The sequence below is a fragment of the Duganella sp. CY15W genome, assembly GCF_009857555.1.
In the GTDB taxonomy this organism is placed as follows: domain Bacteria; phylum Pseudomonadota; class Gammaproteobacteria; order Burkholderiales; family Burkholderiaceae_D; genus Rugamonas; species Rugamonas sacchari.
Window position 1 is genome coordinate 1 of the sequence record NZ_WWCQ01000002.1, and the last position, 461,373, is coordinate 461,373.

At 61.7% G+C, this 461,373-nt stretch carries 399 protein-coding genes, 7 tRNA genes, 1 pseudogene and 2 riboswitches (1 of these 409 only partly in view); of the genes and pseudogenes, 135 read left to right on the top strand and 272 right to left on the bottom strand.

What is annotated here, in order from left to right; all coding sequences use genetic code 11:
* Window positions 1-345 precede the first annotated feature (345 nt).
* On the bottom strand, window positions 346-1,122 hold the full coding sequence (locus GTP58_RS09580) for an enoyl-CoA hydratase (protein WP_072787068.1): 777 nt from the start codon (window positions 1,120-1,122) through the stop codon (window positions 346-348).
* 129 nt (window positions 1,123-1,251) lie between these two features.
* Between GTP58_RS09580 and GTP58_RS09585 the strand changes: the two genes are divergently transcribed.
* Both GTP58_RS09585 and GTP58_RS09590 read left to right on the top strand, forming a co-directional pair.
* Entirely contained in the window at window positions 1,252-2,466 is a 1,215-nt protein-coding gene (locus GTP58_RS09585) for an MFS transporter (RefSeq protein ID WP_229215577.1), read from the top strand.
* A 44-nt stretch (window positions 2,467-2,510) separates the two neighbouring features.
* On the top strand, window positions 2,511-2,948 hold the full coding sequence (locus GTP58_RS09590) for a universal stress protein (RefSeq protein WP_161077345.1): 438 nt from the start codon (window positions 2,511-2,513) through the stop codon (window positions 2,946-2,948).
* On the opposite strand, the gene GTP58_RS09595 is transcribed toward GTP58_RS09590, so the two are convergent.
* Both GTP58_RS09595 and apaG read right to left on the bottom strand, forming a co-directional pair.
* Window positions 2,945-4,162 carry a murein transglycosylase A gene (locus GTP58_RS09595; protein ID WP_161077346.1) on the bottom strand — a complete coding sequence of 406 codons (1,218 nt, stop codon included), beginning with the start codon at window positions 4,160-4,162 and terminating at the stop codon, window positions 2,945-2,947. The two genes, GTP58_RS09590 and GTP58_RS09595, sit on opposite strands and share 4 nt — an antisense overlap.
* Before the next feature lie 96 nt (window positions 4,163-4,258).
* Window positions 4,259-4,633, bottom strand: coding sequence for a Co2+/Mg2+ efflux protein ApaG (gene apaG, locus GTP58_RS09600; protein WP_072787064.1), 375 nt, complete (start codon window positions 4,631-4,633; stop codon window positions 4,259-4,261).
* A gap of 167 nt (window positions 4,634-4,800) precedes the next feature.
* On the opposite strand from apaG, the gene rpe reads away from it, so the two are divergent.
* From rpe to trpC, 7 genes are all read left to right on the top strand, one after another.
* Window positions 4,801-5,466 carry a ribulose-phosphate 3-epimerase gene (gene rpe / locus GTP58_RS09605; RefSeq protein WP_161077347.1) on the top strand — a complete coding sequence of 222 codons (666 nt, stop codon included), beginning with the start codon at window positions 4,801-4,803 and terminating at the stop codon, window positions 5,464-5,466.
* A 4-nt stretch (window positions 5,467-5,470) separates the two neighbouring features.
* Complete coding sequence (locus GTP58_RS09610; RefSeq protein ID WP_072787062.1) at window positions 5,471-6,163, top strand: phosphoglycolate phosphatase; 693 nt, start codon at window positions 5,471-5,473, stop codon at window positions 6,161-6,163.
* 204 nt (window positions 6,164-6,367) lie between these two features.
* Complete coding sequence (gene trpE, locus GTP58_RS09615; RefSeq protein ID WP_161077348.1) at window positions 6,368-7,864, top strand: anthranilate synthase component I; 1,497 nt, start codon at window positions 6,368-6,370, stop codon at window positions 7,862-7,864.
* A 1-nt stretch (window position 7,865) separates the two neighbouring features.
* Window positions 7,866-8,429 carry an aminodeoxychorismate/anthranilate synthase component II gene (locus GTP58_RS09620; RefSeq protein WP_161077349.1) on the top strand — a complete coding sequence of 188 codons (564 nt, stop codon included), beginning with the start codon at window positions 7,866-7,868 and terminating at the stop codon, window positions 8,427-8,429.
* A 13-nt stretch (window positions 8,430-8,442) separates the two neighbouring features.
* Window positions 8,443-9,480 (top strand): anthranilate phosphoribosyltransferase, encoded by a 1,038-nt coding sequence (trpD, locus tag GTP58_RS09625; protein ID WP_161077350.1) that lies wholly within the window; start codon window positions 8,443-8,445, stop codon window positions 9,478-9,480.
* Between the two features lie 2 nt (window positions 9,481-9,482).
* Entirely contained in the window at window positions 9,483-10,139 is a 657-nt protein-coding gene (locus GTP58_RS09630; RefSeq protein WP_161077351.1) for a LysE family translocator, read from the top strand.
* Between the two features lie 2 nt (window positions 10,140-10,141).
* Window positions 10,142-10,942 (top strand): indole-3-glycerol phosphate synthase TrpC, encoded by an 801-nt coding sequence (gene trpC / locus GTP58_RS09635; RefSeq protein ID WP_161077352.1) that lies wholly within the window; start codon window positions 10,142-10,144, stop codon window positions 10,940-10,942.
* Between the two features lie 4 nt (window positions 10,943-10,946).
* Here the strand turns inward: trpC and GTP58_RS09640 are convergent, their stop codons facing one another.
* From GTP58_RS09640 to GTP58_RS09670, 7 genes are all read right to left on the bottom strand, one after another.
* A complete protein-coding gene (locus tag GTP58_RS09640; protein ID WP_161077353.1) occupies window positions 10,947-12,086 on the bottom strand; it encodes a GGDEF domain-containing protein in 1,140 nt (379 codons plus the stop codon).
* Window positions 12,087-12,292: 206 nt separating this feature from the next.
* A complete protein-coding gene (locus GTP58_RS09645) occupies window positions 12,293-14,113 on the bottom strand; it encodes a M61 family metallopeptidase (protein ID WP_161077354.1) in 1,821 nt (606 codons plus the stop codon).
* Window positions 14,114-14,125: 12 nt separating this feature from the next.
* The gene (locus tag GTP58_RS09650) at window positions 14,126-14,692 is read right to left on the bottom strand and encodes an NTP transferase domain-containing protein (protein ID WP_161077355.1); all 567 of its coding nucleotides are present in this window, start codon (window positions 14,690-14,692) and stop codon (window positions 14,126-14,128) included.
* A 5-nt stretch (window positions 14,693-14,697) separates the two neighbouring features.
* A complete protein-coding gene (locus GTP58_RS09655; protein WP_161077356.1) occupies window positions 14,698-16,914 on the bottom strand; it encodes a xanthine dehydrogenase family protein molybdopterin-binding subunit in 2,217 nt (738 codons plus the stop codon).
* A gap of 10 nt (window positions 16,915-16,924) precedes the next feature.
* Window positions 16,925-17,383 carry a (2Fe-2S)-binding protein gene (locus GTP58_RS09660; protein WP_072787052.1) on the bottom strand — a complete coding sequence of 153 codons (459 nt, stop codon included), beginning with the start codon at window positions 17,381-17,383 and terminating at the stop codon, window positions 16,925-16,927.
* A gap of 38 nt (window positions 17,384-17,421) precedes the next feature.
* The gene (locus GTP58_RS09665; RefSeq protein WP_161077357.1) at window positions 17,422-18,150 is read right to left on the bottom strand and encodes a DsbC family protein; all 729 of its coding nucleotides are present in this window, start codon (window positions 18,148-18,150) and stop codon (window positions 17,422-17,424) included.
* A gap of 29 nt (window positions 18,151-18,179) precedes the next feature.
* Complete coding sequence (locus tag GTP58_RS09670; protein WP_161077358.1) at window positions 18,180-19,400, bottom strand: FAD-dependent monooxygenase; 1,221 nt, start codon at window positions 19,398-19,400, stop codon at window positions 18,180-18,182.
* A 77-nt stretch (window positions 19,401-19,477) separates the two neighbouring features.
* On the opposite strand from GTP58_RS09670, the gene GTP58_RS09675 reads away from it, so the two are divergent.
* The 5 genes from GTP58_RS09675 to GTP58_RS09695 all read left to right on the top strand — a co-directional run bounded on the left by GTP58_RS09675 (window position 19,478) and on the right by GTP58_RS09695 (window position 22,638).
* Window positions 19,478-19,553 (top strand) — tRNA-Phe (locus GTP58_RS09675).
* Between the two features lie 221 nt (window positions 19,554-19,774).
* The gene (rnk, locus tag GTP58_RS09680; protein ID WP_161077359.1) at window positions 19,775-20,179 is read left to right on the top strand and encodes a nucleoside diphosphate kinase regulator; all 405 of its coding nucleotides are present in this window, start codon (window positions 19,775-19,777) and stop codon (window positions 20,177-20,179) included.
* A 77-nt stretch (window positions 20,180-20,256) separates the two neighbouring features.
* Window positions 20,257-21,237 carry a DUF4424 family protein gene (locus tag GTP58_RS09685; RefSeq protein ID WP_161077360.1) on the top strand — a complete coding sequence of 327 codons (981 nt, stop codon included), beginning with the start codon at window positions 20,257-20,259 and terminating at the stop codon, window positions 21,235-21,237.
* 104 nt (window positions 21,238-21,341) lie between these two features.
* Complete coding sequence (locus GTP58_RS09690) at window positions 21,342-21,698, top strand: helix-turn-helix transcriptional regulator (RefSeq protein ID WP_072787047.1); 357 nt, start codon at window positions 21,342-21,344, stop codon at window positions 21,696-21,698.
* Window positions 21,691-22,638 (top strand): SRPBCC family protein, encoded by a 948-nt coding sequence (locus GTP58_RS09695; protein WP_161077361.1) that lies wholly within the window; start codon window positions 21,691-21,693, stop codon window positions 22,636-22,638. The genes GTP58_RS09690 and GTP58_RS09695 overlap by 8 nt, the downstream gene beginning before the upstream one ends.
* Here the strand turns inward: GTP58_RS09695 and GTP58_RS09700 are convergent.
* Window positions 22,635-23,540 (bottom strand): AEC family transporter, encoded by a 906-nt coding sequence (locus tag GTP58_RS09700; protein ID WP_161077362.1) that lies wholly within the window; start codon window positions 23,538-23,540, stop codon window positions 22,635-22,637. The two genes, GTP58_RS09695 and GTP58_RS09700, sit on opposite strands and share 4 nt — an antisense overlap.
* Before the next feature lie 71 nt (window positions 23,541-23,611).
* Here GTP58_RS09700 and yegQ point away from each other — a divergent pair, with 71 nt between their 5' ends.
* The 3 genes from yegQ (at window position 23,612) to GTP58_RS09715 (ending at window position 27,918) form a co-directional block, all read left to right on the top strand.
* The gene (gene yegQ, locus GTP58_RS09705; protein WP_161077363.1) at window positions 23,612-24,964 is read left to right on the top strand and encodes a tRNA 5-hydroxyuridine modification protein YegQ; all 1,353 of its coding nucleotides are present in this window, start codon (window positions 23,612-23,614) and stop codon (window positions 24,962-24,964) included.
* A 70-nt stretch (window positions 24,965-25,034) separates the two neighbouring features.
* A complete protein-coding gene (locus GTP58_RS09710) occupies window positions 25,035-27,029 on the top strand; it encodes a DUF4910 domain-containing protein (RefSeq protein WP_161077364.1) in 1,995 nt (664 codons plus the stop codon).
* Window position 27,030: 1 nt separating this feature from the next.
* Window positions 27,031-27,918 (top strand): CAP domain-containing protein, encoded by an 888-nt coding sequence (locus tag GTP58_RS09715; RefSeq protein ID WP_161077365.1) that lies wholly within the window; start codon window positions 27,031-27,033, stop codon window positions 27,916-27,918.
* Between the two features lie 3 nt (window positions 27,919-27,921).
* Here GTP58_RS09715 and GTP58_RS09720 read toward each other — a convergent pair whose 3' ends face one another.
* The 6 genes from GTP58_RS09720 to GTP58_RS09745 are packed head-to-tail and all read right to left on the bottom strand — an operon-like array spanning window position 27,922 to window position 33,507.
* Entirely contained in the window at window positions 27,922-28,458 is a 537-nt protein-coding gene (locus GTP58_RS09720) for a DUF2058 domain-containing protein (protein WP_202413615.1), read from the bottom strand.
* A gap of 44 nt (window positions 28,459-28,502) precedes the next feature.
* Window positions 28,503-29,924 (bottom strand): efflux transporter outer membrane subunit, encoded by a 1,422-nt coding sequence (locus tag GTP58_RS09725; RefSeq protein WP_161077366.1) that lies wholly within the window; start codon window positions 29,922-29,924, stop codon window positions 28,503-28,505.
* 13 nt (window positions 29,925-29,937) lie between these two features.
* Complete coding sequence (locus tag GTP58_RS09730) at window positions 29,938-30,816, bottom strand: HlyD family secretion protein (protein ID WP_161077367.1); 879 nt, start codon at window positions 30,814-30,816, stop codon at window positions 29,938-29,940.
* A 2-nt stretch (window positions 30,817-30,818) separates the two neighbouring features.
* The gene (locus tag GTP58_RS09735; protein ID WP_072787038.1) at window positions 30,819-31,025 is read right to left on the bottom strand and encodes a DUF1656 domain-containing protein; all 207 of its coding nucleotides are present in this window, start codon (window positions 31,023-31,025) and stop codon (window positions 30,819-30,821) included.
* The gene (locus tag GTP58_RS09740; RefSeq protein WP_161077368.1) at window positions 31,022-33,061 is read right to left on the bottom strand and encodes an FUSC family protein; all 2,040 of its coding nucleotides are present in this window, start codon (window positions 33,059-33,061) and stop codon (window positions 31,022-31,024) included. Before GTP58_RS09740 ends, GTP58_RS09735 begins: the two co-directional genes overlap by 4 nt.
* Window positions 33,058-33,507 carry a MarR family winged helix-turn-helix transcriptional regulator gene (locus GTP58_RS09745; RefSeq protein WP_161077369.1) on the bottom strand — a complete coding sequence of 150 codons (450 nt, stop codon included), beginning with the start codon at window positions 33,505-33,507 and terminating at the stop codon, window positions 33,058-33,060. Before GTP58_RS09745 ends, GTP58_RS09740 begins: the two co-directional genes overlap by 4 nt.
* A gap of 149 nt (window positions 33,508-33,656) precedes the next feature.
* Between GTP58_RS09745 and GTP58_RS09750 the strand changes: the two genes are divergently transcribed.
* Complete coding sequence (locus GTP58_RS09750; protein ID WP_161077370.1) at window positions 33,657-35,483, top strand: prolyl oligopeptidase family serine peptidase; 1,827 nt, start codon at window positions 33,657-33,659, stop codon at window positions 35,481-35,483.
* An 11-nt stretch (window positions 35,484-35,494) separates the two neighbouring features.
* On the opposite strand, the gene GTP58_RS09755 is transcribed toward GTP58_RS09750, so the two are convergent.
* Together GTP58_RS09755 and GTP58_RS09760 are read right to left on the bottom strand one after the other, a co-directional pair.
* Window positions 35,495-37,132, bottom strand: a complete 1,638-nt coding sequence (locus GTP58_RS09755; RefSeq protein ID WP_373924740.1) for a M28 family metallopeptidase — start codon at window positions 37,130-37,132, stop codon at window positions 35,495-35,497.
* Window positions 37,133-37,185: 53 nt separating this feature from the next.
* Window positions 37,186-38,649, bottom strand: a complete 1,464-nt coding sequence (locus GTP58_RS09760) for an amidohydrolase family protein (protein WP_161077371.1) — start codon at window positions 38,647-38,649, stop codon at window positions 37,186-37,188.
* 121 nt (window positions 38,650-38,770) lie between these two features.
* On the opposite strand from GTP58_RS09760, the gene GTP58_RS09765 reads away from it, so the two are divergent.
* From GTP58_RS09765 to GTP58_RS09775, 3 genes are all read left to right on the top strand, one after another.
* Entirely contained in the window at window positions 38,771-39,691 is a 921-nt protein-coding gene (locus tag GTP58_RS09765; RefSeq protein WP_161077372.1) for a DUF2167 domain-containing protein, read from the top strand.
* Window positions 39,692-39,695: 4 nt separating this feature from the next.
* The gene (locus tag GTP58_RS09770) at window positions 39,696-40,409 is read left to right on the top strand and encodes a site-2 protease family protein (protein ID WP_161077373.1); all 714 of its coding nucleotides are present in this window, start codon (window positions 39,696-39,698) and stop codon (window positions 40,407-40,409) included.
* Between the two features lie 61 nt (window positions 40,410-40,470).
* The gene (locus tag GTP58_RS09775) at window positions 40,471-41,274 is read left to right on the top strand and encodes a DNA-formamidopyrimidine glycosylase family protein (protein ID WP_161077374.1); all 804 of its coding nucleotides are present in this window, start codon (window positions 40,471-40,473) and stop codon (window positions 41,272-41,274) included.
* Here GTP58_RS09775 and GTP58_RS09780 read toward each other — a convergent pair.
* The 7 genes from GTP58_RS09780 to GTP58_RS09810 all read right to left on the bottom strand — a co-directional run bounded on the left by GTP58_RS09780 (window position 41,216) and on the right by GTP58_RS09810 (window position 48,006).
* Window positions 41,216-42,658: a GntP family permease gene (locus GTP58_RS09780; protein ID WP_161077375.1), complete on the bottom strand. Its 1,443-nt coding sequence runs from the start codon at window positions 42,656-42,658 to the stop codon at window positions 41,216-41,218. The two genes, GTP58_RS09775 and GTP58_RS09780, sit on opposite strands and share 59 nt — an antisense overlap.
* An 81-nt stretch (window positions 42,659-42,739) precedes the next feature.
* Complete coding sequence (locus tag GTP58_RS09785; RefSeq protein WP_161077376.1) at window positions 42,740-44,539, bottom strand: hypothetical protein; 1,800 nt, start codon at window positions 44,537-44,539, stop codon at window positions 42,740-42,742.
* 7 nt (window positions 44,540-44,546) lie between these two features.
* Window positions 44,547-44,933 carry a GtrA family protein gene (locus GTP58_RS09790; protein ID WP_161077377.1) on the bottom strand — a complete coding sequence of 129 codons (387 nt, stop codon included), beginning with the start codon at window positions 44,931-44,933 and terminating at the stop codon, window positions 44,547-44,549.
* Window positions 44,926-45,873 (bottom strand): glycosyltransferase, encoded by a 948-nt coding sequence (locus GTP58_RS09795; RefSeq protein WP_161077378.1) that lies wholly within the window; start codon window positions 45,871-45,873, stop codon window positions 44,926-44,928. Before GTP58_RS09795 ends, GTP58_RS09790 begins: the two co-directional genes overlap by 8 nt.
* A 65-nt stretch (window positions 45,874-45,938) precedes the next feature.
* Window positions 45,939-47,231, bottom strand: a complete 1,293-nt coding sequence (locus GTP58_RS09800; RefSeq protein WP_161077379.1) for a PP2C family protein-serine/threonine phosphatase — start codon at window positions 47,229-47,231, stop codon at window positions 45,939-45,941.
* Entirely contained in the window at window positions 47,228-47,662 is a 435-nt protein-coding gene (locus GTP58_RS09805; RefSeq protein ID WP_161077380.1) for an ATP-binding protein, read from the bottom strand. Before GTP58_RS09805 ends, GTP58_RS09800 begins: the two co-directional genes overlap by 4 nt.
* Complete coding sequence (locus tag GTP58_RS09810; RefSeq protein ID WP_202413619.1) at window positions 47,659-48,006, bottom strand: STAS domain-containing protein; 348 nt, start codon at window positions 48,004-48,006, stop codon at window positions 47,659-47,661. Before GTP58_RS09810 ends, GTP58_RS09805 begins: the two co-directional genes overlap by 4 nt.
* Window positions 48,007-48,181: 175 nt before the next feature.
* Here GTP58_RS09810 and GTP58_RS09815 point away from each other — a divergent pair, with 175 nt between their 5' ends.
* The 3 genes from GTP58_RS09815 to GTP58_RS09825 all read left to right on the top strand — a co-directional run bounded on the left by GTP58_RS09815 (window position 48,182) and on the right by GTP58_RS09825 (window position 50,824).
* The gene (locus GTP58_RS09815; RefSeq protein WP_161077381.1) at window positions 48,182-49,330 is read left to right on the top strand and encodes a TIGR04552 family protein; all 1,149 of its coding nucleotides are present in this window, start codon (window positions 48,182-48,184) and stop codon (window positions 49,328-49,330) included.
* A 61-nt stretch (window positions 49,331-49,391) separates the two neighbouring features.
* Entirely contained in the window at window positions 49,392-50,378 is a 987-nt protein-coding gene (locus GTP58_RS09820) for a hypothetical protein (protein WP_229215527.1), read from the top strand.
* Between the two features lie 29 nt (window positions 50,379-50,407).
* Window positions 50,408-50,824, top strand: a complete 417-nt coding sequence (locus tag GTP58_RS09825; protein WP_161077382.1) for a hypothetical protein — start codon at window positions 50,408-50,410, stop codon at window positions 50,822-50,824.
* Window positions 50,825-50,876: 52 nt separating this feature from the next.
* Here the strand turns inward: GTP58_RS09825 and GTP58_RS09830 are convergent, their stop codons facing one another.
* From GTP58_RS09830 to GTP58_RS09850, 5 genes are all read right to left on the bottom strand, one after another.
* Window positions 50,877-54,035 carry a S8 family serine peptidase gene (locus GTP58_RS09830; RefSeq protein WP_229215528.1) on the bottom strand — a complete coding sequence of 1,053 codons (3,159 nt, stop codon included), beginning with the start codon at window positions 54,033-54,035 and terminating at the stop codon, window positions 50,877-50,879.
* Window positions 54,036-54,051: 16 nt separating this feature from the next.
* A complete protein-coding gene (locus GTP58_RS09835; RefSeq protein ID WP_229215529.1) occupies window positions 54,052-54,816 on the bottom strand; it encodes an NF038120 family PEP-CTERM protein in 765 nt (254 codons plus the stop codon).
* Between the two features lie 418 nt (window positions 54,817-55,234).
* Window positions 55,235-57,865 carry an aminopeptidase N gene (pepN, locus tag GTP58_RS09840; protein ID WP_161077383.1) on the bottom strand — a complete coding sequence of 877 codons (2,631 nt, stop codon included), beginning with the start codon at window positions 57,863-57,865 and terminating at the stop codon, window positions 55,235-55,237.
* Window positions 57,866-57,919: 54 nt separating this feature from the next.
* Complete coding sequence (locus GTP58_RS09845; protein ID WP_161077384.1) at window positions 57,920-59,977, bottom strand: S9 family peptidase; 2,058 nt, start codon at window positions 59,975-59,977, stop codon at window positions 57,920-57,922.
* Window positions 59,978-60,077: 100 nt separating this feature from the next.
* Window positions 60,078-60,809, bottom strand: coding sequence for an ABC transporter substrate-binding protein (locus GTP58_RS09850; RefSeq protein WP_161077385.1), 732 nt, complete (start codon window positions 60,807-60,809; stop codon window positions 60,078-60,080).
* A 94-nt stretch (window positions 60,810-60,903) separates the two neighbouring features.
* On the opposite strand from GTP58_RS09850, the gene GTP58_RS09855 reads away from it, so the two are divergent.
* The 3 genes from GTP58_RS09855 to GTP58_RS09865 all read left to right on the top strand — a co-directional run bounded on the left by GTP58_RS09855 (window position 60,904) and on the right by GTP58_RS09865 (window position 63,256).
* Window positions 60,904-61,482 carry a TetR/AcrR family transcriptional regulator gene (locus tag GTP58_RS09855; protein ID WP_161077386.1) on the top strand — a complete coding sequence of 193 codons (579 nt, stop codon included), beginning with the start codon at window positions 60,904-60,906 and terminating at the stop codon, window positions 61,480-61,482.
* 82 nt (window positions 61,483-61,564) lie between these two features.
* Window positions 61,565-62,275, top strand: a complete 711-nt coding sequence (locus GTP58_RS09860; RefSeq protein ID WP_161077387.1) for an SDR family oxidoreductase — start codon at window positions 61,565-61,567, stop codon at window positions 62,273-62,275.
* A 417-nt stretch (window positions 62,276-62,692) separates the two neighbouring features.
* The gene (locus tag GTP58_RS09865; RefSeq protein ID WP_072787016.1) at window positions 62,693-63,256 is read left to right on the top strand and encodes a hypothetical protein; all 564 of its coding nucleotides are present in this window, start codon (window positions 62,693-62,695) and stop codon (window positions 63,254-63,256) included.
* Here the strand turns inward: GTP58_RS09865 and GTP58_RS09870 are convergent.
* A complete protein-coding gene (locus tag GTP58_RS09870; RefSeq protein ID WP_161077388.1) occupies window positions 63,235-64,719 on the bottom strand; it encodes a M20 family peptidase in 1,485 nt (494 codons plus the stop codon). The genes GTP58_RS09865 and GTP58_RS09870 overlap by 22 nt on opposite strands.
* A gap of 197 nt (window positions 64,720-64,916) precedes the next feature.
* On the opposite strand from GTP58_RS09870, the gene GTP58_RS09875 reads away from it, so the two are divergent.
* The 3 genes from GTP58_RS09875 (at window position 64,917) to GTP58_RS09885 (ending at window position 70,051) form a co-directional block, all read left to right on the top strand.
* Complete coding sequence (locus tag GTP58_RS09875; protein WP_161077389.1) at window positions 64,917-66,317, top strand: MFS transporter; 1,401 nt, start codon at window positions 64,917-64,919, stop codon at window positions 66,315-66,317.
* A gap of 72 nt (window positions 66,318-66,389) precedes the next feature.
* A complete protein-coding gene (locus GTP58_RS09880; protein WP_161077390.1) occupies window positions 66,390-68,747 on the top strand; it encodes a S9 family peptidase in 2,358 nt (785 codons plus the stop codon).
* A gap of 11 nt (window positions 68,748-68,758) precedes the next feature.
* Complete coding sequence (locus GTP58_RS09885; protein WP_161077391.1) at window positions 68,759-70,051, top strand: alpha-amylase family glycosyl hydrolase; 1,293 nt, start codon at window positions 68,759-68,761, stop codon at window positions 70,049-70,051.
* Between the two features lie 96 nt (window positions 70,052-70,147).
* Here the strand turns inward: GTP58_RS09885 and GTP58_RS09890 are convergent, their stop codons facing one another.
* Window positions 70,148-71,551: a M20/M25/M40 family metallo-hydrolase gene (locus GTP58_RS09890; protein WP_161077392.1), complete on the bottom strand. Its 1,404-nt coding sequence runs from the start codon at window positions 71,549-71,551 to the stop codon at window positions 70,148-70,150.
* Between the two features lie 123 nt (window positions 71,552-71,674).
* Between GTP58_RS09890 and GTP58_RS09895 the strand changes: the two genes are divergently transcribed.
* The 10 genes from GTP58_RS09895 to GTP58_RS09940 all read left to right on the top strand — a co-directional run bounded on the left by GTP58_RS09895 (window position 71,675) and on the right by GTP58_RS09940 (window position 78,840).
* Window positions 71,675-71,750 (top strand) — tRNA-Phe (locus GTP58_RS09895).
* A 142-nt stretch (window positions 71,751-71,892) separates the two neighbouring features.
* Window positions 71,893-72,762, top strand: a complete 870-nt coding sequence (locus tag GTP58_RS09900; RefSeq protein WP_202413621.1) for a hypothetical protein — start codon at window positions 71,893-71,895, stop codon at window positions 72,760-72,762.
* On the top strand, window positions 72,762-73,613 hold the full coding sequence (locus tag GTP58_RS09905; RefSeq protein ID WP_161077393.1) for a hypothetical protein: 852 nt from the start codon (window positions 72,762-72,764) through the stop codon (window positions 73,611-73,613). The genes GTP58_RS09900 and GTP58_RS09905 overlap by 1 nt, the downstream gene beginning before the upstream one ends.
* Window positions 73,614-73,900: 287 nt before the next feature.
* On the top strand, window positions 73,901-74,434 hold the full coding sequence (locus tag GTP58_RS31335; RefSeq protein ID WP_229215530.1) for a PAAR domain-containing protein: 534 nt from the start codon (window positions 73,901-73,903) through the stop codon (window positions 74,432-74,434).
* 7 nt (window positions 74,435-74,441) lie between these two features.
* The gene (locus GTP58_RS09915; RefSeq protein ID WP_229215531.1) at window positions 74,442-75,044 is read left to right on the top strand and encodes a paar repeat-containing protein; all 603 of its coding nucleotides are present in this window, start codon (window positions 74,442-74,444) and stop codon (window positions 75,042-75,044) included.
* Entirely contained in the window at window positions 75,041-75,595 is a 555-nt protein-coding gene (locus GTP58_RS09920; RefSeq protein WP_161077394.1) for a hypothetical protein, read from the top strand. The genes GTP58_RS09915 and GTP58_RS09920 overlap by 4 nt, the downstream gene beginning before the upstream one ends.
* 124 nt (window positions 75,596-75,719) lie before the next feature.
* Window positions 75,720-76,172: a helix-turn-helix transcriptional regulator gene (locus GTP58_RS09925; RefSeq protein ID WP_161077395.1), complete on the top strand. Its 453-nt coding sequence runs from the start codon at window positions 75,720-75,722 to the stop codon at window positions 76,170-76,172.
* A 21-nt stretch (window positions 76,173-76,193) separates the two neighbouring features.
* Window positions 76,194-76,610 (top strand): VOC family protein, encoded by a 417-nt coding sequence (locus tag GTP58_RS09930; RefSeq protein ID WP_161077396.1) that lies wholly within the window; start codon window positions 76,194-76,196, stop codon window positions 76,608-76,610.
* Window positions 76,607-76,822, top strand: a complete 216-nt coding sequence (locus tag GTP58_RS09935; protein ID WP_161077397.1) for a hypothetical protein — start codon at window positions 76,607-76,609, stop codon at window positions 76,820-76,822. The genes GTP58_RS09930 and GTP58_RS09935 overlap by 4 nt, the downstream gene beginning before the upstream one ends.
* A complete protein-coding gene (locus GTP58_RS09940; protein WP_161077398.1) occupies window positions 76,819-78,840 on the top strand; it encodes an N-6 DNA methylase in 2,022 nt (673 codons plus the stop codon). The genes GTP58_RS09935 and GTP58_RS09940 overlap by 4 nt, the downstream gene beginning before the upstream one ends.
* A 48-nt stretch (window positions 78,841-78,888) precedes the next feature.
* Here GTP58_RS09940 and GTP58_RS09945 read toward each other — a convergent pair whose 3' ends face one another.
* The 3 genes from GTP58_RS09945 to GTP58_RS09955 all read right to left on the bottom strand — a co-directional run bounded on the left by GTP58_RS09945 (window position 78,889) and on the right by GTP58_RS09955 (window position 82,589).
* Window positions 78,889-80,685, bottom strand: a complete 1,797-nt coding sequence (locus GTP58_RS09945) for a hypothetical protein (RefSeq protein WP_161077399.1) — start codon at window positions 80,683-80,685, stop codon at window positions 78,889-78,891.
* Between the two features lie 94 nt (window positions 80,686-80,779).
* Window positions 80,780-81,799 (bottom strand): LacI family DNA-binding transcriptional regulator, encoded by a 1,020-nt coding sequence (locus tag GTP58_RS09950; protein ID WP_161077400.1) that lies wholly within the window; start codon window positions 81,797-81,799, stop codon window positions 80,780-80,782.
* The gene (locus GTP58_RS09955) at window positions 81,786-82,589 is read right to left on the bottom strand and encodes a polysaccharide deacetylase family protein (protein ID WP_161077401.1); all 804 of its coding nucleotides are present in this window, start codon (window positions 82,587-82,589) and stop codon (window positions 81,786-81,788) included. Before GTP58_RS09955 ends, GTP58_RS09950 begins: the two co-directional genes overlap by 14 nt.
* A gap of 263 nt (window positions 82,590-82,852) precedes the next feature.
* Here GTP58_RS09955 and GTP58_RS09960 point away from each other — a divergent pair, with 263 nt between their 5' ends.
* The 5 genes from GTP58_RS09960 (at window position 82,853) to GTP58_RS09980 (ending at window position 90,685) form a co-directional block, all read left to right on the top strand.
* Window positions 82,853-85,813: a TonB-dependent receptor gene (locus tag GTP58_RS09960; protein WP_161077402.1), complete on the top strand. Its 2,961-nt coding sequence runs from the start codon at window positions 82,853-82,855 to the stop codon at window positions 85,811-85,813.
* Between the two features lie 92 nt (window positions 85,814-85,905).
* A complete protein-coding gene (locus GTP58_RS09965) occupies window positions 85,906-87,444 on the top strand; it encodes a tryptophan halogenase family protein (RefSeq protein ID WP_161077403.1) in 1,539 nt (512 codons plus the stop codon).
* Window positions 87,445-87,457: 13 nt separating this feature from the next.
* On the top strand, window positions 87,458-88,162 hold the full coding sequence (locus tag GTP58_RS09970; protein ID WP_161077404.1) for a SapC family protein: 705 nt from the start codon (window positions 87,458-87,460) through the stop codon (window positions 88,160-88,162).
* Window positions 88,155-89,159, top strand: a complete 1,005-nt coding sequence (locus GTP58_RS09975) for a cupin-like domain-containing protein (RefSeq protein ID WP_161077405.1) — start codon at window positions 88,155-88,157, stop codon at window positions 89,157-89,159. Before GTP58_RS09970 ends, GTP58_RS09975 begins: the two co-directional genes overlap by 8 nt.
* A gap of 11 nt (window positions 89,160-89,170) precedes the next feature.
* Window positions 89,171-90,685: a tryptophan halogenase family protein gene (locus GTP58_RS09980; protein ID WP_161077406.1), complete on the top strand. Its 1,515-nt coding sequence runs from the start codon at window positions 89,171-89,173 to the stop codon at window positions 90,683-90,685.
* 231 nt (window positions 90,686-90,916) lie between these two features.
* Here the strand turns inward: GTP58_RS09980 and GTP58_RS09985 are convergent, their stop codons facing one another.
* Complete coding sequence (locus tag GTP58_RS09985) at window positions 90,917-91,810, bottom strand: LysR family transcriptional regulator (protein ID WP_161077407.1); 894 nt, start codon at window positions 91,808-91,810, stop codon at window positions 90,917-90,919.
* 105 nt (window positions 91,811-91,915) lie between these two features.
* Between GTP58_RS09985 and GTP58_RS09990 the strand changes: the two genes are divergently transcribed.
* Window positions 91,916-92,656: an SDR family oxidoreductase gene (locus GTP58_RS09990; protein ID WP_161077408.1), complete on the top strand. Its 741-nt coding sequence runs from the start codon at window positions 91,916-91,918 to the stop codon at window positions 92,654-92,656.
* Between the two features lie 7 nt (window positions 92,657-92,663).
* Here the strand turns inward: GTP58_RS09990 and GTP58_RS09995 are convergent, their stop codons facing one another.
* Both GTP58_RS09995 and GTP58_RS10000 read right to left on the bottom strand, forming a co-directional pair.
* The gene (locus GTP58_RS09995) at window positions 92,664-93,203 is read right to left on the bottom strand and encodes a superoxide dismutase family protein (RefSeq protein ID WP_161077409.1); all 540 of its coding nucleotides are present in this window, start codon (window positions 93,201-93,203) and stop codon (window positions 92,664-92,666) included.
* 85 nt (window positions 93,204-93,288) lie between these two features.
* Entirely contained in the window at window positions 93,289-95,097 is a 1,809-nt protein-coding gene (locus GTP58_RS10000; protein WP_161077410.1) for a hypothetical protein, read from the bottom strand.
* Window positions 95,098-95,208: 111 nt separating this feature from the next.
* On the opposite strand from GTP58_RS10000, the gene GTP58_RS10005 reads away from it, so the two are divergent.
* Window positions 95,209-95,496, top strand: coding sequence for a PsiF family protein (locus GTP58_RS10005; RefSeq protein ID WP_072786995.1), 288 nt, complete (start codon window positions 95,209-95,211; stop codon window positions 95,494-95,496).
* Window positions 95,497-95,569: 73 nt separating this feature from the next.
* On the opposite strand, the gene GTP58_RS10010 is transcribed toward GTP58_RS10005, so the two are convergent.
* Window positions 95,570-96,844 (bottom strand): MFS transporter, encoded by a 1,275-nt coding sequence (locus GTP58_RS10010; protein WP_072786994.1) that lies wholly within the window; start codon window positions 96,842-96,844, stop codon window positions 95,570-95,572.
* 169 nt (window positions 96,845-97,013) lie between these two features.
* Between GTP58_RS10010 and GTP58_RS10015 the strand changes: the two genes are divergently transcribed.
* The 3 genes from GTP58_RS10015 to GTP58_RS10025 all read left to right on the top strand — a co-directional run bounded on the left by GTP58_RS10015 (window position 97,014) and on the right by GTP58_RS10025 (window position 101,541).
* Window positions 97,014-97,646: a head GIN domain-containing protein gene (locus GTP58_RS10015; protein ID WP_161077411.1), complete on the top strand. Its 633-nt coding sequence runs from the start codon at window positions 97,014-97,016 to the stop codon at window positions 97,644-97,646.
* Window positions 97,647-97,742: 96 nt separating this feature from the next.
* Window positions 97,743-100,016: a putative bifunctional diguanylate cyclase/phosphodiesterase gene (locus GTP58_RS10020; RefSeq protein ID WP_373924732.1), complete on the top strand. Its 2,274-nt coding sequence runs from the start codon at window positions 97,743-97,745 to the stop codon at window positions 100,014-100,016.
* Window positions 100,017-100,041: 25 nt separating this feature from the next.
* Complete coding sequence (locus GTP58_RS10025) at window positions 100,042-101,541, top strand: methyl-accepting chemotaxis protein (RefSeq protein WP_161077413.1); 1,500 nt, start codon at window positions 100,042-100,044, stop codon at window positions 101,539-101,541.
* 10 nt (window positions 101,542-101,551) lie between these two features.
* Here the strand turns inward: GTP58_RS10025 and GTP58_RS10030 are convergent, their stop codons facing one another.
* Window positions 101,552-102,418: a head GIN domain-containing protein gene (locus GTP58_RS10030; RefSeq protein ID WP_161077414.1), complete on the bottom strand. Its 867-nt coding sequence runs from the start codon at window positions 102,416-102,418 to the stop codon at window positions 101,552-101,554.
* An 89-nt stretch (window positions 102,419-102,507) separates the two neighbouring features.
* Here GTP58_RS10030 and GTP58_RS10035 point away from each other — a divergent pair, with 89 nt between their 5' ends.
* On the top strand, window positions 102,508-102,876 hold the full coding sequence (locus GTP58_RS10035; protein ID WP_373924733.1) for a nucleotide pyrophosphohydrolase: 369 nt from the start codon (window positions 102,508-102,510) through the stop codon (window positions 102,874-102,876).
* A gap of 16 nt (window positions 102,877-102,892) precedes the next feature.
* Here the strand turns inward: GTP58_RS10035 and GTP58_RS10040 are convergent, their stop codons facing one another.
* The 7 genes from GTP58_RS10040 to GTP58_RS10070 form a co-directional block, all read right to left on the bottom strand.
* Entirely contained in the window at window positions 102,893-103,792 is a 900-nt protein-coding gene (locus GTP58_RS10040; protein WP_161077415.1) for a S9 family peptidase, read from the bottom strand.
* Between the two features lie 84 nt (window positions 103,793-103,876).
* Window positions 103,877-106,336: a TonB-dependent siderophore receptor gene (locus GTP58_RS10045; protein WP_161077416.1), complete on the bottom strand. Its 2,460-nt coding sequence runs from the start codon at window positions 106,334-106,336 to the stop codon at window positions 103,877-103,879.
* Between the two features lie 54 nt (window positions 106,337-106,390).
* Window positions 106,391-106,885 (bottom strand): RidA family protein, encoded by a 495-nt coding sequence (locus tag GTP58_RS10050; protein ID WP_072787080.1) that lies wholly within the window; start codon window positions 106,883-106,885, stop codon window positions 106,391-106,393.
* 14 nt (window positions 106,886-106,899) lie between these two features.
* Window positions 106,900-107,295 carry a cytochrome c gene (locus tag GTP58_RS10055; protein WP_161077417.1) on the bottom strand — a complete coding sequence of 132 codons (396 nt, stop codon included), beginning with the start codon at window positions 107,293-107,295 and terminating at the stop codon, window positions 106,900-106,902.
* The gene (locus GTP58_RS10060; RefSeq protein WP_161077418.1) at window positions 107,292-108,899 is read right to left on the bottom strand and encodes a flavin monoamine oxidase family protein; all 1,608 of its coding nucleotides are present in this window, start codon (window positions 108,897-108,899) and stop codon (window positions 107,292-107,294) included. The genes GTP58_RS10055 and GTP58_RS10060 overlap by 4 nt, the downstream gene beginning before the upstream one ends.
* Before the next feature lie 249 nt (window positions 108,900-109,148).
* The gene (locus GTP58_RS10065; protein WP_161077419.1) at window positions 109,149-110,888 is read right to left on the bottom strand and encodes a Mu transposase C-terminal domain-containing protein; all 1,740 of its coding nucleotides are present in this window, start codon (window positions 110,886-110,888) and stop codon (window positions 109,149-109,151) included.
* A 198-nt stretch (window positions 110,889-111,086) separates the two neighbouring features.
* Window positions 111,087-113,294: a DEAD/DEAH box helicase gene (locus tag GTP58_RS10070; protein ID WP_161077420.1), complete on the bottom strand. Its 2,208-nt coding sequence runs from the start codon at window positions 113,292-113,294 to the stop codon at window positions 111,087-111,089.
* A gap of 118 nt (window positions 113,295-113,412) precedes the next feature.
* Here GTP58_RS10070 and GTP58_RS10075 point away from each other — a divergent pair, with 118 nt between their 5' ends.
* Window positions 113,413-114,444, top strand: a complete 1,032-nt coding sequence (locus tag GTP58_RS10075; RefSeq protein ID WP_373924734.1) for an alpha/beta fold hydrolase — start codon at window positions 113,413-113,415, stop codon at window positions 114,442-114,444.
* A 111-nt stretch (window positions 114,445-114,555) separates the two neighbouring features.
* Here the strand turns inward: GTP58_RS10075 and GTP58_RS10080 are convergent, their stop codons facing one another.
* From GTP58_RS10080 to GTP58_RS10090, 4 genes are all read right to left on the bottom strand, one after another.
* Window positions 114,556-114,804, bottom strand: coding sequence for a hypothetical protein (locus GTP58_RS10080; protein ID WP_161077422.1), 249 nt, complete (start codon window positions 114,802-114,804; stop codon window positions 114,556-114,558).
* A gap of 50 nt (window positions 114,805-114,854) precedes the next feature.
* Window positions 114,855-115,112, bottom strand: coding sequence for a hypothetical protein (locus GTP58_RS10085; protein WP_161077423.1), 258 nt, complete (start codon window positions 115,110-115,112; stop codon window positions 114,855-114,857).
* A 131-nt stretch (window positions 115,113-115,243) separates the two neighbouring features.
* On the bottom strand, window positions 115,244-115,408 hold the full coding sequence (locus tag GTP58_RS31050) for a hypothetical protein (protein ID WP_202413623.1): 165 nt from the start codon (window positions 115,406-115,408) through the stop codon (window positions 115,244-115,246).
* Between the two features lie 42 nt (window positions 115,409-115,450).
* Window positions 115,451-116,254 carry an SDR family oxidoreductase gene (locus GTP58_RS10090; RefSeq protein ID WP_161077424.1) on the bottom strand — a complete coding sequence of 268 codons (804 nt, stop codon included), beginning with the start codon at window positions 116,252-116,254 and terminating at the stop codon, window positions 115,451-115,453.
* A 65-nt stretch (window positions 116,255-116,319) separates the two neighbouring features.
* On the opposite strand from GTP58_RS10090, the gene GTP58_RS10095 reads away from it, so the two are divergent.
* The 3 genes from GTP58_RS10095 (at window position 116,320) to GTP58_RS10105 (ending at window position 121,926) form a co-directional block, all read left to right on the top strand.
* On the top strand, window positions 116,320-117,927 hold the full coding sequence (locus tag GTP58_RS10095; RefSeq protein ID WP_161077425.1) for a M28 family peptidase: 1,608 nt from the start codon (window positions 116,320-116,322) through the stop codon (window positions 117,925-117,927).
* A gap of 91 nt (window positions 117,928-118,018) precedes the next feature.
* Entirely contained in the window at window positions 118,019-121,156 is a 3,138-nt protein-coding gene (locus tag GTP58_RS10100; protein ID WP_161077426.1) for a polymer-forming cytoskeletal protein, read from the top strand.
* Between the two features lie 68 nt (window positions 121,157-121,224).
* On the top strand, window positions 121,225-121,926 hold the full coding sequence (locus tag GTP58_RS10105) for a dienelactone hydrolase family protein (RefSeq protein WP_161077427.1): 702 nt from the start codon (window positions 121,225-121,227) through the stop codon (window positions 121,924-121,926).
* Here the strand turns inward: GTP58_RS10105 and GTP58_RS10110 are convergent.
* Window positions 121,923-122,411, bottom strand: coding sequence for a hypothetical protein (locus GTP58_RS10110; RefSeq protein ID WP_161077428.1), 489 nt, complete (start codon window positions 122,409-122,411; stop codon window positions 121,923-121,925). The genes GTP58_RS10105 and GTP58_RS10110 overlap by 4 nt on opposite strands.
* 117 nt (window positions 122,412-122,528) lie before the next feature.
* Between GTP58_RS10110 and GTP58_RS10115 the strand changes: the two genes are divergently transcribed.
* Window positions 122,529-122,972, top strand: coding sequence for a thioesterase family protein (locus tag GTP58_RS10115; RefSeq protein WP_072786976.1), 444 nt, complete (start codon window positions 122,529-122,531; stop codon window positions 122,970-122,972).
* 4 nt (window positions 122,973-122,976) lie between these two features.
* On the opposite strand, the gene GTP58_RS10120 is transcribed toward GTP58_RS10115, so the two are convergent.
* Window positions 122,977-123,468, bottom strand: coding sequence for a DUF3016 domain-containing protein (locus GTP58_RS10120; protein WP_161077429.1), 492 nt, complete (start codon window positions 123,466-123,468; stop codon window positions 122,977-122,979).
* Between the two features lie 245 nt (window positions 123,469-123,713).
* Here GTP58_RS10120 and GTP58_RS10125 point away from each other — a divergent pair, with 245 nt between their 5' ends.
* The gene (locus GTP58_RS10125; RefSeq protein WP_161077430.1) at window positions 123,714-125,633 is read left to right on the top strand and encodes a PhoX family phosphatase; all 1,920 of its coding nucleotides are present in this window, start codon (window positions 123,714-123,716) and stop codon (window positions 125,631-125,633) included.
* Window positions 125,634-125,645: 12 nt separating this feature from the next.
* Here the strand turns inward: GTP58_RS10125 and GTP58_RS10130 are convergent, their stop codons facing one another.
* Complete coding sequence (locus GTP58_RS10130) at window positions 125,646-126,851, bottom strand: MFS transporter (RefSeq protein ID WP_161077431.1); 1,206 nt, start codon at window positions 126,849-126,851, stop codon at window positions 125,646-125,648.
* A gap of 102 nt (window positions 126,852-126,953) precedes the next feature.
* On the opposite strand from GTP58_RS10130, the gene GTP58_RS10135 reads away from it, so the two are divergent.
* Entirely contained in the window at window positions 126,954-127,874 is a 921-nt protein-coding gene (locus tag GTP58_RS10135) for a LysR family transcriptional regulator (protein ID WP_161077432.1), read from the top strand.
* Here the strand turns inward: GTP58_RS10135 and GTP58_RS31720 are convergent.
* The 3 genes from GTP58_RS31720 to GTP58_RS10150 form a co-directional block, all read right to left on the bottom strand.
* Entirely contained in the window at window positions 127,814-129,469 is a 1,656-nt protein-coding gene (locus GTP58_RS31720) for a methyl-accepting chemotaxis protein (RefSeq protein ID WP_161077433.1), read from the bottom strand. The two genes, GTP58_RS10135 and GTP58_RS31720, sit on opposite strands and share 61 nt — an antisense overlap.
* A gap of 9 nt (window positions 129,470-129,478) precedes the next feature.
* The gene (locus GTP58_RS10145; protein ID WP_161077434.1) at window positions 129,479-130,219 is read right to left on the bottom strand and encodes a hypothetical protein; all 741 of its coding nucleotides are present in this window, start codon (window positions 130,217-130,219) and stop codon (window positions 129,479-129,481) included.
* A 202-nt stretch (window positions 130,220-130,421) separates the two neighbouring features.
* Window positions 130,422-131,018, bottom strand: a complete 597-nt coding sequence (locus GTP58_RS10150; RefSeq protein WP_161077435.1) for a TetR/AcrR family transcriptional regulator — start codon at window positions 131,016-131,018, stop codon at window positions 130,422-130,424.
* Between the two features lie 113 nt (window positions 131,019-131,131).
* On the opposite strand from GTP58_RS10150, the gene GTP58_RS10155 reads away from it, so the two are divergent.
* The 5 genes from GTP58_RS10155 to GTP58_RS10175 all read left to right on the top strand — a co-directional run bounded on the left by GTP58_RS10155 (window position 131,132) and on the right by GTP58_RS10175 (window position 138,427).
* Window positions 131,132-132,187 (top strand): sugar phosphate isomerase/epimerase, encoded by a 1,056-nt coding sequence (locus GTP58_RS10155; protein ID WP_161077436.1) that lies wholly within the window; start codon window positions 131,132-131,134, stop codon window positions 132,185-132,187.
* A 29-nt stretch (window positions 132,188-132,216) separates the two neighbouring features.
* Window positions 132,217-133,098, top strand: a complete 882-nt coding sequence (locus GTP58_RS10160; RefSeq protein ID WP_161077437.1) for an alpha/beta fold hydrolase — start codon at window positions 132,217-132,219, stop codon at window positions 133,096-133,098.
* Between the two features lie 300 nt (window positions 133,099-133,398).
* On the top strand, window positions 133,399-134,904 hold the full coding sequence (locus tag GTP58_RS10165; RefSeq protein ID WP_072786965.1) for a response regulator: 1,506 nt from the start codon (window positions 133,399-133,401) through the stop codon (window positions 134,902-134,904).
* A 126-nt stretch (window positions 134,905-135,030) separates the two neighbouring features.
* A complete protein-coding gene (locus tag GTP58_RS10170) occupies window positions 135,031-137,499 on the top strand; it encodes a TonB-dependent siderophore receptor (protein WP_161077438.1) in 2,469 nt (822 codons plus the stop codon).
* Between the two features lie 13 nt (window positions 137,500-137,512).
* Complete coding sequence (locus GTP58_RS10175; protein WP_161077439.1) at window positions 137,513-138,427, top strand: S-adenosyl-l-methionine hydroxide adenosyltransferase family protein; 915 nt, start codon at window positions 137,513-137,515, stop codon at window positions 138,425-138,427.
* On the opposite strand, the gene GTP58_RS10180 is transcribed toward GTP58_RS10175, so the two are convergent.
* The 3 genes from GTP58_RS10180 to GTP58_RS10190 all read right to left on the bottom strand — a co-directional run bounded on the left by GTP58_RS10180 (window position 138,428) and on the right by GTP58_RS10190 (window position 141,692).
* A complete protein-coding gene (locus tag GTP58_RS10180) occupies window positions 138,428-140,371 on the bottom strand; it encodes a GAF domain-containing sensor histidine kinase (RefSeq protein ID WP_161077440.1) in 1,944 nt (647 codons plus the stop codon).
* A gap of 107 nt (window positions 140,372-140,478) precedes the next feature.
* Complete coding sequence (locus tag GTP58_RS10185) at window positions 140,479-141,024, bottom strand: FxDxF family PEP-CTERM protein (protein WP_202413625.1); 546 nt, start codon at window positions 141,022-141,024, stop codon at window positions 140,479-140,481.
* Window positions 141,025-141,203: 179 nt separating this feature from the next.
* Window positions 141,204-141,692 (bottom strand): hypothetical protein, encoded by a 489-nt coding sequence (locus GTP58_RS10190; protein ID WP_161077441.1) that lies wholly within the window; start codon window positions 141,690-141,692, stop codon window positions 141,204-141,206.
* 80 nt (window positions 141,693-141,772) lie between these two features.
* Here GTP58_RS10190 and GTP58_RS10195 point away from each other — a divergent pair, with 80 nt between their 5' ends.
* The 3 genes from GTP58_RS10195 to GTP58_RS10205 all read left to right on the top strand — a co-directional run bounded on the left by GTP58_RS10195 (window position 141,773) and on the right by GTP58_RS10205 (window position 144,523).
* Window positions 141,773-142,840 carry a porin gene (locus tag GTP58_RS10195; protein WP_161077442.1) on the top strand — a complete coding sequence of 356 codons (1,068 nt, stop codon included), beginning with the start codon at window positions 141,773-141,775 and terminating at the stop codon, window positions 142,838-142,840.
* Between the two features lie 138 nt (window positions 142,841-142,978).
* Window positions 142,979-143,608 (top strand): PEP-CTERM sorting domain-containing protein, encoded by a 630-nt coding sequence (locus GTP58_RS10200; RefSeq protein WP_161077443.1) that lies wholly within the window; start codon window positions 142,979-142,981, stop codon window positions 143,606-143,608.
* A gap of 522 nt (window positions 143,609-144,130) precedes the next feature.
* Window positions 144,131-144,523, top strand: coding sequence for a hypothetical protein (locus GTP58_RS10205; RefSeq protein WP_072786956.1), 393 nt, complete (start codon window positions 144,131-144,133; stop codon window positions 144,521-144,523).
* 4 nt (window positions 144,524-144,527) lie between these two features.
* Here GTP58_RS10205 and GTP58_RS10210 read toward each other — a convergent pair whose 3' ends face one another.
* Window positions 144,528-147,581 carry a CHASE domain-containing protein gene (locus GTP58_RS10210; RefSeq protein WP_161077444.1) on the bottom strand — a complete coding sequence of 1,018 codons (3,054 nt, stop codon included), beginning with the start codon at window positions 147,579-147,581 and terminating at the stop codon, window positions 144,528-144,530.
* Complete coding sequence (queC, locus tag GTP58_RS10215; protein ID WP_161077445.1) at window positions 147,582-148,289, bottom strand: 7-cyano-7-deazaguanine synthase QueC; 708 nt, start codon at window positions 148,287-148,289, stop codon at window positions 147,582-147,584.
* Between the two features lie 189 nt (window positions 148,290-148,478).
* Between queC and GTP58_RS10220 the strand changes: the two genes are divergently transcribed.
* Together GTP58_RS10220 and GTP58_RS10225 are read left to right on the top strand one after the other, a co-directional pair.
* Window positions 148,479-150,230, top strand: a complete 1,752-nt coding sequence (locus GTP58_RS10220) for an autotransporter assembly complex family protein (protein ID WP_229215579.1) — start codon at window positions 148,479-148,481, stop codon at window positions 150,228-150,230.
* A complete protein-coding gene (locus GTP58_RS10225; protein WP_161077447.1) occupies window positions 150,230-154,702 on the top strand; it encodes a translocation/assembly module TamB domain-containing protein in 4,473 nt (1,490 codons plus the stop codon). Before GTP58_RS10220 ends, GTP58_RS10225 begins: the two co-directional genes overlap by 1 nt.
* On the opposite strand, the gene GTP58_RS31615 is transcribed toward GTP58_RS10225, so the two are convergent.
* Window positions 154,681-154,812 carry a hypothetical protein gene (locus GTP58_RS31615; protein ID WP_255490691.1) on the bottom strand — a complete coding sequence of 44 codons (132 nt, stop codon included), beginning with the start codon at window positions 154,810-154,812 and terminating at the stop codon, window positions 154,681-154,683. The genes GTP58_RS10225 and GTP58_RS31615 overlap by 22 nt on opposite strands.
* 86 nt (window positions 154,813-154,898) lie before the next feature.
* Entirely contained in the window at window positions 154,899-157,358 is a 2,460-nt protein-coding gene (locus tag GTP58_RS10230; protein WP_161077448.1) for a prolyl oligopeptidase family serine peptidase, read from the bottom strand.
* 123 nt (window positions 157,359-157,481) lie between these two features.
* Here GTP58_RS10230 and GTP58_RS10235 point away from each other — a divergent pair, with 123 nt between their 5' ends.
* Together GTP58_RS10235 and GTP58_RS10240 are read left to right on the top strand one after the other, a co-directional pair.
* A complete protein-coding gene (locus GTP58_RS10235; protein WP_229215532.1) occupies window positions 157,482-158,009 on the top strand; it encodes a hypothetical protein in 528 nt (175 codons plus the stop codon).
* Window positions 158,010-158,095: 86 nt separating this feature from the next.
* On the top strand, window positions 158,096-158,605 hold the full coding sequence (locus GTP58_RS10240) for a hypothetical protein (RefSeq protein ID WP_072786950.1): 510 nt from the start codon (window positions 158,096-158,098) through the stop codon (window positions 158,603-158,605).
* Here the strand turns inward: GTP58_RS10240 and GTP58_RS10245 are convergent.
* From GTP58_RS10245 to GTP58_RS10265, 5 genes are all read right to left on the bottom strand, one after another.
* Entirely contained in the window at window positions 158,602-161,439 is a 2,838-nt protein-coding gene (locus tag GTP58_RS10245; RefSeq protein ID WP_161077449.1) for an ATP-binding protein, read from the bottom strand. The genes GTP58_RS10240 and GTP58_RS10245 overlap by 4 nt on opposite strands.
* A gap of 3 nt (window positions 161,440-161,442) precedes the next feature.
* Complete coding sequence (locus GTP58_RS10250) at window positions 161,443-162,210, bottom strand: hypothetical protein (RefSeq protein WP_229215533.1); 768 nt, start codon at window positions 162,208-162,210, stop codon at window positions 161,443-161,445.
* On the bottom strand, window positions 162,203-163,549 hold the full coding sequence (locus GTP58_RS10255) for a hypothetical protein (RefSeq protein ID WP_072786947.1): 1,347 nt from the start codon (window positions 163,547-163,549) through the stop codon (window positions 162,203-162,205). The genes GTP58_RS10250 and GTP58_RS10255 overlap by 8 nt, the downstream gene beginning before the upstream one ends.
* A gap of 82 nt (window positions 163,550-163,631) precedes the next feature.
* Window positions 163,632-164,381, bottom strand: coding sequence for a DUF3108 domain-containing protein (locus GTP58_RS10260; protein WP_161078109.1), 750 nt, complete (start codon window positions 164,379-164,381; stop codon window positions 163,632-163,634).
* 5 nt (window positions 164,382-164,386) lie between these two features.
* The gene (locus GTP58_RS10265) at window positions 164,387-165,559 is read right to left on the bottom strand and encodes a DUF3108 domain-containing protein (RefSeq protein ID WP_161077450.1); all 1,173 of its coding nucleotides are present in this window, start codon (window positions 165,557-165,559) and stop codon (window positions 164,387-164,389) included.
* Window positions 165,560-165,690: 131 nt separating this feature from the next.
* Between GTP58_RS10265 and GTP58_RS10270 the strand changes: the two genes are divergently transcribed.
* A complete protein-coding gene (locus GTP58_RS10270) occupies window positions 165,691-166,455 on the top strand; it encodes a PhaM family polyhydroxyalkanoate granule multifunctional regulatory protein (protein ID WP_161077451.1) in 765 nt (254 codons plus the stop codon).
* Window positions 166,456-166,461: 6 nt separating this feature from the next.
* On the opposite strand, the gene GTP58_RS10275 is transcribed toward GTP58_RS10270, so the two are convergent.
* From GTP58_RS10275 to GTP58_RS10315, 9 genes are all read right to left on the bottom strand, one after another.
* A complete protein-coding gene (locus GTP58_RS10275) occupies window positions 166,462-166,677 on the bottom strand; it encodes a hypothetical protein (RefSeq protein ID WP_072786943.1) in 216 nt (71 codons plus the stop codon).
* Between the two features lie 124 nt (window positions 166,678-166,801).
* Window positions 166,802-168,520 carry a tetratricopeptide repeat-containing response regulator gene (locus tag GTP58_RS10280; protein ID WP_229215534.1) on the bottom strand — a complete coding sequence of 573 codons (1,719 nt, stop codon included), beginning with the start codon at window positions 168,518-168,520 and terminating at the stop codon, window positions 166,802-166,804.
* Between the two features lie 17 nt (window positions 168,521-168,537).
* A complete protein-coding gene (locus tag GTP58_RS10285; RefSeq protein WP_161077453.1) occupies window positions 168,538-169,260 on the bottom strand; it encodes a sensor histidine kinase KdpD in 723 nt (240 codons plus the stop codon).
* A 98-nt stretch (window positions 169,261-169,358) separates the two neighbouring features.
* On the bottom strand, window positions 169,359-170,717 hold the full coding sequence (locus tag GTP58_RS10290) for a glycosyl hydrolase family 8 (RefSeq protein ID WP_161077454.1): 1,359 nt from the start codon (window positions 170,715-170,717) through the stop codon (window positions 169,359-169,361).
* Window positions 170,718-170,815: 98 nt separating this feature from the next.
* Complete coding sequence (locus GTP58_RS10295) at window positions 170,816-172,138, bottom strand: ATP-binding protein (protein ID WP_161077455.1); 1,323 nt, start codon at window positions 172,136-172,138, stop codon at window positions 170,816-170,818.
* Window positions 172,122-172,820 (bottom strand): response regulator transcription factor, encoded by a 699-nt coding sequence (locus GTP58_RS10300; RefSeq protein WP_161077456.1) that lies wholly within the window; start codon window positions 172,818-172,820, stop codon window positions 172,122-172,124. Before GTP58_RS10300 ends, GTP58_RS10295 begins: the two co-directional genes overlap by 17 nt.
* A 3-nt stretch (window positions 172,821-172,823) precedes the next feature.
* Window positions 172,824-174,524: an FAD-dependent 5-carboxymethylaminomethyl-2-thiouridine(34) oxidoreductase MnmC gene (gene mnmC, locus GTP58_RS10305; RefSeq protein WP_308937360.1), complete on the bottom strand. Its 1,701-nt coding sequence runs from the start codon at window positions 174,522-174,524 to the stop codon at window positions 172,824-172,826.
* Window positions 174,497-175,054, bottom strand: coding sequence for a DNA-3-methyladenine glycosylase I (locus tag GTP58_RS10310; protein ID WP_072786939.1), 558 nt, complete (start codon window positions 175,052-175,054; stop codon window positions 174,497-174,499). The genes mnmC and GTP58_RS10310 overlap by 28 nt, the downstream gene beginning before the upstream one ends.
* A gap of 4 nt (window positions 175,055-175,058) precedes the next feature.
* Window positions 175,059-177,896: a diguanylate cyclase gene (locus GTP58_RS10315; protein ID WP_161078111.1), complete on the bottom strand. Its 2,838-nt coding sequence runs from the start codon at window positions 177,894-177,896 to the stop codon at window positions 175,059-175,061.
* A gap of 324 nt (window positions 177,897-178,220) precedes the next feature.
* Between GTP58_RS10315 and GTP58_RS10320 the strand changes: the two genes are divergently transcribed.
* Genes GTP58_RS10320 through GTP58_RS10330 form a run of 3 tightly spaced genes read left to right on the top strand, consistent with a single transcriptional unit; the run spans window position 178,221 to window position 179,850 of the window.
* Entirely contained in the window at window positions 178,221-178,574 is a 354-nt protein-coding gene (locus GTP58_RS10320) for a hypothetical protein (protein WP_161077457.1), read from the top strand.
* Between the two features lie 2 nt (window positions 178,575-178,576).
* Window positions 178,577-179,077 (top strand): RNA polymerase sigma factor, encoded by a 501-nt coding sequence (locus GTP58_RS10325; protein ID WP_161077458.1) that lies wholly within the window; start codon window positions 178,577-178,579, stop codon window positions 179,075-179,077.
* Window positions 179,074-179,850, top strand: coding sequence for an anti-sigma factor (locus tag GTP58_RS10330; protein ID WP_161077459.1), 777 nt, complete (start codon window positions 179,074-179,076; stop codon window positions 179,848-179,850). Before GTP58_RS10325 ends, GTP58_RS10330 begins: the two co-directional genes overlap by 4 nt.
* A gap of 14 nt (window positions 179,851-179,864) precedes the next feature.
* On the opposite strand, the gene GTP58_RS10335 is transcribed toward GTP58_RS10330, so the two are convergent.
* Window positions 179,865-180,362, bottom strand: a complete 498-nt coding sequence (locus GTP58_RS10335; protein ID WP_072786935.1) for a helix-turn-helix domain-containing protein — start codon at window positions 180,360-180,362, stop codon at window positions 179,865-179,867.
* 462 nt (window positions 180,363-180,824) lie between these two features.
* Between GTP58_RS10335 and GTP58_RS10340 the strand changes: the two genes are divergently transcribed.
* Window positions 180,825-181,142, top strand: coding sequence for a hypothetical protein (locus GTP58_RS10340; protein WP_161077460.1), 318 nt, complete (start codon window positions 180,825-180,827; stop codon window positions 181,140-181,142).
* Window positions 181,143-181,149: 7 nt separating this feature from the next.
* On the opposite strand, the gene GTP58_RS10345 is transcribed toward GTP58_RS10340, so the two are convergent.
* The 3 genes from GTP58_RS10345 to GTP58_RS10355 all read right to left on the bottom strand — a co-directional run bounded on the left by GTP58_RS10345 (window position 181,150) and on the right by GTP58_RS10355 (window position 185,201).
* Window positions 181,150-182,154 carry a spore coat U domain-containing protein gene (locus GTP58_RS10345; RefSeq protein ID WP_161077461.1) on the bottom strand — a complete coding sequence of 335 codons (1,005 nt, stop codon included), beginning with the start codon at window positions 182,152-182,154 and terminating at the stop codon, window positions 181,150-181,152.
* The gene (locus tag GTP58_RS10350; RefSeq protein WP_373924741.1) at window positions 182,154-184,346 is read right to left on the bottom strand and encodes a fimbria/pilus outer membrane usher protein; all 2,193 of its coding nucleotides are present in this window, start codon (window positions 184,344-184,346) and stop codon (window positions 182,154-182,156) included. The genes GTP58_RS10345 and GTP58_RS10350 overlap by 1 nt, the downstream gene beginning before the upstream one ends.
* A 117-nt stretch (window positions 184,347-184,463) precedes the next feature.
* Window positions 184,464-185,201 carry a molecular chaperone gene (locus GTP58_RS10355; RefSeq protein WP_084560241.1) on the bottom strand — a complete coding sequence of 246 codons (738 nt, stop codon included), beginning with the start codon at window positions 185,199-185,201 and terminating at the stop codon, window positions 184,464-184,466.
* Window positions 185,202-185,385: 184 nt separating this feature from the next.
* Here GTP58_RS10355 and GTP58_RS10360 point away from each other — a divergent pair, with 184 nt between their 5' ends.
* Window positions 185,386-186,171, top strand: a complete 786-nt coding sequence (locus GTP58_RS10360) for a response regulator (protein WP_161077463.1) — start codon at window positions 185,386-185,388, stop codon at window positions 186,169-186,171.
* A gap of 1 nt (window position 186,172) precedes the next feature.
* Here the strand turns inward: GTP58_RS10360 and pnuC are convergent, their stop codons facing one another.
* From pnuC to GTP58_RS10375, 3 genes are all read right to left on the bottom strand, one after another.
* Window positions 186,173-186,739: a nicotinamide riboside transporter PnuC gene (pnuC, locus tag GTP58_RS10365; protein ID WP_161077464.1), complete on the bottom strand. Its 567-nt coding sequence runs from the start codon at window positions 186,737-186,739 to the stop codon at window positions 186,173-186,175.
* A gap of 14 nt (window positions 186,740-186,753) precedes the next feature.
* Complete coding sequence (locus GTP58_RS10370) at window positions 186,754-187,962, bottom strand: M48 family metalloprotease (RefSeq protein WP_161077465.1); 1,209 nt, start codon at window positions 187,960-187,962, stop codon at window positions 186,754-186,756.
* Between the two features lie 69 nt (window positions 187,963-188,031).
* Window positions 188,032-189,972: an ATP-binding protein gene (locus GTP58_RS10375; RefSeq protein WP_161077466.1), complete on the bottom strand. Its 1,941-nt coding sequence runs from the start codon at window positions 189,970-189,972 to the stop codon at window positions 188,032-188,034.
* Between the two features lie 147 nt (window positions 189,973-190,119).
* Here GTP58_RS10375 and GTP58_RS10380 point away from each other — a divergent pair, with 147 nt between their 5' ends.
* Together GTP58_RS10380 and GTP58_RS10385 are read left to right on the top strand one after the other, a co-directional pair.
* On the top strand, window positions 190,120-190,881 hold the full coding sequence (locus GTP58_RS10380) for an ABC transporter substrate-binding protein (protein WP_161077467.1): 762 nt from the start codon (window positions 190,120-190,122) through the stop codon (window positions 190,879-190,881).
* A gap of 103 nt (window positions 190,882-190,984) precedes the next feature.
* Window positions 190,985-192,199 carry an MFS transporter gene (locus tag GTP58_RS10385; protein WP_161077468.1) on the top strand — a complete coding sequence of 405 codons (1,215 nt, stop codon included), beginning with the start codon at window positions 190,985-190,987 and terminating at the stop codon, window positions 192,197-192,199.
* Window positions 192,200-192,209: 10 nt separating this feature from the next.
* Here the strand turns inward: GTP58_RS10385 and GTP58_RS10390 are convergent, their stop codons facing one another.
* Window positions 192,210-193,007, bottom strand: a complete 798-nt coding sequence (locus tag GTP58_RS10390; protein ID WP_202413626.1) for a helix-turn-helix domain-containing protein — start codon at window positions 193,005-193,007, stop codon at window positions 192,210-192,212.
* A 151-nt stretch (window positions 193,008-193,158) separates the two neighbouring features.
* Between GTP58_RS10390 and GTP58_RS10395 the strand changes: the two genes are divergently transcribed.
* The gene (locus GTP58_RS10395; protein ID WP_202413627.1) at window positions 193,159-194,103 is read left to right on the top strand and encodes an alpha/beta fold hydrolase; all 945 of its coding nucleotides are present in this window, start codon (window positions 193,159-193,161) and stop codon (window positions 194,101-194,103) included.
* On the opposite strand, the gene GTP58_RS10400 is transcribed toward GTP58_RS10395, so the two are convergent.
* The 18 genes from GTP58_RS10400 to GTP58_RS10485 all read right to left on the bottom strand — a co-directional run bounded on the left by GTP58_RS10400 (window position 194,084) and on the right by GTP58_RS10485 (window position 211,362).
* Complete coding sequence (locus GTP58_RS10400) at window positions 194,084-194,863, bottom strand: DUF4198 domain-containing protein (protein ID WP_161077470.1); 780 nt, start codon at window positions 194,861-194,863, stop codon at window positions 194,084-194,086. The two genes, GTP58_RS10395 and GTP58_RS10400, sit on opposite strands and share 20 nt — an antisense overlap.
* A complete protein-coding gene (locus GTP58_RS10405; protein ID WP_161077471.1) occupies window positions 194,860-196,053 on the bottom strand; it encodes a DUF4331 family protein in 1,194 nt (397 codons plus the stop codon). Before GTP58_RS10405 ends, GTP58_RS10400 begins: the two co-directional genes overlap by 4 nt.
* A 69-nt stretch (window positions 196,054-196,122) precedes the next feature.
* Entirely contained in the window at window positions 196,123-196,941 is an 819-nt protein-coding gene (locus tag GTP58_RS10410; RefSeq protein ID WP_161077472.1) for an AraC family transcriptional regulator, read from the bottom strand.
* A gap of 68 nt (window positions 196,942-197,009) precedes the next feature.
* Complete coding sequence (locus GTP58_RS10415) at window positions 197,010-197,306, bottom strand: HigA family addiction module antitoxin (protein ID WP_161077473.1); 297 nt, start codon at window positions 197,304-197,306, stop codon at window positions 197,010-197,012.
* Between the two features lie 14 nt (window positions 197,307-197,320).
* Entirely contained in the window at window positions 197,321-197,512 is a 192-nt protein-coding gene (locus GTP58_RS10420) for a type II toxin-antitoxin system RelE/ParE family toxin (RefSeq protein ID WP_161077474.1), read from the bottom strand.
* Between the two features lie 342 nt (window positions 197,513-197,854).
* On the bottom strand, window positions 197,855-198,628 hold the full coding sequence (locus GTP58_RS10425) for an enoyl-CoA hydratase (RefSeq protein WP_072786921.1): 774 nt from the start codon (window positions 198,626-198,628) through the stop codon (window positions 197,855-197,857).
* A gap of 119 nt (window positions 198,629-198,747) precedes the next feature.
* Window positions 198,748-199,944 (bottom strand): acetyl-CoA C-acyltransferase, encoded by a 1,197-nt coding sequence (locus GTP58_RS10430; RefSeq protein ID WP_161077475.1) that lies wholly within the window; start codon window positions 199,942-199,944, stop codon window positions 198,748-198,750.
* Window positions 199,945-199,974: 30 nt separating this feature from the next.
* Window positions 199,975-200,421, bottom strand: coding sequence for a PaaI family thioesterase (locus GTP58_RS10435; protein WP_229255753.1), 447 nt, complete (start codon window positions 200,419-200,421; stop codon window positions 199,975-199,977).
* 62 nt (window positions 200,422-200,483) lie between these two features.
* The gene (locus GTP58_RS10440; RefSeq protein WP_161077476.1) at window positions 200,484-202,886 is read right to left on the bottom strand and encodes a 3-hydroxyacyl-CoA dehydrogenase/enoyl-CoA hydratase family protein; all 2,403 of its coding nucleotides are present in this window, start codon (window positions 202,884-202,886) and stop codon (window positions 200,484-200,486) included.
* 30 nt (window positions 202,887-202,916) lie between these two features.
* On the bottom strand, window positions 202,917-204,707 hold the full coding sequence (locus GTP58_RS10445; RefSeq protein WP_161077477.1) for an acyl-CoA dehydrogenase C-terminal domain-containing protein: 1,791 nt from the start codon (window positions 204,705-204,707) through the stop codon (window positions 202,917-202,919).
* A gap of 33 nt (window positions 204,708-204,740) precedes the next feature.
* Complete coding sequence (locus GTP58_RS10450) at window positions 204,741-205,364, bottom strand: TetR/AcrR family transcriptional regulator (protein WP_161077478.1); 624 nt, start codon at window positions 205,362-205,364, stop codon at window positions 204,741-204,743.
* Between the two features lie 206 nt (window positions 205,365-205,570).
* Window positions 205,571-205,942, bottom strand: coding sequence for an RNA-binding S4 domain-containing protein (locus GTP58_RS10455; RefSeq protein WP_161077479.1), 372 nt, complete (start codon window positions 205,940-205,942; stop codon window positions 205,571-205,573).
* Window positions 205,939-207,102, bottom strand: coding sequence for a cardiolipin synthase ClsB (gene clsB, locus GTP58_RS10460; RefSeq protein WP_161077480.1), 1,164 nt, complete (start codon window positions 207,100-207,102; stop codon window positions 205,939-205,941). Before clsB ends, GTP58_RS10455 begins: the two co-directional genes overlap by 4 nt.
* Before the next feature lie 9 nt (window positions 207,103-207,111).
* The gene (locus GTP58_RS10465; RefSeq protein ID WP_161077481.1) at window positions 207,112-207,927 is read right to left on the bottom strand and encodes an endonuclease/exonuclease/phosphatase family protein; all 816 of its coding nucleotides are present in this window, start codon (window positions 207,925-207,927) and stop codon (window positions 207,112-207,114) included.
* Between the two features lie 160 nt (window positions 207,928-208,087).
* Window positions 208,088-208,537, bottom strand: coding sequence for a dihydroneopterin triphosphate diphosphatase (gene nudB / locus GTP58_RS10470; RefSeq protein ID WP_072786912.1), 450 nt, complete (start codon window positions 208,535-208,537; stop codon window positions 208,088-208,090).
* A 49-nt stretch (window positions 208,538-208,586) separates the two neighbouring features.
* Window positions 208,587-210,386 carry an aspartate--tRNA ligase gene (gene aspS / locus GTP58_RS10475; protein ID WP_202413686.1) on the bottom strand — a complete coding sequence of 600 codons (1,800 nt, stop codon included), beginning with the start codon at window positions 210,384-210,386 and terminating at the stop codon, window positions 208,587-208,589.
* Window positions 210,387-210,423: 37 nt separating this feature from the next.
* The gene (locus tag GTP58_RS10480) at window positions 210,424-211,050 is read right to left on the bottom strand and encodes a DUF502 domain-containing protein (protein ID WP_072786910.1); all 627 of its coding nucleotides are present in this window, start codon (window positions 211,048-211,050) and stop codon (window positions 210,424-210,426) included.
* 27 nt (window positions 211,051-211,077) lie between these two features.
* Window positions 211,078-211,362, bottom strand: coding sequence for an FmdB family zinc ribbon protein (locus GTP58_RS10485; protein WP_161077482.1), 285 nt, complete (start codon window positions 211,360-211,362; stop codon window positions 211,078-211,080).
* A gap of 252 nt (window positions 211,363-211,614) precedes the next feature.
* Between GTP58_RS10485 and GTP58_RS10490 the strand changes: the two genes are divergently transcribed.
* Complete coding sequence (locus GTP58_RS10490) at window positions 211,615-211,821, top strand: hypothetical protein (protein ID WP_161077483.1); 207 nt, start codon at window positions 211,615-211,617, stop codon at window positions 211,819-211,821.
* Between the two features lie 20 nt (window positions 211,822-211,841).
* Window positions 211,842-212,204 (top strand): hypothetical protein, encoded by a 363-nt coding sequence (locus GTP58_RS10495; protein WP_161077484.1) that lies wholly within the window; start codon window positions 211,842-211,844, stop codon window positions 212,202-212,204.
* Here GTP58_RS10495 and GTP58_RS10500 read toward each other — a convergent pair.
* The 5 genes from GTP58_RS10500 to ubiE form a co-directional block, all read right to left on the bottom strand.
* Window positions 212,197-212,793 (bottom strand): methyltransferase domain-containing protein, encoded by a 597-nt coding sequence (locus GTP58_RS10500; protein ID WP_161077485.1) that lies wholly within the window; start codon window positions 212,791-212,793, stop codon window positions 212,197-212,199. The two genes, GTP58_RS10495 and GTP58_RS10500, sit on opposite strands and share 8 nt — an antisense overlap.
* 5 nt (window positions 212,794-212,798) lie before the next feature.
* The gene (gene ubiB / locus GTP58_RS10505; RefSeq protein WP_072786905.1) at window positions 212,799-214,367 is read right to left on the bottom strand and encodes a ubiquinone biosynthesis regulatory protein kinase UbiB; all 1,569 of its coding nucleotides are present in this window, start codon (window positions 214,365-214,367) and stop codon (window positions 212,799-212,801) included.
* Window positions 214,364-214,972 (bottom strand): SCP2 domain-containing protein, encoded by a 609-nt coding sequence (locus tag GTP58_RS10510; RefSeq protein ID WP_161077486.1) that lies wholly within the window; start codon window positions 214,970-214,972, stop codon window positions 214,364-214,366. Before GTP58_RS10510 ends, ubiB begins: the two co-directional genes overlap by 4 nt.
* A gap of 141 nt (window positions 214,973-215,113) precedes the next feature.
* Window positions 215,114-216,019: a Tim44 domain-containing protein gene (locus tag GTP58_RS10515; RefSeq protein WP_161077487.1), complete on the bottom strand. Its 906-nt coding sequence runs from the start codon at window positions 216,017-216,019 to the stop codon at window positions 215,114-215,116.
* A 17-nt stretch (window positions 216,020-216,036) separates the two neighbouring features.
* Window positions 216,037-216,771, bottom strand: coding sequence for a bifunctional demethylmenaquinone methyltransferase/2-methoxy-6-polyprenyl-1,4-benzoquinol methylase UbiE (ubiE, locus tag GTP58_RS10520; RefSeq protein ID WP_072786902.1), 735 nt, complete (start codon window positions 216,769-216,771; stop codon window positions 216,037-216,039).
* A gap of 106 nt (window positions 216,772-216,877) precedes the next feature.
* Here ubiE and GTP58_RS10525 point away from each other — a divergent pair, with 106 nt between their 5' ends.
* Entirely contained in the window at window positions 216,878-217,252 is a 375-nt protein-coding gene (locus tag GTP58_RS10525) for a lysozyme inhibitor LprI family protein (RefSeq protein ID WP_161077488.1), read from the top strand.
* Here the strand turns inward: GTP58_RS10525 and GTP58_RS10530 are convergent, their stop codons facing one another.
* Genes GTP58_RS10530 through GTP58_RS10540 form a run of 3 tightly spaced genes read right to left on the bottom strand, consistent with a single transcriptional unit; the run spans window position 217,253 to window position 222,041 of the window.
* Complete coding sequence (locus tag GTP58_RS10530; RefSeq protein WP_161077489.1) at window positions 217,253-218,530, bottom strand: alpha/beta fold hydrolase; 1,278 nt, start codon at window positions 218,528-218,530, stop codon at window positions 217,253-217,255.
* Between the two features lie 8 nt (window positions 218,531-218,538).
* Window positions 218,539-219,804, bottom strand: coding sequence for an LLM class flavin-dependent oxidoreductase (locus GTP58_RS10535; RefSeq protein ID WP_161077490.1), 1,266 nt, complete (start codon window positions 219,802-219,804; stop codon window positions 218,539-218,541).
* Entirely contained in the window at window positions 219,804-222,041 is a 2,238-nt protein-coding gene (locus tag GTP58_RS10540; RefSeq protein WP_161077491.1) for a TonB-dependent receptor, read from the bottom strand. Before GTP58_RS10540 ends, GTP58_RS10535 begins: the two co-directional genes overlap by 1 nt.
* Before the next feature lie 210 nt (window positions 222,042-222,251).
* On the opposite strand from GTP58_RS10540, the gene GTP58_RS10545 reads away from it, so the two are divergent.
* From GTP58_RS10545 to GTP58_RS10555, 3 genes are all read left to right on the top strand, one after another.
* Window positions 222,252-223,304: a LacI family DNA-binding transcriptional regulator gene (locus GTP58_RS10545; RefSeq protein WP_161077492.1), complete on the top strand. Its 1,053-nt coding sequence runs from the start codon at window positions 222,252-222,254 to the stop codon at window positions 223,302-223,304.
* A gap of 9 nt (window positions 223,305-223,313) precedes the next feature.
* Complete coding sequence (locus GTP58_RS10550) at window positions 223,314-224,228, top strand: sulfonate ABC transporter substrate-binding protein (protein ID WP_161077493.1); 915 nt, start codon at window positions 223,314-223,316, stop codon at window positions 224,226-224,228.
* A 72-nt stretch (window positions 224,229-224,300) separates the two neighbouring features.
* The gene (locus GTP58_RS10555) at window positions 224,301-224,792 is read left to right on the top strand and encodes a type II toxin-antitoxin system VapC family toxin (protein ID WP_161077494.1); all 492 of its coding nucleotides are present in this window, start codon (window positions 224,301-224,303) and stop codon (window positions 224,790-224,792) included.
* Window positions 224,793-225,059: 267 nt separating this feature from the next.
* On the opposite strand, the gene GTP58_RS10560 is transcribed toward GTP58_RS10555, so the two are convergent.
* The 4 genes from GTP58_RS10560 to GTP58_RS10575 form a co-directional block, all read right to left on the bottom strand.
* Window positions 225,060-225,506: a gamma-butyrobetaine hydroxylase-like domain-containing protein gene (locus GTP58_RS10560; RefSeq protein ID WP_161077495.1), complete on the bottom strand. Its 447-nt coding sequence runs from the start codon at window positions 225,504-225,506 to the stop codon at window positions 225,060-225,062.
* Window positions 225,503-225,934, bottom strand: coding sequence for an HIT family protein (locus tag GTP58_RS10565; RefSeq protein WP_072786893.1), 432 nt, complete (start codon window positions 225,932-225,934; stop codon window positions 225,503-225,505). The genes GTP58_RS10560 and GTP58_RS10565 overlap by 4 nt, the downstream gene beginning before the upstream one ends.
* A 2-nt stretch (window positions 225,935-225,936) precedes the next feature.
* Entirely contained in the window at window positions 225,937-229,947 is a 4,011-nt protein-coding gene (locus tag GTP58_RS10570) for an FAD/FMN-binding oxidoreductase (RefSeq protein ID WP_161077496.1), read from the bottom strand.
* 224 nt (window positions 229,948-230,171) lie between these two features.
* Window positions 230,172-230,663: a YqaA family protein gene (locus GTP58_RS10575; RefSeq protein WP_072786891.1), complete on the bottom strand. Its 492-nt coding sequence runs from the start codon at window positions 230,661-230,663 to the stop codon at window positions 230,172-230,174.
* Window positions 230,664-230,832: 169 nt separating this feature from the next.
* Between GTP58_RS10575 and ilvA the strand changes: the two genes are divergently transcribed.
* The 4 genes from ilvA (at window position 230,833) to hprK (ending at window position 235,067) form a co-directional block, all read left to right on the top strand.
* Window positions 230,833-232,368, top strand: a complete 1,536-nt coding sequence (gene ilvA / locus GTP58_RS10580; protein WP_161077497.1) for a threonine ammonia-lyase, biosynthetic — start codon at window positions 230,833-230,835, stop codon at window positions 232,366-232,368.
* A 62-nt stretch (window positions 232,369-232,430) separates the two neighbouring features.
* Entirely contained in the window at window positions 232,431-233,264 is an 834-nt protein-coding gene (gene queF, locus GTP58_RS10585; protein WP_072786889.1) for an NADPH-dependent 7-cyano-7-deazaguanine reductase QueF, read from the top strand.
* 329 nt (window positions 233,265-233,593) lie between these two features.
* The gene (locus tag GTP58_RS10590) at window positions 233,594-234,076 is read left to right on the top strand and encodes a PTS sugar transporter subunit IIA (RefSeq protein WP_072786888.1); all 483 of its coding nucleotides are present in this window, start codon (window positions 233,594-233,596) and stop codon (window positions 234,074-234,076) included.
* A gap of 55 nt (window positions 234,077-234,131) precedes the next feature.
* The gene (gene hprK / locus GTP58_RS10595) at window positions 234,132-235,067 is read left to right on the top strand and encodes an HPr(Ser) kinase/phosphatase (RefSeq protein WP_072786887.1); all 936 of its coding nucleotides are present in this window, start codon (window positions 234,132-234,134) and stop codon (window positions 235,065-235,067) included.
* Here the strand turns inward: hprK and GTP58_RS10600 are convergent.
* The 4 genes from GTP58_RS10600 to GTP58_RS10615 are packed head-to-tail and all read right to left on the bottom strand — an operon-like array spanning window position 235,064 to window position 239,143.
* A complete protein-coding gene (locus GTP58_RS10600) occupies window positions 235,064-236,668 on the bottom strand; it encodes a PepSY domain-containing protein (RefSeq protein ID WP_161077498.1) in 1,605 nt (534 codons plus the stop codon). The genes hprK and GTP58_RS10600 overlap by 4 nt on opposite strands.
* Window positions 236,665-236,943: a hypothetical protein gene (locus GTP58_RS10605; RefSeq protein WP_161077499.1), complete on the bottom strand. Its 279-nt coding sequence runs from the start codon at window positions 236,941-236,943 to the stop codon at window positions 236,665-236,667. The genes GTP58_RS10600 and GTP58_RS10605 overlap by 4 nt, the downstream gene beginning before the upstream one ends.
* Window positions 236,936-237,196, bottom strand: a complete 261-nt coding sequence (locus GTP58_RS10610) for a hypothetical protein (RefSeq protein ID WP_161077500.1) — start codon at window positions 237,194-237,196, stop codon at window positions 236,936-236,938. Before GTP58_RS10610 ends, GTP58_RS10605 begins: the two co-directional genes overlap by 8 nt.
* Before the next feature lie 3 nt (window positions 237,197-237,199).
* On the bottom strand, window positions 237,200-239,143 hold the full coding sequence (locus GTP58_RS10615) for a TonB-dependent siderophore receptor (protein ID WP_202413629.1): 1,944 nt from the start codon (window positions 239,141-239,143) through the stop codon (window positions 237,200-237,202).
* Between the two features lie 172 nt (window positions 239,144-239,315).
* Here GTP58_RS10615 and rapZ point away from each other — a divergent pair, with 172 nt between their 5' ends.
* Window positions 239,316-240,185, top strand: a complete 870-nt coding sequence (rapZ, locus tag GTP58_RS10620) for an RNase adapter RapZ (RefSeq protein WP_161077501.1) — start codon at window positions 239,316-239,318, stop codon at window positions 240,183-240,185.
* On the opposite strand, the gene GTP58_RS10625 is transcribed toward rapZ, so the two are convergent.
* The 11 genes from GTP58_RS10625 to GTP58_RS10675 all read right to left on the bottom strand — a co-directional run bounded on the left by GTP58_RS10625 (window position 240,178) and on the right by GTP58_RS10675 (window position 248,587).
* Window positions 240,178-240,549 (bottom strand): VOC family protein, encoded by a 372-nt coding sequence (locus GTP58_RS10625; RefSeq protein ID WP_161077502.1) that lies wholly within the window; start codon window positions 240,547-240,549, stop codon window positions 240,178-240,180. The genes rapZ and GTP58_RS10625 overlap by 8 nt on opposite strands.
* A gap of 93 nt (window positions 240,550-240,642) precedes the next feature.
* Window positions 240,643-241,101: an Lrp/AsnC family transcriptional regulator gene (locus GTP58_RS10630; protein ID WP_072786885.1), complete on the bottom strand. Its 459-nt coding sequence runs from the start codon at window positions 241,099-241,101 to the stop codon at window positions 240,643-240,645.
* A 5-nt stretch (window positions 241,102-241,106) separates the two neighbouring features.
* The gene (locus GTP58_RS10635; RefSeq protein WP_161077503.1) at window positions 241,107-242,180 is read right to left on the bottom strand and encodes an enoyl-CoA hydratase/isomerase family protein; all 1,074 of its coding nucleotides are present in this window, start codon (window positions 242,178-242,180) and stop codon (window positions 241,107-241,109) included.
* Between the two features lie 9 nt (window positions 242,181-242,189).
* Window positions 242,190-243,092, bottom strand: coding sequence for an alginate lyase family protein (locus tag GTP58_RS10640; RefSeq protein WP_161077504.1), 903 nt, complete (start codon window positions 243,090-243,092; stop codon window positions 242,190-242,192).
* An 89-nt stretch (window positions 243,093-243,181) separates the two neighbouring features.
* Window positions 243,182-243,538, bottom strand: a complete 357-nt coding sequence (gene hpf, locus GTP58_RS10645; RefSeq protein WP_072786882.1) for a ribosome hibernation-promoting factor, HPF/YfiA family — start codon at window positions 243,536-243,538, stop codon at window positions 243,182-243,184.
* 76 nt (window positions 243,539-243,614) lie between these two features.
* Window positions 243,615-245,087 (bottom strand): RNA polymerase factor sigma-54, encoded by a 1,473-nt coding sequence (locus tag GTP58_RS10650; protein WP_161077505.1) that lies wholly within the window; start codon window positions 245,085-245,087, stop codon window positions 243,615-243,617.
* 6 nt (window positions 245,088-245,093) lie between these two features.
* Window positions 245,094-245,846, bottom strand: a complete 753-nt coding sequence (gene lptB / locus GTP58_RS10655) for an LPS export ABC transporter ATP-binding protein (RefSeq protein ID WP_072786880.1) — start codon at window positions 245,844-245,846, stop codon at window positions 245,094-245,096.
* A gap of 1 nt (window position 245,847) precedes the next feature.
* Complete coding sequence (gene lptA / locus GTP58_RS10660; protein WP_161078114.1) at window positions 245,848-246,444, bottom strand: lipopolysaccharide transport periplasmic protein LptA; 597 nt, start codon at window positions 246,442-246,444, stop codon at window positions 245,848-245,850.
* Between the two features lie 17 nt (window positions 246,445-246,461).
* On the bottom strand, window positions 246,462-247,055 hold the full coding sequence (gene lptC, locus GTP58_RS10665; RefSeq protein ID WP_072786879.1) for an LPS export ABC transporter periplasmic protein LptC: 594 nt from the start codon (window positions 247,053-247,055) through the stop codon (window positions 246,462-246,464).
* 12 nt (window positions 247,056-247,067) lie between these two features.
* The gene (locus GTP58_RS10670; protein WP_072786878.1) at window positions 247,068-247,598 is read right to left on the bottom strand and encodes an HAD family hydrolase; all 531 of its coding nucleotides are present in this window, start codon (window positions 247,596-247,598) and stop codon (window positions 247,068-247,070) included.
* Window positions 247,598-248,587 carry an SIS domain-containing protein gene (locus GTP58_RS10675; protein WP_161077506.1) on the bottom strand — a complete coding sequence of 330 codons (990 nt, stop codon included), beginning with the start codon at window positions 248,585-248,587 and terminating at the stop codon, window positions 247,598-247,600. Before GTP58_RS10675 ends, GTP58_RS10670 begins: the two co-directional genes overlap by 1 nt.
* A gap of 148 nt (window positions 248,588-248,735) precedes the next feature.
* On the opposite strand from GTP58_RS10675, the gene GTP58_RS10680 reads away from it, so the two are divergent.
* Window positions 248,736-250,718 (top strand): monovalent cation:proton antiporter family protein, encoded by a 1,983-nt coding sequence (locus GTP58_RS10680; protein ID WP_161077507.1) that lies wholly within the window; start codon window positions 248,736-248,738, stop codon window positions 250,716-250,718.
* Here the strand turns inward: GTP58_RS10680 and GTP58_RS10685 are convergent.
* The 3 genes from GTP58_RS10685 to GTP58_RS10695 all read right to left on the bottom strand — a co-directional run bounded on the left by GTP58_RS10685 (window position 250,715) and on the right by GTP58_RS10695 (window position 254,268).
* Window positions 250,715-251,884 (bottom strand): diguanylate cyclase, encoded by a 1,170-nt coding sequence (locus GTP58_RS10685; protein ID WP_161077508.1) that lies wholly within the window; start codon window positions 251,882-251,884, stop codon window positions 250,715-250,717. The two genes, GTP58_RS10680 and GTP58_RS10685, sit on opposite strands and share 4 nt — an antisense overlap.
* Window positions 251,885-251,958: 74 nt before the next feature.
* On the bottom strand, window positions 251,959-252,810 hold the full coding sequence (locus tag GTP58_RS10690; protein WP_161077509.1) for an MOSC domain-containing protein: 852 nt from the start codon (window positions 252,808-252,810) through the stop codon (window positions 251,959-251,961).
* 3 nt (window positions 252,811-252,813) lie between these two features.
* Window positions 252,814-254,268, bottom strand: a complete 1,455-nt coding sequence (locus GTP58_RS10695; protein WP_161077510.1) for an NYN domain-containing protein — start codon at window positions 254,266-254,268, stop codon at window positions 252,814-252,816.
* Between the two features lie 396 nt (window positions 254,269-254,664).
* Here GTP58_RS10695 and GTP58_RS10700 point away from each other — a divergent pair, with 396 nt between their 5' ends.
* Window positions 254,665-255,627, top strand: a complete 963-nt coding sequence (locus tag GTP58_RS10700) for an Abi family protein (protein ID WP_161077511.1) — start codon at window positions 254,665-254,667, stop codon at window positions 255,625-255,627.
* A 197-nt stretch (window positions 255,628-255,824) separates the two neighbouring features.
* Here the strand turns inward: GTP58_RS10700 and GTP58_RS10705 are convergent.
* Window positions 255,825-257,032: pseudogene (locus GTP58_RS10705) on the bottom strand (ISL3 family transposase).
* A gap of 197 nt (window positions 257,033-257,229) precedes the next feature.
* Window positions 257,230-258,321, bottom strand: a complete 1,092-nt coding sequence (gene ychF, locus GTP58_RS10710) for a redox-regulated ATPase YchF (protein WP_161077512.1) — start codon at window positions 258,319-258,321, stop codon at window positions 257,230-257,232.
* 267 nt (window positions 258,322-258,588) lie between these two features.
* On the opposite strand from ychF, the gene GTP58_RS10715 reads away from it, so the two are divergent.
* From GTP58_RS10715 to GTP58_RS10730, 4 genes are all read left to right on the top strand, one after another.
* On the top strand, window positions 258,589-259,284 hold the full coding sequence (locus GTP58_RS10715) for a DUF6058 family natural product biosynthesis protein (protein ID WP_161077513.1): 696 nt from the start codon (window positions 258,589-258,591) through the stop codon (window positions 259,282-259,284).
* Window positions 259,285-259,362: 78 nt separating this feature from the next.
* Complete coding sequence (locus GTP58_RS10720) at window positions 259,363-261,177, top strand: DUF885 family protein (protein WP_161077514.1); 1,815 nt, start codon at window positions 259,363-259,365, stop codon at window positions 261,175-261,177.
* Between the two features lie 79 nt (window positions 261,178-261,256).
* The gene (locus GTP58_RS10725) at window positions 261,257-264,391 is read left to right on the top strand and encodes a DUF2339 domain-containing protein (RefSeq protein ID WP_161077515.1); all 3,135 of its coding nucleotides are present in this window, start codon (window positions 261,257-261,259) and stop codon (window positions 264,389-264,391) included.
* On the top strand, window positions 264,388-265,785 hold the full coding sequence (locus GTP58_RS10730; protein ID WP_161077516.1) for a DUF3999 family protein: 1,398 nt from the start codon (window positions 264,388-264,390) through the stop codon (window positions 265,783-265,785). The genes GTP58_RS10725 and GTP58_RS10730 overlap by 4 nt, the downstream gene beginning before the upstream one ends.
* Here the strand turns inward: GTP58_RS10730 and GTP58_RS10735 are convergent.
* From GTP58_RS10735 to GTP58_RS10770, 8 genes are all read right to left on the bottom strand, one after another.
* A complete protein-coding gene (locus GTP58_RS10735) occupies window positions 265,748-267,019 on the bottom strand; it encodes an amidohydrolase (protein ID WP_161077517.1) in 1,272 nt (423 codons plus the stop codon). The genes GTP58_RS10730 and GTP58_RS10735 overlap by 38 nt on opposite strands.
* Window positions 267,020-267,034: 15 nt before the next feature.
* Window positions 267,035-267,616, bottom strand: coding sequence for an aminoacyl-tRNA hydrolase (pth, locus tag GTP58_RS10740; protein WP_072786866.1), 582 nt, complete (start codon window positions 267,614-267,616; stop codon window positions 267,035-267,037).
* Between the two features lie 173 nt (window positions 267,617-267,789).
* Window positions 267,790-268,392: a 50S ribosomal protein L25/general stress protein Ctc gene (locus tag GTP58_RS10745; protein WP_072786865.1), complete on the bottom strand. Its 603-nt coding sequence runs from the start codon at window positions 268,390-268,392 to the stop codon at window positions 267,790-267,792.
* Window positions 268,393-268,527: 135 nt separating this feature from the next.
* Window positions 268,528-269,478 (bottom strand): ribose-phosphate pyrophosphokinase, encoded by a 951-nt coding sequence (locus GTP58_RS10750; RefSeq protein WP_072786864.1) that lies wholly within the window; start codon window positions 269,476-269,478, stop codon window positions 268,528-268,530.
* 149 nt (window positions 269,479-269,627) lie between these two features.
* Window positions 269,628-269,704, bottom strand: a tRNA-Gln gene (locus GTP58_RS10755).
* Between the two features lie 75 nt (window positions 269,705-269,779).
* Complete coding sequence (gene ispE, locus GTP58_RS10760; RefSeq protein ID WP_161077518.1) at window positions 269,780-270,646, bottom strand: 4-(cytidine 5'-diphospho)-2-C-methyl-D-erythritol kinase; 867 nt, start codon at window positions 270,644-270,646, stop codon at window positions 269,780-269,782.
* Window positions 270,647-270,655: 9 nt separating this feature from the next.
* On the bottom strand, window positions 270,656-271,255 hold the full coding sequence (locus GTP58_RS10765; protein WP_161077519.1) for an outer membrane lipoprotein LolB: 600 nt from the start codon (window positions 271,253-271,255) through the stop codon (window positions 270,656-270,658).
* Window positions 271,256-273,043, bottom strand: a complete 1,788-nt coding sequence (locus tag GTP58_RS10770; RefSeq protein ID WP_202413633.1) for a tetratricopeptide repeat protein — start codon at window positions 273,041-273,043, stop codon at window positions 271,256-271,258.
* A gap of 132 nt (window positions 273,044-273,175) precedes the next feature.
* Here GTP58_RS10770 and mutM point away from each other — a divergent pair, with 132 nt between their 5' ends.
* From mutM to mutY, 3 genes are read left to right on the top strand one after another with little or no spacing between them, the layout of a single operon-like run.
* Window positions 273,176-274,009, top strand: coding sequence for a bifunctional DNA-formamidopyrimidine glycosylase/DNA-(apurinic or apyrimidinic site) lyase (gene mutM, locus GTP58_RS10775; protein ID WP_161077520.1), 834 nt, complete (start codon window positions 273,176-273,178; stop codon window positions 274,007-274,009).
* 13 nt (window positions 274,010-274,022) lie between these two features.
* Window positions 274,023-275,951: a dynamin family protein gene (locus GTP58_RS10780; RefSeq protein WP_161078116.1), complete on the top strand. Its 1,929-nt coding sequence runs from the start codon at window positions 274,023-274,025 to the stop codon at window positions 275,949-275,951.
* An 11-nt stretch (window positions 275,952-275,962) separates the two neighbouring features.
* Window positions 275,963-277,093: an A/G-specific adenine glycosylase gene (gene mutY / locus GTP58_RS10785; protein WP_161077521.1), complete on the top strand. Its 1,131-nt coding sequence runs from the start codon at window positions 275,963-275,965 to the stop codon at window positions 277,091-277,093.
* On the opposite strand, the gene GTP58_RS10790 is transcribed toward mutY, so the two are convergent.
* The 9 genes from GTP58_RS10790 to GTP58_RS10830 form a co-directional block, all read right to left on the bottom strand.
* Complete coding sequence (locus GTP58_RS10790) at window positions 277,090-277,488, bottom strand: hypothetical protein (protein ID WP_161077522.1); 399 nt, start codon at window positions 277,486-277,488, stop codon at window positions 277,090-277,092. The two genes, mutY and GTP58_RS10790, sit on opposite strands and share 4 nt — an antisense overlap.
* 79 nt (window positions 277,489-277,567) lie before the next feature.
* A complete protein-coding gene (locus GTP58_RS10795; protein ID WP_161077523.1) occupies window positions 277,568-278,704 on the bottom strand; it encodes a deoxyguanosinetriphosphate triphosphohydrolase in 1,137 nt (378 codons plus the stop codon).
* 13 nt (window positions 278,705-278,717) lie between these two features.
* Window positions 278,718-280,361: a bifunctional shikimate kinase/3-dehydroquinate synthase AroKB gene (gene aroKB / locus GTP58_RS10800; protein WP_161077524.1), complete on the bottom strand. Its 1,644-nt coding sequence runs from the start codon at window positions 280,359-280,361 to the stop codon at window positions 278,718-278,720.
* Between the two features lie 10 nt (window positions 280,362-280,371).
* Window positions 280,372-282,549 (bottom strand): Ig-like domain-containing protein, encoded by a 2,178-nt coding sequence (locus tag GTP58_RS10805; protein WP_161077525.1) that lies wholly within the window; start codon window positions 282,547-282,549, stop codon window positions 280,372-280,374.
* A gap of 29 nt (window positions 282,550-282,578) precedes the next feature.
* Entirely contained in the window at window positions 282,579-284,753 is a 2,175-nt protein-coding gene (gene pilQ, locus GTP58_RS10810; RefSeq protein ID WP_161077526.1) for a type IV pilus secretin PilQ, read from the bottom strand.
* A complete protein-coding gene (locus GTP58_RS10815; RefSeq protein WP_161077527.1) occupies window positions 284,750-285,286 on the bottom strand; it encodes a pilus assembly protein PilP in 537 nt (178 codons plus the stop codon). Before GTP58_RS10815 ends, pilQ begins: the two co-directional genes overlap by 4 nt.
* Window positions 285,283-285,957, bottom strand: a complete 675-nt coding sequence (locus GTP58_RS10820) for a type 4a pilus biogenesis protein PilO (RefSeq protein WP_161077528.1) — start codon at window positions 285,955-285,957, stop codon at window positions 285,283-285,285. Before GTP58_RS10820 ends, GTP58_RS10815 begins: the two co-directional genes overlap by 4 nt.
* An 11-nt stretch (window positions 285,958-285,968) precedes the next feature.
* Window positions 285,969-286,631 carry a PilN domain-containing protein gene (locus tag GTP58_RS10825; RefSeq protein ID WP_161077529.1) on the bottom strand — a complete coding sequence of 221 codons (663 nt, stop codon included), beginning with the start codon at window positions 286,629-286,631 and terminating at the stop codon, window positions 285,969-285,971.
* Entirely contained in the window at window positions 286,631-287,707 is a 1,077-nt protein-coding gene (locus GTP58_RS10830) for a pilus assembly protein PilM (protein ID WP_072786851.1), read from the bottom strand. The genes GTP58_RS10825 and GTP58_RS10830 overlap by 1 nt, the downstream gene beginning before the upstream one ends.
* 330 nt (window positions 287,708-288,037) lie before the next feature.
* On the opposite strand from GTP58_RS10830, the gene GTP58_RS10835 reads away from it, so the two are divergent.
* Window positions 288,038-290,398, top strand: a complete 2,361-nt coding sequence (locus tag GTP58_RS10835) for a penicillin-binding protein 1A (protein WP_161077530.1) — start codon at window positions 288,038-288,040, stop codon at window positions 290,396-290,398.
* Between the two features lie 45 nt (window positions 290,399-290,443).
* Here GTP58_RS10835 and cyaY read toward each other — a convergent pair whose 3' ends face one another.
* Window positions 290,444-290,773: an iron donor protein CyaY gene (cyaY, locus tag GTP58_RS10840; protein WP_072786849.1), complete on the bottom strand. Its 330-nt coding sequence runs from the start codon at window positions 290,771-290,773 to the stop codon at window positions 290,444-290,446.
* A gap of 42 nt (window positions 290,774-290,815) precedes the next feature.
* Between cyaY and GTP58_RS31905 the strand changes: the two genes are divergently transcribed.
* Together GTP58_RS31905 and lysA are read left to right on the top strand one after the other, a co-directional pair.
* A complete protein-coding gene (locus GTP58_RS31905) occupies window positions 290,816-290,995 on the top strand; it encodes a lipoprotein (protein ID WP_139260638.1) in 180 nt (59 codons plus the stop codon).
* Window positions 290,995-292,272 carry a diaminopimelate decarboxylase gene (gene lysA / locus GTP58_RS10845; protein ID WP_161077531.1) on the top strand — a complete coding sequence of 426 codons (1,278 nt, stop codon included), beginning with the start codon at window positions 290,995-290,997 and terminating at the stop codon, window positions 292,270-292,272. Before GTP58_RS31905 ends, lysA begins: the two co-directional genes overlap by 1 nt.
* Window positions 292,273-292,362: 90 nt before the next feature.
* On the opposite strand, the gene GTP58_RS10850 is transcribed toward lysA, so the two are convergent.
* The 5 genes from GTP58_RS10850 to GTP58_RS10870 form a co-directional block, all read right to left on the bottom strand.
* Complete coding sequence (locus GTP58_RS10850; protein ID WP_161077532.1) at window positions 292,363-292,956, bottom strand: sulfite oxidase heme-binding subunit YedZ; 594 nt, start codon at window positions 292,954-292,956, stop codon at window positions 292,363-292,365.
* A complete protein-coding gene (gene msrP, locus GTP58_RS10855) occupies window positions 292,956-293,930 on the bottom strand; it encodes a protein-methionine-sulfoxide reductase catalytic subunit MsrP (RefSeq protein WP_161077533.1) in 975 nt (324 codons plus the stop codon). The genes GTP58_RS10850 and msrP overlap by 1 nt, the downstream gene beginning before the upstream one ends.
* Window positions 293,931-294,000: 70 nt before the next feature.
* Window positions 294,001-295,164 carry a c-type cytochrome biogenesis protein CcsB gene (ccsB, locus tag GTP58_RS10860; protein WP_161078117.1) on the bottom strand — a complete coding sequence of 388 codons (1,164 nt, stop codon included), beginning with the start codon at window positions 295,162-295,164 and terminating at the stop codon, window positions 294,001-294,003.
* A gap of 13 nt (window positions 295,165-295,177) precedes the next feature.
* Entirely contained in the window at window positions 295,178-297,259 is a 2,082-nt protein-coding gene (locus tag GTP58_RS10865) for a cytochrome c biogenesis protein ResB (protein WP_161077534.1), read from the bottom strand.
* A 112-nt stretch (window positions 297,260-297,371) separates the two neighbouring features.
* Window positions 297,372-298,037, bottom strand: a complete 666-nt coding sequence (locus GTP58_RS10870; protein WP_072786843.1) for a cytochrome c — start codon at window positions 298,035-298,037, stop codon at window positions 297,372-297,374.
* Between the two features lie 150 nt (window positions 298,038-298,187).
* Here GTP58_RS10870 and yihA point away from each other — a divergent pair, with 150 nt between their 5' ends.
* Both yihA and hemB read left to right on the top strand, forming a co-directional pair.
* The gene (gene yihA / locus GTP58_RS10875) at window positions 298,188-298,898 is read left to right on the top strand and encodes a ribosome biogenesis GTP-binding protein YihA/YsxC (RefSeq protein WP_161077535.1); all 711 of its coding nucleotides are present in this window, start codon (window positions 298,188-298,190) and stop codon (window positions 298,896-298,898) included.
* On the top strand, window positions 298,891-299,898 hold the full coding sequence (gene hemB, locus GTP58_RS10880; RefSeq protein ID WP_072786841.1) for a porphobilinogen synthase: 1,008 nt from the start codon (window positions 298,891-298,893) through the stop codon (window positions 299,896-299,898). The genes yihA and hemB overlap by 8 nt, the downstream gene beginning before the upstream one ends.
* Window positions 299,899-299,907: 9 nt before the next feature.
* Here hemB and GTP58_RS10885 read toward each other — a convergent pair whose 3' ends face one another.
* The 6 genes from GTP58_RS10885 to GTP58_RS10910 all read right to left on the bottom strand — a co-directional run bounded on the left by GTP58_RS10885 (window position 299,908) and on the right by GTP58_RS10910 (window position 309,244).
* Window positions 299,908-300,684: a hypothetical protein gene (locus GTP58_RS10885; RefSeq protein WP_373924742.1), complete on the bottom strand. Its 777-nt coding sequence runs from the start codon at window positions 300,682-300,684 to the stop codon at window positions 299,908-299,910.
* A 257-nt stretch (window positions 300,685-300,941) separates the two neighbouring features.
* Window positions 300,942-302,651, bottom strand: a complete 1,710-nt coding sequence (locus tag GTP58_RS10890) for an FAD/NAD(P)-binding protein (protein ID WP_161077537.1) — start codon at window positions 302,649-302,651, stop codon at window positions 300,942-300,944.
* Window positions 302,652-302,721: 70 nt separating this feature from the next.
* The gene (locus GTP58_RS10895) at window positions 302,722-305,871 is read right to left on the bottom strand and encodes an efflux RND transporter permease subunit (RefSeq protein ID WP_161077538.1); all 3,150 of its coding nucleotides are present in this window, start codon (window positions 305,869-305,871) and stop codon (window positions 302,722-302,724) included.
* 3 nt (window positions 305,872-305,874) lie between these two features.
* A complete protein-coding gene (locus GTP58_RS10900) occupies window positions 305,875-307,038 on the bottom strand; it encodes an efflux RND transporter periplasmic adaptor subunit (RefSeq protein ID WP_161077539.1) in 1,164 nt (387 codons plus the stop codon).
* 125 nt (window positions 307,039-307,163) lie between these two features.
* The gene (locus tag GTP58_RS10905; RefSeq protein ID WP_072786836.1) at window positions 307,164-308,519 is read right to left on the bottom strand and encodes an ATP-binding protein; all 1,356 of its coding nucleotides are present in this window, start codon (window positions 308,517-308,519) and stop codon (window positions 307,164-307,166) included.
* The gene (locus tag GTP58_RS10910) at window positions 308,516-309,244 is read right to left on the bottom strand and encodes a response regulator (RefSeq protein WP_161077540.1); all 729 of its coding nucleotides are present in this window, start codon (window positions 309,242-309,244) and stop codon (window positions 308,516-308,518) included. Before GTP58_RS10910 ends, GTP58_RS10905 begins: the two co-directional genes overlap by 4 nt.
* A gap of 198 nt (window positions 309,245-309,442) precedes the next feature.
* On the opposite strand from GTP58_RS10910, the gene GTP58_RS10915 reads away from it, so the two are divergent.
* Window positions 309,443-309,970: a Spy/CpxP family protein refolding chaperone gene (locus GTP58_RS10915; protein WP_161077541.1), complete on the top strand. Its 528-nt coding sequence runs from the start codon at window positions 309,443-309,445 to the stop codon at window positions 309,968-309,970.
* Here the strand turns inward: GTP58_RS10915 and dsbD are convergent, their stop codons facing one another.
* Window positions 309,971-311,947: a protein-disulfide reductase DsbD gene (dsbD, locus tag GTP58_RS10920; RefSeq protein WP_161077542.1), complete on the bottom strand. Its 1,977-nt coding sequence runs from the start codon at window positions 311,945-311,947 to the stop codon at window positions 309,971-309,973. It lies immediately after the preceding gene.
* A 134-nt stretch (window positions 311,948-312,081) separates the two neighbouring features.
* Between dsbD and GTP58_RS10925 the strand changes: the two genes are divergently transcribed.
* Entirely contained in the window at window positions 312,082-313,752 is a 1,671-nt protein-coding gene (locus GTP58_RS10925) for a M20/M25/M40 family metallo-hydrolase (RefSeq protein ID WP_161077543.1), read from the top strand.
* Window positions 313,753-313,801: 49 nt separating this feature from the next.
* Here the strand turns inward: GTP58_RS10925 and GTP58_RS10930 are convergent, their stop codons facing one another.
* From GTP58_RS10930 to rpsL, 40 genes are all read right to left on the bottom strand, one after another.
* Window positions 313,802-315,043, bottom strand: a complete 1,242-nt coding sequence (locus tag GTP58_RS10930) for a PepSY domain-containing protein (protein ID WP_161077544.1) — start codon at window positions 315,041-315,043, stop codon at window positions 313,802-313,804.
* Between the two features lie 50 nt (window positions 315,044-315,093).
* On the bottom strand, window positions 315,094-317,280 hold the full coding sequence (locus GTP58_RS10935) for a TonB-dependent siderophore receptor (RefSeq protein ID WP_161077545.1): 2,187 nt from the start codon (window positions 317,278-317,280) through the stop codon (window positions 315,094-315,096).
* 133 nt (window positions 317,281-317,413) lie between these two features.
* Window positions 317,414-317,809 carry a 50S ribosomal protein L17 gene (gene rplQ / locus GTP58_RS10940; protein ID WP_072786830.1) on the bottom strand — a complete coding sequence of 132 codons (396 nt, stop codon included), beginning with the start codon at window positions 317,807-317,809 and terminating at the stop codon, window positions 317,414-317,416.
* 117 nt (window positions 317,810-317,926) lie between these two features.
* Window positions 317,927-318,904, bottom strand: a complete 978-nt coding sequence (locus tag GTP58_RS10945) for a DNA-directed RNA polymerase subunit alpha (RefSeq protein WP_072786829.1) — start codon at window positions 318,902-318,904, stop codon at window positions 317,927-317,929.
* Window positions 318,905-319,014: 110 nt separating this feature from the next.
* Window positions 319,015-319,638, bottom strand: coding sequence for a 30S ribosomal protein S4 (rpsD, locus tag GTP58_RS10950; protein WP_072786828.1), 624 nt, complete (start codon window positions 319,636-319,638; stop codon window positions 319,015-319,017).
* Window positions 319,639-319,831: 193 nt separating this feature from the next.
* Window positions 319,832-320,236: a 30S ribosomal protein S11 gene (gene rpsK / locus GTP58_RS10955; RefSeq protein ID WP_072786827.1), complete on the bottom strand. Its 405-nt coding sequence runs from the start codon at window positions 320,234-320,236 to the stop codon at window positions 319,832-319,834.
* A 14-nt stretch (window positions 320,237-320,250) separates the two neighbouring features.
* The gene (gene rpsM / locus GTP58_RS10960; protein WP_072786826.1) at window positions 320,251-320,616 is read right to left on the bottom strand and encodes a 30S ribosomal protein S13; all 366 of its coding nucleotides are present in this window, start codon (window positions 320,614-320,616) and stop codon (window positions 320,251-320,253) included.
* A 27-nt stretch (window positions 320,617-320,643) separates the two neighbouring features.
* On the bottom strand, window positions 320,644-320,757 hold the full coding sequence (rpmJ, locus tag GTP58_RS10965) for a 50S ribosomal protein L36 (protein WP_005663407.1): 114 nt from the start codon (window positions 320,755-320,757) through the stop codon (window positions 320,644-320,646).
* Between the two features lie 34 nt (window positions 320,758-320,791).
* The gene (infA, locus tag GTP58_RS10970) at window positions 320,792-321,010 is read right to left on the bottom strand and encodes a translation initiation factor IF-1 (protein WP_005663428.1); all 219 of its coding nucleotides are present in this window, start codon (window positions 321,008-321,010) and stop codon (window positions 320,792-320,794) included.
* 21 nt (window positions 321,011-321,031) lie between these two features.
* Window positions 321,032-322,366 (bottom strand): preprotein translocase subunit SecY, encoded by a 1,335-nt coding sequence (gene secY / locus GTP58_RS10975; RefSeq protein ID WP_072786825.1) that lies wholly within the window; start codon window positions 322,364-322,366, stop codon window positions 321,032-321,034.
* Between the two features lie 31 nt (window positions 322,367-322,397).
* A complete protein-coding gene (gene rplO, locus GTP58_RS10980; protein ID WP_072786824.1) occupies window positions 322,398-322,829 on the bottom strand; it encodes a 50S ribosomal protein L15 in 432 nt (143 codons plus the stop codon).
* A gap of 25 nt (window positions 322,830-322,854) precedes the next feature.
* Window positions 322,855-323,037, bottom strand: coding sequence for a 50S ribosomal protein L30 (gene rpmD, locus GTP58_RS10985; RefSeq protein ID WP_072786823.1), 183 nt, complete (start codon window positions 323,035-323,037; stop codon window positions 322,855-322,857).
* Window positions 323,038-323,046: 9 nt separating this feature from the next.
* On the bottom strand, window positions 323,047-323,565 hold the full coding sequence (rpsE, locus tag GTP58_RS10990; RefSeq protein WP_072786822.1) for a 30S ribosomal protein S5: 519 nt from the start codon (window positions 323,563-323,565) through the stop codon (window positions 323,047-323,049).
* Between the two features lie 9 nt (window positions 323,566-323,574).
* Window positions 323,575-323,937: a 50S ribosomal protein L18 gene (gene rplR / locus GTP58_RS10995; protein ID WP_072786821.1), complete on the bottom strand. Its 363-nt coding sequence runs from the start codon at window positions 323,935-323,937 to the stop codon at window positions 323,575-323,577.
* Between the two features lie 13 nt (window positions 323,938-323,950).
* The gene (gene rplF, locus GTP58_RS11000; RefSeq protein WP_161077546.1) at window positions 323,951-324,484 is read right to left on the bottom strand and encodes a 50S ribosomal protein L6; all 534 of its coding nucleotides are present in this window, start codon (window positions 324,482-324,484) and stop codon (window positions 323,951-323,953) included.
* Window positions 324,485-324,494: 10 nt separating this feature from the next.
* Window positions 324,495-324,890: a 30S ribosomal protein S8 gene (gene rpsH / locus GTP58_RS11005; protein ID WP_161077547.1), complete on the bottom strand. Its 396-nt coding sequence runs from the start codon at window positions 324,888-324,890 to the stop codon at window positions 324,495-324,497.
* Window positions 324,891-324,904: 14 nt separating this feature from the next.
* Window positions 324,905-325,210, bottom strand: coding sequence for a 30S ribosomal protein S14 (gene rpsN, locus GTP58_RS11010; RefSeq protein WP_072786818.1), 306 nt, complete (start codon window positions 325,208-325,210; stop codon window positions 324,905-324,907).
* A 6-nt stretch (window positions 325,211-325,216) separates the two neighbouring features.
* On the bottom strand, window positions 325,217-325,756 hold the full coding sequence (gene rplE / locus GTP58_RS11015; protein WP_072786817.1) for a 50S ribosomal protein L5: 540 nt from the start codon (window positions 325,754-325,756) through the stop codon (window positions 325,217-325,219).
* 6 nt (window positions 325,757-325,762) lie between these two features.
* The gene (gene rplX / locus GTP58_RS11020; RefSeq protein ID WP_056151015.1) at window positions 325,763-326,077 is read right to left on the bottom strand and encodes a 50S ribosomal protein L24; all 315 of its coding nucleotides are present in this window, start codon (window positions 326,075-326,077) and stop codon (window positions 325,763-325,765) included.
* A 10-nt stretch (window positions 326,078-326,087) separates the two neighbouring features.
* Window positions 326,088-326,456: a 50S ribosomal protein L14 gene (gene rplN, locus GTP58_RS11025; RefSeq protein ID WP_050409761.1), complete on the bottom strand. Its 369-nt coding sequence runs from the start codon at window positions 326,454-326,456 to the stop codon at window positions 326,088-326,090.
* Window positions 326,457-326,722: 266 nt separating this feature from the next.
* Complete coding sequence (gene rpsQ, locus GTP58_RS11030) at window positions 326,723-326,989, bottom strand: 30S ribosomal protein S17 (protein WP_072786815.1); 267 nt, start codon at window positions 326,987-326,989, stop codon at window positions 326,723-326,725.
* Window positions 326,986-327,177: a 50S ribosomal protein L29 gene (gene rpmC / locus GTP58_RS11035; protein ID WP_020704377.1), complete on the bottom strand. Its 192-nt coding sequence runs from the start codon at window positions 327,175-327,177 to the stop codon at window positions 326,986-326,988. Before rpmC ends, rpsQ begins: the two co-directional genes overlap by 4 nt.
* Before the next feature lie 12 nt (window positions 327,178-327,189).
* Window positions 327,190-327,609 (bottom strand): 50S ribosomal protein L16, encoded by a 420-nt coding sequence (gene rplP / locus GTP58_RS11040; protein ID WP_072786814.1) that lies wholly within the window; start codon window positions 327,607-327,609, stop codon window positions 327,190-327,192.
* 2 nt (window positions 327,610-327,611) lie between these two features.
* A complete protein-coding gene (gene rpsC / locus GTP58_RS11045) occupies window positions 327,612-328,391 on the bottom strand; it encodes a 30S ribosomal protein S3 (RefSeq protein WP_072786813.1) in 780 nt (259 codons plus the stop codon).
* Between the two features lie 9 nt (window positions 328,392-328,400).
* A complete protein-coding gene (gene rplV, locus GTP58_RS11050) occupies window positions 328,401-328,733 on the bottom strand; it encodes a 50S ribosomal protein L22 (RefSeq protein WP_174864456.1) in 333 nt (110 codons plus the stop codon).
* Window positions 328,730-329,005 carry a 30S ribosomal protein S19 gene (gene rpsS / locus GTP58_RS11055; protein WP_050409767.1) on the bottom strand — a complete coding sequence of 92 codons (276 nt, stop codon included), beginning with the start codon at window positions 329,003-329,005 and terminating at the stop codon, window positions 328,730-328,732. The genes rplV and rpsS overlap by 4 nt, the downstream gene beginning before the upstream one ends.
* A 9-nt stretch (window positions 329,006-329,014) precedes the next feature.
* The gene (gene rplB / locus GTP58_RS11060; RefSeq protein ID WP_072786812.1) at window positions 329,015-329,845 is read right to left on the bottom strand and encodes a 50S ribosomal protein L2; all 831 of its coding nucleotides are present in this window, start codon (window positions 329,843-329,845) and stop codon (window positions 329,015-329,017) included.
* Complete coding sequence (gene rplW, locus GTP58_RS11065; protein WP_161077548.1) at window positions 329,845-330,159, bottom strand: 50S ribosomal protein L23; 315 nt, start codon at window positions 330,157-330,159, stop codon at window positions 329,845-329,847. Before rplW ends, rplB begins: the two co-directional genes overlap by 1 nt.
* A complete protein-coding gene (rplD, locus tag GTP58_RS11070) occupies window positions 330,156-330,776 on the bottom strand; it encodes a 50S ribosomal protein L4 (RefSeq protein ID WP_072786810.1) in 621 nt (206 codons plus the stop codon). Before rplD ends, rplW begins: the two co-directional genes overlap by 4 nt.
* 3 nt (window positions 330,777-330,779) lie before the next feature.
* Complete coding sequence (gene rplC, locus GTP58_RS11075; protein ID WP_161077549.1) at window positions 330,780-331,436, bottom strand: 50S ribosomal protein L3; 657 nt, start codon at window positions 331,434-331,436, stop codon at window positions 330,780-330,782.
* Between the two features lie 362 nt (window positions 331,437-331,798).
* Window positions 331,799-334,627 (bottom strand): TonB-dependent receptor domain-containing protein, encoded by a 2,829-nt coding sequence (locus tag GTP58_RS11080; protein WP_229215537.1) that lies wholly within the window; start codon window positions 334,625-334,627, stop codon window positions 331,799-331,801.
* 386 nt (window positions 334,628-335,013) lie between these two features.
* Window positions 335,014-335,718, bottom strand: a complete 705-nt coding sequence (locus tag GTP58_RS11085) for a siderophore-interacting protein (protein WP_161077550.1) — start codon at window positions 335,716-335,718, stop codon at window positions 335,014-335,016.
* 31 nt (window positions 335,719-335,749) lie between these two features.
* Window positions 335,750-336,592 (bottom strand): DUF817 domain-containing protein, encoded by an 843-nt coding sequence (locus GTP58_RS11090; RefSeq protein WP_161077551.1) that lies wholly within the window; start codon window positions 336,590-336,592, stop codon window positions 335,750-335,752.
* 103 nt (window positions 336,593-336,695) lie between these two features.
* A complete protein-coding gene (locus GTP58_RS11095; protein ID WP_161077552.1) occupies window positions 336,696-336,887 on the bottom strand; it encodes a hypothetical protein in 192 nt (63 codons plus the stop codon).
* A 101-nt stretch (window positions 336,888-336,988) separates the two neighbouring features.
* The gene (locus GTP58_RS11100; RefSeq protein ID WP_229215538.1) at window positions 336,989-337,390 is read right to left on the bottom strand and encodes a glutaredoxin family protein; all 402 of its coding nucleotides are present in this window, start codon (window positions 337,388-337,390) and stop codon (window positions 336,989-336,991) included.
* Window positions 337,391-337,580: 190 nt separating this feature from the next.
* Window positions 337,581-337,898 carry a 30S ribosomal protein S10 gene (gene rpsJ / locus GTP58_RS11105; protein ID WP_072786805.1) on the bottom strand — a complete coding sequence of 106 codons (318 nt, stop codon included), beginning with the start codon at window positions 337,896-337,898 and terminating at the stop codon, window positions 337,581-337,583.
* A gap of 128 nt (window positions 337,899-338,026) precedes the next feature.
* On the bottom strand, window positions 338,027-339,217 hold the full coding sequence (gene tuf / locus GTP58_RS11110) for an elongation factor Tu (protein WP_161077553.1): 1,191 nt from the start codon (window positions 339,215-339,217) through the stop codon (window positions 338,027-338,029).
* A gap of 72 nt (window positions 339,218-339,289) precedes the next feature.
* Entirely contained in the window at window positions 339,290-341,395 is a 2,106-nt protein-coding gene (gene fusA, locus GTP58_RS11115; RefSeq protein ID WP_161077554.1) for an elongation factor G, read from the bottom strand.
* 114 nt (window positions 341,396-341,509) lie between these two features.
* The gene (rpsG, locus tag GTP58_RS11120) at window positions 341,510-341,980 is read right to left on the bottom strand and encodes a 30S ribosomal protein S7 (RefSeq protein ID WP_072789459.1); all 471 of its coding nucleotides are present in this window, start codon (window positions 341,978-341,980) and stop codon (window positions 341,510-341,512) included.
* Window positions 341,981-342,086: 106 nt separating this feature from the next.
* A complete protein-coding gene (gene rpsL / locus GTP58_RS11125) occupies window positions 342,087-342,467 on the bottom strand; it encodes a 30S ribosomal protein S12 (RefSeq protein WP_072789456.1) in 381 nt (126 codons plus the stop codon).
* 296 nt (window positions 342,468-342,763) lie between these two features.
* Between rpsL and GTP58_RS11130 the strand changes: the two genes are divergently transcribed.
* Window positions 342,764-344,713: a phosphoethanolamine transferase gene (locus tag GTP58_RS11130; RefSeq protein ID WP_161077555.1), complete on the top strand. Its 1,950-nt coding sequence runs from the start codon at window positions 342,764-342,766 to the stop codon at window positions 344,711-344,713.
* An 18-nt stretch (window positions 344,714-344,731) separates the two neighbouring features.
* Here GTP58_RS11130 and GTP58_RS11135 read toward each other — a convergent pair whose 3' ends face one another.
* The 8 genes from GTP58_RS11135 to GTP58_RS11165 form a co-directional block, all read right to left on the bottom strand.
* Entirely contained in the window at window positions 344,732-346,168 is a 1,437-nt protein-coding gene (locus GTP58_RS11135) for a TIGR01777 family oxidoreductase (protein ID WP_161077556.1), read from the bottom strand.
* The gene (locus tag GTP58_RS11140; RefSeq protein ID WP_161078120.1) at window positions 346,165-346,785 is read right to left on the bottom strand and encodes a DUF4166 domain-containing protein; all 621 of its coding nucleotides are present in this window, start codon (window positions 346,783-346,785) and stop codon (window positions 346,165-346,167) included. The genes GTP58_RS11135 and GTP58_RS11140 overlap by 4 nt, the downstream gene beginning before the upstream one ends.
* Window positions 346,785-347,231, bottom strand: a complete 447-nt coding sequence (locus GTP58_RS31350; protein WP_229215539.1) for a cell division protein — start codon at window positions 347,229-347,231, stop codon at window positions 346,785-346,787. Before GTP58_RS31350 ends, GTP58_RS11140 begins: the two co-directional genes overlap by 1 nt.
* Window positions 347,228-347,608 carry a thiol-disulfide oxidoreductase DCC family protein gene (locus GTP58_RS31355; protein ID WP_229215540.1) on the bottom strand — a complete coding sequence of 127 codons (381 nt, stop codon included), beginning with the start codon at window positions 347,606-347,608 and terminating at the stop codon, window positions 347,228-347,230. The genes GTP58_RS31350 and GTP58_RS31355 overlap by 4 nt, the downstream gene beginning before the upstream one ends.
* Before the next feature lie 11 nt (window positions 347,609-347,619).
* Window positions 347,620-348,084 (bottom strand): DUF2269 domain-containing protein, encoded by a 465-nt coding sequence (locus GTP58_RS11150; RefSeq protein WP_202413688.1) that lies wholly within the window; start codon window positions 348,082-348,084, stop codon window positions 347,620-347,622.
* Window positions 348,084-349,349, bottom strand: coding sequence for an SDR family oxidoreductase (locus tag GTP58_RS11155; RefSeq protein WP_161077557.1), 1,266 nt, complete (start codon window positions 349,347-349,349; stop codon window positions 348,084-348,086). The genes GTP58_RS11150 and GTP58_RS11155 overlap by 1 nt, the downstream gene beginning before the upstream one ends.
* Window positions 349,350-349,401: 52 nt before the next feature.
* Window positions 349,402-349,929 (bottom strand): GbsR/MarR family transcriptional regulator, encoded by a 528-nt coding sequence (locus GTP58_RS11160; protein ID WP_072789439.1) that lies wholly within the window; start codon window positions 349,927-349,929, stop codon window positions 349,402-349,404.
* Between the two features lie 77 nt (window positions 349,930-350,006).
* The gene (locus GTP58_RS11165) at window positions 350,007-351,017 is read right to left on the bottom strand and encodes an aldo/keto reductase (RefSeq protein ID WP_161077558.1); all 1,011 of its coding nucleotides are present in this window, start codon (window positions 351,015-351,017) and stop codon (window positions 350,007-350,009) included.
* A 100-nt stretch (window positions 351,018-351,117) separates the two neighbouring features.
* Here GTP58_RS11165 and GTP58_RS11170 point away from each other — a divergent pair, with 100 nt between their 5' ends.
* Window positions 351,118-352,002: a LysR family transcriptional regulator gene (locus GTP58_RS11170; RefSeq protein WP_202413634.1), complete on the top strand. Its 885-nt coding sequence runs from the start codon at window positions 351,118-351,120 to the stop codon at window positions 352,000-352,002.
* Here the strand turns inward: GTP58_RS11170 and GTP58_RS11175 are convergent.
* Window positions 351,967-353,535: a DNA mismatch repair protein MutS gene (locus GTP58_RS11175; protein ID WP_229215541.1), complete on the bottom strand. Its 1,569-nt coding sequence runs from the start codon at window positions 353,533-353,535 to the stop codon at window positions 351,967-351,969. The genes GTP58_RS11170 and GTP58_RS11175 overlap by 36 nt on opposite strands.
* 114 nt (window positions 353,536-353,649) lie before the next feature.
* On the opposite strand from GTP58_RS11175, the gene GTP58_RS11180 reads away from it, so the two are divergent.
* The 8 genes from GTP58_RS11180 to GTP58_RS11215 all read left to right on the top strand — a co-directional run bounded on the left by GTP58_RS11180 (window position 353,650) and on the right by GTP58_RS11215 (window position 364,493).
* Window positions 353,650-354,918 (top strand): efflux RND transporter periplasmic adaptor subunit, encoded by a 1,269-nt coding sequence (locus GTP58_RS11180; protein ID WP_161077559.1) that lies wholly within the window; start codon window positions 353,650-353,652, stop codon window positions 354,916-354,918.
* A 22-nt stretch (window positions 354,919-354,940) separates the two neighbouring features.
* Window positions 354,941-355,639 (top strand): ABC transporter ATP-binding protein, encoded by a 699-nt coding sequence (locus GTP58_RS11185; protein WP_072789424.1) that lies wholly within the window; start codon window positions 354,941-354,943, stop codon window positions 355,637-355,639.
* A gap of 10 nt (window positions 355,640-355,649) precedes the next feature.
* Entirely contained in the window at window positions 355,650-356,969 is a 1,320-nt protein-coding gene (locus tag GTP58_RS11190) for an ABC transporter permease (RefSeq protein ID WP_161077560.1), read from the top strand.
* Between the two features lie 12 nt (window positions 356,970-356,981).
* A complete protein-coding gene (locus GTP58_RS11195; RefSeq protein ID WP_161077561.1) occupies window positions 356,982-358,217 on the top strand; it encodes an ABC transporter permease in 1,236 nt (411 codons plus the stop codon).
* 41 nt (window positions 358,218-358,258) lie between these two features.
* Window positions 358,259-359,608 carry a sigma-54 dependent transcriptional regulator gene (locus tag GTP58_RS11200; RefSeq protein ID WP_161077562.1) on the top strand — a complete coding sequence of 450 codons (1,350 nt, stop codon included), beginning with the start codon at window positions 358,259-358,261 and terminating at the stop codon, window positions 359,606-359,608.
* A complete protein-coding gene (locus tag GTP58_RS11205) occupies window positions 359,608-361,020 on the top strand; it encodes a PAS domain-containing sensor histidine kinase (RefSeq protein WP_202413635.1) in 1,413 nt (470 codons plus the stop codon). Before GTP58_RS11200 ends, GTP58_RS11205 begins: the two co-directional genes overlap by 1 nt.
* A 9-nt stretch (window positions 361,021-361,029) precedes the next feature.
* Window positions 361,030-361,806, top strand: a complete 777-nt coding sequence (locus GTP58_RS11210) for a methyltransferase domain-containing protein (protein ID WP_161077563.1) — start codon at window positions 361,030-361,032, stop codon at window positions 361,804-361,806.
* 254 nt (window positions 361,807-362,060) lie between these two features.
* On the top strand, window positions 362,061-364,493 hold the full coding sequence (locus GTP58_RS11215; RefSeq protein ID WP_161077564.1) for a TonB-dependent siderophore receptor: 2,433 nt from the start codon (window positions 362,061-362,063) through the stop codon (window positions 364,491-364,493).
* Here the strand turns inward: GTP58_RS11215 and GTP58_RS11220 are convergent.
* Window positions 364,441-365,985 (bottom strand): PLP-dependent aminotransferase family protein, encoded by a 1,545-nt coding sequence (locus GTP58_RS11220; protein ID WP_161077565.1) that lies wholly within the window; start codon window positions 365,983-365,985, stop codon window positions 364,441-364,443. The two genes, GTP58_RS11215 and GTP58_RS11220, sit on opposite strands and share 53 nt — an antisense overlap.
* Window positions 365,986-366,070: 85 nt before the next feature.
* Here GTP58_RS11220 and GTP58_RS11225 point away from each other — a divergent pair, with 85 nt between their 5' ends.
* Together GTP58_RS11225 and GTP58_RS11230 are read left to right on the top strand one after the other, a co-directional pair.
* Entirely contained in the window at window positions 366,071-366,712 is a 642-nt protein-coding gene (locus GTP58_RS11225; protein WP_161077566.1) for a pyridoxamine 5'-phosphate oxidase family protein, read from the top strand.
* A 191-nt stretch (window positions 366,713-366,903) separates the two neighbouring features.
* A complete protein-coding gene (locus GTP58_RS11230) occupies window positions 366,904-369,630 on the top strand; it encodes a TonB-dependent receptor (protein WP_161077567.1) in 2,727 nt (908 codons plus the stop codon).
* 67 nt (window positions 369,631-369,697) lie between these two features.
* On the opposite strand, the gene GTP58_RS11235 is transcribed toward GTP58_RS11230, so the two are convergent.
* From GTP58_RS11235 to GTP58_RS11290, 12 genes are all read right to left on the bottom strand, one after another.
* Window positions 369,698-370,324: a glutathione S-transferase family protein gene (locus GTP58_RS11235; protein WP_161077568.1), complete on the bottom strand. Its 627-nt coding sequence runs from the start codon at window positions 370,322-370,324 to the stop codon at window positions 369,698-369,700.
* Window positions 370,318-371,160, bottom strand: a complete 843-nt coding sequence (locus GTP58_RS31805; protein WP_161077569.1) for an AraC family transcriptional regulator — start codon at window positions 371,158-371,160, stop codon at window positions 370,318-370,320. Before GTP58_RS31805 ends, GTP58_RS11235 begins: the two co-directional genes overlap by 7 nt.
* Before the next feature lie 90 nt (window positions 371,161-371,250).
* Window positions 371,251-372,924, bottom strand: coding sequence for a hypothetical protein (locus GTP58_RS11245; RefSeq protein WP_161077570.1), 1,674 nt, complete (start codon window positions 372,922-372,924; stop codon window positions 371,251-371,253).
* The gene (locus GTP58_RS11250) at window positions 372,921-374,981 is read right to left on the bottom strand and encodes a DUF4175 family protein (RefSeq protein WP_161077571.1); all 2,061 of its coding nucleotides are present in this window, start codon (window positions 374,979-374,981) and stop codon (window positions 372,921-372,923) included. Before GTP58_RS11250 ends, GTP58_RS11245 begins: the two co-directional genes overlap by 4 nt.
* Window positions 374,965-376,038 (bottom strand): hypothetical protein, encoded by a 1,074-nt coding sequence (locus GTP58_RS11255; protein WP_202413636.1) that lies wholly within the window; start codon window positions 376,036-376,038, stop codon window positions 374,965-374,967. The genes GTP58_RS11250 and GTP58_RS11255 overlap by 17 nt, the downstream gene beginning before the upstream one ends.
* The gene (locus GTP58_RS11260) at window positions 376,035-376,958 is read right to left on the bottom strand and encodes a DUF58 domain-containing protein (protein ID WP_161077572.1); all 924 of its coding nucleotides are present in this window, start codon (window positions 376,956-376,958) and stop codon (window positions 376,035-376,037) included. The genes GTP58_RS11255 and GTP58_RS11260 overlap by 4 nt, the downstream gene beginning before the upstream one ends.
* Window positions 376,959-376,964: 6 nt before the next feature.
* On the bottom strand, window positions 376,965-377,963 hold the full coding sequence (locus GTP58_RS11265; protein WP_161077573.1) for a MoxR family ATPase: 999 nt from the start codon (window positions 377,961-377,963) through the stop codon (window positions 376,965-376,967).
* 2 nt (window positions 377,964-377,965) lie between these two features.
* Window positions 377,966-378,589 carry a DUF4159 domain-containing protein gene (locus GTP58_RS11270; protein ID WP_072789377.1) on the bottom strand — a complete coding sequence of 208 codons (624 nt, stop codon included), beginning with the start codon at window positions 378,587-378,589 and terminating at the stop codon, window positions 377,966-377,968.
* A gap of 12 nt (window positions 378,590-378,601) precedes the next feature.
* Window positions 378,602-379,939, bottom strand: a complete 1,338-nt coding sequence (locus GTP58_RS11275) for a TldD/PmbA family protein (RefSeq protein ID WP_072789488.1) — start codon at window positions 379,937-379,939, stop codon at window positions 378,602-378,604.
* A 5-nt stretch (window positions 379,940-379,944) separates the two neighbouring features.
* Window positions 379,945-381,582 (bottom strand): TldD/PmbA family protein, encoded by a 1,638-nt coding sequence (locus GTP58_RS11280; RefSeq protein WP_161077574.1) that lies wholly within the window; start codon window positions 381,580-381,582, stop codon window positions 379,945-379,947.
* 25 nt (window positions 381,583-381,607) lie between these two features.
* Window positions 381,608-382,945, bottom strand: a complete 1,338-nt coding sequence (locus GTP58_RS11285) for a TldD/PmbA family protein (RefSeq protein ID WP_161077575.1) — start codon at window positions 382,943-382,945, stop codon at window positions 381,608-381,610.
* 18 nt (window positions 382,946-382,963) lie between these two features.
* Entirely contained in the window at window positions 382,964-384,601 is a 1,638-nt protein-coding gene (locus tag GTP58_RS11290) for a TldD/PmbA family protein (RefSeq protein WP_161077576.1), read from the bottom strand.
* A 406-nt stretch (window positions 384,602-385,007) separates the two neighbouring features.
* On the opposite strand from GTP58_RS11290, the gene GTP58_RS11295 reads away from it, so the two are divergent.
* From GTP58_RS11295 to GTP58_RS11310, 4 genes are all read left to right on the top strand, one after another.
* Window positions 385,008-385,820, top strand: a complete 813-nt coding sequence (locus GTP58_RS11295) for a class I SAM-dependent methyltransferase (protein WP_161077577.1) — start codon at window positions 385,008-385,010, stop codon at window positions 385,818-385,820.
* A gap of 320 nt (window positions 385,821-386,140) precedes the next feature.
* The gene (locus GTP58_RS11300) at window positions 386,141-386,521 is read left to right on the top strand and encodes a hypothetical protein (RefSeq protein ID WP_202413637.1); all 381 of its coding nucleotides are present in this window, start codon (window positions 386,141-386,143) and stop codon (window positions 386,519-386,521) included.
* A complete protein-coding gene (locus GTP58_RS11305; RefSeq protein ID WP_161077578.1) occupies window positions 386,511-386,999 on the top strand; it encodes a hypothetical protein in 489 nt (162 codons plus the stop codon). Before GTP58_RS11300 ends, GTP58_RS11305 begins: the two co-directional genes overlap by 11 nt.
* Window positions 387,000-387,923: 924 nt before the next feature.
* On the top strand, window positions 387,924-388,532 hold the full coding sequence (locus tag GTP58_RS11310; protein WP_161077579.1) for a hypothetical protein: 609 nt from the start codon (window positions 387,924-387,926) through the stop codon (window positions 388,530-388,532).
* A gap of 159 nt (window positions 388,533-388,691) precedes the next feature.
* Here the strand turns inward: GTP58_RS11310 and GTP58_RS11315 are convergent, their stop codons facing one another.
* The 15 genes from GTP58_RS11315 to GTP58_RS11385 all read right to left on the bottom strand — a co-directional run bounded on the left by GTP58_RS11315 (window position 388,692) and on the right by GTP58_RS11385 (window position 404,935).
* Window positions 388,692-390,176, bottom strand: a complete 1,485-nt coding sequence (locus GTP58_RS11315; protein ID WP_161077580.1) for a methyl-accepting chemotaxis protein — start codon at window positions 390,174-390,176, stop codon at window positions 388,692-388,694.
* Between the two features lie 71 nt (window positions 390,177-390,247).
* The gene (locus GTP58_RS11320; protein ID WP_161077581.1) at window positions 390,248-390,985 is read right to left on the bottom strand and encodes an ABC transporter substrate-binding protein; all 738 of its coding nucleotides are present in this window, start codon (window positions 390,983-390,985) and stop codon (window positions 390,248-390,250) included.
* Window positions 390,986-390,994: 9 nt separating this feature from the next.
* Window positions 390,995-392,677 carry a methyl-accepting chemotaxis protein gene (locus GTP58_RS11325; protein ID WP_161077582.1) on the bottom strand — a complete coding sequence of 561 codons (1,683 nt, stop codon included), beginning with the start codon at window positions 392,675-392,677 and terminating at the stop codon, window positions 390,995-390,997.
* Window positions 392,678-392,685: 8 nt separating this feature from the next.
* Complete coding sequence (locus GTP58_RS11330) at window positions 392,686-393,192, bottom strand: chemotaxis protein CheW (protein ID WP_161077583.1); 507 nt, start codon at window positions 393,190-393,192, stop codon at window positions 392,686-392,688.
* Window positions 393,193-393,204: 12 nt separating this feature from the next.
* Complete coding sequence (locus GTP58_RS11335; protein WP_161077584.1) at window positions 393,205-394,881, bottom strand: methyl-accepting chemotaxis protein; 1,677 nt, start codon at window positions 394,879-394,881, stop codon at window positions 393,205-393,207.
* Between the two features lie 23 nt (window positions 394,882-394,904).
* Window positions 394,905-396,176, bottom strand: a complete 1,272-nt coding sequence (locus GTP58_RS11340) for an EAL domain-containing protein (RefSeq protein WP_161077585.1) — start codon at window positions 396,174-396,176, stop codon at window positions 394,905-394,907.
* 2 nt (window positions 396,177-396,178) lie between these two features.
* Entirely contained in the window at window positions 396,179-397,252 is a 1,074-nt protein-coding gene (locus GTP58_RS11345; RefSeq protein ID WP_072789333.1) for a chemotaxis response regulator protein-glutamate methylesterase, read from the bottom strand.
* On the bottom strand, window positions 397,249-397,770 hold the full coding sequence (locus tag GTP58_RS11350; RefSeq protein WP_202413638.1) for a chemotaxis protein CheD: 522 nt from the start codon (window positions 397,768-397,770) through the stop codon (window positions 397,249-397,251). Before GTP58_RS11350 ends, GTP58_RS11345 begins: the two co-directional genes overlap by 4 nt.
* Entirely contained in the window at window positions 397,767-398,576 is an 810-nt protein-coding gene (locus GTP58_RS11355) for a protein-glutamate O-methyltransferase CheR (RefSeq protein ID WP_072789330.1), read from the bottom strand. Before GTP58_RS11355 ends, GTP58_RS11350 begins: the two co-directional genes overlap by 4 nt.
* 13 nt (window positions 398,577-398,589) lie before the next feature.
* Complete coding sequence (locus tag GTP58_RS11360; protein WP_161077586.1) at window positions 398,590-399,147, bottom strand: chemotaxis protein CheW; 558 nt, start codon at window positions 399,145-399,147, stop codon at window positions 398,590-398,592.
* Between the two features lie 12 nt (window positions 399,148-399,159).
* Window positions 399,160-401,322: a chemotaxis protein CheA gene (locus tag GTP58_RS11365; protein WP_161077587.1), complete on the bottom strand. Its 2,163-nt coding sequence runs from the start codon at window positions 401,320-401,322 to the stop codon at window positions 399,160-399,162.
* A gap of 9 nt (window positions 401,323-401,331) precedes the next feature.
* Window positions 401,332-401,628, bottom strand: a complete 297-nt coding sequence (locus tag GTP58_RS11370; RefSeq protein WP_161077588.1) for a lipid asymmetry maintenance protein MlaB — start codon at window positions 401,626-401,628, stop codon at window positions 401,332-401,334.
* A gap of 16 nt (window positions 401,629-401,644) precedes the next feature.
* Entirely contained in the window at window positions 401,645-402,013 is a 369-nt protein-coding gene (locus GTP58_RS11375) for a response regulator (protein ID WP_072789318.1), read from the bottom strand.
* A gap of 13 nt (window positions 402,014-402,026) precedes the next feature.
* Window positions 402,027-403,160: a methyl-accepting chemotaxis protein gene (locus GTP58_RS31725; protein WP_373924735.1), complete on the bottom strand. Its 1,134-nt coding sequence runs from the start codon at window positions 403,158-403,160 to the stop codon at window positions 402,027-402,029.
* Window positions 403,161-403,327: 167 nt separating this feature from the next.
* Window positions 403,328-404,935 (bottom strand): methyl-accepting chemotaxis protein, encoded by a 1,608-nt coding sequence (locus GTP58_RS11385; protein ID WP_161077590.1) that lies wholly within the window; start codon window positions 404,933-404,935, stop codon window positions 403,328-403,330.
* Between the two features lie 251 nt (window positions 404,936-405,186).
* On the opposite strand from GTP58_RS11385, the gene GTP58_RS11390 reads away from it, so the two are divergent.
* Window positions 405,187-405,804: a Crp/Fnr family transcriptional regulator gene (locus GTP58_RS11390; RefSeq protein WP_229215542.1), complete on the top strand. Its 618-nt coding sequence runs from the start codon at window positions 405,187-405,189 to the stop codon at window positions 405,802-405,804.
* Between the two features lie 57 nt (window positions 405,805-405,861).
* On the opposite strand, the gene GTP58_RS11395 is transcribed toward GTP58_RS11390, so the two are convergent.
* Together GTP58_RS11395 and panD are read right to left on the bottom strand one after the other, a co-directional pair.
* Window positions 405,862-407,079: a D-amino acid dehydrogenase gene (locus GTP58_RS11395; protein ID WP_161078126.1), complete on the bottom strand. Its 1,218-nt coding sequence runs from the start codon at window positions 407,077-407,079 to the stop codon at window positions 405,862-405,864.
* 182 nt (window positions 407,080-407,261) lie between these two features.
* Window positions 407,262-407,351: riboswitch (glycine riboswitch) on the bottom strand.
* Between the two features lie 27 nt (window positions 407,352-407,378).
* Window positions 407,379-407,738 (bottom strand): aspartate 1-decarboxylase, encoded by a 360-nt coding sequence (gene panD / locus GTP58_RS11400; RefSeq protein WP_072789306.1) that lies wholly within the window; start codon window positions 407,736-407,738, stop codon window positions 407,379-407,381.
* 171 nt (window positions 407,739-407,909) lie between these two features.
* On the opposite strand from panD, the gene GTP58_RS11405 reads away from it, so the two are divergent.
* On the top strand, window positions 407,910-409,631 hold the full coding sequence (locus tag GTP58_RS11405; RefSeq protein WP_161077591.1) for a diguanylate cyclase: 1,722 nt from the start codon (window positions 407,910-407,912) through the stop codon (window positions 409,629-409,631).
* A gap of 1 nt (window position 409,632) precedes the next feature.
* On the opposite strand, the gene GTP58_RS11410 is transcribed toward GTP58_RS11405, so the two are convergent.
* Both GTP58_RS11410 and GTP58_RS11415 read right to left on the bottom strand, forming a co-directional pair.
* Window positions 409,633-411,234 (bottom strand): serine hydrolase, encoded by a 1,602-nt coding sequence (locus tag GTP58_RS11410; RefSeq protein ID WP_161077592.1) that lies wholly within the window; start codon window positions 411,232-411,234, stop codon window positions 409,633-409,635.
* A complete protein-coding gene (locus GTP58_RS11415) occupies window positions 411,234-413,081 on the bottom strand; it encodes a M1 family metallopeptidase (RefSeq protein ID WP_161077593.1) in 1,848 nt (615 codons plus the stop codon). The genes GTP58_RS11410 and GTP58_RS11415 overlap by 1 nt, the downstream gene beginning before the upstream one ends.
* A 71-nt stretch (window positions 413,082-413,152) precedes the next feature.
* A riboswitch (yybP-ykoY riboswitch) is annotated at window positions 413,153-413,323 on the top strand.
* Window positions 413,324-413,346: 23 nt separating this feature from the next.
* On the opposite strand from GTP58_RS11415, the gene GTP58_RS11420 reads away from it, so the two are divergent.
* Complete coding sequence (locus GTP58_RS11420; RefSeq protein WP_161077594.1) at window positions 413,347-413,922, top strand: TMEM165/GDT1 family protein; 576 nt, start codon at window positions 413,347-413,349, stop codon at window positions 413,920-413,922.
* On the opposite strand, the gene GTP58_RS11425 is transcribed toward GTP58_RS11420, so the two are convergent.
* Window positions 413,893-422,547, bottom strand: coding sequence for a GH36-type glycosyl hydrolase domain-containing protein (locus GTP58_RS11425; RefSeq protein ID WP_161078127.1), 8,655 nt, complete (start codon window positions 422,545-422,547; stop codon window positions 413,893-413,895). The genes GTP58_RS11420 and GTP58_RS11425 overlap by 30 nt on opposite strands.
* 178 nt (window positions 422,548-422,725) lie before the next feature.
* Entirely contained in the window at window positions 422,726-424,816 is a 2,091-nt protein-coding gene (locus GTP58_RS11430) for an aminotransferase class V-fold PLP-dependent enzyme (RefSeq protein WP_161077595.1), read from the bottom strand.
* A gap of 99 nt (window positions 424,817-424,915) precedes the next feature.
* On the opposite strand from GTP58_RS11430, the gene GTP58_RS11435 reads away from it, so the two are divergent.
* A complete protein-coding gene (locus GTP58_RS11435; protein WP_072789291.1) occupies window positions 424,916-425,392 on the top strand; it encodes an Lrp/AsnC family transcriptional regulator in 477 nt (158 codons plus the stop codon).
* Window positions 425,393-425,441: 49 nt separating this feature from the next.
* Window positions 425,442-426,614, top strand: a complete 1,173-nt coding sequence (locus GTP58_RS11440) for an HPP family protein (RefSeq protein WP_161077596.1) — start codon at window positions 425,442-425,444, stop codon at window positions 426,612-426,614.
* Between the two features lie 48 nt (window positions 426,615-426,662).
* Here the strand turns inward: GTP58_RS11440 and GTP58_RS31370 are convergent, their stop codons facing one another.
* Complete coding sequence (locus GTP58_RS31370) at window positions 426,663-427,313, bottom strand: PEP-CTERM sorting domain-containing protein (protein WP_229215543.1); 651 nt, start codon at window positions 427,311-427,313, stop codon at window positions 426,663-426,665.
* A 199-nt stretch (window positions 427,314-427,512) separates the two neighbouring features.
* On the opposite strand from GTP58_RS31370, the gene GTP58_RS11450 reads away from it, so the two are divergent.
* Complete coding sequence (locus GTP58_RS11450) at window positions 427,513-429,321, top strand: DUF885 family protein (protein WP_161077597.1); 1,809 nt, start codon at window positions 427,513-427,515, stop codon at window positions 429,319-429,321.
* 32 nt (window positions 429,322-429,353) lie between these two features.
* Here GTP58_RS11450 and GTP58_RS11455 read toward each other — a convergent pair whose 3' ends face one another.
* The gene (locus GTP58_RS11455) at window positions 429,354-429,767 is read right to left on the bottom strand and encodes a thioesterase family protein (protein ID WP_161077598.1); all 414 of its coding nucleotides are present in this window, start codon (window positions 429,765-429,767) and stop codon (window positions 429,354-429,356) included.
* A 168-nt stretch (window positions 429,768-429,935) separates the two neighbouring features.
* Between GTP58_RS11455 and GTP58_RS11460 the strand changes: the two genes are divergently transcribed.
* Window positions 429,936-431,306: a sensor histidine kinase gene (locus GTP58_RS11460; RefSeq protein WP_161077599.1), complete on the top strand. Its 1,371-nt coding sequence runs from the start codon at window positions 429,936-429,938 to the stop codon at window positions 431,304-431,306.
* Here GTP58_RS11460 and GTP58_RS11465 read toward each other — a convergent pair.
* The 14 genes from GTP58_RS11465 to GTP58_RS11530 form a co-directional block, all read right to left on the bottom strand.
* Window positions 431,291-431,905, bottom strand: a complete 615-nt coding sequence (locus GTP58_RS11465) for an ArsR family transcriptional regulator (RefSeq protein ID WP_161077600.1) — start codon at window positions 431,903-431,905, stop codon at window positions 431,291-431,293. The genes GTP58_RS11460 and GTP58_RS11465 overlap by 16 nt on opposite strands.
* 113 nt (window positions 431,906-432,018) lie before the next feature.
* Window positions 432,019-436,251 carry a DNA-directed RNA polymerase subunit beta' gene (gene rpoC, locus GTP58_RS11470; RefSeq protein ID WP_161077601.1) on the bottom strand — a complete coding sequence of 1,411 codons (4,233 nt, stop codon included), beginning with the start codon at window positions 436,249-436,251 and terminating at the stop codon, window positions 432,019-432,021.
* Window positions 436,252-436,321: 70 nt separating this feature from the next.
* Window positions 436,322-440,431, bottom strand: coding sequence for a DNA-directed RNA polymerase subunit beta (gene rpoB / locus GTP58_RS11475; protein ID WP_072789268.1), 4,110 nt, complete (start codon window positions 440,429-440,431; stop codon window positions 436,322-436,324).
* Window positions 440,432-440,699: 268 nt separating this feature from the next.
* On the bottom strand, window positions 440,700-441,077 hold the full coding sequence (gene rplL / locus GTP58_RS11480; RefSeq protein WP_072789264.1) for a 50S ribosomal protein L7/L12: 378 nt from the start codon (window positions 441,075-441,077) through the stop codon (window positions 440,700-440,702).
* 93 nt (window positions 441,078-441,170) lie between these two features.
* The gene (gene rplJ / locus GTP58_RS11485; RefSeq protein ID WP_072789465.1) at window positions 441,171-441,704 is read right to left on the bottom strand and encodes a 50S ribosomal protein L10; all 534 of its coding nucleotides are present in this window, start codon (window positions 441,702-441,704) and stop codon (window positions 441,171-441,173) included.
* A gap of 315 nt (window positions 441,705-442,019) precedes the next feature.
* Window positions 442,020-442,715, bottom strand: a complete 696-nt coding sequence (rplA, locus tag GTP58_RS11490; RefSeq protein ID WP_072789261.1) for a 50S ribosomal protein L1 — start codon at window positions 442,713-442,715, stop codon at window positions 442,020-442,022.
* 2 nt (window positions 442,716-442,717) lie between these two features.
* Window positions 442,718-443,149: a 50S ribosomal protein L11 gene (gene rplK, locus GTP58_RS11495; RefSeq protein WP_154361336.1), complete on the bottom strand. Its 432-nt coding sequence runs from the start codon at window positions 443,147-443,149 to the stop codon at window positions 442,718-442,720.
* 124 nt (window positions 443,150-443,273) lie between these two features.
* Entirely contained in the window at window positions 443,274-443,888 is a 615-nt protein-coding gene (gene nusG, locus GTP58_RS11500) for a transcription termination/antitermination protein NusG (protein WP_072789256.1), read from the bottom strand.
* Window positions 443,888-444,271 (bottom strand): preprotein translocase subunit SecE, encoded by a 384-nt coding sequence (gene secE, locus GTP58_RS11505; RefSeq protein ID WP_072789253.1) that lies wholly within the window; start codon window positions 444,269-444,271, stop codon window positions 443,888-443,890. Before secE ends, nusG begins: the two co-directional genes overlap by 1 nt.
* 36 nt (window positions 444,272-444,307) lie before the next feature.
* A tRNA-Trp gene (locus tag GTP58_RS11510) sits at window positions 444,308-444,383 on the bottom strand.
* 64 nt (window positions 444,384-444,447) lie between these two features.
* Complete coding sequence (gene tuf, locus GTP58_RS11515) at window positions 444,448-445,638, bottom strand: elongation factor Tu (RefSeq protein ID WP_161077553.1); 1,191 nt, start codon at window positions 445,636-445,638, stop codon at window positions 444,448-444,450.
* An 84-nt stretch (window positions 445,639-445,722) separates the two neighbouring features.
* Window positions 445,723-445,797, bottom strand: a tRNA-Thr gene (locus tag GTP58_RS11520).
* A gap of 60 nt (window positions 445,798-445,857) precedes the next feature.
* A tRNA-Gly gene (locus GTP58_RS11525) sits at window positions 445,858-445,931 on the bottom strand.
* Between the two features lie 62 nt (window positions 445,932-445,993).
* Window positions 445,994-446,078: transfer RNA gene (locus GTP58_RS11530), tRNA-Tyr, on the bottom strand.
* A 195-nt stretch (window positions 446,079-446,273) separates the two neighbouring features.
* Here GTP58_RS11530 and GTP58_RS11535 point away from each other — a divergent pair.
* Complete coding sequence (locus tag GTP58_RS11535; protein ID WP_161077602.1) at window positions 446,274-449,543, top strand: EAL domain-containing protein; 3,270 nt, start codon at window positions 446,274-446,276, stop codon at window positions 449,541-449,543.
* Between the two features lie 114 nt (window positions 449,544-449,657).
* Here the strand turns inward: GTP58_RS11535 and GTP58_RS11540 are convergent, their stop codons facing one another.
* The 3 genes from GTP58_RS11540 to GTP58_RS11550 form a co-directional block, all read right to left on the bottom strand.
* Window positions 449,658-451,241, bottom strand: a complete 1,584-nt coding sequence (locus GTP58_RS11540) for a DUF3369 domain-containing protein (RefSeq protein ID WP_161077603.1) — start codon at window positions 451,239-451,241, stop codon at window positions 449,658-449,660.
* Between the two features lie 79 nt (window positions 451,242-451,320).
* Complete coding sequence (locus GTP58_RS11545; RefSeq protein WP_161077604.1) at window positions 451,321-452,349, bottom strand: J domain-containing protein; 1,029 nt, start codon at window positions 452,347-452,349, stop codon at window positions 451,321-451,323.
* A 106-nt stretch (window positions 452,350-452,455) separates the two neighbouring features.
* Window positions 452,456-453,607: a class I SAM-dependent methyltransferase gene (locus tag GTP58_RS11550; RefSeq protein ID WP_161077605.1), complete on the bottom strand. Its 1,152-nt coding sequence runs from the start codon at window positions 453,605-453,607 to the stop codon at window positions 452,456-452,458.
* Between the two features lie 23 nt (window positions 453,608-453,630).
* On the opposite strand from GTP58_RS11550, the gene GTP58_RS11555 reads away from it, so the two are divergent.
* Genes GTP58_RS11555 through GTP58_RS11570 form a run of 4 tightly spaced genes read left to right on the top strand, consistent with a single transcriptional unit; the run spans window position 453,631 to window position 456,186 of the window.
* On the top strand, window positions 453,631-454,449 hold the full coding sequence (locus GTP58_RS11555) for an SDR family oxidoreductase (protein WP_373924736.1): 819 nt from the start codon (window positions 453,631-453,633) through the stop codon (window positions 454,447-454,449).
* Window positions 454,450-454,474: 25 nt separating this feature from the next.
* Window positions 454,475-454,873, top strand: a complete 399-nt coding sequence (locus tag GTP58_RS11560) for a dihydroneopterin aldolase (protein WP_072788211.1) — start codon at window positions 454,475-454,477, stop codon at window positions 454,871-454,873.
* Complete coding sequence (gene ttcA / locus GTP58_RS11565; protein WP_161077606.1) at window positions 454,870-455,790, top strand: tRNA 2-thiocytidine(32) synthetase TtcA; 921 nt, start codon at window positions 454,870-454,872, stop codon at window positions 455,788-455,790. Before GTP58_RS11560 ends, ttcA begins: the two co-directional genes overlap by 4 nt.
* A 60-nt stretch (window positions 455,791-455,850) precedes the next feature.
* Window positions 455,851-456,186: a hypothetical protein gene (locus GTP58_RS11570; protein WP_161077607.1), complete on the top strand. Its 336-nt coding sequence runs from the start codon at window positions 455,851-455,853 to the stop codon at window positions 456,184-456,186.
* Here GTP58_RS11570 and GTP58_RS11575 read toward each other — a convergent pair.
* The 3 genes from GTP58_RS11575 to GTP58_RS11585 all read right to left on the bottom strand — a co-directional run bounded on the left by GTP58_RS11575 (window position 456,183) and on the right by GTP58_RS11585 (window position 460,581).
* Window positions 456,183-457,952: a M14 family metallopeptidase gene (locus tag GTP58_RS11575; protein WP_161077608.1), complete on the bottom strand. Its 1,770-nt coding sequence runs from the start codon at window positions 457,950-457,952 to the stop codon at window positions 456,183-456,185. The genes GTP58_RS11570 and GTP58_RS11575 overlap by 4 nt on opposite strands.
* 76 nt (window positions 457,953-458,028) lie before the next feature.
* Window positions 458,029-459,627: a S41 family peptidase gene (locus tag GTP58_RS11580; protein WP_161077609.1), complete on the bottom strand. Its 1,599-nt coding sequence runs from the start codon at window positions 459,625-459,627 to the stop codon at window positions 458,029-458,031.
* A gap of 42 nt (window positions 459,628-459,669) precedes the next feature.
* Complete coding sequence (locus GTP58_RS11585) at window positions 459,670-460,581, bottom strand: LysR family transcriptional regulator (protein WP_161077610.1); 912 nt, start codon at window positions 460,579-460,581, stop codon at window positions 459,670-459,672.
* Between the two features lie 129 nt (window positions 460,582-460,710).
* On the opposite strand from GTP58_RS11585, the gene GTP58_RS11590 reads away from it, so the two are divergent.
* Window positions 460,711-461,373 carry the 5' portion of an MFS transporter gene (locus GTP58_RS11590; protein ID WP_161077611.1) on the top strand. The gene runs 561 nt beyond the window's last position, so only the first 663 of its 1,224 coding nucleotides appear in the window; its start codon is at window positions 460,711-460,713; its stop codon lies beyond the right edge, outside the window.

Here is a 461,373-nt window from a genome sequence, read left to right on the forward strand (position 1 = left end):
AATCTGAGCCAGGATCAAACTCTTTAGTTTAATCTCTGTTTTATGATCATTGCTGACCATGGTTCGCTCACTCAAAATACTGACAGTATTACTACTGCTTATTTCTTGTGGAGCATTTAATGCTTTTAGTTTCGCGGAACCGAAGTTCCGCGTGCACTGCATCAAATGCCCACACTTATCGACTGTTGATTTTTAAAGATCATCTTGTATTGCTAGCTGAAGAAGCGTTTTGTTCATCAGCACAGAAGCGAGATTATGAAGCATTTCGTACATCTCGTCAACCCCTCGCTTTTCTTCGTTTTCGCTTTGCAGCGTCTGCGTTGTCTTGCGAGGGACAGAATCATATCAAAGACCTTCGAAGTTTGGCAAGCGCTTTTCGAGGAAAGCCTGCATGCCTTCTTTTTGCGCAGGCGTGCCGAACGCTGCCTGGAACAGACGGCGCTCATACGTCACGCCTTCCGACAGCGTGGTTTCAAAGGCGCGGTTGACCGAATCCTTGATCTGCATCGCAACCGAAGTCGACATCGAAGCGATCTGCTTCGCGATCGCCAGCACTTCCTCAATCAGCTTGTCCGCCGGGATCACGCGCGACACCAGGCCAATGCGCTCGGCCTCGGCCGCATCAATGGTGCGCGCGGTCAACAGCATGTCCATGGCCTTGGCCTTGCCGATCGCGCGCGGCAGGCGCTGCGTGCCGCCGGCGCCCGGCACCACGCCGACCTTGATTTCCGGCTGGCCGAACTTGGCGCTGTCCGCCGCAACCAGAAAGTCGCACATCATGGCCAGTTCGCAGCCACCGCCCAGCGCAAAGCCGGCCACCGCGCCCACCACTGGCTTACGCACACGCAGGATATGTTCCCAGTTGCGGCCTATATAGTTGTCGCGATAGGTGTCTGGATAGGTGTAGTCCACCATGGCAGCGATATCGGCGCCCGCCGCAAAGGCTTTCTCGCTGCCGGTCAGCACAATGCAGCCGATGGCGGGATCCGCGTCGAACTTATATAAGGCATCGCCCAGCTCGTTCATCATGCGGTCGTTCAGCGCATTCAGGGCCTTGGGACGGTTCAGACGGATCAGGGCTACTTTGTCGTGCACTTCTACGATCAGGTCTTCATACTGCATGGGTTGCTCCTCCAGGGTGGAATATGACTCATCGATTGTAGCGCCTATCCCTGTCACTGGTATGATTGAAATTCGGCAATCCGCACCAAAGAGCTTCCCATTTTTAACTCCTTCCGCAACGACGAACTGCTGCGCAACGGCGATTTCCGCCGCTACTGGGCCAGCGCCATCCTCAACGGTTTTGGCAGCTACGTCAGCGCGCTGGCGATTCCGCTATGCGCCGTATTAATGCTCAAAGCCTCGCCCGCGCAGATGGGTACGATGGGCGCGGCCGCAGCCCTGCCGTTTGCGCTGTTGGGCTTGCCGGCCGGTGTATTCCTCGACCGCAACCGCAAGCTGCCCATTCTTTTAGCAAGCAAAGCCATCCAGGCGCTGTCGCTGGCCAGCATTCCGCTGGCGTGGTGGCTGGGCGTGCTGTCGGTGCACTGGATGTATGCGGTGTCCTTCATCAATGGCTCATGCAGCGTGGTGGGCGGCGGCGCTGAACAGGTCTTCCTGACCAATCTGATTGGCCGCGACAAGCTGACTGACGCCCAGTCCAAGTTCGCCGCCACCGATTCCGGCTCGCGCCTGCTGGCGCCCGGACTGGCCGGCGTGCTGATTCAATGGTTGACCGCGCCCTATGCGGTGCTGCTGAATGCCTGCGGTTTTATCGTATCCATCGGCCTGCTGCGCAATCTGAAAGCCAACGATCCCAAACCGCCGCCCTCCAACAAGCATCCCTTGCGCGATATTCTCGACGGCCTGCGTTTTATCTGGACCCATCCCCTGCTGCGCGCGCTGGCCTGGGCCTCCGGTCTGTGGCATATGCTGTTCTACGGCTTTGCCGCGTTGCACGTGATTTTCGCGACGCGCGAGCTGGGCATGAGCGCCGGCATGCTGGGCGTAGCCCAAATGGTCGGCGGTATCGGCGTGCTGGTCAGCTCGTTGATGCTGAAACCACTGGTCCAGCGCTACGGCCCCACCGGCGCCATGCTGATCGGCGTCGGCCTGTGCGCGTTTGCCTATACGATGACGCCGCTGATTCCCGCCAATCTGTTCGGCTACCCGCTGGCCAGTGCGATGGCCTGCGCCGCCATGTCCTTCTTCCTGGACTGTGGCGTGATGCTATTCCTGATGCCCTACACCACGCTACGCCAGAAGGTCACGCCGGATGCCTACCTGGGGCGCATGGTGTCCACCATGCGTTTTCTGACCGTGGCGATTGCGCCGGTCGGCGCGCTGTCGGCCGGCTACCTCGGCGAGCATTTCAGCATTCGCACCGGACTGGCCTGCGTTGCGGCCGGCAGCATGGTGCTCATGCTCTTGTTGGCGTTTTCGCCATCCGTGCGCCAGAAAAGCTGAGTAGCCAGTAGGCTGGCTCCAGTGTTCATCGACAGGAGTCAGCCATGTTCAAATCCATACTTTTCCCTACCGACGGTTCCGATTTATCCGAGAAGGTAACCGCGACGGTAATGGAATTCGCCAGATTGCATCAGTCGCGCATTACTGCCGTGACGGTGATACAACCCATGCTCATGCCGACGCTCGGCGACGGCGCCGCCGTGATCGACGCCGGCCAATATGAAGTACAGATGCAAAGCACCGCACGCGACCACATTAACAAGGTGGCAGCTGCAGCCAGCGCCGCCGGTGTGCCATTTGAAGGCATCGTGGCGACGTCTACCAATCCCGCCGACGAGATCGTCCAGGCCGCCAAAAAATATGGCTGCGACCTGATCGTCATGGCATCGCACGGCCGCACCGGCTTGAGCAAACTGCTATTGGGCAGCGAAACCCAAAGCGTGCTGTCGCACACCTCGCTGCCCGTGCTGGTACTCCATTAAAACTTCTTCGGCAGCAGCACCCAGACGCTGCCGCGCTGCTTCATGCGGCCCGCATTCTCGGCCGCTTCAGCGCCAAAGCCGAAGAAGTAATCGACCCGGATGGCGCCACGAATCGCCCCGCCCGTGTCCTGCGCCATGACCAGGCGCTGCAGCGGAATGTCGCTGTTCGGCTGGGTGGTGGACAGGAATACTGGCGCGCCCTGCGGCAACTGGGTCGCGTCAATCGCGACAGAACGCTGCGGCGTCAGCGCCACACCCAGCGAGCCTTTCGGCCCGACTTTCGGGTCCGGCAAGCGCTCTTCCTTGAAGAACACATAGCTCGGGTTCACATTGAACAGCTCCTGCATGCGGGTTGGATGACCGGCGATCCACGACTTGATGCCTTGCGCCGAGGCCTGTTCCAGCGTCAGCTCATTTTTCTCCACCAGATACTTGCCGATGGATTTATAGGGATGGCCGTTCTGGTCCGCATAGGCCACACGCACGGTGTCGCCATTATCCAGCTGCACCCGGCCCGAGCCCTGCACCTGCAGGAAGAAGGACTCCACCGCATCATCCACCCACAGCAATTCCTTGCCCGTGAAATTGGCGGATTCAATCTCCGCGCGGGTCGAGTAAGGAATCACCTTCTTGCCCACCACCTTGCCGCGCAGGCGCATGCCTTTGAGTTCGGGATACACGCCGGCCAGGTCAATCGTGACCATATCGTCCGGCACTTTATATAGCGGCGTCTGATAGGCGCCGCCCTTTTTGCGCGAGCCACGCAGCAGCGGCTCGTAGTAGCCGGTAATCAGGCCATCGGTGGCGCCATCCGGCGCGATGACCTGGTTGGGCTCCATGAAAGCTTCAAAGAAGGTGCGAATCGCGCGTTCATCACTGGCGTTGACGGTGCGCGCGATAGTGCATGCCTCCTTCCATGTGGGCTGCTTGATGAGCACCGTGCATGACGACATAAACGCCGGCCAGGCGGCGCGCAGATCATCCTTGTCCCAGCCTGGCAGCGCAGCGAAGGTGGCTGGCACCATCTGCAATGTGGCTGGTTTGGGTGGCTGGGCCGGCAGCGTCGGCGGCTGCACCGGTGGCTGTACTGGCGGTTGCGGCTGCACCGGCGGCTGGGCCGGCTTTTCCGGCGGCAGCGGAGCGGAAGTACAAGCAGCAAGCGCGAGCGCGACGGCGCTCAGTGGAACGAGTAGACTACGGCGTGTTAAAGACATAAAAGGATAACTATGTGGCTATTGATGGTTGAGGCAGGCGTGGCGTTCTTCCTGCTGGTATTCATCGTCTGGTGGACCATGAAGGGGAAGAAGTAATCAGTGCAGGGTGCGTGGCAGCGACAGCACGAATTCTGGAATCTTGACTTCGAACTGGTGGCCGTCCTCGGCCACGCAGAAATATTCGCCGACCATGGAGCCTTGCGGCGTTTGCAGCGCGGCGCCGCTGGTGTATTCAAACTGCTCGCCCGGCGCCAGCAGCGGCTGGTGGCCGACGACGCCCAGGCCGCGCACTTCTTCAATATGGTTGTTCGCGTCGGTGATGATCCAATGGCGCGAGATCAGCTGCGCTGCCACCGTGCCCGTGTTTTTGATCGTGATCGAGTACGTAAACACGAAATTCGTGCGTTCCGGGTCCGACTGTTCCGGCAGGTACTGCGTTCTGACCGACACAGTAAATTCATAAGTGGACATCGACGTTCCTTAAGGCTGGCTAAAAAGTAAACTTGGCGATTGTATATCGTCAGATGTCCATTGCACCGCAAATCCGCCCTGTATGCAAGGACGGCGCGTCTGAAAACAGGCGCAGCGGCCCGGACCAGCGTAAAATAACGCATCTTTTTTATTGCCACCCCAACGCCATGACCACCTTCCGCATCGCTCCCAGCATTTTGTCCGCCGATTTCGCCCGCCTGGGTGAAGAAGTCCGCAACGTCGTTAGCGCCGGCGCCGACATCATCCACTTTGACGTGATGGACAACCATTATGTTCCCAACCTGACCATCGGCCCGCTGGTGTGCCAGGCAATCCGTCCGCACGTGGATGTGCCTATCGATGTGCACCTGATGGTCAAGCCGGTCGACCGCATCATTCCGGACTTCGCCAAGGCCGGCGCCAACATCATCACCTTCCACCCGGAAGCGTCGGACCATATCGACCGTTCGCTGCAACTGATCCGCGACCACGGCTGCAAAGCAGGCCTGGTCTTCAACCCGGCTACCCCGCTGAGCTACCTGGAACACGTGATGGACAAGATCGACATGATCCTGATTATGTCGGTCAACCCAGGCTTCGGCGGCCAGTCCTTCATTCCACAGGCGCTCAAGAAAATCGCTGAGGCACGCCGCCTCATCGACGAATCCGGCCGCGACATCCTGCTGGAAGTCGATGGCGGCATCAAGATCGACAACATCGCCGCCGCCGCCGCTGCAGGCGCCGACACCTTCGTCGCCGGCTCGGCCATCTTCGGCCAGCCAGACTACAAGGCCGTGATCGACGCCATGCGCGCCAACCTGGCCAAGGTTTAAGCCGATGAGCGTGCTGGCAGGCGTACGCGCCGCAATCATTGACCTCGACGGCACCATGCTGGACACGATCCCCGACTTCCACGTCGCGATCAACAGCATGCGCGCCGAACTGGGCCTCGCACCGATCACCCAGGAGCAGATCGCCCTGATGGTCGGCAAGGGCTCGGAAAACCTGATCCGCGCCGTCCTGGCGCTGGACTGGGACGCGCAGCGCGTTGACGCCGCGTTCGAGCAGGCGATGGACGCCTACCAGCGCAACTATCTGGCCATTAACGGCAATCACAGCACACTGTTCCCGGACGTGCTGCAAGGCCTGAGCGCGATGAAGGCCAACGGCCTGCGCCTGGCCTGCGTCACCAACAAGCCGATCAGCTTCACCACGCCGCTGCTGAAACTCAAAGGCCTGGACCAGTTCTTTGAGGTGGTCTACGGCGGCGACTCGCTGCCGCGCAAGAAACCGGACCCGCTGCCGCTGCAAACCGTGTGCGCCGATTTCGACCTGCCGCCATCGCAGGTAGTGGCGATTGGCGACTCCTCGAATGACGCGCAAGCAGCACGGGCTGCGGGTTGCCCGGTGCTCACCGTGCCTTATGGTTACAATCACGGAGAATCTATACACGAAACCGATTCCGATGGTATAGTAGCCACGCTGCTAGAAGCGGCTAGCCTGATTCGTTCACATCAAACCAATAGCTGAACAACTGACCAACATGTCGTCTCTCACCAAAAAACACAACGTCAACCAACCAGGCTCGATTGAGGCCTGGCTGTGGCGACGCTGGCAATCCTGGCAAAACTAAGCCGCACTGATTGCTGTCGTCCGCCCGCTTGCGCGCGACAGGTTTTTTGAACCCACCACCGCTGGTACCTCCTCCTTTTTCCGGCGGCATGGAGAGCACACATGACCGAACTCGAATTCAAATCGTTGGCCACGGATGGCTACAACCGTATTCCCCTGATCGCGGAAGCTTTTGCCGATCTCGAAACCCCGCTCACGCTATACCTGAAACTGGCCCAGACCCAGAACGCCGGCAAGAATACCTTCCTGCTGGAGTCGGTCGTCGGCGGCGAACGTTTCGGCCGTTACTCTTTCATCGGCCTGCCCGCCAACACGGTGCTGCGCACCTTTGGCAACCGTACCGAAATCGTCAAGAACGGCACGGTGATCGAAACCCACGAAGGCAATCCGCTGGATTTCATCGAGGCTTACCAGAAGCGCTTTAAAGTCGCCATTCGTCCGGGCATGCCGCGTTTCTGCGGCGGTCTGGCCGGCTACTTCGGCTACGACACCGTGCGCCATATCGAGAAAACGCTGGCCAACAGCCAGCCGAAAGATGATCTGGGCCTGCCCGACATCCAGCTGATGGTGACCGAAGAACTGGCCGTCATCGATAACCTGAGCGGCAAGCTGTATCTGATTGTCTACGCCGACACCACGCAGCCCGAGTCCTACTCGAAAGCACGCCAGCGCCTGAAAGACCTGCGCATCATGCTGCGCCGTGGCGTGGAAGCGCCGGTCACCAGCTCCTCGGTGCGCACTGAAGCCGTACGCGAATTCCCGAAAGAAGACTATCTGAAGGCCGTCGCCAAGGCGCATGAATACGTGATGGCCGGTGACCTGATGCAGGTGCAGATCGGCCAGCGCATCCGCAAGCCTTATGTGGATTCGCCACTGAGCCTGTACCGCGCACTGCGTTCGCTGAACCCGTCGCCGTATATGTACTTCTACAATTTCGGCGACATGCAGATCGTCGGCGCCTCGCCAGAGATTTTGGTGCGTAACGAGACGGCCGCCGACGGCGAGAAAAAAGTCACGCTGCGCCCTATCGCCGGCACCCGCCCACGCGGCGCCACGCCGGAGCGCGATGCCGAACTGGCGAAGGAACTGCTGTCCGACCAAAAAGAAATCGCCGAACACGTGATGCTGATTGACCTGGCGCGCAATGACCTGGGCCGCATTTCCGAGATCGGCAGCGTCAAGGTGACCGACCGCCTGGTCATCGAAAAATATTCGCACGTACAGCACATCGTCTCCAACGTTGAGGGCAAGCTCAAAGACGGCCTGTCCAATCTGGACGTGCTGCGTGCCACCTTCCCGGCCGGTACGCTGACCGGTGCGCCGAAAGTGCGCGCCATGGAAGTCATCGACGAGCTGGAAATCTCCAAGCGCGGCATCTACGGCGGCGCCTGCGGCTACCTGTCGTTTGGTGGCGAGATGGACGTGGCGATTGCGATTCGTACTGGCGTGATCAAGGACGGCAACCTGTATGTGCAGGCCGCCGCCGGCATCGTCGCCGACTCCATCGCCGAGATGGAATATCAGGAAACTGAACACAAGGCGCGCGCTGTGCTGCGCGCTGCCGAGCAAGTGCAAGATGGTCTGGATGGGGAGTTCTAATATGCTGCTGATGATCGACAACTACGACTCCTTCACCTACAACATCGTGCAGTACTTCGGCGAACTGGGTGAAGACGTGCGCGTCTACCGCAATGATGAAATCACGATTGCGGAGATCGAAGCGCTGAACCCGGACCACATCTGCATTTCGCCAGGACCGAAAGATCCTGCGCAAGCGGGTATTTCGATTGCAGTGCTCAAGCACTTCGCCGGCAAGAAACCGATACTGGGCGTGTGCCTTGGCCACCAGGCCATTGGCGAAGCGTTCGGCGGCAAGGTAATCCGCGCCAAGCAGGTCATGCATGGCAAAACTTCTTTAATCGCGCATACGGGCGTGGGCGTTTTCAAAAATCTGCCCTCCCCCTTCACAGTGATCCGATATCACTCGTTGGCCATCGAGCGTAGCTCGCTGCCGTCCTGCCTGGAAGTGACGGCATGGACCGACGACGGTGAAATCATGGGCGTACGGCACAAGGAATACGACATCGAGGGTGTGCAGTTCCACCCCGAGTCCATCCTGTCCGAACACGGCCATCAACTGTTGAAGAACTTCCTCGTACGCTGATTAAGGAAACGCCATGCCTATCACCCATCAAGAAGCACTGGTACGCTGCATCGAACACCGCGAGATTTTCCACGACGAGATGCTGCACCTGTTCCGCCAGATCATGTCCGGCGAAATGTCCCCGACCATGGTCGCGGCCCTGACCATGGGCCTGCGCGTGAAAAAAGAAACCATCGGCGAAATCGCCGCCGCCGCGACGGTCATGCGCGAGTTCTCCACCAAGGTGCCGATGGCCGACACCACCGGCCTGCTGGATATCGTCGGCACCGGCGGCGATGGCGCGCACACGTTCAATATCTCCACCACCGCGATGTTTGTGGCAGCCGCCGCAGGCGCGCGCGTGGCCAAGCATGGCGGCCGCAGTGTGTCGTCGTCGTCTGGCAGCGCGGATGTGATTGAATCGCTGGGCGCGAATATCAACCTGAAACCTGAGCAGATTGCGCAGTCGATCGCGCAGACCGGCATCGGCTTCATGTTCGCACCCAACCACCATGCCGCAATGAAGCATGTGGCGCCAGTGCGCAAAGAACTGGGCGTGCGCTCCATCTTTAATATTCTGGGACCGCTGACCAATCCGGCCGGTGCACCGAATATCCTGATGGGCGTATTCCACGCCGACCTGGTGGGTATCCAGGTGCGCGTGCTGCAGCGTCTGGGCGCGCAGCATGCCATCGTGGTCTACGGCAAAGACAATATGGACGAAGTGTCGCTGGGCGCATCGACCCTGGTCGGTGAGCTGGTGAATGGCGAGATCCGCGAATACGAAATTCATCCGGAAGATTTCGGCATGCAAATGATCGCCAGCCGCAACCTGCGCGTGGCCGATGCCACCGAATCCAAGGCGCGCATGATGGAAGCGCTACGCGGCGAACCAGGTGCGGCTTACGATATCGTGGCGCTCAATGCGGCGACTGCTCTGTACGCGGCGGGCGTGGCCAGCTCGATTGAAGATGGCCTCAAGCGCGCGCGTGAAGCGATTACCTCTGGCGCGGCAGTGCGCAAGATCGAACAGTTTGTCGAAGTGACGCAGTTGCTCGGCCGGGGGAACTGACCATGTTCGGCATCCACGACCTGACGCTGTTCATCATCTCGGGCCTGCTGCTGAACATCATGCCCGGTCCCGACTCACTGCTCATCATGACGCGCAGCGCTACCCAGGGCTGGCGTGCCGGCTCGGCTGCCGCGCTGGGGATCGGTGCCGGCACCATGGTCCACATCTGTGCTGCGGCACTCGGCCTGTCGGCGGTGCTGTCGACGTCCGCAGCCGCATTCACGGTCGTGAAATGGATCGGTGCGGCCTACATCATCTACATGGGCATCGGCATGCTGCGTGCAAAACTGCGCAATGAAGCCGACGAAGCAGCATCCACCGAGCTGGCGGCGCGCGCTGCCCAGCCGCTGGCCTGGCGCAAAATCTTCTTCCAGGGCTTCCTGACCAATGTGCTGAATCCCAAAGTGGCGCTGTTCTTTTTGGCGTTTGTGCCGCAATTTATCTCGGCCGGTTCCAGCAACAAGCCGCTGGCCTTCCTCATCCTGGGCAGCATCTTCAACTTTAACGGCATGCTGTACTGCCACGGCCTGGCGCTGTTCACGGCCTTTGCCAGTGCGCGCTTGAAGATCAAGCCACGTGTATCGCTGTGGCTGAACCGTACCATGGGCGGCCTGTTCCTGGCCCTCGGTGCGCGCCTCGCCCTCTCGGAGCAACATTAATCATGTCTGACATTCTGAACAAAATCCTCGCGGTCAAAGCTGATGAAGTAGCCGCGGCCAAAAAATACCGTAGCTTTGCCAGTCTGCGCGACGACGTGGAATCCAATGCCGAGCTGCGCGCCGGCCTGCGCGGCTTTGAAGCCAGCCTGCGGGCCAAGATCGATGCCGGCCATGCAGGCGTGATCACTGAAATCAAGAAGGCATCGCCATCGAAAGGCGTCATCCGCGCCGACTTCCGCCCGGCCGACATCGCTGCGACTTACGAAGCCAATGGCTCCGCGTGCCTGTCGGTGCTGACCGACGAGCAGTTTTTCCAGGGCTCGGTGGCGTATCTGCAGCAGGCGCGCGCCGCCTGCTCGCTGCCAGTGCTGCGCAAGGACTTCATGATCGACATTTACCAGATCTACGAAGCCCGTGCGATGGGCGCCGACGCGATCCTGCTCATCGTCTCGGCGCTGGACCATGGCCTGATGGCGGAAATGGAAGCGGTCGCCCATGAACTGGGCATGGACGTACTGGTGGAAACCCACGACGGCGACGAACTGACGGCCGCCTTAAAGCTGAAAACCCGTCTGCTTGGCGTCAATAACCGCAATTTGCGTACTTTTGAGGTGTCGCTGCAAAATACCCTGGGCCTGCTGGACCGCATGCCTGCGGACAAGCTGGTCATCACCGAATCCGGCATTCTGGCCCCGGCCGACGTCAAAACCATGCGCGACGCCAACGTGCACGCCTTCCTGGTCGGCGAAGCCTTCATGCGCGCGCCAGATCCCGGCGCCGAACTGGCCCGTCTTTTCAACTAAGCAACTAAGCCCGGGCGGCGACCAGCGCCACGATCGCATCCGGCGCGATCTCGATACGGTCGCGCCCTCTGTCTTTTGCGCAATACATTGCCTTGTCAGCACGGATCAGAATGCCATCCAGGCTTTCTTCCGGGCTGGTCTGGCATGCGACGCCGATGCTGACGGTGTAATTTGGCACGCCGTCGCGCGGCTGGCGCAGCGCAAACTGGATACGCTCGGTGATGTGCAGCGCCCGGTCCAGGCCGGTGGCGGGCAGCAGCACCACGAATTCCTCACCGCCAAAACGGGCCACGTGGTCGGAAACACGCAACGCTTTGCCGATAACATCGGCCACATCAATCAGCACGCGATCGCCAACCGCATGGCCATGGCAATCATTGATTTTCTTGAAGTAATCGATATCGATATTCAGCATGGTCATAAACGTGCCTTCGCGGCGCATCAAGGCATGCTCTTTGGTATAAATATCGGCAAATCCACGGCGGTTTAATACCTGCGTCAGCGGGTCCAGCGTAGAACGGCGTTCCAATATGGTTTGCAGGCGACGCGTACAAACCGTCATGAAACCAACCGTCATCATCAATATCATGAAATGGGCGGTGGCCAGATAAATACTCTGGAATGGACCAATCGCCAGCAGATTAACGTGCGATTCGCCATGCAGCGTGGCCAGCAACCCCCGGGTCAATACCACCAGTGCCTGGAACGCCATTAATACGCCAAAAAAGCGCGTGGAAAAATGCGCTTCGCCATATTTCCAGATTAAATAAATCTGGCGAGCATAAAATATAAATACCAGGTAAGAAAATGTGGCAACACGAGCGCTGAAATGAGGTTCAACAACCATCCAATAAGTAACGCCCAGCATGCCTGCCAGCCAGACGCCATGAAATAAATACCAAGACTGCGGCCGCTCGTAAAATTTCTCCGTACCGATCAGGGTTAATCCCAGGCCCCAGATTAATACTGCATTCGCGCATAGCGCTGGAATATAGGAATTGCCGCGCAGGCTAAAGAAAATAGCGCCAGCTACCAGCAACACCAAGCCCAAGGCCCATTCCCGCATTCCCTGAATCTCCTTGGGAAAACTCAAATAGGCAGAATACAGGACGACACTCATCGCGCCGGCCATGAGCGTTGCCATAACAATTACGGTGGTGGGGTCGAGCAATATCACTGGCGTCCCGGTCTACGATTTACGGTTTTCAACGATTCTAAACCACAAATTTGACGCGGCGGTGAATTACCGGCTTACATGCTCGTTGTTGGCTTTTACGTGCTAAAAACTGGCATGAATCAGAGGCAAAAAAAGGCCGCTTCACAGCGAAGCGGCCTTTTTGAGGTGAAAAATCAGCGGCTTGCGCTTGGACGCAATGGACCGGAAGATTTCTTGGCAGAGGAATCCAGGCTCAAGGTAATGCCCGGAACGCGATCACCCTGCAGGGTCAAATCGAAGCTCATTAATTCGTCACGACGGAAAGCCATCACCTGGACGGTGTCACCAACCCCGTAACGGGACAGCAGATTATCCAGATTGGTGGCAGTAACCCGCAAGCCATCTACGGCAATCAGAATATCGCCAGCCGACAGGCCGGCTTGATGGGCTGCGCCATTCTCATGGACAGCATTTAGTTTGCAGTCATTGCCATCGCGGCCCAAGTTGGCATCAAAACTCGGTTTCGACGATTTACGCTCGTCACCGTATTTAACGCCAAATGGCGCCAGCAATTTAGCCAGTGGCAAATCCTCAGTACCACGGATATATTTATCGAAGAATGCCTTGAAGCGGCCACCGCTGATTTCATCAAACAATGCTTCAGCTTCAGCTGGCGTCACGCCACGGCCGCCGCCTGTATAAAAATCGCGACCATAACGCTGCCATAAAGCACGCATTACATCATCCAGCGATTTTTTACCGCCGGTTTTCGCGCGAATACTTAAATCCAGCGCCAGGCCAATTAACGAACCTTTGGTGTAATAACTGACGATGGAATTCGGTGCATTTTCATCCTGGCGATAGTATTTCCCCCAGGCGTCAAAACTCGAATCCGCCACACTTTGCTTGGTACGGCCGGCGCCACGCAATACGCTGCCCACGGTTTTACCCAGCAATTTGAAATACGCCGGTTCAGCGATAATACCGGCGCGTACCAGCATCAAATCATCGTAGTAACTGGTAAAGCCTTCAAACAACCACAGCAGCGGAGAATAATTCTCGACTTGCAGGTTATATGGCGCAAACACAGCCGGTTTGATGCGTTTGACGTTCCAGGTATGGAAATATTCGTGGCTGCACAAGCCCAGGTATTGCAAGTAGCCGTCGCTGATTTCCCTGCTCTTGGACGCGGTGCTCGGCAGGTCGGCGCGGGCGCAAATCAGCGCAGTCGAGGCGCGATGCTCCAGACCGCCATAACCGTCGCCCACCGCCATGGTCATGAACACATAGCGGTCCATCGGCGCTTTTTTGGTTTTCGGCTCAAAGAAGGCGATCTGGGTTTCGCAGATTTTCTTCAGGTCGGCGCTCAGGCGCGCCAGGTCCAGATTCGGCACATGGCCGGTGATGACGATGTCGTGCGGGATGCCATGCGCCTTGAACGTAGCCAGCGCAAAGTCACCCTGCTCCACCGGATGGTCGATCAGCTCATCGTAGTTGGACGCGATATACGTGCCATAACCATAACGTTTCGCTTTCAGCTCAGGCAAGGAGGTGGCAACCCGCCAGTTGGCCGCAGCTTCATCGGCCGGGCGCTGGATATCCACCACATGCGGCTGGTCTTCCTGGCCGAACACGCGCAGGAACACGCTGGTGCCGTTGTAGAAGCCATGATTCTGGTCCAGATGCGCAGCGCGCACCGACAAATCCCAGGCATACACCTCGTAATGCACGGTCAGCGCGGCGTTGCGGTCCGCCAGCGGCGCGGCCTGCCAGGAATGCTTATCCAGCTTGGTCAGCTCGACCGCTTCGCCCTTGGACTCGGCGCGGATACGGACGATATTGCGCGAAAACTCGCGGATCATATAGCTGCCCGGGATCCAGGCCGGCAGCGCGAAGATCTGCCCCAGCTCAGAAGGCGCGGCCACCGTCACCGAGACATGGAACAAGTGCGCGGCCAGGTCGTGGCCCACGATGGTATAGGCGATCGCCGCCTGGTTTTTATTCGGTTTTTTCATCTTCAGTCCTGTCTACAGATCGCCCGGTGTGTCGATATCGCGTATCACGCCGACATCATCGACCACCACTTCGCTCACCGCATGGCTTTTTAAAATCGCGCGCGCGCCCTGATCGCCTTCCAGCGCCAGCAGCAACGGCAAGTGATAAGCGCTGAAGGCGACCGGATTACCGCGCCGTCCTTCATACACAGGCGCCGCAATGCGCGCGCCACGCTCTATTGTAGCGACCAATGCGCGCATGGTGTCCGGCTGAACGTGGGGCATGTCGCCCAGACCGATCAGCCACCCTTCGGCGCCCCTGGTAAATTCGATGGCGGTCGTCAGCGATTCTGCCATGCCCAGATCAGCGTCGGCGCACACGCGCACTTCGCAACCCAGGCTCCCCAGCAGCGCGGCGACCTTGTCGTCGCCGGGACGGACCACAGCCAGCACACGCGGTAGCGCGGCCAGCATATTCTTTGCGCTGGCGGCGATGACTGTCTCACCGTTCGCCAGCGTTTGCAGCAGTTTATTCTGAACGCCGGACGGATCGAAACGTCGACCACGTCCGGCTGCGAGCAGGATGCCAGTTAGCGCCATCCAGCTCAGGCGCTGGCCAGATCGAACGGCAGTTTGCGCAGGCGCTTGCCGGTCAATTTGAACAGTGCGTTGGCGAAGGCCGGCGCCAGTGGTGGCAGGCCCGGTTCCCCCATGCCGGTAGGCGCATCGGTCGATGGTACGATGTACACATCGATCTTCGGCATATCGGTCATGCGCGCCACGGTGTAGTCGCTGAAGTTCTGCTGCTCGACCACGCCGTCCTTGAGCGTGATGGCCGCCCCCGGCAGCGTCATGCCGAGGCCCATCAGCGCCGCGCCCTGAATCTGCGCTTCGATGGTCAGCGGGTTGACCGCCAGGTTGCAGTGAACGCCGGCCGTGACCTTGTGCAGTTTGGGCTGGCCGTTTTTCACCGAGGCCACCACCACATAAGCAATCACGGTGTTGAAGGACTCGTGCACGGCCACGCCATAGGCCTGGCCTTTCGGCAGTGCCTTCTTGCCGTAGCCCGACTTGGCTACCGCCAGCTCCAGCGCGGCGATGTGGCGCTTGCCCTTCTCGCCCAGCAGCTTTTTGCGATAGACCACAGGATCCATCTTGGCGGCATGTGCCGCTTCATCGATCAGGGTTTCCATCACAAATGCCGTGTGGGTCGAGCCGACGGAGCGCCACCACAACACCGGCACATTGGTCTTGACCGAATGCGCGCTCAGATTCAGCGGCACTTCATACGGCTCGCCCATGCCTTCAACCATGGTCGCATCAACACCGTTCTTGACCATCATCGGTTCAAACATGGTGCCGCTGACGATGGACTGGCCAACGATGACGTGATCCCACGCCACGATGTCGCCCTTGGCATCGACGCCAATGTTCGCGCGGTGCACATGCGACGGACGGTAGTAGCCGCCCTTGATATCATCCTCGCGGCTCCAGATGACTTTCACCGGCTCCTTGTGGCCAGCGGCCTGCCACACCTTGGCGATGTTGACCGCCTCCACCAGATAGTCCGAGGTCGGCACCGCGCGGCGGCCAAAGCCGCCGCCAGCCATCATGGTATTCAGCACCACCTGCTCCGGCTTCAGGCCGGCGGTAGCGGCAATCGCGCCCTGGTCCACGGTCTGGAACTGCGAGCCGGCCCAGACGGTGCAGCCATCCTTGCGCAGATCGACCACGCAATTCAGCGGCTCCATCGGCGCGTGCGCCAGATATGGGAATTCATAGACTGCAGAGATTTTCTTCGCCGCGCCAGCCAGCTTTGAGGTGTCCGAAGCGCGCACCACATTGCCCGGCTTTTGCGACAGCACCTTGTACTCGGCCAGCTGCTTGTCGCTGCTGACTTTTTCCACGCCACTGGTGTCCCACTCAATGGCCAGCGCTTCACGGCCGGTCTTGGCCTGCCAGTAGCTATCAGCGATGACCACCACGCCGCTACCGCCACGATCGGTCTTCACTTCCAGCACATCGATCACGCCCTTGATGGCCTTGGCCTTGCTGGCATCGAACTTGGCCACCTTGGCGCCAAATACGGGCGGACGCGCCACCACCGCGACCTTGCTGTCCGGCGCTTTGAAGTCCATGCCGAACTGCTGCTTACCAGTCGACTTGGCGCGCGCATCCAGGCGCTTGACCGGTTTGCCGATGATGGTGAAGTCTTTGGGATCTTTGAGCTTGACGGTAGCGGGCACCGGCTGCTTCATGGCGGCATCCGCCATGGCGCCATAGGTCGCCTTCTGGCCGGCCGGACCAATCAGCGTGCCCTTGACGGTCTTGATCTGATCCGCTGGCACCTTCCATTGCTCGGCCGCAGCCGCAATCAGCATGGCGCGCGCCTTGGCGCCGATCTCGCGGTACTGCGTGAAGGAGTGCGCGATGCTGCCCGAGCCGCCAGTGATCTGGATGCCGAACGCCGGGTCTTTATACTGATCGCCAGCCGGCGCCAGCGCGCCGCGTACTTGCGACCAGTCAGCCTCCAGCTCCTCCGCAATCAGCATCGGCAGCGAAGTCTGAACGCCCTGGCCAAACTCCAGACGGTTGACCTGCACCGTCACCGTATTGTCCGGTGCAATGTGCAGGAAAGCGTTCGGTTCATACACCTTGGCCGGCGGCTGCTGCGCATTGGCAAAGCGGCCCGCACCCGGCATGACGAAGCCCAGCACCAGGCCGCCGCCCGCGACAGCGCCCGCTTTCATAAAACCACGGCGCGACATGCCAGAGAACGATGCGCTGGCGATAGTACCTTGATTAAGCCATTCGATACGCATGGTGGTCTCCTCAGGCTATCGCTTTGGCAGCGTCTTTGATGGCGGTGCGGATACGCTGATACGTGCCACATCGGCAGATATTGCCGCTCATGGCGTTATCGATGTCCGCGTCGGAAGGATTTTTGTTGGTGCGCAGCAGCGCTGTCGCACTCATGATCTGGCCACTCTGACAGTAGCCACATTGCGGCACGTCGATCTTGACCCAGGCCTCCTGCACGGCCTTGCCGACCTTGTCGTTCTCCATCGCTTCGATGGTGGTGATCTTCTGGCCTTCGGCCGCCGAAATCGGCGTCACGCACGAACGGATCGGCTGACCGGCCAGGTGCACCGTGCAGGCGCCGCATAGCGCCATGCCGCAGCCGAACTTGGTCCCGGTCATATTCAGGTTATCGCGCAAGGCCCACAGGATAGGCGTCGACGGATCGGCGTCTACCTGTACATCTTTCCCATTGATGTTCAAAGTGATCATTCAAGTCTCCCGTTTTGGACTGCGGTGGTACAGCTTTTTTACTGCTTGGTCTTGTTCAGCTTTTCTTCCAGGGTCTTGGCGTCGATCGCGCCAGGGATGCGCGAACCGTCGGCAAAGAAGATCGCCGGCGTGCCGGAGATGCCCAGCTTGCGGCCCAGCGCCAGCACTTCCTCGTTTGGCGACGCGCAGGATTCTGCGGCGACGACAGCCGGTTTACCGCCGATCATCCAGTCATCCCATGCCTTGGCACGGTCTGGCGAGCACCAGATGTTCTTCGATTTGACGAAGGAGTCATCCGACAGGATGTTGTACATGAAGGTGTAGATGGTGACGTTGTCGGTCTCTTTGAGCGTAGTCTGGCGCAGACGCTTGCAATAGCCGCAGTTAGGATCTTCAAACACCGCGATCACGCGCGAGCCGTCGCCCTTGACGGACTTGATGGCCTTGTCCAGTGGCAGGTCGGAGAATTTGATCTTGTTGATTTCGTCGATGCGCTCGCGGGTCAGGTTGGCGCCCGTCGTCACATTGAACACATAGCCATTGAATACGTAGGTCGCCGTTTTGTCGGTGTACAGAATGTCATTGCCGATGCGGACTTCGTACAAGCCGCTGTACGGCGTTTCGGTGACCGAATCGACCTTGACGTTCATGCCCAGGCGCGGTTCGATGAGCTTCTTGATCTGGTCCGTGGTTGGCGGGGTCTGGGCGCCGACGCAGGACGCCATCAGGAAGGACAGCGACAGCAAAGCGAACTTACTCTTTCTCATAACTTCTCCGGTAAATGCGGGCGCACGGCTCACTTGCCCATGGCATGCGAGATCAAACGGCGCTTCAGCACAGGTAATTTATCCAACAAGTTTAATCCCAAATTGCGAACTACGCGCAAGGGTTCGATATCGGTCTCGAACAGGCGCGCCAGGCCATCGGTGGTGAGCTGCATCAGCAGCACATCCTCCTTGCGCGCGCGCTCGTAGCGGGCCAGCACGCGGTCGTCGCCGATGCCGCGCTGCGGCTCGCGTTCCGATAGCGTCTTCACCAGCTGCGCCACATCGGCAAAGCCCAGGTTCATGCCATGGCCGGCCAGCGGATGGACCACGTGGGCGGCGTCGCCGATCAGGGCTACACGCGGCGCGATCATGGTGTGAGGACGCATCAGGCGTAGCGGAAAATCGCGCACCAGCTCCGGCTGCAGCGGCGTCAGGGCGCCCAGTTTTTCGTGGGCGAAAACGGCCAGGCGCTCGGCGATCTGCTGCGCCGACTCGGCACGCAGCGTATCGGCCAGCGCTTCCGGCGCCGACCACACCAGCGATACCTTATTGCCAGGCAGCGGCAGCAAGGCCACGATGCCTTCGGTGCCCGTGAACCACTGGTAGGCTGCGCCATGGTGCGGTTTTTCGCATTCAAAATTGGAGACCACGGCGCATTGCGCGTAGCTGCGGTAATCGAGGCCGATGTCGCACTGGCCGCGCACCCAGGACTGGGCGCCGTCGGCCCCCACCACCAGCGGCGCCTTGATACTGCCGCCATCGTCCAGATGCACGGTGGCGCTATCGGCGGCGCGCAGCAGGCCGGTGGCGCGGCCGGTCACGATCCTGACGTTCTGGGCAAAGCGCAGCGCGGCGTCGAGCGCCTGATTCAGGTTGCGGTCTTCGAGTATCCAGGCCAGCGTGCCGGTGTGGGCGCCGTAGGCATCGAAAGCCAGGCCGCCGGCCTGCGGGCCATCGCCATGAACGATCATCGCGTCCACCGGCGCCACGCGGGCGTGGTCCAGTGCATCCCATACTTTAAGAGAAGACAGCAGCCGGTTGGCCGTGTGATTGAGCGCATAGACGCGCGCATCCCACCCCGGATCGGCCGATGCCGGCGGCGCCGGTGGCAGCGGCGGCCCCAGCAAGGTCACGCTCAGGCCAGCCTGGGCCAGGCCCAGCGCTGCGGTCTTGGCAATGGCGCCATTGCCAACTATGCAAACATCACTTTCGATCACGCGCAGCGCCGCGGGGGAGGTGGGCTTATTCATCCAGCCATTATAGCGTTTGTAGGATTTCGAAAACGGCCCTTGCGCTTTTTCAACGACCTGCTATAATTCTGGTCCTTGGCCTGGTAGCTCAGTTGGTAGAGCAGAGGATTGAAAATCCTTGTGTCGGTGGTTCGATTCCGCCCCGGGCCACCAAGAATACAGAAAACGCCACCTTCGGGTGGCGTTTTTGTTTTCTGGCGTTATACTCCGGCCATGATGAACATGGTCGCCACCTTCGCGCGCCGCAACGGCCTGCGCTTCAACCGCAATCTCGCCTGGCTTTCCTAAGGCTCGGCGGGGCTGGTCGTCTGTGTCGCCTCTCCGAGCCACCTTCCGTTTCCCGCATCTTGAAAACGAAAAACAGGAGAGTATCCATGCAGCCCAACATCACCATCTCATCGCTCGACGCCGAGCGGATCGAAGCCCTGATCCACGCCACCAGGCCGGAGACCGCCACCAGCCGCGGCCTGCTCGCCGAACTGACACGCGCCGACATCCTTGAACCGGAGGAAATGCCGCACGACGTCGTGACGATGAATTCCACCGTCCGCTTTGAAATCACCGGCACAGATGAAGTACGCACGCTGACGCTGGCCTATCCCAAGGACATGGCCCAACAGCCAGACAGCATCTCCATCCTCACCCCGATCGGCGCCGCCCTGCTGGGCCTGTCCGTCGGCGACACCATCGACTGGCCGCGTCCAGACGGCCAGCTGGTGAAAGTGCGTCTGCTGGACATCCTGTACCAGCCAGAGCGCGCCGGCGAGTACTTCCGCTGAGACGGGCGCTACCGGCCGCACGGAACAGGCGGTTTTAGGTATATTGGCAGCCATTTACTTTTGCCAATATGCCAACCATGAAATCTGTCCTCACCGCAGCGCTGCTGTTCCCCCTCCTGGCCAGTGCCAACGACGGCATCGGCGCTGTCAGCGCTGGTGGCATTGTGTTCGGCAAGACCGACGCCATCGCCATGAAAAAGGAAGTCCTCAATGTCAGCTACACGCTGATTAGTGTGGACTATGAATTCGTCAACGAATCTGCGGCGGAGGTGGAAGAAACCATCATCTTCCCGCTGCCCGCCTACCCTGCCTCCAACCTGCCGAGCGAGTCCTATTACGGCCAGCCCGGCGGCTTCTCCATCAAGGTGGACGGCAAGCCCGTGAGCTTCCGCACCGTGGTGCAGGCCTCGCTCAATGGCAAGGATGTCACTGCCCAGCTCAAAAAAGCCGGGCTCAGCGACGCGCAGATTGCCTACACCCCCGCCTTTGGCGAGCAACGCAAGGTGGCCAAACTCACTGCACAGCAGCGCCAGCAGCTCATACAGCTCCACCTGATCGGTGAGGGGCCGACTGCGGAAATCGAACCCATCTGGGATATTCAGGTCAACTACGTATGGCAGCAGAAGTTCCCTGCCAACAAAGTCGTGCGCGTGCACCACGAATACAAACCATTCATCAGCGGCGGCCCCGGCGACTGGGTCATGGATAAGGACACTGAAAAACGCTTTTGCACCGACGCGGCGTTTCTCGCCAGCTGGAAAAAACTCGCCACGCACGATCCTTATTCCGATGTCCTGCCCTCCTCCAAGGTGGCCTACATCCTCAAGACCGGCAATACCTGGAAAAACGGCATCGAAGATTTCACGCTCAACGTCATCAAGAACGATCCCAAGGAACTGGTGAGCCTGTGCTTCCCCGGCAGCTTCAAGAAAATCGACGCCAGGACCTACCAGGTCAAACTCCGCAATTTCCGGCCGACAAACGATCTGGACGTTTATTTCGGCAATATCACGCCGGGCGAGACCGTCAGCGAGGGCGAGATGCCGCTGGTGAAGTAGTTCTGCCGCCGCCCCGTTCTCCTGAATGGGGATTTTTTCTTGACGCTTATCGAATTTCGACCTATATTTAACCACAAAGTTAATTAACTTATCGGTGAAATTCGATGCAAGACCATCTCAGCCAAACCTTTTCCGCACTTGCCGACCCAACCCGGCGTGCCATGCTGGCGCGGCTGTCGACAGGCGAAGCCAACGTCTCCGATCTGGCCCAGCCATTTCTGGACGACATGAGCCTGCCGGCCATCACCAAGCACCTGCAAGTGCTGGAAAAGGCTGGCCTCATCACCAAAACCCGCAAGGCGCAATGGCGCTCCTGCAAGCTCAACGGCGACGGTCTCAAAGACGCGGCCAACTGGATGGAGCAATACCGTGTGTTCTGGGAAGAGAGCTTTGATCGCCTGGATGCCTACCTGAAAACCGTCACTGCAAAAAAACCACCTCAAGGAGATGAAAATGTCTGAGTTCAGCGCCCCGAATGAAATCCGCATCGTCCGCATGTACGACGCCCCGCTACAGGCAGTGTGGGATGCCTGGACCGACCCGGCCCAGGTGGCGCTGTGGTGGGGGCCGCGCGGCTTCACGATCACCACGCACAGCAAAGACCTGCGCGTCGGCGGCCACTGGACCTACACCATGCACGGCCCGGACGGTACCGACTATCCGAACAGCACGCTGTACCACGAAGTGGAACCGCTGCGTAAGCTGGTCTACGACCACGGCGGCAATGCCGACCGCCCGCCCCTGTTCCGCGTCACCGTGCTGTTCGACGAAGTGGATGGCAAAACCCGCATGGACATGACCATGGCCCTGGCCGACGCCGAAACCGCAGCGCAAACCCGCACCTTCATCAGGCACGCCAACGGCGAATCGACCTGGGACCGTCTGGCCGAATACCTGGGCAAGCGCCTGGAAGACGAGGAAAAGTTCGTCATCAACCGCAGCTTCGAGGCGCCACAGGACGTGGTGTTTGATATGTGGACCACGCCGGAGCACCTGGCGCGCTGGCTGCCGCCCGCAGGCATGGAGATGCGCTTCCTGCGCGCCGACATCCGTCCCGGCGGCGGTTCGTTTTACTGCATGAGCAATCCCATGATCACCATGTACGGCCGCGCGCAATACGAGGAAATCCAGCGCCCCAAGCTGCTGGTCTACACGCAGCAGTTCTGCGACGAGCACGAAAACATCTCGCGTCACCCGATGGCGCCAACCTGGCCGGAGACCATGCGGACCAAGGTGGAGTTCAACGCCGAAGGCCCGAACCGTACGCGCGTCACTGTGACCTGGGATGTCGCCGGCAAGGCGACCGCCGAAGAACTGGCCGTCTTCCTTGAACACCGCAGCAGCATGACGCAAGGCTGGAGCGGCTCCTTCGACAAACTGGAAGCGGTGCTGGCAGCTTAAGTAATCCAGGCCAGCGCCACCACCAGCGTCGCCGCCGACAACAGTGTTTGCAGCGTGATGATGCCCGCCATGAGGTGGGCATCGCCGCCCATCTGGCGCGCCAGCACGTAGGAAGTTGGCGCCGTCGGCAGCGCGAAGAACAAGATCAGGATCGCGCTTTCCAGCTTCGGCAAATCCAGCAGCTGCGCGCACACTGCAGCGACCAGCGGCGCGGCCACCAGCCGCGCCAGCGAATTCGCCGTCAACGCGCCGAGCTCTCCGCGCAGCTCGCGCAGATTCAGCGCAGCGCCCACATTCAGCAAACCAAGCGGCAAGCTGGTATTGGCCAGCAGGGCTAGCAGTTTGTCCGATCCCCACTTCAGCTCAAGGCCGCCCAGGTTGGACGCCGCCCCTGCCAGACAGGCCAGGATCAGGGGGTTGCGCGCAATCGGCAACAGCAGCGCCTTGAGGCTGGCGCCGCGCCCTGCAGTAAAAGCCAGCACCGACAGCACGTTCACCGTCGGCACATACACCGCCATGATGACGGCGGCCAGCACCAGTCCCGCCTTGCCAAACAGACTGCCGACCACCGCCAGCCCCAGATAGGTATTGAAGCGTAAGACACCCTGCGCCAGCACGCCGAAGCGGGCAGCCGGCCAGCGCCACAGCCGCCACGCGATCACCAGTCCAATACTGCACGCGCCAAGGCCCAGCAGCACCGCGCCCAGCACGCGCGGCAAGGCCGGGTTATCCAGCGGCGCATTGGCCAGGCTGGAAAACAGCAGCGCCGGGAACAGGATGAAGTAGTTGATTTTTTCAGCGCCGGGCCAGAAGCCGTCGCCGGGAAAGGAACGCTGTTTCATCACATAGCCAGCGATGATGAGCAAAAACACCGGCCATAGCGTGGTCAATAAAGAAGTCATGTATCGTTTTTTTGATCTGGCGCAAAGATTGAGAGAGGTTGAGGCTATAAAGTCTCCAGCTTTTTGTCCCCATGCGTCAAGCTCCCGAACTCCTCCTACCCGCCGGCTCGCTCGATAAAATGCACGCCGCCTTCGACTTTGGCGCCGACGCCGTCTACGCCGGCCAGCCGCGCTACAGCCTGCGCGTCCGCAATAACGACTTCTCCACCCTGCAGGCGCTGCAAGAAGGCATCGACGGCGCGCATGCACGTGGCAAGCAGTTTTTCGTCGCCAGTAATATCTTCGCCCACAACGCCAAGCTCAAAACCTATTTGCGCGACATGGCGCCGGTCGTCGCCATGAAGCCGGATGCGCTCATCATGGCCGATCCAGGCCTCATCATGATGGTGCGCGACAAATGGCCGGACGTGCCGGTCCACCTGTCAGTGCAGGCCAACGCCGTCAACTGGGCGGACGTCAAATTCTGGCACCGCATGGGCCTTACCCGCGTGATCCTGTCACGCGAGCTGTCGCTGGATGAAATCGAAGAGATCCGCCAGCAATGTCCAGAAATGGAACTGGAAGTGTTTGTGCACGGCGCCCTGTGTATCGCCTATTCCGGCCGCTGCCTGCTGTCCGGCTACTTCAATCACCGCGATCCCAACCAGGGCACGTGCACCAACTCCTGCCGGTGGGACTACAAGGTGCAGAACGCCGAGGAAGACGCCAGCGGCGATTTCAACGTGATCCCGCTGCAGTTCCACAAAGCGCTGGCGGAGGCCGAACAGCGTCCGTTCTCGTCGCTGCACCAGCAGCCGCGCCATCCGCTGGCTGACCAGGCTTACCTGATCGAGGAAGCCGAACGTCCCGGCCAGCTCATGCCCATCATGGAGGATGAACACGGCACCTACATCATGAACTCCAAGGACCTGCGCGCGGTGGAGCATATCGAGCGCCTGGTGAAGATCGGTGTCGACTCGCTCAAGATCGAAGGCCGCACCAAGTCGCTGTACTATGCGGCGCGCACGGCGCAGGTGTATCGCCAGGCGATCGACGACGCTGTCGCAGGCCGGCCGTTCAATATCGACCTGCTGGGCCAACTGCAAGGCCTCGCAAATCGCGGCTATACCGATGGTTTCTACCAGCGCCACCACACACAGGCGCACCAGAACTATATGCGCGGCGCATCGGAGGCCAACCGCAGCCAGTACATCGGCGATGTGCTGGGCGTGGAAAACGGCTGGGCGCGCGTGCAGGTGAAGAACCGCTTTGCCGTGGGAGACCGCCTGGAAGTCATCCACCCGCAAGGCAACCGCGATATCACGCTGACCCGCATGCGGTCCGACCAGGGTGCGGAAATTCAGGTGGCGCCGGGCAGCGGCCATATCGTCCGCATCGCACTGGATCCGTCGCTGGACCGCGCCCTGCTGGCCCGCTACCTGTAATCCCCGTTGCGCCCGCAGCGGCGCTGTGACAAGATGACCGGTCACGCCACGTTACCGATCAGGAGCCGCCTTGTCCAAACTGCCGCTGCTTGCCGTGCTGTTCGCCGCCGCTTCCGCCATGGCGGCCGAGCGCCACATTGCCTTCTGGCCCAACGCTGTGCCGGAAGCCATCCACGCCAACGTTGACGGCCAGGCCGCGCTGGAAACCGTACGCACACTGGGCCGCTTCCACCGTGTGCACGGCTCGCCCGGCTATGCGGCAGCGGCCAAATGGATGCAGGAGCAGGCGCGCAACGCCGGCATGCGCGACGCGGCGGTCGAACACTTCCCCGCCGACGGCAGTACGCAGTATGCCCACTTCCGCAGCTATGGCGGCTGGAATCCACAGGACGCGCAGCTGGACGAAGTATCGCCCCAGCCACGCCCCATCGCCCGTTTCCCGCAACTGCCGGTGGCACTGGCGGACTACAGCCAGAATGCCGACGTCCAGGCGCAACTGCTCAGCGTCGGCGCCGGCACCACGCCGCAGGACTACGAAGGCAAGGACATCAAAGGCAAGCTGGTACTGGCCAGCGGGCCGCTGCCGCTGGTGCACAGGCTGGCGGTGGAAGAGCGCGGCGCAGCAGGCATCCTGTCTGACTTCCCCAACCAGACCAGCGCATGGTCGGGCGACGACACGGACCTGGTACGCTGGGGCCATCTTTCGCCATACCAGACGCAGAACCGGTTTGCCTTCATGCTCTCGAAGCGGCAGGCCAATGACTACCGCAAGCGCCTCAGCGCTGGCGAAGCAATCACCCTGCACGCACAGGTTCGCGCCAGCATGGCGCCCGCCAGTCTGGATGTGGTCACCGCCACCATTCCCGGCACCGAGCCAGACACCGGCGAAGTGATACTGACGGCCCACCTGTGCCACCAGTCGGCCGGCGCCAACGACAATGCATCGGGCAGCGCCGCGATTCTGCAAGTGGCGCGCGCACTGAACCAGGCGATTCAATCCGGCGCGATTGCCCGTCCCCGCCTGAGCATACGCTTTTTGTGGACACCGGAAATCGCTGGCTCGCAAGCCTGGCTGGCGCGCCATCCCGAACTGAAAAACCGCATCGTCGGCGGCATCCACATGGATATGGTGGGCGCCCTGCTGGGCAGCACCCACAGCACCTTCCACCTGTCGCGCACTGCACAAACGCTGCCGCATGTGCTGAACGATATCGGCCAGGCCTTCTTCGATGAAGTCAGCACCGCCTCGGCGCAGTATGCGGAGCGTGGCGGCGACAGCTACGCCGGCTTCGTCACGCCAGGCGCCTCGCGCGACCTGTTCCTGGGCGACGTACGCAATGTGGAGCTGGGCAGCGACCATGAAGTGTTCCAGGCGTGGGGCGTTCCCATGCTGTACTTCCACGACTGGCCAGACGTCACCATCCACACCAACAAGGACCAGCCGGAAAATCTGGATGCGACCAAACTGGGACGCGTGACCTATCTGGGCGCCGGCATTGCCTACACGCTGGCGGCCCTGCCGGAAGCCGAAGCACCACGGCTACTGGCCATCTCCCGTTATCAAGGCGAGCAGCAACTGGCGCAAGCACGCCTGCGCGCGGCGCTAAGCGAAGATCACCGCGATGGCGCACTGGCTGTGCGCGAAACGCTGGCCATGAACACCAGCAGCCTGCAAACCCTGGCCCAGCGCTGGCCATCCACCGCGGCTGCCACGCGCACGCTGACGGAGCAGATCAAGGCGCAGCAGACATCCGTACCCGCCGCGCAGCAGCGAGACCCGCGCATTCCGCAACCATCGGCCGCCATCCGCGGACCGTTGAGCGTCTACTACTACGACCACGTGGAGGAGATGGAAAAGGCACGCGGCTTGAAGAGTCCTCCGATGCCGGAATTCAAAGGCCACGGCGATTTGATCCTGTACGAAACCATGAATCTGGCCGACGGCCGCCGCTCGGTAAGCGACATCCGCGACATCATCAGCGGCCGCTACATGGCTGTGCCGCAAGCAGATATTGCAGCCTATTTCGAGCGCCTCGCGGCAGCCGGCATCATCCACTGGAAGTGATATGAAGCGCTACGTAGCACCGCTGCTCGCCATCTCCTGCGCCGCCAGCGCCGCGCCGCAATCGGATGCCGAACAGCTCATGACCATGATTAATGCCTACCGTGCTGCGCCAGGTATCTGCGAGGGCCAGCGCGCGCAGCCGCTGCCTGCACTCGCGCCGCAACCGCAGCTGTCCACTATCCGCATCGCTCCCGCAACGATACTTGCGGCAGCGCTGGAGCGGGCCGGCTACAACAGCGTGCAAGCGGACGCCATTACGGTCACCGGGCCGCGCACGCCGCAGGACGCCATGCAAACCATATTGTGGCAGCACTGCGGCACGCTGCTGAAGAGCGGTTACACGGAAATCGGCAGCTCACGCAATGGCAATGAATGGACCGTGGTACTCGCACAAGCTGCACCACCGCGTCCTGCGGGCATGCCACCGCCCACCACGCCGGGCGTTTCCATATTGATGGAGGATTGGCGGGAAGCCGGGCAAATCCTGCTCGATGGTGTGAATGCAGCGCGCGCCACGGCACGCAATTGCGGCGAACAGTCTTATCCACCGGCGCCTCCGGTACGATGGAACCAGCAACTGGGAGAGACTGCGCTAGCGCACAGCAACGATATGGCGACGCAGCAGTATTTCAGTCACGCCGCCAAAGATGGCAGCGTGGTTGGCGACCGCGCCAGACGCGCAGGCTATGCATGGTCGCGCATCGGCGAGAACATCGCGGCGGGCCAGCACTCACCGCAGGAGACGCTGGACAGCTGGCTCACCAGCCCGGGCCACTGCGCCAACATCATGACCCCGGAATTCACCGAGATGGGCGCGGCCTACAGCAGGTCGCCGGGACCGAACGCCGGCATCATCTACTGGACACAGGTGTTCGGCAAGCCGCGCTAGGTTTTACCACATCAGATCATCAGGGATCTTGTAGGCTGCGTACGGATCGTCTTCCTCGACCTCCGTGCTGGCCTGCTTCACGCGCACCACGATGTCCGGATTGCGCTCGGCGATTTTGTCGGCAATCACGCGCGGCACCAGCTCGTAGCTGCCATTCTCGCCGATGATGACCAGGCGGCCGGCCACCAGATGCTCGCGCACCGCGGCAGTCACATAGATACGCTCGATCTTGGTGCCAAAGGTGAAGTTGTAGGCGATATCGCCGTTGTTACCCTTGCTCTGCTTATTCTGCTGCACCATCTGCGTGATCTGCGCGGCGATGGCCTTCTGCTGGGCGGCGGCATCGCGCTGGGCGTTGGCCTGGCGCGCTTTCTCGGCGTTGGCGCGTTGCTGCTCCTGCGCCGCCAGACGCACTTCATCCACGGTTTCCACGCCGCTGCGGCGTTCATCCTTCTGCTGCTTGCTCTTGGTCTGATTGACGACTTTGACCTTCTTTTTATCGACCAAGCCGGCTTTGAGTAACTGATCCGCCAGTCCCATGATGCTCACTCCTTATAAACGAAGGCGATAGCATACCATTGTTGCTACTGCTCCCAGCCACCGCCCAGCGCCAGAAACAGCGCGACCTGGCCGGAAGCCAGCGCCGCATCGGACGCGGCCCACGCGGCATCCGTGGCGGCCAGCGTGCGGTCGGCATCGAGCACCGTCAGGAAGTCCGTGCGTCCATACTGATAGAGACGGTGCGATTGTTCGGACGCCAGCGCGCTCTGGTCGCGCGCCGTCTTAAGCGCTGCATTGCGGTCCAGCTCACGCGCGTAGACCGTCATCGCGCTTTCCACTTCCTTCAAGGCGTTAAGCACCGTGCCGTCAAAGCGCGCCAGCGCACCATCCGTACCGGCTTCCGCCTGCCTGATGCGGCTACGCGCGGAACCGGTGTCCGGCAACGTCCACGAAATCAGCGGACCAAGGCTCCAGCGAAAGGCATTGCCGGCGCCGAAATGGTCCAGCAGGCCCGTGCTGCCCACCGATGCACCCAGGCTGATGCTCGGGTACAGGTCGGCCGTGGCGACGCCAATGCGCGCGGTGGCGCCAGCCAGGTTGCGCTCGGCCTGGCGGATGTCGGGACGGCGGCGCAGCAGTGCGGCGCCATCGCCAACCGGAATCTGCGTGGTCAGCCGAGGTGCGACCTTGCAGGTCAGCAGATGCATGTCCATCTCTTGCGGCGTCAGGCCCGTGAGCGCCGCCAGGCGATAGTGCGCGGTACGATGCTGCGCCTGCAGCGGCGGCAAGGCGGCCTGCAACTGCGCCAGCTGGCTGCGGGCACGCGCGCCATCGATGTCGGTGCCACGGCCGGCATGCGTGCGCTGCTCCGTCAGCGCGACGAATTTCTGCTGCAGATCCACCGCCTGCTGTGCCACAGCGATCTGGCGCACCGCCGAGCAGGCATCGGCATAGGCGCGCGCAGTATCGGCGGCCACGGTCACGCGCACCAGGTCCACGCCCGCCTGTGCAGCCTGGGTGTCGGCATTGGCTGCCTCCACGGCGCGGGCGATCTTGCCGAACATGTCGGCCTGGTAGGAGACGCTGACGCCCGCGTCGTAAGTCCATTTGTCCGGCAGCGCCGTTGGCGAACCTTTGACTACGCCGGAAGAACGGCCGACACCCGGCGCCGCGCTCACGCTGACCACCGGTTTCTCGCCCTCCTCCACTTCCTGCAGCACGGCACGCGTGCGCGCCAGGTTGGCCGAGGCCACGCGCAGGTCGGTATTGGCCACCAGCGCTTTCTGAATCAGCTGGTCAAGTACGGGATCGTCATACAGACGCCACCAGTGTGCAGGCAGTGGCTCCGGCTTGAACGACGCTTCTTGCGTGCCGATGAAAGCCGCGCCAGCCTGCGGACGCTGGGCTACCGCCTGTTCCGGCACCTTGTAATTCGGGCCGACCGTGCTGCAAGCCGCCAGGACAGCGAGCAGCGTCAGGCCACCGAGTATTTTCAGGGAGTTCATCGCATCCTCCGCATCACGAGTGTTTGGTCTGCACATCAACCGTCACGGTCTGCCCGGCCACCAGGCGGGCGCCATGAGGCAGCGCATCCAGCTTGATACGCACCGGGATGCGCTGCGCCAGACGTACCCAGTTGAAGGTCGGATTCACGCTGGACAGCAGATTCGCCGAGGTGCTGCGGTCACGGTCCGCCACGCCACCGGACAGGCTTTCCACATGGCCGCTCAGGCGCAGCGATGCGCCCATCGGCAGCACCGCCACCGCATCGCCGACGCGGATGGCCGGCAGCTTGGTTTCTTCAAAATAGCCTTCCACGTAATAGGAATCGCTGTCGATCAGCGCCATCACCGCGCGTCCTGTGCTGACGTAGGAGCCGGCCCGCAGATCCAGATTCGAAATCGTGCCATTCACCGGCGACACCACACGGGTACGATCCAGATTCAGCCTGGCCACATCGCGATTCACCACCGCTTGCGCCAGCGCGGCGCGCAGCTGGTCCACGCGCGACGAACCCTGCTCGCGCGTTTCAGTCGATACCAGATCACGCAGATCGGTATTGCGGCGCGCTTCCTTCTGCGCCTGCTCCAGCGTGGCGCGCTGCGCCTGCACTGCGGCTTCGGCCTGGCGCAGCGCCAGCTCAAAGCGCGCGCGGTCGACTTCAAACAACACCTGCCCGGCTTTCACCTGCTGGTTATCATGCACCAGCACCGCAGTCACCTGGCCGGTGACGTCTGGCGCTATCTGCACCACATCCGCCTTCACGCGGCCATCGCGCGTCCAGGGTTCCACCTCATAGTGCTGCCACAGGCGCCACGCCATCACACCTGCGACAGCCACTGCCGCCATGGTCACAATAAACCGGCCAGTGGCCAGTAAAGGAGTTTTGAGGTTCATGTTTAGCCCCGATTCATCAACAATGTAGAGAAGCTGCCCAGGAAAATAAAGAACAGCGCAAATTCAAACAGCGCGGGATGCCACACCAGGCGGTAGAAGCCAACCCGCATCAGCAGCCGGCCCAGTACGCGCGTGCAGATCAGCGCGAGTATGGACAGCAGCAGCAAGGTAGGTACGTATAGTCCGTACAGACTCAATTCAGCAATCACGATGCAGTCTCCGGTTGATAGGCGGCGGCACGCGGGAACAGGTCGCGCCGCATGCTTGCCAGCGCGGCTGCAGCCTGCGTGCGTGCTTCACCGGCCGTAGCCGGCGACACCGCACACACTGCACGCAAGGTGCTGTCCAGACCATCGAGCAGCGCAGCGGGCGCCTGCCCATGAGCATGGCCGCCACTGCCAAAATAAGCGCCCAGCTTTTGCAGCAACGGCCGCAATGCCACGCCGGCCTGCTCCAGCGCCTGCTGCAAGCCGCACAGCTGCGCGACATGCAGACCAACGCGCAGTTCACGCAGGCCATCCATCGCAGTGGCGCGCGCCTCCGGCGTCGGGTGGGCAATCGCCAGGCGCGGCATCAGCAGCCCAATCCGGTCCACCATGCGCGCCGAGATATGCAGCAGCGGCGGTGGCGACGCGGCCTGCGCCATCTGCGCCACTTCACGGCGAGCCTTGCGCAGCATGCGATTGGCCATCCAGTCGCCACCCACCGTGCGGATCAAGCTGGTGATGACTGCGGCGACGATAAAGCCGGACAGCTGCGCCGTCATACTGTTCAGGAAACCAGGAATATCCAGCGTCCCCGTGTCCTGCAACGACAAGGTGCCCGCCACGCCGATCAGGAAAGCCAGCGAGGCCCCCGCCGTGGCCGGACGCGGCATGAACACGCCACCGATCAGGAACACTGGCGCGATCACCAGCACCAGCATTTCGTAGCTGTGCACCGCAGGCAGCACGAACAGGATGTAGAACGCCGCCACCGGCATCGATATCACGGTCCACTTGAGGAACATGCGTATCGCCGGCACCGGGTTGTCCTGCGTCGCGAAGAAACAGCACAACACCCCGGCCATCATTGGCGCTGCCGCACCGGATGGCCAGGCGGTCAAAATCCAGAACGCGCAGCACAGCAAAATCGCCACCACGGCAGCCAGCGCCGACCGGAAAGCCATGCCATGGTCGCGGTGCAGAATGGCCGGCGTCAGGTGCGGCGTGTAGCTGGCGACACCACCCTGCATCACGGTGCTCACATTGCTGCGCAATTCCAGACCGTCCTCGCAGGCCTCAATCAGGGTGTCCAGACGCTGCGCCAGATTCAGACGCAGGATCTCGCTCCAGCTGGCATGGGCTGCCAGCGCAGGCTTCAGCTGCACCAGCCGTGCACGCAGTTGCGCGGCACGCGCCGGATCGGCTTCGCGGCCCGCCTCTACCCAGGCGGCGATATCGTCCAGCAGCTGGGTCCATGGTTGCAGGCTGCCGGGATCGACTTCACGCAGCGTATTCAAACGGTCTTCTACCGCCAGCAGCAGCGGCACCATCACCGTCAGGCGGTCATGCAGGCCATGCACCATGCCGGCAGTCCAGCGCAGCTGCGACGTGTCGAACGGCAGGTGGGTCGACATCACACGCAGCTCGCTGATTTCACCCGCCAGCGCCAGACGGGTATGCGCGGCCTGCGCCTGATCGTCGCCAGGCTTGAGTACATTCGCCATCCAGCGCTGCGCGTCGGCGAGCGCGCGGTCCAGGCGCCCCAGCAGCACCGGCCCCACGCCTTGCGGGAATACCAGCGAGTGCACCACCGTGGCAGACAGGATGCCAATGGTGATTTCCTCCACACGCGCCAGACCCGTGTCAAAAATAGCCGACGGATCCGCCACCGCGGGGAAACCGATCAGGCCTGCCGTATAACCGGCCAGCATGAAGATATAAGAACGCGGCGTGCGGTCCAGCAGCGAGATATACAGGCACAAGCCCACCCAGCAGGCCAGCGCCAGCGACAACAGCTCCGGCGCATTGGCCATGCGCGGCACCATGATGATGGTGGCGATACTGCCAATCAGCGTACCGCACACGCGGAACAGCGCTTTCGACCGCACCGCGCCGGACAACGGGCTGGCGACGATGTACGCCGTCATCATGGCCCAGAAGGGGCGCGGCAAACCAGCGGCCAGCGACACATACAGCGCCAGCATGGAAGCCATGAAGCATTTGAGCGAGAACAGCATCTCGCTCATCTTGGGCGCATTCATGGCGCACTGCGCTCGGCCAGCACCTGGTCAAGCTTGATGAGCACCCGCACCGCCGCTTCCACATCGGCTTGCGGCATGTCCTTGAACAGCTCACGGCGGAATGGAATCAGCGCCTTCTCCAGCCGCGCTGCCATCTGCGTGCCTTCCGGCGTCAACGCCAGTATCCTGGCGCGGCGGTCGCTCGCGTCATCCTGGCGCAGCACCAGGCCGGCCGCCACCAGCTGGTCAATGATACGCACCAGCGACGGCGGTTCGATGCCGACCGCGTCCGCCACCTGGCTGGGACGTACACGGTCGCCCAGGCGCGAGATCATCAGCAGCGGCCATGCGCTGGCGTGCGACAGTTCGAAATCCGCCGTCAAGGCGTCGGCCGCACCCTTGTAAGAACGTGCCACATGGATCAGCGTGTGGGTCAGGGACATCAGGGTTTTGTCGTAGCTGCTCATCTCTGGCTCGATTAAATATACTTAGGATGCTAAATATTAGCATCAAACGAAAATCCTTGCTGGGCGCCGCCCCAAAACGCCGGCATTGCCAAAAATTTAATGCTGCGATATTGTGGCCGGTATCGTTTCCATACCGTGAGCCCTCCACCATGCTGCGTGTCAGTCTCTTACTCGCTTTTGCGTCCGCCGCCTATGCCGCGCATGCCGCGCCCATCCCCGCCGAGCAGTTTTTCAAGCGGCCAGCGATTACCGGCGCAGTCATGTCACCCGACGGCAAATGGGTGGCCGTGCGCAAGCTGTCACCGGCGGGCCGCAGCATGCTCACCATCGTTGATCCCGAAACGCGCACCGGCAAGCCGATTGCCAGCTTCACCAACGCCGACGTCGATCTGTTCTACTGGGTCAGCGACAAGCGCCTGTTCTTCACCGTGACCAACGTCGATCGTGAAGGCGACGCCGGCAAGCCCGGACTGTATGCGGTGGATGTCGATGGCAAGAACAGCATCCGCCTGTCCGAGACGCTGGTGCGCCGCCCCTCCTTTGCCGAGAACGATCTGCCCAGCCAGACCTACCTGCGCGAGATCACGCTGCATGGCTTCCCGCGCTTCAAAAACGAAGACCTGCTGGTCATCGAATCCAGCCCGGAAGGCATGGAACTCAAACGCCTGGACACCCACAACGGCAGGCTGTATGACATGCGCGCACCGCACGGCGCGTTTGGCTGGCTGTTCGACGCCAACGGCGACGCGCGCGTCATCTCGGCCCAGCGCGACAACCAGATCCTGATCTACCTGCGCGACAAGGACGAATGGCGTCTGCTGAACAGCTTCGACAAAAACGCGCCCGATGGCTACGAACCGCTGCTGTATGTGGACAATGCGCTGTATGTGCGCTCCCGCAACGGCAGCAACGAAACCGGCATCTACCGCTACGACGTCGGCGAAAAGCTGACCAATCCCAAGCTGCTGATATCCGCACCGGGTTTCGACGTCTCCGGCTACTTCGATGTCAGCGACACCAAGATGCGCGGCTTCCGCTTTTATACCGATGCGGAAATCACCGTCTGGTTCGATGCGCAGATCAAGGCGATCCAGCAGGAAGTCGACCAGCTCCTGCCAGGCATGGTCAACATCGTCTCGCGCGGCGCCCGCAGCGAAACGCCCTACGTCATCATCGATACGCACTCCGATGTGCAGGGCCATGGCTACCTGCTGTACAACACCGTCACCAAAAAACAGATCCTGCTGGGCGAGGCGACACCGGACATCGATCCGGCGCAGATGTCGCACATGACCATGGTGCGCTACAAGGCGCGCGACGGCATGCAGATCCCGATGTTCGTCACGGCGCCGGGGCTGCCCAACAAGAAAAATTTGCCGACCGTGGTGCTGGTCGCCGCCAATCCACGGCACCGCAATGGCCTGTGGCAGTGGAATCCGGAAGTGCAGTTCCTGGCCTCGCGCGGCTACACGGTACTGCAGCCCGATGTACGCGGCAGCACCGGCTACGGCCTGCAGCACAGCGCGGCCGGCGATGGCCAGTGGGGCCGGGCCATGCAGAACGATCTTGCCGATGCGGTCAAATGGGCGGCGGCGGAAGGCTATACCGATCCGGCGCGCGTCTGCATCGCCGGCAGCAACCTCGGTGGCGAGGCCGCGCTGATCGGACTGATACAGGATCCGACGGTGTACAAATGCGGTATCAGCTGGTCCGGCGTGGCGCGTCTGCTGCCGCAGGATACGGCGCGCCTCAAACAGCCAGTGCTGCTCGCCTACGGCAAGGACGATGTGGAAGTCCCGTACGCGCAGGGACGAAAATTATATGAAGCCATCAGCGCCGTGAATCCTGGCGCCGAGTGGCTGAGCTACGAAACCACCAGCGAAGACCGGCGGACGCAGAAGAACCGCATCGACCTGTGGCAGCGTATTGATGCGTTTCTGGCTAAAAATATCGGCCCGCAGCAAGCGGGCCGATAATCTGGTCAAGCTTATTTGCGCTTGGCAGCGCTGGCATCGCGTGCAGCGCGGAACTCGGCATCCTTGGACCAGTTAGGCCAGTCCTTGGAATCCGCCAGGTCACGGCCCAGCGAGTACAGCATGCCCAGGTCATGCGCCATGCCGGTGAATGGCCAGTTGGCGCTCCACTCGTCGGAAGGCTGGTGGTAGTTATTGGTCACATAGGCTTCTTCGATTTTGTTGCCTGCCTCCAGGCCGCCATCGACCATGTCATCACCCGAGCCATACGAAATCGCCGGCACACCTTTTTTCGCGAACGGGAAATGGTCCGAGCGGAAGAAGTGGCCTGCTTCCGGTTTCGGGTCCGGGGCATACACCAGGTTCCACTGCTTGGCCTTGGCGACCAGCTGGTCCAGCAGATCCAGCTTGGCGCTGCCGGAAATGGTGAAGTTGTGGGTCGGGCCATACGGGCTCAGGGCATCCATATTGATGACGCCAACAGTAGTCGCCAGCGGATACACAGGATTCGACGCGTAGTATTCGGAACCCAGCAAGCCTTTCTCTTCCGCCGTCACGGCCAGGAATACTACGCTGCGTGCCGGTGCGGGGGCTTTGCCATAAGCACGCGCCAGTTCCAGCAGCGCGGCGATGCCGGTGCCATTGTCGACCGCGCCGTTGTAGATCTTGTCGCCCTTGGCATCCGGCAGGCCAACGCCCAGGTGGTCCCAGTGGCCGCTGTAGATCACGGTTTCATCCGGCTTCTTGGCGCCAGCCAGGCGTGCCACCACGTTCTTCGAAGTGATGACTTGCGCATCCACCGCGTAGTTCGCCGACAGCGTGATGCCTTTCAACTCAACCGGTTTGAACTCGCGGGTTTGCGCCTGCTTTTTGAGCGCTTCGAAATCCAGGCCGGAGCGCTTGAACAGGTCCACGGCCAGGTCGCGCTGTATCCAGGCTTCCATCGGAGCGTGCGAGTCGGATGGCTTCTTGCGCACGATGTCATACATGACGTTGGTGTTCGAGTTCTTCACCGTGTTCCAGCCATACGATGCCGGTGCGGTTTCGTGCACGATGATGGTGCCGAGCGCGCCGCGGCGTGCCATCTCTTCATACTTGTAAGTCCAGCGGCCGTAATAGGTCATGGCCTTGCCGCCGAAGTCGCCCGTGCCGGTTTCGAAATCCGGGTCATTAATCAGCACCACGGCCAGCTTGCCCTTGAGGTCCTGGCCTTTGAAATCGTCCCACTTGCGCTCCGGCGCGGTGACGCCATAGCCGACAAACACCAGCGGCGCATTCTTGAAGTCGACCAGCCGGGAACCGTTCATGGCGGCGCGCACGGCCAGGTCGTCACCCTGCTTCAGCTCTTGCGTAGCCTTGCCATCGTTCAGCGTCAGCTTGACCGGGCCTTTGATTTCAAAGCGGCCCAGCGGCACGTCCTGGGTCCAGGCGCGTTTGCCCTTGACCAGGTCACCGCCCGGCTGCATGCCGGCCGCTTTGAACTGCTCGATCAGATAGGCGACGGTCTTGGTTTCGCCGGCGGTATTCGGGCCACGGCCTTCAAATTCATCCGACGACAGCACCTTCACATCCTGCGACAGACGTTTTGCGTCAAACTCAGGACCACTCGCCGCGTGTGCGGCGACAGCCGAAAACGCCGCGATAAGCGACATTACAAGCATGGTTTTCTTCAAGCTAGCCTCCTTGGTTACATCATAAAAAACGGTCAGCGTATGCCGACCATGCCGCGGACGGACGCGTTCAACCGGGCCGGGTCATAGCCGTAGCCGTCTTTGAACACGATCTCCACGTTTTCGATATCGGCGATACGCCGGGTTGGATCGCCCTTGAGCACCACCAGGTCGGCGTGCTTGCCGGGGGCGATCGAGCCTATGCTGTCTTGGCGTCCCATGTAGCGGGCGCCGTTGAGCGTCGCGATGCGGATGGCTTCCAGCGGCGTAAAGCCGGCTTCCACCAGCAGCTGTACGCCGCGCTGGTCGCCAAAGCCGGGCAAGGTGCCGCCATTGCCGGTCGGGTCCGGGCCGGCGAGGAGCAGGCCGCCCGCGCGCACAAAGGCCAGTTCAAACGCCATCTCTTTTTTCAGCAGCGCTTCCTGGCGCGCGGCGTAGCCGGGCGTGGTGGAGGCCAGCGCACGCGCTTCCAGATGGCTGCGCAGCGATTCGGGCGACATCAGCGCCATCTGCTGGCGCGACAACAGCGGACGCGTCGGCACAAACGCTTCAAATACCGGCAGCGTGGAAGTGATGGCGACGTTGTGCGCGACCAGATCGGCAATCAGCGCCTGCACTTCCGGGCTGCCGATCTCGCGCTGTTCCCACGACGCGGCCACCGCGCTGCTGGCCGGGCATTCATCGGCCGCGCGGCCGGCGACAAACTCGGAATCGGTGAACACCGGTCCGTGTTCCAGGTTGTCGATGCCCAGCGCTGCAGCCTGGCGATAATCGACCGCGCACAAATGGCCGGTGACTTTCAGCCCATGCTTGTGCGCCTGATCGACCGCCGCAGCCAGCACCGGCTGCGAAATCTTCACATACGCCTTGAACGAGGTCACGCCCTCGCCGGCCCAGAAATCCACCGTCTTGCGCGCGTGTTCGGTTTCGGTCAGCACCGCCATCTGCGGGAAGAAAGTGTCCTTGCCCTCCAGGTAGGGGCCAGTGACGTCGAGATGCGGACCCGGGATCTTGAATGCGTCGATCTGGCGGCGGATATTCAAATCCGTGTACGGTTCCACGCTGCCCGTGGTACGCATGGTGGTCACGCCAGCAGCCAGATACAGGCGCGGCGCGCTGAACGCAATCTCGGTCACAAACATGCCGGGCGGCGGCGTCCTGCCCTCGTCATCGCGGTTGATGGACGCCGTGTACATCAGGTGATTGTGCATGCCCACCAGGCCGGGAATCACGCTGCGGCCAGTCAGGTCGATCACCTGCGCGCCTTTCGGCGGCGCCGTACGCGCATCGGTAATCGCGTCAATGCGGCCGTCGCGCAGCAGCACAGTGCGGTCTTCCTGAGCAGGGGCGCCGGTGCCATCGATGACACGCACATGCGTGAGGGCGATCAGCGGCTGGTCGTACTGGAGGAATTTGCGGACTTCCGCCGACGGCGCCTGCGCCAGCACACTGCCGCTGATGAACCAGGCCATGCAGGCCAGCGTGATCTGATGTCGCATCCATCCCCCGTATCGTGACCAGGCATACTGCCACGAATCAATGATGACGACAATGTCATAAATAATTACCAACTTCGCAAGTATTTCCTGTAGGATACTGATTTTCTTGCAAGGAGTATTCATGCGCCGCTTTATTGCCGCCCTGCTCTGTCTGAGCCTGACCGCCGCCCTGCCGGCCGTCGCCGTCGCTGCCGACGAAGCCCCTAAAATGACTGCCCAGCAGTTCCTCGCCACGCTGACCTTCCGCGAAGGCAAAATCAAGCTGCCAGGCGATATCGCCACGCTCGACCTGCCGGCCAACTTCCGCTACCTCGACCCGGCCGATGCCGGCAAGCTGCTGACCGAGGGCTGGGGCAATCCGCCGGGCGCCAAGACGCTGGGCATGATCCTGCCGGCCGACGTCAATCCGCTGAGCGCCGCCGGCTGGGGCGTGATCGTCACCTATGACAAGGACGGCCACGTCAAGGACGACGACGCCGACAAGATCAACTACACCGACCTGCTCAAAGAAATCCAGGAAGCCATGGTCGAGAACAACAAGACCCGCAAGGAACAGGGTTATGCGCCGATGACGCTGGTGGGCTGGGCCGAGCAGCCCAGCTACGACAAGGGACAGCACAAGCTGTACTGGGCCAAGGAGCTGCATACCGACGGCGACAAGGACAATGGCTTGAACTACAACATCCGCGTACTGGGCCGCGAGGGCGTGCTGGTGCTGAACGCCGTCTCCGGCATGGAACAGATTGCGCAGATCAAGACTGAAATGAAGAAGGTCACCGGCTTCACCGAATTCACGCCGGGCAACCGCTACACCGACTTTAACGCCAGCACCGACAAGGTGGCGGAATATGGCCTTGCTGCGCTGGTGGCCGGCGGCGTTGCGGCCAAGCTGGGCTTCTTCGGCAAGATCTTTGCCGTGCTGCTGGCCCTGAAAAAATTCATCCTGATTGGCGTCGCAGCTGCCGGCAGCTGGCTCTACAAACTGTTTGGCCGCAAGCGCGAAGAAAAGGCCGCAGCGGTCGACCTGAGCAAGCCGGAATAAAGCCATGGGCAAGCTGATTGTATGGCTGCTTGCTGCAGGCAAGATGGGCAAGCTGCTGACCACCTGCGGCACCATGCTGATTTCGATGGTGGTGTATAGCTGGGTATTTGGTTGGCGCTATGCGGTCGGCTTTGTGGGACTGATCTTCGTCCATGAGATGGGGCACTACGTCGCCGCGCGCCGCCGTGGGCTGGAGGTCGGTGCGCCCACCTTCATCCCGTTCGTCGGCGCCTGGATCGCGCTCAAGGAAGTCCCGCACGACGTCGAGACCGAAGCCTATATCGGCTTTGCCGGACCGCTGGCCGGGACGGCCGGTGCGATGCTCTGCTACTACTTCGCGCGCAATAGCGACAGCAACCTGCTGCTGGCCCTGGCCTATTCCGGCTGCATGCTGAACCTGTTCAACCTGATTCCCATTTCACCGCTGGACGGCGGCCGCATCACCGCCATCATTTCACCGAAAGTGTGGCTGGCCGGCGTGCCGCTGCTGGCGGGCCTGTTCTTCTACCATCCCAGCCCGATGCTGATACTGATTGCGGTACTGGCTTATCCGCAGCTCAAGGAAGCCATCTGGGGCGATCCGGCCAAAGGCGCCGACTACTACACGGTGCCGCGCGACACCCGCATCAACTACGGCGTGCTGTATCTGTGCCTGGTGGCGTTTCTGGCCATGATGAGCTACAGCATTCACGAGATGCTGGACGGCTCGGTGAAGTAACGTACAGTGCGGGCGCTGCCGCGCGCCCACACTGGAGGCCTGCAAGTTCGGGAGGCAGGCCATGCCGGAAGGACCATCCATCGTTATTTTGCGTGAACAGGCCGCAGGCTTTGCCGGCCGCACCATCACGCACGCCAGCGGCAACAGCAAGGGTATCGATTTCGACGCCCTGGCCGGCCAGCCGATTGTGGCGTTGCGCAGCTGGGGCAAGCATTTCCTGATACAGCTGCCGACCCTGGCGCTGCGCATCCATTTGCTGATGTTCGGCACCTACCGCATCAATGAGCGCAAGGATGCGCAGCCGCGCCTGAGCCTCGGCTTTGACGATGGCGAGGAATTGAATTTCTACACCTGCTCCGTCAAAACCATCGACGCCGACCTGGACGCCCAGTACGACTGGAGCGCGGACGTCATGAACGACCAATGGAATCCGGCGCAGGCGCTGAAGAAGCTGCGCGCCGCGCCGGACATGCTGGTCTGCGACGCCCTGCTCGATCAGGACATTTTCTCTGGCGTGGGCAACATCATCAAGAACGAAGTGCTGTTCCGCATCCGCGTCCATCCGCTGTCCAGGGTGGGCGCGCTACCGGCGGCCAAGCTGCGCGAGCTGGTGGCGCAGGCACGCGCATACAGTTTTGACTTTCTCAAGTGGAAGCGCGCCCTGGTGCTCAAGCAGCACTGGTTGGCGCACACCAAACGCATCTGCCCGCGCTGCGACATCCCTTTCCATAAGGCGCACTTGGGCAAGACCAATCGCCGCAGTTTTTTCTGCACGCGCTGCCAGAAGCAGTATCCTGCCGCGCTGCTTACACCAGTCCGGTCAGATAGTAGACAGCGATCACAAAGAACACCGCCAGCGTCTTGATGATAGTGATGCCGAAGATGTCGCGGTAAGACTGGCGGTGCGTCAGGCCGGTCACCGCCAGCAGCGTGATGACGGCGCCGTTATGCGGCAGGGTGTCCATGCCGCCGCTGGCCATGGCCACCACGCGGTGCATCACCTCGAGCGGAATGTGCGCCGCGTCAGCCGCCTTGATGAACTGGTCCGACATGGCCGCCAGCGCGATGCTCATGCCGCCCGACGCGGAACCGGTAATACCGGCCAGCGAGGTGACGGAGACTGCCGCATTCACCAGGGGGTCCGGCACACTGCGCAGCGCCTGGCTCACCGACAGAAAGCCCGGCAGCGCTGCAATCACGCCGCCAAATCCGTATTCCGACGCAGTGTTCATGGCCGCCAACAGCGCACCGCCGACCGCAGCTTTGGTGCCTTCGGCAAAGCTGACGTTGATGCGCTTGAACGCCGTGACAATAGTCAGCAGGATGCCCAGCAACAGCGCGCCTTCCACCGCCCAGATGCCGACCACCGACTTGATGGTCAGGCTGACCGGTGCGTGCAGGCCAGGCAAGGCGTCGGCGGTCAGCGCATAGTTGTCGCCATACCAGGTGGGAATCATTTTGGTCAGCGCGAAGTTGGCAACGCCCACCAGCACCAGCGGCGCCAGCGACAGCAGGGGATGCGGCAGGCCGCTGCGGGTGGCGCCGGATGACGCTGTGCCGGTAGCGGCAGGGGCGGCGGCGGGCGCCGAGGCGGCCGCTGGCACGGCAGCTTCATAGCCCTCGCCTTTCGCCATCGCGCTGCGGCGGCGCCATTCAAGGAAGGCCAGGCCGGCAATCAGCGTCGCAATCGAGCCGATTACGCCCAGCGACGGCGCGGCCCAGCCAGTGGTCTTGAAGAAGGTGGTTGGAATGATGTTCTGGATCTGCGGCGTGCCCGGCAAGGTATCCATGGTGAACGAGAACGCGCCCAGCGCAATCGCGCCCGGCATCAGGCGCTTGGGGATATTGCTCTGCCGGTACAGCTCGGCCGCAAACGGGTACACGGCAAACACCACCACAAACAGCGACACGCCGCCATACGTCAGCAGCGCACACACCAGCACGATAACGGCGTTGGCGCGCGAGCGGCCGATGTATTTGATCGCCGCCACCACAATCGATTCGGAAAAGCCCGACAGCTCGATCAGCTTGCCAAACACAGCCCCCAGCAGGAACACCGGAAAATACAGTTTGACGAAGCCCACCATCTTGTCCATGAAAATGCCGCTGAACACCGGCGCCACGGCGCCTGGATCGGTCAGCAGCACCGCGCCCAGCGCGGCAATCGGGGCAAACAGGATGACGCTATAGCCGCGGTAGGCGGCCAGCATGAGGAACACTAACGCAGCAAGAACAATCAGGAAGGACATGCCAGCTCCAGTTCTGGGTGAAAGTGCCACTATTGTAGTAAAGATAAGTGGCGCGCAGCCACTTTATCTTTACCGTGCTCGCTACTTGGGCAATATTTTCACGCGGCACAACTGGTAAGGGTAAGGCTCATCGCCTATCGCAGCGGGATAAGTTGTGCAGCTGGCAGCATCCAGTTCCAGGCCGTAAGACCGTACATGGTTGCTGGCGGCCGCCACGAGTTCGCGATTCACGGCAGCCAGGTCCATGCGGTGCTGCGGCAGCAGGTCAAAGGTGCAGCCGCCGGTCGGCAAGCGGCGCAATTCGACCTGGAAGCGTACGCGGTGCATGAGCTGTTCCAGACGGTTGCAGCCGGCCACATCATCGGTCAGGCCCAGCCATTGCACGGCGGCCAGCTTGTGCAGGCGCGTGCTGTCCTTTTCGTTCTTGGCGCTGTTCAGCAGCACGTAGTGCGGGCCGGGACGCGCCGCCATCGCGGCATCGATGCGCGCGCGCCACGCCGGCGATTCCGGGAAACCGGTGCCGATCGACACCACCTGCACCGGCTGCGGGAAGAAGGTAGACATCCAGCCTGTCGGCGGGTCCCAGTGGGCCAGGAAAACGATGCTGGACGCGGGCGTGGCAAACGCCGGCACCTCGGCGCTGAAGCCCTTTTCCGTCCAGCCCGCATGCCCCCAGGTCGACGCCTGCAACACCATCAGCGCCAGCACTGCCAGCACCGCCCCCGCCAGGCGCCGCGCCGTGGGCCATACCGCTTGCCAGAGCAGCCACAGCAGCAATGGCGCCAGCAGCTCCAGCGGGATCAGGTAACGGTAGATGCTGAACATCCGCATCCAGACCAGATAGGCAATCGCAAAGAACAGCAGCACAAACGCGGCCCGCGCAGACAACAGCGGCGTGACCGGCGCCGTGGCGCCTGCGCGCGCACGGCGCCACAGCCAATGCAGCGCAAACGCCAGGACCACGACATACAGCACAGGCCAGATCATGAGCTTGAGCGTCAGCTCCGAAACGCGGTGTGCATCGCGTGCAAAAATAAACGGCCACAGCAGGTTTTCCGTCATATTGAGCGGACGGAAGTGGGTATCCAGCACGCCATTCAATGGCGCCAGCGGGCTGCGGAAGATGCTGTTAAATTGCGGGAACAGCGGATTGCCGAAGGTCTGCCACATCTTGAGGAACCACCAGCCGGCGCTGGCCATGAGTCCCGCCAGCACGCCCAGGCCAAACACCAGCGACAGGCGCAGGCGCTGCCACCACGGCAGCGTCACGCCCAGCAGGGCGAGACAGAGCGCGACCGCATAGGTTGCATTGGTCAGTTTCAGACCCGCGCTGAGGCCGCTCAGCGCGCCCGCCACTGCCAGCATCCACACGCTGCGCGCCTGCCACCGCGACCAGCCATCCCAGTGGCGCAGGATCAGGTACAGCGCGCCCAGCAACGGCAGTGCCGACAGATTGTCGCCCATGGTATTGCCCAACTCGCTGAGGAAGCCTGCGCCCAGCATGCCCATCCCGGCCAGCAGCAAGGCCAGCCGCTGGTTGCCCAGCAACTGGCGCGCAATCGCGGCCAGCAGCACGAAGTTCAGGCCGTGCAGCCAGCCCAGCACAAAGCCCGCCAGGCGCGGCGACAGGCCGTGATTCAGTACGTAATACAGCACATCCAGCGTCGGAATGAAGTAGGTCTGGAATGCCGCCGGCGCGATGTCGAAGCCGATGCGGCCATGCATCAGCGCATAGCCGTTGTATAGGTGGTAGTTGCGCAAATCCCAGTTGGTGTCCTGGCCAAATGCCATCGACAGCACACCAAACAGCAGCGGCACCAGCACGGCGGCAATCAGGCCGGCACGCGGATGGTCCAGAAAAGCAAAGCGGGGAAATTTCATGAAGGACTCAGGATTTGAAAACGAAGAATTTGGCGCTCAGGAAGTTGAGCGCCATGCCGGCCAGCGAGCCGATCGCCACGCCCAGCGCAGGCAGCCATGCGGCTGGCGGCAGCAGCCACAGGGTCAGCGTGTACGCGCCCAGGTTCAGCAGCGCCCCGCCAGACATGGCGCCCAAGTAGCGCCACCACTCGCGCCATGGCGAGCCGGACGACGTAAAGGTGTAGCGGCGGTTGATGCGCCAGGTGACGTAGACCGCCGCCAGGAAGGACAGCAGGCGGCCAAGATAGGGACCGCAGCCCAGGGCCAGCGCGCAATACAGCACCGCCACATCGGCGCCGAAGCCGATCACGCCGGTCACGGCAAAGCGCAGCAACTGGCCGGCAAGCTTACTCATGCACTGGCAAGGCCGGGGCCGGATGGGCCAGATAGGCAAAGCGCTTCTGCTCGATACGGCCCTTGGTCACGGCATCCAGAATGATGCCGCACACCAGCAGGATCACGCCAAACAGCATCAGCGCGGCGCACAGCACGGCCGTCGGCAGACGCGGCACCAGACCGGTCTGCAGATAAGTCTGCACCAAGGGTTCGGCCAGGATCACCGACAACAGCATGCTGACGACGGCAAACAGCGAGAAGAACGCCAGCGGCCGCTCGGACTTGAACAGGCGCAAAATGGTGGACAGGATGCGCACGCCGTCACGATAGGTATTGAGCTTGCTGACCGAGCCTTCCGGCCGCGATTTATACACCGTGGCCACTTCCGCCACCGGCATGCGCAGTTCCAGCGAATGCACCGTGAGCTCGGTCTCGATTTCAAAACCGGCCGAATGCGCCGCAAACGATTTGACGTAGCGGCGCGAGAATACGCGGTAGCCGGACAGGATGTCGGTGAAGGTACGGCCAAACAGGAACGAGACACACCCCGTGAGCATGGCGTTGCCGAAGCGGTGGCCGGGACGGTAGGCTGCCTGCTCGGTGCTGACGCGGTTGCCGACCACCATATCCAGCCCGTCCTGCAGCAGGCGCGCCACCAGTTGCGGCGCCATGCTGGCGTCGTAAGTGTCGTCGCCGTCCACCATGATGTAGGCATCCGCCTCGATATCGGCAAACATGCGGCGCACCACGCTGCCTTTGCCCTGCTCCGGCACGTTGCGCACGATGGCGCCGGCTTCGCGCGCGATACGGGCCGTGTCGTCGCTGGAGTTATTGTCGAACACGTAGACTTGCGCCTGCGGCAGGCAGGCCTGGAAGTCGCGCACGATGGCGGCAATCGTCACCGCCTCGTTATAACAAGGCACCAGAATGGCAATGCGTGTGGTGCTGGGGAGGGTCATGGCGGAAGTTGAAAATCAGCAACAAAGCCGCCATTATAATAAAATTAAGGCCAACAGGGCACAGATCACGCCGGACGGCGGATGGCCAGCAGGGTGCAGTCGTCATCCAGCACCGGCTGGCCGGTGAAGGTGCTGACGGTCAGCCGCAGCAGGTCCAGCGCCACCGGCAGCGGCGCATCCTCCCAGTGCGCGAGCAGCTCCAGGCAGCGCTGTTCGGAAAATTCCACGCCATCTTCATTGGCCGCTTCGGTGACGCCATCGGTGTAGCACAGCAGCGTATCGCCGGGCGCCAGCACGGTGTCCATGGCGCTGAACGCCAAGCCCGGAAACGCGCCCACCAGCACACCTTTCGGTATCGGCAACAGGCTGGCGACACCGCCCGCCAGCACCATGGGCGGACAATGGCCGCCGTTCGAGTAGCGCAGCACACCCGTGTTCACGTCGAGGAAGCCGCAGAACATGGTGACGAACAGATTGGTGTCATTGCCTGCGCACAGGCGGTCGTTAAGCGTGGCCAGCAGCTGTTCCGGTTCCGTGATGCTCATGGCCAGCACGCGCAGCAGGCCTATCGTACGCGCCATGAACAGCGCCGCCGCCACGCCGTGGCCGGAGACATCGCCGATACAGATGAACAGCAGGTGATCGTCGATGAAGAAGGCATCGAACAAATCGCCGCCCACGTGCGAAGCAGGTTCCATCAGACCGCACGCATGCAGGTCGCTGCGTTCCGGGAACAGCGGCCGCTGCAGCGGCAGCATGCTCAGTTGCAGCTGGCGCGCGATATCGAGCTCCTTGCGCAAGTGCTGCAACTCCAGCGCGGCGCGCTGCGCCTTGAGCGCGGCTTCGTTGGAGCGGCGCATGCGGCCGGTCAGCGTGGTCATCAGATTGCTGGCGACGCCGGGCAGCGTCATGAGCTTCTGCCAGAACAGGTCGCGCGACAATTGCAGCACCTGCGACGGCGCGTGCGCAATCACCAGCGCCGATACGGGCTCGCCATCGATGGCGGACAATTCGCCGATCAGCTCCCCCGGCGCCACCGAGATCGCGCGCTCGGAACCGCTGTCGCCATCGAGATGCACGTCCAGCCGCCCGGACAGCAGGATGTACACATTGTGGTTGGTTTCGCCGTAGCTGAGCAGCGGCGCACCGGCCGCCAGCTCCAGCACATCGGCTTCCGCCAGCGCCGCTTCCACCGCATCCGCGCTGGCCTGGCGGAACAGGCCGATCCAGTCCATGCCCTCGCGCCGGCGTTCGACGTGGCGGTTTTCATGACGTTGCTGGCCAAGCAGATGATCCAGTCCGTGGCGCCGTTCTCCGCTGCGGCGGAACGGCCGCCGCGTGATGCCGGACGTGCTCATGCCGCGCCCCAGCGCACCGTGACACTGAGGCAGTTCTGGCCATCGCGGTAGGCATAATCCAGCTGGTCCGAGTGACTGCGCAGCATCACCACGCCCAGGCCGCCCGGCAGCGTGTCTTCCAGCGTGCGCGGGCGCTCGGGCGCCGCCGCCTGCGTGGGATCGTAAGGGGCGCCGCCGTCGGCAATGGTCAGCACGGCACTTTGCGCCTGCGCCTGCACCTGCAGCCGCAGTGCGATCTGCGCCTGCGGCGCCAGCCCGCTATGGTCGAGGATATTTGCCATCGCCTCGTGCAGACACATATCGAGGCGGGCGATATCCTCCTCCGGCACCGCACGCGCGCCGGCCTCGCTGTGCAGCCAGGCGGCCGCGCGACGCAGTTCCGCAGCTTGCGCCGTCACCATCAGCACGGCGTGATTCAGCGTGACGTTCAAGCCAGGGCTGCCTGTTCCGCCTGCGCCAGGTCGTTGAACATCGGGATCACCACATCGATGCCGGTGGTGGACAGGGTCTTGGCGACCGGGCCATTTTCACCGACAAACAACACCATGCGCGAACCGCGCTGCTGCATGGCGCGGGCATTGGCGACGATGGCGCGAATGCCGATCGAGGCCAGGAAATCCACGGCGCTCAGGTCAACCACGGCACGCTGCCGGGCCGACGCGGTCAACGCCGCAAACTGCAGGGCGATGGCATCGGTGCCGGCGATATCGAGGCGGCCCGAGAGGGAAACGCGGCGCAGGGTGTCGTTAACGTCGGTGTACGCAATGCTCATCATGGTTCCTGTGCTGAAGATAACAAGGGTGACGCGCACCGGGCGCGCAAGCGCACCAGCATACGCGTCCATTGTGACCATTCCATGACAAGCGCTATCGTGCGCCATGAGTCATGGTACGCTGGAGGTTACAGACGGAAACGATATTAAAATAAAAGCAATGCGGTAGGGAGACGACATGACTGAACTCCGAGCCTCGCTCCGGAGCCGTGACAAGCTATCGCTCAACTGGAGCTATCTGAACGCCATCGCCAATGGCGTTTCGGCCATCGACCTCGGCGAACTGGCCCTGCGCAACTTGCACGACGCGCGCCAGTTCGTGCGCGAATACGGCTTTGACCTCGAGCAGCCCGCCGCCCAGGAACTGATACGGCGCGCGCACCGCGAGGCGGTGGACTTCATCAGCAGCACCTTCCTGTCGCCGTCGCAGCAACACCTGATCCCGCCCGAGGTCAGCGCTCCCGACGATCCGCTGCAATTGCTCGTGTATGCCTCGCTGCGCGGCCAGCATGTGGACGCGCGCCGCATGTGGGCCTGCGCCGTGCTCAAGGTCATGCACGGCATTTTTTACATCGACAACAACCTCAAGCTGCGCCACTTTCATGCCATCCGCGCGCAGGTGTTTGGCGCGCTCGATGAAGTCATCAAGCGCGATGGCGGGCAATACTATCTGACCGACGGCGACATCTGCCTGCCGCTGCTGCATTACGACCGCAAGGACAACAAGGGCCGCAACAGCATCCTGCTCAAGCTGCTGCAGAAAGCCGCCTACCTGGCCGCGGACATCTTTGATTATCTGGGCGTGCGGCTGGTATTCACCACGCGCAGCGAATGCCTGCTGGCCTTGCGCACCTTGCAGCGCGCCCACCTGCTGTCGGTGACCAATGTCGACGCGGAACGCACGCGCAATACCCTGCTCGATATCGACGCCGCCAAGCAGGTGTTCTGCAAATACCGCGCGCAGCTCGAACATAGCAAGGAGTACCCGCTCGATCTGCTGCGCGCCATGGATGCGGAACTGGAGGACATCGCCCAGCCGCAGACGCGCTGCGACAATCCGCACAGCGGCGTCGGCTTCAACAGCGTGCAGGTCACGGCGCGCAAGATGATCCACGTGCAGCAGCTGGATGCCGCGCCCGAGCAGGACTACGACGTCGGCTTCTTTTTTGAGTACGAGATCCAGCTCATGGACCAGGCCAGCTATGAACGCAGCCTGACCGGACCTGCCAGCCACGAAGCCTATAAGAAGCGCCAGGTCGATACCGCCCGCACGCGCGTGTTTGGGCGCGACCTGATCCGCTGGCTGGAGCAGCACAGCGACGCCTGAATGGTGCGCCGCCATCCGGCGGCAGGCTTTACCATGGAGTCTCTGCTTGCAGGAGGCACGTTTGAAACTGGCACTGGCAATTTCACTGCTGACCGCAATCGGGGGCGCCGTCGCGCAGAACGCCCCCAGCGTCACCGTGTCCGCCACGCGCGATCCGGTCGACAAGTCCTACCGCAAGATGATCGCCGGCATGGACAGCTTTGAACGCCACCATGCGCTGGCGCCGCAGGCCAGCCTGCGCTTCCAGCTGCTGCCACGCCTGCCCACCACCCAGCTGGATGGACTCACCATGCGCGTGGTGGGCGACAGTATCGCGCTTCCCGTCAGCATCGCTGGCGACCACACGTTCACGCTGGAGCGCAACGCCCAGGCGCTCAAGGAAGACGCGGCGCTGATCGCCAGCCGCAAAACCAGCACGCTGACCTGGCGCGCACAGGTGCGCAGTCCGGGCGTGCCGGAAGGTATGCGCCGCCTGGGCGACCTGCGGCTGGAATGCCTGGTCGGGGTCGAGGCCGGCCTGCTGTCGAACAATGCGAAGCTCTTCGCCTGGCTGGGCGAGCTGTTCACCGACGCCAGCCGTGTCTGCAACACCGCCGATGGCAATTATCTGCTCTTCTCGGACCGCCCCGTGTTTGCCGTCACCCTGCGCGACGGCGAACGCCAGGCCACGCTGCCATTCCAGGCGCTGTACGCCGGCGGCACGCAAAGCGCCGCCACGCTGCCCTATTGCGACTGCCAGGTGCTGCTGGACCGCAGCTACTATGCACCGCTGTGGGACCACAACTGGTCCGACGACACCCTGCTCAGCTTTGAGGACATGGACGGCCCGCCATCGCCCGACGATACCGCCATCGCCGCCGACCATGCCAGCGCGGCGCAGATGCGCGCCCGGCTCGGTCCGGCCCACACGGTGAGGTTCGACAGCGGTTATGAAATGTGGCGTTACACATATCCTGCAGCGCGGCCCGAGCAGGCGCCGGCAGAATTCACCATCCTGTTCGGCCCGGACGCCGTGGCCCGCAAAGCGCGGCTGCGCGAACCCTTGTAATCCACCTGTCCTTGGATCATGATGCAACCATGAAAACCCTACCCCGCCTCCGCTCCCTGCGCCTGGCCACGGCCAGCCTGTTCGTCCTCACCGCGTGCGCCGTGGCCCAGCCGCCCGCGCCGGACACCACTGTCTCGCTGTGGCAAAAAATCCAGTCCGCCAATACCAATCTGAGTTGCGACAACAGCAGCCAGTGCCATACGCTGGGCGTGGGCGCCAAGGCCTGCGGCGGGCCGGAAAACTATATCGCCTGGTCCAGCAAAAACAGCGACGGCAGCCAGCTCAAGACGCTGGTCGAACAGCATGCGGCCGCGCGCCGCGCCGACGATGCGCGCGAACACATGATGTCAACCTGCTCCGTCATCAGCGATCCGGGCGCCAGCTGCAACGCCGGCCAGTGCGTGCTCAATTCCCGTCCCCTGCTCAGCCCACCCAACAGCCAATAAAAAAACCCCGCGGCGTACTGCCCGCGGGGTTGATCGGATCACGTTACTCTGATCAGAACGCCAGCTGGTCTTTCGCGCGGGAGTTCTGGAACAGTGGCAGCGGATCGGTGGTGTCCACATCGATCACCGTGGTGCCTTGCTTGACGCCGCCCAGCAGGAAGTTGAGCGCGCCCACATAGCGTTTGCCGGTTGGCAGGCCAGACCAGCTCAGACCGACGCTGGCAGTACCGCCGATGGCGGCCGAGCTCGGGGCGATGACCTTGAAGTTGCCACCGGTCGAGCTTGGCTGTACCAGCCAGGTCGACAGCGCGTAGGTTGCCGAGCCGCCTTTTGGTGCATAACCCACCACGCACACCTTGTAGTCGCCAGCTGCTGGGTTCAGCAGTTGTACCGACTCGTTGGCGCTGTCGCCGCCGCTGCTGCCGACGATGGTCGCACCTTTGGCCACAACCAGGTCGAGGTCGCTCAGGCCAGGGGTTGCGCCCTGGGTATCCGCATCAAACAGCGAGAAGCGTGCGGCAATCGTGCCGGCCGGGATGGTGACCGTGTGCACGTTGACGCCGGTGCCGGCGGTGCCGGTGCACTGCGCGTTGGCGGTCGATGGGCTGGAGGCCTGCACAATGGTGCGGGTTTCCTGCGACGGTGCAATCAGGCCACCTTTCGCCACGCTCATGGCGCCGGCGAAACCGGTACCCACGGTGAGGGTTTTGCTGCCCGAGGTCGCTTCGCTGGATACCGAGGCTGGCGCCGCCAGGGCGCTGCCACGCAGGGTCAGCGGGCTACGTACGGTGTGCGAACCATCGTTCCAGGTCAGCTTGCCGTAGACCCAGGTATCGATAGGTGCATCGGTACGGGTCGCTTTCACAGTGAAGGTGCCTTTGGCGCCTGGCGCCAGTACCAGCTGCGATGGCGACACCACAACCGTGTAGCCAGGCACAGCCGCCGTGGCGTTATAGGTGGCGGTGGTGGTGCCGACGTTGGTGACGGTACGGGTCAGGGTGGTAGCGCCCAGGACGTTACCGACGGTCAGCGATGCCAGGTTCAGGTTCTGTGCCGTGATCGGGCCGCCGAACGAGGTGCACTGTGCCGGCGAGTAGATCAGGCCCTGGCCGCACAGGAAGCGTGCGTATTCCACTGGGTCGATGTCGTACACCAGGCCAGGATCGGCCGCCGACGTTGGCGCGATGTGGCCGGCGCCTTGTGCCCATGGCAGCGTGCCGGTGTTTTTGGCAGTGCTGTCCCAGGCCACGCCGGTGTTCAGGCCGTCGGTGTAGGTGTCATAGGCGGTGGTCATCAGCGCCGATTTGATGGCAGCCGGGGTCCAGTCAGGGTGACGCTGTTTCAGCAGCGCAGCCACGCCAGCCACGTGTGGCGACGCCATCGAGGTACCGGTGTAGAACGCCCAGTCCGCGCTTGGCGCCACGCCGCCGGCTGCCACGGCATCGTGCTGCGCCCGGGTCAGGTCGGCCGTCACGGCAGCCAGGATGTCGGTGCCAGGTGCGGTCACGTCCGGTTTCAGGATGTTGGCGCTGGCGACGTTAGGACCGCGCGACGACGAACCGTTCATGATCGGCGCCCTGACGGTTGGGTCGAAGGTAGCGCGCAGGTTGCCCAGGGCGCTGTTGGCCGATGGGTTGGCGGCTACGTAGTCCTTGACGATCTTGCCGTTTTCCTTGGTGATGTGGACCGTCGAAACGCTGTGCGCCTGGTTGATGATGGTGGCAGCGCCGCCGTCGACGTTGGCGATGATGACACCCACCGCACCGGCCGTCTTGGCGTTGGCGCTCTTGTTGACCAGCACGTTGTTGCCGCGGTCGCAGACCAGCACTTTACCGCTGACTTTGCTTGGGTCCAGCAGGGCTGCCTGGCCATCCGCGCCGCCGAAGCACTGGGCCAGCTGCGCTGGGTTGGCGCCTGGCAGGCCGGCATCCTTGGACAGGATCAGCGGTGCCGACGGGGTGTTGGCGTTGCTCGATGCACCGGTCACGCTGACGCCGCTACCCAGGATGGCGTCGCCAACATAGATGCGGTCATGGGTCGAGTTGCCGACCGTGGTCAGCCATGGGCTGATGTGGGCCACTGGCGCAGGAGCGGTCGAGGTCGGGCCGGAGTTACCAGCCGACGCTGCCACAAACACGCCTGCTGCAGCGGCGCCGTAGAACGCTTGTTCGGTCGCTTCGTTGAAAGCGCCGCCGCCCGAGCTTGGGCCGATCGAGAAGTTGATGACGTTGACGCCGTCTTTGACCGCCTGGTTGATCGCCGAGACGCTGTTGGACGTCGCGCAACCGTTCTTGGCGGTGGCAGCGTCGGTCCAGCAGACCTTGTACGCAGCGATACGGGCGCGTGGCGCCACGCCGGAAGTGCGGCCCAGGCTGACGCCGCCGCTGACGGTGGCGACCTTGTCATTGCCGCCGGCGGTGCTGGAGGTGTGGCTGCCGTGGCCGCCCGAACCTTCTGCGCCTGCCACCGAGTCACGGGCCGAGTTGAACTCGGTCCAGTGCAGGGCTTGCGAGGACGGCTTGTAGTAGCGCGCGCCGATCAGCTTGTTGTTGCAATTGTTGAGGCCAAAGCCTTCGCCGGTGTCGCAGCTGCCCTTCCAGCTGGCTGGCGGCGGGCCGTAGGCCAGGGTCGAGCCGGAATGGCTAGGATAGCCGTCGCTGTCGACGCGGTCGGCGTAGCTGTTGTTCTCTGGCCAGATACCACCGTCAACGATACCGATGATGATGTCTTCACCGGACGCACCCTTGCCGCCCAGCTGTTCCCAGAGGCCGCCGGCCTTGTCCAGGCCGATGAAGGTGTTCACATAGCTGTCGTCCAGCTGCATGATGGAGTCGGCGGTAATGGCGGCAACGCCGGCATTTTTCTTCAGCGCGCGCACTTCGGCGTCGGTCAGCAGGGCTGCAAAGCCGTTGAACACGACGTCGTACTTGTGGGTCACTTCGGCGTTGCCGATGGTGCTGATGACGTCATTCTGCTTGGTTTCCAGGTAGCTGATGTAAGCCTGCACATCGGAGGCGCTCACATCCAGGCGTTGGCCCTGGGTTGGCATGGTCGCGGCCAGGCCGGCCACTTGGCCGGTATAGGTGGCAACCGGCTTGTCGGCCAGTTGCACGATGTAGGAACGGCGCTCTTCTTCAGCGTGCGCGGTGGTGGCCAGCGCCGACAGCATCAGCAGGACGGCGGTGGAGACGGGACGAAGTTTCAGTTTCATGGAGAGCTACCCTTGCTTAAACGTTGTTTTGCTTTTGAGCGCGACGGCGCGCCACCAGGCCGATCGCGGCCAGACCCAGGCCCATCATGGCGTAGGTTTCCGGCTCAGGCACGGCGGCCAGGATCACGTTGTCCAGCGCGAACTGGGCTTGGTTACCGGCAGGATTCACGCAGTCGTTGCCGCTGAAAATGCAGGAGCTGATGGTGACGTTGCTGAACAGGGTATTGCCGAACTTCGACGCCAGGCTGGCCGTTACGAACGGCGAATTGCCGCCCACCAGGGCCGGGAAATCAAACGAGGCCGACACCGTGCCGCCACCGGCTTTTTGACCAACCACGGTCAGCTGGCCGTAGGAGTAGCTCGCCAGGCCGCCGACCGGCGCCACGAAACCGTAGTCCAGGCTTTGCAGCGTGAACGCCTTGTTGTCGCCGCGCGCCAGGTTCAGGCTGCCGTCATTGACGCCCGCGTAGAAATGGCTGGAGTTGCCCACTGGGCAGGCAGCGATGTCGCAGGAGTTGGGATCCAGGCCGTTGATGATGACGCCGGCAAAGCCCGTGCCGCCAGGACCGGCCACCGGAGTATCGATCACCGTCAGGTTGTAGCCCGCTTCGCTAAACACCTCGGTGCCACCGAAAACAGTCGGCGCGAGGGACTCGAAATTGATGGTATCGGCCATGGCTGGGGCAGCACCCATCAGCGCAATCGCGCCGATCGCGGCGGCAGCCAATTTTTTCAGCCCGGGCGTAGACGGGACTGCCTGGAATTTTGTGGAGTGGTTCATTCTCTTGCCTTGTTGGTTGAGTGTGGAGCCATGGCCCGCCCAGTCGATTGCCAGGCTAATGCCCTTGTCTACTTTTTTTAGAAAGTAACAATCAATATAGCCAAAACCACCAGGTTCAAGTAATGAAATATTAACGTTTATTGTTTAATTATCTTGCCTAGGAACCAAATTTAATCCGGCCTCCACTATGAAAGTGACGTCATGACGCTGTCATAAAATCATGCTCAAATAATTGTATTTCCGTTGTAATTGTGCAAAAAGCCATCCATATTCAAAATTAATGTATCGAATTAAATATTACTTATAAAGAAGCAATTTCTGCCAATTTGGCGTCTTTCTCGCACAACGCGCAAGGAATGGCGCGCATAAAAAAAGCCAGCCGTACCCGGCTGGCTTTTGTTGCAAAAATGCCTCCCAATTAATGTATCGTCATTGCTTTCTTGATAGCAACACAACGTGCATCTTCCTGTTTTATTACTTGAAGAGAACGTGAAGTGCTGGTAGACAATTCTTTGAATTTAACAATCGCGCTTTCCAGGCGCTGGACGCTGGCCGGCGTGCAGGTGGCCGGTATCATGGCCGCGCCATAGGCCCGCATGTAGACCGGGCCGGCGGCCTTGTCGACCGCTGCCAGACCGGCCAGACGCTGCGCTGCGGTTTGCTCGCTCAATGCACCCTGCTCGGATGGATAGAGGTTGTTCATCGCCGTGCGTACCTTGGAGAACGGCAGCTTGGTCTGCAGGTCGGCAATCGCCGCCAGCCATTCGGTCTTCACCTTAGCGTCCGGACGCACCACGGTGGCGGCAATCGCCGCCTGCTGGCCACTGTCGGTTTTGTCGCGTTCCTGTTCAGCCGCCAGCAGCTCCGCACTGCCGGCATAGGCATAGCGGTTCAGGCGATTGAGGATGTCCCAGCGCACGTCCTGGCTGACGTTCAATCCTGGCACCACCAGCTTGCCGTCCAGGATGTCGGCCAGCTGCTTGAGCGCTGCCGGGCTGCTGGCCACATCGAGGTAGGTACCGAACCAGCGGCGCTGGAAGTTCTTGTCCGCACTGGCCGCCTGCGTGGCGGCAAACGCCATCTGCTCCAGTTGCACGCCGACCTTGGCTTTGTATGCGGCGGCCGATGGCCCCATCGCGTTCAGATAGTCCATCGACAGGTGCAGCTTGCCGACCACATCACCGAGCAGCGTGTAGTCCTGTTCCGCCGGCGCGTTGACCAGCACCGTCTGCAGGAATTCGTTGAGCGGCAGCTTGGCCGCGCGCACGCCATCCCACAGGCTTTGCCACAGCATGGAACGCAGCAGCGGATCATCCACCTTGCTCAGGCTGGCCTGTGCGGTGGCGAACGACTTCTTATCCAGCTGCACTTGCGCAAAGCCCCAGTCCTGATAATTCGGATACACCAGGTCCGGGCACGCCGCGCCTTTCAGTTCAGGCACTGCAGTCGCCGCGCCCTGGTAGGTCACCGCCACGTTCTTGCTCAGCGCGAGACCCTGTGCACCCAGCCGGAACAGGCCGATCTGCACACGCTGCTCGCGCAGGACCGGCAACGCCTTGCTGGCCGCACTCTGGCGCAGCGTGAAGGCACTGATCTTGCCGCCCGCGCAGCTGAAGTCGGCCGCGATGGTATTCACGCCAGCCTGGTACAGCCATTCCCTGGTCCAGCCGCTCAGATCGCGCTGGGCAGCCTGGCCCAGGCTGCCGATGAAATCATCCAGCGTCGCATTGCGGTACTGGTACTTGACCAGATAGTTGTGCACGCCCTGGCGGAACACTTCCTCGCCCAGCAAATGGCGCAGCTGCTTGAGCGTCGAGGCGCCTTTGGAATACGTGATGGCGTCGATATTGTCGAAGGCATTGGCGGTCGACGGCACCGGCGTTTCAATCGCGTGCGTGGTCACGCGCTGGTCCTGCACATAGGCCGCCTGCTTGCCGCCCGAGTAGAAGCCCTGCCAGGCATTGGTGAACTCGGTCGCTTCCGCCGTCGCCAGCGTGCCCATGAAGGAGGCGAAGCTCTCGTTGAGCCACAAGCCGTTCCACCACTTCATGGTCACCAGGTCGCCAAACCACTGGTGCGCCATCTCGTGCATGATGACGCCGGCCAGCGACTGCTTCTGCGCTGCCGTCATTTCTTCCTTGTGCAGGAAGCGCCCTTCCGCAAAGGTGATGGCGCCGGCGTTTTCCATCGCGCCGTACAGGAAGTCCGGCACCAGCAGCTGGTCGTACTTCTCGAACTGGTAAGGAATGCCGAAGTACTCATCAAAGAAAGCCAGGCCCTGCCTGGTGTACTTGAACCAGTCCTGCGGCGACACCTGCGCCGCCACCGACTGGCGCGCAAACAAACGCATCGGATATTTGCCGCTGTTGTCTTCCCATACCTTGTACGGGCCGGCGTGCATCGAGAAGTTATACGGGCTCAGTTTTTTCGAACGCGGGAAGGTCCAGCGCTTGCCGCCCTCGATGTCCTGCACGCCGGTCTCGCGCGTGGTGGACGAGACGATCCAGTCGGCCGGCGTGGTGACGGTCACCTGATACGTGCCTTTCAGATCCGGCTGGTCGAATACCGGGAACATCTGGTGCGCGGCCGCCGGTTCAAAATGCGAGTAGGTGTAAACCCGGCCATCGACCGGATCGACCATGCGGTGCAGCCCTTCGCCGTTGGTGCTGTGCAGGCGCGTGTAGGCGATGGTGACGGTATTGCGGCCGGCCACCAGGTCCTGCGCCGCCAGCGTGATGAACCACTGATTGTAGTGCGGCGTAACGGCCTTGCCGTTGACGGTGACGCTGCTGATGCTGGCCTTGTCCAGATCGATGGTCAGCGGCTGCGAAGCGTCGCTGAGGTCAAAGCTCAGCGTGGTGGTGCCGCTGAAGCTTTCCTTGCCGGTCAGCGCGAACGCCAGCGTGTAGTCGACATTGCTCACGCGCGCGGCGCGGGCGGCGGCGTCCTGCTGCGACAGATAAGCGTTTTCGGCGCGCGGCGCCTCGGCGGCAGCGTGCGCGCCGGCGCATGCCAGCGTCACCGCCGCAGCGATCAGATATTTTTTCATGAAGGTGTCCCTGAAAGTAAAAACGCCCGCAACTGCGGGCGTTATGCGGAATGCTTACTGCTTCTTGATGTAGGTATCGAGCCAGTCGATCACCGTGTGGTGCCACAGTACCGAGTTGGCCGGCTTCAGCACCCAGTGGTTCTCGTCCGGGAAGAACAGGAATTTGCTCGGGATGCCGCGGCGCTGCAGCGCCGTGAAGGTGCCCAGGCCCTGTGCGGTCGGGATGCGGAAGTCCAGGTCGCCCTGCACCACCAGCATCGGCGTCTTCCAGTTCTTCACTTTCAGCGCCGGATTGAATTTCTCGTGCAGTTCAGGCACTTCGTAATACGGACCGCCGTTTTCCCACTCGGTGAACCAGATTTCTTCGGTCGCGTAAGCCATGCCGCGCGTATCGAATACGCCGTCGTGGTTGACGATGCACTTGAAGCCATCGGACCAGTTACCCTGGATCCAGTTCATCATGAAGCCGCCGTAAGACGCGCCCAATGCGCAGCTGTTCTCGCGGTCCAGCCATGGGAATTTCTGCGCTGCGGCAGCCAGGCCTTTTTGCAGGTCTTCCAGCGGCTTGCCGCCCCAGTCACCGCTGATCGCATCGGTAAACTTCTGGCCGTAGCCGGTCGAGCCGTGGAAGTCGATGAACACGGTCGCATAGCCAGCGCCCGCGTACACCTGAGGATTCCAGCGGTAGCTCCACGAGTTGCCGAAGCTGCCCTGCGGACCGCCGTGCACCAGGAAGGCTACCGGATATTTCTGGCCCGGCTGTGCGTTCCATGGCTTCATCACGTGGCCATACACGGTATCGCCATTGGCGCCGGTGAAGGAGAACTGCTCGTACTCGCCGAACTTGACGTCGGCCAGCGCGGCTTCATTGAGCCGGGTCAGCTGCTCGGCTTTTTCAGCCGAAGTACCCAGCTTGAATTTGTACAGCTGCGCGCCGGATGCCAGATTGGCTTGCGCGATCACCACCGTGTCACGCGCAACATCGAAGCCGCTGACATAGCCCTTGCCGGTCAGCGCCGTCACCTTGCCGCTGGCGGCGTCGATGGAGAACAGGCGGTGCTGGCCGATATCGTCGGCAGTGGCCAGGATGGCCTTGCTGTCCGGGGTCCAGCGGAAGTCCGCAATCGAACGGTCCCAGCTATCGGCCACGGTGCGCTTCTTGCCGCTGGCGACATCGATCAGCACCAGGTGGAAGCGGTCCGCTTCAAAGGTCGGCTTGTCCATGGCCACATAGGCCAGCGTCTTGCCGTCCGGCGAGTAGATGGCCTTGGTGTCCCAGGCCTTGTTCTCTTCGGTCAGATTCTTCGGCTCGCCGCCGGTGGCGGGTACCGTGTAGACGTCAAAGTTGGTCGACCACGCTTCGGTCTTGCCGGCGATGCGGGCCGAGAAGGCCACGCTCTTGCCGTCCGGGCTGAAGTGATATTCGTCGTGATCGCCAAACGGCTTCGATGGCACGTCGCCATCGAGCTTGCCGCTCAGGTTCACCGGCTGCGTGCTGACCTTGCCGCTGGCGTCGATTGGCGCCGAGTACAGCACATTGTTGCGGCCATCGGCCCAGGTGTCCCAGTGGCGCACGAACAGCTTGTCGTAGACCTTGCCGCTGGCCTTGACCTTGGCCTGCTCGTCCAGGCGCTGCTTGCTACAAGCCAGGTCGGCGCAGTCGCGGAACACGGCCATGCTGAACAGCAGGCGGTCGCCCTGCGGCGACAGGCGGAAGTTGTCCACGTCCAGCGGCAGGTCGGTGACCTTGCTGGCCTCGCCGCCGCTCAGCGGCAGACGCCAGACCTGCGACGAACCGGAGCGGCCCGACAGGAAGTAAATCGCATCGCCATTCGGCGACCATTCCGGATCCATGCTGCTGGCGCCGGCCTGCGTCAGGCGCACCGGCGCAGCTTTGGGGTTACGCAGGTCCAGCAGCCAGATCTGGGTATTGCCACGGTTCTTGTCCAGATCGGTGGAACGCACGGTGTACACCACGCGGGTGGCGTCCGGCGACAGCACGGGGCTGCCCACGCGCTCCATCTTGACCATGTCTTCTACAGTGAAGCCGCGCGGCGCGGCCACAGCGCTGGATGCCATGACGGCGCCCAGCAGCAGCAGTGGAAATCTCATTCGGTGCTCTCCGATGTTATTAGAAAAATACCGGCTTGTGGCCGGGTGCCGTGCATCATACCAAGAGAGCGGAACAAGGGCGTAGGTCTGTTACGTTCTGCTACCTGCCATTGCGGACCTGGCGTATCGCATCCCAGTAGCTGTCGATCTGCGCCTGGTTCTTGTTGTAGAAGATTTTATTGACGATCAGGTACATCGGCGTGGCGATCAGCGGCGTGGGCAGCATCTCCAGTTCGCCCTTGTATTTGCGGGCGATGATCTGCTCGCCCTCGCCCTGCTGCGTGACCACCGCCGCCACGCGGTTCTGCGCCAGCATGGCAAACGCCTGTTCCGGACTGCTGGCGCTGTCGTCGATCACCACATTGAGCTGGCGCAGCAGCGACACATGCAGCAAGCCCGGCTGCGTGCCCACCGGCTGCTGGCCCAGGTTGATGAACTGCTTGCCATCCCAGTCGACGCCGCCGCCGCGCCGGCGCGACACGGTAAAGTTGATATCGCCCACGGCGCGGCTGGCGTCGGGCTGCGATCCCTTCATCGGAAACGCGCTGTAGGAGGTACGGTCTTCAATGAACGCGGCCAGCATGGCGTCCACCTGGCCGGTACGCAGCTGCTCCATGCACTGGAAACGCGGCGCCACGATATTCTGGATCACCACCGGTTGCAGTTTCGATGCGCGGCGCAGCACGTCCTGCGCCTGGCCAGAGCCGTCCGGATTGGTCATCGGCGGGAACGGATGATCGAAAATACACATTTTCACTTCCAGCGGCGCAGCCTGGGTCAACAATGGAAAACCCAGCAGCAGCGACAGCAGCAGCGTTGGCAGTTGGCGCACGGCAGACCTCCCTTTCAAAGTTGATAACAACCATCTTATCGCGCTGCCGCAAAAAGTTCTTGACTTAATTAAGACGACCGGTCATATTTACGTCATGGCTAAAGCAAACGTCAAAGAGCAAATCGTCAGCACCAGCTTGAACCTGCTGCACAGCAAAGGGTTCAACGCCACCAGCGTCCAGGACATTACCGACGCTGCCGGTGTACCGAAGGGCTCGTTCTACAACCACTTCACCAGCAAGGAAGCGCTGGGGCTGGAAGTATTGCAACGTTATGTGGAAGGCGCGGCGCAGATCGCCGCCATCCTGAGCGACAGTACGCTGCCGCCGCTGGCACGGATACAGCAGTTTTATGCCCGCATGATCGCTGCCAACACGGTCAACGACTATAACTTCGGCTGCCTGATGGGCAATTTCAGCGCCGAGCTGTCCAACCAGATCCCGTCCATGCGTAGCGCCATGCAGGAAAACTATGCCGCATCCACCGCGCTGATGGCGGACGTGATTGCGCAAGGCCAGCAGGACGGCAGCATCAGCAATACCCTGCCGGCCGCCACACTGGCCGGCTTTGTAACGGATGCATGGCAAGGCGCCGTACTGCGCGCCAAGGCTGACCACAGCATTGCGCCGCTGGAACGCTTCGCCCAGGTGGTATTGCAGCATTTGTTGCGCTGATTTATTGCGCCGGATTTTTTTCGGCCGTTTTCAAGACGACCGGTCATATTGTAGTTTTTACTTAACCCTGAAAGGAAACATCATGAACTTCAACAATGCCGTCGTCCTCATTACCGGCGCCAACCGTGGCTTGGGCAAAGCGCTGGCGCAAGCCGCAGTCGCCGCCGGCGCGCGCAAGGTGTACGCCGCAGCCCGCAACCCTGCCACGGTGGACATCGCCGGCGTCACGCCGATCCGGCTTGACGTCACCAATGCCGCTGACATTGCCGCTGCGGTGCGGGCGATTCCCGACCTGACCATTCTAATCAACAACGCCGGCATCTCGACTGGCAGCGGCGTGACCACGGCAGACGCGCTGAGCGCCGCCCGTAACGAGCTGGAAGTCAACTTCTTCGCCCCACTGGCGCTGAGCCACGCGTTTGCACCCGTACTGGGCCGCAATGGCGGCGGCGCCATCATCAACATCCTGTCCGCGCTGAGCTGGGCCAGCCTGCCAAGCACCGGCACCTACAGCGCCTCCAAGGCGGCGGCGTGGGCGCTCACCAACGGCCTGCGCGGCGAGCTGGCGGCGCAAAACACCCACGTGCTGGGCGCCCACATGGGCTATATGGACACCGACATGACGGCCGGCATCGAGGCGCCCAAATCCGCGCCCGCCGACATCGCCCACGCCATCGTCACCGCGCTCGAAGCCAACCAGGATGAAGTGCTGACCGACGACACATCGCGCCAGGTCAAAGCGGGCTTTGCTGCACCGCGCAGCCTCTACCTGGGCGCACCACGCGCCGCATAACCCAGTTCGGGGTCAGTGCCGACATTCGGACACGAGCTCATGTCCGAATGTCGGCACTGACCCCGAACTTGCGGCAGCGCAGTATTGATGCTGTGGCTATCCTGCGCCGTAGCCGATAGAAATTTTTTCTCGCAAACGCAATAAATCGCGTATTTTCAATCAAGGAAAAAAGGCATAATCGCTTACTCAGCCAGGTGAAAAAGTACACGTTGCGGGCCGGCTTGACGTGTACCCAATTCGTTTTCCTCGCCGGTAATGCTTCGCTTTGTATTGCCTCACAACCAGTTGTGAACAATTGTAACTCGGTGTTGTATGAGCCTGCCGAGCGCGCTAAGGTAGCAGCTTCACCTCGGACCGCGTTGGCTCCTATGCGACGACCACCGCGCAGCCGAAGTCACACGAAATACGGGAAACGCTATGCTTACTGCCACCTATGTCTTGTTGACACTTTCTATCGAACAAAAAAAAGAACGCCACTTCATTTCGCGTCTGCTGCAATACGTGCAGTCGATTGCGCGCCGTCCGCAGGAAATTGATCCTGTGTTCATTGAATCCCAGCTCAAACAATTAGCCAGCTTTGCCGAAGCGCGCCACCAGCGCAAGGTGGAAGCCTGCCTGATGCCGGCCGTGCGTGCGGCCGACTCCAATTGCACCGCGCTCATGAATGACCTCGAGTGCCTGAGCAGCCGCGGCAGCGCCATGCTCAACGCGGTCTACCGCTGCCTGCGCCGCGCCGCCCGCCGCAGCGCGTCGCAAGGCAAGTTCCTGTGCAAGACCGTGGACCTGTATTGCCAGAACCTGCTGAAGCGGCTCGACAAGGAGGAGCAGGAGCTGCTGCCGCTGGCGCAGAAAGTCATCTCCAGCGAAGAGTGGTTTGAGATCGGCAGCAAATTCCTGGCGCAGGATGACGACGACGCGGCATCCCGGCCGGAACTGCGGCCGCGCCAGGGCCACATGGGCTACGGCGCGACGCCGGTCTGATTCGGCGCGCTGCCGTTTTTAGCCAGCTGCACGTAAAAGCGCACCGCTTCCAGGTAGTTGTCCACGCCAAGGCGTTCGTTGGTGCCGTGGAAACGCGGCAGATCGTCCTTGCCCGCGCGTACCGGCGAGAAGCGGTACACATGCTCGCTCACGTCCTTGTAATGGCGCGCATCAGTGGCGCCGATCACCACGCCGGGCGCCACCACCGCATCGCTGAACACCTCGCGGATGGTGCGGTTAATCAGCGCATACTGCGCCGAATTCACGGGCGACACCGGCGACGGCTCCGATGAACCGCCATCCAGCGTGGCATGCACCGCCTCGTTGTTGACGGTCTGGCGCACATGCTCCATGACGCCGCCCACCGTATCGCCGGGGCGCACGCGGAAATTCACCACCGCATCGGCGCGGCCTGGCAGCACATTGTCCTTGTTGCCGGCATGCACCACCGTCAGCGCGGTGGTGGTACGCATGACGGCATTGGTGCCCGGCGACTGCTCCAGCTGCTTGCGCACCACCGGCGCAAACAGCCACAGATTGGACAGCACCACGCGGTTCATGCCCTGCATTTCCGGCGCGATGGTGTCGAACATCTCGCGCGCCACGCCGGTCATTTCGGCCGGCATCTGGTTGCGCTCCAGCTCCGCCAGGGCCGCGCTCATCATGCCGATCGCGGTTTTTTGCGGCGGCATCGACGAGTGGCCCGGCGCCGTGCTGACCGCCAGATTGACGCTGGCATAGCCCTTCTCGGCGACGCCGATCAGCGCCACCGGTTTGCTGATGCCGCTCATGATGCCTTCCGTGACCAGCATGCCCTCGTCCAGCACATAATCCAGATGCACGCCGCGCGACTTGAGCAGCTTGGCGATTTCCACCGCGCCCTGGCCGCCGCCCATTTCCTCGTCGGCGCCATAGGCCAGGTACAGGGTGACGCGCGGCTGATAGCCCGCGGCCAGCAGCGTTTCGATGGCTTCCATCTGCGCCACCAGGCTGCCCTTGTCGTCCCACGAACCACGGCCCCAGACAAAACCGTCCTTGACCACGCCATCGAACGGCGGCTGCTGCCAGCTGCTCTCGGTGCCAGGCGCGATCGGCACCACGTCCTGGTGCGCCGCCCACAGCATTGGCCTGGCCGCCGCGTCGCTGCCCTGCCAGGTAAACAGCATGCTGTGGCCGATCAGCTCACGCTTCAGCGTCGCATGCAAGCGTGGGAAGGCTTGCGCCAGGTAGGCCTGCAGGCGCTCGAATTCCTCCGCATGGGGATCGCCGGCCGTGCCTTCGGAAATGGTGCGGAACTTCAGCGCACCGGCCAGCCGCGCCGCCACCGCATCGCGTTCCAGCGCCAGGGATGCAACTGGTTTCACACCGATCTGGCGCGACGGCAGGCGCCAGGTATGCCACGCCACCACCGCCACCAGCACGGCCGCCATCAACACCACTGTCCATCCGATACGTTTGATCATAGTTAGCCTGTTTACCTGTCAGAGTGCGCCAGATTGGTGCGCAATGCAGCATCACGCGGACCCGATTTTGGCACTGTTGTTTTGAAAGATTGCGCACGATTCTAAAGCTTGCTTATGCAATATCGTGCAGCTAATATCGCCAATATGCAGACCGATCTCGCCACCGTGACACAAATAGCACAAAGGGCCCTCGCATCATGAACCATGGCGCCAAGATCATTCATCTGCGTGGCGCCGCCGGCATGGACGCCATCTATCGTAAAGTCAGCTGGCGGCTGCTGCCGCTGCTCATGCTGTGCTACGGCGTGGCCTACCTGGACCGCGTCAACGTCAGCTACGCCAAGCTGCAAATGGGCGCCAGCCTGGATTTCAGCGAACAGGTGTACGCCTGGGGCGTCGGCCTGTTCTTCATCGGCTACTGCCTGTTCGAGCTGCCCAGCAATCTGCTGCTGGTAAAAATCGGCGCCCGCAAAACCCTGTTGCGCATCATGCTGTGCTGGGGCGTGACCGCCGCCGCCAGCGCCTTCGTGCGCGAGCCGGTCGAGTTTTACATCATCCGCTTTTTACTCGGCGTGTTTGAAGCGGGCTTCTTCCCCGGTGTGATTCTGTATCTGACCTACTGGTATCCCTCGGCACGGCGCGCGCGCGTGATCGCGGTGTTTGCGTCGGCAGCGCTGCTGGCGGGCGTCGTCGCCGGTCCGCTGTGCGGCGCCACGCTGCAGTATATGCGCGGCCTGGGACCGCTGGATGGCTGGCAATGGCTGCTGCTGATGCAAGGGCTGCCGGCGATACTGCTGGGCGTGATCGCCTACTTCTATCTGGACGACAAGCCGGAAGATGCGCGCTGGCTGTCCTGCTTCGAACAGCAGATGATAGAACAGGACCTGGAGCGCGATGAGGAAGCACTCAATGACGCTGCGGCGCTGCAGCACCATCAGCAGCCTGCCGAGGCGCCATCCGCCGCCAGCACCATCTGGTCGCTGCTACGCGAGCCGTCCATCGCCCTGCTGGCCGTGGCCAACCTGCTGCTGATGGCGGCCAGCTACGCGCTGGTGTTCTGGTCGCCGACGCTGCTGCAGCGCTGGGGCGCGGGCAGCCATATGCAGCTTGGCCTGCTGGCAGCAATTCCGAATCTGGCCGGCGTCGTCGGCATGGTCCTCATCGGCTACGACTCGGACCGACGGCGCGAGCGGCGCGGCCACTTCATCGCCTGCATGGTGCTGGCCACCGGAGGACTGGGCATGGCGATCGCTGCTGACAATGGTCTCACCTGGTCGCTGGCCGGCCTGACGCTGGCGTCGCTGGGCATCGCCTCGGCGTCGCCGCTGCTGATCGCCATCCTCACCGGCATGCTGAACCGCCAGCGCGCGGCAACCGGCATCGCGCTGGTGGGCAGCGTTGGCCTGCTGGGCGGCGCGGTCGGGCCGGCGCTCAGCGAACGCATGCTGCGCTGGGGCGACAGCGCCGCCATGCTGGCCACGCTGATCGTGCTGTACCTGGCGGCGGGCGCCATCCTGCTGTGGGCACTGCGGCGCGCGCCACGGCGCGGCGGCCCCAGCGCCGGCCATGGCCAAACCGACAAGATGGCTCGTAGTTAAAGCTTGGGCTAGAATCTGGGACGTGCCGCGATCCGGCGCTCCCGTTCACTCCATCTACAAGCGAAACTACCGATGCGTTTTGTATTGCCATTCCTAGCGACCGCCATCACGGCCAGCGTCGCCAACGCCGCACCAACGCCCATCACCCTCGACCAGGCCATGGCCAATCCGGACTGGATCGGCAACCCCGTGGAATCCGCATGGTGGGGCTGGGACAGCCGCCAGATCTACTTCAAGCAGAAACGCAGCGGTTCCGCCGTGCGCGACACCTGGCAGATCGCCGGCGCCGCCGCCAGGCAGGTGGACGACAAGCAGCTGGCCAATCTCGATAGCGCCGATCCGGTCTACAACCGCGAACGCACGCGCGCCATCCTGCTGCGCAACGGCGACCTGTTTGAACGCGACCTGAAAACCGGCGTCCTGACGCAAATCGTGCGCGGCACCACGGCCGCCGCCGACGCCCAGTACGCGGCCGACGGTAACCACGTGCAGTTCCGCGTCGGCAGCGACTGGTTCAGCTGGAGCCGCGCCGAGCGCCTGGTCTCACCCGTCGCCCTGCTGCGCACCGCCAAAGATCCCGACGCCGCGCCGGACGCCGACTTCCGCCGCGACATGCAACTGCGCCTGATGTCCACGCTGGCCCGCGTCAAACAGGAAAAGGATGAAACGCGCGACCAGCGCAACGCCGAACGCGCCGCCGACGCCACCCGCGCGCCACTGCCGGTCTACCTGGGCGACAAAGTCACCATCGAAACCAGCTCGCTGTCGCCGGACGGCCGCTACCTGCTGGTGGTCACCGCCGCCAAGGATGGCGACAAGCGCCGCATCGGCAAAATGCCGCGCTACGTGACCGAATCGGGCTACGAAGAAACCGACGACGAACGCAAACGCGTGAGCGAAGCCGGTCCGCTCAAGCACGAACTGAAACTGGTGGAAGTCGCCACACGCAAAGTCACCGAGCTGTCGCTGGACGATCTGCCGGGCATCAAGGAAGATCCGCTGGCCGCCATGCGCAGCGCGCAAAAGCTCGATGCACTGAAAGGCAATCGCGGCGTGCGTTTCGAAGGCCGTGAAGAATCCATCCGCTGGAGCGCCAATGGCCAGCGCGTCGCCGTCATGGCGCAGGCCATCGACAACAAGGACCGCTGGATCGCCGGCGTCGACCTGGCCGCCGCCAAACTGAAACCGCTGCACCGCCTGAGCGACGCCGCCTGGGTCAACAACCGCGGCAACGACTTCGGCTGGCAGCCGGACAACAGCACGCTGTGGTACGAGTCGGAGGAAAGCGGCTACTCCCACCTGTATCTGCAGGCAGCCGACGGCAAAGCGCGCGCGCTGACCTCGGGCAAATGGGAAGAGTCCAGCGTCACCTGGTCGTCGGACGGCCAGACCGCCTACTTCATGTGCAACCCAAAACTGCCAGGCACGTATGAAGTCTGCTCCACCAATACCAAGGACGGCGCGCTGAAAGAACTGACCGCGCTGGGCGGCGTGGAAAGCTTCGCGCTGTCGCCGGATGGCCGCAAGCTGCTGGTGCGCTACTCCACCGCCTACATGCCGACGCAGATCGGCACCGTCAGCAGCAGCGGCGGCGCCATCACCCAGCTGACCGACACTCGCAGCGCCGACTTCAAGGCGCGCGAGTGGATACAGCCGGAAATCGTCGCCGTGCCATCGACCCACGGCGCCGATCCGGTCTGGGCCAAGCTGTATCGCCCGGCCACGCTGGAAGCGGGGAAAAAATATCCGGTGGTGATGTTCGTGCACGGCGCCGGCTACCTGCAGAACGTGACCAAGCGCTATCCGGTCTACTTCCGCGAGCAGATGTTCCACAACCTGCTGGTGCAGAAGGGCTACATCGTGCTGGACATGGACTACCGCGCCTCGCTGGGCTATGGCCGCAACTGGCGCACCGCCATCTACCGCCAGATGGGGCATCCGGAACTGGAAGACTACGTCGATGGCCTGAACTGGATGGTGGCCAAGCACCAGGGCGACGCGGCCAATGTCGGCATCTATGGCGGCAGCTACGGCGGCTTCATGACCTTCATGGCGCTGCTGCGCGCACCGGACCAGTTCAAGGCTGGCGCGGCGCTGCGTCCCGTGACCGACTGGACCACCTACAACCACGAGTACACCGCCAACATCCTGAACTCGCCGGAGCTGGACCCGGAAGCATACAAAGTCTCGTCGCCGATTGAATATGCGGACAAGCTCAAAGGTCACATCCTGATCGCCCACGGCATGGTCGACGACAACGTGTTCTACCAGGATTCGGTGCGCATGGCCCAGCGCTTCATCGAACTGAAAAAAGACAACTGGGAACTGGCATCGTATCCGCTGGAGCGCCACGGCTTCGTGCATCCGGAAGCGTGGTACGACGAATACCGCCGCATCTACCAGCTGTTTGAACGCACCCTGAAACAATAAACAGGAGAGTTATGAAAAAGCTTGCCGCCTCGCTGATACTGGCGACCTTGTTCACCGCCGCCCACGCCGAGACCAAACATCCGGCGTGGACGCGCAGTTCCAACGTGTATGAAGTCAACCTGCGCCAGTACAGCAAGGAAGGCACGCTGAACGCCTTCGCTGCCAGCCTGCCGCGCCTGAAAGCCATGGGAGTCGACATCATCTGGCTGATGCCACTGCACCCGATCGGCGAGAAAAACCGCAAGGGTACGCTGGGCAGCTACTACGCAGTGAAAGACTACGGCGCCGTCAACCCGGAATTCGGCAGCCTCGATGATGTGCGCAAGCTGGTCAAACAGGCGCACGCGCTGGGCATGCACGTGATCCTGGACTGGGTCGGCAACCACACGGCGTGGGACCACCCATGGGCAAGCCAGCATCCCGAGTGGTACAAGAAGAACGACCAGGGCGAGATCGCCGCCGTCAGCTTCAAGAACGGCGCGGGCGAGACGGAAGAATGGGCTGACGTCATCGGCCTCGATTACAGCAACAAGGACCTGTGGCCCGCCATGACGGCAGCCATGGCGTTCTGGGTCAAGGACGTCGGCGTGGACGGCTTCCGCGCCGATGTGGCAGGCATGGTGCCGACGGCATTCTGGGACCAGGCCCGCGCGCAGCTGGACAAGATCAAGCCCGTATTCATGCTGGCCGAAGGCGACGCCGCCGACCTGCACGAGCGCGCGTTCGACGCCAGCTACGACTGGTCGCTCAACGACATCATGAAAAAGATCGGCAAGGGCGAAGCTGGCGCCGCCGAGTTGCGCGCGTATGTCAGCAATCCGCCGAAAACCTACCCGCGCGACGCCTACCGTCTGCAGTTCACGAGCAACCACGACATCAACTCCTGGCAGGGCACCGACAAAGCACTGTACGGTCCCGCGTGGGGCGCGCTGGCAGTGCTGAGCTACACCCTGCCCGGCATCCCGCTGACCTACAACGGCCAGGAAGCGCGGCTGGACAAAAAGCTGGCGTTCTTTGAAAAAGACGCCATCGAGTGGAACAACATCGACCTGGAACTGTTCTTCGCCGGCCTCAACGCGCTGAAGAAACAGAACCCGGCGCTGTGGAACGGCACGGCCGGCGGCGCGGTGCAGCTGCTCGACACCGGCAACGACAAACTGTTTGCCTTCAAGCGCCAGCAAGGCGCCAACCACGTGCGCGTGATCGTCAACCCTACCGGCCAGCTACAGAAATACAGACTGGCCGGCGACGAAGGCCCCGCCTTCCTCAAGCCCTGGCGCTGGCGCATCATCGTCCCTGAATAAAATCCGGGGTCAGTTCTTGCAATCCAACACGGGCTCTGCTGTAGTCACAACTACAGCAGAGCCCGTGTTGGATTGCAAGAACTGACCCCGGATTGTTTATTGTTCGGTGGCGAGGCGTTTGCCGAGGCGGTACAGGTATTCCTGGCCGTCGTACAGGGACTTCACGCGGATATGCTCATTGAGGCCGTGGGCGCCGCTGCCTTCGGGGCCGTGGAACATGCCGCTGATGCCGTAGGTCCAGATGCCGGCGTTGTTGAGGAAGCGGCCATCGGTGCCTCCGGTCGACATGGTCGGAATCACCGGCACGCCCGGCCACATGTCATTGCTGATGGCTTCCACCGCTTTCATCAGCGTTGGCGTCATCGGCGGCATCGGGCCATCCACACCGTCGCCAATGCGCGTGATCTTGATTTTGTCATCGGCCACCACGCGCTGCAGCGTCGCCTGTACCTCGGCGATCGGCTCACCCGGCAGGATGCGGCAGTTGACGGTGGCCCGCGCACGCTGCGGCAGCGCGTTGTCGGCGTGGCCCGCATCCACCTTGGTGGCGACGCAGGTGGTGCGTACGGTGGAGTTGTGCGATGGGCTCAGCGCATACAGGCGGTCCAGCGCGGCCTGATCCGGCGGGTCCTGCAGGATGGCTTGCATGTCTTGCGCCACCTGGCCGGTTTCTACCTTGGCCATGCGCTCGTAGAATGCGCGCGTCACCGGCGACAGCTTGAACGGGAAGGCGAACTGTCCCAGGCGCGACAGGCCATCGGCCAGGTGATAAATCGCGTTGTCCTTGAGCGGCGCGGAGCTGTGGCCGCCCGGATTGGTGACTTCCAGCTGGAAGCTCTGATAGACCTTCTCACCGGCCTGGATGCCATGGCGTACCGGTTTGCCGTCCTTGTCCAGCAGGCCGCCACCGCCTTCGTTGAGGGCGATTTCGGCGTCGATCAGCGCGCGGTGATGGTTGACCAGGTATTCGGCGCCGTCAAACTTCGACGGTACCATTTCTTCATCACAGGTCAGCGCCAGGATGATGTCGCGCTTGAGCGGCAGCTTTTCTTTTTTATACAGCAGCATATTGTTGACGAAGGAGGCCGCCATGGCCTTGTCGTCAGAGGCGCCGCGCGCGTAGAACATGCCGTTTTCTTCGACCAGCTTGAACGGGTCGCGCTCCCAGTCCTCGCGGTTGGCTTCCACCACGTCGATGTGGGCCAGCAGCAGCAGCGGCTTCTTGCTGCCGTCGCCCTTCAGACGCGCGACCAGGTTGCCTTTCTTCGGACCGCCCGGCGGCACGATGACCTGCAGTTCGCTGTCCTTGAAACCGCCCGCCTTGAGGCGTTTGGCCATTTTTTGCGCCGCCACGGTGCAGGAGCCAATCGAGTTGGTGGTATTGGTCTCCACCAGTTCCTGGTAGATGGACCGCATCTGCTGTTGCACCGGCGTCAATTCCGCGCCATGCGCAGCGCTTGCCACTGCCAAACCCGCCAACCACCACGTTGCCTTGTTCATATCGCCCCTGTCCGGATGAGATTGCCTAAACGGCCAAATTTATACCCGGCCCATAGGGCTGTCAATAAAGTGGATTCAGAGACTTGCCAAATCCGGCAACCGCCCGCTATAATTGCGGCCCTTGGCCTGGTAGCTCAGTTGGTAGAGCAGAGGATTGAAAATCCTTGTGTCGGTGGTTCGATTCCGCCCCGGGCCACCAAGAATTCAGAGTATCTTCAAAAAGGGTTACAAGCATGAGCTTGTAACCCTTTTTGCATTGCTGGAGGGCATTCTGCTAGTATCTTGAAGCCATCCCTGAGGTGCTCGATGATGGACACACTCGGTGAACGCTCTCTTCAGTGATGAGCGACTCTGCCCCTATTACATTCGAGATTCCGACCAAGATGATTCCTATATTAGCCCCAGACTCTTATCGCGGTTTCTCGGCCCCCATTGGAGGTATGCTGGACGGGGCTGAAAAAGCGGCACAGCCGATATTCATCGGTCGGGTGCTTTGGCCCGACGGTACTGACTCGGAAGATGCTGTCATTAAACTCTACGAAACAAATAGCTGCGGCGTCGCTAACGAAACAATAGGTTACATCGTCAATGCTCTGCGTGGTGTTCGACAGCCGAAAAGAGGTGGTATTCTGCTCCTGTCGAAGCGTGAATTACCTAATCTTGAAAGAGATTTAAGTGATTTCATTGATCCAAACTCTGGTTTGGCTGCTTGCTGGATAACATCCTTTGAGCAAAATGCGCAACCATTTCGGTATATCCGAAAGCTTTCGAGTTTCTCACGAAAGCAAAGCGATGCGTTCTACAAGAGTACCTTTTGCGTCAGGCTTGCAACAGTAGATCATGTTACAGGTAACAATGATCGACACGAAGGCAACTTTCTGTATGAAGATGACCTGAAATACTTAGCTATAGACCAAGGCTGCGTTGGGGGAAGCAGGTATTGGCACACCTCATGGCCAGACCAGAATCCACGGAACGAATTGGCATTGCTTGCACAAAATTTTTTGAACGGGTCGCAGTTAGCAAAATGGCGAGCAGATGCGATCATGGAATATGAGAAAGCCCAGTCTAGTTGGGATAGCATTCTGATCCAAATTTCGTCGTTACTGCCTGGCTTGCTTGGTAACGATGAAATCGATACGATCATGGATTATATGAGGGGCCGAGCAGCAGGGCCAGCATTTGCGGCTAGTTGTGAGAGGTTAATCTGATGGATCTTCTAGAACTTCTAAATCGAGCAACGCCGTCACCTCAGCCTTTGCTTACTGGTGAATGGGCGACTATCGCATTTCGTCCAGACTTGGGTAGCCAACAAGAATTCATTGTTGGTGTTGCGGCTGCAATCGAAGGCGACTCAGAACCTCACTTAAAGTGGCTTCCGTCGCTTTCAAAGTTAAGTCACTTATATGGCGACGCCATTACGTCATCTGATACCAGAGATCTTTTTGACGGATCAGAAATAGCAATTCGGTCGAGTTTCCATAAGGCATTAAAATCTTTGGACAGCGGCACCCCTCATTTGCGCGTAGTGCCTTGCGGTTACGTTGCAACTCATGACATAAACGTCGAACTAACTAATTTGCTTAAACGGCAAGCCGGTGCGATTTGGCAAGATATCCAGCATCGGGACGCCCCTATGGACGATGATTGGGCCTACGCAATAATGTTAAGGACGCTAAAATCTTTTGATGGGAGGAACCCCGATCCTTTTGTGCCTGGCCGCTCAGTCGTGATCGGTAATAAAAATCTGCAAATCGGTTTAGACAACGGTAACAGCTACGGAAATATCGTTTCCGCGCGATATGCGTCCTTTTCGACAGTGCAGAACCATATCCACTCTTCATTACTACAAATAACGATCGCTCACAGACTATCGCAGCGAAAAACAGAACCCGCGCTTTTTGTCATCCTTCCCGAACCAACAACGTCAGCAGAGGTTGTAACAACAAAAAAAACTACTGATTTGCTGAAAGAGGTTGAGGACGCTGGAGTGGCACAGTTTTGCAACAATGACCCTGCAGATGTCGCATTCAAAATACGGAAGTGGGCGCTGGCAGCTTAACAAGAGAATTGAAAATCCTCGTATAGGTGGCTCGAACCCGCCTTGGGCCACTAAGAATATTCTGAAGAAATCAAAGAGTTACATGCAAAAGTGTGTAACTCTTTTTTATTTCCAAAAAGTAATTCATCAGCTGCCGCCCGGATAAATCACTGTGGTTTGCGGCATTAGCTGGAAATCACAGCACTTCTCTTTGCGTTTTCACAATACCAGCTCCCCCACTCGATGAATACTTTCCAAAAAACACGTCAGTTCCCTTGCTGCCGTCTATGCTTACTGGAAGGGTCGAGATGAAACGCCACACAATCACTCTGGGAGCATCAACCACTGCGGGCGGTAAGGTTATCTCGGCCAGCAGTCACGGCAGCATTCACGGTGTCATCATCGCGCTTGAAGGCGATTTAATTTTCTGCCCTGCATGTAAGTCTCAGGGGACAATCCAATGTATCGCTCCCCGAATTCCAGAACTATGGAGTGACAAAAATGTCGCACTGGAGAACGATTTGTGCATCTGCGGATGCCTCAGTCCTCCCCGACTTTTGCCGAGCCAATCGGTCAGATATCAGGTCATTGGCGAAACAGCAGCTGATGCGCGCCAAGCGGCAGAACGGTCGATAGCAGCAGAGGTATGGGCCGATGCAGGGACGATGTTTGACGACCGATACATCCTGATCGACGAAGAGAGCGGCGAGCCATTTGCCAATACTGAATACGCCTTGCAGCGGCGGGACGGACAGGTCGAGTTCGGAACAACAGACGCCCAGGGGCACACGCATCTGCTGACAGCGGCAGCCCAGGCAGAAGCCATTCACATCTACGCGTGAGGTGCATATGACGACTACGCTGACGTCGCCATCCGGGCGGGTTCTTCACCATCGTGCAACCCGAACTACAACGCTACGCGAAGATGCTGAAGCCAAGGCCGTAAGGATCAAGCTGAGCAAAGAGCAACGGTTGGCTGAAAACCAGGAATACCTGAAGAACGCTAACGTTCAGGCCTTCCTGAAAGCCATTGCCGATGCAGAAGGCGGTGGCTATGACTTCAAGTACGGCGCAGTCAAAGGCCGGCGCAACGACCCTTGGCGATTTACGGACTTTTCAACGCATCCTGGCCCCGGTTACGATGGCGTCACGACGGCAGCTGGCATGTATCAGATTAACAAAGCAACGTGGCAAGATCACGGCGCGCACCGCATGGGACTAACTGACTTTACACCGCAGACTCAAGATCTGATTGCCGTCTCGATTCTTCGCGGGCTCGGTGTCATCGATAAAATCAAGGAAGGAGACATCGAGTCCAGCCTCTCTGCGGCATCAAAACCATGGGCTGCGCTCCCTATGGATCGCGGTCAAGCCGGCCGTCATGACCAGCCTCATGTCACGTTCGAACACTTTGAGGTGGCATATAAGGCTGCTGGAGGTAGCAGCAAATGACACACACCTGGATTGCAATGGTATTTCTCGCCGGGCTTGCCTCGCTGGCCGAATCCAGACCGCTTGCGCTCCAAACCGGAGACCGATTCATCACCGTCCGAACAAAGCTTTATGCCGATGGCTGGCGCGCAGATCCTGCTGCCCATGCGTCAACTGGGGACTATGATGGTTTGGACCGGCTGCTTGTCCAGGCGGGGTACGCCGAAGTTGATTACTGCAGCGTTGGGAAGTCTGACTGCGTCCTTCAATATACAAGAGGTAATACTTGCCTGCGTCTCCATACCCAAGGCGAGGAAATACGCTCAATGAAGGTTGAGCGCTGGACCAACGAGTGCCGTGAAAAGGGACCAAGCGAAGCACAGAACTTACTTCCCGCCGACGTAAGATACATGGCCCAATGGCGGAACGAGTGCGCTGACTTTGAACAATGCAAGGGGGCAGATGCCTATTTGCTGAGGCTCAGGAAAAAATATGCGCAGAATACTGCGGTCATGAAGATACTCAAGGCTTATAACCGTCCGGTAGAAATTTATCCAGACACAAAAAAATAAACCGTCGCCGCCCGCCGGCATCATCCAGGATCATCTGGTCGACTCGGGTTCACAGAAAATAAATAGCAAAAACGCCACCCTCGGGTGGCGTTTTTGCTATGCTTGCCAGATTTGCGAGGACGGGATGGCTCAGAGCCCTCTGCTGCTGCGGCGACTGCTGCGGGCGAAGGACCGGATGGATGGCGCGCCCCACGAGGAGTGGCCGGTCGGGCGCCTGGCCGAGGTCAGCGCGGTGTCGCCGGCCTATTTTGCGCGCGAGTTCAAGAAGGCGTTCGGCCTGCCGCCGCACCGCTATCTGCTCACGCGCCGCATCGAGCGCGCCAGCGCGCTGCTGCGCGACACCGACCTGCCGATTACCGATATCGCCCTGCAAACCGGCTGGACCAGCCTGGGCACGTTCGGCCGCATTTTCCGCGATATCACGGGCGCCAGTCCTGGCGAGCTGCGTGTGACGACGCGTCCGGCGCCGGACGCAGCCGCGCATATCCCGGAATGCGTGATGCGCGGCGCCGAGCGGCCTGACCTCAATATCGCAGTTTTGGAGAAGCGCCGCCAGAAAGCCACTGGCAAACTGTGATCTCACTTTAACGGAGGGGATATGAATCAACGTGTCGATGTAGCCGGTATCTATGTGCGCGATCAGGATGAAGCGCTGGCGTTTTACGAGAAACTTGGTTTTGTGGTGCATACCGATGTGCGCAACGGCGATTACCGCTGGCTGACGGTGCAGCTGGCCGAACAGCCATCGTTCCAGCTGGGCCTGTTCCGTCCCGGGGCGCCCGTGCATGACGCCGCCACCGCGCAGGCGCTGCACGAGCTAGTGGCCAAGGGGGCGATGCCGCCGCTGGTACTGCAGGTTGACGATTGCCGCGCCGCCTACGAGCGCCTGAGCAAGGCCGGCGTCGAATTCACGCAGGAGCCGGTGGCGCGCTACGGCAAGGTCGATGCCGGTTTCCGCGACCCGTCCGGCAACGGCTGGAAGATGATCGAGGCAGCGCGGAGCAACACGCAATGAGCTGGGCCCACGCCATCCGCCAGAGCCACCGCTGGCTGTCGATGCTGTTCACGCTGACGGTGATCGCCAACTTCGTGGCGCGGGCGACGGCGCCGGGCGAGCCACCGCCGTGGATCACTTATGCGCCACTGCCGCCGTTGTTCCTGATGCTGCTGTCGGGCCTGTATCTGTTTGCCCTGCCCTACACCGGCCGGCAGCGCGGCGCGCGATGAACACGCTGACCGTCGGCACCTCGCTGGCGATGGTGTACGAACGCATCAACGCCGCGCTGTGGGATCTGCACCAAAGCTTTCACCGCTCGGGCCGGCTGGATGACGCCAACGCCAAGCTGGACGAGGTGGCGAAACTGTTTGCCGCGTATCTGGCGTTCAAAACCGGCGCCATCCCGGCTTTTCCCGGGGCCGACGCGCCGCAGCTGATCGCTGCGCTCAACGCGGCCTTCACCGCGGCCGCGCGCTTGCCACAGTACACGCTGGCCGACGGCAGCTCCATCTTTGGCGCCCGGCCGGCGCTGGCGCTGCGTACGGGCGACGAAGCGCTGGCGCGCGAGCTGATCGCGCTGATCCGCGACTGCGTCGACCTGGCGTTTGATTTGCGCGGCGCCGGCCAGCCGTTCGACATCCTCAACGAGGCCTTCGGCCACTTCATCCGCGACAACTTCCGCGGCAATACGGAAGACGCGCAGTACATGACGCCGCCCGAAGTGGTGGACCTGATCGCGGACATGGCGTTTCTTGAGCTGGAGCGCGAGCTGGCGGCGCGTCCCGATCCCGGGCGCCACTGGCTGATTGCCGATCCGGCCTGCGGCGTCGGTTCTTTCCTGGCGGCGGCCTACCGCCGCGCGCGCCAGTCCGGCACGCTGCCGCCGCAGCGCCTGCGGCTGGTTGGCCAGGACAAGGTGGAGCGCATGGTGCGCCTGTCCACCATCAATATGGCGCTGTTCGATGTCGAGCAGCACCGCGTCACGCTGGGCAATTCGCTGGAGCGCGGTTCGGCGCTGGATGCCTGCAACGGCGAGGTCGATGTGATCCTGACCAATCCGCCGTTTGGCGCGCGCTATCCGGAGCACGCCATCAGCCAGCGCTGTGCAGAGAATACGCCATTCTTCTGCGCGCCGCGTTCGTCCACCGGCATGATCGATTCCGAGCTGCTGTTTGTCGACCGCTGCATGACCTTGCTGCGTGACGGCGGCCACCTGCTGATGGTGGTGCCGGATGGCGTGGTGTCCGCCAAAGGCGTGGCGGCGACCTTGCGCAAGCATCTGGCGGGCATGGCCACGGTGAAGGCGGTGATCGATCTGCCGTCCACCACGTTTGCCCAGGCGGGCACACGCACCCGCACGTCGGTGCTGTATCTGCGCAAGGGCCGCACGCCGGCGCCAGCGGCAGCGTTGCTGGGCATCGCCACCGATCTGGGCTTCCAGGTGTCGTCGCGCAAAGGGGTGCAGGTCAAGGTGCGCCAGGGCGTGAACCAACTGCCGGCCATCATGGATGCCTATCGCCGTACGGCCGCGCACGACGGCGCCACCGCGGCCGTCGTGCTGAACGCGGCGCCATCGTGCGTGGTGGTGCCGGAGGCCATGCTGCTGCAGGGGCCGTGGACCGCCAGCCACTACAGCGCACGCCGCGTTGAAACGGTGGCGGTGCTGCGCCAGAACGCTGACTACCAGCTGACGCCGCTGGGCGAACTGGTCGAGTTCCTCGGCGACACGCGCCGCCCCACGCCATGGCAGGAAGGCTGGGCCTTCATCTCGGTGCTGCACGTGCTGGGCGAAGGTTTCCTGGACATGACGAGCGCGCTGCGCCATGCGCCCAAGATGCCGGGCATGCCGACGCAGGCGGGCGAGCTGCTGCTGTCGCGTCTGAACCCACGTATTCCGCGCATCTGCATCACGCCGGAGTTTGGCGTGCCGACCTTGTGCTCGACCGAGTTTGAAGTGATGCGCATAAAGCAGTCCCAGCACACCTATCTGTTGGCCTATCTGATGCAAACGGCTGCCGTGCAGAAGCAGATCCAAAGCCTGACCTCGGGCACTTCAGCCTCGCACAACCGCATCCGCACGGCGGAACTGGCGCAGGTGCTCATCCCGATACCAAAAGTGGGATCGGCTCTCACTCAGGCCATATGGCAGCAAACCGCTATTTACCAAACGGCACTAAACCACTTGGAGCAAGGTGCAAAGATGATCTGCGATATACGCGCACAAGAGCCACACTTGTTCCAATGCTGAGTCGTTGATATGGCATCATGCGCTGATGGGGCCTAGACCTGTGTCCTGCTAACGCAGAAGCACATCTCGTGCGGGACTGTCACACAACTCATCAGCCAGCTCATGGCCTAATTTGTAGAGCTCGACGATTTCCTCTGCGGTTAAACGCTGGTCTAGCGTAGTCAAATGCGGAAAGTCCGCATACTTACCCTGCATTGGATGACGCGCACCACTAATCTTGATGTGGACATAGTCAGCCGTTTCTGCCGCAAAATCAGGCCCTTGAGGATAATGCAGTTTCCCGTACAGGATATTGGATGTGTTTTGGCGGAAGCGGCGTGCTTGGGCGCCTAGCTCAATGCCCTGAATTTCCAACCACCCCAGCCCCTGCGTTTGCAGCATGATGCATAGCTTGCGCAAGTCTTCAAACTTAAAATCGGGATCATAACCAGCATCGAGACAAACAATTCTCTGTACTCGCCGTTTTGCCAGAGCAAGAACCCCGAGGTTTTCCACAAAACCTCCGTCTGAGAGACGAATTGCCTGCGCGGGATTCCTTCCCGCTATCGTCAGCAACCGTTCCAGGCTCAGCATGGCTGACTGATCAGCTCTTCCCTGTTTGGGAATCCAGTAGTCTGTGCCACCAATTAATGCTCCCAGCAATGACCGCACTGTCGCAGTTTTCTTGATAAAGTCGATCGCGCCACCTGAAATTGCCATAGCATCGGCCAAAGTCAGTTGCGGCAGCCAAGCTTGCGTACGGTGGTAGCCAGAAAATTCATGCCCAGAATACAGTGGCGTCAATTCAAATGTTTCCAGATGACTCCCTACATTGGCCGTCGCATTAATGATGGGGTATGGATTCCACGATTGCCCAGTAGCATGAAATGGGCGCTTTTTCGTCAGCCAAGTTGCAAATGGCAGAAAACGGATCGTCAGACAGGCCCGATAGGCACGAAAGATTAAATTCATACCATTTTGGCAGGAAATTTTTAGGTACATTGCAATTAGCAAACCTGCTAACGCCAGCCCAAAATCCACAGGCAAAAACCATGAAGATTGAGCAAACCAGCGTACCGTGCCAACTGCGAGCACAGAAAGCAGTGCCAGCAAAAGCCAGCGAAATGCAGGGTTGGCAGAGTCCCGGAAGCGGTGCGGGCGCGCTGCCACAAATGCGCCGCTCCCCAGCATGGACGCGACAATTATTGCTATCAGCCACCAGAAAGATATCCAAATTGCTGCAGAGAACGTTGAGAAAAAACAAAAAAACATCAGGATGACGGCCCGCCGTATCACGGCGCTTTCGCGTGCTTGGGTGGAAGCGGCAGTCCACCACTTCATACGTGCCGAATAATAGGCCAGCCCTCCCCCCAAACAACCCAGAATAAACAACAAACTTGCGTGGCTTTTACCTTCTTTACCTTCATTCGCGAAAATGGCCCATGCAGGAATACAAATATAAGCAAACAGCAGCAGGAAATTGAGGAGGGGGTCCAGCAGCCCGCCCGCCACGATCATGGCCCATTGATAAGAGGGAGCCAGCAGCTTGTAGTTTTGAGGGGTGAACGTCGGCGTTTTCTTTAAATTGCCAACGTGATCAGTTAGCATACAGGCGGCATATCCACCGCCTGAAACGGAGGACATATAGTCAAAGTGAGCCAGCATCTTTCTCTCGGCAAGCTTTTCCATCAATCCGCGCGCAATAAAGCCGGCGCGAATACCTCCGCCGGACAAGGCAAGGCCCTTCAGGCTTTCACTACGCAGTTCGCCCATCGCGCCCAAGCGCACTGCTTCATTACGGCGATAACAAATTCGCTCATGCTCCGCTGTACGAAGCTCCTTTGGATATTGCTCAACCCCACCCATCGTTCACTTTCAAAATTCCGCAAGTGAATGCAATTTTACACAAGGCAACATCAACACTCTGATATGACGGGCGCATTGCGCTTAATTTCGTCGTCTATCTACCTATTTGGCCCACTCTTGCCAGCGAGGCGCGCAGCGTCATGGTGACGGGGTAGCGGCGTGTGACGGGGCGCTGCAGGTCGTAGCAGCGGTTGAGCAGGTCGCTGACGCCGTTCTGCGTCATTTCGCGCCACGGCATGTGCACGGTGCTCAGGCGCGGGGCGGAAAATTCGGCGCTTGGCGTGTCGTCGTAGCCGATCACGGAAATCTCGTGCGGCACGCGGATGCCGGCCTCCTGGAAATAGGACAGCGCACCGGCCGCCATTTCATCGTTGGCGCAGAACATGGCGCTGCAGCGGCGCCCCGATTCCACCAGCTCCTTGGCGGCCGACCAGCCGCCCGCCGGCGAGAAGTCTTTTTCCACCATCCACATGGCGCTGGTATCGACGCCGGCCGCAGCCAGCTCCTGCTTGAAGGCGGTGACGCGCAGCACGTTGTCGGGCAGGCCGCCGGGGCCGGCCACGATGGCGATGTCGCGGTGGCCATGGTCCAGCAGGGTGCGCGCGGCGATCTTGCCGCCCGCCTGGTGGTCGACCGTGAAGCATTGCGCGGCAATGCTGTCGAAGTGGTGGTTCAGCACCACCATGGGCTTGGGGCGCGGCCCCATGGCGCTCAGGTCTTCTTCCTGCAGCACGTTGGTCATGAGGATCAGGCCGTCGCAGCCGCGTTCGACCAGGAAGGCCACGCCTTCAATCGCCTGCTGGCGCGCGCCGCCCAGGCCGGCGCCGAAGGCCACCACCATGTGCAGGCCGGCCGCGCGCAGCTCGGTGTCGATGATCTGCAGGATCGGCGTGTAGAAGGTGCCGCTCAGCACGGGGATGTAGACGCCGATCATCTTGCTGTTGCCGGACAGCAGGGTGCGCGCGGCGTGCGAGGGCCGGAAGCCCAGTTCGTCAATCGCGGCGCGCACCTTGGCCAAGGTGGCCGGCGACACCGAGCCCTTGCCGCTGACCACGCGCGAGGCGGTGCCCAGTCCCACGCCCGCCAGGCGGGCCACGTCTTTAATGGTCGCCACGGTGTTGTCTTTTCACGTAAGTCATGATGTTGAGGAAGGTGTCAGTCCAGTACAGGTCGCGGTGCTGCGCCAGGTACTTTACCAGCTCTTCGTGCGCTTGCGCGCTGGTGGTGAGATAGTCGCCGCCGACGCCGTGGAAGGTGAAGTTGACCATGGTGCCCTGGGCGGCGGCCTGCTGCACCAGCGCGATGAGCTGCGCCCCGCTCTGCCCTTCGGGCGCATACACGCCCACCGCGTACGGGTCCAGCGTCGGCATCGCCGGGGTGACGGCGGCGCCGCCGACCTTGATGGCGACAAAGCCCTGGTGCAGGCCGGGCAGGTAGTTGATGCCGGCCGCCAGCACGTCGCCGCACGGCACGGTGTAGGTGCGCTCGCGCTGGCCGTCGATGGCGTACAGCATGGTGTTGGCCAGCAGCACCTGGTCCTGCATCTGCGCGGCGCTGGTGGTGTCGAGGTCGCGCTGCGGCTGCACCCAGTCGTGGCCGGGCGCGCTGCGCGCGCACTGGTGGAACAGGCTGTGGTTGCCCAGCTCGTGGCCGTGGGCGGCCGCGCGGCGCCAGTCGGCCAGGCGCTGCTCGACCGCCGGATTGGACAGCTGCAGGTAGAAACTGCCTTTGAGGCCGTACTTGTCCAGCGTCGGGATGGCCTGGTCGAGCTGCGAGTTGAGCGCGTCGTCGTAGGCCAGGCTGACTGCGGCGCGGGCGCCGTGGGGCCAGACAAAGGGGGCGGCGGTGGCCGCGGCTGGCGCCAGCAGCAACGCTGCCAGGGTCCAGCAGGTGCGTCGTGTCATCCGGAAGCCTCACACATGGAAACGTTACCAGATGATCGCACCCGCGCGCTGCCGCTGTCAACGCCCGGCGCTGGTGGAAATCAATTGGAAACGTTGCCAATTTGCCTCACTTGGCGCCCCTGGCTACTGGTTTACTAGCAATCTGCTGCGCTGCGAATTGACTTTGATTTTTGATCGATGCTATATTCATCACAGGATTGGAAAGCTTTCCAAGTTTTGCAGAGTAGGCAGGCGGAGTTGTTCATATAAAAACAGGAGATAACATGCATTATCCTAAAGCACGGCAATCACTGATGAGTCTGGCGGTAGCCAGCGCCTGCGCGGCTGCGGCCGCGCAGGTGTACGCGCAAGAGGCGCCGGCCAAGGCGGCCGATGCGCCAGCGGACGTCCAGAGCGTGGTAGTGACTGGTCTGCGCGCATCGCTGTTCTCGTCGATGAATTTGAAACGCAATTCCGACGGCATCGTCGACGGCATTGTGGCGGAAGACATCGGTAAATTCCCTGACACCAACCTGGCCGAATCGCTGCAGCGCATTTCCGGCGTGTCGATCGACCGCAACATCGGCGAGGGCCAGAAGATCACCGTGCGCGGCGTCGGTCCCGACTTCAACATGGTGCTGCTCAACGGCCGCCAGATGCCGACCTCCAATCTGGGCGACCTCAACGGCCGCGCCTTCGACTTCGCCAACCTGGCGTCGGAAGCGATCTCGCAGATCCAGGTGTACAAGACCAGCCGCGCGGAAACCCCGACCGGCGGCATCGGCGCCACGCTCAATGTGATGACCGCGCGACCGTTCGACCGTCCGGGCCTGCACGCCAGCATTGGCGCCAAGGGCGTGTATGACACCTCCAACGACAAGCTGCCGCACGACATCCAGGCCAACCGCTCGCTGACGCCGGAAGTGTCGGGCATCTACTCCAACACCTTTGCCAACAACACCTTTGGCGTGGCGCTGACCGGCAGCTACCAGGAACGCAACCTGGGCTTCAACAATGCGGCCGTGTCGAATGGCTGGAAAGGCCCGTTCCGCGGCGATGAAAACAGCTGGGGCGTGATCCCGCAAGGCCCGAGCGACAGCTGCCCGGCGTGCGTCATCACCAACCGCCCGACCGGCGGCAATCTGTACTCGGTGCCGCAAAACCTGAACTACAACTTCAACGGCGTCAAACGCCAGCGCACCAATGCCCAGCTGACCTTGCAGTACAAGCCGGTCGACACGCTGGTCACCACGCTCGACTACACCTATTCGGAAAACAAGCTGCAGACCAAGCGCAACGACATTTCGGCCTGGTTTAACTTTGGGCCGTCGAGCAGCGCCTGGACCTCGGGTTCGCCGTCGAGCCCGCTGGTGTACAAGGAGTTCGTGTCGAACAGCGACATTGCCATGGGCGCGGCCGACTTCGCCACCAAGACGCAAAACAAATCGCTGGGCTTTAACGCCGTGTGGAAGCCATCGAGCACGCTGCGCATGGAACTTGATGCGCACCACTCGACCGCCGTGTCGGGCGCCGACAGCCCGTTCGGTTCCAGCAACACGCTGGGCACCGCCAGCTTCAGCCGCGGCAACACCACGGCCGACTTCAGCCACGACTTCCCGGTCCTCAGCATCGAGGGCGCCGACTTTGTCGGCAAGCCGCAGCAGGTCACCGGTTCGGTGTTCACCAATTCCTATATGAAGGGTGAAGTCGAGCAGCTGCAGGCCAAGGGCGCGTGGAAAGTGCTGGAAGCGTCCGAAGTCAAGTTCGGCCTCAACTACACCAAGGTGGACAACCGCTCGGCCTTCTCCAACAACCAGCGCGACACCTGGGGCGGCGCCACCAAGCCCTCCGACTACCCAAGCAGCCTGTGGCACCCTGACACGCTGCGCCAGTACTTCGACAAGATCGACGGCAGCGGCAACCCGAACCTGTTCAACCAGTTCTACACCTTCAACTTCGCGCAGGTGCGCCAGGTGGTGGCGAATGCGTCCGGCCAGCCGAATCTGTACATGCCGAAGAACTACTTCGACAACGATGCGCGCACCGAAGAGAAATCCAAGGCGCTGTACCTGCAGTTCAACACCGACTGGGATACCAGGCTGCCGATCCACACCTCGGTGGGCGTGCGCTACGAGAAGACCGACGTGGTGTCGACCGCGCTGGTGCCGTCCGCCACCAAGATCAGCTGGGTGTCGCAGAACGAGTTCCCGATCACGTTTGGCGATCCGACTTTCACCACCCTGACTGGCCGCTACCACAACCTGCTGCCCAGCTTTGACTCCGACATCGAGCTGACCTCGGACCAGAAGCTGCGCTTCAGCTATGGCGAAACGATTGGCCGTCCACGCTATGACCAGATCCAGGGCGGCACCACGCTGAACTCGCTGGTGCGGACCGACGGCGGCACCGGCTCGGCCGGCAACCCGGCGCTGAAGCCGGTCAAGTCGAAAAACTTCGACCTGTCCTACGAGTGGTACTACGGCAAGCAGAACTTTGTGTCGCTGGGCCTGTTCAAGAAGAACCTGGAAAACTACGCCGGCCAGTCGCGCGTGTTTGCCACGCCGTTCAATCTGCACACGCCGGTGGGTGGCGCGCTGTGGAACGAGGCGATTGCCAGCGCCTGCGCGAATACCGACACTACCTGCATCCGTAACTACATCTTCAAGAACCACCCGACCGCGCCAGGCGTGACGCCGCCAGGGGTCAACGGCGATGTCAACGGCACCATCGTCGGCCAGCCGAGCGATCCGGTCGCGCAGTTCCAGATCACCTCCTTCTCCAACCAGAAGAAGGCCAGCCTCAACGGCGCCGAGCTCAACCTGCAGCACATGTTCGGCGAAAGCGGCTTTGGCGTCTCGACCAACTACACCTTTGTGCACTCGGGTCTGCGTTACGACAACAATGCGGTGGGCGAGCAGTTTGCGCTGGTGGGCCTGTCCAACTCGTACAACGTGATCGGTATCTACGAGGACAAGAAGTGGACCGGCCGTCTGGCCTACAACTGGCGCGGCCAGTTCCTGTCGTCGACGTTTGACGGTTCGGGACCAAACCCGCAATATGTGGAACCGTATGGCCAGGTGGACGTGAGCCTGACCTATGCCTACAACGAGAAGCTGAGCTTCCAGCTGGAAGGCATCAACGTGACCAACCAGATCCAGCGCGTGCATAGCCGCACCCAGCAGCAGCTGGAATCGGTGACGCAAGGTGGACCGCGTTACATGATCGGCGCGCGCTACAAGTTCTAAGCGTTGTAGCGACGCGACTGCGAGGCCGCTGTGAGGACAGCGGCCTTTTTTCGGTTAGAATTTTCGTACGCCATTACGTAATAAGGGACTGTATGCTGAGACGTATCGTGATCGTAGGCGGTGGTTCCGCCGGCTGGCTGACCGCCGGCCTGATCGCGGCAGAGCACCGCGCCGCGCCCGCCGCGCTGCACATCACGCTGATCGAATCGCCGGACGTGGCGCCGATTGGCGTCGGCGAAGGCACCTGGCCCAGCATGCGCGATACGCTGCGCCGCATCGGCGTGGCCGAATCCGATTTCTTCCGCGCGTGCGACGCCGCCTTCAAGCAAGGCTCGCGCTTCAATGGCTGGGTGGATGGCAGCGCGGACGACAGCTATTTCCATCCATTCTCGCTGCCGCAGGGCTATGGCGAAGTGGACTTGCCGGCGCAATGGCAGGCGCAGCACCCGCAGCGCGCGTTTGCCGACCTGGTCAGCTATCAGCCGCTGCTGTGCGTGCAGGGCCGCGCGCCCAAGCAGGTGGTGACGCCCGAGTATGCAGCCGTGGCCAACTACGGCTACCACCTCGATGCCGGCAAGTTCGGCCTGTTCCTGCGCCAGCACTGCCAGGAAAAGCTCGGCGTGCATTACGTCGCCGACCATGTGCTGAGCGTGGTGTCGCATGACAACGGCGACATTGCCGCGCTGCGCACGCAGCAGCATGGCGACATTGAGGCCGAGCTGTTCATCGATTGTACCGGCATGCAGTCGCTGCTGCTGGGCCAGCACTATGGCGTGCCGCTGGTCCCGCAGCAGCATGTGCTGTACAACGACGCCGCGCTGGCAGTGCAAGTGCCCTACCCGGCTGACGATTACCCGATCGCTTCGCACACCTGCTCCACCGCGCAAAGCGCCGGCTGGATCTGGGACATCGGCCTGCCGACCCGGCGCGGCGTCGGCCATGTGTATGCGAGCCGCTACATCAGCGACGACCAGGCCGAGGCGGAGCTGCGCGCCTACATCGCGCGCACCAGCGGCCAGACCGACATTGCGACGCCGCGCAAGCTGCGTTTCAACCCCGGCTACCGGGAGAAATTCTGGCACCGCAACTGCGTGGCGATCGGCCTGTCGGCCGGCTTCATCGAGCCGCTGGAAGCGTCGGCGCTGGCCATCGTCGAGATGTCGGCTGCCATGGTCAGCGAAGAACTGCCGGCCACGCGCGCGGCTATGGACATCGTCGCCAAGCGTTTCAACGAGGCGTTCACCTACCGCTGGGAACGCGTGATTGACTTCCTCAAGCTGCATTACGTGCTGAGCCAGCGGCGCGACACCGCCTACTGGCGCGACAACACGGACCCGGCCAAGGTGCCAGAGCGTCTGCAGGAGCTGCTGACGCTGTGGCAGCACCGGGCGCCGTCGCGCAGCGATTTCTACCGCATCGAAGAAGTGTTCCCGTCCGCCAGCTACCAGTACATCCTGTACGGCATGGGCTTCCGCAGCGATTTCAGCCGCGCGCCCAAACCGCAGGAAGCGGCCATGGCGGACGGCTATTTCCATGAAGCGGCCAGTCTGGCGCGCAAAATGCTGGGCGCGCTGCCGGACAACCGCGCCCTGATCCACCACATCAAGCGTCACGGCTTGCAAAAAATCTAGAACGAGAGACCCCATGGCCCATCCAGTTTTGCTCAACAACCTCGAACACCGCGAGCTGCGCGTGATCACCCGCCGTGGCGCCGCGCTGGGCGACCAGCTCATGTCGGTGCCGACCTTCCCGTCCGAATTCCGCGACGTCCAGGCCTGCTATCCCATCGTGTTCCGCAAGACCACCGATGGCCTGGGCTTCGAGCCGATCGCGCTGTTCGGCTTTGAGGACGGCGAAAACCTGTTCCTGCGCGGCGAGCGCTGGGACGCGCCCTACATCCCGCTGCTGCACGACCGCCAGCCGTTCCTGATCGGCGTCAGCGGCGAAGAGCTCATGGTGAATGTCGATCTCGAGCACCCGCGCGTGAGCCGCAGCGAGGGCGTCGAAGTCTTCAAGCCGCATGGCGGCAGCACCGAGTTCCTGGAGCAGGCTAACTCGATGCTGCTGGCCATCCACCAGGGCCTGCAAGGCACGCCGGGCCTGGTTGCCGCGCTGCTCGAACACGAGCTGCTGGAAAGCTTTGTGCTGGATGTGGAACTCAACGACGGTTCGCAGAACCGCCTGGTCGGCTTCTACACCATCAACGAAGACCGCCTGCAGGCGCTCAGCGGCGAAGCCATCGTCAAGCTGCACCAGGCCGGCCACCTGCAGGCGATTTACCTGGTGATCGCATCGCTGTCCAACTTCCGCATGCTGATCGACCGCAAGAACGCCACGCGCCATGACTGAGGCCATCCGCGAAGTCAGCGGCCTCGGTCCGGCCGACCTGACTGACGCCCTCCTGAGCGCCACCGCGCCGCTGGTGCTGCGCGGACTGGCGTCGAGCTGGCCCATGGTGCGCGCGGCGCGCGAATCCGACCGCGCCGGCAGCGACTACCTGCGCCGCTACTACCAGGGCGCCACCATCGGCGCCATGCTGGGCGGACCGGAAGCGGCCGGCCGCTTCTTCTACAACAGCGACCTGAGCGGCTTTAACTTCCAGCCCGTGCACGCCAAGCTGACCGGGGTGCTGGACGAGATCGAAGCCAAAAGCGCCATGCACCCGGCGCCGACCATCTACGTCGGCTCGACCACCATCGACACCTGCCTGCCCGGCTTCCGCCAGTTCAATGACCTCGACCTCGGGCGGCGCGACGCGCTGGCCAGCATCTGGATCGGCAACCGCACGCGCATCGCCGCCCACTACGACCTGCCGGACAATGTGGCGGTGGTGGCGGCCGGCCACCGGCGCTTTACACTGTTCCCGCCCGAGCAGCTGGCCAATCTGTACGTGGGACCGGTGGACTTCACGCCGGCCGGCCAGGCCATCAGCCTGGTGGATTTCCTGAATCCCGACTTCGACCAGTTCCCCCGCTTTGCCGAGGCGCTCAAGCATGCGCAGACCGCCGAGCTGGGACCGGGCGACGCGCTGTTCATCCCCAGCATGTGGTGGCACCACATTGAAGCGCTCGATCCGTTCAATGTGCTCATCAACTACTGGTGGCGGCAATCGCCCGACTTCATGGACACGCCCACCAATGCACTGATGGCAGCGTTCCTGACCATGCGCGACTTGCCGCCGGCCCAGCGCAAGGCATGGCAGGAGATCTTCCGTCACTACATTTTTGAAGCCGATGAACACACGGCCGCCCACATACCGCCCAATGCGCGCGGGGCGCTGGCGCCGCTCACGGAAGACGGCGCCCGCGCGCTGCGTACCCAACTACTCAAAAGACTGAACCGCTAAAGGAGACAACCATGCGTGACACTAACAATCGCCAGCCGGTACGGCGCGTCGTGATCTGCGGCGGCGGCACGGCCGGCTGGATGGCGGCGGCCGGCATCTCCAAGGTGCTGGGCAAGCTGCTCGACATCAAACTCATCGAGTCGGAAGAAATCGGCACGGTGGGTGTGGGCGAGGCCACCATCCCGACGCTCATGAACTTCCACAATGTGCTGGAGATCAACGAGCAGGAATTCATGGCCGAAACCCAGGCCACCTTCAAGCTGGGCATCAGCTTTGAAAGCTGGCGCGACGTCAAGCAAGACTATATCCACTCGTTCGGCACCACCGGCATCGACCACTGGACTGCGGGCTTCCAGCACTTCTGGCACAAGGGCGTGGAGCGCGGCGTGGCCGGCGACTATGGCGACTACTGCCTGGAGCTCAAGGCCTCGCTGGAAAACCGCTTTGCCCACCTGCCCAACAACGGCATGAACTACGCCTACCACCTGGATGCGAGCCGCTACGCCAAATACCTGCGCCGCCTCAGCGAACCACGCGGCGTGCAGCGCATTGAAGGCAAAATCGTCAGCTACGCCAAGCATGACAACGGCGACGTGCGCTCGGTGACGCTGGCCTCGGGCCAGGTGATTGAGGGCGACCTGTTCATCGACTGCACCGGCTTCCGCGCGCTGCTGATTGGCGACGCCATGCAGGAAGAGGTGGAAGACTGGTCGCAATGGCTGTTCTGCGACCGCGCAATTGCGGTGCAGACCAGCTCGGTCGGCGACGCCGTGCCACTGACGCGCTCGATGGCGCACCAGGCCGGCTGGCAGTGGCGCATTCCGCTGCAGCACCGCGTCGGCAACGGGATTGTGTATTCCAGCCGCCATCTGGACGAGGAGACGGCGCACAAACAGCTGCTGGCCAATGTGGAAGGCAAGACGCTGATTGAACCGCGCGTGATCAAGTTCAAGCCGTGCCAGCGCCGCAATACCTGGAAAGGCAATGTGGTGGCGATCGGCCTGTCCAGCGGCTTCCTGGAGCCGATCGAGTCGACCAGCATCCACCTGATCCAGCGCAGCGTGATCCGCCTGATGCAGTCGTTCCCGTCGGATGGCATCCAGCAGGCCGATATCGACGAGTACAACGCCCAGTGCAACCGCGAGATCGACCACATCCGCGATTTCATCATCCTGCACTACCACGTCAACAACCGTACGGATGCGCAGTTCTGGATCGATGCGCGCGAGATGCGCATTCCGGAGTCGCTCAAGCACCGCATTGACCTGTTCAAGGAAACCGGCCGCGTGTTCCGCATCCCGAACGAGCTGTTTGCGGAAAACTCGTGGATACAGGTGATGCTGGGCCAGGGCATCATGCCGAAGTCGCACCACCAGACGGCGGACCTGATGGCCGATGAAGAGCTCAAGGCTTTCCTCGGCGGCATCAAGGGCCGGATCGACCGCACCGTGGTGCAGCTGCCGACGCACCAGGCCTATGTGGAACGCTACTGCGGCCGCGCCGACGCCGGGGCCAAGGCGGCTTAATCAAACGCGACGTCTTCAAGGCGGAAGCGGAATATTTTCAGGACGGAGATCAGCTGCAGCAGGGTATCGGTGTCTACCTGCAGGGTCATTGTGGATTTCATTCGATTTCTCCTTCTGCTTTTCTCTATTTAGATCTGAAATCTCCTGAAAAGTTCAAAGCAGAAGATTTCAGAAAAAAGCAGAACAAAATAGAAGGAAAAACAGAAGACTCGCCACAGGGAAGCGTGCGAGCTACCCCATACCCAGGCTGCTCACCAGCGCATCGAACACCAGCCGGATGCGCGCGGGCACGGGGCCGCGCTGGGGTCGGTAGACGTAGATGTCCCAGGCGTCGGGCTGGAGTTTCTGCAGCACCGGCACCAGCCGGCCGCTGGCGATATGTTCATCGGCCATGAAGCCCGGCAACTGGCCGAAGCCGCGGCCCGCCAGGATGGCCTCAAACTCCGCTTCCGAGTCATTGCTCAGAAAGCGTGGATTGACCGGCGAAATGTGCTGGCCGCCAGCAAAATACCATGGCCACGGCCTGCCCGTACTCAGATCACGCAGCGAGGTCGTCGGCAGCTCATGCAATTGCTCCAGCGTCTTTGGCTTGCCGTATTGCGCCACCAGTTCCGGCGTGCCCACCGTACGGAACGGCGGCGACGCCACGCGGCGCGCCACGTAGCGGCTGTCATGCAGCGAGCCGTAGCGCACACCGATATCGATGCGGTCGTCCACGACATCCGCATGCGTGTCGCTGAGCTGCACGTCAAAGCGCAGCAGCGGATGCTGATTGCCCAGTCGGTGCAGCACCGGCAAGATCAGGCGACGGCCCAGCGCCACCGGCGCCGTCAAGCGTACCAGCCCTTCCGGCTGCAACGGCGCCGCTTCCGTTGCTGGCTGAAACAAGGCATCGAGCCGTTGCACGCTATCGCGCGCCTGCGCGGCAAGATGTTCGCCATAGGTGGTGATCTGCACGCCGCGCGTATTGCGGTGGAATAGCAGCTCGCCCTGCGCCGCCTCCAGATCCTGCACCGCGCGCGTCACCGCCTGCGGCGAGATCCCCAGCCGGGCGGCAGCCTCCTTGAAGTTGCGCGCTTCCGCCGCAGCCACAAAGATGCGCAACATCTCCAGGCGATTGAGCATATAAGAATTCCTGAAATTGGAATTCTCAAATCATATCATTTCCATTTATTCCCATAATCGAACTTCCTATACTGGGCTCATCAACCAACCATCAAGGAGCCTCAAATGAACAACATCGAAAACAAGGTCGTCGTCATCACCGGCGCCAGCAGCGGTCTGGGCGAAGCGACCGCGCGCCATCTGGCCGCGCGCGGCGCCGCCGTGGTACTGGCGGCCCGCCGCACCGACCGGCTGGAACAGATTGCCGCCGACATCCGCAGCGCCGGCGGCAAGGTGGCAGTAGTGGCCACCGACGTCACCAGCCGCGCCCAGGTACAGGCGCTGATCGACACGGCAGTCAGCGTGTATGGCCGCATCGACGTACTGGTCAACAACGCAGGCCTGATGGCGATTGCGCCGCTGGACGAAGTCAAGGTGGAGGAATGGGACCGCATGATCGACATCAACGTCAAAGGCGTGCTGTACGGGATTGCCGCCGCGCTGCCGCAGTTCCGCAAGCAGAACAGCGGCCATTTCATCAACGTTGCCTCGGTGGCGGGCCTGAAAGTATTCAGCCCGGGCGGCACAGTGTACAGCGGCACCAAGTTTGCGGTGCGGGCGATTTCGGAGGGGCTGCGCCATGAGGTGGGCGGCAGCATCCGCACCACCACCATCGAACCGGGCGCGGTGGACACGGAGCTCAAGCTGGGCAGCTCGCACCAGCAAAGCGCGCAGTTCGTCAACGAGTTCTACAAACTGGCGATCCCGGCGGACTCGGTGGCGCGCGCGATCGCCTACGCCATCGAGCAGCCAGCCGACGTCGATATCAACGAAATCGTGCTGCGCCCGACGGTGCAGGAGTTCTAAGCGGCGCTTACTTGGCAGCGACCACGCCGCAGGCGAGGCGCTTGCCGGAGTTGCCGGTTGGCTGGGTCATGAAGTCGTCCGCGTCCGCGTGCACGATGAGGCCGCGGCCCACCACATTGCCGGCCGCGCCCGCGTCCAGCGAGATCTGGCTGGTCGGCACCACCAGGTGCAGCTTGGCGTTGCCGCTGGCGTCCGCCGTGAGGTTGCCGAAGTCGCCGCCGTGATGCATGGCGTGGGCCGGATCGCCGTGCTGCTGGCTGCCTGGATTGAAGTGGCCGCCGGCGCTGGTGCCGTCCGGCGCGCTGCAGTCGCCCTTCTCGTGCAGGTGGAAACCGTGCACGCCCGGGGTCAGGCCCTTGACGTCGGCGTCGATGGTCAGCTTGCCATCCTGCTGCGCAAAGCGCACGGTGCCGCTGACGTTGTTGCCCTGGGTCGGTTTCAGTTCCGCTTCAGCGGTGGTGGCGGCGGCCTGGGCCAGGCCGGTGGCGGCCAGCGCCAGGCCAAGCGCCAGCAGGCGGGAAGTGGCAAAAACGGAAGGAACGCGCATCGTGTGTCTCCAAAAAAATAAGCAGGCCATTATTGTTGCATTATTTTTACGTGACGTGCGTTCCGTTTTGTTTCCCGGATTTACATCAGCCGACGATGGCGCCGCGCGGACTGCCGAACCCCAGCGCCTGGTCCAGCAATGACCGCTGGGAAGACGAACCGGTACCGTCGATCGTGCCCACGCCTGCAACATAGTAGGACGACGAAGGCAGCGTTTCCAGATCCAGGCGGATGGTCCCGGCCGGATCCCTGGCCATCAAACCTGCCGGGCTCCCATCCTCGTACAGGCCTTTGAGCAGGTAGCAGAAAGGCACGTCGTGCGACACCGAATTGCCCTCTAAATTCAATTTGGCCACCCCCCCCCAAGATTCGATACCAAACACGGCTTGGCCTGCTCCGAAACCGGCAGCACGAATAACATTGGCACGTGCGGTCAGTGAGCAACCTGACGCAACGTTGTTTTTCGAAAAATCGACATGCCAGCCAATCACCGCATCGAACCAATTCGGCAGCGTCGAGGACGACGGATAACTACGGCGTCCATTGGTGGAATACACCGTATTGCCGTCAAAGGTCAGATTGGTGTTGGCGACCGTGCCTTTGGTAACGATCAATGCACAATCACAGTGCAGCAGATTGCCAAGGAAGGCGTTGGACTTGCCGCTGTTGTCCTGCAGCGCAGTACGGCAATTGATGACGATGTTTTTTTGTACCTTGCAGCCGTCGCTATTGATCTCACAATATAGACCCGCACCATCGTGCGGATGGTCGCCGATGCCCTGGGCATAGGTGTCGACAAAGTTGTACTGCACTGTCGTGCCGCTGATCGGCGCCTTGCTGGTGGGACGCTCCTGCAGATACACCGCCCCGGCCGAGGTGCAGCACTTGCCGCCGTCATAGAACCAGTTGTATTCGATCAGGCAGTCAGCCAGGTTATTCCCCAGCCGCACACCGCCGCTGGCATAGTGCTGCAAGGAGCAATCGTGCACATGGACTTGTACGGTAAAGGCGTGGTCATCGGCATAGCTGCCGATCAAGCCCATCACGTTTTCGCCATGGCAGTTACTCATTTCGAAACCGGTAATATTGGTTTGGATAGTGTCGAACGAACCGATGCCAATCAGGTTGGGCGCCTCTTCAAAATCGATATTCTCCACCGTCACATACGAGCCGCAACGCAGCAGCATCAGGCAGCCGAATTCATCGCCTGCAATCGTGATGCCCTGGTAATAATCGGTCGGGTTGGATTCCTTAGGCGCGTTGACATAAATGCGTTTCGTGTACTTATCGGAAACGTAGGCATACTTCACATTCTTGAGCGCCGTGTAATCCTGCTGATACGAGTACGAGATGCCCCAGTGGCCATCGCCAAAGCGCACATAGGCATAGTCAAATTTACGGTTATTGGGATGCGCAAAGTACCAGCCTTGGGTGGTAGGGTTATCATCCCACACCCAGTCCGATGCTTTCGGCTGGAAGCGGTAACGCACCTTGGGCAAGGTGTCGGGTGCGCCACCCGGATCATAGTTGGTCAGGTAGGTGCGCTTGTCCGCGGTGCCGTTGAGGTTTCTTATCGTCACGGCATTGCTCAGTTCAAACACGGAGTCATTGGCCAGCGCAATCACCGAGCCGGCCGGTATCGTCAGCGCAGCCAATTCGTCCAGCGAAGCAAGCGCCGTTGCCGGCGTTTTGCCGTTGGCCCCTTTCTTGCCACGCCGTGCATCGATGTACAGGGTGGGCGTACGCACCACGGCACCGGGCGTGCGATGGGCTTTTTGCAGCGCGGCATACTGGGCCGGCGTCAGGCCTGCGGCCTGCTGGGCATAAGCCAGGGGATAGCGGGCCAGCAAGGCGCCCAGCACAGAGAATTTGATCGCATCACGACGGGTGGTCATTATCACTCCAAAATTGACAATATTGCTAATTTTAAATGATTTACGGCATGTGCTTTTGTAAATTTTGGATGTCAGCTATAGTGGGTTCATGTCCAACCGAGGGAGTGCCCCATGAAGAAACTGTTCGTAGCCAGCCTGATCCTGTCGCTGAGCGGCGCCGTGCTGGCGGCCGAGCCGACCGCCCAGCAAAACAAGATGAAAACCTGTAATGCGGACGCCGCCGGCAAAAAGGGCGATGAGCGCAAGGCCTTCATGAAGGAGTGCCTGAGCGCCAAGCCGGCCGCCGAAGCGCCCAAGCTGACGCAGCAGGACAAAATGAAGAAATGTAATGCCGATGCCACCGGCAAAAAAGGCGACGAACGCAAAACCTTCATGAAGGAATGCCTGAGCAACAAATAAGCGCAGCAGCAGCAGCGCACCGCGCCGCCCCTGCCAGGCCAACGCCATCCGCGGGATGGCGTTTTTTTTGCGCCTAGGCCGCGTGCTGCTGCTGGCGGTCCTGGCGCCGGTACAGCATCAGCGTGGCAAACAGGCCGCACACGGCGGCCACCGTCATCCACCAGCCCGGCGCGCTCTTGTCGCCGGTGTACTCGATAAGGCCGGTGGCGATGGCGGGCGTAAAGCCGCCAAACAGCGCCGTGGCCAGGCTGTAGGCCAGCGAGAAGCCCACCGTGCGCACCTCGGCCGGCATGACTTCGGTCAGCGCCACCACCATCGCGCCGTTGTAGCTCGCGTACAGGAAGGACAGCCACAGCTCTACTGCCAGCATGCGCGCAAAGCCCGGCGACTGCACCAGCCAGTGCAGCGCCGGATACGCGGTCAGGATGGTCAGCACGGTAAAGCACAGCAGCAGCGGGCGCCGCCCCACGCGGTCCGACAGCGCGCCCATGACCGGCAGCCAGAGGAAGTTGGAGACGCCGATCGCGGCCGTCACCAGCAGCGCGTCGGCGCTGCTCAGGTGCAGCACGCTCTTGCCAAAGGTCGGCGTGTACACGGTGATGAGGTAGAACGACACGGTGGTCATGGCCACCAGCAGCATGCCGCAGATCACCAGCCCCCAGTTGTTGAGCATGGACTGGAAGATCTCGCGCACTTCCGGCCGGTGCTTGCGGGCCATGAACGCCTCGGTCTCCTGCAGCGAGCGGCGGATGACAAACAGCACCGGCACGATCAGGCAGCCGATGAAGAACGGGATGCGCCAGCCCCAGGCGCTGATCTCGGCCGGCGCCAGCCACTGGTTCAGCGCAAAGCCCAGCGCGGCCGCCACCACCACCGCCACCTGCTGGCTGGCCGACTGCCAGCTCACATAAAAGCCCTTGTGGCCCGGCGTCGCCATCTCCGACAGATACACCGAGACGCCGCCCAGCTCGACGCCGGCCGAGAAGCCCTGCAGCAGTCGGCCGATCAGCACCAGCGCCGGCGCCAGATAGCCGAGCGTCGCATAGCCCGGCACACAGGCGATCAGCAGCGTGCCCATGGCCATCAGCGCCAGCGTGACGATCAGGCCCTGGCGGCGGCCCACGCGGTCGACATAGGCGCCCAGCAGGATGGCGCCCAGCGGACGCATCAGGAAACCGGCGCCAAACGTCATGAAGGTCAGCATCAGCGACGCCAGCTCGTCGCCGGACGGGAAGAACGCCGCCGCAATTGCATTGGCATAAAAGCCGAACAGGAAGAAATCAAACATCTCCATGAAATTACCGCTGACCACGCGGATCACGGTAGCGAACTGGCTGGACTTCGGCATACACACCTCGCGCAAAAAAACCACAGATGGCCACCACTATAGTGGAAAACAGTCGCCGCCCAACAACACAGCGCCGGAAATCCACCATTCGTCGCAAACTCTTCGGCAGGCCCGGGCAAGTTCAGTAAAATTAATGTGTCGAATTTGCCAACCTTACCGAGGAATTATCATGCGCCGTACCGCTGTTGCCGTCCTGATCCCCGCCCTGTTTGCCGTGAGCGCCGCCGCGCAGGCGGCCGAGTCCACCCGCAAGCTGCCGTCCTTCATTGCCATCAACGCCAAAGGGGCGTTTTCCATGAACGTCGAAGTGGGCCAGGCGCAGTCGGTGGTGGTCAGCGGCGAAGAGCGCTTCGTGGCCGCGCTCAAGACCGAAGTCATCGACAACGAACTGCAAATCTCGCTGCCGGAAAAGCTGCTCAGCAACGCCAAGGGCGCACCGCGCCTGAGCATCACGCTGCCCGCGCTGAGCCGGGTCAAGGTGGAAGGCGCCGGCGAAGCCATCATCAACAACGTCAACAGCGAGCGCCTCGACATCAGCTACCAGGGCGCCGGCCACCTGGCGGCCAGCGGCAAGGTCAAATACCTGCGCCTGTTCGCACGCGGGGTGGGCGAAGTGGACGCCAAACAAGTCCTGGCCGAGCGCGTCGACGTCCAGTTTGAAGGCGTGGGCGACGTCCGCGTGCACGCCACCGACACGCTCAACGCGGTGGCCAAGGGCATCGGCAGCCTGACCTACTACGGCCACCCGAAAACCGTCAACAAGTCGGTGGCCGGCATCGGCAACGTCAAGGCCGGCGATTAATCCAGCAACTAATTGCCCCGGTGACACACGGTGCGAATGCGGGTAGTATCGGTGACATAAGAACCGCAACGCATCCTGGAGGTGTCCCCTGTGGCTGTGGCAAACGACATAGCGCACTGGCGCGCGCAAATCTTTGCGAGGCTGCTGCTGGTCGTGTTCATCCTGGGCATGGTCACCGCCATCCCCAGCGTGCTGCTGGCCGTCAGCGAAGGCATGTGGTCGATCGCGATCGTCGACACGCTGGCCCTGGTGTGGATCGGCGTGATCTGGCGCTGGCGCCGGCTCGGCTACACCGCGCGCGTGGTCAACTTTCTGGCCGTGGCCATGGTGGTCGGCGTGGCGCTGCTGCTCAAGGTCGGCCCGGTCAGCCAGATCTACCTGCTGGCGGTGCCGGTGCTGGCGGCGCTGCTGCTGGGCCTGCGCCCGGCGCTGTGGACGCTGCTGCTGGCCGGCCTGGCCGTGATGGTGCTGGGCTTTGACGATAACGTCAATCTGCACCTGGCCGGCCTGCCCGACTACGGCTTCCTCAAGGCCGCCATCATCTCGATCAACTTCATGTTCATGACCGCCGTGCTGACGCTGTCATGCGCGGTGCTGCTGCAGCACCTGGAACGCTCGTTCGACCGGCTGTCCGCGCTCAACGCCGAACTGCGCCTGACCTCGGCCGCGCTGGCGCGCCTCAACGACATGGTGCTGATTGCCGAAGTCGACCAGCAGGCCGGCGCCGCCGCGCCGTCGCAGCACATCATCTTTGTCAATCCCGCGTTCGAGCGCCGCACCGGCTACCGGCGCGACGAGGTGCTGGGCCAGAACCTGCGCATGCTGCGCGGCCCCGCCACCGAACAGGCGGTGGTGGCCGACATCGAACGCGCCATGGCGCGCAGCGAAACCGTGCGCGCCGAGCTGCTCAACTACACCAAGGCCGGCGAGCCCTACTGGGTGGAAACCGAACTGGTGCCGTTTGCCGACGAGGGCGGCGTCAACACCCACTGGGTGGCCGTCGAGCGCGACATCACCGAGCGCAAGAAATCGCAGGACGACATCCACCGCCTGGCCTTCTTTGACGTGCTGACCGGCCTGCCCAACCGCCGCCTGCTCATGGACCGCATCGACAAGCTGCTGGCCAGCTCCGAGCGCGGCGCCACCTACAGCGCCGTGATGTTCATAGACCTCGACCGCTTCAAGACCATCAACGACGCGCGCGGCCACGCGATCGGCGACGCCCTGCTGTGCAACGCGGCCGACCGCCTGAGCAAATTGATGCGCAAGGCCGACACCGTGGCGCGCATCGGCGGCGACGAATTCGTGGTGCTGCTGGGCCACCTGTCGCACACGCTGCACGAGGCCAGCCACGCCGCCCTCACGGTGGCCGAAAAAATCCGCACCACCATCGGCCAGGACTTCAGCATCGAAGGCCAGACCTACAACTCCACCGCCAGCATCGGCGTCACCATGCTGCCGCGCAGCGGCGCCGGCGGCCAGAGCGCGCAAGACCTGCTGCGCGAAGCCGACACCGCCATGTACCGCGCCAAGTCCGACGGCCGCAACGGCATCGCCTTCTTTGAAAGCGCGATGCAGGCCGAAGTGGAACGCCGCCTGACGCTGGAACGCGACCTGGTGGCCGCGCTGGCCGCCGGCGAACTGCAGATGCACGTGCAGGCCCAGGTCGACCGCGACGGCCGCGCAGTGGGCGGCGAACTGCTGATGCGCTGGCCGCTGGCCGACGGCAGCATGGTGCCGCCCGGCGTGTTCATCCCGGTGGCGGAAGAATCCGGGCTCATCATCCACCTGGGCGCGTGGGCGCTGCGCCAGGCCTGCGCTGCCGTGCTGCAGCTGCAGGCGGCCGGCCTGGCCATGCCGCTGTCGGTCAACGTCAGCCCCACCCAGTTCCGCCAGAGCGATTTTGTGGCGCAGGTGCAGCAGGCGCTGGCCGACAGCGGCGCGCCGGCGCAGCTGCTTGTGCTGGAAGTGACCGAAGGCCTGCTGATCGACAAGATGGACGACACCATCGCCCGCATGCACCAGTTGACGGCACTGGGCCTGCGCTTCTCGATCGACGATTTCGGCACCGGCTATTCGAGCATGGCCTACCTGAAAAAAATGCCGCTGTACGAACTCAAGATCGACCGCAGCTTCATTATGGACACGCCCGACGACGCCAGCAGCAAGGCGCTGGTGCAATCGATCCTGGCGATGGCGGCCCACCTCGGGCTGCGCGTGGTGGCCGAAGGCGTCGAGACGCAGGCCCAGGCCGACTTCCTGATCGCCCACGACTGCAACTGCATGCAAGGCTATCTGTACGCGCGGCCGATGCCGGTGGCCGCGCTGATTGAACAGTTACACCGCAACACGGCCGTGGCCGCCGCATAAGCCACCCACCAAGGGGAGCACTGTCATGAGATTGAGCGTCGCACAAAAAATGGGCCTGCTGGCCGCCAGCGCGCTGGCCGGCATCGTGCTGCTGGCCGGCGTCAGCCAGTACCAAATGGAGCAGGTATACGAGGCCGCCAACTACTCCACCGTCAACACCGTGCCCAGCGTGGTGACGCTGGACCGCCTGCGCGACAGCGTGCTGCGCCTGCGCATCCGCGTCAACCAGCACGTGCTCAACACCGACGACAAAAAACTCGCCGAGATCGACAAGGGCATCGACGAGATGCGCGTGCTGGTGGACCAGAACCTCAAGAAATACGAGGCGCTGATTTCCGACGACAAGGACAAGGCCATCCTCGCAAAAGAGCGCGACGCCTGGACCAAGGTGCAGCCGCAGATCGCCGCAGTGCTGGTGGAGTCGCGCGCCAACCACAACGACAAGGCGCGCGTCCTGCTGGAGCAGGCGCGCCCGGCGATCCAGGTGCTGCAGGCCGCCATCGACGAACACTTTGACTACAACGTCGCGCTGGGCCAGCAAGGCGCCGACAGCGCGGTGGCCGCCAAGAAGACGGCGGTGCGCAACGCCATCGTGATTGCCGTCGCCACGCTGCTGGTGGTGGCGCTGATCGCCGGCCTCATCACGCGCGTGCTGCTGCGGCAGCTCGGCGGCGAACCGGACTACGCGGCCGACATCGTCAACCGCATCGCCAGCGGCGACCTGACGGTGCAGGTGCGGCTCAAGCCCGGCGACACCAGCAGCCTGCTGGCCGCCATGCACACCATGCTGAGCAACCTGGCGCGCGTGGTCACCGAAGTCAACGACGGCGCCGAGGCCCTGGCCAGCGCCTCCGAGGAAGTCAGCGCCACCGCGCAATCGCTGTCACAGGGCGCCAGCGAACAGGCGGCGGCCGCCGAAGAATCCAGCGCCGCCATCGAACAGATGTCCGCCTCGATCGCGCAAAACACGGAAAACGCCAAAGTCACCGACGGCATGGCCGGCAAGGCCGCGCAGGAAGCAGGCGAAGGCGGCGATGCGGTGCGCTCCACCGTCAGCGCCATGCGCGAGATCGCCCGCAAAATCGGCATCATCGACGACATCGCCTACCAGACCAATCTGCTCGCGCTCAACGCCGCGATTGAAGCGGCGCGCGCCGGCGAACATGGCAAGGGCTTTGCCGTGGTGGCGGCCGAAGTGCGCAAGCTGGCCGAGCGCAGCCAGGTGGCCGCGCAGGAAATCGAACAGGTGGCCTCCGGCAGCGTCAACCTGGCTGAAAAGGCCGGCGCCCTGCTTGACACCATGCTGCCCAACATCAAGCGCACCTCCGACCTGGTGCAGGAAATCACGGCCGCCTCGGAAGAACAGTCGACCGGCGCCAGCCAGATCAACGCCGCCATGAGCCAGCTGAGCCAGACCACCCAGCTGAACGCGTCCAGTTCCGAGCAACTGGCCGCCACCGCCGAAGAAATGAGCGGTCAGGCCGAGCAGCTGCAAAGCACCATGGCCTTCTTCAAGGTGCGCTGACGGCGCGGGCTTACTGCACCACGCTGACGCGCTTGCCGCTGATGCTGCGCTGCGACGGATTGCCATACACCGTCACGCTGCCCGAGCCATTGGCGGACGCCACCAGCGACTGCGTCACCGCCGCTGAAATGCTGCCCGAGCCATTGGTATTGAGTTCCGCGCTCTGGCTGGTCAGGCCGGCCAGGTCGGCGCTGCCGGAGCCATTCAGACGCACCGTCATGCTGCGCACATTGCCGCTGGCGCTGGCGCCGCCCGAACCCTGCACCTCCAGGTTCAGCAGTTCGCCGTTCACGCGGCCCAGCGCCAGCTGGCCCGAACCGCTCAGGCGCGCCACCGTGCTGCCGCTTTCCAGGCCGCCCGCATTGAGGCCGCCCGAGCCGTTCAGACGCGCGTCCAGCCGGCTCACACTGCCGTCCAGGCGCACCGCGCGCGAGCCGTTCAGCGACAGGCTCAGCGGACCGCCATGCAGGCCGCTGATGTGCATATTGCCCGAACCGTTGGCGCTGACCTGGCGCAGCTCCGGCGTGGTGTAGGTGATGCGCAGCGGATGGCTGGTACGCACGCTGCCATCGATCCAGATGCGCAGCGTGCCGCCGCTGGCATCGGTGCGCAGCAGCGGCAGGATGTTGCTGTCGCCCTCCACCTGCAGCGACGGCGCCTGGCCGACACGGATCTCCACCTGCATCGGGCCATTCACATCGATGCCATCGAGCGTGCTGACCTCGCGGCTTTCCGTCGCCTGCTGGCCATTGCCCTCCACCGCATTGCTGCCGAACGCGGATTTGTACTGCATGCCGCCGTCGCCATCCGGCACGACAATCACGGCGCAGCCGGCGAGGATGGAAAGAGCAGCAAGAGCAAAGATAGTACGGCGCATGGTGGAAATCCTTGAAGTGATAGTGTTGCCACTATAGTCATTCCCATGCGCGCAAGGGCGGCCGTGCGACAAACGGTCAAAAACAGGGGATGAAACGCACAAACGGCGGTGTTACCATATTGGCCATGACCGATGCCCGCTCCGACCTCAACGACCTCCGTGACCGTACCCGCCAGTTCGCCCGTGAACGCGACTGGGCACAGTACCACACGCCCAAAAACCTGGCCATGGCGCTCTCCGTGGAAGTGGCCGAAGTGGCCGAACACTTCCAGTGGCTGGCCACCGGCGCCGCCGATGAAATCAGCGACGCCCAGCGCCAGGCGATCCGCCACGAGCTGGCCGACGTGCTGCTCTACCTGGTGCAGCTGGCCGACAAGATGGACGTCGACCTGCACGCCGCCGCCGTCGACAAGATGGTCCTCAACGCCATCAAGTACCCGGTCGGCCGCAAGCTCTGACGCCGCCGGAGCGCCCTTACTGCGCCAGCCCCAGCGCCTGGCGGATCTGTGCCGACACGATGGACCATGACGGCGACGTCGCCGCCACCTCGTCATAGTGGCTGGCGCCCGGCAGCACCAGCAACTGCGCCGCATCGCCGGCCGCCTGCGCGCGGCGCGCATAATCCTGCCCCACGCGCGGCGGCGAGATGGTATCGAGTTCACCGTGGATCAGCACCGTGCGGACACCGGCCGGCAGCATCTCGGCCGGCGAAGTATCGCTGAAAATATCCGGCCGCGCCGCGCTGGCCACACCGGCCAGCTGCACCATATCGCGCTCGCAGCTGGTCTTGATCAGCGCTTCCTCGTGGCGCAGGTCGGCCAGGCCGCCAAGGCTGACCACCACCGGCACCGGCAGCGGATCGGCCACATACAGCGGACTGCTGCGCGGCAGCCGCGCGCGCGACGCCGCCCACTGCGCCAGATGCCCGCCCGCCGAATGCCCCACCAGCACCACGCGCGCCAGATCCAGCTGGTGCTGCGGCGCGAGGGTGCGCAGCAAATCCAGCGCCGTCGCCACATCCTGATACATGCCCGGGTAGCCGCCGCCCTCCTCATCGTAGCGGCGGTATTCCACATTCCACACGGCGATGCCCTGTTCCACCAGGCTGCCGGCCATGCTGCGCATCTGCGTGATGCCGCCAAATGCCTGGGTCCAGCAGCCACCGTGGATCAGCACCACCAGCGGAAACGGTCCCGCGCCCGCCGGCAGAAACAGCTGCGCAAACTGCGATGGCGCAGCGCCATACGCCACCTGCTGCGCCGGCGCCGGACCGTTGAGCGCCAGATAATCCTCCAAGGTCATCGGCGTCGTCACCACGCCGCCGGCACTGCCCTCCACCGCCGCCTGCAATCTGCTGCGCATTTTTTTCAGCATGTCCGTACTCCTGATTTTCGAGCCGCCATGCTACACCAAAAAAAAGGCCGCCCCGAAGGACGGCCCAAAGAACTAAACCCCCGCTTAGAACTTGTAATTGGCGCGCGCGTAGTAGTAGCTGCCGTTGATGCCGAACGGCGAGAACGATGGCAGGATGTTGACCGCCGCATTGTCGCCCGCCGCGCGCTGGTCGGCCAGCAGCGCCGGATTCACACCGTTAGGATAGGTGTTGAACAGATTGTTCGCGCCCATCGCCACCGACCACGCCGTGCTGATCTTGTAGCCCACTTCCAGGTCGGTGATGCCCTTGGCCGCAATCTCCGTCTTGTGGTACACCGAACCATCTTCGCTGCCGTACTCCGACGACTTGCCATAAATCGCCTCGCGCAGGTTGACGGTCCAGTTACCGATCTTCCACAGCGCACCCAGATTCATACGCATGCGCGGCGATGCCGTTTCCAGGTCCGAAATCGCCGTCTTGTCGAGCAGCGTTTGCGGCAGCAGCTGCGCCGGCGCCTGGTTGATCTTGGTGACTTCCACCTTGTTGTAGTTGGCGGCAATCGACCAGTCCACCTTGCCGGCCGTGCCGTAGTTGGAGTTAATCGTCGTCACAAACTCCAGGCCGCGGCTGCGCGTATCCACGCCATTGGAGAAGATGTTGATACCGGTCTGGCTCACCGTGCTGTCAAGTACATTGCCATTGGCCTTGATGGCCGCCGTCACCGCCGGCGAATTCACCGAACCGCCCGAACCATACAGCGCGCCGGAACCGACGATGCGGTCGCGTATCTTGATCTGGTAGACGTCCAGCGTGATCGCCACATTGCTGGCCGGGTTCAGCACGATCCCCAGCGACAGGTTGGTCGAACGTTCAGGCTTCAGGCCATCCACGCCCACCAGCCTGGCGCCGGCCGAATTTGGCGCCAGCTGCACAAACGCCGTGGTCGGGCCAACGTTGGTGGCCGAATAGTATTCCTCCGCCAGCGTCGGCGCGCGGAAACCGTTCGAGAAGGTGCCGCGCACCGCTGCCGCCGGCGAGAAGTCATAGCGGCTGGTGATCTTGCCCACCTTGGCGTTGCCGAAATCGCTGAAGTGCTCATAGCGCGCCGCCAGATCCACCGTCAGGTCAGTCACCGGGTTGCCGGCAAAGTCCACATACGCCGCCTGGTTGGTGCGGCGGTGGCTGCCCGCATCCGTGAGCGAGAAGCCCGGATAGGACTGCGAACCTTCCTTGTAGCGCGAGGCCGGGTCGCCCGCTTCAATCTCATACTTGTCGATGCGGTGCTCGACACCAGCGGCGATATTGAGCGGCTTGGCCCAGCCGATCTCAAACTCCTTGCTGGCCTCCAGCGTGGTGGTGAGCTGGCTCGCAATGAAGGTGCCCGCGCTGAAGTTGGTCGGCGTCGAACCGGTGTCGTTGAACAGCGAGACGTTACCCGAATCGGCCACACCGATGCGCGCCTTGTCGCGGCCATAGGTCGAGCTCAAGTCCGTATTCCAGCCCGCCAGCTTGCCCTTGACGCCCGCCGTGAAAGCGAAATCCTCCTCCTTCATGGTTTCCTTCGGCGAGAAGCCGTTCGGATAAATCTTCGGCAGACGGCTCGGCAGGCGGTAGTTTTCGAACGCGCGCGCTTCCTTGCGGCCGGCGGTGGCAATCGCATACAGCTGGCTGTCCGGCGCGAAGTCCCAGCCGAAGTTGGCGGCAAACACATTCAGGTGATACTGCGCGTCGCCCGCGATGTGGTTCACATGCGGATAGCCCGGATGCTGGAACATGGTCGGATAGGCCGCCATATTGGCCGGGTCGACCACGCGCGGGTCAATGCCGCCACGGTCGCTATAGCCGTGATACTTCGATTCCGCCGTCAGGCTCAGATAGGCGTCGGCAAACGGCTCGACACCGATATTGGCCGAGCCATCCAGCGTGCGGCCGCCGCCATCGACATAGCCGCCGCCGTTGACGGTCGCCGTGCCGCCATGGTTGTTCGATTTCAGGATGATGTTGACCACCCCCGCAATCGCGTCCGAACCATACTGCGCGGCCGCACCATCCTGCAGCACCTCGATATGGTCAATCGCAGATACGGGAATGTAGTTCAGGTCAGCCGCCGCGCCGCCCTGGTACGGGCCGCCCAGCACGGCCAGGTTGGCGGTGCCGTGGCGGCGCTTGCCATTGATGAGCACCAGCGTATTGTTCGGACTCAGGCCGCGCAAACGCGCCGACAACGTCAGGTTGGCGGTGTCGCCGCCAAACGCCTGCGCCGTGAACGACGGCAGATTCTGCGCCAGCGCCTGGATCAGGTCCGGCTGGCCGGTGCGCTGCAGCGAGGCCGAATCGAGCACCTGAATCGGCGACGCGCTGTTCTCCACCTTGATGCCGCTGGAACGCGTCCCGGTGACGATCACCGCGCCCACATTCGGTGCGGCGCCAGCATCGGCCGAGGCGGCGACATCATCGGCGGCCGGATCGGCCGCATGCGCGACGCCGAACGCCAGGGTGGACAGCACGGCTGCAACGCCGGTCTTGAGTATGGCCTTATGCATAGTTAAATCCCCGTTTGAATGAAAAAGAAAACTGCTGAATGCCTGTGGCCTGTTCTATTTTTTCGCTGCGACGACCTCGATCTCCACCAGCCAGCCCGGATTGCTCAGGCCCGCTACCTGCACCACCGCGCGCGCCGGCAGATTGGGCTGGCTACCGCCGAAGTACTGGGTGTAAGCCTCCATAAAGCCCTTGGTATCGGCCTTGCCGCCCTTGGCCGGATCGCCGACCAGGAACACCTGCATCTTCACCACGTCCGACATCTCCAGCTTCATGCCCTGCAGGATTTCCTTGATCTTTTTCAGCACCGATTCCGACTGCGTTTTGGTGTCGCCAAACGCCGCCAGCGAATCCGGCGCCGCTGCCGCATCCACCACCGCCGGCACCTGGCCGCTGATGAAGTGGATCGTGGCGGTCGAAGGCACCGTCACCGCCAGCGCAATCGGAAAATCGGAATTGGGAATCTTGTGGCGCACGATGTCCGCTTTCGGCGCGGCCGCCGCACTACCCACAGCAGCGCACATCAACACGGTGGCAAATACTTTTTTCATGGAGTTCATCTCTTTCAGTGTTTGTTGGACATCAGGGAATTGCCGAACGGGTCCACGCCCAGCGTGGTGCGCAGCGAGCCGACATCCGACTCCGTGAGGCCGTCCGCCTTGTTGCCCCAGTTGGAGCGCACAAAGGTCAGCACGGTGGCGATATCGCGGTCGCTCAGCGAATCGCTGAAGTCCGGCATGCCGCCACGGCCTTTCAGCAGCACGGCCGCGACGTCGGTGCTTTTGCCCTGCACGAATTTGCTGCCCGCCAGTGCCGGGAAGGCGCCCGGTATGCCTTTGCCACTGGACTGGTGGCAGGCCGCGCAGTTCTTGAGGAACAGCGCCTTGCCATCCACCTCCTGTGCTTGTGCAGGCGACAGCAGCATCGCCGCCGCCACGGCCATCATTGATGCGAGTTTCATGCGCTGGCCCTTTCATGGATCCTGGCGATCTGCTGCCACGCCGATTCAATCGCCCCGGCCTGCCAGCCGGTCAGATAGCTCAGATGCTCGCCGGCCAGCAGGATGCGGCCCTCGCCTTCCAGCAGCACCGGATATGCCGCAGCGCGCGTCTTGTCGGTCCACTCGGCCCAGCCGCCCAGGTTGTACTGCACGCGGTGCCAGGCCACCGAGAACGCCGTCTCAAAGTTCTCGGTGTACTGCGGGAAGATCTTCTGCCCTGCCGCCAGCGCAAAATCGGCGCGCTCTTTCAGCGACAGCGCGCTGGTCTCGATAGCCGCCGTCTGGTACTGGTAGTAACCAAGCAGCACGCCCTTGTTTTTCTGGAAGCCATACGAAGGCACCGAGATGGTGTTGATGCCTTTCAGGTCAGTCATGATGTGGCCACCGTAGATATGGTCATCCTCTTCCCAGAAGCGGCGCTTCATCTGCAGCCCGATCTTGCCCACCGGCGCATACGCCACCGAGGCGACCGCCTGCTTGAATTTGTCCGAGAAATCGGTATCGATCTGGCGCAGCACCGACAGCGGCATCGCGCACAGGCAGTAGTCGGCGCTGATGGCGCTGAGCTTGTTGCTGCCGGTGTCCTTGTAAGTCACCGTCACGCCCTTGTCGTTCTGACGTATGGTCTGTACCTCCGCCTTGTAGCGGATGTTCTTGCCGACGCGTTTTTCAAATGCCTTGGCAATCGCGTCCATGCCGCCCACGGGCTGGAACATGGTGTTCTGCATCGGGAAATCCTGCACCGCGCTGTAGACGTGGCCCAGCTTCGACGCCAGCAAATCCTTGAAGCCCAGCGGATCGGATGGCGTGCCCGCTCCCGGCGACAGGCCCGCACCTGGATTCACCGCGTAGCCACGGCCACTGCGGCCCTTGTATTGCAGCTCGCCCGGTGTCAGCGCGCCTTCATGCGCCAGATAGTCCAGCAGCAGGCGCTGGTCATCTTCCGTCAGCGCCTGGTCCAGCTGATGGTTCTTGACCGACTTGGCCAGCAGCTCCGACACATGGCCGCGCATATCGGCCTTGACCTCTTTCACGCGCAGGCGCTTGCCGGCAAACGGTCCCGCGTTTTCCGAGTAGACGTAAGCATGGTCGTTATCGTTGACCATGACTTCCAGCGGCACCTCAAACAGCTTGGTGTAGTGCAGCGTCGATTGATGGTGCAGCGGGATACGCCAAGGACCATGATTGATGTAGTGGCCCTCGTCAAACGCGCAGATCTGTTTTTCGCCACCCAGCTCCGTCAGGCTGAAACCCTTGCGCGCGGTCTGGCAGCGGCCACCGGCAAACGCACGCGCTTCCAGTATCTGCACCTTGTAGCCCAGCTTTTCCAGCTCATAGGCCGCCGTCATGCCGGCCAGGCCAGCACCCAGTATCAGCACCTTCCTGCCTTTGCCGCTGCCGCTCAGCGCCGGTGGCGCCGACGCCGTCGAGGCGATGCCCATGCCCCAGGCATTCATGGTATTCAACAGCAAGCCGGTGCCGCCCACGGCGGCAGCCCGGTACAGAAAATCCCTCCTCGTTAATGCGCTAAACGATTTAAACGGTTTTACTGTTTTACTATCCATCTGCTTCCTCACCAGTCTGCTGAAAGATCCTTGGGCGACTTGCTAACCCATAGCTCCTCTTTAGCAAACGGCGTGCCACAGCATGGTCAAAAAATAAACCTGTTTCGCCGCAGCGCGCTGCGTGCGGCCAGACCGCAAACAAGGTTGGATAAGCGAACAGACTTTATTCGCAGGCACGCTTTGGCGCACGACAACGCGCCGCACCTTAACGATGCAGCGCGCAGCGTGATGCACAGCGTTGGAAAGGATTCAGTTGACGAAGCTGGCGACGCCCTGCGTAGTAGTACGCACTGGCGCCGCCATCGGATGGCAGGCGTGGAACTGCATGGGAGAAGACGGATCGAGAAAATAGACCGTCTCCATATCTTCGGGATCGTAAGCGAGCTTGATATGCCAGGCGCCGCGCAGGCGCGCACGTTCGAACCAGCGCTCGCTGATGGCGCGCGCGCACGTGTACAGGCGGTTGAACAGCGCAATGCCATCACTGGTCACGCTGGCCTGCGCCACCGGCATCAGGCTACAGCGGATCAGATGCTCAGGATAGATCTTTAATCCGCCCGCACGGTGTTCGCGGCCCCAGTCCCACAACTGGCGCGGCGTCGCCTTGCCCGCATGCGCCAGCGGCTGGCGGTTGTTGTAGTACAGGATGCAGTCGATGATGATGCGCGTGAACTGCTCCACATGCATGACGCCATCAAGCCGGCATGGCGCGCCTTGTGCGTCCGGCGCCAGCAGGCGGAAGCGCTTTTCCAGCACCGGGCGCCAGTCATCCGGGCCATCGTCGGACGCCAAGCAGCGCAGATTGAAATTGTTCAGCAGCGGATCGCCGTTCCAGCCCGATGTCAGCGCCGGCCTGACATGCAGCGTGTCCGGCAGATGGCGGCACGGCCACTGCTCCGCTTCGATGTGGCGGCCATACTGCTGGCTGTAGCGCTGCTTGTCAGCGCCGCAGTTAGCCAGTGCCAGCATGGCCTGCGGCCACTGCGCCGCGCCAAAGCCCACATACAGGCCGCACACCAGCCGGCTGAAGATATCCGTGACCACATACAGCAAGGGACGTCCTGCAAGCTGCTGGCGGTCCGCGCGCGACACCAGCTGCACGTCTGCGCGCACCACGTCCAGATAAAAGCCGGCGCCGGGCCGGCCCGGCGGCAGCCGGCACGCGTCCAGCGGCGGCTGCAGCGCTGGTGAAGGTGTCATTCCGGCCGGACGGCGCGCCACTTCCGGCGGCCGGTCGTCGTCGTGATCGAGCCAGTAGTTGAACTGGCCGAAGGTAGGAATCGCGCTGACCGGGCCGGACGTCAGCACGCGTCCCGTCTCCGCATCGATGCGGCGCTCGACAAAGAAATCCGCCAGCATCTGCTGGTAGGCGCCCAGCCGCGAAAACCTGGCATTGGCGGCCGCATAGCAAGCCGTGGCGACGCGAAAGGTGCGGCGTATCTCCTCGTCCGCATTCAGGCCGGCGCCTTCCTCTGCGGCGTTCTTGCGCGGCCGGCCGCGCTTGACATCGGCCGACGACTGGCGCACCTTGCCCCGTCCACCGGAGTTGCCGTAATCCGGCAGCAGCGCATTGGGCGTCTGCCCGCGCTGCCAGTAGCGGCGCAGATAGCGGTAAATGGTGGGGTGCGAGACGCCATGCGCCGCCGTCGCCAGCGACACCATCTGGCCGCGCTGGCGCGCTTCGAAGATCTGCGGTTCCTGCGCCACCAGCGGCGCGATGATCTGCCACGCGCGGGCGCGCAACTGCAGATGCTTGGGCGGCAGCAGCTCCTGGCTCACCACCATCAGATAAGGATCGGCCGCCAGCACGCTGGCGTGGCCGGCCTGGATATCAGCCAGCAGCACCGGCAGCGGCACCAGCTCCACCTCCGCCGACACCGCCGCCACGTCAAACACATAGGCGTGGCCCTGCCCGGGAGCGATCCACAGGACGCGAACGGTGCGCGGCGACGGATGCGTATAGTGCAGCAGATCATTCCGCAATAGCATCTACCCTCCTGATAAGAGAATCTGTTGCTATCACGGATGCAATAAGCGGGCCAGCCCCGGTGCGGGCCGGTGCGCCCTATGGCGCCGTCACCACCGTGGCGAATCGCCGTGACGTCGTGGTGCATTGCAGCACGCGCCGCGCACCGGCCAAGTGCACGCAGGCCGGAATGAAAACGGGGCCTTGCGGCCCCGTGGTGTTTAGTACTTCTTCGACTTCGGCTTGGCGCCCGGCACCGGCTTCTTCGGCGGCGTGTGCTTGCCCGATTCCGGCGGCATGCGGTCAGCCTGGCTGATCTTCAGCTGCGCACCGCCGACCCAGACCTTGCCCAGGTTGCGGAACATGTCTTCCGGCATACCGTCCGGCAGTTCCAGCATGGTGTGGTTATCGAAGATCTCGATGCGGCCGATGTACTTGGCTTCCAGGCCGGTTTCGTTGGCGATGGCGCCGACGATATTGGCTGGCGTGATTTCGTTGGCACGGCCCACTTCAACGCGGAAAGCCGTCATCGGCACGGAGACTTTGTTTGGCTTGTCTTTTTTCTTCTTGGCCGGCGCTTCTTCCACGTCTTCCGCAGCGGCGCGCACCGTCTTGTCCAGCGGCGAACCGGCTGGCTTGGCGGCGCGGGCCGGCACTGGCTTGGCAGCGCGGGCTGGCGCGGCAGCTGGCGCCGGTGCTGGCGCACCTTCGCCATCCACGCTGATGCGCAGTGCCTGGCCGGCGACACGGATGCCACCCATCATTTCAAGCGCGTCGCGGCTCAGCGTGTCCGGCATATCCAGAACGGTGAAGTCGTCAAAGATCTCGATGCGGCCGATGTTCTTGGAGTCGATGCCACCTTCGTTGGCAATCGCGCCAACGATGTTGCCCGGCTTGACGCCGTGCTGGTAGCCCACTTCGATGCGGTAGGTGCGCATGCCTGGCTCGGACTCGCGCGGGATGCGTTCCTTCTTGCCGAAACGCTCGCTGCGGTCAGGACGGTCACCACGGTCGCCGCGGTCAAAGCGATCGCCGCGTTCCGGACGATCGAACGATGCGCTGGCGCGCGCCGGACGCTCTTCCCACTGGGTCTGCTGTTTTTTATCCAGCAGCAGCGGCACGTCGCCACGCGCCAGCTTGGCCAGCGCGGCGGCGATTTCCAGCGCAGGCACATTGTGTTCCTGCTCGAAGGCCTCGATCAGCGACTGGAACTGTTCCAGGCCGCCTTCCGCCAGCGTGTCGGTAATCTGCTGCTTGAATTTGGCGATACGCACATCGTTGACCGCCTGGATGGTCGGCAGTTCCAGCTGGCCGATCGGCTGGCGCGTGGCGCGTTCGATCATCTTCAGCAGGCCTTTTTCACGCGGCGTGATGAACAGGATCGCCTCGCCGCTACGGCCGGCGCGGCCAGTACGGCCGATACGGTGGGTGTAGCTTTCCGGATCATGCGGCACGTCGTAGTTGACCACGTGCGAAATGCGCTCCACGTCCAGGCCACGGGCGGCAACGTCGGTCGCCACCAGGATGTCGATTTTGCCGTCCTTGAGCATCTGCACGGTGCGCTCGCGCTGCGCCTGCTGGATGTCACCGTTGATGGCGGCGGCCGAGAAGCCCCGCGCCTGCAGCTTCTGCGCCAGTTCCTCGGTACCCAGCTTGGTGCGCGAGAAAACGATCATGCCGTCGAAGTTCTCGGCTTCCAGGATGCGGGTCAGCGCGTCGAGCTTGTGCATGCCGGACACCAGCCAGTAGCGCTGGCGGATGTTTTCATTGGTGCCGGTCTTGGCCGCCACCGTGATTTCCTTCGGATTGCGCAGATAGGTATTGGCAATGCGGCGGATCGCCGATGGCATGGTGGCCGAGAACAGCGTGGTCTGGCGCGACTCCGGCGTCTCTTGCAGGATGCGTTCGACGTCGTCGATAAAGCCCATGCGCAGCATTTCGTCGGCTTCATCCAGCACCAGCGTCTTCAGCTTGGACAGGTCCAGCGAACCTTTATCCAGGTGGTCGATCACGCGGCCTGGGGTGCCGACCACGACATGCACGCCGCGGCGCAGCGCCGACAGCTGCGGGGCGTAGCTTTGGCCACCGTAGATCGGCAGCACGTGGAAACCAGGGATATGGGCGGCGTAGGTCTGGAACGCTTCGGCGACCTGGATCGCCAGTTCGCGCGTCGGCGCCAGCACCAGCGCCTGTGGCGTGGTCTGTTTGATATCGATGCGCGCCAGGATCGGCAGCGCAAAGGCAGCGGTTTTACCGGTACCGGTCTGGGCCTGGCCCAGCACGTCCTGGTTATTCAGCAGCAGGGGAATGGTCGCGGCCTGGATAGGCGATGGCGACTCGTAGCCGACGTCATTGAGCGCTTTAAGCAGCGGCGCGCCAAGATCGAGGTCGGAAAAAAGGGCAATTGGGGATACTGGGGATGCAGACATGGCGTCACTCACAAAATTGTTCGAATCGCCTAATTGCGAAAGAAATTGTTGCGTAGTTTACTCTGTCTGGGCCGAACAGGCGGTTTTTTACATGATTTCACGCTGAAATGCAGGCTTTTTGCGAGCAGCCTATAGTGAAGACTTTGTCGTTTCCGGAGCACATCCCATGCGTATCCTCGTCACCGCCGCCCTCTTCGCCGGCACCGCGTCTGCCGCCTCATATGGCCTACAGCTGGAAGGTTTTACCTATCCGCATCCCGTCCACAAGTACAGTTTCGCCTCGCAGGGCCTGAACCTGCAGATGGCCTACATGGACATCGCGCCGACCGGAGCGGCCAATGGCAAGACTGCGCTTCTCCTGCACGGCAAGAACTTCTGCGGCGCGACGTGGGAACAAACCATCACCGACTTGACCAGGGCCGGCTACCGCGTCGTGGCGCCGGACCAGATCGGGTTCTGCGCTTCGTCCAAGCCGGAGCACTACCAGTACAGCTTCCAGCAGCTGGCAGCCAATACGGACGGACTGCTGAAAAACCTCGGCATCAAACAAGCCGTCGTGATCGGCCATTCCACCGGCGGCATGCTGGGCACACGCTATGCGCTGATGTACCCGGACGCCGTTTCGCGCCTGGTGCTGGTCAATCCGATCGGACTGGAAGACTGGAAGGCGCTGGGCGTGCCAGCTCCCAGCGTCGATCAATGGTATGCGCGGGAACTGAAACTGTCGGCCGACAGCGTGCGCGCCTACGAACGCGCTACCTACTACAGCGGCAACTGGAAGCCCGAATACGAAAAATGGGTGGACATGCTGGCCGGCCTGAACGCCGGTCCGGGCCACAAACTGGTGGCGTGGAATTCCGCGCTGATCTACGACATGATCTTCACACAGCCGGTGGTCTACGAATTCGCGCTGCTCAAGGTGCCCACTACGCTGCTGATCGGCACCGCCGACACCACCGCCATCGGCAAGGATGTTGCGCCGCCGGACGTCAAGGCGAAGCTGGGCCATTACGATGTGCTGGGCAAGGAGACGGCGAACAGGATACCGCAGGCGCGGCTTGTGGAGTTCAAGGGCATGGGACATGCGCCACAGATGGAAGACCCGGTGGTCTTCCATCGCACCCTTCTGGAGGAACTGCAGAGGAATTGAATCGTTGAATCGGTTAACGTAACGCAGAGAAGACGGAGGTGGAATCCGTCTTCTCTCTTGCACCGCCCAGGCCCGAAGGGTCCGGGGCGGTACGTCCGGCACTAGCTTAAATTACTTGCTGGCAGCTGGCGCTGAAGCGGCTGGCGCTGGGGTCGAAGCAGTTGCCGATGCCGAGGCGCTGGCGGCTTTCTCTTTCTTGTGATGCTTGCTGGCTTTCTTGGCAGCTGGTGCCGATGCTGCCGGAGCCGATGCGGCTGGCGTCGAAGCGGCGGCGGATGCGGATGCCGAAACGGCTGGAGCTTGAGCGAAAGCAGCGGAAGCGAACAGGCCGGCGATCAGGGTAGCGATAACTTTTTTCATGATTCAATCCTCGATTTGGTAAATTTAGTTTATACGGTTTATATCGTTAATTACTTGACTGCCGGTGCTGCGGCTACCGCTGGATTGGCGGCTGGTGCTGGTGCTGCTGCGGCGGCTGGCTTGGCTTCCGCAGTCTTGGATTCTTTAGCCTTGTTGTGATGGGCTTTGTGTTTGGCGGCTGGTTTCGCTGCGGTTTGTTCCGCTACGGCCGGTTTGGCTTCAGGTGCGGCTGCAGGAGTGGCAGGCGCTTGAGCGAATGCTGCGGTTGCGAACAGGCCGGCGATCAGAGTAGCGATTACTTTGGACATGATTAATTCCTTTTCGGAGTTTCGGCATCAGGACAATTCCTGTGTCGCATGAGCAAAAAACGCGATGGCCGATCACCCAGTTGACGGCCATTACAATTTCTTACAATCACTACCGATCAGGGCACAAGGCCTTAGTCTTCCTTCTTTTTACGCACCGTATCGGACTGCTCCTGTGCCGGTCTGGTGGCCGGTGGCGGCGCCACTGGCAGCGGAAGACCCAGCAGTACCATGACCAGAAATACCGGCAGCAGCAGGTAGAATAAAGGTCGTCGCCAGTTGAGTTTGAATTTCCACATGGCTGGCATATGGCGCTGGACCTGGCTTTATCAATAAGACAATCAAGGTTTTACATCGTCCTTGAGCGCCGCCAGCGCCATCTTCTCCACCAGCCCCGGGGCGATGAGTTTCATCCAGCGACCCAGCTTGCCTTTGGCCGACATCACCACCTCGCGGCGACGCGACGCCATGCCCTCGACAATGAGTGCGGCGCACTGCTCCACCGGCATCGCCTTGTCTTCTTTGAGGCTGCTGCTGCCCAACTGGCCACCGGCCGCATTGAAGCCGCGATGGCGTATCTGCGTCGCCACCACGCCCGGATAGGCCGTGGTCACGCTGACACCGTATGGCTTCATCTCAATCCGCAGCGCTTCAAAGAAACCGCCCATGGCAAACTTGGTGGCGCTGTAGGCGGTGCGCCCCGGCACGCCCACCAGGCCCGCCAGCGACGACACCGCCACAATGCTGCCGCGCGACTGCTTCAGGTAAGGCAGCGCCGCATGCGTGCACCAGACGCTGCCCCACAGATTAATCCGCATCAGCTCCTCGTACCATGCAAGGTTCTCCACTTCCGAGAACAGCGCGTGCGCCGAACGGCCGGCGTTGTTTATCAGCCCATCGATGCGGCCAAAGCGCGCCACGCAAGCGTCGATCAGGGCCACGCACTGCGCCTGCACCGACACATCGGTCGGCACCACCAGTGTCTGCGCACCGGATGCGGCACACTGCGCCGCCACCTGCTCCAGCATTGCCGAGTTGCGCGCCGCCAGCACCAGCGCCACGCCGTTGCCATGCTGACGCGCCAGCTGCCGCGCGATTTCCGCGCCGATGCCATCCGAAGCGCCGGTGAGAATGATGGTCTGCATAGGTCTCCTTTAGTTTGTGATTTACAGTAAGATTACCGCCTTCTGCACCACACTATGGAGTAAACATGCGTCTTCCAGTTATCGCCCTGGCTGCCGGCCTCGCCCTGCAAGCTCACGCCCAGCAACCTGTTGTCGCCGAAGCACCATTACGCGCGCACCTGTCGCTGCTGGCCGATGATTTGTTCGAAGGCCGCGGCACGGGCCAGCGCGGCGGCGACCTCACCGTGCGCTACCTGGAAACGCAAGCGGCCGTGCTGGGCCTGAAACCGCTGGCTGATGGCAGCTACCGCCAACTGGTCAAGGCCGAAGGCAGCAAGCTGCTGCCGGGCAGCTTCGCCCGCTTCACCACAGCGGGCGGCAAGACGCTGTCGCCCGTCACCGGCAACGACATCCTGATCGGCACCATGGGCGGCAAGGAGCACGTCAACATCGACGCGCCTGTGGTGTTTGTCGGCTACGGCGCGGTCGCCCCGGAAGAAAAATGGGACGACTACAAGGGCGTCGACATGAAGGGCAAGGTGCTGGTCATGATGGTCAACGATCCGCAGCCCACCGCCGAAGAACCCAACCGCTTTGCCGGCAAGGCCTACACCTACTACGGCCGCTGGATGTACAAGTACGAAGAGGCGGTACGCCAGGGCGCGGCCGGCGTGCTGCTGATTCACACCACGCCGTCGGCATCGTATGACTGGAGCGTGCCCGCCACCAGCTTTGCGCACGAGCGCTTCCACCTGGCCGGCAGCGGCAATCCGCTGGAAGGCTGGCTGCAGGAAGACACGGCACGCGCCCTGTTTGCCGCTGGCGGCTTTGACCTCGACCAGCTGCGCGCCGCCGCCGAGCGCCGCGACTTCCGTCCGGTCGACCTCAAGCTCACCATGCATGCGGAAGTCAACAGCAAGATCCGCCAGATCGAGCAGTACAACGTGGTCGGCATCGTGCCAGGCACGGACGCCAAACTGAAAGCCGAAGCCGTGGTCTACTCGGCCCACTGGGACCACCTGGGCATCGACGAGAACAAACAGGGCGACAACATCTGGAACGGCGCCATCGACAATGCCTCCGGCGTGGCCGCGCTGCTGGCCATGGCGCAGGAAGCGGTCAAACATCCGGCCAGGCGCAGCCAGGTGTTCCTGTGGCCGGCCGGCGAGGAAACCGGCTTCCTCGGCAGCAGCGCCTACATCCGCAACCCGGCCTGGCCGCTGGACAAGACCACGGCCGACCTCAACCTGGACAGCATGAACTTCGTCGGCAAGACGCACGACATCGGCGTGGCCGGCGCCGAGCGCAGCAGCCTGTACGATGCGGCCGCCGTGGTGGCCAAAAAGATGGGCCTGAAACTGGCGCCGGCGATTCCCGACCTGTCGGGCGCCTACTTCCGCGCCGACCATTTCAGCTTTGCCAAGGCGGGCGTGCCGGCGTTTAACGTCGGCTCGGCCGTGTTCTCGGGCGATGGCTACTTTGACTTCGTCAAGGACCAGGACAAGTCGCGCGCACGCCTCATGGCGTTCAAACAAGACTACCACCAGCCCAGCGATGAATACCACGCCGACTGGGACCTGTCGGGCATGGTGCAGCAGGCGCAGTTCACGCTGAACCTGGGCTATGAAGTGGCCAACGCACCGAAAATGCAAACCTGGAAGGCAGGCGACGCCTTCAGCAAAGTAAAACGTTAAAAAACTGCCACACGGAAACGGAGCGTAACCGCCTATAATTCAGGCAGTTCACCTTCCAAGAGGTCTCTCCGTGTGGCTTAATGTTTTAACCATGTTGCGGCGCGGTTGCGGCATTGCGGCTGCCATTGCAACCAGTCTGCTGCTGGCCGGCGCGGCGCAGGCAAGCACCTTCAACTTCAACGGCAGCAATGTGGTGCCAACCTGTCCACTGACGGGCACCACCTATAACTGCGCCGCGCTGCCCAACGCCAACGACACCGACGTCATCATCATTGCCGGCGGCTACACGGTGCAGGTGAGTTCGGCCGTCTCATTTAGCTACAACCAGAGCCTGCAGATGAGCGGCACCGCCACGCTGCAAACCACGGGCAGCGGCAACCTCAACATCGCCGACATGAACCCGGCCAATCTGGCGGTCAGCGGCGGCACCTTCACCGCCGGCGGCAATTTCAAGATCGGCAACCAGGCGCAGACCATCATCGCCAACGTCAACGCCGCCACCATGACCATCGGCAGCGGCTCCGCCACCAAAATCACCGGCACGCTGACCGCCAGCGGCCAGATCGACCTGGGATCGCACGCCACCATCGTCGGCCCGATTTCCGCGTCTGCCGTGACCAGCAATTCACCGGTATCGCTGACCGGCGATGTCACCGCCACCAGCTCGTTCCAGCTGGCGTCCGGCAGCACGCTGAAAGGCAACCTGACCGCGCCCACCGCCACGCTTGATCCATCGTCCATCACCGTCACCGGCAACATCACGGCCAACAACTCGCTGACCATCGGCAGCGGCAACACGGTCAACGGCACGGTCAAGGGCGGCCAGCTGACGATGGCCTCGGCCAATGTCACCATCAACGGCGGCGTCACCATGACCGGCGACATCGACATCGGCTCGGGCGGCACCATCAATGGCGACGTGGTGGCGCGCAACGTCAACACCCACTCCAGCAATGCCTTCATCAAGGGCAATGCGGCGGTCAACTCCATCTACATCGACTGGAATAGCGGCGTCACCAAAACCATCACCTGCACCGGTCCTGGCGCGGCGCAGTGCAGCTGCGTCACGAAGGCCGATCCCAACTACCAGCCGACCTGCGGCGCCGCGCCGGCCGGCGCGCCGCACCACTTCCAGATCAACCACAGCGGTTCAGCCCTGACCTGCCAGCCGCAGACGGTGACGGTGACCGCCTGCGCCAACGCGGCCTGCACCGCGCCCAACTACACCAGCAACGTCAACGTCACCCTGCAACCGGGCGGCAAGACCTTCACCATCAGCGGCGGCGTCAACAGCGCGGCCACCGTGCAGAGCGCCACCGCAGGCACGTTCACGCTGTCGGCGGCGGCGAGCGGCGTCACCAATGCCACCACGTGCGTCAATAGCGGCAGCGGCGCCGCCTGCGATATGGTGTTCAGCGGCACCGGGCTGGTGGTCAGCGGCAGCAATCACGTGTCGATGGCTTCCGGCGCGCAAGTGACAATCCAGGCCCTGACCGCATCGGCGAGCAATCCGCAAAGCTGCGTGCCGCTGGTCGCCAACCAGGCCACCAATATCACCATGTCCTGCAGCTACAGCGATCCGGTGGCCAGCAAGGCGGCAGCGGTGCCGGTCAAGATCGGCAATACCAGCCTCAGTTGCAGCAATAACAGCACCGCCAGCATCCCGTTCACGTTTGATGCCAATGGCCTGGCCACCAATACGCTGCAATATGCGGAAGTGGGCCGGGTGACGCTGACGGCCAGCTATGCGACCAGCGCGCTGAGCGCGACCGGCAATGGCGACTTCATTGCCGCGCCAGCCAGGCTGCTGCTGACCGCCGTCAACGCGGCCAACACGGTGACCATCGGACCGCAGCCGCTGGCAGCGCCGCTGACGGGCATTTTCGCCCGGGCCAGCGAGCCGTTCTCGCTTACCGTCACTGCGGTGAACAGTCTCGATAACCCCACCACCAACTTCGGCAAGGAAAATACCCCGTCGCTGGTTGTCATCAATCCGGTCATCAATCAGACCAGCGCGAATCCGGCCAGCACCAAAAGCTATACCCAGGGCGTGCTCAAGGCAACCTTCCCCGCCTTCAGCCAGGGCCGCAGCACCGCCAGCGCCAGCTTCAATGACGTCGGCTATCTCCAGCTGGTGCCCAGCCTGGGCAGCGCCGCCAACAACAGCACGAACAATTACTATCTCAGTACGCCACTGGCCAGCTTCCAGACCACCGGCCAGCAATACGTCAGCCGCTTCATTCCCGACCATTTCGATACGGCTCTGCTGACCACCACCGAGATCAACAATCTGGTGCAAAATCCGCAGATCGGCCTCACCATGAGCTGCATCTATAACAACCAGTCCTTGCCGGCCGGCGTCAATCCCTGCAGCGGCGGCGCCACCAGCTTCATCAACTCGAAGCAGTTCTTCTTCATGAAAGTGACCGCCTATAACAGCGACTCGCCGCCGACACCGACGCTCAACTACACGGGCGCACTGGCCAGTCCGGTGACCATCAGCGCCTGGAGCAGCAATGGCGGCACGGTGGCCGCCGACGGCGCCGTCGGCTGGAGCGCCGGCAACAGCGCGACCCGCTTCAACTTCAGCAACGGCGTCGGCAATCTGGCCAGCCCCGGCCCTGGCAGCCCCAACCTGCCGTCCTTTACCTTCACTTACGCCTACCCGGCCAAGGACGTGCCGCCCGCCACCATCTACCTGCGCGCGGCCGATACCGACAACGCCAGCTCGCAGCGCACCACGCCCGCCAGCTCGGTCGAAGCGCCGCTGTCCGTGGTCAGCGGCCGCCTGCTGGTGTCGAACGCCTACGGCTCGCCCACCGCGCCATTGCCGGTCAGCGCCACCGCCCAGTACTTCATGCCCGGCGGCTATGTGTTCAATCCGCAGGTCACCACCAGCGGCAATGGCAATATCAGTACCGCGATCACCTTTACCAACTGCCAGAACGGCCTCGATACCAGCAGCAATAACAGCCACACCTGTCCATCCACGCTGACGCTGGCCGACAACAACGCCGCGCTGTCGCTGAATGGCGGCCGCGCCACGTTCCGCCTGGCTGCGCCCTCGCCTACGCTGACGCGCAATGGCTCGGTCGATGTGCGCCTGAATACGGTCGTCAATGGCAATACGGTCGAACTGATCCCTTATCTGCCCAGCAGCACGGGCCGCGAAACCTTTGGCATTTACCGCTCCGGACCGGTGGTCTACACGCGCGAGGTGTATAACTGAGCGGCGCTGCAAACCAGCGCAAAACGGAGTACGATGGCCGCTTTCTGACCTACCCACCAAGGAGCACCATGGAAACCAACGCACAGTGGATTGATGTTGAAACCAGCGACGGCAAGTTCGGCGCCTACCTGTCGCTGCCGCGCGGCGGCAAAGGCCCGGGCATCGTGCTGATCCAGGAAATCTTCGGCGTCAACCAGCATATCCGCAATGTGGCCGATCAGTATGCGGCCGACGGTTACGTAGTGCTGGCGCCGGACATGTTCTGGCGCCACGGCGCCCGCATCGAACTCGGTTATGACGACGCCGGCTGGAAGCGCGCGGTGGAACTCATGAATGCCACCGACTTCGCCACCGCCCAGCAAGACATCGCCGCCACCATCAAGGTGCTGCGCGGGCTGGACGCCGTGGGCAGCGCCAAGGTGGCCGCGCTCGGCTTCTGCTTCGGCGGCCGCCTGTCCTACCACACGGCCGCCAATGGCCTGGTGGATACGGCCGTGGCCTACTACGGCGGCGGCATCCAGAACGCGCTGGACCGCGCGCCGGAAATCAAGGTGCCGGTGCTGATGCATTTCGGTGCGGCCGACAGCCATATTCCAATGGACGCCGTAAAGAGCATCGCCGAGCGTTTTGAAGACAACGAGCAGGTCGAAATCCACGTCTACGACGGCGCCGAGCACGGCTTCAACTGCAACCACCGTTCGTCCTACAACCAGCGCGCCGCAGCCGAAGCCCACGGCAACACGCTGGTCTTCCTGAGCGAACAGCTCTAAGCCTGCGGCTGCGCCTTCAGGCGGCGCAGCTGCAAGGTCACGCCTACCAGCAACAGCAGGAACATGACGCCGGTGATCGCTTGCAGCTCCGGCGCCTCGGCGCTCGGCAACCACGGCGCGCCCAGTGGCAGGCGCGTGCTGGTTTCCGTCACGGCCGGCACCATGTGGAAGAAAAACGTCAGCGAATAACTGATGGTCGATACCTGCACCGAGCGGCGGCCAAACCTTCTCCGGTCCGCCAGCCAGGCCAGCCCGAGCACCAGCAAGGTGATGATGCCCAGTATATGCGGCTTGCCAAAACCGCCGTGCTGGTAAATACCGAAGCCGGTCACGCAGGTCAGCACCGTGGTCCAGATATAGACTTTGCCCAGCACGCTGGCGGGATCAATACGCTGGTCGCGCACGAAACCGGCCAGCGCCGCGCCGACCGCAACCAGGCTGATAAGCGTATGAATGACGCCCAGGTAAGTCAGGCCGTAAATCATGGCAGCTCCTTTCAGTGTGTGTAGGCTGATCGTACACACTATTGCTGCCGTGGTCTTACCACTAAAGAGCTATTGCCGACTGCGTTAAAATGGCGGCATCACACACAAGGAATGCGCATGGCCCGCCTGAAACTGGACTTCCCGGACGAGTTGTTTATTTTTTCCACGCAGCTCACGGTGCGCGTCACCGACATCAACGGCGCCAACCATCTGGGTAACGACTCGATGGTTTCCATGATCTCCGAAGCGCGGGCGCGCTTCCTGTTCGAGTATGGCGTGCAGGAGACGGGGCAGGATGGCACTGGCATCATCATCACCGACCTGGCCACCACCTACCGCGCCGAAGCGCATGCGCGCGACCAGCTGGTGTTCGAGGTCGGCGTGATGGACTTCAACCAGTACGGCGGCGACATCATCTTCCGCATCACGCGTCCGGGCGACGGCAAGCTGGTGGCCATGGCCAAGTACGGTTTTGTCTTCTTCAATTACAAAACCAGCCAGGTCACGCCGATGCCGCCGGAGTTCCTGGCCAAGTTCCCCAAGGCTAACCGCCTGGACTAGGCAATCAGCGCTTGGCGACTTTAGGAACGATGGATTTGTTGAACCAGTCGTCCAGCATCTGCTTCTCGTAGCGCAGCGGGTCGCTGTCGAAGTAGCCGCCCAGGCGGCCCTGGTAGTTCATGTTCGACAGCTGCTCGTCGCCGCTGCGCAGCACCTGGCCATCCTGCTCCAGCGTGTACTTCAGATGCATATGCGGCCAGTCGGCGCCGCCATTCATGATGCGGATATCGTCGCCGGCGCGGCGTGGATACAGACGGCCGGCCAGGTCAATGTCCAGCACTTCGATCTTCAGCGACTGCCCGGCGGGCAGTTTCTTGTCCAGCGTCTTGAAATAATCGCTAAAGTCCTTGAGCGTGCGCTCGCGGTCAATCGCGTTGCGCGGCATATCGGTGTAGTCGTCGGCCTTGACGTAGGTGACAGTCACTTGCGCCAGCGCGGCGCTCGAGGCCAGCAGCGCCACAGCGGCCGCCAGCACGGTACGGGGATTCAGGCGCATGATGCGGCTCCTTCTTGAAGTCTATGCAAACAATATAGCCCTTTTCCCCACCCCACGCCCGGGTTGAAGCGATTTGTTACCAATCAACGGTTTGGTGTCGTTCTGTATCGCTTTGTATCGCAATGTCACAGTCCTGTCATACCAAATAGCTAATATTGCCGCCGTCGAAGCCCAGCCACTGCTTCGCATGATGCCCTCTGCCAGGCACATGGAACGGCCACAACTACAACAGGATTCCTTCTACCATGACCGAGCAACTCGATTCCTCCCGCCGTAGCCTTCTGAAATTCTTGTCCAGCGCCCCCTTGTTGCCACTGGCTGGCGGCAGCGCCACCGCGGCCCTGCTGTCCGCATGCGGCGGCGACACGGCCGCCCCTACCGCCCAACTGATGTCCGTCAGCTTCTCGGGCATGGCGGCGCCGACCCTGGCCGACGCGCCAAAAATGGCGACCACCGCCGTGGCTTCGGCCATGCAGGCCCTGTACTCGGACGGCAAGACCGTCCCGTACAACCTGGCTTACCAGACCTTCTTCATCACCGGCGCGCAAGTGCCGAACGGCAGCGGCGGCACGATTCTGGCCGGCGGCTACTACGACATCAACAACAAGCCGATCGTTGACAAGACGGACGCCAATTCGCGCCAGTTCTTCTCCGACTGCCCGGACGGCACCTCGCTGCTGAAACTGGCGTCGACTACCGTCAGCGGCATCAAGGGCAACGCCGTGTTCGCCGTGGTGCAGTTTGAATACGCCACCCGCAACGTCAAGGGCGATTCCATGTACGGCATGCTGCCGTCGCCTATCGCCATCCTGACGCTGGACCAGGACAAGGCCACCGGCGCGCTGTCGCTGGTGAAGTACCACAACGTCGATACCAGCCCGGCCAACGGCCTGTGGATCACCTGCGGCGCCAGCCGTTCGCCATGGAACACCCACCTGTCGAGCGAAGAGTACGAGCCGGACGCCACCACCATCGAGAAGAACACCCAGTTCGCCAATTTCAGCACCAACCTGTACGGCGACGCCACCAAGGCCAACCCTTACCATTACGGCCACCTGCCGGAAATCACCGTCAACGCCGACGGCACCGGTTCGTGCAAGAAGCACTACTGCCTGGGCCGCATCTCGCACGAGCTGGTGCAAGTGATGCCGGACGAACGCACCACGCTGATGGGCGATGACGCCACCAACGGCGGCCTGTTCATGTTCATCGCCGACAAGGCGCAGGACCTGTCGAGCGGCACCCTGTACGTCGCCAAATGGAACCAGAAGACCACCGACAACGGCGGCTCGGCGACGCTGACCTGGATCAAGCTGGGCAGCGCCACCAGCGCTGAAATCAAGGCCCTGGCCGACAAGCTCAAGGCAGCCGACATCATGGAAGTGAAGACCAGCGATCCGTCGGACGCCAGCTTCACCAAGATCCCGTTCAGCGGCACCTACAACTGGATCAAGATCAAGCCAGGCATGGAGAAGGCCGCGGCCTTCCTGGAAACCCACCGCTACGCAGCGCTGATGGGCGGCAGCATGGGCTTCACCAAAATGGAAGGCACCACCGTCAACGCCAAGGACAAGATCGCCTACTCGGCCATCGCCGCGATTGGCTCGGCCATGACCAACGGTTCGGGCGGCATCGCCATCAAAGGCCCGGCCGCCGGCGCCGTCTACGCGCTGAACATGAAGGGCGGCCAGATCGACACCAAGGGCACGGCCATCAGCAGCGAATGGGTCCCGGTCGACATGGGCGCCGTACCGGCCCTGCTCAGCGAAGACCTGGCCACGCCTGATGCACTGGGCAACAAGGCCAACGCGGACAAGGTCGCCAACCCGGACAACATCAAGTTCTCCGAGAAACTGCGCACCCTGTTCATCGGTGAAGACAGCAGCACCCACGTCAACAACTTCCTGTGGGCCTACAACGTCGATACCAAGGCGCTGACCCGCATCATGTCGACGCCGTCGGGCGCAGAATCGACCGGCCTGCACGCGGTCGACGACATCAACGGCTTCGCCTACATCATGAGCAACTTCCAGCACCCTGGCGACTGGGAGTCGGTGCACAGCAAAGTGCAGGCCACGCTGGATCCGCTGATCCGCGCCAACTACCGCGACCGTTACGGCGCGGCAGTCGGCTACATCACCGGCTTCCCGGCACTGAGCTTCTAAGTCTTTCCTTCCTTAGTTGATTCCGCCCGCAAGCGTTCCGGCGCTTTGCGGGTTTTTTTGTACCATGGCCCACACCACCAGCAGCAGCGCCAGCACCGTCAACGCCGCACCGGCGTACATCACGGCGGCGTAGCCGAGGTTGGCATTCAATACCGCCGCGCCCATCGCCGCACCAATCGCATTGCCCAGGTTGAAGGCGCCGATGTTGACCGACGATGCAAGGCCCGGCGCTTCGGTCGCAGCACGCATCACGCGCATCTGCACCGGCGGCACCAGCGCAAAGGAAGCGATCCCCCACACCAGCAGGCCCGCTGCTGCGCCCAGCTGCGTCTGCGCTAGCCACGGAAACGCAATCATGGTGGCCGCTTCCAGCAGCAGGAAGCCAATCAGCGTCTTGTCGATCGAACGGTCGGCCAGTTTGCCGCCCAGCGAATTACCAATCGTGAAGCCAATGCCGATCAATGCCAGCATCGCCGTGATGAACCCTGGCGATGCATGGGTGAAGGATTGCAGCGTCGGATTGATATAGGTGTACAGCGCGAACATGGCGCCCGAAGCCAGTACCGTGGTCAGCAAGCCTTGCAGCACGACTGGACGCAGCAGCACTTTAAGCTCCTTGCGCACATTCGGCGCCTTGCCTGCGCTGCCTTCATGCAGGAACAGCATCAGTGCCGTCATGGCCAGCAAGCCCAGCGCGCCTATCGCACCGAAAGACTGGCGCCAGCCCATGACGTCGCTAAGCCAGGTCGCAGCGGGCACGCCGCCGATATTGGCAATCGTCAGGCCAAGGAACATGGTTGCCACGGCGCTCGCCTGTTTATCGCGCGGCACCAGGCTGGCCGCCACCACCGAGCCGATACCAAAGAAGGCGCCGTGGGTCAGGCTGGTGATGACACGCGCCACCATCAGGCTGGCGTAGCCCGGAGCCAGCGCCGACAGCACGTTACCCAGGGTGAAAATCGCCATCAGCGCAATCAGCGCTTTGCGGCGTGGCCAACGGGCCAGCAGCAGGGTCATGATCGGTGCGCCGATGGTAACGCCGATCGCGTAAGCCGACACCAGCAGGCCGGCCGTGGGAATCGAGACGTTGACGCCTTGTGCAATCGTCAACAGCATGCCCATCGGGCCAAATTCGGTAGTGCCGATGCCGAACGCGCCGATGGCCAGCGCCAGCAGCGGCAGCGCAGCGCCAGGTTGTGAAGAAGTGTGTGTGTTCATTTTGGGTTCACCGGAAGAGATTTCTGATGAACGCATTATGCGGCGCCGACTTTCCCAAATAAAGTGCATAATCCTCAAAATACTTTTGCTGAATTTGGAAAAATGAAACTGGCCCTCGATGAACTTTCCGTGTTTCTGGCTGTGGTGGACAGCGGTTCGCTGACGGCAGCCGCCGAGCGTCTGGGGCAGCCGGTGTCCACCATCAGCCGCCTGCTGGCGCGGCTCGAGGACAAGCTCCAGACCACGCTCCTGCGCCGTACCACGCGACGGCTCGACCTGACCGACGAAGGCCATGATTTCGTCAAGGATGCGCGCGCCATTCTGGAATCGGTACGGGTGGCGGAAGACCGGGCGATGGAGCGGCGCGGCCAGCTCGCCGGCCCCTTGCGCGTGGATGCAGTGACGCCCTTCATGCTGCATGTGCTGGTGCCGCTGATGCCGGGCTACCGCGCACTGCATCCCAAGGTGGAACTCAACCTGAGCAGCAACGAAGGCTTTATCGACCTGCTGGAACGGCGCGTCGATCTGGCCATCCGTATTGGTGAACTCAAAGACTCAACCCTGTACAGCCGCCTGCTGGGACATAGCCGCATCCGCCTGCTGGCCAGCCCCGGCTACCTGCGCCGGCGTGGCGTGCCGCACACCGTCGCCGACCTGGCGCAGCACGAGCTGCTCGGCTTCAGCGAACCGGAAATTCTGAACCAGTGGCCGTTGCTGCATCCGGATGGCAAGCCGGTACGTATCACGCCTACACTGGCTTCCGCCAGCGGCGAAACCCTGCGCCAGCTGGCCTTGCAGGACATGGGCATCGTCAGCATCTCGGACTTCATGAGCGCGCTCGACGTCAGCGCGGGCCGGCTGGTGGAGGTGCTGCCGCAGCTGATGCAGGAAAAACTCAAGCCCATCCACGCCGTCTACTACCAGCACTCCACCGTCTCGGCCAAGATCGCCTCGATGGTGAATTATCTGGCCGAGGCGATGCGCGTACCCGAAACCGTCTGGCCCAGCCTGACCACCCGCTGAGGCGCGATCTGGCGCACTGGCCTGCCCTGCTGCGGTTGACGCTCCAGCTGGAAGAATCCGACTTCCGCCGTCAGCGCCTGCGCCTGTTCCTGTAACGCGGCGGCGGCGGCAGCGGCTTCCTCCACCAGCGCGGCGTTCTGCTGGGTGGTCTGATCCAGGCCCACCACCGCGTCGTTGACCTGCGTGATGCCGGAGCTCTGCTCGCGGCTGGCCTGCGCGATTTCGCCGATGATGTTGGTGACCCGGTTCACGCTGTCCACCACCTGCTGCATGGTCGTGCCGGCGTCCTCCGCCAGCTGGCGTCCCACATGCACCTGGCCGACCGAATCATCGATGAGCGCCTTGATTTCCTTGGCCGCCGTTGCCGAGCGGTGCGCCAGGCTGCGGACCTCGGTCGCCACCACGGCAAACCCGCGTCCCTGTTCCCCTGCGCGCGCCGCTTCCACTGCCGCGTTCAAGGCCAGGATATTGGTCTGGAAGGCGATACCGTCAATCACACCAATAATTTCGCTGATGCGTTTGGAGGCGTCACTGATGGACTGCATGGTCGATACCACGCGGCTTACCACCTGGCCGCCTTGATTGGCCACGGTCGAGGCCTGCCCCGCCAGCGTATTCGCCTGCGCGGCATTTTCAGCATTCTGGCGTACGGTCGACGTCAGCTCTTCCATCGCTGACGCGGTTTCTTCCAGCGAGCCGGCCTGGGATTCGGTGCGCCGCGACAGGTCCATATTGCCGGTCGCGATTTCGCTGCTGGCCGTGGCAACCGAGGCGGCGCTCTCGCGCACCGCATGCACCACGCGATGCAGGCGGCCGTTCATTTCATCCAGCGCCTGCAGCAGTTCCGCCGTTTCATCACGGCCGGTGATCTGAACCTCATTGGCCAGGTTGCCCGCTGCGACATTCTGCGCCACCTTCACCGCCGACTGGATCGGCACGATGATGCCGCGCGTGATGGCATACGCAATCCAGGCGCCAAAGGCGACAGCGCACACAGTGATGCCGAGCAGCGCCATCCACGCATGGGTGTAAGCGACATGCGCCTGCTCCACCGCTTCACGGTTTTGCCTGACCTCGATGTTTACCAGTTCGGTCAAGGCCGCCGTCCACTGGTTTTGCACTGGACGCAGTTCCTTGATGAGGACACGCGTGGCCGCATCGTTGTCGTTGGCCAGGCCGAGCTTAAGCACCTTGGCGACGATAGGCTCGGAGGCTTTGGCGGCCGTATCGGCTTTTTCAAGCGCGGCTGCTTCATCGCTGCTGGCCTGCACCTTGCTGAAGATGCCGCGCAGTTCGGCGTCATAATTCGCATACTTGCCGGACTGGCGTTTAACGCGTTCCGCTTCGGGCTGCATCTCTTCGTCCGTTTGCAGCAGCACGACATTGCGCAGCGCGATCATGCGGTCGTCAACGGTGGCCCGCATTTCCGTGGCCAGCGACGATTCCACATCATTGACCGAAATGATGTCCTGCATGCGCTGCTCCATCTCGCCCATGCGGTTGATGCCAACGCCCGCCACGCCGATCACGATACAGAGCATCACGCCAAAGGAAGCCGCCAGACGCGTGCCGATTTTGTAGTTACCGAGTTTCATAGCTATCCCTTAGTCGAATTGAGGTTGGACGGCGGCAGGCATTTCGGACGCTTGGCCCGCGATGGACTTCAACAGGTGATTCAACGGCCGCGTGATACTGCTGGTAATGCTCCATGCCAGCGATGCGCTCACCAGCAGCGCGAACGCCGCCACGACCAGCATGGTCCAATGCGCCTGTGCGACCAGACGGGAGGTGTGGTCCACCACCTCGGTGTTTTGATCGAGCTGAATGCGTTCCAGCCGCAGCAGCACATCGCGCCACCGGCGCAGCAGCGGAAACAACTGCTCCTGCTGCAAGGTACGCGCGCTGGCTACGTCACCGCCGCGCAACTGCTGCAATAGCACGGCCGTCATGCGCGAGACATCGTCATGCAGTTGCGCGGCCTGGTTCAATGCCAGCAATTCTTCAGGCGAGGTGCTGCCGGACTGGCTGAAAGAATCCCTGAGCGCCGCTTCGCTGTTCAGGTAGCGCTGGTCAGCCACATCCAGCGCGGAAGGCTGGTCCTGCTCGTGCAACGGCAGGCGTTGCGTCGCCATTTGTTCGACCAGCAGAAAGCGTTCTGACACCTCGTTCCGCATTTCGGACGCCGAGGCGAATTCGCGTTGATTGACTGCGGCGATCTCCGTCACATGGTGTTCCAGCACCTGCATGCGGTTCAGTGCATAGCCGGCGATGGCTGCCAAAAACAGGATCTGGATACCGAAAGCCAGCAACAGGCGGCGTCCGATCTTGAGCGTAGGGATTTTCATAAACCGTCTCGTTGACTAACACAGACGGCGGGGACAGGGCCGGAGGAAATGGAAGCTCGTAGTGATTAGGAGCTAGAAAATCATAGCACGAATTTCCATGCGGAAATCAATTGCCGTAAAAAAGACGCCAGAACGGTTCAGCAGGCGTGGCGAAATGACCACCGTGCTTGGCGTTCTGGCATGCTTGCCAAAAGAGCCGGCATTAGCGCAGCGCCAGCTCCAGTACCGCCAGCGCCGGCACGGTCATGGCCAGCAGGCGCGCCTTGCTGACGCCATCGCGCGCCTGGACCGACAGGCCATGCAGCAGCGTAGCATAGAGGTCGCCCAGCGCCACCACATCGGTACCGGCCTTCAATTCGCCAGCCTTCAACGCCACGCGCAAACGGTCGATGATGGACTTGGTGCGGGCGCTGCGATGTTCGCTGAGCCAGACCACCACCGCATCATTCTGCAAGCTGCCATTGGTGGCTGCCGACACCACCATGCAGCCCTGCGGCCGGCCACTGCGCGTGTACAGCTGCACCGCCTCGCGCAACATGCGTTCGATGGCGCCGCGCACGGTGCTTTCTTCCGCCAGCGCGCGCGTGGCGAAACCGCCCTCGCCTTCCACGTACAGTGCGATCGCTTCGCGGAACAACTCTTCTTTCGATCCAAACGCGGCGTAGATGCGCGCCGACGCAATGCCCAGCGCCGCCACCAGATCGGACATGGCGACACCCTCGTAGCCACGCTCCCAAAAAGCATCCCTGGCCTTTGCCAGCGCCAGTTCGCGGTCGAATTCTCTTGGCCTGCCTGCCATCGCTACCTCAGTAAAAATACCCGGACCGCAAGTATAGCCGCTTCACCGCGCTTGACGATCTGGAAAATTTGCCCTATTCTTTGCCGATCAACAAACAATAGGAGCCGATAAAAATGCGTACCATCAAAGGACCCAGCCTGCACCTCGCCCAATTCAGTGACGCGGTAGCGCCCTTCAACGACCTGCCCTCGATTGCCGCCTGGGCCAGCGACACCGGCTTCAAGGCCTTGCAGCTGCCCGCCTGGGACCAGCGCCTGTTCGACGTTGCCACTGCGGCCGAAAGCCAGACCTACTGCGACGACATCACCGGCATGCTGGCCGACGAAGGCCTGGTGCTGAGCGAACTGACCACCCACATCTTCGGCCAGCTGGTCGCCGTGCATCCCGCCTATGACGCCATGTGCGACAGCTTTGCGCCCGCCGAACTGCACGGCAAGCCGCAGGCGCGTACCGCCTGGGCCATCGAGCGTTTGCTGATGTCGGCCAAGGCCTCGCGCCGTCTCGGCCTGACCGAAATGGGCACGTTCTCCGGCGCGTTTGCCTGGCCTTACCTGTTCCCGTTCCCGCAACGTCCGGCCGGCCTGATCGAAACCGCCTTTGACGAACTGGCCAAACGCTGGCTGCCAGTGCTGAATGCCTGCGACGAACAAGGCGTCAATCTGTGCTACGAAATCCATCCGAGCGAAGACCTGCATGATGGCGTCAGCTTCGACATGTTTTATGACCGCGTCGGCCAGCATGAGCGCTGCAACATGCTGTACGACCCTAGCCACTTCGTGCTGCAGCAGCTGAACTACCTTGATTTCATCGACATCTACAAGGACCGCATCCGCATGTTCCATGTGAAGGATGCCGAGTTCAATCCGAGCGGACGGCAAGGCATCTACGGCGGCTACCAGTCATGGGAAAACCGCGCCGGACGTTTCCGCTCGCTGGGCGACGGCCAGGTCGACTTCAAGGCCATCTTCTCCAAGCTGACCCAGTACGACTACGCCGGCTGGGCCACGCTGGAATGGGAGTGCTGCCTGAAGCACCAGGAAGTCGGCGCCAGGGAAGGCGTGGACTTCATCAACGCCCACATCATCCCCGTCACCGACAAGATCTTCGACGACTTCGCCGGTGCGCCGGTCAACCAGCAGCAGATGCAGCAACTGCTTGGCATCGCCTGATGCCGCCAACCGATCTGACAAGGAACACCATGCAACAAGCACTCGCAGTAAACGACCAGCCAGACACCAGCTTCACGCACGACTACGTACGCATCAACGGCCAGCGCATTCATTGCGTCAGCGCCGGTAGCGGCCGGCCCGTGCTGCTGATACCCGGCTGGCCGCAAACCTGGTACACCTGGCGTCACATCATGCGCGCGCTGGCCGCACGCGGCTATCTGGCAATTGCCGTCGACCCGCCCGGCACCGGCCATTCCGACCGCCCGGCCGGCGGCTACGACACCGGCGCGATTGCCAGCGCGCTGCACCAGACCATGCTGCAGCTGGGCCACGCCAGCTACGACGTGGTCGGCCACGACATCGGCATGTGGGTAGGTTATGCGCTGGCCAGCGACCATCCGGGCGTGGTGGGCCGGCTGGCGCTGACCGAGGCCGTGATTCCCGGCCTGGCGCCGGCGCCGCCGATCTTCGTCGCGCCGGAGGACAACATCTTCCTGTGGCACTTCATGTTCAACCAGGTCCACGACCTGCCCGAAGCGCTGACGGCCGGCAAGGAGCGCGAGTACATCGGTTTCATGCTGGACAAATGGTCCTACCGCCGCGACCGCGTTGCCGCCGAGGTCTACACGGAAGCCTACGCCACCCCGGGCGCGCTGCGTGCGGGCTTCGCCTACTACCGGGCGATTCCCGAGACGATCCGCCAGAACCTGCTGCGCGCCGAGTCGGCATTGACCATGCCGGTGCTGGCCATCGGCGCCGAACACGCGACCAAAGACGCGCCACTGCAGACCATGCAGGGCCGCGCCACCAACCTGCGCGGCGTGATGATCGCCGACTCGGGCCACTTCGTGATGGAAGAAAATCCCGACGACTTCCTGGCGCACCTGCTACCGTTCCTCGACCAGCGCTGACGGTAGCGCGCAGGATCTCTGCGCCCTGCCGCAAACCACCTGCTGCGTTCATGCTGCACTTTTACAAAAATCTTTGTTTTTAGATAGCAATATTGCCAAAAACGAAGTATTGTTGTGTTTGCACATGAGCGCTACAGAAGACGTATGCCGCGCCGCTCTCAACCAGCGCGGCGTACAATAAGAACAACCCACGTGTTGTGCAGAGCGACAGGAATTTTTATTGCCTGTTGTTAATGGCTGTGTGTAAGACTACAATCGGGAAATTCACTCTGTCAGTGTCATTTTGTGGAACTTGTTCATATGTCTTTTTTGTCCTCTGCCTCGCCTAAGCTAGCGCCATGGAAAGTCCTGTTGGTCGACGATGAACCGGACATTCACGACATCACAAAACTGACCCTGAGCCGCTTCCGCCTCGATGGCCGCGCGCTGAGCTTTGTGCATGCCTACAGCGGCGCCGAAGCCAAGGAGGTACTGGCGCGCGAAACCGACATCGCGCTGGTGTTCCTCGACGTCGTGATGGAAAAGGAAGACAGCGGCCTGGAAGTGGCACGCTGGATGCGCGAAGACCTGGACAACCAGTTCACCCGCATCGTGCTGCGCACCGGCCAGCCCGGCCAGGCGCCGGAAGAACGCGTGATCGTCAACTACGACATCAACGACTACAAAGAAAAAACCGAACTCGATCGCACCAAGCTGTTCACCACCACCTTCGCTGCCCTACGCGCCTACCGCGACATCATGAAGGTGGAGGAAGCGCGCCGCGCGCAACTGAATTACCGTGAGGGCCTGGAGCGCGTGATCGCCGCCTCCTCCCATATCTTCCAGCAACGCAATCTGAAAGACTTCGCCAATGGCTTGCTGCAGCAGGTCGTGGCGCTGCTGCGCCTGGAACACAGCATGCTGCTGCGCCTGCGCGGCGCCACCGCCATCAGCGGCGAAAACGATTACGAAATCCTGGCCCAGATCGGCGACGAGGACGGCACCCTGCTGTCACCGGACGTACTGGCCCAGCTGGACGCCGCCAAGAGCAACAAGATCTCGCGCGTGCAGGGTGACACCTACATCGGCTATTTCCCCAACAGCAGCGGCAAGGCCTCGTTGCTGGTGCTCAAGGGTGTGGAAGAAATCTCGGAGATCGACACCAAGCTGCTGGAAGTATTCTGCTCCGGCGTCGCCATCGCTTTCGACAACATCCTGCTCAACCAGGAAATCACCGATACCCAGGCCGAACTGATCCTGCGTCTCGGCGATGTGGTGGAATCGCGCTCCAACGAAGCGGGCAACCACGTGCGCCGCATGTCGGAAGTGTGCCATCTGCTGGCGCGCGAAGCGGGCCTGCCGGAAGACGAAGTGGCGGTACTGCGCCACGCCGCACCGATGCACGATATCGGCAAGATCGCCACGCCGGACGCTGTGCTGCTCAAGCCCGGCAAGCTGGATGCGGCCGAGTGGGAAATCATGAAGCAGCACCCGGCGGTCGGCCTGTCCATCCTGGACGGCTCGCAACGCCCTATCCTGAAAGCGGCTGCCGTGATCGCCCACCAGCATCACGAGAAATACGACGGCAGCGGCTATCCACAAGGCCTGAAAGGCGAAGACATCCACCTGTACGCGCGCATCGTGGCCGTGGCCGACGTGTTCGACGCGCTGATGCACAAGCGCTGCTACAAGGAAGCCTGGCCGATCGAAAAAGTCATCGAGCATCTGCGCGAAGTGGCCGGCCATCACCTCGATCCGGTGTACGTCGATCTGCTGGTCAAGAACATCGATCAAGCGCTGGCCATCAACGAGCGCCTGCCCGACTGACGTCGTTCCCGCGAAAGCGGGATGACAGCGGCGCGTCGAATAAGCATATTAGCAATTGTTAGTAGGCGCGGGATTTCCTTGCTCGTAAGATCGTAGTCTGTCTCCAGACTCCGCAAGGAAATCACGATGCCCCATCACGTTCTCCCTCATTTGCCGTTGCGCCGCAGCGTGCTGGCCTGCGCGCTGCTGCTGGCTGCACTGCCCGCCGCCGAAGCGCAAACTACCACCGGCGACGCCGCTGCCGCCCTCGACCAGGTCACCATCGTCGGTTCCCGCGCCCGCAACCGCACCGTGTTTGACAGCGCTGTCCCGATCGACCGCTTCGGCGCGCGCGAAGTGGAGAACGCCTTGTCCAGCGGCGAAGTCGGTGCGGCCTTGCAGGCGCTGGCGCCCTCCATCAACTTCCCGCGCATCGAATCAAGCGGTGCGTCGGACTCGGTACGCGGCGTGCAACTGCGCGGCCTGGCGCCGGATCAGGTGCTGGTGCTCATCAACGGCAAGCGCCGCCACGCCAGCGCCGTGCTGGACACGGAAAGCAGCTTTGCCGGCACGGTGCCGGTGGACGTCAACGCGATCCCCCCAGGCGCCATCGACCACATCGAGATTCTGCGCGACGGCGCCGGTGCGCAGTACGGCAGCGACGCGGTGGCAGGCGTCATCAACATCGTGCTCAAGCAGCAGCGTACTGGCGGTACGGCTTCGGTCAGCTACGGCGCCAACCACACGGACTTCAAACCGACCAACGAGAAGAAAACGGACGGTCAGACCAAAATCGTCAACGCCGACTACGGCGTACCGCTCGGCGATGCCGGCTTCCTGCGCTTTGGCGCCGAGAGCCGCAGCCGCAACCCGACGCAGCGCGCAGGCTATAGCGACGCCGGCTGGACCTCATGGAATGCGACGCCGGCCGACCTCGCGCTCGACGGCAAGGTGGTCTTCAAATCCGGCGACGCGCAGCAGCACAACGGCTATGCGTTCTACAACGCCCTGCTGCCATTGGCCGACGGCGTGGACGCCTATTCCTTCGCCACCGTCAACCAGCGCAAGTCGGATGGCAGCGCCTACTTCCGCTATCCGGGCGATCCATCGAATGTGCTGTCGCTGTACCCGCAGGGCTACCGCCCCGTCACCCACGGCGACCAGAGCGATGTGAGCGTCGTCGCCGGTGTGCGCCTGGCCAGCGCGGGCTGGAACTGGGACATCAGCGCCCGCCACGGCAGCAACATCTTCCACTACAACGTCAGCGATTCAGCCAACGCCTCGCTGGGCGCGCAAAGCCCGACCAGCTTCCACCTGGCCACGTTCGACTATCGCCAGAACGCGCTGAACGCCGACCTCACACGCGAGCTGGATCTGGGCGTGCCGGTCAACCTGGCGCTCGGTGCGGAGTACATCCGCGAGACTTATACCAGCGCACCGGGCGACGCCGCCTCGTATGCCGCCGGTCCGTTCACCGATGCGCCGCCAGGCGCGCAAGCCGGGCCGGGCCTGCGTCCACAGGACGCGTTCGACGGCAGCCGCAATGTACGCTCCGTGTATGCCGACATTGAAAGCGACATCAGCAAACAGCTGCTGCTGGGCGCCGCCGCGCGTTATTCGGACTACAGCGATTTCGGCAACGCCAGCACCGGCAAGCTGTCCGCACGCTACAAATTCAGCGAACAGTTCCTGCTGCGTGGCTCGGTCTCGAACAGCTTCCGCGCACCGGCACTGGTGCAGACCGGATTCCGCTTCTCCACGCTCAACTTCAACAGCGATGGCAGCGGCCTGCAAACGGCGTCGCTGCTGCCGGCCAGCGACCCGTTGGCGCGCGCGTTTGGCGCACAGGCGCTGAAGCCGGAGAAGTCGACCAACATCTCGCTCGGTCTGGCCTGGCGTCCGCAGCGCAACACCAGCTTCACGCTGGACGGCTACCGCATCAAGATCAAGGACCGCATCACGCGCACCAGCGATCTGCAAAGCGACGCCGCCACCGCCTACCTGGCCAGCATCGGCCGCAACGATATCCAGTCGGTGGCCTACCTCGCCAATCTGCTCGACACCACCACCAGCGGCCTGGATGCGGTGCTGAATCACGACCTGCCATTCGCTGGCGGCAAGCTGGACCTGAACGCCGCGCTCAATCTGAACCACACGCGCATCGACCAGGTGCACCAAAGCTCGGCGGCGCTGGCCAGGATCGACCCCACGCTGACGGTGCTTACCGACACCAGCCTGTTCCGCATCCGCAATGCCTCGCCCAGGAACAAGCTGGTGCTCAGCGCCGACTGGCAATCCGCGCAATGGGGTCTGCAGGCACGCGCCACGCGCTTTGGCCCGCTCAAGGATTTTTCGTATGACGATACGGCGGAAGTCATCGACGGCGTGCACGCCCAGCGCTTCGGCGCCGTGTGGACGCTGGACCTGGAGGCGCAGTACAAGATCAGCAAACAGCTGACGCTGTCGGCCGGCGGCGACAACCTCCTCGACCGCTACCCGCAGCGCGTACGCGAAACCAACAACGCCACTTACGGCGGCGCCCTGCCCTACAACTTCATCAACCCGATCGGCGTGAATGGCGCATACTTCTACGGCCGCCTGCGCTACACCTTCTGACCTCAAGGACACCATGAAAAAACTCTTCACCGCCCTGTGCCTCAGCGCCGCCCTTGCCACGCTGGCCGCGCCTGCCTTCGCCGCCAAGAACGCGCTGGTGCTGCAAACCGACTTCGGCACCTCCGACGGCGCCGTCTCCGCCATGCGTGGCGTGGCCTACGGCGTCGATCCGGGCCTGACGGTAGCCGACCTGACCCACAATATTCCCGACTACGATATCTGGGTCGGCGGCTATCGCCTGTTTCAGACCGCGAATTACTGGCCGCAGGGGACCGTGTTTGTTTCCGTGATCGATCCGGGCGTGGGCACCACGCGCAAATCGGTGGTGCTGAAGACCAAGGCCGGCCGCTACTTCGTCGGCCCCGACAATGGCCAGTTCACGCTGATCGCCGAACGCGATGGCGTGGCCGAGCTGCGCGAGATCGATGAATCGGTCAACCGCCTGGCCGGCTCCGGCGAGTCCTACACCTTTCACGGCCGCGACGTGTATGCGTATGTGGGCGCGCGCCTGGCCTCGGGCGCCATCAGCTATGAACAGGTTGGTCCAGCACTACCGGCCGACTCGGTGGTCAGGATCGCGTATCAGAAAGCGGTGCGCAATGGCGACACCATCCGCGGCATCATCCCGGTGCTGGACGTCAAATACGGCAACGTCTGGACCAATATTCCCAAGTCGCTGTTTGAAGAACTGAAGATCGGCGTGCACGACAAAGTGCAGGTCCGCATTCTACACAAAGGCAAACAGGTCAACAAAGTAGTAGCGCCGTTCGAGCACACCTTTGGCGGCGTGGCCAAAGGCCAGCCGCTGGTGTACCTGAACAGCCTGCTCGACGTTGCCGTGGCCATCAGCCAGGGCAACTACGCCGCCAAATACAAGATCGACTCCGGCGTCGACTGGGAAGTCGAAATCAGCAAAGCAAAGCCGTAATCACTTGCGTTTGATTTTGGGGAAGCGCAGCTTGTAGTGCAACCCCATGCCCGGCGCGCTGACCACCTTGACGGTGCCGCCCAGCGCGCCCGTCACCAGGTTGTACAGGATGTGTGCGCCCAGTCCGCTGCCGCCCGAACCGCGCTTGGTGGTGAAGAAGGGATCGAACAGCTGCGCCAGCGTGGCGCTGTCCATGCCAACGCCATCATCGCTGTAATCGAACTCGACGACATCACCATCGACCTTGCCGGTAATTTTGATCTTGCCGGACTGCCCCTCCTCAAACCCGTGCACCAGCGAGTTGACCACCATATTGGTGACGATCTGTGAAATGGCGCCCGGGAAGCTGGCCATGTTGATCTGGTCGTCGCAGTGGATTTCCACATCGATCGGCTTGCCCTTGAGCTTGGGCTGCAGGGACAGCAGCACCTCGTCCAGGTATTTGCGCAGGTTGAAGCTGCGGATATCGTCCGAGGACTGGTCCACCGCCACCTGTTTGAAGCTACGCACCAGCGCCGCAGCCCGCTGGGTGTTGGTGGTCATGATCTTGAGCGACTGGTCGATGATGTCGAAGAACTGGTTCAGGCCATCCTCATCCAGCGTGCCACCGGCCAGGTCCTGGCGCGTCAGTTTCAGCTCCTCCACCAGGTGGCTGGTGGCGGTGACGCAAATCCCCAGCGGCGTATTGATCTCGTGCGCCACGCCGGCCACCAGGCGGCCCAGCGAGGCCAGCTTTTCCTGGCGGACCAGTTCGCCCTGCGCATCCTTGAGCGAGGTCAGCGCATTTTCCAGTGCGGCATTCTGCTGTTCCAGCGTTTCCTTGGCCACGCGGATCTGGCGGTCGGCCTGCATGCGCGCAATCGCCACCGCGACGTGGCTGGCCATGAAGGCCAGGATATCGAGATCGGCCTGTGTATATTGCACCGTGTCGTCATAGCTCTGCACGATGATCACGCCGTAGGCCTGGTCACCCAGCAGCATCGGCGCGCCCATCCAGCTGGAGATCTCGACGTTGCCCAGCGGGTGTTCCATCTCGCCGCTGTCCACCAGCGCCTGGAAACCGGCGCGGTCCAGCAGCATGGCCTGCTTGCGCTGCAAAATGTACGAGGACATGCCCTTGCCGTAGTCAAAGCGTTTGACCGGCGCGTGGTCATCCTTTTCGTCGACAAAATAGGGAATGCTGACTTCCTGCGTATCCGGATGGTACAAGGCCATGAGGAAGTTCTTGGCCGGCACCAGTTCGCTGATGATCTGGTGCAGACGCATATTGAGGCGGCTGCCGCCGGTGGCGGTGGCCGACAGGTTGGCCAGCTCATACAGCGCGCGCTGGATGTTTTCGGCGCGGCGGCGCTCGGCCACTTCGTGTTGCAGCTGGGCGGTCCGTTCCTGCACGGCGCGTTCCAGACGGTCCATGCTCTGCAAGCCCTGCAGCGCGCTGGAGACGTGGTTGGCAATCGATGCAAACAGCGCCTGGTCTTCGTCGCTGAAGGTGTGCTCCCTGTCGTAGCTTTGTATGACCACGGCGCCCAGCACCTGGTGATTGTGGTCGAACAAGGGGCAGCCCATCCAGTGCTCGGCAACCGTACCGATGCCAAATTCGGCATTGTCCTCGCGTTTGGAGCGATGCTCAGCCGCCGTCATGACGATGCGCTGGCGGCTCAGTATCACGGCGGCGGTTGGCGATTCGCCAGCGATCAGTTCAAACAATTCGTCGCGCGGCGGCGGATCATCCACCTCGTCAACGAAATACACAAAGCGCACCTTGTTGGCCGGGCCTTGCTGATCGCTCAGCGCGACGAAAAAGTTCGCCGCGTACATGATACGGCCCAGTGCCGCATGCACGGCCTGGAGGAATTCACTGATATCGGTACAACTGCTGGATTTCTGCCCGATTTCGAGCAGCACGGTTTGAACGGCTTCGAGCCGGGAGAGACGACTTTCCATCGGTTTTCCTATGTTATGACCATGTGGTACATGCGCATAGGAAATACTAGCAGAGCCAGGCGGCGCGAGCCACCTGGCTGGCGCGCAAAAAACGCGGTTACATCAACTTATGCGGCATCCGAAGCTTTTTGCTTGCGGCGTGCCAAGGCGCCCACCAGACCCAGGCCACCCAGCAGCATGCCATAGGTGGCAGGCTCAGGGACGGCCGTTACCGCTGCCGAACCGGTATAGCTTGATACCGCATTCGACAGTACAGTACCGCTCACCAGCAGGAAATAGTGACCTGCGGCCAGCGGACCCGAGGTCAGCTCCCACACATCGGTTTTGCCGGTCGAGGTCTGGGTACCCTTGAGTACCAGGCCATCCGCGTTGAACAGTGCCAGACCTAGAATGTCCAGACCGCTGTTGGCGTCTTTGGCGTTGGAGAACAAATCGGCATAGATCGAGCTGCCGGCGCCAACGTTAAAGGTGTAACGCTCGGCGAAGCTGTTGCCGGCGTTGTTGTTTGCGAAGGTATGACCGAAGTAGTCACCACCCACGGCCAATGGCAGCGCGGTATCCGGGTTGCTGACATCCGCCGCCATGGCGACATTGGCCACCATGGCCGCGCCGGCGATCACCACTGCACTTACGATGCGTTTTGCTGTTTTCATGAAACCTCCTTGGGTAAAAAAAAACGGTGTAAAAAATACACCGTGCGAGGAGGTTTCAATGTAGCAGTCGAGCGTCAAAAATCAGGGCACGCACGATTGAGTGTTACATTCACTTACACGTTTATTTAACGAAATTTTTATGTAATTCAATAACAATAGCTTTCAAGCATATAGTTTCTTCAAGGTTTCTTGTAGCTGCTATCTATCCATGCGGACGCGCTGCTTACGCTTAGTTTAAAGGTGGGGGCGACACGTACTTTTGCAAGCTCTTCGCCGTACTGATCGAAGGCGCTCAGGGTCGCGTAAGGGTCATCTTCGTCGGGCGTAATGTCCAGGCAAACCTTGACCGGGCCATCGTCCGTTCCCACTGTGACGTTCTTGTGCAGCTGAGCGTGCAGTTGCTGCTCGTGGCGGCGGATCACCTCGTTGGCGGTCTTGACCAGGGTATTGAAAGCGTTGACGTCGAGCGGCTTGGGATTTTTCTTGTCGCGGCCCATGGTCCACGGCCCGACCAGCGCCGGTTCCGGTTCGCCGTCCTTGATCATGGCGACAGCCCAGCCATCATCGTCTTCGTTTTTAATCACGCGCGCGGTCCAGCCATTGCCTTGCCACAGGCGATCACCTTGCACCAGGGCGCCGTCATCTGCATCGGGGTACTCAATACTCATACTTATGGTCGTGTCGAAAGAAAAGTGGGGGTGAAATAATAAGCGGCTCGCACCGTAACAACAATAGGAACCCGGCAATCATGCACAAGATTCTTTCCGCCCTGCTCGCCGCCCTGAGCGCCAATGTTATCGCCCAGGATGATGTACAGGTGTATGGCCGGCTCAACGTCGGCCTGGAACGCCTGCAAAACGATGGCACGCCCGTCGCGCGGCTCAGCAATTACCGCTCGGTGCTGGGCTTTCGCGGCAGCGAAGACCTGGGCGGCGGTACCCGCATCCTGTTCCAGATCGAAGGCACGCTGTCGCCCGATACGGGCGCCGGCAGCCCGGCCGCGCGCGATACCCGGCTCGGCATCGAAGGCGCTGCCGGGACGCTGTTCGCCGGTAACTGGGTCACGCCCTACAACGGCGCCACTGCCAGCCTCGACCCGTACTACCCGACCACCGCCGGCTACATGAGCATCATGGGCAACGGCGCCGGCGCCACCGTCAGCAACACCAGTGACACCGCGTCCTTCGACCGCCGCCAGCAAAACAGCGTGCATTACTGGACGCCACTGTGGCATGGATTGCAGTTGCGCGTCGCCCACGGCCTCAGCGAGGAGCGCCCGGCCAGCGGCGCCCACCCATCGCTGAGCTCGGCGGCGCTGATCTACGAACAAGGCGCCTGGTATGCCAGCGCCGCCTATGAGCAACATCACGCCTACCAGGGTCCCGGTCTGAATGACAGCGGCGCCAAGCTGGCCGCCGCCTACCGCTATGGCGACACGCGGGTGGCGCTGATCGCCGAACGGCTGCGCTACGAAACGGCAGGCGGCACGCTGGCGCGCAACGATGTCTACGCCGCCCTGACGCAGCAGATCGGCCGCCACGGCATCAAGCTCGGCATTGGCCATGCGGGCAATGGCAGCGGCAGCGCGGCGGACGGCGTCACCGTCGGCTTTGTGCGCAAGGGAGCGGCGACCGGCGCCACCCACTACACGGCAGGCTATGACTACACCCTGTCCAGACGTAGCGCGCTGTTTGTGTATTACAGCCATCTGTCGAATCGGCGCAACGGTGTGGTGGATTTCGCCATCAACAGCCTGGGCGTGCAGCCCGGCGCCACGCTCAAGGGCGTAGCGCTGGGCGTACGGCACAATTTCTGAACCCGATGTCACACATCCACGTTAAAAGACACACTTACCGACGAAACGTTCTAATTCGCAATTTGTATTGCCTCTTAGTCATTTGTATTATTAATTTGCAATCAGCAATTTCCAGTGGCTAATAAAAAGGGGAACACGATGACCATGAGCAAATTCCTGCTGGGCATGAGCCTGGCCAGCGCAGTTTTCGGCGCTCACGCCAGCGTGAGTTATAACGCCACCGGCGGCATGACCTCGGCCCAGCCCGTGACCGCCACCGTCACTTTTGATAGCGGCCTGCCGGGCGGCTTTGCCACCTACGACAACCCGGCAGCAGTCATTGCCTATCCCGGCAACTCCGGCTACGCTGCCGAGCCGCCAGGCGATCTGACCGCGTTCTTCTCGGTCGGCACCACGCACGGCCAGCCATCGTCTTCCAGCGTCACGTTCGGCGGCTATGGCGTAAGCTACTTTGGTTTCTTCATGGGCTCGCCCGACAATTACAATTCCGTCGACCTGTATGCCGGCGCCACCCATCTGGCCACCATCACCGGTGCGCAAATGGCGGCCGCAGCCACCGTCTCGCCGGACGGCAACCAGGGCGTCGGCTTCTACATGAACATCTTCAGCAGCACCGCCATCACCAAGGTGACCTTCTCGTCCACCCAGGATGCGTTCGAGTCGGACAACCATTCCTATATTGCGGCCGTACCTGAACCGGAAACCTATGCCATGCTGCTGGCCGGCCTCGGCCTGGTGGCAGCGGTCGCGCGCCGCCGCAAAGCATAAGCTTCCCGTTCCAACGCAAAAGCCCGCAACGCATGCGGGCTTTTTTATTTCCTGTTGTGAGACCTCAGCAGGTCATGCAAGGTCGCCGCTCCGTGATCGGCGGCTTCAGCGGTGTGATGCGCGGGTCGATGGCCGGCTCCGGCACCTGGTATGTAAACGGCGTGATGATAATAGGCGGTATCGTCGGCGGCGCCGATGGCGGGCCTTTCGGTCCTCCGCCAGAGAGGCGCCGGGCGCTGCATTGGCGCCTCGTTCGTTTGCATACCGAGGGAATCGATTGCCCCTCGCTCATTGCTAGCCAAGCCATGTTCAAGCCCTCCATGTGCAAGTGAGATTATCAGTTTAGACCACCATAACTTTAAATCAAGGTCTAATCCCGCCTATTCCAGCTCGTCGCCGCTGGCATGCGTTCCATCCTGCAAATCCGCCGGTCTGTCGCAATCCGTTCGCTGTCGCGGTTCGTCACCGGTACAGTTCAACCATGCCAAACGGCATTAACGAAATCAACGAACGGGGTACGCCATGAACACCAAAGCAAAAAAACTCATCTTTGCCGCGCTGATCTTCCTGCTGGCCATTGCCTTGTGGCAGGCGGTCTTTGGCGACGGCATGTACGTCAATATCGATGGCGATGAAATCGACGGCCCGCTGGGTGCGGTGCTGGCGGTGGTGTTCGGCGGCGCGGGCATGCTGTTTGCCGGCCTGGTGATGGTGTGTGTGGCGGTCTTCCTGTGCATCCTGTTCGCCAGTCTCGGCATCCTCGCCGTCGCTGGCGTGGGCCTGGCAGCACTGGTGGCCGTGGCGGTGGTGTCGCCCCTGCTGCTGCCACTGCTGATCCCGGTTGGCCTGTACTGGATCTTCGTGTCCCGCCCACGCAAGCACCGCGCACAAGCAACCATGCAACAGGCAGTGTAACGATTCAACCGGAAGCGGCCGGGACCTGATGCCCCGGCCGATCCGCCTCCACATCCATCAGTTCCACCCGATTACGGCCACCACGCTTGGCGCAGTACAACGCCTGGTCGGCGCGGATCAGCGCCGAATCCCCGGCCGGATAATTCCCTCCCATAGCAGCAATCCCGATGCTGACCGTGATGCCCAGTGCGGCGCCGGTGTTGAGCTGCATGGGCGTCTGCTCCACGCGCTGACGCAGACGCTCGGCAAACACCGCCGCCGCATCCAGGTCGGTCCCCGGCAGCAGTATCGCAAACTCTTCGCCACCGATGCGGCCCAGCATATCGATCTTGCGCTGGCCGTCGCGCATCAGGTCCGCAAGCTGGCGCAGCACCGCATCACCCGCCGCATGGCCATATTCATCGTTGATGCGCTTGAAGTGATCGATGTCCAGCAACAGCACGGCCGCACAGGCGCCGATATCGCGCTGCAGGCGTCCCTGCTCTTCCTGCAGGCGTCCCATGAATTCACGCCGGTTCGACAGGCCGGTCAGGAAGTCGGTGGTCGCCAGCACCCGCAATTCATCGTTCATGCGGCGCCGTTCGGTGATGTCCAGCGTCGAGACAATCACAAAATCCAGGCTGTGGGTATGGCCCGGCATCACCAGCAGCGTCAGCTCGTTGAGGCGCGCCACGCCATCCAGCCGTTCAAAGCTGCCTTCGCAGGCAAAGAAGTGCTGCCCGCGCGCGAGCGCTGTGAGTGCGCGCGCAAAATTCGGCATCGCCGTGGCGTCGAAGTTCTGCGCCAGCGTCAATGCGCCGAGGTCCTTGCGGCCAGGCGGCGCCGCCACCTGCTCCAGCGCTGCCGCGTTGACATCCATGATGCGCACCAGGGAAGCCAGCCGCCGCAACTGGCTCGGATTGGCCTGCAAATACCCCTCCAGGTCCTCCACGCCCGACAGCTCCAGTTCGGCCAGCGCGCCGCGCACGGCGGACCAGTCCTGTTCCCACAACGCCACCGGCGCATGGTCGTACAGGCTGCGGAAGCGCGCCTCGCCGGCCCGCAGCGCTACCGCCGCCTGCGCCTGTTCAATCGCGATGCCGGCCAGGCGTGCGCCCTGCTCGATCAGGGCGATATTCGCCATGCTGGGCAAGCGTGCATCGCGGTGGTAGATCGCGAACGTGCCCAGCACCGTGCCGCTGGCGCTGAAAATAGGATCGGACCAGCACGACACCAGCCCCGCCTGCAAGGCGATGTCGCGGTATTCAGCCCACGATGGCGCGCTGCGGATGTCTTCCACGATCACGCGGTTACGCGTCACCACCGCCTGCCCGCAAGCGCCCATGCCCTTGCCGATGGTCAGGCCATGCACGGCGGCGTTGTAGAAGGCCGGCAGGCTGGGCGCGGCGCCCACCAGCAGATGCTCGCCGCTTTCGTCGAGCAGCAGGATGCTGCACAACATATCCTCGTTATCCGCTTCCACGCCCAGCACCACGCTTTCCAGGATGGTCTGCAGCGGCGCGCCTGTCGCCAGCAGCTCCAGCACATGGCGGCGCGTCTGCTCGCGCTGCTCTATCTGCGTGCGTTCGGTGATATCGCGGAAGGACCAGATGCGCGCAGGCTCGCTGCCCAGCTGCAGGCCGCGCGTATGCTTCTCGATCACGCGGCCATCCTTCAGATGCAGCACCTCGTGCTCTTCCTCGAACGGTGTACCGCGTTGCACGCCGGGCAGCGTCAGCTGCGCCGGTTCGTCCAGTCGCAGGCCGCTGCCCGCATGGCGTAGCTGTGCGCTCATGTGCGACATCAGCACCGCGCCATCGCTCTGCCAGTCCAGGTGCTCCGGCACATTCCACAGCTCGCGGAAGCGGCGGTTGGAATTGAGCACGGTGCCCTTGAGGTTATCGACCAGGATGCCGTCGATGGTCGAATCCAGGATGCTGCGCAACATGGCCTGGCTGCGCTGCGCGCTATCGGCCAGCACCATCAGCGTCGACTGGCCTTCCTTGAGTTCCTCGGTCAGCGTGCTGCTACGCTGCAGCCCTTCGCGCGCGCGCACGCGGCCACGGGCCAGCAGCCAGGTCAGGCACGCGAGCAGCACGCTGAGCGACACGCCAAACAGGCCAATCTGCTGTGCCTTGTCGCTGCGCGCCGAGGCAGGACCGGGCAGCATCGAGATACGCAACGTCCAGCGATGGTTGGCAATGCTGATTTGCTGGCGCGTGGTGCGCTGCTTGCCCTGCGCATTGGCGGCACTGTCATACATCAGCGCCGACGGTGCGATAGCGTCGCCATCGTAGATTTCCACATCCAGCGCGGCGGCACGCGGGCCACCCAGACCCGCCATCAGATCGCCCACGCGGAACGGCGCATACACCCAGCCGTTGATTGCAGCGCGGCGCTGCGCCAGCGTGGCAACTGGCTGGCCGTGGTTATACAGCGGCAGCACGATCAGAAAACCCGACTGCACCAGCTTATCGCTCTCCTGCACCAGGCGGATGCTGCCGCTCATCGCCGGCTGGCCGGAATCGCGCGCCTGCTCCAGCGTAATGCGGCGGCGCGCTTCCGATGCGGGGTCGAAGCCAAACGCCAGACGGTTGTTATCGCTGAATGGCTCCAGGTAGACGATAGGCGCATACCAGGCGCGTTCGCCCGGCGGGAACACGCGATAAGCAGGAAAGCCCTGGCGCCGCACCATCGCTTCATGCTCTTCGCGCTGGTGCGGACCAATCAGCTTCATGAAGCCCACGCCGTGCACACCGGGGAAGTGGCGGTTCAGTTCCTGGCCGAGGATATAGGTACGGAATTCATCCCGTCCCACGCTTTCCGAACTGGCGAACAGGCCCTGCACGCCATACAGCACCTGAATATAGGTCTGCATGCGCTGATCGAGATTATTCACCAGCTCCCGCACCCGGCCGTCGAAGTCGGCCTGGGCGTCCTGTTCGGCATCGGAACTGGCGCTATGCCATAGCGCAGCGGTCACACCCAGGCAGCCGGTCAGCACCAGTGCCGACAGGATCGCTGGCGACAGCAGATCCTGCAGCAAACGGCGCAGCCGTGCCTGGGTATGGGCAGGCATCTACACCTCGGCGCCCACAAATTGGTGGTAGCCGCGTGCGCGCAACGCGCAGGCCGGGCAAGTGCCGCAGCCATAGCCCCAGTCGTGCAGCGCGCCGCGCTCGCCCAGATAGCAGGTGTGGGTGCCGCTGCGGATCAGGTCCACCAGCTGCTGGCCGCCGAGTTCCTGCGCCAGCTCCCAGGTCTGCTTTTTATCGCGCCACATGAGCGGCGTTTCCAGCTTGATGCGGGTGTCCATGCCCAGGTTAAGCGCCACCTGCAGCGCTTTCATGGTGTCGTCGCGGCAGTCCGGGTAGCCGGAGAAGTCGGTCTCGCACATGCCGCCCACCAGCACCGTCAGCCCACGGCGATAGGCGACCGTGGCCGCCACCGTCATGAACAGCAGGTTGCGGCCGGGGACGAAGGTATTCGGCAGGCCGTTGGCCTGGGTTTCAATCGCGATGTCATGGGTCATCGCGGTTTGCGAAATGGCCGAGATCAGCGACAGGTCGATCATGTGATCTTCGCCCAACCGGGCGTTCCAGTCGGCCGACTGGTCGCGCAGGCTTTGCAGCAGTTGCGGGCGCACGGTCAGTTCCACTGCGTGGCGCTGGCCGTAATCGAAACCGATGGTTTCAACGCGCGCATAGTGTTTCAACGCCCAGGCCAGGCAGGTGGTGGAGTCCTGGCCTCCGCTAAACAGGACCAGGGCGGTATCGGTAGGCAGCATAATTCTTTCCAGATGAAGCAATATTATTAGTACGCCATCTTTCTGGGCAATCCGGTAACATGCTTACTAGCGTACACCTTATGGAGTCTCATGTTACCGGCATCGCCAGCAAAAAAACGGGCAGGATCACGAATTTTGGCACAAGTTGTGACAAAAGTATCCGGCGGACTTCTTACGGCCCTGTTGGCCATGGCGGCGCAGGCACAAGGTTTGAAGTATGACGTCCGTATCGACGCCCCCGGCGAGGTGCGCGAACTGCTGGAACACAATCTGGACCTGCTGCGTTTTCGCGGCAATGAACGCATCGACCGCGAACAGCTGCAACGGCTGGTGCGCGTGGCGCCGGAGCAGATCCGCACGCTGGTGGCGACGGATGGCTATTACTCCCCTGTGATCAGCGCGCGCGTGGACCGCGACTCCGCTACACCGCAGGTGCTCATCAAGGTGGAACCGGGCGAACCGGTCCGCGTGGGTGAAATCGCGCTTGAACTGCAAGGCTTTAGCGTCAATCCCGAACTGCCCGCCGACAAGCAGTTCGACGTGAATGCGCTCAAGGCCGCGTGGCCGCTCAAAAAGGGCGAGGTATTCCGTCAGGAGGCGTGGGAAGGCGCCAAGCGCGCCACGCTGCGCTCCGTGGTGCAGACGCGCTATCCGCGCGCGCAGCTGGTCGACAGCCAGGCCACGGTCGACCCGGAAGCCCATCTGGCCAACCTGCACGTGGTGATCGACAGCGGCCCGGAAATGCGTTTCGGCGAACTGCGCATCGAAGGCCTGAAACGCTACCCCGCTTCCGTGGTCCGCAACCTGAATCAAATCCATGCGGGCGACTATTACAGCGAAGCGGCGCTGCAGTCTTACCAGTCACGCCTGCAGGACACCGGCTATTTCGCCAGCGTGGAAGTCAGCGCTGACATGAGCGCCATCCTCAGCGAACAGCTGGATGCCGCAGCGATGACGCCGGAGCAGAATGCCGCCGCGCCCATGGCGCCCCTGCCGCTGCTGGTGCGCGTGGTCGAGAACAAGCGCAAGAACGTCAGCGCCGGTCTGGGTTATTCGACCAACACGGGTAACCGTGCCTCGCTGACCTATGACGATCTGTCGGTGTTCGGCCTGCGCATGAAAAGCGCGCTGACGCTGGAAACCAAGAAGCAGACCGCCACCAGCAATTTCTACTTCCCGGTCACGCCGGAAGGCTACAACGACAGCGTCGGCGCATCGTTTGAACGCAGCGATATTTCGGGCGAAGTCACCAGCGTGGCCAGCATCGCCGGCAAGCGCGCCTGGGGCACGCCACTGCTGGAACGCAGCCTGACGCTGGAGCTGCTGACCGAGACCAAGACCATTGGCGGCATCCCGTCCAGCCAGAGCAAGAGCTTGCCGCTGACGTACGGCGTCACCTGGCGCAAGCTGGACAACCTGCTGTTCCCGACCAAGGGCTATGCGCTGAACGCGCAGGTAGGCGGTGCGCTGCTGCCGATCCTGACCGATGAAGCCTTCGTGCGCGGCTATGCGCGCGGCGTGGCCTACCTGCCGCTGGGTGTGAGCACCAATGCGATCTTCCGCGCCGAACTGGGCGCGCTGACGTCACGCGACAAGAACGGCGTGCCGGCGGTGTACCTGTTCCGCGCCGGCGGCGACCAGTCGGTGCGCGGCTATGGCTATCAGGAGCTGGGGGTGGCACAGGACGGCGCCATCACCGGCGGCCGCTATCTGGCCACGGCCAGCGCCGAGTATCAGTACTGGTTCAAGCCGCAGTATGGCGCGGCCGTGTTCTACGATGCGGGTAACGCCGGCGACACGATCAGCGCCCTGCATCCGAAATCGGGTTATGGCGTCGGCGCGCGCTGGAAGAGCCCCGTGGGACCGATCAACGTCGACGTCGCGTATGGCCACGCAGTTCGTAAATATCGTTTGCACTTCTCGCTGGGATTCACCTTCTGATGACTGAACAAGATAAATCTCAGGACACCGTGGCGCCACGCCGTCGCTGGCCGCGCCGCGTGGCGATCGTCCTGGCCGTGCTGGTGCTGCTGGTGTCTGCCGCCTTCTGGCTGCTGGGCCGCGAATCGACCTTGCAGCAGCTGGTGCAGCGCATTTCCAATGCCAGCGGCGGACAGATTAGCGTGACGGGCGTTAGCGGTTCGCTGTATCACCGCATGCACGTGGATAAGCTGGTGTACCGCGCCAAGGACACGGTAGTGACGGCGGAACAGATCGACATCAACTGGTCGCCATTGCAGTATTTTTCCGAGGGTCTGACGATCAGCGAGCTGCATGCGCGCAGCGTGGTGGTGCAAAGCACGGGACCATCGGAGCCTTCCACCATGCCGGAGTCGCTCAAGCTGCCATTCAAGCTGAGCGTCTCGGATGGCCGCCTCGACAAACTGGTGCTGACCAGCGACGCTGGCAGCGATGTCATCGAACGTCTGCACGTCCGTCTGGATGGCGGCCAACAAGGATGGGAGGTGCAGGAAGCCTCCGCGCATACGGCGTTTGGCGACATCACGGCCGCGCTGACCATTGCGGGGAACAAGCCGTTTGCGCTGCAAGGAAAAGCGGCGCTGGCATATGGCAGCGCACCTGCTGCAAACGCGAAGGTGAACGTGCAGGCCAGCGGCGACCTGGCGCTGCTGAAGCTCAAGGTGCAAGGCGCGGCCAACGGCGCCAGCGGCGAAGCGGCACTGGCGCTGGCGCCATTCGATCCGGTGATACTGCGTGCCATCGACCTGACTGGCCGGGATCTTGACCCGGCAGGCTTCGACGCCAGCTGGCCGCAGGCAAAATTCGGCCTGAAACTCAGCGCCGCCATTGCCAAGGACCAGAAACTCTCTGGCCAGTTCGCGCTGACCAACCAGGGCAAGTCAGCGCCGCTGGACCAGAACGGCCTGCCGCTGCAGACTTTCAGCGGCCGCCTGGATGGCACGCTGACCGCGTCGGTGCTGGATAACGTGCTGCTCGACCTGGGCCAGGCTGGCAAATTCACGGGCGGCGGCAAAGTTCAGCGCAGCGCGCCCGACGCCGGCATCGATGCCGCCAATTTCAAGCTGCACACCGACCGCCTGGATCTGAAGAACATCCACAGCAGCATCGACAAGACCGCTGTCGCGGGCGACATTGCGCTCACCAGCACGCCGAAGCAGCAGGCGCTGACGGCCACGCTGGTTGACAAGGGCCTGCGCCTCGACCTGCAGGCCACGCTGGCGGACGCGCTGCTGCAACTGCACCAGGTGCGCCTGCAGGCAAAGAAAGGCAGCATCTCCGCCACCGGCCAGGCCAGCCTCAAAGACAGGCAGGAATTCAGCGCCAAACTACGTGCAGATCACTTTGATCCATCGGCGCTGGGTGCAGCGTATCCCATCGCCGACCTGAATGCCGACATCAATGCCAAGGGCGTGTTGACGCCAGCATGGCAAGTGGCGGCGGACTTCCAGATCAAGGCCAGCAAGTTGATGGGCCAGGCGCTGACAGGCAACGGCAAGCTGAATGCCGACGCCAGGCATATCAGCGGCGTCGATGCCCATTTGTCGCTGGCGCAGAATACGGCCGATGTCAGCGGCAATTTCGGCGCCCCCGGCGAGCAACTGCGCTGGAAGGTCGATGCCCGCCAGTTGTCGGCGGTGAGCAGCGACCTGCTAGGCGCCATCACGGCCAGCGGCATGGTCACGGGCAGCATGGACGCGCCGCGCAGCAGTTTTGAGGCGGATGCCAAAGGCCTGGCTTTCGCCTCGGCCAAGCGCGCTGCGGACAGCGTGATCCACGCGGCCGGCGATGTCGCCGTGGTCAAGGGCACGCCGCAGCTGAAAGTGGCGGGCAGCATTCAACGCCTGAACCCCGCCAGCTTCGGCGCGGCGCAGGCAGGCGCGATCAACGCCACGTTCACTGGCGATGCACGGCTGGCCAGCGACTGGCAGGCCGGCGTCAACCTGATGCTGCAGCCATCGATGTTTGCCAATGCACCCTTGTCCGGCTACGCCAGGCTGACTGCTGCCAAGGGCAGTGTCAGCAATGCGGACGTCGACCTTCACCTGGCCAGCAACAGCCTGCAAGCCAAGGGTAGCTTTGGCAGCGCGCTGGATAAGCTGGAATGGAAGCTCGATGCGCCGCAACTGGGCGCGCTGGGTCCGCAGTTCGGCGGCACGCTGCGCGCCAACGGCACGCTGTCCGGCACCAGTGCGCGTCCGGCGCTGGCCTTGACACTCAACGGCAGCAATCTGCGTACACCAGGCCAGCAGGAGATCGGCACCATTCGCGGCAGCGCCACGCTGGGCAATACGATCGCGATGGACAGCGGCAGCAACGTCAGCGCCAGCACCAGTACCAGCACAGCGCGCCGCGCCGCAACACGCAATAACGCGGCAGCTGCGGAGATTGCAGCTGACGTACCGCTGGTCAGCGACATCGAGATCACGCGCTACGTCTCGCCAGCGATATCGCTCGACAAGGCACGCTTGCAGACCAGCGGCACGCGCTCGGCCCACATCATCCAGCTGAGCGCCAGCAATCCGGACTTCGATGCCGCCTTGCGCGTAAAAGGTAGCTGGGCCAACGACACCTGGACCGGCGCCATCGACACGCTGCAAAACCGTGGCCGCTTCGCCCTCACGCTGGCCGCGCCAGCACCGCTGAAACTGGTCGCACCGGAAGACACCGGCGTGGCCGGCCTGCTCAAGCCTGAGCAGCTTGTGCTGGGCAGCACCGCCATCAATCTGCCTGCGGGTTCGGTGCGTATCGACTACCTTGAAAAGACCGGCACCGCCTGGCGCAGCAAAGGCCAGGCGGCCGGTGTGCCGGTCAACTATCTCGCCCAGCTTTCCGACGCCTGGCGCGACAACGTCCGCAGCTCCATGACCATCGGCGCTGACTGGAATCTGAACCTGCAGGCCACCACGCGCGCGCTGGCGGGCGGCGTCCACGTCTTCCGCGAACAGGGCGACCTCACCATCACCGGCGCCGACCTGCCGCAAGCCCTCGGCCTGCGCACCCTGGATGCGCGCGCCGATGTCACCGACGGCACGCTGCGCGTCCAGCTCAACGTCGATGGCAGCCGCGCCGGCCAGGCCAAGCTGGATGGCAGCGCCGTGCTACGCGACGGCCGCCTCGCCGATGACAGCACCTTCACCGTCAGCGGCAGCGCCAATATGGGCTCGCTCGCCTGGCTCGCACCACTGGCCGGCCAGCCCGGCCTGGAAATCGACGGCACGCTGAAAGCCGCCATCAGCGGCAGCGGCACCATCGCCGCACCACAGCTGAACGGCGACATCAGCGGCGACAAACTCAGCGTCAACTGGCTGGACCAGGGCATCAAGCTGCGTAACGGCCAGTTGCAGGCGCGCGTCACCGGCGACCAGCTGCAACTGCAAAAACTGGCCTTCGACGGGACGCAAGGCAGCGCCCAGGCGGATGGCTGGATACGCTACGCCGGCAACGAGGCCACCATGCAGCTCAAGCTCAGCGCCGACAAACTGGAAGTGCTGTCGCGCCCGGACCGCATCCTGGTGCTAAGCGGCCAAAGCACGCTGACGCGCGACGCCAAGCACTTCCAGCTCGATGGCAAATTCCGCGCCGACCGCGCCAACATCGAACTGGCGGGTGCAGATACGCCAACGCTGAGCGACGACGTGGTCATCGTCGGTAAAACCAAGCCTGCCGCCAAAGCGCCGCAGGGCATGCCGCTGAATATCGATGTCGAGGCAGATCTCGGTAATGACTTCGCGCTCAAGGGCAAGGGTCTGGATGCCCAGCTGGCCGGCACGCTGCGTATCCGCGTTGCCGACCGCCGTCCGCCGCGCGTCAACGGCAGCATCCGCGTGGTCAGCGGCACGTATGCGGCATATGGCCAGAAGCTGGCAATCGACCGTGGCGTCATCAACTTCACCGGCGCCTACGACAATCCCGGCCTCAACATCCTGGCCGTGCGCCGCCGCCCGGAAGGCGAGGCTCTCAGCGAGACCAATGTGGAGGCGGGTGTGGAAGTCCGCGGCACCGCGCTGGCGCCGCAAGCCAAGCTAGTATCAACGCCCACCGTGTCGGACAGCGACAAGCTGGCGTGGCTGGTGCTGGGCCATGGCATCGACAACACGCAGGGCAACGATATGGCCTTGCTCAGCACTGCAGCCGGCGCCCTGTTCGGCGGCGGCCAGGGCAAGCTGGCCAATGCGCTGGGCGTGGATGAACTGGGCGTGGGCCAGGCGGCGGGTACCTCGTCCGCAGGCGCGGCGACGGGCTTGCAGAATACGGTGGTCACGGTCGGCAAGCGCATTTCGGCGCGCGCTTACCTGAGCTTTGAACAGGGTGCGAGCACGGCGACCAGTCTGGTCAAGCTGAAGTACAAACTCAACCCGCGCATCACGCTGCAGTTCCAGACCGGCACCAACAACGCGCTGGACGTGCTCTACACCTGGGCGTTTGACTGACTGGGGTTGTGGTCGGGGACCGGATCATCCTGCGGTACGGGATGCGGCACGTTCGGCGGTACGGGATCGTCCGCCGGCACGGGATCGGGGGCGCGGTGAAATAATTTCATGGTCGTCACTCCAGGGGCGTGGGCATGGCGCCATTTTACCCCGGACTTCGATCTGGGGTCTGACCCCGTACGGGGTCAGACCCCTTCTACCGGGGTGATGCATGGCGCACGTATTTCTCCAGCCAGGCATGGGTTTCGTACAGCATGTGCATGATGGATTCCCGCGCCCGGTAGGCATGGGATTCATTCGGCAGCATCACCAGCCGCGCCGTGCCGCCCAAGCCCTTGATGGCCTGGAACATGCGCTCGCTCTGCAAGGGGAAGGTGCCGGAGTTGCTGTCTTCCGCGCCATGGATCAGCAGCATCGCGTCCTTGATCTTGTCGGCGTTATTAAACGGCGACATGGCCTGGTACACCGCCGGCGCCTGCCAGTACGGCCGCTCTTCGGACTGGAAGCCAAATGGCGTCAGCGTGCGGTTGTAGGCGCCGCTGCGCGCGATCCCGGCGCGGAACAGGCGCGTGTGCGCCAGCAGGTTGCCGGTCATGAACGCACCATACGAATGGCCGCCTATCGCGATGCGGTGGCGGTCGGCGACGCCACGCCGCACCACCTCCTCCACCGCTGCTTCCGCCGATGCCACCAGCTGCGGCAAATAGGTATCGTTGGGCTCATCATCGCCAGTGCCCACAATCGGGAAGGAGGGATTGTCCAGCACCGAATAGCCCATCGCCAGGAACGCCGCCGGTCCCCAATAGCTGACCGCATTGAAGCGGTAGGGTGAACCGGTGTTCTGGCTGGCCGCGCCGACGGATTTGAATTCCTGCGGATAGGCCCACATCAGCATCGGCAGCGGACCATCGCGGGCGGCGTCGTAGCCGGGTGGCAGCATCAGCGTCGCCGTCAGTTCCACGCCGTCCGCGCGCGGATAGCGGATCTGCTCCTTGTACACATCGCGCAGCTGCGGCGTCGGATGCGGATAGTGCGTCAGCGCCGTGAGCTGCTCGCCTTCCGGCTTGTTCAGATCGCGCAGATAGTAGTTGGGCCGCTCGGTCGGCGACTCGCGCGTGGTGAGCAGCAGCGTACCATCGTCGCTGAGGATGGCCGCGACGTTTTCAAAATACGGTGCGGCGCTCTGGAACAGCCGCTCTTTCTGCCTGGTGGTCAGGCTCAGACGGTCGATGAAGGGACGGTCGCCCTCCGGCGTGGCGCCCGCGCCATCCAGCAGCACCGTGGTGCCGGGGCCGATCAGCAGACGCGGGAAGCCATTCAGGTCGGCGCGCAGCACCGGCGAGCCGGGGCTGTTATAGCGGTCCTCGTAAGAACCCGCGTGGATCAGTTCCGGCGGCCGCGACAAATGGCCCGGTGCGATCATCCACTGCTTGTAGTCGCGCGTCTTGTGCCACCGTTCGTTAATCAGCGCGACATCATCACGGCCCCAGGCAATACCGGCGTAGCGCATGGTCAGGCGCGCCAGCACCAGCGGCGGTTCGCGGAACGGCGCCGCGTGCAGCATCACCAGATCGCGGATGCCATCAATCACCTCGCGCGCGGGATCGCCGCCATCCTGGGCCTCCGCCCACGCCAGGCTGGCCGGCGCGTCCGCGCGCCAGGCCACGTGGCGCACGCCTTCGGACACGGCATCGTTCCCCGGCGGCAGACCTTCTTCCAGCGGCAGATTGGCGACGGTGTGCACAACCTCGCCGTGCATGTCGCGCACCTCCAGCCGCTCGCCAAAGCTCGATACCGGCACGATGTACGAATACGGCCGCGTCATGCTCTGCGTCAGAATATATTCCCCGCTCGGCGCTATCGAGGTGCGCGAGAACGGTCCCGGTGCGCCCACCAGCCGCATTTTGCCGTGCACATCGACGAGCGCCATCTGCACCGTGATGTAGTACTCGAACAGACGCGCGTCGTCTTCATTCTTCAACAGATCCTGGTAGGTGCGCAACTGGCGCACATGGCCGTCGGAAGTGCTGTCCTGTTCGATCGGCCCAAACGGCACGCCGCTCGAAGCGGGCGGCTTGCCGATCCCGGCGGGCCGCCAGTGCACCAGCAGTGCGCTGCTGTCCGGCAGCCAGTTGAAGCCGCGCGTGAGCACGGTGGACAAGGGCTGCGGCGACAGCTTGCGCGCCTTGCGGTCTGCGATATCGACCACCCACAGCTCGACCGCGCCGCGCTCGCCCTGCAAGGCCACGTGCGAAAAAGCCAGATAGCGCTGGTCCGGCGACCAGCTCAGGTCCGACAGGCGCAAGCCGCGCGGCAGGCCACGTATGCGGCTTTCCTTGCGCGTCGCCACATCCAGCAAGGCCAGGTCCGTACCAAACGAAAAGCGGGATGAAGAACAGGTGCGCGGGTTGATGCGCAAGCCGGCCAGTTTCAGCTCCGGCTGCGCCACTTCGGCGATGCCGGGTAGCGGCGGGGTTTGAATCACGGCGACGAGATTGCGTTGCGGGCTCAGACTCAGCGCCGGTGCGCGCGCGGCATCGACGATGTCTTGCAGCGCCGCGGGCGGCAGGCGGTAGCCGCCCTGCTGGGCGCCGGCTTGCGGCGAAGCGGCCAGCAGGCCTAAATTCAGGGGCAGCACAGACAATGGTTTGTTCATGGATGTCCTTTCGGTCCAGAAGCAGGGGCTGCTGCAGTTCAGTTTGCTCATGCTAGCCTTGATTGTCAATCCGTGCCGTACAATCACGGTTTTGACGATTCCGCACCTGGACAGATTATGGAAATGACCACACTCGTACTGCTGCTGCTCGTGCCGCTGGCGGTATGGCGTATTTACTCCCGTCTCAAGATCGTGCTGGGCCGCACCAGGTCCGAACTGTGGCGCCACTACGCCACGCTGGCGGTGATGGTGGTGATGCTGCTGGCGGTGACGGTACAAGTTCTGGGTAACTGGACCGCGCTGGCGGCGCTGCTGGCCGGCGCCGTGGTGGGTGGCCTGCTGGGCCAGCGCAATATGAAACTGAGCCGCCTGGAAAACCGTCCGGAAGGCTTCTTCTACACACAGAACCGCAAGCTCGCGCTGCTGGTCTGCATGCTGTTCATCAGCCGCCTGATCTACCGTTTGTTCGAAGCGTATCTGCATATGCATAACGGCCTGCCGCTGGACCCGGACTTCCTCGGCAACCCGATTTCGTCCTGGCTGTTTGGCCTGCTGGGCGGCTTCTACGGCGTGTATGCCGGACTGCTGGTGCAATGGCGGCGCAGCCAAAAACCGGTGCCGCGCCCGGTTGATATTTTCGACATCAAATAAGCCACAGTGCTATCTTGTAAGCTGCTGTGTGCGGTGGATTTGGTGGTATGCTGAATCTATCCGCAAGGCAACAAGATTGCACTGCTATGAAGACGTCCATCTACGACAAGACCACCAAAGGCAGGGAAGAAATCGCCACCCGCAAGTACCAGCTTGCGTCGCGCTTGCGTACCCTGCTGGTGCTCGTCGATGGCCACCGGTCCGAGGAAGAACTGCTGCGCAATGTGGCGGGACTGGGCCTGAACCACAGCGCCTTGCAGGAACTGCTGGCGCAAGACTACATCGTGCTGGCGACCAGCTATGCGTCGCTGCCGGAACCCGATCCGCTGCCGTTACCTCTGCCGCTGCCACCACCGTCCACGATCGCGCTCGACCAGGTGCAGCAATTCCAGTCGGTGTACAACTTCTATAACAAGACCATCAAAAGCACCATGGGCCTGCGCGGTTTCACCTTGCAACTCAAGGTTGAGAAAGCGGGTTCGGTGGACGAACTGCGCCTGTTGCGCGCGCCCTATCTGGAAGGCGTCACCAAAGCAAAGGGCCGCGATACCGCGGCCCTGCTGGTGCAGCAACTGGATCAGCTGCTGGCGGGTTAGGCCGCCTTCGCTGCCGCTTCCTGCTGCTGGCGGCGCTGCAGCACGAAGATCGGCTGCGCCCACTGCGTGTCCTTCTTCTTTTTGCTCGTGATGAGCGTCAGTTCCGAAGGATCGTAGACGTCGGTGTTGTGGGTCAGCGGCGTCGTCATCAGGTACTGGGCGTCGGTGTTCTTGAGGAACTCGCCGACCAGCTGGATGTTACGGATATCCAGGTGGGCAAACGGTTCGTCGATGAACACAAAGCCGCCGGAACCTTCTTCCGACTTCAGCAGACCAATCAGCAGCACCAGCGATTTCATCACCTGCTGGCCGCCCGACGCTTCGCCGTCGTTCATGCCGATCACCCCCTTGCCGTCGAACTTGAAGCGCACGTGCAGGCCAGCTTGCGCCAGCTGCACGTCGTCGTTCTCCAGGCGGACCGGATCGGTGCTCACCTCGATGCCGGCCAGCTGGCCCAGCTCCTTGATGTTGGCCGCATAGGTCTTGATGGTGTAGCGCAGACGCTCCATGTAGGCGCCACGGGCATTGCCGGTCGCTTCGATGGCGCGGTTGTTCTGGTAGCGGCGCTCTTCGGTTTCCGACTGGCGCGAATGCAGCTGGTCGTTCAGGCGCTGGTACTGGTCGATCACGGTCGCATCGAGCTCCCAGTCGCTGCGCGCCAGGCTGGCTTCCAGGCTGTGGATACGCAGATTGACCTGGTGCGCGTTCTGGTGCTCTTTCACCAGCGCGGCACGGCGTGCCACACGGCGCCAGGCCTGCGGCAGATGGCGCCAGCTCTTGCGCAGCGCCAGCAGCGCCTTGGCGTGCTCGCTACGCTGTTCCAGCGCGCGCTTGTGATTCAGACGCATGCCAGCTTCCGCTTCCGACAGCGCGAAGCGCGCGTTCTGCCAAGTGGTGTCGGCGCGGGTGCGGGTGACCACGGCATTCTTGATGAGGTTTTGCAGCTCGCCCAGACGTGCGCCGACGTCGGTGCGCTCCGCGCGCAGCGGCACGGCATTGCTGGCGGCATCGGCGAATTCCTCCGAGCGCGCTGCCAGTTCCTTGGCCGCATCGACGCCGGCCAGACGGGTTTTCAGCGAGCTGATTTCCGTCGCCAGCTTGGACACTTGCAGCGTCAGCTGGTCTTCCTGCGCTTCCAGCGCCGGCAGCGATTTCTGGATCGCTTCCATCCGCTGGGTGCGGCCAGCGGAACCGAAGCGGTAGCGCGAAACTTCCACAAACAGCGAGCGGCCACCACGGCGTTCACGGTGATAGGCTTCCGGCGTGATCCACTCTTCGTGGCTGCCCAGCTTTGCGCCCACATCCACGCTGTCCACGCGGGTGATGCGCGACAGCTGTTCGACCAGCCATGCAGGCACTTTGGCCGAGAAGTTCACCACCGACATCAGCGAGTTGTCTTTGATGGTCGGCGCATGCACCAGGTCCGGCACGATGAAGTGGCGATAGCGCTCCTTCTCCGCCAGACGGTAGGCAGCGGCGGCATCGGACGATTTATCCAGCAGCACCACCGACGCGTAACCCGACAGCACGCCTTCCACCGCGCCCTGCCATTTCGGATCGGTCACTTCGACCACATCCGACAACATGACATGGCCGATGCCGGCATCGTTCAGCACCTTGCGCATGCTGCGCTGTGCTTCCGGTTCCGGCATCGCGGTTTTGCCCTGCAGCGCGGAGATGGTCGACAGCTCGCCGGCAATCCTGGCCGAAATGGCGTCACGCGCGGTGCGCTGGCGGGCCAGTTCGATTTCCTTTTCCTGCAGCGTCTTCGCTACTTCCGCCAGGTCGGCGCCGGAATCGGCCGCCAGTTTTTCCAGGCGGGCCTTCTGTTCCAGCAGGCTTTCCAGCGGCTTGAGTTTGGTGTTGACGTGCGTGAGGCGGGTTTGCAGCGAGGTCAGTTCCTGCTCCAGTACCGTCTCATGGCTTTGCGCATCCGACAGCGCCTTGGCCTGGCTGGCCAGCATCGAACGCTTGTCGGCCAGTTGTGCGTCGGCCTGCATCAGCGGCTTGCGCGCTTCGCGCAGCTGGCGGCTCAAGTTGCCGTTCTTCTCGCGTACCTCATGGTACTCCAGCGACGGCAGCACTTCTTCCTGCAGGTTGCGGCGTTCCTTGTTCAGGTCTTCCCACTGGTGGTAGTTGGCCACGCGCAGGCGCAGGCCTTCCAGATTGGTCCTGGAGGCTTCCAGCTCCGCTTCAAAGCGTTTCAGTTCCGTTTCGGTGTCGCGCTGGTGGCGCTTGGCTTCGTCGTACGCATCCAGCACTTCCTTGTCGCCGAACACCTGGAACACCAGGTCCAGCAGCTGGCGCGGTGCGTATTCGCACAGCTTGTCGGTCTCGCCCTGCTCCAGCGCCAGCACTTTGGCCATCGCCGGCGACAGGCCGGCATTGGCCAGGCGCTTACGGTAGTTCTCGACGCCCAGCCAGTCGTTGCCAGCGTCGCCGATGTCTTCGATCTGCACATTACCCGGACGCATAAGGTACTGGCGCTTCCAGTCGCCGCCGTTTTTCTGGATCTGGCAGAACAGCGTGACTTCATCATCGCTGAAGAAGCCGGAGCTGCGGAACGGACGGTTGGACAGCTGGCGGCCCATTGGCTTGTTGTCCACCACGGCGCGCAGCCAGGCGGTTTGCTGGCCGCTGTGGCGCGCGTAGTGTTTGTAGGTACGGCCCATCGAGCAGTCCAGACCAAACAGGGTGCGCAGCGCGTCCAGCAAGGTGGTCTTGCCGGAACCGTTCTGGCCCGCGATGGTGATGATCTTGGCGTCCAGCGGGATATTCTTGATGCGTTGCCAGTAATCCCAGTGGACCAGTTCTAGCGATTTAATGTGAAACATGGCTTAGTCCTTGGCTGGAGTGTCGTCTTCGATCGGCGCCGGTGGCGGCGGTGGTATGTCGAAGGCAGGCAGGATTTCTTCTTCGTCGGTGGCGACGACATCGACCGCAATCGGCGGCTCGCTGCGCGGCACCGCGACGATGGTCGGCGGCGAACGTTTGAAGACGTCGGCCAGCGCGCCATTGACGATGCGCTCTTTCAGCAAGTCGGTATCCATCAGCAGGTCCAGCAGCGGGCCTTCGACGACGACATCGCCGCGGCGCTCGATGAAGCCCAGCTTGGACAGGATGCCGAGGTTCATGTCCAGACGGGTCTTCTTGCCCAGCTTGTCGCCAAAGTCGGCCAGCAGCGCCTTGTAGGCGATGCCGATGGAGGTGTCTTCCGCGCGCGGCAGCGGCTTCTCGACGCCGAACATATCGTTCTGGTTGTCTTCCGCGTGCTGGTGGGTTTCCTGGCGTTCGCGCTTGGGCAGGATGATCTGCGCCCACAGCACCACCAGCAGCGCCACGCCATCACGCGACAGGCCGAAGTTATTGTTTTGCCAGACGTCCTTGGCGCCGAAAATCTTCGGCTCGATATTGCGGTGCAGGGCCAGCGTAACGTGGTCGGCATAGACGTTGTCCAGCAGCTTGAGACCAACCGCCAGCAGGCGTCCATCGACTTCGGTGCGGAACTGTTCGTCCGACAGCACGCGCTTGACCAGTTTATCGTCACGGCGCAGCGTCTGGTGCGACAGCAGGCGCGCGATCAGGATTTGTGCATCATCATTCATCAGACTTGTCGCCTTCCGGATTCAAAGACAGTGTAAGGGAGGCTAGGGACATGGCTGCGACTTCGAGGTCGGGCAGCTTGACCATTTCATCTTGCGGCGAGAACGTCACCGGCAGCCGCGCCAGTTGGGCGGTGGCGCCCTGCAGGCGCGCTTCATCGGCATCGCCCAGCAGCGGCAGCAGCGAGGCGCGGTATGACGCCACGGCAAACGATGCCGGCAGCAGCGACTCGTGCGCCTGGATGGATTTCGGCGCTTCGTCCGCAGCAGCCGGGAAGTTGCCCAGCGTGGCGAAGTCGGACAGGCGCGCCAGCCAGTCGTCCAGCTCCTGCTGCATGGCAGGGCCGTCGCTGACGGTGGTCGGCGCATCGGTGCCGGCCGGCAGGCCATTGGATACAGTGGTGTTTATGCGGTCGGCCATTAATTCGGTTTCTGCTACGTCTATCATTTCTGCCGGCGTCATGAACAGCGGTACGACCGGCTTGTCGATGGCGTCCATGGCCAGCGAGGCCAGGTCTTCGTGTTCCAGCAGCCAGCGCTTGATGTCCGTGGTGGACAGGCCGGACTGGCCCAGGTGCACGCGCTGGCGCTCGATCTGGTTCAGGGCGCGCGAGAACATGCCCTGCATGTTCAGCAGCGCCGACTGGGCGCGGCCGATGGCCTGCGCGGCCTTGTGGGTGGCGCTGTCGGCATTTTCGTCGGTGGTGATGGCGCGCAGGATTTCCGAGCCCTTCTCCACCCAGTCGCACGCCATATGCCACTTGGCCTGCGAGGCGCGCAGGCGGAATTCCGACCCGGACGCAATCGCATCGGAGAATTCTTCGGTCAGTTCCACCAGGCGGCCCAGCAGGTGATGCAGCTGATCGACCGTGACGCCGCCCATGACCTGGGCGCCAGCCACCTGCGACAGCAGGAAGCCCATTTCGGCGTTGTCGTCTTCTTCCTTGCCCAGGGCCAGCAGCGCGTCGATGGCCGACAGCACGTTGCGCGCCATCGGCGTGATGCGGTACACGGCCTGCTGCGCATCCCAGGCCAGCAGCTGGTTGGTGCGCAGGCGCATCAGCACCGTCTCCAGCGATTCCGGCAGCAGGTAGCCCAGGCGGGTATTGATGTCCGCGCGCGAGAAACTGGTCGAACTGGTGTCGCCAGCCAGTTCGCGCAACACCAGCAAGCGCACCAGCACACCGTCAAAACCGCCGTGAAACAGTGCGGTGAACACCTGCAGCAGCGGCTGCGCGCGTTTCAGGTGGTAGACCTGCTCGATCTCATCGGCGGAAATGTGCGGCTGGAAGTGGGCTTGCAGGCTGTCTGGCACTGCATCACTTGTTATAGGTTCAATCATTCTTTGCCATTCTGTGGTCCCCGCCATTGCATTTTTTGCAAACAATTCTGATTATCGCGGGGGGCGTCAGTATAGCAGGCGGCTACTTCTTCACGACCTTTTCCAGTGTCTGGTCGACGAAGTCGCCATCGTTGTCGTTAAAGCGCACGCGCACCGGGTACCAGTCCATCGACGGCGCCAGCCACAGGTCCACCTGCTGGCCCTGCGCATCCGGCGGTGGCGCCTTGACCAGGTGGACGGTATTGACCTCGCCCGAGCCGATTTGCACGGTCTCGTTCTTGAGCACCTTGAAGCTCCACTGCTCGGCGTCGCGGCGGCCCGCCACGAACAGATGCCATTCGCTGCCCGGCTTGAACTTGTCCGGCGTGGCGCGCGCCATCGCGGCCAGCTGCCACTGGGCGCTGCTGCGATCCTGTTCGCCCCCCAGTATCGGATAGGTGACGTCGCTTTCAGTAAATGCAATGGTCTTCTCGGCGCGCTTGAAGCTGGTGGTGTACGGATCCTTGCGCAGGCGCTTCTCGTAGAAGCTGGCTGGCGCCAGGCCGAAGTCGTCGATCGCGCCTTCGCTGCGGTTTTCCACCACCTTGCCGAAAATGGCGGCGCGGCTTTCGGTGGCGATGGAATATTTACCATCGCCGGCGCGCCACTGCACGGTGGCGGTGCCGTTCAGCGACAGGCCGCTTTGCTTGATTTTCAGGCTGTAGCTCAGGTCAGCCGATGGCGGTGCACTGGTCGGACGCTTGCTGCTCGGGTGTTCGCCATTGGCCGCTTCGGCCGCGTGCACGGTGTAGGTGGAAAACGCCAGCAGCAAGCCGGCGCACAAGGTGGTCATTTTCTTCATTTGTCTGTCATCTTCATAGTGGAGACGGTTTGCGTGGTCAGCGCGCCGCTCGCTTCGGTGTTACGGATCTGCACCGGGTACCAGTTCATGCCTGGTGCCAGCCAGATATCCAATGTGGACGAATACGTGCCCGGCTTCGGCGGCCGGCTCAGATGCCAGGTCACCAGCTTGCCCATCTTCGTCTCGATTTCCTCTTCGCCTACCAGCTGGAAGCGGAACACGGTGGCTTCCTTTTCCTCGCCTACCTGTATATCGATGTCGCTGCCAAACTGGTTGACATCGGCCCGGCCGATGCCGCCCAGCTGGAACGGCACCGTGGCTTTGTCCTGCGCCCCCACCAGCAGCGGGAAACTGCGCTCCGACGCGGAAAAGCTGATGGTGCCGGTGTCGCGGTTAAAGTGGGTCGCGGTTTCAGGGCGGCGCGCGCGCTTTTCCGTGGCCGTGAGCGGGGCGATGCCATAGTCATCGATTTCGCCCTCGCTGCGCAGCACCAGCAGGTTGATGCGCGTGACCAGCAGGCTGATACCCGCCTCCACCGAAGCGCGATAGCGGCTGCCGTCAGTATGCCATGTCATGGTGGCAGCCCCCGTCCATTTGGTGCCGTCGGCATCGACCCGGTCGACCGACATCTCAAACACGGCCGATGGCGGCAGGTTGACCTTGTAGCGGCGCATGCCCTGGCGCGGTGCGGCCTGCGGCACTGCGGCGGCCGGCGTTTCGCCCTGCGCTACTGCGGGTGGCGGCGTACCGGTCTGCGCCTGCGCAGCGCCGGCCTGTTCACCACCTGCCGCTGCCGGCGCGCTGAGGGCGATGTCGCTTGCCGCAGCAACGACCGAAGCCGCATCCGCCGCCGCCTGCGCGGTTGCTGCGCCGGTGTCCGCGCTGACCGGCGCCACCACCGCTTCGCGCGCTTTCGGCTTCGTCCTGACAATGGGTTTGGGCGCTGCCGCCAGCGGCTGCACTTCCGGTGCCGGTGGCGTCGCCACACGCTTGGGCAAGGCCAGCCGCAACTGCGCTGTCATCAGAGACGGCGCCAACGCCGATGGTCTGTGCGTTTGCGCACTCAAGCTTCCACCCACCCAGTCAATGGCGGCATAGTGCAACGCCAGCGTGGCGGCACACAAAACCAGCACACGCCGATGCCGGGCAAGGAGGGAAGCAATCGTCATGGCCGCTAGTTTAAACGGGATCGCCCATCTCGGCTTTACAGACGCAGAAATGTTGTCAAAAACTTTTGAAGGGCGTACAAATATCTGCTACGCTAAACGCGCTAAAAACGCCCACCTGACAGGAGAGTCTCATGCCGCATCCGCAAATGCCGAACATCCCCGGCGCTGGAGTAATGAACGACACGCTGGACTTCGTAAAAAACCTGTGGGGCAGCATGGGCGTACCAGGCCTGACGGCGCCGACCCTGTCGGTCGAAGAACTGGACAAGAAAATCAACGACCTCAAAGCGGTCGAGAGCTGGCTCAATCTGAATATGAGCATGCTGCGCGGGAGCATACAGGCGCTGGAAGTCCAGCGCGACACCATCGCCACGCTGAAGTCCGTGGGCGCCAGCCTGGCCTCGGCGGTCAACACGGGCGTCAACGACAAGTCGATTTTCGACGCCAATCCATACGCTTCGGCCTTCTTCCACCATGCACGCGAAGCGGACAAAGAACAGGCGACCACCGCGCCGAAAGCGCCGGAGCCGCCAGCCAAAGCCGCACCTGAGCCGGAAGCGCCGAAAGCCGCTGCCGCAGCCGGTACAGGCACCGGCACCATTGGCAGCCAGCCCAACGCCTGGTGGAACCTGCTGCAGGAGCAGTTCAAGCAGGCCGTGTCGACCGCCATGGCGTCCGAATCGATGATGACCGATGCAGCCGTCAAATTCGCCGCAGCGGCCGCCAGCGCGCAGCAGGCTGCGAGCAAGTCTGCTGCCGGCGCGGCGCCCGCAGCATCGCCAGCCGCTTCAACGCCAGCGGCGGTCAAACCGGCAGCAACCAAGCCGGCCGCGAAAAAACCGGCGGCGAAAAAGCCTGCCGCCAAACCGGCCAAGCCAGCGTCCGATAAACCGTAACGGGAATTACGCCAGCCGCTGGATGCGGATGGCGTCAATCAGGCCGTCGGCCTGACGCTGCACTTTCTCGATATCGATCAGGCCCTCCTGTTCGAGCAGCCTGGCGCTGTCGTGGGCGGCCTGAAAACTGTCCAGGGTGTCACCTTTGGCGGAGACTGGCCGTATCCAGGCGACGCCTCCGACCTTCATTTTTTTATACACTTCCATGGCGATATCGCGCATATTTTGTGCCCTTTATTTGCCCTCAATATTGACAGCGAATCAAGCGCAGACAGGGCTGCGCCATAAATCAGTGTAATCATTTGGCGAAGCTGAAACAAGCGCGCTGTTGCGTGGCGCCGTCAGTTTAGTTGCCGGTCCAGCGCGTGCTCTCGGGGACGGGGCCGTTTTCCGCCTCATATTCGCTGGCTGCCGCAGCGGCCACCACGCCAGAAACAGGCGCCAGCAAGGCCAGTTGCTCCATGAGCTGGGCGAAGCGCTGCTGTCCCGGTGCGATGGCGTCAACATGCATCAGCACCCCGATGGCTTCATCGGCCAGACCGCGCTCGTAACCGTTGTTCTGCAAATGCGAGATCAGGATTTGCGCGGAGTTGAACAGGATACGCATATTGTGCGGCAGCGCCTTGCGCGCCACGCGCATCCACTCCACAGCCTGGGCGAGTTTGCCCGTCTTCCACAGCAGTACGCCCTTGTTCATCATTTCGGCGGCTTCCTGCCGCGCATTCTTGATGAGCTCTATGCCCTCCTCGCCCATGCGCGCCCGGTCAAAGATCTTCTGCACATCGTCCAGCAGCGGCACATTGTCGTGGTTGTTGCGGGTGACGTAGCACAGCAGATTCACCGGCGCATCCTTGACGCCGACCGCAAACAGCAGCGTCGCCATGTCCAGGCAGGTTTCAGTGTCGGGACGCTGGCGGCCTTCATCGGCCAGCATGGCCTCCAGCTCATCGCCCGACTTGCGCGCACGGCGGAAGTCGCCGCTCTCGTGATACACCAGGCCTTCGGTGATCTTGGCGCGCAGCGTGACCTGGTCGCCGCCGAACTGGTGAACGGCGGCATTCAGCAGGCGGATGGCTTCCTTGGTGTCGTTCTTCTGGCCGCACACGCGCGCCAGGCCAAGATAGGCGTCAACGGTTTTGCGCACCGAGAACTCGCCGATCTCGATGCATTTGCGGAAGGCCTTTTCCGCCACCGGGATATTGCCCAGCTTGAGCGCGGTCTGGCCCAGCGCGCGCTGGCGCGGCACGGAATTGGGCGACAGCTTGGCCGCTTTTTGCAGCACGTCGAAGGCCTCTTCCGTTTTGCCCTGCTGCTGAAAGGATTCCGCCAGCTGGTCGAACGCATCGATGTAGAAACGGTTATCGGTAATCACCGCCTGGAACATCATGCGCGCGGCTTCCAGGTCGCCGTTGGCCATGCGGATTTTACCGAGGCCGCAGCGCGCCCAGTTGTATTCGCGGTCCTGCAGCACCTGCTCATACACCTGGCCGGCCTGTTCGGGATCGCCGCTTTTCAACAGCAGCGTGGCTTTCATGCGCTGCAGGTCGATCGCATGCAGCGGATTGTGGGCGATCTGCGCTTCGCACAGCTTGGCCGCGCGCAGGTAGTCCTTGTCGGCAAAGGCCTGGTCGATATCACTGAAAATCTGCTTCTTGACCCATACGCGGTTCAGGCGCGTCAACAGCACGCCTTCGGTAATCGGCTTGATGATGTAGGCATCCGGCTGATGCTCGGCCGCCCCCATCACCGACTCCACGCTTTTTTCAGCCGACACCATGAGCCACACGCTGGACGGCAATATAAGGTTGCGGATGCGCGCCTCCTCCAGCACCTGCTGGCCGTTCTTGCCGTCGCCCAGGTTGTAATCGCACAGCACCACGTCGTAACGGGTTTTCGACAGCAGCACCATGGCCTCGCCGCCACTGGACGCCTGGTCGATATGTTTGGCGCCGAGGTTGCGCAGCGACTCGCGCAGCAGCTGGCGGATACCGACGAAATCGTCAATGATCAGGTAGCGCTTTTCGCCCCAGTCGATACCGCCTTCAGCCGAGTGTGAGGAGGTCATGACGTCCACGCTCATCGTTATGGCAACCGCAGGATAAAGCAGCCGCCTCCCAGCGTGCCGCCGTTTTCCAGCGCGATGCTGCCGCTGCGCTGGCGATGCTTGTGCATCTTGGCGACTTCGCTGGAGAAGTACAGGCCAAGACCGCTGCTATTGTTGAGGAAGTTGATGCGCGAGCGTTGCGGATCCATGGCGTTGACGCCCGCCTCCAGCAGCGAATTGGGGAAGCCCAGGCCATTGTCCTCGACGCGCACCTCAAGGTAGTCGCCATCAATCGTGATCGCCATGCGGACGCGGTCGCGCGTGTAGCGGATGGCGTTGTTGATGGCGTGGACCAGCACACCGATCACGAGGTCTTCGTCGAGGGACCAGATGGCGTGCTGCGGATAGTCGATATCCAGCGTCACGCCGCGCGATTGCAGCAGCATGCGTGCCTGCCCTTCTACCTGTTCCACCAGCTCGCGCACGCTGCGCGGCGCCGGATCAAACGGATAGCCAGGTTTGCCGACGTCCTTGTACAGCGCCAGCAGCTGGATCAGGTTATCGTTGAGGCGCTTGGTCTGGTACAGCATGTGCGCCATCTGGCTGTATTCAGGGGCGCTGGTGCTCTGATGGGCGGCGAGCAGATTCTCCAGCGTGCCACTCAGCACGCTGATCGAGTTTTTCATGTCATGCACAGTCGACGCCAGGAACATGAACAGCTCCGGTGAGCCTTCGTGCTGCTGCGCTTCTTGGTCATCCATTGCGATTCTCCATGGACAGCGCGGGATAGTTGTTCAGTGACCGATTATAGCAGTGACCGAAGCACCGCAACCATCCCCGCGTCCTACCGGCTGGAGGGCTAAGGCTTATCCCAGCGTCCCGACATCGCAATCATGCCCATCATCTTCAGCGTATTGCCGTAATAATCATTGTCTTTCAAGGTTTGCCCCTGCAGGTCTTTCCAGACCGCGTTCAGCCAGGCCTGGTTGCCGGCATCCACCATCGCCGCCACACCCAGCGCGGAGACAAACGGCAGCTTGTCATATTCCGCTTCCGAGACTTTGCCGCCCAGCGTATAGCCCGCGGCAAAACGTGCGGGATCGTTGCTGGTGACAGCACGCGCCCAGCGGTTGATCGGTTTGAGCATGGCTAAGGCCCGGCGGTCGCCATAGATCAGATAATCCAGCGCAACCCGCCACGGGAAACGCGACGCGTTCCAGGAATAGTTGCCATCATTGGGGCCTTCGAGAAAATCGGCGGCGGCTGGCGCGGGCGCACCATCAAGGCGGTAGACAAAGTCCGGCACCAGTCCCGTATTGCTGCTGAAGTTACGCTGCATCAGATCGGCAACCGCATAGCTGCGGTCCTGGACTGACTGCCAGCGCGCGTCGCCGGTGCTGAGCGCAAAAGCCTTCAGATGCGACAGCATGAAGTCCGAGGTGCGCGTGCTGTATTCATAAGTACGGTCGTCGTCGATACGTGCCCAGTCGCCCAACAGCAGATACTTGCCGCTTGGGTGCACCTCGTAAGCCATGATGGCACGCAGCACGCGCTGGGCTTCGGCCTTGTAATTGATCGCGCCGGTGCTGCCCCATTTGTGGTCGGCCAGCAGCAGTGCGTAGGCGATATCGAGATCACCATCGGTGGCGCTGGCGTCGCCGCGCTTGTCCTCGCCGGCATTGGCGCAGCCTTTGACCTGATTCCAGGCCATCAGGCCGGCATCCGAGCTGGCAGGATGATCGTGGAAGTAGCGCACCATGCCATCAAACACGGTATGCGCCTCGCTGTCCTCGTCAGCCATCAATACGCTGATCAGCATGCCGTAGCCATGCGCTTCCGACACGGTGATGGTATCCGCAGCCGTGCCGCCGCCAACCGCCTTGCCATCGGCATTCACCTTCACGAAATAGCGTCCATTGCCGCATTCCTGCGCCACGTACAAGGCCTTCCACTGCGCATAAAAATCGACGCGCTGCCGGGCCAGGGCGGCGGCGCCGATGTGATTGGGCAGAATGGTTCCGGCGGTGTAAGGCAGGCGCGTTGTTACCGCTTTCAGAACGCCGCTCTTGACCGGCGCAGCAGCCGGCGCGGGCGCGCTACCCATCAACGTGGCATGGCTATCCGACGCGCCGCCACAGGCTGGCAGCAGTAATACCATCAGCATGGCGGCAGCAAGGCGCACCAGCGGGAATGCGTGAAATGGGGGATGTACTGTCATGAAGACCTCTCCAGGTGAACACCGCGCTGGATTGCGACGGCTGCTGGCAGTCTAGTGACAGCCGCAGCGCAGCGCTGTCACAGCTTGTAACGAGTGCCTCAGAGACGGCGGCGTGGCAGCATGACGCTGAAGCGCGCTCCACCCAGCGGGCTGCGGCTGACCTGTATTTCGCCCTGCTGCCAGTGCAGCGCGCGTTTCACCAGCGCGAGGCCGAGGCCAAAGCTGCCGCCCGCATCATTCTCACTGCCAGAATCCTGCTCGGCGGACAGGCGCACAAATGGTTCGAAGATACGTTCCTGATCCTCGTAAGCGATACCGGGGCCGTCATCATCCACTTGCAGCAACAGTTGGCCGGCGCCATGGTCGTGCGCCTCCAGCCGCACCTGGCTATGGCCGTGGCGCGCGGCATTGTCGAGCAAATTGCGCAAGACCAGATGCAACAGGGACCGGTCGCCATAAAACTCGTCGTCCTCCACCGTCACGGCCAGCGTGGCGCCACAGCGGCCGCCGTCCAGCGCCGCCACTTCTTCCTCCAGCCATGCACGCAGCGCGATGCGCTCATGGCCGATCACCGCCGGCGCGTCGGCCAAACGGGCGAAGGCCAGACTGGCACGCACCAGTCCTTCCAGCTGGCCGACATCGCGCAGCAGGCGTTGCTGGAGACGCACACGGGTATCCTGATCGGCGTCGCGCCCGAGCAAGGCCAGTGCGAACCGCATCCGTGCCAGCGGCGTGCGCAACTCATGCGAAACCGCCTGCGAGACTTCCTTGTGGCGTTCGGCCATCGCACCCACCTGGCGCGCATGTTGGCGCAAGGCCTCCACCAGCGGCGCCCATTCCGCATCCACCACCTGCAGCACGGTGGCCGGTGTGCGCGCCATGTCGCCGATGGTGTGGATCAGTGCCGCCATGGCGCGCTCCCGCTGGCGGCGGCGCTGCCACATGAACAGCGACAGCAGCAGCAACGGTATGAAGCAGGCACCGCCAGCGAGCAGGAATACCGGCTGGCGCATGACGTCTTCCATCGCTGCGCTGCCCCACATAGGCCCCATCTGTATCAAGGTTTTTTCGTCCAGTGCATAGTAGGCGATTTCCTCGCTGCTGCCCTGCACCGCCAGGCCATTGGCCAGCATGACGTCGGACTCGGGGGCCAGGTCGACATCGTCGCGCGCCACCAGCGAGAGCGGAAACTGGAACTGCCGCTGCAATGCCTGCAAACCCGCTTCGCGCTGCGCCGGCGGCAAGGCGCGCAGATGCTGGGCCACCAGGTAGCCAGGGCCACCGAGCAGGCGCCGGAAGCTATACTCGCTGACGTGGATCGCGCCCAGCGCGGATAGCCAGATCAGCCAGATGACGAGCATGGCCCAGCCGGCGCACAAGGCCACCAGCAGCCCACGGCCGGGTTTAAACCGCGTCCACATGATCGCTGATGGCAAACAGGTAGCCCTGCGCCGTGATAGTCTGGATCGCCACCGGACATTGCAGCGTTTGCAGTTTCTTGCGCAACCGCGAGACACGCATGTCGATCGACCGGTTCAAGCCATCATATTCAAGGCCACGCAGGTTCTGCAGCAGTAGCTCGCGTCCCAGCGGCACGCCAGGGTGGCGCGCGAAAACCGACAGCAGTTCGAATTCAGCCGTGGAGAAAGGCAGGACAGCGCCGTCCAGCGTTACGCGCTGGGCCGCCAGGTCGATCGTCATGCTGCCGTATTGCAGCAGGTTGCGCTGCGATGGCCGCTGCGGATGGCGACGCAACAGCGCCCGCAAGCGCGCCAGCAGTACCTGCGGATCGACCGGTTTGACGACATAATCATCCGCACCGGCGGCAAAGCCAGTCAGCTGGTCAGTGTTTTCGTCGAGCGCCGTCAGCATCAAGATCAAGCCGGCGTAGTCGTTGCGGATCTGGCGGCAGACGTCATAGCCATTCATATCCGGCAGCATGACATCCAGTATGACCAGCGCCGGCTGCAGCTTGCGCACTAGTGGAGCCGCTGCATCGCCGCGATGCGCCACCGTGACCTGATACCCCTCGACGCGCAGGAATTCAGCTGTCAGCGCAGCGAGCGCATGGTCGTCCTCGATCAGTAACAGGTTGGTCTGCATGATCTACTGGCTACGGCGGCGTTGTTTGAGCAGGAAGCGGCCGGGGTCCAGCGCGTCGACCAGTGCCGCCTCCAGCGGCAGCGGCGCGTGTTCCAGCTGGCAGACCAGCAGTTCCGCCATCAGCGGCGCCCAGATCAGGCCACGGGAGGCGTAGCCCAGCAAGCAATGCAGGCCGTCATGGCGCGGCACGTCGGACAGGAATTCGAGGCGGCCGGCATTGGGGTAATCCGGCAGCGCACCCGCCAGTGGCAGGCGGTCCGGCGCAGCGCAGCGGAAGCCGACGCGGCCCGCCAGCGGCGCGCTCTGCGCCAGCGCGGCGACATTGTCACCGGGGATGATTTCCGCCAGCCGAGTGAGGTTTTCCAGCTGGCTGCTGGCGCGCAGCTGGGGATCGTCGTCGTTGTCGTAGGTGGCGCCGGCGCAGACGATGCCGTTCGACGGCGGCGTTACATAGGCCTCGCGGCAGACCACCAGCGGCAGCACGGGTGGCGTGGCACTGGCATCCACCGGCAGGTGCGTCACCTGGCCGCGCAGTTTGGACAGCGGCAGTTCGGAGGCCTGTTCGAGCTTGCCCGCGCTGGCGCCGCAGGCCAGGATGACGGTCGGCGCCTGCGCAATCAGCTGGCCGTCTTCGCCGCGCACCTGCCATTCATCGCTCACGCGCTCCAGCTGCAGCGCTTCGGTGCAGAACACGCGTTGCAGACGGTCGCCGCATGCCGCCAGCATGGCCTCGCACAGCGATGCTGGCCGCGCCCAACCGCCCTGCCCGAACAGCCAGCCTCCGTGCGGCGTTTCCGCGCCGATCAATGCGCTGGCTTCCTGTGCGTCGGCCCAGCGTGCATATTCCTGCGGATAGTCCCACTGCGCCAGCACTTCCTGCTGCACCACCGCGTGTTTCGCATCGCGCGCCAGTTGCAGCACGCCGCAGTCGGCGCCATCAAACACCTTGCCGGCGCCGCCCATGCGGCGCCATTCGCGCAACGCGAACAGGTAGGCGGCGCGGCTCAGGCGTGTCGGGATGTTGTCGTCCTTGGACAGCAGCGGCATGAAGATGCCCGCCAGGTTGCCGGACGCTTCCTGCGCCGGCTGCGCGTGGCGCTCGATCAGCGTGACCTGCCAGCCGCGCGCGCACAGGCGGTGGGCGGCCGAGGAGCCGGCCACGCCAGCGCCAATCACGATCGCACGCCGCACCGGCGCCGGCACAGCAGCAGGCTGCTGCTTGTAGCTGCGGTACTCTGCCACGACATCGGGTTCTGCACGGTCATCGCCGGCGGCCAGCCGGCACACGAAGCCGGCTGCCGTCAGCGCCCATACCTGCGCCTCGCTGGCGGCACGCGCGTGCAGCACCGCGCCTTGCACGGCAAGCTTCGCCAGAGTACGCGCCATTGCTGGCGCCACGGCTGCATCGAGATGGAATTCGTTGACGCGCGCGGTCACTTGCGGCAGCACGGCATCCAGTGCGCCAACCAGCAAATCCAGCGTGACGTCGTCACCCAGGATCACGCGATGGAAGCCCGGCAGATTCAGCGGCCAGGCTGCACGCAGGCGGGGATCGTCGATATCCGCAGCAGGTGCCAGCGATGGCGCCACCGCGATGTAATGCAAACGTCCGCCTTGCGCGCACGCTTGCGCAAAACGCTCGCCACTGAATTCCGTGTCGAGCACCACCCGCATCATCACTTGCGCGCTTTCCGGCAGAAGCAATCCGGCGCATGATCATTCACCATGCCAGTGCCCTGCATGTAAGCGTAGATGATCGTCGAACCGACAAATTTGAACCCCAGCTTGCCCAGGTCCTTGGAAATCCGGTCCGACAGCTCCGTCTTGGCCGGCACCGGTCCCTTGTTCACGAGCGGCTTGCCGCCCACATAGGACCACATCAGCTTATCCAGGCTGCTGCCGCTTTCGACCAGACGCAGATAGGCCTGCGCGTTAGTGATCGCCGCCGCCACCTTCAGCCGGTTGCGCACGATGCCGGGATTGGCCAGCAGTTCAGCCACCTTCTCCGGGCCATAGGCGGCGATCTTTTTTGCGTCCCACTGGTCAAACGCCGCACGGTAGTTCTCGCGTTTGTTGAGAATGGTCTCCCAGCTCAGGCCAGCCTGCGCGCCTTCGAGATTGAGCATCTCGAACAACCGGCGCTCGTCGTGGCACGGCACGCCCCATTCGGTGTCGTGATATTCCAGATACAGCGGATTGGCCGGATTGGCCCAGCGGCAGCGTGTTTTTTCCATCGGTTCAACCCAGTTCGAGATCGCTGGACAAACCGATGCGGCGCCGCTCGCCGCCCAGCACCAGCGGGCCTGTGAGATTGCTGACCAGCCGCACCTCGCCATCAGCTACCGCCTGGTCCAGCTGCTGCATCAGGCGCGGGAACACGCCTTCCGCCCTGGTCGCTGCGGTGCTGTACAAGGCCGCCCAGGCATTGCGGCCGGAGCGTTTGGCGATGTACAGGCCCTGGTCGGCAAGTTCCACCACTTGCGACCATGACAGCAGGCGTGGCTTGTCCGGCAGGAACGGGAAGCAGGCAAAGCCGATCGAGCAGGTTTTCGACAGCGACATGCCATCCGGCAGAACGAAGTCGCGCTCCGCCACCGCGCGGCGCATACGCTCCGCCACGCCGGCCGCCTCATCGCGATGCGTGGCGCGCGCCAGCACCAGGAATTCTTCGCCGCCCCAGCGAATCACGTAATCGGATTCGCGGAACACCTCGCGCAGGCGCTCCTGCATCTGCACCAGGATCGAATCGCCGGCCGCGTGGCCATAACGGTCGTTGACTTCCTTGAAGTGATCCAGGTCGACCATGAAGAACACCAGGTCATTCGGCGCCTGCAGGTCGCATTCCGTGAGCTCGCGGTGCAGGCTGGTGTCATAGCCACGCAAACTCATGGCCACGTCGACATCCACGTTCTGCAGGAAGAAGCGACGGTTGCGCAGGCCGGTCAGCTGGTCGGTCAGGCTGACTTCTTCCAGCGCCTTGTAGGCCTGCTCCAGTTCCAGATTCTTTTCCAGCAGCTGCTCCTGCGTTGCCGCGACCTGGCGGTAGGCGCTGGCGTTATCCAGCGCGATGGCGCCATACGCGCACAGCGTGCGGAAGATCAGGCGTTCGCGCTCGCCATACGAATTGGCCAGCAGCGACTGCACCGTCATCGCGCCCAGCACGCGCTCGCCCACGCGCAGCGGCGCAAACAGCAAGGTCAGTGTCGGCAGCGTACCGGGGATCAGGTTAGGCGTCATGCCCTCTTCATCCAGCTCGATCAGGATCTCGCGCCGCTCAAGCACGCAGCGGGCGGAATTGGCGCTCGAGGTATCCAGCGGCACCTGGAATGGCGGCAGCGGATTGCCCGCTTCAATGCCGAAGGTGCAGGTCAGCGTTTCGCCGCCCGGATCAAGCAGGAAGATCGAAAAGTGCGTCGCATCCAGCAGGCCATGCACATGGCGGTCCAGCGCGCGGAATACCGCCTCGGCATCCAGATGCGCAGTGATTTCCTGGCCGATCGCGCTCAGGTGCTCCAGCGTTGCGCTGGTCTGCTGCAGCACTTCGGCGCGCTGCGCTTCCGCTGCGGCCAGCTGGCGGTGATGCTCGCCCTCCGTCTGCGCGCGTTCGGTCTGGTACTGCACCTGCATGGCGATGGCGCGGTTGGTGGCTTCCTTGCTGTGCGTCTGGTCGCGCGCAGCATTGGCGCGCAGCGCGATGTTGTAGGCGCGCTGGTAGTCGCCCGTCGCCGCATACTCGCGCGCCGCCGCATCCAGCAGCGAGCCAGGCACCGTATAGCCTTCGATGGTGGCGGCGATTTCCAGCGCCAGCTGCAGGTAATGCAGCACCGGGTTGGGCGCCATCATCAGCTCCGGGCCGGGCAGCTGGTGGCGCGTGTGGATATCGGCCAGCACATTCAGCGCAGCGATCTGGCCCGAGGCGTCGCCATGGTCGCGTGCCAGCGCCAGCGCGGCTTGTGCGGCGGCCAGCGCCTCATCGGCGCGCGACAGGTGCGACAGCGCATGCGCCTGTCCGCGCCGAGCGCTGCTCTGGAAATCATTCTGGCATAGCGCATCGCCGCGCGCCGCCAGGCGGGTAAAACTGTCGAGCGCCGCCGCGTGGTTGCCCAGGTCCAGCGCCAGGTCGCCCTGATACTCCAGCGCCACCGCATACGCGCGCGAACCGGACAGCGGCGACAGCGTGTTGAGTGCCTCGCGCAGCAGGCTTTGCGCGGCGTCGCGCTGGCCCAGCTGGCGCAAGGTCTCCGCTGTCTGCATCAGGCACATGCCGATGCTGAGCGGCCAGCCGGTGGGCCGCGCGAGATCCAGCCCGCGCTGCATCCAGTCCAGCGCCGCTTCATGGGCATTCAGGCTGGTGAAGCCATTGCCGATGTTGGTGGCGACGATGATGGCGCGGCGGATCTGGCCCGTCGCCAGCGCCGTTTCAAAACTCAGCATCAGATGGCCGATGGCGCGGCCGTATTCGCTGCGCTGGAAGGCGCAGGTGCCAAAGAAATCGCTGATCCAGCCGGCCGCGATCGGATGCGCGCCAATCAGATCGGTGCCAAAGCGGCCATTCCAGCGCTGCTGCGCCGTTTGCCAGTCGCCAAACGCATCGCAGATGCCGGAGGCGGCGTCCACCACGTCGATCCGCACCGGGTCGGCCGCTGCGCGTGCGGCGGCGGCGGCCTGGCGCAGCCAGCGGTCACCCTCGGCGCTGGCGCCACGGTCATTCGACACCCAGGCCAGTATCCAGCATGCATCGGCGCGGCAGGCGGCCACTGCGGCGGGCGCGGCGGCCGTGGCCTGGTCGCACAGCGCCAGCGCCTGTTCGGCGTGGTATTGGGCGGTATCGAGTTCGCCGCGCAACCATTCCGGTTCGGCGGCGGTCAGTAGCAGACGCGCGCGATGTAAGGCGGCTTCGGCGGAATGAAGCGTGTCCAGCAGGGGCGTGATCTCAGCCGACAAGCGCTGGGCACGAGCAGGATCACGCTGGCGTAAATGCCAGGCGAGCGCCATCCCTAATGCCAGCCGCTCCGAGCCTTGCACTTCCGGCAATGCCGAATCCCACTGCGCCAGCTCTTCGTCGAGCGCAAACATGTCCACCAAATTGTGTTTCCTCTGCTGTGTCGCTGCAGCGCGCCGTTGCGCCGCTATAGCATTATTCCACAGTTTACGGGCGGTACTACATGCCCACTTTAAGTGCCTGATATCAAAGCGTTTTTAATTCCACGTGGAAATTACTTTGGTGAAGGCAACACTTTCATTGCTTGCCAGATGCTAAACCTTGCACGGTTTACAAATGGCCGGCGCGCCCCGGACTGGCGTCCAGGCGTAAGATGAAAATAATTTCAGGGAGGATGGAATAAAGCAGCCGCAGCCGACGTTTACGCAATCACATTCACCCACACAAGGAGACACACCATGAAACTTGCCATCGCCCTCACCGCTGTGCTGCTGTCCGGCAGCGTGCTTGCCGACGACGTCATGAAGAAGGACGGCATCCTGGTCAATGCCGCCGGCCTCACCGTCTACACCTTCGACAAGGACACGGCCGGCAGCGGCAAGAGCGCCTGCAACGGCCCCTGCATTGACAACTGGCCGGCAGTCGCGCCATCCGCCAGTGTGACGGCGCCATACTCGGTCATCACGCGCGACGACGGCAGCAAACAGCTGGCCTACCAGGGCAAGCCGCTGTACCTGTTCAAGAAAGACGCCAAACCGGGCGACCGCCACGGCGACAATTTCAAGGACATCTGGCACGTCGTCAAAGACTAGCCATGCACGACAGCCAGCGCCTGCTCGACTGCATCCCGCGCCTGCGCCGCTACGCGCGGGCGCTGCTGGGTTCGTCCGCCGATGCGGATGACCTGGTGCAGGACACCATGGCCCGCGGCTGGGACAAGCTGTCCTCGTGGCGCCAGGGCAGCGATATGCGCGCGTGGCTGTTCGGCATCATGCACAACCTGCACATTGATCGCCTGCGCAGCCAGCCACCTGCCTGCGAACCGCTGGACGACACATTGCCCATCCCCACGGCGGACGCGGCCGCCGGCCGCCTCGCCCTGCGCGACCTCGACAGCGCACTGCGCCTGCTGCCGCCCGAGCAGCGCGAAGTCGTGCTGCTGGTCGCGCTGGAGGAGCTGAGCTACGACGAAGTGGCGGCGCTGCTGCAGATCCCGCCCGGGACGGTGATGTCGCGCCTGTCGCGCGGCCGTGAGCGGCTGCGCTTGCTGATGGAGGGCCAGCCGCTGCCCTCGCCGCTGAAGGTGATCAAATGAATGCCCCCGTAACCGAAGCCGAACTGCACGCCTGGGTCGATGGCCAGCTGCCCCCCGCGCGGCGTGCTGCGGTGGACGCCTACCTGAGCCAGCATCCGGCCGAGGCCGCGCGCCTGCAAGCCTACCGCGCGCACAACGCCGGCCTGCGCGCGCTGTTCAACCCGGTGCTGGATGAGCCGGTGCCGCGCGCCTTGCAACGGCGCCCGCTGCAGTTGCCGCACTGGCCGCTGCGCATGGCCGCCATGCTGGCGCTGACGCTGGCGGGCGGCGCCGCCGGCTGGTGGCTGCATGACGCGACGCAACCTCAAACGGACGAGCGCGTGCAGCAAGCCGCGCTGGCGCTGCCGGCGCGTGCGGCGCTGGCCCATGCGGTGTACACGCCGGAAGTGCGCCATCCCGTCGAGGTTGGCGCCGACCAGCAAGCGCATCTGGTGGCATGGCTGTCGAAACGTCTGGGCGCGCAGCTGAACCCGCCGCAACTGACGGCGCAAGGCTATACGCTGGAAGGTGGGCGGCTGCTGCCTGGCCAGAGCGGCCCGGTGGCGCAATTCATGTACCGGGATGGCGGCGGCGCGCGCCTCACCCTGTACGTCTCGACCGAGCAAAAACAGCACCGCGACACCGCCTTCCGCTTTGCGCAGGAAGGCGAGGTCAGCGTGTTTTACTGGCTGGATGGCCAATTTGGCTATGCCCTGTCCGGCAACCTGGACAAGGCGGCGCTGGGCACGCTGGCCAACGCCGTCTACGCCCAGCTGGAACCGCCGGGCGAATGACGCACTAAGACAACTCAGGCGCGCGCTGGCTGCTTGATCTGGATCAGGCGCGAGCGCATTCCCTCCGTGGCCGCCGGGCCGGGCGCGAACATATAGTCCTCGTCATTGATGGCCAGGCCGCTATTGGCATCCACCAGCACCTGATCGGCCGGCTTGCCGGTTTCGCGGCTCACCACCAGCAGGCTGGCCCCTTCCGGTGCCAGGTGGTCGTTGCCCCAGGCCACAAAGGCCAGCAGCACCGGTTTGAAATCGCGCCCCGCCTTGGTCAGCACGTATTCATAGCGTGGCGGACGGGCGCTGTACTGGCGCCGTTCCATCAGGCCGCCCTCCACCAGGCCCGCCAGGCGGCGGGTCAGCATGTTCGGGGCGATCTTGAGGCTTTTTTCAAACTCGTCAAAGCGGGTCAGACCGTAAAACGCATCGCGCAGGATCAGGATGCTCCACCACTCGCCAACTTTACCTAGGCTGCGGGCAATCGGGCAGGGCATGCTGCCGAAGTCGGTATGTTTCATTTTGCTACTCCTCGTTGCAGGGTTATCAACAAAATGCGTCAGATCGCGACGCCTTCAGACCAAGTGACTTGCATGTTTGATGCAAGAAAGTGTGACTTTTTTAGGTGATGCAACTACTGTGACAATGTGTGTATTTTCCTCTTCCAATTCCGTCTCCTTTTTTTACCTGCGTTTTCCGACATTTCTCCTATGAAAAACCTGCTTTTCAGGCCGCTTTTTTTACTCCCAACATAGGTCAAAAAACGACACCAAAAACTCTCCAAAAATCACGTTGTTTCCACACGTAAATTTCTATGTAAAATGTGAATATTCGCGAGAATGTTCCTGCAGGATAAAATTCTTCCTGTAGATTAACTTTCGCGGACTTGCTGGCTACCCAACAGGAACCCCGGAATCAGATGATCTGCACCGGATTCCGTAGCCATCATCAGATTGCTGCGCACCTCAAAAACGTGTGTGAAAATGAAAACTTTTACTAAAGCTCTCGCTGTCGTACTGTTCTCCTTGCCGCTGCTGGCCAACGCTGCCGGTAAAAGCGCGTCCGCTTCCATGCAGGTGACGTTTGAGGTGAAGGAATTCTGCACCGTCCAGACCCCGGACAACGCCACCGCCACCACCGCCAATACCAACAGCAACACCAAAGCCGCACCTACCGTCGCCTGCCAGCTGAAAAGCCCGTACCTGACGGCCCGTAGCACCAATCAAGCCGCCACCAGCAGCGACAAAGCAGCCAACACCGTCCGCCAGGAAACCGCCGGCGAATGGACCATCTACTTCTGACGCCTGCTTAAAACTGCACGGTCGCCGTAATCGTGTCCTTGTAATCTCCCGGCGACGGCGTACTTTGTACCGGCACCCTGCCGTACAGCGTCTTCGTCACCGTCGTCCCGTCCCCGGTTCCCGTCACCACCGTTGTACCTCCCGTGCCATCCCCCCAGTTGCTGCCGTTGAGCGTGTCGGACAGCTGATAGGAAATCGTCTCGGGCCCGCCGATGTTCTTCATCAGCCTTGCGGTCGCGCTGGCGCCATTGGTGCCGGCCGACAGCACGATGCGGTACGCCGTGTTCTGGCTGCAGCGGATGCTCAGGCTGGCGGTGGAGGTCACGGCGCCCGTCAGCAACTTGCTATCCGGGAACACCAGATTGCCGATATTGATGTTGCAATCGTTGATGACGGTGGAGCGCACCTGGAACGGCATCACCACCGTCTGCGGCACCAGGCAGCCCAATAAGCCGGTCAGCGAAAACTGGTACTGCAGCACCGCGCTGCCCGTGCCGAAGTCCGAGGTCACCTGCAGGTCGGTCGGCCCCACGGCCGTACTGGACAGGGTGGAGTCGGCCGTGAGCTTGGCGTACAGCGGGATGTTCTGCGATAGCGCGCCGACGCCGCCGCTCTTGACCATCTGGAACACAATCGGCGTCGACGCCGTGCTGGTGCCTGCCCAGCCGCCCCAGATTTTGCCGGCAGCATAGGTGGCATCGGTGTAAATGTTGTAGTTGACCCTGACTGCGCCATTGCCCAGCTGGCGCGGCGCCGTCACCGTGGTGGACGAGTTGCTGCCCGCGCCCAGCACCAGGCACACGGTGACATTCGGCGTCAGCAGGCTGCCCAGGAAATCGGTCCAGGTGCAGGTGACCTTGAAGGTGGCCGATGCAAACACATCGGTGCTGGAAATCGAACTCACGCTGGGGAACACGAAATCGCTTTGCGTGACTGCGCAGCTGTCGGCGCGCGCCTGGCCGCTCAGCAGCGCCAGCATCAGGCCCAGCAGGATCAGGCAGCGGCGCAGCATTATTGCACTCCCTGGCAGCTGAACGGTCCCAGCGTCGGCAAGGCACCGGCGTTGGCGGCGTCGTAGCGGAACTCGATCACGCACGGCTTGCCTTCCACATTCAGGCGCACATGGTTCAGCGCTTGCAGGTGGTCGATAAACGCCACGCCGTCATAACCCACCACCGTGCTTTCGCCGCTTTCCACGTGCAGCACCGTGGTGCCGGCCGCCAGTGGCTTGCCATCGGCGTCCTGCAGGATGACGCTGGCCGCCGCATACTTCTCGACCGGGAAGCGCACCAGCACGCCGGACGCGCGCGCCGGCACCACGCTCTGGCCGCTGCTGATGATGCGCGCATCCAGCGGCAGGCTGGAGGTATCGATATTGACCTGATTTTGCAGGTACGGGTTCAGATTGGGCACCAGCAGATAGCCGCTGCCGCTGGTTTTGCCGATGACCTGGTTCTCCTGCAGCACCGGCACCCCGCCCACGCCATCGGTCGACACCAGTGCAAAGCCGGCGCCGACCTGGCGGGCCGCGTGCACGCCGCCATCCATGAACACCAGTGCGCCGGCCACATCGGTGGAGGTGGTGCGCTGGCCGCCGGTCTGCTGCGTGTAGGCCGTGACCTGGCCGTAATTGCCCAGATACGTGCCCTGCGCCTGGCGCAGCGGCGTGCCATTGTTGTTGACCGATTGCAGCGCCCAGCCAAAGCCGCCGCCATAACTGACCGAGCGCGACAGTGTCATGGTGGTGGTCTGCACATCCTGCTGGCGGCTGCGGCTCACGGTGGCCGACACGCGTTCGCCAAACGTGCCGCTCAGGCTGAAGAACACGCCGCGCGATTTTTCGTCGCGGAAGTCACGGAAAGCGCTGGCACTGAAATACAGGCCCATGCCCAGCGTGGCCGAATACGACAGCGCCGCAACACGCGCCGGCGGTTGCAGCGGCGTTCGCACGCTGATGAGGCTCAGGCCCACGCCCTGGCCGCCAAACAGCGACAGGTTGACATTGATGCGGTCGCTGGCGCGCACCACGGGCGAGCCTTCCGCTGTGCCGAGATCGCTATAGTTGACACTGGCCCGCTGCGTTTGCAGGTCCACGCCAAAACGCGGACTCAGATATTGGTAGCCCAGCGATGCCTGCGCACCGCGGCCGGTACCGCCGCTGCCCGCCAGCGACGCGCTCACCACGCCCGCCTGCCCCAGCCGCCACAGCATGCCGGCGCCGCCATTCAGCACGCCCTTGCCGCCTTCGCCATGCGCTTCCAGCGTGAAGCTGTCGCTGAGGCCGCGGCGCAGCGATGCGCTCACGGCGGGCGTCTGCGCATAGTCAAACGACGCCGTGGTGTAGCGGCGGCGCAGCGCGCCCAGCTCCACCGAGTAGTCGGTCAGGCCTGCCGCCAGCATGCGGGTATCGACATACAGCGGCAAGGTGGTGCTGATGGCGCGGCCGCTGGCATCGCGCGTCACCAGCGTGGCCTGGCCGGCGCCATTGATGCCGGCCACCTGGTTGATGATGAACGGACCGGACGGCACCGACGACTCGACCTGGCGCACGCCATTGATGTACAGGCTGACGGCGCTGGGGACCACCGCTGAACCGCTGAGCGCAGCAGACGGGAAGGTCAGCAGGTCAGGACGCAGGTCAAAGCTGCGCTTCCATTGCACGCCGCCCATGCGCAGCGAACGCGTCCACGTGAGCGAGGAAGAAATCAGGTCGCCCACCTGCCAGGTTTCCAGCGTCTCCGGATCGGAATGCACCCAGGCCGTGTCAAACCGGATGTACTGGCGCAGCTGGCTGCTGTAGTTGAGGATGCCGGTGCTGGTCAGCACGCCGCTGCTATTGAAGTAGCGCAGCTCATTGGCCACCGAGGTGCTGCGGTCCTTGCCGAACACGGTGAAGGCATCGTAATTCAGCAGCGCGCCCGGGGTCACGGTGGCCACGCCGGCGCGGCGCTGGGTACGGCCGGAGAGCGCCACCGGTGCGCGCAAGGCATCGTCGATGCGCAGCGCAATGCTCTGGCGGGCCGGGTCGTAGGTATAGCTCAGGCCTTTGACGCTATCAAGGTCAAATTCCTGCTGGCCATCCACACCGAACAGCTTGGGATCCAGCTCCAGATCGCGCAGATTTTGCACGCTGCTGCGCAGCCCCGAGGGCTTGCCTCGGGTAAAACGCAATATCAGGCCGGTTGCTTCGCCGTTCAAAATCACCTCCAGAAAAAGCTCTTCTTCCTGCGGCGGCGGGGATGGCGGGGTCTGCGCAAGCGCCCCACACATGACCAGCCATGTCAATAACAGCACCCAGAACTGGCGGCACCCCATGCCGGGCTAATCCACCCTGGCCACGGTACTGGCGCTCATGGGGCGGGTGTTTACGTTGGCTTTCACCGTCAACGTCCCGTTCAGATCGGCGTCGCCAGACGTGGGCAGGCGCCACTCGCGCAGCTTGCCTGCCAGCACATAGCCAAACAGCCCCGGCGCAATCACAAACTGCTGGCCGGCGGCGTTGCTCAGCTCCAGCGCGCCGATCTGTGCGCGCTGGGTGCCGCTGTTGCGGACCCGCAACATCCAATTGCCTTCTTTTTTGTAGACCGCCCAGGCCAGTGCCGGGGCGGCGCGTTCGTCGGCTGGCAGCACAAACATGGGCACGGAGTACCGTAGCCGGATGTCGACGCCGCTGGCGGGGCCGCTATCGTCCTTGGGGATCTCATCAATGAGGACGCGGTAATACAGTTCGCTGGCGGGCAGCTGCTCGCTGCGCCGTACCAGCCGTATCATCTGGCTGCTTTTGGGGTTGATCTGGATGATGGGCGGACTGGCCACCACGTCCTGGGTGGGCGTCAACACATCGTCACCATCCTTTTGTTCCCATAAGTAGACACGCACCTGGCCGTACACGGCCTGTTCGCCGAGGTTTTGCAGCGTGACGCCGGTGGCGCCCTGACCGGCGCGCAAATTGATCATCACCGGGGAGATCTGCAAATTGGCGGCCGCCACAGGCAATCCCAGCCACGCCAGCAGCTGTGCGGTCATCAGCCCTACGATCCGTGCGCGTACGCCAGTCATCCAGCCTCCAACATTGCTCTTGCTCAACAGTCGAATTCATTATTAAGGATCTAAGAAAATCCTGCTTTTGAAGGAAGCGACAACTGTTTTGCAAGCGTAGAAAACTATCAAAAATATTTAAAAGATAGGCATAATACGCAACAGGGAGTGATAAAACTTTATCAACCATATTTCTGGGGACGCCATGCCGACTACCCTTGAAAGCATTCGTTCCAAAATTCTGATCGTGGATGACTCCGCGTTTGAACAGCGTATGCTGGTGGATTTACTGAGCGAAATGCCGTACAAGGTCTCTGTCGCTTTTAATGGCTTGCAGGGCTACCAGCTCGCGCTTGCCAATCGACCTGATCTGATTTTGCTGGATGTGCGCATGCCGAATATGGACGGCTATACCGCCTGTCGCCTGCTCAAAGCGAATCCGGTCACGCAGGACATCCCGGTGATCTTCCTGAGCGGCGCCGATGCCGACGATGACCGCATCCTGGGCCTGTCGATCGGCGGCGTGGACTATGTCTCCAAACCGTTCTCGCCCGGCGAACTGGCCGCGCGCATCCAGGTGCACCTGAACCTGGCCAAGCGCCAGCACCAGGGCCCGCCCGTCAATGCGGAAGAGGAAGAACAGCTGGAAGCGGAAAGCGATCCGGACGCGGTGCTGGTCAATGCCGTCAAACGCCTCATCAGCGACAACCTGGCGGCCCTGCCGGGCCTGGCGGAAATTGCGCGCAGCGTCGGCACCTACCGCGAAAAGCTGTCGCAGGTGTTCCGCGAGCAGACCGGCATGACGGTGTTCGGTTTTATCCGCGAGGAACGCATCCGCCGCGGCGAGGAATTATTGAAGGATACCGACATCGACGTGCAGGACATCGCGCTGCTGATCGGTTTCAACAACGCCGGCAATTTTGCCACCGCCTTCCGCGAGCGCATGGGCGTCACGCCCACCGCCTACCGCCAGGCGATCCAGAAAAAGTAACTCAGGCCGCCTGGGCCTGCATCTGGCGGCGCCAGAAGAACCACGACGCCAGCGCATTGATCCAGTACGCCGCATACAGCACGGCCGTCAGGTACAGGCCGCGGCTGGCGTACAGCGGCACCGACACCGTATTCACCAGCAGCCAGAACGGCCAGGTCTCGACGCGCCGCCCCATCAGCAGCAGCTGGGCCACGATGCTGAACATGAGCACGGCGGAATCAATGAACGGCGCGTAAGCGTTGGTGTAGGCCTGCAGCATCAGGCCGTAGGCAGTGGTGGCCAGCAGGCCGATGCCGGTCATCCAGCCCAGCGCGCGCACCTGGGCGCGGGAGATCGGCAGCGCCACGCCGCCGGCGCCGCGCAGCCATTGCAGCCAGCCGATGGCGCAGGTGACGATGAAGAACAGTTGCAGCGCCACGTCGGCATACAGGTTGACGCTGTAGAACAGCGCCGCGAACATCACGCAGCCAACGATGCCCAGCCACCACGAGTGCACATTGTTGCGCCCCGCAAGCACGATGGAAACCGACATGACGGCATTGGCAGCGATTTCCAGCGGTGAGATCAACAGCGGTCCTTGGTTTAGTTGCGGCACTCCGGCGGCAGCACGCTGGCCGGAATCTCCTCGCCGGCACATTGCCAGACGACGCGCTTATTCTCGTCCACACTGGGCGTGAACGCAATAGCCTTGCCGCGGTAATTCAGGTCCGACGGGAACACGCGCACCACGCCATTGCCGGGATCGACCGCGATGTCTTGCACCGCATGGCTGGGGTCCGCCATCGCATAGCCGGCCTGTTCCAGCGTGGCCGGACCGCGGCCATTGGCGTAGAAATAGCGCTCCACGGCGGCAGTCGCGTCATGGCCGACCGCAATCGCCTGCGTCATGCGCGCCTTGGTCATGTACTCTTCATAGGCGGGCACCGCGACGGCGCCCAGCACGCCGATCAGCGCAATCACCGCCAGCACGGAACCGGCGCCGCCCACACCCAGGCGCGGCACCAGCAAGGCCAGCAGATAGGCCAGGCCGTGACGGCCGGGCTGGCTCACTTCGTTGCCGTGCGCCAGTCCGCGCACCACCGCCATGCGCTTGACCAGCCACGGGTAATCGCCGACCAGCTCGTGGAACGACATCCAGAAGCCCGTGCTCTGCTGCGCCTGCGCCGCGTACTGGCCCGCACTCATCTGGCGCCAGCGCTTGCCGCCGGCCGCCAGCGCGGCCAGGCCGACCTGGGCGCTTTTCAAATCGTCGCAGGCGTGGAAGCCATAGCGGTCGCACGTGTATTCCCGGGCGCGCGCATAGGCCGCGCCCAGCAGCGGCAGAAACGCCGCCGGCGCCAGCAGTGCCGACCAGCGCAGATGGTTGCGTTTGATGTGGCCGATCTCGTGGCCGATGTAGAAGTTGATCGCATCCGGGCGCTCTTCCAGCGCATCCACCACTTCCGAATACAGCACGATGAAATGACGGCCGAGGAAGCGCGTGGCAAATGCGTTGAACACGCCGCCCATTTGCAGCAGGTATGCGTCCGGCACCGGCGCCAGATCGAGCCGCTGGCAGCAGGTCTCGATGCGCTGGTACAGGTCGGGAAATTGCGCCGGCGTGATCTGCACCGCCGTGCCCTTGAGGTAGGACACCAGCGCCGATTGCGCAAAGCAGTAGCTGATGAAAAAGATCAGCCCATACACCAGCGCCATGCCGACCGTACCGATAATCAGCGCGGCCCAGATCAGCAGCGACACGGCCAGCATGATGCCGAACAGCGTCTTTTCATTCTTGTAAATCAGATTCATCCCGCTCCCGGCGCGCTAAAAGTTTCCCGAGAGCTATTTTAAGCTTTGATTTACGAAAATAGCAACTATTTATGACAACGAATTTTGTAACTCTGCGATATTGATCGGCTTGACCAGATGGGCGGCAAAGCCCGCTTCGCGGCTGCGTGTCTTGTCGTTTTCCTGGCCATAGCCGGACAGCGCCAGCAGCTTCAGGTCAGCGCCAAGCGGCAACTGGCGCAGATGGCCGGCCAGCTCAAAACCATCCATGCCGGGCAGGCCGATGTCGAGGATGGCCACGTCCGGCATCGCGGCCGACGCCAGCGCGATCGCATGCGCCGGGTCGTAGGCCACCGACGGCCGGTAGCCCAGCGCACTCAGCAGTTCGCCCAGCGAATCGGCCGCATCCTGGTTGTCGTCCACCACCAGCACGCGCAAGCCGGCGCCCTGCTCCAGCGCCGGCGCGGCGTTGCTGTTCACCACCGGCAGCTCCTCTTCCAGCACCACCGAATCGGGCAAGGTGATGGTAAAGGTGCTGCCGCGTCCTTCGCCGGCGCTGTAGGCGCTGGCGTCGCCGCCATGCATCTGCACCAGGTTGCGCACCAGCGCCAGGCCAATGCCGAGTCCGCCTTTGGCGCGGTCGAGCTGGCGGTTGCCTTGCACGAACAGGTCAAAAATGTGCGGCAACAGCGTTGAGGCAATGCCGTTGCCGTCATCGGTCACCTGGATCTGCACGGTCTTGCCTTTGATGCGCGTGGCCAGCGTGATGTGGCCGCCTGCGGGCGTGTAGCGCGCCGCGTTGCTCAGCAGGTTGGACACCACTTGCGCCAGCCGCGCGGGATCGCCATGCCAGCGCACGGTCGGCACATCCACCAGCAGGCGGTGCTGCTTCTGCTCCAGCAGCGGACTGGCCATCTCGATGGCCTTGTTCAGCACGTCCGCCAAGGGCACCGTCTCCTTGCGCAGTTCGACCTTGCCGCTGGCGATGCGCGATACGTCCAGCAAGTCATCCACCAGCCGCACCAGGTGGTCGACCTGGCGCTGGATCACCGCCTGCTCATGCACGGTGTCGGTATCGCGCAGCTTCATGAGCTTGAGCGCCGTCACGATGGGCGCCAGCGGATTGCGCAGCTCATGGCCCAGCATCGCCAGGAACTCGTCCTTGATGCGCGAGGACTCGGCCAGCGCGCGGTCGCTCTGCAAACGGCTGAGCGTGGCGCACACGGCGGCCGTGAACTGTTCGAGGAACTGGCGGTAAGCGCCATCCAGCGGCAGGCGCGTGGACAGCTTGAAGGCCAGCGCCAGCTCGGCGCACAGTTGCAGCTCGGCGCCACGGATGACCAGCACATCCGCGCCCGGACAATCAATCGCTTCAGCGCCGTTCAGCAGGGTGGCGTCCAGCAGGTCACCCGGATTGTCGATGGTGGACTGGGCGATCGCGGCGCGCACGTCCGCCTCGTTGCGGCAGCCCTGCAGGCGGCGGTTCAGCAAATCCAGCGTGTGCTGGCGGCGTTCGGCCAGCACCTTGGCGGTGGTCTCGCTGCACACCACCAGCACCCCGCCCACTTCATCCAGCTCGTTGAACACCGGCGTGTAGGTATAGCTCCAGTACACATCCTCGATCCGGCCATTGCGCCAGATCGGCACCAGATTGTCCGCATACCAGCGCGCCTCGCGGCCGTTGCGCACCTCATCGATCTGCGGGCCGATGATGGACCAGATCTCCGGCCAGCATTCGCGCCCGCCCTGCCCCAGCGCCAGCGGATGCTTGCCGACGCCGAAGCACGGCACATAGGCATCGTTATAAATCTGCGTGAGCTCCTCGCCCCACCACAGGAACATCGGGTGCACCGACCGCAGCACGATGCTGACCGCCGTGCGCAGCGAGCCGGGCCAGCCGGCGACCGGTCCCAGCGGGGTATCCTGCCAGCGGTAGCTCTGCACCAGGTCACGCATGGGCGTGCCCGTGCCAATAAAGCGCGGCACGTGCTGCTGCGGATCGGGAATAGACGACAGGGAGGGAGCCAGCATAATAGTTTCAAGCCAAGAAAGCGAAATAGTATCAACTGTAGCGTACGGCGGCGCACAATAGGGGGTGTTGAATGCGAAAAGTACATCCGCTTGACATTCACGTCATATCTGGCAAATTGTAGCCATAGATCAAAAAAGGGTTGCGGCATGCAAGGGCGTCATCTGTTATCCGCCATCGCCCTGCTGGGCATGGCCGCGCAGCCACAAGCGTGCGAACTCAGCATGGCGCTGGAACAATGGCCTCCCTATCTCTACACGCAGCCAGACGCCACGCCTGGCGGACTGGACTGGGAACTGGCGCAAGCGATACTCAAGGAGGCCGGCTGCAAGCTGCAGGTGCAGGCCGAGCTGCCGACCGCACGCCGCCAGCGCCTGTTTGAACAGGGCCAGCTTAACCTGATGTTGTCCGCCTCCAACACGCCGGAGCGCCGCCGCTATGCGCGCTTCAGCGTGGCATACCGCCATGAATCGGTGGGCGTCTTCTCGCGCACCGCCATGCGTGGCCAGTTCCAGAACATCACCAGCGTCGAGGCAGTGCTGGACCACAAACTGTCGCTGCTGGCGCCCAAGGTGGGCTGGTACGGCGCCGACTACGCCAGGCTGCAGCCGACCCTGGCCGCCACCGGCAAGCTCAGCACCTTCCTCACCTTCCAGCAGGGACTGCGCATGCTGGAAGCGGGCCGGGCCGATCTGATCCTGGGCGACAGCGGCGCGCTGCGCCATGAGGCCAAGGCGCAAGGCATCGCCATCAGCCCGTTACCGCTGGTGGTCTTGCGCGCGCCCGTCCACCTGATGCTCAACAAGGCCAGCACCACACCGGCGGACCTGGAGCGCATCAACAGCGCCATTACGCGGCTCGAGCATCAGGGCGTGCTGGGCGCGATCCGCACCCGCTACGGCGAACCGTAATCCGGGTTGGCGCCTGCGGTGCAGCTGGCGGCGGGCCGCCAGCAACAACGGGCCAAACGTGCTATCGTTGACCCTTTTTGCCTCGCATTTTTGCCGCTTCCCCATGCATCACGAACAGATTTCTGACACCCCCATCATCACCGCGCCGCACGGCGCCGGACTGGCCAATCTGGCCCTGGCCATCGGCGGACTGGCCATCGGCACTGGCGAATTTGCCTCCATGAGCATCCTGCCGGTGGTGGCCAACGACCTGCACACCACCCTGCCCGAGATGGGCCACATGATTAGCGCCTATGCGCTGGGCGTGGTATTTGGCGCCCCGCTCATTACCATCTTCCTCGCGCGCATGCCGCGCCGCGCCATGCTGGTGATGCTGATGGCGCTGTATGCGGCCGGCAACCTGTTCAGCGCCGCAGCGCCGGGCTATGGCACGCTGATCCTGGCCCGCTTTATTGCCGGCATTCCGCATGGCGCTTACTTTGGGGTGGCGGCGCTGGTCGCCGCCGCCATGGCGGTGCCGGAGAAACGCGCGCAGGCGGTGTCGCGCGTGCTGCTGGGGCTGACCATCGCCAACGTCTTTGGCGTGCCGCTGGCAACCTGGCTGAGCCAGGGCTTTGGCTGGCGTTCGACCTTCCTCGTGGTGGGCCTGCTGGGCGTGACCACGGCCCTCATGGTGCGCCGCTACGTGCCATGGATTGCCACTGGCAACGCCAGCCCGCGCCGTGAGCTGGGCGTGTTCCGGCGCTTGCAGGTGTGGCTGACGTTGCTGATGGTATCGGTCGGCTTCGGCGGCCTGTTTGCGGTCTACACCTATGTCACGCCCACCTTGCTGGAAGTGACCAAGGTAGCGCCGGCCGCGCTGCCGGTGCTACTGGCCATGATGGGTGTCGGCATGACCATCGGCAACCTGGTGGGCGGCTGGTTTGCCGACCGCTCGCGCCTGTGGACCATTTTTGGCGCGCTGGTGTGGAATGCGGCGGCACTGTCGGCGTTTTACTACTCGAGCGCCAACGTCTGGGCCGTGGCCCTCAACCTGTTTGCCATCGGCTGCGGCATTGCGGTCTGCCCGGCAGTGCAAACGCGATTGATGGATGTGGCCGGCGATGCCCAGACTGTGGCCGCTGCGCTGAACCACTCCGCCTTCAACTGCGCCAATGCCGCTGGCGCCTGGTGCGGCGGGCTGGCGATTGCCCACGGCATGAGCCTGCAATCGACCGGCCCCGTGGGTGCGCTGCTGGCGATCGGTGGCATCGTCGTACTCGGCGTCTCGGTGCTGCTGGAGCAGCGCCAGCCTGCACCGGTCGTTGCAACGGTTTGAATTCTTGTACTCAAGTCAGCTTGCGGCAGAATGCGGCGGTAGTATCGTCCGTGGGGAAACAGGATTCGACATGCAATTCATCCAGCGTCACGTCCCGCGGTGTGCCGAAGGTGGTGATGGTGGAGAAGAAGCTGATACGCATCTCGCCCTTGCGGAACGCCGTGGTCAGGATCGGCGCTGGCGCAGCGCCGAGGTCGCGCTGGCGCCAGTGCCGGGGCACGCCGGGATACGCCAGCACCGCCTCCAGCAGCTGGCGCGCCTTCAAGTCCGATGGCACGGCCGCCACTTCGTTATGCAGATGCCGCAGCAGGTTGCCGGCCACATCTTCCCAGTTGTCGATGGCCGGGCGTAAATCGTCCGGATCGAAGATCAGATGCAGCATATTGCGATGCTTGCTGTCCCGGCCATCCATCATGTAGCGGTTGAGTTTGATCGCGGCCTGGTTGGCCATCAGGATATCCCAGTGCCGATTCAGCAGGAAGGCCGGATACGGTTCCTGCTGCGCCAGCATGGCTTCAATGGCAAAGCGCATCTGCGCCAGTTTGGGCGTATCGATCGGCGTCTCCGGATACACGGGCGCATAGCCACCGGCAATGAACAGCTTGTTGCGCTCGCGTAGCGGCACCGCCAGCGTTTCCGTCAGGCGCACGATCATCTCGCGGCTGGGCCTGGATTTGCCGTTTTCCAGATAGCTCAGATGCCGCGACGAGATGTCCGTCTGCAGCGCCAGATCCAGTTGGCTCAGACGACGGCTCAGCCGCCACTCGCGCAACAGCCCGCCGATGTTTGCTGGGGTCATAGTGTCCATGAAAGCAATTGTAATCAGGTTGTCAGCACACAACCATAACCTCCGAGGTTATGGTTTCCGGAAAGCGCGCGTCATTGATGTCTGACGGCCTCGGTGCAATCCTGTGGCTTTCCACTTCACACGGGATTTCACCATGCATCGCAGAGATTTTATGGCACTTCCGCTGGCCGCCCTGACCACCCACGTACTGGCCACCACGGTTGGCACGGCCGACACCATCGACGCCGCCCGCTTCCACGCCATGCGCCGCTTTCTCGTCACGCGCTTCGGCCGCATCGCCTATGTTGAACAAGGCACGGGGCCGGTGGCGCTATTCCTACATGGCTTCCCGCTCAACAGCTTCCAGTGGCGTGGCGCGCTGGAAAGGCTGAGCCCATGGCGCCGCTGCATCGCCCCCGACTTCCTTGGCCTGGGCTATACCGAAGTGGCCGCCGGTGAAGACGTGAGCCCCGACGCACAGGTCGCCATGCTGATAACCTTCCTGGATATGCTGAAAATCGATCAGGTCGATCTGGTCGCCAACGACAGCGGCGGCGCCGTGGCGCAGCTATTGATCACGCGTCATCCACAACGCGTACGCACGCTGCTGCTGACCAACTGCGATTCGGAAATCGACTGCCCGCCCGCCGCGCTCAAACCCGTGATCGACATGGCGCACCAGGGCGTATTCGCCGACCGCTGGCTGGCAGCCTGGGTTGCCGACAAAACCCTGGCCCGCTCGGCAACCGGATTGGGCGGCCAGTGCTTTGCGAATCCGAATAATCCCAGCGACGAAGCCATTGACTGCTACCTGAAACCGCTGGTGGCGACGCAGCGCCGCAAGGATCTGGTCCATGCCTATGCGCTGGCACTGGAGCGCAATGTGCTGGAAGGCGTGGCCGACAAGCTGCGTGCCTCGCGCATTCCAACCCGCATCCTGTGGGGCAGCGACGACACCATCTTTGCGCCCGCCGGCGGACGCTACCTGGCGGGCCTGCTGGGCAATTCGCAAGGTTTGCAGATGGTCGCCGGCAGCAAGCTGTTTTGGCCAGAGGAGCGCCCCGATTTCATCGCCAGCGAGGCGCGCAAGTTGTGGTCTACTGAAAGCCAAAGCTGAGGCTGGAGAATACCGTTTCATAGTCGATGTCGCTGCCAGGCGGCCAGGCCTGGGTCCAGACCACGCCCAGCATCCAGCGCCCCGACTGCGGCATGCTGAAAGCGGCGCGGCCCTTGCTGTCCGTGACGCGCACTTCAAACGGCTCGGCGTCCGCGTCAAGGCTGGTCAGCTTGACGAGGGCGCCGCCGAGTGGCGCGCCGGCGTACAGCACGTCCACTGGCAAGCTGACGGCGCGGGGCGATGCGTAAGGATTCAGCTCAGGCACAATTTCCAGCGGCAGCCCGAGCGGCTCGCTCACCCGGCCGGCCGCCTGCTGGCCCACCTGGATAATGGCTTTGGCGCAACGGCTATAGCGTTCCGATCCATCCTTGCCGGTCGTGTTGCTTTTGACGCGCGCCATCAGCGCCTGTGTCAGCCCTTCCTCACGCAGATGGGTGTTGAAACGTGCGGCAGGCAAATAGCTCTGCGCATGGTTGTCACTCTCCAGCGCCAGCATGTAGGTGCCCACCGCTGTGCCTTCAAGCCGCAATGATGGCCGCAGATCAGTCGCCGTGCCATCAGCCGCTATCGCGACAAAGCGTGTGATGCGGCGCAGGGGCATCGGCGAAAGCTGTCGTGCATCGCCATGGCCGACTTGCAGCGTCAACGGGATCGGTTCGCCGGGCGCCGCGTGGAAGCGCTCCGGCTGCAGCCAGAAATCATGCGCGTGCGTGGTCTGGCATAGCATCGTCAGCACCGCGATAACGTAGCGCGGGCTCATTTGTATTCTCCGTCCGGTGCTGCCAGGAAGGGGAAGATATCGGCCGAATGCGTCAGTTCATCGCGCGTCACGCCATCATCGACGCCTTGCGTTGTACCGTTCGCCAGCAGAGAGCGATAGATGTTGACCGCGTTGTAGTTGGGCGTGCGTCCACCGCAATCGTTGCGCCAGCGTTGCTCGCGGCTCAGCGCAAGCAGTTCCACGGCGAACAGTTGCGTGCATCGCGTGGCGGCGGTATTGACCCACAAACGATCATCGGCGAGCAGCGCTGCCAGCGCATGATAGCTGGAGGGTGACGACGCGTGCCTCTCTATCAGCCACTGATTGCCACACGTGCCATCGAAGCTGTCATACAGCGCCAGTCCCTTGCTGATTTCCTCGACAAATTGCGATCCGGCCGCAGGCGCCGCCGCGTTGTACTGCTCCTTCAGTGCATCGCTTTCCTCGTCCGAAGCGATCGTGCCCAGCAAGGCGTTACCGGTCAGTGGCCTGCCGGCACGGTCGATCTGGCGGCCGCCCTGGTGCGTGCTTGCCCATACGGCGACCAGCTTGCCGCCCTGCGTCACGAGCGGCAAGTCAATCGACACCACAATGGACGCGAGCGTCCAGCCCTTGAGGAAATTGGTGGGCGGCCCGCCAGCGGTGTGCTTCCACTCCTCCAGCAGAATCTCCGACTGCTCCCGGCTCAGCAACGGACAGCCGGCGGCATCGCGCTGCGTGCCACGGTTGAGCGCATCCATCACCACCGAATACGCTGCACGGGTTCCTTTGACGTTGTTGAAAAACGGATCATCACGCACGCCGGCAAACACGCGCAAACGGCGCTTGCTGCTCTCAAGGCCCTGCGGCTGGCTGGCATCGCCGTCAACGCTATCGCTGCCGGCCTCGCAATGCGTCTGGCCCGCTGATGGGAACTGGCAGCGTACCGTCGTGGTGCGGGTGGTCTTGCCGAATGCCTTGCCACTATCGACATGGAACACATACTCGGCCTTATCGGAAAAGCTGTGGCCAACTATCGTCATCACCAGATTGAGGCGGTGGCCGCCGGTTGAAGTCCATGCATACAGGTCGCCGATATCCAGACGCGGGTCGGCAATCACGGTCGGTGTATCGAGATGGTCGGAGGCCGTGCAGGCCAACGGTACGAGCAAAGCCAGCGCAGCGCTGGTAGCTTTTAAGAGACGGGACATCGGGATTCTCCGGCAAGTGAACAGAAGGTTCACTATCGCGGATGGCGCGCGCCGCCGCTGTCGAAATCTTTAGTGATTTGCCAGCTTGCGGAAAGCCGATGGCGAGCAGCCGTACGCCTGGCGGAAACTTGCGCTGAAATGACTGTGGCTGGAAAAGCCCAGATCAAAACTCACCGCCGACAAATCACCGCACTGCGCCATGACGGCCAGCGCCCGCTGCAAGCGCAGCTGCAATTGATAGCGATAGAGCGGAATGCCCTCAACCTGCTGGAACACCTGCGTCAGATAGACCGGCGAGCCGCCCGTCTCCGCAGCGATGTCATCGAGCGTCCAGCGGCGTGCCGTGTCGCTGGCCAATGTTAGCTTGATGCGGTCCACAAGCCGGCGTTGTCCGTGCCTGGCCTGACTGGATGGTTTGCTTCTTCCGCCTAACGCGTGCTGCAAAAGCGACAGCATCAAAGTCTCAGCCTTCAACGGCTCCGTCGCATCATCATGCATCGCCAGCCGCAGCTGCGCTACCAGCATCTGCGACTGCGCATCGATGCGCTGATGCTGCGCGAGGAATGCGCCAGCCTGCAGCGTCCCTGCGGGCGCCAGCTCCTCCAGCACAGCGGGGGCGACCGCAAGTGACACACACGCATCCCCCCCCTCGACAGGATGGCTGATCCGATACTCCTGCAGCGCATTAAAGAACAGCACCTGGTTGCCATCGGCCACCGCAACATCCTGTCCCACCCGCCGCACATACACACCGCGATAGGGAAACACGATATGCGTCGCCTGCGCGCACTCCACATCACTGTCATGCCTGCAACCGCCGGCGCAGTGGACATCGCTGGCCGTGACAGAAGCCGTCCTCAGCGAACGCGCAACATGAATAGACGACATGGGCATCCCCGCATAGAAAGATGTCCCATTCTATGGCGGTGGCGTTACGCGATCCATTACCTCCGAGGTTATGCTGACGTAGCTAGCGTTCTCAGAGGCATACGCTCGATCTTTGGACGTTTTTCTTTCCCCGCCTGGTACAAGTCATACTGCAATTGCATTCCAGCCCACAACTCCGGGCTCGTACCAAGCGCAGCGCCAAGACGGTATGCCATATCAATCGAGATAGCGGACGTGCCATTCACTATGCGCTGCAATGTGTTGCGGCTGACGCCAATATGCGCAGCGATATCGGATACCGTGACATCGCCAAGATATTCCCTCAACACGCTCCCCGGATGAGGTGGATTATGCATGCGTGTCATTTTCACCCCCAGCTTTAGTGATAGTCACACTTGCCTCGCAAGGCATGAAGACGCCAAGCTGAATTTGTAATATCCGCAGGCTGTTTTGCCTGATCCAACGCGGCCAATTGACGCTTCAGCCGGCTAGCGTGCCCTGACTGAATCCCCGACGTATTTTCCGTTTCGAAGAACCGTTGCAGCCCTTTGTGGCAAAAGCTTTTAATCATGATCGTATCGCGGGCCGATACGCCATGCAAGCAAGCGCTACGATATTGACTTGACGCGCAGCCACCGTTGAACTCCTCTTTGCACGGATAAGGAGTGATAGTGAGGCTGCTGCTAATCAGGGATCTTGATACCGCTCATGCTCGTAGAAGAGCGCAGTCCGCTCAAACTGACATTAGACCGATTCGCCATATTTTCCACATGAAAATTTCCATGGCGTTAAGCCCACGCCATTTAGGCGTGGTTTCAAATACCCTCTTTAAGGAACCATCGAGTTTGGACTGGCCGGAGCTTTTGTCACAGCGGTTACTTCGGCCAGTAAAATGACACTCTAAGAATGCGTATCAGACGAACTGGGTGAAGTCCGGCTTGCGTTTCTGGAAGAAGGCCATGAAGGCTTCCTTGGCTTCCGGTGCGGACAGCATTTTGCCGAAGTGGACGTTTTCGGCGGCGATGGCTTCGGCCGTCGGGGCTTTGCGGGCGGCTTTCATCAGTTCTTTGGTGACGCGGATCGAGCTGGCTGGCAGTGCCACCAGCTTGGCGGCCTGGCCTTCGGCAAACGCGCGCAGTTCATCGACTGGCAGCACTTTCGATACCAGGCCCATCTCCAGCGCTTCCTGCGCCAGGAAGGCTTCGCCCAGCATCAGTTTTTCAGCAGCGCGCGGGTAGCCGGCGATTTGCGTCAGCAGCAGGCTGGAGCCGAATTCCGGGCACAGGCCCAGCTGGACGAATGGCATCGAGAACTTGGCGTTGTCGGCGGCGTACACCAGGTCGCAGTGCATCAGCAGCGTGGTGCCGATGCCGACCGCGTTGCCGGCGACGGCGGCGACGATCGGCTTGGTGCTGCCGCTCAGTGCCATCATGAATTTGTACACGGAACGGTCTTCAATCGCACCGCTGGTCGGGGCGTTTTTCATGAAGTCTTCCAGGTCGTTACCGGCGGTGAAGATGTCGGCCTTGCCGGCGATCAGGATGGCGCGCACCTCGGTGTCGCCTTCGGCTTCGGTCAGAGCCACGGCCATGCTCTGGTACATGGCGGCGGTGATGGCGTTCTTGCGTTCCGGACGGTTGAATTCCAGCGTCAGGATGCCGTTGTTCTTGCTGCTCAAAATTTCCATATCTGTCTCCAAATGAAAAAGGCGCCGGGATCAACCCCAGCGCCCTTTTTACCCCCAAGGCCGAAGGGGTCTGACCCCGTATGGGGTCAGACCCCGGCTGCGCGGGGTGCGGGGTGTTGTTATACGCGTTCGATGATACCAGCAGCGCCCATACCTGCGCCGACGCACATGGTGACCATGCCGTACTTCAGGCTGTTGCGGCGCAGGGCGTGCACCACGGTCGCAGCGCGGATCGCGCCGGTTGCGCCCAGCGGGTGACCCAGAGCAATCGCGCCGCCCATCGGGTTGACCTTGGAGGTATCCAGGCCCAGGTCGCGGATCACAGCCAGCGCCTGTGCAGCAAACGCTTCGTTCAGTTCGATCCAGTCCAGCTGGTCCTGGGTGATGCCAGCGGCCTTGCACGCTTCTGGAATCGCGAACTTGGGACCGATGCCCATGATTTCCGGTGGCACGCCTTTGACCGCGAACGACGAGAACTTGGCCAGCGGGGTCAGGTTGTGTTGTTTCAGGATCTTCTCGGAGACCACCAGCAGCGCGCCGGCGCCATCGGACATCTGCGAGCTGTTGCCGGCGGTGACCGAGCCTTTGGCTGCAAACACTGGCTTCAGCTTGCCCAGGGTTTCCAGGCTGGTTTCCGGACGCGCGCCTTCGTCGGTATTGACGGTACGGGTTTTTACCTTGATTTCACCGGTGGCCAGGTCTGGCGTGCGGGTGATGATTTCCACTGGCGTGGTTTCATCCTTGAAGAAGCCAGCCTGCTGTGCAGCGATGGCGCGGCGGTGCGATTCAACCGAGAACGCGTCCTGGTCTTCGCGCGACACTTTCCACTGCTCGGCCACTTTTTCAGCGGTCAGGCCCATGCCGTAGGCCATGCCGACATTTTCGTCGGTGAACATATTCATGTTCATCGATGGGTGGTGGCCCATCATCGGCACCATCGACATCGATTCAACGCCACCCGCCAGCATTACGTCGGCTTCGCCCACGCGGATGCGGTCCGCCGCCATGGCCAGGGCGGTGATGCCCGACGCGCAGTAGCGGTTGATGGTCACGCCGCCGACGGTGCGTGGCAGGCCTGCCAGCAGCACCGATTGACGGGCGATGTTGAAGCCCTGTTCCGCTTCCGGGAACGAGCAGCCGATGATGGCGTCGGTGATCAGCGCCGGATCCAGGCCTGGCGCCTGGGCCAGTGCCGACTGGATTACCTTGACCAGCAGGTCGTCCGGACGGGTTTTGTTGAACATGCCGCGCGGCGCTTTGCCGATTGGGGTACGGGTCGCGGCGACGATGTACGCTTCTTGAATTTGTTTGCTCATTTTGTTCTTCCAAAAATTTTTGATCGAAGACTAGCTACGCTTCTCAGATAAATACCAATCCACTTGAACCTGTGCGGCCAGCGTGCCGGCGGCGTCGAAGATGTCGACTTCCACCGGGAACGCGACCTTGCCTTGCTGTTTCAGCTCTGCCTTCAACGCATCCAGATCGCCAGGGACGCGGCCTTCGGCGCGCGTCGCACCCTTGGCTACTTTCTGGTACTGGATGCGCGATTCCTTGGCGACCGGGCGCAGGCCCAGGATCAATTCCGCGAAACCGCCTGCCATGGCCGCGCCGGAGGCCGTTTCGGCCAGCGTGAACAAGGCGCCGGCGTGCGGCGTGCCCAGGTGATTGTGCAGCTTGGGGTCATCCGGCATCGACACCTTGGCGGTGCCGCTGCCGATCTCGTCGATCCTGATGCCGAGCGTACGCACCAGCGGCAGGGTGTCCATCATTTGCTGCTTGATACGTTCGTACACGATGCTCGGCCTCACAAAAAGTAAAACTTTAAACGCTAGTTTCAGAATCGACATGACCGGGATTAGTTACGCACTGGCTTGCCGGTTTGCAGCATGCCCATGATGCGTTCCTGAGTCTTCGGATGGTTCAGCAGTTCCAGGAAGGCGCGGCGTTCCGCGTCCAGGATCCACTGTTCGCTCACGAAGGAGCCCTGATCGATGTCACCACCGCTCACGATCTCGGCGATCATGTCGCCCAGCTTGAAGTCGTGTGCCGAGATGAAGCCGCCGTCACGCATGTTGACCAGCTGCGCCTTGATGGTGGCCCAGCCGTAACGGCCGGTCACCTGCACCGGTGCTTTCAGCGGCGCGCGGTAGCCCTTGTCGAACATGGCGCGTGCTTCGGTTTTCGCCACGTGCAGCAGTTCGTACGGGTTGAACACGATCACGTCGTCTTCTTTCAGGTAGCCCATCGCTTGCGCTTCCAACGCCGATTTCGACACGTTCGCGGTGGCCGCGTTGGTGAAGCCGGTTTTCAGGAATTGCAGGATGTCGGTGCCCTTGGCTTCCTTGTAAGCGCGCACTGCCGCTTCTTTCAGGCCGCCGCCGGCTGGAATCAGGCCCACGCCCACTTCCACCAGACCGATGTAGGACTCGATCGACGCCACACGCTTGGATGCGTGCAGGGCCATCTCGCAGCCGCCGCCCAGTGCCAGGCCAGCCACTGCAGCCACTACCGGCACGTTCGAATATTTCATCGCCATGAAGGTGTCTTGCAGTTCACGGATGATCGGATCAACCGCTTTGGCGCCGCCGCTCATGAAGGCTGGCAGTGCCGATTGCAGGTCGGCGCCGGCCGAGAATGCGCCGCCATCGGCGGCATCCGCGCTCCAGATCACCAGGCCTTTGAAGTTCTTCTCGGCTTCAGCCAGGGCTTTCTTGAAGCCGGCGATGACGCCTGGGCTGATCACGTGCAGCTTGGTTTTCAACGAGATCACCAGCACGTCGTCGCCCGAGTGCCACAGGCGGACGTCGTCGTCTTCATGCACGGTGGTGCCGGCTTTGCGGCCATCCAGTTCGCCCGAACCCAGTACCGGGGCGCGGAATTCCTGGCGTTTGTACACGGCCAGTTCCGAACGCGGCACGAACGATTTCGAGACTGCCGACCACGAACCCTCAGGGGTGTGGACGCCGCCTTTTTCAGCGACCGGACCTTCGAACACCCAGGCTGGCAGCGGTGCGTTGCACAGTGCGTGGCCAGCGTCGATGTCTTCCTTGACCCACTGGGCCACCTGGGTCCAGCCGGAGGCTTGCCAGGTTTCGAACGGACCGACGTTCCAGCCGAAGCCCCAGCGCATGGCGAAGTCGATGTCACGCGCGTTGTCGGCCACGGTGTCCAGATGCACGGCGATGTAGTGGAATGCGTCGCGGAAGATCGCCCACAGGAATTGCGCTTGCGGGTTGGTCGATTCGCGCATCGCCTTCATCTTCTTGACCGGATCCTTTTCTTTCAGGATGCGGGCCACGATGTCGGCAGCCTTGGCGCCGCCCGCCACGTATTCACCGGTAGCGAAGTCCAGGCGTTGAATTTCCTTGCCTACTTTTTTATAGAAGCCAGCGCCGGTCTTCTGACCCAGTGCGCCTTTTTCAACCAGCTTGGCCAGCACGGCCGGGGTTTTGTAGACCGCTGCGAACGGATCGTTCGGCAGGTAGTCCTGCATGGTCTTGATCACGTGACCCATGGTGTCCAGACCAACCACGTCGGCGGTACGGAAGGTACCCGACTTGGCGCGGCCCAGCTTGGCGCCGGTCAGGTCATCGACCACGTCCACCGACAGGCCGAATTTTTCAGCTTCGTGAACGATGGCCAGGATGCCGAACACGCCAACGCGGTTGGCGATGAAGTTCGGGGTGTCCTTGGCGCGGACCACGCCCTTGCCCAGGGTCGAGGTCAGGAAGCCTTCCAGCTGGTCGCTGATTTCTGGCTTGGTGAACTCGGTCGGGATGATTTCCACCAGGTGCATATAGCGCGGTGGGTTGAAGAAGTGCACGCCGCAGTAGCGCGATTTCAGGTCCGCGTCAAAGCCTTCCGACAGCTTGGTGATCGACAGGCCCGAGGTGTTCGAAGCGAAAATCGCGTTTGGCGCAATGTGCGGTGCGACCTTTTTGTACAGGTCGTGTTTCCAGTCCATGCGCTCGGCGATGGCTTCGATGATCAGGTCGCACTCGGCCAGCTTGGCCAGGTCGTCTTCGTAGTTGGCCACTTCGATCAGCGCCGCGTGTTCCTTGTTGCCCAGCGGTGCAGGCGACAGTTTTTTCAGGCCTTCGATGGCTTTCAGTACGATGCCGTTTTTCGGCGTACCTTCCTTGCCCGGCAGGTCGAACAGCACCACAGGCACTTTGGCGTTGATGCAATGGGCGGCGATCTGCGCGCCCATCACGCCGGCGCCCAGCACGGCGACTTTTTTTACGATGAAGTTGGTCATGGGTTTCCTCTATATCCTAATAAAAAGCGCTTAGAACAGGTCAGCGTCGAGTGCCATCAGGTTGGCGGAGCCCGAGCGTGCCTGGCGGATCAGGGTTGCGGTTTCTGGTTGCAGGCGGGCGAAGTAGAAGCGCGCGGTTGCCAGCTTGGCTTTGTAGAAGGTGTCGCTGCTGTCTTCTTTTTCCAGTGCGATCTGTGCCATGCGGGCGAAGAAGTAGCTGTACACCAGGTGGCCCACCACGCGCAGGTAAGGCACGGCAGCGGCGCCCACTTCGTCGGCGTTCTGGAAGGCTTTCATGCCGATTTCCATGGTCAGCTTGGTGACTTTGTCGCCCAGCTCGCCCAGTGGGGTGATGAATTCGCTCATCTTCTCGTCCAGGCCGTTCTCTTCCACGTAGGACTTGATCTTCTCGCCGAATTTACGCAGCTTGGCGCCGTTGTCGCCCAGGATCTTACGACCCAGCAGATCCAGCGACTGGATGGTGTTGGTGCCTTCGTAGATCAGGTTGATACGCGCGTCACGCACGTACTGCTCCATGCCCCACTCCGAGATGTAGCCGTGGCCGCCGAACACTTGCATCGCTTCCGAGGTAGCGATCCAGGCGTTGTCGGTGATGAAGGCCTTGATGATCGGGGTCAGCAGCGCGACTTCGTCAGCCGCTTCTTTGCGCACATCTTCGTCCGGGTGATTCAGTTCGCGGTCGATCTGCAGCGCCACGTACGAGGTGAAAGCGCGTGCGCCTTCCGCGTAGGCTTTGCCGGTCAACAGCATGCGGCGTACGTCCGGGTGCACGATGATCGGGTCAGCTGGCATTTCCGGATGTTTAGGACCGGTCAGCGAACGCATCTGGATGCGGTCTTTGGCGTAGATCAGCGCGTTCTGGTAAGCCACTTCGGTCAGGCCCAGCGACTGCATGCCCACGCCCAGACGGGCCGCGTTCATGAACACGAACATGGCGTTCAGGCCCTTGTTCGGCTGGCCGATGATCCAGCCACGGGCGCCGTCCAGATTCATCTGGCAGGTCGAGTTGCCGTGGATGCCCATTTTTTCTTCGATGGCGCCGCAGGTGATTGGATTGCGTTCGCCGACCGAGCCGTCTTCTTTCGGCAGGTACTTCGGTACCAGGAACAGCGAAATGCCTTTCGAGCCTTCCGGTGCATCCGGCACGCGGGCCAGCACCAGGTGCAGAATGTTCTCTGCCATGTCGTGTTCGCCGGCCGAGATGAAGATCTTGTTACCGGTGATCAGCCACGAGCCGTCGTCCTGTGGCAGCGCTTTCGAGCGCAGCATGCCCAGGTCGGTACCGCAGTGTGGTTCGGTCAGGCACATGGTGCCGGTCCATTCGCCCGACACCAGTTTCGGCAGGTAGACTTTCTTCTGGTGCTCGGTGCCGTGTTCTTTCAGGCACTCGTAGGCGCCGTGCGACAGGCCTGGGTACATGGTCCAGGCCTGGTTGGCCGAGTTCAGCATCTCGTAGAACGAGTTGTTCATCACCACCGGCAGGCCCTGGCCGCCGTATTCCGGATCGCAGGCCAGCGCTGCCCAGCCGCCGTCGACGTATTGTTTGTAAGCTTCCTTGAAGCCTTTAGGAGTGGTCACGGTGCTGGTCGCAGCGTCGTGTTTGCAACCTTCGCGGTCGCCCGAGTGGTTCAGCGGGAACAGTACTTCCGCGGTGAACTTGCCACCTTCTTCCAGTACCTGGTTGATGATGTCGGCATCGATTTCCGCGTGTTTCGGCAGCGCCTTCAGTTCATCTTCCACTTTCAGCAGTTCGTGCAGAACGAATTGCATATCCCGGATTGGCGCGACGTATTGACCCATGGTTTTCTCCTGATGACTACTTTAGTGTTTGAATTAATTAACTTGCGCAACCACCGCTGCCGGTGACTGCGGATTGCGATACGTTTCGACCAGGCGTTCAAAGCCCTTGCCGGCACGCTCCAGGCTGCCTGGGATGCGCAGGAAACGCGCATCGTGATGCAGCGCCAGGATCAGGCCGTACATCTCGTACACCAGCTGCTGCGGATCGGTGTCGGTTTTCAGATCGCCGCACTCGATGGACTGCTTCGCGCAGCGCAGCAGTGCGCCCTGCCACGCGCCAACCATCGCCATCAGCTCTTCGCGGATCGGACCGGGACGGTCGTCATATTCCACCGCACCGCTGATATAGATGCAGCCCGAGGCGACCTCGACGCTGACCCGCTTGACCCAGCGCGCAAACATGGCCTTGAGGCGCTGAATGCCGCGCGGCTCTTTGACGCTAGGGAAAAACACTTCCTGCTCGAAACGGTGGTGATACAGCTTCAGCACTTCCAACTGCAAGTCTTCCCGCGAGCCGAAATGCGCGAACACGCCGGATTTGCTCATGTTCATCTTATCTGCGAGCAATCCGATGGTCAGACCTTCCAGGCCATCACGGCTGGCCAGATCGAGAGCCACATCCAGGATTGCAGCGCGGGTTAACTCGCCTTTGCGCATAAATTTAGTTGACGTATTAATAAGATTGCATCCCGAAGTAAATTTTAAAAGCATGGAGAAGAAACATTCTGCTCCACTTAAATTTACTGTGTGTGAAAAGAATTGCGAACGCTCGTACTATTATCCACTTGCAGGTGAATGTCAAACAGTTGTGTTAGAGGTGACGTTCTATTGCTGCGACGCAGCAATGCAGGAGGGAAATTAAGTTACAGCTTGTCCAGTTCCCGGCGGTCGCGCTTGGTTGGACGGCCCTTGATGGTGGTGCCGGGTTCGCGGTACAGGCGACGGTTTTCCGCCACGGCGACACGGCGCGCCACGCTCACATCGGTTTCTTCGTAGAGGTTGCGGGCGACTGTGGCCGGGCCGCGCACATCGGACAAGCCCATCACATCGACTTCCCACTGATCGGAGCCGTTGTCGATCTCCAGCACGTCGCCAATCTTGACGTTGCGCGCCGGCTTGGCGCGGTCGCCGTTGACGATCACCCGGCCCAGCGAGATGGCGTCGGTGGCCAGCGAACGGGTTTTAAAAAAGCGCGCTGCCCACAGCCATTTGTCCAGTCGTACAGTTTCGCTCACGCGTATTTCCCCACTGCGAACACTCGCATCAATAACTTATAAAACACAAACGCAATCTCGTAGCCGATGCGGCGCACATGGCCGACGTGCTTGAAATCGTCATAGCTGATCACTTTGCCGTCGACAATCGCGTCTTCAATATGCTGGCGCAGGCTTTGCGCAAACGCCGCATCCTTGATGACGACGTTGGCTTCCTGGTTCAGAAACAGGCTCAGGCCGTCGACATTGCTGGAGCCGACCGTGGCCCAGTCATCATCGATGACCGCCACCTTGGCATGCAGCTGCGTCTTGTGATACTCCACCACCTTGACGCCGGCCGCCAGCAGCTTGGGATAGAAGGAATGCGCGACCGCATCCTGCAGCCAGATCTCGCCAACGCCGATCAGCAGGGTCACGTCCACGCCACGCTGGGCGGCCGAGGCCAGCGCCTGGCGAAACTTGCGGCCCGGCGCAAAATAAGGATTGGCCAGCAGCACACTCTTGCGCGCCTTGCCCAGCGCCTGCAGATAAGCGCGCTGAATGGTGCGGCGGTTACGCCAGTTGTCGCGCACCACAAAGCCGGCCTGCACCGAGTGGGCCGCGGCAATCTTCTGCACCTTGCGCATGTCACGGTACAGGCCGATACGCTTGATGATGCCGAGCTTGCCCAGGCGGCGCCACTGCGTCACGGCTTCCGCCTGGATATCCACCACCAGCGGCCCGCGCACCTGCACCGCAAAGTCCCAGCGCGGCGCCGACAGTGCCTTGCTGTGATCGTAGTCGCAGAACATATCATCGTTGATGTTGATGCCGCCGACGTAGGCCACCTCGCGGTCCACCACGCAAATCTTGCGGTGGGTGCGCGTGACGCCGCGCTTGAACCAGGGATTGAACATGCGGTGCTCGACGCCCTGGGCGACCAGGTGGTCATGCATGGAATTGACCTGGCGGCGGCCGGTGCCCCACCAGTCGGTAATCATGCGCACCTGCACGCCGCGCTGGGCGGCGTTCACCAGGGCGGACAGCACGCGCTGGCCGGTCTCGTCGCCGGCAAAGATGTAGGTCTCGAAATAGACCTCGTACTGCGCGGCGTCGATGGCGGCGACCAGCGCAGGGAAATAGTCGGTGCCGGTGTGGAGCAGTGTGACTTCGTTATCGGCGATAAAATTTACTGGGCGCATAGTTGGCGCTCACGCCAGCGTCAGCGAGGCGACGATGGGAGCGTGGTCTGAGAGCTTGGCCCATAGACTACCATGCATCACCTCAGCCGTCTCTACCTTGAAGCCGCGCACGTAGATGCGGTCCAGGCGGAAGAATGGCAGGCCGGCCGGGAAGGTGCGCGCCGGCGTCACGCTGGCCTTGCGGCGCAGCTTGCGCATGATGTCGTCCAGCGCCGAATTGCCGCCGATTTCATCAAACGCCTCGCGCACGCCCAGCGCGTTGCGCAGCTCGTCGCTGAGGGTATTGCGCCAGTCATTGAAGTCGCCCGCAATCACCACCGGTTCGCCATTGGGCGCGGTTTCCTGCACTGCCGAAATCAGCGCCTGCGTCTGGCGCCGGCGGCCGCTTTCAAACAGGCCCAGATGCACCACATAGCAATGCACCGGCCCATGCGGCGTATGCAATACGCAATGCAGGATGCCGCGCTGCTCATAGGCGTGATCGGAAACGTCGCGGTTGGCCTGGCTGGCGATCGGGAAAGCGCTCAGGAGCGCGTTGCCATGGTGGCCATGATCGTAAATCGCATTCATGCCGTAGGCCGCATGCAGATGGCGGGACTCGCCGGCAAAAAATTCATGCTGCGCCGCAGCGGGCCAGTGCTTGTGGCCGAGGTGCTCAGCCCCGTACTTGGCGGCTTTGAGGTCATGTTTGCCCTGCACTTCTTGCAAAAAAACGACATCGGCATCAAACATGCCGATCGCCTGTTTCAGCGCCAGCACACGCGGTTCCGCACGGATGCTGGAAACGCCCTTGTGGATATTGTAGGTAGCGACACGGATCTTCATGCAGAATATTCTACTCCCGAGATCGCATCCTGCGGTGTGCGTCGGCGCACATAGCCAAAGTCCCAAACAATCCGGGGTCAGTTCTTGCAATCCAACACGGGCTCTGGCGTAGCGGCCGCTACGCCAGAGCCCGTGTTGGATTGCAAGAACTGACCCCGGATTAGAGTTGGCGTGGGAGCTGGAGGATGGCTTCGGCGTTGGAGGGCGAGAAGCAGCGGTCGGCCGCTTCGAGGTACGGCAGCCAGACGTGGTTGACGTGCTCACGCGGGCTCAGTGTGATGGCGATATCGCGCGGCACTTCGACGCTGAAGACGTGCTCGGTGTTTTCGGTGACGCCCGGCGCGTAGCGGTGGCGCCAGACTTCGTAAATCGTGTAGATGTTGGACAGCTGCCAGTCGCGCAGCACGATGCGCTGGCCGTCGGCGACGATGCCGGTTTCTTCGAACAGTTCGCGCCGGGCGGTTTCCAGCAAGGGCTCGTCAACCGCGTCCAGCGATCCGGTCACGGACTGCCAGAAGCCCGCCTTGTCGGCGCGTTCAATCAGCAGCACCTGCAAATCGGCCGTGTGGATCACCACCAGCACCGATTCTGGAATTTTGTAAGGCTTCATAGACGGACAAAAGAAAAGGCGCCGTAGCGCCTTTTCTGAGCAAAACAGATTAGCCAGCGACTTTCGGCTCGGCTGCACGCAGACGGATGTGCAGTTCTTTCAGCTGCTTCTCGTCGACTTCCGACGGTGCATGGGTCAGCAGATCCTGTGCACGCTGGGTTTTCGGGAAGGCGATCACGTCGCGGATCGAATCGGACTTGGTCATCAGGGTGACGATACGGTCCAGGCCGAACGCCAGGCCACCGTGCGGCGGCGCGCCGTATTGCAGCGCGTCCAGCAGGAAGCCGAACTTCAGGCGGGCTTCGTCGGCATCGATCTTGAGCGCGCGGAATACTTTCGACTGCACTTCTTCGCGGTGGATACGGATCGAACCGCCGCCCAGTTCCCAGCCGTTCAGCACCATGTCGTAGGCCTTGGCGATGCAGGCGCCCGGATTGGTTTCCAGCCAGTCTTCGTGGCCGTCTTTTGGCGCGGTGAACGGGTGGTGGGTCGCGGTCCAGCGGTCGGCTTCTTCGTCGTATTCGAACATCGGGAAGTCGATCACCCACAGCGGCGCCCAGACGTCGTCAAACAGGCCGGCAGCCTTGCCGAATTCCGAGTGGCCGATCTTCACGCGCAGCGCGCCGATGGCGTCGTTGACGACTTTGGCCTTGTCTGCGCCGAAGAAGATCAGGTCGCCGTCTTCGGCGCCGGTCAGTTCCAGCACCTTGGCCAGCGCGGCGTCGTGCAGGTTTTTGACGATCGGCGACTGCAGACCGTCACGGCCCTTGGCCTTCTCGTTGACCTTGATGTACGCCAGGCCCTTGGCGCCGTAGATGGCGACGAACTGGGTGTAGGCGTCGATTTCCGAACGCGGCATGTCGGCGCCTTTGGGTACGCGCAGACCGACCACGCGGCCGTTTGGCATGTTGGCGGCGCCCGAGAAGACTTTGAAGTCAACGTCTTTCATGACCTCGGTCAGTTCGGTGAACTGCAGCTTGACGCGCATGTCCGGCTTGTCCGAACCGTAGCTGCCCATGGCTTCGGCGAAGTCCATCACCGGGAACGGGTTAGGCAGGTCGACGTCCATGGTGTTCTTGAACGTTTTGCGGATCATGTCTTCGAACAGATCGCGGATTTCCTGTTCGTTCAGGAACGAGGTTTCGCAGTCGATCTGGGTGAATTCCGGCTGGCGGTCAGCGCGCAGGTCTTCGTCGCGGAAGCACTTGGTGATCTGGTAGTAACGGTCGAAGTTGGCCACCATCAGCAGCTGTTTGAACAGCTGTGGCGATTGCGGCAGCGCGAAGAAGTTACCGGCGTTGACACGCGACGGCACCAGGTAGTCGCGCGCGCCTTCCGGAGTCGACTTGGTCAGCATCGGGGTTTCGATGTCGATGAAGCCCAGTTCGTCCAGGTACTTGCGCACTTCCATCGTGACCTTGTAGCGCAGGCGCAGGTTGTTCTGCATCTGTGGACGACGCAGGTCCAGCACGCGGTGGGTCAGGCGGGTGGTTTCCGACAGGTTGTCGTCGTCCAGCTGGAACGGTACGGCCACGGAGGCGTTCAGCACTTCCAGTTCCGAGCAGATCACTTCGATCTTGCCCGATTTCAGGTTGGTGTTGACGGTGCCGGCCAGACGATCCTTGACCACGCCGGTCACGCGCAGGCAAAACTCATTACGCACGGCTTCGGCGGCCTTGAACACTTCAGCCTGTTCCGGATTGCACACGATCTGCACCAGGCCTTCGCGGTCGCGCAGGTCGATGAAGATCACGCCACCGTGGTCGCGGCGACGATGTACCCAGCCGCACAGGCTGACGGTTTGGCCAAGCAGCGCTTCAGTGGTGAGGCCGCAGTAGTGAGTACGCATTGAGGACATGTTTATTTCTCGGTTCAGGTTAAGTTACTCAGTTAATCTTGGTTTCTTCGAGGATGACTTTCGGCGCGTCTTCCGGCGCCACCACACCCATCGAAACAATGTACTTCAGGGCCGCATCGACAGTCATGTCGAGTTCGACCACATCCTTCCTGGCCATCATCAGGAAAAAGCCCGAGGTCGGGTTCGGCGTGGTCGGGATATACACGCTGACAAAGTCGCCCACCAGATGGTTCCTCACGTCACCGCCCGGGGTGCCGGTCAGGAAGGCGATGGTCCACGAATTCTGGTGCGGATACGGGATCAGCACCGCCTTGCGGAAGGCATTGCCGGACGACGAAAACAGCGTATCCGACACTTGCTTGACGCTGGAATACAGCGAGCTCACCACCGGAATGCGGTTCAGCAGTTTTTCCCACAGCTTGACCACATAATTGCCGACCAGGTTATTGGTCAGCAGCCCGGTCAGGAACACAATGATAATCGTCAGCAGCGTCCCCAGGCCAGGAATATCGAAGCCGATAAGCGTGCTCGGCTGCCAAGCCTTGGGCACAAACAACAGGGACTGGTCCATGGTGCTGATGACCAGATTCAGCACCCAGGCGGTAATCGCCAGGGGCACAAGGATCAGCAGGCCGGTGATGAAATATTTACGCATCGAATACCTTCGTGGTGGATGGGATCGTCAGGTCTCGCTCTTGCCGCCGCTGGAAGCCGGTGCCGGCGCAGGCGCCGGTGCGGCGCTGTCCGCTTTCGGACCAGTGGACGTCCCCGTTGCCGGCGGCGTGCCGCCACGGAAGTCGGTCACATACCAGCCAGACCCTTTGAGCTGGAAACCAGCTGCAGTCAATTGCTTCTTAAACGATTCCTTGCTGCACGACGGGCATACCGTCAGTTGCGGGTCGGAAATCTTCTGCAAGACATCCTTGGCAAAACCGCATGCTTCGCAGCGGTAAGCGTAGATCGGCATCTATTACTCCGCAAAAATCATCAAAACCCTGAATTATAAAGCTTTTTGCGGGCTACCTGACTGTTTCCTGCGGTTATCGCCTGTACCAGGGTGTGCCATAATTGATTTCATTGAGAAAATCTATTCGCAGATTGTCTCAAAGCATGATTAAATAGGCTCCAACCTGCGTAGATTTCCCAATCCCTGAATCGCCGCCTCGTTAGCTGTCCCCGACCGACGACGCTCCAACTCTTTGATTCTTAGGGAAATCTCATGAAAAAATATCTGTACGCCGGCCTCCTTGCCGTCTCCCTGGCAACGCCAGCCCTCGCTGCCGCCACCAAATTGACACCCCAGTCGCCGGATGAACCGTTGCGTCCTCGCGCCATTATCTTGTGCATTGCGGTGGTGATCGGCCTCAACGCCTACCGCTATCGTCCATATATCCAGCGCCGCCATATGCCAGGAAGCCACGATTAACCTACCACGCGAGGGTTAGCATGAAACGGTATACCGCCCTCTTGCTATTGCCTGCATTGCTGGCCGCCGGTTCGGCCTCGGCAATGCGCGCGCCGGATTACATTGACGCCGACCAGCGCACCAGCGTGACCTTGCGCGATGACCATCCACCGATGGCGATTGCCGCGACAGATGGCGGCGCCACGACAACGGCGATCACGGCTGGCGACGTCGCGTTGCTCCCGGTACGGCCACAAGGTCACCCGCAAGCCACGCAGGTACCGGTCACCAGTGCCGTGCCCGAACCTTCCGGCTGGGCCATGCTGTTCTGTGGCGCACTATTATTGCTGCTGGTGCCCAACCGCCGCGACAGTGAAGCCATACGGCCGATCGACGTCAAGTAGTCCGCCGCCAGATCATCCAGCGCTCCTTGCCGGCAAATACCGGAATGGAATCGCTGACGGCCTCGTCGGCCATGCACACGAAATACGGTTGCAGCAAGGCCTCCAGCTGCGCGCGGCCGATGCCGAACGGCGGCCCCTTGGGCGCCTCGTCAAAAAAGAAATAGCCTGCCAGTAGCGCGCCCGGCGCCAGCAGCTGCGCCCAGCGCGCCGCCACTTGCGGCCACATGGCGCGCGGCATCGCACACAGGAAGGCGCGTTCATAAATCAGTTGCAGCGGCTGGGCCGGCTGCCACTGGAAGAAGTCGGCTTCCACCACGCGCGCGGCATAGCTGCCCGCCGCGGCCTTGCCTTGCGCTACGGCGGCCGGGGAAAAATCGATGGCCGTCGCATCCCAGCCCAGCTGCGCCAGATACGTCAGCTCGTACGCCGCGCCGCAACCGGGGATCAGCGTGACCAGCGGGCCGCTGGCGGCGGCAAAATCGCGCAGCGCCTGCGGCACGCCGCCCTTGTCCCACGGCGTAAAGTGGCGCTCGAAACGCTCATCCCAGAACGCTGGCGACAAAGGATCACGCTGCTGGAAATCGGCCATGGCGCTTAGCCCAGGTGATGCCAGCGTAGGTACAGCTGGAACCCGGCCACGCCCAGCGCAAACGCGCCGCCCGCGTAAATCACCAGACTCAGCAAACGGTTGGTGCGCTGCTGCTCGCCGATCAGCACCTTGATGAGCTCGGTGTTGTCGTTAGGCTTTTCCGCGTGACGTTCGAGTGCCTGATGCATCAGGCGCGGCAGTTGCGGGAAGATGTGCGCGTAGCGTGGCGCTTCCGCTTTCATACGCTGCAGCAAGCCCTTCCAGCCCACCTGCTCGGCCATCCAGTTTTCCAGATAGGGCTTGGCGGTCTTCCACAGGTCAAGGTCGGGGTCGAGCTGGCGCCCCAGGCCTTCGATATTCAGCAGCGTTTTTTGCAGCAGCACCAGCTGCGGCTGCACTTCCACATTGAAGCGGCGCGAAGTCTGGAACAGGCGCAGCAGGATCTGGCCAAACGAAATGTCTTTCAGCGGACGGTCGAAGATCGGTTCGCAGCAGGCGCGCACGGCCGACTCCAGCTCATCGACACGGGTTTCTTTCGGCGCCCAGCCCGACTCGATATGCGCCTCGGCCACGCGCTTGTAGTCGCGGCGGAAGAAGGCCAGGAAATTCTGCGACAGGTAGTCCTTGTCGAAATCGTTCAGCGTGCCCATGATGCCGAAGTCCAGCGCAATGTAGCGGCCAAACGTCTCCGGCTCCACCGACACCAGGATGTTCCCCGGGTGCATATCCGCGTGGAAGAAACCGTCGCGGAACACCTGCGTGAAGAAGATTTCCACACCATCGCTCGACAGCCTTTTCAGGTCCACGCCAGCCGCTTCCAGGCGGTCGATCTGCGACACGGGAATGCCGTGCATGCGCTCCATCACGATCACGTTGGAGGAGCAGTAATCCCAGTGCATTTCCGGCACCAGCAGCAGATGCGAGTCGGCGAAATTGCGGCGCAGCTGGCTGGCGTTGGCGGCCTCGCGCATCAGGTCCAGCTCATCGTGCAGGTATTTGTCGAACTCGGCCACCACCTCTCGCGGCTTCAGACGTTTGCTGTCGGCCCACACATTGCCGATCCATTCGGCCGCCACATGCATCAGCGCGACGTCGTCATCGATGGTTTTTTTCATGCCCGGACGCAGCACCTTGACCGCCACCTGGCGGCCATCCTTGAGCGTGGCAAAGTGCACCTGCGCGATCGAAGCGGAGGCCACCGGCGTGCGCTCAAACGTGGCAAACAGCTGGTCCGGATGGGCGCCCAGCGATTTGCGGATCTGCGCGATGGCCAGGTCGGAATCGAACGGCGGCACGCGGTCCTGCAGGCGCGACAGCTCGACCACCAGATCGGCTGGAATCAGGTCGCTGCGGGTCGACAGCACCTGGCCGAATTTGACGAAGATCGGCCCCAGCTCTTCCAGCGCCATGCGCAGGCGCACGCCACGCGGCGCCGACAGGTCGCGCCAGAAAAATATCGTATCGATCAGCTTGGTAATGCGCGGTTTCTTCAAACCGGAGATGGCAATTTCGTCGAGGCCGTAACGCACCGATACCCGCAGGATTTTCAGCAGGCGTAAAAATTTCAGCATTATGTCGATCCCAGTTTCTGTTCCAGTTTGGCCAGGCGCTTGGCGGCGCGCTCGACGTCGTCACGCAGGCGCGAGACGTCGGCCGAGAAGGCGTCAACCGTGGGCGGCCGCACCAGCACCTGCTTTTCTTCGAGCAGGAATTCTGCGACATTTTCCGCCAGCTTTTGATGACCATTTTTGACCGCCTCAAACACCGCCCTGGCGCCGGACACCGCGCGCACGGCCGCCACCGGACCGATGACTTTTTCCAGATCGTGCTCGGCTTCCCAGCGCAGCGACTTGCTCAGGCTGGAAATGGCGTTAGCAAATTCGGCATCGCCCTCGATCTGCACGTAGGAGAAGGCGCGCTCGCGGTTTTGCGCGATCAGCGGCAGGTCCGACAGTTTGACGCGGATGGTGACGCGCGCGGCCTCGTCCACCGGCGCCGGCTCCAGATAGCCGTCCGCGGTCACGCGCAAACGCAGCGCGACCGAGCCGGCGTCGATGACCGCCACCTTGCCGGCATGGCGTTGCAGCTCCTGGCGCGCCCACGGCTCCTGCGCCAGCAAATGGTTGATGGCAGCGCTCGCGGGCGCTGCGGAAAAACTACCTGGTTTCAGTGAAATCATCTTCTAGCCGTTCAAAACAAAACCGCCCGATGACGGGCGGCCTTGATCTTACCAGTTTAGCCGGCTTTCACCCCAAACCGGTGAATCGCCGTCGGGGTCTGACCCCGTACGGGGTCAGACCCCTCTGTGGCCCTGCGGGGTTTACGCCAGCTGCTGAATACCCGCCAGCAGCCAACCACCATTGCCGTTGATCGGCTTGCTCAAGTTCCAGACTTCGTTGAACGGCTCCGCCAGCGCATCCGGCGCCGGTTTGATGGTGCCGCTGAACTGCACGCTGGCCAGGTATTCGGTGGCGCCGGTTTCGATGCCCAGCAGCTGGGCGTCGATGCTGACCACATCCGTATAGTCGGTTTGCGCGCCACGCTCGGTGATCTGCATTTTCAGCTCGGCAAACACTTCTGGCGTGGTGAATTCGCGGATATCGGCCGAATCACCCTTGTCCCAGGCAGCTTGCAGGCGGATGAAGTTGCTCTTGGCCACACGCAGGAAGCTGGCGCTGTCGAAGTCGGCAGGCACGCCCCACGGGGTGTGCGCCGGCTGCACTGGCGCGGCGGCTGGCTGCAGACGCGAACCAATTTCCGGCGTCGCATTGCCAGCGGCCGGCGGCTGCATCGGGTACACATTATTGCCGCCAAACGCAGCCGGCTGCGCCGCAGGCTGCGACTTGCCACGGATCAGGCGGATGATGAAGAACACCACGCCAGCCAGCAGCACCAGCATCAGGATGGAACCCAGTGCGCTCGCCATCGCGCCGCCCAGGCCGAAGTGCGAGAACAGCGCGCCCAGGCCGAGGCCCAGCAGCGCGCCGCCCAGAATGCCCTTCCATGGACTAGGTTTGGGTGCGGCTACCGGTGGCGCGGCGGGCGCCGGCGCAGGCTGAGCCTGGCGTGGCGCCTGTTGCGGCGCTTGCTGTGCCGGCGGCATACGGTTGACGTTTTGCGATTGACGGCCGATCGACTTGCCGCCGCCCATCGGGCGCGCTTCCGCGATCATCGATACCGCCATGGCGGCGATCAGGGCGCCGACCAGAATTTTTTTCAAGTTCATAGTTTCCTCTCCAGGCATTACATTTTGATACCGGTGTGCAAAGCGGCCACACCTGCCGTCAGGTTGTAATACGTAACACGTTCCAGGCCCGCTTCTTCCATCATCGACTTCAGGGTGTCCTGGTCCGGGTGCATGCGGATCGATTCGGCCAGATAGCGATAGCTCTCGGCGTCGTTGGCGATCTTGTCACCCATCCAAGGCAGAATCTTGAACGAATACAGATCGTATGGTTTTTGCAATGGCGCGGCCACTTTCGAAAATTCCAGCACCAGCAGCTTGCCGCCCGGCTTCAGCACCCGGCGCATTTCTTTCAGCGCCTGGTCCTTGTGCGTCATATTGCGCAGGCCAAAAGCGACGCTGACGCGGTCGAAGTAATTGTCCGGGAATGGCAGCTTTTCTGCGTCACACAACAATGTGGGGGTCAACAGGCCGCGATTCAAGAGGCGGTCACGGCCCACGCGCAGCATGGACTCGTTGATATCGGTGAGCCAGACTTCGCCGGTCGGGCCAGCCTGCTTGGCAAACACCTTGGCCAGATCGCCCGTGCCGCCAGCGATATCCAGGCATTTGAAGCCCGGACGCACCGCCGCGTTGGCGATGGTGAAGGCCTTCCACACGCGGTGCAGGCCTGCCGACATCACGTCGTTCATGATGTCGTACTTGGCGGCGACAGAATGGAAAACCTTGGCAACTTCGCGGACTTTATCTTCTTCCGCGACGGTTTTGTAACCGAAGTGAGTGGTATTGGTCATGGTATGCAGGCCTGTTAGTTTGCCAGCATTATACAAGCTGACGCTCTTGAGGGCGGCTTAGAAACATGGCAAACTTGGCAAGTTTAATACTCACCAAAGGTTCGATATGAAGAAAATCATTGCCGCTGTGCTGTTTTGCGCCTCGGGCGCAGCCTTCGCCAACTCCGCTTGCGACGTCCCGAAAAACGACTTCGACGGCCTGTACTGCCTGAACAAGGTCTACCAGGAAGCCGACAAGGAATTGAACACCAACTATCAGGCGCTCAGCAGCAAGCTGGATGCCGATGGCAAGAAAGCGCTGAAAGCCGGCCAGCTGGCCTGGATCAAGCAGCGCAACGACACCTGCTCCAAGCGCGAACCTACCGGCTTTTATGTCAATCTGGATTGCGCCACCAGCACCACCATCAAGCGTTCGCAGTTCCTGCAGGACCGCGTGCGCGAATGCAATAGCTCTGGCTGCCAGAACAGCAAGCTGCAGTAATTACTGCGCCGGCAGGTGGCGCCACTCCAGTCCTAGCGCGGCGCGCTTGGGGAAGCCCAGCCACAGGCCGGTGTCTTCCTTGATGGTGCCATCGGCTTGCAGTGGCGGCAGGTCCAGGTAGGCCTGCAAGGGCTGCTGCTTGAGCTGGATGCCCAGGAAGGCCGTCACGAAATGCTGGTTGATGTTGTTGATGCGGCGGCTATCCCATACCGGCTCGGAGTAGGAAGAAAAATCGTCGGCACTGCTCCAGTGGGCTGGCGATGGCGGATTGGGCGCCGAGTTGTGGCGGCCGCCGGCATAAGTCAGCAGATAGCGCTCCGCATGCACGGTTTTCTGGAACAGCTGCTTCACGCCGTCCTGATAGCCCGCCACGTCATCCTGATCGCCGCTGATGAACAGCAGCGGCGTGCGCACGCCAGCCAGACCCGCATCGTCCCACACCTTGTGTGCGCCGCCCCACGGCGCAAACGCCACCACCGCCTTGATGCGCGCATCGCGCGCCGCTTCGTATTGCTGATTGCCCTGCTGGTTGATCGCCAGCTTGCCACCGGGGACATAGGCTGCCGCCGCAGCACTGACGCCCGCGCCCACCGTGTTCAATGCGCCATAGCCGCCCATTGAATAGCCAATCAACGCGGTGTTGTTGGCGTCTACCATGCCCGCCAGGACATTGCCGCTGCCAGGTTTGGCCCATGCTGCCACGGTGTCCAGCACGAACAGATCGTCCAGCCTTCTGTTCAACAACGTGCTGGCAAAGCCTGCCTTGTCCGCGCGCGTGGATTCGAGATGGTCGATGGCCACCACCACGTAGCCCTTGGATGCCAGGTTCTCGGTCAGATAAGACATTTGCAGCCGCGAACCGGGATAACCGTGCGAGATGATGACCAGCGGGTAGCCGCCTTGTGCCACCGGCGCCGCATCCCGCACTGCGCGGCCATTGAACTGGAACGGCGTATTCGGCCGCTTGGGATCATTCGGGCCGGAACCGAGAACATCGGTATAAACAGTATGTTCGTTCTGGCCTGCCGCCAACTGCGCCGGGTACCATACCTCCAGCACCAGCTTGCGCGTATAGCGTGGGTTCGGCTGTTCTGCGTTTGCATGCAGGATGTCAAGCTGGTCCTGATGCTCAGCCACCAGCGTGCGGACGCCTACTTTCAGCGGACCACGTGCCGCCAGCTCGGGCGCATCAGGGCGCATATCGCCAAAATATTCCTGCGCACCCGCCTGCCCTGCCGCCAGCGCAACGGCCAACACCAACATCCTGCCTAACCTCATGCCATCTCCTATAAATCCAAATGCTCCCGCAAGGTGCTGCCCGAGTACGCCGTGCGGAACAAGCCGCGCCGCTGCAACTCAGGAATCACCAGCGTGAGGAAGTCGTCCAAACCACCCGGCAGCGCGGGCGCCATGAAATTGAAACCATCCGCCGCGCCCTGCTCAAACCATTCCTGCATCTGATCCGCCACCTTTGCCGCCGTGCCGACCACCGTGAAGTGCCCGCGGCCGCCGGCAATGCGTTCATACAGCTGGCGTATCGTCAAATTCTCGCCCTGCGCCAGATCGGTCAATAACTGCTGCCGGCTGCGCTGACCGTCCTGCGTCTGTGGCAGTTCCGGCAGCGGACCGTCCAGCGGATAGGCGGACAAATCAAAGTTGCCGATCATGCGCCCCAGCAGCGCCAGGCCAGCTTTAGGCTCAATCAGCGCTTGCAGCTGTGCGAACTTCTCGTCTGCCTCCGCCTGCGTGCGGCCGACGACGGCAAACAATCCCGGCATGATCTTGACCGACTCCGGCTTGCGGCCCTTGGCTACCACGCGGTCCTTGATGTCGCGGTAGAAGACCTGTGCCTTGGCCAGCGTCGGCTGCGCGGTGAACACGACCTCCGCCGTTGCCGCCGCCAGATCGCGCCCCGTCTCCGAGCCACCCGCCTGCACCACCACCGGCCTGCCTTGCGGGCTGCGCACCACATTGAGCGGTCCAGCAACAGAAAAATGCTCGCCACGATGATTCAGCTTGTGCAGCCTGGCCGGATCGTATGGCAGCTCGCCTGACTTGTCATCGACCAGCGCACCGGGGTCCCAACTATTCCACAGTCCTGTGACAACCTGATGAAATTCCCGCGCCCGCGCATAGCGGTCCGCATGCGCCACATGCTGGTCGCGGCCGAAGTTGGCTGCTTCCGCAGCGTTATCCGACGTGACCAGATTCCAGCCCGCGCGGCCATCGGACAGCAGATCCAGCGAGGCAAACTGCCGCGCCACCGTGTACGGTTCGTTGTAGGTGGTAGTGGCGGTGCCAATCAAACCGATACGTTCCGTTGACGCGGCAAGCGCCGACAGCAACGTCAAAGGCTCCAGCGAAGGCGCGCCGGTCAACGCCACGCTATCCGCAAAAAACACCGCGTCCAGACAGGCCCGTTCCGCACTGCGCACCTGTTCGCGGAACACCTTGAAAGGATTCGACGCCAGATCGGTTTCAGGATGACGCCACGCCGCGACGTGGTGACCATAACGCATCATGAATGCAGCAATACTGAGTTGACGCGGCATCAGAACTCCTTGCGGGCGGTGATGCCGAAGTAACGCTCATCGTCACGCGGCACAGCGCGGGTGACATAGCCAGTCGACGTCACCAGATTGGTGGCATACGATTTGTTGGCCAGGTTCTTGCCAACCAGCGCAATGCGCCAGCCGCTGACCGGCGACGACAGCGCAATGCCCGCATTGACTACGCCATACGCACCCTGAATCGCATCCGGCGACTGGAACAGATCGAACTGCGTCTTGGCCTGCCAGCTGTAGTCGGCCGACAGATCAACGATCAGGCCACTCTCCAGCGGCAGCGCGTAGTTGGCACGCGTGAACGACTTCCACTTCGGCGAGAATGGCAACGGTTTGCCATTCAGATTGCACGACGCCGCAGCGGCCGGAGGGCAGTTAAAGCTATCGATGGTGGCATCGGTGTAGGCCAGCGAAGCGCTCAGTGTCAGCGCACGGGTTGGCCGTGCATTGATATCCAGCTCCACACCCTTGGTCGACACATCGCCAGCGTTAATCAGGCGCGTGACAACGGCGCCCGCCACCGTGTCATAGAAATTGGCCTGGTAGTTCGCGTACTTGGTGCTGAACACCGCCACATTGGCAGTCAGCTTGCGGTCAAACGCACTGGCCTTCAGGCCCAGCTCAAACGAATCCGATGTTTCTGGTTTCAGCGCCAGCGTGTCGCGGCTCAGCATATTAAAGAACACGTTGTAAGCCGGGCCTTTGTAGCCACGCGAGTAAGTCGCATAAGTGTTCACATCACGCGCCAGATCGTATTGCAGGCCGACGCGGCCTGAGTAGCCGTCCTCGCTGGTGGAGCCTGCATTCTGCACCGCAGGCTGTACGCCGGGGAAAGCAACCGTCTGCGTCGAAGTACGTATATGATCGTATGACAGATCGTCCCTGGTCCAGCGCGCACCGGCGATGGCGCGCCAGACTGGCGAGAAGTTCAGCGTGCTCTCGCCAAACAGGGAATAGCTGTCATTCTTCACGCCATAATCCGCGCGGCCGGAATTAGTCGCCGCGCCGTTGTTGACGATGCGCTGATAGGTCTCGCGGTCCTTGCCATGCAAGTAGTAGGCACCGGCCACATATTCCACAAACTGGTCCTTCGGCGACGCCAGGCGCAGCTCCTGCGATGCCTGACTGAATTCCACCGTGCCGATATCCCGCGTCGCGGGAAACGCCGGCGTGATGCGCGCCACTTCCGCTGCATTGCCGATGGCCGAGGTGCTGGTGTATTGCGTGTTGTCCCAGTCGCGCACCGCCGTGATGGACGTCAGCGTGTAACCGTTAAAACGGTAATCCACCTGCGCCGACAAACCTTTGTTCCTGTCGTGGATATCGCTAGGAATATCCGCATTCACCTGACGGTTTTCCGTGCCCGCCACCACGGGCGCAATGCCGGCATTGAACACTGCCGCCGTCGACTTATACGCCGTAAACGTCGGCGAGGAATTTGAACGCAGATAGTCGGCAATCAGCGCGATATCCAGATCCCTGGTTGGCGTGATGTCCACACGCGCACGCACGCCTTTGCGGTCAAAGCCATTCAGCTTGCCGCCGCCCGCATGGACGTTATCGATATTGCCGTCGTAGTCCGCATACAGGCCGGTCACCGAGGCTGCCACCACGCCCGGCTGAATCGCGCCCGACACGCCAGCGCGCACGCGCTTCTCATTGCCCTCGTACCAGGACGCATCCACAAAGCCGCTGGTCGCCTGTGACGATTTGCGGCCCACCACATTCAACACGCCTGACGATGCGTTCTTGCCAAACAGCGTCCCCTGCGGACCGCGCAGAATCTCAATGTGCTCGATATCCAGCAAATCCAGCGTCGCCTGGCCGGGGCGCGCATACACCACGCCATCGACTACGGTGGACACGGTCGGCTCCACGCCAGGCGAGGTGGAAATGGTACCGATGCCACGTACGAAGATGGTCGTATCCTTGTTGCCGCCCTGCTGACGGAAGGTCACGCTTGGCACTTCCTGCACAATGGTATCGATGCTGGTGCGGTTGGCGTTGTTCAGCGCATCGCCGTCCAGAACCGAGACTGCGACTGGCACGGATTGCAGCGAGGCGTTGCGGCGCGTGGCGCTGACAGTCACACTCGGCACTGCGGCGCTGTCGTCGCGATCCTTGACCGATGCTCCCGGATCGGTCTCCGCAGCGGAGGCATAGGCCGTCGCCACCAGAAAAGCACCGGTGGTCAGTGCGCCAAAAATCTTCTTGTTGCTCTTCATTTCCTGATCCCTTGATTTGAAAGCGCCCCTTGCGCCACCTACCTTTATGCGTAAAACCTACTTTCATTCTCGAAGAACCAGCTTAGTTATCCGCACGTCGTTCGCTACAATAAAAGTGGTACCGGTACCCTTTTTTTAGTGTCGTGGCGGGCCGATTTGAAGTCAAAGAATTAAAAAAATCATCGATATGTCTTTTCGGAATATGCGTAAATGAGCGAACCAACAGCACCACGAAAACGCCGGGGATCAGGACGCGCAACCATTCACGATGTCGCGCGCCTGGCGGAGGTCGGGTCGATCACTGCATCACGTTATTTCAGCGAACCGGGACGCGTCTCCGCAAAACTCAGTACCCGTATCGCGGCCGCAGTGAAGGAACTGGGCTACGTGCCGAACATGTTTGCGGGCGGCCTGGCCTCATCGCATGGCCGCGTAGTGGGCATGGTGATCCCGAACATTTCTGGCCCCATCTTCGCCAACACCATCCAAACCTTTAGCGATACGCTGAACCGGCATGGCTACCAGCTGCTGCTGGCGTCCAGCTATTTCTCCGCCAAGCAGGAAGAGAACGCGGTAAAGGCGTTCCTCGGCTGGAAACCCGCCGCGCTGGCAGTGGTGGGCCGCTTCCACAACCGCGCGACGGAGAAGATGCTGTCTACCGCAGGCATTCCCGTGGTGGAGACATGGGACTACCAGCCGCGCCGCAAGCCGATACAGGTGGGCTACTCCAACAACGCGGTTGGCGAGCAGGCAGCGCGCTATTTGTACGCCAAAGGCTATCGCCGCATCGCCTTCGTGCAGAACAGCCTTGCCGGCGACTTGAGCGCGGTGGACCGCAGCGATGGCTACGAGGCGGTGATGCGCGAGCATGGCCTTGAGCCCATCATCTACGCGCCAACTGCAGAAGCGCCGTTCGACGCAGGCAAGCAGGCGATCGAGGCGCTGGCCTTGTCGCCAGCCCGCCGCGCACGGCCCGTCGAAGCCATCATCTTCGCCAACGACAACCTGGCTGCGGGCGCGTTACTGGCAGGCCGGCGCGCCGGGTTGAAGATCCCGGAACAGTGCGCGATTGTCGGCTTTGGCGACTACGCGTTCTCGCCATTGCTGATGCCCAGCCTCACCACGATCCGTCCGCCGGGGCGCGAGATCGGCGAGATCGCCGCGCTGCGCATTCTGGAACAACTGGGCATACTCCCCCACGCCGGCCAGGACACCCGTTTGAACCTGCTGGCCTGCGAATTGATAGAGCGCGAGAGCGCATAAGGACGACTGATGAAGAAATGGATTTGCTTGCTGCTCGCCCTGCCCTTGTTCACGCAAGCGGCAGAAATACGCATCGGCTTTCAAAAAAGTGCCGGTTTGCTTAGCATGATGAAGACGCAGGGTTCGGTAGAGAAATCGCTGCCGGGCCATCAGATCAAATGGATTGAATTCCCGGCTGGCCCGCAGATGCTGGAGGCGCTTAATGCAGGCAGCATTGACTTCGGCAGCACGGGCGCACCGCCACCGGTATTTGCGCAGGCGGCAGGCATCGATTTGCTGTATGTCGGCGCGGAGCCAGCACCGGTGAATAGCGAGGCGCTGTTTGTGCCCAAGGATTCGCCTGCGCGCAGCGTCGCGGATTTAAAGGGCAAGCGCATCGCGTTCCAGAAAGGCTCCGGCTCGCACTTCCTGCTGGCATCCGCGTTACAGAAGGCGGGCTTGAAGTTCAGCGATATCACACCGGTGTACTTGTCGCCATCGGATGCGCGTGCGGCATTTGTGAGCGGCGGGATTGACGCGTGGGTCGTATGGGATCCCTACTTCGCCTCCGCGCAGAAGGCCTACCAGGTGCGCGTGCTGAGCGACTACAGCGGCCTGCCGTTGGCCAACGGCTTTTATCTCGCCTCGCGCAAATTTGCCGAGCAATCGCCGCAGCTGGTGTCGGCGCTGCTGGAGCAGGTCAAGCTCACGGGCAAATGGGCAAGTGAACATCAGAAAGAAGTCAGCACCCTGCTGACGCAGCAGACCGGCGTACCTGCCGACATCGTCGCCACGTGGATGCAGCGCTCCCGCTTTGGCGCCACGCCGGTGACGCCCGACATCGTCGCCAATCAGCAGCGTGTGGCCGACCTGTTCTACCAGCAAAAGCTGATTCCCAAAGCCGTCAACATCGCGAGCCGCGTCTGGACCTGGCAGCCGAAGTAAGGCGCGTTTGACGCAGTTAAAGCCCTCGCCAACTGAGCAGCCTACGCTTGCAGCTCAGCCAGCGAGGCCATCATGCCAACCATCTACCTTGAAACCTCCATCATCTGTCACCTGACAGATCCCCCCAGTACCAACCCCATCACTCGCGCCTGCCAGCAACTGACCCAGCTCTGGTGGCACACCCGTTGCGACCCCGCGCACACTTTCGTATCAGACTATGTGCACGCAGAAATCAGCGAGGATGATCAACAACGAGTGCTACAACGTAAAGGCGCTATACGACATCTAGCTCAACTGCCAGAGTACAAAAGTATAGAAAGTATGAGGGAACTTCTCATTGGCGGCGGCGGTCTAAAAGCAAAAGCCAGAGCCGCAGCAGATCATATTGCTTGCGCGGTTTTTTACCATTGTGATGTGCTGCTCACTTGGGACTGTGCAAATATCGCCAACGCTCGAAAGCTGAAGCTACTAAGAATGCTTGTTAACGATGGAGAACATCTACTTCCCGAACTGGTCACACCGTTTGAATTAATGGAGAATTGCTATGAAACTCTGCGGCGTTGAAATTCCTGCTGACATCGAAATACCGGAAATAGATCCAGAGAGCAAAGCTGAGCTCGACCAGTTACGCCTATCCTCTATCAGTGATCGCGAAGAGAGAAAACGTCGTTTGGAAGACCCGCGTTTTGCCAGATTCAATGCAAACGTGAAGCGAATGCCTCTCCCACCAGGCGCTGACAGGCCGTTGAAGTTCAGTGTTGAGAAGCTCCGCCTACTATCGCCCTGGGCGCGGGCGCGGATATTGTATGTGATGCGGGACCAGGTAAGCGATTAGTGCTTGCAGCCGCCGCTGCCGCAACCGCCGCCATGACTGTGCGCCTGCGTGGATGGACCAGTCAGCGAGACGCCCGGTTCACGGCCGCTGTCGCCGTCAAAACCGGAGGCATGCAGACGGTCCATATAGCCCGCCCACAGCACATCCTTCTGGCTGCCCAGCTTATACAGATATTCCCAGGTAAAGATGCCGGTATTGTGGCCATCGCTAAAAGTCGGCTGCACAGCGTAGTTGCCCACCGGCTCAATGCCAGCGATACCCACGTCACGCTTGCCAACCTGCAGCACTTCCTGTCCCGGACCATGTCCCATGACTTCCGCCGACGGCGAATACACGCGCAGCAATTCAAACGGAATCGAAAACGATGCGCCGTCGTTAAACTCAACGTCCAGCACTTTCGATTTGTTGTGGACCGTCAGGCCGGTAGGGACAGGTTTGCTCATAATGCTTTCACTTTCTCGACGATGGCTGCGTGCAGCGCCGGCAACAGCGCGCGACGCGCTGCCAGCACTTCCGCCGACGACGCACGCTGCGCCACAGCCCAGGTCGGGTTGGGGAAATGCGCATCATCGCGGTAACGCGGGATAACGTGCCAATGCACGTGCGGCGTCATATTACCAAAACTGGCCAGATTGATTTTTTCTGGCGCCATCACCTCGCGCTGCGCCGATTCCACCGCCCACACCACATCCATGATGCGTACGCGGTCGGCCACCGGCAGATCGGTCATTTCCTTGACGTGAGCATTCCACACCACGCGCGTGAAGCCCGGATACTCCGCCTCATCCACCGCTACCACCGACACCTGATGGTCGCCCCAGATCAGCGCCGCACCCGGCGCCGCCAGCAAATTACACAAATCACAAGCCATCGTTACACCAATACCCGTTCGATACCGCCATCATTGGCGCGTTTGACATAGTCCGGCATCCAGTTCTCACCCAGCAGATGCTTGGCGATTTCCACCACGATGTAATCGGCCGTGGTGCCAGCATCCTCGCTGTAACGCGATACGCCTCCAAGGCAGGCCGGGCAGCTAGTCAGAATCTTGACCTCGCCATCGAAGCCGTCCGCACGCAGCTTGTCGGCGCCCTTGATGACTTCCTCTTCCTTGCGGAAGCGTACCTGCGTCGAAATGTCCGGACGCGCCACCATCAGCGTGCCCGAATCGCCGCAGCAGCGGTCGTTCTTCTCGATCTTGACGTTGTCATGCGTCTGGATCAGCGAGTTGACGGTCTTGGTCGCCTCCTGCAGCTTCATCGGCGTATGGCACGGCTCGTGGTACATATAGCGCGTGCCCGTCACGCCTTCCAGCTTGACCTGCTTTTCATTCAGATATTCGTGAATATCCATGATGCGGCAGCCCGGGAAAATCTTCTCGAATTCATAGGTCGCCAGCTGGTCGTAGCAAGTGCCGCACGATACCAGCACCGTCTTGATGTCCAGATAGTTGAGCGTGTTGGCCATGCGGTGGAACAGCACGCGGTTATCCGTCATCATCTTGTCGGCCTTGTCGTACTGGCCCGAACCGCGCTGCGGATAACCACAGCACAGATAACCCGGCGGCAGCACCGTCTGCACGCCCACTTCCCACAGCATCGCCTGCGTTGCCAGACCCACTTGCGAGAACAGACGCTCCGAACCGCAGCCCGGGAAGTAGAACACCGCTTCCGTATCAGCCGTAGTGGTCTTCGGATTGCGGATGATCGGGATGACCTTGTCATCTTCAATATCCAGCAGCGCACGCGCGGTTTTCTTCGGCAGGTTGCCCGGCATCTTCTTGTTGATGAAGTGGATCACCTGTTCACGCACCGGCGGTTTGCCGACGGTTGGCGGCGGCGCCTTGGTCTGCTTCTTGGCGAATTTCTTCAGGATGTCATTGCCCAGGCGCTGCGCCTTGTAACCCAGGCCCACCATGGCCGCACGCGTGGCATTGATGGTGGCCGGATCGGTCGCGTTCAGGTAGAACATGGCCGCCGCCTTGCCCGGGTTGAAGGACTTCTTGTCCATCTTGCGCAGCAGGTTACGCATATTCATCGACACGTCACCGAAGTCGATATTGACCGGACATGGCGTCACGCATTTGTGGCAGACGGTACAGTGGTCCGCCACGTCTTCAAATTCTTCCCAGTGCTTGATCGAGATGCCGCGGCGGGTCTGCTCTTCGTACAGGAAAGCTTCGATCAGCGACGAGGTGGCCAGGATCTTGTCACGCGGCGAGTACAGCAGATTGGCGCGCGGCACGTGGGTCGAGCACACCGGTTTGCATTTGCCGCAGCGCAGGCAGTCCTTGACGCTGTTGGCAATCGCGCCGATATCGCTCTGCTGCATGATGAGCGATTCATGCCCCATCAGGCCGAACGATGGCGTGTACGCGTTGCGCAGGTCGGCTTCCATGCCTTCCAGATTCAGCAGCTTGCCCTTGTTGAAGCGGCCTTCCGGGTCGACGCGCATCTTGTAATCGCGGAACGGCGCGATCTCGTCTTCCTGCAGGAATTCCAGCTTGGTGATGCCGATACCGTGCTCGCCCGAGATCACACCGTTCAGCGAACGCGCCAGCGTCATGATGCGCGCGACGGCCTGGTGCGCCAGTTGCAGCATCTCGTAGTGATCCGAGTTGACCGGCAAGTTGGTGTGGACGTTGCCGTCGCCTGCGTGCATGTGCAGCGCCACGAACACACGGCCGCGCAGCACGCGCTTGTGGATGGCCGTGGCTTCGTCAAGAATCAGCTTGTAGGCGGCGCCGTTGAAGATCTGACGCAGCTGAGCACGGATCTCCTGCTTCCAGGTCACACGGATGGTGCGGTCCTGCACCACGTCGAACAGCGTGGCGTGCGGCTGCGTTTTCAGGCGTTCCTCAAACACCGGCAGCAGGCGGTCGAGGCCCAGTTCCGCCAGTTGCGCGGTGATGCCGGCCAGCGGCTGGTCCAGCCCGGCCAGCAGATAGGTCCAGCGCGCGTGCACTTGCGCCAGCAGCGCTTCCGCCTGCTGTTGACGGTCGCCCAGCATTTCGGCATCGCCGACGCTGTCGTCCGCATCGTCGCTCTTGCCGATCGGCAGATTGCCTGCGGCGAAGAAGTCCTGCAGCGCTTCCACCAGTTGCAGCTTGTTCTTGATCGACAGCTCGATGTTGATGCGCTCGATGCCGTCGGTGTATTCGCCCATGCGGTTGAGCGGAATCACCACGTCTTCATTGATCTTGAACGCGTTGGTGTGCTTGGCGATGGCGGCGGTACGGGCACGGTCCAGCCAGAATTTCTTGCGCGTTTCCGGGCTCACCGCGATGAAGCCTTCGCCCACGCGGGTGTTGGCCAGACGCACCACTTCCGATGCGGCCTGGGCCACTGCATTTTCGTCATCGCCGACGATGTCGCCAAACAGCGCCATCTTCGGCAGCACGCCGCGTTTCGATTTGGTGGCATAGCCGACCGCGCGCAGGTAGCGTTCGTCCAGATGCTCCAGGCCGGCGAGGCGCAGCGTGGAGAATTGTTCGCCCTTGGCGGGCAGGCCGTCCAGGTAGTCCTTGATTTCCACGATCGATGGAATCGCATCGCGCGCCTGGCCGAAGAACTCCAGGCAGACGGTGCGGGTGAACTTCGGCATCTTGTGCAGAATCCAGCGCGACGAAGTGATGAGGCCGTCAGTGCCCTCTTTCTGAATGCCCGGCAAGCCGGCCAGGAATTTGTCGGTGACGTCCTTGCCCAGGCCTTCCTTGCGGAATACGCGGCCGGCAATTTCCAGGATCTCCGTCTTGAACGGCGCGCCCTTGGCTTCGCCGCGCGCGGTCGGGTGGGTCCATTCCAGCTTGAAGCGGGCCAGCGGCGTATCGTGAATCTTCGACAGGTTGTGATCCAGGCGCGTGACTTCCAGCCAGTCGCCTTGCGGATCAACCATGCGCCACGACGCCAGGTTATCCAGCGCAGTGCCCCACAACACGGCCTTTTTGCCGCCCGCGTTCATGGCGATATTGCCGCCGATGCAGGATGCGTGGGCCGAGGTCGGGTCCACTGCAAACACAAAGCCCGCTTTCTCGGCCGCTTCCGACACTTTGTTGGTGATGACGCCCGCGCCGGTATAGATGGTCGCGTACTCGCGCTCCAGGCCGGGCAGCACCTTCATCTCGACCGCGCCCATATTCAGCAGCTTCTCGGTGTTGATGACAGCCGACATCGGCGTCAGCGGAATTGCGCCGCCGGTGTAGCCCGTGCCGCCGCCGCGCGGGATGATGGTCAGGCCCAGCTCGATACAGCCCTTGACCAGGCCGGCCATTTCCTCTTCGCTGTCCGGGGTCAGCACCACAAACGGATACTCGACGCGCCAGTCGGTCGCATCGGTCACGTGGCTGATGCGCTTCATGCCGTCGAAGCAGATGTTGTGCTTGTCCGTGTAGCGGCCCAGCACCTTGTAGGTGCGCTTGCGCAGGTCATACACCTGCTTGAATTCCTCGCCGAAGTCCGCCACCGCCTTGCCGGCAGCACGCAGCAGCTTGACCACATTGACGCTGCGTTCGCGCGAGGCGTCATCGTGCTCCGCGTCGTCCACATTCAGGCGGCGCTTATCGACTTCCGCCAGGCGGTGATGCAATGCGTTGATGAGTTCCTGGCGGCGTTTCGGGTTATCCAGCAGGTCATCCTGCAGGTACGGATTACGGCGTACCGCCCAGATATCGCCCAGCACTTCGTACAGCATACGGGCCGAGCGGCCGGTCTGGCGCGCGCCGCGCAATGCATCCAGCAATGACCACGATTCCTCGCCCAGCAGACGAATCACGATCTCGCGATCGGAAAACGACGTGTAGTTATAAGGAATTTCCCGCAGGCGCGTGGCCTCCGGACCGTGGGGCGTTTCCGCCAGCAAAGCTTGAATTTGTGCAGGGGCGTTCATTGTGCGTTTCAGACTATAGACAGTACCCGGGAGGGCCATTCTAGCCTATTGCAACGCACCACGCGGGAACAGCCTTAGGCCGCCCATGGATACTCGCCGGGCGCAAAACCCGCTAAAAATTCGAAAATATGCGCCACCGTGAGCAGTAACATGCCTCAACAACGACTCAAACTGAATGAAATTTACGCATTAGCTTATGCGGCAATATGATCAGTTGCACCAATTTAGCCCAACATTTGTCCGATCCGATGCCACAGTCCGTCCGGCACGTACAACAGCAAGGTGGTCATGGTGAGATAGCGCAACAGCTTGCCGACGGCCATATACGCCACGCTGGGCCAGAACGGCAGGCGCAGCCAGCCGCCCAGCGTACACAGCGGATCGCCGATGCCGGGCAGCCAGGCCAGCAGCATGGTCTTGGCGCCGTAGCGCTCCAGCCAGTGGAACCAGCGGCTTTTGCGCTCCTTGGCAAAACTCTGCTTGGCCTGCCAGCCCATGTAGTAATCGATGGCGCCGCCGATGGTATTGCCGACCGTGGCCACCGCAATCGCGCTCCAGAACATCTCCGGATTGGCCTTGATGACGGCAAACACCGCCGGTTCCGAGCCCAGCGGCACCAGCGTGGCGGACACCAGCGCGATGAGAAAGACCGACGTCAGCCCGACTGCCGGCGCGGCCAGCACGTGCAGCAGCCAGGTAATTGCGGATTCGACCATCGTTTCTTTGGGTTCAATGAAAGGTGTCCATTATAATGAGTCACACACCGCACGTTTGAACAGTCCGGTCCCAGCCTACCCCGCCAAGGACCAGCGCCCCTGCTCCACCCGGTCACCAGCCGGATAGTTAGCATCGTAATCCCGCAGTTGAACTCTTTGTTTGCAGACTATGACTATCGACTATCTGAAGAAAGTACTGACCGCGCGCGTCTATGACGTCGCTGATGAAACCCCGCTGGAACTCGCGCCGACGCTGTCGCAGCGCTTTGAGAACCGAATTTACTTCAAGCGCGAGGACATGCAGGGCGTGTTCAGCTTCAAGATTCGCGGCGCCTACAACAAGATGGCGCACTTGAGCGACGCGCAACGCAAGCGCGGCGTGATTTGCGCCTCGGCCGGCAACCACGCGCAAGGCGTGGCCCTGTCCGCCGCGCGCATGGGCTGCCGTGCGGTCATTGTGATGCCGACCACCACGCCGCAGGTGAAGGTGGACGCGGTCAAGGCGCGCGGCGGCGCCGACGTTGAGGTGGTGCTGCATGGCGAGTCTTACACCGATGCCTACAACCACGCGCTGACGCTGGAAAAAGAACAGAAGCTGACCTTTGTCCACCCGTTCGATGATCCGGATGTGATCGCCGGCCAGGGCACCATCGGCATGGAAATCCTGCGCCAGCACTCCGGTCCGATCCACGCCATTTTTGTGCCGATCGGCGGCGGCGGCCTGATTGCCGGGATTGCCGCTTACGTCAAGCAGATCCGTCCGGACATCAAGATCATCGGCGTGCAGTCGCTGGACTCCGACGCCATGGCGCGCAGCGTGAAAGCGGGCGAGCGCGTCACGCTGTCCGACGTGGGCCTGTTTGCCGACGGCACCGCGGTGCGCCTGGCTGGCGAGGAAACTTTCCGCCTGGTGCAGGAGTATGTGGACGACATCATCCTGGTCGATACCGATGCCATCAGCGCCGCCATCAAGGATGTGTTCAGCGATACGCGCAGCATTCTGGAACCGTCGGGCGCGCTGTCCATCGCCGGCGCCAAGGCCTATATCGAGCGCGCCGCGCTGACCAAGGACCCGATCAAAAACGAAACGCTGATTACGATTGCCAGCGGCGCCAATATGAACTTCGACCGCCTGCGTTTCGTGGCCGAACGCGCCGAGCTGGGCGAAGCGCGCGAGGCGCTGTTTGCCGTCACGCTGCCCGAGCAGCGCGGCAGCTTCAAGCGCTTGTGCAAGCTGGTCGGCGCGCGCAATGTCACCGAGTTCACCTACCGCATCAGCGACAAGGACGATGCCCATGTATTCTGCGGCGTGCAGATCGCCGACCGCAATGAATCCGGCGCGCTGGCACGCCGCTTTGAAGAGCACGGTTTCAAGGCGCTGGACCTGACCCACGACGAGCTGGCCAAGACCCACTTGCGCCACCTCGTCGGCGGCAAGAGCGCGCTGGCCGACAACGAGCTGCTGTACCGCTTCGAGTTCCCGGAACGTCCGGGCGCGCTGATGCGTTTCCTCGATTCGATGGCGCCGAACTGGAATATCTCGCTGTGCCATTACCGCAGCCAGGGCGGCGACGTCGGCCGCATCGTGATCGGCCTGCAAGTGCCGCCAGAGGAAATGAGCGACTTCGCGCAATTCCTGGCGACGCTGGGCTACCGCTACTGGGATGAGAGCAGCAACCCGGTTTATAAACTGTTCCTGGGCTAGCCCGGACAGGACGGCGTGGTTTGCGTTACCATGCCGTCCTTCACTGAAATACCGATATCGCCATGACCAATACCGCCGACCAGTCCCCGCTGGGGAAAACCTCCGCCTACCGCACCGATTACGCGCCGGAACTGCTGTTCCCGATTCCGCGCCAGGGCAAGCGCGATGAGCTGGGCTTGTCGGGCACGCTGCCGTTCTTTGGCGTCGATATCTGGAACGCGTATGAAATCTCGTGGCTGAACCAGCGCGGCAAGCCGCAGGTGGCCATTGCGCGCATCACCTTCCCGGCCGATTCGCCCAACATCATTGAATCGAAGTCGTTCAAGCTCTACCTGAACTCCTTCAATCAGACCCGGCTCGACAGCGTAGCCGCACTGAAAGCCCTGCTGCAGCAGGATCTGTCGGCCGCCGCCGGTGGCAATGTCCACATCATCCTGACCCAGCCGGAGGAATTCGGCATGGTGGAAATGGGCGAGCTGGACGGCTTGCTGCTGGACCGCCTGGATATCGACGTCGACCATTACAGCCCATCGCCTGAGATCCTGAAAGCCGCGCTTGATGAAGAGCCGGTCGAGGAGAAACTGGTTTCGCACCTGCTCAAATCCAACTGCCTGGTCACCGGCCAGCCGGACTGGGCCAGCGTGCAGATTCATTACGCCGGTCCGCAAATCGACCAGGAAAGCCTGCTGCGCTATCTGATCGGCTTCCGTGAGCACAACGAGTTCCACGAGCAGTGCGTCGAGCGCATCTTTGTCGACATCCTGCGCCAGTGCCAGCCGCAGCAGCTGGCGGTCTACGCGCGCTACACGCGCCGTGGCGGACTCGACATCAATCCATGGCGCAGCAACTTCAGCACAGCACAGAAACCGCTGAATCTGCGTGGCGCACGTCAATAACTGTAATTATTTTTTCAATCAAAAATTGAAAAACCGGCGTATGATGTGTCATCAGCGTGAGGGACACGCCATACGGCCAGACCGGCTGAAAAACGCGTAAAAAAACGGAAAAACGGCCCGGTTTCCAAGCAAATACCGGTGTTTTCAAAGAATCCTGTCCAGAAATAGCGATTCATTTCTTCGGTGCATTTTTACCAACGTGCAGCCCAGCCCTTGGTGGGCGCCAACGCAACGGTGATGCGAGCGATTTCATGTTACACGGCACAGAAACAAGCCTATAATTCTGCTCGCATGCCACCTTTGTGCGTTGCAACATCTGACGTCGTACTATGAACAACCTTAGCAAAATACTCTCCCTGGAAAACGTGCAGCTGGATCTGGAAGTCTCCAGCAAAAAGCGCGCTTTCGAGCAAGCCGGCCTGATCTTCGAAAACAATTGCGGCATCGCCCGCTCCACCGTCTCGGACAATCTGTTCGCGCGCGAGCGCCTCGGTTCGACCGGCCTGGGCCATGGTGTCGCCGTGCCGCACGGCCGCATCAAGGGCATGAAGAGCCTGAAGACGCCGCTGGCAGCGTTCGTACGTCTGGCCGAACCGATTCCGTTCGAGTCGCCGGACGGCAAGCCGGTCAGCCTGCTGTTCTTCCTGCTGATCCCGGATCACGTGACCCAGCAGCACCTGGAGATCCTGTCCGAGATCGCCGAGATGTTCTCGGACGACGCGTTCCGCACCGCGCTGAGCACGGACACCGATCCAAAATCCGTGCACTCGCGCATCATCAACTGGCAACCGAGCCTGCAAGCCGCTGGCTGAGCCGCAGCGATGGGGTTACACTAGGGTTAGATTAACTAACCTGGTGAAATGCCCCATGCTGCAAACTCCGCTGACGATACAAAGGCTTTACGACGACAATCGCGAAAGTTTGCAGCTTGGCTGGTTCGCCGGCTTTCCGGGCGGCGAACGCCTGATTTCCGGCGACGTCGCCTCGGCCGCCGACCAGGTCGGCCACTTAAACACCATCCACCCGGGCCGCATCCAGGTCTTCGGCCATCAAGAGATCAACTATTACCAGCGCCTCAAGTCGCTCACACGCACCCATGTGATTGGCGAGCTGATCGCGGGCGGCCCGCCGGCGCTCATCATCGCGCAAGGGCTGGAAACGCCGCCCGACATTCTCGCCATCTGCGACGAAAAAAATATTCCGCTGTTCTCGACGCCGCTGCCTGCCGCGCAGGTGATCGACTTCCTGCGCGTGTACCTGTCCAAGAAGCTGGCCCAGCGCATCATCATGCACGGCGTGTTCATGGACGTGCTCGGGGTGGGTGTGCTGATTACCGGCGACTCCGGCCTCGGCAAGAGCGAGCTGGGTCTGGAGCTGATCTCGCGCTCGCACGGCCTGGTGGCCGACGATGCGGTGGAGTTCTCGCGCATCGCACCGAATATGATTGAGGGCCGCTGCCCGGCGCTGCTGCAGAATCTGCTGGAAGTGCGCGGCCTGGGCCTGCTGGACATCAAGGCCATCTTTGGCGAGACGGCGGTGCGCCGCAAGATGCGTCTGAAACTCATCGTGCACCTGGTACGCCGTGGCGCCGCCGATGAGGAAGTGGAGCGCCTGCCGTTCCAGTTCCCGACCGAAGATGTGCTGGGCCTGCCGATCCGCAAGGTCGTGATTCCCGTGGCGGCCGGCCGCAACATCGCGGTACTGCTGGAGGCCGCCGTGCGCAACACCATCCTGCAACTGCGCGGCATCGACACGCTGCAGGAATTCATGGAGCGCCAGCGCCAGGCCATGAGCGGCGACTAAGGCATCGGCGCGGCCCAGACACTGTCGCGCGGCCCATGCGCTGCACGCCGCGCCGCCAGCCGTGCCGCCCACGCGAACACGGCGGCAAACACCAGCGCGGTAGCATCCACGCCCAACGCAGCCGCGCTGCCATGCGCCCACCACCCGGTCGATGGCATCAGCCACGCGGCCAGCGAGGTCAGCGGAATCGCCAACGCGCCAAGCGCACACAAGCCCAGCAACTCGCTGCCTGCACGCGCCGCGCCGCGCCAGAACGCCCACGCCAACGCACTCAGGAACACCGCGTAGTACACCGCCAGATAGGCCGCGTTGATGTTCGCCGCAGCACCAGACAGCCACTTGCCGGCCACGATGGTCAAGCTAACGCCTGCCACCGCGCCCAGGCACACGCCCACAGTTGCCGCCGCCATGAGCCGCGTTGCCAGCTTCTGCTGCGGCAGCGCGCCATCACGCGCCTGATTCTTGCGGCGCTTCTCGACCCACAGCAAATTCCCCGAATAAAACAGAAACGCGCCGCTGAGGCCAAACGCAAAATACACCCAGCGCATCAGGCTGCCGCCATAGCTGCCGAAATGCAGCGAGAACATCGGCGCCACGATATCGCTCCACGGGTCGCCTTTGCTGGGCAGCATGGACGTGTCCACCACTTTGCCGGTGTACGGGTGCAGCAGCACATAGCCCGTCTCGGCGCCCTGCACGAGATAGCGCGGACTGGCCACTGCCGCCCGCACCATGGGGCGCGGTGATTCCAGTCCCATGTACAGCAACTCGGTGACCTCAAATTCGGGCGCCTCGCGCTGCACCGCCGCGATCAGCTCGCTGGCCGGCCGCAGCTCGCGCAACGGGTACTGCCCCGCCGCCACACGCGGCGTGAACATCGGTTGATCGCGGTACACAAAACGCGACAAGCCGCCATACAACTGGTCGTGGAACGCAAACACAATCACCGTCACGCTGATGACGATGTGATACGGCAGGCTGGCAATGCCCACCACGTTGTGGGCATCGAGCCAGAAGCGTTTGCGGTTCTTGCCCGGACGCAGCGCGAAGAAATCCTTGACCAATGTGGGCAGCAGCAGAATCACGCCGGACACCAGCGCCAGGAAATAGAGCACACCCGCCACGCCCATCAGATAAACACCAAGATACTCGTCGCCCAGCGTGCCGGGCACGCCGCCGGTACGGTGCAGCATGTCAATCAGCTGCGCCAACAGGGACGGCAGTGCCTGCTGCGCGATCAGCTGGCCATGAACATCCAGCGTCGCGTACCATCGCCTGGCGGACAGGTCGATTTCGCGACCGCCCGCGCCTTCGCTCCAGCTGACCGGAGCAGCGATATTTTCATGCTGCTGCAAATGCAGCACGAATTCCTCGCGCGCAGCCGGACGCTCGGCCAGCAGCGTGCTGACCAGCGCATCGGTCTGCGCCGCCGGCAGCCCGGGCAGCGTATGCACGGGCGCGCTGATCCAGCGATCCAGCGGCTGCTTGAACATAGTCAGTGCACCGGCAAAGAAACCAATAAACAGCAGCATGCCGGCGCAGATGCCCACCCAGGTGTGCAACGCCTGGTAGACGCGCAAAATATCGCTACGTATCTTCATACCCACCACAATCCATAGGCCACCGCATTGGCGACGGCCAGGCACAGCACGGCCTGCCTGCCGGTGCGGAACAGGTACACCAGCGAGAACACCGGCATCCATAACCAGATGACGCTCCACATCACCGCCTGCGCCTTGTTCGGCGCGCTGAGGCCGCCGGGGCCGTGCCACGCAAACAGGCCGGCCGCGGCAAACGCCAGCGTCAGCCCCAGCACGGCGCCGGCCAGGGTCTTGGTCCACCAGTCGGGTGAAATCCTGTTGTTCCTGTCACTCATGACGCGGCCTCAGCAAAGAGAAAAACGGCAGCAGGCCGAACACCAGCATTTGCATCGCCAGCCAGGCAAACAGGGCCGTCAGCGGACTGAAGCAGAAGTGGGCGCAGAGCAGCGCCAGCAACAGCAGCGCCCCGCCGCCGGTCCGTGCAGGCACGGCCGGCAGCGGCTGCCGCAGCCAGCCCTGATGACGATGGCTCAGATACAGCAAGCCGCATCCGGCCAGCGTCAGCACAAACGCAAGCACAGGCAGCATGGCTTAGAACGTGTACGCCGCGCTGACGTAGTAATTACGGCCCAGCTCGAAAGTCGCGAAATTCTTGCTCTTGTTTTCGAGACTGACGTCCGTCAGGTTCTTGACGCCGGCACGTAGCACGAGATTGCGGCCGACCTTGGCCGAGGCGCTGAGGTCCACGCGCGTGTAGGCCGGCAGCTTGTCACCCTCGTACGCCTGCTCGCCCGTGTAGTGCGCCGACAGCGAGCTTTGCAGCCACGCGTTGGCATTCCAGTTCAGGCTCAGGTTAGCCATCTGCTTGGGACGGTTATCCAGCTCGGTGGACTTGCCGGTTTCATCGGTGTAATCGGCATTCAGGTGGGTGTAGTTGCCGCTGACCGAGAAGGCCGCATTCAGCACCGCATCCGCCTGCAGTTCGACGCCGCTGGTCTTGGCCTTGGCCAGGTTGGCCCACTTTTTCGATGGACCGGCGGGATTGTAGAGCGCCACAATCATGTCGCTCACGTCGTTCTTGAAGGCCACTGCGCTGGCGTTCAAACCTTTGCGGTGGAACTCCACGCCCAGCTCATAGTTGGTGCTTTTCTCCGGCGTCAGATTGGGATTGCCGCTCAGGTAGCAGCTGCCGCCGCAACTGACGATGCTGTATTCCGTCGCCAGCTGATAGGCTTCCGGTGCGCGGAACGCCCGGTTGACGCCGCCCTTGACCGTCACCTCGGGCGACGCCTGGAATACCAGGTAAGTCTTGGGCGTGAAGTGGTTGCCAAAGGTGTCGGTATGGTCTTCGCGGCCAGCCAGCGTCAGGCTCCATTGCGGGTTGAACTTGAGCTCGTCTTCCACGAACAGGGCCGAGGTTTCGGTCTTCATCTGGCCAGTTTTCAGATAGCTTAGCGGGTCCTTGATGGTCTGGCGGCGCAGGTCGACACCGGCAGTCAGCGCGTTGATGCCGAGGTCGGCATTGGCGTAGAACTTGGCGCTGGTATTGTCTTCTTTCAGCAGGCGCTGCTGCGGCTTGTCGTAGCGCGTGTTGAAGTCATCGATCCTGGCGTTCTCCTGGCTCAGGTAAGCCGTGGTGCTGCCCCAGCTCCACAGCGCCTTGTGCGTGACGCCATAGGTGTTGCGCGTGATGGTCTGGTCGCGGTAGTCCTTGGACTCGAAATTGTAGGCCGGATAGAAGGCGTAGAAGTACAGGCCTTTCGGGCGCTTGTCCTTGTTGTAGCCAAAATCAATATCGATGCTCTGGGTTTCCGACAATTTCCAGGTCAGTGTGCCGATCAGGTTGTCCGACTGTTTTTGCTCCAGCTGCGGCACCTTGGTCTCGCCAGCCGTGGTGCTGAACCAGGCTTTGCGGTCATAGCTTTCGCCGGCAATCGACAGGCTCAGCGCATCATTGAACGCGCCAGCCACCGATGCGCCCAGACGGTGCTGGTCGCCGCCGTCGCCACTGGCAATGCTGCGGTACTCGCCAGACACGGTGCCGCTCCAGTTCCGGGTTGGCGTCTTGGTGATGATGTTGATAACGCCGCCAATCGCGTCCGAACCGTACAGCGCCGCCATCGGGCCACGCACGATTTCCACGCGCTTGATGCTGTTCAGCGGAATCGAGCTGAAGTCGAAATCGCTGCCGCGCCACAGTGCGCCGCCCGAGGAGATGCGGCGGCCATTGACCAGCATCAGCGTGTATTTGCCGCCCAGGCCGCGGATCTGGATTTCGTCGCGCCCCGTGCTATCGGTCTGGTTGTTGACGCCCACCGTTTCGCGCAGCAAATCAGCCAGGCTGTTGACCGGCGACTTGGCGATGTCTTCCGCGGTGACGATGGTGGTAAATGCCGGCGCCGATGCCAGGCTGTGCTCGCGCAACGACGCACTGACGACAACGGTGTTGGCATCCTGCAGATCGGCGGCCCAGGCCGGAGCAGCGCAGAGGGCGGCAAGTGCGGCCGCCAAGGTTTTTTTACTGAGTTTCATCATATCCCTGAACGTGGTTTCATTTTTTTGAACGCAAATGATAATTATTTACATTCACACATGCAAGAAATTTTGATGGCATTTCAGCATCTTTATCAATTTGACCCTGTGGAAGCGCTACCTTTCCCAAGGCGGCGATGGGCAAGGCTGGCCTTACTGCGGTATCATCGACGCTATGCGCATCGTACTAATCACTGGTATCTCCGGTTCCGGCAAATCTGTCGCACTCAATGTCCTCGAAGACACGGGACATTACTGCGTCGATAACCTGCCGCCCGCCCTGCTTTCCAGCCTGGTCAAGACCTTGATGGAGGAAGGCCTGCAGGCGTTGGCGGTGGCCGTCGATGCGCGCAGCGCCGAGTCGCTGGCGTCGCTGCCGGCCGATGTGAAGCGCCTGCGTGAAGAGGGGCACGACGTCAAGGTGATGTTCCTGACGGCGAACACCCACTCGCTGGTGGCGCGCTTTTCCGAGACGCGCCGCAGCCATCCGCTGTCGCACGAGCTGCGTCCGGGGCAGAATCCCGCCGCGCGCCGCACCCTGATCGAATGTATTCTGGAAGAACGCGAACGCTTGTCCGCCATTGAAAAGCTGGGCCACGTGATCGACACGTCCGAGCTCAGCGCCAATAAACTGCGCGCCTGGGTCAAGGACCTGGTGGCGATCGCCGGTGCGCCGCTGACGTTGTTCTTTGAATCGTTTGCATTCAAGCTCGGCGTGCCGATGGACGCCGACTTTGTCTTTGACGTGCGCGCGCTGCCGAATCCGTATTACGACCTGACCTTGCGCCCGCTGACCGGCCGCGACCTGCCCGTGATCGACTTCCTCAATGCCCAGGCCAGCGCCGGCGAAATGCTCAACGACATCCGTAACTTCGTTGAAAAATGGCTGCCCTCCTTCAAGAGCGACAACCGCAGCTACCTGACGGTGGCCCTCGGCTGCACCGGTGGCCAGCACCGCTCCGTCTACATGGCGGAAAAACTGGCCGCCTACTTCAACGAAAACGAACGCGTGGTGCTGCGCCACCGCGAGCAGAAATTCAACTGATCCAGTGCACCACCTCGATGGTGTGGCCATCGGGGTCTTTCACCATGGTGCCGTAGTAGCGCTCGTTGATGTCCGGGCGCAGTCCCGGTTCGCGCAAGGCGGTAGCGCCGCAGGCGATGGCAGCCTCGAAAAATCCCTGGGCGGCCTGCTGGCTCGGTGCGGCAATGGCGACATGGGTACGCGCGCCGATCAATTCTCCCTGCGGCGACGGATACAGCGCGAAACTCCAGTGGCCATTGGCGCCGTAGATGGTCTGGCCGTCATCCTGGTGCTGCACGCTATAGCCCAGCGGCGCGAAACAGGCGCTGTAGAAATTGGTGGCGCGCGGCAGTTCGCGCGTGCCGATGGATACGTGGTCGATCATGATGCTCTCCAAGAGTTGAGGAGCCCATCATACGGACGCGCCATGAGACAAATTTTCATTCTGCACCGGTGCGGTGCAAAACTTATTCAATCTTCATAACGGGACTTTGGTCTCGAACTTGGCGCAGCTCATCGCCAGCAGGCTCTTGTAGTTGTTGACGTTGTTGTTGGACGTGAAGACGCGGCGCGTGAAGGCCTGGAAGGCTTCCATCGAGGCGGCAGTCACCACCAGCATGAAGTCGTATTCGCCGGCCACTTCGTAGCACGCGCTGACGTCGGGCTCTTCGCGCATCAAGGCTTCAAACATTTTCAGCAGCGCGGTGTTCTGCTGCGCCAGCTGGACGGTGACGAAGGCGGTCAGGGGCCGCCCCACTTTCACGCGGTCCACCAGCGCCACGTCTTTGAGCAGGATGCCGCTGGCACGCAGCTGGGCGATGCGGCGCTGGCAGGTGGCAGCGGAAGCATGCACCTGCTCGGCCAGGCGGCGCAGCGGTATCGTGGCGTCCTCCTGCAGCAGGTTGAGTATCTGCAGGTCGATGCGGTCCAGTTCCACCGCGCTCAGTCCAGATGGCGCAGCGGATGCGCGTAGTCTGGCCAGACCGGCTGGAACATGGCTTGCACCATCTCGTCGCTGACCGCGTCCAGCGTGGCCGGCGTCCATTGCGGCGCATTGTCCTTGTCGATGACCAGCGCGCGCACGCCTTCAATGACTTCGCCGTTTTCAAAATTGCGGCGCACCAGTGCGCGCTCCATGCGCAGGCAGCCGGCCACGTCCAGCGCCGCACCGCGTTTGATGAGTTCGTGCGTGACGCACATCATCAGCGGCGAGCGCGTGGCGATGACCGCCAGCGTTTTCTGCGCGAACTCGCTGCTGTCGGTCTTGAGCGAGGCGATAATGGCGGGCACCGAGCCGGCACCGAAGTGACGGTCAATGCCAGCGTGCGCGGCCGCCAGCGCGCTGTCGCCGGCCGGCTGCGCGTGCGCCGCGATGGCGGCAACCAAGCCAGCACCCGGCGTATCGGTCAGCAGCGCCTCCAGCGCCGCGCGGTCCGCCAGCGGCGCGTAGTAATCGGCAAGGCCCGCATACAAGGCATCCGCCGCGCTGATGGTGACGCCGGTAATGCCCAGGTAGTAGCCCAGCGCACCCGGCGCGCGCGACAGGAAATAACTGCCACCTACATCCGGGAACAGCCCGATATTCACCTCCGGCATGGCCATTTTGGTCTTGTCGGTCACGATGCGAACGCGCGCGTCCGGACCTGCCTGCGCGATGCCCATGCCGCCGCCCATCACCACGCCGTCCATGAGCGCAATATAGGGCTTGGGATAGAAATGAACTAAATGATTTAGCGAATATTCTTCGGTGAAGAAATCCTCCACCAGCGCGCTGCCGTGCTGCGGCGTGGTACGGCCTGCATCGTAAAAGAAACGGATGTCGCCGCCCGCGCAAAACGCTTTTTCGCTGCTGCTGCGGATGACCACTGCAGCCACCGCCGCATCATCGCGCCAGGCCAGCAGCGCCTGGGTGATCGCACGCACCATGTCCAGTGACAGGGAGTTGAGGGCCTTGGGCCGGTCCAGTACGATCAGGCCGGTGCCATTGCTAACGCTGGTATGGATATATTCGCTCATGCGAATATTCTACTGCAGATGCTCCAGCGGGTTCGGCACTTCCAGCGCCCCGCCCAGACGCGGCTGCCACAGCGCCTTGCCGGCCGGCGGCGGCGGCTTGCCTTCGTGGCGGTTGTAGACAATCGTCACCTCGCGGCTGCCCACCGGTTCCTGTTCCACGCCAGTGCGCCTGACGATGCCGGACGGATCGGCCGAGCTGGCGACGGTGAACGCCACCAGCGTGTCCAGCCGCGCATCGTGCAGATCCAGTATCGAGGCGATCATCACCAGCGGCGTCGCGGCATACACCTGATAGTGCAGCGCCTTGCCCGCGCGTTCCATTTCCGCAGGCAGCGCACCGTCGGCCGCCATCTGGCCCATCGCATGCTCGAATACCTTGCGGCCCCAGTCCAGATAGCGCGCATCGCCGGTCACGCCGCCCACCGCTGTCACGGCCAGGCCTTCCCAGTAGTAGTGGTTGTTGCGGCCGCCCTTCTTGGCGTCCGCATGCACCATGGTGGCATCGGCCAGCGCCTTGAACCAGCTTTCGATGGCCGCACGCTGCGCCGGCGTTGCCTGCTGCCGGATGCGCGCGTAGTTCAGCGCCAAGCCGCCCAAGGTCCACTTGCGCACGTAATAGGCCTGTTCGCTCGACATCTTGCCCAGCATGGCTTGCTGCCCGGCCCAGCTGTTCAACCAGGTGAGCGCGCACGCAGCATCCCCCTGATTGGCGTCGCGCGCCACCTGCGACAGGAAGTCCTCGACCGGTTTGGTGTTGGCGATATTCCTGGCCCGCAGCACCGGATCGATGACGGAGTGATGCTGGTCCGAGTAATAGCTGTTGGCGTCGATGTCGCTGCGCGCGGGCGGCGGCGCATCGCAGGCATGGCTGGCCGGCGCGGCAAGCGCCAGTGCAATCAGCAGATATTTCATGGTTCTCCAGGAGAGTTAAACGTTTAACTATTCTACTGCAAAAAAGGGCGTCCTTGAGCGCCCTTTGTTTGATGTGCTGTGACCGCTAATCAGGCGGAGGCAGCGGGTTCGTAGCTGTCGGGGATATGCTTGATGGCATCGTGCCCGTGCGATTGAACTTTGGATTTGTACTTCATGACCTGCCGGTCAAGCTTGTCGATCAGGGTATCGATGGCGGCGTACAGGTCTTGCGACAGGCTTTCCACGTAGACGGTCTTGCCGGACATACGCAGGTTGATTTCAGCCTTCTGGCGTTTCTCTTTCTCTTTAAGGTTATCTACGGTCAGGATGACAGCAATATCAATCACTTGATCAAAGTGGCGGGTGACCCGTTCCAGTTTATTCTGCACGTACTCGCGAATAGCTGCGGTCACTTCGAGATGATGTCCACTGATGGTGAGATTCATACACACTCCTAAAGATAAGTCGCTTCTAACGGTTAGTGCGATACCCCTTGCTGCCGGGCGCGCAGGAACCAAGTAACTACAAAGACTTGCGGAGACTGACTGGTGGGATTTTGAGGGCTTCGCGATATTTGGCAACGGTCCGTCGCGCAATCACCATACCCTGTTCTCCCAGCATGTCCGCAATCTTACTATCGGATAAAGGATTTTTCGGGTCTTCTGCTCCTGTGAGTTGCACGATCAATGCACGTATCGCCGTCGAACTTGCTTCCCCGCCAGCTTCGGTGGCGACATGGCTACCAAAGAAATATTTCAGCTCAAACATGCCGTGCGGGGTCAGCATATATTTTTGAGTTGTTACCCGAGAAATAGTACTCTCGTGTAAACCCAGTGTATCAGCTATTTCGCGAAGCACAAGGGGGCGCATGGCAACCGCACCATGCGAGAAAAAGTTCTTTTGTCTTTCTACTATCGCCTGGGCGACACGCAGGATGGTGTCGAAGCGCTGACGCATATTCTTGATCAGCCACTTGGCCTCTTGCAGCTGCGCGCCCATCGCACTTTCGCCCTTGCCCTGCTTGAGCAGGTTGGCATACATCTGGTTCACGCGCAGGCGCGGCATGACGTCGTTATTGAGGCTGACCTGCCAGCCATTTCGCGCTTTTTTAACGATCACATCGGGCACCACGTAGTCCGATACATCCGATGCAAACGCGGCGCCCGGATGCGGGTTGCACTGGCGGATCACGGCCTGCGCTTCACGCAGGTCTTCGTCATCGCACAGCAGCGCTTTTTTCAGTTTGTTGAAGTCGCGCTGCGCAAACCACGTGAGGTGTTTTTCCACGATGGCCAGGGCCATACGCCTAGTCACCAACGGTACGCCGGGCAGGCGTTTGATTTGCAGGGCCAGGCATTCGGATGCATTGCGTGCGCCCACGCCCATCGGATCAAAGCTTTGCAGCAGGCTTAGTGCTGTCTGCAGTTCTTCGATTTCCACTGCCAGTTCTTCGGGCAGGCGCGCGTGGATGTCGTCCAGCGATTCTTCCAGATAGCCGTTCTCGTCGAGCGCATCGATGATGAGTTCCACCAGCGCGCGGTCGCGCATTTCCAGCACCGTCACGCGCATCTGTTCCATCAGATGTTCGCGCAGCGTGCAGTGGTGCGCTTCCAGCTGCGGACGCGATTCCTCGTCATCGGTATTTTTGCTGCGGCCGGAATCGCCCCAGTCCATATCGGCATCGGGCGTGGTGCTTTCGGTATCGGCGGCAGGTGCTTCGTAGCTGTCGGCTTCGGCCGCCGGTGCATCGCCTGGCGGACCTTCGGCCGGCGCTTCCGATGCCGGCGCCTGCTGGCTGATGGCGCCATCGGCCAGCAGGCGCAGCGAGTGGTCGAGCGGATCGTCGAGGCGCTCCAGCAGCGGGTTATCGGTCAGCAGCTGTTCGAGTTCCTGGTGCAGCTCCAGCGTCGACAATTGCAGCAGCCGGATCGACTGCTGCAACTGGGGCGTCAGCGCGAGATGCTGCGACGTGCGCAGTTGCAAAGACTGTTTCATGAAGGCTTACATACGGAAATGTTCACCCAGGTAGACACGCCGCACCGACTCGTTGGCGATGATGTCGTCCGGACGGCCAGATGCCAGCACCGTACCCTGGTTGATAATGTAAGCGCGGTCGCAGATGCCCAGCGTCTCGCGCACATTGTGATCGGTAATGAGGACGCCGATGCCGCGCTCCTTGAGGAAGCGCACGATGCGCTGAATCTCAATCACGGCAATCGGGTCGACCCCGGCGAATGGTTCGTCGAGCAGCACGAAGCGCGGATTGGTCGCCAGTGCGCGCGCGATCTCCACCCGGCGACGCTCGCCACCGGAGAGCGACAGCGCCTGGTTCTCGCGCAGCTTTTCGATTTGCAAATCGGCCAGCAGGGTATTGAGCCGTTCATCAATGTCAGCCTTGGATAAAGGCTTGCCGTCGACCTTTTGAATTTCGAGGACGGCGCGGATATTTTCTTCCACCGTCAGCTTGCGGAACACCGACGCTTCCTGCGGCAGGTAGGACAAGCCCAGCGAAGCGCGGCGGTGGATCGGCAGCGAGGAAATGTCGGTGCCGCTGATATCGATGGTGCCAGCGTCCGATGGCACCAAGCCAACGATCATGTAGAACGAGGTGGTCTTGCCGGCGCCGTTCGGCCCCAGCAACCCCACCACTTCGCCGCATTCGACTTGCAGCGAGACGTCATGCACCACCTGGCGCTTGCCGTAAGTCTTTTGCAGTCCTTTGACGATCAGGGTGCTGCCGCAGGATGCTTCCATCTTATTTCCCCGGCGCAGGCTGGTTGGCCGGCGTGGCAGGTGCGGCCGGTGCTGTTGCAGGCACGGCCAGCTTGCTCGATGGCTGGATCACCATGGTGCTGCGGCCGCCGCCCGGTTTGCTGTCGCCGCTCGGCGAGTTCTTGACCGCGAAGAATTCCTTGCGGCTGTCGTAGGAAATGAATTCGCCATCGACCTGGCTGGCATTCTTGCTGCCTTCCAGTTTCTTGATCTGCGCTTTCGAGAACAGCTTGACCAGTTCGGTCTTGCCGTCGTACTCAATGCGGTCAGCCTGGCCTTCGACCCACTGGTCGCCGGCGCCGTCAAGCTTCTGGCGGAAGGTCGCCTGCACGCCACCGCCACTGTTCAGCACGACGTACTGGTAGCCTTCCGGATCTTCCGTCACCACCGCTTTGGGCGACTTCATCAGCAGCGTACCGCGCGTCAGCACCACGTTGCCAGTGAAGGTCTTGATCTGCTTGACGTCATCGGCGTCCAGCTGGTCAAAGGTGATCTGGGTTGGCTTGCTGGAATCGGCCTTCTCGGCCTGTGCGGCAAAGGCCGCCAGCAGCAGCGCAGCCGACAGCATCAGTTTGCTCATCTTCATGTATCGTTCCTTTAATGTGCCGCGCGTGGCGGCATCGTAATCGTTCCGCGGCCGCCCAGCGTAATCTGGCGGGTCGCGTTGTTGGCGGTCATGCCGGTGCCGGTCGCGGTCGAGTGGCCCGACAGCATATCAACTTTGGCGTCGGTTTCCATGCGCTCTTCATCCGGGTACACCGTTAGCGTGCTGGTCTGCAGGCGCAGTTCCTGGGTGAGCTTGGTGGCAGGCCGGACCACGTCCACATTACCACTGAGCTTGACGCGCGTATTGCCCTGATCGACATAGGCGGTCTGCGCCCGCATATTCATGGGCGGCTGCTCGCCGGACAGGCTGTGCACGTACGGCTTGTCGATCACCGAGGTGTCGCCGACCGGGCGATGGGTCAGCTTGTCGCCGGAAATGATGTAGGCCGGCTGGCCCGCCTTGTTCATGCGTACCATGCTGAAGCGGTCAATGATGTAGTCCGGCTCTTCGCGGAACTTGTCGATTTCCGCTTCCTGCCCGGCCTGGTTGACCACCTGCACCAGCCAGAAGCTGCCGAGCGCGACAAACAGGCCGATCATCATGATCAGCGTCAGCTGCCAGCGGTGTGCTGTTCTTTTACGCATGACTTGTCCTTGTTAAACCAGGAATTGTGCCATCACGCGCTCGTAGCTGCCTTGCGCGTGCATCAGCAGTTCGCACACTTCGCGCACGGCGCCACGGCCGCCCTGGGCCACGGTGACGTGATGCGCGCGCTCCAGCACTTCCTTGCGGCCGTTGGGTACCGCCACGGCAAAGCCCACGCGTTTCAGGATCGGCAAGTCCACCACATCATCGCCGATGAAGCCGACCTGTTCCGCCGTGAGGCCGGTCTTTTCCAGCAGCGCGTTAAACGGCGTCAGCTTGTCGTGGCCACCCTGGTGCAGATGGCCGATGCCGAGGTCCGCAGCACGCTTGATCACCTGCGGCGACTTGCGCGCGCTGATGATGGCGGTGTCGATGCCGGCTTCCTGGATCAGCTTGATGCCGAGGCCATCCTGCACATTAAACGTCTTCAAGGCTTCGCCGTCGGCGCCGTAGTGCAGGCTGCCGTCGGTCAGCACGCCATCGACGTCAAAGATCATCAGCTTGACGCGCGCGGCGCGTTCTACATAAGTCAGCTCGGTCATCAGATCACCTTGGCGCGGGTCAGGTCGTGGATGTGCAGTGCACCGACCAGCTTGCCATCAGCATCGGTCACCAGCATCTGGTTGATGCGGTACTGCTCCATCACGGCCACCGCATCGACCGCCATTTTCTCCGGCGAGATGGTGCGCGGGTTGGCGTGCATCACATCACCGATCACCACCTTGGTGAAGTCCTGGACTTTTTCAATCATGCGGCGCAGGTCGCCGTCGGTGAACACGCCGACCGGCTTGCCATCGGCATCGACGATGGCCGTCATGCCCATGCCCTTCTGGGTGATTTCCAGCAGCGCATCGGTCAGCTTGACGTCGGCCGTCACGCTCGGCACTGCATCGCCGCTGCGCATCACATCGCGCACATGGGTCAGCAGGCGGCGACCCAGCGCACCGCCCGGATGCGAGCGGGCAAAATCCTCTTCCTTGAAGCCGCGCAGGTCCAGCAGCGCCACGGCCAGCGCGTCGCCCAGCGCCAGCGTGACGGTGGTCGAGGTGGTTGGCGCCAGGTTCATCGGGCAGGCTTCCTTGGCCACGGCCACGTTGAGGTGGACGTCGGCGATGGTAGCCAGGCTGGAGCCCGGCTTGCCGGTCATCGAGATCACCTTGCTGCCCATGCGTTTTACTACCGGCAGGATGGTCATGAGTTCCGAGCTTTCGCCGGAGTAGGAAATGGCAATAAATGCATCATCGGCCGTGACCATGCCGAGGTCGCCATGCGCCGCTTCGGCCGGGTGCACGAACAGCGCCGGCGTGCCGGTCGAGGCCAGCGTCGCAGCGATCTTGCGGCCGATATGGCCCGATTTGCCGATGCCGGACACCACCACGCGGCCCTTGCAGTTCAGCAGCAGGGAGATGGCCTGCACCACGCTGTCGTCGTTTTCCAGACGCGCGTTCAGGGCGTTGATGGCATCCGCTTCGTTTTGCAGCGTGTCTCGGGCAAGACGCAGTGCCGTTTTTGCATCAAAAGCTTTCAGCATTGTTTTTTCATGGGTTACACTCATGCCCAAGTATAGCCGAATTGAGAAAGCAAAAAACTTGCCAGTCATAACATAACGCGCCTAGCGTGCCAAAATCGTGCCGGTCACGGCCCACAAACAACGATCTTTTTTTACTGGCGATGTTGAAATGACGTTTTCACCTCTGGAATTAACCCTGTTGTTACTGGGCAGCGCCGTGCTGGGCGTGGTCGCCTTCCGCATGATGCACCTGCCGCCCATGCTCGGCTACCTGGCCGTCGGCATCCTGATCGGCCCCCACGCGCTGGGCCTGGCCGAACAAAGCGAAACCACCGACGGCCTGGCCGAATTCGGCGTGGTATTCCTGATGTTCTCGATCGGCCTGGAGTTCTCGCTGGCCAAGCTCAAGGCCATGCGCACGATTGTGTTCGGCCTCGGGCTGGCGCAGGTGGTGTTCACCATCATCGCCACCATGCTGTTTGGCTGGGCCATCGCCACCCAGCTGCCCGCTGCCCTGCACATCAGCTGGCAAGCCTCGTTTGCGCTGGGCGGCGCACTGGCCATGTCGTCCACCGCGATTGTGGTCAAGATGCTCACCGAACGGCTGGAACTCGAAAGCGAGCACGGCCGCAAAATCATCGGCATCCTGCTGTTCCAGGATCTGGCCGTGGTGCCGCTGCTGATCCTGATTCCCTCGCTGGGCGAGCGTCCGGACGCGCTGGTCGAAACGCTGGCCTGGGCCGGCGTCAAAGCCATCATCGTGCTGGCCCTGCTACTGTTCTTTGGCCAGAAGATGATGCGCAGCTGGTTCACCATCGTGGTCAAGCGCCGCTCGCAGGAACTGTTCATGCTGAACCTGCTGCTGGTGACGCTGGGCGCGGCCTGGATCACCGAGCGCGCCGGCCTGTCGCTGGCACTGGGCGCGTTTGTGGCCGGCATGCTGATTTCCGAAACCGAATACAAGCACCAGGTGGAAGAAGACATCAAGCCATTCCGCGATGTGCTGCTGGGGCTGTTCTTCATCACCATCGGCATGCTGCTCAACGTCAAGCTGGTGATGGCCAACTGGTGGCTGGTGCTGGTGCTGCTGGCCGGCCCGGTGCTGCTGAAGTTTGCGCTGATTGCCGGCCTGTCCAAGCTGTTTGGCGCCTCCGATGGCGTCTCCATGCGTACCGGCCTGGCGCTGGCGCAGGCGGGCGAGTTCGGCTTCGTGCTGCTGAATCTGGCGGCGGGGCACAATCTGATGGATTCGCAGGTGGTGCAGGTAGTGCTGGCGTCGATGGTACTGTCGATGCTGCTGGCGCCGTTCATCATCGCCCAGTCCGACAAGATCGTGATGAAATTCTCCAGCAACGAGTGGATGATGCAGTCGCTGCAGCTGACCAAGATTGCCAGCCGCACCATGTCCACCAACAAGCACGTGATCGTGTGCGGTTTCGGCCGCAGCGGCCAGAGCCTGGCAACCCTGCTGACCGAAGAAAAAATCGACTACCACGCGCTCGACCTCGATCCCGAACGCGTGCAGGAAGCGCAGACCGCCGGCGCCCAAGTGTCCTATGGCGATGCCGCGCGCCGTGAAAGCCTGGTCGCGGCCGGTATCTACCGCGCCAGCGCCATCGTCATCACCTATGCCGACACGCGCTCGGCGCTCAAGGTGCTGCATCTGGTGCACGAGCTGACGCCGTCGCTGCCAGTCATCGTGCGCTCACATGACGACACCGACCTCGACCTTCTGAAACAGGCTGGCGCCGCCGAAGTGGTGCCGGAACTCATGGAAGGCAGCCTGATGCTGGCCTCGCACGCCCTGGTGATGCTGGGCGTGCCATTGCGCCGCGTAGTGCACCGCGTGCAGGTGGCGCGTGAGGAGCGCTATGCCTCGCTGCGCGGCTACTTCCATGGCATGAGCGATGTGGATGAAGAGGCCGACATGGAACGCCTGCATTCAGTCACGCTGAATGGCAACGCGCCGTGCGTGGGACGGTCGCTGGGTTCGCTGGATGTGCATGCATCGGGCGCGGAAGTGGCCAGCATCCGGCGCGGCAAGAGCGGCGTGGAAGTCACGCCGGATACGACCTTGCAGGCCGGCGACGTCGTGGTGCTACGCGGCGGCGCCGACGCCGTCAACCGCGCCGAGCAGCGCCTGACGCGCTAACCAGTTCGGGTGCTGACTACGCGGTTGCGGCCGTTTTCCTTGGCGTCGTACAGCAACTCGTCGGCGCGGGCGATCAGGTCACGCGCGATGACTTCCGCTTCGCCCTCCGCCGTGCCTACTTCCAGGCAAGCCACGCCAATCGATACCGTCACCGACAATTGCAGCGATGGCGACAGCACAATCATGCTGCCTGCCACGCTGGCGCGGATGCGCTCGGCCACAAAGGCCGCGCTTTCCAGGTTGGCGTCAATCAGCAGCACCACAAACTCTTCGCCGCCGAAACGCGCCAGCGCGTCCGAGGTGCGCAGCTCGTCCTTGATGCGCGCCGCCACTTCGCGCAGCACCTCGTCGCCGCCGCCGTGGCCGACGGTGTCGTTGACGCGCTTGAAGTGGTCGATGTCGATGTACATGAAGGAAATCGGATACTGCTGGCGCCGCGCGCGCGCGATTTCTTCCAGCAGGCGGCGGTCGATGTAGCGGCGGTTGTAGACACCCGTCAGCGAATCCGTGAGCCCGATGTACTTGAGCATCTCGTTACTGATGACGTTTTCCAGGCAGATGGCAATGATGGAGGCCATGTGCTCGATGAAGTCCGTGCCCAGGCTGGGCGTAAAACGGGTGGGGTCGCAGCTGCCCAAGTTGAGGCTGCCGATGATGCGCTTGTTGCGCAGCAGCGGCACCAGCGCCACGCTTTGCAAGCCGCCCGGCGCATTCGGGAACGAGCGCGCGTGGCGCTGCGCGTCGTACATGCCCAGCAGCGACTTGGGCGTGGGCGAGTAGGCGTTGCGGCGGCCCAGGTCAAAGCCCAGTTCGTCCAGCGTCTCGACAAAAATCAGTCCGGGAAAATCTTCAAACACCACATCCAGCTTGCCCATGACGGTGCGGATGTCGGCGTCTTCATCGATCAGCGTCAGCGTCACACTATCGAGTTCGGAAATGACCGGCAGCACGCGGAAGATGGTGCCCACCAGTTCAGGGAAATTGCCAGCGCCGACTATTTCCAGATCGAAAGCCTGATGCCGGGTCATGATGGAATGGTTGCGCTCGGCCTGCTCCAGCAGATAGGCCATCCGCGCGCGCAAAGCCCGGTTCTCGGCCGCCAGATCATGCGCCGCTTCGGCGTGCTCATGCTGAGGCGGTAATTTCCCAGTTGCGGTCTGCGTCATAGTGGCCCTTCACCTGATTTCATGCGTATTCCCACATTACGCCAAGTTGCGCCGCTTGGGAATGCCCAGCTTGCTTAAAAAGCCAGTGTAACCTCGATTTCCTGGCCCACGCGCACGCGCTGGTCTGCACCAGCGGTCAAGATGCTATTCATACCGAAACACAATGCGCCCTCCACTTCCGGCTTGGCGCGGTAGCTTTGCATAATGTCCATCGGGTCCGGCCCGTAAGTACCGGTGGCCTGATCGATCGCTGGCATCGGGCAACGCGGGCATGGCTTGACGGGCTTCAGCACCACTTCGCCGATCTGGAACGATTCGGCGTAATCCTCTTCAAACGCTTCAATGCCGTCGATCACCAGGTTGGGACGGAAACGGTTCATTGGAATCGCCTGACGGCCGGCAGCCAGCAATTTCTGGTTCAGGTCGTCCAGCGATGCGCTGCCGGCCACCAGGACCGGATAGCCGTCCGAAAACATGGTGGTGGCCTGCACGCCATTGGTCCACTTGGTGCTGACCGGACGTTCGGCGTTGGCGTGGAAGCGCGCCAGACGGCACGGCACACCGATAGCCTTGGTGAACCATTCAGCGGTCAGCGCATCGCAGTCATAGGCCAGCACGGTGTCGTCCCAGACCTTGGTGGTCAGCGTGGGCGCCGTTTGCGGATCGGGCAAGCCCAGCGGAATTTCCAGCCGCAGCATGCCCGGCGCCTGCACTTCCAGCGTCGTACCTTTGAGCGCCGGCTTGATCAGCGCCATGCGCGGATGCTCACGCTGGGTCAGGCACATGCCGTTGTAGTCCACCACCATCCATTCCCTATCGTAGATCTGCGCGGTCATGACGCCCAGCGGCGTCAGCGTCGCTTCCTCGAGCGACAGGCCGGCACAGGATTTGATCGGGTACAGCATGATGGCGGACAACGTGGGCATTACTTATTCCTCGGCAGGCGCAACCGCTTTCGGTGGACGTGGCGCACGCGGTGCAGCAGGTTTGCGTGCTGGCTTGTCGGCCGCAGGCTTGGCTTTTGGCTTCGCTTGCGGTTTGTCTTGCGACTTGCCTTTGGCAGCTTTGGCCGGCTTGTCAGCAGCCGGCGCCGCTTCCACGGCAACTGCTACAGCTTCCACTGGTGCCGGTGCTGGGGCGATTGGCTTGACGGCCGGCGCCGGTACAACCGGTTCTGCCGTCGCCGCAGGCGCTTCCTGCTTGCCCTTCTTGGCAGCATCCTTCATCTTGCGTGCTGGCGGTTTGGCGCCATTCTTTTTCCTGGAAGGGGTCGATGCTGCAGCGTCCACTGGCAGTTCAACCGCCGCTTCCGGCACCACAGCAACCGTCTCGACTGGCGCGGCTTCCACTGGCGCAGCCTGGGCTGGAGCACCGTCCACCGGGCCTTGCGCAGCGCGCGGATGCTGCGTCAAACGCTGCGCCTGGCGTTCTGCAAAACGTTCTGCGGCAGTGCGGCCACGATTGCGGCTGCGGCGCGATTCCTGCGAGGCGCCGTCGGCTGGCGTGGCCGATGCGGCCGGTGCGGCGCCATCCGCTGGCGCTGGCGCTTCGCTCGCAGCTTGCGGCACGCCGCTGCCACGGTACACATACGCGCCCGATTTTTCATCACGGCCAAACTCCAGATGGCCGCGTGCCTTGCACTCTTCGATCAGATTGCCGAAGGTGCGGAAACCATAATAGGACTCGCTGAAGTCCGGCTTGCGGCGCTTGATCGCTTCCTTCAGCACCGAGGCCCAGATCTTGCCGCTGTCGCCACGCTCCAGCACCAGCGCCTCGAAAGTATTGACGGCGATTTCCACCGCCTGGTTGCGGCGCTTCTCCATCTCATCGCGGCGTGCGCGCTCTTCCTCCGGCGTCCGCTTGACTTGCGGCTTGTCGTTACTGGTTTCACGGCGCGCACGGCGGCTCTCGCGCACCAGGTCGTCGTAGAAAATGAATTCATCACAGTTGGCCACCAGCAGATCGGAGGTCGACTGCTTGACGCCGACGCCAATCACCTTCTTGGCGTTCTCGCGCAGCTTGGACACCAGCGGCGAAAAATCGGAGTCGCCGGAAATGATGACGAAGGTATCGACGTGGGACTTGGTGTAGCACAGGTCCAGCGCATCGACCACCATGCGGATGTCGGCCGAGTTCTTGCCCGACTGGCGCACGTGTGGAATCTCGATCAGTTCGAAGTTCGCCTCGTGCATCGATGCCTTGAAGGACTTGTAGCGGTCCCAGTCGCAATAAGCTTTCTTGACCACGATGCTGCCCTTGAGCAGCAGGCGCTCGAGCACCGGCTTGATATCGAACTTGTCGTAGTTAGCGTCACGCACGCCGAGCGCCACGTTCTCAAAATCGCAGAACAGCGCCATGCTGACGTTTTCGTTGGAAGAAGCCATGAGGAGTATTTTCTAGAGTAGGGGTAAGGCAGGCAATCCAGCGATTATACCCAACAACCGCCCCGGCACTCTAGCAACCGCATCAGGCGAGTCGCATCCGGAAGCGCAGATGGTCGCCCCAAGCAGTCGTGATGCCTTTCACAGTCGCCCTGCTTCATGCCTCTCAGAAAAAGGCACGTTCAGGTCGATGCGCGGCATGACATTCTCCTGGCAGAGTGTTATAACAATCTCATTTTGGCATAAAAATTAACCATGCAGAGAGCGATGTCTGACTGCGCAAACATGGTTCCGGACGTAACATCGCCACCAATGAATTCAAGACGGCCGCTGTTGACCAGTATTGAAGATTCCCGTGCAGGTTACGGCCAAACTCACTAATGACGGAGACGCCGCAGCGTGAAGCCGCTCAAGCCTTGGCGCTCATTCGCCAACCAATTGCAGCAGTTGCAGGAACGTGGCCTGCAGGTAGACAATCCTGCGGCGGCGCTCGATTATCTGGAGCGCCTGGGCTATTACCGACTGAGTGGCTATTGGTATCCTTTGCGGGCCATAGACGCAGCTGCGTCCCTGGCACACGGCAAGGCCGTACGATTGGATAGCTTTACGCCGGGTAGCCGCTTCGAAGACGTGGCGCGCCTGTATGTATTCGACAAAAAACTTCGCATGCTGGCACTCGATGCGTTAGAACGCATCGAAATGGCGGTGCGGGTGGATTTGGCGCACCTGCTGGGGCAACGCGATCCACGCGCCCACGAAAACCCTGCATGCCTGCATGGGAACTTCGCCAAAAAAGTGATCGCCAGCGGACCGGACTCCGGCAAGACGCAGCATCAGGTCTGGCTGATCAAGTACCAGTCCATGTTGCAGCGGGCTCGCAAGGAGCCGTTAGTCGCACACCATCAACAGCAGTATGGGACCTTGCCGATTTGGGCAGCAATTGAGGTATGGGACTTTGGTTTGCTGTCCAAGCTCTTTGCCGGTATGCAGCACGCCGACCAGCAGGCCATTGCAGCGTCCTATGGGGCGCCTACTGGCCAGGCTTTCGCTCAATGGCTGCGCAGCCTGAACTTTATCCGCAATGTGTCGGCGCACCACAGCCGCCTGTGGAATATCAATGTACTGGAATGCTCGGCTGTGTCTGCGGACTGGCCGAGCCAGCTGAACAGCGCGCGTCCGTTTTTCTATTTTTGTCTGATGCAGCAGCTGCTACGCGTGATTTGCCCAAACACCAGTTGGGGCCAGCGCTTCAAAACTTTACTGATCAATGACTTCCCGGCGGTGACCAACCGGCAAATCTCGTTGCAGGATCTAGGGGCATTTTCCGGCTGGGAAAAATGGACGCTATGGCCACAGCCATGAGGGAGGATTTGAGCGCGCAAATGAAAACCGACGCGTACACAGAGTGCAGAGGCGTCGGCCATATTGCATGCAATGATAGGTCCATCAGAGATGCCGGTCAAGCCACGAGCATTCATGCCCAAGCGAAGCAATCGTACTGAATTAACACTGAGCTAAAGGCTGTGAGCGGGGCACAGATGGCAATGAAAAAAGGTTCTTCACGGATTACCGGGAAACGCGGCTTTGATCTTCAGGAAGAAGAAATCGGAGTCGCGGTAGCCATAGGCCATCCTTTTCATTACCTTAATCCGGTTGTTGATTCCCTCCAGCTGTCCAGTGTGCATCGGCCAGCGCATGCGGGCCAAGATACCCCGCCAGTACAGCGCAAGGCGTTTTGCAAAGCGAACCAGCGGTTCGATAGCGCTGCTTAAAGCCATCGATTGCCAAGTGCGCCAGGCGGCACGCCAGCGCCAAGGATCGGTGGGCTGCCAAAGTTCTTTCAAGCTTGCCTTCATCACGTAGACCGTCATCAGAGCTTGGTTTGCCGCAAGTAGTTCGGCCAGCTTTGGTGCTTGGTCGGCCGGCACGTTGCCCGGATTGCGTAGCAGGAGCCAACGTGCCCGCTTCACATACTGGCGAGCAGTCTTGTCGTCGCGCAGCCGATTGGCTTCATCGACCCGTACCCGGTCGATCACCTCGCGGCCATATTTGGCGATGACGTGAAACAGGTCATAGACGACTTTGGCCCGTCGACAATGATGCTTGACCTCCAAATCGAAGGCCGTATTCATATCCATGGCCACGGCCCGGATGCGCCGGCAACGCTCTGGCCCCAACCAGGCAAAGAAGGGCCGAATCGCCTCCCGGCTGCGCCCTTCGCAGACCCAAATCACGCGCCGGGTGTCCGCGTCCAGGACCACCGTGGCGTAGCGATGCCCCTTGAACAGGGCAAATTCGTCCATGACCAGCCTGGTTGGCTGGGGTGGTGGCAACGCCGCCACCTTGCGCTCCAAGGCTTGGCGGTGAATTTGATGAATCGTGCCCCAGTGAAGGCCGGTCAGTTCGCATACATGCGCAATCGGCAGCTTCTCGCTCCAGTGCGCGACAAACTGCGCCAGGCGGCGCGACACACGGGCATGGCGATCAAGCCAGCTAATCGTCTGGATGCAACAACGGCAGCACAACTCGGACACTTTAGCCGGTGAACCGCCATGCTCAAAAATACGGTCAATCCCCCCATCGGCAGGTCGCGCACTGTCCGCAAGACAGTGTCGTGCACGCCCGGCGCGGGCGTGCCGCAATGGGAACAGATCAGCGGACACCCCGGATCGGCCGCCAAGCGCACATGCAGGCAGTTATCGACAACTTCGACAGAGGACACAATAAAGCCTTCCCAGAACGGGAGGCTAAGAATATGATTTGCCATGAGAGCGGTAGGTTGAGAAATATGTTTGGTCGCACAAACACAATAACTCTTCCTTACTGCTCTCTTGCGTTTACTGCAGGTTCATCCCGGACTTCCGCGATGACCCTGAAAAAAGCCCCGTAACGCACAGTACGGGGCTCAGCGTCAATCTGCGTGGCCCTTTGCAACCCGGCACCCACGCATTAAATGCGTTTGACTTAAACGTTGAACAGGAAGTTCAGCACGTCGCCATCCTTGACCACGTATTCCTTGCCTTCGGCGCGCATCTTGCCCGCTTCCTTGGCGCCGCCTTCACCCTTGTACTGGATGTAGTCGTCGTAGGCGATGGTTTGTGCACGGATGAAGCCGCGTTCGAAGTCGGTGTGGATCACGCCCGCTGCTTGTGGCGCGGTGTCGCCGATGTGGATGGTCCAGGCGCGTACTTCTTTGACGCCGGCGGTGAAGTAGGTTTGCAGGCCCAGCAGCTTGTAGGCGGCGCGGATCAGACGGTCCAGACCCGGCTCTTGCATGCCCATGTCGGCCAGGAAAGCGGATTTGTCAGCGTCGTCCAGATCGGCGATTTCCGCTTCAATCGAGGCGCAGATGGCAACGATCGGGGCGTTCTGCGTGGCGGCGTAGGCGGTCAGCTGGTCCAGCAGCGGGTTGTTGGTGAAGCCAGTGTCCGAGACGTTGGCCACGTACATGGCTGGCTTGGCGGTGATCAGGCACAGTGGCTTGATCAGGGCCATCTCATCCGCATCCAGGCCCATCGCGCGCACTGGCTTGGCTTCGTTCAGGTGCGGCACAATGCGCTCCATGATCGCCAGCAGCTTGGCAGCATCCTTGTCACCCGAGCGGGCTTTCTTGTTTTCGCGGTGGATGGCTTTTTCCACGGTGCCGAGGTCGGCCAGCGCCAGCTCGGTCTGAATCACTTCGATATCGTCCAGCGGGCTGACCTTGCCGGCAACGTGAATCACATTGTCATCTTCAAAGCAGCGCACCACGTTGACGATGGCGTCGGTTTCGCGGATGTGCGACAGGAACTGGTTGCCCAGACCCTCGCCCTGCGACGCGCCCGCTACCAGACCAGCGATGTCGACAAATTCAACGATGGCGTTGACCATGCGCTCAGGCTTGACGATGTCAGCCAGCGCGGCCATGCGCGGATCAGGCACTTCCACCACGCCGACGTTAGGCTCGATGGTGCAGAACGGATAGTTCTCGGCCGGGATGCCGGCTTTGGTCAGGGCGTTGAACAGGGTGGACTTGCCGACGTTAGGCAGGCCGACGATGCCGCATTGGAGACTCATGAAAAACCTTTAAATTATCAATATTGCCGGCAAGCGGCTGGTGAAAACAGCCGCAGGGGGCGTTTTTGGATATTCTTGCTGTTTCTTGCTTTTACAGCGTTCAAGGGTCCATTGTACCTTTCTTGGCCCCACACTTCAAAAAACCGGAGACGCCATGCCCCTGTGCGGCCCCTCCCCGCCCCGGTGCGTGCCGTACCTGCATTGCTTGCTTGACGCCGGCCTGCTTTAAGAATACTGTATAAAAATACAGTTATTTCTTTGAGGCTTATGACCGAACTCGACATCTATCTTGCCAAGCACTATCTGAACGACAACCAGCTGGCGCGGGCCAGTTCGATGTCGATTGAAAAAATCAATGCGCTGATCCGCGACAGGCTGATTCCGGCGCCAGCCTATGTCGTCACCGACAATGGCGAGCTGCGCTCGCATGTCTTCGGTGCGATGGCGGCGCCGGGCGCACAGCCGGGGCGCTATTTCCACCCATCGCAACTGGTGTGGATTGCGCAGGCGCTGCAAGCCATCGCCAGCGATAGTTCGGCCAATCTGAAGGACCGTTTCACCAGCCGGTTTGCCGCCGCGCTCGCGACGCTCAATCTGAGCACCTGGCGTTTACGCGACAGCTTTTACGACGATGGCACGCCCATTCCCGGCGGCCTGCAGGCGCGCACCGACAGCGCCTGGTCGTTCTTCCTGAACGGCACATTTGCCTTGTGCGTCGCCAATCCCGTGTCGGAGGCGCACATTGCGTACAAGGAGGTATTGCAGGAGAAGCTGACCCAGCTCAGCGAGAACGGCAGCAAGATCGCCTACCCAGCGCAGCAGCTGCCGCAGATGCATGAGCTGATCGACGCTTACGCTGCCGCTGCCATGCCGTTTTCACCCATTGAATATCCGCGCAGCAGCCGCAAGCGCCTGGTCGAGAATCTGCGCGCCAACCTGCGGGCCACAGATAACGATTGTTGATGCAGCCGGTGGCTTGTTTGGTGCTAGACTCATTCGCTTTAGCGCCCGAACAACTTCTCTAAAGGTCAGGAAATCTTTATGTCTCGTTTGCGTACTTCTGTGCTGGTGGCCAGCTTGATGCTGGCTGGTGCTTATACCTTGCCTGTGCAGGCCAAGCCTGCGGTCACGGCGGCAAAACCGTCGCAGGCGCAGAAGCAGCTGGCAAAGCTGGCCGCGGCCTTCCACACCGCGCGCTGCAAATTCGATCCGCTGCTGTTCGCCACCGCGAATGGCGACAGCCGCTACGATGACCAGATCGGCCTGGCGATTTCACCCAAGGTGCGCGCCGCGCAGTTCACGCTGTACCGTTCGATGCAAAAGCAGTTGATGACCGTACACCGCGACCAGCTTGGCGCGCAAGACCAACTGACCTACGACCTGCTGAGCTACGAACTGAACAACGCCATGCAGATGGAGTCGTTCCCCGACCATCTGCTGCCGCTGAACCAGATGGATAACGTGCCCAGCACGCTGGCCAACTATGCCGGCGGTACCGGTTCGCAGCCGCTGGAAACCGTCAAGCAATACCAGGCTTATTTGAGCCGCCTGAACCAGCTGCCGGCATGGATAGACCAGGCCATCGCCAATATGCGCGACGGCATGCGCAAAGGCGTGGTGCATCCGAAAGCCATTACCACCGCCATGCTGCCGCAGCTGCAAAACCTGCGCGCGGCGTCGCCCGAGACCAGCGTGTTCTATTCGCCGGTTACGCGCTTCCCGGCCGCGTTCTCGGACGCGGACAAGAAGAAACTCACTGCTGCCTATCTGCAAACGGTGGACAGCAAGGTCGCACCGGCGTTGAACCGTCTGGTCAGCTTCCTGGAAAATGAATACCTGCCAGCGGGCCGCAGCACCAGTGGCTGGAGCGCGTTGCCGAACGGTGCAGCCTGGTATGCGGCGCACATCAAGGACAGCACCAACCTGCCGTTGTCGGCAGATGAGGTGCACGCACTAGGCTTGAAAGAAGTCGCCCGTATCCAGCAGCAGCTGACTGTGCTGGGGCCAAAGCTGGGCTATGACGGTCCGGAGAAACAGCTGCCACAGTGGATGCGCGAACAGACCAAGTTCAACATCTTCACCACCGACGAGCAGGTGCTGGATGCCTACCGCGCCATCTATGCGCAGGTGCAGACCAAGCTGCCTACCTATTTCAGCCTGATCCCGAAAGCCAAGCTGGAGCTGCATCTGGAACCGGAGCTGACGCGCGCGACGGCATCGGACCACTACACGCCGTCGGCGGCGGACGGCTCGCATCCGGGCGTGTTCTGGCCGGTCGTGAACGATCCCAAGCAGTACAGCCGCGTTGACATGGTCAGCCTGTTCCTGCACGAAGGCGTGCCAGGCCACCACCTGCACGCGGCGCTGCTCAAGGAGCTGGACTTGCCGGACTTCCGCAAGTTCAGCACCGAGAATCCCAACAGCGCGGCCTACACGGAAGGCTGGGCGCTGTATTCCGAAACGCTGGGCAAGGAGATGGGCCTGTATGAAGATCCGGTCGCCTATTACGGCCACCTGAATGCGGAGATGCTGCGTGCCGCGCGGCTGGTGGTGGACACCGGCATCCACGCCAAGAGCTGGACGCGCGAACAGGCGGTCAGCTATCTGATGGACACGCTGGGCTGGACCGAGCCGCGCGCACGCAACCAGATCGAACGCTATATGGTGATGCCGGCGCAGGCGCTGAGCTACAAGATCGGCTCGCTGAAAATCCTGGAGTTGCGGGCACGCGCGCAGCAGGCGCTGGGCGACAAGTTCAGCTACCAGAAATTCCACGAGGTGGTGATTGGCGACGGCACGCTGCCGCTGCCGATACTGGAACAGCGCGTCGACCGCTGGATCTCTGCGACCAGGTAGGTAAAGGGCGTCTATCGCGTTTCGGTTGAGGCAATGTTGCATTTGTGATACTTTGCGACATTCTCAAGGGAGCCGTTTGATGGAATTCCTTTTATTTGTTTTTGCAGTATTTACCTTTGGTATCGCCTGGCGGGCGCGCAATGCCGCACGCCAGGCGCACCAGCAGATCAGGGATCTGCGCGCTGAGCTGGGCACCTTGCGCGCACGGCTGGACGCGACGCCAGTGCCAGGCGCCGCGCGTGAAGAAACCATCGCACCGCCCATAGCCGCACCGGTCCCCGCCGCGCCCCCACCACACTACACCTACCCGGACGAAGCCTGGCGCAAGCCGGATCTCGCCACGCCTGCCGAAGCGATTGACGCCGTGACTGCGCCGGCACCGGCACCGGCCGAGGAAGCCGCGCCCGCCGCCGCATCCGCGACAACCATTCCGCCCCGCCCACCCGCGCCCACCCCGCAATGGCTGCTCAATGCAAAAGCCTGGCTGTTTGGCGGCAACCTGGTGGCCAAGCTGGGTCTGCTGATCCTGTTTATCGGCGTCAGCTTCCTGCTCAAATACACGGCCGCGCGTGTGAGCGTGCCGATCGAGTTCCGCCTGGCCGGCATCGTCCTGGCCGATATCGCGCTGCTGGCCTGGGGCTGGCGCATCCGCCTCTCGCGCCCTGCCATCAGCCTGCCTGTGCAAGGGGCCGCGCTGGCGGTGCTCATGCTGGTCACGTTTGGCGCTTTCCGCCTCTACCACCTGATTCCGGGTTCGATGGCCTTCGGCCTGCTGTTCGTGCTGACCGTCTTCACCTGCCTGCTGGCGGTGCTGCAGGACGCGATGTGGCTGGCCATCTTTGGCATTGCCGGCGGCTTTGCCGCACCGATCCTGGCATCCACGGGCGGCGGCAGTCATATCGGGCTGTTCTCCTACTATGCGCTGCTGAATGCCGGCGTGTTCGCACTGGCGCTGCTGCGCTCGTGGCGTCCGTTGAACCTGCTGGGATTTGCCTTTACCTTCACCATCAGCACCGCATGGGGCGTGCTGCGCTACGTGCCGGAGAACTATCTGTCGGTGCAGTTGTTCCTGCTGCTGTTCTTCGCGTTCTACGTCTCGATCCCGCTGGCCTACGCGCGCCTGCAGGCCGTCAAGCTGAAAAACTACGTTGACGGCACGCTCATCTTCGGCACGCCCATGCTCGGTTTCGGCCTGCAGTTCACGCTGGTGCGCGACATGCCCTTCGGTGCGGCGTACTCGGCACTGGCGCTGGGCCTGTTCTATATTTCCCTGGCCACGGCCCTGCGGCGCAAACCGCAGTACACGCTGCTGTCGGATGCCTTCCTCGCGCTCGGCGTCGTGTTCGGCACGCTGGCGATTCCGTTCGCGCTCGATGGCCGCTGGACGTCGGCCGCGTGGGCGCTGGAAGGTGCTGGCATCGTCTGGATCGGCTTGCGCCAGAAGCAGAAGCTGGCCTGGATGTTCGGCCTGCTGGTGCAGGCTGGCGCCTGGCTGTCCTTCATCGGCGCATCCACCGGCATGACGCCGGAAAACGCCATGAACTCCAATCTTTGGCTGGGCTTCCTGCTGCTGGCGATTACCGCGTTCCTGATGGCGACCCGGTTCCGTGCGCAGCAGGACGGCGGCCATTATCGTCTGCTCTCCAGCATATTCCTGATCGGCGCCACCGTGTGGCTGGTGGCCGGGGCGTGGGCCGAAATCCTGCTGCGCCTGTCGCCGCAAACCCAGAGCACGCCACTGGCGTTCAGCGCGATGGTTGCGGTCACGGCACTGTATGTCATTGCCCGGCGCATGCTGTGGCCGTTGGCGGGCGCCGTCGCACTGGTGGTGCAGGCAGTGGCCGGCCTCAAGCTGCTGGAACTGTTCATCACCCAACCCTCCTCCGCCTCCGCGAATCTGCTCCAGCGTCCGCTGCTGGGCTCCTTAATCATTGTGGCGGCGGCTTTCTTCAGCAGCTGGGTATTGAAGAAGCAGTCGCCCGCGCGTGGTACCAGCCTGTACAGCATCTACCGCATCACCCTGACCTGCGCCGCCCTGTGGTGGTTCTGCATCGCGGCATCCGATTTGACCGCCTGGCTGGTCGCGCTGACGCACAGTACGCCATTCGACAGCCCCTTCCTGGCGTTCTGTATTTACTCCATCCTGCTGGCGGCGACCACCGTGGCCAGCGTGCATGCGGCACGCCGTCTGGACTGGCCGGGCTTGCGCTGGATGGTCACGCCAGTCTGGGCCGCACTGCTGAGCGCCAATATCGCCATGCTGGCCGCGCTGTACACCGACGGTAGCAGCATGCCGGACCTGGTCGCGTGGATCGGCTACGCCGTGTTGTGGGTGCCTGGCAACTGGCTGTTGCGCGTCTGGCAGAGAGAGGGCTGGAATATGCGCGGCATCCTGCTGCGTGCTTTGCATGCGCTGCGCGTCGGCGGCCCATGGCTGATGATCTGGCCCGTCGGCGCCTACTGGATTACGCGCTGGCTCGGTGACGTGCCGGGCAACGCCGACTGGACCACCAGCGCAAGCTGGGCGCGCTTCATCCCTTCATGGCTGATGATGGCGGCCGTCGCCTGGCTGATGCAGCGCAGCCTGCGTGGCGGCTGGCCGGCCGCGCCGCTGGAAGACTGGTACCAGCGCCGCCTGCTGCCGGTCGCACGCGGCTGGGCGGTGCTGCTGGTGTTCGTGTGGAACCTGACGCAGAACGGGGCAATGCTGCCGTTGCCGTACGTCCCGCTGCTCAACCCGCTGGACCTGAGCACCTGCTTCGCCATCGTGCTGCTGGCGGCGGCCTATCGCCTGCATCCGGCAGCATTGCCGCCGAACTGGCCGCCACGCTGGATCGCGCCGCAGCCGTTGTTTATCGCGCTGTTCGGCTACTTCTGGTTCAACCTGGCGCTGCTGCGCACGGTGTCGCACTACATGGGCGTGCCCAACAATTTCGACGCGCTGTTCGCCTCGCAATTCGTGCAGGCCATGTTGTCGCTGGTGTGGAGCGTGACGGCGCTGCTGCTGATGCGGCATGCCGCGCGCCGCACGCTGCGCCCGGTGTGGATCACCGGCGCCACCCTGCTGGCACTCGTGGTCGCCAAGCTGTTCCTGGTGGACCTGTCCAACGTCGGCGGCGTTGAACGCATTGTTTCCTTCCTCGGCGTTGGCGCGCTGATGGTGGGCATTGGTTATCTCGCGCCCTTCCCTGCGCAGCAAACGGAGAACGCATGAAACATCTTCTGATCGCCGCCTTGGCGGTATCCACGCTGGCCGTCGCTGCGCCCGGCGATACGCCGCAGGACTACACCCACGTCCTGCCGCTGACCGCCGCCACCAGGCAGGGCGTGCTGCAGGTGCGCTTGCCGAAAGAGGTGTATCTGCGCTCGCGCTCAGCCATGCTGGATGACGTGCGCGCGTTCGATGCCAGCGGCAAACCACTGGCCTTTGCGCTACGCTCGCCGCCGCAGGAGACGCGGCTCAGCCATCGCGACTTGCCGCTGGCCGTGTTCCCGCTCATGAGCAAAGGCGGGCCGGCGTCGCAACTCGACCTGGACGTCAACACCAGTACCGACGGCCGGCTGCTATCGGTGAAGGTGAAGCCGGACGCCAGCGACAATGCCGCCCATCCAGCGCGCCTGTCCGCGCTGGTGATGGACCTTGGCAAGGCGGCGGACGAACAACCGCTGATCACCGCGCTACGCTTCACGCTGCCGGCGGATCAAAGCGACTACAGCGCGCAAGTGTGGCTGGAAGTCAGCGGTGACATGAAGCGCTGGGAAACCGTGGGCGCAGCAGAACTGAACTGGCTGGTCAACCGCGAAGCGCAAACGCTGGTCAACGACCGGCTGGACTTTGCGCCGCGCGCATTCCGCTACGCGCGCCTGAGCTGGCGCGCGGGCACGCCGCTGCAGTTCGCCACCATCACTGCTGAACAGCCGGTCCGCACCGACACGCCGCCCGCCAGCGAGCAGATCCTGCTGTCGCCAACCGCCGGCAAGCAGCCGGAAGACCTGGTGTACACCGTGCCGGTGGCCATCGCGCCGGACAAGGCGGGGCTGCAGTTCCGCGAAGCGAATGTGGTGCTGGCGGGCCAGCTTGGCATCTATCGGGATGTGCCGCCGCGCCATGTGGGCCAGCCCGGCTGGCGTTTTGATCCGGTGCTCAATTCCACCTTCTACCGCATCACGCAGGGCGAGCAGGTACGCGCCTCGGGCGATCTCGATGTAGCGCCGGTCCATGCACCGCAATGGGTGTTGCGCACCACCAGGCCGGCCACCGTGCAGCCGCAACTGCACCTGAGCTGGCAGCCGGGTACGCTGGTGTTGCTGGGTAACGGCAATGGACCATATCAACTGGCCGTGGGCCGTGAACGCGCCACACCGGCAGCCAGCAGCATCGAACAGGTGGCGCCCGGCTTTTCGGAAGCCGAGCTGCAAAAGCTGGAATACGCCAGCGTGGGACCGGCCCGCCAGCAGGCTGGCAGCGAGGCCCGCGATCAGGCCGCCGACGTGGAAGCGGCCTCCGCCGCGCAGCGCCGCCTGCTGTTGCTGTGGGGCGTGCTGCTGCTCGGTGTGGCCGTGCTGGGCTTTATGGTTTGGCGCCTGATCCGTTCATCACGTTCATGACCGCCAGCGTCATGGCCTGGGCCGCAGTCTTGATCGATGGCTCGGGCACCGGCGCGTAGTACGGCGAGTGATTGAAGGCGATCGGCTTGCCGCCCTTTTCGGCTTCCGCCATCGCCTTCGGGTCGTAGACGCCGGTGAAGAAGAACATGCCTGGCACGCCCTGGTTGATGAACTGCGAGAAGTCTTCGCTGGCCGTCATGGCAGGCATGAGCGCGACGTTGGCATCGCCAAAGGCTTGCTTCAGCACGCCTTCGGTGCGGGTCACCAGCGCCTCGTTGTTGTCGATGGCGATGCCACCCGGGATCAGGTCGACGTCCGGCGCCGGCGCATCGGCCATGGCGGCGGAAGCGTTGGCGATGCGGCGCACGCCCGCCAGGATTTTTTCGCGCACCGCCGGGCTGTAGGTGCGGATAGTGCCGCGCACCTTGACGGTGTCGGGAATGATGTTGCCGACCGTGCCGCCATTGATGGCGCCGATGGTGACCACGCCGAATTCCTTCGGATCTTTTTCGCGGCTGATGACGGTCTGCACATCGACCACAAAGCGCGCGGCAATGGCGATGGGGTCGAGCGCCTTGTCCGGCGCGGAGCCGTGGCCGCCGCGGCCCTTGAAGGTAATCTCGATCGCATCGGAATTCGATGACACGGCGCCGCTGTTGTAGCCGATGGTGCCATAGGCCAGCGGCCACGAGTGCAGCGCGAAGGCATAGTCCGGCTTGCCGAAGCGTTTGAACAGGCCGTCTTCCAGCATGGCCTTGGCGCCCGACACGGTTTCTTCCGCTGGCTGGCCGATGAACATGAGCGTGCCCTTCCACTGCGCCTTCAGCGCCACCAGCGCGCGCGCCGCGCCCAGCCATGCCGTCATGTGGACATCGTGGCCGCAGCTGTGGGCCGCGGGAACCTTGCTCGCGTACGGCAGACCGGTTTTCTCTTCCATCGGCAACGCGTCCATTTCGGTCCGCACCAGCACCATCGGGCCGGGGCCGTTTTTGTAGATGGCGACGACGCCGGTCTTGCCGACTTTTTCCGTGACTTCAAAACCGATCTTGCGCATTTCCGCCGCCAGCCTGGCGGCCGTGCGCTGTTCCTGGAAAGCGATCTCGGGATGCGCGTGCAAATCCTTGTAGATCGCATCCAGTTGCGGATACATGCCGTTGATGAGCGCGCCAGCGTCCTGCGCCTGGGCGGCGCCAGCAGCGGCGGCCAGCAATGCAACGATCGGTAAGAGTTTCATCGGTGGTGCGTCCTTTCAGTCGGTGTGCAACTTGGTGGTAGCAGCGGGGAATTCGCCTTTGACGATTTGTGGCAGGACCAGCAGCGATTTCTCGATGGCGCGCTCGATCAGCTCCTGGTCTTCGCGGCGCGGACGGTGCAGCACAAAGTCCGCCACCTGCTGCGCCAGGTTCAGCGTACGCGGATGGCCGATGCCGATGCGCAGGCGCCAGTAGTCCTGTGTGCCGAGCGCGGCGGTGATGTCTTTCAGGCCATTGTGGCCGCCCGAGGAGCCGCCCTTTTTCAGGCGCGCAGTGCCCGGCATGAGGTCCAGCTCGTCATGCACGACCAGCACTTCGTCGGCGCTGATCTTGAAGAAGCGGCACAGCGCGCCGACCGACTGGCCGGAGCGGTTCATGAACGTCAGCGGTTCCAGCAGATACACTTCCTGGCCGGCGATCGAGGCCTTGGCGAACATGGCGTTGTACTTGGTTTCGCGCTGCAGGCGCGCGCCGCTGTCATTGGCGAGGTTGTCGACCAGCCAGAAGCCGGCGTTGTGGCGGGTTTGTTCGTATTCCGGGCCGGGATTGCCGAGGCCAACGATGAGGCGTATTGCCATGGGAGTGTTCAGTTAAATAAATACGATTATCGCAAACTTTTACCCCGCAATGCGGCTGAGAGGGGTCCGCCCCGTCGGGTCAGACCCCGGCATCCGGGTTGCGGGTTAACGCTTACGCATAAAAAAACCCGCCGGCGCTAGCGCGGGCGGGTTCTTGTGACTAAGAAGTCAGATTACTTCTTGGCTTCTTCAGCAGCAGCAGCTTCAGCAGCAACGTGGCCAGCTGGTACCGATGCGGTAGCGATGGTCAGGTTGTTGCCGTGGGTAACAGCGGTCACGCCTTTTGGCAGGGTCAGGTCAGCAACGTGGACCGAGTGGCCAACATCAACGTTGGTCAGGTCAACGGTCACGAATTCTGGCAGGTCAGCTGGCAGGCATTCGATTTCCAGTTCGTTGGCAACGTGGCTGATGGTTGCGCCGTGCAGCTTGACAGCTGGCGAAACGTCAGCGTTGACGAAGTGCAGTGCCACTTTCATGTGCACTTTTTTGTTGGCATCAACGCGCTGGAAGTCAGCGTGCAGTACCAGTTGCTTGAATGCGTGCATCTGGAAGTCGCGCAGCAGAACTTTTTCTGCTTTGCCGTCAATTTCCAGGTCCAGGATCGACGAGTGGAACGCTTCTTTTTTCAGCGCGTGGTACAGGGCGTTGTGGTCCAGGGCGATGGTCACCGGTGCTTCGGTACCGCCGTAGATGATGCCAGGGGTTTGGCCCGAATTGCGCAGGCGGCGGCTCGCTCCGGAACCTTGCAATTCGCGTTTGAATGCAACAACTTTCATGTGAAACTCCAATAAATAACAGGGCTCGCGCCCCGTGTTATGAAGCGCCCCGCGACCAGGCGCGCTTCGGGAAAAACGGCGCGCCCGGCTGAAAACCGGGCGCGCCGCCTGAAAAACTGACTTGTCGTTTGCCGTTTAGTCGACAAACAGGGAGATCACGGAATCGCCCTTGATGATGCGTTTGAACGTCTCTGCCAGCAGTGGTGCGCAGGTCAGCTGACGGATCTTGGTGCACTGCTTGGCGGCGTCCGACAACGGAATGGTGTCGGTCACGACCAGCTCATCCAGCGACGAGCTGTTGATGCGGTCGATTGCAGGACCGGACAGCACCGGGTGCGTGCAGTAAGCGATGACTTTCTTGGCGCCGCGCTCTTTCAGCACTTCCGCTGCCTTGACCAGGGTACCTGCGGTGTCGACCATGTCATCCATGATCACGCAGTTACGGCCTTCAACGTCACCGATGATGTTCATCACTTCGGAGACATTGGCTTTTGGACGGCGCTTGTCGATGATGGCCAGGTCGCAACCCAGACGTTTTGCCAGTGCACGGGCACGCACCACACCGCCGACGTCTGGCGATACCACCAGCAGGTCTTCGTTGTGTTTCTTCTGCAGATCGCTCAGCAGAATTGGCGAAGCGTAAATATTGTCAACCGGGATATCGAAGAAGCCCTGGATCTGGTCTGCGTGCAGATCCATGATCAGGACGCGCTCAACGCCGGCTTCTTCCAGCATGTTGGCAACCACTTTGGCCGAAATCGCCACACGTGCGGAACGTGGACGGCGGTCTTGACGGGCGTAGCCAAAGTAAGGAATCGCTGCGGTGATACGGCCAGCAGATGCACGTTTCAGTGCGTCAACCATCAGGATCAGTTCCATCAGGTTGTCGTTGGTAGGCGCGCAGGTCGATTGCAGAACGAAGACGTCTTTACCGCGGACGTTCTCGTTAATTTCAACCATTACTTCGCCGTCCGAGAATTTCGAAACGTTCGCTTTGCCGAGAGGGATGCCGAGATTTTTTGCGACTCCTTCTGCCAACGCGGGATTAGCGTTGCCGGTAAAAACCATCAGGTTTTCGTAAGCCATGGGAGTCCCAGAGAAGTTGTAGAAGATTTTGAAGAAAGCCAGCGGAAGCCGCGTGGCACTGAAACAAGTAGAATGAGGCGCATTGTGCGCCTCACTTTTGCTCTATCTGGCCGGAGACATACGCCTCGACGGGTCCAGATACAAACGAATGGCAGGGGAACAAGGATTCGAACCTTGGTATGCCGGAATCAAAATCCGGTGCCTTAACCAGCTTGGCGATTCCCCTACGCAACTGACTGCTCGTCGTTACAGGCCAATATTATACAGCCATTTTCACGCTTCGCAAATTCTTTTTTCCGCCCTACAACTTCGCGATGATCGGATGCTGTTGCAGCGCTTTGGCTTTCCAGGCTTTCCACTTCGCTGGCACTTTTGCAAGTACCGCGTCGGCGTCGTCCTCGGATGCTACCGCACTGAACACACATGCACCTGAGCCAGTCATCCTGGCATCACCGTAAGCACCTAGCCATTCTACCGCTTCTGCTACCGGCGGGAATAACTTCGTTGCTACCTGTTGCAAGTCGTTCTTTCCAAACCCCGCTATTCTGGAGTGGCTGGAAAAGTCCGCTATATTAACGACCGGCGTATCCCTTGTCAATTGTTCTGAGCCAAAAATTGCAGCTGTTGGCACCATGACACCAGGTTCGATAACCACATACCAACAATCCGGCGCCTGCACCGGCTGCAACGCCTCGCCCACGCCCTCGGCAAACGCGGTCTCGCCAAAGATGAAAAACGGGATATCGGCGCCCAGCGGCAGGCCCAGATCCATGAGTTCCTGCCGGCTCAGTCCGGCGTTCCACAACTTGTTCAGCGCCATCAGCGTGGTGGCCGCATCGGACGAACCGCCGCCCACGCCGCCGCCCATGGGCAGCACCTTGTCAATCGCGATATCGACGCCGCGCGGCAGCACGCCCGTGCGGCGCAGCACTTCCGCCTGCAGCAGCGTTGCCGCACGAATCATCAGGTCGCTCTGTTCCGGCACGCCCGGCATGTCGGTCACGCGGCGCAGCACCGTGTCGTCGCGCAGCGTGAAGTGCAGCGTGTCGCCGTGATCGATCAGCTGGAACACGGTTTGCAGCAGGTGATAGCCGTCTGCACGGCGGCCATTCACGTGCAGGAATAAGTTGAGCTTGGCGGGCGCCGGGCAATGGTTCAGTTCAGTCATGCGTGCATTTTACTGGCCGGCGGGATAGATGACGATGCGGATTTGCATATCTTCCACCGCCTGCCCCAGCGCGATGCGCGTGACGTCAATGCGCTTGGGCTGCGGCACCTTGGCGCTCTCGTCCTGCCAGCTCATGTACTCCAGCTTCCAGCCGTCGCGCGTGATGACGTTGTCGTTGGCTGGCGAGGCGACAAAGCGCTTGCCATCGCTGTCGGTGGCATAACCTTGCAGCCAGTCGCGCAGGCCGGACACCGGCAAGGTCCAGCCCAGCGTCTGCGCCGTCAGCGTATCCAGGTCGGGCGCGGTGCGCGGCGGCTTGCCGCTTTCCGTCAGCGTGGCCGAACGCGGCGTCACGTTGATGACGGCCACCGTCTGCCCGGTCGGTGAAATCAGGTTGACGTCAGTGTTGGCCTGGCTTTGATGCCAGCTGAAGGTGCCGTTCAGCGATTCCTTCTTGCCGTCGCGGCTGTAGTTGATGGCGATGCGGCCATTCAGGTCAACGCTGTCGCGGTAGGGCGCAACGGCGGCGCTGGAACGTGGCGTGGCAGGCGTGCTGGCGCAGCCGGCCAGCGCGCTCAGGGCAACAGCAATCAGTAGTGGTCGTATCATTTACAGGCTTTGGTTGAGGCGCGCCAGTGTGCTCTTCAGCGCGTCGTTTTGGGGATCTTTGGCGCGCGCTTCTTTCCAGATCTTTTGCGCGCCATCGACATCGCCTTTGGCAAACAGCACTTCACCGAGGTGCACGGCGATTTCCGGATCGCTGCGCAACGCGTAAGCGCGGCGCAGATAGCTCTCCGCCTCGCTCAGGTTGCCCATGCGGTACTGCACCCAGCCCATGCTGTCCATGATGAAGGGATCGCCGGGCGCCATTTTCATGGCCTTGTCGATCAGCGTATAGGCTTCCGGCAGGCGCTCGTTGCGCTCGGCCAGCGAGTAGCCCAGCGCGTTGTAGGCGTGCTGGTTGTCCGGCGCGGCAATCATCACCTGGCGCAGCGACTGTTCCATGAGCTCGACCTGCCCCAGCTTCTCCGCCACCAGGGCATAGTCGTACAGCAGGTCGGGATTGCCCGGATAGCGCTTGATGGCGTTTTCCAGCACCACGAACGCGGCGCGGTGGTCGCCCGCGTCGCGCAGCAGCTGGGCGTCGGTCTGGAACACCTGCGCCTGATCGTTCGGGTCGCTGGGCTTGAGGTCGGCCAGCTGCTTGCGCGCTTCGTCCACATTGCCTTTGCGCGCAGTCAGCGCCGCCATTTTCATGCGGGCGGCGATATAGATTTTTTCATCGCTGTTGTCGACCTTGTCCAGCCAGTTGTAGGCCGCGTCCAGATCGCCGCGCTGTTCGGCGATCTGCGACAGGATCATCAGGGCTTTCGACGGGTCGCGCTCATCGTTGGGATGGGCTTCCAGTTCGGCGATGAAACGGCTGAAGTATTTTTCCGCCTCATCCAGATTGTTGGTCTGGGTGCCGATCACGCCCAGCGCAAACAGGGTGGCAATGTTGTCCGGTTGTTCTTTGAGCAGTATCAGGAATTGCTTGCGTGCCTCGTCGAGCTGCTTGTTGTCCACCAGCAGGCGGGCGTAGGCGGCGCGCACTTCGTTCGCCTTGGGATATTGCTGCAGGAAGCCGGTCAGTACTTTGACGGCAGAGTCGATGTCGCCCGACACCTGTGCACTGGTCAGGATGGCCAGTTCGGAATCCGGCTTGATGGCCAGCGCCTTGGCCGCTTCAGCGCGCGCAGTGACGGGATCGTTCAGGGCAAACGCGCCCTGGGCCAGGATCAGGTGCGACTCCATCACGCTGTCATACGGCCCCAGCACGCGCTGCTGCAGCGTATAGGCGGCCGCCTTGTCCTTGGCGCGCAGCAGGTATTGCTGCATCTGGAACATGGCCAGCGGACGTGCCGCCGGCGGCGCATTGGCGAGGCGTTGCTCGAATATCGCTTCCGCTTCGCTGAGGTCATCGCCGGCCACGGCAAAACCGAGGAAGTACTGCATCGCATCGTCCGAGTCCGGCGCCAGGCTGCGCCACAGACGGATGGCCGACATCGCCTCGCCGCCCTGCTTGGCCGTCATGGCCATTTCTGCGGCACGGCGCGCCAGGCGCGGATCGCGCGTCTGCTGCGCCAGCGCCATCATGGTGATGTACGGCCCCTGCCAGTCGCCCTGCTTGAACTCCAGTTCCGCCTTGGTGATGCGGAACAGCAGATCGCCGGTCAGCTCGGTATTGGGCAGCGCTTCCGGCGTGGGGGCCGGAGCTTCGGCCGCTGCAGCGGCGGTATCCGGTTCGGCAGGCGTGGCGGGCTGCGGCGTTGCGGCGGACTCGGCCTGCTTCTGCGGCGCGATAGCGCACGCCGACAGCAAGGCAGAGAGGGTTACAATGGCGAAAGCGTTTTTCAAAGGGGAATCCTGGCAAGTCAGCAAGTACGTCAGATTTTACGCCGAACGCATCGCGCGCGGAGTTTGACTAGTGTAACCAAATATTCCGCTACGGCCAGATTCCCAGCCTATCTTTCCACTCCAGCCAGACAGATGCCAGAATTACCAGAAGTCGAAGTTACCCGGCGCGGCGTCGCGCCCCATATCGAAGGCCGCACTGTGCGCGCGGTCGTGCTGCGCCGCGCGGGCCTGCGCTGGCCCTTCCCGCCCGCCTTGCCGCAGCTGCTGGCGGGCCGCAAGGTGCTGAGTACGGGCCGCCGCGGCAAGTACCTGCTGGTGCACTTCGAGCATGGCACGCTCATCATCCATCTGGGCATGTCGGGCCATTTGCGCGTCATGGCGCCCGGCATTGCCCCGGAAAAACATGACCATTTCGATCTGGAAGTGGACAGCCCGGACGGCCGCCAGGTGCTGCGCATGAAAGACCCGCGCCGCTTTGGCGCGGTGCTGTGGCATGACGCTGCCGATGGCGACCTGGAGCACCACATCCTGCTGCGCGAACTGGGCGTGGAGCCGCTGGAAGCGGGCTTTAGCGGGAAATTGCTGTACGATCAGACCCGGCAGCGCAGCGCGCCCGTCAAGCAGGTGCTGCTGGCGGGCGATATCGTGGTTGGCGTGGGCAATATCTATGCGTCGGAAAGCCTGTTTCGGGCCGGCATCAACCCGAAAACGCCGGCCAGGCGCATCAGCCTGGCGCGTTACGAGAAGCTGGCGCAGGCGGTGCGCGAGATCCTGGCCGAGGCCATCGTCCAGGGCGGCAGCACGCTGCGCGATTTTATTAGCGTGAATGGGCAGTCCGGATATTTCCAGCAGACCTATTTCGTCTATGATCGGACTGGTGTGCCGTGCCGCGTGTGCGCGGCGCCGATACGCCAGATCAAACAAGGGCAGCGTTCTACCTTCTATTGTGTAAATTGCCAAAAATAAGGGCAGACAGATGATGGTCAGGGATTTTGAACAGTACAGCGCCTGGCGGCAGGGCGTCGTCAACGCGCTGAAAAACTATCAGACGTGGATGGCGGGCGCAGCCCTGACCGATGCCGCCACCGAGCAGCGCATTGTCCGCACCCTGACCCGGCTGGCGGATGACAAGCTGTCGGTCGCCTTTGTGGCGGAATTCTCGCGCGGTAAATCGGAACTGATCAACGCCATCTTCTTTGCCGAATATGGCCAGCGCATCCTGCCGTCCGCCGCCGGCCGCACCACCATGTGCCCGACCGAGCTGCTGTGGGATGCCAGCCTGGCGCCGTCGATCCGCCTGCTGCCGATCGAAACGCGGGCCGACAACCTGTCCACCGGCGATTACCGCGACCAGCCTGCCGCGTGGACCGTGCTGCCGCTGAACCTGGACGCGGGCGCCGACATGCACGAGGCCTTCAAGCAGGTCAGCAAGACGCGCTATGTGCCGGTGGAAGAAGCCAAGCGCTACGGCCTGTACGATGAGGACGATCCCGACATGCCGGTCACACTGGATGACAACGGCCACGTGGAAATTTCACTGTGGCGGCATGCGATCATCAATTTCCCGCATCCGCTGCTCAAGCAGGGCCTGGTGATCCTGGATACGCCGGGCCTGAACGCCATCGGTACCGAGCCCGAGCTGACGCTGAACCTGATCCCGAACGCGCACGCAGTGCTGTTCATCCTGGCCGCCGATACCGGCGTGACCAAGAGCGATATCGAAGTCTGGCGCAATCACATCGGCGCCGGCGCGGGCCGCCTGGTGGTGCTGAATAAAATCGATAGCATGTGGGATGAGCTGCGCAGCGAAGACGACGTCAACGCCGAGATCGAACGCCAGCAGGCCAATGTCGCCCACATCCTGGCGCTGGAGCCGCGCCAGGTGTTTCCCGTGTCGGCGCAAAAGGCGCTGGTGGGCAAGATCAATCACGATGTCGAGCTGCAGGCACGCAGCCGCCTGCATGCGCTCGAAGGCGCGCTGTTCAATGAGCTGATTCCGGCCAAGAAGGACATCGTGCGCCGGCATCTGAGCGAGGATTTGCAGGCCCTGAGCACGGCGCAGCAAGGCATGCTGAACGCGCGCATCCGCGGCATCGTCGAGCAGCTGCACGAGCTGAAGAGCCTGCGCGGCAAGAACCACAGCGTGGTGGCGCACATGATGCGCCGCATAGATGTGGAAAAGAAGGAGTTCGACGCCAGCCTGTTCAAGCTGCAGGCGACACGCGCGGTCTTCACGCGCCTGTCGACCGAGCTGTACACCTGCATGGGCATGGACATCGTGCGCGACGATATCGAGCAGGTGCGCGAAGAGATGCAGCGCAGCCGCTTTTTCATCGGCGTGCGCGATGCGGTGCGCAGCTATTTCGAACGCACGCGCGCCAATCTGGACGCGGCGGAGCGCAAGACCATCGAGATCACCGAGATGATGGGTGTGATGTATCGCCGCTTCTCCAGCGAGCACGGCCTGACGCTGGCGCTGCCGATGCCGTTCTCGCTGGCGCCGTACCGCGACGAGATGGCCAGCATCGAGGCGATCTACTACAAGACCTTCGGCACGGCGACCCTGATTACCACCAGCCGCGTGGTGCTGATGGAGAAGTTCTTCGACACCATCGCTTCGCGCGTGCGCGGCTGCTTCAAGGCCGCCAACAACGATGCGGAAGCGTGGCTCAAGGTCATCATGGCGCCGCTGGAGGCGCAGATCCGGCAGCATAAGGATCAGTTGAAACACCGGCTGGCGTCGATCCAGCGCATCCACGATGCGACCGACAGCCTGGAACAGAAAATCGATGCGTTTGAACGCAGCCAGCAAGAGCTGGAAGCGCAGAAGATGCGTCTCAACGAACTGGCTGGCGCCATCAGCATTGCCATCAACGCGGAGTTTGTGGCGCTCGACGCCGCCGCTTAATTAGGAACACGATGAAAGTAGTCGCAGTAGAGAATTTTGCAGATCCCAGTTTTTCGGCCGATCTGATCGGTTGGCAAAAAGTCCATGGCCGTCACGCCCTGCCTTGGCAGAACACCACCGACGCGTATCTGATCTGGCTGTCTGAAATCATGTTGCAGCAGACGCAGGTGTCGGCAGTGCTCGGGTATTACGCGCGCTTCCTGGAGCGCTTCCCTACCCTGCGCGATCTGGCCGCCGCGCCGGTGGAAGATGTGATGGCGCAATGGAGCGGCCTGGGTTATTACACGCGGGCGCGCAATCTGCACAAATGCGCGCAGCGCGTGGTGGCGGAGTATGACGGCGTATTCCCTGCCGATCCCGTGCTGCTGGCGGAGTTGCCTGGCATCGGCCGTTCAACGGCAGCGGCGATTGCGGCGTTTTCCAGCGGCCGGCGCGCGGCCATCATGGACGGCAACGTCAAGCGCGTGTTTGCGCGCGTGTTTGGCATCGACACCTATCCGGGCGAGAAAAAGACCGAGGACGCCATGTGGCGGCGCGCGGAAGCGCTGTTGCCGGAGACGGGCATCGAGTCGTACACGCAGGGCCTGATGGACATGGGCGCGACCTTGTGCACGCGCAGCAGTCCGTCGTGCGAGCGCTGCCCGATGCAGCCGCGCTGCGTGGCGTTTGCCACCCAGCGTACCAAGGACCTGCCGGTGCGCAAGCCGAAAAAGGCGACGCCGGAAAAGCACACCGTGATGCTGGCGATAGTCGATAACGGACAGGTGCTGCTGGAACAGCGGCCGCCAACCGGCATCTGGGGCGGCTTGCTGTCCCTGCCGGAACTGGAAGGCCATGTCGCGGCCGAGGACGACGAGGTCGCCGATGCTGACCACGGTGCGCTGGCACAGGCAGTGGGCCGCTTCGGTGAGTTGGAATCCTACGACCGGTTGTCGACAGTCACGCATGTCTTCACGCATTACAAGCTGCACATTGCGCCCTACCAGGTCACGCTGGCACGCCGCCAGGCCATGGTGGCCGAGGCCGGCTACGTCTGGTGTGACGCCGCCAAGCTTGCCGAAGCTGCCCTGCCCGCACCGGTAAAGAAACTGCTGCTGGACCTGGTAGGCGACCGCCGCGAGGCGCAGCAGCGGATGTTCTAGAGATACTTGATCGCCGCGATAAACATGGCGGCAACGCTGATCTGGGAGGCGAATATCCACTTCAGCAACATAGTCGTTGATTGCGCAATTTTGGTATCGAGTCGCGCGAACCCGGCGTCAATCCTGGCGCCGAGCTCCTTGGTACTAAGCTCAGTATGCACGCTGTCTATCCTGGCGTTGAGCGCAGTGCGCACGAGATCAATTTTGCCACTGAGTTCAGCGTATACCAGATCGGTCTTGGCACTGGCTTTGGCGAATCCTGTCTCTGTTTTGGCGAATCCCACGCCCATCTCTTCACGGAATACAGCAAGCTCGTCCCTGCGCACGTAAGTGGACTGGATGACGGCAACCTCGGTCTCCAGTGTACTGACCCGCTCGCTGATTTGCTGATCCATGGCCGCCTCCTGTCAACCATCATCCGCCGCACGATTGCGTGGGTCAAGCTCAGCAATGAACAGCGAAGCTTGAGGCAGGTCAGAGTTCGTCGAGGGAGAACAGGCGGCGGTGCTCGCGGATCGCGTAGCGGTCGGTCATGCCGGCAATGTAGTCGGCGATCTTGCGGGCCTGCTTGTTCACGTCGCCGGACTTGTCCTGATAATCCGGCGGCAACAGCACCGGCTCCGCCATGAACGAGTCAAACAGTTCACGCACAATCCGGCTGGCTTTGACGCGCATGCGGTTGACCTTGTAGTGGCGATACAGATTCGCATGCAGGAAGCGCTTGAGTTCGGTCGCATCCTTGCGCATGCCATCGGAGAAGCGGATCAGCGGCGGCGCGTTGCGCACGTCATCGATATGCTGCGGCGCCGCATCGGCAATGCGGCTGGTGGAGGTCACGATCAGGTCGTCTGCCAAGGCCGTGATCAACCGGCGCAAGGTTTCATAAATCGCGCGCCGGCCGGACAGGCCCGGGAAGGCCAGCTGCACATCGCGCCACAGACGCGCAAAGAAATCCACCTGTTCCAGTTGCGCAATCGAGATCAGCCCCGAACGCAAGCCGTCATCGATGTCATGGCTGTTGTAGGCGATTTCATCGGCCAGATTGGTCAGCTGCGCTTCCAGCGACGGCTGGGTGCGGTCGATGAAGCGCTGCGCCACAGGCCCCAGCAGGCGCGCATTGTTCAGCGAGCAGTGCTTGAGGATGCCCTCGCGCGTTTCAAACATCAGGTTCAGGCCATTCCACGCGCCGTAGTGCTCTTCCAGCTCATCGACCACACGCAGGCTTTGCAGATTGTGTTCGAAGCCGCCGTAATCCTTCATGCACTCGTTGAGCACGTCCTGGCCCACGTGGCCGAACGGCGTGTGGCCCAGATCGTGCGCCAGAGAAATCGCCTCGACCAGGTCTTCATTGAGCCGCAGATTGCGCGCCAGCGAGCGGCCGATCTGCGCCACCTCCAGGCTGTGCGTGAGCCGGGTGCGGAACAAATCGCCTTCATGGTTGAGGAAGACCTGGGTCTTGTACTCCAGCCGGCGGAATGCCGAGGAGTGGATGATGCGGTCGCGGTCGCGCTGGAACTGGCTGCGCGACGCATGCGCCGTCTCGGGATGACGGCGGCCGACGCCGCCTTCAGAATGCGCCGCGTACGGCGCGAGGTATTCTTCCGGCGACATCGCAGCCTCCCCGTCAGATATGCGCTGCCAGCGTCGCCAGCAGCAGCTCCTGCGGCGCGTTGGTGATCTTCGGTGCGCCGAGCGGATTGAGCAGGATGAACTTGATGGCGCCGCCCTCGTTCTTCTTGTCGACTTCCATCGCTTCCAGCCACTGTGCGGTGCCGAGGTCCGGCGCCTTCACCGGCAGGCCGGCCGCGGCTACCAGGTTGCGCAGACGCACCACGGTAGCCGCATCGACCAGGCCCATGCGGTGCGACAGGTCGGCCGCCATCACCATGCCGCAGCCGACGGCCTCGCCGTGCAGCCAGACGCCATAACCCAGGCCCGCTTCAATCGCGTGGCCGAAGGTATGGCCGAAGTTCAGGATGGCGCGCAGGCCGCCTTCGCGCTCGTCCTGGCGCACCACGTCCGCCTTGATCTCGCAGGAACGCGCAATCGCATATGCCAGCGCGCCCTTGTCGCGCGCCACCAGCTTGTCAATATTCGCTTCGATCCAGTCAAAGAACGCGGCGTCAATGATGGCGCCGTGCTTGATGACTTCCGCCAGGCCGGCCGACAGTTCGCGGTCCGGCAGGGTTTCCAGGGTCGAGGTGTCGGCAATCACCGCGCGCGGCTGGTAGAACGCGCCAATCATGTTCTTGCCCAGCGGGTGGTTGATGCCAGTCTTGCCGCCCACCGAGGAATCCACCTGCGACAGCAAGGTGGTCGGCACCTGGATGAAATCGACGCCGCGCATATAGCTGGCGGCGGCATAGCCGGTCAGGTCGCCAATCACGCCGCCGCCCAGCGCAATCAGCGTGGTCTTGCGGTCGGCCTTGGTTTCCAGCAGCTGGTCGAAAATCTGCATCAGGCTGGCCCAGTTCTTGAACTCCTCGCCATCCGGCAGCACCACCGAAGTGACTTGCTTGCCAGCATCACGCAACCCCGTCTCGATGCGCTCCAGGTAGAGCGGCGCCACAGTGGTGTTGGTGACGATGGCCACCTTGCTGCCACTCACATGGCGGGCCAGCAGCGCGCTGTCGTTGAGCAGTGCGGGACCAATGGAAATCGGGTAGCTGCGCTCGCCCAGATCTACGTTTAACAGGATGTTGGATTGTTCGTTCATCGATGGTTCGGCGTGAGTGACGCAGTTGGGCGCAGCTTCGCAAGCCAGGGCGTCCATCTGGTTCAAAATGGTCTGAACCATCGATTGTACGTTAGGACGGCCGGTATCGATGACCAAATCGGCAATTTCCATGTACAAGGGCTCGCGCACCGCCATCAATTCCTCGAGTTTTTTGCGCGGGTCGGCGGTTTGCAGCAGCGGCCGGTTCTTGTCATGCGCGGTGCGTTGCAGGATGCTGTTGACGCTGGCGCGCAGGTAGATGACGGTGCCGCGCGCCTTGAGGAAGGCGCGGTTGTCCGGATTCAGAATGGCGCCGCCGCCGGTGGCCAGCACGATGCCCGCCTGCCCGGTCAGCTCGCGGATGACGTCCGCCTCGCGGCGGCGGAAGCTCGCCTCGCCCTCGATTTCAAAGATCCACGGGATCGAGGCGCCGGTACGGGCCTCGATCTCATGGTCAGAATCTATAAACCTCAGCCCCAGCTTGCGCGCCAGGATGCGGCCGATGGTGGTTTTTCCCGCCCCCATCAGGCCGACTAGAAACACATTCTGCATTCAACATCCACTATAAGGGGTTACTGCACAGCGTACCGACACCATAAGGACTGCTACGGCCCGGTGGGTCCTGCGTCTTGATGGCGTAATCTGCGCTTAATCCCATCAAGTGTACCAGAGAGGTGTAGCTGGACTCAGTGCCGCTGGCCTGGCCGCGTATCGTCAGGTTCACATCCAGCCAGTAAACATTGTCGCGCGGGTAGATCAGCGACACCGAGGCGCGGCCGCTGGCGTCGGTGGTCACGCTCGGCGTCACCGTCACCGGGATGCCAGGGTCGAGCCGGCCATTGCCGTTGACATCCTCGCCGGCATCCAGGATGCCGTTGCTGTTGAGGTCTTCATTGGCGCAGGCGGTGCGGCTGGCTGGTTCCCACGGTCCGGCCGGCAAGGTGTATTGCTGCACGCCCTTGTAATACGTCACCGGCAGCACCGAGGCGGTCAGCTTGATGCCGGGCACGGCATTGCCGGCGGCGTCGGTCACGATGACCGCATAGTCCATCTGGTAAGTCGTGGTGCTGGGCACGCCAACGGTATTGCCAGTGCCGGCGCTGATGAACAGCGAGCGCTGCGCCACGGTCAGGTTCACGGCGGCGGTCGGGCCGGAGCCGCCGATCAGCTTGGCCTGGATCTGCACGCCGTTGAGCGCTGTCGCGGCCGTGCCGGCAATGAAGCTGGTGGTGGCCGTGCCATCGGCGCCGGTGGTGACCACGGCCGGCTGGGTCAGCGTGCCGCCGCTCGGGTCGCTGATGATGGAGAACGCCACGGTCGCGTTCTTGACCAGGTTGTTGAGCGGCGTGCCATCCCGCACGATGGCGCGCAGCGTGGTTTGCTGGGTGGTGCTGCCCGCCGTATTCACGCCGATCACGGCAGGATCGGCTTGCAGCGAAATGGTGGTGGCATTGGTCACCGGCGCCACGAATTCCAGGTCGGTCTGCGTAGTGAGGCCGCCGGAATTGGCGGTCAGCGTCGCCACGCCGGGGCTGGTGGCATTCACATAGGCCGAGGCCGCACCGCCGGACACCGCCAGCGGACTGCTCAGTGTGGTGCGGCACGTCGATTCGGCATAAATCGTGCCGCGCGAGGTGCTGATGGTCACCGTGGCGCCTGGTGCATTGGTGACAGACACCTGCTGGCAGCCGCCGATCGCAGCGGAGGTTTCCGGATTGCCGCCGCTATCGAGCGCCTTCATGGCAAAGGTGGAGGAATTGACCGCGATGCCGACCGAGGCAATCTCGCCCATGGACTTGACGGTGATCACGTCCGCCGAGCCGCCGCTGGCCGTGTAGGTCAGCACCAGTTGCCCGCCCGAATTGGTCACCGGCGTACCGCCGCCCTTGACCGTCAACGCATTCGCATTCGAGCTGTAGTTCACCGTTTTGCCGACCAGCGCGTTGCCGGCCGAATCCACCAGCTTCACCGTCACATCAGCGCTGGCGCCCACATTGATGGTCGGCGCAGCATTGATAGTGAGCCGGTTGCCCGTGACGTTGACGATCGTGGTGGCTGGCACGGCCCCCGGCACGGTGGCGGTAATCTTGATCGCGCGCGAGGTGGCGTCACCGCCGGTACCCAGTTTTTCCGTCACGATGCCCTGCGCATTGGTGACGCGGTTGGTCAGCGTCAGCGCGCCCGAGTCGGACTTCAGATCGACCGTGACGTTCGGCATCACGGTATTGTTGGCGTCACGCACCAGCGCGCTGACCGTGACCTCGTTGCCGGTGGTGCCGGCCGACGCCAGCGTGCCGGAATCCGTCGTCAGCGTCAGCGTCGGCACCGCACTGATGACCTGCACCGTGATGGTGTTCGAGTTGATCGATCCCGCGCTGGCGGTAATCGAAATGGTGCGCAGCGAGGAGTCTCCTTTGACGCTGAGCTTTTCCACCACCTGGCCGGAAGTGTTGGTCAGGCGGTTCAGGTTGCTGATGGTGCCCGAGCTGGCATTGAAGTTCACGGTTTCATTGGGCAAGGCATTGCCGCCGCCGTCTTTGACGATGACAGTCAGCGTCACTTCCGTGCCATCCAGGCCGGACGAGGCAATCGTGGCCGCACTGGCCGTCAGCGTCACGCTGGCCGCCTTCGATGGCGCCTGGCCATTGCTATTCGTTCCCGGGGAGCCGCCACCACCGCCGCACGCGGCCAGCAGGCCCGCGCACGCCATCACGCCCAGCCATCCAATGATTTTTTTCATGAAGCGCACCTCATTCAAAGTGAATCAAATTACCGCGCCGTCGACAGCTTGTCTGCCACAATCTTGGGCGTGATGAACACCAGCAGCTCCGTCTTGTCGTTGGTGCGGGTGTTGCTGCGGAAGAGATAGCCCAGGATGGGCACGTCGCCGAGCAGCGGCACCTTGTCGGTGGTGCTGCGTTCGGTTTGCTGGTAAATGCCGCCCAACACCACCGTGCCGCCGTTGTCGACCATGACCTGGGTCTTGACGTGCTTGGTGTCGATGGCAAAGCCGGAACGGGTTTCCTGGCCCACGCTGTCCTTGTTGACGTCAACGTCGATCACGACATTGCCATCCGGCGTGATCTGCGGCGTGACTTCCAGCCGCAGGTTGGCCTTGCGGAACATGATCGAGGTAGCACCGCTGCTGGTCGCCACCTGGTACGGTAGCTCGATGCCCTGCTCGATCAGCGCCACCGCCTTGTCGGCCGTGATCACGCGTGGACTGGAGATGATCTTGCCGGTGCCGTCTTCTTCCAGCGCGGACAGCTCCAGGTTCAGAAAACGGTTGGCGGCCGAGGAAAACAGGCTTACCGCCAGGCTGCCCGCCTGCGCACCGTTGATGTTACCCGCCGGCAGATTGATGAACTGGGTGTTGTTGTAGCTGCTGTCTGTGACCTTGACTTGGCCCGTGCTTTCGCCGACGCCGGTCAGATTGCCGCTCACCGCCACCCGGGTATTGCTGTTGCCCAGCTGGTAGCCGGTATCGCCACCGCGGATGGTACGCATGTCGGAAAAGCCCAGCTTGGCGCCGAGGTTGCGCGTAAAGGTGTCGCTGGCCTCGACGATGCGCGCCTCGATCAGCACCTGCTTGGTGGCGACGTCGGTCTTGGCAATCAGGCGGCGCACATCTTCCAGCTTGGAAGCGATGTCGGTCACGAACAGCTGGTTGGTGCGCGGCTCGATGATGGCGCTGCCGCGCTTGGACAGGATGCGGTTCTTGGCATCACCGCCCTCCAGGCCAAACACCACTTTGAACGCTTCGGCCTTCTGGTAATTGAGCTGGAAGATTTCCGACTTCAGCGGCTCCAGATCAGCAATCTGCGCGCGCTGCTCCAGCTCCAGTTTTTCCTTGGTCAGCAATTCCTCCTTGGGCGCGATCCAGATTACCGAGCCGTTCTTGCGCATGTCCAGGCCCTTGGCTTGCAGGATCACATCCAGCGCCTGGTCCCACGGTACCTCTTTCAGGCGCAGGGTCAGATTGCCGCTGACGCTATCGCTGGTGATGATGTTGAGACCGGAAATGTCGGCAATCGCCTGCAAGGCCGCGCGCACTTCCACGTTCTGGAAATTGAAGGACAGCTTCTCGCCACGGTAGCCTTGCGAGCCCTGCGTCAGCTTGTTGGGATCTTCCTTGATCGGCTTGACGTCCACCACCAGCTGGGTGTCGCTCTGGTACACGGTCTGTTCCCACAGGCCGCGCGCCTCGATGGTCAGGCGCGTATTCTCGCCCTGCGGCACGGCGGTGACCTGCGCTACCGGCGTGCCAAAGTCGCTCACGTCCAGGCGGCGGCGCAGATTGTCGGGTACGCCCGTGCGCAGGAAGTCCACCACCACACCGGTAGGCGTCTGGCGCACATCGACGGCCACCTGGTTGTTGGGCAGATCGACCACCACCCGGCCTTCGCCGTTGGCGCCACGGCGGAAGTCCAGGTCGCGCAACATCTGGCGGCCCGTCGGTGCTGGCGACGTGGCCGCCTTGACCGGCAAGCCGCTGGCGTCCACTGCGGTAGCGATGCCGCCCGAACCATCAATGGTCAGGATGACCGACTTGCCGTCCACCGCAGTGGCGTAATTAAGCGAACGTTTCAGGTTGAAGACGAGCCGCGACCGTTCACCGGCCTGCACCACATTCACGCTGCGCAGGTCGCCCTGGTTCAGCTCCTGCGAAGTTTTACCGGTGGCATTGACGGTGGCGCCAAAATCCATGACGATGCGCGCCGGATTGGTGATGGCAAAGTTAATCAGCGGTTCCGCCGGTTTATTGGTCATCGTGATCTTGACGATGAGGTTGGCGCCCTGCTGGCTGGCGGTAATCGATTCAATGCCATTGCCGATGCGGTCGTCAGCACGCGCGGGCGCCAGCTGCATGCAGAGCGCCAGGGCGAACAATGGCGCCCAGTATGCGGCGGCGAACAGGCGCCGGGCCGTGTGATGAGCGTTCATTTGGCAGTCTCCTTGTTTTCCTGCAGTTCCAACCTGGACAGGCGCTCCACCCAGTCACCCGTGGCGTCCTGGACGATTTCCTTGAGGCTGACGCTGTCATCGTCAATGCGGGTGACGCGGCCGTAGTTCTGGCCCAGGTGCTGGCCCACCACCACATGGTGCAAAGCGCGGTCAACCTGCAGCACGGCATACAGCACACCCTTGCTCTCGATGGTGCCCACCATCTTGATGGTGTCCAGCGGATACGTCTCCAGCAGCTCCTTGCGGCGCTGGGTATCGGGATGCAGCCCGCTGGCGCCGCCGCTGGCGGCCTGCCGGGCCAGTTCGGCCAGCAGCTTGTTGGGATTGAACGGGTCCAGTTCATCCTTGTGCACGTAGGCAAACGGGATAAAGGTTTTCGGCTCGGCCAATGGCGGCACCTTGACCCTGGTCTGGGCGTCCACCTGCTTCATCCAGGTGCGGACTTCCTGCACGTCGCTGTCGCCACAACCAGCCAGTAGCAGCAATGCCATCAATGCGGTCAGCGTCCTCATGATTTTTTCGCCGCCTTCTTCTTGTCCGCGGCGGCCTTGCGCTGCGCTGCCACCTCTTCCGGGTCCAGGTAACGGAAGGTCTTGGCCACCGCCTCCAGTGTCAGCACGCCATCCTTGCCGGTGCTGAGCGCCATGTTGTTGAGCGTGACGATGCGCGGCAGATTGGCGATGTCGCCGGTGAAGGCGCCGATGTCGTGGTAATTGCCGGTCACCTTGATGTCGATCGGCAGCTCGGCGTAGTAATCCTTGACTACCACCTGCTGCGGCTTGAACAGGTCGAACTGCAAGCCGCGCCCGGCGCCAGCCTGGTTGATGTCGGTCAGCAGCGCCGCCATCTCGGCCTTGCTCGGCAGCTGTTTCTGCAAACGCTCCACGTACTGGTCGACCTGGGCCTTTTGCGCGCGCAAGGCGTCGAGGTTGATCGCCTGCGCCATCTTGATCTTGTATTCGTCGCGCAGCTTGGCTTCCACCTGCGCGCCCGCATCCTGCTCCTCGAACTGCGAGCTCCAGTAGCCGAAATAGCCGGCCACGCACACCACCGCCGTCACGCCGACCGCGCACAGCACGCGCGGCGCCAGCGGCCACTGCCCTGGGTGGCGGCCATTCAGGTCGCGGAACTGGTCGGCGAACTGCGCAAACAGCAAATGGAGATTGAGGTTGGCTTTGGCCATCGCCGGCGCTCCTAGGTGTGCGCTGGCGGCGAGCCGCTGGCGGGAACGTTGGCGGGCGCGCCCGCAGGGGCAGCGGGCGCTTTGCCCTTGGCGCCGTCTTCCGGCTTGTCCTTGTCGCGCGGCCGCTTGATGTTGACGTTGAGGTTGAATTCCACCACCTTCTTGGCCGTCTTGCCCTGCCCCAGCCCGGTGGACTTCACTTCAATCAGGTCTGGGCGCTCCAGCCACGGCGACACACCGGCCAGGTTGCGCAGCAGCTCGGACACCCGCTCCTGCGACTGCGCGTAGCCATTCACGGCCACCTTTTGCCCATCCTGCCGGAACGCCTTGAGATACACGCCGGGCGGCGTCTGCCGGACCAGCTCGTCCAGCAGATACACGGGCTGGTTGCGGTCGCCCTGCAAATCCTCCACCGCTTGCTGGCGTGCTTTGAGCGCTTCGATTTCCTGCTTGAGCGTGGCGATCTCGGCGATCTTCCGGTCGAGATCGACAATCGCGGTTTTGAGCACCTGATTGCGCTGCTCCTGGATCGAGATGGCGCGCGCGTTGTAGGCGCCCACCAGCAACACGACACCCACGCCCACCACGCCGCCCAACGCCAGCAGCGCATAGAAGGCCTGCTTCTTTTGCTTGCGTTTCGCTTCGCGGTGCGGCAGCAGGTTAATCCGTATCATCAGTCGAACCTCCGCAGGGCCAGGCCGCAGGCCACCAGGTAGGCGGGCGCATCCAGCCGCAACTGCGATTCGCGTACCGACGGGCCGATCTGCATGCCCTTGAACGGCGAAATCACCGCGCTCGAGATGCGCGTGCGCGCGGCCACCAGTTCCAGCAGGCCCGGGATCACCGCGCAGCCGCCGGCCAGGAACAGCTGGTCGACCCGCGTGTACGGGGTGGAGGTGTAGAAGAACTGGATGGCGCGTGTGACTTCCAGCGCAGCGCTTTCCAGAAACGGCGTGAGCAGTTCGGCGTGGTAGTTGTCCGGCAGGTCGCCGGTCTTCTTGCGCGCCTCGGCTTCGTCGAAGGACAGGCCGTAGCTGCGCACGATGTCCTGCGTCAGCGCGGTGCCGCCGAAAGGCTGCTCGCGCTCGTAGACGGTGGCGCCGTCCAGCATCACGGAAATGTGGGTGACCTGGGCGCCGATCTGGAACAGCGCAATGATCTGGCCCGCGCCCGCCTCGGGCAGTTGCGCGATCACGCGGTCCAGCGCGGCGCGCGCGGCATAGGATTCAATATCCATCACGCTGGCCTTGAGGCCGGACGCTTCGGCAATCGCCACGCGGTCTTCGACTTTCTCGCGGCGCGAGGCGGCCAGCATGACTTCGATATCCTCGGCGGAATTAGCGGCCGGACCGATCACGTCGAAGTCCAGGCTGACTTCGTCCAGCGCGAACGGAATGTACTGGCTGGCTTCGGATTCGACCTGCACTTCCAGCTGGTCTTCCGGCATGCCAGCCGGCAGGATAATTTTCTTGGTGATCACTGCGGCGGGCGGCATGCCCAGCGCCGCATGGCGCGCCTTGGTGCCGCTCTTCTTCCAGACGCGGCGCACGGCTTCCACCACCTGGTCCATGTTCTCGATATTGCCGTCCGTGACGGCGTTGCGCGGCAGCGGTTCGGCGGCGTAGCGTTCCAGCCGGAGTTCGCCCTTGGCGCCTTGCACCAGTTCCACCAGCCGGACGCTGGAGGTGCTGATGTCGATGCCCACCAGCGGTGGGTTGCCTTGGCCCAGCAGGGCCTTGAAATCGATCATACGTTTCCTCCGGCGTCATGGCTGGCGCCTGTTCTGCAGTACATCCGAACACAGAGTCGAACTGTTTGCATAAAAGGAAACTCGTTTAAAAACCTGCGTTTAGAAGGCTTATATATGCTCGTACATTAAAACGAGCCTATTTAAGTGTAAAGGTATTTCTACCGTGCACAATTGCCTTGGTGTGAGGGTTTCGCCACACTTTATTTCGCCATCGTAAGCAACAAAGCAACTCCATTGTTTTGTTGCTCATGCAGAAATATTACTGTCGTAGGGTACGGCGCGGCGCTCGCTTATAATGGCTCGCACATTTCCATAGAAAGATCGTACTGCATGGCCTCTTCCAATTCGGCACCTCCACCCTCGCCGCCTGCCGACAAGGCGGACGGCAAACCGCGCAAACCTGCGTCCCGCTTCCTGCTCACGGCTGGCCTGTCCATTGCCGGCCTGGGCCTGACAGGCGTGCTGCTGGTTGTGTTCGGCCTGGCGATGGCTTATCCCAACCTGCCAGAACTCGACACGCTGACCGACTACCGTCCCAAGATGCCGCTGCGCATCTTCTCGGCTGATAACGTCCTCATCGGCGAGTTCGGTGAAGAGCGCCGCAACCTGGTGCGGATCAAGGACATCCCGGACGTCATGAAAAAAGCCGTGCTGGCGATTGAAGACGACCGCTTCTACGAGCACGGCGGCGTCGACTACACCGGCATCCTGCGCGCGGCCGTGCACAATGCGATGGGCGGCGGCGGCCGCCAGGGCGCATCGACCATCACCCAGCAGGTGGCGCGTAACTTCTTCCTGTCCAGCGAGCAGACCATCAAGCGCAAGGTCTACGAAATGCTGCTGGCCTGGAAGATCGAAAAAAACCTCAGCAAGGACCAGATTCTCGAGGTCTATATGAACCAGATTTATCTGGGCCAGCGCGCCTATGGTTTCTCGTCCGCCGCACAAATCTATTTCGGCAAAAACCTGCGCGACATCAGCATCGCGGAAGCGGCCATGCTGGCGGGCTTGCCCAAAGCGCCCTCGGCTTACAATCCGGTAGTCAATCCCAAGCGCGCGCGCACCCGGCAACAGTACATCCTGCAGCGCATGCACGATCTGGGCTATATCACGGACAAGCAATATGAAACGGCCAAGGCGGAAGAGCTCAAAGTCAAAACCGACAGCAGCGAATTCGGCGTGCATGCCGAGTACGTGGCCGAGCTGGCGCGCCAGCTGGTGTACGAGCAGTTCAAGGAAGACACCTACACGCGCGGCCTGAACGTGTTCACCACCATCACCAAGGCCGACCAGGACGCCGCTTACCTGGCGCTGCGCAAGGGCGTGATGGATTACGAGCGCCGCCACGCCTACCGTGGTCCGGAAGCCTACATCGACATCCCGAACAACAAGGAAGAAGCGGACGATGCCATCGAAACCGCGCTGGCCGAGCACCCGGACAACGATGACATCGTCGCGGCCATGGTGCTGCAAGCCACGCCGCAGATGATTACTGCGGTCACCGCGTCCGGCGAGGAAATCAAGATCACCGGTCCCGGCCTGGAAATGGGCCGCTCATGGCTGTCCGACAAGAACCCGCCGAACAAGCGCATCCGCCGTGGCGCCGTGATCCGCGTGATGCAGGAAGGGAAAGACTGGCAGGTGGCGCAGATGCCGGAAATCGAATCGGCGTTCGTGGCAGCCAGCACCACCGACGGCGCGATCAAGGCCATGGTGGGCGGCTTCGACTACAACCGCAACAAGTTCAACCACGTGACGCAGGCGTGGCGCCAGCCCGGTTCGTCGTTCAAACCATTCATCTACTCGGCCTCGCTGGAACGCGGCCTGTCGCCGGCCACCGTCATCAACGATGCGCCCATCTCGTTTGACGCCGGCCAGACCGGCGGCCAGGCGTGGGAACCGAAAAACTACGACGGCAAGTACGAAGGTCCGATGACCATGCGCAAGGGCCTGACCAAGTCCAAGAACATGATCTCGATCCGCATTCTGCACCGCATCGGCGCCAAGTACGGCCAGGAATACGCGACCCGCTTCGGCTTTGACGCCGACAAGAACCCGCCCTACCTGACGCTGGCCCTGGGCGCGGGCAACGTCACGCCGCTGCAGATGGCGGGCGCCTACGCGGTGTTTGCCAACGGCGGCTACAAGGTCAGCCCTTACCTGATTTCCAAGGTGACCGATGCCGATGGCAAGATCCTGTCGCAAGCCCATCCGGACGTGGCGGGCGACGAGAAGAACCGCGTGATCGACGAGCGCAACGCCTTCCTGATGGATTCGATGCTCAAGGACGTGGTGCGCTTCGGTACGGCGGCCAAGGCCAACGTGCTGGGCCGCCGCGATATCGCCGGCAAGACCGGTACCACCAATGATTCGATCGATGCCTGGTTCGCCGGCTACCAGGCCAAGCTGGTGGGCATTGCCTGGATCGGCTACGACCAGCCGAAGAACCTGGGCAACCGCGAAACCGGCGGCGGCCTGGCGCTGCCAATCTGGATCGGCTACATGCAGAAGGCGTTGAAGAATATTCCGATCGAGGAACGCGCGGTGCCGGAAGGTGTGATGCTGGTGGGAGACGAGTATTACTACGCGGAGAATCCGCCAGGCGCTGGCGTGAACAACCTCGACGCACCGGGACATGGCACCCCGGCCGAAGAAAAAGCCAAGGACGCCGTCAAGAACGAGCTGTTCTGACGGCAGGCTGGCGGACTGGCATGTCCGCCGGCGCAAGCGCCTGGTTCAGGCCAGGCTGACCTGGCTGCCGCCCTGGGCGCTGACCATCTCCGACAGCGAAGCAAACAGCTCGGTGTTATCGCGCGTGTTGATCCATCGTCCGTCGATCTGCCGGTAGTGGTAGCCGCCCGAACGGGATGCTACCCACAGCTCCTGCATTGCGGCCTGGCTGTTGACGATGATCTTGGAACCATTGTCGATAAACTCGATTTCCAGCACATTGCCGCTGCGGCTGCACTCGACGTCCAGCACGTCTTCGTCGTTGAGCTGGTCCAGTTTGGCCTCAATCGCGTTAAGGGTGGCCTCGGCTTGCGCCAGGAATTCTGATTCGCCCATGCTACACTCCAGTATCTGCACAAAATAATCCATGATTTTATCGTGAAGTCCACATTCCGTTTAATTATCGGCACAGCCACCCTGTGTCTGAGCGTATTGCTGAGCGGCTGCGGCCAACCCGGCCCCCTGTATCTGCCCAAGCCACCAGCGGCTAAGCCAGCCAAGAGCGGCGACGCCCCTGCTTCGTCCTCCAGCCCTGTTACTCCAGCCCCTCAACAATAATGTCCCAATTTTCGTATAAAGACGGCGTGCTGCACGCCGAAGGCGCGTCGCTGAGCGCCATTGCCGGCGAGTTCGGCACCCCGACCTATGTGTATTCCAAGGCCCGGCTGCTGGCCAACTTCGCGTCCTACGCCGATGCCTGCCAGGGCCGCGACGCGCTGGTGTGCTACGCCATGAAGGCCAACTCCAACCTGGCCATCCTTGACCTGCTGGCGCGCGAAGGCGCAGGCTTCGACATCGTCTCCGGCGGCGAACTGCTGCGCGTGCTGGCGGCGGGCGGCGATCCGCGCAAGGTGATCTTCTCCGGCGTCGGCAAGAGCGTGGAAGAAATGCGCCTGGCGCTGTCGCATGACATCCTGTGCTTCAACGTTGAATCGATCCCCGAGCTGCACCGCCTGAACGAAGTGGCCGGCGCCATGGGCAAGCAAGCGCGCATCTCGCTGCGCGTGAATCCCAACGTGGATGCCAAGACCCATCCTTACATCGCCACTGGCCTGAAGGCCAACAAGTTTGGCGTGGCCTTCTCCGACGCGCTGGAAACCTACCGCACGGCCGCCAGGCTGCCGCACCTGCAAGTGAGCGGCATCGACTGCCACATCGGCTCGCAGCTGCTGGACGACGCGCCGCTGCTGGAAGCGCTGGACCGCCTGATCGAGCTCATCGACCAACTCGGCGCGGAAGGCATTGAGCTGCACCACCTGGATATCGGCGGCGGCATCGGCATCGACTACCGTGAAGCCGGCGAATCGGCGCCGGTGCCGGTGGGCGACTACCTAGGCCGCCTGTTCGCCAAAATTGATGCATGGCGCAACGCGCGTCACGAAGGCAAGCCGATCAAGGTGATCTTCGAGCCGGGCCGTTCGATTGTCGGCGACACCGGCGTGCTGCTGACGCGCGTGGAATTCCTCAAGCATGGTGAAGAGAAAAACTTCTGCATCGTCGATGCGGCAATGAACGACATGGCACGTCCGGCGCTGTACCAGGCCTGGATGGACATGCAGCCGGTGGTGCAAAACGGCGCGGCCGCTGCGACCTACGACGTGGTCGGGCCGATCTGCGAATCCGGCGACTGGCTGGCGCGCGACCGTGCACTGGCGGTGGAAGCTGGTGACCTGCTCGTGATGCACACCGCAGGCGCCTACGGCATGACGATGGCCTCCAACTACAACACGCGTGGCCGCGCAGCTGAAGTGATCGTCGACGGCAGCGTCTGCCACCTGGTCCGCCAGCGCGAAAACCCGGCCGACCTCTACGCGCTGGAATCGCTCATCAAATAAACCCAATCCGGGGTCAGTTCTTGCAATCCAACACGAGCTCTGCTGTTGCGCAGTAGAGCTCGTGTTGGATTGCAAGAACTGACCCCGGATTTATTTGCGGATGGCCCACCAGACGCGTGTCAGCAGCAGTATGCCAACGATGCTGCCGAACAGGATGGGCTGGGTGAAGTTGTGCTTGCCCGCTTTCATCCACCAGAAGTGCAGGATGGCCAGCGGCGCGATCACGTAGATCAGCCGGTGCAGCCATTGCCACCGCTTGCCGCCCAGGCGTTTGATCATGCCGTTGGTGCTGGTCAGCGCCAATGGAATCAGCAGTACGAAGGCGATGAAACCCACTGTGATGAAGGGCCGCTTGAGCACGTCTTTCCACATCTCTTGCACGTCAAAGAAATGGTCGAACCACAGGAAGGTGGTGAAGTGCAGCAGACCGTAGAAGAAGGTGTACAGGCCCAGCATGCGGCGCAGCTTGACCAGCCAGTTCCAGCCACTCAGCCGCCGCAGCGGCGTCACCGCCAGCGTGATGCACAGGAAGTACAAGGTCCAGTCGCCAGTGCCGCGCGTGATGAATTCCAGTGGATCGACCAGTTGCCCGGTGACGGTCAGGTAAGCCATGCGCAGCAGGGGCACCAGCGCCAGCACAAAGATGGCGCCTTTGAGCCAGCTGACTTGTTTGGGGCTCAGCATCAGTAGAATTTCTTCAGGTCCATGCCCGCGTACAGCGGCGCGACGTCGTTATAGCCGTTGAACATCAGTGTCTTGCGTTTGCGCGACAGGAAGCCGTCTTCGCCGATGCGGCGCTCGGAGGCCTGAGACCAGCGCGGGTGGTCGACGTCTGGATTCACATTCGAGTAAAAGCCGTATTCGTTGGGGGCAGACAAATTCCACGAGGTGCGCGGCAGGTCTTTTACGAAGCGGATCTTGACGATCGATTTGGCGGATTTGAAGCCGTACTTCCACGGCAGCACCATGCGCACCGGCGCACCGTTCTGGTTCGGCAGCACGTCGCCATACATGCCAAAGGTCAGCAGCGCCAGCGGGTGGTTGGCTTCGTCGATGCGCAGGCCTTCGGTGTACGGCCATTGCAGCACGCGGCTGCCAACGCCGGGCATCTGTTTCTTGTCGGCCAGCGTGACAAATTCCACGTACTTGGCATTGCCGGTCGGCTCGACCTTTTTGATGATCTCGGAGAAGGAATAGCCTATCCATGGAATCACCATGGACCAGCCCTCCACGCAGCGCAGGCGGTAGACGCGCTCTTCCATCGGCGCCAGCTTCAGCAGCGCATCCAGGTCCAGCGTGACCGGTTTCTTGACCTCGCCTTCGATGCTGACCGTCCACGGCCGCGTTTTGAGCGTGCCCGCGTACATGGCCGGCTCGCTCTTGTCGGTGCCGAATTCGTAGTAGTTGTTGTAGGTGGTGGCGTCTTTGTACGGCGTCTGTTTGTCGAGCGCCGAGTAGGCCGGATTCAGCCTGGCGGGCAGTTTGCTGCCGCCCTGGGCAAACGCTTCGCGTTGCGCCATCTCCAGCAGCGCGGCGCTACCGGCCGCGCCCATGGCGATCTGCTTCATGAAAGAGCGGCGCGATTCGTACACCGCGCGCGGCGTGATTTCTGAAGAAAACGGCAAGTCGATGCCGTTGGGGCTGCGCTTGATCAGCATGATGGCTCCGGTAGATTTGTGCAGGGCTCCACCTTACACCAATCCTCCGGAGCAAATATTAAACTTGCGTTTACAACTTACCGTACGAGTGCAGGCCGGACAGGAACATGTTGACGCCCAGGAAAGCAAACGTCGTCACCAGCAGGCCCACCAGCGCCCACCATGCCGCCGGACGGCCGCGCAGGCCGTTCATGAGGCGCATGTGCAGCCAGGCCGCATAGTTGAGCCAGACGATCAGCGCCCAGGTTTCTTTCGGGTCCCACGACCAGTAGCCGCCCCACGCTTCGGCCGCCCACAGCGCCCCCAGGATGGTGGCGATGGTGAAGAAGGCGAAGCCGGCCGAGATGGCTTTGTACATCACGTCATCCAGCACTTCTTCCGACGGCAGGCGGTCCTTGAGGTAGCCTGCGGTTTTCAGCAGATAGGCGGCGGCAACCATGGCCGCCAGTGCAAAGTTGCCATAACCGATAAAGTTGGCGGGCACGTGAATTTTCATCCACCAGCTTTGCAGCGCCGGCAGCAGCGGCTGGATGTCGGCCGCGTTGCGCGAGGTGGTGTACCAGAACAGGAAGCCGATCGCGGCCGAGATCACCAGCAGCACGAACGGTCCCATCTGGCGAGTCGCGTAGCGCTGCTCGAAGTACAGGTAGAACATCGCGGTAATCAGCGAGAACAGGATGAACACTTCGTACAGGTTGGACACGGGGATGTGGCCGACGTCCGCGCCGATCAGGTAGGACTCGAACCAGCGCACCATCATCGCGGTCCAGCCCAGCACCACGGCCGCCCAGCTGAGCTTGGTGGCGATGCTGGACGTCGCGCCCGAACGGCCGACGAAGCCGATCCAGTAGAACACGGTGGAGATGACAAACATCACGCTCATCCACAGCACCGCTGACTGGCTGGACAACATCATGCGCAGCCAGAATTTCTTGCTGCCGTTGTCCAGCTGGCCCGCGTACATATAAATGGCCCACAGCGACAGCAGCGCCACCAGCGGCATCACCCAGCGCACCGGCTTCCAGTGCCAGCCCAGCGCGGCAAACACCGGTACCGCGCCCAGCAGCACGCCCTGTTCGTAGATGTCCATGAAATGGCCAAAGCGGTTCAGCGAGAACACCGCGCCGGCCAGCAGCGCCGCCGCGAATAGCCAGTCAATCAGGTTCAGGCGCTTGAAGTAGCCTGGCGCCTGCTGGTAGGTCTGCGGAGTTTGCCGGGATTGAGTCAGTTCCATCATTTTCTCCTGCTTAAGCCGCCGATTGCGGCAGTTTTTCTTTCAGTACTTCAAATTCGCGCTCAAAGTCCAGCGTCTTGCGCTGGGTGCTCATGGCCATCAGTGCTTCGCTGCCGGCTGCGTCGTCCTTGATCCAGATCCACAGGCGGCGTTCGCGGATGTAGAACATGGCAAACACGCCCAGCACCAGGAACAGGCAGCCCAGGTAGACCACGCTCTTGCCCGGCGAACGCGTGACCTGGAACACCGAGGCCTGCACGTGGGTAAAGTCGTCCAGCTGCAGATACACAGGAGCGCCGTAGAAGAAGGCATCCGACAGCGCGTTGATGGCCAGGTTGAGGAAGCGCGCGTGCTGTTCGTCTTCCACCACGGCCGGCAGGCCATCCTTGATGCGGGCAATCTGCCACAGGTCCCACAGGCTGGCGTTCAGGATACGCATGAAGACGTCGGCGTTTTTCTTGAGCGCTTCTTCCGGCATTTTTTCGAGGAACTTGGCGACGGCGGCAAAGCCGGCCATCTTGTCGTCACCGGCGAAGATGGTCAGGCCTTTTTCGGCGGCGGCCTGCAATTGCACGCGCAGCGCGTCGTTGCTGGCCGCCTGCGGCATGGCGCGCTGGGCGTAGCGCTGGGCGGCGGCGGCGCGCAGGTCGGCATTCTGCAGCGCGGCGCGCAGACGCATCCATTCGTTGACGCTGTGGCCGTCGTCGGCGGGGATGCGCAGGTAGCTGAAGTTGTCCGACGGGTTGGCGCGCATGCCGGCCAGGAACACGGTGGCGCCATCGATGGTGACCGGCTGCATGTAGTTGTTGAACTCGCGCGCCTGGCCGGTCTTGTCGCGCAGCTTGTAGCTGACGCTCGGGCCGATGTTTTTCAGGTCTTTATTGACGGCGTTCTTGCCGGCCGAGCCGGTGTGCTTGTCCAGCTCGTCGGCCAGGCTCACGCCCTTTTTGACGGCGCGCGCATCATCGGTGGGCGCGATGTTTTCGACGTTGAACGGACGGAAGCCCGACCATTCCACCGTGTAGGCATCGCCCATCGGCGTAGTGCCGTTGACCTCGCCGGCGATATCGAAGCGGTTGTTGATGGCGCCCACCATCGGGAAGCCGGTCAGCTTGAGCTTGCTGCCGCCATCCTCAAAGCTGGACTGGTAGATGGCGACGCCGTTGACGATGAGCGGCTTGTTGACCTCGATGGTGCCCTTGGTGATTTTGCCGCTCTCGTTCTCGCGCACTTCCACGTCGCTGGCAAACAGCTTGGGCATGCCGGTGCTGTAGAAATCGATGGTGAATTTTTTCAGGCTGATGGTGAACGGCAGTTCCTGGATCAGCACGCCATCCGGGCGTGTGAGCACGGCGGTATTGCTGGTCTGGCCTTCCGGAATCATGGTATTGCCGCGGAAGGTAGGGTTGCTGGTGCTCAGGCGGCTGGCCTGCGGCACTTGCGAAATCAGGCCGCTGCCATTGAATGGCGTTTTGCCGAGAAACCATTCCTGCAGGCGGATCGGCACGTCCGAATCCATGACGGCGCCCAGGCAGATCACCACGATGGCGGAGTGCGCAAAGATGTAGCCGAACTTGTTGGCGGCGCCCTGCTTGGCAGCGACCAGCGTGCCATGGTCTTTCTCCACCAGCTTGACCTGGTAGCCGGCGTCGGCCAGCCGCGCCGCGCTCTGCTGCGCCAGCGCGGTGCGCGCCAGCGGCGAACGCCATTGCATCTTGTGGTGGAAGTTCAGCAGCGACTGTTCGCGCACGTTCTCGCGCCAGCTGCGCATGTCCTTCAGCATCTTGGGCGCGTTGCGCACGATGCACAGCGAGGTCGAGAGCACCAGCACGGCCATCAGCAGCAGGAACCACCACGCCGAGTAGACCGTGTACAGGCCGATTTTGCGGAACACTTCATACCAGAACGGGCCGAACTGGTTGATGTAGCTGGTGCTGGCCTCGCCCTGCTTCATGACCGTGCCGACCACGGCGGCAATCGCGATCATCGCCAGCAGGGCGATGGCGAAACGCATGGAGGAAATCAGTTCAACGACTTCGCCCACGAGGGGGCGGCGGGTTTTCAGCTGGATGCCGGTGGTACTTGGGCTACTCATGCGTATTCAAGTTCTTTAATTAATGGTGGCAGCCGCAGCATACCAACAAAAAGGGCGGCATGCTCACGCCGCCGCCCCCTTCTTTTTCCTCAGTCATGCCGAGAAATCAAGTTTATTTCAAGCCTGCTACGTAATCCGCAACGGCCTTCATTTCCTCGTCGGACAGGCGCTTCGAAATGGGCGCCATCTCGATGCTCTTGCGGGTCCCCGCCTTGAACAGGCCCAGCTGAGCAACCGTGTAGTCCTGATGCTGGCCAGCGATGCGCGGGTACTGCACGGGAATACCCGCACCCGACGCGCCGTGACAGCTGGCACAGGCCGGCACGCTCTTCTCGGCGATGCCGCCACGGTAAATCTTCTTGCCCAGCTCGATCGTATCCTTGCTCTTGGCCGCGCCCGGTTTCTGCTGCTGCGTTGCCAGCCATGCCGCGACGTTGTGCTTTTCCTCATCGGTCAGCATCTTGGCGTAGGTCGTCATGACCGGTTGATTCCGGTCGGCGGTCGTAAAGTTCACCAGCTGCTTGTAAATATATCCTTCGTGCTGGCCAGCCAGCTTGGGATTGACCGCGATGGTGGAATTGCCGCCGGCGCCATGGCAGGACACGCAGGCCGGCAGACCACGGGCGTTGTCGCCGTCGGTAAACAGGGTGGCGCCTTTGGCCGGATCAATTTTCGGAGCGGCAGGGGCTGGCTTCTTGTCGTCCGCGGAGGCAGTGGCCGTCACGGCGATCAAAGCGACGAGCAGGGATTTTACAAAAGGTGAAAACACACTATTCATTCAAGCACCCTAGTAGGAGTCTAAAAAGTTGTGCACCAAAGTGTACCTGCGCAGCACCAGACCGTGCGTAGAAGCACTTGGGAACTACTCATTGTACAATAGCTTAAAAAAATACCTGCTTTAAACTGTTGCTTTTTTCCCCACTCCCCCATGTCCAAACTCTGGCAAGCCCGTTTCTTCACGACCGTTAACCAATTACGCGACCTCCCTGACACCCAAGTCCCGGAGATTGCTTTTGCAGGTCGTTCCAATGCCGGTAAATCGACCGCCATCAATATTCTGTGTAACCAGAAGGGCCTGGCGTTCGCGTCCAAGACCCCTGGCCGTACCCAGCACATCAACTTCTTCTCGATCGGTGGCGCCCACGTCGCCCAGCACCGCAAGGACCCGACCATCGTCGAGGAAATCCAGGCGCTGCTGGTCGACTTGCCGGGCTACGGCTATGCGGAAGTGTCCGGCTCGGCCAAGCTGCACTGGCAGCGCCTGCTGGGCGACTACGTCCAGCGCCGCGACCAGCTGGCTGCGCTGATCCTGATTATGGACTCGCGCCGCCCGTTCACCGAGCTCGACGTGCAGATGCTCGAATGGTTCGCCCCGACCGGCAAGCCGATTCATTGCATTTTGACCAAGGTTGACAAACTGAACCGCAACGAATCCGTCAACGTGCTGCGCCAAGCCAAAGCCAAGCTGGACAGCTACGTGGACGAAGACGGTGAAGGTTTCCCGTTCACCGTACAGCTGTTTTCCGCCATCAAGCGCGTGGGCATCGATGAAGCCAACGACAAGATCCTTGAACTGGCGGGACTGCTGGACGACGAAGACGTCCCTCCTCCCGATGTAGAAAGTGATAGCAATGACTAAAGTTTCTGCGCAATTCCCCGCGATCCGCATGCGCCGCATGCGCCGCGATCCCTTCTCCCGCGCGCTGATGCGCGAAAACGTCGTCACCAGCGCCGACCTGATCTACCCGGTGTTCATCCTCGAAGGCACACACCAGCGTGAGGCCGTGGCGTCCATGCCGGGCGTGGAGCGCGTCTCGGTAGACCTGCTGCTGAAGGTGGCGGAAGAATGCGTGGCGCTGGGGATTCCGGTGCTGGCGCTGTTCCCGGTCATCGATGCGGCCAAGAAAACCCCGGACGGCATCGAAGCCACCAATCCGGACGGCCTGGTGCCGCGCGCCGTGCGCGCACTCAAGCAGGCGTTCCCGGAACTGGGCATCCTGACCGACGTGGCGCTGGACCCGTACACCAGCCACGGCCAGGACGGCGTGATCGATGACAACGGCTACGTCATCAACGACATCACCACCGACCTGCTGGTGCGCCAGGCGCTGTGCCAGGCAGAGGCAGGGGTGGACGTGGTGGCGCCATCGGACATGATGGACGGCCGTATCGGCGCCATCCGCGAGGCGCTGGAAGCGGCTGGCCACATCCACACCCGCATCATGGCCTACTCGGCCAAGTATGCGTCGGCGTTCTACGGCCCGTTCCGCGATGCGGTGGGGTCGGCCAAGAACCTCGGCAAGGGCGACAAAAACCAGTACCAGATGGACCCGGGCAACAGCGACGAAGCGCTGCGCGAAGTCGGCCTGGACCTGGCCGAAGGCGCCGATATGGTCATGGTCAAACCCGGCATGCCTTACCTGGACATCGTGCGCCGCGTGAAGGATGAATTCAAGGTGCCGACCTTTGCCTACCAGGTCAGCGGTGAGTACGCCATGCTCAAGGCCGCCGCGCAAAACGGCTGGCTGGACCACGACAAGGTGATGATGGAATCGATGCTGGCCTTCAAGCGCGCCGGCGCCGACGGCATCCTGACCTACTTCGCGCTGGACGTGGCGCGCAAGCTCAAGGCCCAGTAAGCCGCGGGTTTAACGTCGGCGGTAATCCGGGAAGAATTCTTTCATCAGGAACGCCGACATCTGGGCCTCGTCCGACGGGCGGGTGCCCAGCACGATGGTCTTGCCCAGACGCTGCGACTGGAACGGCACTTCTTCCGGCCAGTCCTTGCGAATCAGCTCCATGAGCCGCTTGACGACGGCGGTTTCAATATCCTGCTCGGCGCCACGGTCGACGCGCACATCCTGCAGCCATTCCCGCTTGAAGCTCGAGTTCCAGTGACGGAACTTGACCTGTGCCGAATTGGCGCGCAGGTCCACAATCTCAATCATGCCGCCCTTCTGCTCACGCTCACCCGAGGCCGAACGGCCCTGGGCGCCCATGATGTTGGCCATGGCGATGCGCTTGGCGCGGTCGGCTTCGCTCTCGGCGGGCGGCTGCGGCGTCGGCTGCGGATTTTGCGCTTCACGCGCGGCGCGGCGCTTGGCGATCATTTCCGACATATCCTGCTCCGGCGGCGGCGTCATCTTGGCCTGCACCGGCGGCACGTAGGTTTCCAGCTTCGGCGCGGCCGGCGCCGGCTCGCTGCGCTTGACGACCTGTTTGCGCGGCTGCTGCGTCGGCGGTTTGATGGCTTTCGGCGTTTCCGGCTTGGTGACGGGCTTGGGCTTCTTGGGTTCGGCCAGCGGCGCGATGTAGACCATTTCGCCGCGCTTGGCGGTGGATGGCGGCACCGGCTTGTGCGACGGCGCAAACAGGTAGTACAGCACGCCCAGCACGTGCAGCGCGATGGAGATGCCGATACCAATGCGGTTGTTCTTCGATTTGCGTTCCCACGTCGCATAGCCCTGCTGCGCCGACGGCAGGCGCTGGCCGCAAGTCTCGCAGTATTCAGAGTGCGCTGAGAGGATGTGGGAATCGTGGTGCAAGATACAAACCTTGTGGAACGCAGAAGTCGTCAAAATGGGGCCATAGTGCCAGAGTCCCGCTCTTTTGGGAACCGCTCCAGGGTAGCCACTGTACAAGTTACGGCCCTTGACGGATGTTACCGTATGTATCAATTGCTTTACAGAGTGCCATGAATTTGCGCTGCCATGGTCTCATACGGCTGCCGGTCCTCCCGATGCCCCTCCATTGTAGCGGCCATGGCCATCACGCATTGTTCGGCATCCAACACCTGGCGCGAGCGCAGCTGCGGGCGTGGCAAGGCGTAAGTGTAGTAGTGCGGCCCCTCTGCCGGATAGCCCAGCGCCCACAGATTGGGCTGCACTTTGTCCTGCGCGTCGAGCAGCTGGCCGGCACGGTTGATGGCCAGGCCGCCGGGGTGGAAATCACCGTTGTAATAGGGCTGCACGAGGCCGCGCTGCAACACATTACGGATGAGTAAGGATGTGTCGGTTTTGGGCGAAAACCCCGCCAGTCTTGCCATCACGATCACATCCGCTGTCCAGCATTCGATGCCCTGGGCAAATGGCGTGCGCAGCGTATGGGCGTCGATGCTGTTGCCAGGGCCGGCATGGAGCGCGATGACGCCGGCGTCGAGCAGCGCCAGCAGTTCCTCATTGCGCCGCAACGGCGGCCCGAACGCCGTGCGGTTGATGGCCGGGTGATATACCGCCAGGTAGCGGCGGTGCGAGGCCGGCGTCAGGCCGCCATGTTCGACCACGGCCTGCAGCACCGCGCGCACGTCGCGCAGCACGTCGGTGGCCGCCTTGGTTGGACTGGCCACATTACCCTTGCGGGCCTCGGCCAGGTCGCGTTCCAGCCAGTCGCGGAAATAGCGGCGGAATTCGGCCAGCGAGGCGAACCGCCGGTCTTGTGTGGGAAACAGCAGTTCGGCAAACAGCGCATCATTGTCCCGCGCCGCGGCGCCAGGCGTGGCGCGGTAAACCTCGGCCATTTCGCGCTTCAGCAGCGGCAACAGGTCGCGTTCGAAGTCCAGCTGGGTGGTGCCGCGCTGGATCAGCGACTGGCGGCGCAGCATGGCCACCGCATCCAGCGTGAAGTAGCGCGGCTGGTGACGGCCGTCCACGCCCTTCTGGTTGATGCCGCGCGCGGCGTACGGCAGGCAGTTGCGCGAGCACAGCGTCAGCTGCGGTTCACGGCCGGACGCCAGATAACGCAGGCCGCTGCCGCTGGCGACAAAGCTGCCGCCGCGTCCCACAGTCAAGCCGGCAATCACATCGTGCGCGGTCAGGCCCAGTCCCTGGATCGCCACGCGCGCACCGGCAGCAATATGCGCCAGCTGCTGTGCCGGATAGGCATTGCCGGCGCCATGGCCCGTGGTGAGGCACACAAAGTCGCTCACCACCACGCTGCCATCTTCGAGCACCACCTCGCAGCGGCCGTCCTGGCGCCGCTGCAGGTCGACGGCAAGCAGGCGGTGATGGGTCAGCGCGGCGCCAGCCGGCAAGGCGGCGGCAATTTGCGTGTAGCACCAGCCCAGGTACTCGCCCAGCAGGCTGCGCGGCAGATAGTCGGCATCGGTGACGGGGATGCCGGCCTGCCGCGCCCATTCCGTCAGGGTCGGCGTCGCGCAGACGGGCGCGTGCTGCACAGCGCCAGCAGCGGGAAACAGCGTGACCTGGCAGGCCAGTGTGTTGATGAGCAAATAGGGGGGCTGCTGCGCCAGATGCGCGCCCTGCCCGCATTCGCCGGGATCGATGACCACGATATCAAGGGGAAGCTGGCGGGCCAGCGCGACGGCAGCGAGGCGTTCAAAAACGCTGAGTCCGCGCGGACCCATGCCGATCAGGGTGACGGTATAGCGTTGCATCGTATCGCCTCTTTATCCTGGAAAACTTGCCCATGATAAAGAGGCGATGTTCAGATCAGCTTGTCACCGCTCAATGCTTGTTCACGGCTTTCAACGGCACCGCGTGGACGGCCTCGCGTTCCGGTGCCGGGGTGGCGGCGTCGTCGGCGATTTCCTTGTCGCTCATCGGACCGGTGCCACTGTACTTGTCGAGGAACAGGTAGATCACCGGCGTGATGTACAGCGTGATCACTTGCGAGAAGATCAGACCGCCCACCACTGCCAGGCCCAGCGGCTGGCGCAGTTCGGCGCCCGCGCCCAGGCCCAGCGCGATCGGCAGTGCGCCCATCAGCGCTGCCATGGTGGTCATCATGATCGGCCGGAAGCGCAGGATACAGGCCTGGCGGATCGCCACGTCCGGTGTCAGCCCTTCATTGCGCTGCGCGTGCAGCGCGAAGTCGATCATCATGATGGCGTTTTTCTTGACGATACCAATCAGCATCAGGATGCCGATAATTGCGATCATCGTCAGGTCCAGGTTGAACAGGCGCAGCGTCAGCAGCGCGCCCACCGCAGCGGACGGCAGGCCGGCCAGAATCGTCAGCGGGTGGATGTAGCTCTCGTACAGCACGCCCAGCAGCACGTAGATCACGCCCAGCGCGGCGACAATCAGGATCAGCTGGCTGCCCTGCGAACTCTGGAACACCGCGGCATCGCCACCGTAGTTGGTGATGATGGAAGGTGGCAGGTGCATATCCGCCGCCCATTGGTCGATCTTGGCTGTGGCGATACCCAGCGGCACATCCGGCGCCAGGTTGAACGACAGCGTAATCGCCTGCAGCTGGCCCTGGTGGTTCACGGCAGTCGGGCCGATGGTGCGTTCCACCGTGGCAAAGCTGGACAGCTGCACCAGCTGGCCGCTCTTGTTGCGCACCGAGATGCGCGTCAGCGCGCTGTCGAACTGGCGGTCGGCATCGGCCGCTTCCAGGATCACGTAGTAGCTGGCGGCCGGCGAGTAAATCGTCGAGACCTGGCGTTCACCAAAGGCCAGGTACAGCGCGGTGCGGATGTCGCCGATCGCCACGCCCAGGTTGTTGGCCTTGTCGCGGTCGATCTTGAGCGAGGCTTGCAGGCCCTTGTTCTGCGAATCGCTGGTGACGTCGCGGAAATCCTGGTCGGCCCGCATGCGGTCCATATATTTTTCCGCCCACTCGTTCAGCGCGCCCGGGCTCACCGATTGCAGCGTGTACTGGTAGCGGCTCTTGGACTGGCGCCCGCCCAGCTGCAAGTTCTGCACCGGACTCAGATAGACGGCGATGCCCGGCACCTGCTTGGTGGCCTTGCGCAGGCTGTCGAGCACCTGCGGCATTTTCTTGCGCTGGTCGCGCGGCTTGAGCACCAGGAACATGCGGCCGGTATTGCCGCCGCCGACAAACGAAGTCACATCCTGCACGTTCGGGTCGGCCTTGATGACGGCCGCGACTTTCTCCTGCAAGTCCATCAGCGCGACCGAGGAAATGTCTTCGGACGCCTCGGTGTTGACGCGGATCTGGCCCAGGTCTTCTTCCGGGAAGAAGCCCTTGGGAATGGTCACGTACAGCACGGCGGTCAGCGCGAACGTGATGAACGCGGCCAGCAGCACGATGTAGCGGTGGCGCAGCGACACGTCCAGCGTGCGTGCGTAGAAATCGCGCAGCGCGCCAAAGCCGGCCTCGAACCAGCGGCCGATGAAGTTGCCCTTGTCGTGTTCAGGGTCGATGGCGTCCGGCGGCAGCAGGCGGCTGGCCAGCATTGGCACCAGCATCAGCGACACGGCCGCCGACACCAGCACGGACAAGGCCACCACCACGGCAAATTCATGGAACATCAGGCCGATCACACCAGGCATGAAGAAGATCGGAATGAACACCGCCACCAGCGATACGGAAATCGAGATAATCGTGAAGCCCATTTCCTTGGCGCCGATCAGCGATGCTTCCAGCGGCCGTTTGCCCATCTCGATGTGGCGCACGATGTTTTCCAGCACCACGATGGCGTCGTCCACCACCAGGCCCACGGCCAGCGTAATGCCGAGCAGCGAGACGTTGTCCAGCGAGTAGCCGAATGCGTACAGCAGCGCCAGCGCGCCCAGCAGCGAAATCGGCATTGTGATGGCCGGGATGAAGGTGGCCGCCGCGCGGCGCAGGAACAGGAAAATCACCATCACCACCAGCGCCACCGTCAGCAGCAGCGTCAGGTTGACGTCGTGGATCGCTTCGCGGATCGACACCGAGCGGTCATTGACCAGGTTGATGTTGATCGACGCCGGCAGCTGCGCCTTGAACTGCGGCAGCAGGCGGCGCACGCCGTCCACCACCTGCACGGTGTTGGCGTCCGGCTGGCGCTGCACCAGCAGCACGATGGAACGCTCGCCGTTGTAGCTGCCGGCCGCCTTGGTCGACTGGAAGCTGTCCTGCACGTCGGCCACATCCTTGAGACGCACCGGCTCGCCATTGCGCTGGGCGACGATGAGGTTGGCATAGTCGGCCGCCTTCATGAGCTGGGCGTTGCCCTGGATGGTCAGCGTCTGGCTCGGGCCGTCCAGAATGCCCAGCGGCGTGTTGGCGTTGGCCGACTTGATCGCTTGCTGCAGCTCGTCCAGCGTCAGGTTACGCGCGTTCATGAGGTCCGACTTGGCGCGGATGCGGACCGCAAAGCGCTTCTGGCCGTTGACCGTGACCTGCGCCACACCCGGCAATGTCGACAGGCTCGGCGCGATCAGGTTTTCGGCGTAGTCGTTCAGCTCGGACAAGGTCAGCGAGGGCGAGTTCATGGTCATGAACAGCACCGGCGCATCGGCCGGATTGACCTTGCGGTAGGACGGCAGGTCCGTCATCTCGATCGGCAACTGGCGCTGCGCGCGCAGCAGCGCGGCCTGCACATCGACCGCCGCCTCGTTGACGTTAATGCTCGGGTCAAACTCCAGCGTCAGCGAGGAATTGCCCAGCGTATTGGTGGAGGTAATCATCGCCAGGCCGGCGATGGTGGAGAACTGTTTCTCCAGCGGCAGCGCCACCGAGGACGCCATGGTTTCCGGCGCGGCGCCCGGCAGGTCGGCCGAGACGTTGATCACCGGCGTGTTGTAGCTCGGCAGCGCCGCCACCGGGATGTAGAAATACGCCAGCACGCCGGCCAGGATCAGGGTGGCCGACAACAGCACCACCATGACGGGACGGCGGATGCACAACTCGGAAAGGTTCATCGCTTAGCCTTTCTGCTTAGTACCATCGGCCTTGGCATCGGCTGGCTTGTCGGCGGAGGCGATACGCACCTTGCCGCCCGGCCGCAGGTTCTGCTTGCCGTCGACGATCACCTGCTCGTCACCGCTCAGGCCGGACACGGCGGCATTTTCGCCAAACGCGTACAGCCGCTTGATGTTGACCACTTTGGCGGACTGGTCTTTGTCCACCGCGTAGATGAAGGTCCCGCGGGTATTGCTAATGATAGCGTTTTGCGGTATCACCGTCGCATCTTTTATGATGTGGGACACCAGCCTGGTGTTGACGTATTGGCCAGGCCACAGATTGGTGTCCCGGTTGTCGAACTGCGCCTTGACGCGGATCACGCCCGCCACCGGATCGACCGTGTTGTCGATAAAGCTCAGCGCGCCATTGATGGCCACGCTGGAATTGTCCAGCGTCACCTGCACCGGCACCGCGCCCTGACGCTGGGCCGCCATCAGGCCGGACAGTGCGGTTTCCGGCAAGGTGAAGGCCACCGTGATCGGGTCCAGCTGGGTGACGGTGGTCAGCGAGGTGGTCATCTGCACCAGGCTGCCCGGGAAGACGTTGATAGCGCCGACCCGGCCCGTCATCGGCGCGCGGATGGCGGTGTAGCTGGCGTCCACGCTGGCCGAGCGGGCGGCGGCAACGTCGGCCTGCAGCAGCGCGCGCGCGGAATCGACCTGGCTCTTGAGCGTATCGACCGCGCCCTGGGCGATGAATTTTTTCTCCAGCAGTTCCAGCGCGCGTTTGTACTGGCGCTCGTAGTCGGCCAGCGCGGCGCGGTCACGCTCGACCTGCGCCTGCGCCTTGTCCATATTGGCGCGCTCGGTACGGTCGTCCAGCGTGAACATCAGCTCGCCCGATTTGACGAACTGCCCTTCCTTGATATGCACTTTGGCGATGGTGCTGGTAGTTTGCGGATGCAAGTCCACGGTGCTGATCGGCGTCACCGTGCCGTTGGCCTCCAGGGTTACGGGCACATCCTGCCGCTTGGGGGCAACAATGCTGACGGTGGTGGGGCCTTGCGGGCCGTTGCCCGGCTTGTGGGCGCCGGCTGGCTCGGCGCCTTGGTGCGTCATGTACCAGATGCCCCCTGCCACTACCACGATTGCGCCGACCAAAGATGCTATGGATGATTTTTTCATTTTAATAATGTTTTTGCCGTCGAAAATATTGCCGCCGTGCCTAGGGGCAAAATATTGTCGCATAGTATCCACGAGAAAAACTGCAACAATATGACCAGTTGCCAGTTTTTCTGTAGACCGTTGCGTTAGCTGCCGGCGTAGTACTCCGGCACCACCAGTGTCACTTCCAGGCCGCCGTCCTTGTGGTTGGACAGCGAGACATTGGCGCCGTGCTGCTCGGCGATGTTACGGGCGATGGTCAGCCCCAGGCCGGTACCACCCGATTCCCGCGAGCGCGAGGTTTCGATGCGGTAGAACGGTTCGAACACGCGCGCCATCTGGTCCGCGGCAATGCCGGGACCGCCGTCGCGGATGCGGATGCGCGCCGCGCCAGCCATGCGCTCCACTGTCACGTGGGCGTACTGGCCGTACTTGACGGCGTTGTCGATCAGGTTGACCAGGCAGCGGCGGATCGCCAGCGGCCGGCCCATCAGCGCCATCGCCGCGCGGCCGCGCAGTTCCACCTGCTGGCCGACGTCGGTGGCGTCGCTGCACACGCTGTCGAGCAGCGCGTCGAGGTCAAGCGCCTGCATGGTTTCCGTGGAATCCATGCTGCGCGCCAGGTCCAGGCCTTCCTTGACCATTTGCTGCATGGCCGACAGGTCGTCAATGAGACGCTGCTGCAGCTCGGCGTCGCTGACTTTTTCCAGCCGCAGGCGCAGCCGGGTCAGCGGCGTTTGCAGGTCGTGGGTGATGGCGGCCAGCATCTGCGTGCGCTGGGTGATGTGCTGGCGGATGCGCGCCTGCATGGCGTTGAACGCCGCGCTGGCCTGGCGGATTTCCGCGGCGCCGCTCAGCACCACGGGCGGGTGGTTGATGTCGTTGCCGAGATCCTTGGCGGCCTGCGCCAGACGCTTCAGCGGGCGCATAGTCATGCGCGCCACCAGGTAGGCCAGGAACGCAATCGAGACCAGGAACGGCAGCAGCGACAGCAGCTCGCTATGGCCCGATGGCGGCGGCTGGCGCGGCGGCAACACCGACAGCTTGAGCGTCTGGCCGTCGTGCAGGCGCACATTCATGGTTTCACAGGTGCCGCGCCACTGCGACGGCGCAAAGATGCTGTTGCTCTGGCGTGGCTGGTCGCAGGCGGCCGGATGTTCCGCCAGCGGCCCCAGCGAATAGCGCTCGCCCAGGCGCTGTTGCAGCAAGGTGGAGAATTCGGTCGCCGGCAGTCCTTGCGCCTGCGGCACATCGCTGATTTCCAGCCGCACCGTGCCGCGGTTGGCCGCCACCAGATAGGTGGGACGCGCGCTTTCCGGCATCACGTCGGCGGTGGTGATCAATTGCTCGGCCCGTTCCAGCGCGTGGAAGTCGCGGTAGCGCTCCAGCGCGCGCGTGCGTTCGTTCACGGCCAGCCACTGGGTCAGCGCGGCCGACGCCACAATACCCAGCAACAGGACCAGGAATACCCGTCCGGTCATCGAACCGAGGAAGGCTCTCACGCTTGCGGCTCCACGCTGACCTGGCCGGCCAGCACATACCCGCCGTTACGGACGGTTTTGATGATTTGCGGCATGCGCGCGTCTTCGCCAAGCTTCTGGCGCAGGCGGCTGATCTGGATATCGATCGAACGGTCGAACGGATCGGCGTCGCGGCCCTGGGTCAGGTTGAGCAGCTGGTCGCGGTTCAGCACGCGGTTCGGATGTTCGAGGAACACCTTGAGCAGGCGGAACTCAGCGCCCGACAGCATGATGACGATGCCGTCCGGATTCAGCAGGTGGCGCGCGGTCAGGTCCAGCGTCCAGCCCGAGAATTTCATTTGCTGCGCCTTGTCCGTACCCACGCCTACCGGCATCGCATTGCTGCGGCGCAGAACGCTGCGGATGCGCGCCAGCAGTTCACGCGGCTCGAACGGTTTCGGCAGGTAGTCGTCGGCGCCCATTTCCAGGCCGAGGATGCGGTCCAGCGGCTCGTTGCGGGCGGTCAGCATGATCACCGGCAGCGTCGAGTGCGCGCGCAGCTTGCGGCACAGGGTAAGGCCATCGTCGCCCGGCAGGTTCAGGTCCAGCACCACCAGCTCGGGGCGGGCTTCGTCCAGCAGTTTCCACATCGCAGCGCCATCGGCGGCGCACAGCGCGCGGTAGCCGTTGGATTCAAGGTAATCCGCCAGCAAAGTGCGAATGTCACGATCGTCGTCAACGATCAAAATAGTAGATGTCGGTTCCATGCGCTCATTATCCATGCAAGACCATGCACCAATTGTATCGTCTTGTATATCCATATAGGGCATTGCGGGGGGCGAAACATCTGGATACAAAAACTTCGGCGAGCGCAACGTAAGAGCAACCTTGGGCCGCCACTATGGTGACCAGCGCGGCACATATGGCGCCGCGATGATTCAACTCTCAACCATGAAGGAACGACCATGAACACCTTACGCAAAAGCATACTGATCGGTTTTACGGTACTGGGCATGGCCGCCGCCCAGGCACAGGAAGCCAAACCTGCTCAGAAACAGCACGACGCCCGTCCAAGCAAGGAGCAGATGCAGGCCAAGATGGCCGATATGTACGCCAAACGCCAGGCGCGTCTGCATGACCTGCTGAAACTGACCACGCAGCAGGAATCGGCCTGGGCCACCTATCAAGCGGCAATCAAGCCGGCAGCCATGGGCGCCCGTCCGGAGCACAAGCCATTCAAGCAACTGACGGCGCCGGAGCGCCTGACGCTGGCACTGGACATGAGCAAGAAACGGGAAGCGATGCTGGAAACTCATCTGAAGGCGGTGACCGCGTTCTACGGCCAGCTGAATCCAGCGCAGCAGACGCTGTTTGATGAGCACAGCTTTGGCGGCGAGCGCGGCGGCATGCGTGCCAGCTGGCGCCACCGCGGCCATCACGGTGGCTGGGGCCACGGCCAGCATGAAGGCTGGGGCGGCCCGCGCCAGGGCTGATCAGTTCAGCGCGGACAGGGATGCGGTGAATTTGGCCGCATCTTGGAAGCCGATCACGCGCGCGTTCGGAATTTCCTTGCCCTGGCGGTCAAACAGGATGATGCCCGGCGGGCCGAACAGGCCGAAGCGTTTCAGCATGGCTTTGTCGTCGGCATCGTTGGCGGTGACGTCCACTTGCAGCAGCACGGTGTTGGCCAGTTTGGCGCGCACTTGCGGATCGACGAACGTCAGCTTTTCCATTTCCTTGCAGGACACGCACCAGTCGGCATAGAAGTCCAGCATGGCGGTCTTGCCGCCGGTTTGGGCCAGCACGGCGTCCAGCTGCTGGGTGGTTTTGATGCGCTGGAAGGCCAGCGGCGCCTCGTGTGCCTTGCTGCCCAGATGCGCGAGCGGCGCCAGCGGATCGCGGCCACCGCTGACCACCCCGACCAGTTGCGCCACACCCAGCACGGCGACAATCACGCCGACCGACTTAGCGACCCATTGCCCGGAGTTCATGAGCAGATACATGCCGTAGCCGACCAACAGCGCGGCCCAGCCCAGCATCTGCACGGCGCCCGGCAGCACCGGCGACACCAGCCACCAGCCGACTGCCAGCATCAGCACGCCAAAGAAGCGCTTCACGGCGTCCATCCAGACACCGGCTTTCGGCAGCAGCGTGCCAGCCGAGACACCTACCAGGATCAGCGGCACGCTCATGCCAACCGCCATCGCAAACAGCGCGGCGCCGCCGATGACGATGTCACGCGACTGGCTGATGTAGACCAGCGCTGCCGCCAGCGGCGCGGCCACGCACGGACCGACGATCAGCGCGGAAATCGCTCCCATCACGAACACGCCGGCCAGCTTGCCGGAGGCCTGGCGGTTGGAGACGGTGCTCAGTTTGCTTTGCAGCGCCGCCGGGACTTGCAGCTCGTAGAAGCCAAACATCGACAACGACAACAGCGCCATCAGCAGGGCAAATGCCCCCAGCACCCATGGATTTTGCAGCGCACTGGCCAGGCCTTCACCCGCCAGGCCGGCAGCAACGCCCAGTGCGGTGTAGACCAGTGCCATGCCCAGCGCATAGGTTACCGACAAAGCGAGGCCGCGGCTGCGGCTGCTCTGCGCACCTTCGCCGACGATGATCGAGGACAGAATCGGCACCATCGGCAGCACGCATGGGGTGAACGACAGCCCCAGGCCCAGCAAGGCGAACAACGGCAGGATGACCAGCAGTTTGCCGCTCTTCAACGCAGCTTCCAGACGGCCGGCTTCACTCGCCGGCGCCACGGTGGTTGCGACAGCAGGGGCAGGTTGCGGCAGGTCGGTGGCGGTTGGATTAGGGACGGTGTAGATCTTGACGCCTGGAGCGGCTGAGGCAGCTTTGCCGCCGTCGACGCCAAGGTTGACGGCGCCTTCGGCTGGCCGTGTGGCGGCTATGGCGGCGGCTGTGGCGACGGGCGCGACGCTTGCGGCGGCTGGTTGCGCTGCCGTAGCGGCTGGCGCCGGGGCAGATGGGGCGGCCTGCGCGGCGGCAGGTGTGGTTGCAGCGGGTGCCGCCGGCACAGGCACCGATCCGCTACCGGTCAGTGCAGCCTTGTAATCCTGCGGCGCATAGCACAAGCCCTTTTCCGAACAGCCCTGCCCGCTCGCCAGCAGCGTGAACGGGCCGTTGACGTCGACCGGTATCGTAATCGTCAGCCCCTTGCGATAGGTTTCCACGTCCTTGGCGAAGGTATCGTCGTAATGCACCTTGCCAGGCGGGATTTGCGGTGTGCCCAGCTTGGCGCCCTGCGCGCTGAACTTGAAGCGCTCGCGATACATATAGTAGCCGTCGGCAATCTGGAAGGTCACGGCAACCGTATGCCCGTCCACCATGCGCGCTGAAAACTTGAACGCTTCGGACGGATCAAGGAACTCCTGGGCACGGGCAGGCTGCAGCAGCAGCGCGATCAGCGCCAGCAATGGCGCGATAAAACGGGCAAAACGGGGCATGAAATCTTCTCTCAGAGGAACTGGTCATTGGAGCAACAGGCATAGTACACCGGGCGCGTTTTTCCCGCCTGAGCCGGGCCTTAAAAATTGATTTATGCGAAACTCGGTTTTTCATGTCACTGGAGCCCAGCCCCATGTCTTCTCTACGTCCCCTGCTGTTATCCGCCCTGGCGCTGAGCGCCCTGCCCGCGCTGGCGCAAGCACCGGCCAAGGCGCTGAACGCCGTATCGTCCAAGGACCTGCTGACCCACATCCAAACGCTGGCCTCCGACGAATTTGAAGGCCGCGCGCCCGGCACCGCCGGTGAAACCAGGACCGTGGCCTACATTCAGCAGGAATTCAAGAAGCTCGGCCTGAAGCCAGGCAACCCGGATGGCAGCTGGGTACAAGCCGTGCCGATGCGCGGCCAGAAACCGGCGCCAAATTTCAGCTACACCATCGGCGGCCAGAAAGTGGCACTGAATTTCCCGGATGACTATGTTGCCCATTCGACCAGCCAACCAAGCACGGTGGACGTCAAGCACTCGGACATCGTGTTTGTCGGCTACGGCGTGCAGGCGCCGGAATACGGCTGGGATGACTACAAGGGCGTGGACGTGCGCGGCAAAACCCTGCTGATGCTGATTAACGACCCGGCCATCCCCGATCCGAATAATCCGGCGGAGCTGGACCCGACTATGTTCAAGGGCAAGGCCATGACGTATTACGGCCGTTGGACCTACAAATACGAAATCGGCGCCAAGCTCGGGGCGGCGGCGGTCATGATTATTCATGAAACAAAGCCGGCAGCTTATCCGTGGGATGTGGTGCGCAGCGGCGGCGTCGCTGAACACTTCAGCCTGCTGCGCAGCGGCGACGATCCAGACGCGCCTGCCGTACCGGGCTGGATTCAACTGGATAAAGCCAAAGCCATGATGCAGGCGGCCGGCTATGATTTCGACGCCTTGAAAAAACAGGCGCTCAGCAAAGAATTTCGTCCCGTCAGTTTAAACGGCACGGTGGATTTTCATATCGAGAATATCGCCCGTAACGTCGACTCCAGGAATGTGGTCGCAAAAATTGAAGGTAGCGATCCTAAGCTGAAAAATGAATACGTCATTTACAGCGCTCATTGGGATCACCTGGGTATCGATGAGAAATTGCCCGGCGGCCGCGACAAGCAGATTTATCACGGCGCCCTGGATAACGCATCCGGCGTCGCTGCGTTAATGGAATTGGCAAAGGCCTATAAAGCCCTGTCCAAAGCACCTAAACGTTCCATCCTGTTTATTGCCACGACAGCGGAAGAAAAAGGTCTGTTAGGCGCCAGGTATTATGCTGCCCATCCACTCTACCCTTTGAAAAATACTGTCGCCAATATTAATATCGACGGTATCAACGCCTGGGGAAAAACGGCGCAGATTGAAAACGTCACTTCTGGCCATTCCAGCATCGACGGCATATTGGAAAAATATGCCAAGGCCCAAGGCCGTTTAATGGAAAAGGATACACGCTCAGAATTGGGCAGTTTCTATCGCGCCGACCAATTGGAATTCGCACGCGCTGGCGTGCCAGTTTTATATACCAAGGCACGCAGCCGGTATCTGGATAAACCGGAGAATTATGCGCGTGAAGTCGTGGATAACTATTTCACCCACGATTACCACCAGCCAAGCGACGGTTTCCGTCATGACTGGGATTTCAGCGGCGGTGTGCAGGATATCCAGCTGCTGTTCCAGGTTGGGCTGGAGATTGCCCAGGGCGTCACGCCAAGCTGGAACGCCGGCTCCGAATTCAAGGCCGCCGGCGACCGCCGCGTGCAATAGAACAGACTCAAAAATGGTTGGTACATGCCAATTTCTGGCATGTACTTTCCTAAACTTCCGCGAGTTCCCCTGCGCGGCGTTCCGCAGTCACCACGCGGGACGCGCGTTTGCGCCACCAGATGATGACACCGGTCACGCTCAGCATCGCCACCACCAGGCCCATGAAGGAAATCAGTATCCTGCCGGGCAAGCCGAGTATGCGGCCGGAATGCAGCGGGAATTGCGCCTGCACGAAGATATCTGCGGCCGTGCCTTTCCACGGCAGACGTTCGCCCAGTAATTTACCGTCAGTGCCGTCGAAATATAAATAGGCCGGGCCAACGCCGCCTGCACCGTGGTCATTACCAGCTTTATAGAAACTCACACCATAGACGTTATACGAATTTGTATAAAACACCGCGCCTACTGGTTCACTCCATTGACGCTGAAGGGCTTCCTTGTCAGCAGTTTCAATTATCGATGCATATTCGATTTTTGCCGTATAGGGTTTATGCAGTTCGGCCATCGGAATAACGTCAAATGGTGTGGGTGTGACTTTCGATATTTTGCTCATCACCGGATAAAACACTTCACTGTATAAATTCAGCGAAAAGGCGGTAAAGGACAAAATAATCAGCAAAGCCCAGGTCCACAGGCTGAAAGCACGGTGCAAATCGAAGTTGAGCTTATTGCCGCCGCCGTTCCAGCGAACTTTCCAGGCCGGGTTCCAGCGTTCCATCCAGGATTTGGATGCGCCTTTTCGGCGTAAAGGCAGCGTCAGATAAAAACCCACAAAACTATCTACAACCCAGATCATGGCAATACCGCCCATAAGCCATACACCCCAGCGGTCAATGCCCCACATTTCTGGAATATGCAGGGTGTAATGCAGGCGGTATAAGAAGGAAACAAATGTCTCCTTGGTAATGGGCCAGACCGCGCCCCATTCACGCTTGCCTAATTCCGCTCCGCTTACCGGATCAACAAAGATCTGATTGAATCCCGGCTCGTACAGTTTCTGCGTCGCCGGATTCACGCGCGGCGATACGCCGAATGCAATCGACTCGCCCGCCTCCAGCGCGATCGGAATATACGAAACCGTGATCTGCGGATAACGCGCCTCCAGCTGTTGCGCCAGTGCCAGCGGCGGTTGCGGCGTGCCCGGCGTATGGGCGTGCATCAGGTGCGGGTTGAGCAGGTCGTCCAGCTCGTGGTCCCACGAAATGATGGCGCCAGTAAAACCGCTGATAAACAAAAAGCCTGCAGTCAGCAGGCCGGCATATCGGTGTACCAAAGTCCAGAAGGCTCGCATGGCAGCTTCCCCAAGAAAAAGCCGAGACCGTCAGGCCCCGGCGGACAATGTTAGAAGCGGTATTTCAGGTTCAGCGACGTGCTGCGCGGTGCGGCGTAAGTAATCGCGCCGTACGCGGCAAACATGCCGAAATGCTTCTTGTCGGTGACGTTGTTGACGTTCAGCTGGGCCGACAGGTTTTTGCTGATGTCATAACGCGCCATCAGGTTGACCAGGGCAAAGCCGTCCTGCACGATGTTGCCATTGGTCGGCGTACCGGCCGGTGCGCCCGGGTCGCGGGTGTAAGTACGGCTTTCCCAGTTGACGCCGCCGCCCACGGTCAGGCCTTTGAGCTGGCCGCCCAGGTCGTAGGTGGTGAAGACGCGGAACAGTTTGCGCGGGTAGATGCTGTTGAAATCCGTGCCGTTCGCCTGCCTGGCGCGGAACTGGCTCAGGCCGACGCTGGCATTCCAGCCACGGGCCAGTTCACCGTTCACGTCAAACTCGTAGCCGCGGCTGGTCGCACCGTCCACGCCCACATAGTAGGCTTCCGGCAGGTCGCTGCCAGGACGGGTGATCTTGTCCACTTCCTGCGCCAGGTTGTCCTGCTTGATGTGGAACAGGGCAAACGAGGCGTTCAGGCGGCCGTCCAGGAACTCGCCCTTGATACCGGTCTCGGCCGCCTTGCCGCGGACCGGGTCCAGCACATTGCCGGCCTTGTCCTTATAGCTCTGCGGCTTGAAGATGCTGGTGTAGCTGGCATAGGCCGAATAGGTGTCGTTGATGTCGTACACGATGCCGGCGTACGGGGTCAGCTCGTTGTCGTTCTTGATCCTGCTCGGCGCTTTGGCGCCAGCCTGCGTGTCGGTGCTGTCATAGTTGGAGACGCGGGCGCCGACGATCAGCTTGAGCGGATCAGCCAGCGAGAAGCGCGCCACGCCGTAGGCCGCGTCCTGCTTGGTGGTGGTGCTTTCATAGAAGCCTGGTGCGCTCCAGCTCGGCGCCGGGAAGGCCGCGCCATTCCATTGGTCGAAATTGCCGACGGCTGGGTAGGTGGCGCCGAAGTTGGCCGTGCGGCTGTCAGCGTTGAACTTCTGGTTGGAGTAGGTGTAGCCGAACGCAGCTTCGTGCTTACGGCCCAGCAGTTCGAACGGCCCGCTGGCCATCAGGCCGAAATTGTCCTGCTTGGTGTGGGTGAGGTAGGAGCCGGCAAACAGCGACATGCCGCCGTCCGCGCCCTTCACGGGCACGCCGGACAGGTACAGCAGGTGCGAGTCGGCCTTGCGGTCGCCATGGGCGGCGGTGGCGGTGACTTTCCAGCCGTTGTCGAAGGTGTGCTCCAGGCGCGCGAAGGTGTTGTTGTACGCGGTCTGCCAATCGGTCCAGCTGGCCGAGGTGGTTTTGGAGACGTCCCAGTTGGCTTCCTGGCCGTTCGAATACCAGACTGGCAGGCCACCCCACATCGGGCCTTTCGGTTCGGTTTCCTGACGGCTGAAGCCGGCCACGAGCAGGGTCTTGGGCGTCAGGTCCGCTTCCACGGTTGCGTAGAAGGTTTTGCTCTTGTTCTTTTGCAGCGCGGCCCAGCTGTCGCCCTGCTGGTATTCGCCCACCACGCGGCCGCGCACCGTGCCTTCCTGGTTCAGTGCGGTCGAAACATCGACCAGGCCACGACGCTGTTTCCAGCTGCCGATTTCCAGTTCAGCGGTGCCGCTCAGCTCTTTGCTGGTGGCGCGTTTGTGCACCAGGTTGATCGAGGCCGACGGATTGCCGGCGCCCGTCATCAGGCCGGTGGCGCCGCGCACGATTTCCACGCGGTCGTAGATCGCCAGTGTGCTCAGCACTTCGCCGGACGACCATGGCTGCTCCCAGGTGGTCGGTACGCCGTCGATCTGCAGGTTGTCGATGTCGAACCCGCGCGCGGTAAAACCGGCGCGGTGGGTTTCGTACTGGTTGACCGAGACGCCGGTGGTGTTGTTGACCACGTCGGTTACGGTGACCATGCCCTGGTCTTCGATACGCTGCTGGGTCACCACGGTGATGGATTGCGGCGTGTCGCGCAGCGACATGTCCAGCGGGGTTGCGCTGCGCGCCTTGCCGGTGGTGTAGGAGCCAGTGCCTTCGGTGGTGTCCGACATCTTCTGCGAGGTGACCTGCACCGTCGGCAGCGCCTGTTCCGCGCCGCTTTGCGCCTGCGCCAGCAGTGGCAGGGCCAGGCTGACCAGAATGGCCAACGGCTTGATTGTGACTTGCTTATCCATCAGTTCCCCAGTATTGACATTTATATCGAAACGCGAATGATAACGATTCCTATTTCAAAGTCAATCGTCTTCTCGGCAACAGACGAAAAAAAAGCCAGGCTAGGCCTGGCTTTTCAGTGATGCTAGAACCGGATTACTCAGCGGTTGGAGCGTCTTCTACAGCGGTGACTTCTGGACGGTCCAGCAGTTCAACGTAAGCCATAGGAGCATTGTCGCCAACGCGGAAACCCATTTTCAGGATGCGCAGGTAGCCGCCGTTACGTGCAGCGTAGCGTGGGCCCAGTTCCGAGAACAGTTTGCCTACGATTTCGCGGTCGCGCAGACGGGCGAATGCCAGACGCTTGTTTGCCAGGGTGTCGGTCTTGCCCAGGGTCAGGATAGGCTCAACAACGCGGCGCAGTTCTTTAGCTTTTGGCAGCGTGGTTTTGATGGCTTCATGACGCAGCAGCGAGACGGTCATGTTGCGCAGCATAGCCAGACGGTGGGACGAGGTACGGTTCAGTTTACGGAGGCCGTGACGGTGACGCATGGTACTTCCTTTCGATGTTTATACCCGAGTTCTTCGATCGCTCAAGCCAGGCAGGAGCGCGGACCGGTTTCAGTTAAATACGCCCGCTACGACATGCAGCGGGCGGTGCTACAAAAATTACTTTTCCAGACCAGCAGGCGGCCAGTTTTCCAGCTTCATGCCCAGGGTCAGACCACGGGAAGCCAGGACTTCCTTGATCTCGTTCAGCGACTTGCGGCCCAGGTTCGGGGTCTTCAGCAGTTCGTTTTCCGAACGCTGGATCAGGTCGCCGATGTAGTAGATGTTTTCGGCTTTCAGGCAGTTGGCCGAACGCACGGTCAGTTCCAGGTCGTCGACTGGACGCAGCAGGATCGGATCGACCAGCGGTGCACGCGATGGCGCTTCAGCAGCCGCTTCGGTGCCTTCCAGTGCCGCGAACACATTCAGTTGGTCCACCAGCACGCGCGCCGATTGACGGATCGCTTCTTCTGGCGAGATCACACCGTTGGTTTCGATGTTGATGATCAGTTTGTCCAGGTCGGTACGCTGTTCCACACGGGCGGACTCAACGAAGTACGACACACGGCGCACTGGCGAGAACGACGCGTCCAGAATGATGCGGCCGATGGTTTTGTTGGTGTCTTCCGACAGGCGACGCACGTTACCAGGAACGTAGCCGCGGCCTTTTTCAACCTTGATCTGCATGTCCAGCTTGCCGCCGGCGGTCAGGTGAGCAATCACGTGGTCCGGGTTGATCAGCTCGACGTCGTGCGGCAGATCGATGTCCGATGCCAGCACAGCGCCTTCGCCTTCTTTTTTCAGGGTCAGGGTGACGGAGTCACGGTTGTGCACTTTGAACACAACGCCCTTCAGGTTCAGCAACAGGTCAACCACGTCTTCTTGCACGCCGTCCAGCGACGAGTACTCGTGCACCACACCGGCGATGGTCACTTCGGTCGGCGCGTAGCCGATCATCGAGGACAGCAGTACGCGGCGCAGCGCGTTGCCCAGGGTGTGGCCGTAGCCGCGTTCAAATGGTTCCATCACGACTTTGGCGTGACCGGCGCCCAGCGCTTCTACATCGATAATACGTGGTTTCAACAAACTGTTTTGCATGAAATGTCCTTTTCAATACCCTCGACGCGTTAGGCCGATAAGGCTGATGGCATTAGTGAAAACGCCCGCTTAACAAAGCGGGCGGGTTTTGGTGCTACTTAGACGACAGATTAACGCGAGTACAGTTCGACGATCAGCGATTCGTTGACGTCAGCAGCGATCTCATTGCGCTCTGGCAGGGACTTGAAGGTACCTTCCATTTTCTTGGCATCAACCGACACCCAAGCTGGCATGCCAACTTGTTCCGCCAGCGACAGCGCTTCAACGATACGCACTTGTTTCTTGGCTTTTTCGCGCACAGCAACGACGTCGCCAACTTTAACCGAGTACGAAGCGATGTTCACCACATTGCCGTTCACGGTGAAGGCTTTGTGCGATACCAGCTGACGTGCTTCAGCGCGGGTCGAACCGAAGCCCATACGGTACGCGACGTTGTCCAGACGGGCTTCCAGCAGCTTCAGCAGGGTTTCGCCGGTGTTGCCTTTGCGGCGGTCGGCTTCTGCGAAGTAGCGACGGAACTGACGTTCCAGCACGCCGTACATACGTTTCACTTTTTGCTTTTCGCGCAGCTGGTTGCCGTAGTCCGAGGTACGAGCGCCCGACTTAACGCCGTGCTGACCTGGTTTGACGTCCAGTTTGCATTTGCTGTCCAGCGAGCGGCGGGCGCTCTTCAGGAACAGATCAGTGCCTTCACGGCGGGAAAGTTTTGCTTTTGGTCCGATATAACGTGCCACGGTACTTCCTTTTTAAAATAATGACGTTCCAACCCACGCGGGCTGAACGCTAGTCTGGTCTGCTGAGAGCCAGACGTGGCTTAAAGTCTGCTGGCAAGCCAACAGACGACAATAGCCGGGCAGTATAGCTGTCACCAGCTTCCTGCACCAGCTTTATTGTGTAACAGCGAGACCGGCAACGCCGGTCCGGCCATTAGATACGACGACGCTTTGGAGGGCGGCAGCCGTTGTGTGGAACTGGCGTCACGTCCTGGATCTCGGTGATCTTGATGCCCAGGTTGTTCAGTGCACGCACTGCCGATTCACGGCCTGGGCCTGGGCCCTTGATGCGTACTTCCAGGTTCTTCACGCCGCATTCGATCGCGACTTTACCAGCGGCTTCAGCAGCAACCTGCGCTGCGAACGGGGTCGATTTACGCGAACCCTTGAAGCCAGCACCACCGGAGGTCGCCCACGACAGGGCATTGCCCTGACGGTCGGTGATGGTGATGATGGTGTTGTTGAAGGAAGCGTGAACGTGTGCGATACCTTCGGCAACGTTCTTCTTGACCTTCTTGCGTACGCGCGCTGCTGCTGCGCTGCTTTGTTGCTTAGCCATGTGATTTCCCTAGATTATTTCTTGAGCGATTGAGCGGCTTTGCGCGGGCCCTTGCGGGTACGTGCATTGGTACGGGTGCGTTGACCGCGGACCGGCAGGCCCTTACGGTGACGCATACCGCGGTAGCAACCCAGGTCCATCAAACGTTTGATGTTCATGGACAGTTCGCGACGCAGATCGCCTTCAACGATGAATTTTGCTACTTCATCGCGCAGCTTTTCCAGTTCGCTGTCGTCCAGGTCTTTGACCTTTTTGTTGGTCGCAATACCAGTCTGCGCGCAGATGAACTTCGCGCGTGGACGGCCAACACCGTAGATGGCGGTCAGGCCGATAACGGTGTGCTGATGATTTGGGATATTAACCCCTGCAATACGTGCCATTCGTTATTCCTCGATAAATAACGGTTATTAACCTTGACGCTGCTTGTGACGTGGTTCGACGCAGATTACGCGAACAACGCCCTTGCGCTTGATGATCTTGCAGTTGCGGCAGATCCGCTTGACTGAGGCGTTAACTTTCATGATGAACTCTCTTCTAAGGTTCGATTATCTAAAATTACTTGGTCCGGAACACAATGCGGGCGCGGGACAGGTCGTAAGGTGTCAGTTCGACCGTCACCTTATCGCCAGGCAGGATGCGGATGTAGTTCATCCGCATTTTACCTGAAATATGCCCCAGCACCACGTGCCCGTTTTCCAGCTTTACTCGAAATGTTGCATTAGGGAGATTTTCTAGGATCTCGCCCTGCATCTGTATGACGTCGTCTTTTGCCATTCGGTATGTTTGAAACCGCGCTTATCGCGTCGGAATTCCGCCTTTGAAGTTTGCTTTGCGCAGCAGCGATTCATATTGCTGCGACATCACGTAGTTTTGTACTTGGGCCATGAAGTCCATGGTCACAACCACAATAATCAACAGAGAAGTACCACCAAAATAAAACGGTACTTTCCACTCGGCTACCATGAATTCCGGCAACAAACACACCAAGGTGATGTAGATGGCGCCAGCCAGTGTCAATCGGGTCAGAATCTTGTCGATGTAGCGGGCAGTCTGCTCACCGGGACGGATCCCTGGCACAAAGGCCCCGCTCTTCTTCAAGTTATCTGCTGTTTCCTTGCTGTTGAAGACCAGCGCTGTATAGAAGAAACAGAAAAACACGATCGCAATGGCGTACAACAGTGCGTGGATGGGCTCGCCTGGCCCCATCGATGCTGCCAAATCTTTCAGGAACCGGACCGCCGGGTTGGCCGTATCGGCGCCCGTCGTAAACCAGCCCACGATCGTTGCTGGGAACAAGATAATCGACGAAGCGAAGATCGGTGGGATCACGCCGGCCATATTCAACTTCAATGGCAGGTGCGAGGTTTGTCCACCGTAAATCTTGTTACCCACCTGGCGTTTCGCATAGTTCACCAGAATCTTGCGTTGGCCACGTTCCACAAATACCACCAGGAACGTCACCGCCACCACCAAGGCCATGATGATGATCGCGGACAAGGCACCGATCGAACCGTTGCTCACCGACTGGCCGAGGCCACCCAGTGCGCCCGGCAGACCGGCAGCGATACCCGCGAAAATGATGATCGAGATGCCATTACCCAGACCACGCTCGGTAATTTGCTCGCCCAACCACATCACGAACATGGTTCCGGTCAACAGCGTAACGACCGTCACGAAACGGAATGCATAGCCTGGATCCAGCACCAGACCTGCCTGCGACTCCAGCGCGACTGCAATGCCCAACGCCTGAAACGCCGCCAGCAACACCGTGAAATACCGGGTGTACTGCGTGATCTTGCGTCGGCCAGCCTCGCCTTCCTTCTTCAACGCTTCCATCTGCGGCGACACGATCGACACCAACTGCATGATGATCGAGGCCGAAATGTACGGCGTGATACCCAGCGCAAACACCGTGAAGCGCGCGAGCGCGCCACCGCTGAACATGTTCAACATGCCCAGGATGCCGCCCTCTTGCGACTTGAACAGCGCGGCCAATTGTACCGGATCGATCCCGGGAACCGGGATGTGAGCGCCGATACGATAAACCACCAATGCGCCAAGCAGGAACCAGAGCCGGCCCCAAGGGAAACCAGCTGCTGCACTTTTAGCCAATTGTGGATTAGTCGCCAATTTTCGCTCCGATCAAGCTGTTAGCGGTGGCTCAAGCTACCGAGCCGCCGGCTGCTTCGATGGCGGCTTTCGCGCCAGCGGTCACTTTCAGGCCTTTGAGGTTCACCGCTTTGGTGATCTCGCCGGACAGAATGACGCGTACATCACGTGCCAGCACGCTCAGTACGCCAGCTTGTTTCAGCACCAGGATGTCGACATCGCCAACGGCCAGGTGGTTCAGGTCGGACAGACGCACTTCAGCTTTGAAGGTGGCGTTGAGCGACTTGAAACCGCGCTTCGGCAGACGACGTTGCAGAGGCATCTGACCGCCTTCGAAGCCGACTTTGTGGAAGCCGCCCGAACGCGATTTCTGACCCTTGTGGCCGCGGCCTGCGGTTTTACCCAGGCCGGAGCCGATACCGCGGCCGACGCGGCGCTTGTAGTGCTTGGCGCCGTCGGCTGGTTGAATGGTATTCAGTTCCATGATTTCTCCGTGAGTAAGCCGGGGCTTACGCAACTACTTTAACGAGATACGACACTTTGTTGATCATGCCGCGTACCGATGGGGTGTCCTGCAGTTCTGCAACCGAGTTGACACGACGCAGGCCCAAGCCGCGCACGGTGGCACGGTGGTCTTGACGGGTGCCGATCAGGCCCTTCACCAGTTGTACTTTGAGGGTTTTCGTAGTCATGTGGTCACCTTAGCCCAGGATCTCTTCCACCGACTTGCCGCGTTTCGCAGCGATGTCAGCAGGAGTGCTCAGTTTAGCCAGGCCGTCCAACGTGGCGCGAACCAGGTTGTACGGGTTGCTCGAACCGGTCGATTTCGCGACCACGTCGGTAACGCCCATGACTTCGAAGATCGCGCGCATTGCGCCGCCAGCGATGACGCCGGTACCTGGTTTAGCAGGCGACATCATGACTTTCGAGGCGCCGTGGCGACCCAGGACGGTGTGGTGCAGCGTGCCGTTCTTCAGTGGTACTTTGATCAGGTTGCGACGGGCTTCTTCCATTGCCTTCTGCACACCGACTGGTACCTCTTTCGACTTGCCCTTGCCCATGCCGATGCGGCCATCGCCGTCACCTACTACGGTCAGCGCGGCGAAACCCATGATACGACCACCCTTGACCACTTTGGTCACGCGGTTGATCGCGATCATTTTTTCGCGCATGCCATCATCCGGCTTGTCGCTTGCCATTTTTGCTTGCATTTTTGCCATGATCGTTCCTTAGAACTTCAGACCGGCTTCACGCGCGGCTTCTGCCAGCGCCTTCACACGGCCGTGATAACGGAAACCGGAACGGTCGAAGGCGACTTCGGTGATACCGGCTTTGAGTGCTTTTTCTGCTACGCGCTTGCCGACCAGTGCGGCGGCGGCGGCGTTGCCACCCTTGCCCGATTGGCCAGCCAGTTCAGCGCGTACTTCCGCTTCAACGGTCGAGGCCGAAACCAGTACTTTGGCTTCCGGGCTGATCAGGTTTGCGTAGATGTGCAGGTTAGTGCGGTGAACCGACAGGCGGTTCACTTTCAGTTGCGCAATCTTGATCCGGGTTTGACGTCCGCGACGCAGACGAGATTCTTTTTTATCCATCGTCAGCCCCTAATTACTTCTTCTTGGTTTCTTTGATCTTAACCACTTCGTCCGAATAACGGACGCCCTTGCCTTTGTAAGGCTCCGGAGCGCGGTAAGCACGAACTTCTGCAGCAACCTGACCCACCTTTTGACGATCGATGCCTTTGATGACGATCTCGGTCGGGGTGGCGGTGGTCACGGTCACGCCTTCTGGCATGGCGTGCACGACCGGGTGCGAGAAACCCAGCGACAGGTTCAGCTTGTCACCTTGGGCCTGGGCTTTGTAGCCCACGCCCACCAGGTTCAGCTTTTTCTCGAAGCCCTTGGTCACACCGTTCACCATGTTGTTGACCAGTGCGCGCAGCGTACCGGACATGGCGTTGGCTTCGCGGCTGTCGTTGGACGGCTCAAAGCTCAGGGTACCAGCGTTGTTTTCTACTTTAACCAGGCCGTTCAGGCTCTGGGTCAGGACGCCCAGCGGGCCCTTGACGGTGATCGCTTGTGCGGAGATGGCGACATCAGCGCCAGCTGGCACAGCGATAGGCATTTTAGCTACTCGGGACATGTCTTACTCCTTAGGCCACGTAGCAAATCACTTCGCCGCCGACACCGGTAGCGCGTGCTTTGCGGTCGGTCATGACGCCTTGTGGGGTCGATACAATCGCCACACCCAGACCATTCATTACCGAAGGGATCTCGTCTTTGCCTTTGTAGACGCGCAGGCCCGGACGGGACACGCGCTCGAGGCGCTCGATGACGGGACGGCCGACATAATATTTCAAACCGATTTTCAGTTCCGACTTGCCGCCATCTTCAGCGACTGCGAAATCTTCAATGTAACCCTCGTCCTTGAGGACGTTGGCAATCGCTACTTTGACTTTCGACGATGGCATGGCCACGGTCGTTTTTTGAACGCCTTGGGCGTTGCGAATGCGGGTCAGCATATCGGCGATAGGATCGCTCATACTCATTGCTTATTCTCCTATTACCAGCTAGCTTTAGTCATACCCGGAATTTCACCACGCATGGCGAATTCACGGAGCTTGATACGGCCCAGACCGAATTTACGGAAGGTGCCGCGCGGACGACCGGTGATGGCGCAGCGGTTACGCTGGCGAGTCGGGGCCGAGTTACGTGGCAGCGCTTGCAGTTTCAGGCGCGCTTCGTAACGTTCTTCTTCCGACTTCGACTGGTCATCAATGATGGCCTTGAGCGAGCTGCGTTTGGCGGCGAATTTATTCGCCAGCGCTACGCGTTTCGCTTCACGGTTAATCAGTGCGAGTTTTGCCATGATCTCTTAGTTCCTGAACGGGAATTTGAAGGCGGCGAGCAGAGCTTTCGCTTCGTCGTCGGTCTTAGCGGTGGTGGTGATCGAAATGTTCATACCACGCAGCGCATCGATCTTGTCGTACTCGATCTCAGGGAAGATGATCTGCTCTTTCACACCGATGTTGTAATTGCCACGACCATCGAAGGCCTTGCCATTCACACCGCGGAAGTCACGCACGCGTGGCAGGGCCACGGTGATGAAGCGGTCGAGGAACTCGTACATACGGGCGCCGCGCAGGGTCACCATCGTACCGATCGGGTAGCCTTCACGGATTTTGAAACCCGCGATCGCTTTGCGTGCCTTGGTGGTCACTGGCTTCTGGCCAGCGATCTTGGTCAGGTCGCCAACCGCGTGCTCGAGGACCTTCTTGTCCGCAATCGCCTCGCCCACACCCATGTTCAGGGTGATCTTGGTCAGACGCGGAACTTCCATCACCGACTTGTAGCCGAATTTCTCGGTCAGGTCAGCGACGACTTTTTCTTTATAGAATTCTTGGAGACGTGCCATGATTTCTTAAGCCTTCACTACTTCGCCGGACGATTTAAAGACGCGGACTTTTTTGCCGTCGACATCTTTGAAACCAACACGGTCTGCCTTGCCAGTCGCTGCATTGAACAATGCAACGTTGGACACGTGAATCGGCATAGTCTTGTCGACGATACCACCTTGAACGCCAGTCATTGGGTTCGGCTTGGTCGCTTTCTTAGCAACGTTGACGCCTTCAACCACAACGTGTTCTGCGTCTACGCGACGCGAAACGACACCGCGTTTGCCCTTGTCTTTACCGGCCAGAACGATGACTTCGTCGTTTTTACGAATCTTATCCATTACTGACTCCTTACAGTACTTCAGGTGCCAGGGACACGATCTTCATGAACTTTTCAGTGCGCAGTTCGCGCGTCACTGGTCCAAAGATACGCGTACCGATCGGTTCCAGCTTGGCGTTCAGCAGTACGGCGGCATTGCCGTCGAACTTCACCAGGGAACCGTCTTGGCGGCGAACACCTTTAGCGGTGCGCACTACCACGGCGTTATAAATTTCACCTTTTTTGACACGACCACGTGGCTGAGCCACCTTTACGGTGACCTTGATCACGTCGCCAATGCCAGCATAACGGCGCTTGGAACCGCCCAACACCTTGATGCACATGACTTCCTTGGCACCGGTGTTGTCGGCTACTTCGAGCCGGCTTTCAGTTTGAATCATAATATTCTCTTTCCCAACTTAAGCCGAAGAATCCACACAATGCGGACCTGCGGTCAGTCTTGGTCCCGCCAGAAGCGCCTGCTGGCGCCGCTGCTTGGGTGCTTGACCTTCGAACTGCATACTGACCGCACGGTTCAGCGTCTGTGGCCAGACACTTTGCGGCGTTACATGAACGAAGCCCACGAGTATTACATACAACTCGCGGGCTTGCAAGAACTAATTGAAAAACACCGCCAACACCACAGGCTTGGCGGCGCGCTTCTCAATTAAACGATTTGTGCGGCTTGCACCACACGGGTCACGGTCCATGCCTTCGTTTTGGAGATCGGACGACCTTCGGTGATTTCCACCGTATCACCGGCTTTCACCTGGTTGGTCTCGTCGTGGGCGTGGTACTTGGCCGAACGAACGATGATCTTGCCATACAGAGGGTGTTTCACGTGACGTTCGATCAGCACGGTAACGGTCTTGTCCATCTTGTCGGACACAACTTTACCGATCAGCGTACGCTTCAGCTTTACTTGCTCGGTCATTTTGCTTCCTTCGTGTTCATTACCGTTTTTACGCGTGCGATATCGCGACGTACCTTCTTGAGCTGCGAAGTGTTGCTCAGCTGTTGCGTAGCAGTTTGCATACGCAGGCCGAACTGGGCTTTCAGCAGATCGTTCAGCTCTTTCTGCAGAGCTGCCTGGTCTTTGCCGCGGAGTTCAGATGCTTTCATAATTCACTCCTGTTATTGACCAACTTGACGGACCACGAACGTGGTCGCCAGTGGCAGTTTGGCAGCGGCCAGGCGGAATGCTTCGCGCGCCAGTTCTTCGCCTACGCCGTCCATCTCGTACAGGACTTTGCCCGGACGGATTTCAGCGACGTAGTACTCTGGATTACCCTTACCGTTACCCATACGGACTTCGGCAGGCTTGTTCGAGATCGGTTTGTCCGGGAACACACGGATCCAGATACGGCCACCACGTTTGATGTGGCGGGTCATGGCGCGACGCGCTGCTTCGATTTGACGGGCAGTGATACGGCCACGAGCCACGGCTTTCAGACCGAACTCGCCAAACGACACGTTGGTGCCGGTGGTGTGCGAAATGCCGGTGTTACGGCCTTTCTGCTCTTTACGATACTTTCTGCGTGCTGGTTGCAGCATGATTATTCTCCTGCTTTCTCGGCTGGCTTAGCAGCGCGGCGGGCGCCACCAGCACCAGCTGGGCGTGGGCGGCCAGCTGGCTTGCCGTCTTCACGACGTGGGCCACGTGGCTTTTTCTCGTCTGGCGGGGTATCGATCACAGGGGCTTCGCCGGTCGGCGAGCGGTCACCCTTGTAGACCCAGACCTTGACACCGATGATGCCGTAGGTGGTCGAAGCTTCCGAAGTGCCGTAGTCGATGTCAGCGCGCAGGGTGTGCAGTGGCACACGGCCTTCGCGGTACCATTCGGTACGGGCGATCTCGATGCCGTTCAGACGACCCGACGACATGATCTTGATGCCCAGGGCGCCCAGGCGCATCGCGTTCTGCATCGCGCGTTTCATGGCGCGGCGGAACATGATACGTTTTTCGAGCTGCTGAGCGATCGAGTCAGCGATCAGCTGCGAATCGATTTCTGGCTTGCGGATTTCTTCGATGTTCACGTGCACCGGCACGCCCATGATCTTGGTCAGCGCCGACTTCAGTACTTCGATGTCTTCGCCTTTTTTACCAATGACCACGCCTGGACGCGAGCTGTAGATGGTGAAACGCGCATTCTTGGCAGGACGCTCGATAACGATGCGGCCGACCGAAGCGTTCTTCAGCTTGGCTTTCAGGTAGGTACGTGCTTTCAGGTCTTCGTTCAGCATGTCGGCAAAGTTACCATTGCCAGCGTACCAACGCGAAGCCCAGTTACGGGTTACCGCCAGGCGGAAACCAGTTGGATGAATTTTCTGACCCATCTTGGCTCCTTAGTTGCCGACGGTCACATAAATGTGACACGATTGTTTCGAGATACGATCGCCACGACCTTTTGCACGCGCGGTGAAGCGCTTCAGGATCGGGCCCTTTTCAACGTAGATCGTTTTCACGAACAGTTCGTCGATGTCGGCACCATCGTTGTGCTCGGCGTTGGCGATTGCCGACTCCAGCACTTTCTTGATGATGGTGGCGCCTTTTTTCGGGCTGAACTGCAGAATGTTGAGGGCTGCGTCAACTTTCTTGCCACGGATCAGGTCAGCAACCAGACGGCCCTTTTGGTCCGACAGGCGCACGCCTTTGAGGATAGCTTTGGTTTCCATTATTTCTTCGCCTTCTTGTCAGCGGCATGGCCTTTGAACGTGCGGGTCAGCGCGAATTCGCCGAGCTTGTGACCTACCATGTTCTCGGAAACGTACACTGGCACGTGCAGCTTGCCGTTGTGAACAGCGATCGTCAGGCCGATGAAGTCAGGCATGATGGTCGAGCGACGGGACCAGGTTTTGATTGGCTTTTTGTCTTTGGTCGCTTGCGCGGCTTCGACTTTTTTCACCAGGTGGGCGTCACAGAACGGCCCTTTTTTCAATGAACGAGTCATGATTTATCCTTATTTCTTGCCGCGGCGCGAGACGATCATCGAAGAAGTACGCTTGTTGCTGCGAGTCTTCTTACCCTTGGTCTGTTGGCCCCATGGCGAAACAGGGTGACGACCAGCTGCGGTTTTACCTTCACCACCACCGTGCGGGTGATCGACCGGGTTCATGACCACACCGCGAACGGTAGGACGAACACCGCGCCAACGCATCGCACCAGCTTTACCGATCTTGCGCAGGCTGTGTTCGGCATTGCCGACTTCACCCACGGTCGCACGGCACTCGATGTGCACGCGACGCACTTCACCCGAGCGCAGACGCACCTGAGCGTAAGTACCTTCACGCGCCATCAGCACCACGCCAGCGCCGGCGGTACGGGCCATCTGGGCACCTTTACCTGGCAGCATTTCGACGCAGTTCATGATGGTACCGACTGGGATGTTGCGGATCGGCAGGCAGTTACCCGACTTGATCGGCGCTTCCGAACCGGTCATCACCGCATCGCCCACCGCCATACCTTTGGTGGCGATGATGTAGCTGCGCGCGCCGTCGGCGTAGCACAGCAGTGCGATGTGGGCCGTGCGGTTTGGATCGTATTCGATACGTTCCACTTTCGCTGGGATGCCATCTTTGCTGTTACGCTTGAAGTCGATCACGCGGTAGTGCTGCTTGTGACCACCACCGATATGACGGGTGGTGATGTGACCGTTGTTGTTACGGCCAGCAGTTTTCGATTTTTTCTCAACCAGGGCTGCGAACGGACGACCTTTGAACAGGTCCGAGTTCACAACTTTCACCATGCCGCGACGGCCTGGGGAGGTTGGCTTCATCTTAACGAGTGCCATTATTTAGCCTCCTCGGTGAAATTGATTTCCTGGCCTGGTTTCAGGCACACGAAAGCACGCTTGGTGTGGTTGCGACGGCCGATATGGGCGCCGGAACGCTTCTGCTTACCTTCGCGGTTCACGGTTTGCACCGATTCCACTTGGACTTTGAACAGCAGTTCAACGGCCGCTTTGATTTCTGGCTTGGTCGCGTCGGTGGTAACACGGAACACGATCTGCTCGTTCTTTTCCGCGACCATGGTGGCCTTCTCGGAAATCACTGGAGCTACCAGCACCTTCAGCAGGCGCTCTTCGCTAAATTTCAATGCGCTCATGCCAGCATCTCCTCAATCTTCGCCAGCGCAGCCTTGGTCACCAGGATCTTTTTGTAGAAGACCAGCGACATTGGATCAGCGTGACGTGGCTCGACAACCAGCACGTTCGGCAGGTTGCGGGAAGCCAGTTCCAGGTTTTCGTTGGCGGTATCGGTGATGATCAGCACGGAGTCGAAGCCCAGGCCGGTCAGCTTTTGCGACAGCAGCTTGGTTTTTGGTGCTTCGATCGACAGATCTTCGATCACGACCAGACGGTCTTCACGGGCCAGCTGCGACAGAATCGAGCACAGACCAGCGCGGTACATCTTCTTGTTCACTTTGTGGGTGAAGTTCTCGTCAGGCGAGTTCGGGAAGATGCGACCACCGCCGCGCCACAGTGGCGACGACGACATACCTGCACGAGCACGGCCGGTACCTTTTTGGCGCCATGGCTTCTTGGTCGTGTGGTGGACTTCTTCACGGTCTTTTTGTTTACGGTTGCCGCTGCGAGCATTGGCTTGGTAAGCAACGACGATCTGGTGGATCAGGGCTTCGTTGTAGTCACGGCCGAAGACGGTATCGGCAGCTGCTACGTTAGAGGCGGCTTGACCTTGAGCGTTCAAGAGCTTGAGTTCCATCGTTTAAGCTCCCTTCTTTGCTTTAACTTTGACAGCAGGCGAAACCACTACCTGGCCGTTTTTGGCGCCAGGGATCGCACCTTTGACCAGCAGCAGCTGGCGGTCGGTATCGATACGGGCGATTTCGAGGTTCTGCACGGTCGTGGTGACGTCACCCATGTGACCGGTCATGCGCTTACCAGGGAATACACGACCTGGATCCTGCGCCATACCAATCGAACCTGGAACGTTGTGCGAACGCGAGTTACCGTGGGTCTGACGACCCGAAGCAAAGTTGTGACGCTTGATGGTACCGGCGTAGCCTTTACCGATCGAGACACCTTGTACGTCGACTTTTTGACCAACTTCGAACAGCGAAGCGGCGACAACTGCGCCAGCTTTCAGTTCGGCAGCTTTGGCAGCGTCAACGCGGAACTCTTTCAGCAGAGTACCAGCTTCAACACCCGCTTTAGCGTGGTGACCAGCAACGGCTTTGGTCACGCGGGAAGCGCGACGTTGACCGAATGCGACCTGAACTGCAGTGTAACCATCAGTTTCAGGGGTTTTGATTTGCGCAACACGGTTGTTCGATACGTCAACCACGGTGACTGGGATCGAGTCCCCGTCATCGGTGAAGATGCGCATCATACCAACCTTGCGACCGAGGAGGCCAAGGCTCATTTTTTCTCCAATTCCCACCTACGATTGGGCGGGGATATGTTGAACTACTAAAATTAGTACGGACCAATAAAAAGATGAATCCATACCGAAGCCGGCTAGTGTATCTTGATTTGGGGCTTGACGCAACAACTTAGTACGAGGTATGTCAGTTTTTTGCGGCGGCCGCCAAGCCCCGTGCAAACCACGGCGCCATGCGGCTTGCGGCGCAGGCCGGCGGGTGCGGAAGATGGCGTTGCTACCGGGTCCAGCTTGTCCATTTCACCACCCTGCCCGGGCCGCAAAGCGTCGCCCCATGCAAAAAAAGGGCCGGTCCACCGCATTGCTGCGGCAGGCCGGCCCCTCGGGCTTAGCACACTACCTGATTAGAACTTGTAGTTTGCGCCAACGCCAATCTTGCGGAACTGTGGCTGGTAGCCATCACGCCATTGCATCGGCGCTTCCATCTGGAAGATGTTGTCGATGTACAGGCTCAGGCGGACATGGTTGATGCCGGTGTAAGCCAGGTTGTAGTCGACGGTGGTGTTGCTGCCCACTTTGCCGCAGGTGTCCAGGTACTGGGCCGCCACTTTCTGGGTAGCGCAGTAGGTTGGCGACGCTTCGTTGTTGTTGCTGTAGCCGCTGCGGTAGTTAATGGTCATGCCATTATCCCAGGCGTCTTTTTTCAGGAACAGACGGAACTTGGCGTTCAGGCGCGACTGGCCCTGGTAGCCACTGGCAAAGGTGTTATTGCCCGAAGCGTACATGCCAGCCTGGTTAGGACCGTAGGCATTGTCCGCCACCGAGAACGACTGGTATTTCCACAGGTAGGCGCCTTCCAGCTTCATGCGAACCTGGCCCAGGCCGGTGTCGAAACGGCCCGAGGCGTCGAAGTCGAAGCCCGAAGCGCGGGTACGGCCGCTGTTGACGTATGGATCATACGCCATGCCCAGTTTGCCAACGCCACCGTAGTTGATGGTGTTGCCTGGTGCGTACTTGCCCACCAGGGCCAGGAACTCGTTGTCGGTGGCGCTATTGTCAACCCGGATCAGCTGGCCGGCCGGCAGCGCGGCTTCGCCTTTCAGGATGTCGGTGGTGCCACGGGTACCGATTTCGTTGCGGCGTTCGATGAAGAAGTAGTCAATCGCAGCGGTCCAGTTTTTGACGGGCTCGATGACGAAACCGGCGGTCAGCGAACGCGAGGTTTCCGGCTTCAGGTCCGGGTTGGACGAGGCGAAGCTCGGCAGCGAGCCCGAGCAGTCGTAACCGCGGTAGATGTTGGCCAGGTTCTTGTCGCCAGCAGTCGCGGTTGGCGAGTTCTGCACCAGGGCGTTCAGCTGGTTGGCGATCGGGCAGCGGCGTGGATCTTCCACCGAGGTGCTGATTGCGCTACGGCCCAGGCCGTTACCGGATTCAACGATGTTCGGTGCGCGGAAGCCGCCAGCAGCGGTGGCACGCAGCAGCAGGCCGTCGGTCACGGTGTAGCGCAGACCCAGTTTCGGCGAAATGTGCGCTTCGCTGTGGCTGGATTTGTCGGCGCGCAGCGCGGCGCTCAGTTCAACCTTTTTCACCACCGGGATGGTGGCTTCGGTGAACACGGCGTAGTGGTCAACCGCATCTTTGACCTGCAGGCCGAAGATGCCCACCAGCTCACCGTTCAGCACGTTGTCCGAGCTCTTCATTTCATACGATTCGCGGCGGATGTCGGTGCCCACGGCGATCGACAGCGGACCGGCTGGCAGTTGCGCGACTTCACCCGAAATGGTGGCATCGAAGAAGGTGATCTTCGCCTTGCCTTCGGTGGTACGTACCGGGAACATCGATTCCAGCAGCGCGCTGTCATTCTTCTGGCCGAACTTGTAGGTGCCGTTGACGATGGCGTCGGTGTAGCCCTTGGCGCTTGGGGCGCGGGTGGCCTTGGTGGCTTTCGACTCCATGTGGCCGAATGCCGATTTCCAGTCGAAGCCGCCGATTTCACCGGTCAGCGCCAGCATCGCGCGGTACTGGTCGGATTCCGTGCGGTTGAAGTTGAAACCATCGCCGGTGTCCATCAGACGGGCGCGGTATTCCACCGGCGTCGAGTATGGATTGTTCGGGTGGCCCACTGGCAGCTTAGGATAGTTGAACGGGCCGACCAGCTTGCCACCGTAAACGTTGTACCACAGGTTGTTGGCAGAGGTGGTGCCGCCGTTGGCGGTGCCGAACGGCGCTACGATGTAGTCGTTCGACGCGTTGGCGTAGGTCAGTTCGAAGTTGGCATCGATGGCTTTGCCAATGCGGAAGTGGGTGTTGCTGGCGACCGCATAACGCTTGGCATTGGTGGTCTGGCCGGTGTACGGCAGCAGGTCCATCTTGCACTGTTTGTCGTTGGCATCGACGTTACCCGCCGGGCAGCCCGGCGCGGCCACGATGTTGGTCGCGTTCACGAAGTAGTTGCCAGTTGGCGAGAAGGTGCTGCGGTTATCCCAGGTCGAACGGCCCGGGGTCAGACGGTGCCAGTCGGGTACGTGGTTGCGCAGGTCGTCCGACGTGTAGCCGTCGCTCTTGTACGCTTCGTAGGTCACATAGGTGTTGAAGCCGTTTTCATCGATATCGCCGTAGCCGATCTTGCCCGACACGCTGCGGTTGCGCATATCGCGGAAGCCGTCGGCTTCCTTGTAGTTGCTGCTGATCTCGGCGCCAACATAATCCTTCATCAGGATGATGTTGATCACGCCGGCGATGGCGTCGGAACCGTAGATGGCCGAAGCGCCGTCTTTCAGGATCTCGATGCGCTCCACTGCAGCAGCCGGGATCGCGTCCAGGTTGGTGAAGTTTTGCTGGGCGCCGTCGGACAGGCCGTACTGCGCAATGCGGCGGCCGTTGACCAGCACCAGCGTGGCGACCTTGCCCAGGCCGCGCATGCCGGCGGCGGACGAACCGGTGGCGAAGCCGCCCGAGGACGAGCTGGCCGAGCTGATGTCGGTGCCGATTGCCGACGACGAGCTGAGGATGCCCATCACGGTGGTTTCGCCGGTACGGGCGATGTCATCACGGCCCAGCACCTGGATCGAGCCGGCAGCTTCAGCGGCGGTACGCTTGATGCTGGAACCGGTGATTTCGACGCGTTGGATTTTTTCTGGTTCTACTGCTTGTTGTGCAGAGGCTTGATTGGCAAAAGCCATGGCGAGCGCCAGCGACAGCGCGCTCTGTTTGAAGAACTGCTCGTGTTTCAAAACTACTCCCTGAAGTCGTGTTACTCGAAATTCGTCTTTCTCTCAAGGCACTGATTAACGCGGTCGTCTTGCTGCGACCGTCACTTTCAACGCCAAGGGCGCAATTTCGCACAATATTGCAAGCTTCACAAAGGAAAATTTCACTTTTTTTATGGCCGTGACAACTATTTGCCATATTTTTGTTGTTTTTTTGTGTCAAGTCCGACCACATTTACTCAGCCACTCTTGCAAAAGCGCCAAATAAAATGAGAAACGATCACAGCGCCGGGGCGGCCTCGCCGGGCAAGCGGACGGCGTGCGGCATGCCCGCCAGGACGTGCCATTCCGCAGCAAGACACGATCATCGCCGGCAGCCAATCGTGATCCGGCAGCCGGGCCAGAGCACGTTAATCGAGCCCGGTTTTGCCGGCGGCCCAATAGGCTTTGCTGTGGCGCTGCCCGCTGGCAAGGCCCTGTTCACGCAACATCCGGGTGACCTGCTGGATGGCGCTGGCTTGACCGGTCAGCACGATGTCGGCCATGGGATCGGCCTGCAGCAGAGCCGCCATGCCTGCGGCGCCCTCTCCGCGCGCGGCCAGCCGCACATGCTCCAGCCCCAGATGCGCAATCACCGCCAGCACATCCGCGCGCGCCGTGACTTCGCACAGCATGTGCAAGGTCGCCTGGCGTGACAACGCAGCGGCCAGTCCCAGCGAGGTTTCATCGCCAAACAGCACCACCGGCGACGCGCCGGGCGCCAGGCGTACCGAGCGGCGTGGCCCGAAGAACACGCAAGGGTCGCCGGCACGCAGCGCGCGTGCCCAGCGGGTGCCGGGCGCGTCGCCATGCAGGTAGACCAGGATGCGGGTGCGGCCGTTGGTGGCATCCCAGTCTATCGGCGTGTAGGTGCGCTGCACCCAGCCGCCAAACTGCACCTGGAGCTTGTCGCCGGGCGTCCAGGCCACGTTGCGCAAAGCGCCGCCGCCCAGTGTGACCAGGCGGAAGCTGTCGCCAATCGGTTCCACCGCCAGCACTTGCGCGCTACGCGTGAACCATTTTTGCAGCGCCGACTCGAACCGGCCAGCGCGTTGGGGAGAGGTAGGGGTATCCATAGCCTGGAGACGAACCAGGCTGGCGGATATTTTATTCCGGCACGTGAATCCGGGCTTTCACATGCTTGAGATGGGCAACGATGGTAAACGTCATCACCACCAGCAGCGACCACGAGCTCCATTTGCTGACATGCACCACCGACCAGGCGCCCAGCTGGTTCGGATAGCGCCACACGCCCCAGAAGGTGCTGATGTTTTCCGCCAGCCAGATGAAGAAGCCGATCAGCACAAATGCCAGCAGCAGCGGCATGCGCCGTTCGCGGTCGAGCGGACGGAACAGCACCGTGGTACGCGCATACAGGCCCAGCGCGCACGCGGCCAGATACCAGCGGTAGTCGCCGATGTAATGGTGGGTAAAGAAGTTGGCGTAGATGAGCAGCGCAATCAGCACCGCCATCCAGTACGGCGGATGATGGCGGATGCGCAGGTCGAACAGGCGCCAGGCCTGGATCACGTAGCTGCCCACAGCCGCATACATGAAGCCGGAAAACAGCGGCACGCCGAACAGTTTGGTGTACGCAAAATCGGGATAGCTCCATGACTGGATCGCGCCCGATACCTTGAACACTTCCAGCCCGAAGCCGACCAGGTGGAACAGGCAGACGGCCTTGAGCTCGTCCCAGGTTTCCAGCCCGGCCCACACCATCCAGCCCTGGATGGCCAGCGCGATGAGCAGCAGCAGGTCATAGCGCGGCACGCCCAGCAGGCCGGCGCGCGGTACCAGGACCACGGCCGCAAAGAACAGCGCGACAAACAGGCAGGCGCGCGCTTCCTTGATACCAAAATACAGGAACTCCAGCGCAAAGCGCTGCCAGCCGCGCAGATGCTGGCGGTCGTTGAGATTAAGCAGGTGGGCGTCGAGGGTAGCTAACATGGCAACGGACTGTAGCGGTTCCCGCTGCAAAAAACAATGGGCCGGCGTGTATCCGGCACCATGGTAGCGACATCGGGGTCCAGGACCCCGAGCTTAGCGGTGCTTAGTTGCCGTCGATACCAGAGCAGGTGTCGTAGCAGTCCAGGCGCTGGACGTAGCAGTCCTGATGGCTGCCACCATGGCGCAGGCAATATTGCTCCAGGTAATCGCAATTATTGGTGCAACGGGTGCCGGCAAACGCCGACGACACGCCCAGGCCGAGGGCGAACAGGAATACCCCAATTTTTTTATTCATATTCATGGCTCCAAGAGAGATGCAAGCGGATGATGAACGGCAGAGCGCACGCCGCTACGCGCGCTCCCGACACGACAACGGGGTGCTGCGTGTAGTTCAGCTCACTGGCGGGCCAGCGCAGTGCTGCGCTGAAGGGCCGCAGCGATCGTGGCGGGCTGATAGCCGACAATACGGCGATTACCGATCAGGATCACCGGCACGCCGCGCCCTTCCAGTTGCTCGAATTCCTGGCGCGCGCGGTCAGACTTCTCGATATCGAGATCGGCAAACGCAATGCCGTGCTCACGCAAATAGTCGCGCGTCTTGGCGCAATAGGGACAATGGCTGGTGCCATACATGACCACCTGGGTCTGGTGTTGCGCGAAATAGGCGGCATAATCGCCTTCCGTGTAGCGCGGCGCCATCCACTCGCGCACGTGGGTCGCGGCATAGCCCACGCCCAGGCCTGCGGCCAGCAGCAGCAAATAAAACATCAGTTCCTTCAAACGCTTGGCGGTCAGCATTGCATTCCCTGTTTTAGTTTCATTTATATAAAATTATCATATAGTAATTACCAAAACAATACTTTTACTTAATTGCTATTTGCAAGCTGTGGCGACTGAAAAACAAGCCAACCTAAAAACAATGGGCCCGGACGCTTGCACGTCCGGGCCCATCATCAGCTGGCAGCCGAAGCTGCCTGCTTAAAATCGATTACTGCAGTTTGATTTCGACATCAACGCCAGCTGGCAGGTCCAGCTTCATCAGTGCGTCAACGGTCTTGTCGGTTGGGTCAACGATGTCCATCAGGCGCTGGTGGGTACGGATTTCGAACTGGTCGCGCGAGGTTTTGTTGACGTGCGGCGAACGCAGAACGTCGAAACGCTGGATGCGGGTTGGCAGTGGGACTGGGCCTTTGACAACGGCGCCGGTGCGCTTAGCGGTGTCAACGATTTCCAGTGCGGACTGGTCGATCAGCTTGTAGTCGAAAGCCTTCAGGCGGATGCGGATTTTTTGATTGGTAACGGTCATGATAATTCCCTCAAAGAGCGAACTGGCAACTTTGTAGCGCCAGCAATTTTAAAAAGAACGATTGTGGTACAGCAGGGGCGACATGGTAGCACAACCATGCCGCCCCTGCTTACATCAGCGCTTAAAAATTAGGCGATGATTTTAGCAACAACGCCTGCACCAACGGTACGGCCGCCTTCGCGGATTGCGAAGCGCAGACCTTCTTCCATTGCGATCGGGTTGATCAGCTTAACGGTGATCGACACGTTGTCGCCTGGCATAACCATTTCTTTGTCCGCTGGCAGTTCGATCGAACCGGTCACGTCAGTCGTACGGAAGTAGAACTGTGGACGATAGTTGTTGAAGAACGGGGTGTGACGGCCGCCTTCATCTTTCGACAGAACGTAGATCTCGCCGGTGAAGTGGTTGTGCGGTTTGATCGAGCCTGGTTTTGCCAGAACTTGACCACGTTGCACGTCTTCACGCTTGGTGCCGCGCAGCAGCAGACCAACGTTGTCGCCTGCTTGACCCTGGTCCAGCAGTTTGCGGAACATTTCCACGCCGGTGCAGGTGGTTTTCACGGTGTCAACGATACCGACGATTTCGATCTCTTCGCCGACTTTGATGATGCCGCGCTCAACACGACCGGTAACCACGGTACCGCGGCCCGAGATCGAGAACACGTCTTCCACTGGCATCAGGAATGCACCGTCAACTGCGCGCTCTGGGGTTGGGATGTAGCTGTCCAGGGCTGCTGCCAGACGGATGATGCAGTCTTCGCCCATCTCGCCAGCGGCGCCTTCCAGTGCCATACGTGCCGAACCTTTGATGATTGGCAGGTCGTCGCCTGGGAACTCGTATTTCGACAACAGCTCGCGCACTTCCATTTCGACCAGTTCCAGCAGTTCTGCGTCGTCAACCAGGTCGCACTTGTTCAGGAACACGATGATGTATGGAACGCCAACTTGGCGGGCCAGCAGGATGTGTTCGCGGGTCTGTGGCATTGGGCCGTCAGCTGCGGAGCACACCAGGATCGCGCCGTCCATCTGCGCGGCACCGGTAATCATGTTTTTGATGTAGTCGGCGTGGCCTGGGCAGTCAACGTGAGCGTAGTGACGGTTTTCGGTCTCGTACTCAACGTGGGCGGTGTTGATGGTGATACCACGTGCTTTTTCTTCTGGAGCAGCATCGATCTGGTCGTAGGCTTTCGCTTCGCCGCCGAATTTTTTCGACAGAACGGTTGCGATTGCTGCGGTCAGGGTGGTTTTGCCGTGGTCGACGTGACCGATGGTGCCTACGTTGACGTGCGGTTTAGTCCGCTCGAACTTTTCTTTTGCCATTTTGATTCTTCCTCAGAACAAAGTTTTTAAATGTGCGGCCGGATGATCTACCCGGCCGCAAAAATTACAGAATTACTTAGCTTTCGCGGTAACGATCGCGTCGATAACGTGCTTAGGCGCCTCGGAGTAGTGCTTGAACTCCATGGTGTAGGTTGCACGGCCTTGCGTTGCGGAACGCAGGGTGGTCGAGTAACCAAACATTTCCGACAGCGGTACTTCGGCTTTGATGATCTTGCCGCCGCCGCCTGGGATTTCGTCCATGCCCTGCACCATACCGCGGCGGGACGACAGGTCGCCCATCACGGTACCGGCGTAGTCTTCCGGCGTTTCCACTTCCACTGCCATCATCGGCTCCAGAATGACTGGATTGGCGCGACGGCACGCTTCTTTGAATGCCATCGAACCGGCCATGCGGAATGCATTTTCGTTCGAGTCAACATCGTGGTACGAACCGAAGGTCAGGGTGACTTTGACGTCGACCACTGGGTAGCCTGCCAGAACACCGGTGTTCAGGGTTTCGCGCACGCCTTTTTCAACCGCAGGGATGAATTCACGTGGAATCACACCGCCCTTGATTGCGTCGACGAACTCGAAGCCTTTACCTTGTTCCTGTGGTTCCAGGGTCACAACAGCGTGACCATACTGACCACGGCCGCCCGACTGCTTGACGAACTTGCCTTCGACATCGCTGACCGATTTGCGGACGGTTTCGCGGTAAGCAACCTGTGGTTTGCCCACGGTGGCTTCCACGCCGAATTCGCGCTTCATACGGTCAACGATAATTTCCAGGTGCAGCTCGCCCATACCACCGATGATGGTCTGGCCCGACTCTTCGTCGGTCTTCACGCGGAACGATGGATCTTCCTGTGCCAGACGGTTCAGTGCCAGACCCATTTTTTCCTGGTCAGCCTTGGTTTTTGGTTCCACAGCCTGTTGAATCACTGGCTCTGGGAAGACCATTTTTTCCAGGGTGATGATCGATTGTGGATCGCACAGGGTTTCGCCGGTGGTCACGTCTTTCAGACCCACTGCTGCAGCGATGTCGCCCGCGCGCACTTCTTTGATCTCTTCACGCTGGTTAGCGTGCATCTGCAGAATACGGCCCAGACGCTCTTTACGGCCTTTTACCGAGTTGTACACGGTATCGCCAGCGTTGATCACGCCCGAGTACACGCGGAAGAAGGCCAGCTGGCCAACGAACGGGTCGGTCATGATCTTGAAGGCCAGCGCCGAGAATTTCTCGTCGTCAGCGGCTTTACGGGTAGCTGGCTCGTCGTCTTCATCGGTGCCTTTAACGTCAGCGATGTCGATAGGCGATGGCAGGTACTCGATGACCGCGTCCAGCATGGCCTGTACGCCCTTGTTTTTGAAGGCGGTACCGCACAGCATAGGAACGATCTCGGAAGCGATGGTACGGTCACGCAGCGCTTTTTTGATCTCGGCTTCGGTCAGGTCGCCTTCTTCCAGGTACTTGTTCATCAGGTCTTCGTTCGCTTCAGCAGCGGCTTCAACCATCTTCTCGCGCCACTCGGCAGCCGAATCAGCCAGCTCAGCAGGGATATCGACGTAGTCGAACTTCATGCCTTGCGAAGCGTCGTCCCACAGGATCGCTTTCATCTTAACCAGATCGATCACGCCTTTGAAGTTGTCTTCGGCGCCGATCGGGATCTGGATCAGGACTGGGTTAGCCTTCAGGCGTGCGCGCATCTGCTCGTACACTTTGAAGAAGTTCGCACCAGTACGGTCCATCTTGTTGACGAAGGCCAGACGTGGCACTTTGTACTTGTTAGCCTGACGCCATACGGTTTCCGACTGTGGCTGTACACCGCCCACTGCGCAATAAACCATGCAAGCACCATCCAGCACGCGCATCGAACGTTCCACTTCAATGGTGAAGTCAACGTGGCCTGGGGTGTCGATGATGTTGATGTGGTGTTCTGGGAAGTTGTTCGCCATGCCTTTCCAGAAGCAGGTGGTCGCAGCCGAGGTAATGGTAATACCGCGTTCCTGCTCCTGCTCCATCCAGTCCATGGTGGCGGCGCCATCGTGAACTTCACCGATCTTGTGGTTCACGCCCGTGTAGAACAGAACGCGTTCGGTGGTGGTGGTCTTACCTGCATCGATGTGAGCGGAGATACCGATGTTGCGGTAGCGCTCGATGGGGGTCTTGCGGGCCATAATTAATCCTAAATCGTTTAATGGACAAAACCGAGCGCCATTTTTTGGGAAAAAAATGAGCCCGGCCTCGAACAACGTATCACAGCCAGACCACGCAGGATCTGGCCGATTTTATTAGAAGCGGAAGTGCGAGAACGCCTTGTTCGCTTCAGCCATGCGGTGAACTTCGTCACGCTTCTTCATCGCACCGCCACGGCCTTCAGCGGCTTCCATCAGCTCGCCTGCCAGACGCTGTGGCATGGATTTTTCGCTGCGCTTGTTCGCAGCTTCACGCAGCCAGCGCATGGACAGAGCCATACGGCGCACTGGGCGGACTTCAACCGGCACCTGGTAGTTTGCACCACCAACGCGGCGGGATTTCACCTCAACCAGTGGCTTGGCGTTGTTCAGCGCGGTGGCGAACACTTCCAGCGGATCTTTACCGGATTTTTGGGTGATGTGCTCGAAGGCACCGTAGATGATGTTTTCTGCAACCGATTTTTTACCGGACAGCATCAGAACGTTTACGAATTTGGCGACATCAGTGTTGCCGAATTTTGGATCCGGCAGGATCTCGCGCTTGGGTACTTCACGACGACGTGGCATGTCATTTCCTTTTATCTTCAGTTGAGTGCCTTGCGGTCACTCGCGGCGGCCATCATAGCCATCCACTTACTCGGTCTCGCGACCGGCTCAACTCAATTAATGTAGATTACTTCTTCGCTTTGGCGCGCTTGGCACCGTATTTCGAGCGAGCTTGCTTACGGTCTTTAACGCCCTGGGTATCCAGTGCACCGCGAACCATGTGGTAACGCACACCTGGCAAGTCTTTTACACGACCGCCGCGCAGCAGAACAACGCTGTGTTCCTGCAGGTTGTGGCCTTCACCGCCGATGTACGAAATAACTTCGAAACCGTTGGTCAGACGCACTTTGGCAACTTTACGCAGTGCCGAGTTAGGCTTCTTAGGAGTGGTGGTATACACACGGGTGCACACGCCACGTTTTTGCGGGCTGTTTTCCAGCGCCGGCGATTTGCTCTTCACGACCAGTTTGGTACGTGGTTGGCGAATCAGTTGATTGATGGTTGGCATCGTTCTAAACCCAACTAAATAACAACATTAACAACCCGGTCAGAATGCCGGGGACAAAAAACCTTCTCTCGATTTATTGGGCCGTCGGAGGCGCAAACAGCCACTCTCATGGAGCAGCCAGATTCAACGTATACGATGTGCAGAATAAATTGAGAACTCGCGAGTATAGACGTGAACCCAGGCTCAGTCAATCAATTTCGCGGCGGAATGCGGCTTCCAGCGGGGAAGCCGACACTAGCTGAAAGGTCAAGAAACACTTGATAATAGCAAACAATACCATAGCCCTAGCCGCCCGAATGCGATCCCTGTTGCGCCCTGCCCCCTTGTTTGTGCTTGCCAGCTACCTGCTGCTGTCGCTGGTCCCGTGCGTGCCGCTGTTGCTCGGCAAGCAAGTGCCCGAACTGAGCCACATCCTGCTGGTCGAGGCGCTGGCCTGGCTGGCCGTCTGGGGCGTGCTGAGCCGCCCGGCCTGGTTCCACTGGTTGCTGATCCCGGCCTTCCTGGCGCTGCCGACCGAGATTTACCTGTTTATTTATTACGGCCAGGGCATTTCCACCCACCACCTGGGCATCATTGCCGAAACTAGCCCCAAGGAGGCGATGGAATTCCTGGGCCGCAAAGTGTGGCTCATGGGCGCCGTGCTGGTCGGCGTGGTGGCCTGGTGGATCGCGGTGCAACTCGCCGCCCGCCGCAGTCCCATGCTGGCCTGGCGCGGCAAACCCCGCTGGATGGCGCTGGCTATATTGGCCGTGCTGGCCACCGTGTGGGCCTATGGCTGGGAATTTGGCGTGCGCGGCAAACCGGCGCTGCCGGCGGCGCACACCAACGCCAATGCCAACGCCAGCCCGGCGGCCGGCTCCGCGATCGGCTCGGCGCTGAGTTCCGCGCTGCGCTTTGTCGGCATGAGTTCGGCGGATTCGGCCAGCGACGAGGAGGCCCAGGAAGAAGATGCGGTGGAAGACAAAGACCCCGATCACGCGGCCATCGCCGGCGCCGGCCGCACGGGCTGGCAGTGGCCGGCGCTGCCATGGCGCCTGCGCTCGCCGCTGGCCTTTAGCGACTTTGCTGCCTCGTGGCCGTTCGGCCTGACCGCGCGCGGCGTCGATTTCTACCGCGAGCGCGAATACCTGGCCGACCTGGGCCAGCGCAGCAGCAGCTTTACCTTCAAGGCGCACCAGCCGGTGCAGAACGACACGCCGGAAATCGTCATCATGGTGATCGGCGAATCGTCGCGCTACGACCGCTGGGGCATCAACGGCTACACGCGCGACACCACGCCGCTGCTGCGGCAGGAAGCCAACCTGGTGTCGCTGCCCGATGTGATTACGTCGGTATCGGCCACGCGGCTGTCGGTGCCGGTCATCATTTCGCGCAAGCCGGCCATGCAAAGCCTCAAAGATGGCTTCTACGAGAAATCCTTCCTCACCGCGTACATGGAAGCCGGTTTCAAGACCTTCTGGCTGTCCAACCAGATCTCGTTTGGCCAGTTCGACACGCCGGTGTCGGTATTTGCCAAGGAAGCCAATGTGATCCAGTTCATGAACCTGGGCGGCTTCACCAACAACTCCAATTTCGACCAGATTCTGCTGGAGCCCTTGCAGCACGCGATTGCCGATCCCTCGCCGAAGAAGCTGATCGTGCTGCACACGCTGGGCAACCACTGGAACTACAGCCAGCGCTATCCAAAGGAGTTCGACAAGTGGCAGCCCTCGCTGTTCGGCATCGACAAGCCGGTGTACACCGACCTGAAGATCAAGCCGCAGCTCAATAACAGCTACGACAACTCGATCCTGTACACCGACTGGTTCCTGTCGCAGGTCATCCAGCAGCTCAAGGATACGCAGCAACTGGGCTCCATGGTCTATGTGGCCGACCATGGCCAGACGCTGTACGACGGCACCTGCAACCTGGCCTTCCACGGCCACAACACGCAGTTTGAATTCCACGTGCCGGCCGTAGTCTGGTATTCGGACGAGTACAAGGCGCACTATCCGGAAAAGGTGAGGCAGCTGCTGCGCCACCGCAAGGCGCGGCTGGCCACTGAGAACATCTTCCACACGCTGCTCGACCTCGGCAACATCCAGTACGACGATGAGAAGCTGGAGTGGAGCTTCCTGAGCAGGCAGTTCAAGCAGCACAAGCGCTATGTCGACAGCTACGGCTGGTCCAACTACGACAACGCCACCTTCAAAGGCGACTGCCGCGAAGTGATGGACAAGGGCAAACCGCTGAAGCAGGAAAAGTAAACCGTCCCGTTATCGCCACTAGCCCAGGCTTTGCAAGGCGCCCCTCAATTGCGGATGGCGGAACACAAAGCCGCTATCGAGCAGCCTTGCAGGCGCGACGCGTTGTCCTTCCAGCAGCAAATCGGCCTGCTCGCCCAGCGCCAGGCGCATCGGCCAGCCAGGCGTCGGCAGACCGCATGGACGATGCAGCACCGATGCCGCCACCCTGCTGAACGCCGCTTGCGTCAGGCTCTCCGGGGCGGTGAAGTTGCAGGCACCCGCCGCCCGCGTGCGCCACAGATGCGCCACGCCCGCAATCAAATCATCCACGTGTATCCACGACAGCCACTGCGTGCCGCTACCCAGCGGGCCGCCCATGCCCAGCTTGATGGGCAACAGCATCATGGGCAGCGCACCCTGCGTCCCCAGCACCAGGCCGAAGCGCATGCGGGCGACGGCAACGCCATGGGCCTCGGCGCCGCACGCGGCATCCTCCCACTCGCGGCACAGGTCCGACATGAACACCGGCTGCGGGCCATTCTGCTCGGTCAGCACGGTATCGTCACCGCGCGGCTGCGTGCCGTAATAACCTATCGCCGATGCCGACAACAGCATGGCCGGCTTGTGTTCAGCCGTGGCAATCCAGCTGACCACCTTGCGGGTCAGGCCGATCCGGCTTTGCCGCAGCACCGCACGCCGCGCCGCCGTCCAGCGCCAGCCCAGGATGCGTGCGCCCGCCAGATTAATCACGGCATCAAAACGGCGCGAGACGGGTAGCTGCTCCATGCTGGTGACGCATTCGACGCGGCCATCAAACATCCACGCAGCCTGGCGCGCCTGCCGGCTCAGCACGGTGACGCGGTGGCCGTCGCGCAGCAGCGCCCGCACCAGGCGCTGACCGATAAAACCGGTCGCACCAGTCAGCAGGAAGCTGCGTTCAATGTCATCGAATTTCACGGCAGGTGCGGCAGCCAGGCGGCCAATCGCCCGCGCTGCCCACGCATCGCGCAGGCCGGACAGACCGACGCCAACGCCGCACAGCGCCAGGAACACGCTCAAGCCGCCATGCGGCTGCCAGACCAGCGCGGTCGGCATGGCCAACTGCGCCGGCGTGCCGATCGCCAGCAACGCAATGAACGCGCCGCCATTCATCGCCAGCACCGTATGTGTGACACGTTCTGTCGCCGGCAGCAGGCGCGTACGGTCTTCCACCACAAAGTCCCACAGCGTCAGCAGGATTTCAGCACTGAACACCACCAGCAGCACCAGCGCCCACCAGCCATGGAACGCCCAGGACGACAGGCCGATAAACAGGGCGCTATAAATGAGTGCGCGCACCGCATGGATGGCCAGCTCACGCCCTGCTGTCGGCCGGCCCGGCAAGGCTTCGGTGAGTTCATGATGGTAGAGCGTATCAAACGCGCCCAGGCAGCCCTGCGCCGCCATCAACTGCAATGCCAGCAGATGGGTATTCATGGCGTCACCTCCCGGAACACGCCCGCCTGCGTGAAAGTGGTCCCAAATAGCAGATGGCGGATCTCGATGCGGATATCGAACTGGTTACTGCTGTTGTTACGATGGCAGAGGAAGGTCTTGCCCGGCGTGAGCACGTCCGGTAGCGGCACGCGCACGCCGAACAGCTCCCAGAAATAGCCATCGCTTTCAAAATGCAGATTGCCGTCGCGGACCTTGAGCACCAGCTTCATGCCCAGTCCCATGCCCACGTACTCCAGCACCTCTCCTTTCGCGCTTTCGGACATGAAGGACGTGAACATGACCGGCTTGCGTGCATTGAGGCGGTAGATGCGCTGCTTGAAAATCGACGGGCAATTCTGCCGGGAGTACACCTGTATATCAACCGGGAAGTCCGCATCGTTATACGGCATCAGCGCACCTTTGATGAACGGCATGCTCAGATAACCCAATACTTTACCGAAGCGTGAGCACCTGAGTTCCGACAGGCTGCCGGTGTAATACAGCGGCTTGCCAGGCAAAGGGTTTTTATCAAAGCGCGCCTGGATATCAGGATGCAGCTGGCGCCACGCCGGCCCCAGGATCTTCTTGAACAATTCGCCTTCCGAGGGAATCATCATCATGTTGCCTTTCTATTTTTGTTTGCCAGATCTGTTTTACATAGCCATAGCAATGGCGGCAGCATGAGCGTGACGGCTGCCAGATCGAGCCAGACGTTGGTCCAGCAATGCGCCCGCGCCGAGATCAGCATGTCCTGCGGCGCCCATACGATGAGGCCCAGTGCCAGCATCAGCCAGGCGTAGGCGTTCTTTTGCTGATCGCCGATCACCACCAGGCCGGCCATCCAGATGGCGGCCGCCTGCACTGTCGGGCCAAACAGCGCCAGCCACCACATATGCAGCGCCCGCCCTGCCTGCGAGGCCTCGCCGCCAAAGAAGAACGCCTCAATGCTGCGACGGTACTCATCCGTCAGCGGCATCCCCGCACACAACGGCAGCAGCACGCCGACCACAAGATGCGCCGCGACGGCAATATACATCCAGCGCACCAGCAGCATCCTTTTCATGGCCGCCTCGCCGTCGTGCACGCACCATCGGCACAGGCCGAGAGGCGATAGCGGTTGCGCGCCAACGCGCGATACATCGCCACAAACACCGGCCGCAAGACTGGCAACCGCAATGGCGCCACCTGCCAGCCGCGCCCGATCGCAATGTAAGCCGCCACCAGGCAGTCGATGCCGGTCAGTAGGCGGCCATCCGCTGTCCTCGCATGGATCTCCGTATTCAGCGCCGCCATGCTGACGCCCAATGCCGACGGCGAAAAATCCGCTGCGGCGATATCGCAAAAATCAAGGCCGCCGGTTTTATCCTGCTGACGCAAACGTGCCATCTGCGCCCGGCAAATGCGGCAATTGCCGTCGTAGTACAGCGTTAATGCGGACATGCTGTTCTCCCTTAAACAGGTTTGTGCACCATCAGCCAATACACCACGATCAGCGCGCCGAAAGCGGGGACGCCAAGCGCGGTCCAGATTTTCTCGTAATGCCAGTAGCGTGCCGGCAGCGGCTCGTTAGTCCGCACCGCTGCCGATGCCATGTCGCGCATGCGCAGCTGCAGCCAGACAACCGGCAGCCAGCACGCGCCAGCCAGCAGATACAGCGCCACCGACCATACGATCCAGCCGGAGCTCAATGGGAAACCGGCCAGATGAATCATCCACAATCCAGACAGCGGCTGGATGATGATGGATGGCGTGGTAAACCACCAGTCGGCACGGGCAACCAGCCGCGTGACCACGGCAATCGCTGGCACATTGCGGGTGCGGTTGGTGAAGAACATATAAAAGGCCGTGCCGAAGCCGGTACCGAACATCAGGGTGGCGGACAGGATGTGCAGCCACTTGATCGCCAGATAGTCCATCATTTACTTCCTCTCCACATCAAGAGTATCAACGCCAGCAACGGCAGGTTCTTGCTCAGCGGGCCAAATGGATGCAGCCAGAATTGCGGCAGGCAGTAGCTCATGACTGCGGTGTAGCCGCCCACCAGCGCCAGTTGCGCAGCCCACAGCCAACGGCGCGGACGCAGCAGCAACAGCGTGCCGATTGCGGCATCGGTCACACTGGCCGCCAGCAGCAGCGCTTCCTGCGCGTCCGGCGGCACGCCGCAAGCCGCCAGCCATGCACGGCTTGCCGCATGTGGCCAGACAAACCAGGAGACGAAAGCGGTGCACAGCCACAATGCAGCCATAGCAAGCGTGAGCGCCGCTCCGGCCCAACCCCACACAGCAGCCGCACGTTGCGATGGCCGGGCGAAGTGCGCGGGATCACGCAGCGGGCGACCCAGCAGCGCGCCAGTGGCGTGGGCGTCGGCGGTATTGCTGCCGTCGGCGCTTTGCTCCAGCATCAGCAGCGATTCAGGCGTCAGCACGCCGGACGGCATGCGCGCTGTAACGCGTGCCACCACGCGGGCCAGGGGCATCGGCAACGCCAGTACCAGCGCAGGTGCAGCCTGCATGCCGCGCCGCAGATCTGCGAGATAGCCAGCCAGGCTGGTCGCGCGCGGACCAACCACGGCCAGCACGCCCGGTATGGCACGTTCCACCATCACCAGCCTGACGATAACCTCGGCCAGATCGTCAACGTGGATGGGCTGTACCCTCGCACGGTACGCCATCGGCATCGTCAGGATCGGCAGTGTGGCCAGCATGCGCAGCACAATACTACTGGCGCCATGCTCGCCATAGACCAGCGAAGGCCGGATGACGGTTGCGTCCAGATCCCGCGCCAGCAGATCAGCGTCCGCCATGCCCTTGCTGCGCCAGTAGCCGGTGGCGGCGTCTGGCTGGCTGCCCAGAGCGGACAGCTGCACCACGCGCCGCACGCCGAGCCGCTCGCAGGCGGCAAACATGGCTACCGGTGCGGCGCGGTGCAGACGGTCGAAATCATCGTCGCGCGTCTCACGGAGGATGCCGACGCAGTTGACCACCGCATCAAAGCCCGCCAACAGCGGCAGCCAGTCCTGTTCCGCAACCATGCACCCAGCATCCGCTTCGCGCCATGCCGCTGGACTCTCGCCTACAGGACGGCGGCGGCTCAGGCCCACCGCTGTGCAACCGGCCATGCGCAAGGCTTGCAGCGCGTGACTGCCGATCAATCCAGTGGCGCCGAGTATCAGGACTTTCATGCCATATCCGTCTGTTATTTCTGTAAAAACAGAAATTATTGATCAAATTTTTTTAATCGCTGCCCAGCAGGCGTGCCACCTTGCCGCCCATTTTCAGGAAGCGTTGCATGGTGGCCGGTGGCAGATGTTTGTAATCGTCATAGGTCGTGGTCAGCATTTCCAGAAACGCCAGCACCTGGTCCATCTTGACCTTGGTGGCCTGCTCCAGCTCTGCGTCGCTCTCCGCCTCCACCGCGCAGGCGCGCAGCACGGTCAGGGTCGGATCGATCTCGCGGCGTTTGCGCTCCTCGACGATCACGCGGAAGATCTCCCACACATCCTGCAAGGCCACAAAGTGATCGCGACGGTCGCCCGCCACGTGCGTGATCCGCACCAGGCCCCAGCTTTGCAATTCCTTGAGGCTGTTGCTGACATTCGAGCGCGCCACTGTCAGCGTCTCGGTGATTTCTTCCGCGTGCATGGGCTGATTGGCCAAGAACAGCAGCGCATGAATCTGCGCCACCGTGCGGTTGACGCCCCAGCGCGCACCCATCTCGCCCCAGTGGAGGATGTATTTCTGAATGGTCGGCGTAAGATTCATGATTTCTCTAATTTCTGTCGCTAGAGAAATCATAGGCGGCTTTTTTGGCAAAGTCAACGGCCTTGCAAGCGGTCAGCTCAGGCTGCAGCTTCGGGCACGTTGGTCCCCGTCCCTTCGGGCAGCAGCGGCATGATCTCGGCCTCTTCTTCCGCGCTGAGCCGGAACTCCGCCGCACCGATCAGCCCATCCACCTGCGCGGGACGCCGCACACCGACGATGGCGCCGGTCACGGCGGACTGCCGCAGCACCCAGGCAATTGCCACGGCAGCCGGTGTCAGCCCGTGCCGCTCGCCGATGCGGCGGAAGGCTTCGACCAGTGCGAGATTGCGCGTCAGCCGTGGTTCTTGAAAATCCGGACTCCGGGTCTTGCGCCAGTCATCGGCCGGCAGACTGGTGATGCGCCCGCGCGTCATGGCCCCCGTCAGCAGCCCCGATTGCAGCGTGGAGTAAGCGATGACGCCAATCCCGGCCTGTTCGCAGAACGGCAGGATGTCCGTCTCCACCGCACGCATCAGCGCCGAATAAGGCGGCTGCAGCGCAGCAATCCCGGTCACAGCCTGGGCGCGCCTGAGCTGTGCCACGTCGAAGTTGGACACGCCTATCGCACGTAGTTTCCCCTGTTCGCGCGCCCTGGCCAGCACCGACAGCGCGGCCTCAATGCCATCATCAGGGCCGCCCGGCGGGAACGACGGCCAGTGCAACTGATAAAGATCGATGGTATCCACCTGCAGGCGGCGCAGGCTGTCTTCTATCTCGCGCATCAGCGAGTCCGGCGCCAGCGAGTGCGAGATTTGTGCGGTTGCGCGGTCCCACACCAGGCTGCCCTTGGTGAACACCAGCGGACGGCGCGACGCCGGCACGCGGCGCAGCAGCTGGCCGACGATTTCCTCGGCATGGCCAAGGCCATACACGGCCGCCGTGTCGATCCAGTTCACGCCGCGCTCGACGGCATACTCCAGCGCGGCCAGGCTCTCGGCATCATCCTGCGCGCCCCAGCCGAACTCCCAGCCCGGACCGGCGATGGCCCAGGTGCCCAGTCCGATAGGCGAAATCGTGAAATCGGCATTGCCGAGACGTTGCTGCTTCATGGCTGCATCCTTGATTGAATGAAAGCGCCAGTATCGTCCAGCAGATACGGTGTGATAAGCCCGGTTATACTTCATGCACTACTGAACATGATTCATCAATATGACGCCAGATCTGCACGAACTGGATGCCTTCGCCGCAGTGGCGCGGCACCGCAGCTTCCGCAAGGCCGCTGACGAGCGCGGCGTGTCCGCCTCGGCCTTGAGCCACGCGCTGCGCGGGCTGGAAGAACGGCTGGGCGTACGCCTGCTCCACCGCACCACGCGCAGCGTGACGCCGACCGAAGCTGGCCAGCGCCTGCTGGCGCGCCTCGCGCCTGCCCTGCGCGAAGTCGCCGATGCGCTGGCCGACGTCACCGCCTTGCAAAGCGAGCCGGCTGGCACCCTGCGCCTCAACGTGCCACGTCCTGCGGCCCAGCTGCTACTGGGGCCAATGCTGGCCGGTTTTGTGGCAGCCTGTCCGCGTGTCCAGATCGAAGTGGTGACCGACGACAGCCTGGCCGATATCGTGGGCGATGGTTTCGACGCCGGCATCCGTTTTGGCGAGAGCCTGGCCGGCGACATGGTGGCGGTGCCGATTGGACCGCCGCAGCGTTTCGTCTGTACGGCGGCGCCGGGCTATCTGGCCAGTCGCGGCGTGCCGCAGGCGCCGCGCGAACTGCTGCGCCACGCCTGCATCGTCCGCCGTTTCCCCAGCGGTAACCGCTATGCCTGGGAGTTTCAGGCCGACGGCAACCCGCTGGAAATCGAGGTCACCGGCCCGCTGGTCTTCGACGATGATACGCTGATGGTGCAAGCCGCAAAGGACGGCGCGGGCATCGCCTACGTCTACGAGGCGATGGTTAGCGATGACCTGGCCGCCGGCCGGCTGGTGTCCATCCTTGATGACTGGAGTGCCGCGCCGAGCCGCTTCTTTCTCTACTACTCAGGCAGGCGCCAGTTACCGGCGGCATTACGCGCGCTGGTCGACTTCATCCGCGCCTGCTGATACTGATGCTGGCCCGCTGAGCGTAGCCCCCACCCTTCGGGCAAAGCCAACGGCCTTGGTGGTGATGGCGGGATCGAAACCGCGTTCGGTCAGCAAGGTCAGGCCGTTGGTATCCAGCAGTACACCGGGCGTCAGCTGCCAGTAATCGCCTTCGCGGCTCAGACGCCACGGCCGCAGGCAATCGGATAACAGAGACGCCAGCACGACATGGTGCGATGCCACCAGCACCCGTCCCTGCTGCGCCAGCGTATGCAGCACCGCTGCTGCAGCCGATACCGATTCCAGATAATTCGTGCCACGGAAAATCTCATCGATGATGAAGATAGCCGGCCTGCGCGCGGCCTGCTCCAGCAGCTCCTTGCCGCGCCGCAGTTCGGCCATGTAGAAGCTCTCGCCGCTGCCCAGCGCATCTTCGTTCTGCATGCTGGCGTACACCGGCAGCAGCGGCGTGACCGCATGCGACGCATAACAGAAACCAAAGGCGCGCGCCGTGATCAGGTTCAGTCCCACCGCACGCAGCAACGTACTTTTGCCGATACCGTTCTGGCCCGAGATGAAAAGGCCCTGCTGCGCCATGCCCACGGTCAGCGGCGCGGCCCCCGCCAGCAGCGGATGCACCACCTGGTTCAGCATCACCTCATCGCCCTGCTCCGCCCAGCAATAGCGCGGCGTTTGCGACAGATGGCGCGCCAGCGCGAGATCTGCGTCCAACGTCGCAATGCGTTCAAAGCTGCTACGCAAGAAACCGAGGTTGTCGCGGACGGTATCGCGGCTATGGAAGTAGTGGCGAACATTCTTCAGAAATAGCCAGTCCGCATAGTCGCTGAAGCCCGGCATGCTCGCCAGAAGCGAGCGGCTCAAGCGGCGATTCAGCTTGCCCGCCTGGCCGGCGTCCTCCCATGCCAGCAGCGATTGCGCGCGCAGCATCTGCTGCACGGTATTGAGCACGCATGCCCACTCCTGCACGGCTTCGTGATAGCGCACCTGAATCGCGCACAGCGACAGCCAAAGGACCAGCGCGACCACCCATAACAGCGGCCATCCGGTTGCCAGCGCGGCGACGGCGGACATGAGGAATGCCACCGGCAGCCACGCCAGCAACGGCACCCAGTGCGGCGCGGCGGATAGCGGCTCGCCAAACAAGGTCTCGCTGATCTCGCGGTCCGCACGGCGCAAATCCTGCGTGGCGGTTTGCAGCTTCTTGCGCGCGGCATCGTCCGCCAGCAACGCACGCACGCGTGCGGACGACGCGGACACGTCGTCGTCCGCGTACAACCGCCGGTGCAATTCCTGCTGACCGAAGATGCTGGTCTCGCGCGCCAGCTCGGCGCTGTAGTCCGCCAGCAGCAAGTCATCCCAGGTCTGCTGGTCCAGCATGTCGCCGGTACTGGTGTCGGACACCATGCGGCGGTAGAGGGCAACATCACTGGGCACAAACGGGTAATCGGTCATGAAGAACTCGAAAAATGGCGACAGCCCGGCAGATGCGTACACTTGCCAGATTTTCAAGTCCAGGCGGACGGACGCGGACATTGCGGACGCTGCGGACAGCGGACATCAAGACGCGAACATCATTAAAATCAAACACTTACGAGGTGGCACGCTTTTCGCATAACGTTGCTCGTCTACTCACAAACGAGCCATCTCATGATACGCGACACCTCCAACCAAGACGCCGTCATGGCCGCGCCCAAGGGCCAGGCCACCAAACGCCGCCTCATCATCGCCGCCATCGCCGTGGCCGTACTGGCCGGCGGCTGGTCGGTCCTGCGCACCTGGCGCAGCAGCGACCATTCCGTCAACGCTACACGCCTGCGCATCGCTGAAGTGGGCCGCGGCACGCTGATCCGCGATGCCGCCGTCAATGGCCGCATCGTCGCCGCCGTCAGCCCGACGCTGTACGCACCTTCGTTGGCCACCGTCGAACTGAAAGTTCACGCGGGCGACACCGTCAAAAAAGGCGATGTGCTGGCCGTGCTGGAATCGCCGGACCTGGCCGATGCGCTCAAAAAAGAGCAAGCCGCCTATGCGCAGATTGAGGCTGATGTGGCCCGTCAGCGCATCCTGGCGCGCAAACAGAAACTGCTGGCCGAGCGCGACTCCGACACCGCCGAAATCGAACGCGTCTCCGCCCAGCGCACGCTGGAGCGCTATGACGCAGTGGCCAATGAAGGCGCGGTCGCCAAGATCGAATACCAGAAGGCCAAGGATGCCGTGAACTCCGCCGTTATCCGCGCCCACCACGCCAAGGAAGCGGCCACGCTGGAAAACGACAACGTCGCGCTGGAGCTGGAATCCAAGATCAAGCAACTGGACCAGCAGCGCAGCACACTGTCCAACGCCCAGCGCCGCGTCGATGAACTGACGGTGCGCGCGCCGGTCGATGGCTTCATCGGTACGCTGTCCGTGACCAACCGCAGCGTGGTGCCAGCCAACACGCCGCTCATGACGCTGGTCGACCTGTCGCGCCTTGAGGTGGAACTGGAAGTACCGGAAACCTACGTCTCCGACATCGGCCTGGGCATGAATGCGGAAGTCAACTACGGCACCGGCACCACTACTGGCAAGCTGTCCGCGCTGTCGCCGGAGGTGGTGAAGAACCAGGTACTGGCGCGCGTGCGCTTCAATGGCGAACAGCCGGCGGGCCTGCGCCAGAACCAGCGCGTGACCTCGCGCCTGCTCATCGACGAAAAACCCAACACGCTGATGGTGTCGCGTGGCCCGTTCGTGGAATCCGAAGGCGGCCGTTATGCCTACGTGGTCCGCGACGGCATCGCCATCCGCACCCCGATCAAGCTGGGCGCCACCAGCGTCTCCGCCGTGGAAATTCTCGGCGGATTGAAACAGGGCGACAAGATAGTCATAGCCGGTACCGAAACCTTTGAGAACGCCGAACGCGTCTCGATCAACCAATAACACTTTACCCAAGAGGCCCTCCATGCTGCGCATGAAAAACCTGAGCAAAGTCTATCGTACTCACATGATCGAAACCCACGCGCTGCGCGGTTTCGAGATCGATGTCAAACAAGGCGAATTTGTCACCGTTACCGGTCCTTCCGGTTCGGGCAAAACCAGCTTCCTCAACATCGCCGGCCTGCTGGAAGAATTCACCGACGGCGAATACATCCTGGACGGCATCAACGTCAAAGGCATGGACGACAACGCCCGTTCACGCCTGCGCAATGAAAAGCTGGGCTTCATCTTTCAGGGCTTCAACCTGATTCCCGACCTGTCGCTGTTCGATAACGTCGACGTGCCACTGCGCTACCGCGGCTTCAATGCGGCCGAACGCAAGGAACGCATTGAAGATGCGCTGTCCAAGGTCGGCCTGGCATCGCGCATGAAGCACTATCCGGCCGAACTGTCCGGCGGCCAGCAGCAGCGCGTGGCAATCGCCCGCGCGCTGGCCGGCTCGCCCAAGCTGCTGCTGGCCGACGAACCGACCGGTAACCTGGATACGCAAATGGCACGCGGCGTGATGGAGCTGCTGGAAGAAATCAACGCCGCCGGCACCACCATCCTGATGGTGACCCACGATCCCGAGCTGGCCGTGCGTACGCAGCGCAACGTCCACATCATCGATGGCCAGGTGTCGGACCTGGTGCGCAAATCGCCGTCGCTGTCCAACGTCGCCTAAGGAGCGCAGCATGTTCCAATACTATTTCCTGCTGGGTGTGCGCAGCCTGCGCCGCAACCCGGCGCTGACCGCACTCATGGTGCTGACGCTGGCCATCGGCGTGGCAGCCAGCATCGCCACCCTGACCATCCTGCACGTCATGTCCGGCGATCCGATTCCCAACAAGAGTTCACGCCTGTTCGTGCCGCTGGTGGACAATGGAGAGGCCGAGAACTACAAACCCGGCGACGAGCCAAATGACCGCCAGATGAGTTACCGCGACGCCGTCAATCTGCTCAACAGCAAAGTCGGCGAACGCCGCACCGCCATCTTTGGCGTGGGGCTGCCGATTGAACCTGACCGCAAGGACATCGGCGCCTTCACCGCGCGCGGCCTGGCCACCACCGGTGATTTCTTCAATATGTTCGACTCGCCCTTCCTGCATGGCCAGGGCTGGAGTCCCGCCGACGACAAGAGCGGCGCCGACGTCATCGTGTTGAGCCGCAAGCTGGCAGAAAAACTTTACGGCGATGCCGACCCGGTAGGCAAACGCATGCTGGCTGGCGGCTTCCAGTACCAGATCGTCGGCGTGCTCGATACCTGGACCGTGGTGCCGCGCTTCCACCGCATCGTCGGCGCCAGCAGTGACGGCGCCTTTGCCGAAGAAGATGAAATGTTCATCCCCTTCACCAGCGCCACCCGCCACGAAATGCAGCGCAACGGCAGCACCAGCTGCTATGAAGACGTGGCCCCTGGCTATCAGGCCTTCCTCGATTCCGAATGCACCTGGATCCAGTCGTGGATTGAAACCCGCAGCGCCTCGGACCGCGCCGAACTGCAAAGCTTCCTGGACAGCTACGCGATTGAACAGCGCAAGCTGGGCCGCCTGAAACGCGCCGCGCCGAATAAGCTGTACGACGTGCGCGAATGGCTGGATTACATGAAGGTGGTCGGCAACGACAACAAACTGTCGGCCTGGCTGGCCTTTGGCTTCCTGGTCCTGTGCCTGGTGAACACCATCGGCCTGCTGCTGGCGAAGTTTTCGGTGCGCGCACCGGAAGTCGGCATCCGCCGTGCGCTGGGCGCCTCGCGCCGTGAAATCTTCACGCAGTTCCTGATCGAGACTACGGTGGTGGGCCTGGTCGGCGGTGCGCTGGGCCTGCTGCTGGCCTTCGGCGCGCTGGCCCTGATCGCCATGCAGTCCTCGGCGCTGACGCTGGTAGCGCATATGGACTGGGTCATGCTGCTCACCACCTTTGCCATGGCCGTGATGTCGGCGGTGCTGGCCGGCCTGCTGCCGACCTGGCGCGCCTGCCAGGTAACGCCGGCCCTGCAACTTAAATCTCAATAAGCGAGCGCCATTATGGAAATCCGTCCTATCCTGTCCGCGCTGCTGCGCAATAAAACCGGCCCGATACTGGTGGCTGTGCAGGTCGCCCTCAGTCTCGGCATCCTGGCCAATGCCCTGCACATCGTGCAAGTACGCCAGGCCGTATCGGCCCGCGCCAGCGGTGTCGAAAGCGAACCAGACGTGTTTGCACTGTATGTCCGCCATTTGAAACAAGGCGGCCACGAAGAGCAGCTGGCGTCCCAGCGCACCGACACGGCCGCCATGCGCTCCGTCTCCGGCGTAGTGGGGGTAGCGCTGACCAGCCAGATGCCGCTGTCACGTTCCGGCAACTACACCGGCCTGGCCGCCAACCGCAAACAGGTCCGCAGTACCGCGCAGGCCAGTCTTTACACCGTCGCCGACTCGCTGATTAAACCCTGGGGGCTGCGGCTAGTCGAAGGCCGCGACTTCTATCCAAACGAAGTTCCGGAAATCGACCAGAACACCAGCGACGAGTTTCCCAAGGTGGTGCTGCTGGCGCGTCCTCTGGCCGAGAAAATGTGGCCCGGCCAGAGCAGCTACGTTGGCAAGACGGTGTACTTCGGCACCGGCGAAAAAGCCCGCTCCGCGCAAGTGATCGGCGTGGTCGAGAGACTGCAGACGCCAGGCGCACAGATCGGCGACGCGGGTGAGTACTCCGCCATCGTTCCAGCCCGCCTGACCGGCAACGAAGGCTATGGCTACACGCTGCGCGCCGAACCAGGCCAGCGTGACCGCGTGATGAAGGAAGCCGAAGCCGCAGTACGCGCTGCCTCGCCATCGGCAGTGGTGGTCCGCACCAAGACCTTTGACGAATTCCGCACCGACCGCTATCGCGCCGACAAGGCAATGGCATGGATGCTGGTAACGGTCAGCGTACTGCTGTTGCTGATCACCGCCAGCGGCATCGTCGGCATGGCCAGCCTGTGGGTCACGCAGCGCCGCAAGCAGATCGGCGTACGCCGTGCACTGGGGGCGCGCCGGATCGACATCCTGCGCTACTTCCTGACCGAGAACTTCATGATCACCAGCACCGGCGTCGCGGCCGGCGTGATGATCGCACTGGGTCTGAACCAGCTGCTGGTCAGCCAGCTGGAGATGCCACGCCTGCCGGCCGGCTATCTGCTGAGCGGCGCCGTCATCTTCTGGGCGCTGGGTGTGCTCGCCGTCTACGGTCCGGCGTGGCGTGCCGCCAGCATCTCGCCGGCCACCGCCACCCGCAGTGCATGATGACAGTCCCCGGCATGCCGCGACAATGTTATGCTTGCGGCATGCCTACCGTACTGATTATCGACGACAACGCCGCCGTGAGCGTGGCCCTCGAAGTGCTGTTTTCACTGCACGACATCGAGGCGCTGTGCGCCGCTTCGCCCGAAGCCGGACTGGCCATGCTGGAGCAGCATGCTGTGGACCTGGTCATCCAGGACATGAACTTCACGGCCGACACCACGTCGGGCGAGGAAGGCACGGCCCTGTTCGGCGCCATCCGCGACCGCTATCCGGACCTGCCGGTGATACTGCTCACCGCCTGGACCCATCTGAATGCGGCCGTGGATCTGATCAAGGCCGGCGCCGCCGACTACCTCGCCAAACCGTGGGACGATCACAAGCTGATCGCCACCGTCAACAACCTGATCGAGCTGGGACAGGCCAAGCGCGCCTTGCAGCAACGGGTGCAGGTCGAGATGCGCCAGCGCCGCGAGCTGGAACGCGGCCACGACCTGCGCGGCATGGTGTTCCAGGATCCGGCCACGGAACGCGTGATCCATCTGGCCTGCCAGGTGGCGCGCGCCGACGTGCCGGTACTGATCTCCGGCCCGAATGGCACCGGCAAGGAACGCATTGCGGAAATCATCCAGGCCAATTCCTCGGTACGCAACGGCCCCTTCGTGGTGCTGAACTGCGGCGCGATTCCTTCCGAACTGATTGAAGCCGAATTATTTGGCGCCGATGCGGGCGCCTACACCGGCGCCTCCAAGGCACGTGAAGGCAAGTTTGAAGCGGCCGATGGCGGCACGCTGTTCCTCGACGAAATCGGCAACCTGCCGCTGGCCGGCCAAATGAAGCTGCTGCGGGTGCTGGAGACGGGCCGTTTCGAACGCCTCGGCTCCAACCGCGAGCGCCAGGTCAAGGTGCGCGTAGTCAGCGCCACCAATGCCGACCTGCCGGCCATGATCAAGGCCGGCACCTTCCGCGAAGACCTGTTCTACCGCCTGAACGTGATCGAACTGCGTCTGCCGCCATTGGCAGCGCGGCCCATGGACATCCTGCCGCTGGCCATGCACTTCCTCGGCCCCGAAAAGCAGCTGCACCCGGATGCGCAGGCGGCGCTGCTGGCGCATCCATGGCCCGGCAATGTGCGCGAACTCAAAAACGTGATGATGCGTGCGGGCCTGCTGGCAACGGGTGATGCGATCAAGGTCGCCGATCTGGGCCTGCCTGCCGCCGTGCCTGGCAACGGCAGCAGCAGCGATGATGGCAGCCGTGAGCCCGACCGCGACGCCATCAGCCTGGCGCTGAGCCGCGCAGGCGGCGTGGTGGCGCAGGCAGCGGCGGAACTTGGCCTGTCACGCCAGGCGCTGTATCGCCGCATGGAGCGGCTGGGCATCGTTCGTCCATAATGAGCGCGCCGCAGGACGACGGCCGCGAGCCGGCCAGCCAACGCATCGCGCGGCAACGCGCCAGCGACGAAGCCCACCGCCATCGCGGCTTGCGGCTCTCGCTGCTCACGCGCTGGACGGCGCTGATCGGCACCCTGCTCACCGTCGGCATCCTGATCGCGCTGGCGGTGAACCACTTCTTCCCCAAAAATCCAGGCCTGGTGATGGCGGTCTGCCTGCTGTGCGTCCTGCCCATCTCCATCATCACCATCCGCGCCGAGCTGCAGCGCATGCTGTCGCTGTTCCGCGCGCTGACGGGCACCGTCATCAGCTACAAGGATGGTGATTTTTCCTTCAGCCTGCACTGGCCGCAAAACGATGAACTCAGCGACCTGGTGGCCGCGCACAATGCGCTGGGTGACGTGCTGCGCCAGCAGCGCCTGGACCTGGTGCAGCGCGAGCTGCTGCTCGACACCATGGTGCAGAACACGCCGGTCGCCATGCTGCTGGTCAGCGAGAATGGTCCTATCGTCTACGCCAACGTCGCCGCACGTCAGTTGCTCAACGAAGGCCGCAAGCTGGAAGGCCACAAACTGGCCGAAGTCCTCAGCCATGCATCGCCAGCGTTGCTGGATGCCCTGGCGCGCGGTGGCGATGGCCTGTTCACCACCAAGGAAGCGGGCGCCGACATCGATGAAGAAGAGGTCTACCATCTGGCCCGCCGCACCTTCAACCTGAACGGCCGCAAACACGAGCTGCTGCTGCTGCGCCAGCTGACGATGGAGCTGCGCCGCCAGGAAGTGCAGACGTGGAAGAAGGTCATCCGCGTCATCAGCCACGAGCTGAATAATTCGCTGGCGCCGTTAACTTCGCTGGCCCATTCCGGCGCGGAGCTGGTGCGGCGCGGCCAGACCGAACGCCTGCCGCAAATCCTCGCCACCATCGAGGAACGCACACGCCATCTGGAGAGCTTCATCCTTGGCTATGCGCGCTTTGCCAAACTGCCGGCGCCCCGGCTGGAAGTGCAGCAGTGGCAGCCCTTTATCGATCAGCTGCGCGATCAGGTGGTCTTTGCCCAGTTGGGCGAAACGCCGTCCGAGGCGTGCGCCTTCGATCCCGCCCAGCTGGAACAGGCGCTCCTCAACCTGCTCAAGAACGCCCACGAATCCGGTTCCCCCGCCGAAGACGTCAGCCTGGAAGTCCGCCGCCTGCACGAAGGCGTACGCATCGACGTGCTGGATCGCGGCCCCGGCATGAGCGACGCCGTGCTGACCAACGCACTGGTGCCGTTCTACTCCACCAAGCGCAGCGGCACCGGCCTGGGACTGGCGCTGGCGCGAGAAATCGCCGAAGCCCACGGCGGCCGCATCACCCTCACCAACCGCGAAGGCGGCGGCCTGACCGTGACCATGATTTTGCCGCTGGCCTGTTAAACTGGCGGGATGTCCAAGTCTTCATCCCCCGCCGTCCGTTTCGACCAGCCCGGCCATCCGCCGGCCACCACCACCGAGTTCCAGGGCGTGCGCAGCCTGCACCTGGGCACCTCATGGGTGCAGGGCGCCATGCGACTCGCCAAGCCAGACAACATCGAGCTGGAATACGTCCAGATGATGATGATGTGGTTGCTATTCAACGATCAGCCGCAGCACATCGTCCAGCTGGGGCTCGGCAGCGCCGCGCTGACCAAGTTCTGCTACCGCCGCCTGCCGCAGGCGCGCGTGACCGCCATCGAACTCAATCCCAACGTGATCGCCATGTGCGAATCGCAGTTCGCCCTGCCGCCCAACGATGCGCGCCTGAACGTGCGCGAAATGAACGCCATGGATTTCGTGCTCGATCCGGCCAACCGCAACACGGTCGATATCCTGCAGGTGGATTTGTATGACGAAGAAGCGCGCGGCCCGGTGCTGAGCAGCCAGGAGTTCTACCAGGGCTGCGCCGACGTGCTGCGTGACGGCGGCATCATGACTACCAACGTGTTTGGCGACGACTTCACCAACTACGACAAAAACCTGCAGACCATGGAGCTGGTGTTCGACGCCGTGGTCTGGCTGCCGGAGGTGCATGACGCGAACATCGTCGTCGTGGCCTTCAAGAATGCGCCGTCGCTGGATTTCAGCGTGTTGTATGAGCGTGCGGGAGAAATCAAGAAGACCCTGAACCTGCCGGCCAAATCGTGGGTCAATGGCCTCAAAGGCTGGATGCTCGATCAGCAGTAGGTTTCTGCATATCGATATGCAAGCGCTGCATACCGATGCGTCCGCGCCACACTTTTGTGCGCCTTTGCACCACCTGCGTGCCGGGCCGCCGGTCAGCTTACGATACATTGCGTTACAACGCACGAAATATTGATAAATGTGCATAATCCGCAACAATGTGGTGCATGCCGCGTTGTCGCTCTCTGAACCCTCCCTTTAGTATTTTCTCAACGGCCCCACCCGCAGCCGCCAACAAGATACCAAGAGAGAGAACAATGAAGAGAGCACCACAATTCAAACGTACCATGCTCGCCAGCGCTATCCTGCTGTTGGCTGCGCAAACCGCTTACGCGCAAACGTCCACCGACGACAGCGCCAAAGCCAACGAACAGACCGTGGTCGTCCTGGGCTCGCGCTCGGTGGCCAAGACGGCGCTGGACACGTCGGCGCCGGTAGGCCTGATCGGCCTCAAGGACCTGCAAACCGCCGGCCCGCTGGAACTGGGCAAACTGCTGCAAACGCTGGACCCGTCGTTCAACTTCTCCACCACCTTCATCAGCGACGGCACCGACTCGATCCGTCCGGCCACCCTGCGTTCGCTGGGGCCTGACCAGGTACTGGTGCTGGTCAACGGCAAACGCCGTCACCAGCAGGCGCTGGTCAACGTGCAGCAAACCATCGGCCGTGGTTCGGCTGGTACCGACATCAATGCAATTCCGTTGGGCGCGATCCACCACATCGAAGTGCTGCGCGATGGCGCAGCCGCGCAATACGGTTCGGACGCAATTGCCGGTGTCATCAACATCGTCTTGAAATCCAACGTCGGCGAGACCTCGCTGAGCGGCCAGCTTGGCACCACCTCGGAAGGCGACGGCGACCTGTACTCGGCCAGCGCCAACCGCGGCTTCGCGCTGGGCGAAAACGGCGGCTACATCAACCTGACGCTGGAAGGCCGCAAGCGCGGCGAAACCAACCGCGCCGGCCCGGACTCGCTGCGTGCAAATCCACCACGCGTGACCCAGCACATCGGCGACAGCAACACCAAGGACGGCTACTTCTGGTGGAACGGCGCACTGCCGATCGATAAGGAGAGCGAGTTCTACGCCTTCGGCGGCGTTTCGAAACGTAAGAGCGATTCGTATGGCTTCTTCCGCTCCGCCGGCGATGACCGCACCGTGCAAAGCGTCTATCCAAACGGCTTCCTGCCGCAGATCCGCACCGACATCAAGGACGCCTCGTTCGCGTTTGGCTACCGCCGTGATTTGCCGAGCGACTGGAAGAGCGACATCAGCATCAACTACGGCGCCAGCGAACTCAAATTCCACGAGTCGAACAGCTTGAACGTCAGCTACTGGTATGAACCAAAACCAGGCGGCGGCATCTACGCCGATTCGCCACGCGAAGCTGACACCGGCACGCTGAAATTCAACCAGCTGACCTTCAACGCCGACGTCAAAGGTCCGGTGAAAGTCGGCGGCGGCGAAGTGTTCGTGGCGACCGGCTTCGAATACCGTCAGGACAACTACCAGATCGTCGCAGGCGATCCGGTGTCCTACCAGTACGGCCGCACCAACAACCCGGCCATCGCCATCAAGGCGCCTAGCGGCGGCACGGCGGCTTCCGGCATCCAGGGCTTCCCTGGCTACACCCCGGCCACCGCTGTGGATTCGGGCCGTCACAACATCGCGCTGTTCCTGGATGCGGAAACCAAGCCAGTCGATAACCTGACCCTGGCCGGCGCGGTGCGCTACGAAAAATACTCGGACTTCGGCAGCACCGTCATCGGCAAGCTGAGTGCCCGTTTTGACCCGACCAAGGAAGTCGGCTTCCGCGCCAGCCTGTCCACCGGCTTCCGCGCACCCAGCGTGCAGCAGGAGTTCTACAGCTCCGTGTCGACCAACCTGAATAACGGCGTGCTGACTGAAACCCTGACCGCGCGTCAGGGCAGCGCCGTGACCCAGGCCTTCGGCATCAAGCCGCTGAAAGAGGAAACCTCGACCAACGGCAGCATGGGTGTGGTACTGCGTCCAGCGAAGAATATGTCGCTGACCGCTGACGTCTACGAGATCAAGATCAAGGACCGTATCGTGTTCTCGAGCGAGATCGCACCGGAAGCTGGCGGCGGCCCGATCGCCAACATCCTGAAACCGCTGGGCGTCGGCCAGGCACAGTTCTTCACCAACGCTGTCGATACCCGCACCCGTGGCCTGGACATTGTCGCCGAACACACCAGCAAGTTTGACGCATCCACGCTGGTGCTGTCGGGCCAGCTGGGCTTCAATAAAACGGAAGTGACCAAGCGCCATTCGACGTCGTCGGTGCTGACGGGTGAGCAGCTGTTCGACAAGTCGCAAGTGACCCTGATCGAACATGGCCAACCGCGCAAACACCACGTGGTTGCGGCGGACTACACCGCCGGCGCATGGAACATCAACACCCGCGCCAACTACTACGGCGAAGTGTATGCGGAAAACTTCAGCCCGCTGCAGAAGTGGGATGCGCGCTGGCTGGTAGATGCAACCGTACGCTATGGCTTCAGCAAGAAGACCTTCCTCAGCGTCGGCGTGAACAATGCGTTCAACCAGTTGCCGAACGAATGGACCAACGGCGGCGACTTCCCGAAACTGGGCTTCACGCGCTGCTGGGAAACCTGCCCTATCGGCGTGAACGGCCGCTCGTTCTACGTGCGTGCTGATACGGCGTTCTAAGCTTCGCTGAACGCTCCGTTGAACAGTTGGCGGCATACGCCGCAAGGTGCACAATCGCCGCCAACTGCTTCACCAGGCCTTCCATCTGCTCGGCTGGCACCTGTGCATAGCCGAGCATCAAACCCTTCCAGCCCGAATCACCTTGCGTGTCATGCTCGCTGAGCGCATTGACCGCAATGCCATGGCGCTCCGCCTGCGCCGTCACCTTCACGTCATCGATACGCGCGTCGTTGAAGCGCAGCGACAGGTGCATGCCCGCTGAACCACCATGCACGGTGGCGATTGAACCCAGATGCAGTTCCAGCGCGGCCACCAGCGCGTCGCGCCGCTGGCGATACAGGCGCCGCATGCGGCGCAGGTGCAGCACGAACTGGCCGCTGCGCAGGAACTCCGCCAGCGCCAGTTGTTCCGCCACGCGGCCACGCGCAGATGATTGCGCGCGCATCTCCGCAAACGCCTCGGCCAGCACCGCAGGCACCACCACGAAGCCAATCCGCAGCGACGGAAACATCGTCTTGCTAAAGGTCCCCAGATACACCACCGGCGCGTCCGCCGCCAGTCCCTGCATGGCGTGCAGCGGCGCGCCATCGTGGCGGAATTCGCTGTCGTAGTCGTCCTCGATAACCAGCGCGCCAGCCACACGCGCCGCCTCGATGAGCGCATGGCGGCGGCGCAAGCTCAGCACACTGCCGACCGGATACTGGTGCGACGGCGTGGTGTAAATCAGCCTGGGTGGCCGCAGCATCCAATCGTCGGGTTTGGGCGCCATGCCGTCATCGTCCACATCGATGCCTGTCACGGCCAGCCCTGCGGCGCGTGCCGCTGCCAGCGCGCCGCCGTAACCGGGGTTTTCGATCCAGATCGTGTCGCCAGCATCGGCCAGGGCGCGCATGCATAAATCCAGGCTGCTTTGCGTACCGTCGGTGATGAAGACCTGCGCGGCATCGCACACCACGCCGCGTGAGGCGCGCAAGTGATCCGCAATGGCTTCGCGCAGCGGCGCTTCGCCAGCGGGATCGCCATAATTCAGCTGCTGCACCGTCATGCCACGCAAGGCGCGCTCCAGCATGCGCCGCCATAGCGCCATCGGGAAGTGTTCCAGCGCCGGTACGCCTGGAACGAAAGCGCCCATGCGCTCCGCATCGCCCGGCACGGAACGCAGATTGCGTACCCGCTGCGACAGGCCGATCTTCGGCGCGGCCAGCGTGCGGCGCGGCGGCTTGCGATCCGGTGTCACGGCCGCCACCAGCGTGCCGCGCCGGTCGCTCACCACATAGCCTTCGCTGGTCAGCTGGTCATAGGCATACAGCACGGTATTGCGCGCCACACCCAGCTCCTCCGCCAGGGCGCGTGTCGCGGCAAGCCTGGTGCCCGCTGCCAGCGTGCCGTCGCGGATGGCGGCGCGCAGGCACTCGTGCAGCAGGCGCTGGCGCGGCCAGGCCGCGTCACCGTGCTGTTCCGCGTAGCCGTTGATAAGCAAAGTGAAATCCATTCGTGGCTCCATAAAAATAGTTATTCCTGGATCTGTTGAAGGAGCCAGCATTGCCATTATATTTGCTTTCTTTTGAAAGGAAGACATGAACCAGCCACCGACCGACCGTACCCGCATCCGCCGCATTCCAACCAACGCGCACTACGACACGGCCACCCTGCACGCCATCATCGATGAAGCCTACGTCTGTCACATCGCCTTCAGTGACGCCAGAGGCGCGCACTGCATTCCGACCGCCTGCTGGCGCCAGGGCGACCATCTTTACATCCACGGCTCCAACGGCAGCCGCATGCTGAAGCGTTTGATGGACGACGAGTGCTGCGTGACGATCACGCATCTGGACGGTCTGGTGCTGGCGCGGTCGGCGTTCAATCATTCGATGAACTACCGCTCGGCCATGGTCTATGGCCGGTTTGAAGTGGTGGAAGGCGACGCCGCGCGTCACGCCATGGAAGTCTTCATGGAAAAGCTGGCGCCGGGCCGCCAGGCGGAGATCCGCCCCGGCTCCGACAAGGAATACGCCGCCACCACGGTGATGCGTATTTCACTGGCCGAAGCAGCCTGCAAAGTACGCGCCGGCGGTGTGGAAGACGATGCCGAAGACATGCAGTGGCCGGTCTGGGCCGGCATCCTGCCATGGGCGCGCACGGCGCTCGCCCCGCAGACCGACGCGGCATGCTCGATTACGCCACCGGCGTATGTACTGAACTGGGCAAAATGTAGTTAAGCTACACAGTCATTGATATTTGTGTAGTACAAATACAACTCCGTACATTTACAAAGCGAGTAAACGCCAAAAGCACCCGGTTTACCGTGACACAACGGTAAACTTTGTTTGACTTGCATTCTAGTTTTAATACAAGATCGAATCGAAACGTCATAAGAACGTGATCATTCGAACTACACCTGGAGACTAAAATGCAGCTCAATCACCAAGAGCGCGGCCTGCGTGCCGCGCTCCCGCTCAGCCCTGTCGCCGCCGCCTGCGCAGTGCTGATTTCCGTTCTATCCGCGCCCGTTCACGCCCAAAACGCCGCCGCGCCGCAAGCCGGCGACGCCCCGGTTTCCACCGTAGTGGTGGCCGGCATCCGGCGCGGCATCGAGGACGCCATCTCGGTCAAAAAAGACGCGACCTCCATCGTTGAAACCATCTCCGCCGAGGACATCGGCAAGCTGCCGGACGTATCGATCGCCGAATCGATCGCACGCCTGCCTGGCCTGGCGGCGCAACGCGTGGCCGGCCGCGCGCAAGTCATTTCGATCCGCGGCCTGTCGCCGGACTTCGCCACCACGCTGCTCAACGGCCGCGAACAGGTCAGCACCGGCGACAACCGCAGCGTGGAGTTCGACCAGTATCCGTCCGAGCTGCTGAGCGCCGTCACCGTCTACAAAACGCCGGATGCGGGCCTGGTCGGCCAGGGCCTGTCCGGCACTATCGACATGCAGACCGTGCGTCCGCTGGCCTTCGGCAACCGCACCTTCTCCATCAATGCGCGCGGCGAGAAAAACTCACTGGGCAAAATCGCCAACACCAAAGACACCGGCCACCGCATCAGCGGCAGCTACATCGACCAGTTTGCCAACCGCACGATCGGCGTCGCACTGGGCATTGCGCACATGGAGTCGCCCATCCTCGATAACGAAACCGGCACTTACGAGCCGTTCGACCAGAGCAAGGTGTCCGGCGTACCAGCGGGGACTTATGTCACCGCCGGTGTCAAATCGCTGGCGAAGAGCGGCACGCTGAAACGTACCGGTCTGATTGGCGTGCTCGAATACCGCCCATCGAAAATGTGGACCAGCACTGTGGACATCTTCGCGTCCGAGTTCAAGCAGGTCGATACCAACAACCAGTTCGAAGTGAATCTGGGCGGCTACAACGGCAGCAACAACCCGGTGGGCTTCAACTACTCCACCGTGAATGTGGTCAATGGCACGCTGCTGGGCGGCACCGCGACAGGCGCATACCCGCTGGTGCGCGGCCAGTACAACAACCGCAAAGACCAGATCCGTACTGCGGGCTGGGCCAACCGTTTCAACTTCGGCAGCTGGACGCTGCTGGCCGATGCCAACTACTCGCAAGCCAAGCGTGACGAAACCTACCTGGAAAACAATCTGCAATTGCAGAGCGCCAGCGGCGGCGCCTTCAACGATCCGCTCATGACGGTGGGCTGGGCGCCCGGCAGCTTCGCCAGGATCGCCGGCACGCTCAATTACAGCGACCCGGCCAAACTGTTCACCGGTAACTCGATCTATGGCTACGGCAGCACCTACGCGCCGCATCTGAAGGACACGCTGAAAAGCTTCAAGCTGGTCGCAACGCTGCCGGTGCCGGATGTGCTGGACAACTACCTGCGCAACATCGACATCGGCATCAACCACAGCGACCGCACCAAGACCAAGCGCCAGCCATCGGGCCAGCTGTTCGCCAAAGGGAATCCAACCATTTCCAGCGATCTGCTGTATGCGCCGGTCGATCTGGGCTTCGCAGGTTCCGGCGTTGTGCCATCGTGGAATGTGCCGGCGGTGATCGCCAAATACTTCGATCCGATCAACTACAGCCTGGCCAACAACGCCGGTACCATCAGCCGCGCGTGGGACGTGACGGAGAAGATCACCACCAGCTTCGCCCGCGCGAATATCGACGCTGACTGGGGTGGTGTATCCGTGCGCGGCAACGTCGGCGCACAGCTGGTGCACACCAACCAGTCGTCGCAATCGCTATACGCTGACGCCACCACGGCCGCCCATCCGATCGAAGACGGCAAGAGCTACAACGACGTCCTGCCTAGCATGAACCTGGCGTTCGGCCTGCCGAACGACCAGACCTTGCGCGTATCGCTGGCCAAGCAGATAGCCCGTGCACGCGTGGACCAGCTGAATGCCGGCTTCAACTTCACCGTCGATACCGGTACGCGTCTGCCTAGCGGCAGCGGCGGCAACAGCAAACTTGATCCGTGGCGTGCCAAGGCGTTCGACATCTCGTGGGAAAAGTACTTCGCCAAAAAAGGCTACGTCGCGCTGGCGGGCTTCTACAAAAAGCTGGACACCTACATCTACACGTTCTCCGAAACGCGTGACTTCTCGCAGTACACGCCGGGCACCATCGCGATCACCAATATGGGCCAGTACACCACGTCCTACAACGGCAACGGCGGCATGCTGAAAGGTGCGGAACTGTCGCTGTCCTTACCGTTTGAGATGCTGACGCCGGCGCTGGACGGCTTCGGCGTATTGGCCAGCACCTCGTACACCGAGAGCGGTATCGACATCAAGGAAGTCAATTCGACAATCGGCAAGATCCAGTTGCCAGGCTTGTCGCGCAACGTCACCAACCTGACGCTGTACTACGAAAAAGCAGGCTTCTCCACGCGCGTCAGTACGCGCAAGCGCTCGGACTACGTGGGTGAAATCGGCAACTTCGCGGGCGACCGCCAGCTGCGTTATGTGGTGGGCGACAGCCCGGTTGACTTCCAGATCGGCTACACCTTCAACGAAGGCGCATACAAAGGCCTGGGCGTGCTGCTGCAGGTGAATAACCTGACCAACGAAGCTTACGAAACCTATGCGAACGGCAAGGACCGTCAGCTGGAGTATGCCAAGTATGGCCGTACCGTCTTGTTTGGCGTGAACTACAAGTTCTGATTCCGGCCAAGGATGCCGGCCCGCAGTCTGGGCCGGCTTTAGCCCTGCAGTGGCTCGCAGGGCTTTTTTAGACCAGGTCGCCTTTACGCTTGGCGCGCTGATAGGCCGGCCGCTGTGCAACGCGTTCCAGCCAGGCCAGGATGTGCGGATAAGGGCTCAGATCCCACGGCGAGAAGTGCAGCATCGTCGTCACGCCAAATACATTCATGACATCCGCTGCGCTGAATTCAGCACCTGCAAGCCAGGGCGTTTCCGCCAGCCGGTCATTCAACATTGCCAGCGCGCGCGTCACGCGTTCATGGGCAAAGCCCATCGCAGAATGGTTGGCAGCGACACCCGCCAGGCCAAAGAACATCACGCGGCCCAAATGCGGCACCAGATTGCCGTTTGCGAAGTGGAACCAGTACAGGTAATGCGCAAAGTCCGCATCCTGCACGGCAGGCGCCAGCCGGCCATCTCCGTAACGCGCGAGGATGAACTGGACGATGGCGCCGGATTCGGCGATGGTGACGCCTTCTTCGGTGGTCAGCAACGGCGCCGTGCCGGACGGATGGACGGCCTTCAGCTCCGGTGGCGACAGCCGCGTTACCGGGTCGCGTGTGTAGTGTTTCAGCGCATATGGCAGCTCCAGTTCTTCCAGGAGCCAGATCACGCGTTCAGATTGAGAGATGCCGAGATGGTGCAGGGTTAACATAGACGTTTTCCACGGACGGTAGTGGGTGAGAAACCGAAACGCTGGCGGAAACGCACAGCAAAACGGGAGGAAGATTCGTAACCAACCGATAGCGCGATTTCGGACACGGGATGCGTTGTGGCTTGCAGCAGCGTCAGTGCGGTGGCCATGCGTGCATCCACCAGCAGCTCGCTGAACGAGGTACTTTCTTCTGCAAGCCTGCGCCGCAGCGTCGCTTCCGACAGCGCAAGCTGGCCTGCGACGCTGGTGGCGGTCCAGTTGTGGTCAAGGCGCCGGACAATCAGCGAACGTACCTTGAGCGAAATTCGTGGATCGACTTGCGGGCGATGTAGCGCGATGCCAGCTTCCAGCAACCAGTGCATGACCTCCAGCAGCCGCTGACGCACGATGGCGTCAGGAACGGCGCTGGTGAGCGCCAGTGCGCGGCGTGCGTTCTCGAAAGCGGCCGCCAGGTCCGGCGATGGCTGACGGAGCAGCTGTGCCGGACCTGGCGCTGCAGCGTCGGTCGTCGCGATACGGCCGGCGTAATACGCATCTTCCAGCAGCGCTGGATCAAACACCAGGCAACGTGCTTCGTATGGCTCGCCGTCCTCCAGGACCCCGTTATTGAAATCGACGGTATGGCCGCCTGCCAGCAGAATCGCCTGGCCGGGAAAGGCCTGCACGGATGGGCTGTCTCCGCAGCGCACGGTCTTGGTACCCTTGTCGATGAAGATCAGCATGGGCTGATCGACACGGATGCGCAGTATCTCCAGCTCGCGGCCTTGCATCACATGCGCAGCAGCGCCCAGGCCTGGCCTGACGTGCATATCGCGGTCTGGGGTATCAATGGACACGGCGTTTATCCGGTAGTTGGAACAGGTCCAGTGTAACTGCCCCGCGCCCTCAGCTTCGTGCAGGGCCGATCTGTTTTTGTGCCGATCCGATCAAAGCGCAGTCGCATTGGTGTTTTCGCGCTGTTCGCGCCACCACAGTCCCAGCATGCAAAGTACGAACAGCACCGCAAACGGCGCAGCCGGCAACAGGCGATCCGTCTGCGCGGCAGTACGGCCTGCCGCCGGTGTACGCAGCGTATCGCTGCTGCGTGCCGCGTACTGCGCAGTCGCATCGCGGCGCAGCGCCCGCTGCCAGGCCGGCCAATCGTTACTCGCATAGATGTACTCCACGCCCGGAGCCTCCATGCCCTCTGCGGTGAACTGCAGCCATCCTGTCTTCTGCGGCCAGAATGCGGCACATACGCCATCCGCCTTCTCCGCGCGCGATTGCAATGCCATCGCAGCGTAGCCCTCAGCCTTCAGCGCCACACCAGGCTTCACGCCCTGGACGCACACCTCGCTGCGCAACCCGGGAACCGGCATGGGATCATGCATCTGCCAGGCGGTCTTCTGCATGCTATCAAGCGCAATACGGTCCATCGCCGACTGCCACCACAGCGCCAGGGCTTGCGGCGCATTGATCGCATGCTTGTGCCAGTCCGTCACACCCAGCCACACCACGCGCCCTTTGCCCACACTACGCTGCCACATCCAGGGCTGTTTCTTCGTATCCCGCGCCAGAACAGACCACGGCTCGACAACGTTCTCCGCAGGGTTCAGGCTTGCTGGCGGCATGGTGAGTACTGCGCCGAACTGGCGCGCGTCCTCCGTCTCCGTCGTCGGCGATTGCGGATGCAGGGACAAGCCAAAATCCCGCTGCCAGACACTGGCATCGGCAGCATTCCCACCCAGGACAACCAGTGGGACGCCCTGCCCTGCCTGCGCGATCAACGCAGCTCTGGCCGATGGACTCAGATGTTCGACATAGGCGGCGTCAACAAACATTGCATTCGGCCCGAGCAAGGGAGCACGCGCGGTTTCACTGCGCGTAATCGCTTTGCCGAGCGTGACACGCCAATCCAATATGGCACTACCATCTGTCAGCAGTTGATTCAGCACACGCACATCAAACGATGGTGCATCAAAGCGGCCTTGTATCTGCAACGGTATGGCGTCCTTGACCTGCAAGGGAATGGGACCTTGCGCGATGGTCTTCCCGTTCGCGTCCAGCAGGCGTGCCTGCAGCACCATGGTTTCGGCCACAGGCGGCAGCCATTGCAAGGTCTGCTGTGCAGCCGCTGACGGCACGCCGGAATCCGCCAGTACCTGTTTGTTTTCGGCGAGCAGTTGCAAGCGCCAGGCCGCCTGCGCTGGCGACCGCCGCACCGTTAATGTGAAGATGCGGCCAAGGGAAATCGAACGTGGAAAGTCCAACCAAAGCAGATCGGCAGCGGCAGGCGTCCATTGCAACGGACGCGCAGGAAGATCGCGCCACTCGGCTTCGCGTACGCCATCGCCGTTCAGCAGCACGCTCGTGGCCTTGGGAATCGCGACACGGTCGGCGTCACTGAGACGGCCAGCAGCAGTATCTATTGTCACCGGGCTTGCAGCGCCGGGCTCCTTGCGTATGTCGGCCAGCGCTACCGCGAGCGATGCGCCGGCAGCGCATGCCAGCAGGGCATTAGTCCAACGCCTCCTGCGTCCGTACAATGCTGCGCTGACGACACCAACTGCCAAAGCTGCCAGCGGCGGCGCCATCGTTGCCAGGTCATCCGGCATCATCATTTACCTTGCTCCTTACCGCTCCACGCCTGATGGAATGGTGTATCTGCCGATGGACGCGCCTGCAGCAATACTGGTGCATCGGTCAGGGTGCCGCGCAACCACGCACGCAACTCGCCACGGCAAGGCACGCAGCCGTCCAGCACATCCTGCACCGCGCGCTGGGCACTGAGTTTTTGCTCCTGGTCGGCGATGCGTGCGGCAATCGCATCACGTGCTGCCTTGCTCCATAGTGCAGGCAACGCCCCTTGCTGTGACAGGGCTTGTACCAGATCGCGCACTTCAGCGGGCACAGTGTCGTTGGCGGCGCCCTGCTCACGTTTGTAGCTCATCGCGCCGACGATGTCGCCGGTCATACGCTTCTCTTCTTTCAGCGCTGGCGGCACAAAGGCGGTGCGATGCAGGTACACGCGTTCTGCCGCTTGTAGTTCCTTGATGGCTTCCAGTGCCTTGTACTCCGGGGCCAGCGCGGTCTTTGGCGAGATGGCGCGCAGTGATTTTTCTGCATCCCACATCGCGGCCAATGCACGTTTCAGCACAGCTTTGGTTTTAGGATCGAAGATCGTGGCGTTATCTTCCTGATCGTGGGCGTGGCCGAATTCCCTCATGACCGACAGTTCACTGCCGGGCCGCTCGGCGCCGCCATGATGCTCTTCGTGGTCGTGGTCTTCATCGCCAAACAGGCTGGATTCTTCGCCAAGAAACTGGCCGTAACGCAGACGCAGCTTGGCCTGATCGGAGGCGATGGTTTCGCTGCGGCTGCGTAGCGTGGCCGCTGGCATGTCGGGATGCGCTTTCAGGTCTGCCACCAGTTGCTCGGTATCGATGATAATTTGACGCTGGCTGCGCAGGTTCTCCGGCTTGACCGCGGTCGGCAGCGCTGTCGATTCCAGGCTTTCTGCTTCCGGGCCAGGCAGGCGCAAGGTGTAGGTCGGCGACTGGGTGGTGTGAGCCACCGGTGCGTTATCGGTGGCGCGCACGAAGAAGTAAAGTTCATCGCCCGGCTCCATGCCGAGTTCCGCCAGCGTCCACTGCTTCTTCCAGCTGCGCGCTTTGGGGTCGCTGGATTGCGGCAGCGGCACTTCCTTGTCGCTGAAGCGGATGTTTTCACCACTGCCGCGCGCAAGTGTCATGTGCAGGCTGGCGCGAACGATGGCGTAATCGTCGCTTGCATTGACGGAGATCTGCACCAGCTTCGCGTCGCGTTGCAGGACGTGGATGAGTTCTGTCGGTTCAGCGATGGTAATTTGCGGCGCCTGATCGGGTGTGACACGGATGTTGTAGCGGGTTGCACCGGCGCCGCGAGTGCGCCAGAACAGTGAGTCTTCAACGTGCATGGGCGCACAATCCTTGGTGACGTCTAGCGTCTGCCCATCTCCCAGTTCGACGACCGGCTGCGTGCCAGACGGATTGCGCACACACCAGCGAACTTCGGAGTATTGCGGGATCTGGATGTCACGCGGGCCGGTCTCGAAGGCTGCGGCGCCGGTGTATTTGGGCGGCGTAATGCTCAGGTAAACCTCGCCATCAACGATGGGCTTATTTACCTGTTTGGCGGTGCCGGTCGGCGCAACAGCACCTGCTGGATGGCTGTGGTAGGCCCATGCCGCACCGGCAGCAAGCAAACTGAGAATCAATGGCAGGATGGCGAAACGTGCATGCGTGCTGGCGATATTTTTGTAATCGTCTGCAGTCAGGATGCTGGCCAGGCGCGCTTCCAGCCGCTGCTGCTGGAGTCTGGCGATGGGCGTTTGGGCTTCGGTGGCCAGCAAGGCGCTGCTGTCTTCCAGTTGTGGGATGGCTGCATTCAGCCAGGACGTCCACTGGCTGGCCACGCGGCGGCGCCAGCGCACGGCATCAATGGCGATCCAGATAATACAAATGACGATGGCGACAAGCGAGAGCTGCCACGCGGTCTTTCCGGCGCCGTATGCGGGCGTCGCTCGCAGCGCAATCGCTGCGATGGCTAGAGGCGCCAGTACCGCCAGCCATTGCGGCGCACGTCGGCGCAATAACGCGGCCCAAAGGCGCTTATGCAGCTGGTCAGAAGCGCCGTGCATGGGTAAGTATCCGTTCGATCATGAAAAGCGCCAGCAAGGCAAAGGCCAGCAAGGCCGCTGGCGTGGCGTTGGAGATGGCTGGTAGCACGCTACGGGCGGCAGGGAATGTCTGGGATGGCGTGGCGTAAGCCGGTGCGGGAGCTGCCGCCATCAGCTGCCAGGTTTCGTACAGCGTGCGGGCAGTGTCGGCATCGCGCGGCGGGAAAGCGTCCGAGGTCCACAGGCGCCCGCGTGGCGTGTCCATGTATTTCAGTGTAATGCCGTTGATGGTCAATGCGGCCGCTTTAGCCAGCTCGGGAAACGCGGCAGGCTGCGATGCGAATGCCGGAATCCACCAGTGCGGGGCGTGCCAATCCGCCGGTGGCGTGGAGTTTGGTTTGTCCCAGACGATCAGCGCCGTCTTGGCGTCTGGCTCACCGGTCAGCGTGTAGTGACGGACGTTTTCGCCTGCGCTACTGAAAGCGGTGAACAGGGATTCCCACGCAGCGGCCCGCGTCTGCTCGGTGACCATGGCGACGTGGTATTCGGCCCGCGTCGCGGCAGCGGCGTTTGAGGCAGCGGAACGAAGCGGCTGCGTACGCAGTTCCAACTGGTGGTTCAGTTGTGGCATGCGCGCTGGCATAGGAATCTGTTCCGCGCGGGCGATAATCAGCAATTTGGCGGACGGGCGCCAATCGCGTTCATTCTGGCGCAACCATGGCATCACGTCAGGCGGCAGATCAATGCGTGAGGCCGCGCTGAAGCCGGCGGCGGCGATCTGCTGTTCAGCCCACGCTTTGTCTGCACCTGGATCGATCAAGACAGTGTCGCCGCGCCATGGGAAGATGGTCGCCGCCAGCCAGGCGATCAATGCCACCAGTATCAGGCAGCGCACCAGCAGCAGTAGCTTGTTGCGCCATTGCCAGACACGCAGTTGCTGCGGCGGTGCAGATGGCAGGAAGCGCGCGGTGGCCAGTAGCTCGGCCTTGATACGCTGACGTTTTTGGCGATGCCACCAGACCGGCAGCAGCAGTACCGGCAATGCCAGCCACCAGAACGGATAGGAACTCAAGATCATTTTGCCCGCGCTCCCGCCAGCTGCAGCCAGCTGCGCAAGACGCCACTCAGAGGCTGCTCGATGCGCGCCTCGTAGTGGACGATATTATTTTGACGGCAGCTCGCCGTCACGCCATCAAAGTGCGCTCGGCTTTGCTGCCTGTAGTGTTCACGGTCTGCATTAGTCATGCGGTGCAGACCATCGCTCTGTTCAGGATCGCGATAACCAGCGCCGGATTTGAACGACGCATCCACCTCCGCCTGCGTGCGCAAGGTCAGCAAACGCACATCGTGCCGCATGTTCCGCAAGCGCAGCAAGGCTTCGCTCAGTGGCGACGGCCAGTCGAGAAAGTCGCTGGCGGTGAAGATCATGCTTGGTGAGCGGGCAAAGTGAAGGTTCGCCTTGAGTACATCCGCCGATGGCAGACTGCCGAGTGGCTGGGACTTGCTCAAAGCCGCCAGCACGCGCTGCAACTGGCGCGGCCCACGCGAGGCCGGTGTGAACTCCACTTTGCCATCGGTGCAAACGACCAGGCCGAATGCATCGCCCTGACGCTGCGCAATGGCGGCCACGCAAGCGAGCACCGTTCGCGCGAACCAGAGTTTATCGACACCATGAATTTCGCGGCTGGGCTCCGCCATGGAGGCAGTGGCATCCAGCCACAGCCAGACAGCGACATGGCTGTCCCGCTCCGCTTCGCGCACGAAGTAGCGGTCTGCGCGTGCCAGCAGCTTCCAGTCCACGCGGCGCCATTCGTCGCCGGGCGCGTATGCGCGGTATTCGGAAAATTCTACGCCCGCGCCACGTTCGCGGCCCGCATGGATGCCGTGCCCAAGACCTGCCAGCACGTGACGGATCACGAGCTCCAGATCCTTGGTCTGGGCCATCATGGCCGTCATGGCAGTAGTCTCGCCAGCCGGCGAATTCAGGGTCGAAGACATCGCAGCTTAGTCTGGGCGGATATGCTCACGCAGCGCTTGCAGGATATCGGCAATCGCGATGCCATCCGCTTCCGCTTCGAAGTTGCGCAGCACGCGGTGCGCCAGCACGGGCAGCAGCATTGCCGCGATATCGTCACGCGTGACCGCCAGCCGTCCTTGCATCAAAGCGCGCGCTTTGGACGCCAGCACCAGCGCCTGGCCTGCACGCGGGCCTGCGCCCCAGCCGATATGCTTTTTCACCGCCGGCACCGTGGTCAATGCCGGGCGCGTCGCACGCACCAGCCGCGTGGCGTAGGCAACCAGGTGATCACCGATTTCGATATCGCGCACCAGCTGCTGCAGGCGCAGCAGCGTTGCCACATCCATCACCGGCTCCGCGTCCTTCAAGCCAGCGTGCGTGGTCGCGGAAACCATCATGATCTCTTCTTCTTCGCTCGGGTACACCACGTCGATGCGCAGCAGGAAGCGGTCCAGCTGCGCTTCCGGCAGCGGATATGTGCCGGCCTGCTCGATCGGGTTCTGCGTCGCCAGTACAAAGAAGGGCTTGGGCAGCTTATGCGTCTGGCCAGCGAAAGTCACGGAGCGTTCCTGCATCGCCTCCAGCAGCGCCGATTGGGTTTTAGGCGGCGCACGGTTGATCTCGTCCGCCAGCAGTACTTGCGTGAACACCGGCCCTTGCTGGAAGCGGAACTCGCGCTTGCGCGTCGCATGGTCCTCTTCCAGAATCTCCGTACCGACGATATCCGACGGCATCAGGTCTGGCGTGAACTGCACGCGATGGAAGTCCAGCTCTGTGGCCTGCGACAGCGACTTTACCAGCAGCGTCTTGCCCAGGCCCGGTACACCTTCCACCAGCGCATGGCCGCCCGCCAGCAGGCAGATAATCAGCGAGTCGATCACGTTTTCCTGGCCGATGATGACCCTGCCCATGCTCGCCTTCAGCGCCTTGACCTTGGCGGTCAGTTCACCGATTTCATTTTCGCTCCAGGCGATCCCCTCAGCCATAACTACGCTCCCAACGCATATTGAATAATGTTGACCGCAAAGCGGGTGTTGTCGACCGCGAGAAAACGCTTGTTGCGGAAGTCATAGTCCCACTCGCAGCCGTAGTCCTTGTTGCTGTACAAAAGCCGCACGCGGCCACCCACCTCAATCGCCTTCAGATAATCGTGCACCAGATCGTCGCCCCAGCCATTCAGCTCCACGCCAGTGTTGGGCGGGCCATCTTCGAACTTGAAAAAGGCCGAATAGATCGGGTGATTGTTTGGAATCTTGTGCAACGCCTTCGGCCCGAAGATGCGGCCGATTTCAGCCTCGAAGGATTTCGCAAACAGTCCGTCAACATCGTGGTTGCAGTCATCCACGAACAGGAAGCCACCGCCTTTGATGTAGCGTTCCAGATTCTTGCGTTCGGCCGCTGTGAACTGCACCAGCTTGTGGCCGGCGAAGTAGCAGAACGGCGCTTCCAGCATTTTCGGATCAGACAGCGCGACGATGCGCTCAACGGGATCAACCCGCAAGGTCGTATATTCGACCAGCGAATTGAGCACGTTGCTGGGCATGCGGATATCCACATCCCAGTCGCCCGACTCGTAAGTCAGGCGGGTGAAATAGAAATCGTACGAGGCCACGCGGCTGGACCCTTACACCGCGTCCGACAGCGACGTGAAGTTAAAGTCACGCACCTTCATCGGCGGAATCAGCATCTGGAAGCGCACTTCATCGCCGCCGATAACCACCGGCTTGCCCAGTTCATCAATGTTGTTCAGCATCGTCACCGGGCTCTCATTGAAGCGGAAGTTCTTGATCGGATGCTTGATCTTGCCGTTCTCGATGTAGAAGGTGCCGTCGCGCGTCAGGCCGGTCAGCAGCAGGGACTGCGGATCGACCATGCGGATATACCAGGTGCGCGTGACCAGAATGCCCTTCTTGGTCGAGGCAATCAGCTCTTCCGTCGACTTGCCGCCGCCCGCCATAATCATATTGCCGTGGCGGCCCATGGCACGCTGACCCTGCTTTTCAGCCCAGTAGCGCGTGTAGTCCAGCGAAGCGATCTTGCCGCCCTTGATGACGTCCGTGCGTTCGCGCGCCAGCATGGCCTGGCTGTCCCAGGGCAGTACCGGCACATCCGGGTTCCACGGGTCGGCCCAGATATTGACCTGTTCATCAAACAGCTTTTCGCCGAGACGATTGCCGCCACCCTTCTTCGACAGGAAGCTGCGGCCTTCGTCTGCCTGGCGCGCATCGAATGCACCGAACATGCGGCCAATGATTTCCGACGTCGCCGCCGGTTCCAGAATTACGGTATAGCGGCCCGGTTCCAGCGCCTTGGCGTCCACCGATTTCAATGCCTTCTCAATCGCGATTTCCGACGCTTCGCGCGCATCGAATTTACGCGCATCGTTGGCGGAGCGGGTTACCCAGCCGGAACCACGGCCATCTTCGGTGCGCGTGGTCACGGTGAAGCCCAGATTGCTCAGCGTCTGATAGCCAAACACGCCATTCGAGTTAGCGACGGTTTCAAAGCCAGTGGTGTCGCTGAAGAAGCCAGCAGCCACCAGGCCTTGTTTGCGTGCGGAGTTGATGCTGGCGGCGGCCACTTCGGCGCGATAGTCCGGATCGATGGCTGCGGTAGCATCGCTGAAGGTGGCGGAGGGTTTGAAGTCCTGCTTCTTGATCGCCGGCTGGAACTCCGGATTTTCCGGCGCCAGCCGTGCCACGTCTTCCGCACGGCGCACCACCTTTTCCAGCGACTTCTCATCAAACTCATTGATCGAGGCAGTGCCCTGGCGCTTGCCAAAGGCCACGCTCACGCTCAGCGTGGTGTTCTCGATCAGGCCAGCAGTCGATACCGCATTGCGCGCATAGCGGATATTGCCGTTACGGCTGCCGTTGATCTGCACGCGGCATTCGTCCGCCTTGGACAGCGACATCACCTTGTCGCAGATACGCTTTGCTTCTTCCTGCGTCAGCATCTTCATCATTCTTATCCTATCTTGCGAGCGGTGTTGATTACGTTGATGCCGTTGAAGCGCGTCGTCGGCGAGCCGTGCGACACTGCGCTGACCTGGCTGGGCTGGCCTTTGCCGTCGAAGAACGAGCCGCCCATGCGCCAGTCGCGTTCATCGCACAGCGCCGAGCAGGCATTCCAGAATTCCTGCGTGTTGGATTGATAGGCCACGTCTTCCAGCTGATTGACGATCTTGCCGTTCTTGATTTCGAAGTACAGCTGGCCGCCGAACTGGAAGTTGTAGCGCTGCTGGTCGATCGAGTACGAACCACGGCCCATGATGTAGATGCCCTTCTTGACGTCTTTGACCATCTCGTCCGGCGTCAATTTCTTCTTGCCCGCTTCCAGCGACACGTTGGGCATGCGCTGGAACTGCACGCTGCTCCAGCTGTCCGCATACGAGCAGCCATGCGATTCTTTTTCGCCGATCATGGCCGCCTGGTCGCGCGTGGCCTGGTAGTTGACCAGGATGCCCTTGCGGATCAGGTCCCAGCGCTTGGCGGCCACGCCTTCGTCATCGTAGGCGACAAGGCCCAGCGATGCCGGCGTGGTTTTGTCGGCGACGATATTGACCAGATCCGAACCGTATTTGAAGTTCCCGGACTTCCACTTGTCCAGCGTGGCGAAGCTGGTGCCGGCGTAGTTGGCCTCGTAGCCCAGCACGCGATCCAGCTCGGTGGCATGGCCGACCGATTCGTGGATGGTCAGGAACAGGTGTTCAGGCGACAGCACCAGATCGTATTTGCCCGGCTCCACCGTTTTTGCGGTGAGCTTCTCCTTGGCCTGACGGCCAGCGGCGCGTGCATCTTCGATCAGATCGTAGGCGCCCTTGTACAGCGTGGTGACATTGCCCGCCGCCTTGATGCGGTTCTCCGGCTTGCAGTCGAAGAATTCAAAGCCCATGCTGGCCGGCGAGGACAGGCCGTCGCGGGTGCGGAACTTGCCGCTGGTTTTATCCACGGCAGTTGCAGTCAGCGGCGACCACAGACGGTGAATGTCCTGGTCGATATAAGAGCCGTCAGTGGAGGCAAAGTACTTCTGCTGGTTCACCTGGAACAGCATGGACGCCATGAAGTTGGCGCCGGCATCCAGGCCGGCCTTGTTCGCGGCCAGCAGCATCTCCGCCTTTTCCTTGATCGGCACCGCACGCCAGTCTTTTTTGAACGGCGTGGCCCATGCCACTTCGCCCACACCCCTGGTTGGCGCCAGCACCACCGGTTCGCTTTGCAGGCGCGAGTTGGCCTTGGCGATGGCGACTGCCTGGCGCGCCGCATCCGCAACCGCATCCAGCGACATCACGTTGGTGGAGCAGAAGCCGTAAGCGCCATTGGCGATGACGCGTACGCCAACACCGGAGGATTCGGTATTGACGATGTTTTCCACGTTCAGGTCACGCGTGGTGATGAACTGGTTCAGGTAGCGGCCGATGCGCACGTCGCAATACGTGGCACCGGCCTTGGTGGCCGCGTTCATGGCGGCGTCGGCCAGCGACTTCTTGAGCTGCACGGCCATAGGGTTGAGCAGCTCTTCGGCCGCGATGGCATTGCCGAAGACCGGCACCAGCAGGCTACCGCCAGCAATGGCGCCTACTTTTAGAAATGAACGTCGTTCCACTTTTTACTCCTGATGATGGTATTACTTACACTGCATCCGACAGCGACGTGAAGTTGAAATCACGGACCTTCATGGCCGGGATCAGCAACTGGAATTGCGACTCGTCGCCCGACAGGATTTCCGGCTTGCCGATTTCGTCGATGTTGTTCAACATCGTCACCGGGCTTTCGTTAAAGCGGAAGTTCTTGATCGGATGTTTGATCTTGCCGTTCTCGATGTAGAACGTGCCGTCACGGGTCAGGCCAGTCAGCAGCAGCGACTGCGGATCGACCATGCGGATATACCAGGTACGGGTCACCAGGATGCCCTTCTTGGTATTGGCGATCAGCTCTTCGGTCGATTTGCTGGTGCCAGCCATGATGATATTGCCCGGCGTGCCCACCGCGCGCTGGCCCTGTTTCTTGGCCCAGAACTGCGAGTAGCCCAGCGATGCGATCTTGCCGTTCTTGATGATGTCCTGACGCTCGCGCGCCAGCAGGCTCTGTGCATCAAACGGCAGCACCGCAACATCCTTGTCCCAAGGGTCGGTCCAGATGTTGACCTGTTCATCAAACAGTTTTTCGCCCAGACGGTTGCCGCCGCCCTTTTTCGACAGGAAGCTGCGGCCTTCGTCAGCCGAACGCGCGTCGAAGGCGTTGAACATATAGGCCAGCACGTCGGACGTGGCAGCCGGTTCCAGGATCACCGTGTAGCGGCCCGGTTCCAGCGCCTTGGCGTCCACCGATTTCAGCGCTTTCTCGATCGCGATATCCGATGCGGCACGCGCGTCGAACTTGCTTGCATCGCCCACGCTGCGCTTGACCCAGCCCGAACCGCGGCCATCTTCGGTACGCACGGTCAGCGTGAAGTCCAGGCCCGTGTCCTGCTGGTAGCCGAACACGCCATTGGAGTTGGCGACCGAGGTAAACGACGTGCCATCGGTGAAGAAGCCCGCTGCCACCAGCTTGTTCTTCTTGCTGTTTTCGATGCTGTACGCCGCGACCTGCGCGCGGAATTCGGGATCGATGTCGGCGGTCTTCTGGAAGAACGTCTCGGTGGCCTTGAACTGCTGCTTCGACGGCGTCGGCATGAACTCCGGATTTTCCGGCGCCAGGCGTGCCAGGTCTTCCGCGCGGCGCACGGCTTTTTCCAGCGACTTCTCGTCGAACTCATTGACGGTGGCCGTGCCCTGCTTCTTGCCGAAGGCGACCGACACTGCCAGCTGCGTATCCTCAATCAGGCCGGCGGTCGAAACCGCGTTGCGCGCATAGCGGATATTGCCCTTGCGGCTGCCGTTGATCGTCACTTCGCACTGATCGGCCTTGGTCAGCGACATGACTTTATCGCTGATACGTTTGGTCTCTTCTTGACTCAGAAATTTCATCTTCTCTCTCTCCGGGACTTAGCCAATCTTGCGGGCAGTGTTGATAACGTTGATGCCGTTGAAGCGCGAAGTGGAAGCGCCATGCGAAACGATGGACACTTGCGGCGGCTGGCCTTTACCGTCAAAGAAGGAACCGCCCATGCGCCAGTCGCGTTCATCGCAGATGGCGGTACAGGCATTCCAGAACTCCTGGGTGTTGGACTGGTAAGCCACGTCTTCCAGCTGCTGTCCGATCTTGCCGTTCTTGATTTCGTAGAACAGCTGGCCGCCGAACTGGAAGTTGTAGCGCTGCTGGTCAATCGAGAAGGAGCCATCGCCGACGATGTAAATGCCCTTCTTGACGTCCTTGATCATTTCGTCCGGCGTCAGGCGCTTCTTGCCGGCCTTGAGCGAAACGTTAGGCATGCGCTGGAACTGCACGTTGGCCCAGTTGTCCGCATACGAGCAGCCGTGCGATTCTTTTTCACCGATGATGTGGGCCTGGTCGCGCGTAGCCTGGTAGTTGACCAGGATGCCGTCCTTGATGATGTCCCAGTTCTTGCACTTGACGCCTTCATCGTCATAGCCCACCGCGCCCAGCGAACCTGGCGTGGTTTTGTCGGCGACGATGTTGACCAGGTCCGAACCGTATTTGAACTTCTTGGTCTGCCATTTATCCAGCGTGGCGAAACTGGTGCCTGCGTAGTTGGCCTCGTAGCCCAGCACGCGATCCAGTTCGGTCGGGTGGCCGACGGATTCGTGGATGGTCAGCCACAGGTGTTCCGGCGTCAGCACCAGGTCGTACTTGCCCGGTTCGACCGACTTGGCTTTCAGCTTGGCCTTGGCCTGCTTGCCGGCCAGGCGCGCATCTTCAATCAGGTCGTAGGACTTGGTGTACAGCGTGGTCACGCCGCCGGCCGCCTGCAGCTTGTGCTCAGGACGCGCATCCAGGTATTCATAGCCCATGCCGACTGGCGCCGACAGGCCCTGGCGAGTACGGAACTTGTTCTCTTTCTGGTCCACAGCGGTGGCGAAGAACGGCATCCACAGGCGATGGATGTCCTGATCGATATAGGAGCCATCGGTCGATGCAAAGTACTTCTGCTGGTTGACCTGGAACAGCAAGGACTGCATGAAGCTCGCGCCGCCGTCCATGCCGGCCTTGTTGGCGGCAATCAGCAGGTCTGCCTTGTCCTTGATCGGCACCGTGCGCCAGTCCTTGACGATCGGCGTGGCCCACGCCACTTCGCCCACGCCTTTGACCGGCGCCAGGATCAGCGGCTCGGTTTGCAGCTTGGCGTTGGCCTTGGCGATGGCCACCGCCTGGCGTGCTGCTGCAGCAACGCCGTCCGGGGTCATGTCATTGGTGGCGGCAAAGCCGTAAGCGCCGCCGGCAATCACGCGCACGCCGACGCCGGCCGACTCGGTATTCACCACGTTTTCGACATTCAGGTCGCGGGTGGTCAGGAACTGGTTCAGATAGCGGCCCACGCGGACGTCGCAATATGAGGCGCCAGCCTGCGTGGCGGCGGTCATGGCGGTGTCGGCCAGGGCCTTTTTGAATTTCATATCCACTGGCTTGAGCAGTTCTTCCGCGGCGATGGCGCGGCCGAACGAGGGCAGCAGCATCGTGCCCAAAGCCAGACTACTGATATTGAGGAATGCACGTCGTTCCATAGTATCTCCACATTGTTACGGGCCAGCCGCCCGATGGTCCTGCTGAGGTTCTGCTTTTTATTTGCTTTTATTGCTTGAACTACTACGATACCGCTTGTTACTTTACGTTACATCAGAATATCCGTCGCCGGTTCCTTGGGATTGGCAATATATGCGCCGGATCGGGTTGCAGATTGCAAAATGTATGCCATAGATAAATGTTGTGCAAGTGTCTGTTTTGCCTGTCCAAGTGTCCGTTCAGGTGTCCACGGAGTGTCCGCGAAGTGTCCGCTGACTGTCCGCAGTGTGTTCGTCACGCGGGGCCGGCGCCTTCGTCCCAATTTACTTGACCTCTATGCAAGCTTGCCCGATGATCGCGCAGGGCGAGCGTCTGCGTCGCCCCCATCCAACAATGAGGAGACTGTGCATGAAACGATACGTACTGGCCGCTCTGGCCACCTCTATGCTGTTCGGCGCGACCGGCGCCGTGCACGCCGACGATGCACTCAAAGCGGCGATCGCCGCACCATCGCGCACGCCGGACAATGTGAAGCGCGACGTCTATCGCCATCCATATGAAACGCTGACCTTCTTTGGCATCAAGCCGAATATGACGGTGGTGGAACTGGCGCCAGGCGGCGGCTGGTACACCGAGATCCTGGCGCCGTACCTGCGCAACCAGGGTAAGCTCATCACCGGCGGCAATGACCTGGCCTCGCCTAACGAAAACGAACGCAAGGCCGCCGAGCGTTTCATGGCACGCCTGAATACCAAGCCGGAGGTGTATAACAAGGTCGCCCTGGGCGTGTTCTCGCCAGGCCGTAAATACGAAATGGCGCCGCCGAACAGCGTCGACATGGTGCTCACCTTCCGCAATATCCACAACTGGATACCACTGGGTCCGGACAAGATGAAAGAACTGTTCGGCAACCTGTACACGGTGCTGAAACCGGGCGGCATCCTGGGCGTGGAAGAGCACCGCCTGCCGGCATCGAAGACGCAGGACGCGGAGGCCAGCACGGGGTATATGCACGAGCAGTACGTGATCAAGCTGGCGGAATCGGCAGGCTTCAAGCTGGCCGGCAAATCCGACATCAACGCCAATCCGAAGGACACGGCCGACCACAAGAACGGCGTGTGGGCGCTGCCGCCGACCTATACCAACAAGGACGAAGACCGCGCCAAGTATCAGGCCATCGGCGAGAGCGACCGCATGACCCTGAAGTTTGTTAAGCCGTAATCATTCGTTAGCGCGTGAGATGGGGCCAGATTCGCAGATGCACGCGGAAAGCGCCCCATAAGTATGGATTTCCTTGGGTCCATCGTCGAAAATTTATCCGAATGAAAATGTGGACAGAGACTCGCTTCGCGCGCGACATCTTGAGCATCGTATATTTTCTCGAGGCGTGCATGGCCGTCTTGTCGGCCATGCGACCAGGCGTGGGACCTGCATTTATCGCTTTGTTTGGGTGCTTTGGTCTCTTTTCAGTTGCAGCTGCCGTGTTTTTCACTGGGTAAAATGTCTTGCGTGCGTTGACCTAACCAAGAAGGGAAGCAAGTATGGATTGGACACCTATTTCAGAGGTTGAATTATGGGACTTAGTCATTAAGGCTGAGTCCAGGATGTCCCCTGAGCTTTCTAGACTTTGGCAGGTCATCAAAATCCCACCTCAGAAATGGAGTGCGCAATCGCACGGCCTTGCAGGCGGCTTTTGGGTTGTGGCTCTAGTTGGAGAGAATGCCATCTGGTACAACGACATTGAAGAAGGATTCAACCGCTCTTCATATCGACATGTCGGCACGCTTGACGAATATATCTGTAATCAAGATGACCTGGAGGACGCTGTTCAAGGTGTACTAGTGCTAATTGAGAGCGGAATCGACACTACTCCACATCGTAGTGCGCCCGTTGCTGGAGTGTATCAGCCACATGGCGCTTAACGGCCACAAGCAGTCATTGAGAAGTAAAAAAATGGGATATTTGATTCAAGCCGCGATTATGATGGCTGATGCTCTGCCGGGCAAACTTCCACCAGACTTATCGGTGGTGCGACTAGATCAGAATGTGCGGATGATTCCGCTTGGAGACACGGCGCTTGAGAAGCACGATTTACCGTTCTTAGCCTTGCTGGAGGAAAACAACACGAAAAATCTTCCTGGGTTGCTGAAGCTACTTAACAGCCTCAGGACCGCTGGTCGTATTGCTTATATCGAAGCAGAGTATTTCGGTGGCGAAGGAACTCAAGCTCATATCCTAATCGACAAGGACGGTGAAGTGAAAACAGCAATAGCGACCAGCGACGCTATTAATGAGGCGTTGAAATGGCTCGGCGTGCCAAGCGGCGGGAAAGCAGATGAGTTTGACACCATCGGACTTGGTCGATACCGTGATACGAATGACTGGTTGGAACCTGATTGACAACGCTAATCGGCCAACAGCAGACGGAGTCAAAAGGAAATCTGTGGGAAATAATGAAGAGCTCAGCGGACTTGAGAACATAGCGCGAGTCGCAACCTTTGCTGCGCTTGAGAGTTATGAACCGGTCCCTGAAGCGTGGCGGAACAATTTGACGCTGGGTACAGTCGTCGAGAATGACTTTAGAACCTTTGAGCTCTATGTGCCGGGTGCGCGGCCACAAGACGCTATTACGATTTCATCAGCTCGAGTTCATAGAGAAACTAAGGCCGTGGAGGTGGTCATCACAAATTTGGTCAAGCGGGTTTCGGCGTAACTTAAAGTGGTGCTGGTGCCCGATTTCGGCCAACAGCTGCGGGTCGTAACTGCAAATTTGAGCTATATATGTGAGAGGATAAGTGGAGAATGGCCAGGTCAAATTATGTATCGATGCTTCGAACGCTAATGCCATCGCTACTACTCCTGCCGCTGTCAAGCCAAGCGGAAACGCAGTACAACTCAGTACCTTCCATGAAAGAGGCCCTTGAGGTGCTGACTGGTGCTGCTGGAATCCACGTGAATTGGGATACGTGTACTTCAATCAATAAAGCCGGCTCACGTCCTGTTAGGATGATAATGTCGTACACATGCCCAGTTCCTGAATCCGCTAGGCCGCAGCTTCGTTCCGAGTTTTTGGCGCACGGCTGGGAACCTGAAAAAATTGTGGATGGGGCTATGTCGAGATTTCGAAAGCTGGATCAGACGGCGACATTGTATTGTGAGTTTAAAACAGCCAATTGCAATCTTCGCCTTGAATACGCCCCAAAGAGCAATTGAAAGATAGTGGTCATAAGCGGTAAGCTACTGACATACTGGAACCGGCCAATAGCGGCCAGCTACTGTGGCCCTAAGAAGCAGGATTACCCGATCACTAGGAGTAAACAACACATGAAGATTTCTGATCACATAAAACATTCTATTGATGCGGCAGACAGGAATGAGTTGGATCAGGCAATGCTATCAGCGTGTGTTGCAATCGACGGTACGGCAAAGAAGACTTACCCCGATGAAAAAGTCGGCGTTCGATTTAGGCGATTCATTAATGAAAATCTGGATGTTATCGAGTTGATGTTCGGTGGACTGAATCTACAAGAAACAGTTTTCCCTTTCAAGGACGCCAAAGGAAAAATAGGCGTTACGTTCGCTGACATTATCTATGAGAAATTTCGCTGTAACTTAGCGCATGGTGACGAGCTACCGGAGGGTTACGGTATTGGGGTTGCGGTCAACGGCAATCAGCAATTTCAAATCAGCATTGATACTATGTCGATGACTGTTCCTCAAAGCGCAATTTATGCACTTGGGCTTGCATGCGTTTTGGCGCCCGCCAATGCAGATCAAAAGATCGGAAGTAATCTGTATCATTATCGTGACCCGATCAATATTTACGTGATTGATCGATGGTGGGGTAAGGTTGAGTGCGCTAGAAAAATCATGGACTTCGAGTCGTTGATTCGAGTAACGATGGACTTTTCTAATGTCTGGCCTAAATCGTAGGTCTGCAATGGGGCGGGGGCGGACGGTCACTATTCGAACAGCCTGTGCCCTGCTAAGTGTGAGCTAGACGCTTGAAAGCCGCTGTAGCCTGAGCTTTTGCTGGAGCCACCCCGGTCCCGCCAACTTGGGCGATGGCGGGGTTTGCCAATCGCTTAGCCGTCAAAACCGGGTGAACTTGCTTTCATCCGGCGCGCTGTCGGACACCAGTCCCAGATTGCGCGCGGGGCGGCTGGTGGCGGCGGTTTTCAGCACCGTTGGCCGCCGTGCGGCGGATGCGCTGGCGCGCGGCGTATCGTCCACCGTGTACTGTTTGAACACTGCCATCAGGCGCCGCAGCTGCTCTGCCTGGGCGCTCATCTCTTCCGAGGTTGCCGCCAGTTCTTCCGAGCTGGCTGCGTTCACCTGCGTGGTTTCGCTGAGCTGTATCACCGCGCCGTTAATCTGCCGCACGCCGGAGCTTTGCTCTTCGGATGCCGCGGAAATCTCCTGTACCAGTTCGGAGGTCTTGCGGATATTCGGCGCCAGCGCATCGAACATCACGCCTGCTTGCTCCGCCAGCTCCACGCTGTCGGCCGCCACCTGGCTGATTTCCTGCGCCGCTACCTGGCTGCGCTCGGCCAGCTTGCGGACCTCGGCCGCGACCACGGCGAAGCCTTTGCCATGTTCGTGCGCGCGCGCGGCTTCAATCGCCGCGTTCAAGGCCAGCAGATTGGTCTGGTAGGCGATATCGTCAATGATGCTGATTTTCCCGGCGATCTGCTTCATCGCGGCCGCCGTGGCTTTGACCACCTCGCCGCCGCGCGCGGCTTCCAGCGCGGCCTGGGTGGCAATGCCGTCCGTGACTTTGGCGTTTTCGGTGTTCTGTGCAATCGATGCAGTCATCTGTTCGATGGAGGCGCTGGTTTCCTCCACGCCCGCCGCCTGTTCGCTGGCCGCCTGCGATAGCGACTGCGCCGTCGCGCTCACTTCCTGTGAGGCGCTGGACAAGCCGCTGACCACCAGTTGCACCTCGCGCACGATGGAGGACAGGCTGCGCGCCAACCACACCGCCAGCACACAGCCCAGAATCGCAATCGCCACATCCATGGCAAGGATGAGTTGTTTGGCTGAATTGGTGACATCGGTCATGGCCTCGGATTCGCCTTTGGTCTCCGTATCGTTCACCTTGAGCAGCTTGCGGAACGCACTGGCGATGGCTTCATCCGCACCCTTGATGGCCTTGTCCATCTCCAGCGCTGTCATGCCTTTTTCGTGCATGGCTTCCAGCTGCGCCATGCTGCTGTCATAGCTTTTGACGCCGGCCTGTACTTCGCTGAGCAGGGTCTGCTCTTCCGGCGTGAGCGAGCCGGCTGCGCGATAGTTGCCCATCTCTTTTTCAATCGCGGCAAGATCGGCGCGGAACTGGAGGTTGTTGTCGCCGCCGCGCAGGATGTAGTTCTTGAAGTGGCGCACCGCATGGCCGTGTGCCGTCACGCCCTCCAGCACCGCATTCTTGCGCACCAGCGTGACGTGCTCGAATTCGTCCCAGCTATTGTGCAGGGACGTCAGCTTGCTGAAGGCGATAACGCCCATCAGTACCACCAGCAGCACGATGCTGCCAAACCCCGCATGCAGCCGGGTCTCCATTTTCATTTGAGCGAACATGGGTGAGTACTCCTTGAGGAGGCTGTATCACCTTATTGTGAACCAATAATGGAGCGCAAAACTCACCAAAACTAACGGTGCAGCCATTGCTTCTGCAATTTTGCAAAGCTGCCGTCGCGCTTCATCTGTTCCAGCGCCTGCTGCCACTTGCCGACCAGGCTTGCTGGCGCGTCTGGCGGAAACGTGATGTAACTCTGTATGTTCATCAGGAACAGTACTGGCTCTACCGTCTCCTCGGCGATGCCGGCCTGCGCAAGCAGCTCAGGCAGCTGCTCACGGTCGACCACCATGGCTGGCCGTCGTCCCGCCAGCAGCATGTTCAACATGGTTTTGGAACTGCCTACCGGCTCCAGATTTGTAAAGCCGGCGTCCTGCAGATATTGGTAGGAATAGAAATCCCGCGGCAGCAGGATGCCGGACAGCGTGCGCGCATCATCCAGCGTAGCGAGCTTGATGCGCGATTCGCGCAGCGCATACAGATTGGTGCGCGACTCCAGCACAGGACCGATCCATTGGAAATGCGGGTCACGCTCAGCGGTGCGCTTGGGGCACACCAGGATCACATTTTCGCCTGCCAGCGCGGTGCGGTAGGCACGCGCCCATGGCACCACCTGCATGGCGGTGCGGTCACCAATACGGCGCTGGATTTCCCGCGTGACTTCGGCGCAGAAGCCGGTGACGACGCCGTTGCGTTCAAAATAGAGCGGCGCAATATCGGCGCCCAAGATGCGCAAGGGGCCACGCGCCGCCAGCGACGGCGCAGCCACTGCGGCAAGCAGCAACGCACAAGCCCATGCTCTCCGGCGCATCTGGCATCCTCAGAACTTCACGAAGTTGGTTTCATCGGGTTCCTCCATCTCCGGCATACGGCGGCCTGAGGACGCGCCACCGGCGCGCATTTTCCTGGCCGGCTTGCGCGCTGACGGCGCCGCGCTGCGCACTGTGCGCGAAACGCCAGCCAGTTTGAAGAAGGACATGGTCTGCTGCAGTTGCTCGGCCTGACCGCTCATCTCTTCCGCCGTCGCTGCCAGTTCTTCGGAGCTGGAGGCATTCTGCTGGGTGGTCTGGCTCAGCTGCGTCACTGCCGCATTGATCTGGCCCACACCCGCCGACTGTTCTTCCGATGCCGCCGTGATCTCCTGCACCAGGTTCGAGGTGCGGCGGATATTCGGCACCATCTCACCCAGCAGCTGCCCGGCCTTCTCGGCCAGCTGCACGCTGCTGCTGGCCACCTGCTCGATTTCCTGCGCCGCCACCTGGCTGCGCTCCGCCAGCTTGCGCACCTCGGCTGCCACCACGGCAAAGCCTTTGCCATGTTCGCCCGCACGCGCTGCCTCAATGGCCGCATTCAGCGCCAGCAGGTTGGTCTGGTAAGCGATATCGTCGATGATGCTGATTTTCTTGGCGATCTGCTGCATCGCCGCCACCGTCGATTTCACCGCCTCGCCGCCTTCTGCTGCTTCCAGCGCGGCCTTGCTGGCAATGCCGTCGGTGACTTTGGCGTTCTCGGTGTTTTGCGAAATCGAGGCCGTCATCTGTTCGACCGACGCACTGGTTTCCTCCGTGCCTGCAGCCTGCTCGCTGGCCGCCTGCGACAGCGACTGCGCCGTCGCGCTGACCTCTTCCGATGCCGACGCCAGGGACTCGGCGCCGTTATTCACCTCCTGAACTACATGCGACAGTTTTTCGATCATGCTGCTCATGGCCGCCAGCAGGCTGGTGGTATCGCCGGCCTTGAGCTGCACATCCGCCGACAGGTCGCCATCCGCCACCTGGCGCACGATGTCCGCCGCATATGAAGGATCGCCCCCCAGCTGCTGCATGATGCCACGCAGGATGAGCAGCCCAAGCGTCACCAGCACCGCCAAAGCGGCAGCCGACGCCGTATACATGCTGCGCTGCGCGCTGACGGAGGCGATATCCGCTTCTTTCACCGCATCGTCGCCGTACTGCACGTTCATGGCGACCAGCTTGTCCAGGCTTTCCTCGACGTCGTGGAAGGCGCCGCGGTTTTCAATCAAGTTGCGGTGCAAGCCCGCAAACAGCTCCTTGCGCCTGGCCAGATCGGCACTCTGCATCTGGCCCAGCAAGGTACCGAATTCCTCGGTCTTCTGACGCCAGGCGCTCCAATTTGTCGTAAACTGCTTCCACAGTGCCGCCTCCTCGCGGCTTTGCGGCAGTGCTTCGTAAATTTTCCAGGCCTTGTCTATTTGCGCAAAGATTTCGGCACGGCGCTTAATCTGCTGCGCCACTTCTGCCAGGTCTTCGGGATACATGGCAAGTGCGTCAGCTGCGCGGTTGGAGGAACGGATTGCTGTCTTGCCCTCGTTAATCGCCATCAGCGCCTGCACCGATGGCATACGGTTCTTGCCGATTTCCGCCAGCATTTCCCCTTCCCGCTTCAAGCCCTGGAACGCAATGACCGCGACCAGCAGCAATGCCAGTACGGCCACACCAATCAGCGTCAGGATCTTGGTTCTGACGGTTATCGTTGAAAACATACAGTCTCCTAGGGGATTTGCGCGACGAATTCTTGCAGGTGCAAGGTTGATACCACGTGCTGCACATTCAGCAGCAATACAAAGCGGCCATTGACCTTGCCGATACCGTGCAGCAGATCGGCTCTGACCGCGCCAAAACGCGGCGGCGGCTCAATGTCGGCAGCCTGGATGTCAAGCACCGCGTTGACCGCATCGACCAGAATACCGATCACGAACGGGCCTTCCTCGCCATCGGCTTCCACCACGATGATGCAGGTGCGCTTGCCGATGGGCGAAGGCTCGCGGTCCAGCCGGCGGGCCAGGTTCAGCACCGGCACCGCCGTGCCGCGCAAATTAATCACGCCGCAGATCGCTGGCGGCATTTGCGGAACAGGCGTTACGCCGGCATATTCCAGAATCTCGCGCACGGCCAGGATGCCCATGGCGAACATGTCCTGGCCCAGCATGAAGCTGAGGAACTGTGCCGGCGCCTGCTGCGCTGGCGGCGGCGCATCCGCTACGGTCAAGGTAGTCATGGCGACCTTCCGCTAGAATTTAACGAAGTGCGACTCATCCGGTTCACTGACATCGTTCATGCGGCGACTGGACACGCCCGCAGGCGCCCGGCCGGCACGCGGCGGCTTGCGAGCCGTCACCGTGCGCATCGGACGGGACGCGCCGGCCAGCTTGAAGAAGGACATGGTCTGCTGCAGCTGTTCGGCCTGGCCGCTCATCTCTTCGGCGGTGGCCGCCAGCTCTTCGGAGCTCGAGGCATTCTGCTGCGTGGTCTGGCTCAGCTGCGTGACCGCTGCATTGATCTGGCCCACACCGGCCGACTGCTCTTCCGACGCAGCGGTAATCTCCTGCACCAGATTCGAGGTGCGGCGGATATTCGGCACCATCTCACCGAGCAGGTTGCCGGCTTTCTCCGCCAGTTCGACACTGCTCGACGCCACCTGCTCGATCTCCTGCGCCGCCACCTGGCTGCGCTCCGCCAGCTTGCGCACTTCGGCTGCCACCACGGCAAAGCCCTTGCCATGTTCGCCCGCGCGTGCCGCCTCAATCGCCGCGTTCAGCGCCAGCAGGTTGGTCTGGTAAGCGATATCGTCGATGATGCTGATTTTCTTGGCGATCTGCTGCATCGCCGCCACCGTCGATTTGACCGCCTCGCCGCCCTCCGCCGCTTCCAGCGCAGCCTTGCTGGCAATGCCGTCAGTGACCTTGGCGTTCTCGGTATTCTGCGAAATCGAGGCTGTCATCTGCTCGACCGAAGCACTGGTTTCCTCCGTGCCCGCAGCCTGCTCGCTGGCCGCCTGCGACAGCGACTGCGCGGTCGCGCTAACCTCTTCCGATGCCGACGCCAGCGCCTCGGCGCCATTGTTCACATCCTGCACCACCGCCGACAGTTTTTCGATCATGCCGCTCATGGCCGCCAGCAGGCTGGTGGTGTCGCCTGGCTTGAGCTGCACATCCGCCGTCAAGTCGCCATCCGCTACCTGGCGCACGATGTCGGCCGCATATGAAGGATCACCGCCCAGCTGCTTCATGATGCCATTCAGGATAAACAGGCCAATCACCACCAGCAGCGCCAACGCCACGCCGGAAGACAAATACATATTCTTCAGTGCCGTTGCCGATGCCGCATCAGCGCCCGCCACATCGCTCTCGCCATACTGGACATTCAAGGTCACCAGCTTATTGAGGCTATCTTCGGCATCGTGAAACGCGGTGCGGTTTTCCTTGAGCGTGTTATGCAGGGTCACGAACAGCTCCTTGCGCTTGGCCAGATCCGCATGCACGATCTGGCTGGCGGTGTCGGTAATGACGGCATCACGCTGCTTCCAGTTTTCCCATTGCTTGACGAAGGTCTTCCATACCGCAGCCTCCTCGGTTTCCTGCGGCAGCGCGTCGTAGGTCTTCCATGCCTTGTCGACCGCCGCCCAGCTTTCCTGCTTGCGCTGGACTTCGTGGGTAATGCTGTCCACCTCTTCCGGATACAGTGACATCGCATCGATGGCGCGGCTGGAGGAGCGCAGCGCAGTCTGTGCCTCGCTGATGGTTTGCAGCGCCTGCACCGACGGCATGCGGTTCTTGCCGATCTGGTTCAGCATCTCGCCCTGGGTTTTCATCCCGGCAAAGGCAATCAGCACCACGACCACCAGTGCCACTATCGCTACCGCCAGCAATATCAAAATCTTGGTCCTGACCTGCAATGTTGAAAGCATCACGTCCCCCAGCTTGGTTGTGGTTATTCGTCCCCTGCCAGCGCACGCAGTCTGCGCCTGTCCTGCCGTATCCAGCCGACCAGATCTTCCGCTGGCATCGGCTTCGCCAGCAGGTAGCCTTGCGCCATGTCGCATCCGAGGTCGCGCAGCAGCTTCCAGTCTTCGACCGTCTCGACACCTTCCGCCACCGTGGCCACGCCCAGGCTTTGCCCCAGATCCAGTGCGCTCTTGAGCACCATGTGGCGGTTGGGCCACTGCGCCGCGCCGTTGACGAAGGCGCGGTCGATCTTCAGTTCCGTGAACGGGCAGCGCGCGAATTGCTGCATGGACGAATAGCCGATGCCAAAATCGTCCATGGCCAGGCCAAAGCCCATCAGGCGCAAGCGGCCCATATTCGTCAGCGCCTGTGACAGCTGGCGCATCACGCTGGTTTCGGTGACTTCCCACACCAGCGATGCGGGCTTGACGCCGGATGCGGAAATCTGCGCAATCAGGCGGTCGATAAAACTGCGGTCGGCCAGGTTGTCGGCGGACAGGTTGACCGACACCGTAAGCGGCGGCAAGCCGTGGCTTTGCCAGTCCAGTATGCGCTCCAGTACCTGCTGCACCATGTCGATCGTGAAGTCCGCCATCAGGGGATGGCCTTCCAGCGTATCGATGAAGTGCGCCGGAGCCAGCAGGCCGCGCTCCGGATGGTTCCAGCGCACCAGCGCTTCCACACCTTTCAGGTGGCCGGTCTGCATGGCGACCTTGGGTTGGAAGTACGGCACAAACTCCTTGCGCGTCAGCGCCTGCGCCAGCTCCTCCAGCGAAGCCTGCGGCAGTTGCGGCGCCGCCAGCGGGGCGCAGTCGCTGCCACGGTCACCGGCCTTGCACAGGAGTTGCGTCAGCGAGTCCAGTTGCACCGGCTTGAGCAGGGTGCCCAGCAAGCCCATGGAAGTATCCTCGCACGCCATGTTCTCGATGATCTCCAGCAGGCGCGGATCACGCGCGCTGACGACGATCAGGTTTTCCGTCAGGCGGCGTTCACGCAGCTGGCAGGTCAGCTCGATGCCGTCCATGCCCGGCATCTCCAGATCGGTCAGCACCAGATACAACGGGCTTGGTTGGCGCTCCAGCACCTGCATGGCCTCGTTGCCGTCACCCGCTTCCAGTATCTCGCCGAAGTTCAGCTGGCGCAGCAAGCCCACCAGATAACCGCGTTGCACCACGCTGTCCTCGACGACCAGCACGCGGCGGCCGGCCCACGAGGGCGCGTCAGCAACGGTGATGTCGGTGAGCGGTGGCGTGTTCATGTTCAGTACTGCAGCTGTTGCAGGATTTCGCGGTAGATCGCACTCAGTGGCACCGACTTCTCGACACCGCCGCGCTTCACCGCTTCCTTCGGCATGCCGTACACCACACAGCTGGCTTCATCCTGCGCCACCGTGCGCGCGCCAGCCTTGAGCATTTCCAGCATGCCGGCCGCACCGTCGTCCCCCATGCCGGTCATGATGACGCCCAGTGCATTGGCGCCTGCCGCGCGCGCGGTGGAGCGAAACAGCACATCCACCGACGGCCGATGGCGGTTGACCAGCGGGCCGTCCACCACCTCGACAAAATACTGCGCCCCGGTGCGGCGCAGCAGCATGTGCTTGCCACCCGGCGCGATCAGCACCTGACCCTGCAGGACCCGGTCGTTATTGGCAGCCTCTTTGACGCGCACTTCGCACACGCTGTCCAGCCGCGCCGCAAAAGCCGCCGTGAATTTTTCCGGCATGTGCTGCACCACCACGATGCCGGGTGAGACGCGCGGCAGTGAGGTCAGCACTTCTTCCAGCGCCTGCGTACCCCCCGTCGATGTGCCGATCGCCACCACGCGCTCCGTGGTCGCCGTCATCGGCCGTACTTCCATCGGCGGCAGGACCGCATCCGCATTCAGCTTGGCCGTCACGGGTGGCGGCGCCGGGCGGTTGGCCAGCTTGCCCACATGGGCGCCCGCGGCAGCGCGCACGGCAGACACCAGTTCATCCGCACTATCGTGCAGGAACTGCTTCAGGTCCAGCCGCGGCTTGGTGATGATCGCAACTGCGCCTGCCGTCAGCGCCTCCACCGACGTCTGCGCGCCCTTCTCGGTCAAGGTCGAGCAGATCACCACTGGTGTCGGATGCTCGGTCATCAGTTTGCGCAGGAAGGTGATGCCGTCCATCTTCGGCATTTCAACGTCAAGCACGATGACGTCCGGCCACTGCACCTTCATGCGCTCCATGGCGAGCAAAGGGTTGGCCACCGCATGGGTAACGGTAATGCCCGCCGCCGCGTTCAGCAGGCCGCTCAGCACCTGCCGCACCACGGCGGAATCATCGACGATCATGACCTTGATATCACTCATTCCTGTGTCCTTGCTCCCGTACCGCCCCATCCCGGTTCTGGCGGAACCTGCCGGCTCAACACCTCGCCACTACGGATGGTGAAGATTAATTGACGATGCCCTTCGCCGAACAGGCTTTCGGACACCACGTGTATGCCATGCTTTTGCAGCATCTCGCGCGCAAAGTCGCCGTTCTGCATGCCGATATCGCGTACCTTCTCATTGCGCGGAAACATGGCGCCGCCGCCGAAGATCTTGCCCTGGCACTGAATCAGCGGCACCCCATGCTGCGTCATACCGTCCACCAGCAACTGCATCGCATCCGCGCCATACATGCCCGGCTTGTCGGCTGGCCGGTCCTGCCTGCGCCGTCCATGGCCCGGCAGCAGGAAGTGCGACATCGCGCCAATGCGGCGCCCCGGATGCCACAACGTGATCGACACGCAAGAGCCCAGCAGCGTACGCACGCGGTACTGCGCATCGCCGACGAAATAATCGCCGGGCATCAGGAAGATATCGATGAGTTTAGGCTCCGTCATGGCTTGCGATAAATCGAAGGCGCCACTGCGATCAGCGTATCGTTGATGTCGTTCAGCGTTTCCGAATGGCCGATCAGGAAATAGCCGCCGGGACGCAATTGCGCCAGCAGCCGCGCCACCACCTGGCGTTTGGTCTCCAGGCTGAAATAGATCATCACGTTGCGCAGGAAGATCACGTCAAACGTCCCCAGTTTGGGCAGCGGTGCATTCAGGTTCAGGTGCTGGAACTGCACGCGCTGCCGCAGCGAACGGTCGATCAGCATGGTGCCGGCTTCACTGCCCTGTCCCTTGAGGCAGAAACGCTTCAGGTAAGCCGGCGGCATCTGCGATGCGCGCTCCATGGGATAGTGGCCGCTGCGCGCGCGCTGCAGCACGCGTGTGCTGATGTCGGTGCCCAGCACTTCCCAGCCGCCGTCCTCGCCAAAGACATCGGCCAGCACCATGGCAATGCTGTAGGGTTCTTCACCGCTGGAACTGGCCGCGCTCCACACGCGCAGCGCGCGGTTCTTGTCGCGCGCTTCCAGCGCCAGATCGCGCAGCAATGCAAAGTGCTTGGGCTCCCGGAAGAAGTAAGTCTCGTTGGTGGTCAGCAGGTCCACCGCCACTTGCAGCTCGGCCGGCTGCGCGCGGCTTTCCAGCAGCTTGAGATAGTCGCCATAGCTGTCGAGCTGATAGTGCGCCAGGCGCTTGGCCAGACGGCCGCTGACCAGCGCCTGCTTGCCATTGGCCATGGTGATGCCCGCAGCATCGTAAATGAAACGCTGGAACTGGACGAACTCGCGGTCGGTGATCATCGCCACGGCCATAAGATCCCACCCATCACGCCACGGCGGCAGCGGTGCCGCGCGCCATGTCAACAATCTCCTCGCTCGACAGCACGCGCTCGATATCGAGCAGGATCACAAAGCGGCCGTTGTACTTGCCCATGCCGGCGATGAAATCGGGGCGGATGCGCGTGCCGAACGACGGCGCCGGCTCGATATCGGCGGCAGCGATTTCCACCACGGCGTTGACCGCGTCCACCAGCATGCCCAGCACCTGCTTGCTGTCGCTCTCCCCGCCTTCGGTTTCAACGATGACGATGCAGCTGCGTTTGCCGATGGTGCTTTGCGCGCGGCCGAAGCGCGCCGACAAATCCATCACCGGCACCACCGCACCGCGCAGGTTGATGACGCCGCGCACGCAATCCGGCATCATGGGCACCGTGGCCAGGCTGCCGTATTCGATGATCTCCTTGATGTGCAGGATGCCGACCGCGTACTGTTCCTCGCCCAGCATAAAGGTCAGGAACTGGCTGGGCAGCGCGGCGCCGCTCTGCAGGGCCACAATCGCGCTGCTGCCGTAGGTGACCACATTGGCGGTATCGATAGTGCTCATGCTGCTCCTCTCTTACGCTGCCAGCGCGACAGCGCCCTTGCCGCCGACGGTATGCATCAGTGCCGCCACGTCCAGTATCAGGGCGACCTCGCCGCTGCCCAGGATGGTGGAGCCGCTGATGCACTTCACTTCACTGAACATCGGACTCAGTGGTTTGATCACGGTCTGGAATTCGCCCAGCAGCGTATCGACCACCAGGCCCGCACGGTGATTGCCGAACTTGAGCACCACGATGCTCTCGCGCCGCGTGCCGGCGCCGCCGATGCGGAACAGCTCACGCAGGCGCACCAGCGGCAGCACCTGGCCGCGCAAATTGGTGTAGTCCTGTCCCGGCTCGGTGGCGTACTCGATGCACTCTTCGATCATGTCGAGCGGGATCACAAACACCGACGATCCCACCTGCACCAGGAAGCCGTCGATGATGGCCAGCGTCAGCGGCAACCGCACCGTCACCGTCGTGCCCTGGCCCTCCTTGCTGCCGACGTCCACGCTGCCGCGCAGCGCCTGGATATTCCGCTTGACCACATCCATGCCGACGCCACGGCCGGACAGGTTGGTGATCTTTTCCGCCGTCGAGAAGCCGGCTTCGAAAATCAGGTTGTAGATTTCGCTGTCGGTGAGTTTGCGTTCCGGGTCGATCAGGCCACGCTCGATGGCCTTGGCCAGTATCTTCTCCTTGCGCAGGCCGCCGCCATCGTCGCTGACTTCAATCACGATGCTGCCCGATTCATGGAACGCGTTCAGCTTGATCATGCCCTTGGCCGACTTGCCGGCCGCCACCCGCACTTCGGCCGGCTCAATGCCATGGTCCATGGCGTTGCGCACCAGGTGCATCAGCGGATCGCCAATTTTTTCCACCACGGTCTTGTCCAGCTCCGAATCCTCGCCATCGACAATCAGGCCGATGTCCTTGCCCAGTTCCCGCGCTACGTCGTGCACCACGCGCTGGAAGCGGTTGAAGGTGGCGCCGATCTTCACCATGCGCAGCTCCAGCGCCGCATCGCGCACGTCTTCCACCAGTCCCGTCAGCGTGGAGGTGCACTCCAGCAGCTCGGTGTTCTGGATATGCTGGCCGATCATGTTGGCGCGCGCGCCAGCGATAATCAGTTCGCCCACCAGGTCGATCAGGCGATCCAGCTTGTCCGAATCGACGCGGATGGAGCGGCTTTCCTGCGCCTTCTGCTCGCTGACCTGCTTCTGCTTGGCCAGCGCCGCCTCCACCACCACCGGCGGCACATTGCCCGCGCCAACCAGGATGCTGCCCAGCTGCTGGGCCGGCGCGTCTTCCTGCTTGCCGGACTGCTGATTCAGCGCCTCTTCCAGTTCATGCGCGGTGACGCTGCCGCAGCGGACCAGGATTTCGCCCAGCCTTACCTTCTGCTCCGGCAGCGCGCGGATCAGGTTCACATACTCGGACACCTTGCTGTGCGGCGGGATGATGCGGATTTCGCAGTCATCCTGCACAAACTCGAACACGCCGGCAATCTCCTCGCGGTCGGCGCTGCTGTCAAAGGCAATTTCGAAACCGAGATAGCACAGCTCCGCATCCATCTCATCGGCCGGCGGCAGGGCATCCGGCAAGGTCGCAATCCCCACCACGCGCCCCAGCTTGCCCAGGTAGCGCAGGAAGGCGATGGGGTCCATGCCGTTCTGCAGCACGCCGCGGCCGAAGCGCAGCGAGATATGCCAGTAGTCGCTATCTCCACGCTCCTGGTCGATGCGTTCCACGCCAGGCTCCGCGTGCACTGCCAGCGCGGCGGGAACCGCTTGCGGCGCCGCCTCGCCATCCATATGGCGATGCAGCTGCTCCTTGAGCATCTCGCCTTCCGGCGCAGTGTCCGGGTCCTGGTCTACGCGGCCCGCCGCCAGGCCGTCCATCATGGCCGACAGGTAGTCGCAACATGACAGCAGCAGCACCACCATTTCATCGTTGAGCGTCACACTGCCGTCGCGCACCTTGTCCAGCAGGCTCTCCACCACGTGGGTGAAGGCGACGATGTGATCGAGACTGAACAGGCCCGCCGACCCTTTGATGGTATGGGCGGCCCGGAAGATGGCGTTGATTGCCTCGCTCTGGTCGCCCGCCAGGTCGACATTGAGCAGCGCGTTCTCCATCTCCTCCAGCAGCTCGCGGCTTTCAGCGATAAAGGTCTGTAGTGCGTCGTCCAGATTCATGGCTATTCCTTATGCGTGTATCAGCACGGCGTCGCCAAAGAAGGCGACCAGGTCCAGCATCTCGAAGATTTCTACGACGGCGGGGCTATGCTGCACCAGGTGCAGCGTGCGCTGGTCGGCGGCAGCGGCCTGCTTGGCCAGCATCAGCACTTGCAAGCCTGCCGTGTCCAGCTCCGTCACGCCGGACAAATCGATTTCCAGTATCCGCGTCTTGCGCAGCGCGTCCAGCACCAGCACTTTCAGATCGGCGGCGCGATAGATCGTCAGTTCGCCGTCCAGGGCAATACGGTTGACTTCATCGGCCATCGCAGCCTCCGCAAAATTATGGCAGTACCAGCTTGGCGACGGCGCCCAGTAGCACGTCCGGTTTGAATGGTTTGACGACCCAGGCCTTGGCGCCTGCGGCCTTGCCTTCTTCCTTCTTGCTCTCTTGCGATTCGGTAGTCAGCATGATGACTGGCGTGAATTTGTAGTTGGGCAGCTGCTTGAATTGTTTAACGAAGGTGATGCCGTCCATATTCGGCATGTTCACGTCGCACACCACCAGATGAATTTTCTGTCCGGTGCATTTGGACAGCGCATCGACGCCATCGCGTCCTTCAATCACCTCGTATCCCGCGCCCTTGAGCGCAATGCCCACTACCTGGCGCAAAGAGGCCGAATCATCGACCACCATGATGGTTTTTGCCATATCTTCTCTACCTTCAGAAAAAAGTGATTTCGTCGGCCGCAGCGGCGGTAGGCGCCGCGTGCTTGATGCCGCTGTGTACCGCGTGCTCTTCGGCCATCGCGTAGGTCTTCTGCAGTTCGCTCAGCAGACGGTCCGGGTCCGGCGCTTCCAGCACCCCGTTCGTCTCATAGCGCTCGTGATACTCGCGCAGCAGTCCTGGCAAGTTCTCCATGTTGTGGCGCACGTGGGTCATCACCTGGCTCACGCGGTCCTGGAATTGCAGCTGCACCAGCGCCTCGCCCACCTCACCCTGGATGCCGATGCTCTCCTGCTTGAGCAGGTCGGAGGACTGTACCAGCGAGTCGGTCATCTGGCGGAACTCGGACAGCACGGCGTCGATCATGCCTTCCGCCGACTGCATGGACTTGTCTTCCGCTTCGCTCGATTGCTCGGCGGCCTGGCTGGCCGCCAGGATCGCGGTACTGATCAGATTCACGCGGTTGGAAATTTCCTTGCCCGTCTCCGCCGAGCGCATCGACAGCTGGCGCACCTCCTGTGCCACCACCGCGAAGCCACGGCCGGCCGGACCGGCGCGCGCCGCCTCGATGGCCGCGTTGAGCGCCAGCAGATTGGTTTGCGCGGCGATGCTGGCCACGCCTTCCGCCATGCCGCGCAGCTCGCGCGTAAAGCGTTCCAGGTCGCGGATCTGCGCCAGCATGGCGTGCTTGGATGACATGGCGGATTTCATCGAGGTTACCACCGAGCCCAGACGCTGTTCGCTGTGCGCAAACACCTCGGTCATGGAGTGGTCGCCCTTGCTGTCGGCACTGGAGACATGCACCGCGCTGTCAAGCTTGTCGACGATGCTGGAGAAGCGCGACGCCAGATCGGAGATCGCTTCCTCCATCTGCGCGCGCGAGTTTTCAATATGGCGGCACCAGACGGGCAGCACCGCGTCGGCAAAGCGGTCGCGCCCATCCAGGTAATCATCGATCATGGCGTTGTCGCCGGTGGCGCTGGCGGGGCTGAAACCCGTATCGCGCGTGAGCCACGCTGCAGCGCCCAGCAGCAGCGCTGCCCAGATCAGGGTGTACCAGCCCCAGGCGCTCCAGCCTGCGGCGACGGTTCCCAACGCACCCGCTGCGGCAAAGCCGAACGGCACTATCACTTTGCTACTGATCCCGGTTTGATTCTTCACTGGACGCCACCCCACTGTTGTTCCGGGCGCCGCTGGGGCAGCGCCTCCGGTAGTCCCACTGTAGCGCAGAATGCCGTGCCCGCGCCATCATGTAGTCATGAATGCGAAGCCTGTTGCACCAATACAACCGATGATAGTTACGCGAGCAATGGCCGCGCCGCGCCGCGCAATACAGGCCGCTGCGGCGCAGCATCGCCGAGCTTGAAAATGCTCACCGCTTCCGCCAGTTTGGCCGCCTGCACCTGCATGGCGTCGGCCGCTGCGGCGGCCTCTTCCACCAATGCCGCGTTCTGCTGCGTGACCTGATCCATTTGCGTGATCGCCAGGTTGATCTGCTCGATGCCATGGGTCTGCTCGACGCTGGCATTGCTGATCTCGCCCATGATGGCGGTAACGCGGCCGATGCTGTTCACCACTTCTTCCATGGTACTCCCAGCCTGGCCAACCAGGCGCGTGCCTGCTTCCACCTTGCCGACCGAGTCGTCGATGAGGGTCTTGATCTCTTTTGCCGCACTGGCCGAGCGCTGCGCCAGGTTGCGCACCTCGGACGCCACCACCGCAAAGCCGCGCCCCTGTTCGCCGGCACGCGCCGCTTCCACGGCGGCATTCAAGGCAAGAATATTGGTCTGGAAAGCGATGCCATCGATGACGCCAATGATGTCGACAATTTTCTTGGACGAGGCATCGATCGACGCCATGGTCTGCACCACGTCCGAGACTACCGCGCCGCCGCGCTGCGCCACTTCAGCAGCGTTGGACGCCAGCTGGTTGGCCTGGCGCGCGTTGTCGGCATTCTGCTTGACGGTACTGGTCAGCTCCTCCATCGAGGACGCGGTTTCCTCGAGCGAGCTGGCTTGCTGTTCCGTGCGCGACGACAGGTCCAGATTGCCGGCCGCGATTTGCGACGACGCGGTTGCAATGCTGTCCGTGCCGTTGCGGACATCGCCGACGATACGCACCAGGCTGCCCGACATGCGGTTCAACGCATGCAGCAGCTTGCCCGGCTCGTCCTTGCTGTAGTCGCTGGCGGAACGGTTGCTGCGATCAACCAGATCGCCTTCTGCAACCGACTCGGCCAGCGCCACGGCTTCGTTGATCGGCCGCGTGATGCCCGCCGTCAGCCACCATGAAAACACCACGCCAAACGCCACCACCAGCACGGCCAGCAAGAGCAGCAGGTTGCGGCTGTCCGTGGCGACCTGGTCGATGCGCGTGGCCGCTTCGTCAATCGACTTGCGCTGCTGGTCGAGAATTTTCTGCAGCATGGTTTCGTAGGTTTTGGCGGCAGGCAGATAGGTTTGCTCGAGCAGGCGCGAGGCGCCGTCGGCGTCACCGGCCGCCTTGGCCTTCATGACGCCGTCACGCGAACTCACATACAGCTTGCGGGTTTCTACCAGCTCTTCCATGAGCCGCTTGTCCTCGCCGCTGGTGAGCTCTTCGATTTTCTTGATCAGGCCTTGGGCGTAGGCCGTGGAATTCTTGGCCTCCTCGGCAAAGAAGGTGGCCAGCGCCGGGTCGGCGCTCTTGGCCACAGCGGTGGTGCGGCGGATACCGGCAAATACAATCCGGTACCAGTCCGAAATGAGACGCTCCTTGGCCAGCGGCGTTTCCATCATCGCGCGTGTCGCGGTCGCCACCCCTTGCAGGCGATAGATGCCGAGGCCGGTGTTGAGGATGAGTATGGCGAGCACAACGGCAAAGCCAAACGACAGGCGCCTGCCAATGCTGAGATCAGTGATTTTCATGCCGGTCTCCAAGGGTCGAATTGTTCTTCAATAGTAACCCTAAAGTTCAGCGAAATTCATGCTTGGCGAAATTTGTTAAACTGCTTTAAGTTTAAAATATTTTTAAATTTCCATTCTAATCTGCAACAAATATTGAGCCAGGGACTGTGAAAACGTTTACACTTTCAAATTCATTTGTACGGCCATTTACATAGCGGAATTTAAAATACAACATTGTCCGTCCGGCCATTCGCACTCCTAAACCACTGAGTATGAGCAACGCATTCCTAGAACACCGCGCTAAATATCGCGAAGCCGTGTCACGCCGCTATGGCGTCACGCCCGAACTGTACGACGAAGCCTCGCGCCTGCTGGCGCCGCTGGCCACGCCTTTCAGCATGCGCAAGGGCGAGCACCTGCAGCGCATCGGCACGCCTGCCCAGTATGTGCACTGGCTGCACAGCGGTGTGGCGCGTACCGGCTTCATTACCGAGGCGGGCAACGAAGTGACGCTGCACTTCCAGACCGACGGCGAACCGGTGGCCGCGCACGACGATTTGCTGCGTTCGCGCGAATCGCATCCGGCGCTGAATTTTGTGGTGGCGGAAACCGCCATCCATGGCTATCGCCTGGACTGGTCGCAAGTGAGCGCGCTGTATCAGGCCAACAGCCATCTGCGCGACTACTACCTGGCGGCAGCACAGTGCAGCATCATGGACCAGAGCCGCCGCCTGTACCTGAACGCCTCGCCGGCGCAGGGCCGCCTGAATGCGTTCCGCCGCGAGTATCCGGGCCTGGAGCAGCGCATCTCGCAAAAGGTGGTGGCATCCTTCCTTGGCATCACGCCGCAGTACATGTCGCAGTTGCTGCGCATCGACGGTAGCAAATAAATAAAAGACGCCCGAGATTCAGTTCAGAGGCGTCTTTTTCTTGTGCGGCAAGCCAGCTTAGTGTTGGCTCTCCACCACACCGGCAATCAGGTCGGCGGTGGCCGCGCACAGCGTCCAGCCCAGGTGGCCGTGACCGGTGTTGTAAAACACATTAGGCCGCTTGCCCCTTCCCACACGCGGCATCATGTCCGGCATCATCGGCCGCAAGCCAGCCCATGGCACCGCCTGGCGCGTGCTCACGCCCGGGAAGCACTGCTGCACCCAATCGACCAGCGGCTGGATGCGGTCCGCGCGGATATCGCGGTTGATGCCATTGAACTCCGCCGTACCGGCAACGCGAAAACGGTCCGCTCCCAGGCGGCTGGTCACCAGCTTGGTCTCATCGTCCAGCAGGCTGACCGTCGGCGCAGCGGCGCGGCTGGCGTCATCCTGCAGCTGCACCGTGATCGAATAGCCCTTCACCGGATAAACGTTAACCCTGTCGCCCAGCTGCGCCGCCAGCGCGCGGCTGCCGACGCCACCGCACACCACCACGCCATCGAAGCACTGGCGGTCCTCGCGGCCATCCTGATCGACGCGCACCGTGGCCACGCGGCCGTCGGTTTCCACGCTGCCGATTTCCGCGCCCCATACAAAGCGCACACCGCGCCGCTCGGCCGCTGCGGCCAGGCCGTTGGTGTACTTGTGGATGTCGCCGGTGGCATCGCTCTCGGTGTAGTAACCGCCGTAGTAGCTGCCTTGCAGCGCCGGCTCGATGGCGCGCATCTCATCGGGTGTGACCGCGCGGCGCGGCAAACCGCCCGCCGCCAGCAGCCCGGACACGCGGCCGGCGTGCTCGAAGCCCGCCTGATTACGGTAGATGTGCAGGATGCCTTGCTGTTTCAGGTCGAACTCCACGCCCTCCTCTTCCGCCCAGTCGAACAGATGGCGGCGCGCGGCGATCGCCAGCTTCGCGGTGGCGATGGTGTTGTCTTCGTAGTGGGGAATGCTGGCGATGAACTCCGCAAACCAGGACAGCTTGTGCCAGGTCGGGCGAGGATTGAGCAGCAGCGGCGCATCGCTGCGCAGCATCCACTTCAGGCCTTTGGCGATGGTGGAAGGATGGGTCCAGACTTCGGCATTGGAGGCGGACAGCTGGCCGCCGTTGGCAAACGACGTCTCCATCGCCGGGTAGCGGTGGCGTTCAAACACGGTGACGGCAAAGCCGCGCCGCGCCAGGGCGTAAGCGGTGGTCACGCCGGTGATGCCGCCGCCAAGGACGGCAATCGTGTGCAGTGCAGGTTGATTCATGAAGCAGGCTCCATCAACAGTCAGGGGTGGGAGTACCAAGCGCACCATGCGAGTGGTACGCCCCCTCTGTTTGGAACCTGAGAGATTCGCCGCGCCATAGCGTTAGCATGGCGCCGCTTGCTCCTGCGGTGCGCCGGCTGACGAAGCCGGCGGCTCTTCAGAGTACAGTGGTCTGGTCGGTCCTTTTGCCTGAGAGTTTCCGGGGCGGTTGCTCCTTCGGCGCCACCATCCATGGTGGTCTCTCCCGACCAGAATTCGGCACAGGGCCGACTTGGTCTTGCAGCTTACTGCTTGACGCTGGTGATCTTGTTTTGCGCGTCGACGAAAACCAGTTTCGGTTTGTAGTCGGCGATCTGCGCTTCGGTCATCGGCGCGTAGGTGCAGATGATGAGCAGGTCGCCCAGCTGCGCCTTGCGTGCCGCTGCGCCGTTCAGCGAGATTTCGCCGGTGCCGCGCAGGCCAGGAATCGCGTAGGTGGCGAAGCGTTCGCCGTTGTTCACGTTATACAGTTCGATTTTTTCGTTTGGCCAGATATCAGCCGCTTCCAGCAGGTCCAGGTCGATACCGCACGAACCTTCATAATTCAGATCCGCCTGCGTCACCGTCACACGGTGCAGCTTGGCGCGCAGCATAACTCGTTGCATAGACATTCGTTTCCCTCGGTAGTAATCGTTCAAGCTTTGCATCCTGCTCAGACAAAGCCAGCGACGCAAGGGCGGCATTGTACCATTTGCCGTCGCCCGTGCCGCATTCCCGCCCCGCTCGGCCCCGCTTTGTGGCATATTGTTTACTTGTAAACTGCTTCATCCATTTTCATGAAAATTTCCCGCTTGCTGACACTGTCCACCGCCGTGCTGGCGTTGCTGGTCCTCGGCATGCTGGGCCATATCACGCGAGAAGCGTGGCTGCATTACGACGACACCAGCGCCGGCCTGCAAGCGCTGCGCCTGACACAGCGCGCCATGATCGCGGCAGAAAAACTCTCGTTCGAACGCGGCCCCGTCAACGCGTTGCTGGGCGACAGGCAGCCCGCTGATCCCGCCCGGCGTGACCGCCTGACGCGTGCGCGCGCCGCCACCGACCTCGCGCTGATCCAACTCGAGCGCGAGCTGCAAAACGATTTCGGCACCCAGCATCCGGTCGAGATGGCGAGCCTGTACCAGGCGCTGGCCGAGGCGCGCAACACGGTGGACACGCTGGCGTCCGCAGCACCGGCCGAGCGCACGCCGGAACTGCTGAAAAACGCCATTGGCCGGATGTTCGCACTGGTGCCGCTGGCACTCGACGCTGTCGGCGGCTACACGCTGGCGTCCGAGCGCGCCTATCCGCGCATCTCGCGCACGCTGATTAAAACACGCTACGCCGTCGAGCTGCGCGAATATGCGGGCCGGCTTGGCTCCGTGCTGACCGTGCCGCTGGCCAAGCGCCAGGCGCTGGTCCCCGCCGAGCACGAGCAGCTGGAAATGCTGCGCGGCCGCCTGGCGCAGTTGCGCCAGCAGATCCAGGCGCTGGGCGAGGATGGCGGCAATCCGGCCGGATTCAACACGGTCACGGCGCGCGTCGATGAAATCTATTTCGGTACCGGCCTGGGACTGGTGGCGGGGATTGAAGCAGCCAGTCGCACGGGACGCGACTACGGCATGGACACCGGCCAGTTTGCACAGCGCTACGTGCCGACCATGACACCGATCCTGTCGCTGCGCGATGAACTGCTGCAGGAGGCGCAAACGCAGGCCCAGAGCGATCACGAACATGCGCGCACCGAGCTGCTGATTGTGTGTTCATCCGGCGTGGCGATCCTGCTGGCGCTGACGCTGCTGCTGTTGATAGTGCGCCGCCGCGTCATCGTGCCGCTGCTGCGCGCCACGCGCGCCGTGATCCGCCTCGGTAACGGCGACTACTCGCGCGACTCCAGCGGCTCGCAGCGCGCCGACGAAATCGGCGACATGCTGCGCGCCCTGTCCACGCTGCGCACCAACAGCATCGAACGCCAGCAACTGGAGCTGGAACGCCAGCACCTCATCGATGAGCTGCGCCGCCGCGCCGATACCGACTACCTGACCGGTTTGCTCAACCGCCGCGCTTTCACCACGGCCAGCACGCAACGGCTGCGCCGCGCGCGCGGGCGCAACGAGACGCTGGCCGTGGTGCTGTTTGATATCGACCACTTCAAGTCCGTCAACGATTCGCATGGTCACGAGACGGGCGACCAGGTGCTGATCCGCGTCGCCTCGGTGGTGCGTGAAGAACTGCGCGATGGCGAAATCCTGGCGCGTCACGGCGGCGAAGAATTTGTGGTGATGCCAGCGCACTGCACACAGGAACAGGCGTGCGCGCTAGCGGAGCGTTTGCGCAGCGCGATCGCCAGCGAACCACTGACGCTGGCCGACGGCCACATCCTGCGCGTGACCGCCAGCTTTGGCGTCGCCAGCGCCGCCGGCCCGCAGATCGCGCTGGATGATCTGCTGCACGCGGCCGACCTGGCGCTATACCGCGCCAAACGCAAAGGCCGCAACCGCGTGGAAAGCGCGGCCTGAGTTACTTCTTCTCGACCGCTTTGACTGGCGTAAAGTTCAGGTCGCGGAAGTCGTAGCTGAAGTCGGTTTCGGTGGAAATCGGCGCCATCTTCATGCGCTCGATACTGCCGTCCGGATTCAGCGCAAACGTCACGTAGGCGTCGGCGTTGAAGTTGCGCTCCTTCCAGCGCACGATGAAGCTGTCGTGCTGGAAGTGTTCGAGTTCGCCGGTCAGGTCCGGTGTCCGCTCGAATCGCATCACATGCTTGCCGCCTTCTTCGCGGATGCTGATTTTTCCATACCACGCGTCCTCATATTCGCCATCGTAGGAAGCCAGCGGCAGCGAGGGCTGGGAAGCGGCCGCGCGCGCCGTGGTTTCCTTGCCCTGGCGCTCCAGCTCTTCCTTGTGCATGGCGGCCTCCTGGTCCGCATACAGCTTGATCCAGTCGGACGGCGGCACTTTCAGGTACTGGTCCAGGATGCGGTAGTACAGCGAGGCCATGGCCGGGCTGTTTTCCGCATTGGTCAGAATGGCGATGCCCAGCTTCTCTTCCGGCACCATCAGCACCGTCGAATAGAAGCCTTGCAGCGCGCCGCCGTGCATGGCGAGCTTGCGGCCCTTGTAGTCGCGCAGCTGGAAGCCCAGGCCGTAGGCGTAGAAGTTCGGCTTGGTGGCCGCCAGCGCCGGCTTGGGTTCGCGAATACGCATCGGCGTCTGCTCGCTCCACATCTCGCCGGCCTGCTTGACGCTGAACAGTTGCTGGCCGTTGTCCATCTTGCCGCTGTTGAGCAGCACCGTCATCCAGCGTGCGATGTCTTCGGCATTGGTGTTGATGCCGACCGCGCCCACCGCATTCGGCACCGGCATCGGCTTCACGACAGCGATCTTGTCGTTGATTTTGCTGTGCGGTGCAGAGTAGTCGCTGGTGGCCAGCATGTCGGCCACGCTGGTCCTGGTGCCGGTCATGCCCAGCGGCGTCAGGATGCGCTCCTGCATCGCTTCGCCCCACGGCTTGCCTGCCTTCTCGGCGATGATCTTGCCGGCCACGATGTACAGCAGATTGTCATACGCATAGCTGGCGCGGAAGCTAGTCGCCGGCTTGATGTAACGGAGTTTGGAGATAATCTCGTCGGTGCTGAATTGCGTGCTCGGCCACCACAGCAAATCGCCCGCGCCCAGCCCCAGGCCGCTGCGGTGCACCAGCAGGTCGCGCACGGTCATCTGGCCGGTGACGTAGGAGTCGTACATCTGGAAGCCCGGCAGGTGTTTGGTGACGGGATCGTCCCAGGCGATCTTGCCTTCATCAACCAGCATTGCCAGACCGGCGGCGGTAAACGCCTTGGAGTTGGAGGCGATTTCAAACAGGGTCTTGCCGTCCACCGGCGCCGCCTCACCCAGCTTGCGCACGCCGTAGCCTTTGGCCACGACCACCTTGCCATCCTTGACGATGGCGATGGCCATGCCTGGCACATCGAAAGTTTTCAGTGCGCGGTTGACGTCCGCATCGAGATTAAAAGCAGGAACGGCAGCAGCAGCCGGCGCCGCCCATACGGGCGTGCCAGCTACCGCGCCCAGCACAGCCAGCGTCAGAACGCTGGCTGCAAAGGTACGCGAGATCTTCATTATTTTTTAAATGCCTTGTCGACAGCAGCTTGAGTGATCGGATGGTAGTGGGTACGGGCTTTGACGTAGACCGACTTTGCCCAGTCTTTATCGGCCGGGTTTTTCAGCAGCGCGGTGTACAGCGGCACCACGAAGCGCTGACGGCCGACGCTCATCAGGAATTTGTTGAGCGGCTCACGCACGTTGTAGCCCGCCTTCACCGACGACAGATAGAAGCGGTAAGCGATTTCGTTGTTGCCGCTCTTGGCCAGACCGAAGGCCTGATCCAGCTCCTGCATCTGCGCGGCAGTGGTCTTGCCGTCGATGTCGTTCAGGAAGTGCATCCACTCCAGCGCGATCCAGCTTTTGCCGTTCAGCTCCGCCGTCGGCAGTTCGCCTTTGAGCCATGCGGTGCGCTGGGCATCCAGTGCCGCCAGGCGTGGCGAGGCGGCGCGTTTGGCATTGGTGGGAATGCCCGGCGCATACAGCCACTCGTCGAGTTCTGCCTGCGCCATGTATTCCGGATGCGCGTCCAGCAGATTTTTCTTCAGGTAGTCCACGAATTCTTCGGTGGTGGCCGACTTGAAGGCATGCTGGTCGAACCAGCCGCGCAGGAATGGATCGAAGACGTCACGGCCGGCGCGCTGCTCCAGCGTACGCAGGAACCATGCGCCTTTCGGATAAATCAGGCCGCCATCGGAGTAGGCCGACGGATCGGTGTCCGGACCGCGCGTCGCCAGTACCTGCTTGGCGGATGGAATGGTGGCCAGCGATGCCAGCGCCTCTTCCTGTTCCACTTGCAGGTTCATCTCCGCCACTTCTTCGCCGTACAGTTTTTCAACGATGCGCGTGGTGACGTAGGTGGTGAAGCCTTCGTTGAGCCACATATACTTCCACGACGCGTTGGTCACCAGGTTGCCGGACCACGAGTGCGCCAGTTCATGCGCGATCAGGTCCACCAGGCTGCGGTCGCCCGCAATCATGGTCGGCGTGAGGAAGGTCAGGCGCGGGTTCTCCATGCCGCCATACGGGAACGATGGCGGCAGCACGATCATGTCGTATCGGTCCCAGCGATATGGGCCGTACAGGCTTTCCGCTGCGGCGATCATTTTCTCGGTGTCGGCCAGCTCGTAGGCGGCGGCTTCGATGCGCGGTGCTTCCGCATACACGGCGGAGCGCGGACCCAGGTTGCGCACTTCGATCTCACCGATCGCGATGGCCAGCAGGTACGATGGAATCGGCTGCGTCATCTTGAATTTCCAGCCGCCGGCGCCGGTGGCTTTCTGGTCGTTCTCCGCGCTCATCACCACGCGCAGACCGGCCGGCGCATCGATGCGGGCGCTATAGGTGAAGCGCACGGCAGGCGTATCCTGCACCGGCGCCCACGAGCGGGCATTGATTTCTTCCGACTGGCTAAACATGAACGGACGCTTGCCGGACATGGTCTGCTCCGGTGCCATCCACTGCAGCGCGGCGGCCGACGGTGCGGTGCGATAGTAGACGCGCACCTTCTGCGGCTGGAACGGCAGGGCGATGCGCAACGCGCGGCCCTTCTCCACATCCAGCTTGTCGAGCATGAAGGAGGCGGCGGTCCAGCGGCCATTGGCGGCCAGCACCTGCACCTTGGCGATATTCAGTTCATTGGTATCCAGCACCAGCGTGCGGGCATTCTTGTCGATCCAGTTCAGCGTCAATTCGGCGTAACCGGAAAGGATCTTGTGATTGAAGTCGGCTTTCAGATCCAGATACAGGTCGGTGGTACGCACCTGGTCGTAGCGTGCATAGCTCAACGGATCGGCGTGGGCGGACAATGCGGTCAACGCGGACAGCGCGGTCAACACGCAGGCGGACAAAGTCTTCTTGATCATGGTGATACTTTCAATGTTGTCTGAGCGCGAAGCAGAATACCATAGCCATGTATCTGCCATGTGTTAAGATAACGCCCGTTAGTGGGGAGTAGTCGGCTTGCGCCTCCCCGGCGCAAGAACCTGTGTCAACATAATCGGTCCACAGACCGTGGTGCAGGTGGCTTTAAACAGCTTGACGAGACCATGATCGATGCGCGGCCATTGCAGGGCCGGAGCCGCGCTTTGATCATTGGTTAATCGTTCCGGCCCTCGTACTTCACATATCATGGAAGCTTTCCTCGTCTCTACCGGCATTGTCGCCCTCGCAGAAATCGGCGACAAAACCCAGCTACTCGCATTCGTACTCGCTGCCAGGTTCCGCCGTCCTTTGCCTATCGTTGTTGCGATTTTCGTCGCCACCATTGCCAACCATGCGTTTGCCGCCGCCATCGGAACCTGGATTACCAGTCTGATGGGACCGGACTTGCTGCGTTGGGTGCTGGGCGCGTCTTTCCTGGCGATGGCGGCATGGACGCTGGTGCCGGACAAGCTGGACGAAGACGAGGCGCAGTTGGCCAAATACGGCGTCTTCCTCACCACGCTGATCGCCTTCTTCCTCGCCGAAATGGGCGACAAGACGCAGGTGGCCACCGTGGCGCTGGCGGCGCGCTACCACAGCATGGTGGCCGTGGTCTGCGGCACCACGCTGGGCATGATGCTGGCCAACGTCCCGGCGGTTTATTTCGGCGACAAGATTGCCAATAAAGTCTCGCTCAAACTGGTGCACGGCATCGCCGCGGTGATCTTCGCGGCGCTGGGCGTGGCCACGCTGTTAGGCGCTGGCGCCAGTCTGGGCGTCTGACTTGCCGGCACGCGGCAGCAGCAGTTCCACCTGGTGGGTACTGCCGCTGTCGCGCAGCTCCACCAGTTGTTCGTGCTGCACCACGCCATCCACCGTCAGCTGCGGCGTGCTGCTGTCGCTGCCCTGCACCACACGGATTTCATACGTGGTGCTGGCGTAGCGGTAGCTCAGCGAGAAGCTGGTCCAGTCCTGCGGGATGCGCGGCTCCAGCTTGAGATGGGTCGCGGTGCGCGTGAGGCCCAGCAGCGACTCCAGTATCAGCCGGTACATCCAGCCGGAGGAGCCGGTGTACCAGCTCCAGCCGCCACGGCCCACATGCGGCGCCACTGCATAGACGTCGGCCGTCACCACATACGGTTCCACCTTGTAGGTCGCCGCACCTTGCGCGGTACTGCCATGCATGACCGGGTTAATCATGCGGGCCAGCTCCCATGCGCGGTCGGTGTCGCCCAGCTTGGCAAAGGCCATCGCAGTCCAGATGGCGGCATGCGTGTACTGGCCGCCGTTCTCGCGCACGCCCGGCACATAGCCCCGGATGTAGCCCGGATTCGGCCCCGCCTTATCGAACGGCGGATCGAGCAGCTGGATGATGCCGGAATCGCGCCGCACCAGCCGCTGATTGACCTGCTCCATGGCGCCGCGTACGCGCTGCGGATCGGCAGAACCGGACAGCACGCCCCAGCTTTGCGAGATCGAGTCGATCTGGCATTCCTCGTTGGTGTGCGAACCAAGCGGCGTGCCGTCGTCGAAGTAGGCGCGGCGATACCATTCGCCATCCCACGCATTCTGTTCGACGTTGGCGGCGATGCGGCGTGCCTGTTCGCGGCATTCGGCGGAGAACTCCGCGTCATTGCGCATGTCGGCCACTTCGGCAAAGCGCTTCAACACTTCACACAGGAAGAAGGCCAGCCACACGCTCTCCCCTTTGCCATGCTCGCCCACCTTGTCCATGCCGTCGTTCCAGTCGCAGGAACCGATCAGCGGCAGGCCGTGCTGGCCGAAGCGCAAGCCATTGCGGATGGCGCGCTGGCAGTGGTCGTATAGCGTGCCCCGTTCGCTGGAACGGGCCGGCATGTCGTAGTAGGAATCCTCCTCCGGCTTGACGGGACGCCCTTCCAGATAGGGTGCCGTTTCATCGAGGATGCTCATGTCGCCGGTGGTCGAGACGTAGCGCCATGCCCCCAGCGGCAGCCACAGGTAATCGTCCGAGCAGTGCGTACGCACGCCACGGTCCGATGGCGGATGCCACCAGTGCTGTACATCGCCCTCAAGGAACTGGTGCGCTGCGCACAGCATCAGCTGGTCGCGCAGCAGCTGCGGTTGCGTATGGATGGTGGCCATCGCATCCTGCAGCTGGTCACGGAAGCCGAACGCGCCGCCGGACTGGTAGTAGCCGCTGCGCGCCCAGATGCGGCAGGCGATGGTCTGGTACATCAGCCAGCCGTTGGCGATCACGTCCAGTTCGCGCTCGGGCGTTTTGATCTGCACCGTGCCCAGGGTTTTCTCCCAGTGGGCGTGGACGGCAGCCAGCGCTTCCTGCGCGGCTTCCGCCGTGCGGTGTTTCTGAACCAGGCTGCTGGCGTCCGCATTGCGGCGGCCACCGACACCCAGCACAAACACAATCTCGCGCTCCTGGCCAGGCAGCAGGTCAAACGGCGCCTGTATCGCTGCACAGGCATCCAGGCCGGCGCCGACCTTGCCCGACAGACGTGAACGGCGCAGTGCCGCCGGTGCGGCCAGCGTGCCGTTGCGGCCCATGAATTCGGTGCGGTCGGCGGTCACGGTGCGCAGCGAGGCGTCACAGTTGAAGAAGGCGACGCGGCCACTGAACTCGGTGTTGTAGGCGTTCTTGGCGAACAGCGCGCCGCTGACCGGATCGGCCTCGGTGATGATGTGCATGCCGGACTTGGATCGCATATCACCCAGCACCCACTCGACATAGCCAAACGCCGACAGGCGGCGCTGCACCAGCGAGTCGTTGCGCACCTTGATGACGGTGTACTTGATCGGCGCATCAACCGCGACAAACGTCGTCATCTCGCTATGGATGCCCGCTTCGGTATGTTCAAACACGCTGTAGCCAAAGCCATGGCGCGTGATGTAGATGCCATTGCCGCGCGCCGGCAGCGCAGTCGGCGACCAGAACTGGCCGCTCTGTTCATCGCGCAGGTAGAACGCTTCGCCACTGCCATCGCTGACCGGGTCGTTGTGCCATGGCGTGATGCGGTATTCATGGGCGTTCTCGTGCCAGGTGTAGGCCTGGCCGCTTTCCGAGATGACCGTGCCGAACTGCGGGTTGGCCAGCACATTGGACCACGGCGCCGGCGTGCGCTGCGCGGCGCTGGTGGTGATGACATATTCGCGGCCATCTTCCGTGAAGCCGCCGATGCCGTTTTCCAGCACCAGGCCACGTGCCGGATGCGTAACCGGGCCAGCATCGGCATACTCGCCACGGCTGTCCGCCATCAGCGGCGGCATACGCATGGCAGGCGGCGCCGGACGCTTGATCTGCTCGGCCAGCGTGCCGCGCGCATCGCTGATGATGACGCGCGCCACCGATTGCAGCAGGATGCGGTCTTCATTGGCGATCTGGTCGGCCAGGCGCACGAAGATGCCGCCCGGGCGGTCGATCGCCTGCGCGTCGATGCCGGAGGCGATCAGCCCCATGATCTGGTCATGCAGCGCCTGGCGGTAGCCCGACTGGTCTTCGTACCAGATCACCAGATCGACCACCAGCCCTTTCAGGCGCCAGTAGGCGTGCGCCTGCACCATCTGCCGCGCCAGTTCGATATTGGCCGGGTCCTTAATCTGCAGCAGCACGATCGGCAAGTCGCCGGAAATCGCATACGCCCACAGGCCGGACTGGCCGCGCTGGTTCTTGATGAGCGTCGAGGCATCGGCGCGCAGCGCGGCGTTCGGGTAGATCACCGAATTCGCCAGACGGCCATACAGCTGGCCATCGGCCTCGCTGGCGTTCAGCTGGCGCAGCACGACCTGGCTGTGGGTCCATGCCAGTTCAAACACGCGGTCGGCCAGATGACGGTCCTGGTACTTGTCGATCAGGTGCAGCGCCGTGTCGCGCTGCTCGGTCATGCCGGTGACAATGTCCACCGTCGCAAACTGGTCCGGCTGCAGCGTGATGGTGTAGCGGATCGCTACCACCGGATCGAGCACAGAGCCCTCGCCGCCGCTGAGCTGGCCATCGTTGAGCATGGCGCTCGGTGCGGCTGCGGTATTGCCACGGCCGATGAAGCGCGAGCGGTCGGTTTCAAACGATACGTTCTTGACCGGCGCATCGTGCACCTTCATGGAGTGCATCATCCAGGGCATCACTTCATTGGCGCCGCGCGGACGGCGCGTGCACAGGATGGCGTTTTCGTCGCGCAGAATTTCGGTCTGCACGAACAGCTTGCTGAACGCCGGGTGCGCATTGTCTGCAGCGGCAGGCGCCATCACCACTTCGGCAAAGCTGGTGACTTCGATCGTGCGCACGCGGTCGCTCTTGTTGGTGATACGGGTGCGGCGCAGTTCGATATCGTCTTCCGGCGACACCACGATTTCGGTGTACAGGTCGATATGGCGGTCGGAGCGGCGGAACTCGGCGCGGCCTTCGGAGAAGATCACCTCATACTTGCGTGGATCGACCAGCGTCGGCTGATACGTGGTGGACCAGAATTCACCGTCTTCCAGATCGCGCACGTAGCAGAAGTTACCCCAGTTGTCGCGCGTGCTGTCTTCACGCCAGCGCGTGACGGCAAGGTCCTTCCAGCGGCTGTAGCTGCCGCCGGAGTTGGTGACCATGACATGGTAGCGGCCATTTGACAGCAGCTGCGTTTCCGGCACCGGCGTCGAATGCTGGCTCAGTATCCGCATCGGCATCGACTGGTCCGGCGCCGTGGCGCGGATCGCCGCCATTTCGGTGGTGTTGGAGTAGAAGGCGCCAGCCTGCGGACTGCGCTCCTGCAGCACCAGCAGCGTCGATTGCAGCAGCGGGTCGGACTCAAAGCGGCGCTGCATCGGCCGGTCATGCAGCAGATAGCTCAGCGACAGCAAGCCCATACCCTGGTGGTGGACCATGAAGGAACGGATGATGGCGTGGCTCTGGCCACGCGGCAGGCGCGAAGCCGTGTAATCGACTGCCTCGTAGAAGCCATAGCGGCCCATGAAGCCCAGCTCCGCCATCTTCTGCAGGTTGGCGCACGAAGCTTCCGGCTGCACCATGAGCCCCATCATGCTGGCGTACGGCGCGATCACGAGATCGTCCGCGAGGCCGCGTTTCAGGCCCAGGCCCGGCACGCCGAACGCGCGGTACTGGTAATTCAGACTGGCGTCCACGGTGTTATAACCGGACTCGGAAATCCCCCACGGGACGCTGCGGCGCTTGCCGTAATCGATTTGTGCATCGATCACCGACTGGTAAGTCTGGTCCAGCAGCGTGCTTGGATAGTTGGGCATCACCAGCAGCGGCATCAGGTACTCGAACATCGAGCCGCTCCACGACAGCAGCACCGGCTTGCCGGCGACGATGCACAGCTGGCGGCCCAGCGCGAACCAGTGCTCCTGCGGCAGCTGGCCCTGGGCGATGGCGACAAAGCTGGCCAGGCGCACTTCCGATGCCAGCAGATCGTAGTAGCTGGCGTCGAGGCGGCGGTCGGTCACGTTGTAGCCGATCGCCAGCAGATTGGTGGTCGGGTTGTACAGGAAGCCATACTCCATCTGGGCGAAGGCGCCGCAGCGCTGTGCCAGGTCGGCCAGTGCCCGCATGCGTTCATGCGCAATGGTGCTGCCATGCTCGCACTGCTGCGCCAGTTGCTGCTGGCGTTCACGTTCGGCTGGCGCCAGGTCGGTGACCTGCGCATTGGCCGAGGTACGGGCCAGTGCCGCCAGTTCGCGTAGCGTCGGCATGCGCGTCATGCTGGTATCGAATACCACGTCAGTCGGCAGTGCCGCCCATGGCATCAGCGTGTTCAGTTCTTCCAGCGCGGCGTTGACCTGCTGTGCCAGCGACGGCGCCCACGTGGTATCGCCCTGGGTTTGTGCCTGCGGCAGGAAGTCCGTCACCGCTGCGGCCACGCGCGTCAGCCATGCATGCAGCTGTTGCAGGTTGCCGGTGTCCGGCGCGGGCGTCAGCGCGGCCAGTACCGGGCCGGCATCGCCCACGGTTTCATGCAGCACGTTGGCGGTGGCGGTGATGCCGTCCACGATCTGCGGGCCGATCACCGGTTCGTCATACAGGCCAGTGAGGCCGGACTGCAGGGTCAACAGATGGCCGCCCAGATTGCCGCTGTCCACCGTCGAAATGTAGATCGGATGCAGCGGCTTGAGCGTCTGGGTGTCGTACCAGTTGTAGAAGTGACCTTGATAACGCTCCAGCTGGTCCATGCTGTCCAGCGTGTTGACAGTGCGCGTCATCATCTGGCCAACCGTGATGTAGCCAAAGTCGGTCGCAGTCAGGTTGGCCAGCAAGGCCAAACCGATGTTCGTCGGCGAGGTGCGGTGCGCCACCACCTGCACCGGATGCTCCTGCATATTATCCGGCGGCAGCCAGTGGTCTTCAGGGCCGACAAACTGGTCGAAGTAAGCCCAGGTGCGGCGTGCCAGCTTGTGCAGGAAGCTATGCTGCTCCTGCGACAGCTGCGCGTGTTTGCGTTCGATCGGGCGGCTGATCCAGTCGGCCACCGCAGGCGCCACCAGCCACGCCAGCAAGAACAGCGCTGCCGGCGGCAGGCTCGCGGGACGCCAGCCCAGCAGCGCGCCGCCGACGAACAGCGCCAGCACCGGCGCTATCCACATGGTGCGCCAGGTGCTGGCGGTGCCCGCCGCCTGACGGGCCAGCGCGGAGGCACGCCATTCCAGCATGCGGCGATGTGAAAACAGCGTGCGCCACAAGCTGCGCAGAATCGCGTCCATGCTGAAGTAAGCTTCATACGGCAGGAATACCAGCATCAGCACCGCATGCGAGAACTGCATGCCGGAGCGGCGCAGCGAAGCGCGGATATGCTGGCTCCACAAGGTGTCGCGCGGACGGCGGCACAGATCGTAGACCATGCTGACCAACGGCATCAGGAAGATCACGGCCAGCACGGCGCCGGTCCAGATCCATGGGTCGGGCAGCCAGCGCCAGGCGGTAATCAGCGACAGCACCAGTGCCGGTGCGGTCAGGCTGCGGCGCAGGTTGTCGAACAGCTTCCAGCGCGACAGCAGCGACAGTGGATTTTTCTCGCGCGCGCCGCTGCGGCCTTGCACCCGGCCGGCGAGCCAGCCGATCAGCTGCCAGTCGCCGCGGATCCAGCGCTGGCGGCGCGTGACGTCTTCGCTGTAGCGCGCCGGATACTCTTCGTAGAGCTGGGCATCGCTGAGCAAGCCGGCGCGCAGGTAGCAGCCTTCCAGCAAGTCGTGGCTGAGGATTTTGTTCTCCGGCAGGCGGCCGCCGAGGACCTGTTCAAACACATCGACATCGTAGATGCCCTTGCCGATAAACGAGCCTTCATAGAACACGTCCTGATAGACGTCGGACACGGTGCGGGTGTAAGGATCGATACCAGGCTCGCCGCCGCACAGCTTTTCGTAGCACGAGGCGTTCTCGCTCGGCAGTGCGACCGCAACGCGTGGCTGCAATATGCCGTAGCCTTCGATCACGCGGCCGCGCGCCACGTCCACGCGTGGGCGGTTGAGTGGATGCTGCATGGTGGCGATGAACTGCGACGCAGCGTCGCGTGGCAGCTGGGTGTCGGTGTCCAGCGTGATGACGTAGCGGATGCTTTCCAGCTCACTGGTATCGCCTACCACGGCCGAGAATTTGTCGCGCGCGCCGCCACGCAGGTAGCGGTTCAGGTCTTCCAGCTTGCCGCGCTTGCGCTCATAGCCCATCCACACGCCTTCCTGCGGATTCCACAGGCGCGGGCGGTGCAGCAGCAGGAACGGCGTGTGTGGCTGGCCGTTGGCGTACTTGTGGTTCAGGTGCGTGGTGCAGCGTTTCAGATGCTCGACCAGGGCGTCGTCGGCCGGCATTTTTTCTGTGCGCGCATCGGCGAAATCGGTCAGCAGGCAAAACCGCAGGTTCGGATCGCGGTTGGCGAGAAAGCGGACTTCCATCTGCTCGAACAGGTCTTCGATATTTTCCTTGCTGTAGACCAGCGTGGGCACCACGACGATGGTACGCGCGTCGGCCGGTATGCCTTCCTTGAAGTCCATACGCGGCAGCGGTCTTGGCTTGGTCACCAGCGTCGCAACCCAGTTCACGAAGCTCAGTGCCATATGGCTGCTGCCCAGCAGCGCCAGCACGCCCAGCGCCAGCAGCACCACGCCCTGCACGCCGTGGTATGCGGCCCGCTCCAGCAGCAGTGCCGTGGAAACCAGCGCGATGGCTGCAATGGCGCCAAGGTAGGAGGTCAGTGGCGAAGCGCTGGTCGTGTGCTGCAGGGCTTCCAGCCAGGGGCGGCGCATGGCGGTCTGTTTTTCCAGCGCGGCCAGGCCGCTGCCGATCAGATAGAAGCCGACGTGGCCATGGCGCGCATCGCCGCTGCCGTGATGGTTCATGGCCAGCTGCAAGGCTTGCTGCGCCACTTCCACTTCGCTGAAGCGCGAGCGCTTGGCGATCTTCTCGATCGCATGGCGGTATTGGTCGCGCGTGGAAAATTCCATTTTGCCGTAGATGTCGGCCGGGTCCTGGCGCAGCGTTTGTTCCACCACGCTCATGGTCTCGACAAACTCCTGCCAGTCCATGGTGCCGAGGAAGCGCAAGCTGCCGATGCTGTTGGCCAGCGAGACCTGCTCTGCTGCCTGTTGCTGGATTTCGGCCTGGATCTGCTGTTCGATGGTCTGGCCAGATTCGGCGAGGCGGTGCGTGATCCAGGTCAGCGCCAGCGTCAGTGCCGGGCTTTGTCCCTGCAGGCGGCGCGCCAGTTCCGCCACGAAGCCGCTGGTGATGGGCGGATTGGAACGGGCCATGTCGGCCACCATTAAGATCAGGCCGCTGGGATTTTTCTCCGCGACTTCCGTCATCTGGTCGGCCCAGGTGTTGGCGAGATCGCGCTGGATGCGGTTTTCGGCCACGCGCGCGGCCACGCGGCGCAGGTTTTCGATCAGCGCCAGGCGCAGCATGATGGGGATGGCCCACAGCTCGCCCAGTTTCAGCGTCGCCACTTCCTGATAGGCGTCGACAAAGCGGCACAGCGATTCCGGATCAACCCGGCCATCGCCGTGCGAAATGATTTCCAGCGCGATTTTGTAGACGCGCGGGCAGCCATCCGGCGCGCCCTTGCCCAGGCGTGGCAATTCCTTGCTGTAGTTCTTCGGCAGGTGACGGCGAGCAATACGCACCTGCTCTTCGATGAGATAGAAGTTATCCAGCAGCCATTCGGAGGCGGGCGTTATCTGGCGCCCCGCCTTGACTGCCGCGGTCAGCTCATCGCAGGTGGAATCAATGACGGCGGCATTTTCCGCCAGCCGCGACAACAGGCGGTCGCGGCCACCTCGCTTGCTGAGTTCGTGATGCTTGGCCAGCGTCTTGCCGTGGGCCGCCATTTGCGCGGCGCTGAATAGCTCTGCACGTAACGGCAGGTCCTCATCATCGTCGTCGGACACCAGGGAGCCGGAGGGGGATTCGCGGAAGCCGAGTGCCATCTCGGGCAGCAGGGGATTGGACTTGTTCAACTTGGACCTCGCTTCAATTGGCGAATGGGAGTATGTGACAGAGAATCGTACGGTGGCGCACGGAATGGGACTGTGCGGTGACGTACATACGAGGTCAGCTGAAAAAAAGGGCCGCTTGCGCGGCCCTGTAAAGGAAGAAAATCGCTACTTACGCCGCTAGGGGCATGGTGCTGGCCAATGCCAGTCCGCCGTTCAGGCTGTAGGCTTGCCGATGTCCCAGGCGGCGCAGGCACTGGGCCGCTTTCATGCTGCGGTTACCACTGCGGCAGATGAAGACCAGCGGTGTCGGCTCATGGCGCAGCCATTCGCTTGCGTACTCGGCCAGGCGGCTCAGCGGTACGCTCTGGGCCACGCGGCCGGCAAACGCGGACGACATGGTGGCGGCAAATTCATAGGGTTCACGCACATCGACCAGGCGCGCATCCGGGTGTGCTTGCAGGAAGGCGTCCAGGGTTGCACTGGTGAGTTGCAGGTCGGCAGCTTGCATTGCCTCAGGCTCAGCACACATGCTGGTGCAGAACTGATTCTTTTCATCGCGCGTTGGGCACAGCAGCGTTTGTTCGACACTGACCGTGCGCAGGCTTTGCTGTGCCGGCCGCGCGCTAAAGGCAAAGCGCACTGCGGTTGCCGGTAAGTGGCTGTCCTGCGTGTCCCCCAGCAGATAGGCGCGCAGTTCATCGCCGGCGCCGCAAGGCACGCATGCCAGCACATGGGCGCCAAGCCGGATGGCGCCCACTGTGGCGCCATCTTCCAGCGTGACGGTGGTGGCGGTTTGCGGCCAGCCGTATTGGTCGGCGTCGGTGTTGCGGTTGAAGTGGCGGCCCAGCGCATCAATCAGCATGCCCCGCCCAGCGTTGGGCAGGGTGCTGACGATGGCTTGCACCTGATAGTTCTGGCAGCGCACATACGATTCAATGCGCGCGGTGTGGTCCGGCAGCGGATCGATGACGATGCAGCTGCGGCTGGCGGCGTCCAGCATCATCCAGCTGCATGCGCCTTCCACGCCCAGCTGCAACAGGCCGTCATGCGGCACGGCCGTGCGTTCCGACGGGATCAGACAGCTGGCGCGCAACGCGGCGCCGCAACGTTCGATCCGCGCGCAGGCGGCGGCAATCGTGGCTTCGTCAGCCAGCGGGCCGAACGACATGCGGATTGCGCCAGCGCTGCGCCACAGCGGCAAACCCATCGCATCCAGCACATAGCTAGGCGCAGCCTTGGACGAGGAACAGGCGCTGCCGGCGCTGACGCGCACTTCCGCCGCATCAAACACGTCCATGAGTTCGCGGCTCGACAAACCAGGCACCGAGAAATTCAGCGTGGTAGGCAGGGCTTTGTCGAACGGATTGTTGAACACGATGCCAGGCAAGGCGGCGCGCAGGCTGTCCGCCAGGCGCGCGCGGAAGCTGCACAGCTCGGCGGAGGTACGGAAGGTATCGCCGCGTTCCAGCGCGGCCAGCACGGCGCCCAGTGCGGCGATGCCCGCCATGTTCTCGGTGCCGGAGCGTTGGCCGCCCTCCTGGCCACCGCCCATGATGAGCGGCGTGAACGGCGTCCCGGCGCGCACATACAGCATGCCGATGCCTTTGGGCGCATACAGTTTATGGCCGGAGAACGGCGCGTAATCAATGCGGGTAGACGACAGATCCAGCTTGAGCTTGCCCAGGCCCTGGACGCAGTCCACCATCCAGTAGGCCTTGCTGTCGCTGGCGGCGAGCACCGCTTCAATGCCGCTCAGATCGCTGATGACGCCGGTTTCGTTGTTGGCGGCCATGGTGCACACCATGGCGGCATCGCCGGCGACATCGCGCAGCGCGTTCAGATTGTGGGTGCCGTCGGGATTGACGGGCAGCTTGTGCAGCGCCAGGTTCAGGCCCAGCAGACGATTCCAGTGCGCCAGACTTTCCGGCACGGCTTTGTGCTCGGTGGCGCCGTAGACCAGCAGGCTGCCGATGGCGGCGCCGGCGTCCTTGCGCTCGCGCAGCGCAACCAGCGCCGACAGCACGGAGGTCTGGATGCCTTCGGTGGCGCCGCTGTTGAACATCAGGCGGCCGCTGCCCACGTTCAGCAGGCGCGTAGCGCAGGCGCGCGCATCGTCGAGGATGACCTTGGCCTGGAGGCCGGTCGCGTGGGTGCTGCTGGGATTGCCGTAGCGCTGGCCCATGGCATCAGCGGCGGCGGCAATCGCGGCGGGAAGAACAACGCTGGTGGCGTTGCTATCGAGATAGATTTCGGTAGTCATCCACATAGCTTACGCACTGCAAGTGAAATAAACGTACCAAAATACTGCGCCAGGTCATAATATGTAGTGGTTTTATGCTCTTTTATGCCGATATTTAGAATGAATCAACTTGACCGCTATGATTACGCCATTCTGGATGCCTTGCAGCGGGATGGAACATTGTCTGTCGCTCAACTCAGCGAACAGATAGGCCTGTCCACCACGCCGTGCTGGAAACGGCTGCGGCGCCTCGAGGAGGAGGGTTATATCGAGAACCGCGTGGCCATCATCAACCGCCGCAAAGTGGGGCTGCCGGTGACGGTGTTTGTCAGCATCCGCGTCACCCAGCACGACGAAAAATGGTTTGCGCGCTTTGCCGACGCCGTGTCGGCCTTGCCCGAGGTGCAGGAATTTCACCGCATGAGTGGCGATATCGACTATCTGCTCAAGGTGGTGACCAGCGATATCGAGGGATATGACCGCTTTTACAAGAAGTTGATCAAATCCGTGCAACTCACGGGCGTGTCGTCAGCGTTCTCCATGGAGCAAATCAAGATCACGACCTCGTTGCCGCTGGGACTGGTCTCGCACCAGTAAAGTGCAATCGTGAGATAATGCTCCATTTTAAATACTTGATTTTCTGTCCATGCGCGCCTTCTTCGAAAGCTGGCTGCCCAGCCCCACCACTGCCAACCGCCGCGAACAATTCCGCGCTGCCTTCGGCGCCCTGTGCGGCATTCTGCTAACCGCCATCGTCAGTCAACTGCTGTTGCGCTCGACTCATGCGGCAGCCTTCCTGGTGGCGCCGATCGGCGCCTCTTCCGTCCTGCTGTTTGCCCTGCCGGCCAGTCCGCTGGCGCAACCCTGGTCTGTCATTGGCGGCAACGTCATCAGCGGCCTGGCCGGCGTCGCTTGCGTGCGCTGGTTCGGCGACAGCCTGCCGCTGCCCGTGCTGGCCGGACTGGCGTGCGGCTCGGCCATTGCGGCCATGTTCTTCATGCGCTGCCTGCATCCGCCCGGCGGCGCGGTGGCACTGACGACGGTGATCGGCGGCCCCGCCGTGCATGCGGCCGGGTTTGAGTTTGTGCTGCTGACGGTGCTGGCCGATTCCATCCTGCTGGTGCTGATGGCCATTACCTACAACAACCTGACGGGCCGCAGCTATCCGCATCAACAGCAGAACCCGCATGCGAATCCGCACGCGACCAAAGACGCCGTGCCCACGGTGCGGCTGGGCTTCAAGCCGGAAGACCTGGACGCCGTGCTGCAGCAGCACAACCAGGTGCTGGACATCAGCCGCGACGATCTCGAGTCCATCTTCATGCAGACCGAGCAGCGCGCCTACCAGCGCCGCTTCGGCATCATCCGCTGTGCGGACATCATGTCGCGCGACATCATCAGCGCCGAGTTCGGCACTCCGCTGGAGGATGCGTGGTCGGAGATGCGCGCACATCGCGTGGCGGCCCTGCCGGTGCTGAACCGTGCGCGCCGCATCATCGGCATCGTGACCCAGACCGATTTCTTGGAGCACGGCGGTCTCGACGACTACCGCAGCATCCGCCAGCAACTGCAAGGCTTCCTGCGCAAAAGCGGCGTCACCCACACGGAAAAAGCGGAAGTGGTTGGCCAGATCATGACCCACCATCCGACCACCGCACAGGTGGATACGCCGATTGTGGACCTGGTGCCACTTATGGCCGACTCCGGTTTCCACCACATTCCCATCGTCGACGAAGAGCAGCGATTTGTCGGCATCGTCACGCAATCCGATCTGGTGGCGGCACTATACGAAAGCCGCTTCGCCGAAGCGGCAACATAAAAAAAGGCCGCGCACGGGGCGCAGCCAATGGCGTGGCACTACTTGCTATTATTCTTTGCGGCGCCGGGCCGCCACACCCGTGAGGGCAAGGCCGGCCAACAGCATGGCGTAAGTCGATGGTTCCGGCACGGCTGCGGTCAGGCCGCCAACCGTCGCCCCATAGTAATACTCGCCATTAGGCGTGATGAAGCTGATGTCGGTGTAAGTGCCCTGGAATTTCAGCAGGCCATTGCCTTCCAGCCCCGTGACCGTCATGCCACTCTGGGTCAGCGAACCGCCGCCCCAGTGCCCGGTGCCTTGGGCCAGGATGCTGAAACTGCCGTTCTGGAACTGGAAGCTGACCGGCAAGCCGCCCTGCCCCACGCTGAACATCACCAGGTAAGGATCGACCACCGGCGCGCTGAAGTGGAAATGATTGACCGTCTGCGCTCCGCCCACCATCAGGATGGTGCCATTGCTGCCTGGCGTATTGGTCACCTCCGCATTGGTGAACGACGACGGGACATCGTAGATATAGGCGCTGGGGTCCATGCCGATATTGTCACCCGTGTAGGTGACGGTGATGGTTTGCGCGCCATAAGCGAAGCTGCCGGTGCTGGCGTTATCCCATGCAGTCCAACTGACCGTCGGTGCCACCGCGAAGGCTTGTAACGGCGCAATCAAGGCCAGCGCCAGACCTGCTTTCTGAATGCCATTCATCTCTGTTCCCCTTATGGTTATTGGTGCTGCTGACTTTTATCTTACTCCTGGCGCCGTATCCTATCGACAAATAAAATGGCCAATTGGAATTTAAAATTTCCACAGAAAAACAATGTGTCGGCAGATACAAATTTTGTTCCTCGCTTGCCCGTCGATGGCTTATGCTATTGGCCAACTTTGTTACAGCCAGGAAGATGACATGACGTATTGCCGCAACATCCTCGCCCCCCTCGCCGCTGCAATTGCGCTGGCGTTCTCGCCAGCCGCCATGGCCGCGGTTGACAACGCAGCACCTGCGCCGCAAGTCAGCGCCGCCCCTGCCCACAAGGCACTGTTGACGCTGGCCGACCAGTACTACGACGCGACCGCGCGCTTTGAACCCGTGAGCGCGACTGAAAACGGCGACAACCGCTTCGACGATCAACTGGGCCTGAGCATTGCCCCCGCCAAGCGTGCGGCGCAATTCAAGCTCTACCGTCAATACGCGCAGCGCCTGCAAGCCATCAAGCGCGAGCAGCTGGACGACAAGGACCGCATCAATTACGACATCCTGCAATACGAGCTGCACGGCCTGATCGCCATGGAGCGCTTCCCTGAACACCTGCTGCCGATCAGCCAGATGGACAGCATGCCTGTGACATTGGCCAACTATGCGGGCGGCGAAGGCTCGCAGCCGCTCGGCACCGTCAAGGAATACGAAGCCTACCTGAGCCGTATCTCGCAACTGCCGGCATGGATAGACCAGGCCATCGCCAATATGCGCGTCGGCATGAAGAAGGGTGTGACCCAGCCGCAAGCCATCATGATTTCAGCGCTGCCGCAATTCAAGCAACTGGTGAGCGCAACGCCGGAAGCGAATATTTACTACACGCCCATCACCAAGCTGCCGGCCGCCTTCTCCGACGCCGACAAGCAACGCCTTAGCGCCGCTTACCGCAAGACCGTCAACGACAAACTCATGCCGGCGCTGGCGCGCCTGGCCAACTTCCTGGAAAAAGAGTATGTACCGGCCTGCCGCACCACCACCGGTCTTGGCGCAGTGCCGGATGGCGCCACCTGGTATCAGGCACGTGTCGCCAACGCCACGACAACCACGCTCAAACCCGAGGAAATTCACGCTATCGGCCTGAAAGAAGTCGCGCGTATCCAGTCGCAGTTTGAAGTCTTGGGACCGAAGCTGGGCTACACCGGGCCGGCCGCAGGATTGCCCGTGTGGGTAGCGGCGCAAGCCAAGTTCTATCCGTTCAAGACGGAAGACGAAGTCCAGGCCGTTTATCACAAGCTCAACGACGTGCTGGATACCAAGCTGCCGCAGATGTTCACCCTGCTGCCGAAAGCCAAGCTGGACCTGCGCCTGGAACCTGAGCTGAGCCGCGCCACCGCCTCCGACCATTACACCTCGCCTGCGGCCGACGGCTCGCGTCCTGGCGTGTTCTGGTCGGTGGTCAACGATCCAAGCAAGTACGGCAGTACCGGCATGACCACGCTGTTCCTGCACGAAGGCAAACCGGGCCACCACTTCCATCTGGCGCTGATGCAGGAACTGGGCTTGCCCAATTTTCGCAAATTTGGCGGCAACAATGCCTTCATCGAAGGCTGGGCGCTGTACGCGGAAACGCTGGGCAAGGAAATGGGCCTGTTTGACGATCCGGCCCAGTACTTCGGCCACCTGAACGATGAAATGCTGCGCGCCGTGCGCCTGGTAGTGGATACCGGCATGCACGCCAAGGGCTGGACCCGCGAGCAGAGCATCCAGTACATGAAAGACACGCTGGGCTACGACAACGCCGCCAAGACCGAGACCGAGCGCTACATGGCATGGCCAGGCCAGGCGCTGGGCTACAAGGTGGGTTCGCTGAAGATTCAGGAACTGCGCGCGCGTGCCCAACAGGCCCTCGGCGACAAGTTCAGCCTGCCAGCCTTCCACGCTGTCGTGCTGGGCGACGGCACGGTGCCATTGGCGCTGCTGGAAGAAAAGGTCGATCGCTGGATCGCTGCGCAAAAGTAAGCTGTAAAGCGGGCCTGAACGGCCCGCTTTTTTTACTTCACATACCGCTGGATCAGCGCAGTCACCGCCGCAGGCAAGGCCTTGATCTTGCGTTCATGGCTCGCAAAGACTATCTGCTGGCGCCCCACGGACACTGGCTTCCCATCGGCATAAAAGCGGAACTCCAGCCAGAATGAACACTTCTTGACGTCATATGCATTCAACTCGCAAGAAATCTCTTGAAACGGAAAGGTTTCCTGCAAGTAGCTTTGTTCGGCGTGCTTGGTGATGAACACGCCCTCCTTCTGCAGCATATCGCGCGAAATGCACTCGTAGAACCATTTTTCGCGGCAGATGCCCTGCCATTCAAAATAACGCGCAAAGTAGGTGTTGCCGTAGGCATTCGAGTCCTTGAGGTAGGCGGTCAGCGAGTGCGTAAAGGTTTGAGCGATAACTTGCATCAGCATGAGATTTCTCCTTGAGTGGATGGCAGCCCGACGGCCGGGCGCATCCACTACAAGGGCGAACGGATGGGGCTTGTTTGATCTGCCGCAAAAGCCCGCGCAATTTGCAAGCAAGCGCCTTCACCACGCGCAATACTGATCCATACTGTCAACTTGTCATGGATTCAGCGTATGCATTCCCTCCTGCCAGCTGTGGTTTCCATGCTTTTCCTGTGCTACGGCGCCTACGTGCTGCACTCGCGCGGCGTCAGCCGTATCAGCCTGACCTTCTTCCTGCTATGCGTCGCCACGTTTTGCTGGCAATTCACCTGGGCCATCCTGTTTCAGATGCAGCAGGCGGCCGAGGCGGTGTCACTCGCCAAGCTGGGCTATTTGCTGATCCTGTTCCTGCCCACCACGCTATACCATTTCATTACCGAGCTGACGAGCCAGCACAGCGAGCGGCGCTGGGTAGCGCTGTCGTATGGCTTTGCCGGATTGCTGGGCGTGCTGCTGCTGACCAGCGACTGGCTGATTGCCGGCGTCTACGATTATTTCTTCGGTTATTACCCCAAGGCCGGGCCGCTACATCCGCTGCACCTGCTGCAGACCATGCTGGTGGTTGGACGCGGCCTCTGGCTGCTGTACCGGCGCCAGCGGCTGGCGGTGTCCACCGAGAAAACCCGGCTACGCTATTGCCTGGTCAGCCTGCTGATCTACTTCTTTGCCTCGGTCGACTACCTGTGCAACTACGGCGTGTCGTTCTACCCGCCAGGCGTGCTGTTTGTCGCCACCAGCCTGGGCCTGATTGCCCAGGCCATGGTGCGCCACAACCTGCTGGCTGATCCGCTGGAAGTGGCCGCCACCATCGCCCACGAAATGCGTACGCCGCTGGCCACCATCCGCAACCAGTCGCGCGTGCTATCGCGCTGCATGCCGGAATTGCTGGCCGGCTACCAAAGTGCGCTGGCGCATGGCCTGATTGCCCCCCGGATGTCGGCGCCCAAGCTGCAATACCTGGCCGGGCTCGGGCAGTACATCGAAACGGAAATCAGCCGCTCCAGCTTCATCGTCGACATGATGCTGGCCTCGGCCCGCGCCGGTTCGCTCAATCGTAGTGATTTTGCCAACCATTCCGTCATGAAATGTGTCGATGAAGCGTTGGCCAGCTACCCGTTCGAAAGCGCCATGCGCAACAAGGTCAAAGTGCGGCGCAGCGAAGATTTCACGTTCTTTGGTTCGGACGTGCTGCTGGTCTACGTGCTGTACAACCTGTTCAAGAATGCGCTGCACGCGATCAAATCCGCAGGGCGGGGCGAACTGGAGATTATGCTGGCGGACCGCCAGTTATTGGTAACGGATACCGGCTCGGGTATTCCCGATGACGTATTACCGCATGTATTTGAACCGTTTTACAGCACCGGCGGTACGGGCATGGGATTACCATTTTGCCAGAAAGTACTGACGGCTTTTGGCGGTAATATTCAATGTGAATCGCAGGCGGGAAGATATACGCGCTTTTGTTTATCTTTTCCACGCCGCATGAATTATCCGACCAATTGAGTTAAATCTTCGCCGCTGACTTTTTCCAAATCCGTTTCATCGCCTAAAACATATATTTTCTGGCCGCGTAAAACTTCCAGAATAAATGGCTGCTGTTCGCGTAGCCGGCGTTTAAAATCGGGAATTGAATACAGGTTGGGATTGATTTTACGGCGCAATAATCGCTCGGCGACCGGCAGGCGCGATAATAATTCGCCGTAACTCGTATTATCGCCAATCAGCAGCAATTCAATGGCGGTATCCATGCCCTCCTGTTCCTTGGCGGTGGCGCCATACACAAACGCCACATTGAGCACATGCTGCAGCGGCGCCAATGCCGAGTTGAGCACGCTGACCAGGCCGAAGGTTTTCTTCACCAGCCCGCTCAATTCACCAAACACGATGCAGTCCTTGTTCGGTTTGAAGCGGCGCACATTGCCGATCCTTTCCGACACAATCACGCCCGACTCATGCAGCCGCTTGAGCTCGCGCTGCGCCGATGCGCTGCCCAGGCCCGTCAGGCGCATGATCTCATTCAAGTGGAATCCTTGATTGACACGTACAAACAGCAAGCCCAGCAGTTTTTGCTGGGCGGGAGTGAAGAGGGCTTGAGCAATCATGACTAAATCTTAGCATGAGCACACCACTTTCTGGCATGAATAAAGAGTGACGCCACAGGACAGACGAAAAAAAACGGCACCCGAAGGTGCCGTTCTGTGTGCTGCGCTGAAGCTTACGCTTCGCCGTCGTGCGGTGCCACCGTTTCGGTTGCTTCCACATCGGCGCCAGCCATGGCTGCCTTCTCGGCGGCCAGCAGGGCTTGACGCTCTTCGACTTCCCACTGCTCTTTCTCTTTGCGAGCGCGGTGGAAGGCCAGACCGGTACCGCCTGGGATCAGACGACCGACGATCACGTTTTCTTTCAGACCACGCAGACCATCGCGTTTGCCCATGATGGCGGCTTCGGTCAGAACGCGGGTGGTTTCCTGGAACGATGCAGCCGAAATGAACGAGTCAGTCGACAGCGACGCTTTGGTAATACCCAGCAGAACGTTTTCGTAAGTAGCAGGGATCTTATTCTCTGCATTTACACGATCATTTTCATCCAGCAGTTCCGAACGTTCCACTTGCTCACCAACGATGTAGTTGGTATCGCCAGCATTAACGATCTGAACACGGCGCAGCATCTGACGCACAATCACTTCAATGTGCTTGTCATTAATCTTCACGCCTTGCAGACGATAAACGTCCTGCACTTCGTCAACGATATAACGGGCCAGTGCTTCAATACCCAGCAGGCGCAGAATATCTTGTGGATCGGCTGGGCCGTCAACAATCATCTCACCTTTATTCACCACCTGGCCGTCGTGGACCAGCACTTGTTTATCCTTGGTAATCAGGAACTCGTGCTTATTACCGTCCATGTCGGTAATTTCCAGACGCTGTTTACCTTTGGTTTCTTTACCGAAGGCGACCGTACCAGTGACTTCCGCCAGCATGCCGGCATCTTTCGGCGAACGCGCTTCAAACAGCTCGGCAACACGTGGCAGACCACCGGTAATGTCACGGGTTTTCTGCGATTCGGTTGGGATACGTGCCAGCACTTCACCGACCGATACCGCCTGGCCGTCTTTCACCATGATCAGCGCGCCAACCTGGAAGCCGATCGCTACGGCGTGTTCGGTGCCGGCAATCTTGACTTCGTTGCCATCTTCGTTGAGCAGCTTGACCTGTGGACGCAGGGTCTTGGTCAGCGAACCACGACGCTTCGCATCGATCACCACCAGCGTTGCCAGGCCGGTCACTTCGTCGACCTGACGGGCCACGGTGACGCCTTCTTCGACGTTCTCGAAGCGCACGGTACCGGCGTACTCGGTAATGATCGGACGGGTCAGCGGGTCCCAGGTTGCCAGGGCGGTGCCAGCTTTAACAGTCAGGCCATCCTTGACGATCAGGGTCGCGCCGTACGGCACTTTGTGGCGCTCGCGCTCACGGCCGTGGTCGTCGGTGATCAGTACTTCGCCCGAACGGGAAATGACGATTTGCGCGCCCTTGCCGTTGGTCACATAACGCATGGTCGAGGTGAAGCGGATGGTGCCGTTCGACTTGGCTTCCACCGACGACGCCACTGCTGCACGCGATGCCGCACCACCGATGTGGAAGGTACGCATGGTCAGCTGGGTACCCGGCTCACCGATCGACTGCGCTGCCACCACACCGACAGCTTCGCCGGCGTTGACCAGCAGACCACGGCCCAGATCGCGGCCATAGCAGCTGGCGCACAGACCAAAGCGGGTGTCGCAGGTCAGCGGAGTACGGACTTTGACTTCGTCGATACCCACGCGTTCGATCTCTTCCACCATGTCTTCGTCCAGCAGGGTGCCGGCCGCATACAGGGTTTCCTGGGTCTCAGGGTTGACGATGTCGGTACCTGCCACGCGGCCCAGAATACGGTCGCGCAGGGCTTCGATCACTTCACCGCCCTCAACCATCGCCTTCATCACGGTACCGTTGCTGGTGCCGCAATCGTCTTCGATCACCACCAGATCCTGGGTCACGTCCACCAGACGACGGGTCAGGTAACCCGAGTTCGCGGTTTTCAGTGCCGTATCCGCCAGACCTTTACGCGCGCCGTGGGTCGAGATGAAGTACTGCAACACGTTCAGACCTTCGCGGAAGTTCGCGGTAATCGGCGTTTCAATAATCGAACCGTCCGGTTTCGCCATCAGACCACGCATACCCGCCAGCTGGCGAATCTGTGCGGCCGAACCACGTGCGCCCGAGTCAGCCATCATGTAAATCGCGTTGAACGATTCCTGGGTCGACTTGGTGCCGTCACGCTTGATGACGTCTTCCACTTTCAGCTGGTCCATCATGGCCTTGCCGACTTCGTCGGAAGTCTTGCCCCAGATGTCGACCACTTTATTGTAACGCTCGCCTGCGGTCACCAGACCCGACGCGTACTGCTGCTCGATCTGTTTGACTTCCGACTCTGCAGTCGAAATCAGGGTGACTTTTTGTGGCGGTACCAGCATGTCGTCCACGCAGATCGAAATACCGGCGCGGGTTGCCAGGCGGAAGCCCGACTGCATCAGCTGGTCAGCAAACACGACCGTCGCGCGCAGACCGCATTTACGGAACGAGGTGTTGATCAGCTTGGAAATTTCTTTCTTTTTCAGCGCGCGGTTCAGCACCGAGAAAGGCAGACCTTTCGGCAGGATTTCCGACAGGATGGCACGGCCGACCGTGGTTTCGTAACGGGTCACGGTACGCACGAATTCGCCGGTCGTCAGATCTTTTGGATTCTCAACGATACGTACGGTAATCCGGGTGGTCAGTTCCACTTCCTTGTTGTCGTAGGCACGGATGACTTCCGACACGTCAGGGAACAGCATGCCTTCGTTTTTCGCATTGATCGCTTCGCGGGTCGCGTAGTACAGACCCAGCACGATATCCTGCGAAGGAACGATCGATGGTTCGCCGTTCGATGGGAACAGGATGTTGTTCGAGGCCAGCATCAGCGTACGGGCTTCCATCTGTGCTTCGATCGACAGCGGAACGTGCACTGCCATCTGGTCACCGTCGAAGTCAGCATTGAATGCCGCGCAGACCAGTGGGTGCAGCTGGATCGCCTTGCCTTCAATCAGGACCGGCTCGAACGCCTGGATGCCCAGACGGTGCAGGGTTGGTGCACGGTTCAGCATGATCGGGTGTTCGCGGATCACGTCTTCCAGGATGTCCCAGACCACTGGCTCTTGAATCTCAACCAGTTTCTTGGCAGCCTTGATGGTCGTCGCCAGACCCATCAGTTCCAGCTTGTTGAAGATGAAGGGCTTGAACAGTTCCAGCGCCATCAGCTTCGGCAGACCGCACTGGTGCAGTTTCAGCTGTGGACCCACCACGATCACCGAACGGCCCGAGTAGTCGACGCGCTTACCCAGCAAGTTCTGACGGAAGCGGCCGCCCTTACCTTTGATCATCTCTGCCAGCGATTTCAGCGGACGCTTGTTGGCGCCGGTCATCGCTTTGCCGCGACGGCCGTTGTCCAGCAGCGAATCGACTGCTTCTTGCAGCATGCGCTTTTCGTTGCGCGTGATGATCTCTGGAGCACGCAGCTCCATCAGGCGTTTCAGACGGTTGTTACGGTTGATGACGCGGCGATACAGGTCATTCAGGTCCGAGGTCGCGAAACGGCCGCCGTCCAGTGGCACCAGTGGACGCAGTTCCGGTGGCAGCACCGGCAGCACTTCCATGATCATCCACTCAGGCTTGATGCCCGAACGCTGGAACGCTTCCAGCACTTTCAGACGCTTGGCGTATTTCTTGATCTTGGCTTCGGATTTCGATTCCTTGAGTTCCACGCGCAGGGTCTCGGCATCGCGGTGGATGTCGATCGAGCGCAGCAGTTCACGGATACCTTCCGCGCCCATGAAGGCGGTGAAGTCGTCGCCGTACTCTTCGTACTTGGCGGCGTAGTCGTCTTCCGACATGATCTGGCACTTTTTCAGCGGGGTCATGCCAGGATCGGTCACGACATACGCTTCAAAGTACAGCACGCGTTCGATATCGCGCAGGGTCATGTCCAGCACCATGCCCAGACGCGACGGCAGCGATTTCAGGAACCAGATGTGGGCGGTTGGCGAAGCCAGTTCGATGTGGCCCATGCGCTCACGGCGCACCTTGGCCAGCGTGACTTCCACGCCGCATTTTTCGCAGATGACGCCGCGGTGTTTCAGGCGTTTGTACTTGCCGCACAGGCACTCGTAGTCTTTGATCGGGCCAAAGATCTTGGCGCAGAACAGACCATCGCGCTCAGGCTTGAAGGTACGGTAGTTGATGGTTTCCGGCTTTTTAACTTCGCCGTAGGACCACGAACGGATTTTTTCAGGCGAAGCCAGACCAATTTTGATCGCGTCAAAGGTCTCGTTCGTCTGTACTTGCTTGAATAGATCGAGCAGTGCTTTCATGTATCACTCCAGGTAGTGATGAATTCTTTAAACTGCCTCGCCGGCGACCGCCAGCGAGGCCCGTGCTGTCTTAGTTGCGTTCCAGGTCCATATCGATACCCAGGGAACGGATCTCTTTCACCAGCACGTTGAACGATTCCGGCATGCCGGCATCGATCACGTGATCGCCCTTGACGAGGTTTTCGTACACTTTGGTACGGCCATTCACGTCATCGGACTTCACGGTCAGCATTTCTTGCAGCACGTACGATGCGCCGTACGCTTCCAGTGCCCACACCTCCATCTCACCGAAACGCTGGCCACCGAACTGGGCTTTACCGCCCAGTGGCTGCTGCGTTACCAGCGAGTATGGACCGGTCGAACGCGCGTGCATCTTGTCGTCAACCAAGTGGTGCAGTTTGAGCATGTGCATCACGCCAACGGTGACTTTACGCTCAAACGCTTCACCGGTACGGCCGTCGTACATGGTGACCTGGTTCTTCGAGGCGGTCATGCCCAGGTTGCGGGCGATGTCGTCAGGGTAAGCCAGGTCCAGCATGCGGCGGATTTCCGACTCGTGCGCACCGTCAAACACCGGCGTTGCGAACGGCACACCTTTTTTCAGGTTGTGCGCCAGCTTCATGATCTCTTCGTCGTCGAACCGGTCCAGATCTTCCGGACGGCCGGTTTCGTTGTAGACCGTGGTCAGATACTTGCGCATCTCTTCCACTTTGATCTGCTGCGCCAGCATTTCGCTGATACGGATACCCAGGCCTTTTGCTGCCCAGCCCAAGTGGGTTTCCAGGATCTGACCCACGTTCATGCGCGAAGGCACGCCCAGCGGGTTCAGCACCACGTCGGCCGGCGTACCGTCCGCCATGTGCGGCATGTCTTCCACCGGCACGATACGCGAGACCACACCCTTGTTACCGTGGCGGCCTGCCATCTTGTCGCCCGACTGCAGGCGGCGTTTCACGGCCAGGTAAACCTTGACCATTTTTTGCACGCCAGGTTGCAGCTCGTCGCCCTGGGTCAGCTTCTTGCGCTTCTCTTCGAAGGCCAGGTCGAACTGGTGGCGCTTCTCGTTGATCGATTCCTTGATCGCTTCCAGCGCGGTCGCCGAAGCGTCTTCCGCCGGGCGGATGTCGAACCAGTGATACTTGTCCAGATCGTCCAGGTAGTCCTTGGTGATCTTGGCGCCTTTGGCCAGCTTCTTCGGACCGCCGTTGACCACCTGGCCAATCAGCATTTTTTCCAGACGCTGGAAGGCGTCGCCTTCCACGATACGCATCTGGTCGTTCAGGTCCAGACGGAAGCGCTTCAGTTCATCGTCGATGATCTGCTGGGCACGCTTGTCGCGCACGATGCCTTCACGCGTGAACACTTGCACGTCGATCACGGTGCCGACCATGCCCGAAGGCACGCGCAGCGAGGTGTCTTTGACGTCCGAGGCTTTTTCGCCGAAGATCGCGCGCAGCAGCTTCTCTTCCGGGGTCAGCTGGGTTTCGCCTTTTGGCGTCACTTTACCAACCAGGGTGTCGCCGGCCTGCACTTCTGCGCCGATGTACACGATGCCGGATTCATCCAGACGCGCCAGCTGGTTTTCCGCCAGGTTCGAGATGTCGCGCGTAATTTCTTCCGCGCCCAGCTTGGTGTCACGTGCAACAACGCTCAGTTCTTCGATGTGGATCGAGGTGTAACGGTCGTCTTTAACAACGTTTTCCGAGATCAGGATCGAATCTTCGAAGTTCAGACCATTCCATGGCATGAAGGCCACGGTCATGTTCTGGCCCAGTGCCAGCTCGCCCAGGTCGGTCGATGCGCCGTCAGCGATCACGTCGCCTTTGGCCACACGGTCGCCGCGTTCGACGATAGGACGCTGGTTGATGTTGGTGTTCTGGTTGGAACGGGTGTACTTGATCAGGTTGTAGATGTCGACGCCGACTTCGCCAGCAGTGGCTTCGTCGTCGTTAACCCGGATCACCACACGGCCTGCATCGATGTAGTCCACGATACCGCCGCGGACGGCCTGCACGGTGGTGCCGGAGTCGACTGCCACGGTACGTTCGATACCGGTACCGACCAGCGCCTTTTCAGGACGCAGGCAAGGCACAGCCTGACGCTGCATGTTGGCGCCCATCAGTGCACGGTTCGCATCATCGTGTTCCAGGAATGGAATCAGCGACGCTGCCACCGAGACGATCTGGCCTGGGGCCACGTCCATGTACTGCACGCGCTCTGGCGACACCAGAATGGTCTCGCCGGCTTCACGCGACGACACCAGTTCGTCGACCAGCTGGCCAGCATCATTCACCTTGGCATTTGCCTGGGCGATGATGTAGCGGCCTTCTTCGATCGCCGACAGGTAATCGATCTGGTCGGTGACTTTGGAACCCTCGACCTTGCGGTACGGGGTTTCCAGGAAGCCGTATTCATTCAGGCGGGCATACAGTGCCAGCGAGTTGATCAGACCGATGTTCGGGCCTTCAGGCGTTTCAATCGGGCACACGCGGCCGTAGTGGGTCGGGTGCACGTCGCGCACCTCGAAGCCAGCACGTTCGCGGGTCAGACCACCAGGGCCCAGTGCAGAAACACGGCGCTTGTGGGTGATTTCCGACAGCGGGTTGGTCTGGTCCATAAACTGCGACAGCTGCGACGAACCGAAGAACTCACGGATAGCGGCCGAGATCGGCTTGGAGTTGATCAGGTCATGCGGCATCAGGTTGTCGGCTTCCGCCTGACCCAGACGCTCTTTGACGGCACGTTCAACCCGCACCAGGCCGGCGCGGAACTGGTTCTCGGCCAGTTCGCCCACGCAGCGTACGCGACGGTTACCCAGGTGATCGATATCGTCGACTTCGCCGCGGCCATTGCGCAGTTCCACCAGAATCTTGATCACGGCCAGCACGTCTTCGTTCGACAGCGTCATGGCGCCAGTCAGTTCATCACGGCCGATACGGCGGTTGAACTTCATGCGGCCCACGGCCGACAGGTCGTAACGGTCCGGGCTGTAGAACAGGCCGTTGAACAGCGCTTCCACCGACTCTTCAGTTGGCGGTTCGCCAGGACGCATCATGCGGTAGATGGCGATACGCGCAGCGGTCTGGTCGGCGGTGTCGTCGATACGCAGGGTCTGCGAGATGTAGGCGCCTTGGTCCAGATCGTTGGTGTACAGGGTCTGGATGTCCGACACATTGCTGTCGCGCAGGCGGTTCAGCACTTCATCGGTCAGCTCATCGTTGGCGCTGGCGATGACTTCGCCGGTATCCGCATCAACAATGTTCTTGGCCAGCACGCGGCCGACCAGATAGTCTTCCGGTACCGAGATATGTTTCAGGCCGGCAGCGTCGATGTCGCGTACATGCTTGGCATTGATACGCTTGTCTTTCATGACGATGGTCTTGCCCGACTTCGGATCGACGATGTCGAAGCGCGCGACTTCGCCGCGCAGGCGTTCGGCCACGAATTCCATTTCCGCGCCTTCCGAGCGCAGGTGGAAGTTGTCGAAGACGAAGAAGTTGGCCAGGATCTGTTCTGGCGACATGCCGATGGCCTTGAGCAGGATCGACACTGGCATCTTGCGGCGGCGGTCGACGCGGAAGTACAGGATGTCTTTCGGGTCGAACTCGAAGTCCAGCCACGAACCGCGGTAAGGAATGATACGGGCCGAGAACAGCAGCTTGCCGGACGAGTGGGTCTTGCCACGGTCGTGCTCGAAGAACACGCCTGGGGAGCGATGCAGCTGCGAAACGATCACACGCTCGGTGCCGTTGATCACGAACGAACCGGTAGAGGTCATCAGAGGCAGTTCGCCCATGTAGACTTCCTGCTCCTTCATTTCCTTGACGACCGGCTTGGTTGGCGATTCCTTGTCCAGGATCACCAGGCGAACTTTGGCGCGCAGCGGCGACGCGAACGTCAGGCCACGCAGTTGGCATTCCTTGACGTCAAAGGCAGGATCGCCCAGCACGTACGACAGGAACTCGAGACGCGCGAAGCCATTGTGCGAAACGATAGGGAAAATCGAGGTAAAGGCCGACTGCAGGCCGTCGTTCTTGCGAGTCGACGGGGCGACGTCTTCTTGCAGGAAACTGTGGTAGGACTCGAGCTGGGTAGCCAGCAGGAACGGAACGTTGTGAACGTTGGCGCGCTTCGCGAATGATTTGCGAATGCGTTTCTTCTCAGTAAATGAGTAGTGCATGGACACTCCGTGAGTGACAGAAAGGGAAAAAATTTCAGGTTTTGCCTGTATGCTGCAACGGCTTTCGGCTGCATGTCATACAGACGAAACCTGAAACTTCTACCATTTCCAGCTGATTCAATTGGAACTGCAACGTCGGGAAAACGCTACAAATACGACACAGACGACAAAGGAGCCAAAGCCGGATATTTCCCCTTTTTCAAGGGGAACTACCCGCTGCTTTGGCTCGTGGCGCTAACTATAAGCTGTTAGCAGCCGGTACAACGAATTACTTCAGGTCAGCCTTGGCGCCAGCTTCTTCCAGCTTTTTCTTAGCGGCTTCAGCGTCAGCTTTCGACAGAGCTTCTTTTACGGTTTTTGGTGCGCCATCAACTACGTCTTTGGCTTCTTTCAGGCCCAGACCGGTGATTTCGCGAACTGCTTTAATTACGCCAACTTTGTTCGCGCCGACTTCGGTCAGAACCAGGTTGAATTCGGTTTGCTCTTCAGCAGCAGCTGCGCCGCCAGCTGCGCCGCCAGCTGCTGGAGCAGCCATTGCAGCGGCCGAAACGCCGAATTTTTCTTCGAAAGCTTTGACCAGTTCGTTCAGGTCCATTACGGACATTTCGCTCACTGCGTTCAGGATGTCGTCTTTGCTAATTGCCATTTGAAACTCCAATAATTTTTGATTCGTTAATACATCAGAATGCTACTTGATAAAAAACCCGCGCCGCCGTCAATGGCGGCACGCAGCGGCCTCTTAGGCTGCTGGGGCTTCTTCTGCTGCAACTTCTGCAACAGGAGCGCCTTCGGATTTTTTCGCTGCCAGAGCAGCCAGACCACGTGCAAAGCCCGATACCGGTGCCAGCATAACGCCCAACAGCTGCGAGATGAGGACTTCACGGCTAGGAATGCTCGCCAACGCTGCAACAGCTGCTTTATCCAGCTGCTTGCCTGCGTAGTTACCAGCAGTGATGACCAGTTTGTCGTTGGTTTTAGCGAAGTCAGCGATGACTTTAGCTGCTGCAACGGCATCGTCCGAGATCGAATAGATCAGCGGACCGGTCATGCTGTCTGCCAGGGCGGCAAATTGCGTGCCTTCAACGGAGCGACGTGCGAGGGTGTTTTTCAACACTCGCAGGTACACGCCTTGAGCGCGCGCTTTGGCACGGAGTTGCGTCAAGTGAGCAACCTGGATGCCACGATACTCGGCCACGACGATAGTTTGCGCAGTTGCTACTTTTGCGGAAACTTCGGCGACGACGGCCTTTTTGTCATTCAGATTGAGACCCACGGTCAATCTCCTTAAATGATCGCCAGCTGAATTGCCGGCCATCGGTTCGAACAACGGCGTCCGAGGTTAGGAGTCCAATGGACTGCAAAACTTGATCGGGAACACCATCTGCGTTGGGTGAAACATTCAATTAACCGGATGCCTGCCTGATGCATCCAGCCCAACGGTCTTTGATTGCGGCTGCTGCTTGCACAGCAGCCATCCCAAAGAACTGCCCCATGCGGCGCGACGGCCACACAAGGACTTAATCTAGCTAGTGGGTATCAGGCCCCAACGCGCTGGGCGCGCCGGCAACTGACACCCATCTGATATAACTTAAGCTGCCAGGGTAGTCTGGTCAACACGGACGCCAGCGCCCATGGTCGACGACAGCGATACCTTGCGCAGGTAAACACCTTTGCTCGATGCTGGCTTGGCTTTGTTCAGCGCGTCGATCAGGGCAACCAGGTTGCTCTTCAGATCGGCATCAGCGAACGATTTGCGGCCGATGGTCGCGTGGATGATACCGGCTTTGTCGGTACGGTACTGAACCTGGCCAGCTTTCGCATTTTTCACGGCGGTCGCGACGTCAGGGGTAACGGTGCCCACTTTCGGGTTAGGCATCAGGCCACGTGGGCCCAGGATTTGACCCAGGGTACCAACGATACGCATGGTGTCTGGCGAAGCGATGACGATATCGAAAGGCATGTCGCCGGCTTTGACGCGCTCGGCCAGGTCTTCCATACCGACCACATCGGCGCCAGCTGCTTTAGCAGCTTCAGCCTTGTCGCCCGAAGCGAATACCGCGACGCGGACGGTTTTGCCGGTGCCAGCTGGCAGCACGACGGAACCGCGAACCACTTGGTCCGACTTCTTCGGATCTACGCCCAGTTGTACCGACACGTCGATCGATTCGTTGAACTTGGCGGTTGCCAGTTCTTTGATCAGAGCAACAGCGTTGTCGAACGAGTAGTTCTTGGTGCTATCAACTTTAGCTTTGATAGCTTGTGCGCGTTTGGACAGTTTTGCCATGATTACAGACCTTCCACCGTGATGCCCATCGAACGAGCCGAGCCAGCGATGGTGCGTACAGCAGCATCCAGGTCAGCAGCGGTCAGATCAGGGGTTTTCAATTTAGCGATTTCTTCAGCTTGAGCACGGGTCAGCTTACCGACTTTGTCGGTATGTGGCTTCGGCGAACCTTTTTGCACGCCCGAGTGCTTCTTGATCAGGAAGGTTGCTGGTGGGGTCTTCATCACGAAGGTGAAGGACTTGTCAGCGAACGCAGTGATCACGACTGGGATCGGCATGCCTGGTTCCATACCTTGGGTCTGCGCGTTGAACGCTTTGCAGAATTCCATGATGTTCAGACCGCGCTGACCCAGAGCTGGACCGATCGGTGGGGATGGGTTTGCTTTACCAGCTGGCACTTGCAGCTTGATAAAACCAATGATTTTCTTTGCCATGATGGCTCCTATCTTGGATATGAGTAGTAGCGCCCCACCATGCGCGTTGTGCAGGGCGGGGCTCCTCTTGTGCCAGATTGACTAGGGTGTTGACACCGTCGCCCGTTCTGGCGAACGGTGTTGCTTATACTTTTTCGACCTGGCCGAATTCGAGCTCGACTGGCGTTGCGCGGCCAAAAATGGTGACCGAGACGCGCACTTTCGATTTCTCGTAATTGACTTCTTCGACATTGCCGTTGAAGTCAGTGAACGGACCGTCCTTGATACGGACTTGCTCGCCCACTTCGTACAGCACTTTAGGCCGTGGTTTCTCAACGCCTTCTTGCATCTGCTGCATGATCTTGTCGATCTCGCGCGCAGGAATCGGGGTTGGCTTGTTGGATTTGCCGCCGATGAAGCCGGTCACTTTATTGGTGTTTTTCACCAGGTGCCAGGTTTCGTCGGTCATTTCCATCTCGACCAGCACATAGCCAGGGAAGAAACGACGTTCAGTCACCGACTTTTGGCCATTGCGCACTTCGACCACTTCTTCGGTCGGCACCAGGATCTGGCCAAACTGGTCTTGCATGCCGGCGCGTTCGACACGCTCGGTCAGGGCACGCTGCACGCTTTTTTCCATACCGGAATACGCATGCACAACGTACCAGCGCTTGTTGCTCACCGGTACGCTGATTGGCGCTGCGCCAGCATCTTGCTCAGGAACTGCGCCCTGAGCGTCGTCTTGCACATTTTCGCTCATTATTTTCGTATGCCCAGAATGACGTCGTATAACAGGAATTCCAATGTCTTGTCCGTGCCCCACAGGAATACCGCCATCACCAGCACAAAGGCAAACACGATGCCCGTGATCTGGGTTGCTTCGCGGCGCGTCGGCCACACGACCTTTTTCGTCTCGCGAACAGCTTCTTTAGCGAAATTCAGGAAATCACGGCCAGTCGACGAAGTCCACAAGATCAAAACAGCAAAAGCCAAACCAGCCACAAGTGCGCCTGCGCGTACCAGAGCTGGTTTGTCCGACAGGTAGTAAAACCCTATCACGCCTGCGATTGCAACCACAACAGCCAGTGCAACCTTAATCTTGTCATTCGACGTGCTGACGGTCTGCACGGATTGATTAGACATTTATATTTTACTTTCGGTGCCCTGCACCAGATTCGGTGGCAGGGGCGGAGGGCCTCGAACCCCCAACCTTCGGTTTTGGAGACCGACGCTCTGCCAATTGAGCTACGCCCCTACATAAAACCACAAAGGATTCGGATTATACCACCCGGACACCCGGGTGGCAATCTTACTTCCTATTAGGCGATGATCTTAGCGACCACGCCTGCGCCTACGGTACGGCCACCTTCACGGATAGCGAAACGCAGACCTTCTTCCATTGCGATCGGGTTGATCAGCTTCACAGTGATCGACACGTTGTCGCCTGGCATAACCATTTCTTTATCCGCTGGCAGTTCGATCGAACCGGTCACGTCAGTCGTACGGAAGTAGAACTGTGGACGATAGTTGTTGAAGAACGGGGTGTGACGGCCGCCTTCATCTTTCGACAGAACGTAGATCTCGCCGGTGAAGTGGTTGTGCGGTTTGATCGAGCCTGGTTTTGCCAGAACTTGACCACGTTGCACGTCTTCACGCTTGGTGCCGCGCAGCAGCAGACCAACGTTGTCGCCTGCTTGACCTTGGTCCAGCAGTTTGCGGAACATTTCCACGCCGGTGCAGGTGGTTTTCACGGTGTCAACGATACCGACGATTTCGATCTCTTCGCCGACTTTGATGATGCCGCGCTCAACACGACCGGTTACCACGGTACCGCGGCCCGAGATCGAGAACACGTCTTCCACTGGCATCAGGAATGCACCGTCAACTGCGCGCTCTGGGGTTGGGATGTAGCTGTCCAGGGCTGCTGCCAGACGGATGATGCAGTCTTCGCCCATCTCGCCAGCGGCGCCTTCCAGTGCCATACGTGCCGAACCTTTGATGATTGGCAGGTCGTCGCCTGGGAACTCGTATTTCGACAACAGCTCGCGCACTTCCATTTCGACCAGTTCCAGCAGTTCTGCGTCGTCAACCAGGTCGCACTTGTTCAGGAACACGATGATGTATGGAACGCCAACTTGGCGGGCCAGCAGGATGTGTTCGCGGGTCTGTGGCATTGGGCCGTCAGCTGCGGAGCACACCAGGATCGCGCCGTCCATCTGCGCAGCACCGGTAATCATGTTTTTGATGTAGTCGGCGTGGCCTGGGCAGTCAACGTGAGCGTAGTGACGGTTTTCGGTCTCGTACTCAACGTGCGCGGTGTTGATGGTGATACCACGTGCTTTTTCTTCTGGAGCAGCATCGATCTGGTCGTAGGCTTTCGCTTCGCCGCCGAATTTTTTCGACAGAACGGTTGCGATCGCAGCGGTCAGGGTGGTCTTGCCGTGGTCCACGTGGCCGATGGTGCCGACGTTAACGTGCGGCTTGGTCCGCTCGAATTTCTCTTTTGCCATTTTAGACTCCTAACGATGTGTGTGATTGGCAGGGAACCTGCCCGACTGTCTTGATAATGCTGCCGTACTGCGTACTGCGAATTCTGGTGCCCTTTACGTGGATTGAACACGTGGCCTCTCCCTTACCAAGGGAGTGCTCTACCACTGAGCTAAAAGGGCTGATTGGGTACTGCTGTTTTTACTGCGTTCGATGCTTGCACATCTGCATTGCAACAACACTGGAGCGGGTGAAGGGAATCGAACCCTCGTCATAAGCTTGGAAGGCTTCAGCTCTACCATTGAGCTACACCCGCGAGGTATTGGTTCAATTCAACTCTTCATTTACTGCTAGCCACTCAGTCTTCTTGCAAAAACTTGGTGGAGGGGACTGGATTCGAACCAGTGTACTCTGAGAGAACGGATTTACAGTCCGTCGCCTTTAACCACTCGGCCACCCCTCCGCGAGGAACCGCAGAGTATGAAGCAATTTTTCTGAACCGTCAACTCCTTTTCTCACCTTGCGATGTTGGGTCAACAGTTCGTCTGCTTCGGGGCGAGATTTTAAACGCACGAACTGCAAATGTGCAAGTGTTGTTTTTACGTTGAATGTTTTCCTATACAATCGATTCACTAATCGATCCCCTGGAGCCTTGGATTTGAAGAATCGAAGCGGTCGCTGGCCTACCTACCTGCTTGCCAATCTGGCCCTGTGGGCCGTGTACTACGCAGCGGGCCGCCTCGGTCTGCTGCTGGCGCTGCCGCCTAGCTATGCCTCCCCCATCTTTCTCCCCGCCGGCGTGTGCCTGGCCGCCTGCGTGGTGGGCGGCGCGCGCCTGCTGCCCGGCGTGGCGCTGGGCGCGCTCAGCGTCAACCTGATCTATCCGGCGCAAAGCGCCAGCGGCATCACCGCGCTGGCCCTGCTGGGCGCCTGTGCGCCGGCAATCGGCGCCTCGTTGCAGGCATGGGTCGGCAGCACCCTGTTCCGCCGCTATATCGACCCGGCCATCGGCTCCGGCCGCGACGTAGTGCGCTTCGTCCTGCTGGCGGTCAGCGCCACCGTGGTCTCCAGCACGATCTCGATTTCCGGCATGCTACTGCTGGGCATACTGCAGCGCGACACCATTGCCGCCGACTGGCTGGCCTGGTGGATGGGCGACACCATCGGCATCCTGCTGGCGGCGCCGCTGAGCTGGATTGTGATTGGCCGTCCGCGCGCGCTGTGGGCGCGCCGCCGCACGCTGGTCGGCTTGCCGTTGCTGCTGTCGGCCGGCGCCTTCATCGCCATCTACCTGCAGGCCGACCGCTGGGAAAGCAGCCAGCAGCTGCAAACCTTCCGCCTCAAGGCGCAGCAGACCGGCGACCTGCTGCAAGCGCAGTTCAGCGAGCACGAACGCTTCATCTACGCCATGGCCAAGGCGCTCAACGATCCGCGCCGCTCGATCAACGCCGACGATTTCGGCAACCTTGCGCACGGCTACCTGGACCAGCGCCCCGAGTTGCTGTCGATGGGCTGGCTGATGCCCGTGGCCGGCAGCGAACGGCATGCGTTTGAAGCGTGGGCGCGCCAGCAGGTCGATCCCAACTTCGCCGTGCGCGAACGCCTGGAGCCGGCCGGCCAATTCGTCAGCGCCGCAGCGCGCGACCGTTACTTCGTGGTCACGTTTGTCGAACCGGCGGCGGCCCGCGACTACGTGGGACTCGACTTCCTGTCCGAAGAACGGCGCCGCGCTGCGCTCACGCGCGCGATCCAGTCAGGCCAGCCGACCGCCACCGCGCCGCTGCAATTTGCGCGCGCCATGCCCGGCACCGGCCTGCTGCTGCTGCAAACCGTCCACCCCAACAACGACCATCACCAGGCCGTAGGCGCGCTGCTGATCGCCATGCAGTTCGAGGCTTACCTGAACCAGGCGCTCAAACGTGCCGAGTTCCCGCACTTCCTGGTGCGCTTCGAAGACACCGACGACGACGGCCCGCGCCGCGTGGTGCAGGACACGCTGCACCGCGCGGTCGACGAAGGCGACTACCAGCGCCAGCTGCATTTCGGCGGCCGCATCTACGAACTGACGCTGGCGCCCACGCCAAGCTATCTGCAGCAGCAGCGCGGCTGGCAAAGCTGGACCGTGCTGACCTGCGGCCTGCTGCTGACTGGCCTGCTCGGCACGCTGATGATGCTGATTAGCGGCGAACGCGCGCGCATCCAGGCCGAGGTCAAGGACAGCACCTCGCGCCTGCGCCAGCGCGAAGCGCGCCTGCAGGCGATCCTCAACAAAGCTGCCGACGCCATCCTCACCGTCGACGGCAACGGCGCGCTGATGTCGGCCAATGCCGCCGCCGGCCGCCTGTTCGGTTACGCGCCGGAAAAAATGACCGCGCTGCCGCTGGACAAGCTGATCCCGGTCGGCGTCGGCGAAGCGGCGGGCCTGGACGCGGCAGGCTTGCTGCGCATGATCGCCTGCGGCGTCACCCACGAATACGAACTGCCGGGCTGGCGCAGCGACGGCAGCGAATTCCCGCTGGCGATGTCGGTGTCGGAAGTGGAGCTGCCGGACGAACACCTGTTCGTCGCCATCCTGCACGACCTCACCGAACAGCATATGGCGCAGGAACGCATCCACCGCCTGGCCCACCACGACACCTTGACCGGCCTGGCCAACCGCCTGTCGCTCAACCTGCGCCTCGACCAGCTGCTGGCGCAGACGCGCCGCAGCGGCGGCATGGCGGCGCTGCTGTTCATCGACCTCGATCACTTCAAGAAAATCAACGACACCCACGGCCACGAAATGGGCGACCTGCTGCTGATCGCCGTCTCGCAGCGCCTTCAGGAACTGCTGCGCGAAGTGGACACCATCGCCCGCCTCGGCGGCGACGAATTCATCGTCGTCACCGACGGCGCCGTCACGCCCGGCGACGCCTCCAACATCGCCGTGCGCATCGTCGACGCGCTGACCGCGCCGTACCACCTGCAAGGCAAGACCATCCACAGCGGCGCCAGTGTGGGCGTGGCCATGTTCCCGTCCGATGGCGACGACAGCAGCACGCTGATGCGCCACGCCGACACCGCGATGTACGCAGCCAAGAGCCAGGGGCGTGGCAACTTCCAGTTCTTCTCCGAAGCGATGAACACCGCCACGCACGAACGCCTGATGCTGGAAAACCGCCTGTGGCAGGCACTGGAACAAAACGAATTCGAGCTGTATTTGCAGCCGCAAATCGAACTGGCGACCCAGCGCATCATCGGCGCCGAAGCGCTGCTGCGCTGGCACCATCCCGAGCTGGGCATGGTGGGGCCGGACCGCTTCATTCCGATTGCCGAAGAATCGGGCCTCATCATTCCGCTCGGCGACTGGGTGCTGCAGCGCGCCACCAGCCTGCTGCACGCGTGGCGCACGCCGGGGCTGGAGCATCTGCGCCTGGCGGTCAACCTGTCGGCGCGCCAGTGCCACGGCCCTGGCCTGCTGCCGCACCTGGACCGCCTGCTGCACAGCCACGGCATCGACCCGGCCCTGCTGGAACTGGAGATCACCGAATCAGCAGCGATGCAGGACCCGGAACGCAGCCGCACCCTGCTCACCGAACTGCGCTCGCGCGGCATCAAGGTGGCGATCGACGACTTCGGCACCGGCTACTCGTCGCTGAGCTACCTGAAGCTGTTCGAGATCGACCGCATCAAGATCGACCGCGGCTTTGTGAAGGACATCGAGAGCGATCCGAATGATGCGGTGATCGTTGCGGCCACCATTGCGCTGGCCCATTCGCTGGGACTGGAAGTGATTGCGGAAGGCGTGGAAACCCAGGCGCAGCGGGACTTCCTGCGGTCCAAGCAGTGCGACGAAGCCCAGGGTTACCTGTTTGCGCGGCCAATGCCCGTGGCGCAGTTTGAAGCGATGGTGCGCAGCGCCGCAACGACGACTGCCGCAGCGGCCTGAGCTGCATTAATCCGGGGTCTAATCCGGGGTCAGTTCTTGCAATCCAACACGAGCTCAGCCGTAGTACATGCTACGGCTGAGCTCGTGTTGGATTGCAAGAACTGACCCCGGATTTTAATCGGGCGTGCGGCCGATGCTCGGATCGCGCTCGATCATTTCCAGCAGCGCTGCCACTACCTCGGGATCGAACTGCTTGCCGGCGCGGTCCTTGATGTAGGCTACCGCTTCGGTGTGCGGCCATGGCTCTTTGTACGGACGCTCGTGCAGCAGCGAATCGAAGACATCGATCACCGCCACTATGCGCGCCGCAATCGGAATCTCGCGGCCCTTGAGCTGGTTCGGATAGCCATTGCCGTCCCAGTGCTCGTGATGGCCGCCGGCGATCTGCGCGCCATAGGTCAGGTAGCTGACGCCATCGACCATATTGGCGGCGCGTTCCAGGATGGTTTGGCCCACGCCCGCATGCTGCTGCATCTCGCTGCGTTCTTCCGGCGTGTGGATGCCCGGCTTGAGCAGGATATGGTCCGGCGTCGCCACCTTGCCCACATCGTGCAGGATCGAGGCCAGGCCGATCATCTCCAGCAGCTGCGGCGTGATCTCGTCCGGATAGGCGCCCCGTTCATGCATGCGCTGCGCCAGCGCCGACGACAGCATCTGCACGCGCCGCACATGGCCGCCCGTGCCGCTGTCGCGGAACTCCGCCAGGTCGGCCAGCGCCACCACCGTGGCTTCCTGCGCCTTGCGCAGCTGGCCGAACATGTAGAGGTTGTCGAACGCCGCCGCGATGCGCTGGCAGAACACTTCGAGCAGGTCGCGCTGGATCTGCGCCAGCGGCCATGGCGGCGTCACGGAGATCGCCACCTCGCGGTTTTCCTGGGTATGGATGAACAGCACATTGGCCGGATGCTCAAACTGCGATTTCTTTTCGGCGAATGCCTTGGCGATGGTCGGCCACAGCGGATGCGAGGCCGGCATCAGCTCTTCGCTGTTGAGCGAGGAATAACCGCCGGTGGCGGCTACCACCGTGGTGATGCCGGTGTCGCCCTGCATCAGGCACAGCACGCCGTCCGAGCCTACGTCCAGGATCGCGCTGACCTGATTCAGCACGCCGGAGGCAAACTCGCGCAGCGAATGGATCTGGTACAGATTGGTGGCGCCGGCCAGGATCTTGCCCAGGCCGATACGGCTGCGCTCCAGCATGTTCAGGCTCTCGTACGCGCGCAGCGCGGAGATCACCGTGGTGAACAGCTTTTGCGTGGTCAGCTCGGTCTTGGCCTTGTAGTCGTTGATGTCGTATTCGATGATGACGCGCTGCTCGGGCGCCTGGCCCGGCTGGCCGGTGCGCAGCACCACGCGCACGATGGAATTGTGCAGCTCTTCGCGGATGCGGCGTGCCAGCAGCAGGCCGGCGTCGTCGGTCTCCATCACCACGTCCAGCAGCACCAGCGCGATGTCGGGCGTGTCGCGCAGGATGTCATAGGCTTCGCGGCCGCTGTAGGCAGAGAACAGTTCCAGCTCGCGGCCCTTGAAGCTCACATTGCGCAGCGCCAGGCGGGTGACGGCGTGGACATCGACATCGTCGTCGACGATCAGCACGCGCCACAGGCGCTGGTCCGGGGCACCGAGACCGCTGGCCGGCGTGTCTTCCTCGTCTTCGTCGATCAGCCAGTTGTCGTCTGCGGCGTTGGAATCTGTCATTACACACTCTCCTGATTGTTACCCTAGGATAATCAGATTCCCCCCCTATGACAACTCTTATTGGAAAGCTGTCACGCCGCTAGTTGTTGACCGGTGACGCCCCGGCTTCGGCGCCGGCGGCAGCCGTGCGGTTGGCGGCCGCGCATGCGCCCGGATTGGCGCCCGCGTCGAGGTTTTGATAGCGGATTTCGTACTTGCCGTTGACCAGTTTATCGACCAACAACTTGTCGTGCGCCTGCACATAGGCGTAGCGCACATTCGAGCGGCGATCCATGTCGTACACCTTGATAAACACGGCCGAGGCGTTGCTGCCGTTATCCAGTGTCAATTGCATATCATCGCCGCGGTTGCCGACCGGGAAGCCCTCCATATAGCCGGACCGGACCGGCCAGGGTTCGCCGTTGGGCGCCACCAGCGTCTGGGTCTGGGTTTCGCTGTCGCATTCGGCGCCGGCGCTCGGCAGCACCACCTGCGACATGGCCACCACCTTGATCGGCGTTGCCTTGGCCACATGCGAATCGGACAGGCGCACGCTGGCCCAGGCGTCGCGCTGCTCGGCCCTGGCGTCGGCGCGCGTATCGCGCATGCCCTGCGGCGACACGTTGTCCTCGGTGGCCGCATTGGCATTAATGCTACCCTTGCCACCCCAGGCCGAACTCAGCATGGTGGAGAGCAGCTGCGGCTCGGCCACCATGGTGGCGCCGCCTATCCAGCCCGCCGCCAGACACGCCGCCAGGCCGGCCCAGATGCGCCAGTCGCGGCGGCGCGGACGCCGTACGGGCGCGTCGTTGACGTGCTCGGGATGCCAGTTGCTGTCATGCTTATGCTTGTCGCCGCGCGGGCCGTCTTCGTGGCGGGTGCTCTCCAGCCATTCGATTTCCCACTCTTCGGACGTGATCCACTCGTCGTGCTCCTTGCGGCGCTGCGGGTCGGACAGGGTCTCGTAGGCGCTGTTGAGGATGGCCATGATGCGCGCGGCCTTCTCATCCCCCGGATTTTTGTCCGGATGGTATTTTTGGCTCAGCGCCTTGTAGGCGGCACGTATGACTTCCTGTGGCGCCATACGCGACACTTTCAGGTTGTCATAGTGGGTGTGTATCTTTGCCATAGCGCGAAATCGATGCAGAATCAGTCATCATAGCCCATCTTACAGCTTGCAACTCAGGGAGCAGACAAGGATTTGACTTGCTTTTCTGCCCACTGTGCCTTTCCGTCTACAGTCGGTGGGTGCGGTCCTGCAGGACGATGGCGTCTGGCAGTTCCACGCCCTTGCCCACCGCCAGCACCTTGAACAGCTCGCCCATTTCCGCCGGCGACACCAGCTTCTGCATGGCGCGCGCCTGCGGCAGATAGGCGGCCGCGTCGGCCGAATCGGTGCGCAGCAGCAGCTCGCCGATGCCGGCGCCGATCAGGAAGCCGGACTGGTTCAGATAGCCCAGCACCTCGGCGCCCGCCTCCTGGGCCGCCAGCGCCATCGCCGTAAAATCCACGTGCGCGGTGATGTCCTGTAAACCAGGATAGTAGAAAGGATCGGGATGTGCATGGTGGCGGTAGTGGCACATCAGGGTGCCGGTGGCGCGCTGGTCGAAATAGTATTCATGCGCCGGGAAGCCGTAGTCGAACAGGAAGGCGGCATTGGCCCGGCCCTGCATCAGCATGCGGCTCAGCGTCGCCATGAAGCTGCAGGCAATGCCGTGCAGCTCGGTCACATAACCGACCGGCAGCTGCGCATGCTCCGGGATCTGGCGGGCCACCTGCTGCAGCAAGTCGTCGCTGGCCGGAACCTCCAGGTATTGGAAGCGGCCGTCGGCCACCGTCACCTGCAATTCCTGCCAGCCGTCCGGATGCTTGATGACCAGGTGCACCGGCATCGCATCCAGTACCTCGTTACCGAACACCACGCCGTCAAAACTGTCAGGCAAGGCATCCAGCCAGACCACCTGTGGGAAATCGCGCAGCGTTTCCTGCTGGCGGCCGCGCAGTTCGCCGGACAGCTCGACAATGTAATAACGCGCGACCTGCACCCCGGCTGCAGCCAGCTCGGTGAGGATGTCAAACGCCAGCTTGCCGGTGCCAGCGCCAAATTCGAGGATCTGCGGCGCGCTTTGGGCGATAATAGCGGCTGCAACCTGCGCCAGCGCCGCGCCGAACAGGGGCGACAGCTCGGGGGCGGTTGTAAAATCGCCATCTTTGCCGAGTTTGGCGGAGCCGCCGCTGTAGTAGCCCAGACCGGGCGCGTACAGGGCCAGCTCCATATAGCGGGCGAAGGAAATCGCGCCTGCATTGCTGGCAATCTCGGCGGCAATCAGGTTTTGCAAGGCGTGGGACGCGGCCAGCGCGTCGCTAGAAGGTACGGGTAAGGACATCCCGGCATTATATCCAGTTCAACATGATGACAGCACAGGACAACTCAGCATCCGGCGCCCCGGCGCCTGCCACGCCCACTACGCCCAGTGGACGCGTGGCCCTGGTGACCGGCGCCGGCCGCCGCCTTGGCCGCGCCATCGCGCTGGGCATGGCGCGCGCCGGCTGGGACGTGGCGCTCCACTACCGCGCCTCCGCCGACGAAGCGCGCGCCGTCGCCGATGACATTGCCGCAATCGGCCGCCGCACTGCGCTGCTGCCATGCGAACTGGCCGATGAAGCAGCCGTGCGCCAGCTGCTGCCACGCGCGGTACAGGCGCTGGGCCGTGTGGACTGTGTGGTGAATAACGCCTCGCTGTTCGACTACGACAGCGCGGCCGACTTCAGCATCGCCAAGCTGGACGCCCACATGCACGCCAACGTCGCCGCCCCCATCCTGCTGGCGCAGGCGCTGCATGCAGCCACGCCGGATGGCCAGCAGGCCGTTGTCATCAATCTGCTGGACCAGAAGCTGTACAATCTCAATCCTGATTTTTTGTCGTACACCCTGTCCAAGGCTGCGCTGCACACCGCCACCACCATGCTGGCGCAGCAGCTGGCGCCGAAATTGCGGGTGGTCGGCATCGCGCCGGGCCTCACCATGGTATCCGGTGACCAGACCGAGGCCGGTTTCGCCAACGCGCACCAGCAAACGCCGCTGGGCCGTTCCAGCACCCCCCAGGACATCGTCGACGCGGTGCTGTACGCCGCCTCCGCGCGCGCCGTTACCGGCACCACGCTGCTGGTCGATGGCGGCCAGCATTTGATGCCGCTGGCGCGCGATGTGATGTTCCTGGCTAAATAACTTAAATCCGAAAGAAGGTTCTTCCATGCTGTCCGCCCTGATACACCCGCAACTGAACGACTGCCGCCGCCTGTTCCTGCGCAACTATGAAGTCATGATCAACATCGGCGTCTACGAGTTCGAGAAAAAAGGCGAGCAGCGTCTGCTCATCAACGTCGACCTGTACATCCCACTGGCGGTATCGTCGCCGAGCCACGACCAGCTGGAAGAAGTGGTGGACTACGACTTCATGCGCAACACCATCGCCACCCGCATGGCGCGCGGCCACGTGCAGCTGCAGGAAACCCTGTGCGACGACATCGTGCGCGAAATGCTGGCGCATCCAAGCGTACGCGCCGCACGCGTATCGACCATGAAGCCTGACGTCTATCCGGATTGCGAAGGCGTCGGCGTTGAAGTATTCAAGATCAAGGAACAAGCATGAACGCGGTCATCGACGAGAGCATCAGCGCCAAGGCGGCTGACAAAATCGCCCACGAGAACAACAAGCTGCACAAGCGCCTGTGCCGCCTGGTGGGCCAGGCCATCGGCGACTTCAACATGATTGAAGACGGCGACAAAATCATGGTCTGCCTGTCCGGCGGCAAGGACTCCTACGCCCTGCTGGACATCCTGATGACGCTGCGCGAACGCGCACCGATCAACTTCGAGATCGTCGCCGTCAACCTGGACCAGAAGCAGCCCAACTTCCCGGCCGACATCCTGCCGGCCTACCTGGAAAAGCTGGGCATCCCGTTCCACATCGAAAACCAGGACACCTACAGCATCGTCAAGCGCCTGATCCCGGAAGGCAAGACCACCTGCTCGCTGTGCTCGCGCCTGCGCCGCGGCATCCTGTACCGCGTGGCCGATGAACTGGGCTGCAACAAGATCGCGCTGGGCCACCACCGCGACGACATCCTCGAGACCTTCTTCCTGAATATGTTCTTCGGCGGGAAAATCAAGGGCATGCCGGCCAAGCTGGTGTCCGACGACGGCAAGCACATGGTGATCCGCCCGCTGGCCTATGTGAAGGAAGAAGACACCGAGCGCTACGCCGAAGTCAAAGGCTTCCCGATCATCCCGTGCGACCTGTGCGGCTCGCAGGAAAACCTGCAGCGCAAGCAGATCAAGGCCATGATGCGCGACTGGGAGAAAAAACACCCTGGCCGCGTGGAGAACATCTTCTCGTCGCTGTCGACCGTGGTGCCATCCCACCTGATGGACCGCGACCTGTTCGGCTTCAAGGACATCAAGGCCGACGGCATCGCCAACCCGCTGGGCGATATCGCCTTCGACGAAGAACCTTGTTCCACGCCGGCCTCGGTTCCGGGTATTATTCCGTTGCAAAGTATGCAATGATGTTCTTCCTTTACCCCCGGCTAAACGGAAGCACCATCAACCCAGGGTAAAGGAAAAATAATGAAAATCGATACCAGCGCATTGAGCTCGGCTTTGGCGGCGAGTTCGTCGCAAGTCAAAAAGAGTGACGGCAACACGGGGTTCGGCGCCATCCTCAAACAGGCGGAAACCAGGCAGTCGGCAGCAGCGGCGGAGCTGGAGAAGTATGTCAAGATGACGCCCGCCGAACGCATGACCCAGGCCATGATGAAAAAGCTCGGCATCAGCCAGGACAAGTTTGACGCCATGTCACCGGACCAGCAGGCGGCCGTGATGCGCAAGGTGCGGGACATGCTGAAGCAGGAGATGGAAGAGGCGGCGCAAAAACAGGGCGCCGCCGCTTCCGGCGCAGTTTAGTACTTCTGCGCGGTACGCATCACTGGATACAGGTTGTAGCGTTCGTCCCACGATGCGTGCCGTTTGGCGAAGAATTCCAGACGCTTCGCCGGGCTCTTGTTAAATTCCGCATCGCTATCGAGCTTCTTCTGGAACTCGGCACGCAGCGCCGGATCGGCCTGCAGCTGCTCGCGCGCCACCTCCTCCGCGACATACTCCTCCATATACTCCTTGCGCTCAAAGGCGTTATTGAATTCGCCCCAGGCCAGCAGGCCATCGGCGCCGCGCGGTTCCAGCAAGGTCATGACCAGGCGCGCCTTGGGCTGGGCGATCGGCACAAACAGCGCGCCCTTGGCCACGGTACGGCGCTCACGTCCCCAGTCGCCTTCCACCGCCAGCGACTGATGGCCTTCAAACGACTGCGTACCAAACTTGGCCTTGGTGGCGCGGAAGGTCTCCACCTCGGCCGCCATCTGGCCGGCGCCAATCACCTTGAAGCTGATGCCATGCTGTTTGAGCTTGGCGCCGACCCAGCCGGCATCGGCCAGCGGCACGATGTAGCCGCCCAGCGGCGCCGCTACTTTCAGGTCCGGCACGATTTCATCACGCAGCGGCACGGTCCACATCTGTGGCTTGGTCTCGTCATAGCGGGTCCACAGGCCGCCTGAAATCTCCGAATGCTCGCGCGTATATTCATAGCCCGGGAACTGGATGGTCCTGGCGTTGAATGTGGTGCGGTAGCTGAGCGGGAATTCGCTGCCGGCCATCGCTGCCGCGCGCGCATCGGCTTCCTGCGTCAGCTTCTGCCACTCCTTGCCATGCTGGGCCACCTGCGACAGCAAGGACACGATGGTGTTGTGGGTGATGCGTACGCGGGCCGGGTAATCCTTCCACGAATGGGTTTCCACCAGCATCGCAAAGCGGTTACGCATCGGGAAGTAGCCGGTGGAGAAGCGCGCCGTCGACATGCTGTCGACAAAGCCGGACGATGGATCGTCTTCCTTGTCGAACGACATATAGTAGGACTTGGGGTCCGAACCCTGCGCCGTCAGATCGGCAATCACGTTCTTCTGCAGCGCGGCGCCAGCCACCTTGAGCGCCTCGTCGCCGCCATGCACCGGCTCCACCTGGATCGACACGTCAGGCTGGAACTTGGCGCCGTCGGTCACATGCAGGTCGATGTAGGCCAGCGGGTCCCAGGCGTTGACCAGCGCCAGCATGGCCTGCATTTCCGGCGCATCGGCCTTCACGTAATCGCGGTTCAGATTGTAGTTCTGCCCCGTGGTGCGCCAGCCCATTTCCACCGGACCGCGCTGGTTAGGGCGGTTGTATTTGCCAAAGCGCTCATGGCCATCGACATTGAACACCGGCACGAACAGCAGCACCTGCTTGTCCAGCGCACCCGGCGCCACCTTGTTTTCCAGCGCCTCGCGCAGCGCCAGGAAGCCGGCGTCCTTGCCATCGATCTCACCCGCGTGAATCCCGCCTTGCACCAGCAGCACCGGCACGCCCTTCTTCTTGGCCTGTTCCGCCGTCAGCGCGCCGGTGCGCGAGACCGCCAGCGCCAGCATGGGACGGCCTTCCGGCGTGCGGCCGAATTCAAAGCAGCGCACCTCTTTCGGATAGGCTTTCTGGAACTGCGCGCACAGCGCGATCACTTCGTCATAACGGCCGGTGGTCTGGAAACCGGAGCGTTCGGAGATGGTGGTCAGCGGTGCGGAAGCGGGAGCGGCTTGGGCCAGCGGTGCGCTGGCAGCAAAGGCAAGCAGTAAGGCGGAGCGAATCATGGAGAGGCTTCCGTAGCGAAGGTTGATCGACCGATGCCTGTACCGGCATCGGATGCGATAAAAATTATAGTCTGCTTTATCGACCTTCGTGCAGGCGTATCGATATCTGCTTGCCCTCCGGCCGCTCCAGCTCCAGCGGACCGTTCAGCGGCAGGCCATTCAGGCTGCGGCTATGCAGCGGTATTGCGGGGCAGGCGCCCGTCACGTGGTAGCGCAATGCGGCCGCCAGCGAGCTTTCGTAGACATCGCCCAGCTCATGGCCGACATCGTCGCCGGCCTTGCAGGTCGGCGCAAAGCCATCGGCATAATCGCCAAAGCCTTTGTTGTTCGTGCCCTGCGTCTCGATGGCGAAATAGGTGGTGCCGCAGTTGGGCGCGGGCGTGAATGCGTATGGCTTGCCGCACGTCGTGCCGCCGATGAGCGTGACATCAACGTCGATGCCGCGCAGGCCATTGATGACCGATTCGCTGGCGGAGCAGGTACCGGCTGTGGTCAGTATCGTCACATGCCTGAGGCCCAGCGAAGGCAGCGGCGTACCGGATTTCAGCTTGGACGGCACAAAGCCATAGGCCGTCGAAGAAAACATCTGCGGCGCCGTCGGCTTTTGCTTGTCGTTGTGCTGCAGCGTCTCAAACACTTTGTCCCCAGTGGCAGCAGGGCCGGCGATCATGTACGCCAGTTCCGCTGCCAGCCGCACATAGCCGCCGCCGTTATACCGCATGTCCAGGATCAGATCCGTCACGCCGGCATTCTGGAAACCGGTGAAGGCGTCCGCCAGCAGGCTTTCAGCCACCGCATTGTGGTCATTGAACTGCAGGTAGCCGACCTTGCCCCGGACCGTCTCCAGCACCTTGACGTTTTGTACCGGCACCAGCGCCAGCCTGGCAGAGGTCAGCGTCACGGGTAACGAGGCGCTGCCGCGTGCCAGCACGAAGTTATGTGCCTCGCCCGCGGTCTTTGGCGACAAGCCCGCATTGATGACCGCCAGATCGGCGGCGCCGGTGACCTGCATGCTGACGCCGTCCACCGCCACCACCGTGTCGCCACGCCGCGCACCGGCCAGTGCGGCCGGCGATCCCGGTTCCACAAAGGCCACCACCCACACACGCGGCAACACGCCGGTCGGCGTGCGCGACCAGGTAATGCCATAGCTCAGCGACACGCCTTCGTTGCTCATCGCGCTCCAGACTTCGGAGGGATAGCTGAAGTGGAAGCGGTCCTTGAGACGGCCGGACGCGGTGACAGCCGGCGTTTTCAGCACGGCGAAATAATCAAGTGGCGTCTTGTAGTCCGCCATGTTCAGATTGGTGGGGATTTCCTTGTACCACAGGTAGCCGTCGTCGATGTAGGAATGCATCCAGCGCAGCTCATCGTTCAGCGTGCCCTGGATATCGAGGTAAGGCATGCCGTTGGGCTGCTGGCCGGTACGCGGATGTTCGCAGCGGCCGAACAGCGTGAACCAGTCAGGCTTGGATGGATCGGAAGGCGTCGGCTGTACCGGCGGCGTCACCGGCGGGTTGACTGGCGGCGTCACTGGCGGCACCACGGGCGGTTCGGGTGGCGTGACCACCGGCGGCGTCACTGGCACTGGCGCGGGTGGAGAATCGCCGCCACAGGCAGCCAGCAGCACAGGCAAAAACGCCAACAGGGACAGCAGCTTCGAATTCAGTTTCATCGGCAAGTAAGTCATGAGCAAGGCTGCCGATTATAGTACCGATCAAGCCTGCAAATCCGGATCGCGGCGCAGTAATTCCGCCAGCCAGTCGGCAAACACGCGCAGGCGCGGCGACGCCATGCGGCCCTGCGGATACAGCAGCGAAATCGGCAGCGAAGTAGACGGCGTGGCGTGCAGCACTTCCACCAGCGCACCGCTGGCCAGATGCGGGCGTGCCTGGTAGCGCGCGGCCTGCGCCAGGCCCATGCCCTGCAGCACGCACAGCAGGTTGGCATCCGCATCGTTGACGGCGATGGCGCCGCGTATTTCCGTGGTGACCACGCGCCCATCGACCACAAAGTCCCAGTCATAGGGCCGGCCTGTGCGTCCGGAAAAATGCAGGATGCCGTGGTGCGCATGCAAATCGGTCCAGCTCTGCGGCATACCGTGCGCCGCCAGGTAGGACGGCGCGGCCACGGTCAGGCAACTCATATGTCCCAGCGTCCTGGCGACCATGGCCGAGTCCTGCAGGATGCCGACGCGCAGCGTGCAGTCCAGCCCCTCTTCGGTCAGATCGCTAAAGCGCTCGCTCATGCTGACGACCAGGTCCACTTCCGGATAGGCGCTACAGAAGCTGGCGATGTGCGGCATGACGATATTGCGGCCCAGCGTACCCGGCAGGCCGACCCGCAGCTTGCCACGCGGCTTGCCTGCACGCTGCCCGCGAAACGCGCCCTCGGCATCCTCCACCGCTTGCAGGATCTCCAGGCATTTGTGGAAGTAGTCGGCGCCGTCCGGCGTCAGCGACAGGCGGCGCGTGGTCCGCTGCAGCAGCTGCGTGCCCAGAAAGGCTTCCAGCTTCTTGATGGTGGCCGTCAGCGCGGCGCGCGGCAGATCCAGCGTCTCGGCAGCCTTGGTATAGCTGTTGGCCTCGACAATGCGGACGAAGGTCTGCATGGCTTTGAGTCTGTCCATGGATTGTTCACCTGATTGTTCACCGAATTGTTCATATTATGTGAAAAGTGTTAGCGCATTATGCCCTAATTATCTTTGCCCGGCTTTTGCCTAGAATTTGCCCATCGCAATCTCCCCTGGAGCATCACCATGAGCAACCACGAAGAAAAAGACATCAGCCCCGGCATGGTCACCTTGCTGGCCAGCGCCACCGGCCTGATCGTCGCCAGCCTGTATTACGCGCAAACCCTGGTCGGCCCGATCAGCGCCGCTACCGGCCTGTCGCCCGAAGCGGCGGGCCTGATCGTCACGCTGACGCAGATCGGCTACTGTATCGGCCTGCTGTTCATCGTGCCGCTGGGCGACCTGCTGGAAAACCGCCGCCTGATTTTCACCGGCCTGCTGTTCACCTCCGCCATGCTGGTGCTGGCGGCGGTCAGCACCAGCGCCTGGATGTTCCTGACGGCCGCACTGGGCATCGGCCTCGGTTCCGTGGCCGCGCAGATCGTGGTGCCGTTTGCGGCGCACCTGTCGAAGGAATCGACGCGCGGTGTCACAGTCGGCAAGGTGGTGAGTGGCCTGCTGCTCGGGATCATGCTGTCGCGCCCTGCGGCCAGCCTGATCGCCGACGCCACCAGCTGGCACGTGGTGTTTGCCGGCGCCGCCGTGGTGGTGCTGATGGTCGCCTTCGTGCTGCGCGCCAAACTGCCGCAACGCATGCCCAATCACCACATCAGCTATCCCAAGCTGATGGCCTCCGTGTGGCACCTGTTCCTGCAAACGCCGGTACTGCGCCGCCGTGCCGCTTACCAC

Bases quoted from the DNA above. Each gene is read 5' to 3' on its own strand.
- GTP58_RS09580 (WP_072787068.1), bottom strand. From the start codon at position 1,122: ATGCAGTATGAAGACCTGATCGTAGAAGTGCACGACAAAGTAGCCCTG.
- GTP58_RS09590 (WP_161077345.1), top strand. From the start codon at position 2,511: ATGTTCAAATCCATACTTTTCCCTACCGACGGTTCCGATTTATCCGAG.
- GTP58_RS09595 (WP_161077346.1), bottom strand. From the start codon at position 4,162: ATGTCTTTAACACGCCGTAGTCTACTCGTTCCACTGAGCGCCGTCGCG.
- apaG (WP_072787064.1), bottom strand. From the start codon at position 4,633: ATGTCCACTTATGAATTTACTGTGTCGGTCAGAACGCAGTACCTGCCG.
- rpe (WP_161077347.1), top strand. From the start codon at position 4,801: ATGACCACCTTCCGCATCGCTCCCAGCATTTTGTCCGCCGATTTCGCC.
- GTP58_RS09610 (WP_072787062.1), top strand. From the start codon at position 5,471: ATGAGCGTGCTGGCAGGCGTACGCGCCGCAATCATTGACCTCGACGGC.
- trpE (WP_161077348.1), top strand. From the start codon at position 6,368: ATGACCGAACTCGAATTCAAATCGTTGGCCACGGATGGCTACAACCGT.
- GTP58_RS09620 (WP_161077349.1), top strand. From the start codon at position 7,866: ATGCTGCTGATGATCGACAACTACGACTCCTTCACCTACAACATCGTG.
- trpD (WP_161077350.1), top strand. From the start codon at position 8,443: ATGCCTATCACCCATCAAGAAGCACTGGTACGCTGCATCGAACACCGC.
- GTP58_RS09630 (WP_161077351.1), top strand. From the start codon at position 9,483: ATGTTCGGCATCCACGACCTGACGCTGTTCATCATCTCGGGCCTGCTG.
- trpC (WP_161077352.1), top strand. From the start codon at position 10,142: ATGTCTGACATTCTGAACAAAATCCTCGCGGTCAAAGCTGATGAAGTA.
- GTP58_RS09640 (WP_161077353.1), bottom strand. From the start codon at position 12,086: ATGGCAACGCTCATGGCCGGCGCGATGAGTGTCGTCCTGTATTCTGCC.
- GTP58_RS09645 (WP_161077354.1), bottom strand. From the start codon at position 14,113: ATGAAAAAACCGAATAAAAACCAGGCGGCGATCGCCTATACCATCGTG.
- GTP58_RS09650 (WP_161077355.1), bottom strand. From the start codon at position 14,692: ATGGCGCTAACTGGCATCCTGCTCGCAGCCGGACGTGGTCGACGTTTC.
- GTP58_RS09655 (WP_161077356.1), bottom strand. From the start codon at position 16,914: ATGCGTATCGAATGGCTTAATCAAGGTACTATCGCCAGCGCATCGTTC.
- GTP58_RS09660 (WP_072787052.1), bottom strand. From the start codon at position 17,383: ATGATCACTTTGAACATCAATGGGAAAGATGTACAGGTAGACGCCGAT.
- GTP58_RS09665 (WP_161077357.1), bottom strand. From the start codon at position 18,150: ATGAGAAAGAGTAAGTTCGCTTTGCTGTCGCTGTCCTTCCTGATGGCG.
- GTP58_RS09670 (WP_161077358.1), bottom strand. From the start codon at position 19,400: ATGAATAAGCCCACCTCCCCCGCGGCGCTGCGCGTGATCGAAAGTGAT.
- rnk (WP_161077359.1), top strand. From the start codon at position 19,775: ATGCAGCCCAACATCACCATCTCATCGCTCGACGCCGAGCGGATCGAA.
- GTP58_RS09685 (WP_161077360.1), top strand. From the start codon at position 20,257: ATGAAATCTGTCCTCACCGCAGCGCTGCTGTTCCCCCTCCTGGCCAGT.
- GTP58_RS09690 (WP_072787047.1), top strand. From the start codon at position 21,342: ATGCAAGACCATCTCAGCCAAACCTTTTCCGCACTTGCCGACCCAACC.
- GTP58_RS09695 (WP_161077361.1), top strand. From the start codon at position 21,691: ATGTCTGAGTTCAGCGCCCCGAATGAAATCCGCATCGTCCGCATGTAC.
- GTP58_RS09700 (WP_161077362.1), bottom strand. From the start codon at position 23,540: ATGACTTCTTTATTGACCACGCTATGGCCGGTGTTTTTGCTCATCATC.
- yegQ (WP_161077363.1), top strand. From the start codon at position 23,612: ATGCGTCAAGCTCCCGAACTCCTCCTACCCGCCGGCTCGCTCGATAAA.
- GTP58_RS09715 (WP_161077365.1), top strand. From the start codon at position 27,031: ATGAAGCGCTACGTAGCACCGCTGCTCGCCATCTCCTGCGCCGCCAGC.
- GTP58_RS09720 (WP_202413615.1), bottom strand. From the start codon at position 28,458: ATGGGACTGGCGGATCAGTTACTCAAAGCCGGCTTGGTCGATAAAAAG.
- GTP58_RS09725 (WP_161077366.1), bottom strand. From the start codon at position 29,924: ATGAACTCCCTGAAAATACTCGGTGGCCTGACGCTGCTCGCTGTCCTG.
- GTP58_RS09730 (WP_161077367.1), bottom strand. From the start codon at position 30,816: ATGAACCTCAAAACTCCTTTACTGGCCACTGGCCGGTTTATTGTGACC.
- GTP58_RS09740 (WP_161077368.1), bottom strand. From the start codon at position 33,061: ATGAATGCGCCCAAGATGAGCGAGATGCTGTTCTCGCTCAAATGCTTC.
- GTP58_RS09745 (WP_161077369.1), bottom strand. From the start codon at position 33,507: ATGAGCAGCTACGACAAAACCCTGATGTCCCTGACCCACACGCTGATC.
- GTP58_RS09750 (WP_161077370.1), top strand. From the start codon at position 33,657: ATGCTGCGTGTCAGTCTCTTACTCGCTTTTGCGTCCGCCGCCTATGCC.
- GTP58_RS09755 (WP_373924740.1), bottom strand. From the start codon at position 37,132: ATGTCGCTTATCGCGGCGTTTTCGGCTGTCGCCGCACACGCGGCGAGT.
- GTP58_RS09760 (WP_161077371.1), bottom strand. From the start codon at position 38,649: ATGCGACATCAGATCACGCTGGCCTGCATGGCCTGGTTCATCAGCGGC.
- GTP58_RS09765 (WP_161077372.1), top strand. From the start codon at position 38,771: ATGCGCCGCTTTATTGCCGCCCTGCTCTGTCTGAGCCTGACCGCCGCC.
- GTP58_RS09770 (WP_161077373.1), top strand. From the start codon at position 39,696: ATGGGCAAGCTGATTGTATGGCTGCTTGCTGCAGGCAAGATGGGCAAG.
- GTP58_RS09775 (WP_161077374.1), top strand. From the start codon at position 40,471: ATGCCGGAAGGACCATCCATCGTTATTTTGCGTGAACAGGCCGCAGGC.
- GTP58_RS09780 (WP_161077375.1), bottom strand. From the start codon at position 42,658: ATGTCCTTCCTGATTGTTCTTGCTGCGTTAGTGTTCCTCATGCTGGCC.
- GTP58_RS09785 (WP_161077376.1), bottom strand. From the start codon at position 44,539: ATGAAATTTCCCCGCTTTGCTTTTCTGGACCATCCGCGTGCCGGCCTG.
- GTP58_RS09790 (WP_161077377.1), bottom strand. From the start codon at position 44,933: ATGAGTAAGCTTGCCGGCCAGTTGCTGCGCTTTGCCGTGACCGGCGTG.
- GTP58_RS09795 (WP_161077378.1), bottom strand. From the start codon at position 45,873: ATGACCCTCCCCAGCACCACACGCATTGCCATTCTGGTGCCTTGTTAT.
- GTP58_RS09800 (WP_161077379.1), bottom strand. From the start codon at position 47,231: ATGAGCACGTCCGGCATCACGCGGCGGCCGTTCCGCCGCAGCGGAGAA.
- GTP58_RS09810 (WP_202413619.1), bottom strand. From the start codon at position 48,006: ATGATGAGCATTGCGTACACCGACGTTAACGACACCCTGCGCCGCGTT.
- GTP58_RS09815 (WP_161077381.1), top strand. From the start codon at position 48,182: ATGACTGAACTCCGAGCCTCGCTCCGGAGCCGTGACAAGCTATCGCTC.
- GTP58_RS09825 (WP_161077382.1), top strand. From the start codon at position 50,408: ATGAAAACCCTACCCCGCCTCCGCTCCCTGCGCCTGGCCACGGCCAGC.
- GTP58_RS09830 (WP_229215528.1), bottom strand. From the start codon at position 54,035: ATGAAACTGAAACTTCGTCCCGTCTCCACCGCCGTCCTGCTGATGCTG.
- GTP58_RS09835 (WP_229215529.1), bottom strand. From the start codon at position 54,816: ATGAACCACTCCACAAAATTCCAGGCAGTCCCGTCTACGCCCGGGCTG.
- pepN (WP_161077383.1), bottom strand. From the start codon at position 57,865: ATGAAAAAATATCTGATCGCTGCGGCGGTGACGCTGGCATGCGCCGGC.
- GTP58_RS09845 (WP_161077384.1), bottom strand. From the start codon at position 59,977: ATGAGATTTCCACTGCTGCTGCTGGGCGCCGTCATGGCATCCAGCGCT.
- GTP58_RS09855 (WP_161077386.1), top strand. From the start codon at position 60,904: ATGGCTAAAGCAAACGTCAAAGAGCAAATCGTCAGCACCAGCTTGAAC.
- GTP58_RS09860 (WP_161077387.1), top strand. From the start codon at position 61,565: ATGAACTTCAACAATGCCGTCGTCCTCATTACCGGCGCCAACCGTGGC.
- GTP58_RS09865 (WP_072787016.1), top strand. From the start codon at position 62,693: ATGCTTACTGCCACCTATGTCTTGTTGACACTTTCTATCGAACAAAAA.
- GTP58_RS09870 (WP_161077388.1), bottom strand. From the start codon at position 64,719: ATGATCAAACGTATCGGATGGACAGTGGTGTTGATGGCGGCCGTGCTG.
- GTP58_RS09875 (WP_161077389.1), top strand. From the start codon at position 64,917: ATGAACCATGGCGCCAAGATCATTCATCTGCGTGGCGCCGCCGGCATG.
- GTP58_RS09880 (WP_161077390.1), top strand. From the start codon at position 66,390: ATGCGTTTTGTATTGCCATTCCTAGCGACCGCCATCACGGCCAGCGTC.
- GTP58_RS09885 (WP_161077391.1), top strand. From the start codon at position 68,759: ATGAAAAAGCTTGCCGCCTCGCTGATACTGGCGACCTTGTTCACCGCC.
- GTP58_RS09890 (WP_161077392.1), bottom strand. From the start codon at position 71,551: ATGAACAAGGCAACGTGGTGGTTGGCGGGTTTGGCAGTGGCAAGCGCT.
- GTP58_RS09900 (WP_202413621.1), top strand. From the start codon at position 71,893: ATGAGCGACTCTGCCCCTATTACATTCGAGATTCCGACCAAGATGATT.
- GTP58_RS09905 (WP_161077393.1), top strand. From the start codon at position 72,762: ATGGATCTTCTAGAACTTCTAAATCGAGCAACGCCGTCACCTCAGCCT.
- GTP58_RS31335 (WP_229215530.1), top strand. From the start codon at position 73,901: ATGAAACGCCACACAATCACTCTGGGAGCATCAACCACTGCGGGCGGT.
- GTP58_RS09915 (WP_229215531.1), top strand. From the start codon at position 74,442: ATGACGACTACGCTGACGTCGCCATCCGGGCGGGTTCTTCACCATCGT.
- GTP58_RS09920 (WP_161077394.1), top strand. From the start codon at position 75,041: ATGACACACACCTGGATTGCAATGGTATTTCTCGCCGGGCTTGCCTCG.
- GTP58_RS09925 (WP_161077395.1), top strand. From the start codon at position 75,720: ATGGCTCAGAGCCCTCTGCTGCTGCGGCGACTGCTGCGGGCGAAGGAC.
- GTP58_RS09930 (WP_161077396.1), top strand. From the start codon at position 76,194: ATGAATCAACGTGTCGATGTAGCCGGTATCTATGTGCGCGATCAGGAT.
- GTP58_RS09935 (WP_161077397.1), top strand. From the start codon at position 76,607: ATGAGCTGGGCCCACGCCATCCGCCAGAGCCACCGCTGGCTGTCGATG.
- GTP58_RS09940 (WP_161077398.1), top strand. From the start codon at position 76,819: ATGAACACGCTGACCGTCGGCACCTCGCTGGCGATGGTGTACGAACGC.
- GTP58_RS09945 (WP_161077399.1), bottom strand. From the start codon at position 80,685: ATGGGTGGGGTTGAGCAATATCCAAAGGAGCTTCGTACAGCGGAGCAT.
- GTP58_RS09955 (WP_161077401.1), bottom strand. From the start codon at position 82,589: ATGACACGACGCACCTGCTGGACCCTGGCAGCGTTGCTGCTGGCGCCA.
- GTP58_RS09960 (WP_161077402.1), top strand. From the start codon at position 82,853: ATGCATTATCCTAAAGCACGGCAATCACTGATGAGTCTGGCGGTAGCC.
- GTP58_RS09965 (WP_161077403.1), top strand. From the start codon at position 85,906: ATGCTGAGACGTATCGTGATCGTAGGCGGTGGTTCCGCCGGCTGGCTG.
- GTP58_RS09970 (WP_161077404.1), top strand. From the start codon at position 87,458: ATGGCCCATCCAGTTTTGCTCAACAACCTCGAACACCGCGAGCTGCGC.
- GTP58_RS09975 (WP_161077405.1), top strand. From the start codon at position 88,155: ATGACTGAGGCCATCCGCGAAGTCAGCGGCCTCGGTCCGGCCGACCTG.
- GTP58_RS09980 (WP_161077406.1), top strand. From the start codon at position 89,171: ATGCGTGACACTAACAATCGCCAGCCGGTACGGCGCGTCGTGATCTGC.
- GTP58_RS09985 (WP_161077407.1), bottom strand. From the start codon at position 91,810: ATGCTCAATCGCCTGGAGATGTTGCGCATCTTTGTGGCTGCGGCGGAA.
- GTP58_RS09990 (WP_161077408.1), top strand. From the start codon at position 91,916: ATGAACAACATCGAAAACAAGGTCGTCGTCATCACCGGCGCCAGCAGC.
- GTP58_RS09995 (WP_161077409.1), bottom strand. From the start codon at position 93,203: ATGCGCGTTCCTTCCGTTTTTGCCACTTCCCGCCTGCTGGCGCTTGGC.
- GTP58_RS10000 (WP_161077410.1), bottom strand. From the start codon at position 95,097: ATGACCACCCGTCGTGATGCGATCAAATTCTCTGTGCTGGGCGCCTTG.
- GTP58_RS10005 (WP_072786995.1), top strand. From the start codon at position 95,209: ATGAAGAAACTGTTCGTAGCCAGCCTGATCCTGTCGCTGAGCGGCGCC.
- GTP58_RS10010 (WP_072786994.1), bottom strand. From the start codon at position 96,844: ATGCCGAAGTCCAGCCAGTTCGCTACCGTGATCCGCGTGGTCAGCGGT.
- GTP58_RS10015 (WP_161077411.1), top strand. From the start codon at position 97,014: ATGCGCCGTACCGCTGTTGCCGTCCTGATCCCCGCCCTGTTTGCCGTG.
- GTP58_RS10025 (WP_161077413.1), top strand. From the start codon at position 100,042: ATGAGATTGAGCGTCGCACAAAAAATGGGCCTGCTGGCCGCCAGCGCG.
- GTP58_RS10030 (WP_161077414.1), bottom strand. From the start codon at position 102,418: ATGCGCCGTACTATCTTTGCTCTTGCTGCTCTTTCCATCCTCGCCGGC.
- GTP58_RS10035 (WP_373924733.1), top strand. From the start codon at position 102,508: ATGAAACGCACAAACGGCGGTGTTACCATATTGGCCATGACCGATGCC.
- GTP58_RS10040 (WP_161077415.1), bottom strand. From the start codon at position 103,792: ATGCTGAAAAAAATGCGCAGCAGATTGCAGGCGGCGGTGGAGGGCAGT.
- GTP58_RS10045 (WP_161077416.1), bottom strand. From the start codon at position 106,336: ATGCATAAGGCCATACTCAAGACCGGCGTTGCAGCCGTGCTGTCCACC.
- GTP58_RS10050 (WP_072787080.1), bottom strand. From the start codon at position 106,885: ATGAAAAAAGTATTTGCCACCGTGTTGATGTGCGCTGCTGTGGGTAGT.
- GTP58_RS10055 (WP_161077417.1), bottom strand. From the start codon at position 107,295: ATGAAACTCGCATCAATGATGGCCGTGGCGGCGGCGATGCTGCTGTCG.
- GTP58_RS10060 (WP_161077418.1), bottom strand. From the start codon at position 108,899: ATGGATAGTAAAACAGTAAAACCGTTTAAATCGTTTAGCGCATTAACG.
- GTP58_RS10065 (WP_161077419.1), bottom strand. From the start codon at position 110,888: ATGCTATTGCGGAATGATCTGCTGCACTATACGCATCCGTCGCCGCGC.
- GTP58_RS10070 (WP_161077420.1), bottom strand. From the start codon at position 113,294: ATGTCTGCATCCCCAGTATCCCCAATTGCCCTTTTTTCCGACCTCGAT.
- GTP58_RS10080 (WP_161077422.1), bottom strand. From the start codon at position 114,804: ATGAAAAAAGTTATCGCTACCCTGATCGCCGGCCTGTTCGCTTCCGCT.
- GTP58_RS10085 (WP_161077423.1), bottom strand. From the start codon at position 115,112: ATGTCCAAAGTAATCGCTACTCTGATCGCCGGCCTGTTCGCAACCGCA.
- GTP58_RS31050 (WP_202413623.1), bottom strand. From the start codon at position 115,408: ATGTGGAAATTCAAACTCAACTGGCGACGACCTTTATTCTACCTGCTG.
- GTP58_RS10090 (WP_161077424.1), bottom strand. From the start codon at position 116,254: ATGCAGACCATCATTCTCACCGGCGCTTCGGATGGCATCGGCGCGGAA.
- GTP58_RS10095 (WP_161077425.1), top strand. From the start codon at position 116,320: ATGCGTCTTCCAGTTATCGCCCTGGCTGCCGGCCTCGCCCTGCAAGCT.
- GTP58_RS10100 (WP_161077426.1), top strand. From the start codon at position 118,019: ATGTTGCGGCGCGGTTGCGGCATTGCGGCTGCCATTGCAACCAGTCTG.
- GTP58_RS10105 (WP_161077427.1), top strand. From the start codon at position 121,225: ATGGAAACCAACGCACAGTGGATTGATGTTGAAACCAGCGACGGCAAG.
- GTP58_RS10110 (WP_161077428.1), bottom strand. From the start codon at position 122,411: ATGATTTACGGCCTGACTTACCTGGGCGTCATTCATACGCTTATCAGC.
- GTP58_RS10115 (WP_072786976.1), top strand. From the start codon at position 122,529: ATGGCCCGCCTGAAACTGGACTTCCCGGACGAGTTGTTTATTTTTTCC.
- GTP58_RS10120 (WP_161077429.1), bottom strand. From the start codon at position 123,468: ATGCGCCTGAATCCCCGTACCGTGCTGGCGGCCGCTGTGGCGCTGCTG.
- GTP58_RS10125 (WP_161077430.1), top strand. From the start codon at position 123,714: ATGACCGAGCAACTCGATTCCTCCCGCCGTAGCCTTCTGAAATTCTTG.
- GTP58_RS10130 (WP_161077431.1), bottom strand. From the start codon at position 126,851: ATGAACACACACACTTCTTCACAACCTGGCGCTGCGCTGCCGCTGCTG.
- GTP58_RS10135 (WP_161077432.1), top strand. From the start codon at position 126,954: ATGAAACTGGCCCTCGATGAACTTTCCGTGTTTCTGGCTGTGGTGGAC.
- GTP58_RS31720 (WP_161077433.1), bottom strand. From the start codon at position 129,469: ATGAAACTCGGTAACTACAAAATCGGCACGCGTCTGGCGGCTTCCTTT.
- GTP58_RS10145 (WP_161077434.1), bottom strand. From the start codon at position 130,219: ATGAAAATCCCTACGCTCAAGATCGGACGCCGCCTGTTGCTGGCTTTC.
- GTP58_RS10150 (WP_161077435.1), bottom strand. From the start codon at position 131,018: ATGGCAGGCAGGCCAAGAGAATTCGACCGCGAACTGGCGCTGGCAAAG.
- GTP58_RS10155 (WP_161077436.1), top strand. From the start codon at position 131,132: ATGCGTACCATCAAAGGACCCAGCCTGCACCTCGCCCAATTCAGTGAC.
- GTP58_RS10160 (WP_161077437.1), top strand. From the start codon at position 132,217: ATGCAACAAGCACTCGCAGTAAACGACCAGCCAGACACCAGCTTCACG.
- GTP58_RS10165 (WP_072786965.1), top strand. From the start codon at position 133,399: ATGTCTTTTTTGTCCTCTGCCTCGCCTAAGCTAGCGCCATGGAAAGTC.
- GTP58_RS10170 (WP_161077438.1), top strand. From the start codon at position 135,031: ATGCCCCATCACGTTCTCCCTCATTTGCCGTTGCGCCGCAGCGTGCTG.
- GTP58_RS10175 (WP_161077439.1), top strand. From the start codon at position 137,513: ATGAAAAAACTCTTCACCGCCCTGTGCCTCAGCGCCGCCCTTGCCACG.
- GTP58_RS10180 (WP_161077440.1), bottom strand. From the start codon at position 140,371: ATGGAAAGTCGTCTCTCCCGGCTCGAAGCCGTTCAAACCGTGCTGCTC.
- GTP58_RS10185 (WP_202413625.1), bottom strand. From the start codon at position 141,024: ATGAAAACAGCAAAACGCATCGTAAGTGCAGTGGTGATCGCCGGCGCG.
- GTP58_RS10190 (WP_161077441.1), bottom strand. From the start codon at position 141,692: ATGAGTATTGAGTACCCCGATGCAGATGACGGCGCCCTGGTGCAAGGT.
- GTP58_RS10195 (WP_161077442.1), top strand. From the start codon at position 141,773: ATGCACAAGATTCTTTCCGCCCTGCTCGCCGCCCTGAGCGCCAATGTT.
- GTP58_RS10200 (WP_161077443.1), top strand. From the start codon at position 142,979: ATGACCATGAGCAAATTCCTGCTGGGCATGAGCCTGGCCAGCGCAGTT.
- GTP58_RS10205 (WP_072786956.1), top strand. From the start codon at position 144,131: ATGAACACCAAAGCAAAAAAACTCATCTTTGCCGCGCTGATCTTCCTG.
- GTP58_RS10210 (WP_161077444.1), bottom strand. From the start codon at position 147,581: ATGCCTGCCCATACCCAGGCACGGCTGCGCCGTTTGCTGCAGGATCTG.
- queC (WP_161077445.1), bottom strand. From the start codon at position 148,289: ATGCTGCCTACCGATACCGCCCTGGTCCTGTTTAGCGGAGGCCAGGAC.
- GTP58_RS10220 (WP_229215579.1), top strand. From the start codon at position 148,479: ATGGCGGCGCAGGCACAAGGTTTGAAGTATGACGTCCGTATCGACGCC.
- GTP58_RS10225 (WP_161077447.1), top strand. From the start codon at position 150,230: ATGACTGAACAAGATAAATCTCAGGACACCGTGGCGCCACGCCGTCGC.
- GTP58_RS31615 (WP_255490691.1), bottom strand. From the start codon at position 154,812: ATGAAATTATTTCACCGCGCCCCCGATCCCGTGCCGGCGGACGATCCC.
- GTP58_RS10230 (WP_161077448.1), bottom strand. From the start codon at position 157,358: ATGAACAAACCATTGTCTGTGCTGCCCCTGAATTTAGGCCTGCTGGCC.
- GTP58_RS10235 (WP_229215532.1), top strand. From the start codon at position 157,482: ATGACCACACTCGTACTGCTGCTGCTCGTGCCGCTGGCGGTATGGCGT.
- GTP58_RS10240 (WP_072786950.1), top strand. From the start codon at position 158,096: ATGAAGACGTCCATCTACGACAAGACCACCAAAGGCAGGGAAGAAATC.
- GTP58_RS10245 (WP_161077449.1), bottom strand. From the start codon at position 161,439: ATGTTTCACATTAAATCGCTAGAACTGGTCCACTGGGATTACTGGCAA.
- GTP58_RS10250 (WP_229215533.1), bottom strand. From the start codon at position 162,210: ATGAATGATGATGCACAAATCCTGATCGCGCGCCTGCTGTCGCACCAG.
- GTP58_RS10255 (WP_072786947.1), bottom strand. From the start codon at position 163,549: ATGATTGAACCTATAACAAGTGATGCAGTGCCAGACAGCCTGCAAGCC.
- GTP58_RS10260 (WP_161078109.1), bottom strand. From the start codon at position 164,381: ATGACCACCTTGTGCGCCGGCTTGCTGCTGGCGTTTTCCACCTACACC.
- GTP58_RS10265 (WP_161077450.1), bottom strand. From the start codon at position 165,559: ATGACGATTGCTTCCCTCCTTGCCCGGCATCGGCGTGTGCTGGTTTTG.
- GTP58_RS10270 (WP_161077451.1), top strand. From the start codon at position 165,691: ATGCCGCATCCGCAAATGCCGAACATCCCCGGCGCTGGAGTAATGAAC.
- GTP58_RS10275 (WP_072786943.1), bottom strand. From the start codon at position 166,677: ATGCGCGATATCGCCATGGAAGTGTATAAAAAAATGAAGGTCGGAGGC.
- GTP58_RS10280 (WP_229215534.1), bottom strand. From the start codon at position 168,520: ATGACCTCCTCACACTCGGCTGAAGGCGGTATCGACTGGGGCGAAAAG.
- GTP58_RS10285 (WP_161077453.1), bottom strand. From the start codon at position 169,260: ATGGATGACCAAGAAGCGCAGCAGCACGAAGGCTCACCGGAGCTGTTC.
- GTP58_RS10290 (WP_161077454.1), bottom strand. From the start codon at position 170,717: ATGACAGTACATCCCCCATTTCACGCATTCCCGCTGGTGCGCCTTGCT.
- GTP58_RS10295 (WP_161077455.1), bottom strand. From the start codon at position 172,138: ATGTGGACGCGGTTTAAACCCGGCCGTGGGCTGCTGGTGGCCTTGTGC.
- GTP58_RS10300 (WP_161077456.1), bottom strand. From the start codon at position 172,820: ATGCAGACCAACCTGTTACTGATCGAGGACGACCATGCGCTCGCTGCG.
- GTP58_RS10310 (WP_072786939.1), bottom strand. From the start codon at position 175,054: ATGGAAAAAACACGCTGCCGCTGGGCCAATCCGGCCAATCCGCTGTAT.
- GTP58_RS10315 (WP_161078111.1), bottom strand. From the start codon at position 177,896: ATGTTTGCGCTCGACGAAGAGCTGGCGCAGTGGGATTCGGCATTGCCG.
- GTP58_RS10320 (WP_161077457.1), top strand. From the start codon at position 178,221: ATGAAACTTGCCATCGCCCTCACCGCTGTGCTGCTGTCCGGCAGCGTG.
- GTP58_RS10325 (WP_161077458.1), top strand. From the start codon at position 178,577: ATGCACGACAGCCAGCGCCTGCTCGACTGCATCCCGCGCCTGCGCCGC.
- GTP58_RS10330 (WP_161077459.1), top strand. From the start codon at position 179,074: ATGAATGCCCCCGTAACCGAAGCCGAACTGCACGCCTGGGTCGATGGC.
- GTP58_RS10335 (WP_072786935.1), bottom strand. From the start codon at position 180,362: ATGAAACATACCGACTTCGGCAGCATGCCCTGCCCGATTGCCCGCAGC.
- GTP58_RS10340 (WP_161077460.1), top strand. From the start codon at position 180,825: ATGAAAACTTTTACTAAAGCTCTCGCTGTCGTACTGTTCTCCTTGCCG.
- GTP58_RS10345 (WP_161077461.1), bottom strand. From the start codon at position 182,154: ATGCTGCGCCGCTGCCTGATCCTGCTGGGCCTGATGCTGGCGCTGCTG.
- GTP58_RS10355 (WP_084560241.1), bottom strand. From the start codon at position 185,201: ATGACTGGCGTACGCGCACGGATCGTAGGGCTGATGACCGCACAGCTG.
- GTP58_RS10360 (WP_161077463.1), top strand. From the start codon at position 185,386: ATGCCGACTACCCTTGAAAGCATTCGTTCCAAAATTCTGATCGTGGAT.
- GTP58_RS10370 (WP_161077465.1), bottom strand. From the start codon at position 187,962: ATGAATCTGATTTACAAGAATGAAAAGACGCTGTTCGGCATCATGCTG.
- GTP58_RS10375 (WP_161077466.1), bottom strand. From the start codon at position 189,972: ATGCTGGCTCCCTCCCTGTCGTCTATTCCCGATCCGCAGCAGCACGTG.
- GTP58_RS10380 (WP_161077467.1), top strand. From the start codon at position 190,120: ATGCAAGGGCGTCATCTGTTATCCGCCATCGCCCTGCTGGGCATGGCC.
- GTP58_RS10385 (WP_161077468.1), top strand. From the start codon at position 190,985: ATGCATCACGAACAGATTTCTGACACCCCCATCATCACCGCGCCGCAC.
- GTP58_RS10390 (WP_202413626.1), bottom strand. From the start codon at position 193,007: ATGGACACTATGACCCCAGCAAACATCGGCGGGCTGTTGCGCGAGTGG.
- GTP58_RS10395 (WP_202413627.1), top strand. From the start codon at position 193,159: ATGGCACTTCCGCTGGCCGCCCTGACCACCCACGTACTGGCCACCACG.
- GTP58_RS10400 (WP_161077470.1), bottom strand. From the start codon at position 194,863: ATGAGCCCGCGCTACGTTATCGCGGTGCTGACGATGCTATGCCAGACC.
- GTP58_RS10405 (WP_161077471.1), bottom strand. From the start codon at position 196,053: ATGTCCCGTCTCTTAAAAGCTACCAGCGCTGCGCTGGCTTTGCTCGTA.
- GTP58_RS10410 (WP_161077472.1), bottom strand. From the start codon at position 196,941: ATGTCGTCTATTCATGTTGCGCGTTCGCTGAGGACGGCTTCTGTCACG.
- GTP58_RS10415 (WP_161077473.1), bottom strand. From the start codon at position 197,306: ATGACACGCATGCATAATCCACCTCATCCGGGGAGCGTGTTGAGGGAA.
- GTP58_RS10420 (WP_161077474.1), bottom strand. From the start codon at position 197,512: ATGATTAAAAGCTTTTGCCACAAAGGGCTGCAACGGTTCTTCGAAACG.
- GTP58_RS10425 (WP_072786921.1), bottom strand. From the start codon at position 198,628: ATGGAAATTTTGAGCAGCAAGAACAACGGCATCCTGACGCTGGAATTC.
- GTP58_RS10430 (WP_161077475.1), bottom strand. From the start codon at position 199,944: ATGAGCAAACAAATTCAAGAAGCGTACATCGTCGCCGCGACCCGTACC.
- GTP58_RS10440 (WP_161077476.1), bottom strand. From the start codon at position 202,886: ATGACCAACTTCATCGTAAAAAAAGTCGCCGTGCTGGGCGCCGGCGTG.
- GTP58_RS10445 (WP_161077477.1), bottom strand. From the start codon at position 204,707: ATGGGTCAATACGTCGCGCCAATCCGGGATATGCAATTCGTTCTGCAC.
- GTP58_RS10450 (WP_161077478.1), bottom strand. From the start codon at position 205,364: ATGCGCAAAGGCGAGTTAACCCGCGCTGCAATCCTGGATGTGGCTCTC.
- clsB (WP_161077480.1), bottom strand. From the start codon at position 207,102: ATGCGCCCAGTAAATTTTATCGCCGATAACGAAGTCACACTGCTCCAC.
- GTP58_RS10465 (WP_161077481.1), bottom strand. From the start codon at position 207,927: ATGAAGATCCGTGTCGCTACCTACAATATCCACAAGGGCGTTTCCAGC.
- nudB (WP_072786912.1), bottom strand. From the start codon at position 208,537: ATGAAGCCTTACAAAATTCCAGAATCGGTGCTGGTGGTGATCCACACG.
- aspS (WP_202413686.1), bottom strand. From the start codon at position 210,386: ATGCGTACTCACTACTGCGGCCTCACCACTGAAGCGCTGCTTGGCCAA.
- GTP58_RS10480 (WP_072786910.1), bottom strand. From the start codon at position 211,050: ATGCGTAAATATTTCATCACCGGCCTGCTGATCCTTGTGCCCCTGGCG.
- GTP58_RS10485 (WP_161077482.1), bottom strand. From the start codon at position 211,362: ATGCCGATCTACGCTTACCGCTGCGAAGCATGCGGTTTTGCCAAGGAT.
- GTP58_RS10490 (WP_161077483.1), top strand. From the start codon at position 211,615: ATGAAAAAATATCTGTACGCCGGCCTCCTTGCCGTCTCCCTGGCAACG.
- GTP58_RS10495 (WP_161077484.1), top strand. From the start codon at position 211,842: ATGAAACGGTATACCGCCCTCTTGCTATTGCCTGCATTGCTGGCCGCC.
- GTP58_RS10500 (WP_161077485.1), bottom strand. From the start codon at position 212,793: ATGGCCGATTTCCAGCAGCGTGATCCTTTGTCGCCAGCGTTCTGGGAT.
- GTP58_RS10510 (WP_161077486.1), bottom strand. From the start codon at position 214,972: ATGATTTCACTGAAACCAGGTAGTTTTTCCGCAGCGCCCGCGAGCGCT.
- GTP58_RS10515 (WP_161077487.1), bottom strand. From the start codon at position 216,019: ATGAACTTGAAAAAAATTCTGGTCGGCGCCCTGATCGCCGCCATGGCG.
- ubiE (WP_072786902.1), bottom strand. From the start codon at position 216,771: ATGACCAATACCACTCACTTCGGTTACAAAACCGTCGCGGAAGAAGAT.
- GTP58_RS10525 (WP_161077488.1), top strand. From the start codon at position 216,878: ATGAAGAAAATCATTGCCGCTGTGCTGTTTTGCGCCTCGGGCGCAGCC.
- GTP58_RS10530 (WP_161077489.1), bottom strand. From the start codon at position 218,530: ATGAGGTTAGGCAGGATGTTGGTGTTGGCCGTTGCGCTGGCGGCAGGG.
- GTP58_RS10535 (WP_161077490.1), bottom strand. From the start codon at position 219,804: ATGCCGCGTCAACTCAGTATTGCTGCATTCATGATGCGTTATGGTCAC.
- GTP58_RS10540 (WP_161077491.1), bottom strand. From the start codon at position 222,041: ATGAAGAGCAACAAGAAGATTTTTGGCGCACTGACCACCGGTGCTTTT.
- GTP58_RS10545 (WP_161077492.1), top strand. From the start codon at position 222,252: ATGAGCGAACCAACAGCACCACGAAAACGCCGGGGATCAGGACGCGCA.
- GTP58_RS10550 (WP_161077493.1), top strand. From the start codon at position 223,314: ATGAAGAAATGGATTTGCTTGCTGCTCGCCCTGCCCTTGTTCACGCAA.
- GTP58_RS10555 (WP_161077494.1), top strand. From the start codon at position 224,301: ATGCCAACCATCTACCTTGAAACCTCCATCATCTGTCACCTGACAGAT.
- GTP58_RS10560 (WP_161077495.1), bottom strand. From the start codon at position 225,506: ATGAGCAAACCTGTCCCTACCGGCCTGACGGTCCACAACAAATCGAAA.
- GTP58_RS10565 (WP_072786893.1), bottom strand. From the start codon at position 225,934: ATGGCTTGTGATTTGTGTAATTTGCTGGCGGCGCCGGGTGCGGCGCTG.
- GTP58_RS10570 (WP_161077496.1), bottom strand. From the start codon at position 229,947: ATGAACGCCCCTGCACAAATTCAAGCTTTGCTGGCGGAAACGCCCCAC.
- GTP58_RS10575 (WP_072786891.1), bottom strand. From the start codon at position 230,663: ATGGTCGAATCCGCAATTACCTGGCTGCTGCACGTGCTGGCCGCGCCG.
- ilvA (WP_161077497.1), top strand. From the start codon at position 230,833: ATGACTATCGACTATCTGAAGAAAGTACTGACCGCGCGCGTCTATGAC.
- queF (WP_072786889.1), top strand. From the start codon at position 232,431: ATGACCAATACCGCCGACCAGTCCCCGCTGGGGAAAACCTCCGCCTAC.
- GTP58_RS10590 (WP_072786888.1), top strand. From the start codon at position 233,594: ATGAACAACCTTAGCAAAATACTCTCCCTGGAAAACGTGCAGCTGGAT.
- hprK (WP_072786887.1), top strand. From the start codon at position 234,132: ATGCTGCAAACTCCGCTGACGATACAAAGGCTTTACGACGACAATCGC.
- GTP58_RS10600 (WP_161077498.1), bottom strand. From the start codon at position 236,668: ATGAAGATACGTAGCGATATTTTGCGCGTCTACCAGGCGTTGCACACC.
- GTP58_RS10605 (WP_161077499.1), bottom strand. From the start codon at position 236,943: ATGAGTGACAGGAACAACAGGATTTCACCCGACTGGTGGACCAAGACC.
- GTP58_RS10610 (WP_161077500.1), bottom strand. From the start codon at position 237,196: ATGCTGCCTGTGCTTGCGTTTGTGCTGACGCTGGCCGGATGCGGCTTG.
- GTP58_RS10615 (WP_202413629.1), bottom strand. From the start codon at position 239,143: ATGATGAAACTCAGTAAAAAAACCTTGGCGGCCGCACTTGCCGCCCTC.
- rapZ (WP_161077501.1), top strand. From the start codon at position 239,316: ATGCGCATCGTACTAATCACTGGTATCTCCGGTTCCGGCAAATCTGTC.
- GTP58_RS10625 (WP_161077502.1), bottom strand. From the start codon at position 240,549: ATGATCGACCACGTATCCATCGGCACGCGCGAACTGCCGCGCGCCACC.
- GTP58_RS10635 (WP_161077503.1), bottom strand. From the start codon at position 242,180: ATGAGCGAATATATCCATACCAGCGTTAGCAATGGCACCGGCCTGATC.
- GTP58_RS10640 (WP_161077504.1), bottom strand. From the start codon at position 243,092: ATGAAATATCTGCTGATTGCACTGGCGCTTGCCGCGCCGGCCAGCCAT.
- hpf (WP_072786882.1), bottom strand. From the start codon at position 243,538: ATGAATCTCACCATCAGTGGACATCATCTCGAAGTGACCGCAGCTATT.
- GTP58_RS10650 (WP_161077505.1), bottom strand. From the start codon at position 245,087: ATGAAACAGTCTTTGCAACTGCGCACGTCGCAGCATCTCGCGCTGACG.
- lptB (WP_072786880.1), bottom strand. From the start codon at position 245,846: ATGGAAGCATCCTGCGGCAGCACCCTGATCGTCAAAGGACTGCAAAAG.
- lptA (WP_161078114.1), bottom strand. From the start codon at position 246,444: ATGAGCAAACTGATGCTGTCGGCTGCGCTGCTGCTGGCGGCCTTTGCC.
- lptC (WP_072786879.1), bottom strand. From the start codon at position 247,055: ATGCGTAAAAGAACAGCACACCGCTGGCAGCTGACGCTGATCATGATG.
- GTP58_RS10670 (WP_072786878.1), bottom strand. From the start codon at position 247,598: ATGACCGAGCTGACTTATGTAGAACGCGCCGCGCGCGTCAAGCTGATG.
- GTP58_RS10675 (WP_161077506.1), bottom strand. From the start codon at position 248,587: ATGCTGAAAGCTTTTGATGCAAAAACGGCACTGCGTCTTGCCCGAGAC.
- GTP58_RS10680 (WP_161077507.1), top strand. From the start codon at position 248,736: ATGACGTTTTCACCTCTGGAATTAACCCTGTTGTTACTGGGCAGCGCC.
- GTP58_RS10685 (WP_161077508.1), bottom strand. From the start codon at position 251,884: ATGACGCAGACCGCAACTGGGAAATTACCGCCTCAGCATGAGCACGCC.
- GTP58_RS10690 (WP_161077509.1), bottom strand. From the start codon at position 252,810: ATGCCCACGTTGTCCGCCATCATGCTGTACCCGATCAAATCCTGTGCC.
- GTP58_RS10695 (WP_161077510.1), bottom strand. From the start codon at position 254,268: ATGGCTTCTTCCAACGAAAACGTCAGCATGGCGCTGTTCTGCGATTTT.
- ychF (WP_161077512.1), bottom strand. From the start codon at position 258,321: ATGAGTCTCCAATGCGGCATCGTCGGCCTGCCTAACGTCGGCAAGTCC.
- GTP58_RS10715 (WP_161077513.1), top strand. From the start codon at position 258,589: ATGACCGAACTCGACATCTATCTTGCCAAGCACTATCTGAACGACAAC.
- GTP58_RS10720 (WP_161077514.1), top strand. From the start codon at position 259,363: ATGTCTCGTTTGCGTACTTCTGTGCTGGTGGCCAGCTTGATGCTGGCT.
- GTP58_RS10725 (WP_161077515.1), top strand. From the start codon at position 261,257: ATGGAATTCCTTTTATTTGTTTTTGCAGTATTTACCTTTGGTATCGCC.
- GTP58_RS10730 (WP_161077516.1), top strand. From the start codon at position 264,388: ATGAAACATCTTCTGATCGCCGCCTTGGCGGTATCCACGCTGGCCGTC.
- GTP58_RS10735 (WP_161077517.1), bottom strand. From the start codon at position 267,019: ATGAAACTCTTACCGATCGTTGCATTGCTGGCCGCCGCTGCTGGCGCC.
- pth (WP_072786866.1), bottom strand. From the start codon at position 267,616: ATGGCAATACGCCTCATCGTTGGCCTCGGCAATCCCGGCCCGGAATAC.
- GTP58_RS10745 (WP_072786865.1), bottom strand. From the start codon at position 268,392: ATGAAAGTTGTTGCATTCAAACGCGAATTGCAAGGTTCCGGAGCGAGC.
- GTP58_RS10750 (WP_072786864.1), bottom strand. From the start codon at position 269,478: ATGGCTTACGAAAACCTGATGGTTTTTACCGGCAACGCTAATCCCGCG.
- ispE (WP_161077518.1), bottom strand. From the start codon at position 270,646: ATGACTGAACTGAACCATTGCCCGGCGCCCGCCAAGCTCAACTTATTC.
- GTP58_RS10765 (WP_161077519.1), bottom strand. From the start codon at position 271,255: ATGATACGACCACTACTGATTGCTGTTGCCCTGAGCGCGCTGGCCGGC.
- mutM (WP_161077520.1), top strand. From the start codon at position 273,176: ATGCCAGAATTACCAGAAGTCGAAGTTACCCGGCGCGGCGTCGCGCCC.
- GTP58_RS10780 (WP_161078116.1), top strand. From the start codon at position 274,023: ATGGTCAGGGATTTTGAACAGTACAGCGCCTGGCGGCAGGGCGTCGTC.
- mutY (WP_161077521.1), top strand. From the start codon at position 275,963: ATGAAAGTAGTCGCAGTAGAGAATTTTGCAGATCCCAGTTTTTCGGCC.
- GTP58_RS10790 (WP_161077522.1), bottom strand. From the start codon at position 277,488: ATGGATCAGCAAATCAGCGAGCGGGTCAGTACACTGGAGACCGAGGTT.
- GTP58_RS10795 (WP_161077523.1), bottom strand. From the start codon at position 278,704: ATGTCGCCGGAAGAATACCTCGCGCCGTACGCGGCGCATTCTGAAGGC.
- aroKB (WP_161077524.1), bottom strand. From the start codon at position 280,361: ATGCAGAATGTGTTTCTAGTCGGCCTGATGGGGGCGGGAAAAACCACC.
- GTP58_RS10805 (WP_161077525.1), bottom strand. From the start codon at position 282,549: ATGAAAAAAATCATTGGATGGCTGGGCGTGATGGCGTGCGCGGGCCTG.
- pilQ (WP_161077526.1), bottom strand. From the start codon at position 284,753: ATGAACGCTCATCACACGGCCCGGCGCCTGTTCGCCGCCGCATACTGG.
- GTP58_RS10815 (WP_161077527.1), bottom strand. From the start codon at position 285,286: ATGAGGACGCTGACCGCATTGATGGCATTGCTGCTACTGGCTGGTTGT.
- GTP58_RS10820 (WP_161077528.1), bottom strand. From the start codon at position 285,957: ATGGCCAAAGCCAACCTCAATCTCCATTTGCTGTTTGCGCAGTTCGCC.
- GTP58_RS10825 (WP_161077529.1), bottom strand. From the start codon at position 286,631: ATGATACGGATTAACCTGCTGCCGCACCGCGAAGCGAAACGCAAGCAA.
- GTP58_RS10830 (WP_072786851.1), bottom strand. From the start codon at position 287,707: ATGATCGATTTCAAGGCCCTGCTGGGCCAAGGCAACCCACCGCTGGTG.
- GTP58_RS10835 (WP_161077530.1), top strand. From the start codon at position 288,038: ATGGCCTCTTCCAATTCGGCACCTCCACCCTCGCCGCCTGCCGACAAG.
- cyaY (WP_072786849.1), bottom strand. From the start codon at position 290,773: ATGGGCGAATCAGAATTCCTGGCGCAAGCCGAGGCCACCCTTAACGCG.
- lysA (WP_161077531.1), top strand. From the start codon at position 290,995: ATGTCCCAATTTTCGTATAAAGACGGCGTGCTGCACGCCGAAGGCGCG.
- GTP58_RS10850 (WP_161077532.1), bottom strand. From the start codon at position 292,956: ATGCTGAGCCCCAAACAAGTCAGCTGGCTCAAAGGCGCCATCTTTGTG.
- msrP (WP_161077533.1), bottom strand. From the start codon at position 293,930: ATGCTGATCAAGCGCAGCCCCAACGGCATCGACTTGCCGTTTTCTTCA.
- ccsB (WP_161078117.1), bottom strand. From the start codon at position 295,164: ATGGAACTGACTCAATCCCGGCAAACTCCGCAGACCTACCAGCAGGCG.
- GTP58_RS10865 (WP_161077534.1), bottom strand. From the start codon at position 297,259: ATGAGTAGCCCAAGTACCACCGGCATCCAGCTGAAAACCCGCCGCCCC.
- GTP58_RS10870 (WP_072786843.1), bottom strand. From the start codon at position 298,037: ATGAATAGTGTGTTTTCACCTTTTGTAAAATCCCTGCTCGTCGCTTTG.
- yihA (WP_161077535.1), top strand. From the start codon at position 298,188: ATGTCCAAACTCTGGCAAGCCCGTTTCTTCACGACCGTTAACCAATTA.
- hemB (WP_072786841.1), top strand. From the start codon at position 298,891: ATGACTAAAGTTTCTGCGCAATTCCCCGCGATCCGCATGCGCCGCATG.
- GTP58_RS10890 (WP_161077537.1), bottom strand. From the start codon at position 302,651: ATGCAACGCTATACCGTCACCCTGATCGGCATGGGTCCGCGCGGACTC.
- GTP58_RS10895 (WP_161077538.1), bottom strand. From the start codon at position 305,871: ATGAACCTTTCCGAGTTGTGCATCCGCCGTCCCGTCATGGTGGTGCTG.
- GTP58_RS10900 (WP_161077539.1), bottom strand. From the start codon at position 307,038: ATGAAAAAATCATCCATAGCATCTTTGGTCGGCGCAATCGTGGTAGTG.
- GTP58_RS10910 (WP_161077540.1), bottom strand. From the start codon at position 309,244: ATGGAACCGACATCTACTATTTTGATCGTTGACGACGATCGTGACATT.
- GTP58_RS10915 (WP_161077541.1), top strand. From the start codon at position 309,443: ATGAACACCTTACGCAAAAGCATACTGATCGGTTTTACGGTACTGGGC.
- dsbD (WP_161077542.1), bottom strand. From the start codon at position 311,947: ATGCCCCGTTTTGCCCGTTTTATCGCGCCATTGCTGGCGCTGATCGCG.
- GTP58_RS10925 (WP_161077543.1), top strand. From the start codon at position 312,082: ATGTCTTCTCTACGTCCCCTGCTGTTATCCGCCCTGGCGCTGAGCGCC.
- GTP58_RS10930 (WP_161077544.1), bottom strand. From the start codon at position 315,043: ATGCGAGCCTTCTGGACTTTGGTACACCGATATGCCGGCCTGCTGACT.
- GTP58_RS10935 (WP_161077545.1), bottom strand. From the start codon at position 317,280: ATGGATAAGCAAGTCACAATCAAGCCGTTGGCCATTCTGGTCAGCCTG.
- rplQ (WP_072786830.1), bottom strand. From the start codon at position 317,809: ATGCGTCACCGTCACGGCCTCCGTAAACTGAACCGTACCTCGTCCCAC.
- GTP58_RS10945 (WP_072786829.1), bottom strand. From the start codon at position 318,904: ATGCAAAACAGTTTGTTGAAACCACGTATTATCGATGTAGAAGCGCTG.
- rpsK (WP_072786827.1), bottom strand. From the start codon at position 320,236: ATGGCTAAGCAACAAAGCAGCGCAGCAGCAGCGCGCGTACGCAAGAAG.
- rpsM (WP_072786826.1), bottom strand. From the start codon at position 320,616: ATGGCACGTATTGCAGGGGTTAATATCCCAAATCATCAGCACACCGTT.
- rpmJ (WP_005663407.1), bottom strand. From the start codon at position 320,757: ATGAAAGTTAACGCCTCAGTCAAGCGGATCTGCCGCAACTGCAAGATC.
- infA (WP_005663428.1), bottom strand. From the start codon at position 321,010: ATGGCAAAAGACGACGTCATACAGATGCAGGGCGAGATCCTAGAAAAT.
- rplO (WP_072786824.1), bottom strand. From the start codon at position 322,829: ATGGAACTGAATACCATTCAACCAGCCGACGGCGCCAAGCACTACAAG.
- rpmD (WP_072786823.1), bottom strand. From the start codon at position 323,037: ATGACTACGAAAACCCTCAAAGTACAACTGGTGAAGGGCCTGATCGGC.
- rpsE (WP_072786822.1), bottom strand. From the start codon at position 323,565: ATGGCAAAAATGCAAGCAAAAATGGCAAGCGACAAGCCGGATGATGGC.
- rplR (WP_072786821.1), bottom strand. From the start codon at position 323,937: ATGGATAAAAAAGAATCTCGTCTGCGTCGCGGACGTCAAACCCGGATC.
- rplF (WP_161077546.1), bottom strand. From the start codon at position 324,484: ATGTCCCGAGTAGCTAAAATGCCTATCGCTGTGCCAGCTGGCGCTGAT.
- rpsH (WP_161077547.1), bottom strand. From the start codon at position 324,890: ATGAGTATGAGCGATCCTATCGCCGATATGCTGACCCGCATTCGCAAC.
- rpsN (WP_072786818.1), bottom strand. From the start codon at position 325,210: ATGGCAAAACTCGCACTGATTAACCGTGAAGCGAAACGCGTAGCGCTG.
- rplE (WP_072786817.1), bottom strand. From the start codon at position 325,756: ATGGCACGTCTCCAAGAATTCTATAAAGAAAAAGTCGTCGCTGACCTG.
- rplX (WP_056151015.1), bottom strand. From the start codon at position 326,077: ATGGATAAGATTCGTAAAAACGACGAAGTCATCGTTCTGGCCGGTAAA.
- rplN (WP_050409761.1), bottom strand. From the start codon at position 326,456: ATGATTCAAACTGAAAGCCGGCTCGAAGTAGCCGACAACACCGGTGCC.
- rpsQ (WP_072786815.1), bottom strand. From the start codon at position 326,989: ATGACCGAGCAAGTAAAGCTGAAGCGTACGCTGATCGGTAAAGTTGTG.
- rpmC (WP_020704377.1), bottom strand. From the start codon at position 327,177: ATGAAAGCATCTGAACTCCGCGGCAAAGACCAGGCAGCTCTGCAGAAA.
- rplP (WP_072786814.1), bottom strand. From the start codon at position 327,609: ATGCTGCAACCAGCACGCAGAAAGTATCGTAAAGAGCAGAAAGGCCGT.
- rpsC (WP_072786813.1), bottom strand. From the start codon at position 328,391: ATGGGTCAGAAAATTCATCCAACTGGTTTCCGCCTGGCGGTAACCCGT.
- rpsS (WP_050409767.1), bottom strand. From the start codon at position 329,005: ATGACTCGTTCATTGAAAAAAGGGCCGTTCTGTGACGCCCACCTGGTG.
- rplB (WP_072786812.1), bottom strand. From the start codon at position 329,845: ATGGCACTCGTTAAGATGAAGCCAACCTCCCCAGGCCGTCGCGGCATG.
- rplW (WP_161077548.1), bottom strand. From the start codon at position 330,159: ATGAGCGCATTGAAATTTAGCGAAGAGCGCCTGCTGAAGGTGCTGGTA.
- rplD (WP_072786810.1), bottom strand. From the start codon at position 330,776: ATGGAACTCAAGCTCTTGAACGCTCAAGGTCAAGCCGCCTCTAACGTA.
- rplC (WP_161077549.1), bottom strand. From the start codon at position 331,436: ATGAGCCTTGGCCTCCTCGGTCGCAAGGTTGGTATGATGCGCATCTTC.
- GTP58_RS11085 (WP_161077550.1), bottom strand. From the start codon at position 335,718: ATGGATACCCCTACCTCTCCCCAACGCGCTGGCCGGTTCGAGTCGGCG.
- GTP58_RS11090 (WP_161077551.1), bottom strand. From the start codon at position 336,592: ATGTTAGCTACCCTCGACGCCCACCTGCTTAATCTCAACGACCGCCAG.
- GTP58_RS11095 (WP_161077552.1), bottom strand. From the start codon at position 336,887: ATGAATAAAAAAATTGGGGTATTCCTGTTCGCCCTCGGCCTGGGCGTG.
- GTP58_RS11100 (WP_229215538.1), bottom strand. From the start codon at position 337,390: ATGCTGACCGCCAAGCGTTTGAAGGAACTGATGTTTTATTTGCTGCTG.
- rpsJ (WP_072786805.1), bottom strand. From the start codon at position 337,898: ATGACCGTTACCAATCAAAAAATCCGCATCCGCCTGAAGGCTTTCGAC.
- tuf (WP_161077553.1), bottom strand. From the start codon at position 339,217: ATGGCAAAAGAAAAGTTCGAGCGGACTAAACCGCACGTCAACGTAGGC.
- fusA (WP_161077554.1), bottom strand. From the start codon at position 341,395: ATGGCCCGCAAGACCCCCATCGAGCGCTACCGCAACATCGGTATCTCC.
- rpsG (WP_072789459.1), bottom strand. From the start codon at position 341,980: ATGCCACGTCGTCGTGAAGTACCCAAGCGCGAGATCCTGCCGGATCCA.
- rpsL (WP_072789456.1), bottom strand. From the start codon at position 342,467: ATGCCAACCATCAATCAACTGATTCGCCAACCACGTACCAAACTGGTC.
- GTP58_RS11130 (WP_161077555.1), top strand. From the start codon at position 342,764: ATGCGATCCCTGTTGCGCCCTGCCCCCTTGTTTGTGCTTGCCAGCTAC.
- GTP58_RS11135 (WP_161077556.1), bottom strand. From the start codon at position 346,168: ATGAATACCCATCTGCTGGCATTGCAGTTGATGGCGGCGCAGGGCTGC.
- GTP58_RS11140 (WP_161078120.1), bottom strand. From the start codon at position 346,785: ATGATGATTCCCTCGGAAGGCGAATTGTTCAAGAAGATCCTGGGGCCG.
- GTP58_RS31350 (WP_229215539.1), bottom strand. From the start codon at position 347,231: ATGAAAAGGATGCTGCTGGTGCGCTGGATGTATATTGCCGTCGCGGCG.
- GTP58_RS31355 (WP_229215540.1), bottom strand. From the start codon at position 347,608: ATGTCCGCATTAACGCTGTACTACGACGGCAATTGCCGCATTTGCCGG.
- GTP58_RS11150 (WP_202413688.1), bottom strand. From the start codon at position 348,084: ATGGACTATCTGGCGATCAAGTGGCTGCACATCCTGTCCGCCACCCTG.
- GTP58_RS11155 (WP_161077557.1), bottom strand. From the start codon at position 349,349: ATGAAAGTCCTGATACTCGGCGCCACTGGATTGATCGGCAGTCACGCG.
- GTP58_RS11160 (WP_072789439.1), bottom strand. From the start codon at position 349,929: ATGAATCTTACGCCGACCATTCAGAAATACATCCTCCACTGGGGCGAG.
- GTP58_RS11165 (WP_161077558.1), bottom strand. From the start codon at position 351,017: ATGAAGCAGCAACGTCTCGGCAATGCCGATTTCACGATTTCGCCTATC.
- GTP58_RS11170 (WP_202413634.1), top strand. From the start codon at position 351,118: ATGACGCCAGATCTGCACGAACTGGATGCCTTCGCCGCAGTGGCGCGG.
- GTP58_RS11175 (WP_229215541.1), bottom strand. From the start codon at position 353,535: ATGTCCGCGTCCGTCCGCCTGGACTTGAAAATCTGGCAAGTGTACGCA.
- GTP58_RS11180 (WP_161077559.1), top strand. From the start codon at position 353,650: ATGATACGCGACACCTCCAACCAAGACGCCGTCATGGCCGCGCCCAAG.
- GTP58_RS11185 (WP_072789424.1), top strand. From the start codon at position 354,941: ATGCTGCGCATGAAAAACCTGAGCAAAGTCTATCGTACTCACATGATC.
- GTP58_RS11190 (WP_161077560.1), top strand. From the start codon at position 355,650: ATGTTCCAATACTATTTCCTGCTGGGTGTGCGCAGCCTGCGCCGCAAC.
- GTP58_RS11195 (WP_161077561.1), top strand. From the start codon at position 356,982: ATGGAAATCCGTCCTATCCTGTCCGCGCTGCTGCGCAATAAAACCGGC.
- GTP58_RS11200 (WP_161077562.1), top strand. From the start codon at position 358,259: ATGCCTACCGTACTGATTATCGACGACAACGCCGCCGTGAGCGTGGCC.
- GTP58_RS11205 (WP_202413635.1), top strand. From the start codon at position 359,608: ATGAGCGCGCCGCAGGACGACGGCCGCGAGCCGGCCAGCCAACGCATC.
- GTP58_RS11210 (WP_161077563.1), top strand. From the start codon at position 361,030: ATGTCCAAGTCTTCATCCCCCGCCGTCCGTTTCGACCAGCCCGGCCAT.
- GTP58_RS11215 (WP_161077564.1), top strand. From the start codon at position 362,061: ATGAAGAGAGCACCACAATTCAAACGTACCATGCTCGCCAGCGCTATC.
- GTP58_RS11220 (WP_161077565.1), bottom strand. From the start codon at position 365,985: ATGGATTTCACTTTGCTTATCAACGGCTACGCGGAACAGCACGGTGAC.
- GTP58_RS11225 (WP_161077566.1), top strand. From the start codon at position 366,071: ATGAACCAGCCACCGACCGACCGTACCCGCATCCGCCGCATTCCAACC.
- GTP58_RS11230 (WP_161077567.1), top strand. From the start codon at position 366,904: ATGCAGCTCAATCACCAAGAGCGCGGCCTGCGTGCCGCGCTCCCGCTC.
- GTP58_RS11235 (WP_161077568.1), bottom strand. From the start codon at position 370,324: ATGTTAACCCTGCACCATCTCGGCATCTCTCAATCTGAACGCGTGATC.
- GTP58_RS11245 (WP_161077570.1), bottom strand. From the start codon at position 372,924: ATGATGATGCCGGATGACCTGGCAACGATGGCGCCGCCGCTGGCAGCT.
- GTP58_RS11250 (WP_161077571.1), bottom strand. From the start codon at position 374,981: ATGCACGGCGCTTCTGACCAGCTGCATAAGCGCCTTTGGGCCGCGTTA.
- GTP58_RS11255 (WP_202413636.1), bottom strand. From the start codon at position 376,038: ATGATCTTGAGTTCCTATCCGTTCTGGTGGCTGGCATTGCCGGTACTG.
- GTP58_RS11260 (WP_161077572.1), bottom strand. From the start codon at position 376,958: ATGTCTTCGACCCTGAATTCGCCGGCTGGCGAGACTACTGCCATGACG.
- GTP58_RS11265 (WP_161077573.1), bottom strand. From the start codon at position 377,963: ATGGCTGAGGGGATCGCCTGGAGCGAAAATGAAATCGGTGAACTGACC.
- GTP58_RS11275 (WP_072789488.1), bottom strand. From the start codon at position 379,939: ATGAAGATGCTGACGCAGGAAGAAGCAAAGCGTATCTGCGACAAGGTG.
- GTP58_RS11285 (WP_161077575.1), bottom strand. From the start codon at position 382,945: ATGAAATTTCTGAGTCAAGAAGAGACCAAACGTATCAGCGATAAAGTC.
- GTP58_RS11290 (WP_161077576.1), bottom strand. From the start codon at position 384,601: ATGGAACGACGTGCATTCCTCAATATCAGTAGTCTGGCTTTGGGCACG.
- GTP58_RS11295 (WP_161077577.1), top strand. From the start codon at position 385,008: ATGAAACGATACGTACTGGCCGCTCTGGCCACCTCTATGCTGTTCGGC.
- GTP58_RS11300 (WP_202413637.1), top strand. From the start codon at position 386,141: ATGGATTGGACACCTATTTCAGAGGTTGAATTATGGGACTTAGTCATT.
- GTP58_RS11305 (WP_161077578.1), top strand. From the start codon at position 386,511: ATGGCGCTTAACGGCCACAAGCAGTCATTGAGAAGTAAAAAAATGGGA.
- GTP58_RS11310 (WP_161077579.1), top strand. From the start codon at position 387,924: ATGAAGATTTCTGATCACATAAAACATTCTATTGATGCGGCAGACAGG.
- GTP58_RS11315 (WP_161077580.1), bottom strand. From the start codon at position 390,176: ATGTTCGCTCAAATGAAAATGGAGACCCGGCTGCATGCGGGGTTTGGC.
- GTP58_RS11320 (WP_161077581.1), bottom strand. From the start codon at position 390,985: ATGCGCCGGAGAGCATGGGCTTGTGCGTTGCTGCTTGCCGCAGTGGCT.
- GTP58_RS11325 (WP_161077582.1), bottom strand. From the start codon at position 392,677: ATGTTTTCAACGATAACCGTCAGAACCAAGATCCTGACGCTGATTGGT.
- GTP58_RS11330 (WP_161077583.1), bottom strand. From the start codon at position 393,192: ATGACTACCTTGACCGTAGCGGATGCGCCGCCGCCAGCGCAGCAGGCG.
- GTP58_RS11335 (WP_161077584.1), bottom strand. From the start codon at position 394,881: ATGCTTTCAACATTGCAGGTCAGGACCAAGATTTTGATATTGCTGGCG.
- GTP58_RS11340 (WP_161077585.1), bottom strand. From the start codon at position 396,176: ATGAACACGCCACCGCTCACCGACATCACCGTTGCTGACGCGCCCTCG.
- GTP58_RS11345 (WP_072789333.1), bottom strand. From the start codon at position 397,252: ATGAGTGATATCAAGGTCATGATCGTCGATGATTCCGCCGTGGTGCGG.
- GTP58_RS11350 (WP_202413638.1), bottom strand. From the start codon at position 397,770: ATGACGGAGCCTAAACTCATCGATATCTTCCTGATGCCCGGCGATTAT.
- GTP58_RS11355 (WP_072789330.1), bottom strand. From the start codon at position 398,576: ATGGCCGTGGCGATGATCACCGACCGCGAGTTCGTCCAGTTCCAGCGT.
- GTP58_RS11360 (WP_161077586.1), bottom strand. From the start codon at position 399,147: ATGAGCACTATCGATACCGCCAATGTGGTCACCTACGGCAGCAGCGCG.
- GTP58_RS11365 (WP_161077587.1), bottom strand. From the start codon at position 401,322: ATGAATCTGGACGACGCACTACAGACCTTTATCGCTGAAAGCCGCGAG.
- GTP58_RS11370 (WP_161077588.1), bottom strand. From the start codon at position 401,628: ATGGCCGATGAAGTCAACCGTATTGCCCTGGACGGCGAACTGACGATC.
- GTP58_RS11375 (WP_072789318.1), bottom strand. From the start codon at position 402,013: ATGGCAAAAACCATCATGGTGGTCGATGATTCGGCCTCTTTGCGCCAG.
- GTP58_RS11385 (WP_161077590.1), bottom strand. From the start codon at position 404,935: ATGAAAATCACTGATCTCAGCATTGGCAGGCGCCTGTCGTTTGGCTTT.
- GTP58_RS11390 (WP_229215542.1), top strand. From the start codon at position 405,187: ATGAGCAACGCATTCCTAGAACACCGCGCTAAATATCGCGAAGCCGTG.
- panD (WP_072789306.1), bottom strand. From the start codon at position 407,738: ATGCAACGAGTTATGCTGCGCGCCAAGCTGCACCGTGTGACGGTGACG.
- GTP58_RS11405 (WP_161077591.1), top strand. From the start codon at position 407,910: ATGAAAATTTCCCGCTTGCTGACACTGTCCACCGCCGTGCTGGCGTTG.
- GTP58_RS11410 (WP_161077592.1), bottom strand. From the start codon at position 411,234: ATGAAGATCTCGCGTACCTTTGCAGCCAGCGTTCTGACGCTGGCTGTG.
- GTP58_RS11415 (WP_161077593.1), bottom strand. From the start codon at position 413,081: ATGATCAAGAAGACTTTGTCCGCCTGCGTGTTGACCGCGCTGTCCGCG.
- GTP58_RS11420 (WP_161077594.1), top strand. From the start codon at position 413,347: ATGGAAGCTTTCCTCGTCTCTACCGGCATTGTCGCCCTCGCAGAAATC.
- GTP58_RS11425 (WP_161078127.1), bottom strand. From the start codon at position 422,547: ATGGCACTCGGCTTCCGCGAATCCCCCTCCGGCTCCCTGGTGTCCGAC.
- GTP58_RS11430 (WP_161077595.1), bottom strand. From the start codon at position 424,816: ATGACTACCGAAATCTATCTCGATAGCAACGCCACCAGCGTTGTTCTT.
- GTP58_RS11435 (WP_072789291.1), top strand. From the start codon at position 424,916: ATGAATCAACTTGACCGCTATGATTACGCCATTCTGGATGCCTTGCAG.
- GTP58_RS11440 (WP_161077596.1), top strand. From the start codon at position 425,442: ATGCGCGCCTTCTTCGAAAGCTGGCTGCCCAGCCCCACCACTGCCAAC.
- GTP58_RS31370 (WP_229215543.1), bottom strand. From the start codon at position 427,313: ATGAATGGCATTCAGAAAGCAGGTCTGGCGCTGGCCTTGATTGCGCCG.
- GTP58_RS11450 (WP_161077597.1), top strand. From the start codon at position 427,513: ATGACGTATTGCCGCAACATCCTCGCCCCCCTCGCCGCTGCAATTGCG.
- GTP58_RS11455 (WP_161077598.1), bottom strand. From the start codon at position 429,767: ATGCTGATGCAAGTTATCGCTCAAACCTTTACGCACTCGCTGACCGCC.
- GTP58_RS11460 (WP_161077599.1), top strand. From the start codon at position 429,936: ATGCATTCCCTCCTGCCAGCTGTGGTTTCCATGCTTTTCCTGTGCTAC.
- GTP58_RS11465 (WP_161077600.1), bottom strand. From the start codon at position 431,905: ATGATTGCTCAAGCCCTCTTCACTCCCGCCCAGCAAAAACTGCTGGGC.
- rpoC (WP_161077601.1), bottom strand. From the start codon at position 436,251: ATGAAAGCACTGCTCGATCTATTCAAGCAAGTACAGACGAACGAGACC.
- rpoB (WP_072789268.1), bottom strand. From the start codon at position 440,431: ATGCACTACTCATTTACTGAGAAGAAACGCATTCGCAAATCATTCGCG.
- rplL (WP_072789264.1), bottom strand. From the start codon at position 441,077: ATGGCAATTAGCAAAGACGACATCCTGAACGCAGTGAGCGAAATGTCC.
- rplA (WP_072789261.1), bottom strand. From the start codon at position 442,715: ATGGCAAAACTGTCCAAACGCGCACAAGCTATCAAAGCTAAAGTTGAT.
- rplK (WP_154361336.1), bottom strand. From the start codon at position 443,149: ATGGCAAAGAAAATCATTGGTTTTATCAAGCTGCAAGTGCCAGCTGGT.
- nusG (WP_072789256.1), bottom strand. From the start codon at position 443,888: ATGAGCGAAAATGTGCAAGACGACGCTCAGGGCGCAGTTCCTGAGCAA.
- secE (WP_072789253.1), bottom strand. From the start codon at position 444,271: ATGTCTAATCAATCCGTGCAGACCGTCAGCACGTCGAATGACAAGATT.
- tuf (WP_161077553.1), bottom strand. From the start codon at position 445,638: ATGGCAAAAGAGAAATTCGAGCGGACCAAGCCGCACGTTAACGTCGGC.
- GTP58_RS11540 (WP_161077603.1), bottom strand. From the start codon at position 451,241: ATGACAGATTCCAACGCCGCAGACGACAACTGGCTGATCGACGAAGAC.
- GTP58_RS11545 (WP_161077604.1), bottom strand. From the start codon at position 452,349: ATGGCAAAGATACACACCCACTATGACAACCTGAAAGTGTCGCGTATG.
- GTP58_RS11550 (WP_161077605.1), bottom strand. From the start codon at position 453,607: ATGTCCTTACCCGTACCTTCTAGCGACGCGCTGGCCGCGTCCCACGCC.
- GTP58_RS11555 (WP_373924736.1), top strand. From the start codon at position 453,631: ATGATGACAGCACAGGACAACTCAGCATCCGGCGCCCCGGCGCCTGCC.
- GTP58_RS11560 (WP_072788211.1), top strand. From the start codon at position 454,475: ATGCTGTCCGCCCTGATACACCCGCAACTGAACGACTGCCGCCGCCTG.
- ttcA (WP_161077606.1), top strand. From the start codon at position 454,870: ATGAACGCGGTCATCGACGAGAGCATCAGCGCCAAGGCGGCTGACAAA.
- GTP58_RS11570 (WP_161077607.1), top strand. From the start codon at position 455,851: ATGAAAATCGATACCAGCGCATTGAGCTCGGCTTTGGCGGCGAGTTCG.
- GTP58_RS11575 (WP_161077608.1), bottom strand. From the start codon at position 457,952: ATGATTCGCTCCGCCTTACTGCTTGCCTTTGCTGCCAGCGCACCGCTG.
- GTP58_RS11580 (WP_161077609.1), bottom strand. From the start codon at position 459,627: ATGAAACTGAATTCGAAGCTGCTGTCCCTGTTGGCGTTTTTGCCTGTG.
- GTP58_RS11585 (WP_161077610.1), bottom strand. From the start codon at position 460,581: ATGGACAGACTCAAAGCCATGCAGACCTTCGTCCGCATTGTCGAGGCC.